The sequence below is a fragment of the bacterium genome (assembly GCA_020444065.1).
GTDB lineage: Bacteria > Sumerlaeota > Sumerlaeia > SLMS01 > JAHLLQ01 > JAHLLQ01.
The window spans coordinates 115,343-576,715 of sequence record JAHLLQ010000002.1 but is presented as its reverse complement, the minus strand read 5'-3'; the positions used below and the strand labels follow the sequence as shown (position 1 = coordinate 576,715).

Annotated in this window: 339 protein-coding genes, 1 tRNA gene and 3 pseudogenes (2 of these 343 only partly in view); 136 read left to right on the top strand and 207 right to left on the bottom strand. The window is 59.7% G+C overall.

Features of this window, described 5'->3' with window-relative positions:
* The 4 genes from KQI84_06775 to KQI84_06760 form a co-directional block, all read right to left on the bottom strand.
* Positions 1 to 578: the beginning of a CoB--CoM heterodisulfide reductase iron-sulfur subunit A family protein gene (locus tag KQI84_06775; GenBank protein ID MCB2154573.1), read on the bottom strand. The gene continues 1,498 nt to the left of window position 1, outside the view; only the first 578 of its 2,076 coding nucleotides appear in the window; it begins with the start codon at positions 576 to 578; its stop codon lies beyond the left edge, outside the window.
* Positions 578 to 1,486 carry a CoB--CoM heterodisulfide reductase iron-sulfur subunit B family protein gene (locus KQI84_06770; GenBank protein ID MCB2154572.1) on the bottom strand — a complete coding sequence of 303 codons (909 nt, stop codon included), beginning with the start codon at positions 1,484 to 1,486 and terminating at the stop codon, positions 578 to 580. The genes KQI84_06775 and KQI84_06770 overlap by 1 nt, the downstream gene beginning before the upstream one ends.
* The gene (locus tag KQI84_06765; protein MCB2154571.1) at positions 1,483 to 2,073 is read right to left on the bottom strand and encodes a 4Fe-4S dicluster domain-containing protein; all 591 of its coding nucleotides are present in this window, start codon (positions 2,071 to 2,073) and stop codon (positions 1,483 to 1,485) included. The genes KQI84_06770 and KQI84_06765 overlap by 4 nt, the downstream gene beginning before the upstream one ends.
* Before the next feature lie 270 nt (positions 2,074 to 2,343).
* The gene (locus tag KQI84_06760) at positions 2,344 to 3,354 is read right to left on the bottom strand and encodes a hypothetical protein (GenBank protein ID MCB2154570.1); all 1,011 of its coding nucleotides are present in this window, start codon (positions 3,352 to 3,354) and stop codon (positions 2,344 to 2,346) included.
* A gap of 283 nt (positions 3,355 to 3,637) precedes the next feature.
* Here KQI84_06760 and KQI84_06755 point away from each other — a divergent pair, with 283 nt between their 5' ends.
* The 5 genes from KQI84_06755 to KQI84_06735 all read left to right on the top strand — a co-directional run bounded on the left by KQI84_06755 (position 3,638) and on the right by KQI84_06735 (position 10,762).
* Positions 3,638 to 4,909: a glutamate-5-semialdehyde dehydrogenase gene (locus tag KQI84_06755; protein MCB2154569.1), complete on the top strand. Its 1,272-nt coding sequence runs from the start codon at positions 3,638 to 3,640 to the stop codon at positions 4,907 to 4,909.
* A 146-nt stretch (positions 4,910 to 5,055) separates the two neighbouring features.
* Positions 5,056 to 5,832, top strand: a complete 777-nt coding sequence (locus KQI84_06750) for a hypothetical protein (GenBank protein MCB2154568.1) — start codon at positions 5,056 to 5,058, stop codon at positions 5,830 to 5,832.
* Positions 5,833 to 6,043: 211 nt separating this feature from the next.
* Positions 6,044 to 7,138: a hypothetical protein gene (locus KQI84_06745; protein MCB2154567.1), complete on the top strand. Its 1,095-nt coding sequence runs from the start codon at positions 6,044 to 6,046 to the stop codon at positions 7,136 to 7,138.
* Positions 7,139 to 7,572: 434 nt separating this feature from the next.
* A complete protein-coding gene (locus KQI84_06740) occupies positions 7,573 to 8,349 on the top strand; it encodes a hypothetical protein (protein ID MCB2154566.1) in 777 nt (258 codons plus the stop codon).
* Positions 8,350 to 8,374: 25 nt separating this feature from the next.
* Positions 8,375 to 10,762 carry a PepSY domain-containing protein gene (locus KQI84_06735; protein MCB2154565.1) on the top strand — a complete coding sequence of 796 codons (2,388 nt, stop codon included), beginning with the start codon at positions 8,375 to 8,377 and terminating at the stop codon, positions 10,760 to 10,762.
* A 59-nt stretch (positions 10,763 to 10,821) separates the two neighbouring features.
* On the opposite strand, the gene KQI84_06730 is transcribed toward KQI84_06735, so the two are convergent.
* Positions 10,822 to 11,370, bottom strand: a complete 549-nt coding sequence (locus KQI84_06730) for a TPM domain-containing protein (protein ID MCB2154564.1) — start codon at positions 11,368 to 11,370, stop codon at positions 10,822 to 10,824.
* 88 nt (positions 11,371 to 11,458) lie between these two features.
* The gene (locus KQI84_06725) at positions 11,459 to 13,618 is read right to left on the bottom strand and encodes a thioredoxin domain-containing protein (protein ID MCB2154563.1); all 2,160 of its coding nucleotides are present in this window, start codon (positions 13,616 to 13,618) and stop codon (positions 11,459 to 11,461) included.
* Positions 13,619 to 13,813: 195 nt separating this feature from the next.
* Here KQI84_06725 and speA point away from each other — a divergent pair, with 195 nt between their 5' ends.
* From speA to KQI84_06705, 4 genes are all read left to right on the top strand, one after another.
* Complete coding sequence (speA, locus tag KQI84_06720; GenBank protein MCB2154562.1) at positions 13,814 to 15,724, top strand: biosynthetic arginine decarboxylase; 1,911 nt, start codon at positions 13,814 to 13,816, stop codon at positions 15,722 to 15,724.
* Between the two features lie 306 nt (positions 15,725 to 16,030).
* On the top strand, positions 16,031 to 16,975 hold the full coding sequence (locus tag KQI84_06715; protein MCB2154561.1) for a sugar ABC transporter permease: 945 nt from the start codon (positions 16,031 to 16,033) through the stop codon (positions 16,973 to 16,975).
* A gap of 3 nt (positions 16,976 to 16,978) precedes the next feature.
* Complete coding sequence (locus tag KQI84_06710) at positions 16,979 to 18,421, top strand: ABC transporter permease subunit (protein ID MCB2154560.1); 1,443 nt, start codon at positions 16,979 to 16,981, stop codon at positions 18,419 to 18,421.
* Between the two features lie 7 nt (positions 18,422 to 18,428).
* A complete protein-coding gene (locus KQI84_06705) occupies positions 18,429 to 19,835 on the top strand; it encodes an extracellular solute-binding protein (protein ID MCB2154559.1) in 1,407 nt (468 codons plus the stop codon).
* Positions 19,836 to 19,841: 6 nt separating this feature from the next.
* Here KQI84_06705 and KQI84_06700 read toward each other — a convergent pair whose 3' ends face one another.
* Together KQI84_06700 and KQI84_06695 are read right to left on the bottom strand one after the other, a co-directional pair.
* Positions 19,842 to 20,933: a glycosyltransferase family 9 protein gene (locus tag KQI84_06700; GenBank protein ID MCB2154558.1), complete on the bottom strand. Its 1,092-nt coding sequence runs from the start codon at positions 20,931 to 20,933 to the stop codon at positions 19,842 to 19,844.
* A gap of 18 nt (positions 20,934 to 20,951) precedes the next feature.
* Positions 20,952 to 21,839: a hypothetical protein gene (locus tag KQI84_06695; protein ID MCB2154557.1), complete on the bottom strand. Its 888-nt coding sequence runs from the start codon at positions 21,837 to 21,839 to the stop codon at positions 20,952 to 20,954.
* A gap of 239 nt (positions 21,840 to 22,078) precedes the next feature.
* On the opposite strand from KQI84_06695, the gene KQI84_06690 reads away from it, so the two are divergent.
* A complete protein-coding gene (locus KQI84_06690) occupies positions 22,079 to 22,753 on the top strand; it encodes an HAD-IA family hydrolase (protein MCB2154556.1) in 675 nt (224 codons plus the stop codon).
* Between the two features lie 159 nt (positions 22,754 to 22,912).
* The gene (locus KQI84_06685; protein ID MCB2154555.1) at positions 22,913 to 24,709 is read left to right on the top strand and encodes a glycoside hydrolase family 3 protein; all 1,797 of its coding nucleotides are present in this window, start codon (positions 22,913 to 22,915) and stop codon (positions 24,707 to 24,709) included.
* Between the two features lie 92 nt (positions 24,710 to 24,801).
* Here KQI84_06685 and KQI84_06680 read toward each other — a convergent pair whose 3' ends face one another.
* From KQI84_06680 to KQI84_06670, 3 genes are all read right to left on the bottom strand, one after another.
* Entirely contained in the window at positions 24,802 to 25,272 is a 471-nt protein-coding gene (locus tag KQI84_06680) for a peptidylprolyl isomerase (GenBank protein MCB2154554.1), read from the bottom strand.
* 90 nt (positions 25,273 to 25,362) lie between these two features.
* Complete coding sequence (gene prmC, locus KQI84_06675; GenBank protein MCB2154553.1) at positions 25,363 to 26,265, bottom strand: peptide chain release factor N(5)-glutamine methyltransferase; 903 nt, start codon at positions 26,263 to 26,265, stop codon at positions 25,363 to 25,365.
* On the bottom strand, positions 26,262 to 26,846 hold the full coding sequence (locus KQI84_06670) for an NUDIX domain-containing protein (GenBank protein MCB2154552.1): 585 nt from the start codon (positions 26,844 to 26,846) through the stop codon (positions 26,262 to 26,264). The genes prmC and KQI84_06670 overlap by 4 nt, the downstream gene beginning before the upstream one ends.
* A 132-nt stretch (positions 26,847 to 26,978) precedes the next feature.
* On the opposite strand from KQI84_06670, the gene KQI84_06665 reads away from it, so the two are divergent.
* Together KQI84_06665 and KQI84_06660 are read left to right on the top strand one after the other, a co-directional pair.
* Complete coding sequence (locus KQI84_06665; GenBank protein MCB2154551.1) at positions 26,979 to 27,776, top strand: hypothetical protein; 798 nt, start codon at positions 26,979 to 26,981, stop codon at positions 27,774 to 27,776.
* A gap of 52 nt (positions 27,777 to 27,828) precedes the next feature.
* Positions 27,829 to 30,075 (top strand): hypothetical protein, encoded by a 2,247-nt coding sequence (locus KQI84_06660; protein MCB2154550.1) that lies wholly within the window; start codon positions 27,829 to 27,831, stop codon positions 30,073 to 30,075.
* Between the two features lie 6 nt (positions 30,076 to 30,081).
* Here the strand turns inward: KQI84_06660 and KQI84_06655 are convergent, their stop codons facing one another.
* The 11 genes from KQI84_06655 to KQI84_06605 form a co-directional block, all read right to left on the bottom strand.
* Positions 30,082 to 31,065: a glycosyltransferase gene (locus KQI84_06655; GenBank protein ID MCB2154549.1), complete on the bottom strand. Its 984-nt coding sequence runs from the start codon at positions 31,063 to 31,065 to the stop codon at positions 30,082 to 30,084.
* Between the two features lie 3 nt (positions 31,066 to 31,068).
* Positions 31,069 to 31,935, bottom strand: coding sequence for a sugar phosphate isomerase/epimerase (locus KQI84_06650; protein MCB2154548.1), 867 nt, complete (start codon positions 31,933 to 31,935; stop codon positions 31,069 to 31,071).
* Positions 31,936 to 32,015: 80 nt separating this feature from the next.
* Positions 32,016 to 32,780 carry a 6-phosphogluconolactonase gene (gene pgl / locus KQI84_06645; protein MCB2154547.1) on the bottom strand — a complete coding sequence of 255 codons (765 nt, stop codon included), beginning with the start codon at positions 32,778 to 32,780 and terminating at the stop codon, positions 32,016 to 32,018.
* Entirely contained in the window at positions 32,777 to 33,916 is a 1,140-nt protein-coding gene (locus KQI84_06640) for a glucose-6-phosphate dehydrogenase assembly protein OpcA (protein ID MCB2154546.1), read from the bottom strand. The genes pgl and KQI84_06640 overlap by 4 nt, the downstream gene beginning before the upstream one ends.
* A gap of 3 nt (positions 33,917 to 33,919) precedes the next feature.
* Complete coding sequence (gene zwf / locus KQI84_06635; protein ID MCB2154545.1) at positions 33,920 to 35,464, bottom strand: glucose-6-phosphate dehydrogenase; 1,545 nt, start codon at positions 35,462 to 35,464, stop codon at positions 33,920 to 33,922.
* A 92-nt stretch (positions 35,465 to 35,556) separates the two neighbouring features.
* A complete protein-coding gene (locus tag KQI84_06630; GenBank protein MCB2154544.1) occupies positions 35,557 to 36,723 on the bottom strand; it encodes a glycosyltransferase family 4 protein in 1,167 nt (388 codons plus the stop codon).
* Positions 36,724 to 36,730: 7 nt separating this feature from the next.
* Entirely contained in the window at positions 36,731 to 37,936 is a 1,206-nt protein-coding gene (locus KQI84_06625) for a hypothetical protein (protein ID MCB2154543.1), read from the bottom strand.
* Positions 37,920 to 38,738: a diadenylate cyclase CdaA gene (gene cdaA / locus KQI84_06620; GenBank protein MCB2154542.1), complete on the bottom strand. Its 819-nt coding sequence runs from the start codon at positions 38,736 to 38,738 to the stop codon at positions 37,920 to 37,922. The genes KQI84_06625 and cdaA overlap by 17 nt, the downstream gene beginning before the upstream one ends.
* 129 nt (positions 38,739 to 38,867) lie before the next feature.
* Positions 38,868 to 40,025 (bottom strand): HlyD family efflux transporter periplasmic adaptor subunit, encoded by a 1,158-nt coding sequence (locus tag KQI84_06615; protein ID MCB2154541.1) that lies wholly within the window; start codon positions 40,023 to 40,025, stop codon positions 38,868 to 38,870.
* A 30-nt stretch (positions 40,026 to 40,055) separates the two neighbouring features.
* The gene (locus KQI84_06610; GenBank protein ID MCB2154540.1) at positions 40,056 to 40,745 is read right to left on the bottom strand and encodes a DUF4956 domain-containing protein; all 690 of its coding nucleotides are present in this window, start codon (positions 40,743 to 40,745) and stop codon (positions 40,056 to 40,058) included.
* Positions 40,742 to 41,524 (bottom strand): polyphosphate polymerase domain-containing protein, encoded by a 783-nt coding sequence (locus KQI84_06605; protein ID MCB2154539.1) that lies wholly within the window; start codon positions 41,522 to 41,524, stop codon positions 40,742 to 40,744. The genes KQI84_06610 and KQI84_06605 overlap by 4 nt, the downstream gene beginning before the upstream one ends.
* A 480-nt stretch (positions 41,525 to 42,004) precedes the next feature.
* On the opposite strand from KQI84_06605, the gene KQI84_06600 reads away from it, so the two are divergent.
* A complete protein-coding gene (locus KQI84_06600; GenBank protein MCB2154538.1) occupies positions 42,005 to 44,893 on the top strand; it encodes a glycoside hydrolase family 31 protein in 2,889 nt (962 codons plus the stop codon).
* An 81-nt stretch (positions 44,894 to 44,974) separates the two neighbouring features.
* Here the strand turns inward: KQI84_06600 and KQI84_06595 are convergent, their stop codons facing one another.
* Complete coding sequence (locus KQI84_06595) at positions 44,975 to 45,649, bottom strand: prepilin-type N-terminal cleavage/methylation domain-containing protein (protein ID MCB2154537.1); 675 nt, start codon at positions 45,647 to 45,649, stop codon at positions 44,975 to 44,977.
* Between the two features lie 256 nt (positions 45,650 to 45,905).
* On the opposite strand from KQI84_06595, the gene hutI reads away from it, so the two are divergent.
* The 4 genes from hutI to KQI84_06575 all read left to right on the top strand — a co-directional run bounded on the left by hutI (position 45,906) and on the right by KQI84_06575 (position 50,281).
* Positions 45,906 to 47,111: an imidazolonepropionase gene (gene hutI, locus KQI84_06590; GenBank protein ID MCB2154536.1), complete on the top strand. Its 1,206-nt coding sequence runs from the start codon at positions 45,906 to 45,908 to the stop codon at positions 47,109 to 47,111.
* Positions 47,108 to 48,085, top strand: coding sequence for a formimidoylglutamase (locus tag KQI84_06585; protein ID MCB2154535.1), 978 nt, complete (start codon positions 47,108 to 47,110; stop codon positions 48,083 to 48,085). The genes hutI and KQI84_06585 overlap by 4 nt, the downstream gene beginning before the upstream one ends.
* 220 nt (positions 48,086 to 48,305) lie before the next feature.
* Positions 48,306 to 49,778 (top strand): serine/threonine protein kinase, encoded by a 1,473-nt coding sequence (locus KQI84_06580; protein MCB2154534.1) that lies wholly within the window; start codon positions 48,306 to 48,308, stop codon positions 49,776 to 49,778.
* On the top strand, positions 49,775 to 50,281 hold the full coding sequence (locus tag KQI84_06575; GenBank protein MCB2154533.1) for a hypothetical protein: 507 nt from the start codon (positions 49,775 to 49,777) through the stop codon (positions 50,279 to 50,281). Before KQI84_06580 ends, KQI84_06575 begins: the two co-directional genes overlap by 4 nt.
* Before the next feature lie 3 nt (positions 50,282 to 50,284).
* On the opposite strand, the gene KQI84_06570 is transcribed toward KQI84_06575, so the two are convergent.
* Positions 50,285 to 51,232 carry an LD-carboxypeptidase gene (locus KQI84_06570; protein ID MCB2154532.1) on the bottom strand — a complete coding sequence of 316 codons (948 nt, stop codon included), beginning with the start codon at positions 51,230 to 51,232 and terminating at the stop codon, positions 50,285 to 50,287.
* On the bottom strand, positions 51,229 to 51,726 hold the full coding sequence (locus tag KQI84_06565; GenBank protein MCB2154531.1) for a hypothetical protein: 498 nt from the start codon (positions 51,724 to 51,726) through the stop codon (positions 51,229 to 51,231). Before KQI84_06565 ends, KQI84_06570 begins: the two co-directional genes overlap by 4 nt.
* 265 nt (positions 51,727 to 51,991) lie before the next feature.
* On the opposite strand from KQI84_06565, the gene KQI84_06560 reads away from it, so the two are divergent.
* From KQI84_06560 to dnaK (KQI84_06540), 5 genes are all read left to right on the top strand, one after another.
* Entirely contained in the window at positions 51,992 to 53,251 is a 1,260-nt protein-coding gene (locus KQI84_06560; GenBank protein MCB2154530.1) for a right-handed parallel beta-helix repeat-containing protein, read from the top strand.
* Between the two features lie 28 nt (positions 53,252 to 53,279).
* Positions 53,280 to 55,268 (top strand): proprotein convertase P-domain-containing protein, encoded by a 1,989-nt coding sequence (locus KQI84_06555; protein MCB2154529.1) that lies wholly within the window; start codon positions 53,280 to 53,282, stop codon positions 55,266 to 55,268.
* A gap of 134 nt (positions 55,269 to 55,402) precedes the next feature.
* Complete coding sequence (locus KQI84_06550) at positions 55,403 to 56,224, top strand: metallophosphoesterase (protein MCB2154528.1); 822 nt, start codon at positions 55,403 to 55,405, stop codon at positions 56,222 to 56,224.
* 142 nt (positions 56,225 to 56,366) lie between these two features.
* Entirely contained in the window at positions 56,367 to 57,239 is an 873-nt protein-coding gene (locus KQI84_06545; GenBank protein ID MCB2154527.1) for a dockerin type I repeat-containing protein, read from the top strand.
* 292 nt (positions 57,240 to 57,531) lie between these two features.
* Positions 57,532 to 61,233, top strand: a complete 3,702-nt coding sequence (gene dnaK, locus KQI84_06540; protein MCB2154526.1) for a molecular chaperone DnaK — start codon at positions 57,532 to 57,534, stop codon at positions 61,231 to 61,233.
* An 84-nt stretch (positions 61,234 to 61,317) separates the two neighbouring features.
* Here the strand turns inward: dnaK (KQI84_06540) and KQI84_06535 are convergent, their stop codons facing one another.
* Together KQI84_06535 and KQI84_06530 are read right to left on the bottom strand one after the other, a co-directional pair.
* Entirely contained in the window at positions 61,318 to 62,865 is a 1,548-nt protein-coding gene (locus KQI84_06535) for a hypothetical protein (GenBank protein MCB2154525.1), read from the bottom strand.
* 110 nt (positions 62,866 to 62,975) lie between these two features.
* Complete coding sequence (locus KQI84_06530; GenBank protein ID MCB2154524.1) at positions 62,976 to 63,776, bottom strand: rhomboid family intramembrane serine protease; 801 nt, start codon at positions 63,774 to 63,776, stop codon at positions 62,976 to 62,978.
* Positions 63,777 to 63,922: 146 nt separating this feature from the next.
* Between KQI84_06530 and KQI84_06525 the strand changes: the two genes are divergently transcribed.
* On the top strand, positions 63,923 to 66,247 hold the full coding sequence (locus KQI84_06525; protein MCB2154523.1) for a hypothetical protein: 2,325 nt from the start codon (positions 63,923 to 63,925) through the stop codon (positions 66,245 to 66,247).
* A 22-nt stretch (positions 66,248 to 66,269) separates the two neighbouring features.
* On the opposite strand, the gene KQI84_06520 is transcribed toward KQI84_06525, so the two are convergent.
* The 11 genes from KQI84_06520 to KQI84_06470 form a co-directional block, all read right to left on the bottom strand.
* Positions 66,270 to 67,727 carry a 3-phosphoshikimate 1-carboxyvinyltransferase gene (locus KQI84_06520; GenBank protein MCB2154522.1) on the bottom strand — a complete coding sequence of 486 codons (1,458 nt, stop codon included), beginning with the start codon at positions 67,725 to 67,727 and terminating at the stop codon, positions 66,270 to 66,272.
* 71 nt (positions 67,728 to 67,798) lie between these two features.
* The gene (rho, locus tag KQI84_06515) at positions 67,799 to 69,277 is read right to left on the bottom strand and encodes a transcription termination factor Rho (protein MCB2154521.1); all 1,479 of its coding nucleotides are present in this window, start codon (positions 69,275 to 69,277) and stop codon (positions 67,799 to 67,801) included.
* Positions 69,278 to 69,464: 187 nt separating this feature from the next.
* Entirely contained in the window at positions 69,465 to 70,055 is a 591-nt protein-coding gene (coaE, locus tag KQI84_06510) for a dephospho-CoA kinase, long form (protein ID MCB2154520.1), read from the bottom strand.
* Between the two features lie 81 nt (positions 70,056 to 70,136).
* Positions 70,137 to 72,809 (bottom strand): DNA polymerase I, encoded by a 2,673-nt coding sequence (polA, locus tag KQI84_06505; protein ID MCB2154519.1) that lies wholly within the window; start codon positions 72,807 to 72,809, stop codon positions 70,137 to 70,139.
* A 97-nt stretch (positions 72,810 to 72,906) separates the two neighbouring features.
* On the bottom strand, positions 72,907 to 77,538 hold the full coding sequence (locus KQI84_06500; protein ID MCB2154518.1) for a tetratricopeptide repeat protein: 4,632 nt from the start codon (positions 77,536 to 77,538) through the stop codon (positions 72,907 to 72,909).
* A gap of 148 nt (positions 77,539 to 77,686) precedes the next feature.
* Entirely contained in the window at positions 77,687 to 78,220 is a 534-nt protein-coding gene (locus tag KQI84_06495) for a hypothetical protein (GenBank protein MCB2154517.1), read from the bottom strand.
* 42 nt (positions 78,221 to 78,262) lie between these two features.
* A complete protein-coding gene (gene pilM / locus KQI84_06490; protein ID MCB2154516.1) occupies positions 78,263 to 80,086 on the bottom strand; it encodes a pilus assembly protein PilM in 1,824 nt (607 codons plus the stop codon).
* A 527-nt stretch (positions 80,087 to 80,613) separates the two neighbouring features.
* A complete protein-coding gene (locus tag KQI84_06485; protein ID MCB2154515.1) occupies positions 80,614 to 81,183 on the bottom strand; it encodes a hypothetical protein in 570 nt (189 codons plus the stop codon).
* Between the two features lie 30 nt (positions 81,184 to 81,213).
* The gene (locus KQI84_06480) at positions 81,214 to 81,828 is read right to left on the bottom strand and encodes a gliding-motility protein MglA (protein MCB2154514.1); all 615 of its coding nucleotides are present in this window, start codon (positions 81,826 to 81,828) and stop codon (positions 81,214 to 81,216) included.
* A gap of 237 nt (positions 81,829 to 82,065) precedes the next feature.
* Positions 82,066 to 83,685 (bottom strand): hypothetical protein, encoded by a 1,620-nt coding sequence (locus tag KQI84_06475; GenBank protein MCB2154513.1) that lies wholly within the window; start codon positions 83,683 to 83,685, stop codon positions 82,066 to 82,068.
* Positions 83,686 to 83,715: 30 nt separating this feature from the next.
* Positions 83,716 to 85,542, bottom strand: coding sequence for a M3 family oligoendopeptidase (locus KQI84_06470; protein MCB2154512.1), 1,827 nt, complete (start codon positions 85,540 to 85,542; stop codon positions 83,716 to 83,718).
* 303 nt (positions 85,543 to 85,845) lie between these two features.
* Here KQI84_06470 and rpsT point away from each other — a divergent pair, with 303 nt between their 5' ends.
* Positions 85,846 to 86,121, top strand: coding sequence for a 30S ribosomal protein S20 (gene rpsT / locus KQI84_06465; protein MCB2154511.1), 276 nt, complete (start codon positions 85,846 to 85,848; stop codon positions 86,119 to 86,121).
* Positions 86,122 to 86,365: 244 nt separating this feature from the next.
* Positions 86,366 to 87,667, top strand: coding sequence for a response regulator (locus KQI84_06460; protein ID MCB2154510.1), 1,302 nt, complete (start codon positions 86,366 to 86,368; stop codon positions 87,665 to 87,667).
* 12 nt (positions 87,668 to 87,679) lie between these two features.
* On the opposite strand, the gene KQI84_06455 is transcribed toward KQI84_06460, so the two are convergent.
* The 3 genes from KQI84_06455 to KQI84_06445 form a co-directional block, all read right to left on the bottom strand.
* The gene (locus KQI84_06455) at positions 87,680 to 88,633 is read right to left on the bottom strand and encodes an ROK family protein (protein MCB2154509.1); all 954 of its coding nucleotides are present in this window, start codon (positions 88,631 to 88,633) and stop codon (positions 87,680 to 87,682) included.
* Entirely contained in the window at positions 88,630 to 89,007 is a 378-nt protein-coding gene (locus KQI84_06450; protein ID MCB2154508.1) for a hypothetical protein, read from the bottom strand. The genes KQI84_06455 and KQI84_06450 overlap by 4 nt, the downstream gene beginning before the upstream one ends.
* Before the next feature lie 152 nt (positions 89,008 to 89,159).
* Positions 89,160 to 91,334 carry a bifunctional (p)ppGpp synthetase/guanosine-3',5'-bis(diphosphate) 3'-pyrophosphohydrolase gene (locus KQI84_06445; protein MCB2154507.1) on the bottom strand — a complete coding sequence of 725 codons (2,175 nt, stop codon included), beginning with the start codon at positions 91,332 to 91,334 and terminating at the stop codon, positions 89,160 to 89,162.
* Between the two features lie 344 nt (positions 91,335 to 91,678).
* On the opposite strand from KQI84_06445, the gene KQI84_06440 reads away from it, so the two are divergent.
* Positions 91,679 to 92,842 carry a hypothetical protein gene (locus KQI84_06440; protein MCB2154506.1) on the top strand — a complete coding sequence of 388 codons (1,164 nt, stop codon included), beginning with the start codon at positions 91,679 to 91,681 and terminating at the stop codon, positions 92,840 to 92,842.
* Positions 92,843 to 92,863: 21 nt separating this feature from the next.
* A complete protein-coding gene (locus KQI84_06435) occupies positions 92,864 to 95,065 on the top strand; it encodes a hypothetical protein (protein MCB2154505.1) in 2,202 nt (733 codons plus the stop codon).
* Positions 95,066 to 95,081: 16 nt separating this feature from the next.
* Here KQI84_06435 and KQI84_06430 read toward each other — a convergent pair whose 3' ends face one another.
* From KQI84_06430 to KQI84_06400, 7 genes are all read right to left on the bottom strand, one after another.
* Positions 95,082 to 96,044: an endonuclease/exonuclease/phosphatase family protein gene (locus KQI84_06430; protein MCB2154504.1), complete on the bottom strand. Its 963-nt coding sequence runs from the start codon at positions 96,042 to 96,044 to the stop codon at positions 95,082 to 95,084.
* Positions 95,987 to 98,320 (bottom strand): glycoside hydrolase family 31 protein, encoded by a 2,334-nt coding sequence (locus tag KQI84_06425; protein ID MCB2154503.1) that lies wholly within the window; start codon positions 98,318 to 98,320, stop codon positions 95,987 to 95,989. Before KQI84_06425 ends, KQI84_06430 begins: the two co-directional genes overlap by 58 nt.
* Positions 98,317 to 99,912: a hypothetical protein gene (locus tag KQI84_06420; protein ID MCB2154502.1), complete on the bottom strand. Its 1,596-nt coding sequence runs from the start codon at positions 99,910 to 99,912 to the stop codon at positions 98,317 to 98,319. Before KQI84_06420 ends, KQI84_06425 begins: the two co-directional genes overlap by 4 nt.
* Positions 99,909 to 100,895, bottom strand: a complete 987-nt coding sequence (locus KQI84_06415; GenBank protein ID MCB2154501.1) for a hypothetical protein — start codon at positions 100,893 to 100,895, stop codon at positions 99,909 to 99,911. Before KQI84_06415 ends, KQI84_06420 begins: the two co-directional genes overlap by 4 nt.
* Positions 100,892 to 101,302 (bottom strand): (deoxy)nucleoside triphosphate pyrophosphohydrolase, encoded by a 411-nt coding sequence (locus KQI84_06410; protein ID MCB2154500.1) that lies wholly within the window; start codon positions 101,300 to 101,302, stop codon positions 100,892 to 100,894. The genes KQI84_06415 and KQI84_06410 overlap by 4 nt, the downstream gene beginning before the upstream one ends.
* Positions 101,303 to 101,306: 4 nt before the next feature.
* Complete coding sequence (locus KQI84_06405) at positions 101,307 to 103,019, bottom strand: ribonuclease J (protein MCB2154499.1); 1,713 nt, start codon at positions 103,017 to 103,019, stop codon at positions 101,307 to 101,309.
* Between the two features lie 126 nt (positions 103,020 to 103,145).
* Complete coding sequence (locus KQI84_06400) at positions 103,146 to 103,853, bottom strand: DUF1579 domain-containing protein (protein ID MCB2154498.1); 708 nt, start codon at positions 103,851 to 103,853, stop codon at positions 103,146 to 103,148.
* Between the two features lie 393 nt (positions 103,854 to 104,246).
* On the opposite strand from KQI84_06400, the gene KQI84_06395 reads away from it, so the two are divergent.
* The 8 genes from KQI84_06395 (at position 104,247) to KQI84_06360 (ending at position 111,129) form a co-directional block, all read left to right on the top strand.
* Positions 104,247 to 104,768, top strand: a complete 522-nt coding sequence (locus KQI84_06395) for a prepilin-type N-terminal cleavage/methylation domain-containing protein (GenBank protein ID MCB2154497.1) — start codon at positions 104,247 to 104,249, stop codon at positions 104,766 to 104,768.
* A gap of 10 nt (positions 104,769 to 104,778) precedes the next feature.
* Positions 104,779 to 105,378, top strand: coding sequence for a hypothetical protein (locus tag KQI84_06390; protein MCB2154496.1), 600 nt, complete (start codon positions 104,779 to 104,781; stop codon positions 105,376 to 105,378).
* A 32-nt stretch (positions 105,379 to 105,410) separates the two neighbouring features.
* Entirely contained in the window at positions 105,411 to 107,126 is a 1,716-nt protein-coding gene (locus KQI84_06385; protein MCB2154495.1) for a hypothetical protein, read from the top strand.
* Between the two features lie 4 nt (positions 107,127 to 107,130).
* The gene (locus KQI84_06380; GenBank protein ID MCB2154494.1) at positions 107,131 to 107,553 is read left to right on the top strand and encodes a hypothetical protein; all 423 of its coding nucleotides are present in this window, start codon (positions 107,131 to 107,133) and stop codon (positions 107,551 to 107,553) included.
* Positions 107,554 to 107,688: 135 nt separating this feature from the next.
* Positions 107,689 to 108,498, top strand: coding sequence for a hypothetical protein (locus KQI84_06375; protein MCB2154493.1), 810 nt, complete (start codon positions 107,689 to 107,691; stop codon positions 108,496 to 108,498).
* Positions 108,499 to 108,612: 114 nt separating this feature from the next.
* Positions 108,613 to 109,629, top strand: coding sequence for a TIGR00341 family protein (locus tag KQI84_06370; GenBank protein MCB2154492.1), 1,017 nt, complete (start codon positions 108,613 to 108,615; stop codon positions 109,627 to 109,629).
* 28 nt (positions 109,630 to 109,657) lie between these two features.
* Entirely contained in the window at positions 109,658 to 110,278 is a 621-nt protein-coding gene (locus KQI84_06365) for a hypothetical protein (protein MCB2154491.1), read from the top strand.
* Between the two features lie 215 nt (positions 110,279 to 110,493).
* Positions 110,494 to 111,129 (top strand): DUF4126 domain-containing protein, encoded by a 636-nt coding sequence (locus KQI84_06360; GenBank protein ID MCB2154490.1) that lies wholly within the window; start codon positions 110,494 to 110,496, stop codon positions 111,127 to 111,129.
* Positions 111,130 to 111,201: 72 nt separating this feature from the next.
* On the opposite strand, the gene KQI84_06355 is transcribed toward KQI84_06360, so the two are convergent.
* Complete coding sequence (locus tag KQI84_06355; protein ID MCB2154489.1) at positions 111,202 to 112,170, bottom strand: SDR family oxidoreductase; 969 nt, start codon at positions 112,168 to 112,170, stop codon at positions 111,202 to 111,204.
* A 189-nt stretch (positions 112,171 to 112,359) separates the two neighbouring features.
* Between KQI84_06355 and KQI84_06350 the strand changes: the two genes are divergently transcribed.
* From KQI84_06350 to KQI84_06340, 3 genes are all read left to right on the top strand, one after another.
* On the top strand, positions 112,360 to 113,631 hold the full coding sequence (locus tag KQI84_06350; protein ID MCB2154488.1) for a serine hydroxymethyltransferase: 1,272 nt from the start codon (positions 112,360 to 112,362) through the stop codon (positions 113,629 to 113,631).
* Between the two features lie 103 nt (positions 113,632 to 113,734).
* On the top strand, positions 113,735 to 114,736 hold the full coding sequence (locus tag KQI84_06345; GenBank protein MCB2154487.1) for an NTP transferase domain-containing protein: 1,002 nt from the start codon (positions 113,735 to 113,737) through the stop codon (positions 114,734 to 114,736).
* A gap of 216 nt (positions 114,737 to 114,952) precedes the next feature.
* Entirely contained in the window at positions 114,953 to 116,878 is a 1,926-nt protein-coding gene (locus tag KQI84_06340; protein ID MCB2154486.1) for a tail fiber domain-containing protein, read from the top strand.
* Positions 116,879 to 116,967: 89 nt separating this feature from the next.
* Here KQI84_06340 and KQI84_06335 read toward each other — a convergent pair whose 3' ends face one another.
* The 3 genes from KQI84_06335 to KQI84_06325 all read right to left on the bottom strand — a co-directional run bounded on the left by KQI84_06335 (position 116,968) and on the right by KQI84_06325 (position 122,147).
* Positions 116,968 to 118,353: a hypothetical protein gene (locus KQI84_06335; protein MCB2154485.1), complete on the bottom strand. Its 1,386-nt coding sequence runs from the start codon at positions 118,351 to 118,353 to the stop codon at positions 116,968 to 116,970.
* A 508-nt stretch (positions 118,354 to 118,861) separates the two neighbouring features.
* Positions 118,862 to 121,480, bottom strand: coding sequence for a glycosyltransferase family 39 protein (locus KQI84_06330; GenBank protein MCB2154484.1), 2,619 nt, complete (start codon positions 121,478 to 121,480; stop codon positions 118,862 to 118,864).
* Between the two features lie 103 nt (positions 121,481 to 121,583).
* A complete protein-coding gene (locus KQI84_06325) occupies positions 121,584 to 122,147 on the bottom strand; it encodes a TIGR00730 family Rossman fold protein (GenBank protein MCB2154483.1) in 564 nt (187 codons plus the stop codon).
* A 349-nt stretch (positions 122,148 to 122,496) separates the two neighbouring features.
* Between KQI84_06325 and KQI84_06320 the strand changes: the two genes are divergently transcribed.
* Positions 122,497 to 125,016, top strand: a complete 2,520-nt coding sequence (locus KQI84_06320; GenBank protein MCB2154482.1) for a plasma-membrane proton-efflux P-type ATPase — start codon at positions 122,497 to 122,499, stop codon at positions 125,014 to 125,016.
* A gap of 39 nt (positions 125,017 to 125,055) precedes the next feature.
* Entirely contained in the window at positions 125,056 to 125,571 is a 516-nt protein-coding gene (locus KQI84_06315) for a HEAT repeat domain-containing protein (protein ID MCB2154481.1), read from the top strand.
* A gap of 52 nt (positions 125,572 to 125,623) precedes the next feature.
* Here the strand turns inward: KQI84_06315 and KQI84_06310 are convergent, their stop codons facing one another.
* Positions 125,624 to 128,281, bottom strand: a complete 2,658-nt coding sequence (locus KQI84_06310) for a family 16 glycosylhydrolase (protein ID MCB2154480.1) — start codon at positions 128,279 to 128,281, stop codon at positions 125,624 to 125,626.
* 316 nt (positions 128,282 to 128,597) lie between these two features.
* Here KQI84_06310 and KQI84_06305 point away from each other — a divergent pair, with 316 nt between their 5' ends.
* Positions 128,598 to 129,323: a Sir2 family NAD-dependent protein deacetylase gene (locus tag KQI84_06305; GenBank protein ID MCB2154479.1), complete on the top strand. Its 726-nt coding sequence runs from the start codon at positions 128,598 to 128,600 to the stop codon at positions 129,321 to 129,323.
* Between the two features lie 10 nt (positions 129,324 to 129,333).
* Here the strand turns inward: KQI84_06305 and KQI84_06300 are convergent, their stop codons facing one another.
* The 6 genes from KQI84_06300 to KQI84_06275 all read right to left on the bottom strand — a co-directional run bounded on the left by KQI84_06300 (position 129,334) and on the right by KQI84_06275 (position 137,759).
* A complete protein-coding gene (locus KQI84_06300; protein MCB2154478.1) occupies positions 129,334 to 130,299 on the bottom strand; it encodes an aminoglycoside 3'-phosphotransferase/choline kinase family protein in 966 nt (321 codons plus the stop codon).
* 602 nt (positions 130,300 to 130,901) lie between these two features.
* Positions 130,902 to 133,655: an SUMF1/EgtB/PvdO family nonheme iron enzyme gene (locus KQI84_06295; GenBank protein ID MCB2154477.1), complete on the bottom strand. Its 2,754-nt coding sequence runs from the start codon at positions 133,653 to 133,655 to the stop codon at positions 130,902 to 130,904.
* A gap of 38 nt (positions 133,656 to 133,693) precedes the next feature.
* Positions 133,694 to 135,169, bottom strand: a complete 1,476-nt coding sequence (locus KQI84_06290) for a hypothetical protein (GenBank protein MCB2154476.1) — start codon at positions 135,167 to 135,169, stop codon at positions 133,694 to 133,696.
* Positions 135,170 to 135,227: 58 nt separating this feature from the next.
* The gene (locus KQI84_06285; protein MCB2154475.1) at positions 135,228 to 135,788 is read right to left on the bottom strand and encodes an ATP-binding protein; all 561 of its coding nucleotides are present in this window, start codon (positions 135,786 to 135,788) and stop codon (positions 135,228 to 135,230) included.
* Positions 135,789 to 135,890: 102 nt separating this feature from the next.
* The gene (locus tag KQI84_06280) at positions 135,891 to 136,265 is read right to left on the bottom strand and encodes an STAS domain-containing protein (GenBank protein MCB2154474.1); all 375 of its coding nucleotides are present in this window, start codon (positions 136,263 to 136,265) and stop codon (positions 135,891 to 135,893) included.
* 51 nt (positions 136,266 to 136,316) lie between these two features.
* Positions 136,317 to 137,759 (bottom strand): SpoIIE family protein phosphatase, encoded by a 1,443-nt coding sequence (locus KQI84_06275; GenBank protein MCB2154473.1) that lies wholly within the window; start codon positions 137,757 to 137,759, stop codon positions 136,317 to 136,319.
* Between the two features lie 193 nt (positions 137,760 to 137,952).
* Between KQI84_06275 and KQI84_06270 the strand changes: the two genes are divergently transcribed.
* Positions 137,953 to 140,016, top strand: coding sequence for a hypothetical protein (locus KQI84_06270; protein MCB2154472.1), 2,064 nt, complete (start codon positions 137,953 to 137,955; stop codon positions 140,014 to 140,016).
* On the opposite strand, the gene KQI84_06265 is transcribed toward KQI84_06270, so the two are convergent.
* From KQI84_06265 to KQI84_06245, 5 genes are all read right to left on the bottom strand, one after another.
* A complete protein-coding gene (locus tag KQI84_06265) occupies positions 140,017 to 141,228 on the bottom strand; it encodes a glycosyltransferase family 4 protein (GenBank protein MCB2154471.1) in 1,212 nt (403 codons plus the stop codon).
* Entirely contained in the window at positions 141,225 to 142,163 is a 939-nt protein-coding gene (locus tag KQI84_06260; GenBank protein MCB2154470.1) for a pseudouridine-5'-phosphate glycosidase, read from the bottom strand. The genes KQI84_06265 and KQI84_06260 overlap by 4 nt, the downstream gene beginning before the upstream one ends.
* Positions 142,164 to 142,313: 150 nt before the next feature.
* Complete coding sequence (locus KQI84_06255; GenBank protein ID MCB2154469.1) at positions 142,314 to 142,901, bottom strand: ORF6N domain-containing protein; 588 nt, start codon at positions 142,899 to 142,901, stop codon at positions 142,314 to 142,316.
* A 156-nt stretch (positions 142,902 to 143,057) separates the two neighbouring features.
* The gene (locus KQI84_06250; GenBank protein ID MCB2154468.1) at positions 143,058 to 143,417 is read right to left on the bottom strand and encodes a hypothetical protein; all 360 of its coding nucleotides are present in this window, start codon (positions 143,415 to 143,417) and stop codon (positions 143,058 to 143,060) included.
* Positions 143,418 to 143,486: 69 nt separating this feature from the next.
* Positions 143,487 to 144,215, bottom strand: a complete 729-nt coding sequence (locus KQI84_06245; protein ID MCB2154467.1) for a DUF4386 domain-containing protein — start codon at positions 144,213 to 144,215, stop codon at positions 143,487 to 143,489.
* Between the two features lie 365 nt (positions 144,216 to 144,580).
* On the opposite strand from KQI84_06245, the gene KQI84_06240 reads away from it, so the two are divergent.
* Positions 144,581 to 146,740 carry a VCBS repeat-containing protein gene (locus KQI84_06240; protein ID MCB2154466.1) on the top strand — a complete coding sequence of 720 codons (2,160 nt, stop codon included), beginning with the start codon at positions 144,581 to 144,583 and terminating at the stop codon, positions 146,738 to 146,740.
* A gap of 263 nt (positions 146,741 to 147,003) precedes the next feature.
* On the opposite strand, the gene KQI84_06235 is transcribed toward KQI84_06240, so the two are convergent.
* The 4 genes from KQI84_06235 to KQI84_06220 form a co-directional block, all read right to left on the bottom strand.
* Complete coding sequence (locus KQI84_06235; protein ID MCB2154465.1) at positions 147,004 to 148,329, bottom strand: ATP-binding protein; 1,326 nt, start codon at positions 148,327 to 148,329, stop codon at positions 147,004 to 147,006.
* A gap of 72 nt (positions 148,330 to 148,401) precedes the next feature.
* Positions 148,402 to 149,331, bottom strand: a complete 930-nt coding sequence (locus KQI84_06230; GenBank protein MCB2154464.1) for an ABC transporter ATP-binding protein — start codon at positions 149,329 to 149,331, stop codon at positions 148,402 to 148,404.
* A 137-nt stretch (positions 149,332 to 149,468) separates the two neighbouring features.
* Entirely contained in the window at positions 149,469 to 150,512 is a 1,044-nt protein-coding gene (locus KQI84_06225; protein MCB2154463.1) for a PilZ domain-containing protein, read from the bottom strand.
* Positions 150,513 to 150,653: 141 nt separating this feature from the next.
* On the bottom strand, positions 150,654 to 151,937 hold the full coding sequence (locus KQI84_06220) for a PilZ domain-containing protein (GenBank protein ID MCB2154462.1): 1,284 nt from the start codon (positions 151,935 to 151,937) through the stop codon (positions 150,654 to 150,656).
* A gap of 201 nt (positions 151,938 to 152,138) precedes the next feature.
* Between KQI84_06220 and KQI84_06215 the strand changes: the two genes are divergently transcribed.
* The 3 genes from KQI84_06215 to KQI84_06205 are packed head-to-tail and all read left to right on the top strand — an operon-like array spanning position 152,139 to position 153,213.
* Positions 152,139 to 152,693, top strand: coding sequence for a hypothetical protein (locus tag KQI84_06215; protein MCB2154461.1), 555 nt, complete (start codon positions 152,139 to 152,141; stop codon positions 152,691 to 152,693).
* Positions 152,690 to 152,866: a hypothetical protein gene (locus tag KQI84_06210; GenBank protein ID MCB2154460.1), complete on the top strand. Its 177-nt coding sequence runs from the start codon at positions 152,690 to 152,692 to the stop codon at positions 152,864 to 152,866. Before KQI84_06215 ends, KQI84_06210 begins: the two co-directional genes overlap by 4 nt.
* A 35-nt stretch (positions 152,867 to 152,901) precedes the next feature.
* A complete protein-coding gene (locus tag KQI84_06205) occupies positions 152,902 to 153,213 on the top strand; it encodes a EutN/CcmL family microcompartment protein (GenBank protein ID MCB2154459.1) in 312 nt (103 codons plus the stop codon).
* 93 nt (positions 153,214 to 153,306) lie between these two features.
* Here KQI84_06205 and KQI84_06200 read toward each other — a convergent pair whose 3' ends face one another.
* Complete coding sequence (locus KQI84_06200) at positions 153,307 to 155,157, bottom strand: hypothetical protein (GenBank protein ID MCB2154458.1); 1,851 nt, start codon at positions 155,155 to 155,157, stop codon at positions 153,307 to 153,309.
* Between the two features lie 462 nt (positions 155,158 to 155,619).
* Here KQI84_06200 and KQI84_06195 point away from each other — a divergent pair, with 462 nt between their 5' ends.
* Positions 155,620 to 156,654 (top strand): hypothetical protein, encoded by a 1,035-nt coding sequence (locus KQI84_06195; protein MCB2154457.1) that lies wholly within the window; start codon positions 155,620 to 155,622, stop codon positions 156,652 to 156,654.
* A 1-nt stretch (position 156,655) separates the two neighbouring features.
* On the opposite strand, the gene KQI84_06190 is transcribed toward KQI84_06195, so the two are convergent.
* Positions 156,656 to 156,973, bottom strand: a complete 318-nt coding sequence (locus tag KQI84_06190; protein MCB2154456.1) for a hypothetical protein — start codon at positions 156,971 to 156,973, stop codon at positions 156,656 to 156,658.
* A gap of 179 nt (positions 156,974 to 157,152) precedes the next feature.
* On the opposite strand from KQI84_06190, the gene KQI84_06185 reads away from it, so the two are divergent.
* Positions 157,153 to 158,388: a hypothetical protein gene (locus KQI84_06185; protein MCB2154455.1), complete on the top strand. Its 1,236-nt coding sequence runs from the start codon at positions 157,153 to 157,155 to the stop codon at positions 158,386 to 158,388.
* Positions 158,389 to 158,476: 88 nt separating this feature from the next.
* Here KQI84_06185 and KQI84_06180 read toward each other — a convergent pair whose 3' ends face one another.
* Complete coding sequence (locus KQI84_06180; GenBank protein MCB2154454.1) at positions 158,477 to 158,698, bottom strand: DNA-directed RNA polymerase subunit omega; 222 nt, start codon at positions 158,696 to 158,698, stop codon at positions 158,477 to 158,479.
* A gap of 115 nt (positions 158,699 to 158,813) precedes the next feature.
* The gene (dnaK, locus tag KQI84_06175; protein MCB2154453.1) at positions 158,814 to 160,733 is read right to left on the bottom strand and encodes a molecular chaperone DnaK; all 1,920 of its coding nucleotides are present in this window, start codon (positions 160,731 to 160,733) and stop codon (positions 158,814 to 158,816) included.
* A gap of 354 nt (positions 160,734 to 161,087) precedes the next feature.
* Here dnaK (KQI84_06175) and KQI84_06170 point away from each other — a divergent pair, with 354 nt between their 5' ends.
* Positions 161,088 to 161,504 (top strand): tetratricopeptide repeat protein, encoded by a 417-nt coding sequence (locus tag KQI84_06170; protein ID MCB2154452.1) that lies wholly within the window; start codon positions 161,088 to 161,090, stop codon positions 161,502 to 161,504.
* A 74-nt stretch (positions 161,505 to 161,578) separates the two neighbouring features.
* On the opposite strand, the gene KQI84_06165 is transcribed toward KQI84_06170, so the two are convergent.
* Positions 161,579 to 163,045, bottom strand: a complete 1,467-nt coding sequence (locus KQI84_06165; protein MCB2154451.1) for a PAS domain-containing protein — start codon at positions 163,043 to 163,045, stop codon at positions 161,579 to 161,581.
* Positions 163,046 to 163,391: 346 nt separating this feature from the next.
* On the opposite strand from KQI84_06165, the gene KQI84_06160 reads away from it, so the two are divergent.
* Positions 163,392 to 168,200, top strand: coding sequence for a protein kinase (locus KQI84_06160; protein ID MCB2154450.1), 4,809 nt, complete (start codon positions 163,392 to 163,394; stop codon positions 168,198 to 168,200).
* Here the strand turns inward: KQI84_06160 and KQI84_06155 are convergent.
* Complete coding sequence (locus KQI84_06155) at positions 168,181 to 169,212, bottom strand: polyprenyl synthetase family protein (protein MCB2154449.1); 1,032 nt, start codon at positions 169,210 to 169,212, stop codon at positions 168,181 to 168,183. The two genes, KQI84_06160 and KQI84_06155, sit on opposite strands and share 20 nt — an antisense overlap.
* 138 nt (positions 169,213 to 169,350) lie before the next feature.
* Between KQI84_06155 and KQI84_06150 the strand changes: the two genes are divergently transcribed.
* The 6 genes from KQI84_06150 (at position 169,351) to KQI84_06125 (ending at position 179,094) form a co-directional block, all read left to right on the top strand.
* Positions 169,351 to 170,913 (top strand): NAD(P)H-hydrate dehydratase, encoded by a 1,563-nt coding sequence (locus KQI84_06150; GenBank protein ID MCB2154448.1) that lies wholly within the window; start codon positions 169,351 to 169,353, stop codon positions 170,911 to 170,913.
* Between the two features lie 60 nt (positions 170,914 to 170,973).
* Entirely contained in the window at positions 170,974 to 171,651 is a 678-nt protein-coding gene (locus tag KQI84_06145; protein ID MCB2154447.1) for an ABC transporter ATP-binding protein, read from the top strand.
* A 119-nt stretch (positions 171,652 to 171,770) separates the two neighbouring features.
* Entirely contained in the window at positions 171,771 to 174,020 is a 2,250-nt protein-coding gene (gene greA / locus KQI84_06140; GenBank protein MCB2154446.1) for a transcription elongation factor GreA, read from the top strand.
* 21 nt (positions 174,021 to 174,041) lie between these two features.
* On the top strand, positions 174,042 to 174,542 hold the full coding sequence (locus tag KQI84_06135; GenBank protein MCB2154445.1) for a hypothetical protein: 501 nt from the start codon (positions 174,042 to 174,044) through the stop codon (positions 174,540 to 174,542).
* Between the two features lie 105 nt (positions 174,543 to 174,647).
* Positions 174,648 to 178,094 (top strand): transcription-repair coupling factor, encoded by a 3,447-nt coding sequence (gene mfd, locus KQI84_06130; protein ID MCB2154444.1) that lies wholly within the window; start codon positions 174,648 to 174,650, stop codon positions 178,092 to 178,094.
* A gap of 34 nt (positions 178,095 to 178,128) precedes the next feature.
* Positions 178,129 to 179,094 carry a hypothetical protein gene (locus KQI84_06125; GenBank protein MCB2154443.1) on the top strand — a complete coding sequence of 322 codons (966 nt, stop codon included), beginning with the start codon at positions 178,129 to 178,131 and terminating at the stop codon, positions 179,092 to 179,094.
* A 4-nt stretch (positions 179,095 to 179,098) separates the two neighbouring features.
* On the opposite strand, the gene KQI84_06120 is transcribed toward KQI84_06125, so the two are convergent.
* From KQI84_06120 to KQI84_06105, 4 genes are all read right to left on the bottom strand, one after another.
* The gene (locus KQI84_06120; protein ID MCB2154442.1) at positions 179,099 to 180,466 is read right to left on the bottom strand and encodes a hypothetical protein; all 1,368 of its coding nucleotides are present in this window, start codon (positions 180,464 to 180,466) and stop codon (positions 179,099 to 179,101) included.
* A 23-nt stretch (positions 180,467 to 180,489) separates the two neighbouring features.
* Entirely contained in the window at positions 180,490 to 181,413 is a 924-nt protein-coding gene (locus tag KQI84_06115) for an SDR family oxidoreductase (GenBank protein ID MCB2154441.1), read from the bottom strand.
* A gap of 44 nt (positions 181,414 to 181,457) precedes the next feature.
* On the bottom strand, positions 181,458 to 182,303 hold the full coding sequence (locus KQI84_06110; protein MCB2154440.1) for an AAA family ATPase: 846 nt from the start codon (positions 182,301 to 182,303) through the stop codon (positions 181,458 to 181,460).
* A gap of 254 nt (positions 182,304 to 182,557) precedes the next feature.
* Positions 182,558 to 185,557, bottom strand: a complete 3,000-nt coding sequence (locus KQI84_06105; GenBank protein MCB2154439.1) for an SPOR domain-containing protein — start codon at positions 185,555 to 185,557, stop codon at positions 182,558 to 182,560.
* 560 nt (positions 185,558 to 186,117) lie between these two features.
* Here KQI84_06105 and ablB point away from each other — a divergent pair.
* From ablB to KQI84_06075, 6 genes are all read left to right on the top strand, one after another.
* Entirely contained in the window at positions 186,118 to 187,020 is a 903-nt protein-coding gene (ablB, locus tag KQI84_06100; GenBank protein MCB2154438.1) for a putative beta-lysine N-acetyltransferase, read from the top strand.
* Positions 187,021 to 187,031: 11 nt separating this feature from the next.
* Positions 187,032 to 187,916, top strand: a complete 885-nt coding sequence (locus tag KQI84_06095; protein MCB2154437.1) for a hypothetical protein — start codon at positions 187,032 to 187,034, stop codon at positions 187,914 to 187,916.
* 124 nt (positions 187,917 to 188,040) lie between these two features.
* Entirely contained in the window at positions 188,041 to 189,828 is a 1,788-nt protein-coding gene (locus KQI84_06090; protein MCB2154436.1) for a radical SAM protein, read from the top strand.
* Between the two features lie 156 nt (positions 189,829 to 189,984).
* Entirely contained in the window at positions 189,985 to 192,954 is a 2,970-nt protein-coding gene (gene glnE / locus KQI84_06085; protein MCB2154435.1) for a bifunctional [glutamate--ammonia ligase]-adenylyl-L-tyrosine phosphorylase/[glutamate--ammonia-ligase] adenylyltransferase, read from the top strand.
* A 121-nt stretch (positions 192,955 to 193,075) separates the two neighbouring features.
* Positions 193,076 to 195,355, top strand: coding sequence for an alpha amylase C-terminal domain-containing protein (locus KQI84_06080; GenBank protein MCB2154434.1), 2,280 nt, complete (start codon positions 193,076 to 193,078; stop codon positions 195,353 to 195,355).
* Between the two features lie 136 nt (positions 195,356 to 195,491).
* Positions 195,492 to 197,012 carry a hypothetical protein gene (locus tag KQI84_06075; protein MCB2154433.1) on the top strand — a complete coding sequence of 507 codons (1,521 nt, stop codon included), beginning with the start codon at positions 195,492 to 195,494 and terminating at the stop codon, positions 197,010 to 197,012.
* Between the two features lie 154 nt (positions 197,013 to 197,166).
* On the opposite strand, the gene KQI84_06070 is transcribed toward KQI84_06075, so the two are convergent.
* The 4 genes from KQI84_06070 to KQI84_06055 form a co-directional block, all read right to left on the bottom strand.
* On the bottom strand, positions 197,167 to 198,405 hold the full coding sequence (locus KQI84_06070; GenBank protein ID MCB2154432.1) for a DUF1015 family protein: 1,239 nt from the start codon (positions 198,403 to 198,405) through the stop codon (positions 197,167 to 197,169).
* A gap of 914 nt (positions 198,406 to 199,319) precedes the next feature.
* The gene (gene ruvA, locus KQI84_06065) at positions 199,320 to 199,919 is read right to left on the bottom strand and encodes a Holliday junction branch migration protein RuvA (GenBank protein ID MCB2154431.1); all 600 of its coding nucleotides are present in this window, start codon (positions 199,917 to 199,919) and stop codon (positions 199,320 to 199,322) included.
* A 111-nt stretch (positions 199,920 to 200,030) separates the two neighbouring features.
* Entirely contained in the window at positions 200,031 to 201,449 is a 1,419-nt protein-coding gene (locus KQI84_06060; protein ID MCB2154430.1) for a nitronate monooxygenase, read from the bottom strand.
* Positions 201,450 to 201,771: 322 nt separating this feature from the next.
* The gene (locus KQI84_06055; GenBank protein ID MCB2154429.1) at positions 201,772 to 203,181 is read right to left on the bottom strand and encodes a thrombospondin type 3 repeat-containing protein; all 1,410 of its coding nucleotides are present in this window, start codon (positions 203,179 to 203,181) and stop codon (positions 201,772 to 201,774) included.
* A 169-nt stretch (positions 203,182 to 203,350) separates the two neighbouring features.
* Between KQI84_06055 and KQI84_06050 the strand changes: the two genes are divergently transcribed.
* Both KQI84_06050 and KQI84_06045 read left to right on the top strand, forming a co-directional pair.
* Entirely contained in the window at positions 203,351 to 204,157 is an 807-nt protein-coding gene (locus KQI84_06050) for a class I SAM-dependent methyltransferase (GenBank protein ID MCB2154428.1), read from the top strand.
* Between the two features lie 132 nt (positions 204,158 to 204,289).
* A complete protein-coding gene (locus KQI84_06045) occupies positions 204,290 to 205,270 on the top strand; it encodes an endonuclease/exonuclease/phosphatase family protein (protein MCB2154427.1) in 981 nt (326 codons plus the stop codon).
* A 63-nt stretch (positions 205,271 to 205,333) separates the two neighbouring features.
* Here the strand turns inward: KQI84_06045 and KQI84_06040 are convergent, their stop codons facing one another.
* From KQI84_06040 to KQI84_06015, 6 genes and pseudogenes are all read right to left on the bottom strand, one after another.
* Positions 205,334 to 207,562, bottom strand: coding sequence for a hypothetical protein (locus tag KQI84_06040; GenBank protein MCB2154426.1), 2,229 nt, complete (start codon positions 207,560 to 207,562; stop codon positions 205,334 to 205,336).
* Between the two features lie 222 nt (positions 207,563 to 207,784).
* A complete protein-coding gene (locus KQI84_06035) occupies positions 207,785 to 210,925 on the bottom strand; it encodes an HYR domain-containing protein (protein MCB2154425.1) in 3,141 nt (1,046 codons plus the stop codon).
* A gap of 112 nt (positions 210,926 to 211,037) precedes the next feature.
* Positions 211,038 to 213,740, bottom strand: coding sequence for a DNA mismatch repair protein MutS (mutS, locus tag KQI84_06030; protein MCB2154424.1), 2,703 nt, complete (start codon positions 213,738 to 213,740; stop codon positions 211,038 to 211,040).
* Positions 213,741 to 213,858: 118 nt separating this feature from the next.
* Positions 213,859 to 216,090, bottom strand: a complete 2,232-nt coding sequence (locus KQI84_06025) for a dihydroxy-acid dehydratase (GenBank protein MCB2154423.1) — start codon at positions 216,088 to 216,090, stop codon at positions 213,859 to 213,861.
* Between the two features lie 693 nt (positions 216,091 to 216,783).
* Positions 216,784 to 216,888 (bottom strand): annotated as a pseudogene (locus KQI84_06020) (prepilin-type N-terminal cleavage/methylation domain-containing protein).
* A gap of 92 nt (positions 216,889 to 216,980) precedes the next feature.
* Positions 216,981 to 217,955 carry a hypothetical protein gene (locus KQI84_06015; GenBank protein ID MCB2154422.1) on the bottom strand — a complete coding sequence of 325 codons (975 nt, stop codon included), beginning with the start codon at positions 217,953 to 217,955 and terminating at the stop codon, positions 216,981 to 216,983.
* 331 nt (positions 217,956 to 218,286) lie between these two features.
* On the opposite strand from KQI84_06015, the gene KQI84_06010 reads away from it, so the two are divergent.
* A complete protein-coding gene (locus tag KQI84_06010; GenBank protein ID MCB2154421.1) occupies positions 218,287 to 219,438 on the top strand; it encodes an exonuclease SbcCD subunit D in 1,152 nt (383 codons plus the stop codon).
* A 1-nt stretch (position 219,439) separates the two neighbouring features.
* Entirely contained in the window at positions 219,440 to 222,496 is a 3,057-nt protein-coding gene (locus KQI84_06005) for an AAA family ATPase (protein ID MCB2154420.1), read from the top strand.
* On the opposite strand, the gene KQI84_06000 is transcribed toward KQI84_06005, so the two are convergent.
* The 7 genes from KQI84_06000 to KQI84_05970 form a co-directional block, all read right to left on the bottom strand.
* A complete protein-coding gene (locus KQI84_06000; protein MCB2154419.1) occupies positions 222,493 to 224,112 on the bottom strand; it encodes a hypothetical protein in 1,620 nt (539 codons plus the stop codon). The genes KQI84_06005 and KQI84_06000 overlap by 4 nt on opposite strands.
* On the bottom strand, positions 224,112 to 225,878 hold the full coding sequence (locus tag KQI84_05995) for a serine/threonine protein kinase (protein MCB2154418.1): 1,767 nt from the start codon (positions 225,876 to 225,878) through the stop codon (positions 224,112 to 224,114). Before KQI84_05995 ends, KQI84_06000 begins: the two co-directional genes overlap by 1 nt.
* Before the next feature lie 16 nt (positions 225,879 to 225,894).
* On the bottom strand, positions 225,895 to 226,989 hold the full coding sequence (locus KQI84_05990) for a deoxyhypusine synthase family protein (protein MCB2154417.1): 1,095 nt from the start codon (positions 226,987 to 226,989) through the stop codon (positions 225,895 to 225,897).
* Positions 226,990 to 227,097: 108 nt separating this feature from the next.
* The gene (locus tag KQI84_05985; protein MCB2154416.1) at positions 227,098 to 228,441 is read right to left on the bottom strand and encodes a hypothetical protein; all 1,344 of its coding nucleotides are present in this window, start codon (positions 228,439 to 228,441) and stop codon (positions 227,098 to 227,100) included.
* Positions 228,423 to 229,574 (bottom strand): glycosyltransferase family 4 protein, encoded by a 1,152-nt coding sequence (locus KQI84_05980; protein ID MCB2154415.1) that lies wholly within the window; start codon positions 229,572 to 229,574, stop codon positions 228,423 to 228,425. Before KQI84_05980 ends, KQI84_05985 begins: the two co-directional genes overlap by 19 nt.
* 46 nt (positions 229,575 to 229,620) lie before the next feature.
* Positions 229,621 to 230,595 (bottom strand): glycosyltransferase family 2 protein, encoded by a 975-nt coding sequence (locus KQI84_05975; protein MCB2154414.1) that lies wholly within the window; start codon positions 230,593 to 230,595, stop codon positions 229,621 to 229,623.
* Positions 230,592 to 230,915 (bottom strand): tetratricopeptide repeat protein, encoded by a 324-nt coding sequence (locus KQI84_05970; protein ID MCB2154413.1) that lies wholly within the window; start codon positions 230,913 to 230,915, stop codon positions 230,592 to 230,594. Before KQI84_05970 ends, KQI84_05975 begins: the two co-directional genes overlap by 4 nt.
* Before the next feature lie 242 nt (positions 230,916 to 231,157).
* Between KQI84_05970 and folE the strand changes: the two genes are divergently transcribed.
* A complete protein-coding gene (gene folE / locus KQI84_05965; GenBank protein ID MCB2154412.1) occupies positions 231,158 to 231,778 on the top strand; it encodes a GTP cyclohydrolase I FolE in 621 nt (206 codons plus the stop codon).
* A gap of 4 nt (positions 231,779 to 231,782) precedes the next feature.
* Here the strand turns inward: folE and KQI84_05960 are convergent, their stop codons facing one another.
* The 5 genes from KQI84_05960 to KQI84_05940 form a co-directional block, all read right to left on the bottom strand.
* Positions 231,783 to 235,652 (bottom strand): carboxypeptidase regulatory-like domain-containing protein, encoded by a 3,870-nt coding sequence (locus KQI84_05960; GenBank protein MCB2154411.1) that lies wholly within the window; start codon positions 235,650 to 235,652, stop codon positions 231,783 to 231,785.
* 164 nt (positions 235,653 to 235,816) lie between these two features.
* Positions 235,817 to 237,001 carry a hypothetical protein gene (locus tag KQI84_05955; GenBank protein MCB2154410.1) on the bottom strand — a complete coding sequence of 395 codons (1,185 nt, stop codon included), beginning with the start codon at positions 236,999 to 237,001 and terminating at the stop codon, positions 235,817 to 235,819.
* Complete coding sequence (gene ileS / locus KQI84_05950) at positions 236,998 to 239,817, bottom strand: isoleucine--tRNA ligase (protein MCB2154409.1); 2,820 nt, start codon at positions 239,815 to 239,817, stop codon at positions 236,998 to 237,000. Before ileS ends, KQI84_05955 begins: the two co-directional genes overlap by 4 nt.
* Positions 239,818 to 239,853: 36 nt before the next feature.
* On the bottom strand, positions 239,854 to 240,672 hold the full coding sequence (locus KQI84_05945) for a purine-nucleoside phosphorylase (GenBank protein ID MCB2154408.1): 819 nt from the start codon (positions 240,670 to 240,672) through the stop codon (positions 239,854 to 239,856).
* 48 nt (positions 240,673 to 240,720) lie between these two features.
* Complete coding sequence (locus KQI84_05940) at positions 240,721 to 241,005, bottom strand: YggU family protein (protein MCB2154407.1); 285 nt, start codon at positions 241,003 to 241,005, stop codon at positions 240,721 to 240,723.
* A 252-nt stretch (positions 241,006 to 241,257) separates the two neighbouring features.
* On the opposite strand from KQI84_05940, the gene KQI84_05935 reads away from it, so the two are divergent.
* Positions 241,258 to 241,989 (top strand): hypothetical protein, encoded by a 732-nt coding sequence (locus KQI84_05935; protein MCB2154406.1) that lies wholly within the window; start codon positions 241,258 to 241,260, stop codon positions 241,987 to 241,989.
* Positions 241,990 to 242,255: 266 nt separating this feature from the next.
* Here the strand turns inward: KQI84_05935 and metG are convergent, their stop codons facing one another.
* From metG to KQI84_05920, 3 genes are all read right to left on the bottom strand, one after another.
* Positions 242,256 to 244,019: a methionine--tRNA ligase gene (gene metG, locus KQI84_05930; GenBank protein MCB2154405.1), complete on the bottom strand. Its 1,764-nt coding sequence runs from the start codon at positions 244,017 to 244,019 to the stop codon at positions 242,256 to 242,258.
* A 68-nt stretch (positions 244,020 to 244,087) separates the two neighbouring features.
* The gene (locus KQI84_05925; GenBank protein MCB2154404.1) at positions 244,088 to 245,689 is read right to left on the bottom strand and encodes a peptide chain release factor 3; all 1,602 of its coding nucleotides are present in this window, start codon (positions 245,687 to 245,689) and stop codon (positions 244,088 to 244,090) included.
* Positions 245,690 to 245,808: 119 nt separating this feature from the next.
* Complete coding sequence (locus tag KQI84_05920; GenBank protein ID MCB2154403.1) at positions 245,809 to 246,537, bottom strand: HAD family hydrolase; 729 nt, start codon at positions 246,535 to 246,537, stop codon at positions 245,809 to 245,811.
* 545 nt (positions 246,538 to 247,082) lie between these two features.
* Between KQI84_05920 and KQI84_05915 the strand changes: the two genes are divergently transcribed.
* A complete protein-coding gene (locus KQI84_05915; GenBank protein MCB2154402.1) occupies positions 247,083 to 247,925 on the top strand; it encodes a hypothetical protein in 843 nt (280 codons plus the stop codon).
* Between the two features lie 68 nt (positions 247,926 to 247,993).
* On the opposite strand, the gene KQI84_05910 is transcribed toward KQI84_05915, so the two are convergent.
* Genes KQI84_05910 through KQI84_05900 form a run of 3 tightly spaced genes read right to left on the bottom strand, consistent with a single transcriptional unit; the run spans position 247,994 to position 251,147 of the window.
* Positions 247,994 to 248,548: an NUDIX hydrolase gene (locus tag KQI84_05910; GenBank protein ID MCB2154401.1), complete on the bottom strand. Its 555-nt coding sequence runs from the start codon at positions 248,546 to 248,548 to the stop codon at positions 247,994 to 247,996.
* A gap of 10 nt (positions 248,549 to 248,558) precedes the next feature.
* Positions 248,559 to 249,362, bottom strand: coding sequence for a LarC family nickel insertion protein (locus tag KQI84_05905; GenBank protein ID MCB2154400.1), 804 nt, complete (start codon positions 249,360 to 249,362; stop codon positions 248,559 to 248,561).
* A 15-nt stretch (positions 249,363 to 249,377) separates the two neighbouring features.
* Positions 249,378 to 251,147, bottom strand: a complete 1,770-nt coding sequence (locus tag KQI84_05900; GenBank protein MCB2154399.1) for a hypothetical protein — start codon at positions 251,145 to 251,147, stop codon at positions 249,378 to 249,380.
* Between the two features lie 102 nt (positions 251,148 to 251,249).
* On the opposite strand from KQI84_05900, the gene KQI84_05895 reads away from it, so the two are divergent.
* Positions 251,250 to 252,149: a glycosyltransferase family 2 protein gene (locus KQI84_05895; GenBank protein MCB2154398.1), complete on the top strand. Its 900-nt coding sequence runs from the start codon at positions 251,250 to 251,252 to the stop codon at positions 252,147 to 252,149.
* On the opposite strand, the gene KQI84_05890 is transcribed toward KQI84_05895, so the two are convergent.
* From KQI84_05890 to KQI84_05875, 4 genes are all read right to left on the bottom strand, one after another.
* A complete protein-coding gene (locus KQI84_05890) occupies positions 252,146 to 253,432 on the bottom strand; it encodes a 3-deoxy-D-manno-octulosonic acid transferase (GenBank protein ID MCB2154397.1) in 1,287 nt (428 codons plus the stop codon). The genes KQI84_05895 and KQI84_05890 overlap by 4 nt on opposite strands.
* A gap of 8 nt (positions 253,433 to 253,440) precedes the next feature.
* Entirely contained in the window at positions 253,441 to 254,043 is a 603-nt protein-coding gene (recR, locus tag KQI84_05885; protein MCB2154396.1) for a recombination mediator RecR, read from the bottom strand.
* Between the two features lie 12 nt (positions 254,044 to 254,055).
* Positions 254,056 to 254,352, bottom strand: a complete 297-nt coding sequence (locus KQI84_05880) for a YbaB/EbfC family nucleoid-associated protein (GenBank protein MCB2154395.1) — start codon at positions 254,350 to 254,352, stop codon at positions 254,056 to 254,058.
* A gap of 138 nt (positions 254,353 to 254,490) precedes the next feature.
* Positions 254,491 to 255,321 (bottom strand): hypothetical protein, encoded by an 831-nt coding sequence (locus KQI84_05875; protein MCB2154394.1) that lies wholly within the window; start codon positions 255,319 to 255,321, stop codon positions 254,491 to 254,493.
* Positions 255,322 to 255,501: 180 nt separating this feature from the next.
* Here KQI84_05875 and KQI84_05870 point away from each other — a divergent pair, with 180 nt between their 5' ends.
* Positions 255,502 to 256,389, top strand: a complete 888-nt coding sequence (locus KQI84_05870) for a glycosyltransferase family 2 protein (protein ID MCB2154393.1) — start codon at positions 255,502 to 255,504, stop codon at positions 256,387 to 256,389.
* Here the strand turns inward: KQI84_05870 and KQI84_05865 are convergent, their stop codons facing one another.
* From KQI84_05865 to KQI84_05835, 7 genes are all read right to left on the bottom strand, one after another.
* Positions 256,390 to 258,144 carry a glycosyltransferase family 39 protein gene (locus tag KQI84_05865; protein ID MCB2154392.1) on the bottom strand — a complete coding sequence of 585 codons (1,755 nt, stop codon included), beginning with the start codon at positions 258,142 to 258,144 and terminating at the stop codon, positions 256,390 to 256,392.
* A 71-nt stretch (positions 258,145 to 258,215) separates the two neighbouring features.
* Positions 258,216 to 258,737, bottom strand: a complete 522-nt coding sequence (locus KQI84_05860) for a DUF1440 domain-containing protein (GenBank protein ID MCB2154391.1) — start codon at positions 258,735 to 258,737, stop codon at positions 258,216 to 258,218.
* Positions 258,738 to 258,770: 33 nt separating this feature from the next.
* Positions 258,771 to 260,303: a ferrochelatase gene (locus KQI84_05855; protein ID MCB2154390.1), complete on the bottom strand. Its 1,533-nt coding sequence runs from the start codon at positions 260,301 to 260,303 to the stop codon at positions 258,771 to 258,773.
* Positions 260,300 to 261,691 carry a protoporphyrinogen oxidase gene (hemG, locus tag KQI84_05850; protein ID MCB2154389.1) on the bottom strand — a complete coding sequence of 464 codons (1,392 nt, stop codon included), beginning with the start codon at positions 261,689 to 261,691 and terminating at the stop codon, positions 260,300 to 260,302. The genes KQI84_05855 and hemG overlap by 4 nt, the downstream gene beginning before the upstream one ends.
* Positions 261,692 to 261,694: 3 nt before the next feature.
* Complete coding sequence (gene hemN, locus KQI84_05845) at positions 261,695 to 263,089, bottom strand: oxygen-independent coproporphyrinogen III oxidase (protein MCB2154388.1); 1,395 nt, start codon at positions 263,087 to 263,089, stop codon at positions 261,695 to 261,697.
* A gap of 11 nt (positions 263,090 to 263,100) precedes the next feature.
* Positions 263,101 to 264,141 carry a uroporphyrinogen decarboxylase gene (hemE, locus tag KQI84_05840; GenBank protein MCB2154387.1) on the bottom strand — a complete coding sequence of 347 codons (1,041 nt, stop codon included), beginning with the start codon at positions 264,139 to 264,141 and terminating at the stop codon, positions 263,101 to 263,103.
* Between the two features lie 126 nt (positions 264,142 to 264,267).
* A complete protein-coding gene (locus KQI84_05835; GenBank protein ID MCB2154386.1) occupies positions 264,268 to 265,395 on the bottom strand; it encodes a glycosyltransferase family 4 protein in 1,128 nt (375 codons plus the stop codon).
* 336 nt (positions 265,396 to 265,731) lie between these two features.
* On the opposite strand from KQI84_05835, the gene KQI84_05830 reads away from it, so the two are divergent.
* From KQI84_05830 to KQI84_05820, 3 genes are all read left to right on the top strand, one after another.
* Positions 265,732 to 266,247 (top strand): hypothetical protein, encoded by a 516-nt coding sequence (locus KQI84_05830; GenBank protein MCB2154385.1) that lies wholly within the window; start codon positions 265,732 to 265,734, stop codon positions 266,245 to 266,247.
* Between the two features lie 134 nt (positions 266,248 to 266,381).
* Entirely contained in the window at positions 266,382 to 267,341 is a 960-nt protein-coding gene (gene rsmH, locus KQI84_05825; protein ID MCB2154384.1) for a 16S rRNA (cytosine(1402)-N(4))-methyltransferase RsmH, read from the top strand.
* Positions 267,338 to 267,811: a hypothetical protein gene (locus tag KQI84_05820; protein ID MCB2154383.1), complete on the top strand. Its 474-nt coding sequence runs from the start codon at positions 267,338 to 267,340 to the stop codon at positions 267,809 to 267,811. Before rsmH ends, KQI84_05820 begins: the two co-directional genes overlap by 4 nt.
* A gap of 432 nt (positions 267,812 to 268,243) precedes the next feature.
* Here the strand turns inward: KQI84_05820 and KQI84_05815 are convergent, their stop codons facing one another.
* The gene (locus KQI84_05815) at positions 268,244 to 268,477 is read right to left on the bottom strand and encodes a hypothetical protein (protein ID MCB2154382.1); all 234 of its coding nucleotides are present in this window, start codon (positions 268,475 to 268,477) and stop codon (positions 268,244 to 268,246) included.
* Between KQI84_05815 and KQI84_05810 the strand changes: the two genes are divergently transcribed.
* From KQI84_05810 to KQI84_05755, 12 genes are all read left to right on the top strand, one after another.
* Positions 268,476 to 270,515: a PASTA domain-containing protein gene (locus KQI84_05810; GenBank protein MCB2154381.1), complete on the top strand. Its 2,040-nt coding sequence runs from the start codon at positions 268,476 to 268,478 to the stop codon at positions 270,513 to 270,515. The two genes, KQI84_05815 and KQI84_05810, sit on opposite strands and share 2 nt — an antisense overlap.
* On the top strand, positions 270,515 to 272,080 hold the full coding sequence (locus tag KQI84_05805; protein ID MCB2154380.1) for a UDP-N-acetylmuramoyl-L-alanyl-D-glutamate--2,6-diaminopimelate ligase: 1,566 nt from the start codon (positions 270,515 to 270,517) through the stop codon (positions 272,078 to 272,080). Before KQI84_05810 ends, KQI84_05805 begins: the two co-directional genes overlap by 1 nt.
* 31 nt (positions 272,081 to 272,111) lie before the next feature.
* Complete coding sequence (locus KQI84_05800; GenBank protein MCB2154379.1) at positions 272,112 to 273,524, top strand: UDP-N-acetylmuramoyl-tripeptide--D-alanyl-D-alanine ligase; 1,413 nt, start codon at positions 272,112 to 272,114, stop codon at positions 273,522 to 273,524.
* A complete protein-coding gene (mraY, locus tag KQI84_05795; GenBank protein ID MCB2154378.1) occupies positions 273,524 to 274,660 on the top strand; it encodes a phospho-N-acetylmuramoyl-pentapeptide-transferase in 1,137 nt (378 codons plus the stop codon). The genes KQI84_05800 and mraY overlap by 1 nt, the downstream gene beginning before the upstream one ends.
* 139 nt (positions 274,661 to 274,799) lie before the next feature.
* Complete coding sequence (gene murD, locus KQI84_05790; protein ID MCB2154377.1) at positions 274,800 to 276,185, top strand: UDP-N-acetylmuramoyl-L-alanine--D-glutamate ligase; 1,386 nt, start codon at positions 274,800 to 274,802, stop codon at positions 276,183 to 276,185.
* A 29-nt stretch (positions 276,186 to 276,214) separates the two neighbouring features.
* The gene (ftsW, locus tag KQI84_05785) at positions 276,215 to 277,387 is read left to right on the top strand and encodes a putative lipid II flippase FtsW (protein MCB2154376.1); all 1,173 of its coding nucleotides are present in this window, start codon (positions 276,215 to 276,217) and stop codon (positions 277,385 to 277,387) included.
* 26 nt (positions 277,388 to 277,413) lie between these two features.
* On the top strand, positions 277,414 to 278,607 hold the full coding sequence (gene murG, locus KQI84_05780) for an undecaprenyldiphospho-muramoylpentapeptide beta-N-acetylglucosaminyltransferase (GenBank protein MCB2154375.1): 1,194 nt from the start codon (positions 277,414 to 277,416) through the stop codon (positions 278,605 to 278,607).
* A 20-nt stretch (positions 278,608 to 278,627) separates the two neighbouring features.
* On the top strand, positions 278,628 to 280,115 hold the full coding sequence (gene murC / locus KQI84_05775; protein MCB2154374.1) for a UDP-N-acetylmuramate--L-alanine ligase: 1,488 nt from the start codon (positions 278,628 to 278,630) through the stop codon (positions 280,113 to 280,115).
* A 1-nt stretch (position 280,116) separates the two neighbouring features.
* Complete coding sequence (murB, locus tag KQI84_05770) at positions 280,117 to 281,070, top strand: UDP-N-acetylmuramate dehydrogenase (protein ID MCB2154373.1); 954 nt, start codon at positions 280,117 to 280,119, stop codon at positions 281,068 to 281,070.
* A gap of 11 nt (positions 281,071 to 281,081) precedes the next feature.
* Positions 281,082 to 282,041, top strand: coding sequence for a cell division protein FtsQ/DivIB (locus KQI84_05765; GenBank protein MCB2154372.1), 960 nt, complete (start codon positions 281,082 to 281,084; stop codon positions 282,039 to 282,041).
* A 162-nt stretch (positions 282,042 to 282,203) separates the two neighbouring features.
* A complete protein-coding gene (locus KQI84_05760) occupies positions 282,204 to 282,881 on the top strand; it encodes a hypothetical protein (GenBank protein MCB2154371.1) in 678 nt (225 codons plus the stop codon).
* 96 nt (positions 282,882 to 282,977) lie between these two features.
* Positions 282,978 to 284,108, top strand: a complete 1,131-nt coding sequence (locus KQI84_05755; GenBank protein MCB2154370.1) for a hypothetical protein — start codon at positions 282,978 to 282,980, stop codon at positions 284,106 to 284,108.
* A gap of 109 nt (positions 284,109 to 284,217) precedes the next feature.
* Here KQI84_05755 and mprF read toward each other — a convergent pair whose 3' ends face one another.
* Positions 284,218 to 286,842, bottom strand: coding sequence for a bifunctional lysylphosphatidylglycerol flippase/synthetase MprF (gene mprF, locus KQI84_05750; protein ID MCB2154369.1), 2,625 nt, complete (start codon positions 286,840 to 286,842; stop codon positions 284,218 to 284,220).
* Between the two features lie 339 nt (positions 286,843 to 287,181).
* Between mprF and KQI84_05745 the strand changes: the two genes are divergently transcribed.
* The 5 genes from KQI84_05745 to KQI84_05725 all read left to right on the top strand — a co-directional run bounded on the left by KQI84_05745 (position 287,182) and on the right by KQI84_05725 (position 298,213).
* Positions 287,182 to 288,633: a hypothetical protein gene (locus KQI84_05745; GenBank protein MCB2154368.1), complete on the top strand. Its 1,452-nt coding sequence runs from the start codon at positions 287,182 to 287,184 to the stop codon at positions 288,631 to 288,633.
* Positions 288,634 to 288,876: 243 nt separating this feature from the next.
* Positions 288,877 to 291,780 carry a zinc-dependent metalloprotease gene (locus tag KQI84_05740; GenBank protein ID MCB2154367.1) on the top strand — a complete coding sequence of 968 codons (2,904 nt, stop codon included), beginning with the start codon at positions 288,877 to 288,879 and terminating at the stop codon, positions 291,778 to 291,780.
* Between the two features lie 171 nt (positions 291,781 to 291,951).
* A complete protein-coding gene (gene acs, locus KQI84_05735; protein ID MCB2154366.1) occupies positions 291,952 to 293,913 on the top strand; it encodes an acetate--CoA ligase in 1,962 nt (653 codons plus the stop codon).
* 83 nt (positions 293,914 to 293,996) lie between these two features.
* On the top strand, positions 293,997 to 294,530 hold the full coding sequence (locus tag KQI84_05730) for a MogA/MoaB family molybdenum cofactor biosynthesis protein (GenBank protein ID MCB2154365.1): 534 nt from the start codon (positions 293,997 to 293,999) through the stop codon (positions 294,528 to 294,530).
* Between the two features lie 110 nt (positions 294,531 to 294,640).
* On the top strand, positions 294,641 to 298,213 hold the full coding sequence (locus KQI84_05725) for a carboxypeptidase regulatory-like domain-containing protein (GenBank protein MCB2154364.1): 3,573 nt from the start codon (positions 294,641 to 294,643) through the stop codon (positions 298,211 to 298,213).
* Between the two features lie 6 nt (positions 298,214 to 298,219).
* Here KQI84_05725 and KQI84_05720 read toward each other — a convergent pair whose 3' ends face one another.
* Both KQI84_05720 and KQI84_05715 read right to left on the bottom strand, forming a co-directional pair.
* On the bottom strand, positions 298,220 to 298,873 hold the full coding sequence (locus KQI84_05720) for a DUF4405 domain-containing protein (GenBank protein MCB2154363.1): 654 nt from the start codon (positions 298,871 to 298,873) through the stop codon (positions 298,220 to 298,222).
* A gap of 26 nt (positions 298,874 to 298,899) precedes the next feature.
* Positions 298,900 to 299,886, bottom strand: a complete 987-nt coding sequence (locus tag KQI84_05715; GenBank protein MCB2154362.1) for an HAD family phosphatase — start codon at positions 299,884 to 299,886, stop codon at positions 298,900 to 298,902.
* Between the two features lie 206 nt (positions 299,887 to 300,092).
* On the opposite strand from KQI84_05715, the gene KQI84_05710 reads away from it, so the two are divergent.
* From KQI84_05710 to KQI84_05695, 4 genes are all read left to right on the top strand, one after another.
* The gene (locus KQI84_05710; protein ID MCB2154361.1) at positions 300,093 to 302,207 is read left to right on the top strand and encodes a hypothetical protein; all 2,115 of its coding nucleotides are present in this window, start codon (positions 300,093 to 300,095) and stop codon (positions 302,205 to 302,207) included.
* A complete protein-coding gene (locus tag KQI84_05705; protein ID MCB2154360.1) occupies positions 302,204 to 304,153 on the top strand; it encodes a hypothetical protein in 1,950 nt (649 codons plus the stop codon). The genes KQI84_05710 and KQI84_05705 overlap by 4 nt, the downstream gene beginning before the upstream one ends.
* Positions 304,150 to 306,048 (top strand): hypothetical protein, encoded by a 1,899-nt coding sequence (locus tag KQI84_05700; protein MCB2154359.1) that lies wholly within the window; start codon positions 304,150 to 304,152, stop codon positions 306,046 to 306,048. The genes KQI84_05705 and KQI84_05700 overlap by 4 nt, the downstream gene beginning before the upstream one ends.
* 86 nt (positions 306,049 to 306,134) lie before the next feature.
* On the top strand, positions 306,135 to 308,228 hold the full coding sequence (locus KQI84_05695) for a hypothetical protein (protein ID MCB2154358.1): 2,094 nt from the start codon (positions 306,135 to 306,137) through the stop codon (positions 308,226 to 308,228).
* A gap of 6 nt (positions 308,229 to 308,234) precedes the next feature.
* Here the strand turns inward: KQI84_05695 and mnmE are convergent, their stop codons facing one another.
* The 7 genes from mnmE to KQI84_05660 form a co-directional block, all read right to left on the bottom strand.
* Positions 308,235 to 309,641, bottom strand: a complete 1,407-nt coding sequence (mnmE, locus tag KQI84_05690) for a tRNA uridine-5-carboxymethylaminomethyl(34) synthesis GTPase MnmE (GenBank protein ID MCB2154357.1) — start codon at positions 309,639 to 309,641, stop codon at positions 308,235 to 308,237.
* Between the two features lie 124 nt (positions 309,642 to 309,765).
* Positions 309,766 to 310,104, bottom strand: a complete 339-nt coding sequence (locus tag KQI84_05685) for a P-II family nitrogen regulator (GenBank protein ID MCB2154356.1) — start codon at positions 310,102 to 310,104, stop codon at positions 309,766 to 309,768.
* 72 nt (positions 310,105 to 310,176) lie between these two features.
* Entirely contained in the window at positions 310,177 to 311,604 is a 1,428-nt protein-coding gene (gene glnA / locus KQI84_05680) for a type I glutamate--ammonia ligase (GenBank protein MCB2154355.1), read from the bottom strand.
* A 313-nt stretch (positions 311,605 to 311,917) separates the two neighbouring features.
* Positions 311,918 to 314,479, bottom strand: a complete 2,562-nt coding sequence (locus KQI84_05675; protein MCB2154354.1) for a VCBS repeat-containing protein — start codon at positions 314,477 to 314,479, stop codon at positions 311,918 to 311,920.
* Positions 314,479 to 315,168, bottom strand: coding sequence for a type II secretion system protein GspG (locus KQI84_05670; protein ID MCB2154353.1), 690 nt, complete (start codon positions 315,166 to 315,168; stop codon positions 314,479 to 314,481). The genes KQI84_05675 and KQI84_05670 overlap by 1 nt, the downstream gene beginning before the upstream one ends.
* Positions 315,120 to 315,929 (bottom strand): FecR family protein, encoded by an 810-nt coding sequence (locus KQI84_05665; GenBank protein ID MCB2154352.1) that lies wholly within the window; start codon positions 315,927 to 315,929, stop codon positions 315,120 to 315,122. The genes KQI84_05670 and KQI84_05665 overlap by 49 nt, the downstream gene beginning before the upstream one ends.
* Positions 315,926 to 316,534 (bottom strand): RNA polymerase sigma factor, encoded by a 609-nt coding sequence (locus KQI84_05660; protein MCB2154351.1) that lies wholly within the window; start codon positions 316,532 to 316,534, stop codon positions 315,926 to 315,928. Before KQI84_05660 ends, KQI84_05665 begins: the two co-directional genes overlap by 4 nt.
* A gap of 441 nt (positions 316,535 to 316,975) precedes the next feature.
* On the opposite strand from KQI84_05660, the gene KQI84_05655 reads away from it, so the two are divergent.
* The 7 genes and pseudogenes from KQI84_05655 (at position 316,976) to KQI84_05625 (ending at position 324,622) form a co-directional block, all read left to right on the top strand.
* Positions 316,976 to 318,958: a hypothetical protein gene (locus KQI84_05655; GenBank protein MCB2154350.1), complete on the top strand. Its 1,983-nt coding sequence runs from the start codon at positions 316,976 to 316,978 to the stop codon at positions 318,956 to 318,958.
* On the top strand, positions 318,955 to 319,425 hold the full coding sequence (locus KQI84_05650; protein MCB2154349.1) for a type II secretion system GspH family protein: 471 nt from the start codon (positions 318,955 to 318,957) through the stop codon (positions 319,423 to 319,425). The genes KQI84_05655 and KQI84_05650 overlap by 4 nt, the downstream gene beginning before the upstream one ends.
* A 15-nt stretch (positions 319,426 to 319,440) precedes the next feature.
* Positions 319,441 to 320,013, top strand: a complete 573-nt coding sequence (locus KQI84_05645) for a hypothetical protein (GenBank protein MCB2154348.1) — start codon at positions 319,441 to 319,443, stop codon at positions 320,011 to 320,013.
* Between the two features lie 642 nt (positions 320,014 to 320,655).
* Positions 320,656 to 322,386 carry a hypothetical protein gene (locus KQI84_05640; protein ID MCB2154347.1) on the top strand — a complete coding sequence of 577 codons (1,731 nt, stop codon included), beginning with the start codon at positions 320,656 to 320,658 and terminating at the stop codon, positions 322,384 to 322,386.
* A gap of 128 nt (positions 322,387 to 322,514) precedes the next feature.
* Positions 322,515 to 323,116 (top strand): annotated as a pseudogene (locus KQI84_05635) (PH domain-containing protein).
* Positions 323,113 to 323,877, top strand: a complete 765-nt coding sequence (locus tag KQI84_05630; GenBank protein ID MCB2154346.1) for a PH domain-containing protein — start codon at positions 323,113 to 323,115, stop codon at positions 323,875 to 323,877. The pseudogene KQI84_05635 and the gene KQI84_05630 overlap by 4 nt, the downstream one beginning before the upstream one ends.
* Before the next feature lie 7 nt (positions 323,878 to 323,884).
* Positions 323,885 to 324,622 carry a hypothetical protein gene (locus KQI84_05625; GenBank protein MCB2154345.1) on the top strand — a complete coding sequence of 246 codons (738 nt, stop codon included), beginning with the start codon at positions 323,885 to 323,887 and terminating at the stop codon, positions 324,620 to 324,622.
* Between the two features lies 1 nt (position 324,623).
* On the opposite strand, the gene KQI84_05620 is transcribed toward KQI84_05625, so the two are convergent.
* The 10 genes from KQI84_05620 to KQI84_05575 all read right to left on the bottom strand — a co-directional run bounded on the left by KQI84_05620 (position 324,624) and on the right by KQI84_05575 (position 338,026).
* Positions 324,624 to 325,958 (bottom strand): DUF445 family protein, encoded by a 1,335-nt coding sequence (locus KQI84_05620; GenBank protein ID MCB2154344.1) that lies wholly within the window; start codon positions 325,956 to 325,958, stop codon positions 324,624 to 324,626.
* 69 nt (positions 325,959 to 326,027) lie between these two features.
* Positions 326,028 to 328,313 carry a CotH kinase family protein gene (locus tag KQI84_05615; GenBank protein MCB2154343.1) on the bottom strand — a complete coding sequence of 762 codons (2,286 nt, stop codon included), beginning with the start codon at positions 328,311 to 328,313 and terminating at the stop codon, positions 326,028 to 326,030.
* A gap of 142 nt (positions 328,314 to 328,455) precedes the next feature.
* On the bottom strand, positions 328,456 to 329,769 hold the full coding sequence (locus KQI84_05610; GenBank protein ID MCB2154342.1) for an oligosaccharide flippase family protein: 1,314 nt from the start codon (positions 329,767 to 329,769) through the stop codon (positions 328,456 to 328,458).
* Between the two features lie 18 nt (positions 329,770 to 329,787).
* A complete protein-coding gene (locus KQI84_05605) occupies positions 329,788 to 330,375 on the bottom strand; it encodes an RpiB/LacA/LacB family sugar-phosphate isomerase (protein ID MCB2154341.1) in 588 nt (195 codons plus the stop codon).
* A 12-nt stretch (positions 330,376 to 330,387) separates the two neighbouring features.
* Positions 330,388 to 331,200 (bottom strand): DUF547 domain-containing protein, encoded by an 813-nt coding sequence (locus KQI84_05600; GenBank protein ID MCB2154340.1) that lies wholly within the window; start codon positions 331,198 to 331,200, stop codon positions 330,388 to 330,390.
* A 79-nt stretch (positions 331,201 to 331,279) separates the two neighbouring features.
* Complete coding sequence (locus KQI84_05595; protein MCB2154339.1) at positions 331,280 to 332,767, bottom strand: hypothetical protein; 1,488 nt, start codon at positions 332,765 to 332,767, stop codon at positions 331,280 to 331,282.
* Between the two features lie 49 nt (positions 332,768 to 332,816).
* A complete protein-coding gene (locus KQI84_05590; GenBank protein MCB2154338.1) occupies positions 332,817 to 333,329 on the bottom strand; it encodes a hypothetical protein in 513 nt (170 codons plus the stop codon).
* Between the two features lie 67 nt (positions 333,330 to 333,396).
* The gene (locus tag KQI84_05585) at positions 333,397 to 334,104 is read right to left on the bottom strand and encodes a hypothetical protein (protein ID MCB2154337.1); all 708 of its coding nucleotides are present in this window, start codon (positions 334,102 to 334,104) and stop codon (positions 333,397 to 333,399) included.
* Positions 334,105 to 334,339: 235 nt separating this feature from the next.
* Positions 334,340 to 336,556, bottom strand: coding sequence for a GspE/PulE family protein (locus KQI84_05580; GenBank protein ID MCB2154336.1), 2,217 nt, complete (start codon positions 336,554 to 336,556; stop codon positions 334,340 to 334,342).
* Positions 336,557 to 336,706: 150 nt separating this feature from the next.
* A complete protein-coding gene (locus KQI84_05575; GenBank protein MCB2154335.1) occupies positions 336,707 to 338,026 on the bottom strand; it encodes a glycosyltransferase in 1,320 nt (439 codons plus the stop codon).
* 208 nt (positions 338,027 to 338,234) lie between these two features.
* On the opposite strand from KQI84_05575, the gene KQI84_05570 reads away from it, so the two are divergent.
* From KQI84_05570 to KQI84_05545, 6 genes are all read left to right on the top strand, one after another.
* On the top strand, positions 338,235 to 338,531 hold the full coding sequence (locus tag KQI84_05570; GenBank protein MCB2154334.1) for a twin-arginine translocase TatA/TatE family subunit: 297 nt from the start codon (positions 338,235 to 338,237) through the stop codon (positions 338,529 to 338,531).
* Positions 338,532 to 338,559: 28 nt separating this feature from the next.
* Positions 338,560 to 339,564, top strand: a complete 1,005-nt coding sequence (tatC, locus tag KQI84_05565) for a twin-arginine translocase subunit TatC (GenBank protein MCB2154333.1) — start codon at positions 338,560 to 338,562, stop codon at positions 339,562 to 339,564.
* 9 nt (positions 339,565 to 339,573) lie between these two features.
* Positions 339,574 to 340,554, top strand: a complete 981-nt coding sequence (locus tag KQI84_05560; GenBank protein ID MCB2154332.1) for an ATP-binding protein — start codon at positions 339,574 to 339,576, stop codon at positions 340,552 to 340,554.
* Positions 340,555 to 340,580: 26 nt separating this feature from the next.
* On the top strand, positions 340,581 to 341,135 hold the full coding sequence (locus tag KQI84_05555) for a suppressor of fused domain protein (GenBank protein ID MCB2154331.1): 555 nt from the start codon (positions 340,581 to 340,583) through the stop codon (positions 341,133 to 341,135).
* A gap of 69 nt (positions 341,136 to 341,204) precedes the next feature.
* A complete protein-coding gene (locus KQI84_05550) occupies positions 341,205 to 343,784 on the top strand; it encodes a hypothetical protein (GenBank protein MCB2154330.1) in 2,580 nt (859 codons plus the stop codon).
* Positions 343,781 to 344,422 carry a cyclase family protein gene (locus tag KQI84_05545; GenBank protein MCB2154329.1) on the top strand — a complete coding sequence of 214 codons (642 nt, stop codon included), beginning with the start codon at positions 343,781 to 343,783 and terminating at the stop codon, positions 344,420 to 344,422. Before KQI84_05550 ends, KQI84_05545 begins: the two co-directional genes overlap by 4 nt.
* 60 nt (positions 344,423 to 344,482) lie before the next feature.
* Here KQI84_05545 and KQI84_05540 read toward each other — a convergent pair whose 3' ends face one another.
* From KQI84_05540 to KQI84_05490, 11 genes are all read right to left on the bottom strand, one after another.
* Positions 344,483 to 345,289 carry a hypothetical protein gene (locus KQI84_05540; protein ID MCB2154328.1) on the bottom strand — a complete coding sequence of 269 codons (807 nt, stop codon included), beginning with the start codon at positions 345,287 to 345,289 and terminating at the stop codon, positions 344,483 to 344,485.
* A 178-nt stretch (positions 345,290 to 345,467) separates the two neighbouring features.
* Positions 345,468 to 346,889 (bottom strand): PqqD family peptide modification chaperone, encoded by a 1,422-nt coding sequence (locus KQI84_05535; GenBank protein ID MCB2154327.1) that lies wholly within the window; start codon positions 346,887 to 346,889, stop codon positions 345,468 to 345,470.
* Positions 346,886 to 348,199 (bottom strand): nucleotidyltransferase family protein, encoded by a 1,314-nt coding sequence (locus KQI84_05530; protein MCB2154326.1) that lies wholly within the window; start codon positions 348,197 to 348,199, stop codon positions 346,886 to 346,888. Before KQI84_05530 ends, KQI84_05535 begins: the two co-directional genes overlap by 4 nt.
* On the bottom strand, positions 348,196 to 349,305 hold the full coding sequence (locus KQI84_05525) for a hypothetical protein (GenBank protein ID MCB2154325.1): 1,110 nt from the start codon (positions 349,303 to 349,305) through the stop codon (positions 348,196 to 348,198). The genes KQI84_05530 and KQI84_05525 overlap by 4 nt, the downstream gene beginning before the upstream one ends.
* The gene (locus KQI84_05520; GenBank protein ID MCB2154324.1) at positions 349,305 to 349,481 is read right to left on the bottom strand and encodes a hypothetical protein; all 177 of its coding nucleotides are present in this window, start codon (positions 349,479 to 349,481) and stop codon (positions 349,305 to 349,307) included. Before KQI84_05520 ends, KQI84_05525 begins: the two co-directional genes overlap by 1 nt.
* A 32-nt stretch (positions 349,482 to 349,513) precedes the next feature.
* Complete coding sequence (locus KQI84_05515) at positions 349,514 to 350,179, bottom strand: HPr-rel-A system PqqD family peptide chaperone (protein ID MCB2154323.1); 666 nt, start codon at positions 350,177 to 350,179, stop codon at positions 349,514 to 349,516.
* A gap of 23 nt (positions 350,180 to 350,202) precedes the next feature.
* Positions 350,203 to 353,061, bottom strand: coding sequence for a hypothetical protein (locus tag KQI84_05510; GenBank protein MCB2154322.1), 2,859 nt, complete (start codon positions 353,059 to 353,061; stop codon positions 350,203 to 350,205).
* A 160-nt stretch (positions 353,062 to 353,221) separates the two neighbouring features.
* Entirely contained in the window at positions 353,222 to 353,635 is a 414-nt protein-coding gene (locus tag KQI84_05505) for a hypothetical protein (GenBank protein MCB2154321.1), read from the bottom strand.
* Positions 353,636 to 353,653: 18 nt separating this feature from the next.
* Entirely contained in the window at positions 353,654 to 354,343 is a 690-nt protein-coding gene (locus tag KQI84_05500) for a glycosyltransferase family 2 protein (protein MCB2154320.1), read from the bottom strand.
* Positions 354,340 to 355,254, bottom strand: coding sequence for a hypothetical protein (locus KQI84_05495; protein MCB2154319.1), 915 nt, complete (start codon positions 355,252 to 355,254; stop codon positions 354,340 to 354,342). The genes KQI84_05500 and KQI84_05495 overlap by 4 nt, the downstream gene beginning before the upstream one ends.
* Before the next feature lie 103 nt (positions 355,255 to 355,357).
* Positions 355,358 to 356,263, bottom strand: coding sequence for a hypothetical protein (locus KQI84_05490; protein ID MCB2154318.1), 906 nt, complete (start codon positions 356,261 to 356,263; stop codon positions 355,358 to 355,360).
* A gap of 277 nt (positions 356,264 to 356,540) precedes the next feature.
* Here KQI84_05490 and KQI84_05485 point away from each other — a divergent pair, with 277 nt between their 5' ends.
* On the top strand, positions 356,541 to 358,535 hold the full coding sequence (locus tag KQI84_05485) for a tetratricopeptide repeat protein (GenBank protein MCB2154317.1): 1,995 nt from the start codon (positions 356,541 to 356,543) through the stop codon (positions 358,533 to 358,535).
* Here KQI84_05485 and KQI84_05480 read toward each other — a convergent pair.
* Positions 358,532 to 358,948, bottom strand: coding sequence for a hypothetical protein (locus KQI84_05480; GenBank protein MCB2154316.1), 417 nt, complete (start codon positions 358,946 to 358,948; stop codon positions 358,532 to 358,534). The genes KQI84_05485 and KQI84_05480 overlap by 4 nt on opposite strands.
* A gap of 219 nt (positions 358,949 to 359,167) precedes the next feature.
* Here KQI84_05480 and alr point away from each other — a divergent pair, with 219 nt between their 5' ends.
* The 3 genes from alr (at position 359,168) to KQI84_05465 (ending at position 362,318) form a co-directional block, all read left to right on the top strand.
* Positions 359,168 to 360,379: an alanine racemase gene (gene alr, locus KQI84_05475; GenBank protein MCB2154315.1), complete on the top strand. Its 1,212-nt coding sequence runs from the start codon at positions 359,168 to 359,170 to the stop codon at positions 360,377 to 360,379.
* Between the two features lie 356 nt (positions 360,380 to 360,735).
* A complete protein-coding gene (locus KQI84_05470) occupies positions 360,736 to 361,635 on the top strand; it encodes a carbon-nitrogen hydrolase family protein (protein MCB2154314.1) in 900 nt (299 codons plus the stop codon).
* A complete protein-coding gene (locus tag KQI84_05465) occupies positions 361,632 to 362,318 on the top strand; it encodes a GNAT family N-acetyltransferase (protein ID MCB2154313.1) in 687 nt (228 codons plus the stop codon). The genes KQI84_05470 and KQI84_05465 overlap by 4 nt, the downstream gene beginning before the upstream one ends.
* On the opposite strand, the gene KQI84_05460 is transcribed toward KQI84_05465, so the two are convergent.
* The 3 genes from KQI84_05460 to KQI84_05450 are packed head-to-tail and all read right to left on the bottom strand — an operon-like array spanning position 362,315 to position 365,531.
* On the bottom strand, positions 362,315 to 363,055 hold the full coding sequence (locus tag KQI84_05460; GenBank protein ID MCB2154312.1) for an NAD-dependent deacylase: 741 nt from the start codon (positions 363,053 to 363,055) through the stop codon (positions 362,315 to 362,317). The two genes, KQI84_05465 and KQI84_05460, sit on opposite strands and share 4 nt — an antisense overlap.
* 5 nt (positions 363,056 to 363,060) lie before the next feature.
* The gene (locus tag KQI84_05455) at positions 363,061 to 364,722 is read right to left on the bottom strand and encodes a PKD domain-containing protein (GenBank protein ID MCB2154311.1); all 1,662 of its coding nucleotides are present in this window, start codon (positions 364,720 to 364,722) and stop codon (positions 363,061 to 363,063) included.
* Positions 364,719 to 365,531, bottom strand: coding sequence for a hypothetical protein (locus KQI84_05450; GenBank protein MCB2154310.1), 813 nt, complete (start codon positions 365,529 to 365,531; stop codon positions 364,719 to 364,721). Before KQI84_05450 ends, KQI84_05455 begins: the two co-directional genes overlap by 4 nt.
* A 93-nt stretch (positions 365,532 to 365,624) precedes the next feature.
* On the opposite strand from KQI84_05450, the gene KQI84_05445 reads away from it, so the two are divergent.
* Positions 365,625 to 366,170, top strand: coding sequence for a preprotein translocase subunit SecE (locus KQI84_05445; protein ID MCB2154309.1), 546 nt, complete (start codon positions 365,625 to 365,627; stop codon positions 366,168 to 366,170).
* Positions 366,171 to 366,178: 8 nt separating this feature from the next.
* Here the strand turns inward: KQI84_05445 and KQI84_05440 are convergent, their stop codons facing one another.
* The 3 genes from KQI84_05440 to KQI84_05430 form a co-directional block, all read right to left on the bottom strand.
* Complete coding sequence (locus KQI84_05440) at positions 366,179 to 367,903, bottom strand: TolC family protein (GenBank protein ID MCB2154308.1); 1,725 nt, start codon at positions 367,901 to 367,903, stop codon at positions 366,179 to 366,181.
* A gap of 50 nt (positions 367,904 to 367,953) precedes the next feature.
* A complete protein-coding gene (locus KQI84_05435; GenBank protein ID MCB2154307.1) occupies positions 367,954 to 369,081 on the bottom strand; it encodes a hypothetical protein in 1,128 nt (375 codons plus the stop codon).
* Between the two features lie 299 nt (positions 369,082 to 369,380).
* Positions 369,381 to 370,682: a hypothetical protein gene (locus tag KQI84_05430; GenBank protein ID MCB2154306.1), complete on the bottom strand. Its 1,302-nt coding sequence runs from the start codon at positions 370,680 to 370,682 to the stop codon at positions 369,381 to 369,383.
* A 203-nt stretch (positions 370,683 to 370,885) separates the two neighbouring features.
* Here KQI84_05430 and queC point away from each other — a divergent pair, with 203 nt between their 5' ends.
* The gene (gene queC, locus KQI84_05425; protein ID MCB2154305.1) at positions 370,886 to 371,602 is read left to right on the top strand and encodes a 7-cyano-7-deazaguanine synthase QueC; all 717 of its coding nucleotides are present in this window, start codon (positions 370,886 to 370,888) and stop codon (positions 371,600 to 371,602) included.
* The gene (gene queE, locus KQI84_05420) at positions 371,599 to 372,252 is read left to right on the top strand and encodes a 7-carboxy-7-deazaguanine synthase (GenBank protein MCB2154304.1); all 654 of its coding nucleotides are present in this window, start codon (positions 371,599 to 371,601) and stop codon (positions 372,250 to 372,252) included. Before queC ends, queE begins: the two co-directional genes overlap by 4 nt.
* Positions 372,253 to 372,341: 89 nt before the next feature.
* Here queE and KQI84_05415 read toward each other — a convergent pair whose 3' ends face one another.
* The 4 genes from KQI84_05415 to KQI84_05400 all read right to left on the bottom strand — a co-directional run bounded on the left by KQI84_05415 (position 372,342) and on the right by KQI84_05400 (position 376,924).
* A complete protein-coding gene (locus KQI84_05415) occupies positions 372,342 to 374,084 on the bottom strand; it encodes a [FeFe] hydrogenase, group A (protein MCB2154303.1) in 1,743 nt (580 codons plus the stop codon).
* A 55-nt stretch (positions 374,085 to 374,139) separates the two neighbouring features.
* The gene (locus KQI84_05410; GenBank protein MCB2154302.1) at positions 374,140 to 375,699 is read right to left on the bottom strand and encodes an NADH-quinone oxidoreductase subunit F; all 1,560 of its coding nucleotides are present in this window, start codon (positions 375,697 to 375,699) and stop codon (positions 374,140 to 374,142) included.
* A 90-nt stretch (positions 375,700 to 375,789) separates the two neighbouring features.
* Positions 375,790 to 376,263 carry an NAD(P)H-dependent oxidoreductase subunit E gene (locus KQI84_05405; protein ID MCB2154301.1) on the bottom strand — a complete coding sequence of 158 codons (474 nt, stop codon included), beginning with the start codon at positions 376,261 to 376,263 and terminating at the stop codon, positions 375,790 to 375,792.
* 115 nt (positions 376,264 to 376,378) lie between these two features.
* Complete coding sequence (locus KQI84_05400; GenBank protein ID MCB2154300.1) at positions 376,379 to 376,924, bottom strand: hypothetical protein; 546 nt, start codon at positions 376,922 to 376,924, stop codon at positions 376,379 to 376,381.
* A gap of 330 nt (positions 376,925 to 377,254) precedes the next feature.
* Between KQI84_05400 and xseB the strand changes: the two genes are divergently transcribed.
* Positions 377,255 to 377,512 (top strand): exodeoxyribonuclease VII small subunit, encoded by a 258-nt coding sequence (gene xseB, locus KQI84_05395; protein MCB2154299.1) that lies wholly within the window; start codon positions 377,255 to 377,257, stop codon positions 377,510 to 377,512.
* 92 nt (positions 377,513 to 377,604) lie between these two features.
* Positions 377,605 to 379,572, top strand: a complete 1,968-nt coding sequence (gene dxs, locus KQI84_05390; protein MCB2154298.1) for a 1-deoxy-D-xylulose-5-phosphate synthase — start codon at positions 377,605 to 377,607, stop codon at positions 379,570 to 379,572.
* Between the two features lie 4 nt (positions 379,573 to 379,576).
* Here dxs and ruvC read toward each other — a convergent pair whose 3' ends face one another.
* Positions 379,577 to 380,155 carry a crossover junction endodeoxyribonuclease RuvC gene (ruvC, locus tag KQI84_05385; protein ID MCB2154297.1) on the bottom strand — a complete coding sequence of 193 codons (579 nt, stop codon included), beginning with the start codon at positions 380,153 to 380,155 and terminating at the stop codon, positions 379,577 to 379,579.
* A 100-nt stretch (positions 380,156 to 380,255) separates the two neighbouring features.
* Between ruvC and KQI84_05380 the strand changes: the two genes are divergently transcribed.
* A complete protein-coding gene (locus tag KQI84_05380; protein MCB2154296.1) occupies positions 380,256 to 381,722 on the top strand; it encodes a hypothetical protein in 1,467 nt (488 codons plus the stop codon).
* A gap of 68 nt (positions 381,723 to 381,790) precedes the next feature.
* Here the strand turns inward: KQI84_05380 and tgt are convergent, their stop codons facing one another.
* The 3 genes from tgt to pssA are packed head-to-tail and all read right to left on the bottom strand — an operon-like array spanning position 381,791 to position 385,121.
* Positions 381,791 to 382,918, bottom strand: coding sequence for a tRNA guanosine(34) transglycosylase Tgt (tgt, locus tag KQI84_05375; protein MCB2154295.1), 1,128 nt, complete (start codon positions 382,916 to 382,918; stop codon positions 381,791 to 381,793).
* The gene (locus tag KQI84_05370) at positions 382,915 to 384,309 is read right to left on the bottom strand and encodes a hypothetical protein (protein MCB2154294.1); all 1,395 of its coding nucleotides are present in this window, start codon (positions 384,307 to 384,309) and stop codon (positions 382,915 to 382,917) included. Before KQI84_05370 ends, tgt begins: the two co-directional genes overlap by 4 nt.
* The gene (pssA, locus tag KQI84_05365; GenBank protein MCB2154293.1) at positions 384,306 to 385,121 is read right to left on the bottom strand and encodes a CDP-diacylglycerol--serine O-phosphatidyltransferase; all 816 of its coding nucleotides are present in this window, start codon (positions 385,119 to 385,121) and stop codon (positions 384,306 to 384,308) included. Before pssA ends, KQI84_05370 begins: the two co-directional genes overlap by 4 nt.
* A 135-nt stretch (positions 385,122 to 385,256) precedes the next feature.
* Here pssA and KQI84_05360 point away from each other — a divergent pair.
* A tRNA-Pro gene (locus KQI84_05360) sits at positions 385,257 to 385,334 on the top strand.
* Between the two features lie 174 nt (positions 385,335 to 385,508).
* Complete coding sequence (locus KQI84_05355; GenBank protein ID MCB2154292.1) at positions 385,509 to 387,728, top strand: hypothetical protein; 2,220 nt, start codon at positions 385,509 to 385,511, stop codon at positions 387,726 to 387,728.
* A gap of 89 nt (positions 387,729 to 387,817) precedes the next feature.
* On the opposite strand, the gene KQI84_05350 is transcribed toward KQI84_05355, so the two are convergent.
* The 15 genes from KQI84_05350 to argC all read right to left on the bottom strand — a co-directional run bounded on the left by KQI84_05350 (position 387,818) and on the right by argC (position 407,136).
* The gene (locus KQI84_05350; GenBank protein MCB2154291.1) at positions 387,818 to 389,254 is read right to left on the bottom strand and encodes a type II and III secretion system protein; all 1,437 of its coding nucleotides are present in this window, start codon (positions 389,252 to 389,254) and stop codon (positions 387,818 to 387,820) included.
* Positions 389,255 to 389,569: 315 nt separating this feature from the next.
* Entirely contained in the window at positions 389,570 to 390,415 is an 846-nt protein-coding gene (locus KQI84_05345; GenBank protein MCB2154290.1) for a Stp1/IreP family PP2C-type Ser/Thr phosphatase, read from the bottom strand.
* A 176-nt stretch (positions 390,416 to 390,591) separates the two neighbouring features.
* Positions 390,592 to 391,746: a homoserine O-acetyltransferase gene (locus KQI84_05340; protein MCB2154289.1), complete on the bottom strand. Its 1,155-nt coding sequence runs from the start codon at positions 391,744 to 391,746 to the stop codon at positions 390,592 to 390,594.
* Complete coding sequence (locus KQI84_05335; protein ID MCB2154288.1) at positions 391,743 to 393,035, bottom strand: aminotransferase class I/II-fold pyridoxal phosphate-dependent enzyme; 1,293 nt, start codon at positions 393,033 to 393,035, stop codon at positions 391,743 to 391,745. The genes KQI84_05340 and KQI84_05335 overlap by 4 nt, the downstream gene beginning before the upstream one ends.
* A gap of 122 nt (positions 393,036 to 393,157) precedes the next feature.
* Positions 393,158 to 394,921 carry a SpoIIE family protein phosphatase gene (locus KQI84_05330; protein MCB2154287.1) on the bottom strand — a complete coding sequence of 588 codons (1,764 nt, stop codon included), beginning with the start codon at positions 394,919 to 394,921 and terminating at the stop codon, positions 393,158 to 393,160.
* 177 nt (positions 394,922 to 395,098) lie between these two features.
* On the bottom strand, positions 395,099 to 398,470 hold the full coding sequence (locus KQI84_05325) for a hypothetical protein (GenBank protein MCB2154286.1): 3,372 nt from the start codon (positions 398,468 to 398,470) through the stop codon (positions 395,099 to 395,101).
* A 128-nt stretch (positions 398,471 to 398,598) separates the two neighbouring features.
* The gene (locus KQI84_05320; protein ID MCB2154285.1) at positions 398,599 to 399,279 is read right to left on the bottom strand and encodes a prepilin-type N-terminal cleavage/methylation domain-containing protein; all 681 of its coding nucleotides are present in this window, start codon (positions 399,277 to 399,279) and stop codon (positions 398,599 to 398,601) included.
* Between the two features lie 509 nt (positions 399,280 to 399,788).
* Positions 399,789 to 400,748 carry a thioredoxin-disulfide reductase gene (trxB, locus tag KQI84_05315; GenBank protein ID MCB2154284.1) on the bottom strand — a complete coding sequence of 320 codons (960 nt, stop codon included), beginning with the start codon at positions 400,746 to 400,748 and terminating at the stop codon, positions 399,789 to 399,791.
* Between the two features lie 135 nt (positions 400,749 to 400,883).
* Positions 400,884 to 401,756: a deoxyribonuclease IV gene (locus tag KQI84_05310; protein MCB2154283.1), complete on the bottom strand. Its 873-nt coding sequence runs from the start codon at positions 401,754 to 401,756 to the stop codon at positions 400,884 to 400,886.
* Positions 401,757 to 401,817: 61 nt separating this feature from the next.
* Positions 401,818 to 402,882, bottom strand: coding sequence for a hypothetical protein (locus KQI84_05305; protein MCB2154282.1), 1,065 nt, complete (start codon positions 402,880 to 402,882; stop codon positions 401,818 to 401,820).
* 183 nt (positions 402,883 to 403,065) lie between these two features.
* A complete protein-coding gene (rpsU, locus tag KQI84_05300) occupies positions 403,066 to 403,278 on the bottom strand; it encodes a 30S ribosomal protein S21 (GenBank protein ID MCB2154281.1) in 213 nt (70 codons plus the stop codon).
* Positions 403,279 to 403,421: 143 nt separating this feature from the next.
* Positions 403,422 to 404,696 (bottom strand): hypothetical protein, encoded by a 1,275-nt coding sequence (locus KQI84_05295; protein ID MCB2154280.1) that lies wholly within the window; start codon positions 404,694 to 404,696, stop codon positions 403,422 to 403,424.
* A gap of 3 nt (positions 404,697 to 404,699) precedes the next feature.
* Positions 404,700 to 405,434, bottom strand: coding sequence for a peptidoglycan editing factor PgeF (gene pgeF / locus KQI84_05290; protein MCB2154279.1), 735 nt, complete (start codon positions 405,432 to 405,434; stop codon positions 404,700 to 404,702).
* 13 nt (positions 405,435 to 405,447) lie between these two features.
* Positions 405,448 to 406,095: an O-methyltransferase gene (locus KQI84_05285; GenBank protein MCB2154278.1), complete on the bottom strand. Its 648-nt coding sequence runs from the start codon at positions 406,093 to 406,095 to the stop codon at positions 405,448 to 405,450.
* Between the two features lie 3 nt (positions 406,096 to 406,098).
* Positions 406,099 to 407,136 (bottom strand): N-acetyl-gamma-glutamyl-phosphate reductase, encoded by a 1,038-nt coding sequence (gene argC / locus KQI84_05280; protein ID MCB2154277.1) that lies wholly within the window; start codon positions 407,134 to 407,136, stop codon positions 406,099 to 406,101.
* Positions 407,137 to 407,304: 168 nt separating this feature from the next.
* Between argC and KQI84_05275 the strand changes: the two genes are divergently transcribed.
* From KQI84_05275 to KQI84_05255, 5 genes are all read left to right on the top strand, one after another.
* Positions 407,305 to 408,126 carry a tetratricopeptide repeat protein gene (locus KQI84_05275; GenBank protein MCB2154276.1) on the top strand — a complete coding sequence of 274 codons (822 nt, stop codon included), beginning with the start codon at positions 407,305 to 407,307 and terminating at the stop codon, positions 408,124 to 408,126.
* Positions 408,123 to 408,830 (top strand): hypothetical protein, encoded by a 708-nt coding sequence (locus KQI84_05270; GenBank protein ID MCB2154275.1) that lies wholly within the window; start codon positions 408,123 to 408,125, stop codon positions 408,828 to 408,830. The genes KQI84_05275 and KQI84_05270 overlap by 4 nt, the downstream gene beginning before the upstream one ends.
* Positions 408,831 to 408,860: 30 nt before the next feature.
* Entirely contained in the window at positions 408,861 to 409,910 is a 1,050-nt protein-coding gene (locus KQI84_05265) for a GGDEF domain-containing protein (GenBank protein MCB2154274.1), read from the top strand.
* A 32-nt stretch (positions 409,911 to 409,942) separates the two neighbouring features.
* Positions 409,943 to 410,980, top strand: coding sequence for an NAD(P)-dependent glycerol-3-phosphate dehydrogenase (locus tag KQI84_05260; protein MCB2154273.1), 1,038 nt, complete (start codon positions 409,943 to 409,945; stop codon positions 410,978 to 410,980).
* A 70-nt stretch (positions 410,981 to 411,050) separates the two neighbouring features.
* A complete protein-coding gene (locus KQI84_05255; protein MCB2154272.1) occupies positions 411,051 to 413,744 on the top strand; it encodes a PQQ-binding-like beta-propeller repeat protein in 2,694 nt (897 codons plus the stop codon).
* A 15-nt stretch (positions 413,745 to 413,759) separates the two neighbouring features.
* Here the strand turns inward: KQI84_05255 and KQI84_05250 are convergent, their stop codons facing one another.
* The gene (locus KQI84_05250; protein MCB2154271.1) at positions 413,760 to 414,368 is read right to left on the bottom strand and encodes a hypothetical protein; all 609 of its coding nucleotides are present in this window, start codon (positions 414,366 to 414,368) and stop codon (positions 413,760 to 413,762) included.
* A gap of 436 nt (positions 414,369 to 414,804) precedes the next feature.
* Between KQI84_05250 and KQI84_05245 the strand changes: the two genes are divergently transcribed.
* Positions 414,805 to 415,599, top strand: a complete 795-nt coding sequence (locus KQI84_05245; GenBank protein MCB2154270.1) for an HAD hydrolase-like protein — start codon at positions 414,805 to 414,807, stop codon at positions 415,597 to 415,599.
* A 19-nt stretch (positions 415,600 to 415,618) separates the two neighbouring features.
* Here the strand turns inward: KQI84_05245 and KQI84_05240 are convergent, their stop codons facing one another.
* The 9 genes from KQI84_05240 to KQI84_05200 all read right to left on the bottom strand — a co-directional run bounded on the left by KQI84_05240 (position 415,619) and on the right by KQI84_05200 (position 424,596).
* On the bottom strand, positions 415,619 to 416,059 hold the full coding sequence (locus tag KQI84_05240) for a BLUF domain-containing protein (GenBank protein MCB2154269.1): 441 nt from the start codon (positions 416,057 to 416,059) through the stop codon (positions 415,619 to 415,621).
* A gap of 174 nt (positions 416,060 to 416,233) precedes the next feature.
* Entirely contained in the window at positions 416,234 to 417,409 is a 1,176-nt protein-coding gene (gene rodA, locus KQI84_05235; GenBank protein ID MCB2154268.1) for a rod shape-determining protein RodA, read from the bottom strand.
* Positions 417,406 to 417,939, bottom strand: coding sequence for a hypothetical protein (locus tag KQI84_05230; protein ID MCB2154267.1), 534 nt, complete (start codon positions 417,937 to 417,939; stop codon positions 417,406 to 417,408). The genes rodA and KQI84_05230 overlap by 4 nt, the downstream gene beginning before the upstream one ends.
* Positions 417,936 to 418,790: a rod shape-determining protein MreC gene (locus KQI84_05225; GenBank protein ID MCB2154266.1), complete on the bottom strand. Its 855-nt coding sequence runs from the start codon at positions 418,788 to 418,790 to the stop codon at positions 417,936 to 417,938. The genes KQI84_05230 and KQI84_05225 overlap by 4 nt, the downstream gene beginning before the upstream one ends.
* A gap of 135 nt (positions 418,791 to 418,925) precedes the next feature.
* Positions 418,926 to 420,476, bottom strand: a complete 1,551-nt coding sequence (rseP, locus tag KQI84_05220) for an RIP metalloprotease RseP (protein MCB2154265.1) — start codon at positions 420,474 to 420,476, stop codon at positions 418,926 to 418,928.
* A gap of 3 nt (positions 420,477 to 420,479) precedes the next feature.
* Entirely contained in the window at positions 420,480 to 421,679 is a 1,200-nt protein-coding gene (locus KQI84_05215) for a 1-deoxy-D-xylulose-5-phosphate reductoisomerase (protein MCB2154264.1), read from the bottom strand.
* Positions 421,680 to 421,923: 244 nt separating this feature from the next.
* A complete protein-coding gene (locus tag KQI84_05210) occupies positions 421,924 to 422,628 on the bottom strand; it encodes a hypothetical protein (GenBank protein ID MCB2154263.1) in 705 nt (234 codons plus the stop codon).
* A gap of 32 nt (positions 422,629 to 422,660) precedes the next feature.
* On the bottom strand, positions 422,661 to 423,431 hold the full coding sequence (locus KQI84_05205; protein ID MCB2154262.1) for an immunity 42 family protein: 771 nt from the start codon (positions 423,429 to 423,431) through the stop codon (positions 422,661 to 422,663).
* Positions 423,432 to 423,663: 232 nt separating this feature from the next.
* Positions 423,664 to 424,596, bottom strand: a complete 933-nt coding sequence (locus tag KQI84_05200; GenBank protein MCB2154261.1) for a hypothetical protein — start codon at positions 424,594 to 424,596, stop codon at positions 423,664 to 423,666.
* Between the two features lie 553 nt (positions 424,597 to 425,149).
* Here KQI84_05200 and KQI84_05195 point away from each other — a divergent pair.
* The 4 genes from KQI84_05195 (at position 425,150) to KQI84_05180 (ending at position 432,731) form a co-directional block, all read left to right on the top strand.
* Positions 425,150 to 429,619, top strand: a complete 4,470-nt coding sequence (locus tag KQI84_05195) for an efflux RND transporter permease subunit (GenBank protein ID MCB2154260.1) — start codon at positions 425,150 to 425,152, stop codon at positions 429,617 to 429,619.
* 118 nt (positions 429,620 to 429,737) lie between these two features.
* A complete protein-coding gene (locus KQI84_05190; protein ID MCB2154259.1) occupies positions 429,738 to 429,998 on the top strand; it encodes a zinc ribbon domain-containing protein in 261 nt (86 codons plus the stop codon).
* A 152-nt stretch (positions 429,999 to 430,150) separates the two neighbouring features.
* A complete protein-coding gene (locus tag KQI84_05185) occupies positions 430,151 to 431,422 on the top strand; it encodes a glycosyltransferase (protein ID MCB2154258.1) in 1,272 nt (423 codons plus the stop codon).
* A 16-nt stretch (positions 431,423 to 431,438) separates the two neighbouring features.
* Positions 431,439 to 432,731 carry an O-antigen ligase family protein gene (locus KQI84_05180; GenBank protein MCB2154257.1) on the top strand — a complete coding sequence of 431 codons (1,293 nt, stop codon included), beginning with the start codon at positions 431,439 to 431,441 and terminating at the stop codon, positions 432,729 to 432,731.
* A gap of 4 nt (positions 432,732 to 432,735) precedes the next feature.
* On the opposite strand, the gene mqnE is transcribed toward KQI84_05180, so the two are convergent.
* Positions 432,736 to 433,869 (bottom strand): aminofutalosine synthase MqnE, encoded by a 1,134-nt coding sequence (mqnE, locus tag KQI84_05175; GenBank protein MCB2154256.1) that lies wholly within the window; start codon positions 433,867 to 433,869, stop codon positions 432,736 to 432,738.
* Positions 433,870 to 433,930: 61 nt separating this feature from the next.
* Positions 433,931 to 437,770, bottom strand: a complete 3,840-nt coding sequence (locus tag KQI84_05170) for a serine/threonine-protein kinase (protein ID MCB2154255.1) — start codon at positions 437,768 to 437,770, stop codon at positions 433,931 to 433,933.
* A 191-nt stretch (positions 437,771 to 437,961) separates the two neighbouring features.
* Here KQI84_05170 and KQI84_05165 point away from each other — a divergent pair, with 191 nt between their 5' ends.
* Positions 437,962 to 439,446, top strand: a complete 1,485-nt coding sequence (locus tag KQI84_05165) for a hypothetical protein (GenBank protein ID MCB2154254.1) — start codon at positions 437,962 to 437,964, stop codon at positions 439,444 to 439,446.
* An 89-nt stretch (positions 439,447 to 439,535) separates the two neighbouring features.
* Here the strand turns inward: KQI84_05165 and KQI84_05160 are convergent, their stop codons facing one another.
* From KQI84_05160 to KQI84_05140, 5 genes are all read right to left on the bottom strand, one after another.
* The gene (locus KQI84_05160; GenBank protein MCB2154253.1) at positions 439,536 to 439,838 is read right to left on the bottom strand and encodes a hypothetical protein; all 303 of its coding nucleotides are present in this window, start codon (positions 439,836 to 439,838) and stop codon (positions 439,536 to 439,538) included.
* Between the two features lie 342 nt (positions 439,839 to 440,180).
* Positions 440,181 to 440,966, bottom strand: coding sequence for a hypothetical protein (locus KQI84_05155; GenBank protein MCB2154252.1), 786 nt, complete (start codon positions 440,964 to 440,966; stop codon positions 440,181 to 440,183).
* 31 nt (positions 440,967 to 440,997) lie between these two features.
* A complete protein-coding gene (locus KQI84_05150; GenBank protein ID MCB2154251.1) occupies positions 440,998 to 441,438 on the bottom strand; it encodes a hypothetical protein in 441 nt (146 codons plus the stop codon).
* A 1,467-nt stretch (positions 441,439 to 442,905) separates the two neighbouring features.
* Complete coding sequence (locus tag KQI84_05145) at positions 442,906 to 443,421, bottom strand: hypothetical protein (GenBank protein MCB2154250.1); 516 nt, start codon at positions 443,419 to 443,421, stop codon at positions 442,906 to 442,908.
* 267 nt (positions 443,422 to 443,688) lie between these two features.
* Positions 443,689 to 445,053 (bottom strand): family 16 glycosylhydrolase, encoded by a 1,365-nt coding sequence (locus tag KQI84_05140; GenBank protein ID MCB2154249.1) that lies wholly within the window; start codon positions 445,051 to 445,053, stop codon positions 443,689 to 443,691.
* A gap of 179 nt (positions 445,054 to 445,232) precedes the next feature.
* Between KQI84_05140 and KQI84_05135 the strand changes: the two genes are divergently transcribed.
* The 3 genes from KQI84_05135 to KQI84_05125 are packed head-to-tail and all read left to right on the top strand — an operon-like array spanning position 445,233 to position 448,329.
* Positions 445,233 to 446,597, top strand: a complete 1,365-nt coding sequence (locus tag KQI84_05135; protein MCB2154248.1) for an ABC transporter substrate-binding protein — start codon at positions 445,233 to 445,235, stop codon at positions 446,595 to 446,597.
* Positions 446,594 to 447,475: a sugar ABC transporter permease gene (locus KQI84_05130; GenBank protein MCB2154247.1), complete on the top strand. Its 882-nt coding sequence runs from the start codon at positions 446,594 to 446,596 to the stop codon at positions 447,473 to 447,475. The genes KQI84_05135 and KQI84_05130 overlap by 4 nt, the downstream gene beginning before the upstream one ends.
* A complete protein-coding gene (locus tag KQI84_05125) occupies positions 447,475 to 448,329 on the top strand; it encodes a carbohydrate ABC transporter permease (protein ID MCB2154246.1) in 855 nt (284 codons plus the stop codon). Before KQI84_05130 ends, KQI84_05125 begins: the two co-directional genes overlap by 1 nt.
* Before the next feature lie 82 nt (positions 448,330 to 448,411).
* Here the strand turns inward: KQI84_05125 and KQI84_05120 are convergent, their stop codons facing one another.
* Together KQI84_05120 and KQI84_05115 are read right to left on the bottom strand one after the other, a co-directional pair.
* Positions 448,412 to 450,019: a family 16 glycosylhydrolase gene (locus KQI84_05120; protein ID MCB2154245.1), complete on the bottom strand. Its 1,608-nt coding sequence runs from the start codon at positions 450,017 to 450,019 to the stop codon at positions 448,412 to 448,414.
* A 690-nt stretch (positions 450,020 to 450,709) separates the two neighbouring features.
* Positions 450,710 to 450,817, bottom strand: a pseudogene (locus tag KQI84_05115) (prepilin-type N-terminal cleavage/methylation domain-containing protein).
* 545 nt (positions 450,818 to 451,362) lie between these two features.
* Between KQI84_05115 and KQI84_05110 the strand changes: the two are divergent.
* Positions 451,363 to 452,982 (top strand): glycoside hydrolase family 3 protein, encoded by a 1,620-nt coding sequence (locus KQI84_05110; GenBank protein MCB2154244.1) that lies wholly within the window; start codon positions 451,363 to 451,365, stop codon positions 452,980 to 452,982.
* A gap of 1 nt (position 452,983) precedes the next feature.
* On the opposite strand, the gene KQI84_05105 is transcribed toward KQI84_05110, so the two are convergent.
* From KQI84_05105 to tadA, 9 genes are all read right to left on the bottom strand, one after another.
* The gene (locus tag KQI84_05105) at positions 452,984 to 453,535 is read right to left on the bottom strand and encodes a hypothetical protein (GenBank protein MCB2154243.1); all 552 of its coding nucleotides are present in this window, start codon (positions 453,533 to 453,535) and stop codon (positions 452,984 to 452,986) included.
* 34 nt (positions 453,536 to 453,569) lie between these two features.
* Positions 453,570 to 454,151 (bottom strand): hypothetical protein, encoded by a 582-nt coding sequence (locus KQI84_05100; GenBank protein MCB2154242.1) that lies wholly within the window; start codon positions 454,149 to 454,151, stop codon positions 453,570 to 453,572.
* A gap of 14 nt (positions 454,152 to 454,165) precedes the next feature.
* On the bottom strand, positions 454,166 to 455,848 hold the full coding sequence (locus KQI84_05095) for a pilus assembly protein PilM (GenBank protein ID MCB2154241.1): 1,683 nt from the start codon (positions 455,846 to 455,848) through the stop codon (positions 454,166 to 454,168).
* A 68-nt stretch (positions 455,849 to 455,916) separates the two neighbouring features.
* A complete protein-coding gene (locus KQI84_05090; GenBank protein ID MCB2154240.1) occupies positions 455,917 to 457,254 on the bottom strand; it encodes a general secretion pathway protein GspK in 1,338 nt (445 codons plus the stop codon).
* On the bottom strand, positions 457,251 to 458,312 hold the full coding sequence (locus KQI84_05085) for a hypothetical protein (protein MCB2154239.1): 1,062 nt from the start codon (positions 458,310 to 458,312) through the stop codon (positions 457,251 to 457,253). Before KQI84_05085 ends, KQI84_05090 begins: the two co-directional genes overlap by 4 nt.
* A gap of 7 nt (positions 458,313 to 458,319) precedes the next feature.
* The gene (locus KQI84_05080; GenBank protein MCB2154238.1) at positions 458,320 to 458,808 is read right to left on the bottom strand and encodes a type II secretion system GspH family protein; all 489 of its coding nucleotides are present in this window, start codon (positions 458,806 to 458,808) and stop codon (positions 458,320 to 458,322) included.
* A 12-nt stretch (positions 458,809 to 458,820) separates the two neighbouring features.
* Complete coding sequence (locus KQI84_05075; protein ID MCB2154237.1) at positions 458,821 to 459,573, bottom strand: type II secretion system GspH family protein; 753 nt, start codon at positions 459,571 to 459,573, stop codon at positions 458,821 to 458,823.
* Positions 459,570 to 460,874 (bottom strand): type II secretion system inner membrane protein GspF, encoded by a 1,305-nt coding sequence (gspF, locus tag KQI84_05070; GenBank protein MCB2154236.1) that lies wholly within the window; start codon positions 460,872 to 460,874, stop codon positions 459,570 to 459,572. The genes KQI84_05075 and gspF overlap by 4 nt, the downstream gene beginning before the upstream one ends.
* A gap of 39 nt (positions 460,875 to 460,913) precedes the next feature.
* Positions 460,914 to 461,373, bottom strand: the final stretch of a protein-coding gene (gene tadA / locus KQI84_05065) for a Flp pilus assembly complex ATPase component TadA (GenBank protein MCB2154235.1). The gene runs 1,334 nt beyond the window's last position; only the last 460 of its 1,794 coding nucleotides appear in the window; its start codon lies beyond the right edge, outside the window; its stop codon occupies positions 460,914 to 460,916.

Genomic DNA, 461,373 nt, shown 5'->3' with positions numbered 1-461,373 from the left:
GTGGGGAAAGTCTTGTCGAACTTCGCCATGTGGCCGCCGATGGTCATCTCGCGTTCCACGAGATAAACCTTCACTCCGGCGTCCGCGAGTTTCAACGCAGAGTGAATGCCGGCGATTCCGCCGCCGACGATCAGGACGCTCGACTTGATATCGACTCGACGCGTTTCCAGCGGTCGATGGTAGACGACGCGATGGATCGCCGCACGGGAGAGCGCGATCGCCTTCTCGGTTGCTTCCATCGAGTCTTCATGCACCCAGGAGACGTGCTCGCGGATGTTGACCATCTGGAAGTAGAAGGGATTGAGCCCCGCGCGGCCGACGGCTGTGCGGAACGTCTTCTCGTGCAGAAGTGGGCTGCATGAGGCAACCACAACGCGATTCAGACGATGGTCTTTGATGTCCTGCTCGACCAGGGCCTGGCCCGGTTCGGAGCACATGTACTTGTAATCGCGGGAAACGACGACACCAGGCATCTTCGACATGGTATCGGCGACTCTGGGTACGTCTACGACGCGCCCGATGTTCGACCCGCAATGGCAAACATAGAAACCAATCCTAATCTCCCCGTTCGACTCCATCAGTTCACCTCCGCGGGCTGGGCTTTGGCAGTGCTCGCGCCGAGCTTCATCAACTTGTCGCAGGTTACCAGGTTCTTCTGGAGTCCCATCTCGGTGACGGACATTCCGAATGCCACGCCCATCAACTGGGTGAAGTACGCCGTGGGCATTCCCCCACCACCGAATTCCTTCGAGACCTGGTCCTGGTACGAACTGAGATTGAAGTGGCACAGCGGGCAAGCTGTCGCGATCACATCTGCACCGCGACGCTTAGCTTCGGTCAGCAGGATCTGGCTGAGTTCCAGGCCGATCTTGCCGACGGTGCCGGTCAGGCTGCCGCCGCAGCAGCGTGCCTTCATCGGGAAGTCAACGACCTCCGCGCCCAGCGCTTCGAGCAGATGGTCGAGCGCCATGGGATAGAAGACGCCGTCCAACTCGTTGTGTGGACGAACAATCTGGCAGCCATAGTAGGGGGCCACCTTGATGCCTTCGAGCGGACGAACGACGCGGTCCTTTACAGCCTGAAGACCCATCGTGTTCACGACGACATCAAGAATGTGCCGCGGACGATTCGAGCCTTTGTAGCTGAGGTCTGCAGCGCTGAGGGCTTTCTTGATGATCTCGCGACGCTTCGCTGAGTGGCCGTTTCCGTGGAAGCAATCATGGGATTTTTTCAGGACGAGGTAACAACCGCCGCAGGGCGTAACGATGTCTTCGTCCCCCATCTTCTCGGCGATCGCCAGGTTGCGTGCTGCGAGGGCCAGCGCTTTCTTCTCATCAATGGCCATGTAGGCCGTTGCGCCGCAGCAGTTCCAGTCTTCGATTTCCTGCATGTCCATTCCAAGAGCTTTGCAGACTGCGAGGAAGGATTCTTCGAAGGGAGAGTTTGCACCGCGTACAGAACAACCGGGATAGTAATGGAATTTCATCGGGTCGCCTCCTGCTCTCCGTCCACTGCATCGAGGATCTTGCGCAGTTCCTCGCGCCCCTTGATATTCTCATGTCCAAGAACGAATCGGCCGCGCTTCATGAGGGCCAACCCCAACTTGGCGTTGGAGATGAGCTTGCGCGGGTCGGTCTTGGCGAACATCTTCGCAGCGAGCAGGCCTTCGTTGATGCGACCGTGATTGCGCACCATCCGATGGAACTCGGTGGCGAGCACAGGAATGGGGAAGCGTTTGGGATGACGCCCTTCCTGGATGGCTTTCTGTTTCAGGGCGTAGATGATGTCGGTGATTTTGATTTCGCGGGGACACTGAACGGTGCAGGCATAACAAGAAGAGCAGAGCCAGATCGAATAGCTGTCGAGGAGGTCATCCTTCAAGCCGGCCCTGGTCATGTTGATCATGCGCCTGGGCGTCAGGTCCATGTAGACACTCATTGGACAGACGCCGGAACATGTCCCACATTGAATACAACGATCGAGGTTTTCGCACCCGAGCTTTTCGGAGATCTCCGCTCCGAATCCGAGCTCGAGGTCGTCCTCGTACTTCACCTGCCTTGTGATTTTTTTCACAAACTCTCCTCCCTCCGAAGATTTTGCGGCTGAAACTGTGATCGGCGATTGGTCCCTCACTCCAAAGGTGCCGATATCGGTATCTTTTCAGTCTTTGCGCACGGGATAGCGTTCAGAATCGCGGGTGTCAAGCCATGAATCCCATTTGCCACACATGTCAATATTGTTGGAGACCCCTCGTATCAGGGCCTTTGTCACACTCCGCGAAGAAAAGGAAAAGGCGACGGGAAACGTCCCGTCGCCTCGATTCCAATCTGAGCCAGGAAAGCGCTAGTTCAAGCTTGGCCCCAATTTCTTCTCTTCCTTGGGTTTGCCTGCCGGGATGGCCTCGGGATCCTCCTGAACAGGTTCCGTCTGTGCGCCCGCTCCAATGCTTGGGACTTGGTATCTTGGATTGATGTGTTGACGGTCCTTGTCTCCTGGATTAGCCGGCCCAACGTTCATGCCACCGCCGGTGCGAGTTCGCAGCTTAGCAGGGAGATCGTCGGTCCGAGGTACGGGATTCTCCGAGGGGAAATAGGTGTTCAGGAAGGACTTCAAGGCGTCCCAATACTGGTCCGCCCCTTCGGATTCCGGCCAGAGGGCCTGCGATCCGTGGGTTCCGCCAATGCCTTCGGGAATGAAGGTCTTGGACGGAGTCTCTTTGGGCAGGGCCTTGGAGAGCTTTGCCATCTCGCCCTTTTCCACCTGGCGGAATGCCATGAAGATGGGCTTGTCCATTTGAGCGGCATGATCGGCTACGTACGTTTCGCTCATTCCAAACCGATCGAAGTAGTCGCCGGGCGAGAAAGCCACGACGCCATCCACGAGACCTTCATCTTTGGTCTCTGTGGCAATAACCATGATCAATCCGGCAGAATAGGAACTCCCCCAGCCGATAAGCTTTCCGGTGGCGTAGTTGTCGCGGACAAACTGAAGAGCCCCGACCATGTCCGGGACGGCATCGATGTATTCAACACTCTTCCCAGTCTGTGAGGCCAGCACAGCAGTCTCGTTCATCAAGCCGTACACGCGCGAGCCGGACCGCTGGTCGACGGCCAGGCAGTTGTAGCCCATTTCGTTGAGCTTGGGGGCGATCGGAATATACTCACCCCGGCTCCAGCCCGCCCGGTGAAACAAGACGATGAATGGTGCATCATTTTGCCAGGGCATATACAGATCCCCGCGCACCTTCATTCCGTCAGTGGCGGTGAAATAGACCTTCTTCGGCTCCACCTCTGCTCCCCGGCCGAGGACAGGGATGATGAGGCAAATCAGGAGAATCGCAGCAAATCGTCTCATGTTTGGTAGAATGCATCCTTATATCTGTGGTTTGAGGGATCTGAAGCGACCCCAGACCGTCGGCTAGGCGACCCCATCCGGACTGCCGAGTCAAGCCGACACCCTATTGACCATGCGCCCTGGAGAATAGTTTGCCTTTGAGCAGATGACAAGCGGAGCCAATTCCCGGGAAGAGCGGATCGGTCCTGTCCTAAATCCATCTCCGCCCTTGCGTGGCGGCTGAGGGCAGGACAATCTTCCGGAAGCCCGAGGGCAAATGCAGAGAATTCAGGAAGGAACGACGATGACCGGACCGCAAGTATCGGTGACTGAGATGATCGAGAATCTGGGACAGCGCGCTCGCAAGGCATCCCGCGCCATGCTGGCCGCTCAGCCGGCAGCGAAGAACCGTGCGCTCGACCTGGCGGCCGAGGCGTTGGACCGCGAGCGCGCCCGCATTCAGTCGGAAAATGCCAAGGATCTCGCATCGGGACGGGAGCGGGGCCTAAGCGCGGCCATGATCGATCGCCTGACACTGACCGATGCGCGGATTGACGGCATGCGACAGGCCTTGGCCGAAATCGCCGCGCTCCCGGACCCGATTGGCGGCATTGAGAACATGAGCGTGCGGCCGAATGGTCTGCGGATCGGTCATGTGCGTGCTCCGGTCGGTGTGATTGGGATCATCTTCGAGTCGCGTCCGAATGTGACGGTCGACGCGGCCGCCCTTTGCCTGAAGTCCGGAAATGCGGTGATCCTGCGCGGCGGTAGCGAGGCCTTTCACAGCAACACGATTCTGGCGGAGCTGCTGAACGCTGCAGCGCGCGAGGCCGGGCTCCCGGACGGTGTTGTGCAACTGGTCCCCACGACGGATCGCGAAGCGGTCGGGGCGCTCCTGAAACTCGACAAGTACGTGGATCTGATCATCCCGCGAGGCGGAAAGAACCTGATCGAGCGGGTCACGGCCGAGTCGCGGATTCCCGTGATCAAGCACCTCGATGGCAATTGCTCAGTCTATATTGATGAGGGCGGCGATCATGAATCCGGCGTGCGGATCATCGTGAATTCCAAGGTTTCGCGCCCGGGTGTCTGTAACGCGGCGGAGACACTGCTGGTGCACCAGAAGGAAGCCGCAGAGTTCCTGCCGATAGCGGCAGAAGCCTTGCGCGAGAGGGGCGTTGAGCTGCGCGGCTGCGAGCGATCCCGCGCGATTGTCCCGGACATGAAGGAGGCCAACGAGGAGGACTGGTACGCAGAGTACCTCGATCTGATCCTGGCCGTACGCGTGGTGGATTCAATGGAGGATGCCATCGAGTTCATCAACCACTATGGCTCGCACCATACGGAATCGATCGTCACGAAGGATTACCAGCGAGCAAATGACTTCATGCGTCGCATCGATTCGGCGTGCGTCCACATCAACTGCTCGACGCGATTCAGCGATGGCGGCGAGTACGGTCTGGGCGCCGAAATCGGCATTTCGACGGACAAGCTCCACGCCCGCGGGCCGATGGGATTGAGAGAGCTGACGACGGCGAAGTGGATCGTGCTGGGCGAGGGGCAGGTGCGGGGATAGGTCGATCTCGCCTCCTTCTGTTAACGAGGCAGGAACTACATAGTGCTTGCAATTTGGCACAGCCCTGCGCACTTTCATTGTCACATTTCACACTGATGCGAAATGTCGCCACCGACAGAAGACATCAGCGGGACAGGAGTTTGATAATGGCAAAGAGAACCTGCTTCGTTATCATGCCGATTGGGGATCAGAAGTACGGCGACATCGCGGTAACGAAAGAAGAGCTTAGGCAGAAGTACGATGACCTGATAAAAGAAGCCATCCTCAAAGCCGATCCAGATCTGGATGTGAAACGAGCCGACGATGTCGCGATGCCAGGATGTATCGGGTCCGATATCGTAATGAGAATCTTGCACTCGGATCTAGTGGTCGCCGATGTCTCATACCCGAATCCCAATGTTTTCTACGAACTTGGGCTGAGGCATGCATGCAGAATCGGCACGATTATTGTCCGCGAGAAGTCTGCCCCTCAAATCCCATTCGATTTGGCCCACACCAGGTATATACAATACGAGAATACGAGCACTGGATTGAAGCAACTGGCAGAAGAGCTCGCTCAATACATGGACCATCTTGAGAGGAACCCTGATCAACCTGATAATCAACTCCTGGATCAAGCGAAATTCACTCAATACAAGTTTCCTGATCTGGGAATTCATGATGAGCAAGAGACCCCACCTGAAGTTGTGATCCTCGAGAAGCTGTTTCAGTCACCTGACTTTCTGGAGCTGTTTCTCAAGCAAGCATCGGGCGAGGATGTCTCTCAGCAGGACCTGATGAAAGCGATGATCGAGGACCCTGATACGTCTTCCATAATCATAAGGACCCTTGCGAAAACCGGGCAACTGTCGCTTGGCTCTTCGGAGGGCGAGAACAAGCCAGTCAGAAAGAAGGCTGTGCCGCGAAGAAGAAAGCGAAACTAGCCTTCGCCAGGAAGACGCCCAATTCTGCAACGTCGATCCAAGACTGCTCTGCCCTGCATGCGTTCCGAGCGAAGCATCGCCGGAAGAATGTAGCTCCCAAGAACTCGCACGATAAGAGCGATGCGCAGAAAGGTGCGTTCGCGCTTGCAATGGCTGGGGGGCCTGTGGGGTAATGACGGAGCGAGACTCTGACCCTTGTGGAGGCCATCGTTTGAAGCTCTCCCCCTGGCGCCTGGGCGCCGTCCTTTTGGCGCTGTTCGCCACCCAATCTGCAACGGCTGAATATATCTTCGTCGAGCAGTTCGACGCCAATGACGGCGGCTGGACGTTCGCCTCGGACGCGCAGTTCATTGCACCGCAACACCAGTACGACAGCGGCCAGTTGAAACTGGGCACGACGGACAATACAAACACGTTTGGATTCTGGTATTCGCCGGAGATTGCAATCAGTCCGGCATCGACGGAAAGCACGCTTCTGCATGCCGCTTTCCAGGTGCGCACGGACTTGACCGACCCATCGTTGGTGCCGGTCGTCCGAATGCGCCTGGCAACGGCTGACTCGCAGCAGAATGCTGTCATGTCCGCCACCTCGACGGGCGATTCGAGCTTCTCCCCCACCCAGAATGGCAAGTGGTACCGCCTGTACACGACGCTTCCCCCCGGAACGGAGGGCATTCGCCTGGCCTTCGACGTGTTGGGCTTCGATCCGATGGATGCGGCGACCAGTTGGGTAGGCCTGGACTCGGCGAATGTCGAGCGCCAGAGCACGGGGACGCTGTCGAACCGCCGGCTCGAGGCGACGTACGATTTCACCGCAAACCCGAGCAGTTGGGATTTCTATGTGTGGGACCAGTTCGACCCGCCGAAGTTCGCGGTGACGGAGCAAGGGCTGACCTTGTCCAGCTATCTGAATCCCGGCGATTCGTACGACGTGGTCTTCGGATTCTGGGGGACGACGACGCCGGTGACGTTGGAGGGCAATCGCCTCTATCGCGCAAACTACACGGTGTCGGCGGACGAGCCTTACGAGGAGCGCTATCTGCTGCCGACGATGCGAATGCGGCTGCATGACCAGACGTTCCGCGCCGCCTGGTATCTGAACGTTTCATCGATCAACAACAACTCGAACGTTCCATTCGGGGATATCAAGTACACGTACAGCACGTTCTTCTACGTGCCACCGGAACTGGCTGGTGGCTTCCTTCTAGCTACCTGGGATTACCTTCTGGCGGACGTGGAGCAAAACGACCCTACGATTCGCCTGACATTACACAACGTCGATATTGTTTCCTTCGAGGCCCAATGATTAGATCATTCGTTGTTACGACGCTTGCACTTCTTGTCCTGTCCGGCCCTGCATGGGCTCAGCATCGACACGTCATCGGCAGCGAGATTGCGCCGGATCCGAGCTTCCTGTCCGGAGAGAAAAAGTCGGAGTTCGCGTCGGATATCCTGCGCACGCAGGCGATGGATTCCCTGTCTTCGCCGACTGCCGAAACTATCTGGGTGCTGACCGTCTGGCTGGACACGATGCGCGAGTTGGAAGTGGCCCAGGAATGGACCGCCATCGACACAAGCAAGGACGTCGAGGGGATTCTCGCCCAACTGACGGCACTTGCAGACGAGAAGGTCGGAGAAGAGCGGATCCAGGCCCTGGCGCCGCCCCGGGCCCCGGACTTCGATACTCTGGCGGTCCAGCGGGGGCGAATTGTCGATCTACTTATGGCGGAGGAAACAAGGATGGAGCTGATCCGCACCAATCAGTTGCGGGGACAACTCGACAAGCTCCAGATGGCTTTGGCCGAGTGGGATCGGGTGAAGGAAGATCCGACCCTGTTGACAAGTGATGAGAAAAGGAGGGCCACTGCTGCCGCGAGACAAGGTCTGGTCGAATTGGATGTGCAGGAGAATCTGGCGCGATCAAACCTGGAGCAGTTGGAGTTCCGTGAAGAGCAGTGGAATAAGCGGTTGAAAAAGTCGGAGGATGAGCTGAGCCAGCTCACCTCGGCCACGATGGGAGGCTTGAATCCAGAAGCGGGCGAAGAATTGGTGAAGCTTCGTGAGAAAGCGGCCGAAATCCGCTCGGAGCGGGACCAGGCAGCGATCCAGATTGAGGAAGTGCGCGGAAAAATCCAGGAATTGGCAGCCCATCGAGCTGAATTGGAGAAAATGGCCTCAAATCCGGTCCGGGACCTCTCGCAGACGACCCCTGAAGCCGTTCAGGAATATGCTGCGGCGCAGCAGGAGAGGATTGGCCAGAGGATCGCGGATCTGGAGAAGATCTGGGAAAGCCTGGAACCTCCGGCGTTGAAGAAGCGCCAGGAAATTCAGGAGAATCTTGCCAGCTATCCGGCTGGAGGGCGTGAGCAGGCAGAGGAACTGGTGCCAACTGTTCAAATGATCCTCCGGCAGTTGAAGGATTGGCGCATGATGTCGCAGGTGCCGAATTCCAGGGGCAGTGACATTAACCTCTTGCGCCTCAACGCCGAACAGCAGAACATTCCTGTAAACCCGTGACATGTTAAAAAGGGGCTATCCGACCATGGGACGTCAGAAGCTGAGAATGATCAGTGGAGCGCTGCTTGCCTTCGCTCTGGCAGGTACGTCCTTCGCGGCCACCGAATGGGTCCGCGAATCTTACGATATTTCCGGTGGACGCCAACTGGTCCGCTCAACGGCCGTCGTCGACGGCTTGCGAGTGGTCAATCGACCATTGATTGAAGTCATCGACCAGAAGACCGGCAAGGCCACCGCCTCGATGGGGCTCGCAAGAGCCGAGGGGCTGACCCTGGAGAACCAGGTGCTGCTCACCGGCGACGAGGCCCTCTCACAGGCCATGGGCTTCCTGGTGATGAACCGGCCCGGCCTGAGCGTCGGTGGACCATTCACCGACATGGCGACAGAACCTGAAGCCGTCGCCTGGGAGACCAAGGACGGCCTTCGCGCCGTCTATGAAGTCACCGTGCCAACCGCCAAGCCAGAACCCGATGTCGTTCGCATGTTTGTGGACGCAGAAACAGGCGATGTGCTGTTCAGTGGTTCGATGCGGCGCTCGGACTGGTGGGCAAACCCCACTCCGACGCCTTCGCCGGTGCCGACTCCGGCGCCCGATTACAAGGCGAATGTCTTCCTGAACACGCACGATGGACTAGCTAATGGCCGGACGACCGAGGTGACCCTGAAGGGCAGCCGCAACAGTCTGCCGTTGTACGAGTCGTCCAGCGAGTGGGTCATTTCAAACGACGGAACCGGCTCGACCGGGGATTCGCCCAGTGGCGATCCGCTGGTGAGAGTCGACCAGGACTTCCGCTATCAGCCGATCGAGGGTCCTTCCTTCGATGTGCCGGAATTCGACGTGGTTCACATGCTTTATCACGTCGGGCAAGTGGCACAGTTCTGGAATACGAACTACGAACCCGCGGGATTCCCATATCCCACGACTGCCTATTCAAACGTCGCCTTCGAATCCCCGAACGCGTATGCGCTGGGGAATACGATGATGACATTCGGCGATTGGGGATATTACGATCTCCTCGTCGCTCCGGGCGTCACACAGACCGTGAAGGTCGGTGACTTCGCCAAGGATCCGGATGTCATCTATCATGAATACGCGCACCTCGTTTACGCGAACACGCTGCCGAACGAGTACCTCTATGAAGCGACCGAAGCCGGCTCGCGCAACGAGGGTAACTCGGACTTCTGGTCGGCTGTGGTTTCCGGCGATCCGACGATCGGCCTGCTTCGCAGCCCGGTCGAGAAGCACCTCTTCTATGATACAGGTTCGGCGCACGAAGCGGTTCGCGTTCTGACCGATCGTCTGGTTTATCCAACCACCCCGTACGACAGCACGTTCACTGAGAACCTCTGCCTTCAGGGCCCAATCATCCTGGGCACTGCGGGCAACGCCTATCTGGCCCGTCGCGGCCCCGAGCCGCATCACGGCGGCCGTGTCTGGGGCGCAATGCTCTGGAGCGCCTACCAGCAGCTCGGTCCACTGGCCGCGGACGACGTATTCGCCGGTCTTCAGGCGACGCTTCCGAATTCGCCGCTGGCCGGTTCAGTCAACGCGATTTACTCGGTTGCGCCTGCAGATCGCCGCGCAGCCTGGCTGGGCATCTTTGCCAAGCATGGCATGAGCGGACTGGGCATGATCGAAGAGAACGAGCAAGTTGCCACGATCCGCACGATCTCGATCTCCGTTGGTGGCGAACCGACGGGCGGCAGCTTCACGCTCGGCTTTGGCGATTCATTCACGAGCATTCCTTACAATGCCGATAACACGACCCTGGCCGGCGCGATTCAGGACATCACCGATGTGGATCGCTGCGATGTGGTCGTCACTGGCGCATCGCCCGCGTGGGTTGTTCAGGTCCTTCTTCCTGGAACCAGCCAGGCGTCAGTTCCGTTCACTGCGAATGGCGATGATCTGGAGCCCGAAGGAAATGCCACGGCAAATGAGTCGGGCGAGCCGATGGTTCCGGTCGTGATCTTCGACGAAGAAGTCAACATCGCTCTCTTCAACATTGACGAGAACACCGGCAACCTGACGACCGGTGGCCCGTTGCACTGGGTCAACGACGGCACGTCGCTGCAGTCTGAAGTCGTCCGTCCCGCCGAGCTGCTCTCGAACGAGCCGGTGACCCACTACTATCACTTCGGCATGAATCCCGGCGCCACGATGAGCCTTTCGGTGTCGCACCCGAGCACGAGCGCCGCGACGGTTCAGCGCGCCGTCGTCTGGACCTACGACCTCCAGGGCGACACGCTCAATGGCTTCGAAGGCGACATTCGCCCGTTCGCTCTGCTGACGCCCGATAGCGCCGGCAACCTGACAGGAACTGCGACATTGCCGTTCAACCCGTTCAGCGCCTACATCGTCGAGATCGACTTCGGCGGCGAAGGCGAGTACTACCTGAACGTCACCCAGTAAGATATCTCGAACAAACTCGAATCAAGCTCCCCCGCCCGACTTCGGGCGGGGGTTTTCTTTCAGGGCCGGGGGTGAATAATCACAAGTTGATTGGGCAGGCGATCGGAATGACCGTCCTTGTGAGGCAATTGTTTTGAGAGCGTCTTGGCAGCATCGAGAATTGCAGAGGCAAGTTGATCGGCCGACTGAGAAGAGTTGATCGCGCTGAGGACGTCATCCCTTGTATTGACGATGAAGTCCCCGCCCACGCTTTCCATCACGCCAACATCGCCGAGGATTCCATTGCTTGGTTCATCCGGGCGATTGAGCGTTCCAATGTTCCAATCGCGAATCCAGCGGTGTGAAACGTACTCGATGGTCTCGTCCTCGAAACCATAATCGGCGATGCTGGGAATCGTCACAACGACGATGGGCGTGTTGTACTTCTCGAGGGCTTGGTGCTGGACTTCCTCCACGCGTGCTTCTGTGTCAGCATCGAGAACATCAGCATAATCATAGACGGTCCCAACCTGAGGGCCCGGATCCGGAATCCGCCCTCCAAGCACTGGCACCGCGAGCAGTGCCAGCAGCAGAATCATGCAATAGTGGGAAAGACGTGCGATGTGCATGGACCCCTCGCGCAGGGAGCTTACTACCCCTACGATCAGAACCCGCGTTTATTCCGAATGCGAGAGCAAGTGTCCAGCCGTATGTCGCTCAGCGGGCTTCCTCGAGAGCGCGCTGCAATTCTTCGAGCGAGGTGATTGGCGCGCGGCAGGTGAAATCCTCGCAGATGTAGGCCGTTGCGGTGCCGCTTTGTGATGTTTGTTCTGCGATGAATGGCGCCAGTTCTCCGATCGGACCGGCTTCTCCTTCGGGGCGGTGCAGTAGGACGGCTCGAGGCAGGAACGCGCGCCGTACGATGTCGGCCATGGCTTGAACATCTTTCGCACCTTCATCGCCGGCGATGACGATCTCGCGCGTCGGACCGGCGGCGAAGTCGACTGCCATCAACATGAATGGGTGCGCGTGCGGAATGCGTTCGATCATCGCGGAGAAGGCCTTCATTGTGCGATCGGCGCGTTCCTCGTACTCGCTGCGCCCTGTCATGCGCGCCAGTCGAAGCAGATTGAATGCGGAAACGGAGTTCCCGGAAGGTGTTGCTCCATCGTAGACCTCCTTCGCGCGAACGAGGAGTCCCTCGGCGTCGTCCGCGGTCTGGAAGTAGCCACCGTTTTGATCGTCCCAGAAGTGGGCATTGAGGATCTCCTGCAGATCGAGCGCTTCGCGCAGGTATCGCACATCGAACGTGGCTTCGTAGAGATCGGTCAGGCCCCAAATCAGGAAAGCATAGTCTTCGAGATGCGCTGGCAGGCCCGCCTTCCCAAGTCGGCTGCGCTTGAGGAGGCGGCCCTCGTCTGCGCGAAGGTGGTCGAGTACGTAATCGGCCGCACGAGTAGCGGCGGCAGCGTACTTCGGCTCGCCGAACGCCATCGCTCCGCGAGCCAACGCGGCGATCATCAGGCCATTCCAGTCCGTCAGAATCTTGTCGTCTTTCAGCGGGTGGATGCGTTGCTCCCGGGCGGCGAAAAGCTTCGTGCGCATCTCATTGAGGCGCGCGTGGAGTTCCTCTTCCGTGATCGACAGTTCCGTGGCGAACTCGTGAATCGTCTTTGTCAAATGCGGAATACTGCTTCCCGTCGACGCGCCGGTGGCTTCGTCGTGGTAGTTGCCCTCAAGCGTGATGTTGAAGATGCGACAGAAGAGTCCACCATCTTCCTCACCCAACACGGCGTTCACTTCGTCCGGCGTCCAAACGTAGAACTTGCCCTCAACGCCTTCGCTATCGGCATCTTCTGCGGAGTAGAATGCGCCTTCGGGCGAGGTCATGTCGCGCAGAACATAGGTGAAGATCTCCTCGGCCGTGCGGCGGTATTCGGGCTTCTGTGTCGCCTGGAAGGCCTCGGTATACGCGATCGCGAGCAGTGCCTGATCGTAGAGCATCTTCTCGAAGTGCGGCACGAGCCACTGCTCGTCGGTCGAGTACCGGTGAAATCCAAAACCGATGTGGTCGAAAATCCCGCCCTGTCGCATGGCGTGGAGCGTCGCCTCCACCATTCCACGAGGGCGCTCCTTGCTGGTGCGGTTTGCGACGCGAAGCAGGAGTGACAGGTTGTGCGGAACGGGGAATTTCGGCGCCTGGCCAAAGCCGCCGTGGATCGGATCGAACTGGCTGCCGAACTGGGCGAGCGCCTGGTCGACGGAGGAAAGGTCGAGTGCTTCTCCGGGCGCGCCGCCCGTTGCCTCGGCAAGTGCCTCCGCGATTTGATCCGCCGAGTTGGTAACCTTCTTCTGCTCCTCGCGCCAGATTCGGCCGAGTTCCGGAGCCAGATCCATCAAACCGGGACGACCGAATCGGCCCCATTTCGGAATGTACGTTCCGGCGAAGAAGGGCTTTCGGTCGGGCGTCAAGATCACGGTCAGCGGCCAGCCACCCTGGCCGCCGAGAACCTGGGTCACGGCCGACATATAGACTCGATCGATGTCGGGGCGTTCCTCGCGATCGACCTTGATGGGGATGAAATTGCGATTCAGGATCTCGGCCACTTCCTCGTCCTCAAAGCACTCGTGCTCCATGACGTGGCACCAGTGGCAGGTGGCGTAGCCGATCGAAAGGAAGATTGGCTTATCTTCCTCGCGGGCGCGATCGAAAGCCTCTTCCCCCCAAGGATACCAATCAACAGGGTTGGCAGCGTGCTGGAGCAGGTAGGGGCTTTGCTCGAACACGAGGCGATTCCACTCGGGACCGCCATCGGGCGGAAGTTGCTCGATCTGGTCAGACGTTGGAATGGTGGGGCGAGTTGGGGTTGTGCTCATGACGGTCTATCTCCGGAGTATGGGCCGAAGAGGGGAGCAAGTCGCGTTCCTTGGCGGCGGTGGAGCGAATCGCCCTTGACCTGCGCGCGGAAAAAGCCCTTCACAGAGACCGCAGCGATTGCTGTATCCTGTCCTTAGTGAAGGCAAGGTGACTCTCAGAGAAGGAGGGCCGGTGGATTGGCGACTGGTCAGGCAATGAAGTCGATCGAGAAGTGGAGTGTTCAGGACTCGGTCGATCTTTACAATATCGAGAAGTGGGGCGGCGGTTACTTCGGCGTGAACAAGGCCGGGCACGTGGTTGTCAGGCCGACGAAGGACAGGGACGTCTCGCTGGATTTGAAAGACCTGATCGATAGCCTGGAGCGCCGGGGGCTCTCTCTCCCGATTCTGCTCCGCTTCACCGACATCCTGAAGCATCGCCTGCAGGACATGTACGATGCGTTCGAGCGCGCCCGCAAAGAGTACGGCTATCAGGGCAGCTACAAGTGCATTTACCCGATCAAAGTGAATCAGCAGCACCACGTCGTGGACGAGTACATCCGCTTCGGCGGTCCGCTGGGATTTGGCATCGAGGCGGGCTCGAAGCCGGAGCTTCTGGCCGTTCTGGCCATGACCAGCCCGAATCAGAACGACATGCCGATCATCTGCAACGGCTTCAAGGATGACGAGTTCATCGAGTTCGTCGTGCTGGCCTCGAAGATGGGCAAGGACATCACTCCGATCGTCGAGAAGTTCAGCGAACTGGAGATGATCGTCAAGTACGCCAAGCACCACGATTGCAAGCCGCAGATCGGCCTGCGCGCGAAGCTGGCGGCCCGCGGCTCGGGGCGCTGGGAACAATCCGCAGGCGTGCGGTCGAAGTTCGGCCTGACGCTGCCGGAAATCCTGCGCGCCGTGAAGTACTTGAAAGAGCACGACATGCTGGACTGCCTGACGACATTGCACTTCCACATGGGCAGCCAGATCACGAATATCCGCTTCATTAAGAGCGCAATGACCGAGGCGGGCCGCATCTTCGTCGAGTTGCATCGCCTGGGCGCGAATATGAAGGTCATCGATGTGGGCGGTGGTTTGGGCGTGGATTACGACGGCTCGCAGACGAACTTCGACTCCAGCATGAACTACACGCTGGAAGAGTACGCCAACGACGTCGTGTTCCGCCTGATGTCGATTTGCGACGAGGCCGGCGTGCCGCACCCGACGATCTTGTCCGAGTCGGGTCGAGCCCTGGTCTCGTATCACAGCCTCCTGGTCTTCAATGTTCTGGGCGTTTCGCAGTTTGATCGCTTCCAGGTGCCCGACGAGATCCCGGAGGATGCCCCGGATCCGCTCCATGATCTTCTGCACATCTATCAGGAGCACAATCCCAAGAACTTCATCGAGGGGTATCACGACGCCGTGCAGGCGCGTGAGGAGTGCGCGAACCTGTTCAATCTCGGATACTTGACGCTGGATTCGCGCGCGAAGGCCGAGGCGCTGTTCTGGACAATCTGCACCAAGACGCTGCGCCAGGTACGCGAGATGGCTTACGCGCCGGACGAGTTGGAAGGTCTCGAGGAGCTACTCTCGGATATCTACTTCTGCAATTTCTCGGTCTTCCAGTCTATGCCGGACAGTTGGGCGATCCGCCAGCTCTTCCCGGTGATGCCGATTCATCGCCTGAAAGAAGAGCCCGCTCGGCGCGGCATCCTGGCGGATATCACGTGCGATTCGGACGGCAAGATCGACCAGTTCATCGATCTGCGCGACGTGAAGAAGACTCTGGAGCTTCATCCCTTCGATGGTTCGAAGCCGTATTACCTGGGCGCGTTCCTGATCGGCGCCTACCAGGAGATCCTGGGCGATCTGCACAATCTGTTGGGCGACAGCAATGCTGTCCATGTGAGCGTCGACGAGGATGGCGAGCCGGTGATCGAGCACGTCGTGAAGGGCGACTCGGTGAACGAGGTACTCAGCTACGTCCAATACAGCCCGCAATCGCTGCTTTCGCGCGTGCGGCGGGCCTCGGAACTGGCTCTGCGCGGCGGGAAGATCACAATCGAGGAATCCGCGCGATTCATGCGCTTCTATGAAGACGGACTGGCGGGCTATACTTACCTGGAGTAGGATTGCCTGCCGGCGCGACTCGGTAAAGCGTTTGATTCTGAATTTAGTCGACTTACCCTCCGGAAAAGTGCCTTGACCGGTCCAATTGGGTATTGACCCCCCCTCGGCCGTCCTGTGGAGTTTGACCGTTAGCGACGGTACTCGAAGATGGGGCGGTATTTTGCCGTTCCCGTCCCGAATCTGCAGCATACGGAGGCCTTGGAACCGGACCGAATCGCAGAATCTGGCGTCTTCTGCCTTCTTTTGTCTTCGCCCGGTGTTCCAAGCTCCCGTTCGATCCCCCGCCGGTTGCGAAGGATGACAAGCATGGCGAAAAACAGTGCCGAACGGATTTCCTTTAAGAAGGACCTGGCGGCCTTGCCCTTCCTGTTGCCATTCATGGCAATCTTCCTGGTCTACATTGCCTGGCCCCTGGTCTACTCCTTCTATCTCAGTCTGCTCCGGACCGATATCTACTCGTCCTGGTACGATCGTTTCGGGACAATGCGGTTCGTTGGACTTCAGAACTACATCGAAATCCTCCAGGATCCGGTGTTCCTGTTCTCGATTCTACTAACATTCATCTATGCCATCTTGACGATCTTCCCGACGATGGCCCTGTCGTTGTTCCTGGCGATCACGCTGAATCGAAAGACAAAGGGCTTCGGCATCTTCCGGTCGGGATTCTTCATCCCGAATGTGTTCGATATCTACGTCGTGGGCGTCATCTGGTTGTTCCTCTATAACCCGAACGCAGGTCTGTTCGTGAAGATCGCGGATATGATCGGCTTGGATTCCCTGGCTCAACAGGGCTTCCTGAACAATCCGAAGCTGACCCTGCCCTGCGTTGCGCTGGCGATGGTGCTGAAGAACGCCGGCTTCGGAATGATCCTGTTCTTGACCGCGCTCAACAACATCTCGACTTCGATCTTCGAGGCGGCAGAGGTGGATGGCGCGACGAAGTGGCAGCAGCTGGTTCATGTCACCGTTCCGCTGCTTCGGCCAATCATTCTGTTCCTGAGTATCACGGGTATGGTGGGTACGCTGAACGCGTTCAGTGAAATCTACGCCATGACCGATAACACCGGCGGCGCGAGTATCCAGATCGCCGGTCATACGCTGCAGAGTGGCCGCATCTCCGGTTATCATCTGTTCCGAGTATTCGACGATTCCTACTACGGCCAGGCGGCAGCGATCAGTTTTGTGCTGCTGGCAATTGCGCTGGTCATTGCGTACTTCAACTTCAAGTTTCTCAGCCCGAAGGAATCATAGATCATGCCTGAAGCCCTGCGCGAACCATGGAAGCCCCTTCCGGGCAGAGGAATTAAAGCTATCAAGCTGACTGTCTTGATCATCGTGCTGTCGTGCATGCTGGTCTTTGTCCAGTTGCCGTTGATCTGGATGATCATCACCGCTCTGAAGCAGCCAGGTACGGCTTTCCGCCTGCAGTTCCTGCCCAGCACGGCTCAGGCAAGCGAGCCGATCGCTGTCGAGACGATGCCGGAAGGAGCAACGACGCTTCACTTCGAATACACTGACCCAAATGCCGTGACGGTGAACGTTGCCGGCGAATTCAACGGCTGGGATAAGGATGCGAATCCACTGTCCCAGGCAGTCGGCGGGGTCTGGGTCGGGGAGATCCAGAACGCTGATCCCGGCGTATATGCCTACAAGTTCGTCATCAGCGGCAGCGAATGGGTGGCCGATCCGGACAATGATTGGGCAACATCCGACGGCAATTCCGTGATCGAGGCCAAAGAGGGCGAGATTGCCTACAATCGCCCGCCAATGAACGCGACTGAGGAGACCAATAAGGGTCTGCAAGTCGTGTTGCGCCTGCCGGAAGGTCAGACGCTGTCGGCAGTTGATCATCGCGGGAATGAAGTACAGCTTGCTTATTCCGACGGCGCCTATCGTGGGACAATCGCGCAGTGGGATCCGGCTCCGATTCCACCCAGGAACGCGGATGAGGAACCGGAGGGACCGTATTTCAAGGTCGTCACGCACCGGTCGTTCGGAGAAGCGGTCGACGCTCTCTACACGACCGACAATTTCATGGCGATTCTGAAGAACAAGGACTTCCCGTTCGGCAAGTACGGATTCAACTCGCTGCTTGTCGCGGGTTTGGCAGCGCTGCTGACGGTGGTCATCTGTACGATGGCCGGGTACGCGTTCGCGGTGAAGCAATTCCACTATCGCGAAGTGATCTTCGGCCTGCTGCTCTCGTCGATGCTGGTACCGGGCATGATCTACATGGTGCCCCAGTTCTCGATAACATTGCAGTTGGGATGGATAGACACGTACCGCGGGTTGATTCTCCCCCACCTGGCGAACGTCTTCGGGTTGTTCCTGCTGCGGCAGTACATCAGCCAGGTGCCACGCGACCTCTTCAATGCGGCCGAAATCGACGGTGCGTCTGAGTTGCGAGTCTTCCAAAACATCGTGATTCCGCTTTGCCTGCCGATCATGGTGACGCTCTTTCTGCTGGTATTCGTGACGCAGTGGTCGAACTTCTTGTGGCAGTTGATCGTCACGCAGCCCAGTTCGGCCGTAACGACGTTGCCGGTGGGTCTGCAGGCTTTCAAGGGCCAGTACGGACAGGACTGGGAACGCATCATGGCGGGAGCCTGCTTCTCGATTATCCCGATTGCTCTTCTGTTCCTGGCAACACAGCGATTCTTCCTCGAGGGCCTGACGGCCGGCGCGGTGAAGGAGTAAACGAACGATGCAGAAACAAGTTCTTTCCTCTCTGCTATTCACAGTGGCCTTTCTGATCGTGGCGGCGGGCATTGTCCTCTTCCCCAAGGGGGGCGTGAAGTTCGCAGCCGAGAATGAGGTCAAGCTGCGTGTGTGGCAGGGATTCAAGTTCGAAGAAGTCACCGTGATGGAGGAAATCGCCGACCGCTTCAAAGAGGAGTGGGAGGCGAAGAATCCTGGCAAGGTCCTCGATATCGAAATCGAGCGAGTCAGCTACGATGACATGGTGACAAAACTGAAGACGGCGGCGTTGGCGAGTCAGACGCCGGATGTCGCATTCGTCGATGCTCTGAAGGTTCCCGATCTCGCGTTCGGCCAGACGTTGCAGCCGATCGATGAGTTGGAGAATTTTCGTTACAAGTCGATCGACGAAGCGCGTCAGCAATTCGTGACCGCCTCCTTCGACATGGGCGTCGTGAATCGTCTCGGCAAAGAGAATCTTTACGGAATCCCGGTTCAGACGACGACGCTGGCGATGTTCTGGAATCGAAAGATCTTCCGCGACAGCGCCGACAAGCTCCGCTCCGCTGGCCTTGATCCGAATCGCGCCCCTCGCGACTGGGACGAACTGATCGAGTACGCCCGTGCGCTGGAAGACAAGGAGAAGGGAATCTACGGCTACGCCATGTCGGGCAGCCTCTGGTTCCAGTTCCCGATCTACAATCAGTACAACGTCAATTGGGTGCGCTACGAGAAGAACGGCCGCGCCGTGCCGGACATCGACAATCCGCGTGGGAAGGCAGCGCTGCAGCGCATCGCCGACCTTTACCTGAAGGACAAAGTCGAAGCGGGCGCCTGGAAGCGTGGCGCGATGGGTCCCGATCAGGGATTCCTGAATGAGAAGTACGCGATGATCCTGATGGGCCCGTGGTTTGTGGAGAAGTTTGAGTCTGCGGGTCTGGACTTCGACGTGTCTCTCGTTCCGGCAGTGCCGGCGGACGAAGCGGCCGAGCTTGGAATCCCTGCTCAAAGCTCTTCCAATATCGGTGGCCAGATCGGAGTGATCTTCGAGAGTTGCGAAGAGCCGGAGTTGGCCTACGACTTCATCGAGTACTTCACGAGCGAGAAGGAACAGCGCTACTGGTCCGAGACCCTGGGGCAGATTCCGGTTCGCCAGGCGGCCTGGGAGAACCTGAATACCGAGAAGTTCCCCTACGTTCCGAAGTTCATGGAGCAGTTGAAGTACGCGAAGCGCCTGCCGCAGATGCCGCTTTACGGAACGCTCGAGAACGAGATCGCAAACCCCGAGTTCGACCTTCTGATGAACGACAAGATCACGGTGCAGGAAGCGCTCGAGCACATGGAGAAGTCGCTGGACGACAAGGTGCTCAAGAAGCTCAATGCACGTTTCGATTCGGATGATTCGGACGAATAACGTCGCCTACGAACTGACAGATTGATGCTGGCGATACACTTCCCGCGCTGCTTCGGCAACGCGGGAAGCTTCTATTCCATGCAAGCACTTCAGTATCTCATCGCCGACGAGCGGACACTTCGTCTTCCAGCAGGGGACGCAGTCGAAGTCTTCGCGCTGGAGGGCCGGACCGGACTTGATCGGCCACGGCCGATTGCGATGCGAATCTGACGCGCCGAAGATTGAGACTACGGGAACATCAAGAAGGCCCGCAGTGTGCGTTGGGCCGGTATCACCGCCGATGAACAAGTCGCAGAGAGAAATCAGGACGGCCAGGTCGCGAATGCGCGTCTGCGGTGCGATGATTGGCTCGACGCCGGACTGCTTCAGACGGTTGGCGATTTCGTCGCGCATGGGCTCTTCGCGCGGCCCCCACAGGATGAGCGGACGCAGCCCGGGATCCTTGGCCAACAACGCACCTGTTTCGGCAAAGCGCACAGGCTCCCATCGTTTGCTCGACCAGCCCGCGCCGGGGTTCAAAGCGGCGATGCGTTCGCCGCGAGTCCAGCCGGCCTCTTCGAGGCGTGCGCGCATCTGTTCGCGTTCCTCTTCCAGAATGCCGAGCTTGCCGGCCGCATCTGCGGGCGGCGTGATTCCGAGTCCCTCCAGAAGGGCGAGATTGCGCGCGACGACGTGCTTGATCTCCGGCGAAGGCTTCACCTTCCGGTTCGTAAACAGCTTGTTGATCTCACGGCCATCTTCGTCGCCGTAACCGATGCGGATTGGAGCGCCGCTGGCCCATGCCACGAGGCCGGACTTGGTGAGGCCGTGCAGATCGAGCGCAACCTCCCAGCCGTCGGCCTTCACCTGGCGAAAGAACGGGCGAATCTCCGGGAAGAACATCTTCCAGAAGTTTCCACGCCAGCGCTTCTTCGGAATCACGTAGAGCTCGTCGAGTTGAGGGTGGTTCTGGAGCAGCGGTGCGGAGAGTTCCTCCACGATCCAACCGATGCGGGCGTCGGGCAGTTCGCGGCGCAACACATCGAGCACGGGCAGCGAGTGAATGACATCGCCGATCGCGGAGAGACGAACGATCAAGACAGAGTTGGGCTTCTTCATTGCAGGCGGCACGTTATCCTAACCGCGCAAAGTCTGAAACCGCCAAAGGATGGAGTACAACTCGAAAGCGGCCCGATCGCTCTGGCGCGAGACCGTATCGCGTCGCACGTTGAATTTAGTCATTCCGCGCGTGGTCGGGTTGTACGCCAGGTGCGTCGACCGGGAGAGAATCTCCCAGGACTGATCCAAGCTGGCGGCGACACGGTGGAACTCGTTGAACGCCGGAGCAGCCGGGATTGCGGCGGTGATGCGACGGTAGATTTCGCGAATCTGGGTGGAACTGGCCATCTGCTCGCCGGGGAAGATCTTGGGATACAGCAGCTTGCTCTGCCGAAAGCGCAGAATGGTCGCCGGCGCGACAATGTGGACGTCGAAGATCACTTCGCTTTTCACGCTCAAGACTTCTTTGGTGTTCTTGATGTCGCCCATCAGGATGTCGTGGTGCGACTGCTCGCGAACCTGCTTTGTCGTGACCTCGCCAAAAGCCGAACAGACGGCGGCATCGAGGGGGACTTCAATCTCCTTGTCGCCCTTGCCGAAGCAGAGCAGCCGGCCGTCGCCGAGTTCATAGTGAAGAACTTCGAAGACCTGCTGGTTGAAGAGATCCTGCTCCGGAATGTAGAAACCGGCCAGATCGAGTGCCGACATCCAACTGACCCAGCGCAGGGCTTCGTTCTTGCGCGTCTCCCGGCGCAGAACGCGCGGTGCGCGCGCGAGCAAGCGCTGGCGCGTGGAGTAAAGGTCCCAGTCCATGCCGTCTGCGAGCGTTTTCAGGTTCTCTTGCGAGGGCAATTCGTCCTTGTGGCCAAGCACAACCAGGAAGCCGGGTTCCCGCTCCTTGTCGGAGACGGCCCGCGCCATTTCGGCGTATTGTTCCGGCGTCATTGCACCTTCGTACCGCTTCAAGAACGACTCCCGATGTTGGCTTTCCGGCGTCTGAATCCCCATTTTACCCGGTCCAAAGTCAAATCCGGTGCGGCCGGGCCTTCCCCAATCAGAGGTCCGGACGCCCCAATCCCATGCAAGAGAGATGAGAACGGAATTTCCCCGTGCTGTCAACGGCTGTGCCCGGCAGCGGTTGCCCCTTTTCGCTGGACGCAGTCAGGGTACATCCGCAAACAGGGGCCCAGCAAAGGAGCTCCGCCATGCCGACGCGACGGATCAAAGGGATTGTCTTCGACTTCGACGGGCTGATCGTCGACACCGAATTGCCGCTGTTTGAAACGTGGCAGGAGCTCTACCAGGAGAATGGCGGAAGCCTGCCTTTGGACTTCTGGGAAGAAGTCATTGGCCGGTCCGATGCCTTTGACCCCTACGAGACCCTGGAATCCCAACTCGGGCACCCGATCGATCGCGAGGCAATCCGTGCCGAGAAGGACCGGCGTTATCGGGAACGACTGGCCAGACAGGAGATTCTGCCCGGCGTGCTGGACAAGCTAAACGAAGCGGCGGCAGCGGGCCTACAAATCGGACTGGCCTCGAGTTCGGACTACCAGTGGGTAGATGGGCACTTGCGCCAGTTCGACCTGCGGGATCGTTTTGAGTGCGTCTTCTGCAAGGACCACGTGGCGCGCACAAAGCCCAATCCCGAGCTGTACTTGAAGGCCGTGGAGGCTTTGGAACTGGCTCCATCTGAAGCAATCGCCATCGAAGATTCCCCGAACGGTGCGCGCGCTGCCGTGGCCGCGGGGCTTTTTACGGTGGTTGTGCCGAACACGCTGACGCGATCGATGAAGTTCAACGCCTGCGATCTGCGGCTGGAATCGCTGGCAGATCGGACGCTGGCGGAATTGATCGAGATCGCACAAGCAGCCAGCTAACGATAACACACGCACTTCTCCCCTGCCTGCTTCCTCAGTTTCCCGAGCGGCACTTCTAGTCGATTTCAATAATCATCCTTGCCTCGACCTCAATTGACATCACTGACGCCGGCGATGTTATCGTTACCCGGAATGTGGGATTGGAAAGGCTGATGACCGATGCGGAAGCTGATCAAGAGTCTGATCGCTGCAGTTGTGGTAGCTCTGTCGATGACCGGGGCGTGGGCCGATGAGGTCGACGATCTTGTCGCGCAGATGACTCTGGCCGAGAAGATCGGCCAGATGACCCAGGCCGAACGCAGCGCGGCCACTCCGAACGACGTGGCAACGTTCTTCCTTGGGTCGATCCTGAGTGGCGGCGGCTCATCGCCCGCCGACGGCTCGGTGGCGGGCTGGGCTGCGATGCACGATGCCTATCAACAGGCGGCGCTCTCGACGCGATTGGGCATTCCGATCCTGTACGGCATCGATGCGGTCCATGGGCACAACAACGTCGTTGGCGCGACGATCTTTCCTCACAACATCGGCCTGGGAGCTACGCGCGATCGGGAACTCATCGAGGAGATCGGGCGGATCACGGCTCTGGAGGTTTCTGCGACGGGCTTGGAATGGACCTTTGCCCCCGCCGTGTCGGTGGCGCGGGACCAGCGCTGGGGCAGAACCTACGAGAGCTTCGGCGAGGATCCGGCGTTGCAGAATCTGCTGACCGCCCGGTACCTGAGCGGCCTTCAGGGCTCAACCATGGGTGGCGAGCATCTCATCGCGTGCGCCAAGCACTACGTCGGCGACGGCGGCACGGCCAATGGCACCGACCAAGGGAATACGATTCTGGATGAGACTGCCCTGCGCCAGATCCACATGCAGGGCTTCATCCAGGCCGTTTCGCAGAATGTGGGCACCGTCATGCCGTCCTACAGCAGTTGGAACGGCGACAAGATGCACGGGAACGGTTACCTGATTACGACGGTGCTGAAGGGCGAACTGGGGTTCGATGGGTTCGTGATCTCGGACTGGAACGCGATCGATCAATTGCCTGGGTCGTACTACGACCAGGTTGTGGCATCCGTGAACGCAGGGATCGATATGTTCATGGAGCCTTATCGTTATGGGCAATTCATCGCGACGCTGACCGAAGCGGTGAACAACGGCGATGTCTCGATGAACCGCATCGACGATGCCGTGATTCGGATTCTGCGCGTCAAGTTCGCCTCGGGCGTAATGGATTCCCCGTACGCCGATCAGGATCTCGTGACGGGAGGACTGGTGGGTAGCGCAGCACATCGCGCGGTGGCGCGCGAGGCGGTTCGGAAGTCGGCGGTTCTGCTGAAGAACGATGGCGTTTTGCCACTGGACAAGAATGCGAACATCTATCTGGCCGGAAAGGGCGCCGACAGCATTGGCTACCAGATGGGCGGATGGTCGATCGGATGGCAGGGAACGACGGATCCAAATGCGACGCCGGGCGCTACGATTCGTGAGGCACTCGAGCATGCGGTCGCAGCCACCAGCGGCACGCTGACGTACAATCGCGATGGCTACGGTGTCAGCGGAGACGTGGCGGTTGTCGTTGTGGCGGAGGAGCCTTACGCGGAGTTCTATGGCGACAATCTGAACGGACTCTCGATCGATCCGACCGAACTTGATGTTCTGAATCGCGTTCTGAATGCGGGGCTTCCGACGGTTGTCGTGATGCTTTCCGGTCGCCCGCTGTTTGTCAGCGATGAGATTGACAAGTGGGATGCATTCGTCGCCGCGTGGCTGCCGGGCACCGAAGGCGACGGGCTGGCAGACGTGCTGTTTGGCGATTACGACTTCACGGGCAAACTCCCAATGACCTGGCCACGCGATGCGAGCCAGGTTCCATTGAACGTCGGCGATGAACCCTATGATCCTCTGTTTCCTTATGGATATGGGCTGCGATTGAGATCGGGCGGAACGAGCTTCGTGGTTTACTGAGGGGACGGTCTGCGCAGGAAGACTGTCACAAACGCAAAGCGTGCCCGGGTGGATTTCCCGGGCACGCGGTTTTGCTCAACGTCTGATCGTGGTCAGCCTTCTTCCACAGTCACCTTGGTCATCTTGATGTCCGGGGTGGGGCGATCGCCGGGGCCTTTGGGGGCGGTTTCGATCGCGGACACGACGTCCATGCCTTCAATCACTTCGCCAAAGACGGCGTGCTTGTTGTCGAGCCACGGCGTGGGAACGGTGGTGATGAAGAACTGGCTGCCGTTCGTGTTCGGACCGGCGTTCGCCATGGAGAGAATTCCCGGGCGGTCATGCTTCAGTTCGGGGTGGAATTCGTCCTCGAATTTGTAGCCCGGGCCGCCGCGGCCAGAGCCTTCGGGGCATCCGCCTTGCAGCATGAACTGCTCGATCACGCGGTGGAACAGCAGGCCGTCGTAGAAGCCTTTGTTGATGAGGTCTTTGAAGTTCTGCGTTGTGCGCGGAACCTTATCGTCGAAGAGCCGAATCTTGATCGTGCCCTTTGTGGTTTCCATAGTAACGATGGAATTGCCCATGAGAATCTCCTTTGTGAAGGGGGTAGCTGTGTCTATGAATGCCCAGTGAAAACGGCGGGGTCAATTGATTGTGAGGGCTGTGGGGAGCGTTCAAGCCTTGCGCCGGGCCATGGCATAGCGCGGCTGGCCGGCCAGATCGCGTTCGACGCGCGCATCCGTGAAGATCCCCGCCTTCTCGAAGACCGCGAGCACGGGTTCTTCCTGGTCCTCGCCGATCTCGAGCACCACCCACGCGCCCGGCGCGAGGCAGCCTTTCGCCTGGTCGAGCATCTCGCGCACGCAATCGAGCCCGTCCGAGCCGGGACCAAGAAGCGCAGCCATCGGGTCGTGATCTTTGACTTCGGGCGGCAATGTCGGGATCTGATCCTCCGGAATGTAGGGAGGGTTGGAAACGAGCAGATGCAGCGCGCCATCGTAACCACAGAGACCGGACCCATGGCGGAAGTCGATGCGGCTCTCGACATGAATGGCCGCTGCATTCTTGCGAGCGGTGGCAAGCGCGTCGGCGCTGATGTCCGTTGCAATGTACCTCGGCTGAGCGTCCTCCGCAGCGAGGCTGACGATGATGGCGCCGGTGCCCGTGCCGACCTCCAGGACGACGGGCTTGTCCACTCGTAGCGCAGGGTCAGAGGAGAGCAGTTCAAGCGCTCGATCCACGACTCCTTCGGTCTCCGGTCGCGGGACGAATGTCGCGGGGCTGACTTCGAAATCCCGCCCGTAGAATTCCTTCTTGCCGAGGAGTCGCGCAACAGGTGTGCGATCCTGGCCACGGGAGCGAATCAGCTCGCGGTAGTTCCCCATCTCCAGTTCGATCAGTGGCTTTTCCCACTGCAGATACAAATCCAGCCGCGAGCAATCGAGCACATACGCCAGCAGAAGTTCTGCATCCAGACGCGGCGAGTCGATCCCCTTGCGGTCGAGCCACTGGGCGGACTTCAGGATGATCTGGCCGACGGTCAAGGGCGGCTCTTTGCCACGGCGGGATGAGGTCATCCGTACGCGGCCCTTCGGGGCAAGCCGGGCGCGCCGAGTTGCCACCAGCGGCGGAAGCTCGCGATGGAAGAAGGCGTGAGGCACCAGTAGGGATCGTCCGCATCCGGGTCGGCACGCTCGACGACCTCCTGGGGATCTTCCCAGCGATAATCCTCGATCTCGTCCGGGTTGGGGGATGGATTGCCATCCACGTATCCGAAGAAGAGGTGGATGAACTCCCAACCATTCTCGGGCGCAGGGTCGATAATGGCGATGCGCTGAGGAAGAATGCTTGTGTAGCCCATCTCCTCGGTGATCTCGCGGCGTGCTGTCTGGCCGTAGGTTTCTTCCGGACCGACGTGGCCGCCGACCGAAATATCCCAACGTCCGGGGTAGGAATCCTTGGCGTTGCTGCGTTTCTGCAAAAGAACTCGGCCCTGCAAATCGAGCAGGATCACATGGATGGCCCGATGATGCAATCCACAGGCGTGAATCTCCTGTCGGGAGGCAAGGCGAAGGAAATTGTCGTGTTCGTCAACTACCGGCAGAAGTTCGTGATCTGTTGAGGGGCAGGGCTGATAGTAAGGTTCGATAGGTGTCATCTGTCACTCCAGGCATGTCGCCGGTGAGGTACCTTGGATGATCGGCAGAATCAACCGAACTCCTTCTTTTTTGACGGCAAGAATCGTGCTTTGTTAAAAAATTTAGCCTGCCTGGGGAGAGCGAAGCCCATCATGCGTTCGATGGAAGACTCGCAGTGTCTGACCAAGCCCCCCGAGGGGACGGTGGCAGAGTTGCGCCATCCGAGCGCCGGCAAGAAGGGTCCCTCCTGTCCGGAGCGCAATCCGCTGCTGTGGCGACTGGGGGCATATCGGCGCGTGGGCAGGTTTGCCTACTCGCGGCTTGTATTGAAGTTCGGGCTGTTCGGATTCGGCCTCGCATCGCTCGCCGTGATCCTGGCGATTGTACTGCCCCAGTTCTTCTCCGCCCATGATTTCAGTTTTCTATCCTCGATGTTGGTCAGCGCACACGTGTTCTGGCTTTCGGCCAGCATGTGGCGACGACTCGCGGCGTGGCGAAGCAGTTCCTTCTTGGACGAACTGCTGCTGACGAATTTGACCGCCAGCGAGATCGCGACGGGGCTGGCACACGCGACGGCCCGACCGATCGGAGCATCGTTCCTCGGGGCCCTGTTGCCGATCTACGTTTACCAGGCAATTTGCGGCTATTGCGGGCTGACAGACGATTCGATTGTGGGCCATCCGATTCTCGTGTGGCCGTTCCTCGGACCATTCGTGCTGCTCGGGTTGTTTTCGATCCCTTGGATATCGATGAGCATGGCGTGGAACCCGTGCGTTGTGCGCCATTGGCCGGCGGCTCTGCTGGTGGGCTGGATTGCGGTCCCGCCGTGGCTCGCGCTTGATCGCGGTGGATTTGTCCCGTTCGCCATCGGAGGATTCGCGCTCTTCTGCATCCAATTGGGCGTACTGAATTCAAAACGTGCAGCGGCGTTTCTGATTCAGCGTGAATAGGTAGGAATGCATCTTGATGCCTCCAGATAGTGCCTGATTTCTGGAGGTTTCCATGCGTTTTTCCCACAAGTCCGCTTTGTGGAACACGATCCTGACTCTGCTCCTCTTCCTGACTGCCGAAGCTGTCGCCCAAGCCCCGCCGCCAGAGCTGTCAGTCCGTGATGCTGTCATGGGCAAGGCGACTGCCAACCTTCAGTTGGATGGAAACTCTGATGGGCTGCTGGACGCCGCGGACGTCCAAGGTGCAGTCGTGCCGGGAGAACGCCTGACACCAGCCCAGCGCGCTGCCTTCCTGGATACTGCGATCGCGGAGTTCCGAAGCATTCGGGATGCAGACCCGGCGTCTCAAAACGCGATGATGGTGAGTTGGCTTCAGTCGCAATCGGACGTTGCGGACGCGGGAGAGACAGACGACGGCAACGTCTGGGCCGTCTTTCGCGACGATGTTCCGTTTGTCGTGGTAAACAACTTCGAACCGACCGACGTGGGTGTTCTCTCAGAGCCCCCGGTCATGGGCGCTGGGCATGCGAAGAGCAATTCTTCCGATCTGCGAACGGCGGGGCCGGCCGTGCCTGACTTCAGTGAATTGAACTACTACGAGTTGCCTGCATCGAATCAGGCTCGAGTGCTTCGTACGCTCGGCCAGGGTTACAACTCTGCCTATGTCAGCGTGAATGTGCAGGAGGATTTGCTGGACGCTGGTTGGAGTTCACAGATGCAAGAGGGAACGGTTCAGAGCTTTCTCGATCTTCCGGCGGAGTTGGGAGTTCTTCTGATGGAGGGCCATTTCTCGCGCGTGGACGGCTCGAAGGACATCGTGGAAAACGACCGCGAGGTCTGGGCGTTTGCGACGGCTTCGCCGGCAAGCGAGGCGAATCTCTCGAAGTACAGCGCCATGATCGAGAGTGGCGAAGTCGTGCCGATGATTGCGGTGATCGCATTCGATGAGAATGACGACGAGATCATCGCCAAACGTCTCGGCATCACGAACGACTTCGTTCGCAAGTATCTGAGCTTTGCGCAACACAGCCTTGTCGTGCCGTTTGCCTGCAATACCGACAAGGCAGCCTGGAAGCAGGCTTTCCTGGATGCAGGAGCGGGCCTGTACGCGGGTTGGACGCAGGAGGTTCAGGATCACGAGGGCACACTGGCCACGCGTCACTTCTTCGGCCGCCTGCTGGGATCGCAGACTTACAGGGCCGAGTGGGATACGGGACGAGTCCGCCCGTTCGAGCAGCCGCTGATCTTCCGTGAAATGCAAGAGAACCAGGTGTGCCCACCGGCGGGCGCGCCGTACAGCACGTGTCTGCCGCTGACGCAGGATCGGAATGGCTCGACGTTGATCCTGACGCGTGGCGATCAATCGCAGTTCTCGATTCTTCGTCCCATCATTCGGACCATGCTGATGGAGACGAAGGGAAGTCTGCTACATATCTATGGAACGTTCGGAACGCGGCCCGCCGACGAGGAGGACTCGGGTGTGTACGTCGGTTTTCGGAAAGCGGAAATCGTGACTTGGGACCAACGCCAGATTGTCGTGAAGATCCCGGAATCCGGTTCGGGCTCGAGTGGTGAGGTGTTTGTCACGGTGCGCGGAATCAGCAGCAATACGCACATGCTGAGCGAGTACTCCACGACGCTGGACTACACGGTGCAAACCGACGAGTACGGGCAGTTTGGTTCCGGCTCTGCCGACATCCGGTTTCGATATGACGTGATGCCGTGGCGGATTAAGCCGGATCTGCCCCCGGACTATATTGCCGACAATGCGATGATGCTGGACTCGAACGATCCCAACGATCAGATCCTCCTGATCAAGTTGGCGGAACTGAGCGAGACCCAATCGTTGCTGACGAGTGGAGAGGCGGACGGTTCAGTCAATTACTCCTTTGGAGGGACGGTTCGCGTCAGTGGCTGTGGAGATCCGGGCAGTGTGTCCGGCGGCGGAAGTCTGTCCGCGGTGCTGAGCGTCGAAGATCTAGAGGGAACGGATTCGGGGTATCTCTTCACTGCCGGCCTGGTGTCGATCGATGGACCGCCCCGATTCGTCTGGGGGCTGGGAACCCAAGGCGCCGAGGGAACAGTGAGCGATTCATGTCCCGAGAACGCGGATACCGTTGCGCTGAGTGGGATAGGCAGCGGTGATATCGAGTGGATTCTGGCGCCTGACTATAGCATCCCCGGCGGTACATCGACGGATACGGATTATGTTTCGAATGTCGCGGACGTGGAATACCAGACGACCACCTGGCAGGATGTGACGATTCAGAACCCGCCCGATCCCGAAGCAGCGCAATAGCCTGAATCAGAAGGATGGTCGGCCGGAACCGTATCGACGCAGCAGGGCCTTATCGGTTTGCCGGGATGGCGATCGACGTGAACGTTCGGCCAGAACGGCAGGAGCGCGCCGGATGGCTCCGAGGAGCGCGCGTGATAGAATCGGCGGCTTTCCGGAAAGCCACTCGCGGGCAACGCTGATCGGCAAACGTGCCGCGTAGCGCAACAGCATTGCCGGGTCTGTCAGGTTGGTCCATTCGAACAGCAGATGATTGCGCGCCTTCATTCGCGCAACGCCTTCATCGCCGAATCGTCTGGTCATCGAGCCGCCACCGACATGCAGCGCAACGGCCTGGGGATCGTAGATGGTTGTCATGCCTTGCTTGGCCGCGTGATAGGCCAAGTCGTAGTCTTCCCAATAGCCCGGCGAAAAGTAGGGACGGAGACCGCCAAGGCGGAGGAAGTGCTTCCGGTTGTAGGCCGCGGCGCCAGCTTGCGCGAAGAGGCAACGTTGCGCCTGCTTGGGATCTTCCCACGACGGCGTGATTCGACCGCCCTGCCAGAGGGCTCCCATACACAACTGATTCGGCTTTCCATCCCACCACGCCATCGTTCGTGCACTGACAGCAAACAGGCTCGCTCGATCGAATAATTCCCCGCCGGGAAGTTGCACACGCGGTTCCTTGAACCATCTGGCGAGATTCGCGATGAACGGTTCCTTGGCCACGAGATCGTTATTGCAGAGTACGAGGACAGAGCCCCGAGCTGCACGCGCGCCGCGCATCGTAGTCGCGCCAAAGCCTTCGTTCTTCTTATTCCGTAGCAACGCCACATCGGGAAAGCGACTCTCGATCAGCGGAACACTTCCATCGCTGCTGGCGTCGTCGACAACGATGATCTCAAATGAGAGATTGCTTGCTCTCGCGGAGAGCTGCAGCGACGAGAGCGTGCGGTCGATCCACTCTTCGCCGTCCCAATTCGCAATGACGATGCTGATGAATGGCCGCTTCACGAGTTACCCGTCCGCAGGAATGAACTGTCGAAGCATCTGAACGGAAGCCCTCAGGCCGGCCACGATCTCTTCTTCGGTGTTCGCGTCGGGATCGCGTTCGCCCTCGATCGAAACATCGCCGCAATAGCCGATCTCGGCGAGTGCCTGAAAGATGCCGGCGAAGTCTGTTTGGCCGCGCCCAGGATACCGATCGCGCGAAGCGCGAACGTCAAAGCGCCCATGCAGTTCCAACTGCTCGGGAAGCACTTCGTGATCCTTGGCGTGCATGTGGAAGATCCGGTCGGGGAAGCGGCGCAGGAACTTCGCGGGATCGAGGAATTGTTTCATCAAGTGACTGGAATCAAACTCGATTCCGAGCGCCGGCGAATCGAGCGCCTCGAACATCAGGTCGTACGAGTGCGGCGTGTGGCTCATGTTGATTCCGCGAATTGGATAGCCGCGGAACATGGTGCAATTCTCGAATGCGAGTTTCACCCCAAGGTCTTCGGCCTCCTGGGCAAGAGGCTTCCAGATATTCACGAAGGCGGGGATGTTGTCCTCGATGCTCTTATCCGGATCGCGCCCTGCGAAAACGCCGATAATGTCGGTGCCGAACAGCGGCGCCATCCGCATCACATTTCGGAGGCGTGCGGTTTCGTCTTCACGCAGGGTGTCGTCGGTCGCCAGCATGTTGCGGTAGAATCCCATCGCAAGGACCTGGATACCCTCGGCCTTGAACGCATCAGCCGTCCGGCGGGCTTCCTCCAGATTCGGATCCGCGGTTTCGATGGGGAAGCCCGGGCCAATACGCAATTGAATGCAACTGAGGCCCAGTGCTTTCAGGAGCTCATGGTTCTTTCTGTCGTGCGGAATCTGAAGCCCAAGGCGCATGGTTTCAACTCCCCTGCCGTCCGTTGTTGATGGAAGTCCCTGCGCTCAAACGAATGGGCGCCGAATGAGGAAGACGGGAATCACTGCAGCGAATAGTATTCCCTCTGCTCGGGCGAGAACTTAGAGATCGCCGCCTCGTCCGCCAGCCAGATCAAGTTCGACCCACTTCCCTTGATCAAGTCGATCGGGTACTCGGGCTCGCGTTTGTGCAGAGCGAAGACATCCTTCAAGACATCGGCTTTCTGCTCTCCCGTGACGATCATCATGATGTAGTTGGCGGTGTTGATGGTCTGGACGGTCATCGTCAGGCGGCGGACGCCCAGTTGCGGAACATCATTGGCGACGAAGGTGCGGAACCGCTGGTCCAAAGCTGCCGTGTTCGGGAAGAGCGAGGCGGTGTGGCCATCGGCTCCCATGCCAAGTAGGATCAGATCGAAAGATGGAAAGCCGTTCGCAGCGAGCGGAACGTGGCGTTTGATCTCGATCTCATAGCGCAACGCTTCCAATTCCAGGTTCTCAGCAGCGCCATTTGGTGCATGGATATTCGTGCGCGGAAACTGGCGCGGGCTGATCAGCGCCTGGCGCGCCATGCAGACGTTGGAGTCCTCATCGTTGTTCGGAACGTCGCGCTCGTCGCCCCAGTACAGGTGGGTCCGTCGCGTCAGGTCGTCGCTGAATGTCTCCAGCCACGCCAGCTTCTCGAACATCATCAGGGGGGTCGTTCCGCCGGAGAGCGCGGCATTGAAGATTCCGGCTCGATCTACGGCATCCAGGGCAGCCTCGACAAACAGGCGTGCAGCCTGGGCGGCCACCTCGTTGGCGTCCTTGTAACAGTAGATGATCACCGGCGTCCCCCGTCGGCCAGAAGATGCGCGAGGAGCGGCCACGCCATGGCCGCAGCATCGCGGAATGGGCTGATTCGTGAACGAGCCCGAAAGGCACTTCCCAAGGCGGTTGCGTCACTCAGCCCGCCGGACTGCACGTACAGCGGCGCACAAGACCATTCCCCCGAAGGTCCACGGACGCAACGCTCCATTTGCCCCGAGCGTTCTCCGACGTCCAGAATCACGCCTTCCCCCCGTGTGCTGTCAATCTGCAGATGGATGATTTGCACCCGTTCGAGGTATTCGGTGCCATCCTCCCGTTCGATGTGAACAACTATCTTGCCCGCAGGGGCCTGATAGCAGAAGTCCTCGTCGGCATTCGCATCCGAGACCTTCCACCCCAGGCGAGATGCCAGCCAGCCGGCCACAAGAGAGGCCGAAACGAGCGCGGAGCGGTCCCCGGGAGGGCCGGCCCAACGGATCCTCACGCCAGCGATGCGGTCGAGAATGGGCAGCGTTTCCTCGTCGTCGAAGAGGGCCGCCAGTTGTTCTCGCATCGGCGAGTCGCGGAACCAGGAGAAGTTGTAGAGTTCCTGGTCGGCCTCGGCGAGGGAGCGCAACCCGGCCGCCGGATCAGATTGAAAAGCGACTTCGCAGATCGTCCGATCCGCCAGTCCAATCAGGTCCGGGAGAATCGCGTCATAGCGCGCGGGCCTCTCGGAGAAGTACCACAAGTGCACAGACACGTCGGGAATCAGCAGCGACAAAACAGCGCTGGGCAGGTGCTCGAGGGCGTTTTTACCGAAGCGAAGGTGGATCTCCTCGCAGCAGATCCGTCCGCTGCCGCCGCGGGGAATGTAACAGTGCGTGTTCACGTGCGCGCACAGCGCGTGATCCGGATCGTCGACGCATTCGAGAAGGAACAGCCTGCAGGGATAATTGCGAACGAGTTCGTCGAGGATTCGCCGGACGCGGGGCAGATGCCGTGTGGAGCCCAACCACAACACGTTGCCGAGAATGACGCGGCTGTAGCCTTCCTGTCCGGTGGCGCCTTCCTCGCCGCGCACATCCCAGAGTAGCGCCAACTGGTGCTCGATTGCCGTCGCACCAAGTTCAACGGGGATCCCGCGGCAAAGCTGATGTTCGGCGGAGGACATCGGCTAGAGCCTCCTCCAACCGGTTGGCAAGTCTTCGACAAGCCGATCGGCTTCGTCCGGCCCCCAGGTTCCTGCGCTGTAGTTCGGGAAATCCGGCGCCGGCTGATCGGCCCATGCTTCGTGGATGGAGGTGATGAGGCGCCACGCGAGTTCGACCTCATCCGATCGCGTGTAGAGCGTCGCATCCCCGACAAGCGCATCCAGCAGAAGGCGCTCGTAAGCCTCGGGAGTGGGCTGGCCAAAGGACGAGCCGTAGTGGAAGTCCATCTTCACGTTCTGCAGGCGAGTCGAAAGGCCGGGCTGCTTGGCTTCGAAGGCCAATGAGATGCCCTCGTCGGGCTGGATTCGGAGGACGAGCGTATTCTGGCGTATCGGTCCGGAGTCGGGCGTCTCGAAGACCTGGTGCGGAGGCGCCTTGAAAGTGACGGCGATTTCCGTGACGCGTTTCGGCAGCGCCTTCCCAGTGCGAAGCAGAAACGGAACGCCGGCCCAGCGCCAGTTGCGAATCGCCAGACGCATCGCGACGTAGGTCTCGGTGGTCGATTGCGGATCGACGCGTTCCTCGTCGCGGTAGGCCTGCTGGGCCTTCCCTCCGATGGAACCGGCATCGTACTGGCCGCGCACTGTGTTCTGTGCGACCTGTTCCTGGGTCATGGGCTGAATCGCTCGGAGCAGACGAACCTTCTCGTCGCGAACGGACTCGGCATCGAGGCTCGCCGGCGGTTCCATCGCGGTCAGGCAGAGCAACTGCAACGAGTGATTCTGCACGACGTCACGCATCGCGCCGGCGCGATCGTAGTACTGTCCTCGGCGGCCCGGCATGCCCTGATCCTCGGCCACCATGATCTGGACGGATTCGACGAATCGCGAGTTCCAGAGGGGCTCGAAGATCGAGTTCGCAAATCGAAAAGTCAGAAGGTTCTGCACCGTCTCTTTGCCGAGGTAATGATCGATGCGAAGGATCTGTGATTCGTGGATCGTCGATTGCAGATGACGGTTGAGAGTCCGCGCCGATTCGAGGTCGTGCCCGAAGGGTTTCTCGACGACGACGCGTGACCACGGCCCGTCCTCGGAGGGCGGGTGAACGAGCCCCGCGTGGCTGAGTCCATCCGCGATCGATTCGAAGTACTGCGGATCGACGGCGAGGTAGAAGAGCCGGTTCCCGGGGAGGCCGAGTTCGCCTTCCAGTTCCTCGATGCGCTTCGCGAGAGCCTCGTAGTCCTCGAGGCGATCGAAGTGCCCAGGATGATAGTGCACGCGCTGGAGGAAGTCGTCTTCCTCCTGGGACGATTCAGGACGCGCGCGCGAATGATCCTGCAGGGCCTTGCGTGTGATCTCTCGGAACTCGTCGCGCACATCGCGGCGGGCATAGCCGAGGATTCCGAAGCGCTGCGGCAGGTGCCCATCCCGCGCGAGATTGAACAACGCGGGGATCAGTTTCCGTTTTGTCAGGTCCCCCGTCGCGCCGAAGACAACCACCAGGAAGGGCTCCGGATTTCGGCGCGAGTGCATTCCCTCCCGCAGAGGATTCGTTCGTTTGGCAGCCATCGAGTCACTCCCGGGAATTCCGCCAGTCGCCCAGCGTATCGCCTTTACACCCGATGGGGCCCGGCAGAGTCAAGTTGGCATCGCAGAGGGGGTTAGGCACGCAAGGACTCGAACCACGCGATAATCTCCTTTGCGTGGTGATCCCAGGTGTATTCGGCAAGGACCGTTTCGCGCAGTGCTTTCGTTGCATCCGTGAGAGCCTCGCGATTGTCCAACCAGCCCGACACGCGTTGGACCAGGGCGTCGAAGTCTTCCTCGGGGAAGAGCAGGTCTTCCGCGGCACCCTTGCAGAGTTTTGAGATGGGCACGGTCGCGGGAAGCACGAGCGATGTACCGATCGCCGCGACTTCGAAAATCTTGGTCGGTGTGGACTGCGGTGCGGCGCCGGGGATGACGACAAGATCCATCGCTTCGATCCAGTCGGCCAGTTCATCCTGCGGCACCGTACCTTCGAAGTGCACTCGCGCGCCCTCAATCTGCGCGGCGCGGCTGCGGTACTTACTGACCTTCGCATCCGAACCCCCAACGAGCGCGAACTGGACGTTGCGTTGCTCCGTGGCGAGGCGCTCCACGAGGTCCATGAACCACGCGGGCTTGTGGTAGTGATTCATCGAGCCGACGAATCCAATCAGCGGCGTGTCGAGGTCGATGTCGAGTTTTTTGCGGACGATGGCGGCTCGGCCACGCGGCTTGAATCGCCCAGGATCGACGGCCATCGTGAAGGTCCGAACGCCTTCTGCGGGGAGATTGAACTCAGAGACCAGTCGGTCCCGCATGACATCGGAGATGGCGCAGATGCCGCTCGCGGCGCGAATGGTTTGCTCCTCGGCACGGGCAGCCGCCTTCGGCCAATGCAACCGATTGCGGAGCTCTTCGGAGAGTAAGGTGTTGACCTCGAGCAGACGTGGAATCCTGAAGGACCCGGCGAGGCGTTCGCCTGCGCGGAAATACAACGCGCTCCGTTCGAAAATGGCGTCGGGACGAAAGCGAACGGCAGCGTTGCGGAGGACGCCGTTTGCGCCTCGATCCGCCAGCCAATAGCGTCCATCGCTGCCGAGGATCTTCGCTGTCGGCCGAGGCAGTTTGTGGGTCGGAAAGTCCTCATCCTCCCGCCGATCGCCAGACAAGTCCGACGCAGCAAGTGCGACCTTGCATCCCGCGCGCCGGAAGGCTGCGATCATCTCGCGCAGGTGCGTAGATGCGCCTTTGCGCCCGAAGGCGGGAATGCCGTGATCGCCTGAGATGTAGAGAATTCGCATGGGAAAATCAGGGGTTGGGAGTTTGCAGCGCCGGGCGAGGCGAAGTCTCCACGTCCTCGGTCAACGGTTCCAGGCTCGACGTCGTGATATTGTCGATCGAGAGCGGGACGATCGTCGGCGACGGCTCGGGCGTCGGACTTGGTGTGGGGGATGGCGATGGCGTCGGCGACGGAGTGGGCGTCGGTTGTTCCTTCGCCACGATTCGGATCTCAACCGTTCGCGGATCGGTCTCGATGGACTTGATGCGTGCGCGAAGGCCCGTGTCGGCCGTCTCCAGGGTCACATCGATCACCGTTTCAACGACGGTCCCCGGCCGATCATCGATCAGGGCCAGCGTCGAAAGATGCAGCATTTCCGGGGTGACGCGATTCACTGCGCTGCGCGGGCCTGTGATAGTCACATCGACGGCAGAAGGTTTGACTTCGGCGACGACGTCGACACGCAATGGCTCGTAGGTCACTGCGACGTCCTCGAAGACCTTGGTCGTTTCCACTTCCGGCAACGGGATCGTGACTTCGATCTTCTGTACTGGGGCGCCGGGGATCGAGAAGATGCCCTGGTTGAGGCCATCGCGCGAGTTCAGCGGCACGCTGTAGAGACCGCTGACGACATCGCGCTCACCGGCCAAATCGATCGGCTCGGTCAGAAGTTGGAGCCGTCCTTCCAGGTGCTCGCGATAGCGTGTGGCATTGAGGGCGACCTTGATCTCCGGCGGCTCCATCGTGATGTCGTCGGATTCCAGTTGGAAGCCTTCTGCGGGCTGGCCCTGGAGATTCGGAACAACCGGTACGGAGGCGAGGCGAAGTCGCGCCATGAACGTCACGATCGGCTCTCCAACGATCAGGACGGGGTGAATCTGCGTACCGGGATCGTTGGCTGCGACAAGGCTTGGCGTCAGGTCGGCGGTGTACTCGTTGAAGCTCTCTGTGCCGGCGAATGTGGCAATATTCGAAAGATCGACGTCGATTCTGAAGTTCTCGCCGCGCGCGTAGCTTTCCTCGGCCTTTGGAACGCTGAACTCGACGCTGATAGACTCGGGCTCATAGCCGCTGAGTTCCACGAACTCCGGCAGATTCGAGTATGTTACCGGCACGGAGAGCGTGCGGATGCTGCTCTCCTGCTGCTTGACAATCACCCAGACGATGAATGCGAGAAAGAGCGAGAAGAGGATCAGGAAAATGTCGCTGACTGGGCGCCTAGGCTGCTTCGCCACCTTGCTCCTCCTCGTCGATTTCGAACAGCTCGCGGAGTCGGTGTCGTAGAGTCTCCGCCGTCATCGGTCGGTGAATCATCCCGTCGTGGGCCAAGGACACGGTGCCGGTCTCTTCAGAAACCACAACGACCACGGCGTCCGTCTCTTCCGTCAATCCAACGGCTGCGCGATGGCGCGTGCCGAGTTCCTTCGGCAATTCCTGATTCGTCAGCGGAAGCAGGCAACCGGCGGCGACGATTCGGTTGTTGCGAATCACGACCGCGCCGTCATGCAGCGGCGTGTACATGGCGAAGATTGTCCGCAGCAGTTCAACGGTGATCACGCCATCGATCGGCGATCCGGTCTCGGAGTAAGGCCGCAGGGGCGTGCGGCGTTCGAGGCAGATCAGCGCGCCGACTTTCTTCTCCGCCAGGCGCGACACGGCGCGGATGATCTCGTCGATGGCCGCGGTTTCCTGTTTGAACAGGGCACGGAAGATCGGTAATCGGCCGTACTCGGTCAGAGCCTTCTTGAACTCGTTCTGGAAACTGATGAGGAACACCAGCGTGATCACGACCCATAATCGCTCGAACAGGCGGCTCATCGTCGTCAGTTCGGCAAAGATCGTGATGAGGTAGAGCACGAACGCGACAAACAGGACGATGATCAGTCCCCGCAAGGCGACCTGACTGCGGGATTCTCGGAGCAGGCTGAAAGCCAGAAAGAAAACGAGCGCGACCATCAGTATATCGATCACGTCGCGAACGCCCATGTTCGTCGTCAGGGACACGATGCTGTTGAAGATGGAGATCAGCTTCTGCATGGGCTGCTGGCTTCAGAGGGTTTGAGGAGTCTTGAAGACGTCTCCCCAGAATACAGAGAACCCTCCCAACCGCGTCAAACGGTCATTGCGGAAAGCGATGGGAAATCGTGTGTTCAGCCGACGCGGGTCCTACTGGTGGAAGGTAATCGTAGCGCGTTCGCCGGGCAGCAGGTTGCTGGCGCTGCCCAGTGTGAGCAGAATGGCCCGGCCAAACTCGGGGCGATTCGGATCCCGGAATAGACGCGCCGGCACCACCTGGACGGCGGGGCTGACGGAAACGACCTTTGCCTCAGCCAGGACTCCCCCGCCGGGCTGCGCGGAGCGAACCTCGGCGATGTCGCCGGGATTCGGCTCCATTCGGGCGTTTTCCGGCAGGTAGGCGACGATTGTCTCGGCACGGCGCTCTGTGACCGTCAGGATTGGCGTTCCGGCGACGATGTTCTCGCCCGGCGTCGCAGCAACCTGGGTAATCACACCGTCAATCGGACTGCGCAGTACCAGCGAGGGCAGATGCGTGCGGGCAAGGTCCACTTCGGCCGCCAGCACATCAAGCTGCTGGCGAAGAGGCGCAACGGCCACATCGACTTCGGACTCCAGGCCGGTGACTTCCTCGAACTTCTGGAGCCGGTCCTTGGACTCCTTCAATTGGCCTTCGGCTTCTTCCAGGGCCTTCTGTCCTTCGGCGATTGCCTGCTCGAGGGCCTCGGCCTGGACGCTGGCGATATCATAGTCCATCTGCTCGCTGACGCCGGCATCGATCAGACGCTCGGAGTACTGGCGCTCGACATGCAGGCGATTCAGGTCCACGCGACTGGTTTCGATCTGAATGCGTCGATTGACGATTTCGAGACGGGCGTTTTCGACGTCCACCTGGAGGCGGCGCAAATCCAGTTGGCGCGATTCGTCCGCCAGCTTCGCTTCTTTGGCGAGACGAGCCTGCTCAGCGGTGACCTGCGCCTGGAGGGTCTGTGCCTGGGCTTCCAAGACGGAGAGCTCGGCGCGGACTTCCGAATCGTCGAAAGTGGCCAACACATCGCCGGATTGCACGTCGTCGAGAATGCCGACGGGAAGCGTAACGAGACGAGCATCCACGAGCGGCGCAAGGTTGGATTGACGTCCTTCAACCAGGCCCGAAACGGTGACGCTACCCGACTGGCGATTGTAGAGGATCACACAGATTCCCGCGGCCACGACCCAGATCGCAAAAGGCAACAGGGTGGTCTGCAGGATGCGCAGACGCCGGGAAACCGGAATTGGGATCTTGCCTTTCGAAACTGGTTTCGTCATTGCTCGATCTCTCCAAATATCTGTCGAAGGTCAGACCTCCGACTGATCCTCCTGCCTCAGAAGCGAGACGCCGGAAACGCCTTCCGTCGCCGTCAGTTCTCGGACCAACTCATCGGTGCGCTGCGGGTCGCGCAGCAGCAGCCGGTACGAATAGTCCATCACGCCGCGGACGCTGTCGGCCCGCTGGCTGACGATGTCGCTGCGACGGCAGTGCCGCGCCAAGACGTCGATAAAGGAATCGGAACCTTCCGTCAGCGCCTCAAAGCGCAGCAGGGCATCGTGCCCATGGCGGGTGCCGAAGCCGGTCGTCTTCAGGTACATCATGACGAGTGCGAAGAAGACGACGCCGACTGTGATTGCGAGGAAATTCGTCGTCCCTGCCCCGAGGCCAACGACGATCTCCATGAAAACGTAGGTCGTGTCGCGTGTGTCCTTCAGCACATTCCTGAAACGAATCACGGTCAAGGCGCCGATCAGGCCGAACGCGACAACGACGTTGCTGCCCACCACCATCATAACGAGGGCCATGATGATAGCGAGAAGGACAAGGCTCTGCACAAACGAGCGGCTGTAGGAGACCCCGGAATGGGTCCACATGTAGATCCATGCGACTGCCTGCCCGGCCAGGAAGGCAAAGGCGAGAGATGCCAGGATCATCCCCAAGGAAGGGGCATTGGTCATGGCCTGGATGCCGGCAAAGAAGTTCGTCAACTCGTTCATCGAATGCCTCCCGGCGTCATGGCGAACTGGCGGACTCCGTGCCCAACGCCGTGAATCGTATCCATGCAAAGCAGGTATTTGGGGACGGACTGGCGATGCAGTCCGAAGTCATGCACAAGCGACTGCAGCCATGGTGGTATCGTACTCTCGAACTTGATCTCGAGGATCGTGCGTTGCTCGCCGATGTTCTTCCAGCCGGGCGACTCTCGCCGGGCGAAATCGTTTCCAGTCACAACATGTCCCTGGACCTGGGTATCGAAGGTGACCCGAAGGTACTCGTGCTCCGGACCGGCCCATGCCTCGCGCATGTAGCGCACGTGGCAGGCGGGCTGCAGATTCAGGCTCTGCATCGTGTCCAGCAAGAGCCGAAGGCGAGCCTGCGCGCGGGAAGAAGTGCTGAGCACGTGCGCGGGAGCCACAATCTGGCTGCCCATCAATTGTGCGAGGGCGGGGCGGTCGAGCTTCGCGCGCAGTTTCGAGATCGCGTCGGTCGTGCGACGCTTCTCCTCGAGGAAAATCGGTGTGTCGGGCTCATCGTCGTACCACCGCAAGCGCACCTTGAAGCGGTTCTTCTGCCCCATGGCGGTACTTTTGTAGCAATGATGGTCGGGAGAGTCGAAGTAGAGGCTGGTGTTCAGGTAAGAAAAGCCGGGGCAAAGCTCGCAGTAGGGGTCCATGGTCATGTGAAAGGACAGGACGCGGCGGATTTCTTCCGCCTGAAAGGCTGAGATCAGATACTTGATCTCAAATCTCGAAGTGAAGAGTTTGTCCCCGACCATAGTTTCGCACCCGCTAGGCCCTAACCAGAATCTAATATTGCTCGATGCAGTTCCGGGGTCAAGGTCCATCGCCATCTGGAATTCAATCGGCGATTGCGCTTCAATCGGCGGCCGAATCAACGGGCCTGGCTGCCAGCCGGCTGGCTGACTGCCCAACCATCCTGATTCCTGAGTGCGTTTGTCGCTCGGCTTTTCTGTGTCCTATCCGGGCAATTGGCCCGAATGCCCCTGTTCCTGGCTCCCCTTTGGAGCGACTTCTTGCGTTGCACCCCCGTCGCATGATGCCCCCGTGCATCAATATGAACGTACGTTTTGGTGCTGCTGCGCACCCCTTTTATTGTACGTTTTAGTGATTTTCCTCCTACTTATCGCTGTTGCAGGTTGTCACTGCGCAAAGCGTGCCGCACTCTTCCCTCACATCGGATCAATCCGACGGGAGATTGGGGTTGGAGCGATTCGATCTGCGTGGAGCAACGAGACTTGTCACCAAGGACTGCCCTTCTTCCCATCAAGTGCCTCAGCCTTTGTCTGCTGATGGCTCTCGCCACTGCCACCCTTCACGCCCAACCGGCTCCGCTGCCGGGACAGGGCAAGGCGAACGCCGATGCCATGATCCGCGTCGGCAATGCGCGCATCACAGTTCTCAGCCGATTCCTGGTCCGATTGGAATGGAACGAGTCCGGTCGCTTTGAGGATCGTCCAACCTTGGTGTTCACCAACCGGGCGGTCGAGGTGCCGGAGTTCACTCAGGAAGTCGAGGGCGAGTGGCACGTCATTTCGACAGAAGATCTGACGGTTCGCTACTCGATCCATGATGGGCGTTTCTCTGCGGAAAACCTGGAAATCGAATACGTCGTAGATGGAGAACCAAGGGTCTGGCACCCCGGCGACCCGGCGACGGAGAATCTCCTGGGGACGGTTCGAAGCCTGGACGGGACGGATGGCGATGTGCCGCTGGATCAGGGACTGCTCTCGCGCGACGGATGGGCCCTGGTGGACGATTCGTTCACGCCGGTATTCGCGCAATTGGATCCGCCCCGCGTGGAGGGGCGTCCGAAAGACGGTAACCTCGACTGGTACTTCTTCGGTCATGGGCATGACTACAAGGCCGCACTGGCGGACTATCGAAAGCTCGCCGGCCCGATTCCGATGCCCCCACGCTATGTCTTTGGCGCGTGGTGGTCGCGTTACTGGCCGTACACCGATGCGGAGTTGCGCGAGTTGGTCGCGGGGTTTGAGGAGCATCGCATTCCACTGGATGTGCTGGTGATCGATACGGACTGGCACCTGCCGGGCTGGACGGGTTACACGTGGGATACGGATCGCTTTCCAGATCCGAAGGAGTTCCTGGGTTGGACGGAGAAGGAAGGCCTGCGGGTGGCGCTGAACATCCATCCGCACGAGGGCGTGAAGAAGCACGAGGCGGGATTTGAGAACGTCGCGAAAGCCTTGGGAGTCGATCCTCAGAAGGCCGACGAGATTCCATTCCAACTGCTCGATCCAAAGTACATCGCCGCTGCTTTCAAGTATCTCTATCGACCACTCGAAGAGGCAGGCGTGGATTTCTTCTGGCTCGACTGGCAGCAGGGAAAAGACTCCTCTGTCCCGCGCCTGGACCCGCAGTGGTGGCTGGATTTTCAGCACTGGCGCGACCAGGTTCAGGCTCGTCCCAAGCAGCGTCCGCTGAACTTCAGCCGCTGGGGCGGCCTGGGGGACCATCGCTATCCGATCGGGTTTTCCGGTGACACGTACAGCACGTGGGAAGCGCTCTCGTTCCAGCCGTACATGACGGCGACGGCGTCCAATGTTGGGTTTGCTTACTGGTCCCACGACATCGGCGGGTACTTCCCCGGTGCGGTGAATGGAGAGCTCTTCACTCGGTGGGTGCAGTGGGGCGCGATGAGTCCGATCCTGCGGACTCACGCGAATCTGGCCGACGATGCAGAACGTCGTCCCTGGGCCTTCAAAGAACCGTATCCGGATGCACTGCGCGAGGCGTATCGTCTGCGCTACGCGCTGCTGCCCTACGTTTACACCTTCGCCCACGAGGCCTACGAGACTGGCGTCGGGCTGCTGCGGCCGATGTACTACGAATTCCCAGAGTACGATTCGGCGTACAACTTCGGCGGCCAGTACTTCTTCGGCGATCAGATGTTTGTCGCGCCGATCGATTCGCCCGTGCGCGACGTGAATGGAATGGCCGAGAAGATCGTTTGGGTTCCTGATGGCATCTGGACCGAGTGGTATACGGGCGAGATCTTCCAGGGCCCGCGCATCTTCCGCGTGCCGGCGGCGCTGGACGAGATTCCGATCTTCGTCCGCGACGGCGGTATTGTCCCGCTGGCATTGGGCAAACCGATGCGTTCGGAGGCGACGAAGACTGCGCCGCTTGCGATCAAGATCTTCCCCGGAGACCGCGGAGAGTTCACGCTGTACGAAGACGACGGCCTGACGAATAGCTACATGAACGGCGAATTCACACAACTGCCAATCGAGCATCATTTCGAAGCGGATGCTCGCCATCAAATCTCCATCGGACCGATGACCGGCAAGTTCTCCGGCGCTGTCGACAAACGCGAGATCGAAATCCGTCTGCCAGGAACTTTTCTTCCGGTGGTCGTGTTGCTAGACGGATCGCGCATCGAGTACGATGGTTCGATCATGGCGCCGGTTCGCACATGGTACTACGACGCGGAAGCCATCGAGACGGTCGTGCGGCTGGGCGAGATCGACTTGCGAAAGAAGACCGTCGTCACGGTGATTCCGCAGAGCCGTCGCGCGGATGGCTTTGTGCGAGGCTATCGCGCGGACATCGCATCGTATCGACGCGCGGAAGACGTGCTGGCTCGCGAGGCGCCCGAATCCAAGTCTCACCAGATGGTTCTGCAAACGCTAAAGGACATTCGCAGCATCCGGGCGCTTCCCGATCGCATGCAGCCGGTCCTGGGGCCGATGGAGAAAATGCGCGTCGAGATGGTGCAGGCGCTGGTGGACGATGACGACGTCAGCACACCGACGCGCAGCCGCGCGCTGGCCCAACTCGTTGCCCTGACGGGTCACCTTTCAATCGAGCGCTCTGAAGAACCGGAGCCGAAGGCGACCGCGCGCGCGGAAGTTATCCTGCGCACGAGCCCACGCCTGATCGGCAAGATCACGCTGCAGCCGCCGGATCATTGGCAAATCGAAGGTGTGGCGAATCGGACGCTCGAAGGAAGCGAGACGGAGAATCGCGCTCTGGCCCAGTGGGAGATCAAAGCCGACGATCCCTCGCGCAACGGTCACCTGAGCGCAGACGTCGAGATTCGCTGGCACGACATTCCGCTGTATTTCACGCTCGAACGGACGGTTCCGCACGCGGTTTTTGAGTAGGCATAATCAAAAAGGAAAACCCGGGCAAATGCGCTCTTGGCGATTCGCCCGGGTTGCCATCCTGATCAATTGTGGCGAAGTTTACCTCAGAATGCTGGTTCCGCTCATATCATACACAACAGGATCGGTGTGCTTCTGGCTGACGAAGATCGAGCCTTCGCTCACGCAGCCGTTGCTGGGATCATACTGGGTCCAGAACAGCTCTGTCGTCTTCACTTCTGTCGCCATCGGTCCGATGGACATCAGGTAGTAGGCGCCGAGGTTTCTGTCGAACTGGCCAAGCGCACTTGAAGAGATGTTAATGACACCTCCTGACGCTCCAGCGGCGTAGACAGCGGTCGAATGGTAGTCCTGGTACGTGTAGAAGTGGTAGTCGACGCGAATCGCGTCTTTGCCCTTCACGAATGGATCGGGGTAGTCGAATCGCGAAACGTACGATACGGGGGTGGTCAACCAATACCCCAGCGTCTGGTAAATCGGCTCACCATTGTACCTGTCGCCCGGGGTATTATTGAGTCCAGCGATGTAAGTTCCCCACGACATGCGAGGCGGCTTGTTCCAGTCGACTGCGTAGCTTTCGATGCCCGTCCGCAATGTGCGGAGATCGGAGAGCACGCGGGAGTGCTTGGAGCGGGTCTGTGCACAAAGGAAGTTCGGCACGGCGATGGCGGCTAGGATGGCGATGATCGCCACCACGATCAGCAGTTCGATCAGGGTGAATCCCCTGCGATCGATAGGTTTCGGAAGTGTCCTCATAGTACCATAATCCTGGCTCGGGGTTCGGCCCCTAGACTGCGGGCATCGGGCTCATTGAGCCTTGGCACGCAGACTAGAGACCTCGAACAACCTTCCATGTGAGGGGGACGGCCATTCTCCCGTCAAGGAATTCCTGACCGAATACGCTCGTGTTTCGTTCCAACGCAAAATCCGGAATCCAATTGCCCACCGTGGGCATATCGTGTCATGGTCCCTTGACATCGATAGAGAATGTGAGACTTCCAGGATAGTGAACATGCAAACCCTTTTTGAAAACACTCGTCTCTTCCGGGCCAATCCGGATCACCCGACCGTCGAGGAGGACATGGCGGTGCTTGTCGAGGATGGCATCATTGCCTGGGTGGGGCAGCAGGAGGCCATTCCGCAGGATCGCCTGAATAAGCCCGAGCGGCGGGATCTTGGCGGCCATTTGCTGACTCCCGGCCTGATCGATTGCCACACGCACATCGTCTGGGGAGGGACGCGCGAGGAGGAGTTCGTTCGCCGCGCGGCCGGGGCGAGCTACGAGGAAATTCTGAGGCAGGGCGGCGGCATACTTTCGACAGTGCGCGAGACGCGTCGAGCCGATGCAGGCGAGCTCTTCGAAAACGCTCTCCCCCGCCTCGAGCAATTCCGCCAGCAGGGCGTCACGACGATCGAAGCCAAGAGCGGGTATGGCCTGACGTTTGAGGACGAAATGAAGATTCTCGAAGTCATCCGCGACCTGGATGAAAAGTCCTCGATCGAACTCGTGCCGACGCTCCTTGGTGCTCATGCAGTGCCACCCGAGTTCAAGTCCAACCGCGGGGCATATGTGGATCTGGTTTGCGAGAAGATGATCCCGGAGGCCGAGGGACGCGGTCTGGCGATGGCTGTGGATGTGTTCTGCGAGCGCGGAGCATTCACATTGGAGGAAACACGCCGGATCTTTGAGGCAGCGCACCATTCCGGGTTCCACTTCAAGGTCCACGCCGAGCAGTTGACGCATACGGGGGCGGCGCAACTGGCCGGCGAAATGGGAGCCCTTTCGGCGGATCACCTGGAACATCTGGATGATGCGGGCGTCGAAGCCATGCGCCAGGGTCGGTCGGTGGCCGTGCTGCTGCCGGGAGCTATGCTGACGCTTGGAACGCAACGGCCTCCTGTCGAGAAGTTGCGTGCGGCCGGCGTTCCTATTGCCATTTCAACGGACTGCAACCCCGGCTCGAGCCACACCACAAATCTGCATCTGATGATGAGCCTGGGGGCGATCATGCTGGGCATGACGGCTGAGGAAATCATGCTCTCCGTCACGCACAATGCAGCCAAGGCGCTCGGACTCGATGAACGGCTCGGGAGAATCGAGGAAGGCCTGGAAGCGGATCTCTGCGTGTGGAATTGCAGGTCATTGGCAGCGATTCCCTACGGGTTAGGTGAGAACCTGGTGATGCACTCCTACAAGAAGGGGAGGATGCTGACATGAAACTCTGGGGAGAGAGGCTGGTTCCGCCGGACGGGGCGTACTTCGTCGGCGGGCATGACGTCCAAGATGTGAAGATGGGCCAAGTGGTTCGCGCCGGGACATCGGAGGGCGATGTCCAGGGGGCGGATGCGGTGATCCTGGGGTTCCCCACGGACCAGGGCGTGGCCCGCAACCATGGCCGAGTCGGGGCAGCTTTCGGTCCCAAGGCCATCCGCGAAGCGTTCTACAGACTGAACGCCTACGATGCAGAGCGCGATCTGGATCTGTCGTCGATGAAGATCGTCGATATCGGCGACATCAAGATCAACGGACGGCTGGAGGAAGAGCAGGAGCACCTGGGGGCGATTGTTGCCCGCCTGTTGAAGATGGACATCGTGCCGGTAGTGCTGGGCGGAGGACATGAAACGACCTATGGGCATTTTCTCGGGTACGTGGAAGATGTTCGTCGGCTGGGAATCGTGAATGTGGATGCTCACCTGGATGTTCGAGAGCCCAAAGACGGTCAACCAACCAGTGGCACGTCTTTCCGAATGGCACTGCAACACCCGAGCGGTGCGCTCGGTGGGCGCTACACGTGCCTTGGAGCGCACCCACACGCGAATTCAAAGAAGTACACGGAGTGGGTGAAGGCGCAGGGCGGGCGCATCCACTGGTTGGACGAGTTGCGCCGGCTCGGTTTATCGGCGCCTTTTGGGAGCGCTCTCGCATCCTATCGAAACCACGATATTCTGGTCACTTTCGACATGGATGCGGTTTCCTCGTCGTTCGCTCCCGGGACAAGCGCGGCTCAGCCAATCGGGCTGACGGGCTTCGACCTCGTGATGGGCGGCCTCCTGGCGGGAGAAAACAAGTCCGTGCGAAGCCTTGATATCGTGGAGGTTGCGCCGCCGTTGGATAGAGATAATCAGACGGCTCGCCTGGCGTCCCTGATCCTGCATTCCTTCCTTGTCGGGCTGGCATTCCGCGTCCGGTGAGAGCGGGAAACCGGGCTTGCGAAAAGGTCAGAAGCGGGTTGCGTTTCGCCAAGAAGTCATGGTCTGCTTGGGGTGGCATGAGTCTGCGCGTCATGCGGCGAACGTGGAGTTAGAATTTTGTTTCCCCACGGGCCGAATGACAGGAGATTCGGGTTGCCCGGGGCCAAATGGGCCCCTATTCAGAATTGACGCATGAAGAAGAAGGGCCAAGGCGGTTTGCATGACCGAGAACAAAAAGCCCTCCGGCGCCAGCAATGATGTTGCCTCGCCTCCCTCTCGCCAATCGAGAACTGAAGCGCTTCTGAACGAAGGAGAAGTGCTGTCGGGTGGATTTGTCGTGGGCGAGATCGCCGGCGAAGGCGGTATGGCCACGGTCTACAAAGCCCTGCAGAAGAGCCTGAACCGAACGGTCGCGATCAAGGTCCTCCATTCACGATTCGTGCGAGACCCGGAGTTCGTCAGCCGTTTTGAGGCGGAGGCGGGTGCCCTCGCGAGTCTGCAGCATCCGAACATCGTGAACATCATCGATCGCGGGCATGATAGCGGCCGGTACTTCTTCGTGATGGAATACGTGGAGGGCGAGACGCTCGACAAAAAGATCGTCGAGGATCGCTTGTCTTTCCCTGAATGGCGCGCAGTCGTCACGGCATGTGAAGAGTCTCTCGATTACGTGCACAAACGCGGCGTTGTTCACCGCGATATCAAGCCGTCGAATATCCTGATCGATAAGCAGGGCCACGTCAAAATCAGCGACTTCGGAATCGCACACATCCTGGGTGGCGACGAGGGTGAGGCGGCCCAAATCACCGCTCCCGCCCGCGCTGTCGGCACAGCGAATTACATGGCGCCGGAGCAGACTGCGGATCCTTCGAACGTCGATCACCGTGCGGATATTTACTCGCTGGGCGTGACGTTCTACAAGATGCTGACGCGCATGCTTCCTGTTGGCGCGTTCCCATCACCATCGGAAGCGAATCACAACGTGCCGGTGGCCGTGGATGAAGTCATCTTCAAGTCCATGTGCCCGGATCGCGACGATCGCTATCAGACAGTGCGTGAATTCTGCGACGATCTCAGCAAAGCGCTGAAGGAACAGACTGTCAGTATTACGTCCGTGCTGGACTATCGGAATGCACGCACCGGTTCGGCACTGTATACCGGCAAGGACTTCCTGACACCTCCTCCGGCCGCGCGAGCACAAGCCGCTCAGAAGGATAAAGAGAAAGAAAAGCCGAAGGAGAAGAAGAAGGAAGAGAAGAAACAGAGGCAGAAGCAGGATTCTTCGGTCGAGATCAAGAAGTCCAAAGCCTCGTCGAAGCAGGTCAAGAAACCAGCCGGAACGCCTGCTCCCGTGAAACGGAAATCAGGCGAGAAGAAGACTCCCGCGCCTGCGGAAGAATCAAGTTCCGGCTGGAAGATGATCGCCCTCGCAGCGGGCGGCTTGGCCATCATTCTTCTGGTGGTCGTGATCTATCTGGTGACCTCTACAAACGAGGCACCGCGGACCGAGCTAAGGCCTGGAGAGATTCCCGAAGCGGTATCCGAGGAACGCGAGCGCAAGATCCGCGAGATCCTCGAAAGCCGGAAAGATCAGGAAGATCAGGTCCAGACTCCGGAAGTCCAGCCGCCGTCTGAGGTTGTGCCGGACGAGATTCCGACACCTGCGGAAGAAGACTCCCCCACTGGTTCGTGATGAAGACGCGCTACCTTCTCAATGCCCTGTTACTTGCAGCAATAACGGTCTGCCTGTTTGGATGCGGCAAGGAGGAACCTTCGGCTGCAGAGATGCTGCTCTCGCAGAAGCCAGAGCAATCCATCCCCGGCCCCGGCCAGGGAATTCTCGGATACAACGAGCCGCTCGAAAGCCAGAAGAGCGTCGGTCTGCGTGCAACGACGCGTGGTCGCCTGCTGGCCATCTCAGTACATAATCAATCGAGCGAAGCGATCATTGTCGGGCCGGAGCAGTTTCGGATTCTACTTCCCGATCATCGCCAGTACTCTTTCACGAAAGAACGCAACGACCTGTCGGGGTTCCCCGTGAAGGAGCTTGAGTCCGGTCAGCGTGATGTCTTTACGGTCGCGGTGGGAGGCCTTCCCAGCGTGGACGGATTGCCCCTTGTATTCAATTACCCGCCGGCTGGAATTCTGATGCGGGTCCAGATCGAACCCGTCCAAAGTGGATCCAGTTGGGAATGAGCGTCAGGGCGAAGTAACCAGCGCTTCTTTCAACAACAAGTCTCCGCGTGTTGCTTCCATAACCACTCGACAACCGAATGGCAGGCTTGCGCATGGGCGTCCGTGACCACAGGGGACTCCACCGAGCACGGGAATGCCCAACGGCGCGAGGCATCGCTCCAGGACGACCTCAGGTTTGTCACGCGTGGCGTGTTCCGATTCGCAATTTGTGAACTGGCCAAGCACGATTCCGCGAACGCGACTCAGGTACCCGCTCTGCACGAGATGGTTGATTGCGCGATCAAGGCGATAGGGTTCTTCGCCGACGTCTTCGAGGAACAGGATCTTGCCTTCGGGCGAGGGGATGTACGGCGTCCCCAGCAGTGTCGTAAAGACGGTCAGATTGCCGCCGATGAGAGTCCCTTCCGCGTGGCCGCCGCGGATCACCCATGGCTCCCGCCATTCCATCGCATCGGCCAACGATCCCACCGGCTCGGGTGAAGTCAAAATGCGCACCATGAGGTCGCGGGAGCGCTCATCGAGCGGTTCATTCACAAGAGCCGTTGCAATCGTCGGTGTGTGCAACGTTGCCATGCGTGCTTTGCGTCCGAGTGCGCCATGCAGCGACGTCAGGTCGCTGAAGCCGGCAAAGATCTTCGGCTGCTTCTGGAGAACGCTGAAATCGAGCTTCGAGAGCAGACGCCCGGAGCCGTAACCGCCTCGCACACAGAAGATTCCGCGGATGTCGGGCGAATCGAATGCCTGCTGAAGATCGCCCCCCCGCTCATCATCGGAGCCTGCGAGATAATCGATGCGGCCACGCACGTGCGCGCCGCACTCGACCTCGAAGCCAAGGTTTTCAATAGCAGCGATGCACTTCTGCAGTTCGTCCTCTGACTGCAGGGGTCCGGCGGGAGAAACCAGGGCGACGCGGTCGCCGGATTGCAGCGCGGGAGGGCGCGTCCAAGTCATGTCGTCCCCTCGGAGGGCGTATCGTAGAGTTGCTTCAGTTCTGCCTTAAGATCATCCCAGTTTTCGAAGACTGCTGTGGCACAGCCAAGGATCCAACTACTGACCTCCGAGCGCGGCGCGTCCAGAAGCAGGTACACGGGGATCTGGTGCCAGTACGCCATCGTGAGTTCGCCGTGTGTTCCTCCGCCTTTGGACGTTCCCGGGCACCAACGACAGATCACGTAGTCGGTGTGCTCGAGCAGGAGTCGAAGATCGTGGTGAATGATCTTGCGAATCGCCTGGCGGAAGCGCGGCAAATTGGTTTCCTTCCAGATTCGGAGATTCTCTTTCTCCTCATCTGTCAACTGCTGGAAGTCGTGTTCGGTTGGGTCGTGTACCTTGTGACCGAGTTCATGATCGAGCCACTCGGCGATCTCGCGCCGCCAGGCAATGCCCCCATCGGCGGCGTACTCGATCGCCCCTGCCAGATAAGTCGTCCGTGGTTCGGATGTCATTTCTCTCCAGCCCCTAAGCGAGAATGCACGGCATTGAACGTTGCCCGGGAACAGGTCGCAAGACGCAAGTTGCGAATGTCCTCGAACGTTTCCCACGTGTTGACAGAGCGACAGGAATGGCCTATGGAGTTCTGTATCAATCAAACGAGGCGTCGCGATGCCGCCCTTCTCGCACGGAGAAGAGGTGTCGCGATATAGAGGAGGGTCGAGACAGGGCTTGTCCCGACCCGGTGGTCATCATTTTGGAGGAGGGCGAGGTCTCTCCATGAAACCTGCATGGTTTTCTAATTTGTGTTGGGCGGCGGCGCTGATTGCGCTCGTTGCGTTGCTCCAGGCTCGTCCGGCGATGGCAGCCGATGGGCAGATCGATCTGCTGCTGGACCCAACCGCGACAACAACGATCAATACGTCGGGCAGTTACATCCTGGTCGATGGAGTGACGATGACGGCAGATGTGCCGGCGATCACGATCGCGGCTTCCGATGTCACGATCGATTTGCACGGATTTACCCTGACTGGATCGGGCTTCAGCGGAAATGCCGATGGCATCAATATCACTGCCGTTTCAAGTACTGTTGTTCGCAATGGCCGGATTGAGAATTTTGGGGATCGAGGATTGGAGCTTGGGGCGAACTGTCGAATCTCCGATTTGGAGGTGAGTGGAAACGGCGGCTGGGGAATCTACGCAGCCAGCCAGGCGATCATCGAAGACTGCATCATCGAAGGAAATAACAAGGACGGCGGCGATGGCGGGATCAAGGTGTCGAGCACGTCACAGATTCGGCGGTGTCTGCTCAGCAGCAATTACAGCAGCGGCAACGTCGTTGGGATTCAGGCCGGACTTGGGGCAATAATCAGCGACTGTGTCGTCGAGAATCACCGGAACAATTCGGGAACCGGGACCGCATACGGAGTGGATGTTGATGGCGGAGTTGTCGAGAACACGCGAGTCTCAACAGTCTCCAGTTCGTTGGACAGCGTCATCGTCGTCGGCATTCACACCGGTGATACGACCGTGGTCCGCAATTGCCAGGTGAACGTGGTCGAAGTGGGAGGTTCGCTTAGCGAAGCGATCGGTATTCGCGCGGGCCAATACACGCAGATCACGGGAAACTCTGTCTACGGAATCACGGCGGCAGATTACGCTTCGACCGCCATCGGGATTCGGGCCGACAGAGCAGCGGTGGTTCGGGGAAATACAGTCTACCAGGTGCTTTCCGACGGAACAGAATCTACTTCGATCGCCGCGTGCATTTATGCATATGGGAACGGATGTCACATCGAGGAGAACTACTGCTACCTCGCATGGGGATATGTTACGGGCGGCCCAACCCTGGGTTCTTTTGGAATCTATGCCCCAAGCAGCGTTGACGATGTTTCCGTGATCCGAAACCGAACGCACTCGAATGCAACCAGCGGTATTCAAGTCAGCACGAATTGCTATCGCGCAGGGAACCTGACGACGGATGGCGCGGCCGGCGGCACGGCGGGCACGGTGCCTGGCGGTGCGGACACAAATTTCTGATCACTCGAATTTCGATAAGGAGCCTGCGATGATTGCATCGCGCGGCGTTTGTTGTGTCGTTGCTGCCGTTGCGCTGGTGTGTGCGCCGGTCTCAGCGACTGTCGTCCTGTTGGTTGCATCCTCGGATGCCGATGGATCGTTCGGCGCTGTTCCGAGAATGGATCATCAGGCCGCAGCGTGGAATGCCTCTGGATTCTGGGGCCCGGCGCTTGATGAATTGTCCGATGATCTCCCATTGGGAGCAGACATCGATGCGATCGCCTTTCTTGCGACGGGAGAAATCGCCTTCTCGCTCGATGCCGATGCGTGGTTGGCCGGAATACCGTACGCGGATGAGGATGTCATCCTGTGGAGCGGCTCGACGTACAGCATGTTCTGGGATGGCTCTGCGAATGGCCTTCCACGCGGAGCCGATCTGGATGCGCTCTATGTCATGAGCGAGTCTCCTCTGAAGTTCTACTTCTCTACCGACAGCACCGTGAGACTCTCTCTCCCTAGCGGAGACGAGGATGTCGCCGACGAAGACGTAGTGAAGTTTGAGGCGGGATCGGGGTTCGTGGAAGTCTCATTCGATGGCACTGCCAAGGGGATTTCGCCCAATGTGAATCTCAATGCAATGAGTGTCAGCGATGACGGAATGTGGGCACTGGGATTCGATTCGCTGACCCAGTTCCTGCCGGCATCCGCTGGGAGCGACGTCATCCTTGAATACGATCCTTCCACGGGAACGATCTCTTCCGAACCAATCTATACGGATTCTCAACTCGGTCTCGCAACGAGCGCGGAGATCGATGCGCTCGAGCTGGATATCTCGCGCCTCAATCACTTCGCGTGCGAAATTCCGCCGGGCACATTGGCAATACCGGACAATGATCCAGCAGGGGCGATGGATAGTCTCAGCATTGTCAGTAGCGATGTGATCGTGGGATTGGCAGTGTCTTTGACCGCCTACCATGGGCGTGTTGGCGACCTGGTGATTTCATTGCGGCACGAAGATACAGGCACATCGATTACGCTCTTGGATCGGCCGGGAGCCCCGTATTACTGCGAGGGCGACGACATCGATGTGATCCTGGATGACAGCGCCCTGCAGCCCGCCCAGTTCATGTGCAACCTCGCGCCACCGGCGATCTCCGGCATTCTCTCTCCTTGGGGTAACCTCGGGAGCTTTGCGGGTGAGACGATCGGTGGAGATTGGACACTTGCCGTCTCAGATCGCGCGACGGGCGAAGCGGGCTATGTAACGGAGTGGTGCCTGATCCCGGAGACCGTGCCACCGACGCCGACTCCTACACCAAGCCCGACTCCTCCGCCGATCTTGCTTTGCGCATGGCCACCCGCACCCATCGACATTCCGGACAATTTGCCGGCCGGCGTTGCGGATTCCTTCCTGGTGCCGGATTCAGGTGCAATCCTGGACTTGGATGTCATGTTGATGGTGGATCATTCATTTGTCGGCGACCTGGTTGTGACGCTGCGCCACGAGGAAACGGGCCGGGAGATCACGCTGCTGGATCGTCCCGGAGTTCCGGGTATCGACAATTGGGGATGTCCGGGCGATGGCCTGGATGTTATTCTGTCGGACGAGGCGCAAACGCTGGCGGAGGACGAATGCCAACCGTCCGGGCTGGCGATGGCCGGCGAGTTCCGGCCCAATGAGGCGCTCGCTGCATTCGATGGGGAGGATGTTTTCGGAGTCTGGACTCTGAACGTCTCCGATCACGTCTCCAAGGATACGGGTGTGCTGTTCGACTGGTGCCTGCAGTATTCCTTCGTGCCCGGTGCTCCGACTCCGACGCCCAGCCCGACGGCTTCGCCGACGCCAACGCCGGTTCCTCCTCCGGTTCCAGGGGACGAGAACGGCGATGGGCAAGTGACGCTGTTTGAATTGAATGCCGCGATTCTCGGATTCCGGGGCATCGGACCCGTGCCGCCTTCGGCGGATACCGATCACGACACGATTCTCTCCATCGCGGAGATGAACGCCGTCGTGATCGCGTATCGAACGAACATCTGATTCTCGTTGACCAATTGCGTTTACGCCCATTCAGGTCGTGGGGGAAGGTTGCACACGGGGGATTGGCGATGGATCAGCAATCCGAAGAAACACCTCAACCGAAGAAGCGACTCCTGACTCGGCGCCGGTTCCTGATGGGACTGGGCGGGTGCGCTCTGACTGCATCCGGGCTGTTGGGCTACACGGCGCTCGTGGAGCCACATTGGCTGCAGACAGTCCAACGATCGCTCCCGATTGAGAACCTGCCTGATCGCCTGGTCGGCAAGACGATGCTGCAGTTGAGCGATCTGCACACGGGCCGCCCGCATGTCGAATCTGACTACCTGATCCGTGCGCTCAAGATGGCTCAGGACCTGAAGCCGGACCTGATGGTCTTGACCGGTGATATCGTCGAAACGAAGTCCCAAGGCGCAATGGAAGCCGCGCGCCGAGTGCTGGCGCACTTGCCTCGGCCGCCGCTGGGGGCGTTTTCGATCATGGGAAACCACGACTACGGTCCGGGCTGGCGGCACAAGGAAATGGCAGATGCCGTGGCCGACCTGCTCGTTGAGAATGACGTGGAGGTGCTGCGGAATCAGGTCGGTGAAGTCGAAGGGCTCCAGATCATGGGGCTGGACGACTTGTGGGCGCGGCAATTGGACGGCCCGTACGCGATGTCGCTGCTGAACCCTTCTCGCCCGACGTTGGCGCTGGTCCACAATCCCGACGTTTGCGACATGGGTTTCTGGGGGGATTTCCGATGCTGGATTCTGGCCGGTCACACGCATGGTGGCCAGTGCAAGCCCCCGTTCCTGCCGCCTCCGATGCTTCCGGTGAAGAACAAGCTGTACACGCGTGGGGAGATCCCATTGGCGCCGGGACGGACAGTGTACATTAACACTGGCCTGGGCTATCTGCGGAAGGTGCGCTTCAATGTGCGGCCGGAGCTGACAATGTTCCGCCTCGAGCGCGCTTGATTGCGATTCCGGCATTCTTGGTGACAGATGTCAATTTTTCCTGTCAAATCCGTGTCGTTTGTATTGACGGACGACGGATCGGGTTGCACAATGCCTTGTAGTATGTGGTCTATAAGGCCTTCCAATTCAGTGGAGAAGGTACATGATGCAACGACATCCCTCACTCAAGTGGAAAGCGATCCTCGCGGCAGCGGCTCTGCCGGCGGCGCTTTTCGCCAATCAGGTAGTTTATGATACCAGTTTCGAAGACTCCGGCAGCAGCGGCGCGGAAGACTACGTCGCGGGCACCTACAATGCTCCGGATACGGTCGGAAGCTGGAATCTCGTTGCTGGAACCGCCACGGTGGAGACGGGCACAACGCCTGACGGCAGTGACCAGTTGGTAACGCTGTCTCAGAGTGCCCAGTTCGATCGGGACTTCTCCAGCCTGATCACAACTCCGCCCGCCGACGGAATCTTCATCGAGGGTTACTTCCGCGGTGAAGGCAGTTCTCTGACGCTCTCCGAAGCGACGTATCCGACGGATCAGTCGGCTTCGGCGATCGTGCATTTCAGCTCGGGCAACGGCATTGAGCTTTTCAATGGCGATGGCAGCGGCGGCCTCTCCTCGGTCGTGAGCGCCAATGTCCCGCTCGGCGCAGGAAATGCCTCCACCTGGTATAAGATCACGGTCTACTTGGACTTCGCCGCGCAGACATGGGATTGCTACGTGGATAACGCCAAGAAGAACGCCAGCGATCTGGGATTCCGGGACAACGTGACGACGCTGAATGGCTTCCGTAACCTGTCTGAGACAGCGACAGGATTCGATGCCTTCCGTGTGGTGATCCCGATTCGGGGCGATGCAAATGGCGATGCCTCCGTAGACGCTGCGGATATCGTTCGTCTGGTGGAGTACGTGGAGCTTGGCAGCAGCCTGGATCCGATCCTGGCCTTCAACGCGGACATCGATGGCGATGGCTCGGTTGGCGCCAGTGACTGGCAGACGCTGGCCATGCAGATCGTCGAGAACTGAGTTCCGACGAACCGGCACTTGAGATCTACAAGCGCCGTCGGCTTCTTGACCCGCCGCAGGCATCCGAATTGGGTGCAGGTTCTTTGGGGCGAGCGGAGAAGCCGGCGGCGCTCTGCTTTTTATCACTGGGCAGCGGGGAATCGGGGGGAGCGGACTTGACGCCAACATGCGGGTGAGTTGGTATTGCACTTAGTCCGCAAGTTGTCTCGGATAGAGTCCGATTCCTCGGAGAACCGAGGGGTGTCGGGACTGGCTATGCGGGGGAAATCATCCACCACGGATCGTACGCTCCATGGATTCAAACAATAAGATTATCGGTATCGATCTCGGCACGACGAACTCGGTTGCGGCCATCGTGCTGGGCAATGAGCCGGAGGTCATCCCCAACTCGGAGGGGAGCAACAAAACGCCATCCGTCGTCGCCTTCCTGGAAAGTGGCGACGTGGTCGTCGGCGAGATCGCCAGACGTCAGGCGGCAACTAATCCGCTGTGCACCATTTCAAGCATCAAGCGTCTGATGGGGCGCTCCTTCGAGGAAGTCGAGGAATCCGGCGAGCTCTTCCCCTTCCAGATTGTCTCGCACGACAGCGAACTGCTGATCGATATTAACGGGATGGGCTACCGCCCCGAGCAGATTTCCGCGCTGGTCCTGAAGAAGATGAAGGAAGGCGCCGAGGAGTACCTAGGCGAGGAGATCGTGCGCGCAGTGATCACGGTCCCCGCGTATTTCGATGACCTACAGCGTCAGGCGACGATTCAGGCCGCCGAGATGGCGGGGCTCGAAGTGCTGCGCCTGATCAACGAGCCGACGGCCGCGGCGATGGCTTATGGCATCGGACGTTCCGAAGACAACGATGAGATTGTTGCCGTGTACGACTTCGGTGGCGGCACGTTTGATATTTCGCTCCTCGAGATTAACGGAAAGACGTTCGAAGTCCTAACGTCTACTGGCGATTCGCGCCTTGGCGGCGACGATCTGGATAACGCGATTGTCTCAGTGATCGTCGAGGAATTCATAGACGAGCACGGCGTCGATCTGACTCGCGATCCGGTGACGTTGCGTCGCTTAAAGGAAGTCGCAGAGCGCGCGAAGTGCGAGCTCTCCGGAACGACGCAAACAACGATGGCTCTTCCGTTCATTGCCTACCGCGACAGTCAGCCGCTTCACCTCGAACGCATGATCACTCGCGATGAATTCGAGGATCTGATCGAAGATTTCGTGCGCAGCACCATCCGGTGCTGCAAACATGCATTGGATGAGGCGAACCTGAAGAAGAATCAGATTTCGAAAGTCATCCTGGTTGGCGGGACGACGCGCATTCCGCTGGTAATGGATGCCGTCGAAGAGTTCTTCGATCAGCAGGCTTTCCGCGGCGTGAATCCGGACGAGGTTGTTGCGCTGGGTGCAGCGACGCAGGCGGGCGTCTTCGAAGGCAAAGTCCAGGAAGTGACACTTCTTGACGTCACCCCGCATTCGCTCGGAATCGAAGTCGAAGGCGAGAAGTTCTCGCGCATCATCGAGAAGAACTCGACGATTCCGATCAAGGCGGCGAAGACCTTCACGACGACCGAGGAGAACCAGGAGTTCGTGATCATTCACGTGCTCCAGGGCGAAAGCGACGATGCGGTGGAGTGCCGCAGCCTTGGCAAGTTCATGCTGACCGGAATCCCGCCCGCCTCCGCAGGCGTTCCCAGAATTCGTGTCACGTTCTTCATCAACGCCGACGGCGTGATGGAGATTTCGGCAGAGGACATGAAGACCGGCCAGGCGGAAGCAATCACGATCGTGCACACGAACCTGACCGAAGAAGAGCGTGGTCGGCGATCGCGCAGACGCCAGCGACGCAGCCGGCGCGGAGGTCGCAAGGCCGGCGGAACGGGGACCAGTGCAAAGCCTCGTCGCGGGCGGATCGACAAGCGGCGTCGCAGCGGAGTCGAAGAAGAATCACGCCCGTCGCCGGAAGGGGCGCCGCTGCCGGCTTCGGCATCGAGCAGCGGCATTCGTCCGCCGCGCGAACCAGATCCGGAAGATACCTTTGCCCCGCCGCAACAATTCGCCGTCCTCGGCGACACGCGTCCCGGTGAACGGCAAGGCATTGGCGTGAGAGCCCATCTGTCGGGAGACATGAACCAATCGATGTCTCCGGTGGACTACTCGAAGGCTCCGCCGATGTACACGCACGCGCAGGAAAGTCCTGAAATGCGGCAGTCCTCGCCGAGCGGAGAGGTTCCGATTCCTACGGCCCCGGACTCGTCGCGCGCTTCGACGCACCATGTTCCCCGCGAGGAATCTAGCACTGGAAATCGTCGACTCGACGACACGCAGCTCGAGGCGCCGCCGGAACAAAGCTTCGAGGACTCCATGCAGATCGATATCCCTGAGCATGTCCGGGAAGCGATTGGGCTTGCGGAGGATGGCGTAGAAGACGAACGCGCAATTCACCTCTACACGCAAGCCATCGAGGCTTTGCAGGGCGAGCCTTTCACACACATTCAGACGTTTGCTATCACGCGGGCACGCGCGCTTCTGAATCTAATGCACGGCCAGATGGAGGGGACACGTGAAGCACTGGCTACCTGTCGTGAGAAACACACCGGGAAGTACCGCCAGGATGTGATCGACTTGCACGATCGTGCGGTGGATCGCTTCGGGCACGTCGCTCTGCTACGCGATCGCGGTGAGTTACACGAACAGCTCGGCAACCTGGCGAAGGCCAGCGCTGATTTCGAGCAAGCCATGCGACAGGCACCAAGCGAAGGCGATGTCGATGTCCTTCGCCGTCTGTATAATTTGCGCGTCGAACAGGAGAACGACCCGCAGGCGAAGTTCAAGCTGGTGAAGCTGCTGCTGAAAAACAACGTTGTGGATGAAGCGATCGAGATTCTCCAGGACCTGCAGCACCACAAGAATTACGAAACCCGCGCGATGAAGATTCTTGGTCTCTGCCACTGGCAGAAGAACATGCACTACATGGCGTGGCAGAACTTCAAGCAACTGCCGGTCGACGAGGATCTCCGCGACATTCTGTATCGTCTGGCAGCGGATCTGGACGCATCCGACCAATTGCAAGTGGCGGTCGCGGTGCTCGAGCACTTGAACGAGCGCACTCCGGGCTATCGCGACGTGGAAGCTCGACTTCGCAAGTTGAAGTACCGCCTGAAGCTGCAGCAGGAGGAAGAAGATGACAGTCGCGGGCTGCCGGTCCTGAGCAAGGACAGTCGCTTCGTGATTCTTGAAGAGATTAATCGCGGTAGTATGGGCATCATCTACAAAGCAAAAGACAAGATGCTCAATGAGATCGTTGCGCTGAAGGTGCTCAATGATTATCTCTGCAGCGATCCGCAAGCCGTCGAGCGCTTCAAGAGCGAGGCGCGTGCCGCGAAGAAGCTCTCGCACCCGTACATTGTCCGCATCCATGATCTGTTCGAAAGCGATAACAAGCGTTTCCTGAGCATGGAGTACATCGAGGGAACGGATCTGAAACGTATCTTGGCCGAGCGCACGTCGCTGACCGAGGAAATGATCCTCTACTACTTCCTACAGATCTGCGACGCGCTCAGCTACGCGCACCGGCTAGGGATCGTCCACCGCGACATCAAGCCGGCGAACATTATGATCACGAATTCCAATGCGGTGAAGATCACCGACTTCGGAATCGCAAAGATTCTGCGCGGCGAAGAATCCACCAAGAGCGGGACGGCCGTGATCGGCACGCCACTCTACATGGCGCCGGAGCAGATCATCGGCGAGCCGGTCGATCAACGTACCGACATTTACTCGCTCGGCATCATGCTGTACGAGACATTGTCGGGGAATCCGCCGTTCTATCTGGGCAACATCGAATACCATCACATTCACACCGCACCGCCGCCACTCTCGGAGCGCATCTCGAAACACCTGCGCGACACGATCATGCGCATGATTTCGAAGCGCCCCGAAGATCGCTTCCAGTCGATCGAAGAGTTGTTGCCCGAGGTGAAGGCGAAGGGCTGATTGTTCGCCTGACAAGGATGAAAGAAAGGACGGGGTACTGCTGATCGGCAGTACCCCGTCTCCTTTTTGAACAGCGCGTCTTTGCTACTTGTCGATGTTCTTCTCGAGAATCGGATCGTCGAACATGATGTGGCCCTTCAGCGGTCCCCACTTGCCATTGGGCTGGCGGTCGGAGCCGACGTAGACTGTGTAGATGTGCCCATCGCCGTCGAGAACAGCGCCAACCTGTGCGGAAACGCTGCGTGTGACGCGGTGCTGCAGGGCCGAGCGCGTCGTATCGGTGAATTCAATCACGTTCTCGGTGCTCCAGTCTTCGCTGACGATCGTGATCCGCTTGATCTTTGCCCCTGGGCGGTCCTTGGCGACGACCTTCTCCGCCATCTTCTTGATGTCCTTGGTCTCGTTGCCCTTGAATTTGTCCGGGATCATGCGTGCATCGGCGACGCGCTTCTGCCGCAGTTCGGAATCAAGTTTGTTTATATCCTCGATCATCTTGCGCAGCCGCTTGACCTCGGCGTTGTTGGGTTCAAGGAGGGCAGCACCACGTTCCAGATTTTTCGTCGGAACCTCGAGCTGGTCCTTTCGCATAATGTTGAAGTCCTCGCCCTTGTCGGCCTTTGCCTTGTTCGTCTGCAGGAACTGCAGCGTGTACTCGAGGTCCCTGGCCGCTTCGCTGAGGTTATACTCGGCATTGCTGACGACGCCTTCCTCAAAGGACTTCAGCGCATACTCGAAGTCGCGTTCGACTTGGGCGAGTTGGTCAGTCTTTTCCTTCGGGGCGACCTTCTTGTATTCCGCATAGGCCTCGGCGGCGGCCGCGTAATGCATCAGGCGCTCCTGCATCTCCTTCATGTCCTGCGTTGCCGAAGGAATGAAGTACTTCTCGGGATCATAGTCTGCGCCGCCTCGACTCGTGATGTAGGGACTCAGCTTCGTCACCCACGCGTCGCATTCTGCCTTGGCCGCTTCGGCAGCCTGGCCGGCAACGGCGGCATCCGCTTCAATCTTGTCGGCCGCGGCCTCGAGCGCTTCGATGCGCTTCATCATCGCAACGATATCGGGGTGATTGGGATCGTACTGACCGGAGAACTTGCTTTCGATTTCCGCCAGTGCACTCCGTCCCTGCTCGGCGCCGTATCGCGCTGTCTTGGACCGCCATTCTGAATCGCGTCCTTCACTGGAAGGATCGGCGGCGCGCTCACCCTGCTTCAGGAAACGATCGACTTCCCGCAACCGATACGAGACGCCGCTTGGCAACTTGTCGCCGGGGCCGGCGGCAGATGAAGCCGGTGCCTCGTCCCCTCCCGAGGATGCCGCAGCGGGCTCTTCCTCTTTCGGGAGACGCTTGCGAATGTTCTCCGCCAGTCGGGTGATTTTCGTGTCCAGCGAGGGAATCTTCGTGTTTGCGGAGTCCGCTTCCTTCGCCTGGTTCAGAAGGGCGGCGGCTTCCTCGACGAGCTTAAGGGCTTCCGGGTGCTTGCCGTTGTGGAAGTTTCTCTCGGCCTGGCGATAGGTGTTGTTGGCTTGCTTGATCAGGTCATCGGCGCTCTGGCCCGGAGCAGATCCGGCCAGCAGCATGAGCAGAATAGCGGCGAGCGGCAGGACCGCGCGCCAATAGCGGTTCGAATGCATGGGTAGATGCCCTCCATCCAAGGATCGTACAGACAGATTTCTGGATCACATTGGATGGTCGGCGAGACCACGGAAAGGGTCAAGCGAGAGCAGCACTCGGCGGAAGGATTCTACTGGTCCAGCCGCCAATGGGGATCGTCGTAGAGTTCGCTGGCATTGGCGCTGCGGCCGGGATGCCCATAGGACAGGCGCGAGGAGACGCGCTTCCCTCCGCCGCGTCCTCCTCCCCCGCCGCCACCGCGCCAGCGGCGATTCGCAAGCCAGTTCAGGATTCCTGGATTCTTGACCAATAGGAATCCCGAGGCGGCGCCGGCCAGGTGGCCAATGTGGCTGATCCCGGAATTCAGGCCGGATGAAAGGGCCCAGAAGGCTTCCAGGACAAGGAAGATGATGACCATGTGTTTCAGCTTCATCGGGATCACGGCGTACACATAGACGGTTGCATTCGGAACGATAAAGTAGCAGGCGACCAGAATGGCGAAGACTGCTCCGGAGAATCCCACTAGCCCGATGTGGGCATAGCTCGCGTTGTCGATGATGCCGGAGATCCCATAGATCGCGGCATGGGCAATTCCGCCCGCGATGATCGCGAGCAGGATGAACCAGGTGTACCGCCTGCCACCCATGGCACGCTCGACCAGGCCGCCAAAGAAGAACAGCGCGATCGAGTTCATCAGAATGTGAAAGAACCCGCCGTGTAGGAATCCGTATGTGGCAAACTGCCACAGCATGAATCGCGGGAAAATGTCGATGGGTTGAAGGACGAGGATTCCATAAAGGAAGTTTGCAACACCCGGCAGAACGGCCTCCAGAAGGGCCTGGCAGAGCCAGATTCCCCAGAGGGCCAGGAAGATTCTCCTCGTGACGGGAGGGAGGTAAAAGGACAGTATCTGGTCAACCTTACGCAACATGACGATGTTTGACGACCCTTCTCTGCGCAATCTGAGGCCCTGCATGGACCTGATTTCTTCATGCTCCTATTCCAGAATCAGGCCAATTCGCGGGATTGCTTGCCATTGACCCGGTCCGGCCTGCGGCAACACGTTAGCACTCCGGAATGATGAGAAACGAACGCGCCATCCCTGATCTCTTCCACGAACGGCCACGCTGGCCGGTCTGGTTCCGCGTGCTCTTTCCCGTGGCACTGGCGCTGGCCTTCTATGGACACACGCTCTTCCTGCCGATGTCATTGATCGATGATGGGCTGTTTTACGAGCGGGCGCAGAAGATGTTTGCCGCGCTGGGCAGTGGCCAGTTCGGCGCGTTCTGGGATCTCTTCTGGACGCCCTCCGACAATCGGTTCGGTCCGGGGCTTTTTTTGCAACTGCTCCTGTATCACGGCTTCGGAGGGCTGGATCCCGCTCTGCTGCATGGAATCAAGATCCTGTTCTTCGCCGTGGCCGTGGGCGGTATCATGGAGCTTGTCCGACTCGGCAGGCGCGGGCCGTGGGCAGGTGCCGCCGCCGCCCTTGTCTTCACGCTGCTGGCAAGACCCTCGCTGTTCCCGGACTTCCAGACGCACTTCGCCAATTGGCAGCGCCTTCACACAACCGATTCATACTTCGCATGGGTAGTCGCCTGGATGGCGGTTGCGCTGCTGCACTTCCTTCGCTCCTGCGGCGTGCGTCGCATCGTGTGGGGAGTCGTGGCCGCCCTCTGCATGGCGATCGCCGCCCTGACAAAGATCAGCGCGGTGGCGCATCTCGGCGGAGCGGTCGTGGCGCTTGCTTTGATCGCGTGGCGGAGCCGATCGGGCAAACGATGGCCGGCCGGAACGCTATGGCTGGCCGCGGTACTGATCGTCGTCTCGATTCCGGGGCTGATGTACTTCAAACCGTGGGCGACACGCGAAATCTACTGGTATGATGGTGAGCTCTCCTTCAGTTGGAACGTGATCAGCGGATCGATCGGTTACGCTTCGATGACGTTCCTGGAGGCCTGGGGCCCGCTGGTCTTTGTCGCGATCCCTGTGGCAGCCTGGCAGTTCTTGCGGGGGTTGCTGGGCCGAACGAACCTTCGCGATTTCGAGTTCTACGCAATCACGCTCGGGATGGGCAGCGCGGCATTCTGTCTGCTGACAATGTGGAGCATCACGCTGCAGCGCTACATGGTGATCTACACGCCATTCGTCGCGGTGCTGGCGGGGGTGTTCTGCGAAGATCTGTGGCGCACCGCCGTCCAGCAGGTGAGAACGCGTTTTGCACGGCCGAACGGGACTCTTGTGCTGGCCGCTGCGATCGGCGCCGTTGTCCTGGCCCTGGCGTGCGTTCCGATTATCTTGTGGCAGCGTCCGACGTTACTGCGTCACGTACCGATGATGGGCGTGGGTGGCGTAGGTTCGGCCGCTCTTCTCGGATGGCTTCTGTGGCGCAAGCAGCCCCGGCGCGCCGCTCCCCTGCTGGCGATCGTCATCGGGCTGTTTTTCGGCCTCGAACTCATCCATGGAATCTGCCTCGTGGCCTACGCGCATCAGAATGCCGAGCAGTACACGGCGTGCGAACAGGCGACATCGCAATTGCTGGAGGCCGGCAGGCATCTGGCGGAGAGCGAAGCGGGCCCGTGTGTGCTCTACACGAATCACTTCGAGGAGCCCTGGGTTCAGACGGCGGCGTTCTTCCGCACTTCGGGCATTGCAGAGAAGGTTCAGTTCGAGCCGTTCCAGTCGCAGCCGGAGATGAAGCCCGAGGACCTATTCCTGGTCTTCTCCCACGAGAACCACTGGGGCTCGCGCGTGGTTCCGCCGGTCGTGGCAGGCTGGGTCAGCGAACCAATAACTGCAGAAGAAGAGATGGATGGCGTCGTTGGCTTGTATCGGGGCGAGGTCTGGGCCCGCGACATGAAGACATCGCCGGGGATGACAATCACGGGCATCGAGTTCCGCGCAGATGTGGCGTCGTGGCCTGCGCGTTCGGAAATGGAACTGTCATTCTTCGATGAGAGCGGGCTGCGCGCCCGGACGTGGTATCGTGGGGATCTTCTGCCGCGGATGAATACGAACAAGACGTTCATTCGCCTGGCAAGCCCGTTCGCAGTGAATGGCGATCATGTACGTGTTGAAGCGCAACTCAGGCCCGATTCCTTTTCGCCGACGTTGCTCTCGCGGTACTTGCTGAATCGCAGTCATGTCGTCGCGCCGGCTGTTCGAGGGGATGACGGCGAGTTGCACATGATGATGACGCTCTACGGAACGGCTGACACCGCGCCTCGGTATCGCCTGGAGTCGGATCGTGTGTTCGAGCGTTCGTCGTATGTTGTGCTGGCGCCGGGATCGCTAATGGAAGCGATGCTCTTCGGTGGGCTCAGCCCACGCTCGCCGCACAACCGGGCGCTGCGTCCGGTGACATTCCGCTATCGCGTGGAAACGTGGCGCGCGATGCAGTGATCGCGGAGCGAATTGAGGCTGTTCAGTCTTCGTCGACCTGCACACCAAGCTGACGCAAAACCTCAAACCATTGCGGAAACGATTTGGAGACGTGTTCGGCGCCGCGGATCGTGAGGCCCTCTTTGCAGCGCAGGGCAACGATCGACAGCAACATGATCACGCGATGATCGCCGCGACCATCGACTTCGATACCTCCGACAAACCCATCGGGATTGCCCTCGATCGAAATCGTGTCCGGATCTTCATCCGGCGACCAGCGCAGGCGATCTGCTGAGTTTTCGATCCCCGATTCCTTGAAGATCCGCCGCAGTTCATGAATGGGTTCGCGGACGCGGTCGCATTCTTTGAACTGCAAGTTGCCGATGCCTGTGAGGCGCGATTCGCCCTCTGCAAGACAAGCCGCGCCGATCATCGCGAGAACGGCATCGGTGCACTTGTCGCCATCGATCTCCGCAGCCTGAAGGGGTGCGTCCTGCGGCGCAGCGATCGTCAGAACATCGTCGGCGCTTTCGATCGTACAGCCCATCGCCTGGTAGAAGCCTGCGCTGGCGCGTTCGCCTTGTTCATCTTCACGCAAGCGGCGCACACCAATCTTTGAACCCGGGACCACGGCCGCGGCAGCGAGAATCGCCGATGAGCCCGGCCAATCGCCCGCAACGTGCCACTCGCGCGCGGTGTATTGCTGGTCCTTGTAGATCACGTGGCGCATCAAGTCGCCACTGGACTCCACGGCGATGCCGGCCTCTTGCAGCACGGACAATGTCGTTCGGATCAGCGGCTTGCTGCGAAGCTCGCCGGTGACTTCGATCGCAATGTTCTGATTAAGCAACGGCACCATGAACAGCAGGGCCGAAAGGAACTGACTGCTGACCGCGCCGGAGACCTTGACCGGAACAGGCTCGTGTTCCGGTAGCTTCTCGTGCATGCGACGCCGGTGCAGTTCGCGCCCGATTCGATCGCCGCCGCGCAGTGAAATCGGCAGGCAGCCTTCATCGGTGCGCGCTTCGACCTGAACGCCGAGTTGCTCGAGGGCATCGAGCAGATCGCGGTTGGGGCGTTTCCCCAGGGATTCTTTGTGTTCGGCGGTGTCGAAGCTGACCGCGCCTTCGGCCAACGCAGCGACGGCGAGAAGAAGCCGCAGCACGGTGCCCGCGTTCATCGGGTCGATCGGGAGACCGGGTGGAGGCGGAAGCGGATGCGCGCCGAATCCATTGATGATCAATCGGTCGATCTTTGCAGCGTTCTCGACCGTAAAGTCAATCTCGCGGCCATCCGATTCCTCAGCGCGAATGTCCGCGCCAAGCTGTCGGCAACAACGCACCATGGCCACGGCGTCGTCCTGCACGGCGGGCTTATGAACGATGCTGCGCCCGTGGCTGAGGCAACTGACGAGGATGCAACGCGTGGTATAATTCTTCGAGGAGGGCGGATCGACGACTCCGCCGAGAGGACTCTGCGGGGGATGGATGCGCGCTTTCATTCAACCTCGTTCCGAAGGGGAGAAAAGAAGGAAGGCCGCCGGACGGCGGCCTTCCCGACCGATTGGTTCGATTACTGGTTCATTGTGTCGAGGAACTCGTCGTTGCTGTCCGTCTGGCGTAGCTTCTGATAGAGGAACTCCGCAGCTTCGACAACGTTGAGCTCGTGCAGGATCTTGCGAAGGAGCCAGATGCGCTGCAGGTGCTTCTCGGGGATGAGCAACTCCTCTTTGCGTGTGCCGGAACGCATGATGTCGATGGCCGGGAAAATGCGGCGATCGGACAGCTTGCGATCCAGGTGAATCTCGGAGTTACCAGTACCTTTGAACTCTTCGAAGATGACGTCGTCCATGCGCGATCCGGTTTCGATCAGCGCCGTGGCGACGATGGTCAACGAGCCGCCTTCTTCGATATTACGGGCGGCGCCGAAGAAGCGCTTCGGCTTGTGCAAAGCGTTCGCATCGATACCGCCGGAGAGAACCTTGCCGGAAGCAGGCGTGACGGTGTTGTAGGCACGAGCCAGGCGCGTAATCGAGTCGAGTAGAATCACAACGTCGCGGCCGTGCTCGACAAGGCGCTTGGCCTTCTCGATCACCATCTCTGCAACCTGAACGTGGCGGTCGGCCGGCTCGTCGAACGTCGAGCTGATCACCTCGCCGTTCACGGTGCGTTCCATGTCGGTGACTTCCTCGGGACGCTCGTCGATGAGCAAGACGATCAGGAAGACCTCGGGATGGTTGGTCGTGATGGCGTTCGCGATGTCCTGCAACAGAACCGTCTTGCCGGTTCGCGGCGGAGCAACAATCAGCCCGCGCTGGCCCTTGCCAAGCGGCGTCAGGAGATCCATGAAACGGGTCGTCAGCTTGCCCTTCGCTGTTTCGAGTTTCAGGCGCTCTTCCGGGTACAGAGGCGTCAGGTTGTCGAACAGGATCTTGTTGCGCGCTTCCTGCGGGTCGCCTTCGTTGATCGTCTCAACCTTGAGGAGTGCGAAGTAACGTTCGCCGCTCTTTGGGGGACGGACGGTACCGGTGACGAGATCGCCCTTGCGCAGGCCGAAACGGCGAATCTGCGACGGGGAGACATAGATGTCGTCCGGAGACCACAGGTAATTGTAGCTGGCGGAACGAAGGAATCCGAAACCGTCGGGCAGGATTTCCAGCACGCCGTTCGCATACATCTGGCCGTTGCGGGCGGATGTGGCGCGCAGAAGCTGGAAAATCAAGTCCTGCTTCCGCATACCAGCGGCGTTTTCGACCTTCAGGTCGCGGGCAAGCTTCGCCAGTTCCGAGGCCGTCATGCGCTTCAACTGGGCCAGGTCGAGAATGATTTTCTCCTGGTCGCCGTCGTCGCCGGCGGCTTCTTCATCGCGCCCGTTTTCGCCGTTTTCGATCTCCTCGTCTTCCTGTGGGATCAGCTCATCGGGATCGTACGGCTTGCCGTCGGCATCGCGCGGCAATGGCTGTTTGGGCTGGGCCGGTTTGCGACGACGGCGCGGACGCGTGGTGTTGCTGCTCTCGGCAGAACTGGAAGCTGTGCTCTTCTTCTTTCTCATTCGGAATATCTCCTCCGAAGTGCTTGATTACGTGTTATGGAATGGTGCGCTTCAAGGAATGCGCTAAAATGCAGGTTGGATTCGGTGGCAGGATGCCACGGCCGACAGGCGATGCCCGGATGCCGATTGGAAGGGGAAGATGGATTTGCGGTTTACTGTCTCTCGTCCTCTTACAAAGGATAGGGCCTTAGAGCGAGCTTGTCAGCTTTTTGTAGAGTTCTTCGACCTGGCGGCGAGTCGCTTCGGGCGATCCGCTGTTGTCGATCACGTGGTCGGCTCGTCGAGCCTTCTCCTCTTGTGGGAGTTGGGCCTGTAACCGTCGCCGTACCTCTTCCTCGCTCATTCCCCGGTCTTCCACCAGCCTCCGCACGCGTTCCCGTTCATTCACGGTCACCACCGCCACGGCATCGCACATCTCTTCCGCGCCGGTTTCGTACAAAAGGGGGATTTCCAGGACCACCATCGGTTGATCGCCATACCGGCGGATCAATTCTTCTTCGCGTTCACGCACCCTTGGGTGGATGATTTCTTCCAACTCTTTTCTGCGGGTGGGATCGCGGAATACAATGTCCGCCATTCTCTGACGGTCCAAGCTGCCGTCCTTCGTGACGACCTCGGGACCGAACCGGCGGGAAATTTCCTGGAGAGCAGGGGTTCCGGGAGCAACGACTTCGCGGGCAATCACATCCGCCCGAATAATGACGGCGCCGCATTGCTGCAATATCGTTGCGACAGAAGTTTTTCCGCTCCCGATTGAGCCCGTCAAGCCCAGAATCATCGCTTCTCCTTGCAAAAACCGGGACAGTTTTGGGGTTGGTTTGCGCTTTTTTGTGCGCCCCCGAAAGAATCGGTACAGGAACTACACATCCGCCCAGTTCGGACCGGATGAAACATCCACCTGGATCGGCACGTCGAGCGGAAGAGCAGCCTGCATTTCCTGGACAACGATCGGCTTCAAGGCCTCGAGTTCATCCTGCGGAACGTCGAAGATCAACTCGTCGTGGACCTGCAGGATCATCCGCGCCTCGAGGCCGCGCTGGCGAATCTCGCGATCGATCCGAATCATCGCCAGCTTGATCATGTCCGCCGAGGTGCCTTGGATCGGCGAATTGACCGCGATGCGTTCGGCCTGCTGGCGTCGATTGCCGTTGGAGGCGTTGATGTCGCCCACATAGCGACGCCGCCCCTTGAGAGTCGTGACAAACCCATTCTTTCGGCAGTCCTCCAAGGTCGTGTCGATGAACTCGCGAACACCTGCGTAGACCTCGAAGTAGTTGTCGATGAATTGCTCTGCCGTGTGGCGGGGAATCTCCAGATCGCGCGCGAGCCGGAAGGCCGACATGCCGTAGATGATTCCAAAGTTGATCGCCTTGGCCTGCGTGCGCATTTCCTTGGTCACGGCGTCGAGGTCAACCTTGAAGACCTTGCTGGCAGTCAGTGCGTGAATGTCCTGGCCCGAGCGGAAAGCCTCGCAGAGCGATGCATCCCTGGACATGTGCGCCAGAATGCGCAGTTCGATCTGCGAATAGTCCGCGGAAAGAAGGACCCAGCCGTCTTCGCGCGGAATGAAGCCGGCACGTATTTCACGACCTGCCTCGGTGCGCACGGGAATATTCTGCAGGTTGGGATCGCTGCTGGAAAGGCGGCCGGTCGCCGCGACAGTCTGGTGAAAGGACGTATGGACGCGACCTGTTTTTGGGTGAACGAGGCGCGGCAGAGGGTCGAGATAGGTCCCTTTCAACTTCTCCAACTGGCGGTATTCGAGCAGCTTCGCGGGCATGGGGTGAAGCTTGGAAAGCGCCTCGAGCACCGTAACGTCGGTGCTGTACCCGGTCGTGGTCTTCTTCTGCGTCGGAAGGCCGAGGTCTTCGAACAGGATCTCCGCCAGTTGCTTCGTCGAATTGATATTGAATGGGCGACCGGCCATTTCATGAATTTCGGTGGTCAGTTCGATGAGCTTCTTTTCCGTTTCGGCAGAGAGGCGTTTGAAGTGAGGGCGATCGAGCCGAATGCCCTCCAGTTCCATGCGCGCGAGCACTGCCGCGAGAGGCACTTCGATCTGATCGTGGACTTCGCGCAGTCCGGCTTCGTCAATCTGCGGCGAGAATGTGCGCCAGAGCTTAAGCGTCACATCCGAATCCTGGCAGGCGTACTCCCCGACCGCGTCGACGTCCGCACTTGCCATCGTCACCATGTCGTCGCCGGAGCCGATCAGCGTCGAGATTGCGGTCATCTGGATGCCGAGGATCTCCATGGAAAGGTTCTTGAGGCCGTTTGAGGCGCGCTCCGGGTGGATCAGGTAGGAGGCCAGCATCGTGTCGCAATCGATCTGGTCGACGTCGTAGCCGGCCTTGCGGAGCACCTTGTAGTCGAAGCGCCAGTTGTGCGCGACCCAGCGGATAGCGGGCTCGCTGAGCACGGGATTCAGAGCTTCCCAAATAGCCTTGTTCGACAAGAGACCGTCGCTTTCCGAGAGGCTGACGGGGATGTAGACACCCTGATTGTCGGCCCAGGACAGGGAGATCCCAACGAGGTCGTCCGTGAAGGGATCGAGGCCTGTCGTTTCGGTATCGACAGAGGCGCGGCCGGCCTTGCGGATGCCTTCGGCAACGTGACGCAGTTGATCGGGCGTGCGAATGACGGCGTAGTCGGTAGTTCGATCCTCAATGGATTGGCCGCCCAACTCATCGAGAAGGCTGCGGAATTCGAGGCGACTGAGCATCTCTCGCAGAGCCGGGGAGCCCTTGTACGTCCACACCATGGCATCCCACGAAGCGTCCAAATCGATATCGGATTTCACCGTCGCCAACTCGCGGGACTTGCGGGCGGCCTCGGCGTTCTCTGCCAGAGAAGCCCAGAATTTCGGCTTCGTTCTGCCCTCCGCGGCGGCCAGGATCGTCTCCATGTCGCCGAACTCTGTCAGCAGATCGGTGGCGCGCTTCTTCCCTACCCCGGGGACGCCCGGGATGTTGTCCGAGGAGTCGCCCAGAAGGCCGAGGTAATCTGGAATCTGCGAAGGGCGGACACCCATCTTCTGCAGCACCCCCTCCTCGTCGAGGAGTTCGATGTTCTTGAGGTGCTCGCGCAAGACGGTGACACCGGGCTGGACGATCTGAAGCAGGTCCTTGTCAACGGACACGACGCAGGCCTCGCCGCCGTTCTGAACGGCCCAGTTGGCCAGGGTGGCGATGACGTCGTCTGCCTCGTAAGGCGAAATCTCGTACATCGGCACATTCATGATCTGCAGAAGTTCGCGGAGTACGGTGAACTGCTGAGTCAACTCCGGCGGTTGGGGCGGACGATTGGCTTTGTACTCAGGAAACACGTCAGCCCGGAAGGTCTTTCCCGGGGGATCGAAGACGACGGCAATGTGCTCCAGCTGGTGGTCTCGATGAAGGCGATGGAAGATCTGCAGGAAGCCGAAGATGGCCCCGGTTGGCTCTCCCTTCGATGTGGTGAGGGCCGTGATGGCGTGGTAGGCCTTGTAGACCAGGGAGTGGCCGTCGAGGAGGAAGAGCTTCCGCTTTGTCACCTGAGATTTCCTTGGAAGGGTGTTGGATGAAACAATGCGCCCCGGCCATGGTTAGAAGGCCGGGGCGCGGATTCAAGGCTAACTGCTGGGCGAGTGGTTAGTCGCGAACAACCGAGCCGGTGAGGAAGACAAGCAGCGTGATGCGGTCGCTGGTCTCCTGGTTGCGGTTGAACAGGATCTTGCCGACCCACGGGATGTCGCGCAGGATGGGCACGCCAGAATCCTGCTTCTGGATGCGCTCGTTGCGCCAGCCACCGAGGACCACCGTGCCTCCGTCGCGGATGCGGGCGATGGTCTCGATTTCCTTCCGGATCGTGCCAATGCCACCGCTCGTGATCGCCGCGGTGTAGATGTCGGAGAAGCCGCCGGTTACATCTTCTTCATTGCCACCGAGTGCATCGGTTAGACTCTGCAATCCAGCAAGGTTCTGATCGAGGTCGACGATTTCGACAGAGATCGGGTCGAGAGTAATATTGCCGGCCTGGGTGACTGTCGGGCTGACCTCGAGCTGCACTGTGTCGATCTGATCGGTATTGTCGTTGTCGTTTGTGGTACCGCCAGTGGTGGTACCTCCGGCTGTCGTTGTGCCGGCGCCTGCGAACTCGCGCGTGATGTCGAAGGTGGCCGTCTCGCCGGTGATCACGGTGATCGACGGCGCGTTGACCACGTTGATCACGCCCTGGGCTTCGAGGGCACTCAGGGTCAGAGAGATGGGCGACTTGCCGTTGTTGATGATCCAACTGGTCACCGTGGCACCCTTCAGCAAGTTGGCGCTACCCGCGGTCTCCAGGAACGGCTCGAACGGGTTCATGAACTCGTCCATGTCCTGGGCAAAGCGACTGCGCACGATGCTGTCGGAGAGCGACACGCCATCGGCCAGGTTGCCAATCGTGAAGTCGGACTTCAACTGCTTGGCCTTGTTCTCGACGACTTCGACGAACTTGATTTCGAGAGAGACCTGCAGTGTCGGAACGTCGAGAGTCTGGATCCAGAACTCGACTTCCTTCAGATCGCTCGCGCTCTGGTACTGCAGCCAAAGGGCATTGAGATTATCGATGGGCTCGATGCTGATGCCCTGATCTTCAGTACGCTCGGGAGCGGGGACCGGCGTCGGAGTCGGTTCATTGCTCGCACTGGACTCACCGCCGGGCACGTACCGAATGGTCAGCTTGGCGCGGCCTTCACCAGGCGTGCCCGAAGGATCAACGTCTTCAGCGACGATTTCAAAGTCCTCGATGAAGTCCGAACGGAACTCGTCGATTGTGACGTCCTGGCTGGTGGTGCCAGTGCGGACGACGAGTTCGACGGAGTCGTCATTATCGTCGGCTTCATCGTTCTCATTGACGCGGGTGACGCGGAAGTAAGCGCCCTGGAACTCAAGCTCGCCTTCCACACGCATTGTCTTGGTGATCGAGTTGCCACCTGTTTCTGAAGCCGTGGTAGCAACGCCGCCGAGGAACGTCTGGATCTGGGTGGAGAGCTCCGAAGCTGTCGCCCAGTTCAAGAAGATGATCTTCGAACGAGACTTCCGTTCGATCTGCGGCAGGCTCTCGATGAACTCCTCGACCATCTGAAGACGGTCCGGATAGTCGGTGATGGTCAACTGCAACGTCGCTTCGTCATACCACAGGCGACGGCCTTCGCGCATGGCCTTGCTGCGACCTTCCTGCGCGTACAGGAGCGTCTCGACGACGATTCTGACGTTCTCGCCGAACTGACGGGCCAGATCGGGGTTCTCCTGGATGTCGAGAATCGGAGTCAGGTTGAATGTCGCCACGCTCAGCTTGTTGCTGTAGATCTGGCGCAGGAACTGGCGATCCTGAAGGATCTCCTCGACCTTGCGAATGTTCTCGGGCGTGTCCTTGATGATCAGCTCGCCGCCCTCGACGATCAGCTTGCGCTCGGGGTTGTAAGGAGCCTGGTCGTCGGCGCGAAGGATCGCTTCCAGCAGCGCCTTCACCTGGGCAGCCTTGTCTTCCTTGATGATGTAGCTCTTGAAGACGAGGCCGACGGTGTCCTGGGACTCCAACTCCGTGATCAACTGACTGAACTTCTCAATATTCTTCGAGGAGTCGGTGATGACGACGACGTTCTGGCGCTGGTCGGTGTAGATTTCCTGGCCTTCAAGGACGGGCTGACCGCCCTCGCCGTAGAGGAGATTCTGCAGCGTACCGCGATCCAGCAGCGAGTCGATGGTCTTCACCTGCTCCGGCGTGACCTTGAAGATCTGCGTGCGCAGGTCCGGGGTGATAACGACAACGTCTTCGCCCGGACGGCGTTCCCACTTCAGACCGATAGGCAGTAGGACGGCATCGAGCACTTCATGAAGTGGCTTGTCGGTGAACGCGGCCTGGATGCGGGCATCCACACCGCCGGCCAGCACGAAATCGATTCCGGAAAGCAGACGAAGGTGATGCAAGAAGTCTGCAAGCGGAGTCGGTTCGAGGGTACTGATCGGAATCTGCGTGTTCATCTTCTCGATGGCTGCGGCTTCGCGCTCCTGGAAGTCGCGCTGAGCCTGACGCTCGGCCATCATCTCGTTGAATGCCTTCTCAGTCTGCTCAAGGTAAACGGCAGGCTGACGATAATCGGGATCGATTTCAAGAGCACCGATCCACTTCTGGCGAGCGTTCTCGAGATTCTCCAGATCCTCCTGGTCGCGCTCGTAGATTCGAACGCCTTCCTCGAACATCTGGCGGGCTTCGGCACGCTGTTCACGCATTTCACGCTCGCGCATGGCGGCCATCGCCCGCTCGCGGTCGTTTTCGACGCTCTTGCGCACGCCCTGAATGGCGGCGGCGCGATCGGGATAGGTCGCTTCGATTTCGGCGAGAGCCGCAAGGGCCTCGTCGTAGTTTTCATTCTCAGCAAGCTTCTGTGCACGGTCCAGAGCCTTATCGAAGGCCTGGGATTGGGCGCGCTTGCGGGACGATTCGAGTTCGCGCTCCATCTTGGCAACTTCGCCTGCATCCACATCCATGGCGCGGGCTTCGTTCAACACTGACTCGGCCTGAGCGAACTCGCCGTCTTTGATCAGATCTTCGGCCTTCTCCAACCGATCGTCGAACATGCGCTGCTTCTCTTCACGAGCCTTCTTGGCGGCAGCCTCTGCAGCCTTGTCGGCAGCGCTTGTCTCGTTCGCGCGAGCGGTCGGGGTCTTCTCCGGGCGAGTCGGCTTGCGCTCGGGCTTCGCGGTCGGCGCCGGGGTGGGTTCGGGAGTCGGCTTCGGTGTCCGGGCGACGGTCGGCTCGGGGGTTGGAGCGGGAGTCGGCTTCGGAGTCTTGACGGCCTGGGCCACTTCGACCGGCTTCGGCGTTGCAACCGGCTTGGCAGCCTTCTTCTCCGCTTCGGCCATGGCCTTGCGTACATCGTTCATGGTCGAAGAGACCTTCTTCGATTCCGGATCCAGCTTCTTGGCTTCTTCCAACTGGCTGAGGGCAGCTTCATAATCGCCGCGCTTCATCAGGCGTTCGGCGCTGGTCACCAGTTCGTCAGCCTTCTCGGACTGGCGTTCGGCGATCGCGTTCTTGGCGCGGGCAATCATCTTGCGCGCGTCGGAATTGCCCTTGTCAATCGCCAGCACGTCTTCGTAGGCAGCGATGGCTTCTTCATACTTGCCGGCATCATAGAGACGCTCAGCCTTGGCAAGTGCACCATCGACCTTCTCGCCGGCGGCATCGGCCTTCATCGCGGCGATGTTCTTCTTCGCCCGATCGATGTACTTCTTGGCTTCGGCGTTGCCGGAGTCGATCTTCAGAACGTCTTCGAACGCGGCGATGGATTCTTCGTACTTGTCGGCTTTGTAGAGGGAGACGGCGCGGTCAAGGGCCTGGTCGATGCGGCGATCGATCGCCTCCATCTTAAACTGCTTCTCGGCTTCGTCGATGTCGCCACGCAGATCGACGACGTCTTTGTTATTCTTGTCGAGGGCGTATGCTTCCTGCACGGCAGTGCGAGCGCGCTCGAAATTGTTCGCTTTCAGTTCCGCCTCGGCCTTTTCCAGGAGAGCGTCGACTTTGTCGGCGACCTTGGCGCTTTCGTACTCGGCCTGTTCCTTCTGAATGTCGGCCCGCAGATCGTTCAAGTCATCCTTGAACGCGGCATTGCCCTGGGAGAGCTCGACCGCCTTTTCGTAGTGCTTAAGGGCGACGTCGAATTTCTTGGCGTCGATGGCCTCTTCGGCCATGTCGATGCGCTCTTCGACGGCATCTTCGAGCCGCTCGGCCTGATACTCGGCACGTTCATCTTTAATATCGGCCAGCAGCTTGGATGCTTTCTTGTTGCCCTGGTCAAGCTCGAGGGCCTGACGGACATAGCGCTCGGCCTGGTCGAAATCGTTGGCCTTCAACGCCTTCTTCGCGTTGGAAAGGGCATCGTCGATCTCGTCCTGGCGCTGCTCGATGCGGAATTCCTTCTCCTCGCGATCGATGCGAGCCTTCAGTTCTTTGATCTTCGAATCTCCCGGCTTCAGCGCCTCGGCCTGTCGAACCAGCTCACGGGCGGCATCGAAGTGCTCTTTCTTGAGCTCTTCCATGGCCGCATCGAGCTTGGCTTCGAGCTGTGCCGCGGGTGGCAACTGGGCCAGCGCCGCTTGGGACGCGGGCCGCTCAGCCTTGCCGCTGGACGTGGACTTCTGGGCGCTGGAACAAGCCAGGCCCGCCGCCAGCAGCGCCACGCAAGCGCCCTGGCCGAGGGTGATCAGAGACCTTTTGGATACGTGCCGACTCATAGGATCTGTCGCTCTCCTGAGATAGGTCGCTCCTGACAACAGTAAGGCTTACAGGAACGCATCCCCCTCCGGTCAGAGGGTGTCAAGCTGACAGTCAGGGGACATTGGGGTCATCAGACCCCGTTTTCAATGCTCCAGCGGGCCGAAATCAGCCCTCGGGAGGTGCTGCTGCGTCGCCGCCTTCCGTGCCCTCGGCTTCGCCTTCGGACGGGGGCGCCAACGCATCTTCAATCCGTTGCTTCAACTCCAACGCCTTCGTGTGATTCGGATTCTGCTGCAGGATGGTGTTCAGACGCTCAAGAGCTCCATCGTAGTCCGAACTCAAGAACATCCGTTCCGCTTCCTGATAGTCCTGGCGAATCTGCCGTTCCTGCTCGGCCTGACTCCGGACCGATTTCAAGTCGAACATATTATTCTGAACGATAATCCGAACATCCGGGTCCTGAGTGATGTCGGTCTGGTCCTGCATCAATTGATCGACGACATTCTCGTATTCGGGGCTCGGGATGGCCTGGTTCCAAGGCTTCAACTGGGTCGGCTCTGGGGGCGGGATCGTCGTGTTCGTCTCACGGAACCAGATGTAGCCGGTCGCGAGCAGGAGCGCAAGAAACAGGACGATCGCGACGCGATCGGCCCGCTTCATCAACTTCTTGCCAAGAAGTATGAGTTTTTCCTTATCCATTCCTTGTGCTCCCACGGCCAGGCCGTGCCACTATACGTGCTCTTACTCTGCTACTTCACCCTGTGGTACGACATCCAGGATGTTAATCTTGTCACTGGTCTGCAGCGAGATCTGGAACCGATACACAGGCTGCTCATAGCGCGCATCACGCGTCGCCTGGACGGCTTCCAGAGTCGGAGCCTGCAGGGGGTTCTGAATCTTTTTACGAAGCGCTTCGGTGAAATCCGCTGCGGAACGCTGCGTCTCGCTCAGGCCGACGATCGTGACCTGCCCCAGACTGCTGAGAGACACGCGATCGAGCAGCACTTCCGGGGGCTTCACCTCGGCCACCTCGGCGAGGAACTTCAGCCAATACTCGCGATCGACGACGCCCTTGTCGAAGGTCTTGTAGAGGCCAGCTATCTCTGTGTGTTGCGCCTGCACCTGGTTGGCCAGCGTATCCTGCTTGCTGCGCTCCTTGATGAGCGTCTCCAGCGATTGGGCTTCCGCCTGGTACTGGCTCGTGTAATTCAAGCCAGCCCGGGAGGCCATCGCAATGATGCCGAGAAGGAGAACCACCATGATGGCGACGCTCTTGTAGGGGAAGTCACGCGTGATCTTGCGATCTTCCGGCAGGAAGTCGACATCGAGACTGCTCATGCCGACGCCCTGGAGCGCCAGACCCATGGCCACCACGTAGGAAGTGATCGGCGTTGAGGGATCTGGCCAAGTCAGGGCTGAATCCTCGGGAGGCTCCTTGAGCGTCTCCGTCGGAAGCGTCAGCTTCTCTTCAATGTACGTATCCATGCCGGGCAGCAATGCCTGGCCGCCGGACAGCACCAGCGAGTCGACAGCCATGCCGTCGGGCTGGGAAATGTAGAAATCGATCGATCGCCGCAGTTCCGAGATCATTCGGTCTGCGCTGTGCGTCGCTGCACTGCAAGCGTCGTGATTGATATTCGGATCTTCTTCGAATTCGAAATCGAAGGTCATCAGGCGCGTCTGATGGCGCTTGATGCGCTCTGCGTCGTGGAAGCTGGAAATCTGGCAAGCCTCCATGACCGAGCGGGTAATCTCGTTGCCAGCCGTCGGAACGGAGCGGGAGAAGCCAAGCAGGGCCTTCTTGCCCTCGCGGGCGATCGCCAGATCCATGGCCGCCGCGCCGATATTGACGTAGCCCTTCACCTCTTCATAGACGAACTCGTCGGCCGACATGTCGTCGTCCATCGGTTCCTCGGCGACGACTTCCTCTTCGGGAGCCTCGGCTTCGCCCTTCTTCTTCTTTGCCTTCTTCGGCTTCTTTTCCTTCTTGGGCTTCGCCTTCTTCTTTGGCGCGAGGATTTCGAGGATCGCCGCGGCAGGCTTCGTAAGGAAAGCCTGTGTGTTGAAGATCGCGAACGAGCTGACCGCGATGAAAATCGGCTTCAGGCCGGTCTTGCCGACAAGCGACATGAAATCCGTCACTTCGTCGTGCCGAACGGCAACAAGCAGAACTTCCACTTCCTTGTCTTCGGGAACGGGGAAGAACTGCCATTGAAGGTCTGTCTTATCGAGCGGGAAGGGGATCTGCTGGCGCGCTTCGTAGGTCACGATGCGCTCAAGGCGCTCCTCGGTCGTCTCCGGCAGGCGGAACCGCCGAATGAAGACTTTCTGTCCGGGAATCGCAAAGACAGCGTTTTTCGTGCTGATCTTGTTCTTGCGGATGAGATCGCGGAGGGTTTTGGCAACAGCGGTCCGGCGCTCCTCGGCAGGAGCGGACGGATCGATATTGGTCTCCATGGACGCGGCCTTAACGACCTTCACGCCCGTGCGGTCAACGGCCAGTTCCACGACCTTGACCGCGCTGGTTCCCAGATCAACACCCAAACACTTTTTCAGCGTCGCCATCTACAGATGAACTTTCGTCGTTCGTGGTGTCCCCTAAACGGGTGGCCCGGGCTGGAGAATCGTCTCGACATGGACATTCGTCCAACAGCGCTTATGGCGCTCTCCCCCAGAGGCTCTCCAGCCTGTCCTGTGAATCGGTTTCCGATGCGGCTTGCGGTCCTTATTGAGGCTGCTCCGTTGACGGGTAAAAAGCCCCCCCAAAGGGGTCAACCACAAACTTGCCAGCGCTCTAAGCAACGGGACTTCGATCCACGACGGAATCCGGTCCGCAATACACGAGCAAAACTCACTCGCGCGGGCCTGCATCCAGTCGGTTGAGCCAAGTTGCCGGAAGGTTTAGGGAGGGTCAATGCGGATTGTGCACTTCAGATGCACTGAATTCGGCTCGCAGCATTCTGGCAAGAAAAGGATTGACCCGCCCGAGAGGGGGTGTTCCGTGCCCCAAAAAAAGCCCCCTGGAAAGGGCCTTTCCAAGGGGCACAAGTGTTGAAAAACCGTGGGAACGGTGGGGATTCAGGATTTCGACGCTAGAACTTATCTTTGAACAGTTCGTCCAGCTTTGTCTCGATGTAGTTGACGGATTCCAGGAGGGTTGCTTCCTGGTCGCGAACTGCGGACTTGTCGGCTTCGATTTCTGGCTCAATTTTGCTCACGAAGGTCCGGGCGGCGGAGCGAATCTGGCCGCTGGTCACGTGCCGGCTGTGGAGCAGGCAGAGGACCAGGCGCTCGCCCAGGAGCACGAAGTGGATCTTGTCGATCTCTGCGCCATAGAATTTGACCGAGACTTCCGGACTGCTGGCGCGGGAGACCATTCGGTTCAGGGCCGCGATCGTCGCGGCGGCCGTCGCCCCCATCGTGGAAGGGTTTATCGGGTGGAAGTCCCCCGCCGAGGCCATAATGCAGCCGGTGCGGTCCAGGACCAGGGCACAGCGCGCCCGGCTGTCCTTCACGAGCTGCTCCAACCCCTCGTGCATGATCTCCAGAACTTCGTTCGACATCGAATAGAACTGGGCGTTTGAGGGCTGCATGCCCATTGCCGCGCCCATTTTGCGAACGCCGGTGCCAGACGACTTATGCGGGGGAGATGGGGGAACCATGGGAGGACAAAAACCTCGTAAGAGTCTTGGTTAGGACTTGAAGGAGCCGTATTGCTGGCTCAGGGTGGCGTTCAGCCGCATGATGACTTCGGCGCAGACCGCACGGAAGGTCTCGACCACGCCCTTGTTCTGGATAGCGATCGCCTCGAAGGATCGGCAGCCGCGGTCGTTGACGACTTCTTCGAATTCCTCGACCGGCGTGATGAAGAACAGATCCCGCTTATTGTACTGAAAAACCAGGGGAATCGTCTCGTAGTCGTAGCCGTACTCGGCGAGCATGGACTTCAGGTCCTCGAGGGAATCGAGGTTGTCCTGAAGGCGCGACTTGTCGCTGTCGGCCACGAAAACAAGGCCATCGACGCCATTGAGCACCATCTTGCGGGTCGAACGGTAGTAGGGCTGACCGGGGACGCCGTAGATCAGGAACTTAGTCTTGAATCCGGCGATTTCTTCAAGATCCATCGAGAAATAGTCAAAGAACAGTGTCCGGTCGCCCTCGGTGTCGATGGACTGCAATTGCGTTCTATTCTCGCCCGGAATCATCCCGTGAATGGCAGCGATATTGGTGGTCTTGCCGCCGAGGCTTGGGCCGACGTAGACGATCTTGCAGTTAATTTCGCGTGTCCGGTAGTTGATAATCGGCATTAGAACCGTGCTTTCTTCTCCAAAGACTTCCATCCCGCTTACAGCTAGCTCCGCCCCTGCAAGCGCCCTGACCAAGTATCCCAGTCCCAGGTTCAGGACTATCAAGCGTCTTGCCGATACCCGGCGGCGGTCAACCGGAATAAGCCCGGGTCGCCCCGGCGCGATAGACCTTCCCGATCACTCCGTCAGTCCATTGATAGGCCATCGGGCAGGGACCGTCAAGCCCCTCGCCGTCGCCTAATACAGCATCCAGCCGCCCCGGACGGCCGGTGGAATCAGGAACAATGCCCGGCCGATAGAGGTCAGCGAGTCGACGTCGGAGGCAAACTCGCCCATCGGCAGCCCCGGGATCGTCTGGTTGGAGAATTGCGGGGAGGACCCGTTCATCAAGGCTGCCGCGAGGCCGATCTGTTCCCCAGCTTCAACGCCGATCGAGGCCGCGGGAATCCGAAGTTCAATTCCTGTCAGCACATTCTCTGCGTCGAGCACCTGGTTCGCGTATCGATTGGTCACGCCGCCGGTGTTCGAGTTATCGATGGCGAAACGGCCGCCTCCGGTGAGGTCGAACGCCGTCTGGCTGCTGAACCCAAGGGTGACGCCCGTGCCGGAGTTCATATCGAAAAGGTGGACTTCGTAAATGCCCCCACTTGTCCGCCGGATGCTCAGAAGATAGTCGGGACGAAGGTCCACATGGAGAAGAATCGGATTAGACGAAAAGTTGAGGTAAGTCGTCCCGTACTGGCCATTGAGGAAGTAGGTTCCGCCGGCCCCTGTGTCCAAGAAGAACGTCACGGCCTCGTCTTCTCCCAGGTTCCCGGCGATTCCGAAGACAATCGAGTCCCCGTCTACATTGACGAAGAGCTGGTCGATTTCGCTGTCATTGTCTCCCCAGTCGGTGGTGTTGGTCTGCAGGTGTCCCTGTCCAAGGAGGTCGGAAAGGTCGCCGTCGATGGTTGGGGTCGACCTTTCTGCGTTGATAACGAACGCTTCGCCGAAACTGGGCTGTCCGGCGTCCTTCCAGGCGGAATACCAGAGATCGGCCAGCATGCGGCCGCCTTCGGAGAGACGATCGACGGTCTGCTCCCCCACTGCTGCGTAGAGAGAATTGTAGTAAACCGTGCCGTAGCTGGAATCCAACGCCGCGGCGACAGTGTCCGCGGCAAGGATCGTCGCGACCATTGGATAGGAGTCCTCCAGCGTATCGAACGCGGCTTCGACGGGATCACTGATATCGCGGAATCCATCGACCAGGGGCGGATTCGAGCGACGTGTTTTCAAGTCGGAGTAGCTAATCTTTCGGGAAACCAAAGACGATTCGTGGCGGCTGTGGATTCCGTAATTCCCGGTCAGCTGGCCGTTGTAGTTCACGGTCGTGTGAAAGGGCTGGTTCAGGTCTGCGACGTAGTGCCCCAGATCGGCAGCCACGCGATAGGCGGCGTTCCAGTTCCTCATGCGGAAGGCGACCACGAGTCCGTCGTAATGGTCCCGGTAGCCATCCCATTGGTTGACCCCGTTATCGCGCCCAAAGACGGCGATGTAATTGTCGAGGTCGCGGGGCATATTGTCGAACGGATACGGATAGGTATCGATCAGCAGATCCGCGTCGCACCAGTGGCGGGGCGATTCGGAGGAGTCGTCGGACTTGATGCTGTCGGGCCGCGTCGAATTGGTGATGAGGAAGTCGCGCCAATCATCAAACGCGTTCCCCGATCCGTCATCGAACATCTCCGCAGGGAGATCGTCGATGGCGGCTTCATTCACATAGCGGTGCCCGTCTCCGCCCCAGGCATTCAAGAAACCAGGAGCAGCCGCCAACAAGAGGGCGGCTGCTCCGATGGTGAGTCGACTTCTCTTCATTGCGCTTCTTTTCTGCGCCCCAATTGTGCGCTACGAGTTCCCAAGCACCTTCGGCACGACCTCTTGGAACTTCGCCAGGTCGGCGCGAATGCCTTCGATGGTTTCCTCCCAGAAGGCGGGGCCCGTCAAGTCTACATCTATCGAACGCTTGGCCACGCCCTCGGAAACATCGCTTCCGGTCAGGCGAAGAAGCTGCTCGTACTTCGGCAGGAAGGACGCGCCTTCCGCCTTGGCCCGGCTGAAGATTCCGCGACTGAAGAAGTAGCCGAATGTGTACGGGAAGTTGTAGAATGTGACGCCTGTGATGTAGAAGTGCAGCTTCGAAGCCCAGAACATCGGATCCATCTCGTCTTCATTCAGGATGTCGCCGAAGGTCTCGCGCTGGGCCTTCAGCATCAGTTCCTTGATGCGCGAGACGCTGAGTTCGCCCTTCTGCCGCTCCTCGTAGAACATCTTCTCAAAGATGTAGCGCATGTGGATGTCGCACATGAAGACGGCGGCGTGGTCGAGCTGCGTGTTGAGCAACTGCGCCTTCATCATGTCGGTGGTGGAGTCGCTGTCGATGATGCCGGAGCACAGAACGCTCTCCGCGAACGTCGAGGCGGTTTCAGCCAGCGTCATCGGATAGGAACGGGCGAACGGGCGAATGTCTCGCATCACCCAGTTGTGGAAGGCGTGACCGAGTTCGTGCGCCAACGTCTGAATGTCGCCCAGCGATCCGCCGTAGGTCATGAACACGCGCGATTCCTTCGTCTTGTAAGACGACGTGCAGAAAGCGCCGGGACGCTTGCCGGGGCGCTTCTCGGACTCCACGCGCTTCTCGTCCAGCATCATCTTCGTGAACTGGGCGAGCTCCGGATAGAAGTCATTGAAGGCGTCGAACACCATCTGCGTGCCCTCTTTCCAGGAGAAGCGACGCGCATCCTTCAGAGGAAGCGGCGCCCCGATGTCCTGGAAGCCGAGCTTGTCGCGTCCGATCAGTTTCGCCTTTGTCCGCAGGTATTCCCACGCCACGTCGCGATTGCGGGAGATGACATCCCACATTTGATCGATGGTCTTCTGCTCGGTTGCGGACTGGAACATGGCGACGTCGAGGAAGTGATCGATGCCGCGCTTCTCGTTCAAGGTGAGACGCCAGCCACCGATGCCGTTCAAACAGGCGGCGGCAACGTGTTCAACGTCCTGCCAGGCCTTGTTGCTGCCCACGAAGGCGGCCTTGCGAACGGCCGGATCGGGATCCTCGAGCAACGAACGGCGCTGGGCCATCGGCACCATCTCCGTGGAGCCGTCGGGCTTCTTCATCTCGAATTCCAGGCGCCCGGCCAGATCGTTATACAGGCGCCCCCAGGCGGACATGCCGTCCACGCTGAGGTCCGCCGCCAGCATTTCGAGCTCCGGATCCATGGTGCGCTTGGCGTCGATACGGCCGCGCTCCATGGAGAATCGGGCTGTCTCCATCGACGGATGCGAGACGAGCTTCTCGAAGGCATCGTCAGTCACGTCGCGCAGGGCGGCCATGATCGGCACGCCGGCCTTGCGGTATTGCGCGCCGATTCGAGACATGCGAGCCTGCTCGCGCTTGTAGTCTTCATTGCGGGAATCAGCGGAGTTCAAGCACCCGATGTAGGAAGCCCAGTGCGAGAAGTTACAGGTGATTTCCTCGTCGCGACAGATCAGTTCCGCCCACTGGTCTGTGTTCTCGGTGGTGATTTCCTTCAGCGCCTGGGCGTCCTTGCCCATCTGGTCGATGTCTTCTTCGAGCTTCTCCACATGGGCCTTGTATTCGGGGCCATCGAACTCGGGGAAATAGGATGTCAGATCCCACTGCACGGTGTCTTGGATTGCTTCTTCTGCCATGTTGGCAATGCCTCCAGTTTATGACTCATTTGTTCTTCCAGCGTACCAAGAGCCAGAAGAGCGCCGAGGTCAACGAGAGAGAGGGAGAATGGGAACTGAGGTCCAGCCAGGCACTGGTTTGACATTCGTCCGGCCTATAGACACGATCATCCCCAGGAATCGCCGAGGAGCAGGGTTTTTCCCTTGACGGGACGCCCCCGGATGGATGCAGATACCCGCCCTGCTGGGTGCAGAAGTGCGTCCCGGCGGCCTGGAACGAAGACCAAATACCTTTTCTGGATGAACTATAAGGAGTCTGTTGACGTGCCGAACAAGAAATCTGCCATGAAGCGAGTCCGCCAGAACGAACGCCGTCGCGAGCACAACCGCGCTCGCCGCTCGGCCATGCGCTCCTCGATCAAGAAGGTCCGCCTGATTCTGGACAGCGAAAACCAGGAGCTGTTGGCTCCGAGCCTGGTCGACGCACAGTCGAAGCTGGGCAAGGCTGCGAAGACCAGCCTCGTCAAGAAGCGCAACGCGTCCCGCCGCGTTTCCCGCCTGATGAAGGCTGCTCACAAGGCTCAGAGCGCAAGTTCCTGACGCTTCCGGCTTGAACCCTGATTGAAGGTTCCAAGCCCCCTTCGCCCACTGCGGCGAAGGGGGCTTTTCGTTGTTTGAAAGCAGCCACCCACAAAGACACTCGTTTATTCCAAACAACTGATGTATAGACCTTCCTGGTTTGCTTGACCCGCCCCCGCGCCATGGAGTGAGCTAAGGTTGACAGCAGTACGCGACCCTCCATTATGGGGAGTGACTACAGCGCACATTGCCAGGGAGTAACGATATGAGTCCCGATAAGTTTCGCGTGATGGTTGTGGACGATGAACCGGACATTCGTTCAATCCTCAACGCCTCCCTGACGCCGGAATTCGAGGTCGTCGAGGCGACCAACGGTCTGGATGCGATGCTGAAGGTCCCGAAGTACGAGCCAGATCTGGCGATCATCGATATCATGATGCCGCTGATGGACGGGCTGGAGCTCTCGCGCAAGATCCGCGAGAAGCCCGGCTACCAGGACATGCCAATCATCGCACTGTCGGCGTTGGATTCCAAAGAAGACATCAAGAAGGGCTATGGTTCCGGTGCGAATCTGTATCTCACGAAGCCCTTCGATCCGGAACGCGTTGCGAAGAATGTCCGGATGTCGCTGGAGTCGCGCCCCGTCCGGCACAAGACGTTGACCATTGCCGAGATCCGCGAGAAAGAAGAGAAGAGCGCCCGCGATCTGGAGCGCGCCCGTGCGCGCAAGGCGCTGGAGGATTCGCGGCGAGAGGAGGAAGAGGAGCGCGAAGTCAAGCTGCTGCAGGAAGTTTCGGCACCGCTCCCCGTTCCCGAAGCCGAGGAGAAGAAGACTCCGCCGTCCAGCCATGTTGAGCACATTTCAGAGGCGAAGGTTCCCAAGGTAAAGGATCCCTCCGGCAGGCTGCTGAAGTCCTATTCCGAGCGCCGCAACACGCCGGCTCCGGAGGATGAGGATGATAGTCCATTGCCGTTTGCAATTCCCAGGGAAGGCAACGGTCTGATCAAGGCTCCAACAGCGGCACCCGTGGTACCGCGAGTCTTGCTGGTTGATGACGACGCCGACTTCCTTCTCATGATTCGCACGGCACTCGAGGACATTTATGAAGTCGTGACGGCGCACAATGGTTTCGATGCGTTGAACAAGATTCCGGACACGGAACCCGACATCTACATCATCGATGGCATGATGCCGAAAATGAGTGGCTATCAGTTGATCGATCTGCTGCACCAGTCGATGGACACGCACACCAAGCCCATCATCTTTGCCTCGGCAAAGAGCAGCCCCCGCGATCGCCGGATGGTCTTCGAAAAAGGTGTGACGCATTACCTGGTCAAGCCGTTCGAGACGGAGAAACTGCTGGACGCGCTAAACGAGGTCTCGACCGCTCCGGGCTTCCAGGTCGCCGAAAAGAAGAAGACAATCAAAGAGATTCTATACGAAGAAGGCCTGCGACGCGAACGCGAGGAACACAGCGAACGACGCAAGAATCGCTGGAAGACCTACGGCGACATCCAGAAGTGGCTGACCGACCACAAGAATGAGAATCCGTTCGAGAAGGAATAGGCGGCGAGCGCTCTATCCGATCGAATTCAATGCATGCTGCGTGGCGCCCAGAACGGCGTCCGCTTCTGGCGAGAAGACAATTTCCAACCGCAAGCCAGTCGAATTCAGGCATTCCTCGAACCGACGGCGGTAATTCGCCGCGTGGACGAGGTTTCCTCCCCACAGCCCAATCTGAACGGGCTTCGATTCGTCATGGAACAGGCGATCGTAGACCGGCTTGACGAGCCCGGCCAGCGCAGCCGCCTGCTTGTCGAGAATGCTCGCGGCGGCTTCATCACCATCCTCATCCGCAGCCATCACAAAACGCGAGAGCGCAGCGACCGAAGCCTTGCCGGCAGTTTCGCGATAGAGCCATGTGAGGATATCGCGCGGCTCGGAAAGCTCGAGATGGTCCAGGATTGTCTTGCTCAGGCTGGTCTTGGGACCGCGGCCATCCAACTCTTTCAGAATGGCACGGAGTGCTGACAGGCCGATCTGATACCCCGCACCTTCGTCGGCCAGCAAATGCCCCCAGCCGCCGCAGCGGGTCGAGTCGCCCGTGTGCTCGTTGTAGCCGATGCAGATGGATCCTGTTCCGGCAATGACGAGCATTCCATGAAGTCGTCCGAGCAATGCGACCATCGCGATGACCGCATCGTTTACGACGATCAGTCGACAATCATCCGGAACGGCCGGGCGAATGAGCTCTTCGATGTGCTCGCGCTCAGCGTCGGAATCGCAACCGGCCATTCCCAGGCAGATAGCAGCGATCTCCGCGGGCGAAATTCCCGCCCGCTGGCAAAGGGACTCCACGAGCGTCGTCAGAACATCGCGAACCACGTCCGCGGACGCTGCGTGGGGATTGCTCGATGGGAAAAGCTCCCGCGCGAGGAGATTCCCCTCCGAATCCATGATCGCGCCAAGAGTCTTGGTTCCGCCGCCATCGACGCCAATCACCAGGCGACGAGAAGTTTGAGGATTGCTCATCGGCGGACGTTGATGTTCGCCATCGGACGGACTTTGCCGTCTGGCTCCAAATTGAACGCGACCTTGCCCAGGTAACGGGGCTCGAGTTGCAGATCCACGGTTTCGGTCCAGTTGTTCCCGTCCGCATCGAGGTAATCGATGTAGAACTTCTCGGCGGATTCGATCTGGATTTGCTGGGTCTGAGACTCGCCCGGCGGGATCAGGCCGAAGGTCGTCGATTGGGTCCCGTACTCAACAATAATGTCGGAGACGTACTGGCCGCTGTTGTTGGCGACGGTGATGTCGAACTTCCCGGCACCTCCGCCGCAGCCGGTGATGGCCACGGAGGACAGAATGAGCAGCGCCAAGGCAAACAGAGAAGAGAATCGTTTCATCGTACCCCTGCAATTCGGTAACTTGAGAGTGAAGGCCGGCTGTTCCCGCCGACAGGTTCACTAGCTAATGGAGTGCCCGGCCGAGCGCAAGCGGGGATCGGAGCCTTGCAGACGAATGACTTGGGGAACTGGGCAAGTTGAAGAGCGGCCGTTTAGACGGGCCGATTGGTGCGTTCGGCCTTGATGACGTTTCGGACCTGGCGAATCGAGGCCAGGACTTCTTCCAACTGCGTGATGTCGCTGACATCGACTTCGAAGCGCAATGTGGCCGTCCCTTTCCCTTTCTGGGATCGGGTATGGCACGCGACGATGAAGATGTTGTGTTTGGAGATTTCTCGCGTGAGGTCCATCAGCAGCCCTGCGCGGTCGAAGGTTTCGACGCGGAGGAAGACGGTGTGGCTGATCGGTCCTTCGGTATTCCAGACCGCCGGTAGAATGCGCTGCGATTCGCCTTCCTGGTTTCGGAAGCGCGAGACGTTCGAGCAATTCCGGTGGTGAACGGTCACGCCCCGCCCGCGGGTGATGAAACCGACAATCGGATCGCCTGGGATCGGGTTACAGCAATTCGCGATCTTGATCGGCATGTCGTCGATGCCATCGACGGTGATTGCACCTTGCTTGCGTTTCGGGCGCTTGCGCGGGCTGCGCGACTGGCGCGGCTTGGACCACTCCGGGTTCATGCGCGTCAGGGCGGCCTGCGGGCTGATGCTGCCGAAACCAATCTCTGCCAGCAAATCGTCGATCGTCTGGAGACGGAACGGCTCCAGGAGCGTCTCCAGGTGCTTGTCCAACTCGCTCTTGGTGACGTCGATGTTGCGTTCTTTGAGGAGACGGTTCAGCGACTCGCGACCGTCGGTGACCCAGCGCACCATCTCTTTCGACTTCAGCCAGTGCTTGATCTTGCTGCGAGCGCGCCCGGTCACAACGACGTCCAGCCAATCGCGGCTGGGGTGGCCGGTCTGGCTGGTCTGAATCTCAACGACATCTCCGTGGGTCAATGTTGTCCGGAGACTGACCATGCGGCGATTGACGCGCGCGCCCACGCAACGCTCGCCCACTTGCGTGTGGATGGCGTAGGCGAAATCGATCGGCGTAGCGCCGGCGGGAAGTTCGATCACGTCGCCGCGCGGCGTGAAACAGAGCACGACATCCGCGAAGACGTCTTTCTTCAAGCCATCCAGGAAGTTCGACGGGTCAGTGGCTTCCGTGGCCCAATCTGCCAATTGCCGCAGCCACTGAAGGCGCTTATCGATGCTCTGATCGATACGGCCTTCCTTGTACTTCCAGTGGGCCGCGATGCCGTACTCGGCAACGCGGTGCATGTCCTGTGTGCGAATCTGAATCTCGGTAACCATACCCTCGAGACCGATCACTGTCGTGTGCAGCGACTGGTACATGTTGGGCTTCGGCATTCCGATGTAATCTTTGATTCGGCCTGGAACGGGATGCCAGATGGAGTGAATCTGTCCGAGGATTTCGTAACACTGTGCTTCGGTCTTGCACAAAATACGCAGTGCGTTGAGATCGTAGATTTCTTCGAAGGTCAGGCCCTGGTTGCGCATCTTGCGGAAGATCGAGTAGAAGTGCTTGCTGCGACCTTTGATGTCGACGTCGTCGTGGCCAAGTTCTGAGAGGTAGTTGCGCAGGAAACCCATGCTCTTCTGCAGGTGCGTCTCGCGCTCGATCTTCTTCTTGGCGATCATCTTCGAGAGTTGGCGGTATTCGTTCGAGTAAATCCAGTACATCGCCAGGTCTTCGAGCTCCGTCTTGATACGCACCATACCCATTCGATTGGCAAGCGGCGCATAGATGTCGAGGGACTCGCGCGCGATGGCGATTCGGCGGTCCGGCGGCAAGGACCGCAATGTTCGCATGTTGTGCAGGCGGTCGCAGAGCTTGATGATGATCACGCGGATATCGCGAGCCATCGCCAGGATGATCTTGCGGAGGTTTTCGATCTGGTGATCGCGGGTTGTGTCGAAGTGCATCCGGCTGATCTTTGTCACGCCCTCGACGAGGGTCGGGACGGGCTCGGGGAACAGCTCATGCATGTTCTCGAGGGTCAGCTCGGTGTCTTCGAGGACGTCGTGCAGGAGGCCGGCGGCGATGGCTGCGGCGTCCATGTTGATGTCGCACAGCATATGCGCGACGGCCAGGGGGTGCTCGATGTAGGGCTCGCCGGATTTGCGACGTTGATCGGCATGCAGTTTCTCGGCGACTTCGAAGGCGTGGCGCACGAGATCGCGGGCCCCGGGTTTGTCCGGGGTCTTCTCGATGAGGGCAGCGATGCTCTCCTCGATGGAGTTGTTCTTCGCGTCCGGCGACATGACGTCTCTCGCAAAATACTGGTCGAAATGGGATTCGACCTTGCCCTGGAGCCCTCCCTTGGCGCCCCTTGGGTATAGTCGCTGGCCTTGCAGCGGCTACGATTGCAACGTAGCTTTTGACAGGGCTTGGTCCCTGTAAAGCCCAATTCCGGGGGCATTCGATCTGAACACGAAGCCCTCTACTCGGGATCGGAATGCAAAATCCAGCCCAGACTCTTGCGACCCTGGCTCCTCTGCCGGCACGACGGCTGTCCCCCGCGCGGGCGGAAGCGATGTTCAGCCAACTTGCTGAACGAGGGTACAACACGGTCGCTTTGCCGGTCATGTCGGAAGGGCACTTTCGAATGACTCCGGCGAAAGGTCGGAAGAAGGAAGCACGGGGGCCGCTGATTTCGGCACTCAAGCAGGCCCGGGAGCATTTTGACGGCTCCGTCTGGCTCTATGCTGATCCACTGACAGCCACCAATAGCTCGACGGGAGAACTGTCGCGTTTTGCCCGGCGACACCGCAACTGGCTGATGTGGAACACCCACAACAGCCTGGTCCCGCTGGGCGAGGATGGGATGCGTCCGCTGTTCTCCTGGGTGAATCTGGATTTCCGGAGAATGCTGGGCGACTGCCTGGTGAGCATGGCTCAGCAGCATCCGATTGGCGGAATCGTCCTGGACCTTCGCCACGTCCCGATTGCAACCGACGATCCGCAGTCTTGGTTCTGCTGTGCGTTCTCCAGCCAGCGACGCGTCGAGGAGACGCTCGGATACAACCTGGAGAGACTGCTAGCGGTTGGCTCGCGGGAAGAGATCGCTGAATGGCAGGATTGGGTCTGGAATGAGTTGCGGTGCTTCATCGAAAGCCTGAAGGCGCGCGTCGAGGCCGTACGCTCGGACTTGTGTTGGCTCATGCTGGTTCCGTCGCCGGCGGATCGTCCGATCGAGCATTCCCCATGGATGGAGTGGTTTGCCGAGGGGCTGGTGGCGGAATTGGCCGTTGCCTCGGATGATTGGGGAGCCGGGTTCCTGAGCGCTTTCGATCGCATCGATCGGACCGCCGGTTCGCGCCTGCCCATCATGCCGGTGCTGGCCAACGAAGGCGCGGCGGTCTCCTATGCGGATCGGCTACGGATGCTGCCTGCCACGGGGTATTGGGTGTGGGAACCGGATCTGGATGGGACCACCGACTTGCCAAAGGTCCCTGTCGAGTGGGACGGCACGGGAGCGCTGGAGGACGATCCAGAGGAGGCCGCACTGGCGTTGACCGAGTACATTGCGAAGGAGCTCGGCGATGAATCGCGCGTGGGGAAATTCTATCGCCGCATTCATCACTACCTGGGCGAGTTCGATCCCGATCCCGTATCACTCAGCCGTCTGATCGCCAGCGTGAACCGTACGGAAGAACGCATGGCGCTCGGCGAAGTCGATGTGCCCGTCGATAAGAAACACCTCCAGCGCGAGATCGCACTCGTCAGCCGAATGCTGCACCTGATTCATCCCGCCGTCGCCGTCACGTGATACCCCGCCAAGAGACTTGCCGTGCCGTCACCTTTTGAGAATCCAAGACAAATCGTGCTCGCACGGATTGCGATCGTCGTCGGCTTCTTCGTGCTGGCGTGGGTTCAGTTGTCGGCGTTCGTTCATGATCGCCCCGACGGCGAGTGGTTTCTCTTCGGAACGGATACGGTTGCCCACGATGCCGTGGTGCAGATGTGGGTTTGGGATCAGGTTCGCAGCGGCGGTGGAGAAATTCCTCTGTGGATGCCGCCGCTGAAGGGCGGGCTCCCAACAGTCGGCGCGTTCTTGTGGACGCCGTTTGCGCCATCGTTGTGGTTGCATGCGATTCTCGATTTTCCGCTGGCTCAACGACTTCAGTTTGTCATCGCACTGTGGTGGGCGGCGCTCGGCGGGTACTGGTTGGCGCGTGTGTTGGGCATGCGGCGCAGCGTTGCCCTCGCTGTCGGGATCGGCTTCGGTTTATGCGGGCACGTGGTCACACTGATCCACGCGGGTCATCTGCAGAAGGTCCTCGCGTTGGCGTGGATGGGATGGTTCGCCGGAGGAATGGTCAAGGCGCTGGCCGCGGAAAGCGACTGGCGCGATGGACTCGTGGGCACGGCAGCGGCGGCGTTGGCGCTTGGCGCTGCGTTCCTGTCGGGCCATCCGCAGATTGCTTACATCATGGCAATGATGGCCGGTGGGCGCTTCATCTACGTCCTGGCATTCGGTGGTTGGAGAGCAGGTCGCTGGCGCGCAATGGCAGTGCGCCTGGTGCTGATCTGGGGGCTCGGTGGCTGCGTCGGGGCTGCGCAATTGCTTCCCGGAATGGAGATGAGCGCACTCTCAAACCGGGGAACTGGCGTCGAGTTTGCCGAAGCGGTAGAGACGAGCTACCCCTCGCTCGAAACGTTGGAACTGATTCTGCCGCGATTCCTTGGCGATAATTCACGGGCCGGGCATGGGCAGTACTTCGGCGGCTGGGGAGAGCGCATTGTCTCCGACTACGCCGGCGTGGCGCTGGTGTTGTTGGCGCTGGTGGGGATTCTTTCAGGACGGAGGAGGGAATGGGGATTCTGGGCGGCAATGGCCATTGTCTCCCTTCTTGTAGGACTTGGTGACTCCGTCCCTCTTTATCGCGTGCTGTACGAGTTCTGGCCAGGAATGAAGAGCTTCCGCTCGCCAGGAACATTCATGGCGGCGATGGCGCTGGCACTTCCAGTCATGAGCGGTTTCGGACTCCAGTTCGTCATCGGGTTTCTTCGGCGAGAGCATCCGCGGCGTCAAACTGCCATGATCGCCTTCGCGTTGCTCGCCTTGTGCTCGCTGATCGGATTCCTGGCCCTTCATGACGGCGACTCCCAAACGGCAGCGGCGTTCACAATCGCCGCGATCCGCAGGTCGCTCCTTGTCCTGGCCATCGCGGGCGCACTGCTCCTCGCGGCACTTCTGGCCGCCGTGAAGATGCACGCCGGGTGGTTGCGTGCCGCGGCGGGATGCACGTTTGCGCTGCTCTTCGCGGTGGACTTGATGTCCGCGAATTCCGCGTTTCTCTTGGCGGTAGATTGGGATGATTACTCCGCGTATCTGGCGCCAAACGCCGTCGATGAATTCGCCGTAGGAATGACAGAGCCATGCCGCGTGCTGGAACTCGGACGCGAGCAGTCATTGCGGCCGATTCTGAACGGTCGAGATTCGATGCTCGGCTATCATCCGATCAGCTATGCCCAGTTCGAAGATCAACTCAACGAACTCGGGGCAGGCTCTTGGGATTGGCGACAGTTCTGGGGTGTGCCAGCGATCTGGTCACCACAACCATTGGAAGATGTTCCTGGGGTACTCGAGCAACGTCGTTTGAACTCAGCCCCGGGCGGGGTCTTGCTCATCAACGACCAAGTGCGTCCCATTCGATTCTCTGGAACTGTCGACGGGATATTCGAATGGCTTGAGCGTGGACCCAATCGCGAGGTGCTTCGGCTCGAAGTCGCGCAACCGGCAACGTGCTCACTGGCGGAAACAATTGCGCCAGGATGGCGCTGGCGCGTCGATGAGGGCGAGTGGAACATGGCACGAGACGTCGCGCTCAAACGCGACGTCTCGGTCGGTGCGGGAATCCATCGGATTGAATGGGAGTACCGCCCCTTCAGTTTCCAGTTCGGTGTGTTCTTGACCGGTCTGGCGTTCGGTGTGCTTTTTCTGCTTACAAGCTATTGCGCGCGGCGAGAATCTGGTTCACTGGAGTAGGATCTCCGCACCACCGTCAGAGTTCGAATTCAATGATCTGGCGACAGTGATCGGAGGCGTGTGCGTCGCCGAATCTTGAAAAGCAGGGACGCAGTTCCGGAGAGAAGAAGGCATGATCGAGTTGATAGATTGGAAATTCCGACGGCCATGAGGCCAGCCAGCCAAACGGCGCAGCAGCGCGATATGCGTCAGTGAGTTCCGAAGTCGTCCGCCGAAGATGCCAGGAACCTCGCGGTGTGTTGAAGTCGCCCACCAGAATCAGCGGCTTGCGTTCGAGTTTTAGAATCGCCCAGAGCTCGTTGTACATCTCGCGCGTGTCGAATCGCGGTGGCACGGGCATGTCGATCAGATAAACAGTGCAAGGCGTTCCTTCGATTTCGATCGTTGCACGGAAGACGCGCAAACGAGTGCGCGTCTCCAGTTCTTCCGATTCGAGGATCGGGAACCTTGTTCCGATAGCCATCTGACGGGTGGATGCCCACTGGGTCTCGTCGCCGAGGGCCTTCTGAAGAAATTCGGGCGGCTGTCCGCGGTAGGTGCCTTCCAGAATGCAGACAATGTCGGCATCGTCGCCAACGAGCGTCTCCGTGACTTTCTTCTCGCCGCGGTTGTAGGACATCAGATTCCAGGCAACGAGGCGAACCGGGCGGATGACTTCGCGCTCGCGATGAGGGAAGAGCGCTGGTTGCTCGCGCCAGAGCAGCATGACGATAAGGATCGGAAGCGCGATTGCAATGCCCAGCGCCTGCCGCTTGCCCGGCCGGGCGAAGAAAGCCGCCCCCAGCGCAACAAGCATCGGGAGCGGCAAAGGAATGTGGAAGTTCCACTCGGTGATGATCCAGCGATCTGCGAACATCCAGCGGGCGGCAAGACTGACCAGCGCGAGCCCCAACACGGCCCGCGCCGCCCATGCCAGGCGGCCTATGCGCCGTACTTGACGACGATCTCCAGGGCTGTCCGTTTCTCGCTGACGGTCCATTGAACGATTCCGCCTTCTCGCTCGAAGGCGACGTCCTTTCCATTGCAGGTCACCGACTGAACCGGGCGATCCGATCGGTGCAAGCGAATGGCCCACGAACGGCGCGGGCTTTGGAAATCACCTTCCGGCGCGGAGATCAACAGCTTCAACTCCTGATCGTTCTCCCAGCCGCCAAATCCGAGCCGGGCTTCCTCGCCATTACGCCAAGCCTGGGTCAGGCCGTCATCCTCGACCAGCCCACCGTGCAATTGATTGGCCGGGAAGACATCCAGGAACATCAGGTCCAGGCCGGCTTCGGCGGTGTTCTGGCGAACCGGGTGCATCGGGATCACGGCGCCGGCGCGCACGTAGACGGGCGGCGCGCCCAGCGGCGCGTCCTCGACGATCCAGCGACCGCCCTCGTGGCGCTTGTTCGACCAGTAGTGAATCCACTCCCCTGCCGGCAGATACACGGCGCGGCGTTCCTTGCCGTGCTCCAGAATCGGAGCGACCAGGAGATCGGCGCCAACAAGGAACTGATCGGCGATACGATGCGTGGTCGCGTCGTTCTGGTGTTCAAAAACAAGCGGACGATTAATCGGGGCGCCCGTCTCGCTGGCTTCTACGAAGGCCGTGTAGAGGTATGGCAGCAGTTGCATGCGCAGCTCAATCATGCGGCGAGCAATGCGCTCGACGTCCGGCCCGAAGGACCAAGGCTCCTGGTCAGCCGTGCCGGTCGCCGTGTGCGTGCGGCAGAAGGGCTGGAAGACACCCCATTCGATCCAGCGCGCGTACAACTCGCCGTAGCAGTCGTGGACAAAGCCTCCGATATCGCATCCGACGAACGGCACGCCGGTCAAACTCATACCGAGGTTGCTGCGTAGGTCGAACGGCATGCTGGCCCAGGTCGAGTGATTGTCGCCGGTCCAGACCATCGAGTAACGCTGCACGCCCGCCCAGCCGGAGCGAGTAATCACGAAGGGACGATCATTCGGACGCGCCGTCTGAAAGCCCTCGGCCGAAGTGCGCGCCATCGTCATGCCGTAGATCTGGTGGATGTGCTCGTGAGTACGATGCAGACCGAAGTCGTGCTGAATGACGTCGTTCGCCAACGTCTTCGCGCCGTCCTTCCAGTTCGACGGCTCGTTCATATCGTTCCAGATTCCGGAGATGCCGGGCTCGAGAAGGTGCTTCTCCTGGAACTCGCCCCAGCGCTTGCGGACTTCCGGATTCGTGAAATCGGGGAAGTGAACGTCGCCGGGCCAGACTTCGCCGATGAAGGGTTTGCCGGTCTCGGGATCTTCGACGAAGAACTCGTCGCGTTCGATGAAGTCTTTGTAGATGTGGTACTCTTTGTCGATCTTCACACCGGGGTCGACGATTGCGACGACGCGGAATCCATCTTCGCGGAGATCGTCCAGCATCTTCTTCGGATCGGGGAAACGCTCCGGGTCCCATGTGAAAACGCGGAAGCCGTCCATGTAGTCGATGTCGAGATAGAGCACATCGCACGGAATCCGACGGCTGCGGAACTCCGAAGCGATTTCGCGAACGCGCGCTTCGGGAAAATACGACCAGCGACATTGCTGGTTGCCAAGCGCCCAGATCGGCGGGCGCTCCATGCGACCCGTCAGATCGGACCACGCGGAGAGCAACTCGCGGATGGTGTCCTCGAACAAGAGCCAAACGACCATGTCGCCCTTGCCGGCTCGATAGGCGGCGACACTCGGATCGGACCAGCCGAGGTCGTAGTGCCCGCGGCTGGGGTTGTCCATGAACACGGCATGCGGAGGCGTCCCGTCCGGCCGCAGGTGAATCGAGAAGGGAATTTCCGTGTAGTAGTTCTGGCGCGGGTTGTGGCTGGGATCATCGGTGTTGGAGAAGGAGTAACGCACGCCTGCCTTGTCGAAGTTCTCGCCCGTTTCGCCGAGGCCGTAGACGCGCTCCGCTTGTCCGAGACGATAGCGCAGGACCAGACCTTCGTCGGTGTGTTCGATCGCGTCTTCCGCGGTGGAGAACCGCAAGTTCCCCTGGTGATCTTCGATGCGAAGCGAGAATGGATCGCGCTGCAGGCGAATGACCAGGCTGGCGGTCTTGAAAACGGCGACATCGCCTTCGTCGTCACGCTCCGCGTCGACGTCCATCCAAGTGTCGCAGGCGACGGCGTAGCTGACGTCCGGTTGAAGGGACTTCTCTGCGGCGATGCGCAACCGGACAAGTCGATCAGTGCCGATATCCAAAGCTGCCGCATGGCCGGCGATCTCGAACTCGATGGCGGTTGTCGGTTTGTCGTTCATCTCTCCTGCTCCCGATGTTCTTTGCGTTCGTAGAGTATCATGAATCCCGGCGTGGAGCCGAGCTTGGCGGCGGCGAATTCACGCGGCCAGCGAAAGAGCTCCGAATACTGCTCGTGGAAGGCGTCGGAATGCAAGAGCGCGTCGTCCGGTGCCCAGATTCCCCGCAATCCTTCCGCGTCATCGACAGCCGCGAGAAGGATGAAGTCGGGGGAACGCTTGAGGAGAGCGGATGTGTTAAAACTTTTACTCGGCGATTGATCTGCGCGCGGCAGGCCAGGCTGCGTCAGTCCCCCAAAACCCATCAAAGGACTAAGGCGCGTTGCCATCACGACAATCCCGGAATGGGATCGATATGGGATCGCTCCTGGTTCACTCAGCGCAATCGTCTGAGTTTCGTCGGCAATCGCGTTCAGGCTCTCGCCGACTTCGAGCAACTCGCGCTGGGGGTGCTCCCGATACCACTCGAGGGCCGCGTAGCCAGCAGTTCGTTCGCTGCGAACCTCAATAGGCGCAGACAGAATCAGGAAGCCTAGCAGAATCCAGGCGATGAAGACGGGAATTCGCTCCAGGCTGCGCCCGGCCATCAATGCCAGCAATGGCAGAATCGGAACGAGGTATCGCATACCTGGCAAATGGTCTCCGCCGGCGATTACGACGAACGCAAGATGCGAGAAACCTGCCAGTGCGGCCATGACAACAACCAGGTCGCGCCGAGAAGCAGACTTTCCAAGGCGGCGACCGGATGTCACGAACGCGAGAATCGACAGCGCAAGAATGAGGAGCGGTGCGCCGAGGAAGTAGCCGATGAGGTAGCGCGCTGCTCCCAGCAGGCTCATTGTGGAGTTCACAGGTTCATCGTCGAAGAGCAGATTCGCCGAAGAGCTTGATCGCAGCCCCCAGAGAATCGCGATGACCAGCGATGGAAGGAACGCGAGGATGATTCCCAACAAGAGGGGCCTCACGGTTGCCTTCGATTCGCTACTCCCGCGGTACAGAGTGGCGAACCCAAGCACTGGGAATATGATGCCCAGTCCTTCGGGTCTGGTCAGTGCAAGCGGCACGAGAGGAATCATCAGCCATGCGGGTGAACGTTTGCCTTCGGTCAATTGCGCGGCCATCAGCACGGTTGCGAGGAGAAGCGCGGTATAGAGAATCATCTCCATCCCGCCCATTGTCCAAACGGCGAATGGGTAGGAGATGGCCAGGATGATCGCAGCAAGCGGGCATTCGCCCAGATGCTTGCCATCCACTTTCCTTCCGATACCGAAGGAGAATAGTGCCAGGATCGCACCGCTGAGAATCACATTGAAGAGCCGGGCGGCCTCCAAGGGTACAAGACCCAGTTTAGTGACGGCGGCAATCAGAACTATCCAGAGCGGTCGGTTCGATTCATAAAAACCGCCGCCTTTGTAGATTGCAAAGCCGTTACCATCGAGCAGATTGCGGGCATATCGGAAGGCGAAGAATGTATCGTCCGTGACAAAAAACCGATACCGCCAGGCCATGGTTCCAAAGAGGAAGAGCGCGAAGGCGAAGTACGCCAGTTGGCGCTTGGGGACATCGAGGGGCTCGGTGTTGAGCGCTTGCTTCACGTGGCTGAGACGTCCAGTATTTGCTCCAGAAGATCGGCCCGCACCGTCGGCGTCGAGTTCTCCCCCGCCGCCCCCATGACGACGAAGGGCGGCATCTCCGAATGCCCGGCGGACTCTTTACCTTCAAGCCCGCGGTACAGGTGCACGACGTAGCCTTTGCGCTCGAAGATGCGCCAGCGCGGACCAGTCTGGATCTCTTCGAAATCTGATTCCAACAACGCCTTAGCGACGGCTTTATACCGGCGGGAGGAAAGGCGCGTAGCGATGCGCTCTTCAGGCTTCAGGGCCAGATGGAAGTACAGCGTCATGTAAAGGCCGTCGCTCAACTTCCGCACAGGGCAACAACCCATGTGATCGGCCACGATGCGGGCTTCGAAATCCAGATTCACGGAGTTCCCATGGGCAGAGACGCCCTGGGAACCGCAGTATTCGTCGACGAGCGGAAGGGGCTCGTCCTCGGCGATCGATTCAATCGAAATGCCGTCGGCGCTGGGAACGAGAAGTTGGAAGGCTGCTTCTGCGCCCTGCGCAGGGAAGGGGACTTCAAGCCCCTCCAGATCGTTGAGCGTCAGATTGCCGTAAACGAGATGCCCCGTCGCGGGGCCATCGAAGTCGAAGGCATCCTCGTAGTCTTCCTCGAAGAAGGACTCGACGGGCGTATCGGACAAACGAACCCACCAGATGGCCGGCTCGCCCGTCGCCGGCGTCGGGGCCTGGGCGGGAGTCGGTCCGAAGGGGGTCGCGAGGGCTTTCAACATCTTGTCGGCGTGATTGTACAGCTCTGCCTGCTTCTCGTCTTTGGCCACTTCGTTCAGGTACGAGGCGACTTCGAGCTGCAATTGGTTGTACGCATCCGTCTGCATGCGCGCGTAGAGGCGATGCACGTCCACGACAATCTTGCGCCAGTTGTAGACGTCCCAGATGCGGAGCCGATCTCCCTCGGGGACGAAGGTGACGTTGTCGGTGCCGAATCCGAGGCTCATTTTGCGCGGCGCTCCTCGACCCATTGCTCGACCAGCGGCCTGTCCGCCGGCAGCCAATCGTAGTCCAGGATCGTATCCGGTCCGGCCCAGTCGATCTGGCCGCCTTCGAGTTGACGCGGCTCGCCCTTGAGGACTTCCGTTTCGAAGAAGAGCAGGATCACCGTGCCGTAGTCGTACTTGTGGGAAAGGATGTCGTAGGCTTTCCCGATACGAACCTCGACGCCGAGTTCCTCGCGACACTCGCGCACGAGTGCATCGCGCGGGTCTTCGTCGCGATCGACTTTGCCGCCCGGGAATTCCCACTTGCCGGCTCCCCAGCCGCCGGGCGGACGCTGGTTCAGGAGCAACTTGCCATCGCGCTCGATCATGGCAGCAACCACGACCATATGTTGGTGGTTTGCTGTCATGGCATTACATCTCGAGGACGACAGGCAGAATGACCGGGAAACGATGGCTTTCCTTCTTGATCGAACGGCGCAGAACACGCTTCACGGCGGCCTGCAACTCGGGCTGATCGGTCCGGGTCTGGGGATCCAGATCGGCATAGGCCTCGAGCACGAGAGCCTTCATTCGTTCGAGCCCGATCTCCTGTTCTTCCTCACCCAGGAAACCGCGGGTGATGATCTCCGGACCGTTCAGGATTTCGCCGCTTTCGCGATCGACGCCAAGAATGACGACGATCATGCCATCCTGCGAGAGGTACCGGCGGTCGCGGAGCACCACTTCGCCAATGTCGCCGATTCCCTTGCCGTCCACCATCACGCGTCCGTGAGGAACCTTGCCAAGGATCTCCGCCGTCTCGGCGGTCAGCTCGAGGCAATCGCCGTCTTCCATCAAGAGCACTTCCTCGGGATCGAGTCCCTGCTCGAGCGCCAGATTGCAGTGCTCCTTCAAGTGACGGTACTCGCCGTGAACGGGCACGAAAAAGCGCGGATCGGTCAGGTTGATCAGATGCTTCATGTCGTCACGGTAGGCGTGGCCGGACACGTGGATGAGGGACATCTTCTCGTGGATGACGCGAGCTCCTCGGCGCGACAAATGGTTGATCATGCGATAGATCGGATTTTCGTTTCCAGGGATCATGCGGGCGGAGAGAACGACGGTATCGCCTTCCTCCACGTCGATTTCGCGATGGTTGCCCATCGACATGCGAGACAACGACGACATCGCCTCGCCCTGGCTGCCGGTGCAGAGGATCAGGCGACGTTCGCGCGGGATGTTCTTCGCCTGGCGCGGATCGTCGTAGTACTCGCACGGGATATCGATCGCGCCGATCTGGGAGGCGATGCGGATATTGCGCTCCATGTTGAGGCCGACTGCGATCACGGCTCTCCCATAGTCTGCCGCCAGGTTCAGGACATTTTGGATGCGGTGCAGCGATGAGGCGAAGGTCGAGATAATCAATGTCTCCGGCGCGGCACGGAAAATCGCTTCCAGGCCGGGGATGACTTCGCGCTCGGACGGACAGGAGCCTCGGCGGCTGACGTTCGTCGAGTCGCTGAGGAGGAGGAGAATGCCGTCTTCCTCTTCTTCGGCATAGCGCGCGAAGGCATAGTGATCGAACGCGATACCGTCCGGCGGATCGGGATCGATCTTGTAATCGCCGGTATGCATGATCACGCCAACGGGCGTGCGAATCGCAAGCGCCAGCGCATCGATGATCGAGTGCGTCACGGAGATCGGCTCGACCTCGAAGTTTTCGGAAATGCGTACGACTTCACGGGGGGTAAGCTCACGGAAGTCGGGAGCAAGCTTGTGCTCGCGGAGCTTCTCCTTGAGCATCGCAATGGTCAGTCGGCTTGCGTAAACGGGCACGTTCGGCAATTCCGGCAGGACGTAGGGCAGGGCGCCGACGTGGTCTTCGTGAGCGTGGGTCAGGACAATGCCGCGGAGCTGATCGGCGTGGGCCTCGACGTAGCTCATATCGGGTATCACGTAATCGACCCCGAGCATTTCTTCGTCGGGCATACGCTGGCCGCAATCGACCATCAGCAGTTCGCCATTTACCTCGAAAAGCGTGCAGTTCATGCCGATCTCGCCCAGGCCGCCCAGGGCCATCACGCGAACGGCATCGGATCTGGGGGGAAGGTCGAGAATCGGAGGAGTTGGTTTCGTCTTCTTCATAGGAAGGGAATTGGGCCCCCATGGGGCCCGAGAGTCAAGCCTCGCGCTGACCTGCCGAAAATGGAGAAGGCGGCGGATGTGACCGCCGCCCGGTATTGCAGGACTTTGTGATCCGGCCGTTTGGCCTTACTTCCTTCGCGTGTATTCGATCTGCATCGTGATGAATTCTTCGCCGTCCTGGCCCTTCACGTACATCCGTGTGACGCGGTGATCGTTATCGGGATGCTCCTCGACCATGCGCATGTGAACGTATTGGCCAGCCATGGGATCGTACATTTCGCCCTCGAACGTCATCGTTCCGGTCGCCTTATCCACGCTGCCGTCCATGACAGTCGGAACGGAGCTCGTCGAGTCAGCCCAGACAACGAAAAGCTCGTTCTTCTGAGTGTCGAACCCGATGATTCCGGCTCCCTGCATCGTCTGACCCATGAAGTCCATTTCCATCTCGGACTTCAGCCAGAAGGGCCCCATCATCTCATTGGTTTCTTTCCCGGTGGTCTTGAGGGGTGGTGCGCCCGGAGCCATCCACATCGTGATGGCGGCGTCCCACGTTCCCTCTGATTGTGCCAGGACCTTGTGTTCCGGGGCAGGCTGGGGGACTTCATAGTCCGCCATCATTTCTTCCATCTCAGCCATTTGCTGGTCCATGGCCTGCTTTGTCTTTTCGATGTCCTGATCCTTCAAGGCCTTGGCTGACTTGCGATGATGCTCGCCCGATTTCTCCATCATCTTCGTCGGCTGTGTTGTGGGGCGGGATTCCTGGGCATGCACGAACGTCCCGGCGCCGAGCACCAGAGCGAGAGTGAGCGTGGCAGTACCAATGAGCTTCTTCATCTTCCGAACTCCTTCGAACGGATTGGCCGTAATTCAGTTGGCGGGAATGGCGGTTTGAGAAGCAATTCCATTGCCAGCATATTAGCCGTATGACTCCCGATTGCCAAGGCTTGGTTCGTGGCCTGCGCTGCCTTTTTTTTGGCCAGACAATCGCACAGTTATTGTGCAGGTTGTATTTCTGCACCACCCGACAGAATCCCCTGCAAAGGCCTCTTCGAGGGCACAAATTCAACATTCATGGCCAGATTCTAAGCGCAAGTATTTCAACATTCTCCAAATACGTAATGTGACTCTTGCAAGGCCCCCTCACAGGCCTCTCAGTCAGAGGCATAGAACATGCGCATTTTTGGACCGTCACGAAATCGATCCTCAGCGATCAGGAGTTTGCAGACCATGCACGTTCGCCGTGCGCTTCCGTTCTCTCGAAGCCGCAAATCCGGCTTCTCTCTGATTGAAGTCATGTTCGCGACGGCAATTGTCGCCCTGCTGTTCATGGCCGCGCTGTCCGCGCTGTATATGCACCGCATCCAGGCCAAGAAATACCAGGAGCGAGCCGTCGTTCTCGACTTCGCCACGCATTACATCGAGCACCTGAAGGGCCTCCCGTTCTCAGACCTGCAACCGGGCTCGCCGATCAATCCGCTGTACGACGGACAGGATGGGGCCCCGGACATCCGCGTCCCGACGACAGACGATTGGGTTTCCTTGTCGAGCGACGACTTCGAGACCTTCCACCCGGAGCTTGTTCTCCTGGAAGCCCGAAACCCGGAAATCAGCGTCAGCATGACGACTACCCTGGATGGATCACGCGAGAAGACGAAACACGTCCGAGTGCGGATTCGTTGGGATTCACCGATGGGCAAAGGCCGCCGCATGACGGCTCAACTCGACATGACCCGATTCGTCGACGTGTAGGAACAGAGAGATGATGAAGAAGAGAAATCGACTGGCAATGACCCTGGTGGAGGTCGTGATCGCATCCACAATCGGCGCGGTGGTGTCGTTCGCCACGGCGTACCTGGTTCTCGAGGTCGCCCGGGAGCAGAAACGCGGCCTCGTCGATGCGCAGGCGAACTCGATCGCAGTGAAGGTGCAGGACCGGATCGAGCGCACGATGCGCTCCATGAGCCGCAGCGACAGCATTGCGTATGGGCAGCCGGTGACACTGGACGATGGCTCGAAGGTCTACCGCACGGTCGTGATGTCGAGCGGCATCGGCAATCCATTGGAGAGCCTGACGTTCGATCCCGACGCGCAGACGCTGACCCACGATCCGAACCGCGCCGTGGCTAACGACGAGATCGTGCTGGCCAAGAGCGGTCGCCTGACCAAATTGCGCGACGTGCATTTCGCACCGTCCATGAAGGCGGGCGGCGTCCCCGATAATTCGACAGTCAACGTTTGGGTGGAATTCGACGACAACGGCGCATCCGGACGAAAATCCTTCGACGAGACAGAGGACCGCTACGTCGTGAAACCGACGCGGGTTGTCCGATCTTTCACCGTAACATTCCGCAACCACTGAAATCGATATCGATACTCGTAAGGACGAGGTGAATGATGAGCAGGATGGTTGGAAACTTGAAGCGAAGGGCCGGGTCGGCGATGCTGATCGCGCTGGTCTTTACCGTGATCCTGAGTGCCACGATCGTCGGCCTGGTGCAGTTGAGCTCGCACCGGCTGAAGATGCAGTACGATCGCTGGGATTGGCACGAGGCCTACTACCACGCAGAAAACGGATTGAACTGGGTGTCGCAGGTCATCGCCGATGCCGACGAAGGCGGCAATACCGCGGCGTTCCTGGGGCACTACTACGGCCCGGGCGAGCCCACCGAAGATAGCGACTTCCAGGCGGCGATTCCGTATGCCGGCAACCTGGAGAATGCACACCTGGAGGATATGTGGATCACCGTGGAGAACCATCCGAACGGTATCCACAATATGTACCTGGTGACCTGCTCTGCAAAGGTCGGCGACAAGATCCGGACATTGCAGTCCGAAGTGCAGAAGGACCCTCCGAGCCGAGTGTTCGATTACGAGTACTTCCTCAATAATTGGGGCTGGTGGTGGGGTTCATCGATCACCGGCTATGGCGACAACCGCGCCAACTGGGACTTCGACTTCCGCTACGATCCGCGCGTGAATGGTCACGTTCTGGCCGGTGGGAATATCGAGGAAGACTCCACGCCTGTCGACCCGTTCAGCGGCGAAGCGCCGTTCCGCGGTCTGGCCGGCGACGATCCGCTGACGTACGTGCACTCCGGCGTGCCGCGCTTGACGATGCCGAATCTACTCGATCTGTCTTACTACGAAGACAAGGCCGTCGATGAAGGTGGCACGATCGTCCAGGATGGCAACGTGCTCGTGAACGCGATCCAGGACGATGCGACGCAGCCGGGCCTTTACCTGAAGGGAACGGACTCGAAACCGATCGAGATCAACGGTCCTGTCGTCGTTCCGGGCGACGTCGTGATCAGCGGCAAGATCACCGGCCAGGGAACGTTGTATGTCGGCGGCAGCCTCTACGTTGCGGGCGACATGACGTACTCCAATCCGCCGGACTTCAGCACGGCCCCCGCCATGATGAATAACGAGGATCGGGACGACTGGGTCCAGGAAGCCAATGAAGGCGATAAGGACCTGATCTCCTTCGCGGTGCGCGAGTCGGTCTTCGCCGGCGAAGTGAACTCCAGCGAATGGAAGAGTCGCTGCTTCAATCCGAGCGGCTATGGACTGAAGTACGTCGGCGATGAGCGGAACCTGGGTGCCGATGGGATCGCACACACGCCCGACGACGGCCAGGATTACCTGGATACAAACGGGGACGGAGTCGCCGACAGCGCCTGGTACGATGCCGACGAAGACGGCACCGTGGACTTGGCGTACAACTACGACAACGACATCAAGATGACGACGTCGCGCGCCCGCGATATCCTGAACTATCCACTTCAAGCCGATGGCGTGACGCCGAAGAACTTCAACGATCTCTCCACGAACAGCATGAACAAGGTGGATGGGGTCATCTACACCAACCACGCGGCGGCCATGCGCCTCGGCTCGAGCAATGCGGTGATGCACGGCGCGCTGATCCTGCGCGACGAGGCGATCATCTTCACCAGCACGCTGAAGTTCTACTACGATCCGCGCATCCACAGCCGCTACAGCAACGATCCGAATCGCTATATCGACCTTGGCCTTCCGATCGCAGAGCGCGTTCGGCTGGAGACGTTTGCAGAGATCACTCCCGTCGAGGGGTATTATGATGCGGGCTGATAGAATGCTGAAACGAATGGAGCGAATCTGCTCGCTTTGCCTGCTCGTGAGCATGCTGGCACTGCTCGCGGCGCCGATCATGGCTGTCGATCCGCTGCCGGAAGAAATCGAGAACGCCCCGCTGGATGTCCGGGAAGCGTACATCAATCAGCAGGCGGAGGAATCGCTGCAGCGGAAGATCGAGGTTGGCAAGAAGCGCTACGAGGAACGCCAGGAGAAAAAGAAGGAATGGGCGCAACACCTGCGCGCCACGGCGGATGTCCGCCGGGAGGAACTCCGCCAGGAGATGGCCGCCCGCGAACGCGAAATCGATCGGTCTGAGAATGCGGTGCGCATCTCGCTCGCCGTAACGGTTCTGCTGATCGCGGTCGGCAGCGCCGGCTACGGTATCCACCGTGTAATGGCCCCGGGATCTCGCACGCCGTAGTCGCCTGCCCCAAGCAAGCTCCTCAACCCCGCTCCCCCCTGAGGCTGTTCCCGACCGCCTGGCCCAGGGGGGAGCGGTTCGTTTGCGAATGTGCGAGTTTCCTTGCGCCGCCGCGCGCGATCGGCGGTTCTGGTAATGGACTATCTACGGGATACGATGCAGATGGTGAAGATCGCTCTTCTAATCATGTGCCTGGCCGCCTCAGCCGCTCTCTTGACTGTGGTCGCGCGACTATCGAGAAGGAGAAGCGGATCGTCTCGGGCAGAGAGCAGGAATCTGCATCCACTCGTCGAGCGACTTGAAGAGAGTGGCTACTTCCGCTACGTGGCCGTCGGAGAACTGGAACAAGTTAGGCGGAGAATCCAGTTGGAGAGAAATGTCTACATTGAGGGCGTGGAGCGCTACTTTGCAGCAGATGCAGAGTCGCTCTGCGAGGATGGTGTCCTAGACTTCCTTGGTGAGGCCGCCCCGTTTCTGAGCTGGCAAGGTGTCCATGTTCCAGTGAGGCATGAGCCCGTGAATCTTATTGAGAGGAATCCTCGGAGTGGCGCTGTCGCTCCTTCCCGCCAGAAACGTCCAGTCATCGATGATGAGATTCCAAATGGGGCTGGCGGAAACTTCATCCGTCCGATTGTCGGGGATTGCGCCGAGGATGGCGATCATTACACGGTCACCATAGGAAATGTCAGTCAAGTTATCTGGAACAGCTCGATGACGGATGTGCAGTGTTGGGAGGCAGGGCACTGTCACACGATCTTGATTTTGAACAAGCTGCTGGAGAACGTTGGCTCTGAGGAGCGTGCCTATGGCCTTCTGGGTGGCAATGACGGGGGGATAGTGTTCCTCACGCCAGAGCAGTACCGAATCCTTCGCGAGGCTCCGGAGTTGGATGAGTGTGATCGTCCTTGGGAGGCCTACAAGGTGGAGGGGACTCGAGGAATCTAGTCGGCATAGAAACGAATCGACGATGAACTGTGAGCATCGAGCGCGTATCGAAACCTGCCGGCTCGGAACTACAGTATTTCGCCACAAGAACCTACAAAACGTCGAGGAACTCCAATGAGTCTGCGCATGGTGGAATTGGTGACCCCGGCCACGGATGGTCGGGAGGAGGTGACGCGGCTCGAGGAGGAGCTGCCGATCATCGGCATCTGGCGCGAACCGCTGGACAACGATCTGAGTCTCCTCCGCGTGCTCGTGCGCAGCGAAAGCTCCGAGTCTGTGCTCAATGAGCTGGAGACGCGGTACGGCCATACACCGAATTTCCGGCTCGTGATCTTCGAAGTCGAGGCGACGCTCCCCCCGCCCGTGGTCGAGAAACCGGAGCCGCATGAAGACGCGGAGGAGTCGAAAGAGGAACCGCCCCGGGACCCCCATCGCATTGCGGTTGCGGAACTGGTTCAGAAGCTCTCCGAGAGCGCAGTCGCGAATCGAATCTTCTTTGTCACGGTCCTGCTCTCGACGATTCTGGCGACGATCGGGCTGGTGCGCGACAATGTGGCTGTCATCATCGGCGCGATGGTGATCGCTCCCCTGCTGGGGCCGAATATGACGTTGGCGCTGGGAACGACGCTGGGGGACACAAAGCTGGTGAGAAACTCGCTGCGCGTGAACGCGATCGGCTTTGCGATAGCGTTGGCGATGGCCGCGATTGTGGGCGCTGTGCTGCCCTTCGATGCCTCCCTGCGCGAAATCGACAGCCGCACCTACGTCGGGTTGAGCGACGTGGTTCTCGCGCTCGCCGCAGGCAGCGTTGGAGCACTCGCCTTCACGACTGGGCTGTCCTCGGCGCTTGTCGGCGTCATGGTGGCCGTCGCGCTGCTGCCGCCGCTGGCCACGACGGGGCTGCTGGCCGGCGCGGGCAACTGGCAGGGCGCGATGGGCGCGCTGCTTCTGACGACGATCAACGTGGTCTGCATCAACCTGGCTGGCGTGGCGACATTCCTGTGGCAAGGCGTTCGTCCGCGGCACTGGTGGGAATCGGAGCGGGCGAAACGCATGACCCGCTGGGCCGCCACGCTCTGGGCCGTCATGCTGGCGGTACTGGTACTGCTGATCTACGTGGCGCGGGAGTGAGGCCTGAAGTGGCAAGGAGGAGTGCAAAGTGACGATCGAAGAGCTATGCGAATGGTACTACGAGGATCTTGACGGGTATATTGATGCCATAATCCGTGAGAGAGCCGGCTCGTTGACTCTGCTTTTCTCGGCCAAGGAGAGCCCTGAGACCCAAGTTCGCCGGTACTTGGAGTTGGGGTGTGACGAAGTACTCGCATGCAGCATGTGCGTCTCCTCCGAATATGTTGAGTCCCTGGCGATCTACGAGGATCATCCGCTCCTGGAGGCCTATTGCAGTCGTCGAGCTCAGCTGAACTATGTGTCGCCTCCCGAGGATCCATTCGCGGTTTGGGGTCGTTTGCACAAGGCCCAGCAGGACTTCCTCGATCCTCGGTTCCTGCTGAACATGCCATCCTTCATCAATGAGAAATGCAACTTGAGAAAGCCAGCTGGTGTCGTTGCAACTGGCCCCCTCGAACTACTGGAGACATTCGCAGAGGCTGTTGAGCCCGTGCTGAGCACAACGATCTCGAATTGTGGGGATGAACGCGAAGGCCCCAAGCATCTCGTCCTGATCGTCGACGATCAGTTCGTAGTCGCGCGGAGCTTCTCGGTCGCTCAAGTCCAGGACGATCAGTATGCTCTCTGGCGCCGATTGATTCGAAGATGATCTGGATCAGCAATCGTTCCTCCTGCCGCGCATTGGTTCGGCACGAATAATCTCCACCTCCCAATGATCGAGCGGCAATCGACACTTGTATCCACGATCTCCCATCGGAACCGCCGCAATCGCCGGATCAAACTTTTTCCTGTGAAATCGAGTTGAATAGAACGAGAAGCAAGCCGTATAAAGGAATAGAAAGCTGGGAAAGGAGCCCCCCGACGATGGAAGTCTTTGGAACTTTGGCCCTGGCCCTGGGAGCCAGTTGGTGTGCGGGTATCAATCTGTACGCCACTGTCTGTGTCCTCGGGTTGATGAGCCGATACACGGGTTTCGACCTGCCGCCGGACCTGATGGTGCTGGAGCACACGTGGGTCATCGGCGTCGCAGGCGTCATGTATTGCATTGAATTTGTTGCAGATAAAGTCCCGGCTGTCGACTCCGCCTGGGATACCGTCCACACGTTCCTGAGGGTACCGGCGGGCGTTGTGATCGCCGCCATGGCGCTCGGGGATGTGCCCATGGAGCTCCAGGTAATCGCCGGTATGGTCGGCGGTACGCTGGCGGCAACGGCCCACACGACGAAGGCCACAACGCGCGTGGCGGCCCATTCGACGGGGACTTCGCCGATTCTCAGCCCGATCATCAGCGTCGGCGAGGATGCCCTGGTGGTCGGAACTGTGGCGCTGATCGCAGCCAATCCGGTCCTGTCGCTGTTCATTGTGGCGCTGATGATGATCGCGGCGTACTTCATCCTGAAGACCTGCTGGAGAATCACGCGAAGCGTTTTCCGCACTCTCTTCCCCTTCCTGAAGCGCCTCCTCGGCGCGCCGCATCCGGACTCGGCGGCCCCCGCCTGATGCTGGTTGTTATGAATGCAGAAGCCCCCCGCCGATCGGCGGGGGGCTTCTTCTTTGAGTCTGTTGTCTGGATTACAACTCGCCTTCGCGGGTGGCCAACTCGGGGTGCTCTTCCAGGCGCTTGCGGAAGAATTCGACCGTCTTGGCCATGCCTTCCTCGAAGGGCACCTTTGGCTCCCAATCGAGGATGCGTTGGGCCTTGGCGATGTCCGGCTGGCGAATCTTCGGATCGTCCTCGGGCAGCGGCTCGTTGATGATTTCGGACTTCGAGCCGGAGATCCGGATGATACTCTTTGCAAACTCGTTGATCGTCATCTCGTGCGGATTGCCGATGTTGACGGGTTCCTTCTCGTCGGAGAGCAGCAGCCGCAGAATGCCATCCACCAGGTCGGAGACGAAGCAGAAGCTGCGCGTCTGCTTGCCGTCGCCAAAGACGGTGATGGGCTCATTCAGCAGCGCCTGGCGGATGAACGTCGGCACGACACGGCCGTCGTGCAAACGCATGCGCGGGCCGTAGGTGTTGAAGATGCGGACGATGCGCGTCTCCATGCCGTGGAATCGCTGGTACGCCATCGTCAGTGCCTCGGCGAAGCGCTTGGCCTCGTCGTACACGCCGCGCGGGCCGATCGGGTTCACATTGCCCCAGTAGTCTTCCTTCTGCGGGTGGACGAGCGGATCGCCGTAGACCTCGCTGGTCGAGGCCAGCAGGAAGACGGAGTTCTTGGACTTCGCCAGGCCGAGGGCCTTGTGGGTGCCCAAAGAACCGACTTTCAACGTCGGGATCGGGGCTTCCAGGTAGTCGATCGGACTGGCCGGTGAGGCAAAATGCAGGATGTAGTCGACCTCTCCCTCCAGGTACAGGTAGTTCGTCACGTCCTGCTTGATGAAGGTAAACTTCTCGTCGCGGATGTGATTGATATTGGCGATCTTACCGGTCAGCAGGTTGTCGATGCAGATGACTTCGTGGCCGCGGGCCAACAGCGCATCGCAGAGGTGGCTTCCCAGGAATCCGGCGCCGCCGGTGACGAGTGTACGAGGCATGATGCTGTCCTGAACGTTTCGGGTGGTCTGATTGCGCGGTCTGCGCTGGATCAGACCCAACCAGCAGGGCCCCTCGGACGCCAGCAAAAGTTTACGTGTGGGTCATTGGCGGGCTTTCCCTTTGCGTCCGCCGCAGGGCGTAATGTCATAGTCCCCGGGAAGGTCAATTCACCCAGAGGATGAGCGAAAGTGACAGTTACCGGAGAACCATCTTCCAGCCTCGATGCCCAGGATCCCCAGGTCTTCAAGGCTCTTTCCGCCGAGTTGAATCGCCAACGCACGACCCTGGAAATGATCGCCAGTGAGAATATCGCCTCCGATGCCGTGTTGGAAGTGACCGGCTCGGTTTTCACGAATAAGTACGCCGAAGGTTATCCCGGCCGCCGGTACTACCACGGCTGCGAACTGTACGACGACATGGAGAACCTGGCTCGCGAGCGCCTGAAGGAACTGTTCGACGCCGAGTACGCCAACGTCCAACCGCACAGCGGGACAACGGCGAACCAAGCGGTCTTCCTGGCCGTTTGCCAGCCCGGAGACACGGTTCTATCGCTGTCGCTCGCGCACGGCGGGCACCTGTCTCACGGCCACAAGGTCAACATGGCCGGCAAGCTCTACAACATCGTCCAGTACGGCGTTCGCAAGGACACGGAACTGATCGATTACGACGAAGTGGCGGCGCTGGCTCGCGAGCACAAGCCGAAGATGATCATCACCGGCGGGTCGGCCTATCCGCGCCTGATCGACTTCGGGAAGTTCCGCGAGATCGCCGACGAGGTCGGTGCGGTCTTCCTGGTCGACATGGCGCACTTCGCCGGCCTGGTCGCGGGCAAGGCGATTCCGTCGCCGGTGCCTATCGCCGACATCGTGAGTTCCACGACGCACAAGACTCTTCGCGGTCCGCGCGGCGGCCTGTTGATCTCACGCGACAAGGAACGTTTCGCCAAGGACATCAACCGGTGCGTGTTCCCCGGGCTGCAGGGCGGTCCGCTGATGCACATCGTGGCAGCGAAGGCCGTTGCGTTCGGCGAATGCCTGAAGCCGAGCTTCCAGACGTACGCGAAGCAGGTGATCGCGAACTGCAAGGTGCTGGGCGAGACGCTGGTGGAGGGCGGCATGCGCCTGGTCGCCGGCGGAACGGACACACACCTGGTGCTGGTCGATTTGACGCCTCTCGGTGGCGTGACGGGCAAGGCCGCGAGCGACGCGCTCGAGAAGGCTGGCGTCACGATCAACATGAACATGATTCCGTTCGACACGCGGAAGCCGACCGAGTGCAGCGGCGTGCGCATCGGAACGCCGGCGCTGACGAGCCGCGGTATGGGCGAAGCGGAAATGCGCACAATCGGCGCATGGATCACCGAGGTGATCAAGAATGTCGAGGACGAGGGAACGATCAAGAAGGTGCGGCAGCAGGTCGAGGAGTTGGCCTCCGGCTTTCCGCTGCGCGCAAAGGAATAGCGATTGCGTCGAATGATGAGCGGCCACCGGAGCGAATTCGGTGGCGCCCATCTTGCTCGACCATTCCGCAGAGCAAATAACGAAACAGGAAGGACCCTGATACATGCGAGCAATCATTCCCGTCGCCGGCCTCGGCAGCCGGATGCGCCCACATACGCACACACATCCCAAAGTCCTGCTGACCGTTGCCGGCAAGCCGATGCTGGAGCATATCCTGGATTCTCTGATCGATGCCGGTATCACGGGCGTCACGCTGGTCGTTGGCTACATGGGCGATCGCATCGAGGCCCACGTGCGCAAGCGCTACCCGGACCTGGAATGGAACTTCGTTCCGCAGGAAGAAATGCTGGGACTTGGCCACGCGATCAGCATCACGAAAGAAATTCACAAGGATGACAAGGACTTACTCATCATCCTTGGCGATACAATCCTGCGAGCGGACTTCAAGAAGCTCTTCGCCAGCAATAAAACCGCCATCGGCGTGAAGGACGTGGAAGATCCACGTCGGTTTGGCGTTGTTGAATTGAACGAGGACGGCACGATTCGCAAAATGCACGAGAAGCCGGAGGTTCCGCCTTCGAACCTGGCAATCGTGGGCGCGTACAAGATGAACAACCCAGCGCTGATGTACGCGGGGCTCGATCACATCATCCAGAACGACATCCGCACGAAGAAAGAATTCCAACTGACGGATGCGCTCGAATGGATGCTGGGACAGGGCGAACAGATGGTCCCGTTCCGCATCGACGGTTGGCTCGACTGCGGAAAACCGGAGACGTTGTTCGAGACGAATCGTGAACTCCTCGGTGAATTGTCCGAGTCGAACCAACGGGAATACCAAGAGCGCTATCCCGACAGCGTGATCATCTCACCCGTTTCGATCGGTGAAGGCACCGAGATTGTCGATTCCGTGATCGGCCCGAACGTCGTGCTGGGACGAAACAGCAAAGTGAAGCGCTCGATCCTGGAAGACATTATCGCCGGCGACAATGCACAGATCACGCACATCATGCTGCGCGAATCGCTGATCGGCGCGAACGCCGAAGTCGAAGGCCGCGGCCTGAGCCTGAACATCGGCGATCACAGCACCATCAGTATCGGATAAAGCGGAAGAGCGGTCCCCTGACAAAAGGAACTCCCTCGGACTGGTCTGACACCGTCAGGCCAGTCTTTCTTTGCCTTTCGGCAGTCGTGAAAAACTGGCTGCGACATCCCAAACGCCCTCCCTGTCATTCGGGAATTCCTTGAGCATGAGCCAAGCGTTCTGGTAAACCCCATGTCTTGTCAGATGATTCACTTCATTTCGGAGGGGAGGCCTTCGATGCAACGTTATTGCTATTTGGCGATATTGGCATTTCTGCTGCCGGCAGTCGCAGGAATCGCTGAGCCGGGAACGGCATTCAGTTACCAGGGACACCTGGAGGACGATGGAACGCCCATCAACGGGACAGTCAGCCTGCGCTTCTCGCTGTACGACGAGGCAACGACTGGCAGTCTCGTTGCAGGACCGATCACGCACGAGGATACGCTCGCGGCAGAGGGAATGGTCGACGAGTCGTTGGACTTCGGCGCGGTCTTCGATGGATCGCCACGATGGATGCAAGTTGACGTAGATCCGGATGGTGGAACGGATGCGTTTGAGACGGTTCTTCCGCGCATTCAGATTCTGCCGGTGCCCTACGCGGTACACGCGGCAACAGCAGGCACCGCTGCGGATGACAACGATCGCGATCCGACGAACGAGTTGCAGTCGTTGAGCGCCGTTCTTGCGGCCGGATCGGATGCGAGTGGGTTGGAAGCTCTCAACCTCGGCCGGGTTCAGATTCCCGGTTCAACGGGTTCGGGCAATCACTCTGATGGGCAGACGAACAGCGCACTTCGTATCGGCGTGGATGGCGGACTGAATGACAGCGGCACAACAGACGTCAGTTATGGAAATCTGGCCATCGGCAACTACCAGATCTTCACGGATGGCTTCGAAACCGCCAAGGGTGCCCCTGCATCGCAGGGTCTTGTCGTTCAAGCGCAGGATAATCCCGACGCGCTGGGCGAGTATCAGCTCTTCAGCGTTCAGAGTTCCGGGGATGCCAACCGATTCTCCGTAATTCATGGGATGACAGGTTTTGCCAGTCAATTCAAGGACAGCCTGGCAGTGGGTAGCGGCGGTGAAGTCGATCTGGTATACATCGATTCTTCGGCCGATGTCGACTTTGGGACAGATGGCGCGGCAGATCTGTGGGTCGCCGACGATATCGAAGCGGGTGGGACTGTCTATGCAGCGCAATTCGAGGGAGACGGCTCTAAACTGACTGGGATCGATATCGCCGATGACGACTCGGATCCAACGAATGAACTGGAGTACGTGAATCCGGGAGTCTGCCAACGTGTGATCAACATTCCCGATTGGACGAATTATCACTATATGGAGCCAGGAGAGGCAGCCTATCAAATCTGGACAGCACCACGCACAAGCAATATCGTCAAATTACGGGCGCTATGGAGGACCCAGACGAATCCCGCCACGGTTGAATACTGGATCAGCAGTTCTGGGACCGTGATTGGGCATGGCCAAGTCAGTGGCGACTTCACTTACGGCTGGTACAGTATGCCGCTGGATCATGCCGTGCCTGTTCGAGAGGGGAGGACATACAATCTGACCATGTCCGCGGATGCAGATTGGATCTGGTATTATGACCGTAACAATCCCTATGCTGATGGAAGATCGAGCATTGATCCCCGTTTTGACTTCAACATGTCCACGTATGAGACATTGGAGGCCCCTGTGTTCTACTTGGAGGCGGACGACAGCAAGATGGGGCTCTTCAGAGACACGACCGTCCAGGCGTTCCAGGTCGGCACAACATCCAGCAATGGAAATGGAGCTTACCTGACTCCCGGTGGAACGTGGACTAACGCTTCGAGTCGCGCACTGAAAGAGGGCTTTCTCACGCTGGACAAGATGGATGTCCTGCAGCGCATCGTCGATCTTCCGGTCACTCGGTGGAGTTATATCGGCAGTTCGGAAGGCGAGCACGTCGGGCCAGTGGCGGAGGATTTCTATGCTGCGTTCGGCCTCGGCGATTCGGACAAGGCCATCTCCACAACCGATGCGAACGGGATAACGATCGCGGCCCTTCAGGGGCTGAATGCGAAGCTGGAGGAGGAGAATGCAGATCTCCGGAATCGCGTGGATGAGTTGGAGAACAGGCTCAAGTCAGTTGAGGAAGCATTGGCAAAAGGCAACTAACGAGTTCCCTCACCCTCGAAAGCGGCATTAAAGAAACTGCCCGCACCGGCGATCCGGTGCGGGCAGTTGTTACTTCCTGCAGTAGCTTGTTACTTGGTGGCGACGCGCTTGCCAACCCAAGAGGGAAGCTCGGGAACATCGAGGCGGCTGAAGTCGACGTCGTCAGCAGTGCGCTGGCGATACAGCTTGCCGTCTTCCAGCTTGTAGTTGTCCTTCAACTGCTTGTGGAACTCGCCGGTTCCGACCAGTTGCGGCTCAACAACGGTGCGCTGGACGGGAACAACCTCGTTGGTTTCCCAGTTGACCTTGTAGTCGGTGACTGTCTTCTCGACCTCGACCCACTCGGTGACTTCCGCTCTTTCCCAAGCGTTGTCGGGGATGCGATTGCCAACCATCTCGACTTCGGTCCAGGGATTCGCATCCAGGTCGGCCATAACGGCGTCGGCCATCGCGTTGACCTGGAAGTCCGCGGCGCTGCGGTGCGAGGCGTTCGGCAGATCGTAATCATAGAAGACCTTGCCGGCTTCGCGACCCATCTCGCGCTGCATCTGGCGCTCGACCCAGCTAAGGGCCTTGGTCAGGTCGACGACGGTGCCCTTGCCGAGGTAGGCATTGGACTGGTTGATCGAGATGGGGACCTTCACGCTCAAGTCGGAGAAGGAGGAACGGGCCTTCGGATCGACCTGCGCCGGATCGAAATCATAGGAAGAGCGCGTGACAGACCCCGTCGGGGTCGCCAGATAGGGCATTCCATCGACGGCGTAGAAGACGACGCCGCTGGTCGGCAGATCGGTCGGGTGCGTGGTGTTCCACAGCTTCATGCGACCGTTCAGGTCGAAGCGTTCACTTGGGGAAGCCGCGCCAACGTTGAGGTGATCGCCCCAGATGGCCATCGTGCCCGGCACGTCGGTGTTGTTGTAGTGGTTACCGAGGAGGATCTGGTAGTCCTCCGTCGTGTCCATCTGGAAGCCGATCGCAATCGAGGACAAGTAGTTCGCTGAGGAGTAGGCACCCAACGCGATCGAGTGGTTCACGGTCTCGGCACCTTCGCCGAGTGAGACAGAACCGAAGCCGATGGCGCGGGCACTTGCGCCGACGGCGAGAGCACCAGTGTTCTCCGTCCGGGTGTTGCGACCGAGGGCCGTGGAGAGGCCGTAGGCGCGGGCCGAGGAGCCCAGGGCAACGCCGTAGCTGTCGTAGGAGCGAGCCAGCCAGCCGATGGCGATCGACTGGAAGCCATACGCGTTGGCGCCTGTGCCGATCTCGATGGCGTCGGTGCCGGCGCGAGTCGCGGCGGGCTTGACGGGGCTACTGCCGACGGAGACCGCATCGACATTGGATTCCTTGGTAGTCGTCAGCAGCGGGGCTGCGTCCGAATACTGGGGGGCGAGAAAAATGCCAGCGGCAGCGGCGAAGAGAGCCGTTGCTGTGAATCTGGAAATGCCTTTCGTAGTTTCGATACGGCCTGATGTCATCGTATCTCTCCTTGCAGAGGAAGATTTGGGGGATAGACGTTTGCTGGGCAGGCATGCACAATGACGTGTAAGCCGGTTTCGTCTCATCCCAGAGGTGAGATTCTGTACAACCACCACTTCTGAAGCGATCCCAAGTACGCAAATACCCTGCCACGCCTACTCCGTCCCTGCTTTGCCGTCTCCACCATCCCCCTTCCGGAGAAAGAATCCGTCAGGCTCGTGGTAGCACAAGACAGCCTTTATGGAGCATCAACCCCATTCGGGCAGTACTTGAATTCGCTCTCGTATCTAGGAGCTTAGTCTAAAGGGGGTACAGAGATGCAAGCAATCTTTAACGCCTGCCCAACAAAATGGATGTTTGGCGCTACTGCACTTCTGGTTCAATGCAGATGGCAATACGGACTCGATTCAGGGGAAATCGCTCTCTCCGTCCCCAGATAACCACTTGTGGAGCGCGGTCTGGACGGTGTGACAGATTGTGACCGACATTGGGCTCTCGGAGAGCCGTTTATTGACGAAGTGGCGCAATGCTGAGGCGCACGTTTCGGATAAGAAGCTCGTTGTGGGCCTCCGGATAGTGCTTCCCGGGGATCTTCCAAAACGGCAAAGCGACGCAAACCGAAGCTGCTCTGGGCGGTGTGGCACGAAGGGCACGGAACCGCAACCAGCGGTCCTTTGTCAGGTTCGCCGTCGCCGGTTCCCACTCGATCCGGACGTCATAGCTCCGCCTCGACATGTAGGCCTGGCCGGCAACCTGTCCGTTCGCATCAAGGAAGAGAAGCGTCGCATTTCCCCCGACCGCAAACGCCTGGTCGGACTTCAGTTCCACGTTTGCATAGACGAGCGATTGACCAGAAAGGGGAGTCGGAGGACTGACCACCATCGGCGTGCCCTCGATATCTTTCAGGATGTGAATGCGTGCGGTGTTGGGCGGATCATCAGGGTTGAGCGCGAAGTCGACAAAGCCACTCGGCAGCGCCTGCCATCCGGGAAGTGGAGTGCCGCCGTTCGTGAGGGCCATGTTCTCGATTGGAGGCATCGCTACGATGTTGGAGGTGTCGGGCTCTGTCGTTGGATTGGGCGTTAGAGCGATCCGTCGAATGAGAAGGCCTGCGTTCAGCTTCTCCCCCGCCTCGACGATATCCGAAAGGTAGGAGAGTTCCGCATACTTCCCATCGATCGTCGGCGTGAAGCGAGCGTGCAGCGTCTGCGTCCCCTTCTTGTCGGGCGGCACCATCAGGAAGATTGGTTCGGTTCCATCCGGATAGAATCCGAGGAAGTGTGGAATCTGACGGTCGGTATTCGTCACATTGACGTCGATTTCAACATCATAGGTGGTATCGGCTTGCGTCCGGAATGCATAGCGGACGGTCGACGCATTGTCGAAGAGGAGACTACGAGCGTTGTCTTCTCCGGGTCCCTTTCGAGACTTCGGACGGAACTCCATGCTCCAGCGGACGATCTCGTTGCCGTCTCGTTCCAGATCGGATTCATCGGCGGCTGGAATTTGGAAGAGCCGTCCATCGAACTCTTTTCCCAGAACGCTCGGCAGACGGAGAACCTGCTTGGTGTCTTCATCCAGGAAACGGCGCAACTCCTTGGGAATATCATGCGGCCAGCTTGTTGCAAGGAACGTGGGAGATCCGGTGGCCGCGCGCGCCTCCATGACTTCGATTTCCAACAATCCGTCAGTCTTCCCCGAGTATGGCATCCAGACCAACGTGTGGCGCTCGTCGAGCACGTCGTCGTAGATGCTACCCAGGTACGCCATGTGACCAAAGATATAGACGTAGGCCGATTGGTCGACGTTTTCATTCACCCATCGAAGCTGAGCGCGAAGAGGCTGCTTGTACTGACGGTAGTACGAAGAAAGTCCCGGAAGGGCGCCGGCAAAGACCAGGAAGAGCGCGACCGCGGGAATCCAGATCCGGCGTGCTTCGGCCATTCTGGCGCGAATCGCACTGATTGGAAACGCCAGACCGGCTGCAACGAGCAATACAAATGCGGGTTCCATCGCGCAGCTATATTTCAAGTCGTAGGGCTTTGCGGTGTAGGCGAAGATGGCAACGAAAGTGGCAACGATTCCACCCAGGAGAAGAGCTGCCGCCCACGGGCGATAGCGCGTCATCCAACCGACGCCAGCGAACAGCAAGACAAGCGATACGATTCCGGATAGGGAGGTCCCAGCCCAGCGATCAATATCCCAACCGAAAGCGTTAAGATGCCGGGCGAAGAAACTCCATCTGAAGTCCACGAGGGGAGTCTCTCCCCAGGCGGACTTGAAGAGCGCGTTGATGGCGCGCGTCCGCCAGGGACCGGCAGCAGCAAACGCAATCCCTACGACAACCACACCTAAAACGAGAAGCAGGATACGCGGAAATGGAAGGCGCCGAAGAGGAGGAACCGTACGACTGAGGAGACTGAATCCCCAACCCGACAGACAAATCGCCAACGCAAACCAAATCACCATCCAGAAGGTGAATGGGAGGGTCGTGGGTTGGTGCTGATAATTCGCCCACATTGCGAGGGGAATGATAGGCAAGAACAGGAATCGTCGCCAATCGCGACGCGCAGCGAACTCGACTATGGCAAGGAAGGCGATCAGTTGAAAGAAGATCATCGGCGCGTAGAAGCGCGACTCTTGTGAGTAGAAGAGCTGGAAGGGTTGGACCAACATCACCGTGGCAGCAAGCACACCGCCGAGACGTCCGATGATTCGCCTTCCAACCAGATAGACAAGTGGAATCGACAACGCGCCGACCAGAGCCGGATAGAGTCGAGCCGCAACCGTCAGATCGGAAGAGAAGTGGAGAAAGGGCGCCAGGATGTCGTAGAAGAGCAAATGGAACTGCGTATCCATGCGCTTCCATTGGGCATCGATGACTGAGCGTACTTCGTCGAACCAGAGGTCCTTGCGACCCAGGAAAGCAAACCGGGTAATGAAGCCGAGCACCGTGAAAGTCAGTAGCGCCCACCACCCTTGCTTCGACGAAAGGTCCTGATCGTCGGAAAGGATGGGCTGCAGAACAACAAGCTCCGGCCGAGGCGGACTGGCCGCCTCCGGCGCCTTTGCGGACGCCGATTCGCTGTTTTGGGTGTTTGCGGTCCGTCTCTTTCGCTTCGCCATCGATCCGGGTACTTCTATTGGGGTTAACGGGAATAATCAGGGGCGGCGCACGACCATGGGCAAGCCCAACATCGCCTTGCAGCGTTTCACGGGGCAGTGCGACCTACTGCCACTTCTCGATATTGGGGGCCTTGTACGAAGCCATCCGGGCCAGCAATGCCCGCGGTTCCGGCTCGACAAGGAGTACGTCTCGATGTGGTTGCTTCATGAAGCCCTGCCGCACGGAGTGGTCCAAGAACTCCATAAACGCATCGTAGTATCCCGCAACATTGAGCAGCCCGCAAGGCTTCGGATTAATCCCAAGTTGCGCCCAGCAGACAACCTCAGTGATTTCCTCCAGTGTTCCCATCCCACCCGGCAAGGCGATGAACCCGTCCGCCATCTCGAACATGGCCATCTTACGCTCGTGCATGGATGGGACGACGAGTTGTTCCGTCAGTCCATCGTGTGACACTTTGCGCGCCAGGGCTTCGGTGATAATCCCGCGCACGTTTCCCCCACCGCCGAGAATCGTGTCGGCCAAAATGCCCATCAGTCCGACGCGCGCGCCTCCATAGACCAGTTCGCGATCCTGTTCGAGGAGTGCCACCGCGAGATCACGGGCAGCCTGTGCGTAAGCGGGGTCACCCCCGAAACTCGATCCGCAAAAGACACAAACTCGCTTCATATGCTTGCCTCTCGTGATGTTGCGTCGCTCCAAGATGATCCTAATGCGCCGCGGAGCAATCCTTTCCATGGCCACTCCCGCTGTGCACCAATGATTGATGGGATATCCGGTATGGACAGGATGATTGCATGGACGAGTGGGATGATCGCGGTCTGAGAACTGGTATGGAAACAGCTACATCACTAGTTGGCATCCGCGAGAAGTACTCTCGCCAAGAGCCCGTGTTCCGCAGCACCGCGTACAACAAACCCCTGACATCAGCGCTCTCTTGGTAGCGTGATCGGTGCCCCCGCATCGATCGGCGGCGGGTCTTCACGGTCAAAATCATGGAACGGGGAGAATTTACATCATGAAGCCAAGCCCCAAGATGAATGAATCGACAACACAGAACGATATGAAGTCGCTTCCCATGCAGGAGTTGATGAAGAAGCTCGACACGTCGCCTGCAGGATTGACACAGGAAGAAGCGAAGAAGCGCCTGGAGCAATACGGGCCGAATGAACTGGTGGAGAAGAAAGAGAATCCGCTCCTGAAGTTCCTGAGTTACTTCTGGGGTCCGATCCCGTGGATGATTGAAGTCGCGGTCATCCTGTCTGCGGTCGTTCGGCATTGGCCGGACTTCTTCATCATTCTCACCCTGCTGCTGGCGAACGCACTTGTTGCCTATTGGGAAGAACGCCAGGCGGGCAACGCGATCGATGCCCTGAAAGCCAAACTGGCCATCAAGGCGCGTGCGATCCGAGATGGCGAATGGACGATGCCGCCGTCCCGAGAGCTTGTTCCGGGCGACGTCATCCGCCTGCGGCTGGGCGATATCGTGCCTGCGGACGCTCGTCTATTGGACGGCGACCCCGTCGAAGTCGACCAGTCCGCACTCACTGGAGAATCGCTGCCGGCTTCGCGAAAAACGGGCGAATCTGTGTACTCTGGATCGATTATAAGGCAGGGCGAGATTGACGCGCTCGTTTATGCCACGGGGGAGAAGACCTACTTCGGAAAGACCGCGCAGTTGGTTCAAGAGGGGCATACGGTCAGTCACTTCCAGAAGGCCATTCTAAAAATCGGGAACTACCTGATCGCGCTGGCGGTTGTGCTGGTTGCCTTGATCATTGCGGTTGCTTTGTATCGCGGCGATCCGCTTTTGGAAACCGTGCAGTTTGCACTCGTCCTGACGGTCGCGGCCATTCCCGTGGCGATGCCGACGGTTCTGTCCGTGACGATGGCAGTCGGCGCGCGGCTGCTTGCGCGCAAGAAAGCAATCGTCAGCAAACTCGTTGCGATCGAGGAACTCGCAGGCGTGGATATCCTCTGCGCAGACAAGACGGGAACGCTGACTCAGAACAAGCTGACACTCGGCGATCCGTTCACCGTGAAGAATCTTCCCAAGGATCAGGTGATTCTTGAAGGCGCATTGGCATCGCGTGCGGAAGACAACGACACGATCGATCTGGCAGTCATCGGCGGATTGGAGGATAAGAGTTCGCTGAAGGAATACAAGGTGCTGCATTTCTCACCTTTCGACCCTGTGCATAAGCGCACCGAGGCCGTTCTCCAATCGCTGGATGGCAAGACCTTCAAGGTCACGAAGGGCGCTCCGCAGGTGATTCTAGGTCTTTCAGACAATGCCGAAGAAGTGAAGCCGAGCGTGGAGTCCGCCGTGAATGAATTCGCCTCGCGTGGCTATCGCTCGTTGGGCGTGGCCCGGTCAGAGGCCAATGGCGGCTGGGAATTCCAGGGGGTGTTGCCACTGTTCGATCCGCCGCGTGAGGACGCCGCAGAGACAATTGCAACGGCGCGCAAGATGGGCGTGAAACTGAAAATGGTAACGGGCGATGCGCTCGCCATCGCGCAGGAGACCGCGCGGAAACTGAATATGGGGACGAGGATATTCGATGCCAGCGGACTGGGCGATGCGAAGCAGAAGGAAACCGCCGAGACAGCCAGGTCCATCGAGGACTCCGATGGCTTTGCTCAGGTCTTTCCCGAGCACAAATTCCACATCGTTGATGTCCTGCAGCAGCGCGATCACATCGTCGGCATGACCGGCGATGGCGTGAACGACGCACCGGCGCTGAAGAAGGCCGACTGTGGCATTGCCGTGGCGGATGCAACGGATGCCGCGCGCGCCGCCGCGTCGATCGTACTCACGACGCCAGGGCTGTCCGTGATCGTCGATGCCGTAAAAGAAAGCCGTCGTATCTTCCAGCGCATGACAAGCTATGCCACCTATCGCATCGCGGAGACGCTACGCGTTCTGCTCTTCATGACTGCCGCGATTCTGATTTTCGGATTCTATCCACTAACGGCGGTCATGATTGTGATGCTGGCGCTGCTGAACGATGGGGCGATTCTCTCTATCGCGTACGACAACGTGCATTACAAGAACCGGCCTGAAGCGTGGGATATGCGCATGGTGCTCAGCATCGCAACGGTGCTTGGCATCATTGGTCCAATCGCCGCGTTCGGATTGTTCTTCATCGGTGAACGATACGCCCACATGGATCGCGCGCAGATCCAAACTCTAATGTACCTGATGCTGTCTGTGGCGGGGCACTTGACGATCTTCCTGACACGAACGCGCGGGCCGTTCTGGTCGATCCGTCCGGCGAAGATCCTTCTGACAGCCGTCCTCGGCACGCAGATCTTGGCCACACTGATCGCTGTGTACGGCTTGTTCATGACGCCGCTGGGCTGGGGCTGGGCGCTGTTCGTCTGGGGATATGCGATCGCATGGTTCCTGGTTTCGGATCGAATCAAGCTCCTCGCCTATCGTCTTCTTGAACACTCACCAAAACAGGCCAGCACCGAGCCGAGGAAAACGACTCGGAGAGCGGCGCACGCCGAAGGACAATGGCACGCGGCCAAGTAACTTCTACACGCACACAAAAAATCCCCCAGGAGGTGCGCCATGAAAACGCACATCAACACGCAAACGAACTTGGAAGGACTGATGGAACAACTCGGGCAAAAGGATGGCCTGAAGCGCGAACATGCGCGGTATGCACTGATCGCGCTTGGCAGTGCGGCCGTTCCGTGCCTGGTCAATGGCCTGGAGAACTCGCACTCCGATCGCCTGCGTTGGGAAGCGGCGAAGGCCCTCGGTTCAATCGGCGATGCCGATGCGATCCCCGCGCTCGTTGAGGCGCTGGAAGACGACGATGCCGACGTGCAATGGGTCGCGGCGGATGCGCTGGTGCGCTTTGGCAAGGATGCCTGGCCCGCGCTTCTTCGCAAGCTCTCCCGTGAGGGCGCAGAGTCGCTCGCGTTCGAGAGGGGAGTCCATCACATCTTCCGCAATCAGCACGAAAAGCCCTATGCCGATTTGCTCGAGGCTTTGACGCACGCGCTTGATCCCGGGCTGGTTTCGGATGATCCATCGATCGTTGCCGAGAAACTTCTCGCCCGACTGGAAGAGCAGGGCTGAGGATAGGAGGGAGGCCCATGCTTCGTTGTGGGCTCGCCAAGAGAAACACGCTTCAGCGAAGCATCCAGCCGATTTCGCGAGGTGAAACGGCATCCTGCGAGAGGATTAGTGCGGTGTAGGGTTGAAGAACGGGGATCTTTACACTCTGGGGGTAACCATCTCGTCCATCGGCCGTCGTATCGAGAGAAACAAGCTCTCCCGGACTTGTTCCAAAGGCCGGGTCGTAAGATGTCAGGTCGCTATTGAATCGAACGTGCCATGTTCCCCCCTCCGGCATTCCAAGTTTATATCCGAGGTTGAACGTCGTGGAGGAAAGGTTCATCACAACAACCACATCGTCTGCCGCGCCGCCGACATCTTGTCGCAGGTAGGCAATGACTTTAGCGCTGCCATTCTGATGGTAGACGTCGAGTGCCGGTCCCTGCAGTCCGCGCGTTGCTCCACCGTGATTCAGGCGCAGATCGATCAGATCCTGGTGCAGTTGGAAGATCCCGGGATGATCGCCCAACATCTGGTCCCAATCCAGCGCCGGCGGTGAGGGAAAATCGAACGTTCCCGTCGCATAGGCTTCCTGGCCCATAAACATCATCGGAACGCCGGGCAGCGTGAAGGTGAAAACGCTGCCGAGCATGGAGAGTTTCCGCGTGGTAATGTTTGTCTCCGGATCGATCTGATTCAGGCGCTTGGGCAAGTAGCCGCCTCGATAGGGAAACGTCTCGCCATCTGGATCCTCAGTCGCGGCGGAATCGTGCGACTCGACGTAGACGACGCGCTTCATTGGATCGCCGTTGATGGTTCGCTCCATGCCTCTGCGCAGATCATCGAGATCGCGCGCGGAATCGGAGGCCACGAGCGCACGCGCCGCGTAGAACTTGAAGGAGCCCCACTCCGCATCGAAACCCGCGCCATTACTGCCGAGGTCGAGGCTTGCCAATTGGTCCACGCCAAAATCCTCTGCCGTTGAAATGGCGTCGGGGTACTCGCGATCGATCATGGCACTGATTTCCTGCAACAACGCCAGGGCCTCTTCGATTTCCTCCACCGTGTCCCAGTTCTCGTCCACGACCTCCCTCATGATGCGGGTTGCGTCGAAGCGGAATCCGTCGACACGGAATTCATCGAGATACGTCCGGATGTTCTGCTTGATGAACTCGCGAACCTCCGGCCGACGGAAATCCATCCGTGGCCCCCACGGCGTGGTCTGCCAGTACGCATCGTTATAGAACCAGATACCGCCGCCATCCTGTTCGTACCACAGATCGAATTGCCAAAGGGGGCTTCTTGTTGTCGTGGTGTGATTGTAGACCACATCCACGAGAACGGCCAGGTTGCGTTCGTGACAGGCCTTGACAAATGCCTTGAAGGCGTCTGCCTCGCCGAGACCGAGCTCCACGGAATTGTAGAATACAGGATCGTAGCCCCATCCGTTGTTCGACGGAACTTCCTGGACAGGCATCACTTCGATGGTGTTGATGCCAAGATCGACGAGTTGATCGAGGCGGCCAATCGCTTCATAGAAGGTCGCCGGTGCGCCCGATGGGGCGTTGAACGTGCCCACGTGCATTTCATAGATGATCAGCTTCTCTCGCGGCTCCGGAACGAACGTCTTTGGGCCTTCCCAATCGAACGCGTTGGGATCGTAAACGACCGAGTTGTCCCCGGGGCTTTGGAAACTGGCGATGCGGCGACTGTACGGATCGCGTTGCCAGACGGTCGTATCCAGGCCCGCGGAAGGACTATTATTTGTGACGTAGAACTTGTACTCGTCGCCGGCACTCGCCCCCGAAACAAACGTCGACCAGTATCCGGTCGCCGCCTCGCGGGAAAGCGGATTGCTCAGCCCCCAACCATTGAACGTGCCGCGCACATGCACGGAATCCGCATTCGGTGCCCAGACGCGGAATGTGGTGCCGCCGGAATGAGGGTACGCCCCCATCACCGTCGCAGAGGAAACGAAAGTCTGCCATTCGAAGTAGAATGCTGCATCGAACGTCGCCTGCAACGGAAGCGAGGCGGGGTCGAATGCTCCTGCTAAAGCAGACGATTCGGGAATCCAGGCTCGCAGGCGGACCTCCATGTCGGCCTGGAATTCATCCAGGACCGATGGCTTCACGAATGCGTGAGAGTAGAACCCATCGACGAAGAATGTGATGTGCGACGAGGTCCACTCCATCATGTAGTGATGCTGTGCGGCGGCAGCATCGAAACCGAGATCAACCGACGCATCCTGGGTGTGAACAGTGCCGATGGAGTCTTTCCACTCGAGATGATACTGCACCTGGTCGGTCCGACCAAGGAATCGAATGGCAATCTGAGCCGAGTCAGTGGACGCAGCCGGAAGCTGAAGAACAATCTCAGAAACGACACCCGAGGGCGCGGCCGGCTGCATAGTCACCAGGAAGCGACCATGCGCGTAGGGCGCGACGGTGGAGTACTCGCCGCCCCAGTATGGCCGATCCGTGAACTCGCCCATGCTGCCGGCGGACTTCTCAGTGAGTGCGACAGTCAGGAGGCCACTGCTGAAGGAAACGTTGTCCGGCGTGAGCTCCACCTGGCTGCCGTCGAGCGCGCCAGTGCCTTCCTCCCAACGGCTCGTCGCGACAGAGAATGCGTCGGTCCACTGATGCTCGTAGGCTGCCGTTGCCGTGCCAACGAAACCGAAGAGCAGGAAGGTGAGGAAGAAAAGCGATTTGTGGGCTTTGAGTAGCAAGGCGAGGACCCCCTGGCCGCCGATAAGTTTCAAGGCCGGAGTTGCTGAATGCAACGGGAACACACCGGATACCTGCGGCAGATCGCGTTCGATGACACAGGAACAGAATCGCCTCGACGGGACTGGCGCAGAACGTCCCGACGCCCGGCGCGCCAAAGACGTACCTCGTTTTCTTCCCACCAGACATGGCGGCCGGGCAATATCTGCTCTGCTCGATGGATGTGCTTGCCGATCCGGCGCATCAGCTTCTACAAATCGGCGGGGCGTTGAATCTGCAGCGCGTCGAGATATTCTCGGCGCCGTATGGACCCGAGCAATGAACACCGATGCGGTGATCGAACTGATCCGCAACAGCGACAACATCGCGATTCTGACCGGAGCCGGCGTCAGTACGGACTCCGGCATTTCCGATTTCCGCAGCCCCTCCGGCACGTACGCGCGGTGGGATGCCAACCGCGTGTTCGACATCGACTACTTTCACCGCGACCCGGCGTACTTCTTCGATTTCGCGCGCGAGGAATTGTACGCGTTCACCGAGACACAACCGAACGTCACGCACCACGCAATCACGCGTCTGGAACAAGCGGGGAAGCTCAAGGCCTGCATCACGCAGAACATAGACATGCTGCACCAGCGCGCGGGCACGAAAAACGTCTTCGAGGTTCACGGTTCGATCGCCGTCAGCCATTGCCTGGGTTGCGGGCGCGAATTCGACATCGAAGCGATGCGTGCTAAGCTGAATGAGATGCGTATTCCGTCGTGCCGGTGCGGCGGCACGATCAAGCCCGATATTGTGTTCTTTGGCGAAGCCCTGCCCGAGGTCGCGATCGCCGGTGCCTTCGAGGCCGCGTCGACGTGCGATCTCTTCATCGCGATCGGCACGTCGCTCGTCGTCTATCCCGCCGCCGCGATCCCCGCCCGCGCCAGGTACACGGGCGCGAAACTCGTCATCATCAATCGAGAACCGACGCCGCTCGACACCCTTGCGGATCATGTGTTGAATGGGGAGTTGAAGGACATTGTGCAGTCGCTTTCAGGCTAGCGAGCGCGTCTCACGCAAGCCCGTACCAATCTTGCGCCCAGGACTTGAAGTCCCCCGCCGCTCCCGTTGGTGGGATCGCCGAAAGAAACCACTCCAGGTTCGTGTAACGATGCGTCAGCACGTACCGCAGCGCCGTTTCCTGGAACTCCGCGCCGAGTTGTGAGTCGGCGATTCCGTACGCGCGCAGGAATCGCCGGATCAGCGCGTGCTCTCCGTTGAACAGCAGAAACCCGAGGCCCGCGAAGTCATACATGGGATCGCCCGGCATGGCGGGCTCGAAATCGATCACGCCACGCAATTCCCAATGTTCCGCAGCGCGCTCGACGAGAATGTGCATGTCCGCCAGTTCGGTGTGGAGCAACGCGCGGCAATTCTCCTCCAGTGGCAGCGTCCGGCCGGCCAGAAACTCCGGCAACGCATCGATCCATTCCCGCGGCGCGCTGGATGCGCGGTGCCTTGCCAGGGCCGCGTCCTGGAAACGGGCCTGCATTTCTTCCCACGAGCCTCCGCCCGGCCGAGGCAGATCGTCCGCCGGCGAATCGTGCATCGCTCGGATACAACGCCCGAGGTCCTCGGCCAGGCGTTCGCGATCGGCCGCTGCAATCTCCGGCCACGCGTCGGAGAGAAGCCGGCCGGCGATGCGCTCCATCACGACGTACGGCCAACCTTCCAACTCCCCGGTCGCAATCAACCGCGGCGTCGGCACCTCGGCGCGGCCGGACAACAACTCCAACGCCTTCGACTCGACCGTGAATTCCTTTTCACAGCAGGGTGGAAACAACTTCACAACCGCGCGATCGCCGGCCCGAAACACAATCAGGCTCGACGGCGTGAGCGGAACCAACTCCTTCGCCTCGATCCCATGCCGATCACAAATCGCCCGCATCGCCGGCCGAAAATCCGTGCCCGCCGACTTCAGGGCCTCGAATTGAGGTTCGTCCCGAACCAAGGGAAGAAGGGGTGGTGAGGTTGGCATGAGAGGAGTCCTTGGATGCGCTGATTCGGTAATTCGCGATAGAAGTCGTGACCTGCCCTGCTGGGGGCAGGAGGTCAAGCCTTCGTCGCGACCCTTCAGGCCGCGGGCTTGGGTCCGTCCGGAAACCCAGGCCTGCAGCCTGGGCTAAGGAATCGCCGGCCCGTTGGGCCTGGGGATGGGTGAAAATGGCATTCACGTTGTGAGGCTTACCCCAGCGGAAATCCGGGCGGAAGGTATGGGGCGGTTGGTGAAGTTGGATTGGGGCCGAAAAACGGAACATCCCTGAGCTCCGACGCAATCACAGGCCCGTTGGGCCTGTATTTGGGTGGAATTGGCTGCCGGGTTGAGAGGCGAACCTGTCAGCGCCAACGGCGCGTTATCCCTTAGCCCAGCCCATCGGGCTGGGTTCGAGGCGCGTCCGTTATTTCGAGCCCTGAAGGGGCGACACATGATCCTGCATCGCGTCCCTTCAGGCCGCGGACCTGGGCCGATCCAGGAACCCAGGCCTGACGGCCTGGGCTAAGGAATCGCCGGCCCGTTGGGCCTGGGTGTCAGTGAAAGAAAGGATGGTTTTGTGCCCAATCAGCCCTCAGACCGCGGACTCATTTCGCTCCTTCTCCGATATCCCAGTATCCAGCGAGCCGAACTCCGATGTCCTCCCGCCTCGCTGTCGAAATGCAGCAATAGGGATATCGAAATGCGGAGCGACACAGGTGGCTCATAGACAAGAATCCATATCCGCGCAGGCATCTTGGCAGATCAAGGTCCATTGATCCCTCCTCCCAGGCTGAACCATCCGGGGGAGCACCAGTGTACGAGAAGTGAGAATGATCCTGGCACCATTCTCCGACATTCCCACTCATGTCGAATAGTCCCCATGGATTCGGCTGCTTCTGTCCGATCACATGAGCGTAGTATTCTCCTATATTGGCCCTATACCAGGCATACAAGTCTATTTGTTCGTACCTTGGGTCATCCCCCCAGTAGAATCTCGTCGTGGTTCCTGCACGGCAGGCATATTCCCATTCGGATTCCGAGGGAAGACGCACGCGGAATGTCCCCTGATTCGTTGCATCGATGTAGTCGTTGAGCCTTGCGATGAATTCCTGCGCGTCGTCCCAAGAGATGTAGGTCGCAGGTTGATTTGCATAGTGGGGGACCGCGGTTTCTTGATCGGTCCAAGGCTCGGTTCCCATCACCGTTTTCCACTGCCCCTTCGTCAGTTCGAATCTCCCCATGTAGTAGGAGTAATCTAGTGTTACTTCATGCTGTGGGGCCTCGAAGTCGGAGGTGTCCTGCTCTCCCGGATAGCGCCCCATCAGGAAGCTGCCGGAGGGGATGGGAGCAAACGTGAGAGGCACATCGCCGGGGAGCATGATTGTGGCTTCTGTTGGTGCTGAGCGAATTTCAACGCTCTCGAGGAAGAAGTATCCATCCGGATCAAGTAGCTGATGCTCCGGATCGGCCAGCATGTCAAAGGACTCGACCAGACTCTCGCCCACGCCCAAGTTCGGCGGGAAGTATACTGTGTACTGCCGGGATTCGCCCAGGGTCGGCGTGTTCAAGGCCTGCCCTGTGGGGGAAACAACCGTGTAGCGTCCCGCGCGAAAGAGCGATTCGTTCATGCGAAGTCGGAAAGATGGCGCCATCTGGGGATCTTCGTAATCACTAGCGACAGTGAAGATCCCGTAGTACATCCTGCCGGGTTCGATCAGGACGTTGTTCTCCGGGTCGAGGGAGGAGCCCCAGAAGCCGAATTGGTACTCATTCGAATCGGATGGTGAAACAGCGAGTCGCTGTCCGTCTGAATCATAAGAGAATTCCGGAGAATCAAACAGACCTGGAATGTCGAAATGCTGCCAGCCATCCGTTCCGTTCGCGAAGTCATAAACCCGTTCGACGCGGGATTGAGAAAGGCTGGAGTCCGATAGTGGGGCGATGGAAACGCGATCCAGTTTGAGTGTCGCGGTGTTCGAGTCCTCCGGATAGAAATTCAGCATATCGAAGTACAACTCGAAGATGGAACTTGTGGCGGGCGGAGAGAAATAGAGGTCGTAGTAGGAACCAATTTGCCGTGGGGAGTAGGCGCCTCCTGCATTTGATTCGACTACCAGGACGTCGGATTGCTGAGCGTTCTGCGTTGTCATGCGAATGCGGAAGGTGGGAATGACAGAGGCATCGTTCTGATCGCTCAAAACTCTACAGGATGCCTTGAAGATCGTGCTGCCATCGGCTCGGTCGACGGTGAGTCGAATGCTGCTGGAATCACGAAGGGTCGCATTTGATTCGGCAATCTCGAAGGCTGGCGATTCCCAGATGCCCACGAGGCTGGAACTCGGGACGGCTGTCATATTCAGCGTTCCCGGGTCACCGATGGTGCTTGAGAAGACAGGTGCATCGAATGGTGGCCACCCGAATGGCTTCCACCCCTCGCGGCTCCCTGTGAAATCAAACACGACGGAGGGCGGCTCCGGATCACGACTTGGAGAAGGCGTACCAGGAAAGACCACAACACGAAGGCCGATGAAGTCGGAGCGCCTGGTCTGCCAGACGACATCGTGGACGGGATTAAAGCAATCCGGGACGATATCATTCAGGTAGAGCGATTCCCAGGATGTCCCCGTACAGGAATCCGCTTCCGTGTCGCAACTGCCTCCATAGGCGTGGCAGACGCTCTCCCAATGCCCATCTGGTTCCCAGGGTGGATTCGGAGCAGTACAGACCTGATAGCGATACGTGGTCCACTCGGCCACATTGCCACTCATATCGAAGAGCCCCCAGTCGTTTGGGAGCTTGCCACCAACTGGTTGTTTCACGCCGTTCGCATTGTCCTCGAACCAGGCGTAGTTCCCTATCGCCGTGTGGCGTGGGTCATCGCCCCAGTAGTAGTCCGTAGTTGTGCCCGCTGCGTAGGCGTACTCCCACTGGTCCGGGGTTGCCAGGGCTGCACCGGCGAAGTCTTCTGGGTACTCAGCGCGCAGATAGTCACCGAGTGCCTTCGCGAAGTTCACGGCCTCGTCTTGCGTCATGTTCGTGGCCGGTTTCAGAAAGTCCGGTGACTCTGGAGCGCCAGATTCGCCGGTGGGCGTGGAGCCCATGAGAGCTTGCCATTGGCCGTTCGTGATCTCGAACTGGCTCATGTAGAAATCGCGCGTAATGCCCGTGCCTTCATCCGATCCCCGCGGCGCGCGGACAAGGATCAAGGGCAACTCGACGCCTCCGGGCAACAGGGGCGTCTTGTCCGCAGGCACAGCAGCCGTTACCGTTTGCGAGTTCGTCGCGAGGAAACCTGCAATCAGCAGCGTGCAGACGATTCGCAAAACACATTCGCTTGTTCTGAATTGTTCGATTCTCATCGCCTTCCTCCCAGTGAAAAGCGACGGCTCTCCTCCCCCTACGCCACGGGATAAATCACCGTGAAGGCGGAGCCTTGGCCGACCTGGCTGTTTACGTCGATCTCGCCGCGGGTGGATTGGATCAGCATCCGCGTGACGCTGAGGCCGAGGCCGAGGCCTTCGTGGCTGCGCGTCAGGGTGCCTTCGATCTGGTAGAATTGATCGAAGATGCGGCGGAGTTTGTCTTGCGGGATGCCTTTGCCTTTGTCGCGGATCGTGATGGCAAGGCGGTCGTCGTCGGTGGACTTGAATTCGACGCGGACGCTTTCGTCCGGCGGCGAGAATTTGACGGCGTTGTCGAGCAGGTGGAAGAAGATGCGTTCGAGCACGCGTTCATCGCACAGGATGCGCGGGACGGCACCTTCGAAGATCGGCTGGATGTCGACCATGCGATCGCGACGGCGGTATTCGAGTTTCGGGATCGTGTTGAAGAACGTCGCGAGCGGATCGATCGGCACCAGGCGCACGTCCGTCATGCCTTCGGCTTCGATCTCGGCGATCTCGATCAGGTCGTTGACCATGTTGTTCAGGTGGCCGGTGTTCTTCGCGACGCGCGTCAGCAGGCTGCGTTGGCTTTCGTTGATGTCGCCGACGCGTTGCGCCAGCACGAGTTCGACAAATCCCGTGATCGCCGTCAGCGGCGTGCGTAGTTCGTGCGACACGATGGAGAGGAAGTTGGACTTCAACTGATCGACGGTCTTCAGTTCCTGGTACGCGTTTTCAAGGTCCGTGATGAGCTCGGCGTTCTGCAGCGCGAGGGCGGCCTGGGTGGTGAACCACTCGAGGGCTTCGATGTCGGAGCGCCCGATGGTAGGGTCGCCGAGGCGGCGGTCGAGCAGCACGAGCGCGCGCAGGCCCTTGTTCGTGTGCAGCGGAACGAGGGCGAATTGCTCCGGCAGGAGTTCGGCCATTTCCTCCGGAACGCTGGCGCGATCGCTGTCGCGCCGCATGGCGAGCGGAGTGCGGCGGTTCGCGGCCAATTCAAAAAGCGTCGGCTTCTCGCCGTCCTGACTCGCCCCGCGCAGGGGATACCGGAACGTCTCCATCAGGCGCGTCTCGGGGTTATCCGGGCCGAGGCGCTGGAAGACGGTGACCCAATGGCTGCCCATTTCGAGCGTCCGCAGTTCTTCTTCGTTGGAGACGTCGCGGTCAGGCTCCTCGACCAACTGGCGGCGGCGCTGTTCGAGGAATTGGCTTTCTTCCTCGAGTTCACGGCGCAGCGTGGCGGCTTCTTTGTTGCTCTTAAAGCCAATGGCGAACTTGCCGATGATGTGTTCGCCGAGATCGTCGACTTCGAACACGAGCGCGTGGGAGTAGCCGAGCCCGAGCGGCGAAATCAGCCCGGACAGCAGGACGGAGTAGACGTCTTCGATGTGAATGGCGGAACTGAGGGCGACGCTGATGCGCGTGACCCACCGGATCTGGTTCAGAAGGTGTGCGGTATGCTGGGGCGAAGTGGTCGGTTCGGAAGCCATCGTGTCACCTTCACTGGGCGAAGCGCGGTTTGGGTTCGACGGCCAACCCGTTGTTGCTTCAAGCCTCCGCTTCGGCGGCGCGAACGTACTTGGTCATCGTCAGGACGGTTCCCTTGCCTGCGGGGAAATCGTACTTCACCTCGTCCATGAAGTTTCGAATGATCAAGCTGCCGAGTCCGCCCCTGCCCTCCTTCGCAACATACTCCTCGACGTCGTGGACGCCGTGCGGTCCGGGGTCCATGCCTTGGCCGTGGTCGATGATGCGGAAGCGAATCATCTGGTCGCCAAGGGTGATTCTCATTTTCAGAACGCAGCAGTTCTTCTGGTCGCCGTTTTCGCCATTGTCGCCGTTTGGCAATCGCGGCGCGTGAAAGTTCTCAGGCGCTTCTTCGAAATCGGGCGACAGGCCAAGGTGCTTGTAGGCATGGCGGACGACGTTTGTGCAGGCCTCGTCGACGGCCATTTCGATTTCGCCGATTTCTTCGTCTGAAAATCCAGCCTGCTCCGACATCGATGTGACGATGCACCGGAGCAGGGAAAGAACTCGAGTTTCAATTGGGCAACGAATTTCCAGGTCGACGGTGTCCGGCGCTCCACCCTGGTTGGACTTCAATTCCATCTCGGCACTCCCGGTCTGTGTTCGGGCCTCGCAACGAATCTTGATGTTCGGTCGCCAAGTCGGGGGAGGATTTCGGCGGCCGGCGCGACGAACGCGTTCGTGCTACTGCGGCGCGGCGTTCGGATTGGGGAAAGCGCCTTCGACGTCGGCTTCCTCTTCAACGATCTTGAAGATGTTTGTGAAGCCCAGGGTCCGGAAGACCCGATGCACCTTCTCGGTCGGCTTGAGCAGAACGAGATCCCCTCCATTCTTGCGCAGGCGGTGCGTCAATCCCATCAACGCGCTGATGCCTGCCGACGAGATGTAGCTGAGGTCGGACAGGTTGATCATCACCCGGGACACTCCCTCGTCCAGCAGGTTGTGGAGAGACTTCTCGAACCCCACGACCGTGTGGCTATCGAGACATCCGATAACGTCGACCTTGCGATAGTTGGTCGATCCGTCGTCGGGGTGAATCTGAAGATCGTAGTTTTTCACGATCAGCTCCTTGGGGTGATGTCTGAAGGCTGACAGCTAAGCGGACAGTCATCAAGCCGCATCATTACCGCGCCATTGCATCACGACAAGCGTAATGTCGTCATGCTGTGGAATCCCGCCGGTGAAGCGGCCGATATCCTCCATCACATTGCCAATCAACTGCTGCGGGCTTGTCCCCGCACTGCGCTGCAAGACGCTCTGGAAGCGCTTTTCGCCGTACTCTTCTCTCTGCTCATTCATTGCCTCAGGAACCCCGTCCGTGTAAAGGACGACAATTCCGGCATCCTTGGCGCTGATTTCCTCTTCTTCGGTGATCTCGAAGGCATCGCCAGTGACGAGGCCGAGAACAATCCCGTTCGGAGAGTAGAGCTTCACCGTCGAATCCTCCGGCGAAACGGTGATTGTGGGCTCATGTCCGGCGCGGGCAAAGCGGAAACTTCCGGTTGTCCTGTTCAATATGCCGTAAGTGACCGTGATGAACACGTTCTCTTTGGTGTCGCGCATAATATGCTCATTCACGCGCGATAGCACTGCCCGCGGGGACAGATCGCCAGGGGCCTCGGCGCGCAGGGTGCTGCGCAACGTAGCCATGACCAGCGCCCCGGGAATGCCTTTGCCGCTGACGTCGCCGATCACGACGCCCAGATGCTCCTCGTCGACCTCGACGAAGTCGAAGTAGTCGCCGCCGACCTCCAGAGCCGGCTGGCTGAAGCCATGGATAACGGCCTCCGGCAGTTTCGGCATCTCGCGCGGCAGCAGAAGGGCCTGGAAATCGTGTGCGATCTTCAATTCCTGCTCAAGGCGCTGCTTCTCGGCCAGTTCCTCGTACAGGCGGACGATATCGAGGGTCACGGCGGCCTGGTCGGCCAGCGCTGTGACCAGATCGCGGTCGACTTCGTTGAAAGTCTGCCCGTCTTCGCGCTTGTTGATCAGGACCAGAACGCCCAGGACGACGCCGCGGACCACGAGCGGCGCCAGGATCAGGCCCTCCAGTCGCACGATCTCGCCGGCGGACTTCGGCACGCGCTTGTCGGTCGACGCGTCCGGAATCAGGATGGCCTCGCCCGTCTGGGCAACCAGACCGATCACACCTTCGCCGACCCGGAGCTTCTCTTTCTTGACGTAGTCGGCCAGGTACTTGCGCTTGGAGATCAGCTTATCGGTGGTCGTTTCGTGCAGCGGCGGGAAAAGGCCCTGGACCACGCGCGCCTGGATGATCTTGTCATCGTCGTCATCTTTGACGAAAATCGCCCCGGCATCGGCCTTGGTGGCGTTCATGCAGAAGTCCACGACGAGCTCGAACGTCTCCTCCAGATCAACGCGCTTGGTGATGCGCTCGCCGATCTCGTTGAGGAAACTGAACACCGTATGGCGTTCGCGATCCCGGTTCTGTATCTGGTAATTGGCGAACCACAGCCGTCGCTTCAGCTTCACGATGTACGTGATGCCGGCGGCAAAGCAGAGCAAGACGACGGGAATCAGTAATGAGTCCACCGGGCTGGGTCCTATCCTCGAAAGCGCGGTATTGCGCTAGTATACCGGGCAGTTGTCAACCCGGGGCGGCAATGGAGGCAACTCGAATCGGTCCGAACGGGCCATAAGATGGTCATTAGTCATTGTCTCCGTTGCACATTCAGGCGCTTGATTGGCGCACTGGCGTTGCGATTATCGGGCCGGGAGAGCCTGCTTGTCCATAAACACACGTACAAACTCCTCGTCGGGCGCATCGGCTGCCGCAATCATCCTCGCCCTCTGGGCGTTGGGGGGATTGGTCGTCTGGTTAGTGCTGGGATGGGTGTGGACCACCGATGACCTAGGGCCGATCGTTCCCCCCGGAATCGATCCGACCTGGCCGGTCGAGCAGTTGCGTGCGGTCGGCGCCTTTCTGGCGCTGAATCTGGCGGCTTTCGGCTGGGGAGCGCTTGTGTTGAGCCTCCTGAGGGTCCCGCGCCCGGCCCCACCCATTATCCGCCTGGCGGTTGCACTAAGTATCGGACACATCGTCGTTGCCGCCCTGACTTTCTGCGCTGGAATCGTGCATCTGCTACCATGGGGACTGCTGATCCTGGCGGTAGGGTTTGTCGGCGTCGGGCTGGAATGGAAGACTCGCCGGCCCTGCAACTGCGCCCGTCCGAGCGCCTGGACCATTGCCTGGCTGGTGCTGGCGGCGATTCCATTGCTCATCTCCTTTCTGGCCGCGCTAGCCCCCGTGGTGGAAAGCGATGGACTGCGCTATCACCTGTTCGGCCCGCAGGAGTACCTGAAGGCCGGCGCGATTGTGGCGCTCCCCTATCACGCATTCACAAATCTCCCGTTTCAGACGAATATGCTGTTCATGGCCGCGATGTCGTTCGGCGGCGAGCGCGCCGCCCAGTTGATGCACTGGACGTATCTGCCGCTAATCATGATCTTCGGCGGAGCGTTGGCGGACAGGCTCTCCCGCGCGCTGGGGCGGAAATACTCGCCCGTGCCCGCGGGGGTTCTGGCGGGCCTTGCACCTGTGATGACGGTGATCGCCGGCTGGCCGTTCGTGGACCTGAGCACGGCGGCGTTCCTGCTGGCCGCAACGTGGGCGCTGTGCCCGGGCAGCCTGCGTCGACAGGATCATCGCCTCGTCGTTTCCGGGCTGTTTGCCGGTGCCGCGATTGGAACGAAACTGACGGCCATCGTTCCGGCAACGTTTCTGGGGCTGGTTGTACTGGGGATCCTTGTCACACGGCCCCGTAAGCCCTGGCGGCTGGCGCTGTTTGTTCTGCCCATCGCATTGGTCCCGTCGCCCTGGTTCGTCAAGAGCGCCGTCATCCACCATAACCCCGTCTACCCGGCCGGTTATGGTGTTTTCGGCGGCCCTGAATGGGATGCCGACACGGATGCGTTCTACAAAGCAAAGGCGGCGGAGAAGGGATTTGGAAAGGGGCCAATGGATCTGGTCCGGTCGCCGTGGGACATCACGACGGCCTGGAAGGCAACGCCAGAGCGCCCGGGCTTCGAGGATCAGAATCCTGGGCCAATGGGGCTCGCGCTGCTGCCCGCGGCACTCGTGGCACTGGGAATCGGAATCTGGCGACGGCGCACTTCCATCGCCGTGTGGTTGATTGGAACTCAACTCATCGGCGGATGGCTGTTCTGGTTCGCGACATATCAGAGTGTGCGGTTTCTGCTCGTGCCGCTGGCGCTGATTGCTGTCGCTGGCTCCGTAGCGCTGATGATTCTGGGAGATCGCTTCAGGCCTTTGATGCAGAGCCTGCTGCTGGCTCTCGGAATTTCTGCGGCCGCATGGCAGGGCACATACATTTTGGCGGTCGCACCGACGCGGCCCGCAGTGGCTGGCATTGGACTTGTCGATGAGGAAAGCTTCCTCTCCGCAGTGCTGAATTTCTACGATGCGGTCGCATGGCTGAATGTCGAAGCCGAGCCCGGTGAAAAGGTGTACTACATCGGGGAACATCGCGGGTTGTACGCGGAATACCCAGCGATCCTTTCCGATTGGTTCGACAAGCCGCGCGTGCTGGTCGACATTCGCACGACGCCGAATAACGACGCGATGCTGGCGCAGTGGCGCGAGGAAGGCGTGCGGTATGTGCTGTTCAACTTCGCCGAGCTGCGGATGTACGAGCAGGCGTACTTCCGCCCGCGGTTCACAGACGCCGAATGGACGCGCTACGAAGACCTGATCCATCGCCTGATGCAGGGCGTGGTATTCTCGCCGCGCGACAATGTCTTTGTGATCGATCTGAAAGCAGTTCAGTAGTCAGCGCATCGCCTGCACAAGTCGATCCACGATGCGCGACCAGGCGAAATGACGTTCTGCCACGCGGCGCGCGTTCTTGCCGAGAGCTTCCCGGCGCGGCGGATTCTCGATGAGTTCAATGACGCCGTCAGCGAACGCCGCGGCGGATGTTCCCGTTCCAATCCCGATTTCAAACTTGTCCATCAACGGTCCGACATCGCCGACGCGACTGGCAACTTGCGGGCGGCCGGCTGCGAGATGATCGCCAATCTTGTTCGGCCAACGGCTGCGATTGAACGCCGAGTTCCTTAGCGGCAACAGCAAGACGTCCGACGCTCCCAGGAAGACGGGAATGCGCGCAAAGGGCAAACGCCCAAGATGCCGGGTGTTGCGATCAATGCCGCGGCGGCGTAGCTCATCCTGCGGTGCACGAAACGGAGGGCCTGCGACGAGTAACTCGACCTCCGGGTGCGCGGCGAAGATGTGTTCGAGCGCATCGAGCAGGAGGCCTTCGTCCGGGAACCAGTTTGCGATGTAGCCAATGATCGTCGCATCGGAATCGAGTTCGAGTTGCTTTCGGCATTCATCGCGCGGCAGAGGCTTGATGTTCTCCAAGTCCGCTCCACTGACCATCAGGTGAATGTGCGCGCGTGGAACGCCGAGCTTCTGTGCGCGCCGGGCAAGATCGGTACTGATCACCGTCAGCAAATCGCAACCGCGCACGGCGGCTCGTTCAAGCGCCGCGTCGAGAATTTCCACACGATCGGAGATCCGATCGCGACGCGTCTCCGCCGGACCGCGCAGGTCGCGATTCAGAGCAAACAGTCCCGGCCCACCCCACAAGTCGCACCAGTCGGCAATCCAGTACGCCCCCCACAGCAGACGTGCCAGCCGAGCAGGGAACTGATCGATGGGCTTGTGCGAGAAGCAATACACCAGGTCGACGCGATGCGTCAGAACCCAAAGCAGTCGCCAGATCAATCCCAATGGCGACCACCCGCCGTCCGGGCCGTGGACGAAACTCCAACTCGGCGTTTCGAAAGTGCGAATGCCCTGGCGACGCCCAACACGAGGACGGTACCAGCCGTCCCCGGTCGTGATGAATGAAACGCGATGGCCCCGGTCGGCCAAACACCGCGCAATCTTCCACGCACGGAAGTACGTCCCCCGTTCGCGCAGGTTGTGATTCAGAATCAGAGTGCGTGTGCCGCGACCGAAGGTCCTGCGTTTCACGCCTCGGCGGCCTTCCGTTGATTCGAGAGTTCGACCGCGATTCCCGCGGCGATTCGGCAGTTGTTCCGGATCAGCGCCAGGTTAGCCCGCAGGCTGTCTCCTTCGGTCAGTTCCTTGACGCGCTGGAGAACGAATGGCGTGACGCCGCGGCCGTGGATCTCTTCTTTTTTCGCATCATCGACGGCGCGAGCGACGATCTTGTTCATCAAGTCTGCCGGGATGGCGTCTTCCTCCGGCGGATTCGCGACGACCATCATTGACGAGCCAATCCCGAGCATCCGATGTGTCAGGTAGGCCTGGACAATGTCGCCGAACTCGTCGAAGCGCCCGTCGACGGGGATGTCCTGTCCGGGCGAGTAGAATAGCGGGAACCAGTCCGTTTTGTATCCAACGACCGGAACGCCGCGCGTTTCAAGCTGTTCGCGGGTGGCAGCCACATCCAGAATGCTCTTCGCGCCGGCGGAAACCAGAACGATGTCAGTGCGCGTCAGAGCCGTCAGGTCGGAGGAAATGTCCATCGTTTGCTCGAAGCCGCGATGCACTCCGCCGATCCCGCCGGTGGCCGCCACAGACAGCCCAGCCAGGGCCGCGGCGTGGATGGTGGTGCTGACGCTGGTGGCGCCGTAGCCACCGCGAGACAGCGCCGTACCCAGATTGCTCAAGTTCGTTTTGACGACTTCATCCGCGTTGGCGAGGCGCCCGATCTCAGCGTCCTCGAGGCCCACGATCAGCTTGCCGCGGATGATGCCGATCGTTGCCGGCGTCGCACCAGCTTCGCGGACGATCTCCTCGCATCCGCGGGCCGTTTCCAGGTTTGCCGGCCGCGGCAACCCGTGCGTAATGATGGTGGACTCTAACGCCACGACGGGGTCGCCTGCATCCAGGGCCTCCTGCACGTGGGGTCTGACTTCCAGAATGTCTTTCAGATCGATCATGATTACGTTCCGAACCACGAGGAATCGACGGCCGCCCGCCGTCCGCACCGCCCGGGGCATCCACCCACAGCTTCTGCGAAGTGTCATTGTGCGAAGCCCCGCACCGCGGCGCAAACCAAATGGCAGGGAGACGACTGTTTGGCGGTGGGGTTAGTCCGATTCTCCCTCGTCGTGATGGAAGCCGATTCTCCGTCGGCTCTTCCCGGGCGCAGGTGACTGCGAACTGGCGGAACCACCGCGCAGTTCGTCACGTAGCATCCTCACGGCCGCCGCGAGCATGCGGAATTTCTCGTCGTGACTGTCTAAACGACCGCCGAATTCGCGCTCGATAGCCTCCAGCTTCTTGGTCAATTCGCCGTGGGCGACAATCAACTGACGATAGCGCACAAATGCTCGCATGATCTCCACATTCACTTCGACCGCACGCTTGCTCCGAAGGACACTCGAGAGCATGGCCACGCCCTCCTGAGTGAAGACCCTGGGGAGGTACCGCCGCCCGCCGTAACTTGAGGTCACAGATTGTGATCTCAAGTTGCTCCACTCCTCTTCTGTGAACTGGAACATGAAGTCTTCCGGGAATCGCTCGCTGTTGCGTTTCACCGCTTGATTCAGAACCCTCGTTTCCACCTCGTAGAGTGCCGCAAGATCCTCATCGAGCATGACCTGCTGGCCTCGGACGGTATGGATGACCTTATCGATCTGGCGAAGTGGGGTCGTTGGGGAAGACTTCTTGGGCATGGGAGCTAACTTCCTTGGCTTCAAGGGGCAATTCTGCTCTGGATCGGCGGCGGGGCAAACCAAATGGGCTGGCGGAGCAATGGCCGGCCCGGGGTTTATATGCCATCACTCCCATGCCCCCCCACAGAGGCACGCTCTACTCTTGGTCAACTTGCGCTATTCCGGGCTGCCCTCCTCCGGGGCGCTGGCCGGGTCTTCGAGAGCAAAGAGGATCACTCCAACTCCAAGGAATGTGAGCAGGTCGAGACTGCCTGCGGTCAGAGTTCCTGCACCGATTGCTCGGAACCAGAAGTGGCCTCCAACACACAGCAAAGCAAGTAGTGCGATGCCAACTGCCCCAAAGCGATACTCCCGCCTTCCAAAAATGATCGCCAGGATCATCAGCGGAAACAAGAGCATCGATGTGATCCAGAATGGAACGAGAAGGACTGTGAAACTCAGAAGAACAAGGGCGATCGCCAGGATCTTCCAGAAGATCGCAATGAAGAAGCGAAGGCGATGGCGAGAGATGGCCATGGTGGAATCCCTACGGTCGGACTGAGTGGATATTCAGTAATCGCTGGGGGTCCCCAGGCCGATCCACATTCACGCAGCCGCCTTGTCTAGGCCGGCGATCCCCGGGGGGCGCAGACCTTTCAGCAGCAGCCAGAAGCCCAGCACGATTTCGAAGAGCGTCAGCGGCACGTCGAAGAAGCCGATGTGGACAATCTTCCCGTAGTCGGGGAAGATGATGTAGGTGAGTGCGCAGAACGCGCACCACGCCGCTGAGGCAATCCCGAAGGCAGCGAGTGCCCTGGGGATGTACTTCGACTTGAACAGCAGCATGCTGCAAACGGTGGAGGCCAATCCCCAGAACGGCAAGGCAACGTAATACGCGTCCCAACTGCTGCGAAGGTGAAGCTGCGACAATGCGTGCAACTGGCCTGTCTCGAACGCTCGCAGGAAATCGGCGTCATCCAGAAGTCGCATCGCGCCCAGCGTATTGAGCGCAATGATCCCCCACATCCCGGCATACAGAAGCCTGAAGAACATCGCCGTCAGGGCGAGGTTCTTGTTCACCGGCTTCAGTACCACATACAGCGACGTGGACATCAGCACGAGGGTCACGATGTAGAGCAGGTTGAAGAAGATGTTGAGACGAAACAGCGTCGCATGTTCCACCATGTTCCGGGCGGTCTCCGCGATATCGGGAACGATGTACCGGAAGTTGACGCTGTAGTTGGAGACAACAACGATCACAATGGCGAGGATCAGAGTGACTCCCGCCGGTCTGGCGGCCCTGCACTGCGACTCGTCGATTGCACTGGTTGGCATGTCAGTTCTCCCAGAGAAGTCGATGCCCCACAATCCGCCGGGGGCCATCTGCTTCTTCGATTCCCGTCCTCGCACGCCGGGACGCGTGTGCGCCCCGAGGAAACCATCTCTTGTCTGGATCTCAAAGGCACTGGAAGCACCGCGAGGGGACGTGGGCAAGGAGAAGGTCTTCAGTCTTTGGCCTACTATGGCGACGGCTGACTGCGGAGGATATTCGATGAAAGAGCAATTCTTCTCGACACTTGTCTATTGACACCTGTACCTCTGCTCGCTATCACCAACGCATACTCCTTGGCCGGAGGTGCAAAATGGAGAGGAAGAGCAGGACCAGGTGCGCCTTGGGGCGCGCGAGCACTCGCTTGGCAATGCTGGCAATTACTCTGCTGATTTCGCGAACTGTCTGGGCGGTGGTTCTGGATACCCCCACCCAGGTCGGGCCGGAATACAACGGCGAGTTCATTCAGGTAGCCGACGTCGATGGCGATGGCGATGAGGACATGATCGCATCAAGCCGAGTTCTTGGGTACGAGATGTTTGGATCGGCCGTCGCGATCTACAAGAACAATGGTGCGGGGGTCTTTGGAGATCGCGAGCTCTACGAGACAGAGACCCTGATCATTTGCCTCCTGGCGGCGGATATCGACAAGGATGGCGCGATCGACATTGTTGGGGGCAGTATTACGGCTCCGCTACTGTGGCTGATGAAAGGGAACGGCGATGGCACGTTCAATGCGCCCGTCCCGATCGATCTTCTCCCGTTCGGGGGGAACCCGCGGGCGATCGCAGCCGACGACATCGATCACGATGGAGATGTCGATCTGGCAATCTGTAGCGCTGATAACGGAGTATACGTGCTGCTTAATGAAGGGGTCGATACATTCGCAATCGGTTTCGTCGTACCCCTGGAAATCGACGGAGTGTATTCCGGTGTTGTTACAAGTCGATTAAATGACGATGATTATCCCGACTTGATTGTCTCCAACGGTGCCGATCACTCGATGCGTGTCTTTCTTTCGGATAGCTCCGGTAGTCCAACGCTGTCCGCAACATTGCCGATCGTCTTGGGAATATCAGCATACAGTCCCCCCGTTCTTGATGCGAACGACGATGGCCGGCCCGATATCGTCGCGGGGTATAATCCGCCGATGCTGTTCCTGGGCAACGGCGACGGTACGTTTCAAGATGGGATCGTGCTGTCTGGGAATATGCGGTTTCTCGATCTCGCCGTCGCCGATATGAACGAGGATGGTCGGGAAGATATTGTGGCCTCTGCCGGAATCTACGGAACGGCCGTGTTCCTTGCGAACAATGAGGGGTTCTTCAATCCGCCGGCCTATTACGCACGATATGGCATCGATGGGCCGATTTTTGTTCCCAAGCGAGTGAATGTCGCCGACATGGATGGGGACGGCCATTTGGATGTCACTGAGGATGGAATCGTGGTTCTCTATGGCCGCGGCGACGGGTCGCTGAGTTCCTACCCGCTCAGCGTAGAGATCGGCGACCATGAGGAAGGAGTTCAACTGGCGGACATGGATCGCGATGGACATCTGGACCTAATTGCGACGGACGAAGACGCCAATACGCTCTCAATTTCAGAAGGTCTCGGAAACGGATTCTTCGGCGCCCCGAAGGTCCAGGCCTGGGAAGGCGATCTGCACGCTATGGCCGATCTGAACAACGATGGCTGGCAGGATCTTTTTGCCACGCAAGCCTCCACGAACAATTTGTTCATTCAGTTGGGGACAGGTCCCGGGACCTTCGGGCCAGCCACTGTGGTCAGAGAGCACACTGCGCCGGAAGACCACTTTGTGACAGACATGGACGGCGATGGGAATTTGGACCTCGTGCCACTTGATTTCCATAATATCATCATTCTTCCTGGGAACGGAGACGGAACCTTCGGCGCCCCGATCAAGTCTCCTGATATTTTCCTGGATCCGCTGTTTGCTTTCAAAGCAGCAGATCTGAACAATGATGGCTACAAGGATATTGTAGTAACAGCCCTGCAGGCGATGCGCACGATCTTGAATTCCAGTGATGGGGCGATGACGCTCACAACGCCCGTGTACACTCCAGACACCTTCCAGGATTTCGTGTTGGGCGACTTCAATGAAGACACATTCCCCGATATGGCCGGAATAGCACGGCTTGGCGACGTCATGTCTGTCTTCATTGGGAATGGAGATGGGACATTCAGTGAACGGGTCGACTATACGACCTATGGGGGCCCGACCTCGATTGTCTCGGAGGACTTCGATGGCGACGGTCACATCGATCTGGCCGCTATGGCAGGACGCAACAGGCTCGATCTGTTTCTTGGGAATGGAGATGGGACCTTCCAGATTCCAGTAAGCTGCGTGACACTTCGCGGCGAAGGCAAACTGCTCGCTGGCGACTTCGACGAGGATGGAGACATCGATCTGCTCTCCGAAAGCAACATTCGGGAAGACGTGGTCGTAATCTTCAACCGCACCATCCGCCCGGAGTATAACCAGCCACTGGTGGGGTTGATGGCGCGTTAGGGGGGATTACAGTCAGGTGCCAAAGCGGGAAGAATTAATCGGGGAATGGTAGTGAGGTATCGAGGAGTGATTCGTGGTTTGCTGAGGCTGCAGCCCCGAATCCATCAGATGCCGGATCCTCGACGATCCTGCAAACAACAATCTGGAATGGGGTCGTTTGTCTCAGATCGGGAGATGCCGCTTTGAGTGCTCTCTATCTGTTTCGCGTACAAGCTCTCCGGCGAACATCGTGATGGCCGAACAGTCTACGAAGAGGCGAAGCACTACCAGTTGATTCCCTTGAAAGCTTCCGGGGTAACCCTGCCATCTTCGACATAGGGGATCTTTCGTGTATCCAAACCGAAGAAATCGTAGATGCGGTCAAGTATCCTGAAGGAAACGGAAGGAGCCTCCTGTGGGACCCATGCAATATCGGTTCCGATGAGTTCGGCGCCTTCGGGCTTCGCCGCAGGAAAGCGCCCCGATCCATGGCGACTCAATGGTCCGGGCGGCAGCAGTATAGGATCATCATCGATGAGATTCCTCATTCCAAATGCAGCCCAGTATTCCTTTCCTCCCGTCTCGGCGAGTTGATGGATGTCCTCGAAAACCTGAAAGAAGCACAGTGTCATCTCAACAAGCGTTAGCGGATTAATGGCACGCTCTTCATTCCCCCAGGTCATTCCATCCGGGTCTATTCTCACCATTCCGACCAGGATGCCTCTCTTTGACAATGCGAATGCGTGCGAACCTCCTTTGTAGAGTAGTCCCCCGCATGCCAATCGCCGGGGATCTGAGTATGGCCTCCAACCGAAGCCATGCTCTCTGATCTGCCTTGGTTCTCTAAGGTACCGAGTCAAAGGATCTGCCCCAAATCTGTTTCTGAGTTCCAAGGACGCCCTCTGAAATGGCCAAGCTTCTAAGTAGAAGTACGGAGCGTCATGCGCAGCCAAGGTACTTACAAGCTCCCGCAGCAAGTCCTCCCGCTCCTTGGCCCAGTCTTCAGGTTCGGACATTCGCGGTTGTTCAACACCTTGTTGCCGTAATACTCGTCCGATTTGAATCTCACTGTGCAACTCAGCCGCATCCATGCGATCCGTCGATTCACCGAGTCGTATTGGAACGCAGAGGAATACGTCTTTTCGGGAGAATGCGACCTCTGTTCTCGTTACCAGGATAGGAAAGCTCGAAGAAATTGCCTGCGGCGTGACAATGTATAAGAGGCCAGCCTCTCTATCATCGAAACACCATGCGATTTCCACATCTCGAATCGGAGGATAGGTGAGGCGAGCGATCGCCTCTCGATATCGCTCTTTGTCAACTAACGCAAAAGGAACGCGGGATACCGACTCCGCTTCCTCCCTCCTGGCACCTGGGGTCTTTTTGGTCTTCACCCCGATTATGATGGCTCCGCCCCTCTGGTTGGCGAAAGCAGCCACGTCCTTTGCGAGTTCAGTCTGTCCCTTGAGAATCTCTTCCTTTGACGCGTCGGGTATCCAATATGGCTGACCCTTGAAATCCACCCAATCGGCCTCTTCAGTACCAAGCAGACTGCCTTCGTCGGCTGCCTTCAATACACGAAGCAAATCCTGTAAGTTCGAAACAGGCATGTGAATCCTCTGAGGTGCTGTTTCCCCCCGACGCGATGTAGCCTTGCTTCAGTGGAAAGAGTCTTTGCTCCCCTACTGCACCAATCCCTTGGTGACCTTCATGAAGACGTCTTCGAGGTCGATATCGAGTTCGCGGACGCTGGAGAACTTGATGCCGTTCTCGACGAGTTTGTCGGTCACGTAGTCTTCTTCGGCGAAGTCCAGCGGCAGGTGAATCTGCAGCATCTGGCCGTCGCGTTCGACTTCCTGCACATTCTTGTCGTTGATGAAGAGATCTTCGGCCTGCTGCTCGAAGCCGGCGCGGAGTTTGACCTCGACGATGCGGGCGCCGCGCAGTTGTTGGGTGATCGTCTGGATGTCGCCGGCGTAGAGCAAGTTGCCTTGCTCGATGATACCGACAGTGTTGCAGAAGTCCGCCAGCTCGGTCAGGATGTGCGAGCTGATCAGGATGGTCTTGCCCATGTTGCGGAGTTCTTTGAGGAGCTCGCGCAGTTCGATGCGGGCGCGCGGGTCGAGACCGGACGCGGGCTCGTCCAGCAGCAGCACTTGCGGATCGTGCACGAGGGTCTTCGCGAGGCAAAGGCGCTGCTTCATGCCGCGAGAGAGGGCCTCGACGTAGTCGTTCTTCTTGTGGCCCAGGTCAGTGAGTTCGAGCACGTCGTTGATGATCTGCTTCCGGCGGCTCTTCTCGATCTTGTAGGCGGCGGCAAAGAAGTCCAGGTACTCCCACACCTTCATGTCGTCGTACACGCCGAAGCTGTCCGGCATGTAGCCCATGACGCGCTTCACATCCTCGGCCTGGGTCAACACATTGTAGCCGCAGACGAGCGCAAAGCCCTGGGTCGGCTTCAGCAGCGTGGCGAGGATCTTAATCGTGGTGGTTTTGCCGGCGCCGTTGGGGCCGATGAAACCGAAGATGTCGCCCTTCTCGATGTGAAAGCTGAGGTCGTTGACGGCGACCAGGTCCTTGTAGACTTTCGTGACTCCGCGAACGTCGATCATGGGTGTTTGCGCTCCTGGTTATGGCGGGCCCCGTCGCATCGATGCGAGGCGGCATGCGTAGGATGGGGAATCGGTTTGGCGGGGGCAAGGACAGAAGTTTTGCGCCCGTCCATTGACTGTACGGGCGCCCGCTCGGATTATTCCGGATTCCAAGGGAATTTCGCGCCTTTGCGCAGGCACTCGGCGGCTTCTTCCGCGTCGCCGCGCAGTTCGTACTGGAAGATGCACTTCTCCGCGTGACCCATGATGTCTGCCAGTTGGCGAAGCGCCTGGAGCATCTCGGCCGGGGCGCCGGTGAATTTCAGCTTCAGCGATCGGCCGTTGTTGGTCACCAGGATCTCGTCGAACAGACCGCCCTGGCGGAATGTCTGCGTGTCGTGGTGCCCGGGCTTGTGCATGATCCAGGCGGGCGTGGAATCGGAGGCGACCTTGCCGGCCATGGCAATGAAGTTCAGGTTGTTCGCTCGGCTGGGAACCAGCGGGACGTCGATGCTGAAGCGACCGTCGGTAACCTTGGTTTCGTAGGTCTCGGTTTCGCCTTCGACAATTACGCGATCTGCATCGAATGCGCGACCGGTGAAACGGAAGGGCGAACGGCCCGTCGTCGCCGGAAAGCCATCGAGGTGCGGCGGCGTCAGGAATTTCGAATCGTAAGCGTGCGAGGCGTCCCACTTCGGCAGCAGGTCAACGGCCAGATCCTCGCGCCGCGGATGAATGGCGATTCCCATCGTGGCGAGATCGGGTGCGAAATTGGTCCAGACCAACTTGCCGGAGACCACGATCTTGTCGCGCGAAGGGACAAGGACTTCGAGACGAACGAACCGCGGCTCCAGATCGATTTGCAGGAACTGATCCTGAGTCATCTGCAGCGTTTCAATCCGCGCGCCACTCGGACTGAGGTCGACGATGCGGACGGCAAAAACTTTCGGGATGAAACTCTGCTCCGGCATCAGGATGCGCAGCAGTCCGGGGAAACTGCACGGCCGGCGCGCCGCAACGCGATGTTCGCCGCTGCTCTTGTGGGTGGGTTCATGCGATTCCTGCGGTGGCGGCGGCGTGGCCGGTGGCGGAGGAACGTGCGGCGCCTGCTGCGGCGGAAGCTGTTGATCCTGCTTGGGGCGCAGGGGAATCCCACGCAATGGAATCGGTTCCAAAGGATTCCGTGACTTATCGTCGGTCATGAAACGATCTGTTGGAGGCGATGTGTTTCGATGTAATCCGCAGCCCTATCTGCATCCACTCTGCGCAATGGTTAGCGCACGGCGGTGTCGTGGCGCAAGTCCGGCGTGAGTCACAAATGAAGAGATCGGGGATGAGGGATTTTACGTGAAGCCTTCGCCGTCGTCTTCGACCTTTTCGCCACGAAGGATGCGCGCGGCGAGTCGCGCGTCGCCCTTCAACGTGTACGTCAGCGAGCACTCTTCCGCATGTTTGAGTACTTCGCTAAGCGTCTTGATTGCGGGAACGAAACGGCCGGGAGAACCGGAGAGGCGCACTACGACTTCCTGCCCTTCCGGGTCGACTTGAACCTGGTCGAAAAGCCCTGACGGCAAGCGCGTTTGTCCGGCTTCCTCCTCGGGCCTGTGCAAGACACACACAGGCGTCGGAATGGAGGATCGATCCTCACGCACCGCAGTGAAGGAGAAGAAGTTTGAACGCCCGACACGCAGCGGTACTTCCGCACGGAATCGATGATTCGTGACGGGTATCTCCGTCGCTTCCGGACCAACACGGAGCACAACGATGTCGGCCTCGGCGACCTTTCCGGTCAGCAGCAGATTCTCTCGAGACGTCACGCTCGGGAATGGATCGAGAACCGGCGGCGACAGGCAATAGGTGTCCGGATCAGTTTCGAAGTGATTCTCCGGCAGGAAGATGTGCGTCAGGTCCTCCGGTCCTTCGTCGAACTGAATACCGAGGACGGAAATCTCCGGATCGTAGCGGCACCAGATGAGTTTTCCGGTCAGCGTCGTCTTCTCGCGACGTGGGAAGAGAGCTTCCAGGCGCAGGTGCCGCGGATCGCGATCGAGAACGCGTGCGTAGGGCTCATCCAGTTGCCGCGTTTCGAGGCGCGCGCCGCTGAGGCTGATATCAACGATGCGAACCGCCAGGGTGCGAGGCGTGAATGTCTCTTCCGGGACCATGATGCGCAAGACGCCCGGAAAGCTGCACGTGCGCCTGCGGCTGCCCCGGCTTGTGCCCCCCGGGATGTGCGGCTTTGGCGGTTTGGGAGCGGCCTGTGCGGGGGGCTGGGGAGCCTGCTCCGGTTCCTGTTCGGCGGTCGCGAGCGCAGAGGCCGCATCTTCGGGCTCGCCCCACAGAATCGCCGCCCATGCGTCGCGATGCTTGGCTCGCGTGCGGCGAGAGGCGTCCGGAGCTTTCGGAGGCGGAGCGACCGGCGGCATCGGGGGTACCGAACCGTCCAGAAGGCGATTTCCGGCGGACGACCGCGGGCCACCGAGCGGAACGCCGTCCGAGGAACGAGGAGAAGCGGGCGGACGCTGCTGGTCCTGGCGCGCCTTCTCTTCCTCATTCTGCTGGATCTTGCGCAGACTCTTCCCCTGAAGAGAGACTGGGCGCAGCGGATCTTGTGGATTCTTACCCATGGTTCCCCGATTGTCCCTTCGCCAGTGTACTCTGGCACGGGCATCTTGAGAGAAGGTGGCTGAAAACCTCAAGCCCGATGACCGACCTTTGAGGATCCTTTTTACGTCATGCACGGATCGCGCCGGTTCGGCGCGGGGTTTCGCCTTGCCGCGATGGGCCCATTGGGCGATTTCTTGGAGTCGATCGGGAGGATCGGGCCCATGGCTGAAGAAGGATCCGGGAACATCTTCGAGAGCACGACGTTCTGGCGCGTTCTGGTCGTCGTGCTGCTTCTGGCTCTCGCCGGTGTGATCGTGGTGATGAAGTCTCCCAAACTGGCTCCACAGTCTCAAGGCCTGCCAAACGCGGACGAAGTGGTCCAGACGCTGCAGGATACACTGGAGCGCCGGAACGCCGGCGAGCAGGTATCGAATCCGCGTTACGATCAACTGAACGCCGAACTGGATGAAATGGAGAAGGAGATCGCCGCAAAGGATGAGGAAATCCGCGCGCTCCAGCAGCAACTCGGCGCAATGGACATGTGGCTGAAGAACTACTCGGAGAATGAATTGCCTCGGGCGCGTCAGGCGCCTGATCCAGAGTTCCACAAGAAGGCGATCGCTTACTACAATGGACGCGTCGGGCAGCGGAATGAGTTGAAAGAGAAAATCGATGGGGTGATCGCCGATCGCAACGATCTCTCGGATCGTTTCAACGCCAAAGTCGATGAACTGAACGAGATTGCGCGAGGCACCCAGGCGGGAAACAAGCAATGACTGAGAAGGATGAACGAAAAGAGCCGGAAGCCTGGAAGTCGAAGAACCAGGTATTCATCGCAAACCTCGGCCCATCTTGCACATCCTGCGATTCTTGTCCGATCGAATCGACTGGATGCAATTCGACGCCGCATCTTCCGCTTGCCGAACCGGATCGGGATTCACCAGAGTGACCCCTTGATTTGACGATGCCGGGAGAAGAAACCCCATGTTGCTCTGCAAAGTCGTAGGAACCGTAGTCGCTACAGCAAAAGACGAGGGCCTGGAAGGCCTGAAGCTCCTGGTTGCCCAATCCGTCGACATGGATATGAAACTGAAGAACCAATTCGTCATTGCGGCGGACGGCGTGGGAGCCGGCATGGGCGAGATCGTCATCATCGTGCAAGGCTCGTCGGCCCGCATGGCGACGCGGGTGAAGAACAAACCTCTGGATGCGACGGTCGTCGGGATTGTGGATGCCGTCGAAGTCGGCGGAAAGATCGTCTACCGCAAGGAAGAAGAAGAGGCCGTCAGCAAGTAATCGAAGGACGACTTCAACCACGGACTTAAAGCAATCGAGGAGATGACGCCATGGCGGTCATCTCCTCGTTTTTCTTTCGGAATTGTCTCGAGATCAGGCGTTTCGTCTGCGCTTGGCCTCGTCAAGCATCTGGGTGACTTCCTTATCATCCGGACGAAGACTGGCTGCAACTGAGAGACATTCTACGGCGCGGGAGAAGTTCCCCTTTTCGAGCGCCTGCTTGCCGGCGTTCTTCTGCGTTACGAACATCTTTGCCGGGTCGGAGTCTCCCCCGGTGCCGGGCAGCTGCATGGTCACTTCCTCGCCGGAAATGGATCCACCGTCCTGGGCCAGCGTTTCATCCAGCGAGACATCGTCGAGTTTGATGTCGCCGTCGATCTTGATCGTGTCGAAGAGGGCCTCGTCGACGCCGCCTCCGCCCTTCTCGAGATTCTTGGTCTCTTCGCTTCCCTCGCCGAACATCACATTCTGATATTCTTTGTCGAAGCTCGACTTCGAGAGGTCGTCCGCTTCTTTTGCCTGAGACTGCTCTGCGCCTGGCATCTGCGTCTCGTCGCCCGGGAACATCAGCGAGTTGTACGACATCGCGTTCGGATCTTCGCCGCCGGCGTCGTGATGCTGGGTCGGCTGATCCGCCGTCGGCATCTTGGTTTCATCTTCGGCGAACATCAGCGAGTTGTAGGAGAGGGAGCTTGTGTCTTCGGGACCCGCTTCGGCTTCGGATTTCTCAGGGGGCGGAGCCTGCGGCAGCTTCGTCTCGTCGTCCGCAAACATCAGCGAGTTGTAAGACAGCGAGCTCGTGTCTTCCGCGTCCGGCTCGGGTTGCTCCTGCTTCGCAGCGGGGGTCGCACCCGGCATCACGGTTTCATCTTCCGTGAACATCAGCGAGTTGTAGGACATCGCGTTCGGATCTTCCGCTTCCTCTTCGGCAGGCGCTTCCGACTCTCCGCCGAGAGAAATGGAGTCGTCCTCATCGCTGGCAGAAACCGAGGCGAATGTATCGCCTTTGACCTCTTCGACATCGCCCACCTGGCTGTCGCCGCTGGCGAGGTCCACGGTCGGCTCCTCGACGGGCTGTTCCTCGACGGGCTGCTCTTCTTCAGGATCAAATTCATCGTGAAGCGTCGGAACGTCGGGGAAGCCGACTCCGCCGCCGGCCTCGAAGACCGATTCCTCATCCGGACCAACCGAAAGCGACGACATGATGTCTGTCTGTTCACTGACCGTCGGCTCATCGGGCTGTCCAACGCCATGCTGAGTAATCGAGGTCTCCACGTCTCCGCCGGCAGTAACGTGCGTCGGCTGATCGGCCAGGCCGGTCGGGGCATCGTGGACGGTTGCGTCGCCATCCAGATTTCGAGTGCGGCGGACTTGTTCAAGCGCCGTCTGCAACCGGCGGCGGGAGTTACGGAACATGACCCAGGCAATGATCGCGATCGCCAGCAGGACAATCACACCGACGATCAGGCCAATAATGACGCCCATCGGAAGCGTGCTCTTGCTGCGGTAGGTGCTGCGTGGACGCGACTCCGCCTGCTGGGCCGGAGTCTGAAGAGTATTCCCACCTGCCATTCTGGCTTCGTTAAGAAGCTGCTGGGCGGTCTTCATGGGAGCCTGTGTGGGCTCCGGGACGACTTCAGACGGGCCGTCGCCAAAGATGCTCGAAGGCTGATCGGAGCTCAGCAGCTTCCGCTCTGCCAAGTCCTTCCAGAAGACGGCCTGTGGATTATCAGGATCCAAGGTCAACAACTGGTCGGAGAACTTGATCACGTCCTCATATCGACCTTCGGCGAAGAGACGTCGAATCTGCTCCTTGGTTGCATCGATTTCCCGCGCCCGGGCAAATCGGTCCTGCTCACCCAAGGCTTGCTGTGCATGGACAAGACTCGGCAGGAGACTCGAGAAGAGTAGTGCCGCCAGAAGTAGCCAGCAAGCCTGTCCCATTCGCGCCCAGAGTGCCCCTCGGGTTGAGTGTATTGGCCGTCTATTCCGCATGGATTGCTGTTTCCGTTTGTTCTTTTCTGAGAATCAACGCGTCATGAAAAGACCCAAAGGCAAAGGAAGCCCCGTGCCCGACGCTGCCGCAACGACTTTTCTACCGCTACGGGAAAATCTTGTGTTGAACCTACCAGCACCTCTTGAGTTCGCCGCCCTGTCGACCCTATCTTCTTCGCGATCATATCCTCCGAGGCAAGGTTCTTTCCTATGTTATCCCTCCCGACGATCCGAAGGAAACCCCAAAGAACTCAATCATCGCGACAGTATGGGGCCCTTCTGCTACTCCTGTCACTGTTCACCATGCCCGCGTACTGCCAGAGCGACCTGTCGCTCTCGAATAACGATCTCGCGGCTCCCGTGCCCACGGCACAGGCACAAGTCCCTGTCAAGAGGGTCGCAGTCCGGATTGTGCCGGAAGGGAACACAGGTGTCGATGGCAACTTCGTGTATTTGGCCGAGGCCGGCGAGGACGTAGAGCTGGCCGTCGAGGTGACCTCGGAGGGCCAGTCGGGCGGGGGGCAACTTCCCTCGATTGGAGCCCAGCCCGGGCATCCCGGCCGCATCACACAGGATGATCAGACTCGCCTGGTGTGGGAGTGGACAAGTGGCCGCGCCTATTCCGTGGATGGTGACCGGATACGCTGGCGCGCGGGGACCGATGGTAGTCTGGCTGAAGTTCGAGTCCGCTATGCCGCGCGTTCCGGCGTGACGACGTCAAGCGCCACAGAAGTCCTGGATAGCGAACTGGCAGAGGCTTCACAGGGTTTCGGCGAACTGAAGATTCTGCCGGGATTGTCCTTCGACCGAAACGGTGACGGAGTGATCGAAAGCACGGTCATCGGCATCTATCCCAACGAGTACGATGAGCAAGCGCCTTCCGTCGTCCAACGCAACAGCATGCTCTACCACCCGCCGGACACATTCTACCGCCTCGACCAGGCGACACGGGGACTGCAACTGAGCGCCCATGCGACTCTTGGAACACTGAATCCACCGGTCTTCGACGATGAGAAGGTGCGCTTCGTGGCGCTCGATCCGAATCTTGTGGTCTTGTGGGAAGAACTCCGGAATCAGGTCGAAGAGGCCGGTAAGAGCGCCACGGGATTACGAATCCTCCGCGGCTTCATCTCGCCCCATGAGCGGCAGCGCCTGGAGCGCATGGGCGTCAAGCTGGCTGACTTCACGCGCTATCAGTACGGCGATGCCTTCGCGATCATCTACGACCTGAACAACGATTTCCGCATGGATGATCTGAACAAGGACGGCGAAATCACCATCGAGGACTCTGAAGTCCTGGGCGACTGGGTCGAGGCCGCCATGAAGGCGATGGATCACAAGGGGGGCATCGGCACGAGCGCGTCTTTCGAAGGCCCGAACCACATCGGCACCCCTTACGTGCATGCGGACTTGCGGGGATGGCGGGAACGGTGGCAGGAGCGCTAGATCAGTCCTTTATCGGGGCGTCGCCGCGAAATGTAGCGCCGACGTTGTAGAGCTTCCGGGCGACGCGAACGCAGGCTTCTCGATCTTGGGGAACGCGCCATTCGTCCTTCATCAGATCGTGCAGATGGCGGGCGATTTCCATATAGTCGGCGCCCTTCTTGACGAGGACCAGGATGGGGCCGATCTGCGGTTCGTACTCGCGATCGGCGCCATGCAGGCCCTGGACATGCAAGGGATCCCAGCGCAGCAGAATGCGGTTGATATCCATCCGCATCATCTTGGTGGCGAGCCGATTGTTGGCGGCCTGTGCGTCTTCCACTTCGGGCCTCTCCGCGAGTCGAATTCTGCCGTCCGGCGACAGAGGAAAATCGCTAGCGCGCCCGCGGGGCGTCGTGCAAGCTTGTTTGCCCGGTGGAGACGGGGAGAGACACCAGTTCGGCGAAATCCCGCCGAATCTGCAGGAATTACGGAATCTCGAGCAAAGATGTCCTTGGAACAATGGCCCAACTGGTAAGCCTCAAATTCGCCCCTAACGAAATGCCACTGCGCTATACCGCACCCGGCATCGGAGATCTGAGCCCCTCGGAGTTCGTCGTCGCCGAGCGCGAAGGGTCCCAGGATATTGGCATTATCGCCGCCGTCGAGTTCGTCTCGACCGATCAACTGAAGCTGCGCCAGGAACGGTTCCGACGGATTCTGCGTCGAGCCACGGCAGAGGAAAAGGAGGCCTTCTTCGTCCGCAAATCCGAAGAGAGCCGCGCGCTGAATCTCTGCAAGGAGAAGGCGCGCGAACTGAAGCTGCCGATGAAAATCTCGACCGTTCGGATCGACCCTGGCGATGGGCGAGTGATCTACAATTTCACCAGCGATCAACGCGTCGACTTCCGCCAGTTGGTCCGCGAATTGTCGTTGATTCTGCGCGCACGTATTGAACTCTGGCAGATCGGCGTGCGCGACGAGGCGAAGGTCATCGACGGATTTGGCGTCTGCGGCTTGAGAACCTGCTGTTCGCAGTGGCTGCCGGAATTCCGCCCCATCAGCATCCGCATGGCGAAGGACCAGGACATCAATCTTCCGCCAAGCAAGCTCTCCGGTCAATGCGGGCGCCTGCTGTGCTGCCTTTCCTACGAAGTCGATCAGTACCGCGACATGAACAAGCGCCTGATGCCAAAGGGGGCGACGATCAAGGCCGAGGGCAAAGAAGGCATCATCATCGATCGGAACATCCTGACTGGCGAATACACGGTCAAGATGCAGGATGGGCCGACCCTCAAGGTCTCGATCGAGGACATGGAAGACGTCCGCGTGCCCGATCAGATGAAGAGCATGGCCAAGGTCCTGGAGAAGAAGTTGAGCGAACGGGCCGAGGCCCGTGGACTCGTCTCGCCCGAGCCCCCGCCCGCAAAGGAGCCGGAACCCAAGCAACCTGCCAAGCCAAAGGCAAAGGCTAAGTCGGACTCGGAGGAAGACTCCGGGGAGGATTCGGATAAGAAGGGCCGCCGTCGCCGCCGCAGGCGCTCGCGTGACAAGTCGAAGGGCGGAGACGGCGCAAAAGAACAGGCGGCAGCATCGACTGAGAAGAAGGACGACAAGTCTGCCAAGCCGGCAAGAACCAGGTCGCGCCGCGGCGGAGCCAAGAAGAAGGACGGAAAGCCCCAGGCTCCTAAGGCCGAAGGTGCCGAGGGCGAAGCGAAGTCCGGCGGCCGTCGTCGCCGCCGCAGACGGAAGAAGTAGTAACAGCGTCTGACAGTGAATCGACTATAAATCAAAGCCCCCGCACGGATGCGGGGGCTTGTTTCAATTCCGGGTGAAGAGGGATCCTTCAGGTGAGCTTCTCGAGCTCGCCGGATTCCTCGTTGCGGTTGCGGACGATGACCTTGCTGGCGGCGATTTCTTCGCGAGCCACATCGACGGGGTCGAAGTTGCCTTCCGCGTAAGGGATTGTGGGTCGGCCGGTCTTGATAAGCTGCTTGGCGCGACGCGCCACCGCATTAATCATCAAGTACTTGCCGTCGGCCTCGCACATCTTTTCCTTTTTCGCCATAACTGACTACCTGCCGCGTGGATTGGACTGGCTGGGAAACAAACGATTTCCTGCCGTCGGGAAGCGTGGTCCTAAGCCGATAGCCCCCCGAAGGCAAAGGAAAAAGTGATCCGGCTTACTTCTTCTCGTCGTCGACCTTCTCGAATTCCGCGTCGACGACGTCGTCATCGGCACCCTCGGGAGGGGGTGTTCCCGGTGTTTCCGGGCCCGCACCAGGGGCTCCGCCGGCGGCCTGCTGGGCCGAAGCATACATCGCCTCGCCGGCCTTCTGGAGCACCTGCTCCAGGGCCTCGCCGGTCGACTTGATGAGCTCGAGATCGGTGCCTTCCAAGGCCTTCTTGGCCTCTTCGATGGCGGATTCGATAGCGCCCTTCTGGTCGGCGGCGATCTTATCGCCGTACTCGCGCATCATCTTCTCTGCGCCGTAGACACGGGCGTCGGCTTCGTTGCGAGCCGCAATGGCATCACGCTTGGCCTTGTCTTCGGCGGCGTGCTCTTCGGCTTCGCGCACCATCTTGTCGATCTCGCCTTCATCGAGCCCTGAACCGGCCTCGATGCGGATCTTCTGGCTCTTGCCGGTGCCCAGATCCTTGGCGGAGACATGCAGAATGCCGTTCGCGTCGATATCGAAGGTCACCTCGATCTGCGGAACGCCGCGCGGAGCGGCCGGGATGCCGTCGAGGTTGAACTTGCCGAGCGACTTGTTATCCATGGACATTTCGCGCTCACCCTGGAGCACGTGGATAGTCACGCTGGGCTGGCTGTCGCTGGCGGTACTGAAGATTTCGCTCTTCTTCGTCGGAATCGTCGTGTTGCGCGGGATCAGCTTGGTGCAGACGCCGCCCAAGGTCTCGATGCCGAGGGAAAGCGGCGTGACATCCAGAAGCAGCACGTCGCTGACGTCGCCCGCCAGCACGCCGCCCTGGATCGCGGCGCCGATGGCAACGACTTCGTCTGGGTTGACGCTGCGGTTGGGCTCCTTACCGAAGACCTTCCGCACGCTCTCCTGAACCATCGGGATGCGGGTCGAGCCGCCAACGAGGATGACTTCATCGACTTCGCTGGCGTCGAGACCGGCGTCGGCCAGCGCCTTCTTGCAGGGGCCAACCGTGCGCTCGACGAGCGGCTCGACGAGGCGCTCGAACTGGCTGCGGCTCAAATCGACATTCAGGTGCTTCGGGCCACTGGCGTCGGCGGTGATGAAGGGCAAATTGATGTTCGTGGACATCGAGCTGGAGAGCTCGACCTTGGCCTTCTCGGCCGCTTCCTTCAGGCGCTGTAGGGCCATACGGTCCTGGCGCAGATCGATGCCGTTTTCCTGCTTGAACTGGTCGGCCAGCCAATCGATCACGGCCTGGTCGAAATCGTCGCCGCCCAGGTGCGTGTCGCCGTTGGTGGACTTCACCTCGAAGACGCCTTCGCCCAACTCGAGGATGGAAATATCGAACGTGCCACCGCCGAGATCGTAGACGGCGATCTTCTCATCCTTCTTCTTATCGAGACCGTAGGCCAGCGACGCGGCCGTCGGCTCGTTGATGATGCGCAGAACTTCAAGACCGGCGATGCGGCCGGCATCTTTGGTCGCCTGGCGCTGCGAGTCGTTGAAATAGGCCGGGACCGTGATGACAGCCTTCTCGACCTTGTGTCCGAGGTAGTCCTCGGCGGTCTGCTTCATCTTCTGCAGGATCATGGCGCTGATTTCGGGCGGAGAGTACAGACGATCTTTGATGTCGACCGCTGCGTCGCCGTTGTCGGCTGCCTTGATGTGATAGGGAACGCGCCCGGCTTCCTTCTGCATCTCCGAGTACTTCATTCCCATGAATCTCTTGATCGAGAAGATCGTGTTTTCGGGATTGGTAATGGCCTGCCGCTTGGCGACCTGACCGGTCAGGCGCTCGCCGTCCTTGGTGAACGCGACCACCGACGGGGTGGTGCGAGAGCCTTCCGAACTGGTGATCACGACGGCCTCGCCGCCTTCCATAACGGCGACGCACGAGTTCGTGGTGCCCAGATCGATTCCGATTACTTTGCTCATATGTCCTAACGCCTCCGGGAAACTACATCTCTGTCTGGCGGACAGGGGCGCAAAATGAAGGCCAGCGGAGTGTTCCCGACGTAACGGCAGCGAACCGTTTGATTTTCTTGTGGTTAGGCGATGATTGAGCCGGCGCGAGAGGGTGGGCGTGGCTCAAAAAGACACGTCCCGGACCGCGGTGGGTCGTGAGGGGCAGGAGATGGATTCCGCGGCCCAGCTTCGTGGCGCACGGCCGCCGCTCAGCGAGGCAAGTCTTTTCCCTCGACACCGCCCCGGGCTGTCAGATACCGATGCGCGTCATTGTCCGGCCGCACGCCGTGCCGGGCCCAACATTTTTGCGACAGGCTTGTTTTCATGGCAAAGAAAGACCCCGATCTGTACGAACGCGAACTCGATCGCTATCGCGAGACACTGAAGCTGGATTACGATGTGGCTCTGGGCCGTTATGGGCTGACTCTGCTGAACTCCGTCAATCCGGCGGAATCCGCGACGATCCTGCGGGACCTTGGGTTTGAGCTGACCGAGGCGGTGGACTTCTACAACCTCGGCGTTCAGGCCGCCCAGGAAGAGAACTGGAGCGAGGCGATCGTTCACTTCAAGCGCGCCGTCGAAATCGACGAAGAGATGGTTCAGGCCATCCACAACCTGGCTCTCTGCTACGAGAAGACCGGTCACGTGCCCCAGGCGAAGTCGACCTGGGAAGTTTACCTGAAGCACGTCGATGGCGATGACCAGGAGCGCATCCAGGAACACATGGCTGAGTTGAACTAAGCCGCCATTTACAAGCGATTAATACGAAGAGCCCCCCGATCGCTGGGGGGCTCTTCGTATTCGTGGGCAGCCTGTCAGGTAAACTGTGCCGGCAGGCGGAGCGGGAGTCTGATCGTAAACCGCGCGCCGTCGAAGGGCGATGTGGACACGTTGATGGTTCCGCGGTGTTCGCTGACCAACTGGTAGACGATCGACAGGCCAAGGCCGGTGCCTTCGGCCTTCGTTGTGTAGAATGGATCGAAGATGCGATGCCGGTCTTCCTCCGGCACTCCGGGCCCGTCATCATCGATGTGGATGAGCACGAAATCGCCTTCTGTGCGTGTCCGCACGGCAATCCGGCCCGGACCACGAATGGATTCGGCGGCATTGAGCAGCAAATTCGTCAGGACCTGGTGAATCAGGTCGGGATCAGCCTGCACGATGACTTCGGGACACTCCAGGTCCAGTTCAACGTCGATCGCCCCTTCGGCCAGCGCAAACGCCCCCACGCTGCGGCGGATTACGCCGTTGAGCACAACGGGCTCGGAGTGAATCGGCTGCGGGCGCGCGAAGGACAGGAAGGATCGGATTCTGCTGTCGAGACGCTGGACCTCTTCCTTGATGAACTGGGCGGCTTCTTTGCGCATGTTCTCGGGGCGCTTCTCATCCAGGATGACTTCAACGGATGAGAGAATGATCCCGAGCGGGTTCTTGATTTCGTGGGCGATGCCGGCGGTCAGTTGGCCGAGCGAGGCCAGCTTCTCGGTCTGATGGAGGCGCTCCTCCAAGATCTTCCGCTCGTGGACGTCGCGGATAATGCCGATCACGTACTCGATTTCACCCTCACGCCCTCGGACAGGGCTGTAGGTCGTCTCGATCCAACGTTCCTCGCCGCGAGCGTTTCCGCAGAGCATTTCCTCCGTCTGGTGATTCACCAGGCCGCGGAACAGCGCCCGGGCCGGGCACAGCATCGTCGCATACGAGACGCCGTGCTCCGTGTGGCAGCCAATGACGTCGGAGCATTCGCAATTGCTGCGGACCACATCGCGGGGATCGCGCCCGAGCAACTCGCCACAGGCACGATTGAAAACGCGAACGCGGCGATTCGCATCGATCACCATCACGCCGTCGGGCGCAGAATCGAGAATCCTAGCAAAGCGCCCGCGCACGCCGCGGCTCTCTGAATCGTCGAGAAAGACAATCGCAACCATTGCCTCGCCGGCCGTCGCCCCGAGGGGGATGAAAGCAAGCCGCTGCGGACGGTCGAGTGGCTCCGCGAAGACGGCCTGCATGTCCTCGCCGAGAGAGATGACTTGGCCCTGGAAGGCCGATTCGACGGCATCGAAGATAACCTTCGCGGCATTCGGAGCCTCGACCCAGGGGGCGAGGGCATTCTCCGCGGTCAAGCCGACGGTCTTGCCTGTGCTGAGGCCAAGATCCTGCAGCGGCCCATTGATCCTTCGAATCTTGCGGTCCGGGCCGATGACGAGACATCCCACGTCGAGCTTCTCGAACATCTCGTAGGGGAATGAGAGGAGTTGGCCGGTGTCCATTGCAGTCATGCGCGCTCTCCGTGGGTGAGGCTCAGGACGGCCAAGAGGCCGCTCATCCAGGCTGTGTGCAGGATCCTCGCCAGAAAAACCGGTCCTGACAATGAGGATCGTGGCTACATCTGCGCCAAGCATGCCATCTTTGGCATGGATTGACTATTGCTCAAGGAAGATGGGCGTTGGGATTGGCCGGTTCATCGACCGCCCCCGAACGCTCCTCTTTATCGCCGAACCGGTATAATCCCTTGATGCACAAAGGGATATGTGGCCATATTCCGTCCGGTTGTCAGATTGGGGAATCTGGAGAAGAGAAAGTCCGTCGACGGCTGAGAAGCCCCTCCGCGGATGTTCTATTGGGATGAGCGACAACGATCACAAACCTGGAGAAGACTCGACGCTGCCGGGGAAGCGATCCCATCCTCGCGGGATGCCGGACGATCCGAACGAGTCACTAGACCCCAGAGACGAGAGTTTCAGGGATCTCCCTTATGTGGAGAGCTCGGATGAGAATCCACTCCCACGCGAGGAAGGAAGCTCCATTCCGACGCTGGGTGGACGCCTGAAGCGGCGGGAGGATCTTCCCGGTTCACTCCTGAGTCCCGCAGACAAGGAACGCACGCAGTCGTCGGGCTTCGAGTTCATGCGCCGTGTCGGTCGCGGGACAATGGGCGAAGTCTGGGAGTCCATCCAGCGCGGGCTGTGGCGAATCGTCGCGGTCAAGAAACTCCGCCAGATCGAGTACGAAGAGGAAGGCGTCTCCAGCAGTTTGATGAGCCGCGCCTTCCAGGGCGAGGCAATGATCGCCGCGCTGCTCGATCATCCGAACATCCTTCCCGTCTACGATTTTGGATTTGATGAAGCCGGTATCCCGCTGCTTTCCATGAAGATGGTCAGCGGCAAGTCCTGGAATGAAGTCCTGGCGGCGGAGTTCCGCGAGTTGTCGGTAGACGATCTGCTGTCCAGGCATCTGCCGATTCTCGCGCAGGTCAGCCAGGCGGTTGCCTTCGCCCATTCACGCGGCGTGATGCATCGGGATCTGAAGCCCGCGCAGGTGATGCTGGGCGATTACGGCGAAGTTCTGCTGACCGACTGGGGGCTGGCCGTTCTCTTTGAAGTCAACGTGCCCATCGAATCGAAGGACCTTCCGTATCACCTGTACCCGACGCGCGATTACGCACCCTGTCCCGCGGGTACGCCGAGTTTCATGGCACCCGAGCAGACCAAGGATGTTCCCGACGATCTCGGGCCTTGGACGGATTGTTACCTGCTCGGTGGGATTCTCTACTACCTGCTGACGAAACACTCGCCGCATCCGGGGAGCTCCACGGATCAGGCTCTCGCCCATGCGGCGGATGGGGATATTATCCCGTTCGAGGAGGTCGCGCCGGATCGTGAAGTTCCCAAAGCGCTGGGTGAACTGGCAATGTGGGCGCTCAGTCCGGATCCGCAAAGTCGACCGACTGCGCTGGAATTCCACGCTGCTCTTCGCGATTTCATAACCGGCGCCAGGAACCGCCAGGAATCGCGCTCCCTGACGTCGGAAGTCTCCACGGCGAGCATCGGAAACAATTACCGGGACTTTGCCGATGCATTGGCAAAATTGGGGCAAGCGCGTGTGCTGTGGCCGGGGAATCCGGATTACGACGCCCAACGCGAGGACCTGGTAGAACGTTATGCGCGCCTGGCTTTGAAACGCGGCGACCTGAAGCTCGCCCGAGGCGAAGCCGAACGTCTCGGCAACCTCGTGCGGCGAGAGGAAGTCCTCGGGTTGGTCGATGCAGCCGAATCGAAGAGGAGCGCGAACAAGCGCAATCTTCGAATCTTCGCCGCAGTGATTGTGATTCTCACTATCATCGCGGCGACTGGCGCGGTCTCTCTCACGACGCGCCTTTCCGATGCGAACTCGCGCGTCCTGGAGCAGCTCGAACAGGCGAATGAGGCTCGCCTTGCGACACAGCAGGCGAAGGGACTGGCGGAGCGCGAGACGATGCGCGCGCGATTGCTGCTGGCGGAATCGCTGGCCAGCCAGGGACGTCGAACCGAAGCCGTCGAGGAATTGCTGCACATTCCGGAGCGCGATCGCTACTGGGAGTGGGGCTACCTGATGACGCTGGCGATCAACGATCTGTGGGAGATTCCATTCGAGTATCTGGACTGGTCGCCGTCCAAGAATTACGCCATCGGAGTCAATGAAGAGTCAGGCCTGTGCGTGGTGAAAGCGGAAACGGGGCAGGTCCTTTTTGAAGTCGCAAATCGGGCTCCGGAGGGTATGCTCGTTGCCTACTCGCAGGACGAAAGCCGCATCGCTCTGGTCGGTGATGGTGTGCCCCTGTTGGTTATCGATACTGCCCAGTGGGACGTCGTCACACAGTTCGAGAGTCCGATGGAAGCCGCGATCACGGCGATGGAATTCTCTCCGGACGGAAAGCAGATCGCATTGGGCGATCAATCGGGCGCGATCTCCATTGTCGATCTCGAAAGCGGCGACGTGCGACCAATGGTTCCGCATCGTCGATACATTCGCGCCCTCTATTGGGGTGCGAATCGCCTGATCACGATCTCCTCCAACGAAACGCGTCGCTGCGATCCAGAGACGGGTGAGGCAGAGTTGCTTTACGAGACAGGCGCGATCGAATCGCGCTGGCACGCATTCTATCACACAAGCGATCGGCAACGCCGCTACTTCGCGACAGGCCAGGGCAATTCGCCGGCGCTCTATGGAAGAATCGATTCGGGACCGCTGCGGAAGGCGGAGGTCTCTGTGGCTGGCCTGACGATGTCGAACGATCCGGCACGCCTTCTGATTTCTTGCGGCTACAGCTTCCCCCAATATCAGATCATCGATATGAAGTCCGGCGACGTCTTGCCTGCTTCTCCTCCCTATCCGCTGATGCAGGAGAATCCCCGTCCGGAAGGCTTTGCTGGTCGCGAAGTCGGCTCTGCCGATCTCGCTGAGGACGAACAACATCTCCTCGTCTACGGCGATGGGAAGATGCGTCTGATGACGTTCCCGGGAATGTTGGATGTCTCGCTGATGCAGGAATTCCCCGTCGCCGGAACACGTCGGATCGTGCTCATGCCCAGCGGCGACGCTGTCTGGATCGTTGATGAGAAGGGCAAGACGCACATCCGCTCGATCGAGACACCATACGTCGGCACACGAATTCCGGGCGGAGTCGCGGCGTTTGATGAGAGCGACCAGTTCGTCTCCGCAATCAGCCTTCGGTGGTTCGAGCAACGCGACGTAGAGACCGGCGACATCCTCTTTGTCGGTGGTCGTGAATACAATCTCTACATCGGTTCGATGATGACCGACGACGATTCGGTCATTTACATTCCCGGAGTCAGAGGCGACATCTTCACAATCGAGAAGTCGCGGAGAAGCGACAGTGCAATTCTGGGCGTTTACACTTTCGAGGGTTCGGTTGGCACCTTTGCGCTCGAGCCAAACTCAGGGCACCTGGCTGTGACGAACGAAGAAGGCACGCACATTTCGCTGTATTCGCTGGAAGACAAAGAAGCGCGTCACTTGGGTGATTGGGACGCCAGAGACAAAGAGTCGCTATTAGACATCCGATACACTTCGGACGGCACGAAACTGGTCGTTGCAATGGATGACGGGCGACTTCTTGTGCTGCAGGCGAGCAGTGGTGAGTTACTGAGTGAGCGCCTGGCCCACAAGTCCGGAATCCGTGAACTTACGTATGACCGTCGGTTGAAAGTCTTCATTACGATCGGCGCCGACAAGACTGTGCGATTGTGGGATGATGGAACACTGAAGCCGCGCGAACGAATGTCGTTTCCATTCGACATCAGCGGTGTTCGGGTTTCGCAGAATGGAAAGCTGCTCCTTGCGTGGCCGGAGAAGGGACGACCTGTCCTGCGAGATCTCAATAGCGGTCACCTGATTGCGAAATTGGATCGCACGGACTTCCCGATGCACAACGTGAAGTTCATTGGAAACGACACGCGCGTCGTCTCTTCGTGGCAGGGGGCAGCACGACTCTGGTCGACTGAGACGGGGCGCGAGATGTTCTCATTCGAGCGTGGATTCGGCGCGATCTGTCCGACGAGTTGCCACTTCATTTACATGTCATCCGAGTACGAAGGAACATTGATGAAGATCGCTCCCACGCACTCCTGGGAATTGGCGGATGATGGAAGCGGCACCTTCAGGCAGCGATTGAATCGGTGGATGATTGAGCGGTACAAAGAATGGCGCCTGAATCGGGTTCGCCAGCGGATGCCTGATGAGATCAATCTTCTTTCCGAATTGGACGCGCGAGTCGATGGGCCACAGCCGCAGGATGTCTTGCGGATCCTGTATCCGCTCTGCATGAAGCAGCCGGCATTGAGTCCTGAACTGCATCGGGTATGCGGGGATGTGGTCGCGCGCTTCTGGATGTCCCAGCCGGAGTCGTTTCTCGATTTTGGTGATGGCCATAGCGAGGAGCTGTTCCGCCGCCTGATCCTGGACGAGCCGGATCTTGCACTCGGCTCCGTGGGTTCGGCTGCGATCGCATCCGGCGCGAAGGAGGCGATGCGTTTCCTGAAACTCGATGCTATCGACGATCCATCCGAAGTGGATGCGGCTGTGCGAGCACTCGATAATATGGCCCGTGTCTTTGAGCTTCGCGACGACCGAGAGCGCGCCGTTGTGGCGGCAGGTTACAGTTGGTCGTTGCGTGCGCTGTGCGGGCTGCCGCCGGACAGCGGATCGGGTGTGCTGCAGAGATTGGGAGCCACTCCCCCGCCGCTTCCGCCGTCGGAACTCTGCCTCGATGTGTCGACGGGTTTTGCTCCGATGATGCTCGACTCCATCCCGGAACTCAAACCCGGCACAACGCGCGAAGACTTGGATGCACTTCGGCAGAAAGCCTGGGACGAATACTTGAGCGCGCGTGCGGAATACTTGCGATCGGTTCCGCAGCTCGACTGGCGAGCGGTGATTATCGAGCAACAGACCTCGCCGAATTGGCGTCCCTATCCACCGGGTACAACAGCAAAGGACTTGGCTGAGGAACTGCGACAGCACTTCGAATCGGTCATCTATGGTGATGGCGGTCTGGATGGTGCACTGGCAACTGAACGAGATCGACTCGAGGGGTTGTTTGCTTGGATGGGTGAGCAGGATGCGCCGGATCCAGTCAGCGCTGACGCGTACTGACCTGGCGCGCAACGGCTGTAAGCTGATCGCGCAACGGCTGGGGGACACTCTCCAAAGCTGCGATGCCTTCTTCCAGCAATTCTTTGCAACGGGCGCGCGCCACATCCAGTGTTCCGCAACGCTCGAACAATTCAATTACCCACGCGACATCATCGGACGTCGTGTCCTCGCGAGACTTGTCGAGGATTTCAAAAAGACGCGTGCGGTCGGCTGCATCTGCACGTGAGGCGACGTCGGCGACAAGGAACGAGCGTTTGCCTTCCTTGATGTCACTGCCCAGAAGGCCGCCGCGACCTTTGCCCTTGGTCAGGTCGAGCAAGTCATCGGTGATCTGGAACATCGGCCCGAGCGCGTGACCGAAGCGCGACAACGCGTCGCGGATCTCCGCATCCGCACCGGCAACAATGGCACCACCGACCATAGGAGCCGCGAGGTAGTATGCGGTCTTCTCACGAACCAGGCGATAGTACTCTTCCATGCGGAAGTTTTCGCCGCGATCACGGGCGGAGATGTCGAGGCTCTGGCCGATGTGCGTATGATCGAGCGTCGAGGACATCAGACGCATCAACTCAAGGCGCGTGGCATCGCTCCAGCGCGGCTCATCGAGAAGCACAGACCAGACTTTGCAGAACAAGTAATCGCCGATGTTCACGCCATGCGCGAGGCCGTACTTCAGGTGCGTCGAAGGCCTATCACGCCGGACTTCATCGCCGTCCTCGATATCGTCGTGGACAAGGGCGAAGTTGTGCATGAGTTCGATTCCGCAGGCGAAGGCCAACGCCTCCTCGGCGGCTGCGCCGAGGCTCTCGGCGGTCAGCAAGCAGAGCACGGGGCGAAGGCGCTTCCCGCGCGCCGCGCGATCCGGAATATCCAGGCCCATCGAGTACAGCATGCCGTCGTGCAACGAGGCGACCTGCTCCTCTGCGCCGATGATCGCGGCCAGTTGGTCATCGACCATCTCGGAGTATCGCTCGAATGCGGCGGAGAGTTCGGCGGGTAGTTTGTCTGACATGGCTTCCTGATCGGTCCGTGGTTTGCTCCCCATTGGGGAATTCGGGGCTTGCCAGCACCGGACCGGGAGCGCAAGGGAAGAGAACTGAATGGGAATCCGGAAGGACCAGGCAATCGAGCATTCCGAGGGAGTCGTCGCATGAAAATCGTTACACCCGCTGAGATGAGGGAAATCGATCGCATCACGATTCAAGAGCGCGGGATTCCGGGCATCGAGTTGATGGATCGCGCGGGAGCGGCGATTGCTCGCGGCATGGCGGAACTGATCGAACCCGGTCCTGTCGCCATCGTTTGCGGCAAAGGAAACAATGGAGGCGATGGGTTCGTTGCGGCGCGTTGCCTGGCGTACGCGGGCTATCATCCGGTCGTGATTCCGCTGTTGGGGACTGAGTTGAAGGGCGATGCAAAGACGGCTTTCGAGGCGATGCCCAACGAGCGGGTTCTTCTTCGATCGATCGAAACGGAGGAGGAATTCCGGGCGCTGCTCGAAGAAGTCGATGGCGTAATCGACGCCATCCTCGGAACGGGCGCCTCGCCTCCGCTACGGGATCCGATTTCATGGGCAGTGCGCGCCATGAACGAGAGCGGTCTGCCCATCGTTGCCGCCGATGTTCCGACCGGTCTGGATTCCGAAACCGGTGAAGCCGATGAAGCTGTCCGCGCGGCCCGAACGGTAACGATTGGACTGCCCAAGCTGGGGATGCTCTCGGCCGCGGGCGTACAGGCATGCGGCAACGTCTGGGTCGAGGCAATCCAGTTCCCGAAGGACCTCCTGGACAATCCGGAGAACAAGCGCAATACGCTGCTGCCGGTTGAGGCGGCTGCACTGCTGCCCGATCGCCCGCTGGACAGCCACAAGGGGACCTACGGAACGGTCGTGGTCTGTGCCGGGTCGGCGGCATATCCCGGCGCTGCGACCATGTGCGGACTGGGAGCGCTGAGAAGCGGCGCGGGCCTCGTGCGTATGCACGTTCCGGATGCCATCCGCCCGACGGTTGCGGGTCTGCTGCCCGAGGCGATCTGGAGCAATGCCGGTCACTCGGCGAACCATCACGGCGCACTCTCCGACGCGACGCTGGCAGATCTGATGGCGAAGTCGAAAGCGCTTCTTGTGGGACCGGGACTGGGAACGGCGGACGAGACTGCAGATTTCGTTGAGCAACTCCTCCTCGCCTGCGATCAGCCAATGCTTCTGGACGCTGATGCGCTCAATGCCATTTCAATGCGCCGGCGACTGCTGGATCGCCTGACAAGCCGGCACATCATCACGCCACATCCCGGCGAAATGGCGCGGCTGCTGGGAACCGATATCGCTTCGGTGCAGAAGAATCGCTGGCGGACGGCCGCAGAGGCAGCGGATCGGCTGGGATGCGTGGTCTTGCTGAAGGGCTACGGGACACTCGTAGCCGAGCCCGCCGGCCAGATTGTGCACATTCCCTCCGGCAACACGGCGCTGGCTCGCGGCGGCAGCGGCGATGTGCTGGCCGGGCTGATCGCCGGTTTGCTGGCCCAGGGCATGACGCCATTTGACGCCGCGTGCCTAGGTGCGTTTGTCTGCGGGTGGGCGGCGGACTACCTGGTCCGCCAGCGTTCCGCCCGCGGCGTGATCGTGCGTGAAATCGCCGACGCTATCCCCTACGCCTTCCGCGAGTTGGAGGCCGTGAAGGGCAAGACGCCCTTCGGACGGCCCGGCGCGCGCTGAGGACGACTGGTTACTCGCTTCATGACGAAGAACGATCGAAAGAGCCGCTCGAATGCCGATATGCCGGTGCTGCTGCAGGCCGAGGGCGTCAAGAAGGTCTATCACGACGGCGAACGAATCCTGGAAGTCCTGTCGGGCGCGGACATTCTCGTCCGCCGGGGCGAGTTCGTCTCGATCGTCGGGCAAAGCGGATCGGGCAAGTCCACGCTGCTGCACATCCTGGGGGCGTTGGATCGAGCCAGCTCGGGCGAGATCACCTTCGAGGGCCAGTCCTTCATGAAGATGTCATCAAGCCAACTGGCTCGGCTGCGCGCCGCTCGGATCGGGTTCATCTACCAGTTCCACCACCTGCTTCCCGAGTTTACAGCACTGGAAAACGTGTACTTACCTGGGATGATCAACAGACGACCGACGAACGTGATCGTGGACAAGGCGGCCGCATCGCTGACAAGCGTGGGCCTTGGGAATCGCCTCGAGCACCGCCCTCCGAAGCTGTCCGGCGGCGAGCAGCAGCGCGTGGCGCTGGCCCGGGCGATCATGAACGATCCGCTTCTGGTTCTGGCCGATGAGCCGACCGGCGACCTGGACCAGAAGACCGGCCGCGAGGTGCTGGAATATGTGCTGGGGCAGACCGTGGAGATGGGCCGTTCGCTGGTTGTGGTGACCCACGATCCCCAGATTGCCGCCCGGGCGGATCGCCAGTATCGCCTGGAAGCCGGCCGCCTGGTGCCGGGCTGAAGCAGCAACTCTTGGCATACAACCCAGGAACGGCTGAAACGGGCCTTGTGCATCCGGCCCCCAATGTGCTGCATTCCCGAACCCGATGGATCTGAAGGAAGAATCAGGAGGCTGAAACTTTGCAAGAGTCGGATATTCAACTGTACGAACGGCTGCGAGACCTGGTCCGCGCAAAGAAGTTTGATGAGCTGGACGAGGCCTGGCTTCAGGTCGTCGAGGGTGAGCCGCGGGCGGCGGCCTTCCATGAGCGATTCGCCCGATATCTGGTGAACAAGAAGCAATTGGATCGCCTCGGTGATTTGTATTCCGTCCTGCTGGACCAGCGGAATTCCTCCGGCGCCCATGATCGCGTTTTCGACATCGCGGAGATCCTCCTGGGTATGAACGAGGAGCTGGAGTTCCTGCGCCCCCACCTGGTGACGGCGGCAAAGGGTGTCCACAAGGATCGCGAGCCTGAACGGGTCGAGGAGTTCCTGCGAATCTCCGGCCTGGGCGGCGAAACTCCGAACATCGGCGGAGCGCTATCCCGGTTTCAGGACCTGGCCGGCGCTTCGAAGGGCCAGGTTTTCCGCCACAGCCAGTGGGGCCTGGGCGTTGTGACCGATCTGGACGCGCGCCAGGGCTCTGCCATCCTGGATTTCCCCCGCAAGAAGGGGCACCGGATGACCATCGAGGGGATCAAGAACTACCTGATCCGTATTCCGAACGAGCACGTGCTTGCCCGCATTGCCCGCACCCAGGAAGAGTTCAAGGCTGAGGCCTTTGAAGATCCGGCATCGGCCGTGCGCGTGACGCTGAAGAGCTACGGCGGCAAGATCAAGGCGGCGGACATGAAGAAGGCCTTCCTCGAAGGCCTAATGACGGATGCCGAATACAAGAAGTGGTGGGGCAAAGCCCGCGAGGAGATGCGTCTCGATCCCTGGATCGACACAAAGGGCTCTGGCCTCAACATGGAGATCATCCTGCGCAAGGAACCGCGCTCCTTCATCGACGAAGTGAAGGATCAGTTGGTCGCAGCGAACGATCCGGCCTCGCGCCGTACCGTTCTGCGCGACATCGCCCGCCATGGCGCCGATGCAGAGCTGACTGAAGAGGACGTGGATCGGCTGTTCGCGCTCTTCCGCCAGCCCGTCGATGACGATAAGTTGGAAGATGATGCGGAGCTGTTCGCGCACGGTCTGCTTTTTGAGGAATACAGCGATTTGTTCCCCGAAGGCGCCGAGAATCCAGTGAATGTCGACGAGATGCTCGCCCGCGAGGATGTCGGCGAGTTGATCTCCGGTGCAGCCGTCTTCGAGCTTCAGCGAAGGGCGCTCGAGCGCCTGTTCGTGATGAAGAATGACGACGCGGCAGTGGCCCAGATTTGCTCGGAAGTCGTCATTGATGGCGAGCCTCGGTTGACGTCCTGGATCGAGAAGGCGCTGGAGCAGCGAGGTCTCGAAGAGATGCGTTCCTACTGTCTGGAGCGCGTATTGGCTCGTCCGGAGCGCAATCCGGAAGCCTTCATCTGGATCGCGAAGAACATCATCGAGGGCACGTTCTCTCACCTGCACGAGGCCTTCCCGCCGATCATGATCCTGGAGGAAATCCTCTCGGTCATGGCAGAGTTGGAGGAAGAGCTGGATCGCGCAGAGACCGCCGAGGAAGAGAAGGACATCGAGAAGGCGCTCGGACGTTTCCGCGGAATGCTGCAGGAGAATCACTCGAAGTTCATTCGCCTGGCCGTCAAGCAGGCGACGGGAGAGGAAGCTCGGAAGTTCCTGACCCAGGTGAACATGCACCGAACACTGCCGAATCAGTTGCGCGACGCCGCGGAGCATCTTGTCCACGACGCGCATCCGGATCTGAAGAAGCCGTCGCGCCAGGAAGAGGAAGAGGAGCGTCGTCGTCCCGCGTATCACTATGCACTCAACGATTCCGTGGAAAATAAGCGCAGGGAACTGAGCCACATCCTGAACGTGGAAATCCCCCAGAACAGCGAGGCCATCGGCATCGCGCGCGAACTGGGCGATTTGCGCGAGAACGCCGAGTACCATGCGGCGAAGGACCGTCAGAAGCTGCTGATGCAGCAGGCGGCGGAACTCGAGGAGTTGATCGCCCGGGCTCGCGTCGTAGAAGGCGACCAGGTGCGCACCGACCAGGTTCGCTTCGGAACGCGCGTGCGGCTGTTCAATCACGGCGAGAAGAAAGAAGAGGCCATCACGCTTCTGGGCATTTGGGAAGCGGATCCCTCTCAGCAGATCATCTCCTACCTGACCCCGATGGGCTCGCAGGTGATGAATCGAAAAGTCGGCGACAAGTTCGATGTCCAGTTGCCCGGTGACCGCAAAGAGAAGTATGAAATCCTCGGCATCGAGAAAGCAATCTAGGCACGAAACGGGAGCAATCCCATGGCGGACCCGAAAGAAAACGAAGAGCAGAACAGCGAAGGCTCGATCTTCGATACGGATTCGATGGAGGATCTGACGCCGACGCCTGTCCCATCGAAATCGCGCGCCAAGGCGGCTGCCGGTCGTTCAGGCCGGCGGTCGCGCAAGGCGCGTTCGGGCAACATTCTGCTACTGACCGTTGTCTTCATTATCATCATCGCGTTCATCGTATTTGGGCCGGACAAGTTGGTGTTCAGCCTCTACAATGAAACTGCAGCGCTGATTCTTGGGATCATGATCGTGGAGTACCTCGTTCTGAAGAGCCAGGATCGGACGCGCGTATACAAGATTGAGAATCAGCGCCTGCGGGATCGCCGGCGCGTCGAGTCAAGCCTGCTGAGGCGCGCGAAGGCGCTCCTTGATGAGCGCATGGAGAGCCCTGATTTCGAGGATGAAGAGGCTTCAGTGCGTTGGAATGTGCGCGCGGAAGATCTCTCGCGCGAGATCGAAAAGCGGTCGTAGTAGGGCTTTGAAACAGCCCGCGGGGAAAAACCCGATCGGGCGCAATCGAGCAACGGCACCGGATATATGGGGGTCGTTGCGTGCAGGTATTTAAGGGAGACCAGGATGGTGTCGCTGGCGAATCAGAAAACCGCGGAAGTGCTCAGCAAGCTTCTGAGCGAACGGTGCGAGACGTTCGCCGAAATGATTCGCCTCGTCGAAGACGAGTCGAAGTCGGTGGTGCTGCAGAATCTCGAAGGATCGGCACTGGCGTATGTGGCGGCTGGTCTGCAGGCGAAGCTGAATCGCCCTGTTCTAATTCTGACCGCAGGGATGGAACGCGCCGAACAACTGGTCGACGATCTCGATTTCTTCGGCGTTGAGCAGGCGCTGCATTACCCCAAGTGGGAAGTTCTCCCGTACGACGAGGACGACCTTTCGATCGAAGTCACCTCGAAGCATCTCGATGTTTTCGAGGCGCTGTATCAATCGCAGTCCGGGCGACGCAAGAAAGCCCCGATCGTCTGTGCGCCAATCGATGCGACCATGCAGAAGGTGCTGCCGCACGATCGGCTCGACGAGTTGATGGTCCGGTTCGAATGGGGCGACCGCGTGGATATGGGCGCGCTGACTGAGAAGTTGGATCGCGCAGGCTACGAGCGGGAAGCCCTGGTCGAATCGCGCGGCGAATTCTCCATCCGTGGCAGTATCGTCGACATTTACCCGCCGAATTCCGACGATCCGATTCGACTCGATCTGTTCGGCGACGAGATCGAATCGATCCGCAAATTCGATATCGTCACGCAGCGCTCGACTGAGCAGTTGGGGACAGAGGCACTGGTAGCCCTGCCGCCTACGCGCTTGAAGCACCAGATTGAGTCCTATCTCAACGATGGCAAAGCGCTCGTTCCGTTCTTCGATCATCTGCCTCCGGACACGATCATCCTGTTGGATGCGCCGGAACGATACGAAGAAGTCTGCACGTACTTCGCCTCAGCAGTTGAGCGACAGTTCTTTGAGATTCTGCACGAGGAGTCGGAACTGGGCTCGCCCGACAAGCTGATCATCGAACCAGGTCCGATCCATCGCGAGATCGAGAAGTTCCGCCGCATCGAGCATTCCCGGCTCCCAATCGAGACACCGGGCGTTCATCCGCTAAGATTCGAGACGGCGGGCTATACGGCCCTGAGTGGCGATCTGCAGGCCTGGATCGGGGTGATCCGCAAGCGCCAGGCGGAGGACTTCCTGGTCGTCGTTGTGTGCGATAATGAAGGCCAGGTGCAGCGATTCGACGAGGTTCTGCGCGAGCACGAGGTCAGCGCGCGATCGCTCGTTACGGAAGCGGAAGCCGCCGCGTATAAGCCGCGCGATGTCCTGGAGGGCTATCGCGACGTACTGCTGATTGTTGGGGGAATGCACGAAGGATTCGCGTTCAACGACGCGCGCGTCGCGATCGTCACGGACCGGGAGATCTTCGGGCGCTACAAACGCCGTCATGTCTACAAGAAGATCTACAAAGGCAAGCCGATCGCCACGTCGAACGAGATCAAGCGCGGCGACTATGTCGTACATGTCGAACACGGCGTCGGGCAGTTCTCCGGAATGCGACAGCAGAACATCGACAACCGAATCGTGGATCTTCTGGAGCTTGTGTACCAGGACAACAACAAGCTACTGGTGCCGGTCGAGAAGATTCGCTTCGTTCAGCGATTTGCATCGGCAGACAGCGACAACGTCGCGCTCGACCGCCTGGGCTCGACGCGATGGGCGAAGCGCAAGAAGAAGTCGAACGAAGAAATTGAGAAGATGGCGGAGGCGCTGCTGGAACTCTACGCGAAGCGCGAGGTTTCCAAACGCGATCCCTTTGGCCCCGATACGATCTGGCAGTCCGAGTTCGAGTCCTCGTTCCCCTACCAGGAAACGCCAGATCAGATCAAAGCGATCCTCGAGGCAAAACGTGACATGGAGCGCTATCGCCCGATGGATCGTCTGCTATGCGGCGATGTCGGCTACGGCAAGACGGAAGTCGCAATCCGCGGGGTCTTCAAGGCTGTTCAGGAGAAGAAGCAGGCAGCCGTCCTGGTGCCGACAACGATCCTGGCACTGCAGCACTTCCGCACGTTCCGGGAGCGCTTTGCCGATTACCCGTGCCGGGTGGAGTTGTTGAGTCGCTTTCAGAAGCCGAAGGAAGTGAAGGAGATCAAGAACGGCCTGAAGAGCGGCGAAGTGCAAGTTGTCATCGGCACGCACAAGCTTCTGAGCAAGGAAGTGCAGTTCCTGGATCTGGGCCTGCTTGTGATCGACGAGGAGCAGCGATTCGGCGTGAAAGCCAAGGAGCGCTTGAAGGAAATGCGCACCGAGGTCGATATCCTGACGATGACGGCAACGCCGATTCCGCGCACGCTGCACATGGCGCTGTCGGGCCTGCGCGACTTGTCGGTCATCACGACTCCCCCGCCGGATCGGCACCCGATCAAGACAAAGATCATTCACTTCAGCGAAGAGCAGATTGCCGAGGCGATCCTGCGCGAGTTGAACCGCGGCGGGCAGGTCTTCTTCATCCACAATCGCGTTCACAACATTCACGAGGTCGCGAATCGGCTGCAGAAGATCGTGCCGCACGCGCGAATCGGCGTGGCGCATGGTCAGATGAAGGAAGATGAACTCGAGAACCACATGCTCGAGTTCATGGAGGGCAACTACGACATCCTGGTCTCCACAACGATCGTCGAGTCCGGGATCGATATCCAAAATGCGAACACGATTATCGTAAACCGCGCCGATGCGTTCGGCCTGGCTCAGTTGTATCAGTTGCGCGGTCGCGTCGGTCGCGAGAAACGCCGTGCCTATGCATACCTGATAGTACCGCAGGGCCAGGCCATTACGGAGACGGCCGTGAAGCGATTGGCGGCGATCGAAGAGTTCACGGAGCTGGGATCCGGCTTCAACATCGCGATGCGAGATATGGAGATCCGCGGCGCTGGCAACTTGCTTGGAAAAGAGCAACACGGCATCGTCAACCAGATCGGCTTCGACCTCTACTGCGAGATGCTCCAGGACGCAGTCGCGCGCCTGCGCGGCGAGGATATGCACGATCAACACGATGTCGAAATCAAGTGGCCGATGAGCTGTTACATTCCGGCGCCGTATGTTCCGGTCGAGACTCAACGTGTGAATTTCTACAAGCGCCTCGCCATGATGCGGGAACAGGACGAAGTCGGCGATTTGTCGGACGAACTTCGGGATCGCTACGGCGAATTGCCGTCCCCCGTGGAGTCCATTCTGGCAATCACGCGGCTGCGCCTGGCGGCGGCCCGCCTCAGGGTTGGTCTCATTGACGCAACTGGTGCGCGAATTCGAATAACTCTTGTTGCCCCCGAAGCGCAGTCATGGAAAACGGAAGTCGAATCCGCCGCCAAGAAGACTGATGGTGTCGCGTCAGCCTTCGCGGAGGGGACAAACACGATCGTCGCTTCCCTAGACTCCAAGTTTGACCTGGAGAAGGTGCGAGCGCTGACGAGCTTGCTGAATGAAATTCACCAATTGCTCAAAGCAGAAGCCGAAACGGGCTAGGGCTCTGTTGGGATGTGTCCTCGGGGCACTGCTGATGACTGCGGCAGTTTCGGGAGAGCCACCGGCATATGTCCTGAATATCGATCGTCAAGTCATCGAACACAGGGATGCAACGACTGGCGAACTCGAAGCATCTCTCTCGGTCGAATCCTGGATCGTCTTGCAGGACAACACGGCGATCATGTTCGACGGCCTCGATTTGATGGTTGGCTATCCCGCCGGCCCAATGTTCATGACTAGGGACCCGTCCACGGCGCGATGGACTGGCAGCCAGCCGCTGCCTTCAACCAGTCGTGCTGTGATTGCGGTCGAGGCATCGAAAAGCCAGTTTCTTCGTCTGTTCCGGAGAACGCCGACGGAGTTGCCAGCGATTCAGATCATCGAACGTGCCGACAACTCGACAGCGCAAGTCGATCTCCCCATCGAATCGTCGGACATCGTAACCGATATCTCCTTCGCAGAATCAGAGAGCGAAGTCTTCCTGGGAACATGGAATGGGGATATTCATCTCGTGTCGCTTCTCGATGGAACAACAACCAAGAGTCTTTCGACCGGATTCAGAATACAGCACCTCGTGTTTCAGCCATCGGCTTCGGAATTCCACATTCTGGATGCCGACACGTCGAGTTGGAATGCCGTTTCGTGGCCTGCGGGAACGATTCGGCCGTCGCAGTTCCATGGGGCGGACATTTCTGTGGGCACAGGCGAGACGCCGCTCGATCATGCGCCGCCGCGTCCCTGGGAGGATGCGGATGGAAATGGACTCGCTGACTGGTACGAGACGAAGTACGCGAGCCTCTCACCGGCCTGCATTGCAGGCGATGTCGATGACAACGGTCGTCGGGGGACAAAGGATGCCTTGATTATGTACAGAGCGGATCCAATGAATTCGGATCCGCTCAGGTTTGACGTGAATCTGGATGGTCACTTGGATCAACGCGATGCAGAACTCCTCTATCAGTTCTGCATCGGGCAGACGGATCTGCCGAATCCCGATTAGCTTTCTACTTCGCCTCCAGGTATCCGGACGGATAGAGTTGCATGTCCAATTCCAGGGTCTTCCGCAGATCATCGACGATCAGCGCCGCGGACTCTTCATAGCCGCGAATCAAGTCGGCATTCACTTCCCACTCTGCCGGTGGTTTGCCGTACAGGTCTTTCAGCACAGTGCCCATCTTTGTTGAGAAGACATCGAGCGGATAAGTCGTCAGGTTCGTCTCGATTCCGCGGATCGTGTGATCGGGATTGATGAGTACAAGCATATCCACCGGGATCCACGCACGCTGTTCTTCGCGGGCGAAGCGGTGATACACGCGGTAGAAGTGGAACTCGTTTCCATCCACATTCAGATGGTAGACGTAGATGTTCTCGCGCGTCGTCAGATCGGGGAACTTAGAATCGCGGTGGACATCAATCTGCACATTCTCCGCTTTGACATCGAATCGAGTCGTGACGCGTTCGGGAGGCTGGACGCTCATGCCAATGATCGGCAGGGAAATCGTCCGAAGAGCGGCGTAGTTCTCTTCCGAGATCCACTCGCGACCCTTCATCTCCACGCCGGAGAATTCTCCGTCATCACCGTACTTCAGGACCATTCGCTCAATCATTCCCGGGCGATCGGTCGCCTGGATGATCGTTGAACCCATCTTGCGTTGCGAACCATCGGTGGATCTGCCCTCCAGAATCAAATCGAGATCGCCGAACTGACGTGCGATTTCGTCGTTTGCAGTTGGTGAGAGATCGGAAAGCAGGATCGATGTTCCGTCGAAGTTGGGCAGTGCGCTGGCAAGGATATCGGCCGGGTCCTCAGCCGCAGTGTAGGATGCAAGATCCGTGAATCCGGACAGGTCGGCGAAGTCGCTGGCGCTCATGAACTTGATCTTGTGACCTCTGGCCTCGACGGTCTTCGTCGCGGGCATAGGGACTTCAATCTGCTTGGGGTTCAGGCTGCTCAGGTAGCGGTTGAAATCATCTTCTGCCCGCATCGTTAATCCCATTCCGGAGGCTGCAAAGTTGCGGTAGTCCGCCGCGGTCACATTGACGGCGTCGTAATCGCGAGAGGAGTAGAAGCCGGCGACATCGGAGTTGTAGGCCGTCTCGCCGGATAGGGCTCCGGTGGTGAATCCGCCCAACGAGATTTTCAAATCTTCCGGGAAGTCGCCCGCGATTTCATCCAGGGCTTCCTCGAATAGTTTGGCGCCGTCCAGATCCTCAGGCGCTCCCAGCGGTCGCCATGCGCGCCCGGCGTCGTGGGTCACGATGATGCCGACTTCTTTCGCCGGTGCCGTGTCTCCGTCGGCTGCAATCAGCAGACTGCTCAGCAGCAGCGCCATGATCAACGTCAGTCCTGCTTTCATTTCCTTCCGCATCATGTCTGGTACCCTCTGAGATTCGATTAAGTACTGGATTCGTGTTCTTCGAGCACTGCAATTCGCCGGAGTCCGGATTCGAAGGACCTGGGCGAACGATCCAGCGTCTCCCACAATTGGCTGGAATCGAGAGAGACGTTGCGTGGCCTCGGGGCCGCATAGTCCGAATCGGCGAGACGCTGAGGCCGGAGAAGGCTCCGATCGTATTCGAAGACGCGACAGACAAGCTCTCCCATCTGCATCCGATTCAAAGGTCCGGGCCCTCCTGCGTGCCAGATGCCGGTCTCACCATGCTCCAGAATGGCCACCATCGCGTCCGCCAAATCATCCACGTAAACGGGTGTTCGCACTTCGTCTTCGAACAGTCCCAGCGGCTTTCCGGCGGCCAAGTTCTCCCTCATCCACCCGAGGAAACTGCGGCTGTGAGTTCCGGGCGGCCCGTAGATCAGCGCGGGACGGATGACAACGCCTCGCGGCAACTCGGCGACAAGCGCCTCTGCCTGCAACTTCAGACTGCCGTACACACTGACAGGTTTGGCCTCGGCGCCTGCGCCGTAGGGAGCATGCTCTCCGTCGAAGACGAGGTCTGTGGACACGGCCAAGAACGGGGTTTCCGGCTGTTTTTCCTGGATCGCTTCGACCAGAAAGCGAGTCGCATCCAGGATGGCGGCCTTTGCCGATTCCGGTTCCTGTTGGCAAAAGGCGGGACTGGTCGTCGCCGCGCAGTGGATCACGGCTGCGGGCTGCATATCGCGAATCAGACGGTGGACGGCCTTCTCATCCCGCAGGTCGACCGGAGCCAGATCCGCATACGGGATCTCGATCGCGTGCGAAAAGAACGTCCCTGCGACCCGTCCACCGTTGACGGCCAGATGTCGCGCGACGTGCTCACCCAGGAACCCGCTGGCACCAGTGACCAACACGTGCCGCTGTGTCTGCATCAGATTCATGGTGCGGAATGCCTCGGGGGAATACGACGTAACAGGCCCATGGCTTAGAGGGGAACTTCGACCTCGTCAAGGATGCGACGGATCGCTTCTTCGTCCTCGTGATGAACCATGCCGGAGCGCTCGAATGTGCGAGCGACCTGAACGCGGTGGGCCAGCACGGGAACCGCGACGTGCTTGATGTCATCAGGGGTCACAAAGTCGCGTTTCTGCAAGTAGGCGTAGGCCTGGGCTGCGCGGCGCAGAGCAAGGATGCCGCGTGTCGAACAGCCGAGCTCAAAAAGCGCCGACAGGCGAGTGGACTCGCCGATCCGCACCATGTAGTCGAGCAGATCGTCGTCGACCTTCACCTCGGCGGCTTTCTCCTGCATCTCGATCACTTCTTCGCCCGTCACGACGGAATCGATTTTCGGATCGACCATGGCCATGCGCTGTTCGCGCAGAATCTGGACCTCATTGTCGCGATCCGGATAGCCGAGGTGAATGCGCATCAGGAAGCGATCCATCTGGCTTTTTGGCAGAGGGAATGTGCCGTGGAATTCGAGCGGGTTCTGCGTTGCGAGGACGATGAACGGCTCGGGCATCGCGTGGGAATGGCCGTCCATCGAGACGCGCGCATTGTTCATCGCCTCGAGCAGGGCAGATTGTGTTTTGGGGGTCGTGCGATTGATCTCATCGGCAAGGACGACATTCGCAAAGAGCGGCCCGGGTTTGAACTCGAACTCGTGCTGATTTTGGTTGTAGATTGTGATGCCCAGGATGTCCGAGGGGAGGAGGTCGCTGGTGAACTGGATCCGCTGGAAGGTGCAATTGATCGATCCTGCCAGCAGGGAGGCGAGCGTGGTCTTGCCGACGCCGGGGACGTCTTCCAGCAGGAGGTGCCCGCGGGCCATCAGGGCAACGAGACAGAGCTCGATGACCTCGTCCTTGCCGCGTATCACCGACGCGATGTTGTTTCTCAATCTGTCCAGTGCATCGGGCGTAGCCAAATCAGCGTCCTCCGGGAGCAATCGTGGTGCATCTTCCAAAGGCCGACCGGCAGGGTCAAGCCTTGGGAGGCGGGTGAGGCTCTCGGATCGCCCCCCGTTAATCAAGCAGAGGCGCGGCCGACGCCGCGCCTCGATGCCTGTTCTCAGTCTTGTGGCGGTCAGAGTTTGTAGATCTTGATATTGTCGATCAAGAGTACGCCGGTCGTCGCGAGGTTATCGCGGATGGACAGCGTGTTGATGACCTTCGGGCAAGAGTTGAGCCGCACGCCGGTCGCGATCGCCTCGTCGTTGACGAATCCGTCGATGATATGGCGGGGCAGATCGATCTCGAATCGGACGTGGCACCACTTGCCAAATTCGTACGGGGTCGGCTCGCCCTGGATGCGCAAGGTCGGGCTGGCGCTGGAGCTGGTACGATGGACGATCGTATGAACCGACTGGCGGAAGTCCTCATCCTTCTCGATGTAAAAGCCGAGCAGGTACTTGTTCTTGTCGTCGCAACGCAGATCGAATTCTACGCCGATTCGGCCCTGGGCGTCCGGGAAGCGGCAGGAGTAGTAAGCGCTGCCAATGCCCGACTTCTTCTCGAAGCGCAGGCACTTGCTGGAACCATTGCCGTGGCCGCCATTGTGGATCACGAGGTTCGCATAGTCGTAGTGACCACGCCAGTTCTTCGGGGTCTTGCCGGCCTCTTCATCTTCGAAGTTCTGTGCGTAAAGGACTGAGGCATCGACCTGGGCCGTTGCAGCCGGCTTCTCCTCGGCTGGGGCTTTGTCCGCACCCTTCGGCGCTTCACCGGGGGGTTGCTCGGGGGGCGGCGGGACGACGAATTCGGTGGAGGACTGGTTTCCCGAGTCCTTCGGTGCGACGGCTGCCTGTTCGCCGGCCTTCTCGTCGCCAAACAGGAAGTCGAGCTTCAAACCTTCCTCCTCGCCAGGGCGAGGCGTCGGCGTCGGTCCCGCTGGTTTCGCAGGCTTCTCTGCAGCAGGTGCCGCCTTGGCGCCAGCAGGTGCCGGCGAGATCGTTCCCGGGCGAATCCGATCGCTGTCGGAAACGCTCGATGTGGAAGCAGCGGGAGCGCCGTCCTTCTTGGCTGCTTCCTTGTGCTTCTTGTCCGCGCCGGCGGCCTTCGCTCCAGGTTTCCCGGATGAGCCCTTCTTGCCCTTGTCCCGCGTGTGCGTAAGTTCCTCAACCTGGCGAAGAAGTTCTTCGTCACGCTTGCGGTTCTTGCTCATGACCATCGCCAGAACGATGACGAACATGATCGCCAAGGTCGCTACGGCACCGATGATAATGTAGAGTTTGAGGTTTGATTCATTGCCCTCATCGGCAACCGGGCGTTCAGGGCCGCCACGTTCAGCGATTGCTTCCTGCAGGCGAACGATGTTGCGACGGGCTTCTTCGTAGAATGGCCCCTCGCGCGCTTCGGTCTTCACCTTGTCCCAAATGGAGAGCGCCTGATCGAGGTTACCACGCTGCTCTTCTTGTTGAGCTTGTTGCTGCAAAGTCGCGAAGCGCGTTTCTGGAGACTGCTGAGCCAATTGGTCGCGATCTCGCGCCTCCCGAATGGACTGATCCTTGATGGGGATAAGCGGGTGATCGGGGCGAAGTCGCTTTAGATCCTCTAGCTTCGCCAATGCTTGATCCCATTTTTTCTGCCCGATCAGCAGTTCCATTTCGGTAAGGACTTGCGTGACTTGCCGATCGCGCTTCTGATCTTCCTCGCGGCTCTGCTGCACTTCCTTGAGCATTCCGATGACTTCATCCGAGAGCAGTTCGTTGTCTCTCCGCTCTTGGGCAAGTTGCTCGTACGTCTTGGTGCCCGCCTCGACATCCTGAATCGTCTGGAGGAACTGCTTGGCTTTCTCGCGCTCTTCGGATGTGGCGCTGGCGCCCATCGTCGTGGCATCCAGATTCTGGGCAGCCGATTTCTGCACCTGACGAACCTCTGCCATGAGGAAGCCTGTTCCTCTCAGTTCCTCGGCCATTTGCTGGGCATCGTTGGAATCGGGGAAGGCTGGCCCGGCGAACACCTGATACCCGTTTGGTCCTTCTTCGACATCCACGGGAACAAAGCCGAGATTCAGCAACTCGACACGGAGATCTTCTGCCGGTTGCTTTTCCACACCATCGGCGACGAGCACACGGCTACGTCCGCCACCTGCTCCGGTGCTGCTTGACTCGGGAATGAACTGTACGTCCTGCGGGACTAGTCCCGCCTCGGCCTGATAGCGCGACATTTCCTGCCGTGCTTCTTCCTGAGTCGCGTATTTTCCGAGATAGACCGAATAACGGCCATCGGAATCCTGAACGGCTTCCACATCTGGGAAATCGGACAGACTGGAAACGAGGTCGTCTGCTTCCTGCTTCGACAACTGAAAGGCCATTTCCAGACGATATACGCCGGGAGTCACAGGACCGCTGCCGTTCGACGCTGATGGTCCTGAGGGCACAGAACTGGAAGTCACCGCCCCAATGCCAGTATCGCCGATGGCAGTCACGACGACGTTGTCGAAATAGACCTGGTTGTACCACTGACCGACGCCTGCGCCGCCGCTGCTGAAGGTGCTATCCACGGCCGACAGGACCTGCTGCCCATCGAGGTAGACAGAGAGTTGATTCCCAACCGCTCGGAACTCGAAGCGGTGGGATTCGGCCGGACCTGTGGCCTGATTGAATTTCGGGAGTTGCAGTTGGCTGGGGCTCTCGGCTTCCGCCATCGCATCGGCGGGAGTCTGGCCGCCAACGTACTTACTGATCTCGACCTTCTGATTAAATCTCGATGCGAGAAGGTTTGCGTAATAGAAATTGCCGGGGTCTTTCCAGCGGAGAGCAAGGCTGACGCGGCCGACCTGCTGGGGCATCCAGAAGTCTACGGAGATGCTGTAGTCGGTCCAGTCCTCCGAACCGGGCTGGTCGATGATCGCCCAGGTATATCCAGGGTCGAAGTTGTCGCCGTTTCCAGAATTGAACTGGCCGTCCTGAATGAACCAGAAGCTGGGTCCGGTGGCACCGTAGATCTCCCAATTCTGGGGTCGAGTGCCGGCGGGGCCGTTGAATGAGTCGGTGTAGAGAGACTCTTGAGCGGAGGCCAAACCGGCCATCCCCATCAGGCAGACAGCCAGCAGGATCGCTGGGCGCCGAATTTGTGCGATCATGAACATATCCCCCGGAGGTCTTAGCACGTCCGGATTCCTTATCTCGCGGCGAGAATCGCCCACCAACAATGGCCATCGGGGCCCCGAATTCGAGGCCCTGCCAAGGTGGTGAGTCTTACGCGCCGTCAAGAGGCTTCTCCGCCCCTGACCAAACCCACTTCAGATTAACCGATTTGGCACTTCTCCGGTCAAGCTGAATCCTCGCCGTTGACCTACGCAAAACCCAGTCTAAGGTCAACGTTTCCAGCGCTGTGCTGCCTACGCACGGAACGGCCACCTTGCCGGGTCGGTTTCCCTTGTGGAGCCCCGGTTTGTGTCTCGGCCGAAGAGCGCCAATGCACCCCTCGAAGTCGCCGTTCACCACCCGATTTCAGCGCATCTTCGCTGGGCGGACGCAGTTACTCAGTCTGCGGCGGCCATCCAAAACCCATTCGACAGTGGCGCGCAAGCAGGTTCTTGCCTGCAACGCCCCGCTCCTCCGGGTCCGCCGAGGACAAAGCCGTTGCGGTGCACCGGCAAGGCGGGGATGCTTGGGCCACGCTGATTCTGAGGAGACGCTCATGGCTGAATGGATTGCTGTCCTGCCGGATGGCTCGAAACGAGAACTGGATCAACCTTACGGGGTGGATACGGCCGTCCAGGAGCCTGGCCTGTATGAAGCGAAAGTGACGCTCAGTCCCCTGAATGAGCGGATTCAGGTGAAAGAATACGACGCCGAGAACTACGGGAAGATGGTGACCGGACTGAAGGTCCTGGCCGCTGCCAACGATTATGGGAAGATTTGGATTAAGGCGCGGGCCTCCGAGGAAGAAGAGCTGACGCTGGCGGGATTCGAGCGCGAAGCAGTGATCCCCGGCTTCTTCGATGGAGAAGACGCCGTGTCGATGGCGATTTTCCCGAAAGGCGATCGACGCGAACGCCCGCAGCGAATGAAGGAAGATGATATCCTCGAGAACGCCTGCTCCGGATTCCCGCGAGCAGACTTCCGTCCCCTCCCCGAGGGATACGTGACTTCGCTCTTCACGCCGGATGATGCAGAGGATCTCGCGAAGCTCTACGAGGAAGTTTTCCCCACGTATCCGTATCCGATCACAGAGCCTGACTACCTGCGTGAGACAGCCGCGAGCCACATCATCTATCGGATCATCCGCAATGAGGCGGGGGAACTCGTCGCAGCCGCTTCGGCAGAGACTATGCCGGCGATGCATAATTCGGAGATGACCGATTTCGCCTCGCGCCCGAGCGAACGGGGAAAAGGTCTGGCCCAGTTCCTCCTCCGTGCCCTCGAGGAAGATGCAAAGGAACGATTCGACATCCGCTATATGTACACGATCGCCCGGGCGCAGTCGTTCGGAATGCTGCGGACGTTCCACAATTGTGGTTATGCGGTTTCAGGAACGCTCGTGAACAATTGCAATATCTCCGGCCAGTTTGAGACGATGCATGTCTTCTATCGCAAGTAGGAGGCGAATTCATGTTCGGCCGTAAGAAGTCGGATCTCGAAGGCGAAGATCTGAAGCTCCAGCCTCCTCCGCAACACGCCCCGGATGGTACATCCTACCCGGAAGGGCTGCGTCACAACCGCTTCCTTGTCGCACCGCGGCGGGAGAAGGGAAAATGGCTGTGCGACGTGGCCGAGATGGATGGCTCCGAAGTGCTGGAAGCCAGCCAGGAGCGACCGGCCAAGTGGCGTATTCTGCCACCCGTCGGCACATGGGTAATGGGACTGCTGACGGTCGCCGTGGCAGGATTGGGGCTTTATCTCCTCTGGACGAGGAATCCATGGACCGCGCTGCTGGTTGGAATTCTGCTGTTGGTCTGCGGTGCCTATGTGACGGCGATCGTTCGCCGGCTCCTGGTCGTTGACCTGGAGGTCACTGTCGATTCGCCGGAGTCGCACCAGAAATTGCTTAAGTTGATCCCTGAGAAACGGTTCAGTCTGCGCAGCCAGATTTTCCATGTCGATTGGCAGCGGCCCCCGGTGAAGCGGATCGCCTCGATCCGCCGCGAGGGTCTTGCAGGCGGCATGCGGTCGCGCTGGGTTGTCGAAGGACCGCCGGAGCAGAAGCATGTTGCCGTTCTGGCCGCCATCGAGGCGCCGTTCTGGCGCGCTTGGCTCCGCCGGATTCTGCTCGGACGCCTGAAGCGCAGGCTCGTGACGAATTTCAAATTGTCCTCGCCCGGCGGCGGAATCGAGTGGGGAAAGCTGCATCGCCGCGAGTTGGTTCATGATTGTCATGTGCTGGATGTCTCGCGCGATTGGGAGGGGAGCCTGGACCGGCGCGCCGTTTTGGCGCTGGCGATTCTGATGGAGATCGGTGCCAGTCACCCCAGCGAAGAACGGAAGTCGAAGAAGTAGCTCGGGCTTCCGAGTGAATTCCGTGCTTGTCGACACCGGAACGATTGGGCGAAATACGCCCAGTCTTGCAGGCGCATGATGCGGCGAGAGGCAATGCCGATTCCCCAAGAGTGAGGCGCGATTCGTGTCCGAGCAGGTCTTGATCGCATTCGTCGAGGAAGGGGTCTCGCCGCGTCTTGCGCACTGGCAGGATGTGGCGGAGGGAATCGGCCGACTGCGTGCCGGCAAAATCGATGTGCGGGTCGAGTTGATCAAGACAGTCCGACAGCGCGAAGAATTTGTTGATCGCCTGAAGGCCGATCCGCCCGAAATCCTCTTCGTCCCAGTCTATCGCGAGCAGCTCCACGCGGCGAATGCCCTGCTGCTGAAGATTCGGAACATGACGCTGCCGACGGTCATTGCAGTCGGCGGCCCGATGGGGACACTCGGCTCCGACATCTTCACATTCAACCCCGTCCCGACTGCGATTGTTCTTGGCGAATGGCAGGATCGACTTCGCAAGTTCGCGTCGAAGCTCCTGCGCGAAGGCTCCGGTTCCGACATTCCCGGCGTGTGGTGGCGAGGCCAGCGCGGCTGGCAGATCAACGTGCCTGAGCGCCCGCTTACCAATCTCGATGAACTGGACGACGCGGACTACACGAAGCTGCCGGTCGAAGATCTGATGAAGATTAACGATCGCACGCTGCCGCTGCTTGCAAGTCGTGGTTGCCCATTCTCCTGCCAGTTTTGTCACGTGCCGCTCCTGCGACGACTCGAGAGGCCGGAAACGCAGTATCGCACGCATTCACCGGAACGCATCGTCACGCACGCGCTTGAATTGGTCGAGTTACATAACCCGCGGCGATTTGTGTTCGTCGATGAGTTGTTCCCGTGGCAAGAGCGTTGGGTGGAGAAGTTCGCCCGGCTCTGGAAGGAGAAAGTGGCCCTGCCGTTCCGTTGGACGACCGCCGCCGAGCAAATGTCCAAGGACAACCTGCGACTCCTTTCCGGCGCGGGCGGCGAGGTCCTCGAAATCGGCATCGAAACGGGAGACGAGAATCGGCGCTCGGAATTCTGTGATCGCAATCTGCACAACCGCGCGATTGTGAAGGCCGTGCAAATGGCGCAGGACTACGGTGTGAAAGTCGCCGCCAATGTGATGCTCGGCCTGCCAAGGTCGGATACGGCGGAGTTACAGAGCACAATCGACTTCATCCGCGAGTTGGAGCCGGACGAAGTTCGCTATCAGTTCCTGACGCCCTGGCCGCGCAAGACGAATTGGTCGGAGACTGAGCACGAAGGCCTTGAGCTGACCGGCATTTCGATCCACGGCGGTCGCGCGACTTCCACGCAGTCGACGCTGCCGAAACGCCACACGAAGGACTTGATGCGAACGATGGAGGAGTTGCGCCTGCTGGATGCCGCCGGTCGATTGCGCGCACAACGGCCGGCACCGGACGTGGCCCTCGACGGCATGGCGCAATGGGAGGAAGCGAAGTGGCGATCGCAACTAAACGGGCCGCTCCGCGTGGAACGATACTCTGCGCCGAACGGTACGCACGATGTTCTGGCACTGCGTGTCCCGACGGAGATCTCCTGGGAACTCCAGATGCCGGAAGATCCAATCCTGGAATTCGGGATCTTGATTGAGCCGACGCTGCCGGGGCAACGTTCGAAGTCACCGGTGAGTTTCTCCGTCAAGTTCGAGCAGAATGAACGCGTCTATCGTGTGTTCCAGAAGATCCTGATCCAGTCGCTGGATCCGGACTCGCGCAAGTGGCACTGGTTCTCGATTCCTTTGCGTCCATCCCACCCCGGGCCAGCGCGTTTGATTCTCGGAAGCAGCGTCTACGGCGAGGACGCGTCCTACCTGCCCGAGGAAGGCGATATCTGGGCCGGCTGGACCGGCATCGTCGTTCGAAGAAGCGGCTGAGGCCATCTCGCAGCATCAAAACTCCCATCGGCAAACAAGATGTCCCGCGCAGGCGATTCCAAACACGTAGCATTGTTGACGGCTTTTCAGGCCGAGCTGAGGGAGCTGCTGTCTTCTTGGCCGAACGACGATCGTGATGCAGCCGAGGAGCTGTTGTTGTCCTGGGCACGCGAGCAGTTCGTCTTTGAAGAGATCGTTGAAGTAGCGCCAAAGCTGATTCCTGCATTGGCGGCGACGGCCGATCCGAGGATGGCGTTGCGCAATTGGGATCGATATGTGCGCGCTGCGTGGGATCGGCTCGGCGTGTTGCACTTGATGGAACACAATCCGGATCATCTGCAGTTTCTTGCTCAGTTATTCGCCGCATCTCAGTTCTTCTCAGACATCGTTGTGCGGAACCCGGAGTACCTCGAGTGGTGCCTGGTCGAGGCGCGCATGGAAAGCGAGAAGCCCCTGGAGGAATATCGCCGTCAATTGCATGGCTTCGTGCGCGCATTCGGAAGCTCCGAGAGCCGGCGGCGTGCGCTCTGTCGATTTAAGCGCCGCGAACTTCTGCGCATCGGCGTTCGCGATCTGCAGCAGCGCGCCGATATTATGGAACTCTGCCGCGAGTTGACAAATCTGGCGGAAGCGGCCTGCGAGTTGGCTCTCGAAGATTCGCTGAGCGATTTGATGAAGCGCTATGGGCAGCCCGCTCCCCCACCAGACGTGAAGCCGGACGACACAATCGGATTCGCCGTCCTTGCGATGGGGAAATTCGGCGGCCGGGAATTGAACTTCTCCTCCGACATCGATCTGATTTTCGTCTACGATACGGAGGGAACGACCGCGGGACGCAAGGATGGGACGGGACACGTCAGCAATCGCATCACGAAACACGAATTCTACTGCAAGCTGGGCACGGCGATTATTCAGTACCTCGATTACTCGACAATCGAGGGCGTGCTCTATCGCGTCGATGCGCGACTGAGACCGGATGGTGCATCGGGCGCGATTGCGCGGTCCTTGCCGGCCTACGTGGCCTACCTGGCGGATCAGGCGCGCTCGTGGGAGAAGATCGCGTACCTGAAAGCTCGATGCGTGGCGGGCGATCGCAAACTTGCTGCGCGTTTCGAGGAAGTGCGCCAGAATTTCGTCTTCTTCGGCAACTCACCGCAGGTGCTGCTACCGGAAGTTGCTCGCCTGAAGCGCCGGATCGACCACGAGGCCCTCGATCCCCGCACACGGAAGCTGGACATCAAGCGCGGCCCTGGAGGCATTCGCGAGGTGGAGTTCATTTCCGCGGCGCTGCAATTGCTCCATGGCGGAAACGACAAGTCCCTTCGCGTGCGAGCAACGCTGGAAGCGATGGAATTGCTCGCAGAGAAGGGCAAACTCCAGCCGGACAAGGTCCGTCGACTGCGCGAGGCCTACTTGTTATTCCGACAGGTTGAACATTGTCTGCAGATGATGAACGAACAGCAAACGCATGCGCTGCCGGAAGACGACGAAGAACGCCAGCGGCTTGCCGTACGATGCCATTTCGAGAGCGAAGCCGATCTGCAATCACAGCTCTCCGAATTCCGCGGATTTGTTCGCGAGCAATTCGAAGCGCTCTTTCACGAAGAAGGTCCGGCAGAGAAACTGGATCTGGTCGACTACCTGGTGTCGCGCGACACGCCGGAGGAGAGCGTGCTCGAAGAGCTGGCGCCGTTTGGAATCGGGACGGTTGAGGGATTTCGAGCCTTACGAGAATTGGTTTCCGGCTCGCGGGAATTCGCGATCAGCCGCCACAGTCAGCAATGGTTGGAGCGGGTGTTCCCACAATTGCTGGAGCAGTTGCAGAATGTGGCCTATCGAGAAAATGCGATTCGGCACTTCACGCAACTGCTGCGCAGTCATCACAGCGTTACTTCCACATACGAACTGATTCAATCGCATCCATGGGTGCTGCGAATGCTGGTGCGCGTGTTGGGATTCGGATCGTTGCCGGCACGACTGATGGTAGCGCATCCGGAGTACCTCGACCAGTTGCTGCTCGGCGAGCCGCTGCGCGGAACTCGATCGCCGGCTTACGCCTTCGACGAAGAATACGCCGCACGCGTCGGGCGCCTGGAAGTCGAAAAAGCGCTCGGACGCATTCGCCAGTTCAAGGATCGCGAGGCGCTCTTCCTTGCTGTGCGCGAAATCATGGATGTGGATTCCGCGCGTGAAAGCGCCGCCACTACGACGGAACTCGCGAAGACCTGCCTGAGCGCCGTGATCGATGTACTTTCCCGCGACTCCGAGCGGCGCGACGGGCGGTGGTGCATCATTGCACTGGGCAGTTTCGGCGGCGAATGGGTGCATGTTTGCGGCGATCTGGATGTAGCGGTCTTCCACGAAGCTCCGGAAAACGACCGCGGCGCGGCGGAACACTACAGCAATCTTGCCGGCCGAATCCTGTCGACGATGTCTGCTGTATCGCCCGACGGACAACTCTGGAAGGTCGATGCGCGGCTGCGTCCCGATGGTGTGAATGCGCCGCTCTCGATCGCGCGTGAACGCGCCGAGCGTTACTATCGTGAGGAAGCAGGCATTTGGGAATTCCAATCAATGACGCGCGCGCAGTTCCTTGCCGGCGATGAAGAGTTTGGCCGCGAGATTCTAGGATCGATGCACGACGCGCTGCGCGATCGTTCGCCGCTGCCGGACCTGGCAAAAGAAATTCACGAGATGCGCGTACGGCTCGATCAGACGGTACGTCTTCCGCGTCATGCGAAGCTCGACCTGAAGCGCGGCCCCGGCGGAATCGTCGACGTGGAATTCCTCGTCCAGTACTTCCAGTTGGCGAAGGGAATTGAGTTGCCCGCACTGCGAACTCCTCGCACGGACGAAGCGCTCGAAGTCATCCGCGACGCGGGCTTGATGGAGGTCGAGACTGTCGACTTCATCCTCGAACACCACCACGTCCTGCGAACCGTGCAGCGCGCCATTCGCCTGCTCTGGGAAACGCCCAAGGACCTGGTGCCCGGAACGCCCGATCGCCTCGGGCCATTGGCGCGAGCGCTCGACCCGCAACTACAGAACGCGGCGGAGAGACTCGAATCGCTCGGCGCGCAGATGATCACGATGCGCGAGATCTTTGACAGCACTCTCTCCAATTGAGCTGGCCGCAGGTCATAGCGCTTTTACGATTGACTTCACCGGCGCGCAATTGGAGCGTTCCCAGTATCAAATAGCTATCCATCGCTTGGGTAAAAGCGGTTTAGCACACAGGGAGAGTGCCATGACTCGTGAAGTCTCTCGAAAGTACCTCCAACTCCTCGGAGCGGCTTGGCTATGCTTGGCCCTTGTGCCCGGAGTTGCGCACGCGCAAGGCACGGCCACACTGTCGCCTCAGTTCCCGGCGCGCGGGTCTTCGCCAACGATCGTATTCGACGCAACGGGAGGCCCATTGGCCTCCGAATCACCGGTCGTGGCAACGGTGGGCTTCAATGGGTTCCAGAATGCCGCAGATGTGACGCTGTCTGGCTCGCCGCCAAACTGGACGGGCTCGTTCAGTGTCCCGAACGACGCGACGAGCATCGACATCGTTTTCAAGAACTCCGGCGGTTCGATCTTCGACAACAACGGCGGGAACGGAGTCGACTGGCAGTTCCAGGTCGATTCCGTGCAAAGCGTTGAGCCGGGCGCCATGAAGGTCTCCTCGGCGGAAGGCGACGGGTACCTGTTCCGCGTCTGGGCACCAGACGTTGCATCCATGGCGGTCGTTGGCGAATTCAACAGTTGGGTAAGCAATGCCGACCTGATGACGTCCGACAGCGCATCGGGCATTTGGACCGCCCATGTTCCCGGAGCGACCACTGGGCAGGAGTACAAGTACCTGATGGATGGAACCGAGTACCGGCGCGATCCACGAGGACGCTTCGTTCAGGGCGCCAGCGACAACTCCGTGACCGTTGATCCATCGACCTACACATTCACCGAACCGCGCCCGGGTACGACAGCGGCGTTCCACGATTGGGTGGTCTATGAACTGCATATCGGCACGCTTGATCCATTCGCTGGTGTCGCTCCCGGTACGTTTGCCGACCTGATTCCGAACCGTCTGAATTACATCCAGGAAATGAACTTCAATGCGATTCACGTGATGCCAATCAACGACTTCGCCGGGACAACATCGGGCGGCTACAATCCGACGGAGTTGTTCGCGATCGAGCGTGACTATGGAACTCCGGACGACTTCCGTAATTTCGTGGAGGCATGTCACGCCCGCGGAATCGCGGTGATCGTCGATGTGGTCCACAATCACTACGGACCGGGTGGGCTGGACATCTACGACTTCCAGGACCTGAACGGCAACGCGTCCCGAGACGAACCTGGTATCTACTTCTACGATAGCCCGCTGGAGTTGGCGGAAACCGCCTACGGTCCCCGGCCGGATTATTCGGAGACTGAAGTTCGCAATTTCATCGAGGACTCTATTGCGATGTTCCTCGACGAGTACAATGTCGACGGCTTCCGGTGGGATTTCACGAAGGCCATGCGAGCCACACTGGATGGTTCGTTCAACATCCAAAGTACGATTCCCGAGGGCGTTTCTCTGCTGCAGGACATCAACGCAAACATGCTGGCAACGAACCCCGATCTGATTTCGATCGCCGAGGATCACGCCGGCGACCCGCTGCTCACGACGTCGGTCTCGACAGTCAGCGGCGATCCGGCCGATGGCTTCGGATTCGACACGCAGTGGACGACGAACTTCCATTACCAAGTCGTCGGCGAACTGATAAAAACTGCCGATGTGGACTTTGACATGAACACGATCGCCACGGCGGTGAATGGCGACTTCGGACGGTTGCACTATCTGGAGAGCCACGACGAGGTGTGGGAAACCAACAGCAAAGACCGAGTGCCAACACGGATCGATCCGGCCACACCCGAAAGCCTGCGCTCGCGGAAAATGTCCGCCCTCGGCGCGGGGCTGTTGCTGACGACCGAAGGCATGCCGATGATCTTCCAGGGGAGCGAGATTCTCGACATCGGCGGTACCGACGGGGACAACTCCTGGGAGGACGATGATCCGATCGACTGGTCGCGGCTGATCGATCCGAATATCGCGGGATTCCGTTTGCTGTACCGAGACCTCATCGCGCTTCGGCGCAATCTCGGGAATGAAACTGCCGGCCTGCTGGGCGACGTTACGAACATCTACCTGACCGAGAACACCAACAAGGTCATCGCCTTCACTCGTTCCAACGGCGGATCGAACCCAGGCGATACGGTCGTCGTCATGGCGAACTTCTCGAGCGTCAACTACACCGGCGGGTACAATGTCGGCCTGCCCGACTCCGGCGATTGGTATGAAGTCTTCAACAGCGATGACTCCACCTACGGAACGGACTTCGGCGATGTGGGTGTCGGCCAGACAGTGACCACGTCGGCGGTCGCGCTGGATGGGTTCCCCCAGAGCGGCTCCGTCACGATCGGTGCACGCAGCCTGGTCATTCTCTCGCAGGTCCCGCCCTGGGCCGGCGTGGAAGAATGGCGCGAGCAGACGCACTGATCACAATCCACTGAAAGACAAAACACGCCGGGGCAGAGTTCATTCTCTGCTCCGGCTGCGGTTTAAACCTCCTTGACATCGACAGCCGGTTGCCGCAGTTTGTCAACGATCGCTTACCCACGCGGAGGCAATGACTGTGGCACTGTCGATGGAAGCAGAACCGGAAACTCCTCCGCATTCAGAGGTCGATCCCTCCGAGGAAACATCGCCTCGCCCGGCACGCGATGGCTGGACGTTGCGGCGTGTTGCGCTGCTGGCGGGGGGGGCGGTTCCGTATGCGTTTGCCGTGCAAGGCCGCGGGCTCGCGCCGCTGGGAATACTCGCGATCGCTTTCTGGTGGGCGGCGATTCGGGGGGCGAAGCCACCCGTTCGGCGCATGGGAGTGGCTGCGGCCGCATACGCGGCGATCTCGCTCGGATTGCTGAACTGGCTCTACGCGACGTTCGGGCTGATGACGTTGGTGCTTTATGCGATCATCGCGCTGTATCCGGCGATCTGGGCATGGCTGGCAACGGAGTGGGGGCGCTTTCCCCTGGCGCGCGCCGCGTGGGCGGCGGCGTGTTGGGTCGGCATCGATTATCTGCGCGGCGAGCTCGCGCCGCTCGATTTCTCCTGGCTGTCGCTGGGCTACGAAACCGCCGGAACGATCGGTGGCATGACGGCGCGCTGGATCGGAGTCTACGGCGTGTCCGGCATCACGATCTTCGTCGCGGTGCTCGCCGCGGAAGCAATCTGCCTGCGCAGCGATCGGAAGAAGATGATCGTCGGCATCGCGGCAGCAGCCGCATGGACGATCCTGGTGCTCGTTCCTGTGCCTCGATTCCAGGCGGAGGGCAAAGAGACTTACAGCCTTCGACTGCTGAACCAGGGAAAGGGATTCGGCTCGGTGCCCGCGCCGAAACTGCAGCCGGGCGAGCGCGTCGATCTCGTGGTCTGGCCGGAATATTCGCTCGGCGACAGCCCCGAGGTGCCGGGCTCTTCGTGGCTGGTGGATGAGATCAAGACGCAGGCGGCGTCCTCCACGTTCGGCGTGATTTTCGGTGCGGTCAAACCGATGCCCGGCGGCGAACGCGACAAGAACGAGTTCTTCAACACGGCGTTCGTCTGCAGCCCCGAAGGTGAGTTCGTTGGCGAAGGCAGCAAGAGCCACCCTGTGCCGTTCATGATCGATGGCCAGCCCGCGCCCGAGGTCGGCGTGGTCGATTTGAAAAGCAGGGACGGAGATGTGTGGCGGATCGGGCTGGGGATTTGCTTCGACGGCGCGTATCAACGCTATGCTCCGCAAATGGCCCGGCGCGGCGCGCAGGCGCTCGTCTTTCCCACGTACAACATGCACACCTGGGGGGCGAAACAGCACCGCCAGCACCGCGACATGTTCCGCATGCGCGCGATCGAAACGGGCCTGCCAGTGATCACGTCCGCCTACGGCGGCCCCACCTTCGCCGCCACCTCCACCGGCGCCATCATCAACGTCGCCGACTTCGGCGAAACAGCGTACCTGTCCACCCAGGTTCCCATAACCCCCAACAAGCGCAGCCTCTTCACACTCTTCGGCTGGCTAATCGGCCCGACGATGTTGATCCTGGTTGCGGGGAAGGTGCTATGGATGTTCTTCGATTGGGCGAGAGTTCGGCGCGCGAATCTGACCTCACCGTGAAGAAACCCTCCTACGCCTGAACGCCGAATACCCCGGTCATCGCGGGAAGTAGTCGACTGCTACGAGGGCCAGCAACCAAGTCCCGTCAAACAAAAGTGGCGAGTGACATCTTGCTCGTCACTCGCCACTCGTCACTTCGCCACTCTCAGTCTTCCTACAACATATGGCTCATCATCGCGTCCCGCAGTTTGGGCTCGAACCACGTCGACTTGGGAGGCATCAGGCCGTCTTCGTCGGCGATGGCCATCAGGTCTTCGACGCTGACGGGATAGAGCGCGAAGGCGACGGTGTGTTTGCCGCTATCGACGAGGCGTTCGAGTTCCGCCGTGCCGCGAATGCCGCCGACGAAATGAATGCGCTTGTCTGTGCGCGGATTGCGCACGCCGAGAAGCGGATCGAGAACGTTGGCCTGCAGCAGCGCCGTGTCGAGCGTCGAGACGGTGTCTTCGCCGTTCGCCACGCCAGCCTTCCAGGTCAGGAGGCGCCACGTGCCGCCCAGGTACATCGTTATTTCGCCCTTCTTCGTCGGGTTCGGCGAATCGATCGGGTCGCTGATGTCCATGACCTCGCCGAGCTTCGCCAGAAACTCTTCTTCGTTCATGTCCACGAGGTCGCGCACGACGCGGTTGTAGCCGAGGATCTGCATCTGGTCGTGCGGGAACGTGACGGAGAGGAAGAAGTTGTAGGGTTCTTCGCCGTTGTGATTCTCGTTCTTCGCAGCGTGTTCTTTGGCGATGCGCGCGGCGGCAGCGCTGCGGTGGTGACCATCGGCGACGTAAAGGGCCGGCACGCGTTGGAAGGCCTCTTCAATCTTGCGGATCACTTCGTCATCCTTCACGACCCAGGCGGTGTGCGCGATTCCATCGTCGGCCACGTAATCGTAGTCAGGCTTGTTGGCAATCTGGCTGTCGATCAGGGCATCGATCTCCGGCACGGCGCGATAGGTCAGGAAAACCGGGCCGGTCTGCGCACCGAGAATCTCGATGTGGCGCATGCGATCGTCTTCCTTGTCGGGGCGTGTTAGCTCGTGTTTCTTCACGACGTTGGCGTCGTACTCGGCGCAACTGGCGGCCGCCACGAGCCCGATCTGCGCATGCGATCCCATGACGAGCTTGTAGATGTAGTAGCAGGGCTTGTCGTCCTGGAACAGATGGCCTTCGCGAATCATGCGGCGCAGATTGGCGGCGCCATGCTCGTAGACCTCCGGCGAGTACGGATCCACGTTTGGATCCATTTCGATTTCCGGCTTGGACACGCGCAGGAAACTGAGCGGATTGCCTTCGGCCATCTCGCGAGCTTCCTCGGAGTTCAGCACGTCATAGGGCGGGGCGCAGATTTCTTTGGCCTCCGTCGGGTCGGGTCGCAAAGCGGGAAATGGTTTCAACGTCGCCACGGTAATCACCTCGGTTGGTGGAATAAGTCGCTTGGGGGAGTTTCTCCTCTCAAAACGAAGGAGCCAACCAAAACCGAAGGGGGCTGGGCAAGCAATTTCGTTGGGGAGAAGCAGGATGCTCGTGCAACGCGCCTCTGTCAGACTGATCTTGGCCCCCTTCGGGGACCTGATGAAGTGCGATCGTATCCCCGGGCTCCCCTTAGTCGCCCGGGGCCATTCAACTGATCCTCCTTCGGAGGATGCTCATGGCGGAGGTCGATGGCACAACATCTGTCAGTCTGGATTTCTCGCGCTTGTCGTCAATACTGCAGAGGATGCAGACGAGCCGGCCGTCCCGGGTCGTTCAACTGCTCCCCCACCGGAGGATGCTGACGGCAAGCGATGATGGGACGATGTCTGTCAGTCTGGATTTCTCGCGCTTGTCGTCAATACTGCAGAGGATGCAGACAAGCCGGCCGCCCCGGGTCGTTCAACTGCCCCCCACCGGAGGATACTGATGGCAAGCGATGATGGGACGATGCGTGTCAGTCGGAGTTCTTCGCGTTTATCGTCAATACAGCAAAGGATGCAGACGAGGTGACCGCCCGAGGCCGTGCAACTGCTCCCCCACCGGGGGGATACTGACGGCAAGCGATGATGGGACGATGTCTGTCAGTCGAAGTTCTTCGCGCTTATCGCAAATACTGCAGAGGATGCAGGCGAGCTCGCCGCCCAGGGTCGTTCAACTGTCCCCCCGGAGGCTCATGATGTACGCTGATGGAACAATGTCCAGCCGTCCGGGTTCTGGACGCTTGTCCCCGAAGGGGGCAAAGCTCAATGGCCCCGGGTGACCGAAGGGAACCCGGGGTTAACTTGAGAGAGAAACACGTCCCCGGAGGGGGCGAAGACACCGACTACGATGAGAACGCAAGAACCTACCGATGTCGCAGGCCTTCGCGGACGAGGTCTTCTGTCGGGGCGCTTTCGTCGAGGATCTCGATCGCGGCGCCGATGGCTTTCTCGGCAGTGATCTGCTTACAACCCAACGCCATCAGCGCCTCGATGGCGTCCTGGACGTTTTCGGGTCGGCTGCTGACGATCGGAGCCGCGGACGCGGAGCCCATGAACGGCACCATCTTCTCGCGCAGCTCGACGATGAGGCGCTCGGCAGTCTTCTTGCCGACGCCCTTGATTTTGCCAACGTAGGCGATGTCCTTGTTCACGATCGCGTTGGCGAAGGCCGCGACCTCGATCTGGGAAAGAATCGCCAGCGCCTTGCGCGGGCCGATGCCGCTCATCGAAGTCAGGACATCAAAGCAATCGCGCTCCATCGGAGTGGCGAAGCCATACAGGCTGAAGGTCCCGTCGTTGGCGTTGAAGGAGAGGCGGGTGAGGACTTCCGCCGGGTCGCCGGATGCTCCGAGTTGCCCCGCGGTGCTGGCGGGAATCTCGACCTGGAATCGCACTCCTCCAACATCGATGACGGCGAAGTCCTCTTCGAAGTCGACGAGCGTTCCCTTGAGCGAGTGCAACATGGCGGGCGTTCTCCTGGCGAAAGTCCGGCGAAACACGTCTCTTCTCTCCGCCGGAGCGAAGGACGTCAAGGGCGGAGAGAAGGCTGCCTGCTACGTGTGCAGGAGTGGAGGCTAGCCTGCCAGAACTGTTTCGATGACGTGCGCCGCGGAGTAGGCAAGCCCATCCTGCGGCAGGAAGTTCCCAATGTTGGCAAGATCGTCGCCAGCCGTCAGAAGGGGCGGCTCCTTCTTTCCATTTCGGATTTGCCCGAGGCCGATGTTGGCGCAGAGCGCATTGCACAGGCAGGCTCGGTGGGGCGTTTCCGCCCCCTTGCCGCCGGCGCGCTCAAAGGTGGCTTCGCTCTGTGCCGGACAGCGATAAGCAAGCGAACCGTCGGCTTTGCGATAGACTCTGCGCAGGTAGCCGAGGTCGCAGACGCGCTCGCGTGCGAGGTAAACTTCTTCCTCTGTCAGAGTGCCTTTCTGGCGAATGACCTTGAAGGGAAAGCCCGTTGGGGAAACGAGCGCATCCGTAAAAACATCGATGGTGCCGCTTTGGACATCCCGCAGAACGGCGTCCCGCAGGTCGGGCAGCAGGCCGGATTCCTGGCAGAAGGCGAAGACGGTTCCGATCTGGACGCCTTGGGCGCCTTGTTCCTGTGCGCGTCGGAGAGCGGCGGCACTGCCCGCGCCGCCGGCCAGCCAGAACGGCAGGCCGAACTGCCTGAATCTCTCGAGATCCACGCCGTCACGGACACCATAGACAGGTTCTCCGCGCGCGTTGAACTGCCCCTTCGCACGAGGAGGAGCGTTGTGCCCGCCGGCGCTGGCGGCTTCGATTACGAAGCCATTGATCTTGCCAGTTGCACGTTTGAGCAGCGCCTGCGCGAGTGTTGGTGAGGAGACGATCGCGAGAAAGTTGGGGCGCTTCAGGGGGGACTCACGGCGAGGACCGAGCTTCGCCGGATCGAAAACCGATTCGGCCTCCATACCAGGCTGCTCGTCTTCAACGGCGATGCGCATCGATGCGATTTCATTTCGAGCCAATGTGTCCAGAATTCCGGGAATCTGCCACGGAATTCCCGCGCCGACCAGGACGTAGTCGACGCCTGCCAGCATCGCGCCGTACAGTGTGCTCAGAATCGGCAACTGGATTTTCTCAAGAAGATTGATGCCGACGGGACCTTCGGCGTCCTGCTTGGCGAGCCAAACTTCGCAGAAGGCTGCCAGGACGGCGGTCGCTTCGACTTCCGGGGCCGAATCGACACGAAAGAGCGGCAGTATTTTGAACGGTTCGTCGGAACTCTTCCCGCCCGGTATGAAGTTCTTGTGCAGCACGGCTTCTGCAATGTGCCGGTATGGAAAGGCGTCCATGGCGGAGCGCATCCTGCCATCCGGGTCGCCCAATTGAAGTCGCCGCGCCAGTATCTGGTCGAGGGCAGTGCCGGAAACGACGCCGAGTTGCCCGAGTTTGGCGACTGCGTGGGCAAGCCTCCAATCGGACACGCCAGCGCCCATGCCGCCCTGGATAATCGTGGGGAATCCTGCCATTAATGCTCTTACTTTCTTCTTCCCGGGTCAAAAGGCGAGGAGGCTCGGGAGGAGATGGTGCGAAACCAGGCCTCCGCCGAGCAAGTAGTGACAACGTCTCGTGGATGGTGAGGTCCCATTCCTCAATGCAGTCTCTTTGCGGCGCATTGCCGGAAGGAGCCTGTCGCTGCACGTGAACCTGCTCTTCCTGGACGCGCCTGTCGAGGGGTTTGTCCAGACGCCGGGCGCCTCCGGAGTGAATCGGTTTCGATTCTTGTCTGGACAATAGAAAAACCCCCAGGGGTAACCCTGGGGGATGTCTGGTGCGCACATGAGCCAAGTTTCAAGGCGCGCCGGGAATCGTCCTTGGGGATCCGCCGATCAGATGCCGGTACCATGTAATTGCATCGGTGGTATTGATTCGGCCGTCCTGGTTCAAGTCCAGGACTTTGGGGCGGGAATTCGGGTCGTTGGGATCGGAATCATTCAAGACTTCATAGCTGTCGGCGATTCCATCGCCATCGGAATCCGTCGCAGGGTCAACTCGCTGAAACCTGCGATTGAAGACGAAGTAATCGTAGACGAAGCGCGTCTTCCAGGCAATCACCGCATAAACACCGTTCCGACTGACGTCGACAGCCGCGCTGGTCATCGTCAGATCGCGAACGCAGTTCGGGCGCAGCAGGACTTCGCGAGTGCTGTCATCGGCGTTGTACTCCGAGCCATACACGGTTGCGAAGTAATCGAAGCCGACCAGATAATCGCCGAGTTTATCGATGCCGACGCGAATACCCTCGTGAAATGTCCCGAACCCGGGACCGGCTGTCAGGTCGGAGGGATTCTGCGCCACGCCGTTCTTATCGAAGCGGCGGCGGAAGATTTCACCGCCCTCGAGCCACACCGTGACGTACCCATTGGCATCATCCATCGCCACATCTCCGGGGAACATCATGCTCGTCGGATCCGTCGCAGAGAAGGCGACGGCACTCCCAACGGTGTTCCCCGTGTTGGTCAATCGCTGAGCAACATACTCCTGGATTGCATTATTGGGATTCGGTCGCGAGTATCCAACAACGACCGAGGGCTCCTGAGAATCTATGGGGAGCGTACCCGGATCTAGTGCGATGCGGGGATAGTCCTCGAGATCAGGAGAACTGAGAAGAGAAGTGGGCGCAAGATACTGAGCAAATGGATTCGTGGAACTATTGAACCAGATGGCATGGTAGATATCCGTGTCCGAGGCGGAGAACTCCTCGACCCAGACAACGTAGAAGTCCCCGTTCGGAAACATCGCGACATCGGGCCGGTACTGATTCCTGACAACTGAAGTGGAGTTCACGGTGAAGGCGGAGGACTCCGGCGTGCCGTCTGCCGCATAGGGACGGCCGATGATGTCGGTATCTCCAGCCGTATCGTCTTCGACCTCCGCAACGACGATAAACCTGCCATCGGTCGCCATGTCGACTGCTGGGTTGTGATACAAGACGTCGGGCGTTCCTGAGCCAAATACGATCTCTTCTTTAATCAGCGTGCCGTCGGCATCGACGAGACTGAATCGAACGAGGTTCTGATTAAAGCCTGAAGGTGGCTCTGTTTCCCAGACGGAGACCACGTATCCACTGTCCGAGATGGCAACGTCAGGAGCGCCCGTCGTAGAGACCAGGGCTGCTTGGCTTCGTGATACAGGAATCTCCGACTCCATGGGAATAAACAAGCCGGACACGCCTAGGAGAAGAGCTAAGGCGTAGCTCATGGGGGGGAACCCTCCTTATTTTTTATCTATGGAAAAACCTTCTGCGCATATAAGAATGCGGGTCAACAAGGAAAGCTGACGAACAAAGCGGCGCGCCCTTCCACGATTGACGCTCCAAGCCGGATGGGCCTGAGTCAGGGGCGAGCAAGAATGAGAGGAATAGGATCCAATGACCGAAGATCAGATTTGGGCAGGCGCCTACAAGATTCCGTGGAACGATCCGGACTTCAGCCGCCGAATGCTTAAGGAGCACCTGACGCAGGACCACGATATGGCAAGTCGTCGCCTCGATTGGATCGAGCGTCAAGTTGCGTGGATTCACCGTGAGCTTCTGGCCGAAAAGGCATCACGCGTTCTCGATCTCGGCTGCGGGCCGGGATTGTATTCGCGCCGGTTGTCGGAGCTGGGACACACGGTGCAGGGCATCGACTTCGGGCCAGCCTCGATCGAGTACGCTCAACAGAACAACTCTCATCCCTCGCGGTGTGAGTTCATACTCGGAGATATTCGCGAATCAGCATTTGGCGGTCCGCACGACCTGGTGATGCTGCTGTTCGGCGAGATGAATGTCTTCTCCCCTGCCGAGATTCGGGCGATTCTAGTGAAGGCCCGGAAGAGTCTCGATCCGGCCGGCGGCCAGTTGATTGCCGAGGCGCAGACGTTTGCGTCCACCTATGATTCCGGTCATGCCGATGCGAGCGAGTACGAAGCGGAATCGGGCCTGTTCTCCGATCGCCCGCATCGATGCCGCACAGTCAGTCACTGGTTCGCCGACGCCGGAGTCGCGATGCAGGAGTTCACGATCACCGATCGCGAGTCGGGAGAGGAAGAGCACTTCCGCAGCACCACGAAGGCCTGGAAGACCGAGGAATTCGAGGCGCTGTTCGCAGAAGCCGGCTTCGCACGGGCCGCGCCACGAGAGGATTGGCCAACCAACACGGATTGCTTGCAGCTCTGGCACGCTGAACTCACTTGAGGTCGCCCCATCCACTGCTGGAACGCAATAGTGCTTGCCATGGGAAGACGGTTCGGCAAGGCTGAAAGGTTGACCCGTCGGAGACAAGTTCGCTCGACCGGGTCCGAAATTCAGCCTTCGGGGGATTCTGCTGTGAAGAGAAAGCTGTTTGGACAAGTTCTGGTCGTGGCACTTGCCGCGTTTTTCATCGGCTGCGCCGGCCAGTTGCCGCGCAATCCGGCGATCGTGGATTCGACGCAACGCGACTTCAAAGTGGGCGATACGATCAAGATCGTTACCTGGAACGTTCAGCACTTCGTCGATCCGTACGACAGCCCGTACATCGACAATGAGTTCGACAATGATATGCGTGGCATGTCGCCGGAACGAATCGATCTGTTTGTTGAGGCCATCAAGCGCATGGATGCGGATGTTATCGTCTTCGAGGAGTTCGAGAAGGTCGCCTATCTGCACGAACTGGCAGAAGAGCGATTCCCCGAAATGGAGTACTGGTGGTTCGGCGGATCGGAGAGTTGGTCCTGGCATCAGAATGTCGTCTTCATGAGCCGCGTCCCGCTGGGCGTCTTCTATGACTATAGCCAGGCAACAACGCCCATCGAAGACTGGCGCGACGACGACGGACGCATGCACACACAAAACTTTGTGAACAATCGCCTGTTCACGCTCGAAGTGCTTCCGACCCATGACTACAATTTCCTTCTCACTGGCGTGCACCTGAAGGCCAGTTCCGGCCCACGCAATGAAGGTTGGCGCAAGGGCCAGATTCGCTTCCTGCGTGGCGAGTACGATCGTGTGCTATCGAATTACCCTGATACGAACATCGTCCTGATGGGCGACTTGAATGCCGAACCGGACACGAAGGAGTTCGATTTCCTTCTGCACGGCGATGGGGATGGCGTGCAGTTTGTCGATCCGCTGGGACCGGAAGGCGCACCGACGGCACCGACGGCGAATCCCCGTCGGCGTATCGACTGCATCCTGATGAACACAAACATGGCGCCGGAACTCCTAGAGGGTTCGCTCGGCGTGGCAATGCCGCTGAGCCAGGAAGAGATGGCAATCGTCAGCGATCACCTGCCCGTCTCAGCCGAGTTCCGCCTGAACGATCAATGAGAGATTCAAGATCGCCGCGACCATTCGGCTCTTGATACACTCTAAGGAGAACGCCCCGGCCAATCACCCCGGGGCGTTTTCTTTACGAATCGCTGGGACTAAAGTTATCCGGCGAATGGACATTTCGGCCGGGAACGCGGTGACTGGATCGAAGCGCATGGTGTGGATGCCGTGGCTGATTCGCCACTGGAAGCTATCGTACAGATCGATTCGCAGCCGATGCCACTCCGAATCTGCTGGGACAGTGTAGGTCAGCTTGCGGCGCTCTCCAAGTCGATCGGATGACCGATCCGCCCAATAGAGTTCCGCTTCTGCCAGTTCCACGCCGGTCATTTCGAGACGCGCTTCCACTTCGAGCCATCGATAGTCATCTCCGTCGATGGGCGTCTGCTGTGGTAGCACGAAGCTCGGGTCATGCGTTCGCACCTTGAAGGTGAAGCCACTCGAATCATCAAGATGACGGTCCACGATGAGAGGACTGACATAGGTCACCGGCAAATCGGTTCCAGCAAAATCGTAAACCAATGGCGACCGGGGCGCGGGAGATGGGGCAGGAATGGTCTCGGCCAGTCCGCGATGGCTTAGTTGAAAACAAGCGTTGCCGTTGTTTGTGAAGGCCAACTCGAAGTAGGCAGACTCGGAGAGCGCATGCGAAGTCGCATCATCGTGAACGACAACGTTCCGTAATCCTCGTTCGTTCATGAGCCAGACTGCGGTTCGATCGGGGAGGTCATTGAATTGCAGATAGTCCTGGAAATAGCTCGCCGGATCGTAACCGGAGGCCGCATTGTAAAGCGGTTTGAGATGCTGCAATGAGTAGATCATCCCATGATTGACTGTTGCTGGAAGCTCGAGCACGACATCGACTGAGTCATCGTCGGCTACTTGCTTGTAGAAGGGACGGACACCTTGCCAGTCATAGTGATAGGCTCCAGTCTCCGATGCGATGGGAAAGAATTCGACGAGCGCGAGAAGAAGCAAGGTAACGCCTGCGATGTTGCGTGATCGGTCCTTCTTCATAGAAGATAGAGCGAGACCCAACAGCATTCCGAGCGCCAGGGCTGCCAGCAGGTTGTAACGGAACGGCGCGCGAAAGAAACTGATCTGCGGCATGCCGGCGAGAGCCAATGAATACGGCAGGAAGACAATGCGACTGCGCACGCCGAGGAATGGCCCAAGAGATGCGGCAATGCCTCCCAAAAGGAGAAGGAGAGCGAGCAGGATCAAATTCAATCGCTGAGTCTCAAACTTCTCGACCCAAGGGGGATCGCCAGCCCCTCTTGCCCTTCTCCACAGCAACCACATCACGCCGACCAGCAGGATCGCGGCGACCAGCGAGAGCGAATAGCCGAGGTGCTGCGGATATGGAATGCGCTTCACAATCGGAAGAACACGTGCAACGAGCGCACCGGGAGCGGTTATTTCCTGTCCGGATGCAGGTGGAAGGGCATACGAGTAGAACTGCCCTGATCCAGCCCGCAAAGTCGACCAGGCATTCTGTGGACGGCCTTCAGCGATTTGCAGATAGGGTATCGCGAGAGGAAACGAAACGATGAGAGCAAGGGCAACGGCGCCGGCAGCAGCACACAGCCGCAGGATGGCTCTGCGGTTTCGCCGGAAGATCTCGTAGGCAAGGATTGGCAATCCAATAATGGCCATTGTGAAGACGAGTAAGAGCGCCATGTACCAGCCGGTCAGAACCCCGCCAAGGCAGCTTCCGAAAAGCACAAGCCACCGAGCAACAGTTCTGGCATCAAGAAATCTCGCGAGAGCAAATAAGCTAAGGGGCAGCCACCAGGCACAAAGAAGATGAATCTGGCCGTTTGTATGGTGAATCATCACCGGGCTGAATGTAAAGATGAAGCCGGCTAGAAATGAAGGAAGCCATTGGCGAGTAAACTTGTAGAGACAAAGAAAAGCGCAGAAACCATTCAGAACGAATGCCATAAAGAACAGAGCGTTGAATGGCAGGACCGGATTGTCCGTGAATATCGTGAAAGGCAAGGTGAGGAGGGCGGGCATCAGGAAGTGATCGGTATAGGCGAGGGCATGAGGCTGTGGGTAAAACACATTCGCCTCGAAGTAGTTCACTGGATCTGTAAGAACCGCGTGGCGTCCCCATCCCATAGCCCAAGCTGCGATTGTTCCATCAGGAGACTGCAGCGAGTAGGAGAAATCGCCAAAGTCTATGTATGGTTGAAGGAAAATGACGGAGAGCACGATGTAGGCCGCGACGGCGCAGAAGAACGGCCAGGGACCGGAGCGAACATCATTTTGGATAGCTTCAACCATCTGCCCGCACTTCGTTTCGCATGACTTCCCGTTCAGCGAGTAGAAGCTCCGATTTCTCAGGGGGTGGGCTCAACGACAATCTCGGAAGGCAGTTGCAGGAACGCGCCCCCCTCGGTCTTGTGGCAAGAGGGGGAGACGGCGGGCACTTGTCAGTCCTCGAAATAGTACAGCGGGGGTGGTCGATAGGCCACTCCCGCTGTACTGTCGCTTTCGGCCCACAGGTTACTTGTACTGATCCCACTCCCAGACCTTCGTATCTGTGGAAGTCAGTGTCTCGCTGTAGAACGGTCCGTGGAAGGTTGAGACGCCATTAATGTCGATGTCTTCCAGGAAGTACACGCGAATCTCCGTATCGAACTCAACCGGGGTCGGGTCTATGTATTGATAGATGGCGCCCTCTGTCGGCGAACCAAGCGAGGGAACGATCTGATTCGTCAAACGGGTGCCAGGCAGATAACCGCTATCGCCCGTATCAACCCCGCGATAGATGTGGAAGCCGATGGTGTCGATTTCTGCCGCCGTGGCCCACTCAAGGTCCATGGGCTCGCCGATTGCCGTCGGGATGGCCGTAAAATAGAGTAGATCCACGGCAAGGACTTCGACAGAGAACGTCTTGATCGTCTCGTTGTCCCACTGATCCGTCGCCGTCAAAGTAATCGTGTGCATTCCGAACGCGAGAATGGACCCCGAAGCCGGATCGCCGGCGATCGTGGGGGCATCGTCGCAGTTATCCGTAACAGCCGGGAGCGTGTAGTTCACGCGCCGGCATCCGGGTGGGTCGTCCGGAGCGCATGGGCCGATCTCCATGTTGCCGGGAGCCGTGAAGTCGGGCCCCTTCTTATCGCATTCCGAAGGATCGTAGAATGGACTATACCCGCGATGACCGCGCGGCGCCGATGCCACTTCGACAGTCCCTCTGGTCGTTGGTGTAATCAACGCAGTCGGATTGGACCACTGGGAGCCATTCCATGTGGATGAGTAGACCTTCCAGTCGTCAATGCTGTCGGCATCGCCGTCGGAATCTTGCGCCCACACGACCATCGGTCCGTCATCGGCGTAGATGACGGCGGGAGGATCGAACAAGGTGGACGTAGTCAGTGTGTCAACACTGCTCCAGGACGAGCCGCTCCATCGCGCTGCGCAGAGAGACTGCATGCCGGAACCATTGTCATTCACCCAGGCAGCCAGGGCGCTGCCGCTGGGACCTGCAGCAAGCGCAGGAATAGTATCAGGGCCGGAGATCGATGCAATCGATTGCGGCGTATCCCAGGTGCCTCCCGTCTTACGCGAATAGACGATATCGCTATTCTCGGACGCTGTAATCAAGTCGTCGATGGGATCGCTAATGGTAACGGATGTCCCGTCCGCCTGAGCCCATACTGCCATCGGCACATCGCTCGAATCGAAGACAATCGCGACATCCCGGTTGAAGTTGTCCGAGTCGGCGATTTCTTCGACCGTTCCCCACGATCCGGAAGATGACAGTGTTCGCGCAATGATGCTCGAGCCGAGCGTCGAGTTGTAGTCACCGTCTTCTTTGGCCCAAGTGACGACGACATCGCCGCTGGAGTTCCTGGCAATCGAGACCGGACCATCGCTATAGTAGTCGGAGGAAATGTCATCCAGCACGGGTGTGCCTTCGTAGACGTTTCCTGTTCCCATATAGGATGTATTCTTCGTCGTGACCAGGTCTTCCGTAATGGAGTAGTCCCCATCGCTGCGTCGCGACATGAGAACGATCAGGTCATCGGCTGACTCGCGGTAGTAGTAGTTTCCTCCGCGGCTGTAGTTCTTCGTCCATGTCTTGGTGAAGTCTTTGCACCACCATCCCCAGAATCCGCAAAGCTCTCCCGAGACGGTAATAGAAACGCTGACCATCTTGAGTGTCGATGGTGGGGCATAACTTCCTGTCGCAGAACCTGAGACCTCGGCGGATCCTTCGATGAAGCCCTTCAGGAGATCGAGTTCGGCCCCAACTGCAGGGTTGAGAGTCACCGTATAAACGCCACCCTCCGGCCATCCGGGGAAGCCGCTGCTCCAGGTGACGGTGCCCTTCAGCTCGCCCGCGAGTGAGCCATAGAAGACAACCGAGCCGATGGGCGCTCCGCCTACAACGATGGGAACGGGAGGACTGGGGACCTTTCCCTTCGCTCCGATCGCCCCGGTGCAGCTGGCCGAGTCAAACACGTAGTCGCAGTCCGGCTCACTCGCTTTCCAATCGGCTTCTGCTGAAAAACTCCCATGGGCACTCGCATTGTCGGACAGCGAGATATCGATTGTAAGTCCGCCATCCACATGGGCCTTTTCGCAATCGGTGGAGCCATTCGCTTCGCCATTCAGGTCGAACTCATACTTGCCGCCTAGCACGGGGACCCATTTCGGAACGGTTTCCCCTGACGCGAACTCTACGGAGACCGAGATGGAGGCCCGCTCATTACTCTTCGGTGGCTTCTTCGGTGGCTCCTGATAGATCGATCGGGGAGTAAACGTATAGCCGGCCAGATCGATGGACTTGTAGTAGGCGTCGGCATCATCTGTGATATCGATCCGACGTTGCGACCACACGACAAGAGGTGAGGAACCTCCCCGCACCAGAGCCTTGGGAGCGGAGTCCGCAGCCAGATCATTGGTGAGAGTGGAGGAGGTGGACCACTCGATGCCGCTGGCGGTAAATCGACCCAGCGAGAAATTGAGCGTCTGTGTGTCTGTTGTGTCGCTTGTTCCCCAGGTGCATATCAGCCCTTCCGTCGTAAGGCTGTCGTTGAGTGCACTCCCGTATGCGACCGTTGGATATCTTGCTGTGCCCGTCGTCACGATATCGCAGTCTGCCCATGAGCCTTCGCTGCGGACAGAGTGCAGCAGCGATCCCTCGCGTTCGAATACGATATGAACATCGCCATCGGCATCTTCCACGAGCGTCGGGTTCCGTTCCGCCAAGACCGTCTCGGGACTCGTGTAGGGGGATGGTGGTGGCAAAGCCTTCAGGACAATCGTCGTAATATCATTCTGTCCCGACACGGTGAGTTGAACGGGTGGGGTAACGAGATATGATTCGACGTAGAAGTCGTAGGTCCCGTCCGCAATGTCGCTCAGATAGAAGTAACCCACACCATCTGTCGTCGCCTTTCGAAAGACAGTTCTTGGGACGTCTTTCACAATGACGCTTACGCCGGCTAGCGTTGCCGTGCTTGCGGACTCTTCAACGTAGCCTGAGAGAGTCGCAGCGTCGGCAGTTCCGTGGAAAACACTCGCGAGAAGAATGAGAGCGGCGATTCTCCCCAGTCCAATTTGTCTCTGAAACCCAAACCCAATCCCGTTTCGCCAGGACGCACTCCTCCCTCGATCGAACGGAAGTCGTTCCATCGTGGGCCTCCTGGAATGATGCGTTGACTGGTTGCAGACTGCCAGGAGTCCGGAGGGAAATCAACGTCATTATTCAATGAGGCGAAGGATTATGCCAAAGATCGGCGATTCTTCAGGAGGAATCGTCCGTCAACCTCTTCAGTTCGGCCAGGACGGCCAGGGCTTCCATCGGCGTGAGGCGGTTGGGATCGAGTTTCTTGAGGCGCTCGACAGCTTCGTGAGGCGGAGCGGAATCGAACAGCGAGAGCTGTTGGTCTTCCCACGGATCGGCTTGAGGCAGAATGGCGGCGGCCTTCTTGCCGCGCACTTTCTTTCCTTCAACGATCTTCTCGCCACTCGCAACACGCGGCGCGACGGCTTCACCGCGTTCGAGTCCGCCGAGAATCTCCCGCGCACGCGTTACGACATCCGCGGGCACGCCGGCGTATTCCGCCGCATGCACGCCGTAGCTTCGATCCGTCGCGCCGGGGATGACCTTAAAGAGGAAGACAACGCGAGTTTTCTCCTCGAGAATCGCGACATGATGATTGCGAAGCCGCGGCAACGGACCTTCGAGACTTGTCAGCTCGTGGTAGTGCGTCGCAAAGAGAGTCTTCGGCGTGCGGCCGGGCGTGTTGTGCAAGTACTCCACGACCGACCATGCGATCGAAAGACCATCGTAGGTACTGGTGCCGCGTCCGATTTCGTCGAGAATCACCAGCGAACTTGTCGTCGCATGGCGAAGGATGTTCGCTGTCTCGGTCATCTCCACCAGGAACGTCGACTGCCCGCGCGCCAGATGATCCATGGCGCCCACGCGCGTGAAAATGCGATCGACGAGCGAGATGTCGGCCTCCCCCGCCGGGACGAAACATCCCATGTGCGCCATCAGAACGATCAGCGCGACCTGGCGAATATACGTCGACTTGCCGGCCATGTTCGGCCCGGTAATCAATGCGATCTGGCAATCGTCCGGAGACATCAACGCATCGTTCGGCACGAACGGCGGATCGGTCTGGATGGCTTCCAGAACGGGATGGCGGCCATCGACGATTTCGAGTCGATCGTCTTCGTTGATGCGTGGCCGAACGTATCGGCCGGACATTGCGGCCACCGCGAACGACCGCAGGCAATCGACATTCGCAATGACTTCCGCGTCGTGCAAAATCTCCACCGCGTGATCCGCCACACGACGGCGGAGCGCATCGAAGAGTTGCTGCTCCAGCGCAACGAGCCGCTCCTCGGCGTGAAGGATGATGTCTTCCTTTTCCTTCAACTCCGGCGTGATGAAGCGCTCTGAATTCGTCAGTGTCTGCTTGCGGATGTAATCCTCCGGCGGTTCGCCGCCGGGAATCTGGCGCATCTGCGCGTGCGTAATTTCGATGTAGTAGCCGAAGACGCGATTGTAGCCAATCTTGAGCTTGTCGACGCCGGTGCGTTCGGCTTCGCGCGCACGGAACTGGGCGATCCATGTCTTTGAATCGCGCGCAACGGCCTTCAGTTCATCGAGCTCATCCGAATACCCGTCGCGAATCGCGCCGCCGTTCTGCAGATTTGCCGGCGGTTCCTCGACAAGGGCCGTGGCGACTTCGCGCCGCAGATCTTCCAGAAGATTCAGTTCCTCACCGAGTCGCTTTAGCAGTGGAGCGTTGGCACCGGTCAACGTTCGACGCAATTCCGGTAAACGATCGAGGCCAAGCCGCAACGCCGCCATTTCGCGCGGATTGGCAACGCCCATACTCATGCGGCTGACGATGCGTTCAAGGTCCTTCACGCCGCGCAAGAGCTCGCCGGCGTTCTCTCGCAAGTCGAGGCTAGCAACCAGGTTGTCGACCGCGTCGAGTCGGGCCTCGATAGCCGCACGTTCGCAGAGCGGCTCGAGCATCCAGCGCTTCAGCATGCGCGCACCCATCGGCGTGACAGTGCGATCAAGAATGGAAAGCAGCGTCCCCTCGCGCCCATCGCCATGCAGGTTGCGCACAAGTTCAAGCGAACGCTGCGTCACGGCATCCAGCACCATCGCGCGCTTGCCGTAATGAACGCGCAAATTGGCAATGTGGCCGATGGCGGTTTTCTGGGTTTCGCGAATGTAGCGCAACAGCGCGCCGGCAGCGCAAACGCCGGTCTCGAGTTCTTCCGCGCCGAAGCCTTCGAGGCTCTGCACGTTGAAGTGATCGAGCAACAAGCGCCGCGCGTTTGCGTGACGGAAATCTTCTTGGCGGCGACGCGTGATCGGAATGTCGCGTTCAGCGAGCAGCGGGCGCAGTGCAGATGCCTCAAGGTCTTCCGGCAGGAGAATCTCGCGCGCGTCCAAACGGGCAAGTTCCGTGACGAGCTTAGCCTGAGAGTCCGCCGCGTCGACTTCGGTCAGTGCAAAGAACCCGGTTGAAACGTCGGTCACAGCGACGCCCCAATCGCCGTTCTTTCCTTCGCACAGGGCCACGAGATAGTTATTTGAGCGATCCTCAAGCAGCGCGTCGTCGACGGCCGTACCTGGCGTGACCACGCGCACGATGGCGCGCTGCACAAGGCCCTTGGCCTGCTTCGGATCTTCAGTTTGTTCGGCGATGGCGACGCGTTTGCCGAGGCGAACGAGCTTTGCGAGGTAATTGTCCAGCGCATGATGTGGAACGCCGGCCATGGCAACGTCGCCGTCGCCGCCGGCGGCTTTGCGCGTCACGATGATGTTCAGGAGTCGGCCGGCTTCTTCGGCGTCGTCCGCGTAAGTCTCATAAAAATCGCCACACCGAAACAGCAGAATCGCATCCGGCTGCTCGCGTTTCAGCGCCATGTACTGGCGCATCATCGGTGTGGAGTATTCAGACTGTGTCGTCACGCGTCCCGGCCCACTGGAAGTCGCGCGAGGCCATACCGATTGCCCCGCGGCGACGTAGTGAACCGAGGCGCTGGCCTGCCTTCAAGGGAAACGATGGGTCAGAGCCCCTCGCCGTGCTTCAGCACTCCAGGACAGCGCCCTTGGCCGCGTTGGTGACGAACTTCGCGTAACGCCGCAGCCAGCCGGTTGTGATACCGGGTTCGCGCGGGGTCCATTCGGCCTTGCGCTTCGCCAGTTCCGCCTCGTCGACCAGGAGCTCGATCTCGCGAGCCGGGATATCGATGCGGATTTTGTCGCCGTCCTTGATCAGGCCAATTGCGCCGCCCTCGGCGGCTTCCGGGGACACGTGGCCGATACAGGCGCCGCGCGTTCCGCCGCTGAAGCGGCCGTCCGTGATCAGCGCCACTCGCGATCCCAGGCCGCGGCCCATGATGTAGCTGGTCGGCGCCAGCATCTCTTGCATGCCCGGTCCGCCGCGAGGACCCTCGTAGCGAATCACGACAACGTGACCTTCGTGAACCTTGCCGTCCAGGATGCCCTCGCAGGCGTCGTCCTGAGATTCGAAGACGATCGCCTCGCCGGTGAACTGCAGCATTTCGGGGGCAACGCCGGCGGTTTTTACGACGCTGCCTTCGGGAGCGAGGTTGCCATACAGAACAGCGAGTCCGCCCTGCTTGGAGTACGCCTTCTCGGCGGGGCGGATGCAGTCGAACAGGTCGAAACTCGGCGGCGCGAATGGATATGTGCCGCCCGCCTCGCCGACGGTGCAGGGGCGTGCGCTGGCCGCCAACGCTTCTTCCCAGTGGATCGTTGCATGTGTCACGGACTGACCGTCCTCGCTGAAACCATCGAGCAACACGACGCCGCGGGCTTCGGGCTTGGCGCCCATGGACCACAAGATCGCCGCGGGCTCGCCGTCGAGTTCCACGATGCTGGCGACCGTTGCATCCGGGCCATCCGCCAGGAACGGCTGGAAGAAGCTGCGGAGGTCGGCTTTGCTGGTCAGGCGCGCTTCGTGGGGCTCGGAGGAGGCAATCTCGGCATTCGAATCGAACAAGCCCAGCAGCGCCTTCGAATTGCGGGCATTCCACGCCGCCGCGAAGCAGGCCACGAGCATCTCGCGTTCACGCGTCTGCAGAGCAACGGCCGTGGCGCTGTCGCCATCTTCCTGGCGCTGCGCACGGATGGCGATTCCCAGTTCCTTCACCGACTTGCCGGACGGCACGCCGCCGGTCTGGTTCACGACCAGCGCTTCGCGCAGGGCCTCCGCTGAGCGCACATCCCACCGATCGATGTTCTGGCCGATCGTCTGGCCGGTCACCGTCAGCGCATCTTCCTTCAGCACGCCCGGCAGCCCGCGCCGGATCTCTCCGAGAATCGTGTGAATCCCGCCGGCCACGTGGACATCCTGGACGTGGTACTGGGACGATGGGGAGACCTTGCAGATGTTCGGCGTGGCCTTGGAAATCTCGTTGATGTCGGCCATCGTGAAATCGACCTTCGCCTCAGCCGCCACGGCCATGGTGTGGAGCACGGTGTTGGTTGAGCCGCCCATCGCAACGTCCAGGATCATCGCGTTGCGGAAGCTGTCGCGCGTGACGATATCGCGCGGCTTGATGTCCTTCTCGATCAGTGCGAGCAACGCTTCGGCCACTCGGCTGTAGAGCTGAGCGCGGGATTCGCTCGTTGCCAGGATGGTCCCGTTGCCGGGCAGCGCCAGGCCAAGCGCTTCCGCCAGACAGTTCATCGAATTGGCCGTGAACATGCCGCTGCAGGAGCCGCAGGTTGGACAGGCGAGCTTCTCGATCTCGGTCAGTTCCTCGTCGCTCATCTTGCCGTCTTTGCGCGCGCCGACGCCCTCGAACACCGAGATCAAATCGACGGACTTGCCGGAAGAGGTCTTGCCCGCTTCCATCGGGCCGCCGCTGACGAAAACCGTCGGGATGTTCAGGCGCATCGAGGCCATCATCATGCCGGGGACGATCTTATCGCAGTTCGGGATACAGATCATACCGTCGAACCGATGCGCCTCGACCATCGTCTCGACGGTGTCGGCGATCAACTCACGGCTAGGCAGGCTGTACTTCATGCCAATATGTCCCATCGCGATGCCGTCATCGACCCCGATCGTGTTGAAGACAAACGGCACGCCGCCTGCCTCGCGAACGGCCTGCTTCACGAACTCGCCGACGACGTCCAAGTGGGCGTGGCCGGGAATGATGTCGACGTAGCTGTTGGCGATGGCGATGAACGGCTTGTTCTCGTCACCCTCCTGGAAATTGCCCGTCGCGCGAAGCAATGAACGGTGCGGAGCTCTCTCGAAGCCCTTCTTGATCGTATCCGAACGCATGGCCATATCGGACCTTCCCTGGCAGATTTCACGCCCTTTCGCGGGCGCATCGGGAAGTGTGGCGGGAACCATGCCAGCCGGGCAAGGCCGGTGGCCGGGTTATGACGGTGTGGCGGCGAGATCTAAGTCTGTGGATCAAGAGGACTTCTCCGTCTCATCCGTCTCATCTGATCTCCTCCCTCAGTAAACCTCCGGATTCACATCCGCCACGTAGTTCGGATGACTGTCCTTCGGGCCCAGGCGATAGATATCGCCGTTGCTGACGGTGCCGTTCGTGGGATCGTAGGGCACCGCCCGGGAAGTGTAGGGATAGCTTCCGATCGTATCCGTGTCGTCGTCGAGGTCGGGCCCATAAGCAGCCATCGCCCAAACGTTCGCCGGGAAATTGATCCCGGGGCCGAACGTGCTACCGGTGCCTAGCTCGTAGTATTTTGCGAGAGTCGCTTCGACGATGGGGCCGGAGCCAACGGCCGCGTACCCGTCGATGTAGCCTTTGTTGAAGGGGTCCTGCGGCAGCTTGGTGATGAAGGCAACGGGGGTGGTGAGGCTGACGAGGCCCTTGTAGTCATTGCCGACGGCGTCCGTGGGATAGGTATTCCAGTCCACGGCGTAGGATTCGAGGGCAACGGAGATGGAGCGCTGGTCCGCCTGAACGCGCGCGACCTTAGCTCGCGTCTGGGCCGTCAGGAGATTCGGAACGGCGATGGCCGCAAGGATCGCGATGATCGCCACGACGATCAGTAGTTCGATCAGTGTGAATCCACGCGAAGGTATTCCGGGATGCGCACGATTTGCCATGATTGTTGTCCTCTGAACCCAATACGAACTATAACGACTGTTTCTTCACTGGGAAAAGAAGAATTCGCCAATCATGACAGAGGGAAGGCTGCTCAGGGCTCGATGATCGCGCGAGTCTCGGTCTCATGGATGTACATCGGCACGATCACGTCGGTGCCTTCGGCGTGGCTCCATTCGATGAAGGAACCATCGTAGAGCCGAACATCGTAGCCTAGGTACTTCGCGGTGAAGTAGGTCTGCGAGGCCTGGCCGCCGGTCCGGCAGTAGGCAACAACGAGCGAGTCCCGATTGGCTCCGGCGGCTTCGTACATCCGACGCAACTCGTGGATGGACTTCATGACCGGGACGTCGGAATCCGTTAGGGTCGTGCGCCAGAATATGTTGTGTGCCTCGGGGATGTGCCCCGGGCGATCGATCCCCTTGCCGGGCTTGTCTCCGTGATATTGGAACTCGGGCCGGGCGTCGATCAGCACGGGGTTCGCGCCGGAGAAGTGCTGTTTCAGCCAGACGATGTCCCTCATGTCATCCAGCGAAACGATGACCTCGGGATGGAGGTGAGGGATGTAGTCCGCGCTGCCCGGCGCGGCCTCGTCAGTGAAGATCGGACGCTCCTCGGCCTGCCACTTCGCCAGTTGCCCATCAAGGACTGCCGTGGAATCGCCAAGCCCCAGGTAATCAAAAACCACGTATGCCCGCGCCGCCGCCAACCCGGCTCCGTCGTCGTAGACAACGATCGCGGAATCTTTCTGAATCCCCAGGCGAGCAATCAGTTTGACGAGTTCTTCGACCGACGGAATCTCGTTCGGGATACCGTCGCGCTCCACGGCGACGTCCGTCCACGTCACCCGATGCGCGCCCGGGATGTGACCCTCGGCGAAGCTACCCTCGCGATCCTTCTCCACATGTACGATGATCAGCCCGCCATGGCTCATCCGATCGGCCAAGTCCTGTGTGCTGATCAGCAGATTCGTGCGCGGCTCCGGGCTGAGGCTGAATCCGGTGCCGACGAGCAGCAGGAAAACCGCGAGGAACAGGTGTAGGGGGAATTTTAGGGGCCTGCGGTGCATGGTCTTTGTCCTTCGTCGGCATGAGGAGTTGTAAAGAGTCTGTTCGCAGGAATCGTACGAGGACGAGGCGGCGGCAGCGCTCTGAATCAGGGACGCATCGATACCCGCAAGTCATTTGCATACAGTGATCTATGCGACAAGCTCGAGGCATCTATGCCCCTTCTGGCGATAGCGGTCAGCTTGTCGATTCGGCCATTCTGGCGCGAGGCTGCGTCGTCCGATGGGACAGTTCGAACCGGGCAAAGCGATTCTATGGACTTGCCCTTTCCCCATTGAACGCCGGCGCCGGGTCCGTATGATGCCCGCACCTGTCCGCTCGCGCGAGGAGCCGATGCGTTTTCTTCATACAGCCGACTGGCACTTGGGGCGACTGTTCCACGGGTTTCATCTGACCGAGGATCAGGCGCATGTGCTCGACCAGTTGATCGACGTGGCCGCCGATGCCCGGCCCGATGCGATCCTGGTGGCCGGCGACATCTATGATCGAGCCATTCCGCCTGCGGAGGCGGTCTCATTGCTCGACGATGTCTTGGAGAGAATCGCGATCGGGCTCAAGATCCCCTTGGTGATGATCGCGGGAAATCACGACAGCCCTGAGCGATTGGGCTTTGGCGCTCGAATCCTGCGCAGCGCAGGCGTGCACGTGACGGGGACATTGCCGGCGACGATTGATCCCGTGCTTTTCGCCGATGATGACGGTCCGGTGCATGTGTACCCGGTGCCCTACACGGAGCCCGCCGGTGTGCGCGATGTCCTGGGCCGCGATGATCTCTCCGATCACCAGACTGCAATGTCGGCCATCGTCGACGGCATCGCTGCGAGGTATCCGAAGGGCGAACGCTCGATCCTGGTTGGGCACGCGTTTGTGGCCGGAGGAATGGAGAGCGAATCGGAACGCCCACTGTCGATCGGCGGGGCGGGCACCGTGGATGCCGGCACGTTCGCCCCATTCGATTACACGGCGCTTGGGCACTTGCATGCGCCGCAGCAGATGGCCGGCGGCCGCGTGCGATACTCGGGCTCGCTGCTGAAGTACAGCTTCAGCGAAATCCCGCATCGCAAAGGCATCTCTCTCATCGAGATGAATGCCCGCGGCGAGTGCGCCATCGAGGACATCCCCCTGACGCCACGGCACGATCTAAGGCGCGTGGAGGGGACGCTGGACGAGATCCTACGCGGACCACAAACGGGCGAAAGCGCGGACGATTACCTGGTCGTGCGCCTGACGGATAAGAAGTTGCACCTGAACGCAATGGGCCGGTTGCGCGAGGTCTATCCAAACGTCCTGCACATCGAGAAGCCCTGGCTGGAGGAGACGGCCGAGACGGTGCGCTTCCGTGCTAAGCCCGGCGGTTTGAGCGACGTTGAATTGCTAAAATCGTTCTACGAAGAAACAACCGGCGCACCTCCCTCCGACGCGCAGGTTCGTTTGTTCGTCGAAACTGTCGAGCGCATTCGCCTTCAAGAGAGGGAGGCGGATTGAGATGCGACCAGTTCGATTAGACTTGGCGGCGTTTGGTCCGTATCCGGGGGCGCAGACAATCGACTTCGGCGAGCTGGGCGATCGGCTGTTCTTCCTGATCACCGGTCCGACGGGAGCCGGCAAGACGTCCATTCTCGATGCGATCTGTTTCGCGTTGTATGGCGAATCCTCCGGCGGGGAGCGTGATGCCGCGCGCATGCGCAGCGATTACGCTTCGCCCGACACGCCGACCCGAGTGCGGTTCGATTTTCAGTTGGGAAGCGAACGCTATCGCATTGAACGCGAACCGCGCCAGGAGATTGCGAAGCAACGCGGCGAGGGGACAAAGACTTCCCATCCGACGGCGGATTTGTGGAAGGTGGTGGGTACAGACACGAAGCATTTGGCAAGCGGCGTTCGGGAAGTCGGAGAGAAGGTCGAGTCCTTACTGGGATTTCGCCAGAATCAATTCCGCCATGTTGTGATGCTGCCGCAGGGACGATTCCGCGAAGTGCTGAGCGCTTCGTCCAAAGAACGCGAGGAGATTCTCGAGGCGCTCTTCGGTGTTGTGCTCTACGATCGCATCGCGGCTGCGCTGAAGGAAGCCAGCAAGAAGCTCGAACAGGCAGTGAGCGAGAAGCAGTCGCTGTGTTCCGCGCTTCTCGCGCAGCATGGTGTCGAGAATAGTGCGCAGTTGTCCGAACGCTGCGTGCAATTGGAAGAGCGAATTAGCGAGCTCGGGGAAGACCTGAAGCGCCTGGCAGAAGAAGAGAAAACAGCCCAGTCCGCACTGCAGGCTGCTCGCGAAGCGGACCGAAGACTGGCCGAGAGGAAGATAGCCGACGAGCACTTGGCAAAGCTTCAAGCACGCGAGACGCAGATCGCGTCGCTGAATGATCGGCTGCAGGCTGCCCGTAATGCCGAGAAGTTACTCCCCCTGCGGAACGACGCGAAACAGCGCGCAACCGAAGCAAAAGACGCCGGGAAAAACTGTGCAAAGGCCATTGAGTCTCTGAAGGTCGCCGAGGAATCGGCGAGGACGGCAGAGGATCGCCTTCAGAACGAGGAAGGGCGCGAATCCGAACGCCACCAGATCGAAGAGCGCCTGCACAAATTGTCTGACCTGCGTGAAGCGGTGGGACAATTGGATGAGGCACGACGGACTTTCGCGCATGCCAAGACCGCCGAGATCGATGCGCGGAAGCAGAAGGAAGCGACTGAGAAGACTGGCGAGAACTTGGAAGAAGAGTCTCGAAATGCAGAACGTCACCTGCGGGATTCTGAGACTGCAACTGCTGCACTGGACGGGAAGCGCACTGCGGCAGAACGTGCGCAACGTGCTCTGACCGATCGATCGAAACTCGATGCCCTTGAAACGGAGCTATCCGAGCTCAATTCCGCCCTGAACATCGAAAAGAAGAACGCCGAGGATGCCGACGTCCGACTGAAAGGGTTACGCGTTCAGCTCAGTGAGATGCAGCGTGCGCGCGAGTTGCAGCAGGCCGCGATCCTCGCGGATGAGTTGGTCGATGGCGAGCCCTGTCCCGTTTGCGGCTCGACGCATCACCCCGAGCCTGCAACCGCGGCCGAAGAGCCACCTTCGGAGAAGGCAATCGCCAAGATCGAACAATCAATCGCTTCGGCAGAACAGGAGCTCGAGCAGCTCAAGTCGCAGTTCACCAAGCACGATCGTCAGCAGACCGAGAAGCGCACGGTGGCTGCTTCGATTCGCGACAGCTTGCAGGATGCCGCGACGAAACCACTGCAGGAATTGCAAATCACAGTCGAAGAACTGGCCTCCGACCTTAGATCGGCCGAGTCCCAATCCGCCAAGGCTGATTCATTGCGCAAGCGACTGGAGGACTTGCGGAAGGCTATCGCAGAGAGCACGGATCGGCGACGAGCAGCCGCGAGCGCACTGGAACAGGCTTCCGCCGCTCTCGAATCTGCGCGTGGGGTTCTGGCTGAACGGGAGAAGCGGATCCCCGCGGAGTTGCGCGAACCGGAAACGCTGCAGAATGAGGTCAGCAAAGCTGAGGCGAAGCTGGCAGAGTTGAGGACCGCTCTCGACAGCGCACGTCAGGCCGCCGGGGATGCCCGCGAGACACTGGCCCGAGCACGCTCGAAGCGAGAAGAAGCAGAAAAACTCGCCCGGGCATCTGAAACCGTTGCAGAAACCAAGAGGGCTGCTTTCGCAGAGGCCTGCGCGGCAGCGGGATTTGACGAGTCCTCCTACGAGCAGGCATCCTCAGACATCCCCGCGATCGGAGAACTCGAATCCGAGATCGCGACGTTTCGTGAGGATCTCGCATCGGCGCGCGATCGTGCGAAGAAGGCAACAGAGGATGCGGCCGGCTTGAAGCCTCAGGACATTCGAGCTCTGGAAGAAGACGTGGCTCGCATTTCCACAGCCATCGACGAAGCCAATCAACAACGAGGGACGGAGACCAGCCGGGTACAGTCTACGCAGAAAGCCATTGAGCGACTCGAAGCATTGGATGGCGAAATCAAAGCCCAGCGCGAGGAATTCGAGTCCGTCGTGTCGCCCCTTGCGGAAGCGATCGCAGGCAATCCGCCGAACAAGAAGCGGGTCAGCCTGCAGCGCTTCGTCCTGCAATCATTGCTTGATGATGTGCTGATCGCAGCGAACCTTCGCTTAGCCGAAATGACACGCCAGCGCTACAACCTGCGCATCGTGGAAGAAGGAGTCGATCGTCGCCGAGCAGGGGGTCTGGACTTGGAGGTCTTCGACGAATACACGGGCCATGCACGCCCCGTATCGACGCTTTCGGGTGGCGAGGGATTCCAGGCGTCGCTCGCTTTGGCGTTGGGTCTGTCAGATGTTGTGACGGCGCATTCGGGAGGCATTCGACTCGACACGATCTTCATCGACGAAGGCTTCGGCAGCCTTGATCCTGAGGCACTCGATCACGCCATCCGCACGCTGCTTGACTTGCAGGTCGGTGGGCGTCTGGTCGGTGTGATTTCGCACGTCGAAGACATGAAGACGCAGATTCCCACGCGCCTCGAAATCACAAAGGCCCGCGAAGGCAGCCACGCTCGATTTGTGATTTCTTAGCGCCGAAGACTCTCGCGACGCTGTAGCGGAACAGCGAGGCACAGCAGGAAGATCGTCAGGTTAGGAAGGCCGAGAAGAATCAAAACCAACCACGATCCCGTACGGTTGAAGAAGATCGACGCCACGATGCCGCCGCCGATCGAGGCCGTACCGATCAGCAGCCGCCGCAAGAACGCCGTCATGAAGCTGCGGAACTGGCGCATGTCTGCCTGATGCAGTCGCAACCGCTGTTGCTCGCGCTCCATTCGCACAACGATCGTGTGCAGATACTTGATTGTATCGAATGCATTCTGGCCAACCTGCTTCGCCAGTTCGGTCGCGCTCGGACGGACTTCCAGTGCCACGCCGCGGATCATGTCCTTGATGATCGGCGTCGCCTCGCGCAGGCCGCTGAAGTACGCGTCGTACTTCATGCCGATGCCCTCGACCAGTGCAGAGGCTCGGAACAAGTAGACCAACTGCTGTGGCATACGCAGAGGGAACTTGTGGAAGGTGGAGAGGATGTCGTCCGCGATGTCCTGAATCATTCGCGGTGTAAAATCATCGCGCAACTGAACGGCGATCAACGTTTCGGCGGCTTCGCGAACGAGCGTACGATTGATGTCCGGCGAAACAAGCTCCAGCCGGTAGAAGCAATCGACGAGCGGATCGAGCTTGCCCTTCACAACGTAATAGCAGGCCCGAAGTAACTCCAGCCGCGTCGTATCGTCGAACTCCAGCGCCATTCCATAGTCGAGAATGATGAGGCGACGGTCCTTGTCGACCAGTAGGTTGCCTGGGTGCGGATCGGCGTGGATGAAACCGTGAACAATCGCCATGCGCACGTAGATCTCGATCATCTTGCGAACGAGATCCTTTGGCTCAATACCGATCGCCTTCAGGCCTTCGGCGTCATCGATGCGCACACCCTCCACGAAATCGAAGACGACAGTCCGGCGGGTCGTCAGTTCGCGGTGGCACTCCGGGATGGAGACTTCCGAGTCACGCGCGAAATTGATCCGGAACTTCTCGGCGTTGCGCTCCTCGAAACGAAAATCCATCTCCTGGCGAATCATCCGCGCGTACTCCAGATAAATCGTCCAAAAGCTCTGTACGAGGTAGCTGTCGACGAAGAAATTGAAGAGCTGGATGATGAAGCTGATGACGCTCAGATCGATGTCGACGATGCGCTCGACGTTGGGGCGCAGCACTTTGACGGCCACGGGCTTGCCCTTGTAGACCGCCTTGTGCACCTGGCCGAGGCTGGCCGCGGCGATTGGCTGCGAGTCGAAGGAATCGAAAATCTCCGAAGCCGGTCTACCGAGCATCTCTCGAATCGTGGCGAGCGCCTGGCGCGTCGGGAACGGCGGCACGCGGTCCTGCAGCTTCTTTAGTTCGCGCGTGTACGTGCGCGGCACCAGGTCTTCGCGCATGCCGAGAACCTGCCCGCCCTTGATGAACGTGGGCCCCAGGTCGGCCAGTGTTTTCGCCAATCGCCGGGCGCGATCCTTGTGCTCGGCCTTCGTCAGCTTCCGGGGTGCACCGAAGATAATGAAGCGCTGCCAGTCACGCAGGAAACTCAGAATAAACGGAAGGAGTGTCAGGAATACGCGAATCGGCCGCAGGAATCGCTGCATTATTGCCCGCCCCTGGAGGACTTGCCGGTGATCGATTCCAGGCGATGTTTCTCGGCTTCGAGCAACTCATCGTATGGTTCCTGATCGATGATCGAAATCTCGCCGTCGGCATTCACTTCGATATCGTCGTCCGAACTAATGATTCCGTCGAGGCCGGCGGAGTAGATCTTCTGTTGAAGACGCGAGTAGTCGAACGGCCGTCCCCAGCCATCCAGCGGTTTGCCGGTCGCGCTCAGATCGAAATCGCCGACGGCCACTCCCGATTCCACGAGTTCCTGCAATCCCGGTGCTTTCTCACCCTGCTCGGCATGGTAGGTGAACAACCCAATGCCCAGAACTTCCAGAATTTCCTGCGTGGCTCGATAGCGCAGATAGTTCGGGTCTGGCTGGGGAACATTCGGCTCGCCGCCGCCTGCCTGCTCTTCGACCAGGCGCTCGATCAGCGTTGCCAGTCCGCTCTTCTCTCCTGCCGGCTTCTGTTCGGGTTCGGGCGAAGGCCAGGAGATAACAACGATGATTGCGAGGACGACAATTGCTCCGGCGCCGATCAACAATGCCTTGCGCCAGGGTGGAACAGGAGCGCCCTCCGGCTCCATGTCCATCGTGAGAGAGCCGCGCGGAGGTGCGGAGAAAGAGGCAGCTCCCGGCGCCGATGCGTTCTCGGGGGAAGCGCCCGGCGGGAGCGGTTGGCCTTCCGGACCAACGCGAATCGTCGGCAAATCGGAACTGCTGGTCACCAAAGAACCACGCTCTCGCGCCGTGCATTGCAGCTTGATGCGCGACAGATCGCTGATCAGATCTGCGTAGTCCTGATAGCGATCATTCGGATCCTTCATCATGCACCGACGAATGACTTCGTCGAACTCCATCGGCACGTCGGGATTGATGCTCCGCAAAGGAACCAACGGCGATGTCAGGTGTTTCATCATGATCTGCGTGGGCGAATCGCCATCGAACGGAGGCCGCCCGGTCAGTACATGATAAAATGTCGCACCGAGCGAATAAACGTCCGCTCGGTAGTCGACCTCGCGGGCCTGCGTCTGCTCTGGCGCCATGTAGCGCGGCGTACCTAGGACCGTGCCCTGCATCGTCATAAAGCTGTCTTCGTTGAAGAACTTCGCAAGTCCGAAGTCCACGACCTTCACCAGCCCATCGTCTGTCATCATGATGTTGCCGGGCTTGATGTCGCGATGGATGATGCCTTCGCGATAGGCCGCGCGCAGCCCTTCCGCCGCCTGCAACATCACGTCGGCGATGGCTGCGAAACTGATGCGCTGCCGATTGCGGATGATGTCGGAAAGCGTGCCCCCGCCGATGAATTCCATCGCCAGGAACGGTGCGCCCGTCTCCGTCTCGCCGACCATATAGATCATTGCCACGTTCGGGTGATTGATGCTGGCAGCAGCGCGACCTTCGCGCTCAAAGCGCACCTCCGCGTCATCCTCGGCCAGCAGTTCCTTCGCCATGATCTTGATGGCGACTTTGCGGCGCAGTGCCGGATCTTCGCCCAGGAAGACCGCGCCCATTCCTCCGCGGGCGAGTTCACGATGGAGAATGTACGGCCCGACGCGCTGCTCATCGCCTGTGGGGGTTGGCTGCGGAGTCTGTCCCGCCTTGGGAATCCGCTCATGAGAAGCGGGACGGATTTTCGGAATCGAACTCGATCGAGTCGTCGGCGGTGGTGGATGATGCACCGTCGGGTCTTGTCCGGATGCCTGAGAACCGGGCGAGAATGGATAATCGTTGTTATCGGGCGGCTGCGTCACAAGCGACCCCTTCAGATCAAGTCGACTTCACTCGTCCCATGCGTTCCAGAACACCGCGCAGGAGGATCGGCCAGGCAATCGTTGCGTCGGAAAGCACCTCGGCAAATCGGCCGCCCTCTGCCGGCGGGATGAACTTGCCCCAGGAGATGCCTTCCGAGTAAGTGCAGCCGGACAGCCCGCCCCAGTGCACCGGCTCCGGACAAATACGGACGCCATACCGGAATCGGCACGGCTTGTAAGCCTGTCCCGTTTCATGTCGCTGCAGATAATCGATGAATGGACCGACTTGCTGTGCCCAGTTGCGCGGAACGCCACCGCCGATTGTGAAGATGCCGATACGCTCAGCATTCGATGCCAGATCCGTGTAATGGAACATGTCGACGAAGGGATCGAATCGCAGCGCCTTCGTCCCCTTCTCACGCGCGACGACATTGTACATGGCGACGTCGAGGCCCATTTCACTGTCCGTGAACGCCGGGATATAGATCGGGATGTTGTTCGTGTAGGCGGCCGGTAGAATCCCACGGCCAGGATAGTTCTCCAACAGGTATTTCCCGAACTGGCGGCAGATTGTGCTGCTGCCGACGGGTTGATCCGCCTCAAAGGAGGCCAGGACTTCCTTCGTGATCAACCCAAGATCGTCCAGATTCTTCTCGAGCTCCAGCGTATCGTAGACACGGCAGTAGCCCGCCTGAAAGAGCTCGGTGTCATTCATGCCGTGCTCGTACTTGAAGTGCGACATGCCGGCGCTTTCGACCAGCCCATGGCTCATCAATGCGCCAGTGGAAATGATCGCATCCACCAGACCCTGCTCGATCATCTCGACGACCAACAGGCTCATCTTCGCCATGGTCATCGCGCCGGAGAGCGTCATGATCACCTTGCATTTCGGGTCGGTGAACATCTCGTACATCACGTCCGCGGCTTCGCCCATGTTTCGACCGCCAAAGGCCGTCCGGCTCATCTCGCGCAGAAGATCGTCAACCGTCGATGTCTGCTGAACGTCCAGCGACTTCAATGGTTTCAGACCGTGGGAAAATCCATCGGAAAGCTGATCGGTGGAGCGAATCCCAGAGCAATCGTGGGGAGAGTGAGGGTGGTCTGGCTTCATCGATTCGGACACTTTGGGCAATTCCTCCGCAGAATTAGTCGGTCGAGCCGACGGAATCCCCTTCTACGGAAACCGGACCCGCGCCGCAATGGGTTTGCAGGGGTTGTTTCAGGGCGCGGCCAGTTCGGACAGCGTCCCGCACCGGGCCCCTTGGGACTTCGCCCATTCCGCCAGCCGGAAGGGTAGACTCTCCCACCCCGGCCAGAGACGGGGCTCAAGATTGTGGGGGTGCCAAAGGAGCACTGCCAGCCCGCCGACGGCCTGCGTGCGTTCGAGCAACATCACCGCCCGGCGGTAGGCTTCTTCCACATCAAGTTTGCGATGGTAACGCAACGTCACGTCCATTGCCTGGAAAGGCACTATCGTCAGCGGGAGCGGCTCGTTCGTCCACGCCTGAACCGGGAATGCAGTTCCGAGGCGAAACCCCTCGCGCCGTGGAAAGCCAGCGGTGGTGTCGAACCTGAAGCCCGCCGTCGCGAGATCCTCCAACTTCGGCTGGCGCAGGTAGTGCGCACGATAAGAACTGACCGCCCCCCCAACGAGCGACTTCAGAATGCTCCGCTGCTTCTCCAGAAACTTCGCGTCGCGGCCCGGGGCGGCGTAGCTCCCATGCAGTCCAACTTCGTGCCCGCGCGTCCGAAGTCGACGGAGCGCGCGGACCAGTTCCGGGCAATCCGAGAGCTTGTAGCTGTCAATCGGGGCTGCTCGGAACACCTGAGAGAAAAAGGTCGCCGGAATGCCGATCTCACCCAATCGATCGGCAATGGCGTCCAGGTTCTCGTGCGGATCGGATCGTAGGTGCGAGACGACAGCGAGGCCTTCGACAAGTCCCGAAAGACCTGCGAATGCGCCGCGCTCGCGAACGAGACGCCGTACCGAGCCGGCCAATCCGCCGTGGCGATACATGCCCGCCGAATCGATATCAAAGGTCAGCGCAAACGCCCAATCGGCACTCCCCCACCGTGGAAGCGAGGGGCACGCGCCTGCATCGATCAGCTTCCGACCGAGTGCCTGAGCAATTTCATCGACAATCGGCCGATCGATCAAATTCGCTTCATGAAGGAGACTGGCTTCCGCGGGAAAGCGTTCGTGATCATCGCGGCGCGGTTCGAGATCCTCCTCCCAGCGCTGCAGCAGGCCAAACGCGACCGCTGGCAGATCGTAACGAGCAATGGTGTGTCCCTCATTCTGCTCGAACAGGACTTCATCCAAGGCACCGACGCCAATCGCTCTAAGGAGCTTGCGCGTCTCCTCGCGCCAGGCGATTCGATCCTCGAACAACTGCCGATCGGGCAGGAAGGTGGGTGCGTCTTTCGACTCGCCACCGTAATGGAGCAACGGCGCCGCATCCGAGATGGCCCAATCCTGCAGGCGCGTCCGTTGCAGCAGGGCCATCACCGCGGCCGTTCGAATGTCGCGATTGTCGTGCGAGATTACGATGGGGGTACACATAGTTCTTCGAGTGCCACTTCACCCATTTCGGCGAGTTGTTCCGCTCTTTGTGTCCAACTCCAGAATTGTTCGATCTGATCGCGACTGGCTGCACCCATGCGAAGGCGGAGGTCTTCGTCGTCGATCAGGCGCCCAATGCGATCGGCAAGCGCATCGATATCGTCTTTCTCAACAAGGAAGCCATTGAGCTCCTCCTTGACGAGTTCTTCTGTGCCGGCCACGTGCGTTCCAACAACGGGAAGACCGGCAGACATCGCCTCGAGAACGACGTTGGGCATGCCTTCGTAGCGCGATGGAAAGACCAGGATATCGGCGTTCTGATAGTGCGCTGCCATGCGGCGACGCTCGACCCATCCGGGGAATTCGAACTTCCCTGTCAGGCCACATTCAGAGACCAGTGCTTCGATCTCTTCGCGCACGGGGCCTTCACCGATCAGGACGGCGCGCCACTTCAGGCCGGGGCGCTTCTCGGTGGCGGCTTTCACGGCGCGAACAAGCACATTGAGGCCCTTCTGATTCGTCATACGTCCCGCAAAGATGAATGTCAGGCAGTCGCGGCCCTTGCGATCTTCCGGTGGCGTGAATACGCGCGAGTCGACTCCATTGGCCAAGACGCCGATTTCCTTGCTGGGGAATGCTTGGGAGGCCATTCTGCGCAAGCCGGCGCTGTTCGCCGCCGCGACCTTGGCCTGGTTCACGATCGCACGATTCAACCACAGCGTGCGGGCGTGCATTTTGGCAAGGTCCTGGGGAAGGAAGCCCGGCACGTCACCGCCGCGAAACAGGACGATGTGCGGTACGCGCCACAAGATGGAGAGCGGAAGTGCCGGCATCCCGGAGGGAATCGAGTGGAAGCTGACGATCACGTCGGGCTTCGGCCCTCGCCTCAGCAGAAGATAGAAGAATGCCACAACCACGTAGGAGATCATCTCAAAGGGGCGGCACTGCCCAGCCATCTTGCGAATTGTGCGCAGACGACGAATGCGGAGTGACCGCTGCCGGTAGTCCTTCGGCAGACCTCGGAACCAGGAGGTTACGACCTCTACTTCATGCCCCAGCATCACCAGTTCGCGCGCCAGGTAGCGGGAGCCGGTGCCGCTGCCGCCGCCGATGGGAGGGAACTCGTAGTTCAAAAAAAGAAACTTCAGGGGCCTGTCTGGTTTCATCCTGGGCAAGGTCTCAGTTGATCCTCCGACGCTTGTGGGCGGAAGCCAGTTCGTCTTCCTCGAAGCCCACCTCTTCCCGCGTGAAGTACAACGGTCGCTGTTTGACTTCATCGAAAATGCGTCCGACATATTCTCCCAGAACGCCGAGCGTGATCAATTGCACGCCGCCGAAGAACAGAACCAGGATTGCCAGAGATGCCCAGCCGGCGACAGTGGAGTCTTGCACCCAGTCGACAAATACCTTGATGGCATAGAAGAACCCGAGCACAGCCGCTCCGAATCCGAGCCAGATGCCGGCCTGCAGCGGAATCGTGCTGAACGACGTGATGCCATCCATCGCAAACTTCAGCATTTTGCGCAGCGGGTACTTCGTCTCGCCCTTGTAGCGCGCGGGGCGATTGTAGGCGACGCCGATCTGCTTGAAACCCACCCACGAGAAGAGCCCGCGCAAGAAGCGGTTGCGCTCGCGCAGCGAAAGCACGCTGTCCAGCGCACGGCGGGAAATCAGTCGGAAGTCGCCGGTATCTACGGGGATCTCGATGTTTGTGGCAAACCGCAGCAAACGGTAGAAGACCGAAGCTGTGACCTTCTTGAAAATCGTCTCGCCATCACGGTGCTTCCTGACGGCATAGACGACATCGTAGCCTTCTTCGTAACGCTTCAGCATCCTGGGAAGCAACTCGGGTGGGTCCTGCAGGTCTGAATCCATCATGACGATCACTTCACCGCTGGCGTGATCGAGCCCGCACGTCAGGCAAATCTGGTGGCCGAAGTTCCGCGACAGGCTCACGCCCTTCACATGCGGATCGGCGGCAGACAGTTCTCGGATGATCTCCATCGAGCGATCGGAACTACCATCGTCTACCAAGACTATCTCGTACGGCTTCCCGACCTTGCCAAGCACCTTGGTCAGGCGCTTGTGGACGGCGGGAAGGTTCTCCTCTTCGTTGTAAACGGGAAGAACAGCGGAGATGTAGCATCCACTCATGATTTCTCGAGCCTTTTCAGTAGAACTTCCATCTCTTTGCCGGCCTGCAAGTCGCCGGTCTCCTGCGCGACGTCGATGCCAGACTGGTAGGCCTGTCGCGCCCCCGCATCGTCTCCCATGCGCCGATGGGAATCCCCGAGAAAGCGGTAGGCCGCCGTGTAGGTGGGTTTCAGGTCCACGCAGCGCTGCAACATCTGGGCGGCTTCCTCCCAACGTTCCGCGTCCATGTACTCCCGGCCAAGCAGGAAATGCGTCAGCGGATCATCGCTCTCGATCTCCAGCAGCGCCTCCAGGCGACGGATTTTCTCGTCCCGATCCATCCAGGACCTTTCAGGGGGGATTCTTGCCGCGATTCCTGATGTTCCCGAACGTTTGGCGCCCCCTCCCCATGGCGTCAAGGCAAGCCATTGGTCGCGATGGACTTATCCAACCCGACTGGAAGCGAATTCATTGCTTTACGTTCGCGGTCCAATCTGGCACAGTTCTCGTATCTCAACGCCCGAGCGGACGGCAGAATCACATATCCGCCCGATGGACATATTTGCAGAGAGCACAACCCATGATGACACCCAATCCTGCTGGAAAAGCATCCTACGTCGAGGAGTTCGATCAGGCCGGACCCGGCATCGGAATCAGTGAACTCGTGCGCGAGCAACTGATCCGTATCGGCGAGGATCCGGATCGCGAGGGCCTCGTCAAGACCCCGGATCGGGTGGACCGCTCGGTCGCCTTCCTGACAGCCGGCTATCGGATGGATGTCCAGGATATCGTCAACGGTGCGCTCTTCACCGAGGATTGCGACGACATGGTCGTCGTGCGCGACATCGAGTTCTACTCCATGTGCGAGCACCACATGTTGCCGTTCTTCGGCACCGCACATGTCGCCTATATTCCACGCGGGAAGGTCATCGGCCTCAGCAAAGTGCCGCGCCTTGTCGAGGTTTTCTCGCGCCGACTCCAGTTGCAGGAGCGCCTAACGCGCCAGGTCGCGGAATGTCTGACCGAGGTCCTGAACCCGCGAGGCGTCGCCGTCATCACCGAAGCGCAGCACCTGTGCATGATGATGCGCGGTGTCGAGAAGCAGCACAGCAGCACGATGTCTTCGACGATGCTGGGGTGCTTCCGCACGCACCAGGAGACGCGGCAGGAGTTGCTTTCCTTCCTGCGCAATACTCGGCAATAAGCTCCTATTCTTCCAGAGTCAGATCGTGCGCCGCATCGTTCTCTCCCGTGCGGAGAGAAATGATCTCCATTTGCTCGTGTCCCGTTTCAGAGCAAGCCGCCACGACCTCATACGTTCCGCCGCGCAACCCTTCGAAGCGATAGTAGCCGAGGTCGTCGGTGGTGGTGCTCCACTCCCACCAATTCTGCAAGGCGCTGCTGCCCGTCTGGGGAAAGCTGAGGCCGCGTACGCGCACACGGGCCCCGGGAATCGGCAGTCCGTCCGTGGCAGACAAGACGCGACCCGAGAGGCGCGCCGTTCCCGGCGACAGGATCACTGTCGCGGACGCCGCGCGCAATTCGAGGGCGCGGAACCAGTAGGCACGTTCGCCCGACGATGTAGTAGCTGCGGAGGTCACGAGGTAGGTCCCCTCCACAAGGTTCTCAATTAGGAAGGAATTGCCTCTCACTTCGCCCGCCCGTCGCGAACCGGTTACGGGCTGGCCGTCGGCCTCCAGCGGATACGCCGCCACTTCCGGCTGCAGGAGCATTCCGCCTCCCGAGGGATGCAGCGTGCCCCGAATCTCCGCGTCGGCAATGAGAGCGATCTCGAACTGCGTTTCCTTGTCCGAGGAAATCGTCTCGTGGAAACTCTTTGTGATCTGCAGGTCATGACTCTTGGCCGTGATCGTAATGATGATTCCGCCTGGTTCGAGCCCCTGCATCTGAATGCGTCCCGCCGCATTGGTGTTGGCAGAACGTTCGCCCTCCCCTTCTGAACTGCGAACCCGTACGTTGGCCCCAACGATCGGCTCGTCCTGATCGTTAATTACACGCCCAACCAGGCGCCCGCCAGGATCCATCTCGATGGTTCCCGCATCGGTTTCCTCGCCGCTCTTCACATGAATCAGCTTCTTCTCTGTGGCCAGATATTCCGCGTGAGAGATCTCAAGATTGTAGATGCCCGGTTCGAGCGGGGCGATTCGCGCCTTTCCCTCTGCGTTGGTCGATGCCGATCCGCCGTCGGGCACCACGCGAACGGTTGCGCGGGCGATGGGCTCACCACCATCTGAAGAAACAACGCGTGCCGCGATCGCACCGCCGGAGTCCATCAGCGTCCGCCCGATATCGCGTGTGCCAGGCGAGTACACCATCACCTCCTCAACCTCGACAGGCAGATAGTTCGATGCCGTGAAGTAGACTTGGTATTCGCCGGGAGGGATGCTGGGAAACTCGAAACGCCCTTCGCCGTCGGAGAAGCTCTTTGAGGCTTTGAATGTTGCCTGGCGCCCGTCGCGGAATTCGTAGCGTCCCTGGATACGAACGTTGACGCCCTTGATCGAATTCAATGTCCCGCCATCGAGGACGGTTCCTGTGATACAGCCATTGAAGGGTACCTGGATCGGCGGTGCTTCAGAATCTGAAGGAACACCCGAGACAACGCGACGCACGGTGTGTTTGCCGGCACTCGTGTCACGTGTCGCACGCACGTCCAGTGTAAACGTCCCCGCACCGATACCGGTGATCTCGAAGTAGCCTTCCTGGTTGATCTTGCTGGAGCCACTGCCTCGCGCCCCCGATTCGCCACGCACCATGACCTTACCTTCGGTGATCAACTCGCCGCCGTCATCCTCAACATATCCCCAAATGCGATGACCTTGCTCCAATTGGATGACAGCATCGGCAGAGAGTCCCGCCTCCACATTGACGGAAGTCCCGCCGCCGACGTAACCGGATTTGCCTGCGCTGATTGAGACTCGCCCCGGGGGGATCTGATCGAAGAGCACAGTGCCCTGCGGTCCAGTCTTTGAAGTCCATTCGTCGGGGCGTTTGTCTCCAGGGAATTCCCCGTGGTTCAGGTTCACATTCGCTTCGGCCACGCCGTTCCCGAATTCATCCTCCACGCGGACTGCGATGGGACTTCCTGCCCGGAGGAAAATCACGGTCTCAGCAGTCGGCAGCATGTCGGACAGGATGATGCGATCGCTCTTGCCCTTTGCCCATCCGGACAGCCATGCGCTCGCCTGCACTTCGACCTGATTGTCGACGGGAATCCCAGTGATCTTGAAGGAACCGTCCGCCGCAGAGAGCGCCGTGAGTTTGTCGGTCTTGATTGTCTTCTTTGCACCCGGTGCGTTGAAGAGTTGCACGACAGCTCCGCCGAGCGAACCGCCCAAGGTATCCGTCACTTGACCCGTGATCGTCCCCCCACGACTGAGCAACAACGTCACCGGCTCGACGACTGCGCCTGGGACAAGCCGCACGTCCGCCGTGGCCTCAGGGTTGGGGCTCGCGAGATAGCCGTCCGCGGTAGCCTCTAGTGAATAGTAGCCGAATGGCAGATTCTCTACATTGAACGAGCCAAACTCGTCTGTCGTCACTTCGGATTTCGAACGTGTCAGAAATCCCGCTCCGGCCTGGCTTTGCAGCGTGACACGAGCCCCGGCGATTCGCTCTCCAGTGAAGTCCTCCACAACAGTGCCGGAGATCGTCTTGCCTTCATAGACCACGAAGTCAATCTTCCCGGTATCGTTCGGAATCTTGACGTTCACTCCGAGGCGAGGCTCGGAGGTCAGCTTCTCATCCTGAATGCGAACGTCGTACTTCCCTGACGGGAGATGGCCGATCCTGTAAGTTCCATCGGCCCCGGAACGCGCAAGTCGTGCGATCGAGAAAGCTCCGTCGGCTGACCGAAGACTGACTGCGATTCCCTCCATCGGGCTAGCCGAGGTGAAGTCCGTGATGGTGCCGGTGATCGCTCCCCCAGCGCCGAGAACGATCACGACCTCTAATCGACCGGCGGGGACTTCGATCGGCCCCGTCGGGGCGAGATTCGCCGCCTTAGCCGTAAGTTCGTAGGTCCTGCCACCCCGCAGACCGGACAGGAGGAAGGCTCCGTCGGGCTGCGTCGTGGCTTCGTGTTTTGTCTTCTTGTCGCTTGGATCGACCGCGGTGACCACGGCGCCCTCCACTGGGGTCCCTTCTTGAGTCCGCACGGTGCCACCTATGCTGGAAGATGGCGCCAGAACCAGTTCGATACTCAAGTCGCCGTCGGCTTCAAGGTTCAACTCCTCCCGCTCTGTGACAAATCCCTCGAACGAGGCAGACACAATGTTCACCCCGGGCGCCGTGCGCTCGATCGTGAATGCGCCGTTCTTGTCCGTGGTTGCAGAACGATAGGGCATGTCGAAGCTGACGACTTTGCCACTGTCCTCGCGAATCGAAAGCAGTCGCTTTGCCAACTGCACATCGACGTCCTTGAGGGCCTGGCCACCCGGCGTCTTCACCGTACCCTTCAGAGTGAGGGCGGCTTCCATCACGACTTCGATGGAGCCGGTGTATGCATTCGACTTCACGTGCACGCCGGTCTTTGTGCCGAGCGAGAAGCCGGGATGCTCCGCCACGACGGTCCATGGGCCGGGAGGGACGGAGTCGAATCGAAAGACGCCGTTCTCTCCGGATAGCATTTCCAGTTTCGGCGCTTCGACGCCGTCTTCGATGAGCTTCTCGAAACGCAACTTCACTTCGGCGCCGGTCAGAGGAGAGCCTTCATCGTCCAGCACCCAACCACCCAGCCCCCCCGGGGGACTTGCCATGGCGATCTCGATGGGCTCGGAAGTCCGTTCGTCCTCCTCCTCAGGCTCGGGAGTCGGGGCAGGAGTCGGAATTGGAGTCGGCGACGGAACCTCCACAACTTCGAGGGACGGAGTCGTGCTGGAACTCGTCGCATGCACGCTGGAGTCCAATTCGATGAGGTCTGGATCGAGAGACCGTGCCCCGTGGATCTCGGCAACCTCTTCCTCGGTGCGAGCCTGCCAAATGACCAGCGCCGCCAGTGACAAAACCGCCACGGCGACGACGAGCCGAATCCAGGGAGTTTCTGACTTGGAATGCATGGGAACGCGCTCGGACAGAGGACCAACCGGCACGCATCTAATCACACGCTGCGAAGAGGCTCAAGGACACTTGCTGGTCCAAATGGGACGAACTTAAAGGCAATCGGGCCAATGGGGAATGCCCCATCGGCCCGATGATCTGATCGGAGTCTGGCCGGCCGCCCTTAGCGCTTCTTCTTCTCCAGCTTGGTCCGGCAGGGCACGCATAGGTTGGCGAACGGCTTGGCGCGAAGGCGTTCGACCGGGATGTACGGGCACGATCCGCACAGCTTCTGCGGGTCGTCCTCGCACATAGTGCAAAGGCCGTATGTGCCTTCTTCCAGCCGCTCGAGAGCGCGGACAACGTCCTGCAGTCGCTCTTCTTCGTAGCGCCGGGCCACAAAGGTCGACTCCAGCGACCAGCTATCCGTCGCGGCATCCGCCTGGTGATTCGAGAACGAATGGCTCATGTTCTCTTCGTTCGACATGGCCAGGTCGTTGATCATGTCGAGATCGCGCAGCAGGCGCTGACGTTCACTCTCCAGGATCTGCCGCAGTTCCTTCAGCTCTGTCTTGCTGTAAGGCGGCTTGCGGCGCTTTTTCTTCTTCGCGACTGGCTTTGGCTTCTCCTCCGGCTCGGCCTTTTTCTTGTCTTTTGCCGCCTTGGACTTGCGGACGATGCTGCTCAGCTTGCGAGTCGCGGCAAATTCGGCGGCTTTCGCCACGGATGTCGGAATCGGGCGATCGGTCCCGCGGCGAGCTTCCTCGGCGGCAGCCTTCGCGCTTTCCTTCGTGCCTTCGGCGCGCATCGCGAGAAGCTTCTTCAACATCTCGCTCTTGCTCAGCTTCTTGCCATTCTTCGGCGGAGCAGCAGCTTTCTTTGCGGAGGTTTTGGCCTTCGATGCGGCCTTCTTCGTTGTAGCTTTCTTGGCGGCGGTCTTCTTCGGTGCTGCCTTCCTGGCAGGAGCGGCCTTCTTTGTCGTCTTCTTAGCGGCCGGCTTCTTCACTGATGCTTTCTTAGCGGCGGTCTTCTTCACGGCCTTCTTTGCAGCCGTCTTCGTTGCCTTCTTGGCGGTGGTCTTCTTCTTTGCGGTCATCGACGCGTCAGTCGTTCCCTTTGGTTTCGCTTTGCGGGATTTCGCCGCCGGCTTGGCGGCTTTCTTGGCAGTGGCTTTCTTTGCGCTCTTCTTCACCGTCGTCTTCTTAGCGGCGGGCTTCACGGAGGCAGTCTTCCTGCTCGCGGCACGTTTCTTCGGTGCAGCCTTCTTCTCTTCAGGCTCAGCGGCCTTGGTGGCCTTCGTCGACTTCCGGGCCGTCTTCTTCGCCGCCTTCTTGGCAGCACTCTTGGTGGCTCTTTTCCGAGGTGTCACGTGGTCATACTCCTGACTGCGTCTGCACAGCGTGCACAAAGGGATGGATGCTCGGAGTCCTGTCCAACCTCCGGCGCATAGACCCAGCAACGGTTGCACTTCTCACCGTCAACGCGGGTCACAGTTACTCCCACCTTCAACCCCATCGCGGCCAACGCCTCAGGCACCGCGGACGGCGCCTCCTCCTCGATCGCAATCCTCGATACAATAAACAGGCGCGCGAGATTCTCCTGGCTCTTCAGGAATTCCAGCGTCGCGGCATCATCGCTCTTCAGGCTGACTGCAGCCTCCAGCGAGTTGCGAACGAGCTTCTCTTCGCCGGACCGAAGCGCCTCGATCGCGCGCTGGACTTCTGTACGAACGGCCAGGAGCTTCTCGTACTTGCCGAGCAACTCCGCGTTCTTCCAGGCATCGTTGCCTGCGGGGAAGTCGGCCATGTGGACGCTCTCGACGCGACCGGCCGTGGGCAAATGGCTCCAGCCTTCGTCCGATGTGAATGGCATGATCGGCGCCAGCATCCGCAGCAGGTGCGTCGCCAGTTCGTAGATCACGGTTTGCGCAGCGCGGCGGATCTTGCCGTCGGCCGCCGAGCAATACAGGCGATCCTTCGAGCAATCGAGATAGATACCGCCAAGTTCCGTCACACAGAATCCGTTTACCAAGTGGTAGACGCGGTGGAATTCATAGTCGTCGTAGGCGCGGCGAATGCGACGCGTCAGATCGTCGAGCTTCGCCAGCATCCACTGATCGTCCTCTTCCATTTCGGCGTACGGAACGGAGTGTTTCGACGGATCGAAGTCGCTCAGGTTGCCGAGCAGGAAGCGGATCGTGTTGCGAACGCGACGGTATACGCCGCTGACCTGCTGAAGCAGGCCCTTCGACGCGGCCAGGTCGCTGCGATATTCTTCCGATGCAATCCAGAGACGGAGCACGTCGGCGCCCATCTGGTCGATGACCTCGAGCGGCGAAACGACGTTGCCGAGGCTCTTGCTCATTGGGCGTCCCTGCTCGTCGAGCACGAAGCCGTGGGTCAGCACGGCACGATAGGGAGCGCATCCGCGCACGCCAACGGAGATCCAAAGACTCGACTGGAACCAGCCGCGATGCTGGTCGGCCCCTTCGAGGTAAAGATCCGCGGGCCAACTCAGATTCTCGCGCGGCTCCAGCACGCCGAAGTGACTGGCGCCGGAATCGAACCACACATCGAGAATGTTGGATTCCTTCTCGTAGCGGCCGTCTTCCGCCTTCATCTCTTCGGGCAGGAAGTCTTCCACGGGCCGGCGGAACCAGCAGTCGGTTCCTTCCTCGCGTACGTAGGAGACGAACTTGTCCACGATCTCCTTCGTCAGCACGGAATGGCCGGTCTGCTTGTCGTGGATCGACGGGATGGGAACACCCCAGGACCGCTGGCGCGACAGGCACCAGTCAGGGCGTCCCTGGACCATGTTGAAGATGCGGTCGCGACCCCACGCGGGGATCCACTGCACGTTCTCGATCTCATCGAGAGCCTTCTCGCGCAGTCCGTCCGCATTCAGATTCATGAACCACTGCTCCGTGGCGCGCATGATGACCGGTTTGCGGCTGCGCCAGGAGTAGGGGTAACTATGCGTGATCTTGCCGGCGTGAACCAGCGTGCCTTCGCTCTTGAACTTCTCGATCAGCTTCGGATTCGCATCGAAGACGTTCGTCCCCTGCATCTCCGGATAGAGGTCCGTGTAGCAACCCTTCTCATCGACCGGGTTGAAGACCTCGAGGCCATACTCCTTGCCGATCATGAAGTCTTCGACACCGTGAGCCGGGGCCGTGTGCACGATACCGGTGGCTTCCATGGTGACGTGCTCGCCCATCATCACGAGGGACGGACGCTCCGGGAAAACCGGATGATGGCAGTGCTTGCCTTCGAGGATCGCGCCCTTGAATTCCGCGACGACCTTGCCTCCGGAGAGACCGGTCTCTTCCAGGAACGGCTCAAGAAGGTCCTTCGCAATGATCAGCGACTCGTCGCCCAACTGATAGGCCACGTAGTCGAAGTTCGCGTGCATCGCCACGCCCATGTTGGCGGGGATCGTCCAAGGCGTTGTCGTCCAGATCACGATCGTGGGCTTGGGAACGCCGGCCAACTCTTGGGGCAGTTCGTTCTCGTACAGCGGGAAGCGCAGGTAGATCGTGTGGGAGACGTGCTCCTCGTTGTACTCGATTTCGGCTTCGGCCAGGGCCGTCTCGAACACCGGGTCCCAATGCACAGGCTTGAAGCCCTTATGCACGAGGCCTTTGCCGACGAGCGCACCAAATGCGTTCAGAATCTCGACCTCGTACTCGGGATCGAGCGTCATGTAGGGGCGATCCCATTCGCCGCCGACGCCGAGGCGCTGGAACTGCTCGCTCTGCACGGCCGCCCACTTCTTGGCGTACTCCGCGCATTGCGTGCGGATGTCGAGAGCATCGCTGCTGGTGTCGCCCTTCGAACGGATCAGTTCGAGGACCTTCTGCTCGATCGGCAGACCGTGGCAGTCCCATCCCGGGATGTAGTTGCAGCGGAAGCCCGCCATCGTCTTGTAGCGAACAACAAAATCTTTCAGGCCCTTGTTCAGGGCGTGACCGATATGGATGTCGCCGTTGGCGTAGGGCGGTCCGTCATGCAGAACGAACTCCGGAGCGCTCGCGCGGCTCTCGGAGATCTTCTTAGCCAAGCCAATCTCTTTCCAATGTTCCAGCATCTCAGGTTCGCGAGTCGGGAGCGAACCACGCTGGGGGAAATCAGTCTTTGGGGTCAGGACTGTCTTGCGATAGTCCTTCGCTTGATCGGAATCAGTCATCTTTCTATGCCGTTGGATTCAGTCGAGGGGTTTCGATCAGAGGGACTCGATGACGCCCAACACGAGCGCCTGGCGGTCCGCTTCGCGGCTCTTGGCGACCGCGATGATCTCGGCCAGTTCCACGGGCTCCAGCGCTTCTGGATAGCACTCATCCGTCACGGTCGACAGAGCCATCACCTTCAGGCCGGCGTGCACGGCGACGATGTCTTCCGGAATCGTCGACATGGTCACCAGGTCGGCGCCAATGCGCTGGAAGACGCGATATTCTGCGCGCGTCTCCAGGTTGGGTCCGGTCACGGCAACCATGATACCGCGCTGCACGGGAATCTTCTTCTCCAGCGCAACGGCCTGGGCGGCGGCAGACAGCTCGCGGCTGTAAGGCTCGCTCATGTCCGGGAAACGCGGTCCGAGACGATCGTCGTTCGGCCCGATCAGCGGATTGTCGCCCATCAGGTTGATGTGGTCTTCGGCCAGAACGAGCGCGCCCTTGCGAATCAGTGGATTCACACTGCCCACGGCGTTCATAATAATCAGCGCCTCAGCACCCAGCGCGCGGATCACGCGCACGGGGAAAGTCACCTGCTGGAGCGTGTAGCCCTCGTAGCGGTGAAAGCGCCCCTGCATGATCACGACCGGCTTGCCGGCCAGTTCGCCGAAGCAAAGGAACCCGTGGTGAGACTCCACCGTGGAGACCGGGAAGTGCGGAATATCGTCGTAGGGAATCTTGACGAGATTAGCGGGCTGGTCGGCCAGCTCGCCCATTCCCGTGCCGCAAATAATGCCGGCCTTCGGGGTCACATCGGTCTTGGTCCGGATGTACTGAACGGCTTCCTGAATTTGATCGTAGAGGGACATGGTGCAGAGCGCTTCTTTCTTCAGGTTTGGAATTCCGCCACGCCATGCTCAGCCAGAATGCGGCGCAATTGACTGGCGGTCACTCCCTCGAGAAAATAGGGTCTTTTCGCGAGACTTCTCCCCCGACAGGATTGAGACACGCGACTTCGGGATCCGCGAAAGCTTGGCGAAGAACTGGACCAAGGCCTTGTTCGCCTTTCCCTCCAATGCCGGGGCAGCGAGTGCAACCTTCAGCCGATCGCCGTGGAACCCGACAATGGCCGTCCGACTTGCCTTCGGTTGAACCCGAACAGCCAATCGGCAGCCTTCGTCTCGTTCCTCTAAGCCCAACATTTTCAACCCTGCGGCCTCCCACATGTGAGAGTGCCCATCGCGGGAGGGGCCAAGAGTATTCAGAGGGGGCCGAGTGTCAAGGAGAGATAGGAGTCAAGCGGCATGTTGCGATGGTCGATTCGCAGGACTTCGGTCCATCTTCCCAGCCGAATTCGGCTTGACCCTATTTCAACCGGGACAGACCCTCGGCTGTAGGGTTATAGATTTGCAGTTAGAAGGAATTCCCACGCTCAATTCGGGGAGCTTTTTCACATGATTCGGATGCGTCTGATCAAGTCTGTCCTGTTTACCGTCATTCTCGGCATCATGGCCATGAGCACCACAGGTTGCTCGGCTTACATGAAGAGCCGGTACTACGATTTCCGCGACACCATGATGATGGGCGTCGGTGCTACGGCAGAAGTGGGTGAAGCGCCCACTTGGCCGCTCCCGCCATCGATCGGCGCTTACGTCGAAGCGTCTGAGTTCATGCACCTCGGCGCGATCACCCACAACGGCGTGTTCGCCGAAATCGAAGGCCGCGGCGCTGGCGCCGGCACCGAGTCCCGCACCCGCGTCGGCATCGGTCCCTTCCACGGTTCGGCAATTTGGCAGGAATACTCTACCAACAACCACTTTAAACGCTCCGACACACCGTGGCAGCAGCGGATGGACCAGAACAACCTGGACTACATCCTCTTCTTCAAATTCAACAAGACCGTGCCCGCCAAGGAACTGGGGCACTTCGACCAGCCATTCGACATGGACTGGCAGTTCTTCGACTTCGAGCGCGGCTGGCAGCACTGGCTGACCATCGGCGGCGAAGCGGCCATCAGCGATCCGATCACCCACTTGGGCTTCACGATTCGCCTGTACGCCGACCCATCGGAATTCACCGACTTCCTGCTCGGCTGGTTCACGATTGACTTCAAGCGCGACGACATCCTGAAGAGCGACCTCCTGCCGAACGGCGAGTATCGCGAGATCGTGCGCGAAGAGTACTGAAATCACTGAACATCGAACGTAATTCGGGCCGGCTGAGCGATCAGCCGGCCCGATTGTTTTCTACGAAGATGTTGCACGCCTTCAGCGTGCTCTCGGATTCCGGCTCATCCCCCCCCCAGGGCGGCGCGCGAGTCTCTTGCCCTGGGCTTTCGGGTCTGGAATCCCTATGGGATTCTCTGGCCGCAGCGATTCACCGGATTGCAGGAAAAGCCCGAAGGGCTTGAACATCCGATCGAATCCTGAAGGGATTCAACACTCCACTGCCCCTACGCGTCCTCCCCCGCTTCCTTTGCAGCCACGTCGTCTTCCAGCTTCACGAACAGCGGCTCCGGCTTGCGAAGGGCCTGGCCGGGCTTCAACTCGCCGGCTTCCCACTTCGCCGTCGCGCCGGTGTGGTCGTACCGGAGAACCAGGTGTGAGCCCCGTTCGTCGGCGACCGTCTCCGTATACTGGCGGCCGAAGAGACGCCCTTCGTAGCCGAGCATCTCGTGGAGCTTCTGCCCGCTGGCCGGCAGGATCGGCGACCAGAGTATCTTCAGCCAGTCAACGGCCTGCAGAGCAACGAACACGATCGTTCCAGCGGCCTCTGGGTCTTCCTTCACCACCTTGAAGGGCGCCTTCTCGGTGAAGTACTGATTCACCAGGCTCGTCAGACGGCGGCACTCCGCAGCCGCGGCTTTGAGCTTCACGGCGCCGTATAGCTCACCCACGGAGTCGAAGCCGGCACGAATCTCGGCCAGGAGATTCCGATCGGCGTCGTCCAGTTCGCCCGGCGTGGGAACCGCCCCATCGAAACGCTTGAATGTGAATCCCAGCGCGCGGTTCACCAGGTTACCCCAGGTCGCCACGAGTTCATTGTTCACGCGTTCGACGAAATCGTCCCAGGTGAAGTTCACATCGCCGGCTTCCGGAGCCAGCGCGGTCAGCGCGTAGCGCCAGGCATCCGCCTGGTAGCGCTGCAGCACATCATTGATTCCGATCACATTGCCGCGGCTCTTGCTAAACTTGCGCCCGGCCATGTTCAGGTACTCATTCGCCGGCACATCGTAGGGCAGATTCATGCCGCCGAATCCGTGCAGCATCCCGGGCCAGATGATCGTGTGGAACGGGATGTTGTCCTTGCCGATGAAGTAATACCCGCGTGCGTCCGGATTCACTGAAGAATCCAGCCAGTGGCGCCACGCATCGTCGTCGCCGCTCAGCGTCGACCACTCCTTCGAAGCGCTGAAGTAGCCGATCACGGCGTCGTACCAGACGTAGATGCGCTTGGTTTCGTAGCCATCGAGCGGAATCGTCACGCCCCAACTCATGTCGCGCGTAATCGGGCGGCCGCGCAGTTTGCGCTCCTCCAGCGTGGCCTTCGTGAAGTTCAACACACTGGTCCGCCAGTGGTCTTTGCCTTCCTGGATCCATTCGATCAGGGGTTCGTTCAGCTTGCCGAGATCGAGGAAGAAGTGCTCCGTCTCGCGGGCTTCGAGATCCGTGTTTCCAGTGACCTTCGAGCGCGGATTCTTCAACTCGATCGCATCGTAGGTCGCCCCGCAGAAGTCGCACTGATCGCCGCGCGCGCCATCCGCCCCGCATCGCGGGCAGTTGCCTTCGACGTAACGGTCGGGCAGGAAACGCTCCGCCTTTGGATCGTAGATCTGCTGCTGCTTGTCCTTGTAGATATAGCCATTCTCGAGATGGCGAGTGAACATCTCGTGCGTCGTCGCCCAGTGATTCGCCGTGTCTGTGTGTGTGAACAGGTCGAACGTCAACCCGAGGCCGAGATAGCTTTCGATGAAGAGAGGGTGGAAACGTTCGACCACCTGCTCCGGCGTGATGCCTTCCTCGTCCGCCCGCACGGTGATCGGCGTGCCGTGGGTGTCCGAGCCGCTGACCATCAGCACGTTGTTGCCGATCATCCGATTGTAACGCGCGAAAATATCCGGAGGCAGATACGCCCCGGCGATGTGGCCGATGTGCTGCGGCCCATTGGCGTAAGGCCACGCGACGGCGACAAGAATGTGGCGATGCTGGTCAGTCATGGCTGAACCCCCCGCAAGAGTGGGTGCACGCTAAGAGCACCGCCGCCGCGGGGTCTAGCGGGAAGTGGTTACGCGTCCGGCGCGACGTTGCGGAAAACGACTTCCGAATGATTGCGGACCGCGTACTGGAGCGTCCATTCATCCCGGAAGGCCACGAGCAGCCGGCCCTTCGGGTCGCGGAAGCAGTCGCTGATACCCTGGCGGCGGAAGACGCGCCAGTCGAAGTCCTCGTCGACGTCCAGCCAGCGCGCCGACGTGAACGGCAGCATCTCGGTGCGAATCTCCACATCGTACTCGGAATTCATGCGTTCCTGAACAACTTCGAGCTGCAGTCGACCCACAGCGGCCAAAACAGGCTCCGGCGCACCCATCTGATCCGGCGGATAGAAGACCTGGATCGTGCCCTCGTCGGAAAGCTGCTGCAGGCCCTTGTCGAGCCGCTTGCGCTTCATCGGATTCGGAGCCACCACGCGGGCGAAGAGCTCGGGACAGAACAGCGGAATACCCTGGAAGTGAAACTCCTCGCCATCGGTCAGCGTGTCGGCGAGCTGATAGATTCCCGGATCGTAGAGGCCAATGATGTCGCCGGCAAAGCCCTCGTCGACCTGAACGCGTTCCTGCGCGAAGAAGGTGATCGCGTTTCCGAGGCGCACGTCTTTTTTGTCGCGCACGAGGTGAGCCGTCATGCCGCGCTCGAACTTGCCGGAGCACACGCGCATGAACGCCACTCGATCACGGTGATTCTTGTCCATGTTCGCCTGGATCTTGAAGATGAAGCCGGAGAATCGCTCGTTGTCGGGCGGGCGCTCGCCTTCCAGGGTCTGGCGGCCGCGTGGCGTAGGAGCCAGCGTTCCGAAAGTCGCCAGGAAAGGCTCGACGCCGAAGTTCGTCAGCGCGCTGCCGAAGAAGACCGGCGTGATCTCGCCCGCGAGGAAACGCTCGCGATCCCACTGTTCTCCGGCCAGTTCGAGTAATTCCAGATCGTCATGGAAGGCTTTCAGGCCGGATTCGCCGAGCAGATTCCGCAGCGAGCCGTCGTCCTTCGCGGCCGCGTGATCCACGACTTTGCGGCTGCCGTGGTCGCTGCCGCGCTCGAACAAGTGAATATCGTCCGACCAGCGATCGTAAACGCCGCGGAACGACGGCCCCATTCCGATCGGCCAGTTCACGGCCACGCAGTGGATGCCGAGCAAATCCTCGATTTCACTCATGAGATCGAGTGCCTCGCGCCCCTCGCGATCCATCTTATTAATGAATGTCACGATCGGAATCGCGCGCAGGCGACAGACCTCGAACAGCTTGCGGGTCTGCGCTTCGACGCCTTTGGCCGCATCGATCAGCATAATCGCACAATCGGCCGCGGCCAACGTGCGGTACGTGTCTTCGCTGAAGTCCTCGTGGCCAGGCGTATCGAGCAAGTTGTAGAGATAGTCGTCGTAGGGAAACTGCATCACCGACGTGGAGACCGAGATTCCGCGCTCCTTTTCGATGTTCATCCAGTCCGATGTGGCGTGGCGGGATGAGCGGCGAGCACGGACGGCTCCGGCCAGGTGAATCGCCCCGCCGTAGAGGAGCATCTTCTCCGTGAGTGTCGTCTTGCCGGCGTCCGGGTGCGAGATGATCGCAAACGTGCGGCGACGCGCGATTTCTTTCTTCAGATTGCTCATGATTGTTCCTGAAATCTATGGCGAGTATTATGGAAGTGTCGATGAGGCTGGGCGAGGGAATTCGCTCATGGATAACCCACGCCTGCCAGCCGAGCCCGAAAGAGTTTTTGCGAAGTGGGTAGCTACCACATCATCTCTGCACCGGAATTTGCAGCCCGGAACTCGTCCGAGAAGATGAATTTTGCCAATTGACGGGTGTTGGCGACCGTGTAGTGCGGCAGGAACTCCGGCGAGAGGACGGGCTGGTGGCGGTGCGGACCGCTCTTCAGCCGAACCGTGGTCATTCCCAGCGAACGCGCCGGATAGATGTCGTTGTCGAGCCGATCGCCGATCATCGCCGCCTCATTCGGCTGGCAGCGCGCCATTGCCATGGCACCCAGATAGAAGCGCAGATCCGGTTTCCGCATACCCATTTCGGAACTGATCGCCTGAACCTGGAGTATATCGATCAGGCCTTCTTCCTCGAGGCGCCGGCGCACAACGGCCGGCTGGTTGCCGATGGCGCCCAGCGAGAAATGCTGGCTCAAGTCCATCAGCAGATCCTTCATGCCGGGCAACAGGTTGACCAGCTTCTGGTACTTCTTGTAGGGGAGCTTGTTGAGCTTTTTCTCGAATTCGATGCTGATCTTCTCATATTTCGATGGTTCTTCGGTGAAAATCCAGATCAGATGGTTGACGTACCGGGGTAAATAGTATCGGCGAGCCGAGCGGACGGCGCTGGCAAACTCCTTCTCCCCCACCTCGCAGCCGTTCTTGTTCAACAGCTCGAAGATGACATCTTCCTGGAACTTGTAGACGGGCTCGTCGTCAAAGATCGTGCCGCCGACATCGAAGAACAGCCATTTGATCATGAGGCGTGAAGAGCTCCCTGGGCTGGTGCGAACCTCGCAGTTCAAACGCGTCATCATTCAAGGTGTTGGAGCGCTGGTGTCAAGACGTTGCAGCGCAGATGGGAATTCAGGATGCATTTCTGACATATTGTGTGGGGCGATCAAAGTTTTTCAACTGTCCATGCAATTGACCTCTTGACCCGGGCCGGTGTGCCCCTCATACATGCATTGTGGTGCAATTAGTGCCCACGCTCATGTGGAGTAAAAGAGATAGGAAAACGGCCCTTGTCCGGCGTGATTTCCTGTTGACTGATCCGCGGTGGGGTGGTGCTAATCGCTAACCATGTATTTGCTGAAGGTTCGGTTTGCCTTTTTGCAGGGGGCTACCCGAAGGAGCTTCGGCTCCTCAGCACGCAGGAAACCGCAGGATTTGGGTGGAGAGCAGTCTGTTCCACCAGAGACTAGACTACTCAGGAGGTCGACGCTCAGAAAAATCCTCCCAAATGTGCGGAGGTTGTTTGAAGTACCAAGTTTTTGTGTGATTCTAGAAAAGGAGAAAAATCTCAATGATGAGAAAGCAATTTAGTCTCTTGCTTGCTTTTGCTCTGGTCGCTTTGACGGCCAGCGTCTCTGCAGCCCCGACTGCCCTGGAAGACTTCAGTGGTTACGAAGGCGGAACGGCGGGCGCGGGCGTGCTCGGTTCGTTCTCTGGCACAGGCGCCGTTTATTTCGCAGTGACCGAAAGCTACGATGCCTCTACCACCGCCTGCCTTGAGTACTCTGTACCGGGTGGCTACATCTTTGAACAGGGCGGAGCGCTTCTGGCTTCCGACGACTACGTCTACGCATTCGCCGTGAAGGTCAACTCGTGGGCCACAACCCCGACCGCCAGCATGAATATCACGCTTCCCACGCCTCTTCAGGATGATGGATCGTTCATTCGTGGCAGCTTCGCTCTGAACTTCTACGGCGCCAACGGCGACCTGTGGTTGGATCAGGTCGACGCAAGTGGTTACACCGGTGGCGTGGTTCTCGCCAATGCCGGTACCGACTGGGCCGCTGATGGCCTGTGGCACCACATCCTTGTTCGCAAGGACAGCAGCACGGTTGGCAACAATGCCATCTACGTGTGGGTCGATCCGGCGAGCGAAGGAAGCTTCCCGGACTTCGAGGAGTCTGGCTTCTCGAACCACCTTTCCTACACCGCTCCTTACGGCTTCGGCTTGGGCTGGTGGGAATATAACAACGCTGATTCTACGGGCGCAGTTTTGACCTACGAGAATCTCGGCGTCTTCAACACCGGCAGCTACGCCACCGTGCGTGACGCGCTTGCCGATGTGTTCGCGACCTACGCGGGTCTGACGGCTGACTACTCCGGCGTTGATAGCTGGCAGCAGTTCACCCACTGATCGCCGCGGAATACCGCCATTCCGAACCGGCTCCTTCGGGAGCCGGTTCTTCTTTTTAGCTCAGTGAATTAGGGGAGAGTGAAGAAGCCCCGCTCACGTGCAAGCAGAAGCGACGTCAGCGTAAAGCCGTCGTAGAGCTTCCCGTCTGCAAGAAGGCCCTGGATTTCTTCCCAGGTGAATGCGCGCAACTCGTGAATCTCGTCCTCATCGATTGCCGCGCCGGTCGGTTCCAGGTCGCGCGCGACGAAGGCAAAGAAGTGCTCGTTCCCGAGGCCCGGAGCGGGGTGAAAATCGAGCAGAAAATCCATGCGCCCGGCGCGGTGCCCTGTTTCTTCCTCCAGTTCGCGGTGAGCGGTGATTGCGTGGTCCTCGTCTGCCTCAACACCGCCGGCAGCGATCTCCCATCCCCAGCGCTCCACGCAATAACGCCAATGCAACCCCAGCAGCACACGCCCATCGTCCAGCACGGGCACCACGCCGACGCCGTCCAACTGGTAGTCGACCTTCCAGTGGAGGCGCTCCGTGCCGGTCGGTAGCCGTACGCGATCTTCGAAGACATGAATGCGCGGATTCTCGACGATACGCTTGCGCTCCAAGCGCTGCGTAACGGGCTGGTCGCTCATGTCGAACTCCTCAATGCGTGTGTTCGTGATCGTGATGATGGTGGTGGTGATCGTGCGAGTGGTCGACCTGGAACGGATCGTCCATCAGGCGTTCTGAGATCTCTCCACGAACGAGACGTAGAAGGTTCGCCACGTGCTCCGTATCGCGGTTGCCGGCTCCGTAGCCGATGGCATTGGCCGTCATGATAAGCGACCGCCCCGCCGGATGAGCCAGCGTCGCCACGAGAGCCGCGCCTGTCGGGGTCGTCATCTCGTACGGGATCTGCGTCCGACGGACCGGGAAGTCGTTCAGAATCGCCAGCGTTCCCGGCACAGGGACCGGCATCGTGCCGTGAGCGCACTTCTGGAATCCGGAGCCCAGGCTGACCGGCCCGGAGTAAATCCGCTCAACTCCCAGGAGATGAATGCCGAGGCAAGTGCCAACGACGTCCACCAGGCAATCGAGCCCTCCCACTTCGTGCAAGTGCACCTTCTCAATCGGCGTTCGATGAGCCTTCGATTCCGCTTCGGCCAACCGCGTCAGCGTCGCGATGGAACGCTCTTTGACCGTCGCGGGCAAATCGGCCTTCTCAATAATCCGGGTCAAATCCCCCAGATGGCGATGGGGATGGGGAACATCCTCAACGACTACGTTGACCTTTGTGGCAGCGATGTAATGCCGCTTGGTTTCTTCGCACTTCAATTCGATGCCGTCGATATTCAGGGCCTTCAGCCCGGACTGCAGCGCTTCGAAGTCCACTCCCAGATCCACCAGTGCTCCCAGAAACATATCTCCGGAAACGCCCGCGACGGGATCGATAAACAGGATTTCCAATTCGTGTTCTTCCTCTCAGGGTTCAGATTCCAACGGTTGATAGGTCAATCCGCCGAAGAAAACAGAAAGCGGCCGATCGTCGTGCCCGATCCCGAGGCTCGTGGGCGATTCGCTCCAATCGACATCGAGAGCCACCGAGTTCGCACCGGTGAACAATTCGCCATCGTCGCAAACCACCGACAGGACACCGAATGGGCTGTCCGTGGGAAACCAGGTGGCCGTCGGCAGTCCATTCACAGACACGCGAACCCGATTGGCAGGGCCGTTCGGATTCTCCAGAACCCCGAGATGCAAGTTCAGGACCGCCGGTGCGCTGCGGGCCAGTGGAACGCTCAAAGTCGGCCTCAGCGCCGCCCCCCAAGTGCTGTCCTCGCCGGGGGGATACCAGCCCGTCGACAGCACATCCCTGAAGTGAAGATCGGGCGAAGTATCGATCGGCTCATCGGCGATTCGACTCAGCGTCCATGCAGGAAGGAGCGCAGCGGCCACGGCAAGGACAGCCGGCAAGGCAATTTCAGGGGCTTTCGGCGGAGAGGGTTCGCTCTTCAGGGAGGCGCCGGCCCACCCTGGCATCAGCCCGGCCAGCAGCAGCAGGTGCGCGTAGTAGTGGTAGTAGAAGGCGATTGGCGACGCGCAGATGACCAGGAATCCTGCCAGCGCAAAGAGCTCGAGCCGACGGCGCCTTGGCATCTCTGCATCCATCAAAGCCATAGCGATTCGCATCAGCGCCACAAGCACGAGAACGAAGAGCAGCGATCGCATCGCCACAAAATCCCAGAGACCGGTCAGGAAGGGCATCCGGTAGGTCAGCCCCTGCTCCGCCTGGAAGTTTCCGCCTGCGAGCGTCTCGCCCAGCGCCCCGCGGATCAGATCGTGAAACGAGTTCAACTGGAGCCCATACAGCAGCAGGGGCAGGAGCAGTGCCATGAACGTACAAGTTGGAGCCAACCGCCGGTCCTCGTTCCATACCAACCCAATGTAGAGCGGCAACAGCATGAGCCAGCCGATACTCATTGCCGCGAGGACGGACATGCAGATGGAGGCCAGCAGGTGCGCTCGGGCAGACAGCGCAAGTGCGAAAAGCAGAATGAACGGCCAGATTGGGGGAGCGCTGCCGTCCAGGAGGTAATCTTTCCCGAGAGGCAACACCATCCAACCAATGGCAATCGCCGGAAAGCCGAGGAGCATCACGCTTCGCTTCCAGGCGTTCCAGTCGGCGGTCGCTCGAAAGAGCATCGTCAACCCGGCCGCCAACATCGGAAGCAAAAGGACAAGCGCGCCTACCGTCGCGAACCTCCAATCGAACCCCAGGCTGCGCGCCAGGGCGAACGGCAGCGGCATCCCCGGGGCGTAGGAGTTGAGCGTGGAGTACGATGTCATCTCGTACCGTTGCTCGTAGAGTGGCAGGCCCTGGAGCAATCGATTGCAGACCTGCGCCATCAAGGGCAGCGATCCACCGGCTCCCGGATCGACCGGGCGTTCGAAGATTCCACCGACAAGCGCATTCTCATTGATCAGGACTATGGCGGAGAGTGCGATCAGACCCGCTGCAAGAATGCCAATGTGAAGCCTCTTCACCGGCGTCCGAAGGAGCGTCGGCGTCTCCGGCGGATCGATGAACCGCCGCAATGGCTTCCACCAAATGGCAAGGGGAAGGTGGGCGAACCCCACACCGACGACGAAGATCCAGGCCAGGGGCGAGCCGGCTTTGCCATCCTGGAAGTTCGTCACCAGGATCGGAATGAGCAGAAGAAGTGTGGCCAACCCGGCGATGAGCAGCGGCATGGGCGCAGAAACGAAGAGACCTCAAGGATTGACGACAAGGCCCGGCGAGCCGAAACGTCGGGGCGATTCTCCACAAGGCTGGAGCCCAAGAGCAACCCAACGATGACATCCTGTCGCCTCTCGATCATTATTCCTGTCTACGATCGCATCGATCGATTGCGAACCTGCCTGGAAACGCTCGGGCGCCAGGAATTCGACGCGCCGGCAGAAGTGATCGTCGCCTGTGACGGCGGTCCGCCGGAAATGCGCTCGACAGCCGAGGAGTGGAAGGGGCCCTGGTCGCTCGAGTGGCTTCAAACCGACAAGGGCGGACCGGCTCGAGCACGCAATGCCGCTGTCGAGATTGCAAAGGGCGAGGTCATCCTGTTCCTGAACGACGATGTGCGGCTGGAGCCCGGCTTCCTTCAGGTCCACGATCGCCGTCATCGCGAAGATCCCGGTCACGCCGTCTTTGGCAACTCCCGGTGGGCACCGGAGGTCATCATCAACGACTTCATGCACTGGGTGGCGCACCACGATTCATTCTACTACCTGATCCCCCCAAACGGCGAAGCGGACTGGGTGTATTTCCATACGCTGAACGCATCGATCCACCGGAAGTGGTTCGACGAGGGACACCTCTTCGACGTCAACTTCCCCTACCCCGCCTACGAGGACAACGAGTACGCCTATCGGCTGCAGAAGATCGGACTGCGGATTTTGTACGCCGCGGATGCGTTCCTGTATCACCACCACTTGTTCGAGCCGAAACAGTACTCTGCGAAATCCTGGGAGCGCGGCGCGAGCGCACGGTGTTTCGTCGAGAAGTACCCGGAATTGCGCGACATGATCCTCGGGGAGTACCTGGGCGTGGCTGAGAGGATGCGCTATCGGCTGCGAATCAGCGATGCGCTGCGCCGCCCGGACGGTCCTGACGAATGGCATGCGCGATTCGCCATGGCCTACCTGGCGGGCTATCGCGATGAGCCAATTCCGAAGCTGGCAATGCGATTCAGGGATTAGCGGCGGGACTTCGCCAGATCTTCCAGCATAGCATCTACGACCTTGCCGGCGGCGCCTCGATTCGAGTTCGAGGCCTTGGCCGCAAGCTGCCCCAGGCGTTCGCGTTCATCCGCGTCGCGGCACAGGCGAATCAGCCAATCGCCGAGATCCTCGGCGGAGACCTCAGGCGCGCCCTGTTCCGGCCCCAGAACGCGCACGATGTCGGGCTGACTGTGCATATCGGGACCGCGCAGGACAGGGATCCCATGGACGCCGGCCTCGAGCAAGTTGTGCCCGCCAACGGGGCACCAACTGCCGGCAACCAGCGCAATCTCCGCGGCGCCGAAGCTGCGGGCAAGCACTCCCATTTCGTCCAGCAGCACCACGTCTGCATCACCCGGATTCGGCCCGGTGCTGGTTCGATGAACGCGCATGTCCGCCCGGGTGAGCAACTCGGCCACGGGGCTGAAGCGTTCCGGATGTCTTGGCGCCAGAACGAGCAGCGCGTTCGGGTTCGTCAGCCGCGCACGCCGGTAAGCTTCGAGAACGATCTCCTCCTCACCGGGGTGTGTGCTGCCGGCCAGAATGACGATCGTGTCCTCGCCTGCACCCCAACGGCCGCGGATGTCGGCGCGTTCGTCGACGGTCAGCGGAGTCGGCAGCGCATCGAACTTCACGTTGCCGAAGACGCGAACCAGTTCGTCCGATCCCAGGATGCGCGCCATGCGTTCGGCGTCCTTCTCGGTTTGCATGAAAAAGCGATGGATGCTCGAGAGCGGCCCGCGGAAGAGCGCTCTGGCGCGAGCGTAGCGCTCGGCGCTGCGATCGCTGACCTTGCCGTTGATCAGGTACACGGGAATGCCGCGCTGCCCGCACTGGCTCAGAAGATTCGGCCAAATCTCCGTCTCGAACAGGCAATAGAGCGACGGATTGTAGGCGTCGAGAAATGCGCGAACCGTCCAGGAAAAATCCGCCGGAGCATACGCAAAGGCTTCTGCTCCTTCGAGCGTGCGCTTCGCTTGTGCCTGGCCTGTTTCAGTCGTTGTTGTCGCCAGGAAATCCCAGCCAAGCTCACGATGCCGCAGAGATTTGTAGATGCTGCCGGCGGCAATCGTTTCGCCAACGGAGACGCTGTGCAGCCAGCAGCGCTCCACGCCGGCCGGCGAGAACGGCGGCGACGGAAGGCGCTTGCCAAGCATCCCCGGCAGGCTCTCGCGATACTTGCCGTAGCGCATCCGCTTGTAGGTCACGACCGGCGCAAGAACCGGAAGTGCCGCAAGATAGGCAAGGTCGAAGTGATTCATGCCGGATCCTAGTCTATGGTTCGTCGTCCTTCGAGTGCGAGGCGCAGTGTGCCTGCGTCGCTCAGGTCCAACGAACCGCCCATGGGCACGCCGCGACCGATCCGAGTGACCGAAAGAGCGCGATCCGCGAGTAGGTTGGACAGGTAGAGGGCCGTCGCGTCGCCTTCGACGCTCGGGCTGGTCGCCAGGATCACCTCGCGGAACTCCCCTCCATCCAGACGGCGAAACAGCATATCGATATTCAAGTCTTCAGGCGTAACACCCTTCAACGGCGACAGCACGCCGCCCAAGACGTGGTACATACCGCGAAAACCGCCAGCCCGCTCGATCGCCACGACGTCGAGATCGCGCTCGACGACGCAGAGCGCCGTTCGATCACGCCCGCGATCGGAGCAGATCGGGCACTCCCCCGCGTCCGTGAAGTAGCCGCAAGTCGGGCACGTACCGATCTCCTCGCGCAAGCGAACGAGAGCATCGGACAACTCGGCAACCTGGGCCTTTTCGGCCTGGAGCAGCGCAAAGGCCATCCGCTCGGCGCTGCGACGACCGATGCCGGGCAGTTTGCCGAGCTCCGCGATGGCGACTTCAAGGGCTTTCGGTAAAGGCGACATGACGTGGCGCGATCAGATCAGGCCCGGGAAACGCATGCCGCCAGTGATCGCCGAGACACGCTCCTCGTGGAGCTTCTTGGCGGCGTCCAACCCCTGGTTAACTGCAGCCATCACAAGGTCCTGCAGCATCTCGGGGTCGTCCGGGTCGATCGCCTCGGGACCGATCTGGACGGCGCGGACTTCGCGCGTCCCGCTGACGGTTACCTTCACGACACCACCGCCCGCGCTTCCTTCAACGGTCTCGTTCTCGAGATCTTCATGCATCTTCTCGACGCGAGTATTCAGGTCGCTCTGCAGCTTCCGGATCATTCCTGGATCGATCATATTCTTCACCTGATTCGAATTCTAAGAGTCGGCGCGCGGCAATTTGCCGCAAACGGAAGACAATTATGGAGGAGTCCGACGCGGCGCGACAACCGGGAAGTGGAGGGGATTCGGCGCACTCCCCTACTGCGGGTTTGCGACAATCACGATACCCTGGAAGTAGTAGTTCCGCCGAGTCATCTCGCGATCCCAATCGAATCGCCCGGCCAGCGGATCGCCGAAGGTCAGAATGTCACCCTTCTGATCGAGAACCGTCAGTGCGTGAGCGAGCCCGGGCTTCCCCTCCTTCGTCATCAGGCGCACCATCGCCATGCATGGCGTGGGGATCGTCCCGGGGTCTTTGCCGATCCAACGCAGATTCGCATCCAGGCCGTAGGACCTGACGGCGCGCAGCATGTCCCATTCGAGGGAGCCCATGGTGCTGACCATCATGCGGCGACAGACTTCTTCCTCCGTTGTCTCGATGCCCATTTCTCGCAGCAGCGTCGCCACTGAGGCGGGCGCACAGAGGTATCCCTCGCTCTGCATGCAGACACCGTCCTTCCATTCGCCGGCAAAGCGGGGATGAGTCGCAGGGCGAGCCAGGGGCGACATGTACTGGATCAGCGCGGCGAAGATGGCCAATACGATGCCGTTGTGCGCGACGAAGCGATCTTTTGGAGGGTGGCGTTCGTTCGTCCATTGCTGAACGACCGCCGCACAAACGCCGACGAGGATAGCGGTGAATTCGAATCCCGGAAGCGCGCGGATTTCCCCGGTCAGGACGGCAACCGGCCACGCGAAGAGCTCGTCCAGACCCATCCAAAGCCAGAAGAACATGACGGGAGTGCTGACAACCCACGCGGCCCGACGCCAATGCGGTTTGTCCTTGGGAAGGTATTTCCAGGTCAGGACATATCCCAGCACCGCAAGAACCACGACCACCAGAACCCAACCCAACGCCAATTTCCACATGGTTTACCCCCTTCATCGCCTGAATGGAGCATGGCGCCATAAACAGGTGTTGCCAACCAGAATTCGGCGGCTCACTTCCTCGCAAAAGGAGATGGCGGAACGAGCCTTGACCCCTCACTCTTCGTTGGCGCGCAATGAATAGGTCTTTGCAAATCTCCGCAGGATCTTCGAGGTCTCCCCATGCGCGACTACGCCCCTTCAGAACCCGATTTCATCTCCGTGGTGATTCCCGCCTACAACGAGGAGAAGGCCATTGTTCCGGTAATCGAAGCGGTGCGCGCCGTGATGGATCAGACGGGGCGCGAGTACGAGATCCTGGTCGTCGATGATAAATCGCGCGACAGAACGCCGGACCTGGCGGAGAAGGCCGGTGTGCGCGTGATTCGCCACATGGTGAATCAGGGCAGCGGCGCCAGCCGGCGAACAGGCATCATCAATGCTCGCGGCGAGATCATCGTGATGTTGGATGCGGATGGAACGTACGAACCAAAAACGATCCCAAAGATGTTATCCTATATGCCGCGCTACGATCAGGTGAATGGCGCGCGTACGAGCGAACGCGGCACGTACCGGGCGTTGCGTTTCATGGCGAAGTGGTTCATCCGCCAGCTCGCGATCTATATCTCGGGCCATCATATTCCGGACTTGAATACGGGCCTGAAAGCATTCAAGCGAGATGTGATGCTCCGCTATCTCTGGGTCATGCCGGACGGTTTCTCGTGCGTGACAAGCATGACGCTCGCCTTCCTGACGAACGGCCATCCCGTGAAGTACGTGTCGACACCATATTACAAGCGAATCGGGAAGTCGAAGTTCCACCCCGTAGCCGACAGCAGCAAGTACATCACGACGATCCTCCGCATCATGACGTTCTTCCGTCCGCTGCGGGTTTACATGCCGCTGGCCGCGGGGATGATTCTCCTCGGAATCGTGAAGGGGATCTTCGATCTGCTGGTGCTCTCGGGTCACACGCTGCAGGAGTCGGACATTATTCTGATTTGCGTGGGCGTCCTTCTTGGCGGCGTTGGTTTGCTAGCGGAATTAATCGTCACGCAGCGCAAGGCCTGATCAATACTCAAAATACTCTGGCCAGATCGTACGAGTGGCTTTCTCATCGCCAGGATCTGGGAGATCCTCTGTCGCCGAAATGATTGCTCCCTTGCGATTCCATTCATCCGGCTTGGCGACACATAAGAGTAAAGGCCCATCTCCATCCCAATCCAACATGACGCGGTCCGCCTTCAAGAACACTGGCCCCGGAGCCGTTACTGGATCACCATTGACCAAGAGCCACTCAACTGCGTCCCCATTTTCGGCAGAGCCGAAGTAGTATTCCGCTTCCCGGGGGATCACGACCTCGACTTCTTCTGCATCACCTCGCTCAACAACCTTGCCAGCCGCCAGAAGACCGGGGGTCTTCAGCGGGACCATGGAGGCTCTCAGCGCCAGTACGACATCCGCACCCAACTTGCGAACGCGCTTGTCGTAGACCACGTACAGGACATTCTCACGCTCAAGGCCCCGTGGAACATCGATGGGCAGGTCGCCCGCTTCATATCGATCGCGCAGAGTCGTCACGAACGCCTTGTATTCGAAAGGGTGAGGGCGAAACAACGGATGACCGTATCCGTCGAATACGGTCGTGTTTTTGGGAATAACTTCCTGCCACGAATTACCTAAGGCGATCTCGTTCGGAAGTATCAGTTCCGCCTTCCGTTCAGTATCCATCATTGCAATCACGGCCAATACCAGGCCTGTCACGATGATGGGCTCACGCCGAGTGATGGGGAGGTTGCTCCGAGCAATGGAATCCGCGACATCGCACAACGCCCATGCGGACAACAACGCAATCGGCGCGGCAACCACAAGGAGGCTCTGGTAGTGAAAAGTCGGCATGAGAAACATGTACTGGAATACGAGGAATGCAGCGGCCGGCCATAGAATCGCAATCTCGGCCGGTGCTTTGCGACGCGCAATGCGATAGGCCGTCCATCCGAGAACAAGCAGCGTTGCGTACGCCCAAATCGTCGAGAGGTCGGTGAACTCGTCGAAGCCTTCGAAGATCGGGGGGCGGGCGCGATCCATGTTCTTGCCGACGAACTGCTCGATGAATGCAGCGCCGTTTCCGGATATCTTGAACCCGATCGACATGATGGCCGGGGTAATCATCGAACCGGCGCCATACAGCGCCAGCGGAACCACCATGAGTTTCCGCCGGAAGATCATTGCCGCAATGAACATCAACCCGGCTGAGAATCCGAGAAACAGGGTCTTCAAACTGAAGAAGAAACAGGCACCGACCAAGGCGCCCGAAAGCAGCCAGAGGATGTATTTCTCTTTCCGCCAAGCAGCGAACCAACACATCAGGCTGGCGATCCAGAGTATGTTCATCGGGTTGTCGCCGCGGATTTCCCAACTCTTCTCAAACAGGGCAGGTGAAGCCGCGAAGAGAATCAGTGCGATGATCGGCAGTCGCGATTCTTCGGCAAATACATGCCGACTTGTCCGCCAGAAGAAGACAAACCCGGCGGACATAAGCGCCAACATGACTCCGCGGAGCACGTATAGGAACTCGTAGGAATCAGGATCGAAAAGGCGAATAAGGACCGCAATTCCCTCCGCGACAAGCGGACCGTGATTGTCCCAGACCTGTGTGTAAAGCTGCTGTCCGTGCGCCACCGCGTACGCCGCAGCGGTCATCTGGACCTCGTCGGGATCCAGACCGCGCAACATCGCATACGGCGCGTAGGCAAATAGGAGAATCCCCGCCAGAACAAGCAGCCAGCGGGGAACCGGGGGTAATGTCATTGGTTCGGTTGTCATGTCCGGTTCCGGTCAGTGTTGCTGGTGGCAACTGAACGGAACGGAGCGAAGAAACTCAAGCAGGACGTTTTCTAATCGTCCTCTTCGTGATTCAGAATGTCGTGCTCGACAGCCTTCAGAGTGTCGATCGCCGCCTTGGATTCCTTGCGCAATTCGGGACGACGAATCTCTCCGCCCTGGTTGGAAGCCAGCCCCGTGAAGCCGAAGGCGATGAGTTGACCGAGCAGCAGCGCTGCTAATATATGTCGCGTATACTGCTCCTTCTTCTCAGCAGCGATGAAACCGATAACTCCAAATCCCCCCACAACCATGATCAAAATGAAAGCGAGTTCAGCCGTTTCCTCGTGTTTGTGCATCATCTGGAGCGAAACGCCGAGGCCCTTCAGTTCCTCAACCTCGTGCTCGGCCGGCTCGCCGGTCAGGAAGGCGGGAATCGTACCGATTGCGACGAGGATCAAAACCCCGAAAACGATCCGGCGGACTTCCTTGACGCGGGGCCAGATTATCGCCGCAACGGAGAGGAGCATCGCGAAGAATAGACCGAAGATCGGGAAATGATTAACTATCAGGTGCCAGTGGTGTCCGTTGGGCATGGGAAGACCTTTCCGTTGCCGAGAGATGTCGCGTTACTTTGCAGGAGCGGAGGTCAACCTGGGCCCCGGGAGTGGAACGGCGAGCTTGATGTTCCGAAAGTAGTAGAAGGCGCCCACGAACAGCGCCAGCCCAACAGCAATCAGAATGAATGATCGCAAAGCGTCCGGCAGGAAGTGCGTGAATCGAATCACCATTCCGAGCGAACCGAAAAACAGAACCACGATCCACGTTGGAATGGAGAACACTTTGTAGAGGGGACTGGGTTGGGGAATGCGCTTCAGCCGCTTCAAGTTGTTCATCGCCATCTTGCGAATGACTGTTCCACCCTTCAGTGCGCCAACCAGAACAGCCGCCGCAGAAGCTGCTGCAAACCATCCGGGTTCCAGAGAACCAAGCCCAAGGAGAATCCCCCGCGCCACCAGGAAAGCAGCCAACAACGTCCAGAAGATTGCGGCGAAAATGGCTAACGTGGGTCCCCCAAAGTTCAATGGTCCGTTTGTGCCCGGCATGGCGGGGCGTTCTTTCTGAATCAGTTCCGGTGTTCCCTGGCCGATCGTCTTCCAATCGCCGGCGGGCCCATCGAGGCGTTCCAGCACCATCGTGGAAAGAAGTTCCATGAATTCCGGGTCGTCGTTCGGGCAGGGCAGATAGAGCAAATCATCCCACTCGCAGTCACCCAACTGCTGGCGGCCTTCAAGCTGCGATTCCGCGTTGTCCGCCATGAAACCAAATGGGAAATACACAACATTGCGAATGCCGCGGTCGTGGCTTTCCTGCCCTGCCTCGGCGACTTCGGGGTATGTCCATTGGCCGCCGAGAGCGTGATTCAGCCAGCCAATGCGAACATCGCGGAAGTGCTCTTTCAGATGCGAGCGAATCTGACCGTAAAAGTAACGCGTCTCGCGCGCGCTCGAGTTAATGCCTTCGGGCGGAAACTGCAACGTACCGTGGGATCCGAGAATCAGGACGGATTCGCTCAGCTTCTCTTTGCTCCAGTTCGCTTCCTGGATCTTCTTCCACACGAAATCCGCCCAGACTTTGGCGGCGCGTTTGTCAAAGCCAAAGCCCAATACATACCGGGGTGCCGGCAAGTTGTTCGCCTTTCCGCTGTCCCTGTAATTCTCAAGATCGGTGCGACTGACACCGGAGGTGAAGTCGCTCTCCGCAACGTACATCGGCACGAGAATGATCTCGTCCGGCGGGTTCTTCTTCAACTCATCGAGAACCGTCCAAATGAACGGAGGACGGAATTCGCAAACGACACGGAGGTCGAATTCAACGCCCGGACGCTTTGCGGAGAGCTGTTCCTTGAGCGCCTTCGCCTGCGCATCGCTGATCGGTTCCAACGGCGAGTGGTAGCCTTCTTCGGTGAACGTCTTCTTGCGAATTAGCCCACGCCGGGCAGCAAGAAGAGGCGTGATGAACTTCGGAATGGGCGCAACGCGTCGCGTCAGTCGATTCAGAATCGAAAGCGAGTACTCGTACTGAGAGCGCCAGTCGAGTTGCGCCGGCTCGCCATAAGTCAGGCAAAGGACAGCAACCCGTTTGGTGTCTTTGGAGGTCATGCGAATTCCTTGTCGCGTTTCCCGGCACGTTCCAGAATCTCTCGAGCCAGCGTGTTCGCTTTGTCCACGCGGTCGGGAATGGAAACGCCGCCGAGATAATTCCCGAGCAGTTCGATGCCTTGCGGCAAGGCCTCGCGAGCCTTCGCCATGCGATCCATGTGGCCGACGCGGAAGATGGGCAGCGCGCGCTCCCATCGGTGGAACTTCAGGAAGGGCAAATCGCCTCCGCGGAACTTCATCGTCGTCTTGAGATCCTCGACGAGTTGCTTCCGCAGCCGATCTTCGTCCCACCCGAGGACTTCCGAATCCTTATCGCCGCCATAGAAACAGGTCAGCAGGCGATGACCGTCCGGTGCACGATTCGGGAAAATCCGATCGCTCCAGATCATTCCCAGGACTCGCACGCCCTGCTCGGCGACTGACAAAAAGCCAAAACCGTTCCGATTCTCCGCAAACATCTCCTCCGGTGCGCCCACGTGGAAGACAATCAATCCGGCGTATGGAATCGCCCGCAGCTCCATCGCGGCGGGTGCGGCGATATTCTCCAGATAGTCCGCAGCCTGCGAGGTCGGCGTGGCGATCACCACCTGATCGGATTCCGCTGTTTTGCCGTTGTATTCCACGGCCCAGCGGCAGTTTGTCCCGGGGCGAAGAGTCGCCGTCGTTTCAAACTCGAGCGTCGCTCCCGCCTTTTCCAGGCCGCTGACGAGCGCTTCCGGTAATTCTTTCAATCCATTGGGAAAGGAGACGAGGGCGCGCTTCGGCCGCTTCTTGCGCTTCTGTCCAGGTTTCCGCAGGGACTTGAGGGCGGCCATGATGCTTTCGTGCTGACGCATCGGCTCGTACAGTTTCGGCAGAGTCGCGGCAAAGCTGATCCGGTCCGCATCGGCGGCGTAGACACCGGCCATGAACGGTTTCAGCATGCGCTCCACGACGGCGGGACCGACACGCTGACGAAAGAACTCGCCCAGTTCCATGTCCTGCTCGACACGGCCCTTCTTTGCGAAGATGCCGCTGACCGCTTTGAACTTCTGTCCCAGCGAGAGGATATCCGTGGTGATCAATCCGCCCGGTCCCATCGGGACCTTGCGCAGCTTGCCCTTGTACCAGACGAATCGATCGTGTTCGCTCAGCGGCTGCGCGAACGCCCTGTCGCGAATGCCGAGCTCATCCAGTAGTTCCACAATTGCGAGCGGAAACGACGTGAAGCTGTTCGGCCCGATCTCGATCAGGTAATCGTCTTCCTGCTTCGTCGTGATGACACCGCCGCAACGCGGTTGCTTCTCAACGACAAGCACGCGCTGGCCGTTCTTCATCAGACGCCAGGCTGTCGCCAATCCGCTGACGCCCGCGCCGAGCACAATACAATCGAATGTCTGTTCGCTCATTGACTAAACCGCACGAGAGAAAAGTGGTTTGCCGGATCGTGCGCGCTTCAGATACGAGTCGAACACGACGGCGATGTTGCGCAGGAACACGCGCCCCTTGTCTGTGACATGGAGCGCATCGCTTTCGATTGTCAGCAAGCCGTCTTCTGCCAAAGGCGCCAGGGCGTCCTTCTCTTCGCGAACGACTTCGCCGACATTGAATCCTTCGACGCCAGTGTCCGCATCGAAACGCAACACGCCGTTGCACATGATCTCTTCGATCATGTAGCGACGCGCGCGATCGTCATCGGACAACGCAAGGCCGCGTTCGAGTGGCAGTTTGCCTTCGTCGATCATGCGCTTGTAGACGGTCAGCTTCTTGACGTTCTGCGCGAAGGCATTCTGGAAGTCGCTGATTGAGGAAACACCAAACGCGGCGAGATCAGTACCGCGCAGCGTTGTGTAGCCCATGAAGTTTCGCCGCAGCGAACCTTCGCGCTGTGCGCGCGTCAGCGAATCATCCTTCAGCGCATAGTGGTCCATCCCGATGAATTCCCAGCCCGCCGCGACAAGTCGATCGTGCGCGGCGATGAACATGTCGAGCTTCTCTGCGGGCGTCGGCATGTCCGCATCGTCGAGCGTGCGCTGGTGCGCGAGCTTCGTCGGAAGGAACGCGAAATTATAGAGCGCGATGCGGTCCGGGCGCAGGCTGATGATCGCATCGACAGTGTTCGTCCAGGTTTGAACGGTTTGCTTCGGCAAGCCGTAGATCAAGTCGATGTTCACGCTCTTGAAACCAGTTTCGCGTGCACGCGCAACGTTTTCGAACGTGATGTCGCGCGTCTGGCCGCGACCGATGGCCGCCTGCGTTTCGGGATTGAAGTCCTGCACGCCGAAACTGATGCGCCGGAAACCATGCTGATGATAGAAGGCGTCGATGTCTTCCGGTGTGGCGATGCGCGGATCGACTTCGATGCTGCGCTCGTTCTCGTCGGTGAACGTGAAGCGACTACTCAGCATTTTCAGCAAGCGCGCCATCTGCTCGTGATCGAGGAAATTCGGCGTCCCACCGCCGAGGTGCAACTGGATCGCACGGCCGGCACCGTGATAGCGTTTCGCGAACAACTCAATCTCGCGCTCAAGATAATCCAGATACTCGTCCGCGACGCCTTCCTTGCGCGTGACGATCACATTGCACGCGCAGAACAGACAGCGCTTTCGACAGAACGGAATGTGCACGTAGAGCGATAGGTCATCTGCCTTCGCCGACGTCTCCTCGATGTACTTCTCCCACTCGTCGGGGTCGAAGTCCGGTGTGAAGAACGGTGCGGTCGGGTAACTGGTATAGCGCGGAATGCGTTGATCGTAGGCGCGGATTTTCTCCGGTGTGATTCCGAGCGCTTCAAGATTGGAACTCATTGGTCACTTCCTCACTTGGCCGCAAGGGCCTGGATCGCCTGAACGTATCGTTTGGCGCCCTCGACCTTCGCCTGCGGAAGAATACCGTGGCCAAGGTTCGCAATCCACCCCTTCTTCCAATCGAATTCATCGAGCATATGTTCGACAGCCGCGTCGATCGCATCGGGTGTGTGCAAGACGATCGGATCGAGATTGCCCTGCAGCGTTTTCGAAACGCGCCGACGAGCATCCGCCAGTGGCGTCGTCCAATCGATACTCAGCACTTGCGCGCCAGTCTCTGCCATCGATTCCAGAACGCCGTTGCTGCCCTTCACAAACAAGTGAATCGGCGTATCGGGACATGCCTTCTTCACGATTGCGATCAGCTTGCGCTGATAACTTGCGGCAAACTCTTCGTAGTCGTGCGGCAGCGCAAGAATGCCGCCCCAGGATTCGAAGATCTGAACGCCGTCGGCGTGGCCTTCGTCGATCTGACTGATCAGGTAATTCGCCGCTGTCTGCGTGATGCGTTCGAGCATTTCATGCAAGACTTCCGGTGCACCGAAACGCAGTTCCTTGATGTGGTGCTGGCTCTTGGACATCTTGCCCTCGACCGCATAGGTCGCGAGCGTAAAGGGCGCTCCACAGAAACCAAGCACCGGCGTGTCACCGGTCTTCGACTTCAGCAGCCGGATCGAATGCGCAACGGGCGGATCGCTGAACGTCGCAACATTGAAGCGATCCAGATCTTCAGCGCCTCGAATCGGCGGAGAAATCTGCGGGCCGCCCCCGGGGAACTCGACCTTCAGGCCCATCTCTTCGAGCGGAATCAGAATGTCGTTGAAGATGATCTGGATATCGATGTCCAGAATCTGCAGCGGCAGCAGCGTGGCTGCGGCGGCGACTTCCGGATTTAAGCAAAATTCGCGGAAGGTGTACTTCTCCTTCAACGCCATATATTCGGGCATGTAGCGCCCGGCCTGGCGCATCAACCAGATCGGCGGCCGATCGGTTTCCTTCTGCGCGACGGTCAGCAGGTAACGTTCTTTCTTCGAGAGAGCAGTAATGGACACGTGGTATTTCCCGGGGTGATGTGTGCAAAATCGGAGACGCTGCCCCGATAGGCAAGTTGAGCAAGTACAATGCCGCGTTGGTCATACGGGGGGCTTTCCAAGCCGGTCAACGAGAAGTCGCCAGAATCACCGGGCGGCGGCCTCGCGCGCCTCTTCCCAGACGGCAATCATTCCGCGTACGTGAGCCTCGATGCTGAAGTTCGCAACGGCGTGTTCGCGCGCGGCCCAACCGATGTCGGCAAGGCGACTTCGCGCCTCCCAGGCCGTCTGGAAAGCGCCGGCCAGCGACTCCACATCGCCTTCATCAACCAGCCAACCAGTTTCGCCTTCGCGGATGAGCTCCGGAATGCCGCCGGTGCGGGCGCCAATAGAGGGAATTCCGAGGGCCGCGGACTCACAAATTGTGCGACCGAATCCCTCTTCTGCAGACACAAGTAAATTGACGTCGAGCGCCTCGTAAACCGGGCGAACCTCCTTTTGGAATGGCAACCATTTCGCGGCCTGGGCGAGGTCCGGCTGCTCAAGGCGCCGGCGAAGTTCCTCGCCATATGATTCGGTGCTCTTGAATGCGTCGCCGGCCAGAAGCAGCCTGGCGGGAATGCCCCGTTTATTGGCCAAGGCAACGGCCTCCGCAGCGACGAGCTGGTTTTTGCGGGGTGAAATCAGGCCGAGAAGTCCCACAACAAGCTCGTCCGCCCCCCACCCGCATTCGTTCCGGACAGTCAGATCGCGCTCGGCAGGCTCGAACGCCGACAGATCGACGCCGTTGTATACGACCCGGGTCCGATCCTCGACCACAGAGCCGGCCAGGAGTCCTCGGCAGGCTTCGCTGACAGCGACGATTCGGTGGCATCGCGGAAGGCTGTACTTGGAAATCTGATCCGGACGGATCCCGAGGCGGATATGGGTGGAAATGCCCACTTCCCCCCCTGTGCCCCGCGCCGTGGCGACGCCCTGGGGGGTCGAGTGGAACTCGTTGCAGTGGATCACGTGGGGCAAAAAGCGGCGCGAAATTCGACGCAAAGCGGGCAATTGACGCAGAATTGCATGGGCACGTCCCCCCAGTTTCCTCCAGGCACCATGCGAAACCACCTCAACCGGGATGTTAGATGCTTGCAGCTCTTGAGTTAAGCCTCCACTTCCCGAGCATACGACGAGGGGCTCGACATCGGGGGGAAGATGCGTCGTCAGCGCATGGAGAGACTGCCTTGCACCGAGCATTCGGACACTGGGAGTGAGGAAGAGCACGCGCATGGGGGCTTTTCTCGGGCAGAAAAGGAAGTCAATCCGCCAGCTAAGTCAAATACCAACAGTGGTTTAGAAGATGGCGAATCCGAAGGGTTCGGAGTTATCCACAGCTTTCCGAACATCCCTTTTAATGATCTGATCAAAACAATTTGTAGCAGGAAAGCGCTTCATCGGATACAAGATATGACCGTTTCCTAAAGAAATTCTAAGAAGCGGCTCAAAGAACGATTCTCGTCTTGACGGTCTGGACGTTGATCGGCACGTTCAGCCCAGACTCGGGGGAAATGTGGGGAACCCGGAAGTATCTGCCCAAATCCCCCCTGAAACGATGGCGGAAGCAGCATGGCGAAGTTCCAGGGATTTGCCGATGTCAGCATGGATGATCGCGGAAGAATCGCGATCCCCGCCAAGTTTGTTAAGACGATCCGCTCCATCGATGCCTCGTACGGTCGGGAGTCCAAAGACGACGAAAACCTGGACGTCGTCATCGGAATGACGATGGGTGAACACTTAGGCATCTTTCCGAAGACTGTCCATGACAATCTTTGCGAAGTTCTGGAGAACGGACCGTCTGGCGATCAGGACTGGGAAGACATGACAGCCTGGGTGACGGGGCAGTGCGAGACGGTGCCGCTGGACAAGCAGAATCGTGTGAAGATCCCGTCCTTGCTGGCAAAGAAACTCCACCTGTCCGGTCAGGTGTTCATCCGCGCCGCTGGCGAGCATCTCGAAGTGATCGATATGAACGAGTGGGAAAGCCAGTTCGATTCGCAGCGTGGCAAGATAAAGGGCACTCGCGCGAGCGTGAAGGATCGCTTCCAGGAACTGGAAGCCGAAATGAAGGCGAGGCGGCAATAAGCGGGATCGAGCGCCGAACAGGCGGCTCTCTCGCGGGGTAGCAGGTCAGAGATTTCACTAAGTCCCGGGGGCACCGATTATCGGGGGACCCGGAAAACGAAACAAACTGAGTAAGGAGACGACCCGAAAACGGCGTGGAGTATCACGAACCTGTACTCTTAACCGAGGTGCTTGAACGCCTCGGGGCCGTTCCCGGAAAGATCGTCTGCGATGGCACGCTGGGGAGTGCCGGCCATGGTATCCACCTGGTTCGGGCTCTCGCCGGAAACGGGGTTTTTGTCGGCTTGGACCGCGACCCGTCGATGTTGGCGAAGGCTCGAGAGCGGTTGGCCGGCGAGGAAGGGACAGATGGGGTTCGCCTAATCCTGGAGCCCCGACGTTACGACGAGTTGCCGAGCGTGCTGGCGGAAAACGATCTGAAGGGAGCCGATGCCATCATCTTAGACCTGGGATTTAATTCACTCCAGGTTCAGGAAGGCAGAGGCTTTGGGTTCTCGAAAGATGTGCCCCTGGATGGGCGTTACAATCCGAAGGAAGTAGGGACGCAGTCGATGGCGGAGTTGGTCAACACAGCGAGCGAGCAGCAGTTGCGGGACTGGCTCTGGTCCTATGCGGATGAACGCTACGCTCGCCGCATCGCGCGCCGTATCGTCGAGCAGCGCGAGCGTAAGCCGTTCGAGACGACGTTCGAACTGGCTGCCGCCGCAGAGGCCTGCTACCCCGCCGCGCAACGTCACAAGGGCATTCACCCTGCAACGCGTACCTTCCAGGCACTTCGCATCGCAACGAATCGCGAGCTCACATACGCAGAGCAAGGCATTCGCGCCTGCATGGATTCACTGAACGTTGGGGGAACGCTGTGTGTGATCAGCTTCCACAGCGGTGAGGATAAGATCGCGAAGCGCTTGTTCGATGAAGCCGGTTCGCCGCGTCCCGATCCGGAGAATCCCTACTCGGCCACAACGACTGAAGGACTGGAGTTCCGTGTCGAGAGCCGTGGCGCAGTGAAGCCGTCGAAGGAAGAAATTGCGCGCAACCCGCGTTCGCGCAGCGCTCGCTTGCGCACGATCCGCCGAGTGGGAGGGAAGGCATGACCCGGCGTCCCTCCAGCAAGACGAAGACGCGCGTGCGTCGCTCGACGGCCAAGTCGGCGAAGATCCGCAAGCGCAAAGAGCCGGCACCTGTAACGCTTCGCATTCGAGATCTCCTGGCGATTCTTCTGGCGGGTGCAATGGCAACGGGAATGGGGCTGACGATCGTGAAGATGCGCTTTCAGGCGCGTGATTATGAGATCGAAGCCGCTCGTCTGCAGGAACTGACCACAGCGCGTCGCGATGAGGCGAAGCGACTCGAAGCGCGCCTTGGCCTGATGCAGCGGGATGAAGTGTTGCGCGAAACGGCGATCGAGGAACTCGGCATGATCGATCCGGATCCGAGCGCCGTGGAAGAATTGACGATGAACGAAGAGCGCGTGGCTGCCTACCGCGAAGCGCAGCAGGAAGCCCGCGAAGAACTTGAAGCGAAGCGGCGTCAGTTGGCCGCGTGGCAGAAGGAGGTGTTCTGAGTAGTTGGACAGGGTGGTGAAGAAGCCGCCATCCTTCCACAAGGCAAGGTCAGGCAGGGTGACGCCCGCAAAGTCCGAGTCGTTGATAGGTTTCGACGCTCGGCATTTCCGGTTCCGCTCCCAGCGCTGGTTCCCGTTGTCGGTTCCCGTTCCAGACAGAGTCCCCGCAGATCAGTTCCCGTTCCCGTTCTCTGTTCCAGTACACGTTCCGGCGAGATGTTCCAGGCGCACCGCTCCGAGTTCCGGTTCTTGAAGACGCACCTACAGCCTAATACCTCTTGCTCCAGGTCCCGTTGGTACGACGGGGAAATAAATTGGAAAGCTTCCCGGCCTTCAATTTCTATCCCCCCATCATCCGAGCCTGATCTTGCCTTGTCGAAGGATGCCGGTTGCGACCCTCGAGCCGCTGTTGGCCCCCACGTTCGGATCGAGTCAATCGACGAGAGCGCGCAGACCGTCAACAACGAATTTCGAGTTCTCTTTCACCCCCGCCTGGCGGATCGCTCGTCCGCCGAAGTCATGGAGGAGCTTTTTCGGCTGCTCCGGGGGAACCCAGGCAAGTTTCCCATCGCAGTAGATGAGAGCGCACGACAAGCCGGGCGATGAGCCGGCGTTGCCCTCGCTCCCGACGAACGTCCCCGATCCCGTTGATGGTTGCTGAACCATGCTGGTACTTCCGCACAAATTCCGCGTTCTGCTTCTCGGGGCAATGTTCTGTCTCCTTGCCGGGCTTGTCGGCGCTCGACTCTACATGTTGCAGGTGGCTTCTCACGAGCGATTCCTGGAACGCGCTTCCAATCAGCAAACGAAGCGCGTCGTTGTCCAGGCGGAGCGTGGCGATATTCTGGATCGCAACGGCCGCCCCCTGGCTACCAGCACCGGAACACTCTCCATCTACGTTGATACGAAGTACTTCAAGGCGCCGCACGCGGATGTCGATCTCGATGCCGTCGCGGAGCAGGTTGCGTATTACTGCAACCTGGATCCGGAGACGATTTCAGCGCGATTCGAGCGCAACGGCGTCGTACCTCTCGGCCGCCAGTTGGATCCGCAGGCCGCACAGCGCGTCGGCCAGTTGCTCGACGAGTACGAAATCACACGGCGCGGCTTCTGGTTCCATCGCGAAAGCAAGCGCCTGTACCCGCGCCACCTGGCGCCGCACGTGATCGGCTTCACTGGCACCGATGGCGATGGCGACAACGTCGGCCTCGGTGGTTTGGAACTGAAGTACAACGACACGATGATGGGCCGCCGAGTCGAGACAACGGCATCGCGCTCGGCCATCAGCCAGGTGCTGCAGCCCGTGCACCAGGAAGACATCCTGGCCGCTCGCGGGCATTCGCTGATTCTGACGCTGGATGCGGCAATTCAAGAGACAGCCGAGAATGCTGTGGCCGATGCGGCCGCGGAATTCGAAGCAGACGCCGCGGGCGCAGTCGTAATCGATGTCATGACGGGCGAAGTCCTCGCACTCGCTTCCTGGCCAACATTCGACAACAGCGAGCAAGGTAATTACCCCGCCGACTATCGACGGAATCGCATCCTGACCGATCCGCTCGAGACCGGATCCGTGGCGAAGCTCTTCACCGCGGCGATCCTGCTGGATACGGGCAAGATCAGTATCGACACACTGGTCGATTGCGAAGGCGGACGCGCCGTTGTCGATGGCCGCCGCTTGACCGATTCGCCGGGCCACTACCTGGACGTCGTCCCCTTCTATGAGGTGATCCGCCACTCCAGCAACGTCGGCACGGTGAAGGCGGCACAAGTACTGGAGAATAACGAATGGTACGCGTACCTGCGTGCGTTCGGCTTTGGTGAGTCGACCGGCATCGACCTCGGTGGCGAAGGTGTCGGGCTGCTGTACCCGGTGTCGCGCTGGACGAAGTTCAGCCGCACGTCGTTGCCGATGGGCTACGAGATGGCCCTGACGCCCGTGCAGATCTGCTCTGCCATCGGGTCGCTCGTGAATGGCGGCGACCTGATGCAGCCCTACATCGTGAAGGAAATCCGCGACTCGCGCGGCAATGTTGTCGAGCGTTTCGAGCCGACGGTCCGTCGCCATGTTATTCGTCCCTCAACCAGCGAGCTGATGCGCCGTCTGATGGAAGACGTCGTGCTGAACGGAACCGGCAAGAAGGCTCAAGTTCCTGGGTTCCGCGTGGGCGGCAAGACCGGAACAACTGTCAAATCACATATTCATACACACAAAGAGTATATCGCGTCCTTCGGCGGCGCGTTGCCGATTCAGGATCCAAAGATTGCAGTCTATGTCTTCGTCGATAACCCGCACGGCAAGCACTACGCATCGGAAGTGGCCGCGCCAGTCTTCCAGAAAATCGCCCGCAGCGCGACACTACAGTTAGGCCTGGTGCCGACCGAGTTCCGCGCTGAGGACGATATTGCTTCGTCGCCGGATCTCGCGCCATTCCAGCCGTTGCTCTTCCCGCAGGCCACGGCGTTGGAGGCCGGCACGATGCCGAACCTCGCCGGTCTTTCGATGGCGGAAGTCCGCAGCCAGTTGCCCGCGCAACTCGAGCGCGTGCGCTTCATCGGCAGCGGTCGCGCAGCCGACCAAACGCCACCCGCAGGCCAGTCGATCGACTCCAACTCGGATGTAATCGTTGTCTTTTCTCCGGACGCCCCACGCGCCCTCACTCCCGCAGACGCTCTCGTCGCTCAGTCCCCTCGGAGGAATTTCTGATGGTCCCCGCTGAACCTGTCTCCCTGCTTCACCTCGTCTCTCTGTCCGGTCTTCTTGCCGCCGACATCTACGGCAATCCGGATGTGATGATCACTGGAATCGCGACATGCGCCCAGAAGGTCGAGCGCAACCAGATGTTCGCCGCAATCGTCGGCACAAAGACCGACAGCCACATGCTGATTTCCGAAGCCGTTTCGCGCGGCGCGGCGGCCATTCTGGTCGAAAAGGACATTCCTCCCTACCCCGGCGTGACGATGGTTCGTGTGCCGGATACACGGATGGCGCTGGGGCCGCTGGCGCACGCGTTCTATGGCAATCCCTCGCGTGCGATGACTGTGGTCGGAGTCACGGGAACGAACGGCAAGACGACAACGACATCGATGATCGCGGGCATCCTGGAAGCAGCCGGCCGCAAGACCGGTCTGATCGGAACCCTCGGAGCGTTCTGGGATGGCAAGTACGTCGACGCGCACATCACGACGCCGGACTCGATGACCTTGGCGCGCTTCTTCTCCTCGATGGAGAAGGACAACGTGCAGGCGGTTGTGATGGAAGCCTCCAGCCACGGCATTCACCAGGCGCGCATGTCCGGTCTGCCCTTCCACGCGGGCGTTCTGACCAATGTGACACAGGATCACCTGGACTACCACGGCGACTATCCGACGTACATCGCGACGAAGCGCCAGTTCTTCTTTGATTTTGTCGATCCGACACCCGGCGCTACCGCGTGCTTCAATCTCGACGATCCGATCGGCGAGGAGCTCTCCCACAGTTACCTGGGTGATCACTTCACCTACGCACGCCGCGAAGGCCTGGGGGCGGACTTCCACGCGGAAGACGTTTGCTTCCGCCCGGACGGAACCAGCTTCAAGCTCGTTGCCGGCAAGGAATCCGTCACGGTGAATGCACGGATGCTCGGCGCGTTCAACCTGTCGAACATGCTCGCGGCCGCTTCGGCCTGCCGCAGCCTTGGCATCGATCTGCAGACGATCGCGAACGGCCTCGAGGAAGTCGGCCCGATCAGCGGTCGCTTCGAGCGCATCGATGAAGGCCAGCCATTCCAGGTCATTGTCGATTTTGCACACACGCCGGATGCGCTGGAGAAGGTACTACAGACAGCACGCAGCCTGACAAGCGGCGACCTGATCACAGTATTCGGATGTGGCGGCGATCGCGACCGTACAAAGCGCCCACCGATGGGCAAAGCCGTCGGCCGCCGTACGGACTATGCCATCGTGACATCGGACAACCCGCGCTTTGAGGACCCGGAGCGCATTGCACGCGGCGCGCTGGAAGGCCTGCTGCAGAGTGGTCTTAAGCCCGCCAACTATCAGGTGGTGTTGGATCGCGCACTGGCGATCGAGCGCGCGCTGCTGCTGGCCAAGTCGGGCGACTGCGTCGTCATCGCGGGCAAGGGCCACGAAACGTACCAGGAAGTCTGCGGACGGAAACTCCAGTTCGACGATCGGGTGATCGCACGCGAAGTGCTGCGCTCGATGGCCGAGGCATGGGAACAGAAGCCGGCCGAAACGGAAGTGAAGTCCAATCGCCCCACGTGGGCATGATGAATCGAAAACGTCACGTGGAGAACGCTCGATGAACTTGACGGTTGCGGACATTCTGGAGTGCACGGGGGGCTTTCTCGCCCGAGGGAACGGCGACACGCCCGTCGACCGCCTCTGCACGGATACGCGCATCCTCCGCGCCGACGACGTGTACGTCGCGCTGCGTGGGAAGCACTACGATGGCGAGGAATTCGTTCTCGAGGCACTCGAGAAAGGCGCCGCGGGTGTTGTTTGCTCTCGCGAGTTCAGCCTTTGCAACGCGCCGAACGATGCGTTTGTCGTGACGGTGTTGGATACAACGACGGCCCTCGGCGACATCGCGCGGCACTGGCGCCAGAAGGTCGATCCGACGGTACTCGCGATTTCCGGCTCCAGCGGCAAGACAACGACGAAGGAAATGCTGGCGCACGTCTGCCGGGGCGAGATGAATGTCCTGGCGACCGAAGGCAACAAGAACAACCACATTGGCCTGCCGCTCACTCTGGCTCGCCTGCGCGAAGACCACGAAGTCGCCATCGTCGAGATGGGAATGAACCACAGCGGCGAGTTGACTCAACTGGCGCAGATCGCCCAGCCGGACATCGCGCTGCTGACCAATGTCGGCGACGCGCACCTCGGCAATTTCGAGAGCATGGATCATCTGCTGGCAGCAAAGGCGGAGTTGATCGAATCGCTGCCGGAAGGTGCGACCGCGATTCTCAATGCGGACTGCCCGCAGTGCGCGCGTGTGCGGAGCGAATTCTCCGTGCCCAGCACAGTGTTGACCTACGGCGTCCACATGAAGGCCGACGTGCAGGCCCGCAATATCCAGCAGGGTCACCCGTTCGGCTACCAGTTCACGCTACGTGTATCGGACGAGTCGGTGCCCGTCTTCCTGCCAGTTTTTGGACGTTACCAGGTTCAGAATGCACTGGCAGCAGCGGCTGCGGCCGCCGCGCTGGGCGTTTCGCCTCAGACGATTGCGGAACGTCTGACGACGTTCCAGGCGCCCGAGATGCGCTCGCAGATCCGCCGCTTCGGCGGGCTGCGCGTCGTGGTGGATTGCTACAACGCATCACCAAGCGCAACGATCGAAGCGGTGCGTTCCTTTGCGGAAATGATGGATGACTGCCGTCGCATTCTGGTGCTGGGCGACATGCTGGAGCTTGGTCAGTTCAGCGAGCGCATGCACCGACGCGTCGGCGATGCCGTGGCGGATACGAAGCCGGCGCTGACGATCTGTGTGGGCGAACAAGCCCGCTGGATCGCGGACGAGGCGCATCACGCAGAGGCGAACGTCTGCATCGCCGCCAGCGTGGACGAGGCCGTTGAGATTCTGAGCGTCTACATGGAAAGCGGCGATGCAATCCTGGTAAAGGGATCGCGCGCAACGCGCCTCGAGCGACTTGTCGATCTGCTGCAGACCCGCATGACGGAAGAAATCAACGAGGAGACGACGATCTAATGGTGCCGTGGCTCGCCCAGTTGTTGTCTGAGAAGGAAGCCTTTTCGTTCCTGCGAGTGGGTGAGTACATCACCGTGCGCGCCGCGTGCGCGCTGGTCGTTGCATTCCTGATCTCGATCGCGTTCGGCGATCGCACCATCTCCTGGCTGCGTCGCCTGAAGGTCGGCCAGCAGGTGCGCGATTCGAAGGGCGACAATGCCATCAGCCTTCTCGACATGCACGCCAACAAGGTCGGCGTTCCGACGATGGGCGGCGTTCTGATGATCGCGTCTGTTCTTGGCGCAGTGATTCTGCTGGGCGACTGGACGCAGCCGGTTCTCGGCCTTGCAATCGCGATGGCGCTGGGATTCGCCGCGATCGGCTTTGTCGACGATTATCGCAAGATGGTTCACAAGAACTCCGACGGTCTGTCCGCTCGAAAGAAACTCCTCGCACAGTCGTCCCTCGCCGCAATCTTCGCGATCATGTATATTTCGATCTACAAGGGCCTCGTGTCCTATCAGCACGCGGGGATGACGGGCGGCGATGTGATCGTCTTCCCATTCGTGAAGGACTGGGCGTTCTCGCTCGGCTTGTGGTACATCCCGTTTGCAATCGTCGTCCTGGCCGGCACGAGCAACGCCGTCAACCTGACGGACGGCCTCGACGGCCTGGCAACGGGGGTCACGATTTCGGCGACGTTGTGCTTCGGTCTTGTGGCTTACCTCGCAGGTCGCGTGGACGCATCCAGCTACCTGATCATCCCCCACGTGCGTGGCGCGGGCGAACTCGCCGTCCTGATGGCCGCCGTCATCGGCGCCTGCTTTGGATTTTTGTGGTTCAACAGCCCGCCGGCACGCGTATTCATGGGCGACACGGGCTCGATGATGCTGGGCGGCGTATTGGGCGCCGTAGCGCTGCTGCTGAAGCAGGAGTTTCTGCTTCTCATCGTCGGCGGCGTGTTCGTGATGGAAGCCCTGAGCGTCATCATCCAGGTTTCGTTTTTCCGTTGGAAGAAGCGGCGCGTGTTCCTGATGACGCCGATTCATCATCACTTCGAACGTGCCGGAATTCCCGAATCCCAAATCATCGTGCGCTTCTGGATCGTGTCCGCGCTGTTGGCGCTGGCTGGTCTGAGCACGTTGAAGCTGCGATAGCGAAAGGAGGCAGAAACCGCTTCGGCTCGAACACGAATCAGAGATCGAGGCACCAAACCCAGTGATTTGTTCCCGCAGTGCCGCTCCCGTCGTTCCAGTGCCACTGCTCCCGTTCATCTGTTCCCGGAGGTAAGACGAAATGACTAGTACCAAGAACCACGATTTTCCGCATCAAAGAGTCTGCGTACTCGGTGCCGCCCGTTCCGGTGTCGGCGCCATGTCGCTGCTCCGCCATCACGGGATCGAAGTCGTCCTCGTCGACGAACGTCCCGCAATGGAGTTCCGCTCCCTGATCCGCCGGTTGCACCGCGCCCTGGTGACTTACCACTTTGGCAATGTCACCGAGGATGTGCTCAACGGCTGCGACGCCCTGGTCATCAGCCCAGGCGTTCCGCTCGAGCACTGGTTGAATCAGGCCGCTATGGATCGCGGTCTGGAGACGATTTCCGAGGTCGAGTTGGCGTCCTACTTCGCCGGCTCACCCATCTGCGCGATCACCGGCACCAACGGAAAGACGACCACGACGACTCTCGTCGGCCAGATGATGACCGACGCGGGCAAGAACGCGGTCGTTTCCGGTAATATCGGGCGCGCTTTTTCGGACGGCGTTCTGGCCAGCCAGGACACGACTCGCGATACGGTTCTCGTCACCGAGGTTTCGAGCTTCCAGCTCGAGTCGATCGAGCGCTTTCACCCGCACGTCGCCGCGATCCTGAATATCTCGCGCGACCACGAAGATCGTTATCCCGATATGCGGGATTACATCGAAGCCAAGTATCGCATCACCGAAAACCAGGAAGAGGGCGATCACCTGATCCTGAATTACGACGATCCCCTTTGCCGCAAGGCCGCCGAAGAGACCTACGCCAACGTGTGGTGGTTCTCGATGAAGGAGCGCGTCGAGCAAGGCGCGTATCTCGATGGCGACACGATCTTCCTGGTCGAAGACGGCCTGAAGGTCCCTGTCTGCGTGCTCGAGGATGTTCCCATCCCCGGCATGCATAACGTGGAGAACACGTTGGCCGCCCTGATCCTCGGCCGCCGCATGGGCGCGTCGCTCGACAGCCTGCTGGCGACTCTCCGTAAGTTCAAAGGCGTCGAGCATCGTATCGAGTTTGTAGGCGCATCGCCTCGCGGAGTGCTGTTCTACAACGACTCCAAGGCCACAAACGTCGATTCACTTGAGAAGGCTCTACTGAGCTTTGACAAGCCAGTTGTCCTGGTCGCGGGCGGACAGCATCGCAACGCGAACTACGACCGCTTGACGCAACTTGTCCGCGATCGTGTGAAGGCTCTGGTACTATTGGGCGAAGCGGCCCCGCTGATGCAGAAGCAGTGGAGCGGACTGGTTGAGACCAAGGTCGTCAAGGACATGGAAGAGGCCGTGAAGCAGGCCGATTCCTTCGCCAACGAAGGCGACGTCGTTCTTCTCAGCCCCGCCTGTGCAAGTTGGGACATGTACAAGGACTACGAAGAGCGCGGCCGGATCTACAAGCGCCACGTTCGCCAGGTCATCGAACCCTGAACCGATAACACCTCGACGGGAACACGAACATGAAGCCGATCCTGATCAACAGCCCCGCCGCGCTCATGGCGATTATCATCACGGCCCTTCTGTCGTTGGGCATCGTGATGGTGTACAGCGCCAGTGGTGCGCGTGCGGGGCTGGAGACCAGGCGGTCGATCGCCGCGCAGCAGGACTTGCCGGAGGAGAGCTTCGAGTTCCATCACAATGCCGCTTACCTGCAGCGCCAGATTGTCTGGGCGGCTGCAGGCCTGGTGGGAATGATCATCCTGATGTCGATGCCGATCGACAAAATCGAACGCTACGCGCCCATCGTGCTGCTCGCCGCACTGGTGATCCTGTTGCTGGTATTGGCAACGCCCCTGGGAGTTTCCGCAAAGGGGGCGCGGCGTTGGCTTCGCCTTGGGCCCATTACGATTCAACCATCTGAGTTCGCCAAAATCGCTCTTGTTCTTTTCATGGCGAAGTTCCTGAGCGAGAAGCGCGACGAAATCCGCGAATGGAAGCGCGGCTTTCTGCCGACGATTGCCATTTGGGGCGTGTTCGCCGTGCTTGTGGTTCTGGAACGCGACCTCGGAACCATCATCGTAATGGGCACCGTGATGCTCGGCATGTGGTGCCTGGCGCGGATGCGGCTATCTCACCTCGCAACATTGTTGGTGGCCTCAATGCCGGTGCTGGCGTTTCTGTTGTTCCAGCACTCCTATCGCATCAATCGCATCCTGGCGGTGCTGAATCCAGAGCGCTATGCGCTGACCCACGGTTACCAGTTGAACCAGTCGCTGATCGCCGTGGGTTCCGGCGGCTTGTGGGGCCGTGGGCTGGGGATGGGGCTGCAGAAGTACCACTTCCTCAGCGAAGCGCACACTGACTTCATCTTCGCGATCGTTTGCGAGGAACTCGGCCTGATCGGCGCCTGCTGCATCGTGCTGCTGTTCCTTGCATTCACGTTCCTTGGCTTCCGCACGTCGTATCGCGCACCGGATTACTTCGGCGGCCTTGTTGCGGCGGGCCTGACGCTGACGATCGCCTGTGCAGCCTTCATCAATTTCTTTGTCGTACTCGGCATGGCCCCTACCAAAGGACTCGCCTTGCCCTTCTTCACGTATGGCGGTTCGTCGCTCGTGGCGACACTGCTGGCCGTGGGGATTTTGCTGAACATCGCGAACTACACGGCCCTCAGCCGAGGCGGTCAAGAATAACGAGACCCGATATCGGGAGCAGTAGGATGTTTTGGACGTTTGAGGAAGAGCCCCAATTCCCGCGCCGGATACTGATCGTTGCCGGCGGCACGGGCGGTCATGTGGCACCGGCACTCAGCGTGGGCTCGTTCCTTCGTACACATTTTGGCGATGACACCGTCGTGCGCTACCTGTCCGGCAGTCGCGGGATCGAACGCACCGCATTCGACAGCGCCGACGAGTTTCCCGTGAAACTCGCATGCGACCGACCGCCGCGCCTTTCGGTATTTGCCGTACCGCAGTTGGCTTCGTATGCGCGGTCGATCCTCCAGTCGCGCGCGATCCTGCGCGACTTCCGTCCGCACGCCATCCTGGCGATGGGTGGATACGTTTGTGCGCCGGTTCTCCTGGCAGCACGCATGCAGCGCATTCCGTTCTTCATGCACGAGTCAAACTCGGTTCCGGGTCAAGTCACTCGCCTGTTCGCGAAACGTGCCCGCTGCGTCTTCCTTGCACACGACGCGGCAGCCCGTCGCCTGAAACGAGGCTCGGTGACGCAGGTCATCGGAACGCCGGTGCGGCCGAGTCTGCTGGAGTGCAATCGCCCGGCGGCGCGAGCGCAGTACGGTTTCGATTCGGGAATGCCGGTCGCGCTCGTTCTGGGCGGCAGCCAGGGCGCGCGTGCGCTGAATGAATCCATGGTGGAAGCGATCGGCCACCTCGCCGAGTCCTGCACGCCGGATCGGCCGCTGGGGCTGCTGTGGTCCGCGGGGCCGGTGAACCTGAAGACGGTTCGTGATCAGATCGAAGGCATCGCCCCGGACAGAATCCAGGTTCGATTGTTCGATTACATTCGCGATATGGAGAACGCTTACGCCGCGTCGGACCTGGTAATCAGTCGCGCGGGCGCGAGCACGCTCGCCGAGATCGCCGCTCTGGGCCTTCCCTCGATTCTCGTTCCGTATCCGTATGCGAAGGACAACCACCAGCTCTCGAATGCGCGGGCGCTGTCCGGCCTCGGCGCGGCGGAGTTGCTCGAAGAGTCGACGCTGACCGGTGCGCGCATGGCGGAGACGATTCTATCGATCCTGCATTGCGCCGATCGTCGCGAGGCAATGGCTGCGGCCGCGAAGGGGCACTCTCGGCCGCGCGCCGCGGAGATCATCGCCCGCGAGTTGATGGATATGCCGCCGGAAATGGAACCGCACACCGAGAACCGTCCCGAAAGATTGACCGCATGAAGCTCCCGGAGAACGCACCTATGACGCCGCAAGAACTGAACAACCGGACCGTTCCGCAAAACGACATTCGCCCTGCGTCGCAGGCGCCCGCCATCGCACAGCCGAAGGATCCCCTCGGTTTCGCGAGCGCGCACCTGATCGGCATCGGCGGTTGCGGGATGAGCGCTATCGCGCACGCGCTGATGGCGAGCGGCATTCGCGTGACCGGTAGTGACATGAATTGCGGCGCGTCCTGCCACAAGCTGATCACAAGTGGTGCGAAGGTCTTCTCCGGCCATGCGGCGGACAATCTGCCGATTACCGTGGATCGTGTGATCCTTTCCTCCGCAATTCCGAAGAACAATCCGGAATACATCGCCGCGGTCGAACGCAATCTGCCGATCGTTCATCGCAGCGAGGCGCTCGCGATGTTCCTGCAAACGCGCCAGTCGGTGCTGATCTCCGGCACGCACGGCAAGACCACGACCAGTGCGATGATGGGCCTGCTGATGGAAGCTGCCGGTTTCGATCCGTGGGTGTTTGTCGGCGGCCGCGTGCCGGCCTTCGACGGCAATGTCCGCATTGGCGGACTGGAATGGGCAGTCGCCGAAGCGGACGAAAGCGATGGTACGTTCGAACGCCTGCCCGCACAGCACTTGATCGTGACGAACGTCGAGTCGGATCACATGGATTACTGGGGCACGGAAGTACGCATGGTGGAAGGCTATCGCCGCGTCGTGCAGGCCGTTCCCGAGCTGGGACACGTTCTGATGTGCATCGACGATGTAGGTGCGTGCCGCCTGCGCCACATGGTCAATCGTCCGGTGAAAACCTACAGCGTGCGTGCACAGACAGGCGATTTCAGCGCCGCACGGATCGATTTGGGGCCGCTCGAGTCGAGCTTCGACATCTACGCCGGCAAGAAGTTCGTCCGGCGCTATACGCTCGGTGTGCCAGGGCTGCAGAATGTCGAGAATGCCGTGGGCACGATTGCGCTGGCACTGCTGCTGGGAGCCGATCCGGAGAGCCTCGACGGCGCGCTGGAGAACTTCCACGGCGTGGGGCGGCGCTTCGAGATCAAGGGGCGCGTCAATGGCATTACCGTGGTCGATGACTACGCGCACCATCCGACTGAAATCAGTGCCACCATCGCGGCGGCTCGTCGTGCGGCCACGGACAGTGGTGGTCGACTGATAGTGATCTTCCAGCCGCATCGCTTCACGCGAACGCGCGATTTGCTTGGCGGATTCGCCGTGGCATTCGCCGGATGCGATCAGGTTATTCTGACGGACATCTACTCCGCCGGCGAGGAGCCCATCGCGGGCGTTACAATCGAGACGTTGGCAAAGCGACTCGAAAACGCGGGACAGAAGAACTTGAGCGTGATCCCGCAGCGGCGTGAGATTGCGCCGCAACTCGCGGGCAGGCTGCGCGCCGGCGATCTGGTCATGACAATGGGAGCCGGCGACAATTACCGCACGGCCGGCGATCTGCTGCAACTTCTGGAATCTGTGAACGAGGGAATGTGAGATGCGCCCCAATCCGTTTCTGCGCGACAGCGCACTGCGAAACATCGTCAATCTGGAGCTCGCGCCGGACGCCGACGTGACAACCTTGACGTCCATGAGCACGCGCACAACGGCGTCGCTGCTGGCGATTCCATACGATCCATTCGCCCTGCGCAGCCTTGTCCGTGTGGCGTACCAGCGCGAGTGGCCGATGTTGATTTTGGGCGGTGGAACAAACACGATCTTTGCCCAGAATCACTTCGATGGAATCGTCGTGCAATTGCCACGCAAGGCGTTCGGCCAGGCGACGGCAATGCCGGGGCGGATTGTTCGCGTCGGCGCGGGAATGGAGCTGAGCTCCCTGCTGCAGTACGTGCGGCGCGCGGGCCTGATGGGTCTTGAGTTCTGCACCATGATCCCCGGGTCGGTCGGTGGGGCGCTCGCGGGAAACGCCGGCGCCGGAAACTGGGGCCTGTGCGACTTTGTGGAAAGCGCACTCGTCATGACGCGCAAGGGCCAGGTCTTCGAGGTGCCGCGCGGTGCGTTTGAATTCAAGTACCGCTATAGCGAACTGTCCGATGTGATCGTGCTCGAAGCGGATCTCCGCCTGGAGCCCTTGAAGGATGAAGTGGCCGCCGCGCGCCGCCGCGAGTTCGTCTCGAAGAAAAAGAATCAGCCCTACAAGTGCCACAGCAGCGGCTGCATCTTCAAGAATCCTCGCGATCCCCGCACGGGGCAGATGGTCAGTGCCGGCAAGTTGATCGACGAGGCCGGGCTGAAGGGCTACGTGCTGAACGACATCATGGTCAGCGAAGGCCACGCAAACTTCATCGTGAATCGCGGCAACGGCGTCGGCGAAGATTTTCTCGCGATGATCTCACTGATCCAGGATATGGTGCACGAACGCACGGGAATCATGCTCGAATTGGAAGCCCGCATCGTTGGCGGGCCGCTGGAAAGCTGCGTACTGCGCTGATCGAGGAGTAGATGGCGAAGAAGCCGGCCAAAAAGGTGTGGGATGCGCACCGTGCGATCGAGATCTTCCGCACGCGATACGGAAATGCGGGACGGAGTCGCACGCCTACGGCCAGCGGCGCGGTTCGTCGTCTGTCGCCGCGCCAACCCGTACCTCGGAAGTTCCTCCCCCGCCTGGCACACTATGTTCGGGCGATCCCCAACATGATCGTACCGGCGGCAATCGTTCTGGCGCTTGGGTTGCTACTTGTCGTGTTCTGGCAGTTCCTCTACTCGTCGCAGTTCTTCCTCGTCACCAAGTGGCAGGTCTATGGCGCCGATCGCCTGAGCGATGAAGAAGTCGTCGCGATCGCCAAGGGCCAATACGAGGATCCCATTCATCTGCTCGGCTACGACCTGGACGAGGCACAGGCGAAGCTGACCGCACATCCTGCGCTGCATCACGCAAAGCTGCGTCGCACGTGGCCGAATCAGATCGACATTCTGGTGCATGAGCGAAAGCCCGAGGCGGTTCTGATTGGAAAACGCGCCACGTACCTGGTCGATTGCGAAGGCGTCGTCTTCGCACGCGCGCTGCCGAACGAATTGCTCGATTCTCGCCTTCCCATCCTGACGGGGCCGTCGGAGCGTACTTACGAACTCGGCGAAGCGCTCGATCCGGCGTTCCGCGACAATACGTTGCTGTATGCGGGTGCAATGGCCGCCGCGGGTGGCCCGCTTGAGGATCGCCTCTCTGAGATCCACTGGGAACCCGGCACCGGCATCACGCTTTATCTCCGCGGCGGCACGCGGCTCGTGTGCGGCGCGCGCGCGCCTTCCGAAACACTCCCCAAGGCAGAAGCGCTGGCGGAGAAACTCGATGGCCTCGCCACCGTCGATTACGCCGACCTTCGCCTCGACACACACGTTCCGTGGAAGGCCTTTCCCATTGTCCCGGTCATTGCCGAAGACGTGGCGATGTCTCGGCGCTAGCATCCCGCCGTCCTCGCGCATTCTCATTGCGAAATCCGATCTCCATTGTAGCATTCATTGTCTTGCTGCCGCGAGGGGGGAGCGGGCGTGTGCAACGATAGTCATGAAGCCTCTGGGCGTCCGCCAAGACTATCTCCCGTAACTCTCGCCGCCGTCACGAGGATGGCATTTGCCGTAATTGCTGAAGGGATTGCGCGCATCCTACTCAAAGAGTCGTACGATCTCGAGTTCGTGGGGATGCTCAACACGGCCTTCCTTGCATGCCTTGGAACCGCCTGTCTTGTCTGCGCTCTCTTCGAGATCAGGACTCGCCCCTACTTCCTTCGATTGCTCGGGATCTTGCCTGTCCTGGCCGCTTGTTGCTTCCTTGCAGCACGACCAGGTCCGTTCGAGATCGCCTATTTCGCGCGCACAAAGCGAACCGTGATCATTGGGCTATTTTCGGCATCGGTCATCGCGGGGGCGCTTGCCCGCTGGTGCCGCGAAGATCATCGTTGGCTGCGCCCGCTGAGTCTGCTGGCGATCTGGATCATTCCCGCGATTCTTCTGACCTCTCTTCCATCCTCGCTCTTTCGGGCCGAAAGCGTTTTGAAGTTCCCGCATGCACTCTACGAGACAGTTTGCACGCCGCTCTTCCTCCTCAAGACTCAATTGAAGACGCCAGCCGGATTGGAGGAATCCATCATCACGCTCGTAATGCTGGGGGCTCTCGCCGCCAGCGCAAACGGCGCGCTGTTCGTGAAGAGAAAAGACATCGGCGGCGCGTGCCTGATTCTCTGGAATGCCCTGATGGGCCCGTGGTATCTGATCGTCTATTTCTCGTTGTTCTCCGGTTGTTGAGTGGATGAATGCCAGTCTCCTGAATGACGGATTGCAGTCACCACTTTGTCTCACTGACTGAAAGCAGCCTCTGGCCACTTCGGAAGGAGAATTGACATGATCTATGAGCCGTGGACGCCTCGCCGATTCAAATTGCGAGCGAAGAGCGTGCTCTCAGGGGAAATTGAGGCTACGAGAGAGTTCCTGAAGCTGTTTTCTCAATCGTACGAGCCCAAGTTGAGAGAGTTGCAATCCAAGATGCCAGTTGAGACGAATGATTTCATGGGACATGTAGAGTCAAGGCGCCTGGACAATAGGCTGCTGGGAATTTCTGACATCGCACTTGCCTCGGTACTAATCAAACTGTGCCAAGTCTTAGAGTATACTCGCGATAACGCCCTTCAGTATCTTTGGTACTGCTTCGAGTACGATTTCTGCGAGACGGTTGAACGAATACATCGTCAAGACTTTGGCCGAATCCTAGAGGGAGTCGTCAATCAACATACCACAAACCTGACACCCATACTATCCGAACTCACCGCGCAGAGGAAGAAGACGAACACCCCATTCTTCGAGGACCTTGTGGGGGAGCTTAGAAACCACGTCACTGCACCTGAGGACATGGTGGATAAGCGTGACAAGTATCTGAGGAGGTTCGTGGTTGGAATCACCAAACTGCACTTTGACATCTGCTGCTCTGCGTTGGCTCAGATTCGTGATTCCCTTCGCAATAACCCCAAGCGCTCTGTGGTGGATCTACAAGTGCAAGTCGCCCATAGGCTCTGCCTCCTTCAGGATGATAGAAAATCGAATTGGGATCCCAGACTTCACAAAAAAGTGGGAAACGATCTTGCGAGGCTTCTGATTCCTCAAACGCATCGATGGATCGACGGAGGGCGCGAATTTGTCTTTCCGCCATTTCTGAATGCAAAGGAGGAGAGTATAAGGAAATGGAGGATCCCTCCAGATCTACTGGAAATGCGCACTTTGGCGAATTTCTTTAAACACAACTCGGGAGTTGTGGGGGAAAGAGACAAGAATGCGGAAATCGTCGCTCACGCTTTTGATCCTCCACTCGCATTCCGCAAGAATGAAAGCGTTCCGATTCCCTATCGCAATATGAAGCTCGATGCATACATCGACTCCGTCAGAGTTTTCTGCCAAGATCTGAACGACTCTCTCTGCGACTTCACGCAGGAGGGGGCCGTGTCCGTCAACTTCTCTGCTGTGCGCGAAATCCGGCATTGAGTTGGGTGTCATCTGATAGGGGTTACGTAGGCATTACAGCGTAGCCCTGCACGATTCGGGCACACGCTCTTCTCTGGCTCCTGCCCGATTGCGAATCGGACTGCCAAACTCACCCCTTGAAGATGTTCGTGATGCTTCCGCCGGCTATCAAAGTGGCTGTGTCGAGCAGGCTGCGCGGCAGGCTCCAGCCGCCCGGCGCGGCGATGTAGCGGCCTTCCCACTCGGGGCGGAACTTCTCTTTGTATTCGCGCAAGCCTTCGAAGTTGTAGAATCGTTCGCCGTGATTGAAAATCATCGATCCGATGCGGTTCCAAAGCGGTGCGGTCGGCCGTTGCGCCAATCCCGCCAGGGGCGTCATGCCGAGAACAAACCACTGGTAACCGTTCTCTTTCGCCCACAACATCAGTTCCGTGAACAGGTAATCCATGATGACGTCGGGCGCGCGCTGAACGTCATAGCGCATCAGATCGCCGGAGACTTCCGTGTTGTCCGCGGAGACCCATAAGTTCGCAAACGCCACGGGCTCCTCTTCGCGGAAGACAACGGCAATCGGCGACTCCAAAAGGTACTCTTCGCGGAAGCACCCGAGGGTGAACCCCTTCTCCCCCACCGACTTTTCGCGCAGCCACTCGTCGGAAACCTGTCGCAGCGCGGGCAAGACCTCTGCAATGCGATCGCGGTCCTGGAGGACTTCGAATCGGCAGTTTGCTTTCTCCGAGCGGTTGCGAGCCTGCCGCAGTCGCGCGCGCTTCTTGCCTTCGAGTGTAAACTCCGGCAGCGGCACGCGACCGGACTCGCCGAACTTCAACAGTGTCAGACCAAGCTCGACGTAGTAGTGCAAGTGCTGCTCGGCCACCTCGTAGAAGACGGGGTACGTTCCTTCCTTGTCGCACCGTTCCTTGAATTGCCAGAGCAGCTCCTGCCATTCGCTTTCGTCGCCCACGGGATCGCCCATCACGATGCAACTGTTTCCCTGGCGGCCGAACATCAGGAAAGCTGTGCGCTTCGGACTGACGAAGAACTCCTTGTCGCCGAGAAGTGCTAACCAGGCCTGGCTCTTTGTGTCGTCGTGAACAATCTCGCGGACCTCTTCCATTGTGAGCGCTTGTGGTGCGACGAGTTTGGCTCTTGCAACGGCCGGCCGCAGCAACGACATCGCGCCGATGCAGATGAGCGTTACGATGACGACCAGTTGCATGCGCAGAAAACGCGGAGCGTCGCCATCGAACGCAAACTGCCACCAGAGATCGTGCGTGTAGTCGATGTGCTTGTAGCAGAACAAGCCGATCCAAAGCACGCTGATCACCACGCACGAGATCGAGGCCCACCATCCAAACGAGAACGATCGCGCCAGGATGGCCGCTCGGCGCGTAAACGCCGGACGCGCGGCGCGCAGGACACCGGCCATGATCAGCATCAAGAGCGCAACCTCCCACTCCGCGCCCTTCAACAGTTCCAGAATCGCCGCCAGCGGCAGTACAAACAGCGTGAGTCGATAGGACGTAAAGACTCGACGGTACAGCGCCGATGCGAGGACGATCAGCAGCACGCCGAGGATGCTGGCCAGTAAATGACTGAGTTCAATCGCTCCCAATGGAATGAACTGCGACAACCAGGTGACGCGATGCTCCAGGATTGGCGTCGCCGTGGAGAAGAGAAGAAGAGCGCCGCTGAAGAAGATGAGAACCGAGATCAACGTCGGGGCCACGGCACGATTCAGACTATTCATCGTGTCGAGCCAGGTCTGCACCTGCGCATGATAGGCGCGATACTCCTCCCAGGCCATGAGCGCCGCAGCGATCGCAAACGGAAGGAAGTAGTACATCACTCGGAAGACGACAAGCGCGCCGGCTGCCTCGGCGCGTGGTAAGTCCGCGGGCAGAAGAAACAGGAACGCCCCTTCGAAAACCCCCAACCCGCCGGGCACCTGGCTGAGCAGCCCCAATACCTGCGACAGCAGGTAGATCCGGATGATCAGCCCCCATGTGAATCCTGCGTCCGCCGGCATCAGCAGATAGATGGCTGTGCCTGCCAGTCCCCAGTCCAGAATGGAAACCAGCGTCATTGGCGCGATGATCGAGAGCCGAGGGAGCGTGAACTCCATGGAACCCATACGGAGCGGTCGCCGACGCAGCCCCGAAACAAGTAAGACAGTCACGGGTACCGTCAGCAGAGCCCATCCCAACCAGTCGGCGCTGAGAATGCCACTGACTTGCTCCCCCATCGGGACGAGTGCCAACGTCACTCCGATCAACGTGCAGAAACCCGTCCAAGGCCCGAACAGAGTGATACCGAGTACGCGGAATACTTCCGAGGGCGAGAGCCCGAGCACAGAGTAGCGCCTCAAGCGAACGGACGTCCCCGTCACGGCAGAATTCCCAAGGTTGTGGCTGAACGCGAATCCGATGAAGGAGTACTTCACGGCCTTCATCGCCTGGCCCTTCAGCCGCCCGGCGTAATGAAGCCCCAGAACATCGTAGCCGGTGCATGCGGCATACCCGCCTGCCACGGCCAACAGGAACAGAAGAATTCGCTCGATGGAGAGCGAATGGGCATAGGCTCGAACGCTCGGCCAATCCGTGTGGCGAAGCTCGTGGTAAATCACGCCCAGCGCGATCGGCAGCAGGATAACTCCAAGATACGGGGCGTACCTCAAGAAGATCTTCAACTTCTTCATGCCGGCGGGAAGATGCAGGGATCGGTGCGGTTTTGTTTTTTCGAAAGAATCCGGCATGTCCGCCTCATGAGGTCATCAACTGCTTCGAGGCAAGACTTGTGGATCGCAAAGACAGGGATCAATCGGATATGCGACTGCATAAGTCGCTGTCGGAACACTTCGGCATCAGGGCATTCGACTTGACTTCCCATGCGATCGTGGCGTTTGCTGTAGTTGTTGAAGCGGACATTTGAATCTGAAGACCCGCCGAGGACTTTTCGGCTGGGCAGATGCATGCTATTGAGGCTGGAGACGGAGGAGGCAGCCATACAGGCTGTCGGCTACCGGCTTCTTTTTTTGAGCGTCTGCTCGCAAGCAAGGTTCCTCGCCAAACAATCACAGCAAGGAGAACCGAGTATGCGAACACCTTCGAAAATCCCTTTGGCAGGAGCCCTCTTGCTGGCGCTTCTGCTCAGCCTCTCGCCAGGCGCCTATGCGGCCATTGGCGACCATACAACACTGAAGAGCAACAATCTGGATGTCCCCGTGACGCCGGTCGATACGGAAGTCATGGTCACCCTGACAAGCTCCGAACCGCTTCTTCTATGGTCCGTTCTGATGATCGGCAGAAACATGGATGCGGGTGAATCGGTGACATTGAAGGCCGTGATTATGGATCAGGTGTACGAAATCTACGGCCCGTCGCCGGTCCCGCTGCTTCCCAAGACGAATTTCGGCACGACAACGGTTGTTCGCGGCGATCCGACTGGGCCTGACGTTCACTCCGAAATCATCGGAACCATCGAACTGATGAATCCCCCGCGCGATAGTACCGCCGGCACAGAGATGTTCGCCGCGCTGGCCGAGGAATCCGCCTACTGGGCGGCACAAGCTTCCTCGTACGCCTATTCCCAGGTCTTCGCCGCTGCCGACGCCGATGCGCAGGCTCAGGCTGCCGCAGTCGCTGCGGCTGATGCTCACGCCCAGGCGAAGGCTGCGGCGCAAGCCTCCGCCGAGTCGGCCGCTGCGGCGCAGGCCATTGCTGCTGCCTATGCGGAAGCGGCAGCAGCAGCTCAGGCTGCCGCTCACTCCGCTGCTGCCGCTCAAGCCGAAGCACAGGCCGTGGCAATCGCCGTGGCGCAAGTTCAGGCTGCCGCTGCCGCCGTCGCGGCTTCAGCCGCAGGAGCTTACGCAGGGGCCAGTTCGGCCGCAGTCGCGACCGGTGAGGCCTCCGGCTATGGCGGAGTCAGCGCCTCAGTCAGCCAATCGAAGAGCAGCATGACAGTCTCGGCATCCGCAGTCGCGGGTGCACAGGCCTCATCTGCTGCTATGACCGAAACAGGAACCGCCGCGGGTGCCGTCGCAGCGGCATACGCCCAGGCAGATGTTGCCCTTCTCGCCCTGGCTGCAGCGCTGTCCGGTGCCGGGGCCACTGCCGAAGCACAAGCAGTTGCCGATGCTCAGGCGGAAGCGGCCGCCGCAGCAGCTAGCCAGGCGGCTGCGCTGGCTGCCGCCAGTGCTGCCGCCTCGGCAGGCGCGATCGCGACTGCTATCGCAAATGCTCAGGCTGCCGTCGTTGCGGCCGCCGTCGCCATTGCCAGTGCGGAAGCCACAGCCGCGGTTGCCGCATTTGCTCAAGCTCAGGCGACCGCCGCGATTGCCCGTTCCGGCATCTTCCACCGCCCTGTGGACGCAGAGTACGCGGTCACACTCCTGTTCGGCGTGTCCGCAACGGATGGCTTTGACTTCAACGTGAAGAACGTCTTTGAGACGGCTGACGGCGCAACGGTGTCCGTGACGCTCGGCCCGGCGCCTCCAGGCCCGCCGCCCTCGACGATCCACCGTGGAGGCGGCATGTCGGTCCGCTGACCGCAAATAACGACACCTGGTAATCAAATCCGCCGCGGCCCCGTCCGCGGCGGATTTCTTGTGCGCACAGGCCTTTCAAAGGCTGCCGATCGATATATGCGAGTCTCGGAACAGAACAAAAAACGGCGCCGCGATCTCAAGGAAATGGCGCTAGCGGCGTAGAATTCGCTGGCTAGCTGCGTCTTTGCGTGGGCCCGGCTGAGGACTCGCGCTTGGCATTCATCACAACATGGGAGGCCTTCCATGGGATTTGCACGACTTCGTGGAGCCTGGATCGGGCTACTCGCGATCGCACTTCTGGCCAGCTTTGGCACCGGAATCCGCGCCGAAGAGGGTGAGAAGGAGAAGAAGGACGATTTCCCGAAAATCGCCGAGAAGACCGAGGGAATGGAGAAGCTCCCGGGCTTCCTGACCCTCTACTACGACAAGGACGAGGACCGGTTGTATGGCGAATTCGCCGGCCCGGCCCTCAAGGACGAGTTCCAGCTTTCGACCAGCGCCTCCGCCGGTCTTTACGCCGGCAGCCAGTGGGGCGAGGACCTGCTGAAGCTCGAGGTCATGGACAAGGAAGTCCTCTTTGTCGTCCCAAACACCTTCTACACGGCCAAGGGCGAACTGAAGGACGTCGTTGAGCGGACGTACCCGGACCAGGTCATCGCAAAGGCGCCGATCCTGGCAAAGACCAATGGGAACATCCTGATCGACATGAAGGCCCTGCTGGCGGGTCAGGCTGATGCCTTCGTCGGACGGATTACCGGCTTCAAGGTCTCCCAGGTCGCGAAGGCGAAGTCCTTCCCGGACAACACGATCGTCGAGATTCGCTTCCGCGGCCCCGATGGCGCGCTCGGAATCGCGTACAGCTTCGGTCGCCTGCCGAAGACAGACTACAAGCCGCGTGTCGCAGATCAGCGCGTCGGCTATTTCCTGACGGCTCGCACAAATTTCTCCAAAGACCCCGAAGCGGACACGATGTTCGATCGCTACATCAACCGCTGGGACCTGGAGAAGGCCGATAAGTCGCTGAAGCTCTCTCCGCCGAAAGAGCCGCTTGTTTTCTACATCGAGAAGTCGGTTCCCATCCGTTATCGCCGCTACGTGCGCGAAGGCATCGAGGAATGGAACAAGGCGTTCGAGAAGATCGGCATCGCCGATGCCATCGTCGTTCGCCAGCAGACCGAGAGCAACGAGTTCGCCGATCTGGATCCGGAAGATGCCCGCTACAACTTCTTCCGCTGGGTGACCAATCAGGGCGGCTACGCGCAGGGTCCCTCCCGCGTCGATCCGCGCACGGGCCAGATTTTCGACGCAGACATCATCATGGATGACTCCATGGTGCGTTATTACCTGTATGCCTACGACGTGTTCGTCCGGGCCGCGGCTCAGAACGCTGAGTACACTCCGAAGCTCCGCCAGTGGCTGGCTCAGAATCCCGAAGAGCATCCGCTCTGGAATGAACTGCAGTCCGCCTACGCCATGCGAATCCAGGAGGACCCGCGCCTGGCCGGCCAGACGCCGCGGTCGCTGTTCGCACAGGACATCATGGCAGATACCTTCTCGGCCGCCCACGGCGGGCACTTCTGCTCCATCGGGCAGGTGCTCGGCAGCGAGCTGGCCTTCGCTGGTCTCGGCCTCGATCTCGGCCTGATGTCTCAGGCAGAGAACAAGAAGGCCAAGGATGGCGACGATAAGGGCGATGACGATAAGGACGACGAGGAGAAGAAAGACGAGAAGGATCCGTTCGCGGAATGGCCCGAGGAATTCATCGGCGGCCTGGTCCGCGAAATCGTCGCTCACGAAGTCGGGCACACGCTCGGCTTGCGCCACAACTTCAAGGCCAGTTCCTGGAAGACCTACAATGAAATCATCGAGACCTCGGATCGTGAAGTCCCGACGGTCGCCTCGATCATGGACTACAATCCATATTCGCTAAAGGCCGACGGCACGCCGCCGGACGTTTGGATCACGCAGTCGATCGGTCCCTACGACGAGTGGGCGATCGAGTACGGCTATGCGATTGCTGGGACCGGCGATTATCCGTCGGGTGAAGACAAGATGCTGTCGCAGATTCTCGACAAAGCCACCGAGCACGGCCACGAGTACGGTACCGATGAAGACGTGGCTTCGCCCGATCCAACGATCAACCGATTCGATCTTGGCAAGGATCCGCTCGTGTTCGCGCAGGAGCGCATGAAGCTCGCCAACAACATCATGGAGCGCCTGCTGGATGTGGCAGTGAAGGACGACGAGAGCTACGACAAGGCCCGCCGCGCGTACGAAACGCTCTTCTGGCAGCGCTACTCCGTCGGCAACCTGGCCGCCAAGCACATCGGCGGCACGTACCTGTATCGCGATCACAAGGGCGACCCGAATGCCCGTCCCCCGATCGTGCCGGTCGACGCAGAGAAGCAGCGCGAAGCCATACGCCTGATCTCCGAACACATCTTCGCGAGGGATGCGTTCAAGATCGATCCGGAAATCCAGACGCACCTGGCTGCCGGGCGTTGGTCGCACCGCGGAAGCTCGAGTTGGCGCGAGCCGCTCGTCTATCCGATCCAGGATGAGGTGCTCTCGATGCAGCGTTCGATCATGTTCAGCCTGACGAATCCGCAGCGCATCGAGTGGGTGTACGACGCCGAGATGTACGTCCCGGCCGACAAGGACGTGTTCACACTGCCGGAACTGCTCGACACGCTGACCGCCTCCATCTGGACGGAAGTCAAGGAGCCGAAGGGCGCCGACTTCGGCGATTCTTTCACGGCCCGCAAACCGATGATCACGAACCTGCGCCGCAACCTGCAGCGCGAGTACCTGGGTCGCCTGATCACAATCGCCAACGGCGGCGAGCGCAGCGCCTATCCGGCAATTGCCCGGACGCTGGCCTGGAAGCAGTTGAAGGACCTCGGCGCGAATATCGACGAGATGCTCGCCGACAAGCGCGCCTCCAAGCTGGATCCCTACACGACGGCACACTTGGAAGAGTCCAGCATGCGGATCCAGAAGGTCCTGGCTGCCGACTACGTGGTTGGCGAGAACGGCGGATCGTCCGGATTCCGCATCATCTTCGGCCAGCCGACGCCCTCCGAAGGCGCGGCGCAGAGCCTGAGAAGCGGGATGCCGCCGATGGGCGGAAGCCCCTACATGCGGTGATTTTCCCCTGCAGAGGCAGTATCCAGTGCCCCCGGCTTCGGCCGGGGGCACTTCTTTGGACCGGTTCGTCCAATTCTTGCTCATATGGTCATTTCCAAGAACCGATCATGAGATCGGCAAGGCGCGGCCACCGGCGTCGGCGCCCGGTAATTCCAAGGAAAGGCCCATTCCATGAGCGAAACGACGGTCTTCGACGATCTTCTGCACGAGGAGCGAGAATTCCCCCCGAGTGCCGAATTCGCGGCGAATGCGGTGGTTCGAGACGAATCGCTGCACCGTCAGGGAGAGGAGGACTACGTTAAGTTCTGGGAGGAGCAGGCCCGCGAGCTCGAATGGTTCGAGCCGTGGAAGGAAGTCCTGCAGTGGAATCCGCCCCACGCTAAGTGGTTTGTCGGCGGAAAGATCAACATCACCCACAATTGTCTCGATCGCCACCTGAAGAGCGGCCGCCGTCACAAGGCAGCGCTGATCTGGGAAGGCGAGCCGGGCGAAATTCGCACACTGACGTACCAGCAGCTCCACACGGAAGTCTGCAAGTTCGCCAACGCGATGAAGGGCCTCGGCGTCCAGAAGGGCGACCGCGTGGCGATCTACATGCCGATGATCGTTGAGGCGGCCGTGGCGATGTTGGCCTGCGCGCGAATCGGCGCCATTCACAGTGTCGTGTTCGGCGGATTCTCGCCAGAATCACTCTCCGATCGAATCAACGATGCGGAAGCCAAGCTGCTGATCACGGCGGACGGCGGCTGGCGTCGCGGCAATGTTCTCGCGCTGAAGAACGAGGCGGACAAAGCCCTGAAGAACTGTCCGTCGATTGAAAACGTCGTCATCGTGAAGCGCCCCCACGGCGATCCGTTCCCTTGCCAGGTGCAGGAAGGGCGCGATCACTGGTATCATCGCCTGATGCAACAGGCCAGCCCAGTCTGTCCGGCCGAAAAGATGGACGCGGAAGATGTGCTTTACATTCTCTACACGTCTGGCACGACAGGCAAACCGAAGGGCATCGTTCATACGACAGGTGGGTATTCCGTCGGAACGCACTTCACAACGAAGACGGTGTTCGATCTGAAGGAAGACGACTTGTTCTGGTGCACAGCCGATGTGGGCTGGGTCACGGGACATAGCTACATCGTGTACGGTCCGTTGCAGGCCGGCGCGACGGTGATGATGTATGAAGGCGCGCCGAATCATCCGGAGCAGGATCGCTTCTGGGAAATGGTCGCGCGCCACAAGGTCACAGTCTTCTACACGGCACCCACGGCCATTCGCGCCTTCATGAAGTGGGGCCGTCAGTTGCCCGCGCAGCATGACCTTTCAAGCCTGCGGTTGCTGGGCTCGGTCGGCGAACCCATCAATCCGGAAGCCTGGATGTGGTATCATGAACACATCGGTCCGCTCTCTTGCCCGATCGTCGATACGTGGTGGCAGACAGAGACGGGCAACATCATGATCACGACCCTGCCCGGGGCCCAGGCCGCGAAACCCGGCAGCGCTGGGTTCGCGATGCCCGGCATCGAAGCCAAGGTCCTGGACGAGCAAGGCAACGAGGTCGAAAAGGGCAGCGGGTTGCTGGCAATCACGAAGCCCTGGCCGGCAATGCTGCGCACCATCTGGGGAGATGACGATCGGTACGTGAATACGTACTTCTCCAAGTGGGACAAGTCGATTTACTTCCCCGGCGACGGCGCGAAGCGCGACGAAAAGGGTTACCTGACGATCCTGGGTCGCGTAGACGACGTTCTGAATGTCAGCGGTCATCGCATCGGCACGATGGAAGTCGAATCCGCTCTGGTCGATCATCCGATGATCGCAGAGGCTGCCGTGGTGGGTCGCAAACACGACCTGAAGGGGCAGGCAATCGTCGCCTTTGTAACGCTTAAGGGCCGTGCCCAGATGACGCCGACGATGCGCGACGAGTTGTCGAAGCACGTCGTCGAGAAGATCGGCGCCATCGCCCGTCCGGAGGAGATCCTCTTCTCCGCGGACCTGCCGAAGACACGCTCCGGCAAGATCATGCGCCGGCTCCTGCGCGATATCGCTGACGGCCAGGCCCTCGGCGACACGACGACTCTCGCCGATCCGGATGTCGTCGAGCACCTGCGCGAATCCTACGAAGAGAAATACGGCGGATAAGTCCTTCACTTGCGGACCGGCGGCGAAGAGAGCGAAAGTTCCTTCGCCGCCGGAATCCGTTTTGTCTCTCTGAAAGGCTCCGCATGTCTTCCCAATCTACGCAACAACATCGCGCCGAGGCGCAGGAACTCCCTCCTGTACGCGTCGCCGTTTTCACAATCAGCGATACCCGCACCCCCGAGACGGACAAGAGTGGCCAACTCATCCGCGAGTCGCTCGAGGCCGACGGCCATCAGGTCGTGCACTACGATGTGCTGAAGGACGATCCTGCCGCCATCAAGGACCGGATCCACATGCTTGTGTCTTCCCGCGGTGCGGACGTGATCCTGACCAACGGTGGAACGGGAATCGCCCCGCGCGATGGAACGTTCGAGGCCATCGACAGCCTGATCGAGCGGCCGCTGCCCGGCTTTGGCGAGCTCTTTCGAATGCTGTCGTGGGACGAAGTCGGTGCGGCGTCCATGCTCTCGCGCGCAACTGCGGGCTTGCGCGGGCGCACGTTAATCTTCAGTATGCCTGGGAGTTCCAACGCCGTGAATCTCGCCATGACCAGGCTGATTCTCCCCGAGATCAAGCACCTGGTTTACGAGATGAAGGGCATACGAGAGAAGAAGTAACCTTCCCCCGACTCTTCCTCACCTGCTGCCTTTGCTTGCGGCCATGATGGCTTGCGGGCAGCTTCATTCGTAATCCAAGCGGGCCGGCGGCCCGAAAGAGAGGACCAGTCGTGAATTCGAAGGTTTCCGCGATCTTGAAGCTGGGGCTCCCGGCAATCATCCTGATCATCCTGGCGGCGGTCCTGCTCTGGCCCGAGGGCAAGAAAGAAACTCCCGTGGCGCAGGCCCCCGAGCCCACGCCCGCCCCCGTAGCCACGCATGCCTTGGCCACGCCGACTCCGGCCCCCCAGGCGACTCCTCGCCGGACTCCTCGGCCGCCAATGGCGACTCCCCGACCAGAGCAACCTAAAGAGGAGCACAAGGGCAAGATCCTTGATCGAGCAAACACGTCACCCATTGAAGGTGCACGGGTTACGGCCTATCTCCTCCAGAAGAATCTATACACCCTGCAGCACGGCGATTACCCCCCCGCCCTGGGTGAAGAAACGACCGATGCGGCCGGTGAGTTCAATCTTCCGGCGCCTGAGCTCGGTCCCGAGCAAGTAGTCGGTTGGCGGGTGGAGGCGGATGGCTACGACTCGCGCCTGGTGCTCTACCAGACGAACGACGCGCTCAACGATCCTCTGGCGACCACGGTGCTTCTCGATGGCGCGGGGACGATTGATGGCTTCGTCGTGAACGAGAACGATGAGCCAATCGCAAATGCCCGCGTTGGCGAACTGATCCTGAGCGGCTATTCCTCTCCGCAACCCGGCCCGGGCCCGTTCGCATCCGAATGGAAGACCACGGCTGAGGATGGGCGCTTTGCACTCCAGGGTATTCCGCTTGAGAAGTCGTTTCAGATTCCCGTCAGTGCACCTGGATATCTGGAAACGCGCACGCGACCAATTGAGGCTGGGACAACAGGACTAAAAATCGTTCTTCGGAAATCTGAGGTCGCCCTGACCGGCGTCGTCCTGACCGATGAGGGCATGACGGTCCCAAACGCCCGGGTGACCGCGCAGAATGTCGGCCGAGTCAGCGCCGGACAGCAGGCCGTCGCCATGCAGGCAACCAAGAGCAATGAAAGCGGCGAGTTCGCTTTCCCGGATCTCATGGCCGGGTCGTACTTGGTGACTGCCGCGGCCGCATCGGAGCGTACGCTCGCACTTGAATGCGAAGCCTGGCAGGAAGTCGTTCTTCTTCCCGACGAGTCTAAGGATGTTGAACTGCGTCTGCCGCCGACCGCCAAAATCGTCGGCCGGTTCGTTGATGAAGCAACGGGCAATGGCGTGGGCGGTGTTCGCCTGCGCGCCGACATCGAGCGTGCGGAAGGTCCCGAGAGCTTGCCCTCAATCGTCAGCGCCTCGAGTGGCGAATTCCGCTTTGAGCTCTGTACGAATGTCGAGAAGGGCAAGGAAGGCAACGTGCGGCTCCGCGTCGAATTGCCGGAACCGTGGACACTTCCGAACCGTTCGAACACGATCTTTGGCGACTACAATCTGACCGACCAGTACCTCTCGATCTTCGGACTCAAGTCCGGCGAAACGAAACGTATTGAGGTACCGCTTGGCCAGGGCCGGAAGATCACAGGTGTCGTCTATCAGCCCGACGGAGAAACGCCGGGAGCCGATCTAAGCGTCTTCTACGAAGGCAGAGGTCTCCACGGCGCAGTGACGACCGACGGAAACGGCGAGTTCGAGTTCCTTGCCCCCCTCGGCGCACAGGTCGAAGTCGAGGCGTCTTCAGATCTCGGCATCGCCACAGCGATCGTCCCGCCCGGCCAGACGGATCCGGTGAAGCTGATTCTGCAAGGCTACGCGTCGATTTCCGGAACGGTCACGACCTCAGGTGGTGAGCCGGTCGAATCCGTCGTCGTCGAGGTCGAGCACATCGATGAGGTCGCGCCTCCGGACTCTGCGATCACGTTCGAAGAGAAAGGGCACGTTACTGCCGATGGGACCTACAAGATCGAGAAGGTCGCCGCCGGACGCGTCCGCCTGACCGTGAACCTGATGGATGAGCGCCAACTCGTCGAACCCGAACCGCAAGTGCTTGATGTCGCCGTCGGCGAGGAACGCACGGACGTGAACTTCATTCTGAAGAAGGGCGACTTCCTGGACGGCCTCGTCCTGGACATGAACGACAGCCCGATTGCCGAGGCTTCCATCACGGCCTTCGGCGGTCCGCGTGGCTCCTACGGTGCGACGACGAATGAGGACGGCGAGTTCACGCTCGAGGGCATTCCGATCGATCAGCCGCTCACGCGTGTCACCGCAACGCACCGGGACTATGAGGAAGAAACCAAGGTCAACGTCAGCATCTACGATGGGAAGTTGATCTTCCATCTGAAGGCGCTCGGCAAGTTGACGATCATGGCCGTCGATCCGAATCGCCAGCCGATCGGCAACTATCGCCTTCTGCTGCAGACGGAAGCGGATTCGCCCGTCGGAACAACGATGGCGACCGTAGTGCAAACGGTGGTCACGGATTCGAGCGGCCAGTACGACATCGAGGACATGCCGAGCGGCAACTTCCGCGCAGAGGTCACGGAACTCGGCGATCGGCCCGGCGCGGGACGCACGGGAACCGAGGACTTCACGTTTGACCCGGCCGATGGAGACAAGACGGTCACGGTGAAGCTGGATGCCGGAATGACGCTGTCCGGCCGCGTTGTGCGTGCGGGGACGGAGTCGCCGATGTCCGGCGCGACGGTGGTGCTGAAGAACCCGCCGCTGAGTCTGCAAGGTAGCGCCAGCGGGCCAAGTTCGCAGGGCTATGAAGTCGCTGCCTCCGGCGGCACATTCGAGATCGGGCCGCTGCCCGCCGGCACGTACACGTTGTGGGCGTACACGGACGACATGGTTGCTCCCGAGGTTCAGGCCACCGTGTCCTCTGGCGGCGAGAATTACGTGACGCTTGGCTTGGCGCCCGCGCCGACCGTCTACGGCACCGTGACGGATCTGGATGGTAACCCGGCACGCAATGGGTTGCTGTTCTTCGCGCACGAGGGCCAGCCCCCCACCGGCGATCCCGTGCAGGTGACCGACGGCACGTATGAGAAGACGCTGACCGGCGCTGGGAGTTGGGAAGTCCACGCCAGCCTGGAGGACTCGCCCGAAAGCGTCAGTCGTCAGTTCAGCGTCGGCGAGGGCCAATCCGTTGAGGTCAACATCGACTTCACGGGAAAGGTGACATTGACCGGTAACGTCTTTTTGAACGGCGAGGAATGGACCGGCCGGCCGTCGCTGATGCTGAGGAGCGATCAGGGCGATGTGGCCTACCTGGAAGCACCCGGCGCTCCGGGAGAGTACAGGGCCAAGATCCTCTCTGGGAAGCTGACGCTCTCCATGACAGACGACATGGTGAGTGCCCCCTTCGACGAGCAGATGACGCTATCCGATTCGCCCGCGCGGCAGGAGCACGACTTCCTGCTGTGGGTTGCGCCGTTGGACATTCTGGTCGTCTTGGGCGAGAGCCCGTTCCAGGGCGGCCACCTGACCGTCGCAAAACGGGGCCCGAATGGTGAGGTGGCCGCGGTGAAGAGCTGGGCAATCAGCGATGTCTCCGTGCGCCTGTTCCAGGTACCGGAAGGCGACTACCAGGCGATCCTGACACGCGACGGCGCCACGATCGCGCAATCCGGCTGGGTGACCGTGAGTGCACAACAACAGAATCAGTTGGTAATCGAACCGATCGAATAGCGCCGGCTACTCGGCTTTGTACTCGGCAACGATTGTTCTGACGGCTTCCATTTCGAAGCCGTGCTGTCGGCGCAATTGTCCAAGGCGCTGTCCCGGGTCTGTGTCTGTCGGCAGGCCGAGGGCTGCAATCACTGCCGTCGCCGGAACGCCAGTTGTCTGCTCAACTTCTGCAAGCGACATCGATCCCCGGATTGTCTCTGATTCACCATGAGTGACCGCTTCGGCGACGTTGGTAACTGTGGAGGCCGCTTCGCGACCGCTTCCACGCCCGCCGCGACGGCTCTCGCTCTCGGTGGTTCCGCTCTTTGGCGCAAGAAGCGGTGCGGCTGCCAGAACGATCAGTGCAAGAGTGGCGAACACGCCGATCAGTGCGCGACCGCCCTGTGCCTCGCGCGGCTTGCCCCGGACGACAGCCAGAATCCATCGCCAATGCAGCAACAGGTGCACGGCAAGCACGACGAGCATTCCAACCGCGATCCAGAAATGGACGCCGCCCCAGTCGTGCCGCGTCAGTCCCCACACACTGGTGCCTTCGCCGCCATGGCGTCCGCCGCTGCCCGGTGGCAACGTGTAGCGCATCAGCAACCCGGTTGTGGTCAGAAACAGGAACGCGGCAAGCGCCACCGCATCCACAAAGAAGTTCGTCTTGGTGCGATTCATCCGAATCTCCCTCCTGCAATCGGCGATCAATCGATAAGCGCCAGAATCTCCTCGAAGTCCTCACAGAAATCGCGACACAGCTCGCGCGTGCCGCTTTCGTTGATGTTGCCGTCCGCGATTCCAATCGGCGCAAAACCGGCCAGCAGGATGGAGCAGACGCCCGCACCGCTGTCCTCGATGCCGATCACGCGCGCGCGGTCCTCAAACGGAATCCCGAGCCCGACGCGACAGACCTCGGCGTACAGCCAAGGATGCGGCTTAGGCGACAGTTCGCCCAAGGTGCCCGGTGAGCCTGCTCGCAGCGGGAAACCCGCCGTGATGATCGCGTCGTAGAAGTCCTCCGGGGCTCCCATGTCCAAGGTCCGAAACGCGGACAGGATCTCCGGCCAAGCCTTCTCGTAGAGCCCCGACGTTACAAGGCCCAACTTCACGCCGCGGTCCTTCAGCGCGTGCAAGAACTCGCCGATCCCCGGCGACGGCGTGAACGCCCCTGGCCGGCCCCGCCCCTTCATGATCTCGTCCATTTCGCGATGAGTATGCTCGAAGTAGAAGGCCCGCGCCTCTTCCACCGACTTCTCGGGGCAGTACTTCCGGATGCAGTGCTGCAGGTGCTCGGAGACGCTGTGGCCGGATACGTGCGGCAGGTCGGCTTCCTCCAGCTCAAACTTCGGGTTTCCAAGGAGGCTGGCCGTCGTCTGCTGAATGATCCAGATCCAGAAGCTCTCGCTGCGGACCGTCGTGCCATCCAGGTCCATCAGGACGGCCTTCAGCGGCTTCTCCACCGACGTTGCATGTACTGGGTAATATGCCGGATAGCCCATGGCGGATGAAACGTAGGCGATGGTGCGATCCTCGAAGGCGATGAACTCCACCTTCCCGTCGCCGGTCGCCGTCACGGAAACAACGCCCTCGCGGCCGACGCGGAATTGCCCGTCGCTGCATGCCTCCAGCGCCCGCATGCCGGACGCATCGCTGATCGGCCCAATGCCGGGAATCTCCACCAAAGTCGCCATGGCTCGCCTCTCTTCAGCAGGATCAATCATCACGTCTGTCGCAAGCGTCGGAAGAGATGCAACGAGGAAGTCCGCCCAGGTCATCTCGACATTCCCTGAATATCCCGTGCCGCCCACGGTAGGGACAGGAGTGAAGAGGTGACAATCCGCCGCGAGAGGCCTATGCTATGATGTTCCCATCACCGCGCGTTCAGGGGGAGTACGCGATGAGGTCTTCCAAGCTTTGGATCGGCGTCCTGCTGCTGGCTGGGCTGGCGTGCCTTGGGGGGTGTTCTGGAGGCAACGGCGATCCGAAGACCTACTTCGTCCGTCTGGGCGAGATCATTCGGATTTCTGAGGTGCCGGATAGTCCGAAAGTCGAACTCTTGAGTCCCCTGAAACCGGATGTCCAGTATCGGCGGCAGTTCGATCTTGAGGTGTACGACGGGGAGTGGGTTCTCGTCTCGAAAACGATCTCGAAGACGGGCTACGCACCGGATGGCGAACTCCGGATGACGACGCGCTACCTGCTCCAGGAGTCGCCTTCTGGCCTGGGATACGATGCCACCGGGAGCATTTCGTATGTGCCAGCGTACGATCCATGGCCCCCTGACGACATGCTCGAGGCGATCAAGAAGAACTCCGACGGCCGCGGCGAGCTCTTCATGATGGAAGTTCACGATCCGAAGTTTCTCGACTTGTTCACGGCCTGGCGTGAGAAACGTTTTGACGATGCGAATCAACTGGCAATGGAACTCGTGCAGCGCCATCCGAAGGATCGGTTGTTTCGCATGGCGGAAATCGACACGGCCATGCTCGTGGGCAACGAGGTCCGTTACGATCGATTGATCACGGCGTACGTGAATGATTTCGGCACGACGGATCATCCAGCCGACAAACTCGCCATCGAATCGATGAGGCGAACGCAGGAAGCGCGACGCCTGAACCGAGAAGGCAAGAATTTGCATTCAGCCTTCGAATCCAATGCCCCGAATGATCCAAACACACCGAGCGAGCCGATTGATGCGGTGCTCTTGCGATACCGCACAACATCGCGGAATTATTCGGTGCACAACCCCGACGAATGCCTGGTCCTCACCGATGGGACTGATATTCCCAGTTTTTTTGCACTGCTGATTCAAACCAAGCTCGCCTGCGTCCTGTCGGACTTTGCGATGATGCAGGGCCAGGTCGAGCAACCCATCTCCATTCTGAAAGGCGCCTGGCAGATGGGGCTTCTGTTCTCGAGAGACGGTGGATATCTGATCCATGATCTGATTGGGATTAACATCCGCAGACTTGCGATGCGCGACCTTCAAAGGGCCTTTCTGAATGCAACGACGACATCCGATCAGATCGCCTACTTCTTTCCAGTCATTGATGATGCGTACAGGCAAGAGCGCGCGCTACAGGCGCAGTCTCGCGCTCCGAACTGGCAGTCGACGGAGATGAATATCGAGACTCTCAATGAGTGCGACACGCGCGGGAACGTGGCCTTCACACTCACGGCGCTCACGCACTCGGCTACAGCGGCGAGGCAGCATTTCCTCGCGAGCGGCCAGATGCCGGAGCGGCCGGAAGACTTCGCCCCCCTGCTGCCCGATGGGCCCGATCCGGATCCTTTCGATCCCGACGGGCGTCGACTGCGTACTCGACACGTGCCGGAGCGAGGAAATGTCTTCGCGATCTACAGTCTCGGTCCAGACGAGGCAGACCAGCAGGCCACGATCTCGTACGATCCCTCGAATGGGACAGTCAGCACCGGCGACATCTTCACGGACATTCCACGGGAACGCGAGTATCCGTTTCCACCCCCTGGGGAGTTGGAAACGACCGCACCGGAGTTATTGAAGCAATTCCCGAATGGCCTTCCGCCGGATCCATTGAGAGACAAGTCAGGGAACAGCTACACGATCCTGATGAGCGATCCAGCTTGGATCCTCTCTGGCGGACCCGACATGAAGATGACGGTCGGCGGCGAGTTCCTGTATCCGCGCGAATCACAAGAATGGAAGGCGAAGTATGACGAATGGGTCAGTTCGGGCCGTCCCGGTCCGGAACCATTCTATCGATACGAGTGGTATCCGTCTGGCGACATGCATAATCCCGATGATGACCAGAAGGTCGATGGAGTCTTCACTCTGGGCCGAATCGGAGAGTTCCAGTTTAGCGACATTCAGCCGGGCCGCGGAGTATCGGTCTATGACGGCCAGTATGTGGTCCTCAGCGATCTGATGTCCCAGCCTTACTACGATCCCACAAACGGCCTGCTCAGCGACGGCAACCTGTTCTTCAACACGGCCGACCCGGGCGTTCACTCATTCGGGGGGAATATGCCATGAAGTCTTCCAAGCTTTGGATCGGCGTCCTGCTGCTGGCTGGGCTGGCTTGCCTTGGGGGGTGTGGTGAAGAGCAGGAGGCGCCGATGTACTACTTGCGGCTGGGCGAACCGATTCGTCTGACGGAGACGGCGGATGGATACGATGTAGAGAAACTCGGTCCACCAGATTCCGATCTGGAGTATCGCTGGGAATTCGAAGCGGAACGGGAAGGCGATCGGATCATTCTGGCTGCGCGGGCCTTTGTCCCGGAGAAGGAAGAACCGAAAACCCGAAGCTGGTACCTGCTGGAGGAATCACCAACCGGCCTTGGTTACGATGCTATCGGGCGCGCGGTCTACTACTGGGGGGGATATCTCCCCTCCAAAGAAGAAATACTGGAGAGTTTTGAACATTCCGAAGGTCGCGTCGAACTCTTCATGATGGAGATCCACGATCCGAAGTTTCTCGATCTGTTTGCAGCGTGGCGGGAAGGTCGGTTCGAAGAGGCGGAAGCTCTCGCCACAGACCTTGCCCAACGTCATCCCGAGGATCGTCTGTTCCGACTGGCGGAGATCGATGCCGCCATGGGCGTCGAAAACGAAGTGCGTTACGATCGCCTGATCGATTCCTATGCCCGCGAGTTCGAGGCCACGGGACTCCAGGTCGATCAGTTGGCTATAGAAGCCATGCGCAAAACGCAAGACGCCCGACGGTTGGATCGAGAAGGCAAGAATCTCTGCAGCATTCTTGAGTCGGAGGATGACAGCGATTCGGGATCATCGGAATCGATTGAAGAAATGATGGAACATTTTCGATCGCTGACACCCGAATACACGACCTGCAACTCGAAGAACCACCTGATTCTCACGGACAATGACGATCTGCCCAAATACCTGAATCTCGCGATGCGCGCGAAACTTGCACGGGTCATTGCCGATTCCAGAATGTTGCAAGGAAAAGTCGATGGGCCAATCCATACCCTGAAGGGAAGTTGGCAGGCCGGACTTCTCTTTTCTCGAGATCGAGATGATATCATCGATGATCTGATCGGTATCGCCGTACGCTCGATCTCAATTCGGGGAATTGAAACCGTATACCTGAATGCAATGACGACCTCGGATCAGATCGCTTACTTCTTTCCGGTCATCAACGATGCATACAAGCAGGAACTGAAGATCCAGGGAAGGAAGCCTGGTCAAACATGGGATTTCTGGCAGATCGAGCGATGGAACAGACTCGAGTACGACACGCGCAAGAAGGTCTCCCTGACGCATACCGCTCTCGTACACTCTGCGGCCCCGGTGAAACACCGCCTCTTCAGGTCCGGCGAGTTCCCTTCGAGTCCGCGAGACTTCGCTCCCCTGCTGCCGGCTGGGCCCGACCCGGATCCTTTCGATCCTGAAGGGCGCCGCCTGCGTACTCGCCTCGTTCCGGAACGGGAAAATGTCTTCACAATCTACAGCCTCGGTCCGGATGAGGCAGATCAACAGGCCACGTTCTCGTACGATCCAACGAATGGAACAATCAGCGCCGGCGACATCTTCACGGACATTCCGCGCGAACGCGAGTATCCGTTTCCACCCCCTGGGGAGTTGGCAACGACCGCACCGGAGTTATTGAAGCAATTCCCGAATGGCCTTCCGCCGGATCCATTCGCAAGAAATCGCATCGCAAGCTACACCATCACGCACACCGATCCTGCTTTGATTCTTTCTGTTGGTCCGAATATGGACGCGGAAGAGGAGAGCAGCCAGGTGATTGACTCGCTCGTTGACCAGGCCCACCGGATCAAAAAGGGGGACGGAATAGCCACGCTCGGAAGACAATACATCCTGCGAGACACGATGCTCCTCGACGCACCGTATGACCCTACGAACGGTATCAGAAGCGATGGCGACTTGTTCTTCAACATGGCCGATCCGAGTGATCGCACGCCGCCATTCCGCAATCAGGAGTTTGAACAATGAAGAAGTTCGCCATCGGTTGGCTTGTCCTATTCGCGGTGATGCTTCCAAACGCAGCGGCCTGGGCGGAGGGGTCGACGTTGTACTACGTGCGCGGCGGTGTGCTCCTTCGTGTCGAGAAGACAGTCGACGGATGGGTTGTGGCCGAGGCGAGTGAACCCTATGGCGATACGAACATGACGATGGAGCACTCGCTGCGGAGCATACGCGGCCGGTTTCTTCTTCAGGTTCACACGGAGGTCGAGCAGGAGCATTGGGATTGCAGCTATGATACTTGGTATCTACTCGATCCCTCGCCGTTAGGGCTGGGGTACGATCTCATCGCGACGGGAATGCCCGAGGTACCCACGGATGATGTCCTCGCGTCTCTGATTGCTGTGGATCGCATCGAATCCACGCTGATGCGTGTCTCTGACGAGCGATTCGCCGATCTGATCGAGTTGTGGAATAGCAGGGATCTTGAGGAAGCCTCCGTGCTGGCGCGGCAACTGGTGGCCGATCACCCGGGCGATCGGCTGTCTCGGATCGCTCAGTTCGACACCGCATTGGCGCTCGGCGATGATGAGCGTCTCGTCCTTCTGGCCGGCGCCTACACACGGGATTTTAGCGAGAGCGGTCGTGCTTTCGATCGACAGGCAATCGCTGCGATGCACGACCGATGTGAAGCCCGTCGCATGGCAAGAGAGGGCACGAGTATCCGCGCATTGCTTCCCGGGTTGATTGGGAGAAGCACGGAGCTGCGGTTGCCGTTGGATCAGATGCTCGCCTACCTGGCTAGCGTCACTCTGCGGAACACTGCGCGCTCCCTCGATCGCCCGCTAATCATGCCGAGAGAGGGAATTCTCAACTTCCTGGGATTCCAGGTCGCGACTAAGGTCGCACGCATCGAGGCCGATTTCGCGATGATGCAGGGACGATCCGGCGATGCATTGGATTTGCTGCTTGGCACGTATACGATGGCGCAAATTCTCTCTCGCGATTCCGAGACACTGATCGCGGAACTGATTGGTGTCGCCTGTCGAGCCACGCTGCTGCCAAGTCTCGGATACGCTTATCTGGATGCACTGACGGCTCCGGATCAGATCAGAAACGAGTTCCCACGGCTCGATGCGGCATGGCAGGAGGAGGTAGAACTTCAGCAACCGCGAGAAGTCGATTGGTGGTCTGAATGCCCGCCACAGTACTTGGGCGGGGAAGTCTGGTTCCGCCGTACAGCGGCGTTTACGCATCTGTCGCTGCTGCACACGGCTGCTGCGGCTAAGTACCATTTTCTGGAAACGGGTGAATTCCCGTTGGGAAGGGGGGATTTCTCCCCGCTGCTGCCGGATGGACCGGACGTGGATCCGTTCGATGTCAAAGGCTCTCCGCTGCGGTTCATTGAAGATCTCGATCAGTGGACCCTCTACAGCATTGGCCCGGACAAGAAGGATCAGCAGGCCAGTCTTGCGTATGATCCGACCAACGGTTCGCTCAGCCCCGGCGATATCTTTCTGCGCATCCCACGCGAACGTGAATATCCATTTCCGTCGGAACACCGACTCAGTAGGACTCTACGAGGCATCATGAATCAGTTTCCGAACGGTCTGCCGCCCGATCCGTTCGCGGACACGCGCGGCGAGAGCTACACCGTCACCAACACGGATCCGGCCTGGATTGTGTCGTCCGGCCCCGATACAGACTCAGCCTACAAGCATGGAGGCACATGGGGAAACAAACTCAGTAGTCTGGATGGGATCGCACCCGGAAATGGGATCACGACATCGGACGGCTTCTACACCTTGTATTCGGAGATGACGATCGAACCGATGTACGATCCCACGAATGGCGTCGTCAGCAGCGGTGACTTGTTCTTCGACACAGCCGATCCGAGCGATCGCACGCCGCCGATTCTGAAGTGACACGTTGCGCAGAATGATCCCTCTTGCTCGGTGAGGCGGATTCCTGCAACGTGTGTTCATCTAAGGAACCGAGAGAGAGCAGGCGCATGCGCCGTTCATTGTATATCCAGGTACTGCTGCTGAGTACGGTGATCGCGCTGCTGGCCGGATGCGGTGATGGCGAGGAATACTACTATTTTCGGATGAGTCACGAGTGCATCAGTCTGAGACCATCGCTCGGGAAGGCGGAAGTCGAAGTCTTGAACGCGCCGTCCTATCGAACGGGCTACGAATTCATACGAATCGGAAAGCGATGGCTTGTTTCTGCCGGGCATCGGATTGGAAATGACGATGGAGCAGGAATGGCCCGCTGGATATTGCTCGACGAATCCGCAACCGGTGATGGCTACGATCTGATTTGGACATCGCGAAAGGAAATGGAGCCCGACTTGCGGATGTTGGCAAAGCTGGAGGCTGAGGAGCGCATTCCTCTGTTCATGATGCGTGTTCCGGATCCGCAGTTCGTGGACTTCCTGAAACTCTGGAAAGAGAGAGACTTGGACAAGTCGCGGTCTGTGATGATGGAGTTGCGCCGCCCATACAACAAGAATCGGTTGATACGACTGGCAGAAATCGATCTCGCACTGACAACGCAGGACAATGAACGGTGCGATGAGTTGATCAAGTCTTACGAGGACAGCTTCGGGAACACCGGATTCCTCGCCGATGAATTCGCAATCGAATCTCTGCAACGAACCAGAGGGACTCGCCGCCTGGATCAGGAAGGCAAGAACATCTCAGCACTCCTCGGATCGGACTTCGAAGATGGTTCACCCGTTGGCCCTTCGACAGAGGATCTACTCGATCGATTCGCAGCCGTTACGCACGATTACACAACGCGTTCACCGAATCAGCCAATGGTGATGAGGGATGCAAAGAGCCCCTTTCCACTTCGCGATGCGGCGCGTGCTGCGTGCGTTGAGGCCGACTTCGCGCTGATCCGTGGCGAACGCGAGCGGGCCCTCGATATCCTGTTCGGTGTCCATCAGTTCGGCGCGAAGATGTCTGAAGAAGGAAACGAAATCGGGAAGTGCGCGGTGGGAGCCGTGATTCGCGGAAATGCTTGGGGAGGTCTTGAGTTGGCATTTCTCGATGGAATGGAAACAGCGGATGAGATCGCTGCGGAATTCCCAAGGATCAGGCAAGCGCATCTCGATGAGGCATCGCTTGTGCGCGCAGGCGCCAGCGGCTGGGAGAAGTTCTACCTGGGCGATAGTGATTTCAATGGTGTGGAGAAGGAGCGGCTACAGCGACTGGCAATCGCGGCAACCACGGTAGCAGCCATCGCGGCAAGGCATCACTATCTGATCACGAACGATTGGCCTCGAACGCCGGAGGACTTCGAGTTGATGCTTCCCGATGGCTTGCCGGATGACCCGTACGCTCCGAATGGCGAAATGATCCGGTTCGGCATTGTTCCAGAGCGGGACGAAGTCTTTGCAGTCTACAGCCTGGGGCCCGACGGCAAAGACGATCACGCTGCCATCAAGTTCGACAGAAACCTCACCAGCGATCGAGGTGATATCTTTGTCGATGTTCCAGCCGAGCGCAAGTACCCGTTCCCCCCAAAGGGGCAACTCGCCACAACGCTGACGGGACTGGTTGAGCAATTCCCGAACGGTCTCCCGTACGATGTCTGCGCACCCGGCGTATACTGTAGCTATACGATCACGAATACCGATCCTGCATGGATTATCTCTGTCGGTCCCGATTGGAAGATTGATGAGCGGACGACCGGAGTGAAGGAAGTGGAGACGGCCGAGTCGCGCGCGCGTTTTGCGGAATGGGCGAAGAAAGGGAAGCGAGGCCCAGCACCCCCTCGTGTCATGAAACCCGTGATCACTGTAGAGACGCCGGAATCGAAGGAGCGCTATCGGCAGTGGATTCAGGACGGTTGCAGAGGCTCTGCTCCCCCGCCGGAGGGACAAGCTGTGCTCGGTGAACTCGATGAGACAACGGGTGAGGCATTCGACATCGAAGGCTTGGACTCTGGAGACGGCTTGGCGCGCTCGGGAGAGTACTACCTCTACCGTCGACAACTCAGCATCGGTCAAGTCTACGATCCCACGAACGGCATCAAGAGCGCCGGCGATATCTTCATGAATACCGCCGATCCGACGGATCGCAACCCGTGGGATTGAGATGGATTACTTCCCGAGACAGAAGGTGGCAAAGATGGCGTCCAGGACATCTTCGTCCAATCCCTGGCGGCCCGTTATCGTGTCGAGCGAACCGATGGCCTCGGTGAGACTGACGACGAGCAGTTCGGGGCTCTGATCGGCAGCCAGTCCCTCAGCCGCGGACACAAGCTCCTGCGCCGCAGTGCGAATGGCGTCGACGTGACGGCGATTGGTGACCAACGCCCCTTCCGCGCGTTCCTCAGCCCGGCCCAGGAAATCGACAAGTCGCCGTTCGAGCTCTGCGACTCCGTCCCTCGTTTTTGCTGAGAGAGCCAGGAATCCCCGTCGCCCGGGACCGTGGAATCGATCGGGCAGCGCGGCCGCTTCGGCCGCATTGGCCGCGTCGAGTTTGTTGGCCACAACGAAGTGCGGACGATCGCTGACGTGCGAGTACTCCTCGATCGCGCGAGGATCGGGTCCGGAGGCATCGATCAGGAACAGCACCAGATCGGCGGCTCGAAACTCGCCGAGGGCACGCTCGATGCCCATTGCTTCGATCTCCCCAGCATCCGCGCGCAATCCCGCCGTGTCCACGATCGTCACCGGGATGCCAGCCAGATCGAATTCAGCCTCCACGGTGTCGCGCGTTGTGCCGGGATGAGGCGTCACCAGCGCGCGCTCTCGCCGCACGAGCAGATTGAACAGGCTCGACTTCCCGGCATTTGGTCGACCGCCGAGCACCAGGCGAACGCCGTCACGCAGGTGTGTCCCACGCTGCGCCGACTCGAGCAGGCGGCCGAGTTCTCTGCGCGATTCCTCGATTGCCGCGAGCAATCGATCGCGCGTCGCGAACTCCAGTCCTTCCTCCGGGTAATCGACCGAGGCTTCGAGTTCGGCTGCGACCGGCACCAGGCGATCGCGGATGGCTTCGAGCCGATCCGACAGACCGCCACCGAGTTGCGCCAGTGCCGCCCGCGCAGCGGCCTCCGTATGCGCTGAGATCAGGTCACAGACAGCCTCCGCCTGCGCGAGATCCATCTTCCCATTCAAATAGGCACGCCGTGTGAATTCTCCAGGCCGCGCCAGGCGTGCGCCAGCGACCTGGCAGGCCTCCAGGACCTGCGAGACTCCGACCGGGCTGCCGTGGGTTTGGAACTCGACCATATCCTCGCCAGTGTATGAACGGGGTCCGCGCCAGAAGATGGCAAACCCCTCCTCGATGCGCTCCCCCTCTGGCTGGCAAACATGACCGAGGATCATGCGCCCTGGATCTGGGTCGGCGAGATCGCCTGCGTATGGACGAAAAACTGAACGCGCCAGGTCGTGACAGCCGTTTCCGCTCAGGCGAACGATCGCGATTGCCCCCGCCCCCGGTGCGGTCGCCCGAGCGCAGATGATATCGCGAATGCCTTCCGATGAAACGTAGCGCGCCATGCGAAGAATCTAGGCCAGCGACCGATCGGGGGGAAGCGGAGAATGCGCGCGACAGAAAACGACCCCGGCGATTGCCGGGGTCGTTGATTGGTTTAGGGTTGAGTGCGGCTTTCTGCCGTGGAGATCAGAGCGCTTCCTCGCCGGTCTCGCCGGTCCGGATGCGAACAGAGTGCTCGACGCTGCCAACGAAGACCTTGCCGTCGCCGATGGTACCGGACTTGGCGGCGCCGGTGATGGCTTCGACCGCTTCGTCCACCTTGCCGTCGGGAACGACGACTTCGAGTTTGATCTTCGGCACGAAGCTCACTTGATACTCGCTGCCGCGATAGAGTTCCTGGTGGCCCTTCTGGCGGCCGAAGCCGCGCACATCCCAGGCGGTAATTCCGATGATGCCAATGTTGGACAGGGCTGTCCGGACATCCTCGATCTTGTGCGGTTTGATGATCGCTTCGATTTTTTTCATGGGGTCGCCCTCTCTTCGTCGGGTCCGTGGATTGAGGTCTCGTCCTGCGAGGAAACCTTCTTCTTACTCCCCTCAGCAGTCGTAGTACAACAGGAACTCGTAGGGATGCGGGCGAAGGCGCAGCGCGTCCACTTCGGCCTCGACCTTGTAGTCGATCCAAGTCTCGATCACATCCTCGGTGAACACGTCGCCCTTCAGCAGGAACTCGTGATCTTCCTCGAGAGCCTGAAGCGCCTCGTCCAGCGAGCCGCAGGCCTTCGGGATGCTCTTCGCCACGTCGGCGGGCAGATCGTAGATGTTCTTGTCGAGCGGATCGCCCGGGGAAATGCGATTCTGGATGCCGTCCAGGCCGGCCATCAGCAGCGCGGCGAATGCCCAGTACGGGTTGCAGCTCGGGTCCGGGCAACGGAACTCGATGCGCTTGGCCTTGTCGCTCTGGCTGTACATCGGGATGCGGATGGCGGCACTGCGGTTGCGCTGGCTGTAGGCCAGGTTGACCGGTGCTTCGTAGCCCGGCACCAGGCGCTTGTAGCTGTTCGTGGTCGGGTTCGTGAAGGCCAACACCGAGCGGGCGTGCTTCAGGATACCGCCGATGAAGTGCAGGGCCTGCTCGCTGAGTCCGGCGTAGCCATTGCCTGCGAACAGGTTCTTGCTGTCCTTCCAGATCGACATGTGGGTGTGCATGCCGGAGCCATTGTCGCCAAACAGCGGCTTGGGCATGAAGCACGCCGACAGGCCGTGGCGGGCGCAGACGTTCTTCACGATGTACTTGTAGAGAGCGCACATGTCGGCCATGTGGGTCATCTTGTCGAAGCGCATGTCGATCTCGCACTGGCCACCGGTGGCGACTTCGTGGTGGTGCGCTTCGATGTTCATGCCGGCGGAGATCATGATGTCGACGATCTCGCTACGCAGGTTGTGCAGCGTATCCGTGGGGGGAGCGGGGAAGTAGCCGCCCTTGTGGTCGATCTTGTGCCCGAGGTTTGGACGCCCGAAGTCGGCGCGCTCGTCCTTTGCAGAATTCCAGATGCCTTCCGGAGAGTCGACGTAGAACAGGCCGGTGTTGGAGGTGTACTCCATGCGGGCTTCGCTGAAGACGAAGAACTCGAGCTCGGGACCGACAAAGACGCTGTCGCCGATGCCCGTGGACTTCAGGTAAGCCTCGGCCTTCAGGGCCGTGTTACGCGGGTCGCGGCTGTACTTCTCCTTGGTGATCGGGTCGACGATGTTGCCGACGATCGTCAGGGTCGGGACCTCGGAGAAGGGGTCGACCATGGCAGTCGCGGGGTCCGGCATAACAAGCATGTCCGACTGATCGATGGTGGACCAGCCGCGGATCGACGAGCCGTCGAAGCCCAGGCCTTCTTCAAAGGTGTCCGCGTCGACCGCGGTGGAAGGCACGGTGAAGTGCTGCTGGGTCCCTGGGAAATCCATGAACTTAAAGTCCACGAACCGGATTCCCTTCTCTTCGATCAGTTTGATGACTTCGGATGCATTCATGGGAAAGAAACCTTACAGTGTTGGAATGGGGACCGGCGGCCTGGTGGCTGTCTCCTTCGGACCAGTAGTTCCGCTCGGGTGCCGCGAGCCAAAACGCGCAGAACGTGCCATTCCGTTTTGCTATGACGAGGAGTATAGATTGCTGATTTTGAAGCATTTGCTATTGAAGGCACGGGCAACTTCCGATGCACGACTGACACAGTTGCATGACGCAACGGGGCCAGAATGAACAAAAAGGGCCAAGAGGCCCTTTTTGCGTCGTCTTCAGTGGTTCTTTTTGATCGGCACCCGTTTGGGCTGGCGGACTGGTGTCTTAGTAAAGGGACCAGTCAGAAACGCCTGTCGGGTCCGGCGGAGCGACAATCAGGGCGGTCATGTGTTCGGCGTTGACCGTTCCAAGGTGAAGAATGGTGTTGTCGTCGATGAAAGCCAGCCCGCCGCCCAGGAAGATCTCGGGCAAATTCACGCCGTAGGGCTCGTCGACACCGTTGGTCGGGATCACGAGAGCCTCGCTTGGATTCGGAAGACCGACAGCTACCGAACCCATCCGATAAGCGAGGTCGGTAATGGGCGAGCGAGGAACGGGGTACGAATCCGCCGTCGTTGTCGCCTCGACTCCGAGAACGTCACGCAGGAACATGTCACCCGTCTGAACATCCAGATCGAAACCGCCGGAAACGGCAACGTCGATTGTCGAACTGTAATCTTCGAATCCAAGGAAGTTCCCGTTGGAAGCGAAGCGCGCATACCGAGGCGCTGTCCGGTCGCTGACGAGGAAATTCTCAGAGATCGAGTCGTAGGCGATTCCAGCGGGGACAAACGTCGGGTCTGCAACCACCGCGGGCCACAGCGAGTAGAGGCGCCCATCGTCCGATGTCGTGACGCTCATCTCTGTGACGTGGGCATCGTTACCGAGCGCGAACAATAGCCCGTTCGTCGTATCATAAGTCATGGCGATGACTTCCGAGGCTGGCGAGATGGACACAACATCCTGGATCGTTCCGTCAAGACTCGCGTGCGCAAGAATCCCATTCGTAGTCAGTAGATAGAGCTCATCTTTGTTCGAGACCTTGCCGACACCGGCAAGGCCTTCATTCTGCAGGATGCTTCCCGACGCGCCGAGATCGAAGCTGGCGGCTGCATCCAAGGTGCCGGCCGCATCGTATGCTCGAACCTGTGTTCGTCCTGGCTGAACGACGTAAAGCCGACTGTTTGCCGGCATCCATGCCATGGCGCCTGCCGGCACGCCGCCAAGAGAGAACGAGCCGAGCAGAGTTCCGGTGGAATCGAATCGAAGGATACTGCCTGAGGAAGGATCGGAGACATAGAAGTCGCCGGTCGCCGGATCGCGAGCCAACCCCGCGAAGCCAAGATCGCCGGGCGTTTCTGCCAAGGTCACGGTGCTCTGGATTCCTGCGGCAACAGTGAAATCGTGAATTCGACCGGCCCAGCGCTCGACCACGAAACCTTCACGGTGGTCGAGCATCGCCAAGCCGGCAATATCGAAATCGAATTCGAGACGATCGCCAAGACGGGCAGCGAGATTCGCGTTCAGGTTCGGGCTGGGGTTGAACTCCTGGATCGCGCGGCGTGAGTTCTCAACCGCCCAGACCCGCGTCGGCGATCCCACGCCGAGAGCGTGCGGCCGGTAAAGGCGCAGCCCGAGGCGACCTGCAACGGGCAACTGGCCACGACGAATCGCGCTGCCGGGCTCATGAAGCGAGCCCGCGTTGAGAATGATATTCACGTCCGGGTTGGACGAGACGGACTCGTCGCCTTCGTTTGCAGTAATAAGGTCAAGGCGGCCGTTCCCGTCCATGTCGGCCGATTCGATGCGGCGCGGCTCAAGGGCGGTCGGAATAACGTCCACGAGCCCTTCGGAGCCAAAGACCGTCACGGTATCGCCGTCGAGATTCGCCACGGCGATATCGGGCTTCCAGTCTCCATCCCAATTGATGCTCAGGATATCGGAGCAGCCATTCAAGGAGGCATCGTTCAACACATCGTTGCCAAGCGTCCCGCCGACGGCATCAATCCCGAACAACCGCACCACGCGGCTGTTCCGATCGGCGATAGCGGCATCCCATTGGCCGTCTTGATCGTAGTCGTCGAGGTACACGGCATGGAACTGCGCCGCTCCGGCAGGAACTGAATAGGCCACAGGGGAGTTGAAAACACCAGCGGGGGACTGGCGCACGACGTAGCAATCGCCTTCGGTCACAGCCACCAGGTCGTCCAGGCCATCGTGATCGAGATCTGCCACGGCCAGATCGTATGGGCCATCGGAGGTGCTGGCCAGGTCGATCTCTGGCCCGATTGCGAATCGCCCGGCTCCGTCGCCGGCCAGGATGCGAATCGTTCCGCTGTTCAGATTCGCCAACGCAACATCGTCCAGGCTGTCGTTCGTGAACTGGCCAACAACCATCTGAACGGGCATCAGGGGTGAATCGAAGATAGGGGTTACGGCACTCGGCTGGACCGGAAGGAAGAGTCCGTTCCCATCATTCATCAACGTCTGAATGCTGGGCTCGTAAGAGAAAGCGTAGTTGCCGGAGCAGATCACCGTCAGATCGGCGGCCCCGTCGTTGTTGAAGTCCCCGATCGTCAGAAAACGCGGGAAGTTCGAGGGCGGGAAGGAATTTGCGCCGACCATGATCGTCTGGGTGGTTACGTAATTCCCCGAGCCCGTCCGATGGATGATCGTGACCGAATCGTCGAACGTTGAGGCGACAGCCAAATCCATGCGGCCGTCGCGGTTGAAGTCCGCGGCCACTGCGTGCTGGGGAGTCAATCCCGCGTACAACTCAAGCGTGTCCGCCAGCGCAGGCGATGACAAGAGGAGCGCGGAGAAAAGCAAAGCGCGTATTTCAGACATCACTCGCGAAACCGGCGGGCTTCCCCAGTGTAACCGCCGATATCTCCAATACTGACCGTCCCATTCGTCGGATCATACATGGTATCCACCGGATGGCGAATCCCCTCGTCCTGCAACTCATTCACGAAGAATGCGGCGCTGAACGGGCGATAGGCACCAAGTGAATCCTGGATGTCCGGCCCAATGCTGATCACCGAGGCCCCAAAGATGTTAATCTCCTCGACGTTCAGACGTTGGGACAAAGACGGGTAATGGTAGTACAGCAAGCTCCGTTGCTCATTGGGTTGCGTCAGCGTCGGAAAGTCGCCGCCGCGGTTCACGTCCCGCTTGTTCGGGAACGCCGCCCGCGCCCGCACGGTCCCGAAAGGATCGTGGAAGGCACCAGGCGAGATGTACGAAATGGGTGTGGTGAGGGCCGACAGTTGGAAGTCCGATAACAGAGCCAGCGGATCCCCCGGCACGACCGGTTGGGTGGCGGGATACCGATTGTTGTCCACGGCAAAAGCCTCGAGCGCGCCTGTTATCGTCCGAATGTTAGACTGGGCAGCTGCGACCTTTCCCCGGGTTTGCGCTTCGAGGAAGTTCGGCACCGCGATGGCTGCCAGGATTGCAATGATGGCAACGACAACGAGCAGTTCGATCAGCGTGAAGGCCGACCCCGCACGCCGGGAGCGGCGGAGGGGAAGAATTCGGCGGCACGAGCCGCTTCGGCGTTCGCGTATAGATCGAGTGCCCACGTCGGTACCAAATCTCCGTTAGCCCGCATCAACTCCGGCTCGGAATCTTTTGCGATTTTCGCAATCGATCCCGCCGACATTCGCGTGAAATGCTTCCCTTGGGCGAGCCAGACTTCTCCGCTTGCTAGAGCAACCTCTGTACCGTTCTCGCCGATCTCAACCCCGAAGGTCGTTCCTTTCACTTCTACGACACAATCCGGCGTCTCGACGGCAAAAAATCCGGAATTTGGTTCGACGCTAATCCAGACCCTACCACGGGTCAAGTTGACCTTTTCTTCCGAATTTAGGCGTATACTGGAATTCTGATCAATAAACAGAGCCACCCGTTCATCATCCAGAGTGGCCATTGCGCGACCATCTTCTCCGGTGATCAACGAGGAGTTCCCGACGAGGCGAGCCTGGGACTTGGAGCCGCTTGCGGCGAAGTCGCCCTGGCCGTATGCGACGGCTCCGATCCGGCCGTCGCCGATCGGGGTCAACACGAAGATCAAGGCAATGCACGCAGCGATGGTGGTGGCCGCCGCGGCGGACCAACGAACGAGTCCGGGGACAGACAGAATCCGAGCGCTCGGGCGGGTCCGCTCCATGGTCAGGCGAGCCTCGAAACGCGCAACGAACTCGTCGCTGGCGTCGGCTCGCCCGGCCCAGGCTTCACCCAGTCGTTCCAGGTAGTGACCCAGTTGCCTGTCCTTGTTATCGTCGTGCGCGCTCATGAAACGAAGTCCTCGAATCTTAGTCCTTGTTCCTCCAAATGCTTCCGAACCTTTGCCAACGCCCTGCTGATGTTTACGCCCACCGACCCCATCGGAATGTCCATAACTGCAGCAATTTCCTTGATCTGCAGGTCACCGAAGAAGCGAAGCATCAGGACTTCTCGTTCCTTTGGCCGAAGGTTGTCCAGCGCTTGCCGCAAATGCAATCCGAGTTCTTGCACTTGCAGGTCGCCAAGCTGCTGGGGCGGCACTTCGAGGGCAAGTTGACAGAGCACGTCGCCTTCGACGGCGATCTCCGCCTTGTACTTCCCCTTGCCCATCTCACGCGCGATCTTCCGCCGTGCGATGGTGAACAACCAGGGCCTGATCTTCGCCGGACCGTGGATCTTCCGACGGTCCTGGAAGGTGGTCAGAAACACCTCCTGAGCGATCTCTTCGGCGATCTCCCGGCTCCAGGTAAAGAGCCGGATAAAGCCGATCAGCCGCTTGCGATATGCCTGGACAACAGCCTTCATTGCCTCGGCATCGCCGGCCTGAAAGCGCACAAAGAGTTCGGGGCTGATGGCCGGGCTATCCGACTCTCGCATCCGTTCGTGCCCTTTCATTCGGTTAATGCCATGAGCGAAGAATTTTTTTTCACGCGATTTTCCCGCAACAGAAAGCAAGAAATCCCAATGCCTTGCCCTCCAAAAAACCTCGCGAACGGCCTGCCTCTTGCAGATTCAGGGACCATCGCGGCCAACGCCGGAAAAGGCCTGACGCAAGTGGGAAGAATTCTTCACACACCTGCACAGAAAAGCGTCACCGGCCCCACAATGAGAAAGCAGAGGATGCGGGTCAATCCCCACTCGAAGCGCGCGGCAATTTGTTCCTGAGAAACGAAACGCCGCCCCATCCGATTCCTCGCTCTTCCTCTCCCTCCCAAGTCGGAAAAAGTTTTTCCGAAAATGTAAAAGATCTCAAGCCTAATGGCATTTGACATTCCGAAGGGGTTTTGTACCCTTCTGGATTGGGAAACGATACTCCGCTCTAATGGAGAGTGTGCCATGAAGCTTCTGACTCGCAGACCACGCCCGAACACTATGAGGCGGAAGGGATCTGTCCTTCTTTACTCGATTATCCTCATCTCGCTGGCGGGCGCGTCGACGGTCTCCTGGCTGGGCTACGTAACCACTGCGCAGCGCGCCTCCGTGCGCGACCGCGCGCGTCTCTATGCTTTTTACTCGGCCGAATCGGGGGTCGAGCAGATCGTCGACTGGTTCAACAACCCCGATAATTTCGTCGCCGCTGTGGACGACTTCCCCGTGCCGAACGATTACGATGATGAGGCAACAAGCCCGTACGGCCTCGAGCATCCGGGACTCCACCCGGGCGACTACTCGCTGTTCGAGCCCTACATCCTCGGATACGACACGAACTCGTACGGCGATCCGGTCGACAAGGATGGCCTGCCCGTTCTTGATGGGAACGGGAACCTGGTTTCCGGGGCCGAACCTGTCATCACACAATGGACCTACTTCCAGGACGAACTGGCCGGAAGTAATGTCCAAGTCAGCCTGACGAGCAAGATCCCGACGACCACGTGGGAATTCAGCGATGCGGTTGACGTCCAGGATCTGGATCTGCCGCCGTCGGTCCTTCAGATCCTTGATGGCCAGGCTCGCCTGGCATACGTCACGAAGCTCCAGTTGGTCCATCCGAGCGACTTCCAGGACGAGCTGCCCACCGACACGCGCGTGATTACAAAGGTCGTGGCGACGGGTACAACGGGCGAGAGGCGCGGCAACATCAACGTGACGGTCGAGATGCTGCTGACCATGAATCCGACGCTGAATCTGGCGTCGCCCGGCGCGATTGTCTCCCGCACCGGCGTCGAGTTCGCCGGGCAGTACAACGTCCATTGGGGCGATTTGATCGCTCATCAGGATATCGAGTTGCCGCCGAATTTCTGGACGAACGGTAATGGCAATTCAATCACGAACCAGACCGAAGACCCGTGGTTCCGTGTCCGGACCGAGGGCTGGCTGCGCGACGAGCATGACAACTACGCAGACGGTCGCGAATGCACCGGCTACGCGACGACCGCCCCGGCTTCGGATGAAGTGCAATACGAGATGCCCTACTATATGGCAGATCTTTGCGCCAACTGTGCGGAGAAGTCTGTCGACAAGAAGAAGCCGACGCCTGGCGGCGGCGGAGCGCCCGGTGGTGGAAGCAACTGCAGCTCGCCCCCGGATTATGAGAATCTCCTGCAGAACCAGAACATCAACTGGCCGGAGTACGACTACGGCGAATGGAAGAAGTTTTTCCTAATGGCCGGCCTCCCCTACTACTTCACCGATTCCGATGGAACGATTTACGGAATCGAGAAGGATCCAAGCAGTTCGGATTACGGCCAGATGGTCGGCAAAGATTGGGCGGGCTGGTTCGGAATCGAGCCCGACGATCCCAACTACAACAACTTCGATGAGAAGTTCGCCTTCATCGATACGATCCCGACGGATGCGAATGGGAATCCGGGGCCGAAGGATGAGCATGGCGTTCCCGTCATCGATTCCACCTACTTCAGCCGCCCCCCGATGGGCGATGGCAGCAACATGTCGACGATCCAGGAAGGCGGCGGCGGCGTTCACAGTCGCGGCGCCATGCTGGTGGCGGCGAACCTGACCTTTGTCGGCCAAGGCAATCCGCCTGGCTACGACGAGATTCTCGACGAGGACGGCGTGGAATACGTGACCCGGCCCGATGGAAGCTCGCCGACCAACGATGAGGCAAAGCAGTTTAAGATCTCCCACAACGGTCTTCTCTATACATGGGGGCAGATCGATTGTAAGGGTAACCGCACAGTCTACGGCAGCGTGTTTGCCGATCGCGGGTACGGTTCCAATGGCGGTCCGGATGTCTGGTACGACTACCGGATGAAGGACGGCCGCTGGATGGACATCAATCAATCCATCGTGCGCCGCACGCTTTGGGAAATCCGACAGTCTACGGGCGAAGAAGCCGTGGACGAGGAGGCTGCAGGATGAACTTTCTAAGGGCCAGAGGCTTCACACTGATCGAGGTCATGGTCACGGTTGGAATCGTCGCCATCGTCGGCCTGGCGATTGTGGCCGGAATCACGTATGGCGTCGTCATTCAGCAGAACATCAAGGAGCGCAACTCCGCGATGCGTGCTGCGGCGGAGGTCATCGAGGAAACGAAGCGTACGCCGTTCTTCTCGCTGGCTCCGATCACGTACACGAAGAATGACGTCCCGCTCGATCCGGTTGTAACCCTTGATGACCGGGGCACGGTATCGACGGATGACGACGTTCTCGCCGAGTCGATAACGCTTCGGTTCTACAACACGGATGGTACTGCCGCGACGACCCCGATCAACGAACGCAAACTGGTCGTCGCAAAGGCACGCGTTCAGTGGCGCGGGGCCGGCCGAAAGGCCGACAGTCCTGAGGACTATCAGCAAGTTATGATCACGACGCTCCTGGCACCGTGAGATAGGAGAAGCAAAATGATTGGAACAATGAATAGAGTGATGACCTGGCCGTTCCGGCGCTTCGCGAGAAGCCGTCGGCGGGGCTTCTCTTTCATCGAGATGCTGGTTGCTTCGACGGCTTTCACAGCCGTGGGAATCTTCGTCGCCTATGTCAGCATCGCAATCGCGAAACAGGCACGGCAGAGCCTGACCGTTATTCCGGCTCAGGGTCGTGCCTATCGCGCAGCGGACCGCGTGCGGAATCACCTGCTCGCAGCGAGTTTCGGCAGTGTCACGGTGACGGATCTCACCGCCGATGGTTGGGGAAGAACCATCACGTTCATGGATCCCTCGAAGGCCACGGGTACCAATAGCTCGATCTACTTCGATGCGAACAATGGACGACTGTACTACGCCGACCCTGGGAAGCTGGTCGATGGGAGCGTTGTGGGCAATCAAACCCGCACTTGGGACGACGTCGTTGACGCGGAATTCCGCGTGATCGGCAGCGGGAAGTTCATCCAGGTCAAGATCACCGACACTGGTCGAGACCTTCGGAACAACCCGGTAGAGTTGACCTACATGGATACGCTGACCGTACGGAACTAGGTCCTGTGTAAACCATTTGGGGGGGTCAACCCAGCGAGGCGGGCGGTCTTCACACGAAGACCGCCCGTTAGTATTTTGAGGTGCCTGGCATCGGAGGTTGTTTTTTTGTAAGAAAATCGCCCCTGGGTGCCATAGGCTATAATTGAGCAAGCAATACAGAGATTTCAAGTCTTCCCCAACCCCAATCCCAGGGTCGATCCCGGTGCCTTCGAGCACCGGGATTGACTCTTTCAAGGGTCGAACAAAAACCAACAATGCCAACGTTTTACACCCCGAAAGGTACCATAAAAAGGGGGAGTCGAAGTGTAACAAAAATGGGGGAAATCGACATAGACTTAGTGAGAGCGCAAAAGGATGTGACGGCACCACTGGGTAGACCGACAAAGTCCATGGGAGCGCTCCTCGAAAGGCCCTTCGCACCGATACCACCGAATGGCTTTCCAGACGGGTTGGAAGACTCCAAATACAATACTTAGCAGCAGTGGGGATTGAGGTTTCCCTCCGGTACTCCCACACCGGGGGATGCAGGCCAGAAGAAGGGCAGGCGTCCTGAAAGAGGAACGACAAAATCACAAGGGATCGAGTGCCATGGGCACAATGACAGCAATCAGACAGCGGATGAGACGGAATCGCCGGGGATCAGTGCTCCTCTTTTCTGTCATCATGATTACAATCGCAGGAGTCGCCGTAGTCTCCTGGCTTGGGTACATCACCGAAGCGCAGCGCCAGGCGCGGCGCGATCGGACGAGGCTCTACGCGTTCTACGCAGCGGAGGCCGGCGTTGAAGAGGTCGTCGACTACTTCAACAACCCGGCGAATTTCACCGGGACAGTGCCCCAGGAGTACACGACCGCGATGGCGACATCGCCTCACACACTCCCTCACAACGTGCATCCGGATGCCTACACCTTGTTCGAGCCGTATGTGCTCGATTATGAGGTGGATGATGAAGGACGCCCGATCGATAGCGACGGACTTCCAATCTTTGACACAGATGGAAACCTGACTGGCACGCCCGTCGTTACGACGTTCACGTACTTCCAGGATTACGGCAACGGTCTGCAGAGCAAGATCCCAACGTGCACGGTGTATGAAGCGGACGAACCGGACGAGGATGAGACGAACTCCCACCTGGTTTCTCGCGACGACTGGGGGAATGCGCTCGGTTGGGTGACAGAGCTTCGCCTGGAAAACCCGGACGACTTTGATACGAATGGCATGCAGCGTGTGATCTGCAAGGTCATCGCCACAGGCCAGGCATCCAACGGCGTGAGCACCACGGTGGAGATGTTGCTGCGCGAGAATCCGACGCTTGTGATTCGTTCGCCAGGCGCCATTGTCACTGAGGCCGCGGCCGAGTTCGACGGCAACTTCCACGTGCACTGGGGCGAACTCTGGGCCAAGAGCGACGTGGAACTGCAGTCCAACGAAACAATCAAAATTCCGAAGGAAACCGAGGACCCGTGGTTCAAACTGCGGACCGAGGGCATGCTGCTGGACAGTTCGGGAACGAAGTACGCGGATGGCACGGTTTCCGGCGGATACAGCGACACACCGGTCGCATCGACTGCAGCAAACTACGAAATTCCCTTCCTGGAAAGCGTCATGCACGCTGACAACTTCAAGGGTGGGGCGAATAGCTGGAAAGACTACGAGAACCTGCGGCAGCACCAGAACCTCGACTTCCCATCGTATGATTACGATGAATGGAAGCGGTTCTTCCTGATCAACAGCCTGCCCTACTACTTCATGCACCCCGATGGTCGCGTTTGCGGAACGGATCCCGACACGGGCGAAGTGGTCTGCAAGGACTACTTCGACTGGTTTGACATTGATCCGTCTGATCCCGACTACTTCGACATGATGGACCAGTTGGTCTTCATCGATACGGTGCCGACGGATGCCGACGGAAACTACACGCTGGTGAACGATGTGCCAGTACGGGACAGCGTCTATCACAGCCGCGAGCCTAACCGAGACATCGGCAATATGGTCACACTGCGTGCGACCGGTAACAGCATGCACACGCGCGGTGCGATGTTCGTGGCCGCGGATGTGTACTTCGGTGGTGAAGGTAACCCGCCCAGCAGCGATTCGATTCTGGACGAGGACGGAAATGAGTACGTCGTCGATCCGGCAGGGAATGGCCCACAGCAGAAGTTCAAGGTCGCCCATAACGGCTTCTTCTTCGCCTGGGGCCAAATCGACACCGGTGGCAACCGCACCATCTACGGCAGCGTGTTCGCAGGCGACGGCTACGGCGCCGGCGGTACGCCGGAAGTCTACTACGACTATCGTCTCCGCGACGGCAGTTGGATGAACTTGAACCAGTCGGTCGTGGAACGGACGCTTTGGAATATCGCGGGTCTGTAAGGCCTGTCTGAATCTTCCCCAACCCCAATCCCAGGGTCGGTCCCGGTGCCATGCGGCGCCGGGATCGACTCTTTTAGCAGAAGAGCGTTGCCCCTGTTTCCCGACGGACCATTGAATGAGTTCCCGAAATGGCCGTAGAAGGAAGTGACGCGCCAATCCTGGCAGGAGGCAACGCATGGCCGACGAACAAAGTATTTTCGCAATCGAACGTCCGCACCCAAGCCTGATGAAGCTGTATCTCATCCGCTCGATTCTATCAGGCCCGTTCGTGGTTCTCTCGCTCCCGATGCTCTACTTCCGCTACCACACGATGCGGTATCGGTTCGACGATGAGGGAATCAGCATGCGGTGGGGAATCCTCTTCCGGCGCGAGGTCAACCTGACCTACGCGCGCATCCAGGACATCCACCTGACTTCCGGCGTGCTGCAGCGCTGGCTGGGCCTGGCCGACATCCACATCCAGACAGCTTCCGGCAGCGCACGCGCCGAGATGACGATCGAGGGGCTCAAGGAGTTCGAGGATATTCGGAACTTCCTCTACTCGAAGATGCGCGGGATGAAGAGCGGCAATCGCGGCGCGACGGCGCCTCAGCCCGTTCAGCCAGTTCCGGCCACGCCGGGCATTCCGGCAGACAGCGAAGTGATCGCCCTGATTCGCGAGATCACGGAGGAAGTCCGTGCCGCTCGCGAAGCATTGGATCGCGCCGCCGGGAAGGGAGAAGCATCATGAAGCAACTGATCCTTCGATTGCTGAAGGTCCCGCCCGAACCCATCGATCCGATGGGCGACCACGATCAGCTTCTTGTGTTCCGCGCGGCGGAGAATTACTTCAAGTACAAGCTGGTTCTCTGGGCGATCGGGCAGGTCTTTACCGTAATCGGCATGCTGGTGGGCTTGGGGTTTGCCGCGGCGTTCACAACCCAGGCTCCCGGGTGGTTGATTCCGATTCTGGTTCTGCTGGAAATCGCGTGGCTCGTGTTCATCATCGTCCAGGGCGTTTTCAGCTTCTTCGTCCTGCGGCTGGACTACGAGATGCGCTGGTACAAGGTCACGGATCGCGCGCTGCGCATCCGGGAAGGCATCTGGCAGGTCCGTGAGATGACCATGACCTTTGCGAATATCCAGAATATCTCGACGACACAGGGACCGCTTCAGCGCGCGCTGGGGATCGCCGATCTGCAGGTTCAAACGGCCGGTGGCGGCGGCGCGGCACAGGCCCAGGAGGGGCAGAACCAGCCGGGATTCTTCAACATGCACACGGGCTACTTCCGCGGCGTTGACAACGCGGAGCAAATCCGCGACGTGATGCGTCAGCGTCTGCGCGAGTACCGCGACTCGGGACTCGGCGATACGGATGAATCGCCGGAGCCCGTTGCCGCGATTCCGGCGGCTGCGCCTGCTTCATCGCCGGACATGCTTGCGGCGCTGCGCGCACTGCGGGAAGAAATGGGCGCGTTCCGCGCGAGCGCTCAAGCCCTGGCCAAGGAGTAACACCGAGTTGTTCGACGACCTGGTACAGTACTACGAGATCCTGACGCGTCTGCAGGGCTGGACCGGCCTGATTGCTAAGGTATGTCTGGCATCGATCCTGGCCGCCATCGCCGGCGGCAATCGCCGCCCAGGTCAGCAACTGCTCTCCGTCGTGTTTGGCGTGCTCTTCTTCCGAATCTTCCTCTCCCTATTTATCCGTAATGAGCAGGGAGCCTTCAACGTCAGCCCCGCGATGCTGCCGATGGCAGTTCCTGCGTTCGTGCTGGCGCTGGTGTTCGCCATCACGGTGTTCAAGCCGGAGGGCGAGTGGGTCGTCCTGCATCCGGTGCCGTGGAGGCGCTGGCTGGGATTCCTGCTGCTGGCCTGGGCGTTCTACTTCCCGGTGCATTCGGACAGCGAACTCGGTGCGATCCTGTTCTCGCCAATGGGGGTGATCCCGGGTCCCGCGCTTCTGGCGGCGGGCACCGTGGCATGGCTCAGCATTCCCAACACGCCGCGGCTGGCCGGATGGGCATTGGCCCTGGCGCTGATCTACTATGGCATCATGGAAATGGTCGCAGGGATTGGCTCATCCGCCGTGATGCTGCTTCTCGGACTCGGACTGGGCGGCGAGTTGATCTTCAACACAATGAAGGCTGGTGGGATTCTGGAAGACGATGTTCCGCCCGTCGATCGCAAGACACGACGCCCGACTCGGGAACAGAAAGAGAAGGGCAAAGAGCAGCGGACGTGGAAATTGAAGTAGCCTAAACCAACAGCGTCAGAAACAGTCCCGCAAACCCGCCGAGCAGAAGTCCCAATACCTGAATCCAAGCCAATTCGCGCCGTCCGATTTCGTCGACCAGGTCCTCGATCGCGGCGGCTTCCATCGCCAGCACCTGGCGCTCGACGATCTCAGCGACGGGAAAAACGGTGACGAGTCGAACCTGAAGTTCGGCGAGATGCTCGCGAACAGCCGGACGAAGTGCGCCGTTGTCGGGCTCGAAGATGGCCTCGGGAATGCGCGTCGCCAATTCGTCCAGGGCTGCCTCGACCATATCCCAGGTTTCCGGATTGCTGGACATCTCGGCGATCTTGTCCGCCAGCACGGTGATGCCTTCTTCCTCGAACCAATCGAGCACGCGATCGACCAATCGAGTGCGCACCCGCGCAAAAGCGTCGGCGGTTCGCTCGTCCTGAAGCCGCTCGATAATGCCGCCGGCCATCTCGACCAGCATATCCGCCAGGTCCTCGGTGGCCTCTTCGCTGCGAAGCGTCTCGACGATCGATTCGCGCATTTTGTCCCAGTCGATGACGAATTGCTCGGCCAGGAAACCGCGCACTGGATGGCGTTCGCGATAGCGCAGGAACTGCTCCTGCAGCACTTCAATGATGCGCACGACCACGCCCTCGCGAGACGATTCGTGGAAGATCCATCTCGCAAGCCCACGACGCATCTCGCGGCTGGCGGCGAACTGGCGCACGCCGCTTTCAATCCAAGCCATCAGGCGTTCGGCCGTCACGGTCTCGTTGATCACACGCTCGATCGCGGTGCGAAGTTCCGGGCGAAGGCGCTGAACGAAGTTTGGCCCGTACTGACGCAGGCCTTCCGTGACGTACTCCGTCAACAGGCGGCGCGTGGCAGGCGCGGCGAGAATCTCGTCCATCTCACGTCGCAAGGCCCGCCCGAGCGGACCGCGAAGCGATTCGTCGCTGAGGCCCGCGCCGACGGCTTCAGGACTGAGAAGGCGTTCGGCCGCGACGGCGCCGAGCGCGCGCGCAAAGCGCTCCTGCTCGCGCGGCAGCAAGCCCTGCTGCCACAGCACAAGCCAGCGATGCCGCCGGTGCGGACGGAACAGCATCTTGATCGCGAGCCAGTTCGTCGTAAAGCCGATCGCACCGCTGACCAGGACGATCAGGATGTGGCGGACAAGGCCCTCGGGAGCCGTTACGGAGGAGGGAAAAAGGCGCGCAGCGACAAGCCACAACAAGCCGCAGAATGCGACGATCGACAGCAGCGCGCTGACACGCAGAAGCCACCGCAAAGCCGCGAATCGCGGGCTCGTCTTCAGATGCCGCCGAATGGAACCGCCTTCTGCCATTTGCCCTAACCTCGCCTTACCGTGACTTAATCCGGCGAGGAAGGGCAAGAGGCGAAGGCGGATCATCAATCAATGCAGGATCCAGCCCTCGGGCAGAATAGGGCCCACGACGTTGGACGCGCCGGGTGTCGGCGTGTCGAGAACGACCGGATCGCCCTGTCCATCGGGCAGTAGGCCCATGCTGACGTCGGTCGTCTGGGCGCCGAACGTGACGCTATCGATTTCCTGCAGGTTGTTCACTTCGCTATCGAAGATGCCAATCGATTCGCCGCCGGCACTCAGCTTGAAGCCCGTGTGGAGCGGCCCCTGCGCCAGATCGTTGTCGCACCAGAAGACGAGGAAGCCCTTCGACGGAATCGTGGTGCCATCGGGGATCTTGAACTTCGTCGGGTTGGCCAGATCGTCGGTGACGTGCAGACCAGAGAGATCTTCTGCGTGGTCCTCGTCGTTGTAGACCTCGAACCAGTCGGCGTACTCACCGGCTTCGTCCTGCACGGACGCGGCGTTGGTCGCCATGAACTCGTTGATGAAGAGACGCGGCGGCGTGCGCGGTTCTCCCCCACCGCTGGATGGAGAATCGTCATTCTGCGCGGAGGGAGTGACGGTTTCGAAGATCATGGTGTCGTCACTGCCGTCGGGGAAGCGCCCGAAACTGCGGTCTGTTATCAGGTCGGGGTACGTCAGATAGTCGATCAGCACACGACCGTTTTCCGTGGTATCGAACAGACCAACTGTGCCGCCCTGAAGGTTCAATTTATAGTTGGCGTGGTTGACGCCTTGCTCGGGCTGATTGTCGGCCCAGACGAGGTAGTACCCGCGCGCCGGAATGACTGCTCCAGCGGGGAGCGTCCACTTCGTCGGTGAAGTCACATCGTCGCTCAGGTGCATCCCGCCGACGGCGACAGGAGAATCGCTGTTGTTGTAGAGCTCAATCCAGTCGTCATAATCACCATTAATGTCCGGATTGATCGTGCCATTCGACGCAAGCACTTCGTTAATCTTGATGGGGGGAACGGGCGGTGTCGTATAGAAGCCATCGAGTTGGCTGCGAAGGCTCGCTGCACGTGCAACCATGAAGGGCTTCACACCCATAGTCGCGCCGCTGCCGCCGACATAAGTCGCAGGCTGAGTCAGCGCGTCATCAGAATAGGGAATTCTGCCAACCGTTCCGCCATCTTCGATCGTTCCATCGTAATAGGGGGCAATCAGAGCTGCGAACTCGTCGGCCTTCGCCAGAGTGGCCGGATCGTCGAGAATGTCGGCGATCTCGTACAAGTAACGCCGGTACTGGCGCCGCCACTCCGAGTGTTCGAAGACGGTGTCAACGAGCGGCGCCGGCTGGGTGCCGTACCCACCGGCTCCGAAGTTGTTGAAGTCGCGAGTCGACCAATTGACATTCGGACTCATGAAATCGATCCCGAATGTATTGTCGTAATCGTAGGGGATCCATTCAAAGCGATCTGTGCCCAGATTGTGGTTCAGGTAGTAGTTGTTGCTGCCGTACCAGTAGTCATCCCACATGCCCGTACCCACATCAAATGCGAGGTAGCGCATGAAATTGTCGACGTTCACGTAGTAAACCAGGTCTGTGTAGACCGTGCTATTGGGCTGGAGATTGAAGAAGCGAATGAAGTCGGCAAGATCGCTGTAGTCCGAGTCCGGATCGTTGTTCTTCTCCGAGTAGACACTCCCGCCTCCGAGAGTGTCGTAGTCTTCGGCGGGACGGTAGGAGAGGTCAGCCTTATCAGCTTGATAGAGGCACTTGTAGAAATTGCCGTCTTTATTATTGAACCAGTTGTCGGTGAACTCTTCGTCAAAGTGTTCGACGTGATCCTGGATGCTCCAGAACGTGCCATTCACGTACAACGCCACATAGTGCGTGCGAGATCCAGGGAGTCCCATCTGACGGCAGAGCCACCACGATAGGGGTGCCCGCACAAAGGACGGATCATTCGCATCGCCGTTCAGATTCACTTCCTCAAGGCCGTGGAAATCACGGTCGGGAACGAATTCCTTGAAGTCCAGTTTCCAGGACTTGCGCGCCTTGTCTCGAGACGTGTTGCCACGCGGGCGCATGGCGACATTCGGATAGGTTTCGTCGATCTTAGAGTTCTTCCATCGGACGGTGGCGGAGCGGTAGGTGTTGTCTTCTGGATTCTGGAGGAAGAGTTGGAAATCCCCCGGGTCGATGGTGATTTCGACAATGGTGACTTCGTCGGTGAGGAAGACGTTCTGTTGCTGATCGATATAATCGGCATTTGTTGGCTCCGGCGTGTAGGCCTGGCCCAGGAGAGGCAGCAGACAGGCAGCCAGAAGCAGCCCCGCAATACGTCCTACGTGACTCGTAAGCGTCATTATTTCAGTCCCCTATGATATGAAACGCCCGCAGATCCCCCGATCGCGGGCAGGAGGGCGTTCCCTCCTCGTCCAACCGAGAATTATTCACCGGGTGGAATGAATGTCAAACGGGGTGTGGCTCTAAGACAGGCGTCGCGCGTCAGCCCTTGGACTGCCTTCCGGGGATCAACCGCAGCCAGCGGGCGAAGTCCTCGCCGCGGAGGAGGAACAACTCCGAAGCCGAAGGGGCCTCCGGTCGGCGGAGGAATAGCGCAATGAACAGCGCCGTCGTCGTGAAGTACCCGGCAAGGGTCCCGACGGTGACTCCCTTCACCGGCCCCCAGACGTCGGCCAGATAGAAACACAATCCGACCTGAACGGGCAGCGCAATCCAGTTAATGATCATGGGGATCTGCGGGCGGACGAGGTGACCGCTGAAGTAGATAGCGATCATGCGCGCACAACCGATGGCGGCGATCCCGACGACGAGCAGACGGAACGGCCACACGGAGCCGGCAAAGTCACTGCCATAGATCAACGGGATCAGCGGCGACACAATGAACCCGCCGATCACCATGACGATTCCGATCAGCAACATCTGGCGAAACGCTGCGGCCGTGAGGCGAGCGGCTTCGGCGTGCTCCGAGCCCGTGATGGGCTGATAGGACGCGGCCTCCAGGGCGCTGCCGAGAATCATCCCGCGATTGGCGAGCGATGCCGCCTGATTGTAGACGGCGAAGATCGCGGCGCCGCCGAACGCGTTCACAAGCAACTGGTCGATCTGCTGGCGAAGCGATCCGGCCATGTTGCCGACATAGACCCACTTGCCGTAACCGATCAGCTCGCGCGCGAGTTTCCAGTCGGGCCGGGCGAAGAGCCGACCCTGGCGCGACAGAACGGTCATCATCGTCACCGTACCAATCATCGCAATGCCATAGTAGGCAATGATCAGAGGAAGAATCGGCATTCCACCGACTCCCAGCAGAATGACGATGATGGCGGAACTCTGCAGAAATCCGTAGGCGACCTCAAACAGCGCGCGCTGCTTGATCGCGCCGAGCCCGATAATCAGTCCGCGCCATGCAACGTGGTATAGGACGAACGGGAATGTCGCGGCAACGATCAGCAGATGGTCGGAGGGGATTCCCTTCAGCAAGGAAGCCTGCACCCAGGGGGCAGCTCCGATCAGGAGCGCCGCAACAAATCCACCTATGAGCAAACAGGCCGCGACGACAATCGTGTGAAGCTGCCCGAGGCGTTCGCGGGTCTTCGCCACAAGGACCTGGCTGGAGAGGCCGATGCCGAGATTCGAGAGATTGATCAGCGTGGCGTTCGCCAGGCTTGTCGCGAGCATGTAGGGGCCGCGGCCTTCGCTGCCGAGGATGCGACTGACGAAGATGCCCGCCACAAGGCTGAGGAAAATGACGGCAACCTGGGATGTCGCGTCGACAGTGCTCTTGCGGGCAATGCTCAAAGCGAGCGCCTCCCGCCGTTACGGGCGCATGGCGCGCACGGCGTCCAGCACACTGGGAGTAATGACGGTGCGCTGGTCGAGAACCAGCGGCTGTTTTTCCTCGATGGCTTCGCGGAGGTCCTGAACGGTGAGAACTTCGCGCGTGCGATAAAGCGGACCAACGCGCTTCTTCTCGCCGATGGCTTTTACCTTCTCAACGCGGACGGCGTACTTGCCTCCCAACGGTTCGGTCGAGAGAAACGTCGTGACGATTTCCTTCGCCATCAGTTCGCCGACGACCATCGCGCCGAGGCAAACTACGTTCGCAGCGGAGTGCTCGCGCGAGAGGCGTGCGCTGACCAGATCGTTCGCGACGGCAGCGAAGACTCCGTGATGCATGTTGGCGATCATGCCGCTCGGATAACCGGCGCCATCGACGAAGACACCGCGGGCGCACTGGCCGCATCCGATGGCTTCCGCCGCAGGAGCAACAAAATCCGACAGGTCCACAGAATCGGCTGAACGGCAGCCAAAGTCGACAGGCTCGTGACCCATCTGGCGGACGGTCTCCATCAGTTTCTGCTTCAGGGCAAAGCCCGCATGGTCGCTGGCAAAGGCAATCTTCACGGTGTCATCCTCTCAATCGTTCGCCGCCGGGGGCAGGTCGGTGGCCCGGATCGTTCCGTCGGAAGCGCGGAATTCGATCGCGTAATCCTTGAAGGGAAGCAGATCGGGGCGGTATCGGGCAAGACCTTCCAGCAGCGATTGGCCCTTTGCGGCAAATGCTTCGCGATGCTGCTGGAAGTAGCTGGAAAGCACGGCCGTGCCGCCGTTGCGATTGTGCTCAAGCCGAATGGCGTCGGGCCGGTGCAGGAATTCATCAGCCGCCAGGTTCAATCGGATGTCGATCGTCTCGACGTGATAGGCCTCGTTTCGCAGGACGGGGCTATCCATCGTTCCGCAACTCATGGCGAAGAACGCGCGCGGGTCGCCGAATCGCCGCAGGACGAGCGCCTCGATATCGCGGGGGGAACGCCACTGGCCGGCCAGCCAGAGTCTGCTGTCGAGCAGATCGCCATGGAACATCGTCCCGGTCGCGGCCAGGTCCCGCATGGGCCATTCGTTCATGATCAGTCGAAGCACGGCCGCGTTGTGAACATTGATCCAGAAGGTTTTCTGGTCGCCAACGCTCCAGCGATCGGCCGGGGCATCGCCTGCGGCCGCAAGGTACGCGTCGATGTCCGCCAGGTAGACGTCTTCGAGCAGCTCGTAGTCGACTCGTCCATCGATCGGATCCACGACGCCGGCCAGGACTTCATCGAGAAGCAAATGGTCGAAGGGTCGCTTGGGATCGAGCGCGGGATAATCCGGGGGCGCACCGAAGTGCATTTTCGGCGCCGAGCACCCGGCAAGCAAAAGGACTAGAATCAGGACCGGCAGAGTGAATCGCATCCGAGAATCTCCTGCGCGCGACAATGGCGGGGCACGGAGATGGGAAGCAAGCCCGTTTGGTCCGACAAAGCGGCGACTCTCAGCGAGCGCCAGGGATCATGCTTTGGAATTCCATGCCGCTGGCCTGCGAGGGATCGACGGGCTCTTCCGGGGCAACTTCGCCTTCGCCGGCGGATGCAACCTCCGCGTCCATCGGCTCCGCAGAAATGGCGACCGTGATGTCCGGCACGCTGAGTTCCGGGTCCGGCGTGAACAGGTCAAAACCGAAGTTCTGGATCGCCGTCAATGCGCCGGCCCCCTGACGCGTGCGAATCAGGCTGATGGTCGTATCCTCGATTGGCTGGCGTGCGCGGAAACGAATCCGCGCGAAAGTCCCTGTCGGCAGCGCGAGACTGTCGCCAAGGGCCATCGAGTAGTTGATCAGGCCGCGCACGTTGTCCGCTTCGTTGCGCTTGTGGAAATCGAACGGGTAGTCGCTGCGGAAGGGACCGTCGAGAACGTTGATGCCACGCTTGATCCAATTGCCTTTGTCTGAATCGACGACTTCCAGGAGGTCGGGATTGAAATGGATGAAGAAGCGTAGTGTGTCGATGATCGCCCCATCGGGATTATTCAAGACGACGTCGACATCAAAAGTCTCGCCGACGACAATCGGTTTGCTCGGCCCCTCAAGTGCAATGCCGGCCTGCTGGTTCGCGCCGACGCTGCCAAGGTAGAGCTCGCGCAGCTCTTCCTTCTTGCCCTGCAGAATCTCCGTCTTCGAGCTCAGCGCATTGTCCGACGGCTTGCGCATCACAAGCACAGAGCCGCCAAGGACCCCATCGAGGGGATCGGATTCGTCGCCGAGGATATTGCGGTCGGATTGATAAACGCCGGTGTGAATAGCCTGCTCGGTTTCCCCGGAAGCGAACTCGAAATCCAAACCCGTGTGTTCGGTTGGACGAATCGCTTCCCAGACGATCTTGAGCACCGGTACCTGCTTGGTAAAACGCGGCGCCTTGAACCTCGCATCGTAAATCAGAATGCTATCGCGCTGATTAACCTTGAAGATCGGATCGCCCTGGAGAAATGGCCGCAGTTCGTCGTCGAAGACGCGCAGCGGCTTGATGAAGCGCTTGTCGTATTTGAGCGCCAGGCGAACACGGTCGAATGGAACAGAGTTGTCGTTCTGAAGACGAACTTCCGAAAGGAAGCGATCGCCTTCGGTCACTACCGTATCCAGTTCCATGGTATCCGTGTCTGCCTCGTAGAAGAGGACATAGAGCAGAACGGTGCCGAAACGCGGTTCTTCCTGTGCGGGCTCTTCAGCCTGTTGTTCCTCGGGCTTCGGCTGGTCCGGCTGCGGCTGGCCGCGATTCTCGACTTCTTCCAACTGACGCTGACGCTCCTGCTCCAGTCGCTGCTGGCGGCGTTCCTCGATGATCTTGCGGACGCGTTCTTCGTGCTCCTTGATGCGTTCCTCCCGCGTCTTCTGGTCCATCACCTGAGCATGCACGACGATGGGTGTCGAAGCGACCAGGGCCAGAGCCAGTATTGCCATCAGGAAGCGGGTGAATCGAGTCGTCATAGTCATCATCATCTCTCCGGCTGATCTGACCGGATGGATCGGGAGAAGGTTAGGAGTCCTTGCCGCGCTGCTTCTTTCGCTGCACGTCCTGCAATTTCCCATACTCCCTGTGATCCGCCGGCTCCAGCGGAAGCAGCGCCGTTGCGGACGTCACCGATGTCCACTTCGCGCGCTCGCCACTCGGGGTAACACGTTCCAGGTAGTAGTAGTAGGTCTGGCCCATCTCAACCCCGACATCCTTCAAGACGATGAACGTCTCACCGGCTTTGTGGCTGCCGGTCTTGATGGGATTGGAGGTCAGGCATTCGAACGGCCCGATGGCATCATCGGCGCGGTACACGTGGAACGCCACGGGCGGGGTCTTCTCATCCGCAGCAGTCCATTGATAGCGCACCAGAATCTTTGCCGCATTCGGGGGAATCGCATCGCTGTTTCGGGAAAGGATACCACATCCCGAGAGGGACAATCCCACGATGACAATGCAAATCAGCCTGGCCACGCTCGAAAGCGAAGTGGCGGTGAGGGAATTTGAGCGGTGGTGCTGTACAGCCGGGGCGCGCACGATATTCCTCCGATGCAGGGAGCGTCCAATCCTGCCCCGCCAGTGTTTCCGCCCGGGCCGAGAGCGATCAAGCCTCTTGTTCAGAGCTGGTACCGAAAATGATGTCGTTGATCCAATAGGCGACGATCGCCCAGGCGCTCCAGGCGAGCAGGAAGAACAGCACGCGCTCGAAGGAATCGAAGTCCATTTCCTTCCAGATGTCACTGATGCCTTCCACGTAGTAGATCGCGTAGACGAAGATGCCCACTGGCAACCCCCAGATGATTGGAAGAGTGACAGCCTTTGCGATCTTATAGAAAAGCCCGTGGGCGGGGGCGGTCTCGCCGATCTCCTTATCCTCAGGGAGCCCACTGATGACATCTTGAATCTCTGCGGACTTTGCCAGCAGCGGGGCGATCGGCATACCCGAAACGGTCTCCAGGGCGCGTAGAGCGCGCATATCCGTGGGATCCTCCATCGCAACGAGGAGGCGTCCTTTATCGGTCTTCAGAGGCACGAGGTGGTGCTTTTCACACAGAGGGCGTGGGACAAGTTGGACGGCGTCAATTCGGGGCGATAGATCGCGCAGGCTAACGAGCTCGCAATCGCAGCGCTTCTGCAGGACGCCGATCTTGACGCCCTCTGTAATGGCGCCCATTTCGACGAAGATACGCGACAGGGGCCGCTCGCTCAGTTCATACTCACGCATGCCCTGATTGAACTGCTCTTCGTTAATCAGCCCTTCGCGCAGCAGGATCTCGCCGAGATTCCTGTTCGCTGTGGAAGCCTGTCCCATTCCCGATGTTCCCCGCTTGGTGGTGGATTCTCCGGAACAGAGCCCTCCGGTCGCCGGCTTCTCCCGGGCCGACGTCAGGTCTGGTTCCGACTAGACCGTTCGCGCAGGTGCACGACCGGGTCAACTCAAATGCCATTCCTGGCGATTGTCTGCCCGGATTTCGATCACCCCGACCAATGAACACCTGAAAAATCCGTGAGGGCCGGCACCTGGCCAGCCCTCACAGAAACGTGGTTCAAACTCTCGTGGCGTCCTCGCCACCGGGCTCCTCTTTCGGCTCGGTTGGCTCGAGACCGAGCATCGGCGGGGGCATCAATTCGTCGTCGGAGTCGGGCTCCTGAGCGATCGGCTCCTCGACCAAGGGCTCTTCCGCAAGCTGCTGTGGCACTTCTTCCTCGACGACCTCCGGGATTCCAAACTCCTGGTAATCCTCTCCCTCTTCGTCGATGCGGTCTTCCGCTTCGCGCTTGCGGCGGGCTTCCTCGATGCGTGCCAGCGACCGCTTGGCGGACATGGCTTCGAGACGTGCCGACTCTTCGCTTTCGCGCGGAGTCTGGCGACCGACTTCCTCAAAGGTCGTAGCGCCGAGGCAAACCTTCAGCCAACCATCGCTGCGCATCGTCTGCATTCCCTGGTGAACGGCCAGAGCGTGGATTTCGTCGGTTGTTGCGCGCTGCAGGATCAGTTCGCGGAGTTCTTCGGTGATCGTCATGACTTCGAAGAGACCAAGACGACCCTTGTAGCCGCTGAAGTTGCAATCGTCGCAGCCGCGGCCGGCAAAGAAGGTGATGTCCTGAACCTCTTCGCGGGTGACGGCGAACTCTTCAAGTTCCTCGTCCGTCGGGATGTAGGGCTCCTTGCACATGGGACAAATTGTACGGATCAGGCGCTGGCCAACGACGCAACGCAGCGTCGAGGTCAGCAGGAAGGGTTCGATGCCCATGTCGATCAGGCGGGTCAGCGTGGCGGCTGAGGAGTTCGTGTGAAGCGTCGAGAACACCATGTGGCCCGTCAGAGCCGCCTGGATGGAGATTTCAGCCGTCTCAACGTCACGAATCTCGCCGACGAGAATCACGTCGGGGTCCTGTCGCAGGATACTGCGGAGGCACGCCGCGAAAGTCAGGTTCACCTTCGCGTTGATGTTAACCTGCACAACGCCGGGCAGCTCATACTCGACCGGATCCTCGGTCGTGATGAACTTCAAGCCGGAGTCAAAAACTTCGTTCAGGACGGAATAGAGGGTCGTCGTCTTGCCGCAGCCGGTCGGACCGGTGACGAGCAGAATGCCATTCGGCTTGTGGGCGGAATCGAGAACCATCTCGAGCGGTTCCTTCTGGAACCCGAGCTGGCGAATGCCGATCATCATCGTGCTCTTGTCGAGAATACGCATCACGAGCGATTCGCCGTACACCGTCGGAACGGAGGAACAACGCAAGTCGACTTCCTTGCCTGAGATTGAAATTCGGATACGACCGTCCTGGGGCGCGCGTGTTTCCGAGATGTTCATGCCACCCATGACCTTCAGGCGGCTGATCAGTCCAAGCTGGAGGCTCTTTGGAGGCGAAGGGATTTCGCGCAACACACCGTCAACACGATAGCGAATGCGCAGTGAGCCGGCGAAGGGCTCGATGTGCAAGTCGGATGCGCGGTCCTGAATCGCCTGGATCAAGAGCAAGTTCACCAGCTTGATGACGGGCGGATCGTTAGCCAACTTCTCAAGATCGATTTCTAACTCATTGCCCGAGGACAAGAGTCCGGAATCTTCGTCATCCTCTTCTTCGCCAAGCGAGTCAATGACGTTGTCGAGCGTCTCATCGCCGACGCCGTAGAACCGGTCGATCGCTTCCACGATGTCGTCCTCGTTGATGACGACGGCTTCGATGTCGTGTTCGGGGAGAAGGAGACGCAAATCGTCGACGATGGTGATATTCAGCGGGTCGCTGATAGCGACTGTCAGGACGGGGCGACGTCCGGGTTTCGTTTCTTCCTTCAGCGGATAGATGCGCCGCTCGCGTGCCGTTTGCGATGGGATGTAACTGCGAACGCGTTCGCCTTCTTCGCCATCGAGTTCGAAGTCGCCAATGTCCGCGTAGGGAAGGCCGACCTTCTCTGTCAGCGCGCGCACCATATCGCCTTCGCTCAGTTCCGTGGCGATATCGAATTCGCCGGACGTGAACTGTGCGGGCGAAGGGGCCGGGCCTTGACCAATGCGAGCGGCTTCTTCGTCCGGATCCGTCGGCACACCCGCCTGTTGCTGCCAGGTGCCGGTGCTGGTCCGTCGTTGCGCGTCGCCTCGGATCGCTCCGGGCTTGCCGATTCGGGTCGCAGATTCACCACGAGGTCCAACGCCGCCTCGTCCCCGTCCGGCGCCTTCAGGAGTCGTCGCCTCTTCGAGCTTGATCAACAGCTCCATCTTTTTCCTGGCGTCTGAATACGGATCCTGACTGCTCATATCTCTCGCCCTTCTGATCTAGTCGACTGCGCGATCACGCATGCCCGGAGAAGTCGGAACTCCCCGCGCAACCGTTCTGATTAGATGATATGCCTGGTCTGAATGCAAATCGTATTTCGACAGCCGAGGAAGGCGAGAATCCGGGGCGATTCATCGAGCCTGATCAACCATTTTGTCTAGAATCTGAGCAATCTCGTGCGCCTGGCTGCGGCGATTGAAGCGTTCGAGCACCCATTCGGCCGGCCGCTCGTGTCTGCCTTCCTCAACGCGCGTCAGGAACTGCGCCAGGGCGTCTGCCACGTCGCCAGCGGGAGCAGGATGGGCGATAGTTGCTCCGCCGGTGTCCCGAAGCAGTTCCGCCGCAGCGCCCTCCGGCACGAGGGCGAAGATCGGGCGGCGGAACGCCAGATACTCGAAAACCTTCTGGCTGACCATAATCTCGGCTCCTGGGCCGGATTCGAGAATCAGCAGAAAGGTGTCGGCTCGGCTCTGCTCGCGCAGGCACTCTCGGAAGGGAACGGGGGGAAGGAGTTCCACGACCTCCTTGAGCGGTCCGCGGGCGGCCATTTCACGTTCGCGCGGGGTCAAGTCACACCGCATCCGAACCCGCAGGCGATCCGCCCGGGAGGGATCCCGCTTCAGCACACGGGCGAGGGCGGCGAGGAATAGATCAGGGCGCCGCCGTCCAAAAAACGTACCAGTATAGACAAGTGTCGTTTTTCCCGGGTTCAACGGCCTGGCAGCCTCGCCCAATCCGCCGGTCTCGGCCGTGTCCATACCATTCCAGATCGTGGTGGCCGGCTCGCGATCCGAGGGGCGAAGACCCTGCAAATGGCGCGTAATCGGGGGCGAGACTGTGACAATTCGTTGCGCTCGGCGGGCGACAAAACGCTCCCCCCAACCCTGCAGCGCCGCCATGAGACGATTCCCGGGCCTGTGGAAGGCAGGATTCTGGGTCCACCCGTCCCGGAAATCCGCGAGCCAGGGAACGCCGGTGAGAGCGCTCACCAAGCCCGCCACTAGATGGGCGCTCTGAGGATAATTGCTGGAATATATTGCCTGCAGTTTGTTCCGACGGACCAGCCGCACGCCCCGCCAGACGGCGAATGGCACCCAGCCGGCGCGGTCATCCGGGAAGAAAACAAAGCGCCGCAGGAAGTCCATGACGGCCTGGCGACGGCCGCTGCTCTTGCCGCCGAGAGCGGAGGTTGGCGCTCGGCGGCTCTGCCACAGGTGCATCAGGCGAAAAGGGTCGAGCGAGCCGGTCCTTTCGACAGGGACGATCGCGATTCTCGGATCGGCCAGCGGGGCGGCATCGCGGCCCTCCCCCGCCACGGGCTTGACCGACAACACGATCGGCCGCCAGTCGGACTCCGGCAGATAGCGGCACAGAGACAGCACGCGCCGAACGCCCGTCGCCGCCGGCGGGAAGAAGTAACTGACCATCAGAATGTTCGGGCGATCGGACATGAGGCCTCGAATCGCGGGATCGCCTTGCGGCCACAAGTAGGAGTACGAGCCCTAAGGAACCGGGAGCAAGTACTCATTGACCGTCCGACCCGCCGGGTTGCACCATTTCTTGCATACAGGATGCTGGAAGGCCTGCGGTTGCGGCCGGCGTCCAACCCGAAAACGAAGGCAGCACGCAATGATTTCACCCGCATTGGAATTGGGTTTTATGAATCTCGGACCGATGGAAATGGCAGTCATCCTGGTCATCGTCCTGATTATCTTCGGGCCGAAGAGCCTGCCTTCGCTTGGCCGCGCCATGGGGCGCGGACTGCGCGAATTCAAGAGCGCGTCGAGCAAGTTCTCCGATGCTCTGGATGACATCGATGAAGAAGACGAGAAGCCCCAAAAGAAGACGGCAAATCAGTTGCCCCGCGAGGAGCCCAGTGAGCGCGTCGAGGCAGCCAAGCCCGCTGAATCGGTAAGCACGAGTTCTGGAGGAGCCGGCGGCGAATCCAAGTCCTGAGTAACGGGTTCCCGCCAACGGATCGCCCGTGCCTCTGATCAATCTTCACGAAGAGAAAAACCTGTCTTTCCTGGAGCACCTCGAGGAGCTCCGGGCGCGGCTGCTGCGTTCCGTCGTGGCGATCGTCATCGGATGCATCGTCGGGTATTTCCTGGCGCCGGTGGGAATCGACCTGTTGCTCGATCCCATTCGCCAGTCCGGCCTGCTGCCGAAGCAGGATCTGACGGTCCAGTTCGAGATCCAGGATGATGGCCAGATGAAACTGCTGAATCCGGAGATCATCCCGGATTGGGCTGTTCAGCCGGTCGATGACGGCACCACGGCAACAGCGCAGGTCAAACGCCCGGAAAAGGCCGAAACACGCCGGATCACGCGCATCGAGTTGCACGCGCCGGGGTCCGAGATGCCGTTCGCGGCAGTCGACACGGTCGAACGCAGCGGTGTGATCTACTTGCGGCCGATGGATCCGTTCATCGTGCGTCTGAAGGCCGCGCTGGTGCTCGGCATCCTGCTGGCCCTGCCGTATGTCCTGCTGCAGGTCTATGCGTTCATCGCACCGGGCCTGCTGCCGCACGAGCGCGCCTGGGCAGGACCGTGCTACTTCAGCGCCCTGGTGCTGTTCCCGATCGGGGCCGCGTTTGCCTACTACTGCCTGAAATTCGCCCTGATCTTCTTCGCCGGTTTTGCCAGCGACCAGGCCTATGTGTTTAGCGACATCCGCGCATATCTGAGCTTTGCGTTGACCTCCATGCTCGTCTTCGGTGTGCTTTTTGAACTGCCTCTCGTCGTTCTGCTGGCGACGCGGATGGGGTTGGTCTCCGTAGACACCCTGGCCGGAAAGCGAAAGCACATCTTTGTGGCGCTGCTGGTGGTAGCGGCCGTCGTGACGCCCACCGCCGATCCGTTCACTTTCATGGTGCTGACCCTTCCGCTCTACGGGTTGTTTGAGATTTCGCTCCTGCTTGGCCGAATCGCCGACGCCAAGGCGGAAGAACGAATCGCCGAAGAAGAGGAAGAGACTCCCGAGGGCTAGAGTGCGCTCATGGCACAAGCGGTCGAGAAGGGCGCCGATAACCGAATCATCCTTTACCTGGATCGCGACCAGGAGGGTTCAACGGCCCTTCGCGAAGCGCTGGCGGAAGCCGGCGAGATCGTCGTTTTCCATGATCTGTCCCAGTTGCTCGGGTTCAGCCGCGACGTCCCCGGGGCAACGATTCTGCTCGATGCCGCAACGCTGGCGGATTCGCCGACCGCACCGGTTTCCCAATTGGCCTATCAGCGCAATCGCAGCCCCATTGGACTGACGACCGATCTCCCGCTTGAAGACTACATCTTCCGCCTGCGCGAGTGGGGAATTGTCCGCGTCCTGATCAAGACGCCGCCGGTCGATCCGGAGGAAGTCGCGCATTTCCTGACGACCCTGCGCAGCCCCGCCGCGGGGTTTGGACTTCTCCGCTATCTGAGTTCTACGATCGAAATGTACAGCGTCTCGATCCGAGACATGCAGTCCAAGATGGCGGCGATCGAGCGCGTCATTAATCACTTCGCCACGTGCGGTTTCGACGTGCATGAGCTTTATGATGTGCGCCTCATCCTTGAGGAGATCATCAACAACGCGTTCTTCCATGCGTTCCTGACGGCAAGCGGCGAAGAGAAGTACGCCGTCCGCGCGTTTCGATCGTTGGCGCAGGACGAAAGCGTCCGGATCGAATACGGATCGGACTCGCATCGGGTCGGATTCTCGATCACCGACACAGCCGGGACATTGCCGGTCGGAATGGTCATCTCGAAGCTGGAACGGCAGTTCAACCGCGAGGGGGTCTTCGACCAATCAGGCCGCGGGTTGTATCTGTCGCGCATGTTGGCATCGCGCCTGATCATCAACATCGAACCGCGCAAGCGCACCCAGATCGTCGCGCTCTTCGACGAAACCCGAAAGAGCGATCGCCCGAAGCCGCTGATGATCAACTGCATCGGGGACGATTCCTTCGAAGAATGGCGAATGGACCCGGATCTGGATTGAGGAAAGTCGGATAGGAGTGGACTGGGATGGAAATCGCCGAGTATTCCAACCTGATCACTTGCCACTACGAGCAAACCTGGAAAGGGCAGGGAACCGCACTGCAATGGGCCAGTGGTCCGAGAGACGATCTTCCCTCTGCGTTTCGAGTCCTCCGTTTCTCTCCAACTGCTTCTCGAGGCCTGTGGACATACGCGACCAACTGCATGTCCATGCCGGATGATTCGATCCCGATCGAACTTCACCTTCTGAGCCCTGTGGAATCCAATGCGCACGTCGAACTCCTTAACGCGATCGCCCATTATCATCGTACGGGCGCGAGACTGGACCACGGACACACGGTTGACTTCGGACGCCCCTGGCTTCCTGGCTCTGAATGCGACTGTGGATTGGTTTCACTCCCGTATCTGGATGGCCCGCTGATGGAGCGCTCCTACAAGATTCCGACGCGATTCCTCTGGCTCATCCCCATCACAAGCAAGGGACGGGACTTCAAGAAGGAAGGGGGACTTGAAGCGCTCGAGACGATCTTTGACGGGTTCCCGGATTTCTACCATGATCCGAACCGCCGGAGCATCGTGTAGCGCCGTCTCCCCCACCTCAGACAGCAAACTGCCATTGCTCCTGTCGGCCCTTGAATTCAGATTCGCCGCATGATGAGCCGCGATCGGGTTCGGACATACGGGCTGTTTGCAGTGCTGACCATTCTGGCCAATGGGCTGTTCTTTATCGTCACGCGCCAGGTCGTCGGCCGGTGGTTCCTGCCCCTGGACGATGCATTCATCACGTTCCAGTATGCACGCCAGCTCGCGCACTTCCAGCCATTCATCTATCAGCCCGGCGCGGCATTCTCCACTGGATCGACCAGCCCGCTCTATCCTCTGATCCTGGCGCCGTTCGCCGCGGTCTTGTCGCCACTGGCGATGATGAGCGTGACGCTGGTGCTTTCGCTGATTTGGAAGTTCCTCGCGGCGGTCGGCGTTTTCGAGGCCGCCCGCCAGTTGGCTCGGCATCGCGAGCCCGGCGTTCTGGCCGGTGTGCTGACGTGCCTGAGCGGGCCATTCACGCACGGTGCAACGAACGGACTGGAAACAGGAATGCTGGCGGCGTTGGCAGCGCTGGCTCTCGCAATGGTCTTGCGGACAATAAAGCGCGATCGCTTGTCGCCGATGAATATCACTGGACTGGCAATTCTCCTGGCCGCGCTGTCGCTGTCGCGGCCGGAAGCCGCAATCGTCCCGATCGGTCTGCTGATCTTGTCGTTCTTTCTGCGCGTGCCGCGAGGTTTCCGCATCGCGATCCTTCTATCACTGCTGCCGGGAATCGGGTACGTGCTGCTGGTGTATGCCCAGACGGGCAGCCTCTCGACAAACACATCGACTGCGAAGTTGCTGACGACGCATCCGTATCAGACGCTGCCGGAGATCGTCGCGCGCGTCGGGCTGGCGATGGATCGGACTGGATTCGGACGGCTCGGAGCGGAGTTGGCTCTGCCACCGCTCGCGAGTCTGGCGGCGTTGCTGGCGCTCGTCGGATTCTGGAAACGACGCGCGATTCTGCTCGGCTTGTGGCTCCTTCCGCTTCTGACGCCGTTCCTGGCCGTCGACCCGACTCTGCATGACAGCCGCTATTTCCTGGGATGGTTGCCGATTTTGCTGCTTGCCTGGTCGATGGGCGCGTGGACGTTGGTGCGGTGGTCGAATCGGCGCGGAAGGCACTTGCTGTGGATCGCACTGGTGGCCGCAGCGATCGGGCGCGTTGTTGTTTCGCTGCCTGCCAAAGCAGAGGAATTCAGCCACCTGGCCAACGAGATGGCCACAATGCACCTGCCCGCCGCGCAATGGATGGACGAGAATCTGCCGGCCGATGCGATCGTGACGGTGCATGATGCCGGCATTCTGGCAGCGGTCGGAAATCGAACGATCATCGATTTGAATGGCCTTGTGACAACGCGCTTTGCGGGCGTCGCGGGCAGCGGATTCGGCAGCGTCTGGGAAGAGCTCGAACGAACGCCCTATGCGGATTATCCCGACTACGTCGCAAGTTTCCCCGAGTTTACAGACTCGCGAATGATCGGTGAGGAACTGGCCGCTTTCCCATTGCCGCGCAGTGTGTGGAGTAACGGCACGCCGCTGACGATCTGGAAGTCGGGCATGCCATGGCTGACGCTCCCGATGGAACCGGCAATAGATCTGCCGGAGGGCTGGCGCGTTGTTGATGAAATCGATCAGGCAGACTTGTTGAGCGAAGACGTGCACGAATACTGGATCGAATCGGCCGGTGCATGGGATTTTAACACAAACACGATCGTGAGACATCTGCGTCCCCGCAAAGACAGCGCGCTGCAGATGACGGATGGCGGGCGGATCATCAGCGGTCACGAACAGTTCGTTCTGCAAGGCATCGCGGGACAACCCGCGCTTCTGATTCTGCGTGTCTATTCGGAGAGCGGTGAATCGATTGTGGTGCAGATCGGCGAGACGGAATATGAACTCGAAGCGGAAGCTGAGTTCAACTGCTTCCAGGAGTTGGAGCTCGAGTTGGAGGCCTCTGCACTTGATAAGACAGGCGCGCTGCCCGTTCGCATTGCGCCACACCGGGGCAACGTTCCGGTGCGCGATGCCGCAGAAACGTATCACGCGTGGCTCGCACAACCGGTCGAAGAATCAAGCGATGCAGCCAAGGCGTATACTGAATCCGTGGCGGAAGCTCGCGCGAACTTCGATCTGGGAATGGCTGATGAGTACGACAAGCGGTGGCATGGTTGGATTCCGATAGAAGAAGGGGCGCGTCTGTTCTGGCACGATGGATGGGCCGGCGTGGAGCACGTCGAAGGCGATAGCTGGCGTTGGGCGTTGAAGAATCCCGTCGGCCTCGCGCTTCCTGTCCGCCGCGTGAACGGCCCTGTGACGATTGAGGTGGCAGGCTTCTCGATGAGCAGGGACGAGCGCTCCTTACCGAACGCCGCGTGGATCACGATTGGCGATTGGGAATCCGAGCACAGGACATTTGATGATACGGTGCACCAGTTCCTCCAATTCAATGTACCGGCCGATGTGGCTGAACGCGTTCTGCACCCCGGGCTCAACCCCGTGAAGTTGTGGTTCGCGAAGGCCTACACGCCTTCGAAGATTCGCCCCGGCGAAAGCGATGATGATAGGCCGCTCTCGATGGCAGTGCGAGCCATTCGCATTGTCGGGGCCGGCTGGACGAACACACAGGAGATGCCATGAAGTGGTACGATTGCTCTCCGCCGATTACTGAATCGTTGCCGGTTTGGCCGGGCGATGTTCCCTACAGTGCAGCGTGGGATTGCCTTCTGGAAAAGGGGGACGCAGCCAACCTGAGCAGCATCGCAACCACGTTGCATCTCGGAAGCCACGTCGATGCGCCGTATCACGTCAGCGCGGATGCTGCGAAAATCGATGAGCTACCATTTGAGTTATTCGTCGGTCGCGCCCGTATAGTCGAAGTCCCACCATCGGCGCGAACTGACGAGCGGCGAATCTCACCGGCAGTCATCACGGAAGAGGTCGCCGACGATTGCCCGCCGCGTGTTCTTCTGAAGACTTGCACCTATCGCCCAACGCCACCTTTTCAGAAGGACTTCGTGGCGCTGTCCCCGGAACTGATCGATCGACTCGCGGGACTTGAGGTCAAGCTCGTCGGGCTCGATGCGCCGTCGGTGGATCCCTTTGGCGATGGCGAACTGCGCAGTCATCACCGCCTTGTCCATCACGGCATGATTGGGCTGGAGGGCTTGGTGCTGAAGCACGTTCCGCCGGGCGATTACGAACTGATCGCTGTGCCGCTGCGACTGGCAGGTCGCGACGGGAGTCCTGTTCGAGCGATTCTCCGAACTCTTAAATAGAAAACTCGCCGGCAACGCAGTGTTGCCGGCGAGATGACAATCAGTGTCTGTGCTCCGGGATTACTTAGACGGAGGCGGCGTGTAGGGAGGTGCGATCGGGCTGGACGGGTTGCGGCCGTTATCGCCACCGCCGTCCGGGCCTTCCTTGATCAGATCTTCGTAGATCCAGTAGCCAGCGCCACCAGCAGCCGCGGCACCCAGCGTTCCACCGAGGATCCAGAAGCCGGCCTTGCGGCGATCGTCTTCATCCTGGGCAACTTCGTCCTGGGCCGCTTCGGAGCCACCCTCGATCTGGCCATCGGTGCCCGGCTGACCAACAGTGCGAGCGTTGACCATCCATGTGTCCCCGACGTGCTTGAAGATCAGGTCGTCGCCGGCGCCGATGACAGCGATCTGCTCGCCGGTCGTGGCGGAGCGAACCGCGAAGGTCTCGCTCAGGCTCTGAGCCATGACTTCATTCGAGTTCTCGACCTGGATCAGCAGCATGTGACGATCAGCGCCTTCGCCGGAGATCGACTCGAAGAGGAGGTCGCTATAGGAAGCGGCCAGCGTCGAGTCGCCGGGAGTCGCCAGTGCGACGGTGCCTTCGGTCAGAACGACATGGCCGGCGTCCTTGAAGCTGGCCTGGGAGTTCTGGCCAACCAGGATTGTTTCGCCCTTGGCTGTTTCAACACGAACGGGCTTCTCACCGGCAAGAAGCAGGTCGCCGGTGCGCACTTCGGTCAGCGTATTCTCCCGAGCGGAAAGGACGGTGCCGTCCCGGTCGATGGAGTAAGATCCTGTGGACTCGGCCATTGCGGCGCGATCGGACGCAAAACCGGTGGAGCACAGGGCAAAGATCGTAGCGGCAAGAAGCAATTTTCTCATTTGGATGCGTACCTTTAGTGATAGTGAGCTGGATTCTGTTTCCAAAACATGCGAAATCGTTCCGGCCCGACTCAGTGAAAGCATTCCACTTTGTGCCTAACTTAGTCCAAGGGTCCTCGAAGCCAGTTCCCCATGCAAGGGTTTTTGTCCGGCTTCCAGTTCCTTTTTCGTGTCACAATCAGCAGATGCTTTCTCTGTCCATATTGGCTATTCTGCCAAGGGCCTGGAGTTTTACATGGGCACGGTACAAATCGCGCCGGAAATCGCAAAATTCATCATTCACATACAACGAGTTAGTCCGTAGGAACGTGAATGCTTCGCATCCACCTTGGCAAAAGTTACGCCAGGGGCAATCGCAGCATTCTTCTATGACAAAACGCCGGTTCAACATCTGCTCGCGCAGGGCCTTGTTCCGATCGCCGGCCTCGATCTCTTCCAACGTATTTTGACGGATGTTTCCTGTGCGGAAGTCCTCTCCCCTCAGCGTTGGGCAGTTATAGGTGTCTCCCTGGGAGTCCACGATCATGGTCTTGCCAAGGGGGCACCAGGGTCCGCCACGGGGGTCTGCATCAGGCACAAAGCCCGGGAAACTGCCGCTGATCTCGGTCTTTCCATCCCTGTCCATCTGCGGCAGTTCCAACAGCAGATAGCGGTAGGTCTTGAGCATTTCGTCCCCATCGGGGGCGATCCTGTCCCAATTCGTCACGGCAGCCTTGAGCTTATTGAGCGTCAGGAAGCGCAGATTGCGCAAATTCAATGCGTCCGCCCGTTCGATGAGCTCTATCACCTGGGGCAGAACGGATCGCGTCAACGTGGTGGCAATCAGGACCTTCTGGGCACCGCCGAATTCGCAGAGCCACTCGACCGTCTGCCAGGCACGGTCGAAGGTGCCCTTCCCGCGAATGAAATCGTGAACCTCGGGATCGGCACCGTCCAGACTGACCTGCACCCAGACGTCCAGGGCGGCCAGCTTTTGGGCCATCTCGCGGTCGATCAGAAGGCCGTTTGTGTTCACATTGACGAATTTGGACTGCTTCGAGGCAAATTCGAGCACCTCCATGCAGTCTCGGCGCAGGAATGTTTCGCCACCGGTGAACGAGACCGTTGGGTTTTCGTAGCGCTCGCAATGCTGCGCGATCAGGTCCTTGATGTCCTCGGTTGTCAGCTTGTCCGAAGGCATCTTTCCCTCAACGACGGCGCAGTGCTTGCAGCGCAGATTGCACTGCTCTGTCAGGTAGATTGTGATGTCGGGAGGACGCTGCTTCTTCGGCAACGGTGGTGGCGCAACAGGCGCGTTCTGCAGGAGATTCGACTCGTGCAGCCGATCGACGAACGTGCGCACATCGCCGAGGATCGCCTCGATCTCCGTCCCCACATACTGCTCAGCCAGATTCTCCGCGGCCGCTCCAATCGAAACCGATCCGTCGAACTGGCCGGCTAGAAAAAGGCCGGTCTCATTGGTCAACGCCCACCGAGCTTCCTTCGGATGCAGCAGGATGTAGTCGGGCGCTCCCTCTCGATCGACAATCAGATCGGGATGGACCTTTGGACACCAAGTATCAGCGGGGGCAAAGGGCTCCATGACCGGGGTTTCGTTCATATCGGGGGCTTCGTATCCTCAGACGTTGCGAGTTTCAGTGGCTCGAAGGGTCGCGCTTTCAGGGCAACGCGTGGACGCATTCGGAGAATCTTCCAGTATCTCCGCCCCTCTCCGCTCCTCGCCAGGTAAGCCAACAGCCGGAGTTTGAGAACCTGGCGTTTGAGCGAACCGGCCGCGGGCAAATCGCCCATCACTGGATCCCGCTCAGACGGCTCCTGGGAAGAACGACTGACGCCGTTCAGGGACAGAACATCCGACAACTTCCGCAGTACCACTCCGCCTGCGCCGGCGACCAGCAGCGGGAACGGCAGAGCGAACGTTGTCGCCATTTCCAAGGCCGCGTTGGAGACCCTATCCGCCGCCAGTTCGCGATATAGGCGACAATGCAACTTGCAGGCCACCTCCTGGGCGGATGTCCAGTCCTCAGAGCGCTCCGGAAGGCGCGTAAGAGGGGCAGTCCAGCGATTCATGATGCGGAAGATCGCCGCGACGGCTGGGGCAGCACCGTGAGCGGCCGCATGCTCGAGCGCCTCGGCCGCCAGATCAGCCCGTCTGCCGTTTTCGAGCAACAACTGAAGATCACAGATGTCCCGCCAGAGGCGCGTTCCGCTGTGCTGGGCGGCATGGACAGCCGTCAGAACGATGTGATCGGAAGCTCGCGGAGTACAAATCCCGAAACGTTCGCCATAGATGGGGTGCGATTCGCGTCGACGCCAGGTTTCCCGCCCGATTCCGGGGCGAGGAATTTGAATGTCGGCCGTCAGGCCGGTGTCGTGGCTCCAAGTGGCCGGACCACCCTTCCAGCCGGCGGATTCGAACGCACGCGTCACCCGAGGCTCGTCGCTCGGATCGACGACCAGGTCGATGTCACTCATCTCGCGCAAGGCAGGCGAGGAATAGAGCGGCGCAAGGGCTGCTCCCTTGATGAGCATAGGGCGCGAAACGCCCTGCGAATGGAGGGCCTTCAGGACTTGGAGCAGAACTTCACGTCGTCGATAGTGACGCGTCGCGATCGCCCGAAATCCCATCGCCTCCGGAAGGTAGCGTGTATCGCTCAAGTCTACGAGACGATCCGGCGCGACCCCGAGTGCGGCTGCGTGGTGACGGAACAACGGCTCTATCGCGTGCAGCATGATCAAACGGGGGATAGGTTGCCAATCCGGCGCACCGATCAACCGCTCTGCTGCGCGAATATGGCGCTCTTCCAAAGCTGGGCGAGTCAGCAATCCCGCCAGTTTCAAGACACGCTGGCGCTCGGCGCCACGAAGGGCACCTACTGGGGGGAAGTCCGGTGTTGTGGTGGTCGTCACGCGAAGAGTGCCTGCTCCAAAGTCTGGCGTGTGTTTTCCGGCGTCCCACCCGGGACGAGCAAGTGAAAGCGACACTCGCCGACTGCCTGCGCCAGGCGGATGAAGACAAGGCCGGGCGCTTGCGCCGTCTGACGAAGGGTCTGTCGGCGAAGATGCTTGAGCATCCGGTGGATCCCTTCGGAAGGGGTGAGGCTCTGCAGTTCCGGGCTTGCTGGGCGTTCTCCCGACCAGGCCTTTGCCTCCTGAATCGATTCAATCTGAAGGATCACCGCGCCACTGGCTTCGAGGATTTCCTCGAGGCGAAGCCGCGCATCCACAAGGAGGGGTTCTGCAAAGCACATGCACACCACGCCGTCGGCGATGCGCATTCTTTCCAGAGGAAGTCCGGCCTCGCGGATGGAGGTTTCGGCGGCATCGTCCGCGTAAGTCGCCCAGACGAGCTCGGGATGTTCGCCGGATTTCGATTCCGTTCGTTCCGCTTGGTCGGCTTGTTCGCGTTCAAGCAAGATGAACTCTCCGCCCTCAAGCGATTGGGCCTCGGCAACGAGTCGATTAGTCGCGGGCGATTCAAGCAGCTTGGCCGGCCCCGGTGCACCGATCGGCCCCCAGGAAATCGTGGCTCCGGCGCTGGCATTTCGCAGAGCAGCAGCGCGCGGGAATGGCAGAGCGCATCCGTTGGGGGCATCGATCATGATCGTGTCTTCGGCCAGGAACCGCCACTCGGGATTCGCATCGAGCAGACTGCGCGTCAGGGTCGTCTTCCCAACCCCGCTGTCTCCCAATAGGAAGAGGGGTCTTCCGTCATTGGTCAGAAGGGAATTGCCATGCAGTAAAAAGAGATCGGGCCTGCTCTCTGCGAGCAGGCGCGCGATCAAGATCGTTGTTATTTGTGGCCGAAAGGCGGGATCGATTACTCGAACAATCCCGCTGCGGCGGTCACCGGTGTTCCATTTGGCTGTGAGGTCTTTCCACGAGATGTGGATGAAGACATCATCTTGAGCCGATGAAGGGAACAGCCGGTAGATCGCTTCCAGGGTTTCGAGGACCGCCGGGGCGGCTTCGATGCACACCCCCAGGCCCGAAGCCTGGAAGCGAAGTGACGGCATTAGTACGTGGTCGTCGACTTGTCGTCGCCGTCGTCGTCACGCGAACGCGAGAAGCCCGTGCAGGCGTTCATCGCCAAGGAGACCTTCTGCAGGCCTTCGGCGGAGTGGCTGACAATGCGGGGCGCTTCGTAGATACGAACTTCAGCGGCCGTGTTCTTGTCGGTCTTGTCGGTCATTTGTGTTTACTCCCATTTTGCGCGTTAATCGACTATTGAGGTAATAGTTCGAGAGTTTTCAGTTCATCAAGTGTACGATCCAAGTCTGTTTTCAGACTCTCGCCATCCACTTGCGGGAATTGTGCCTGCAGAAGAACTAAGACTTCTTCCGGGCTTTTTCCTTCTCTGGTTGCTTCCCAGATGATTCCGGCTACCCGATTCAGGACGTGAACGGAACCCGTCTTCGAGTCATACACGGCCAATTCTTCGCCGAGTTGTTGCTTCTCCCAACGCCCGGAATCATCAGCGCGGAGAGGATGAGCAATTCCCGTGACGCGATTTGAACCCAACACGGGGGTGGCTTGCCAACAGAATTTTCCGAAAAACTGCTGAATCGGTGAGAAAAACCTTCTTGGGCGGGCCCCACTCAGCCAGGCCATCAGAACACCGGTAGACCGCCGGGGGCGCCGCCAATCCTGGCCAAAACGGGCCAGGAGAAGGACTCCTTCGAGCTGATCCCAGCGCCACGGCTGGTCCTGAACGCCGGAGTGATCGCCGCGGGTAAGGAAGCGATCGTCGGGCAACGAGCGCAAAAACCGGTGTAAAACGAATTCGCCGCTTTCGGTCTTCATGGCCACGATGTCACCGCGGCGCACGTGCTGGTGCGACGCAGGAGGACGCACCAGCACCCACTGCCCGGGCCGCAGCACGGGCGTCATGCTGACTCCAACAACCGGGCGCACTACCATAGGCGCCATTCCTCGACTCCCGATACGATCGGCGGATCCATGGCCGTGTTGGTCTGCGGATCGCCGAACAGGATGTATTCGTGGTTCGTCAGCTTGAAGAAGGGATACCAGGTTGCGTAGTTGATCTGCGCGGCGGTCACGGTCTCACCGATCGTCCGAGGCCGCGTCGAGTCGGGCTGGCCCCAGATGTCGATGACGGTCAGGGCAAACAGGCGCTGCTCGAAGTAGTAATCCACGCCACATGGGGCAACATTGGCCACCGCGCCGTAGTCGGAATCGAACAGCCAGGCCTCCGCCATCGAGAGCGTCGACGATCCCGGGTAGGCGTAGTAACCGTTCAGGCAGGTATAGACGCCGACGATCGGCCACTGGCTGCTGGTGTCGACCGAGGAGATTGAGTTGAGCCCGCTGACGGACATCAACTGGTCGCTCCACAGGTCCAGGTTGCCATGTCCGATGTACTGGGCATAGGTCACGCCGCCGGGCTGCGTGAAACCGGCCACAACCTGAGCGCGGGAATCGGTCAGCGTCATCGTCGAGTAGTTGTCCATGCGGATCGTCGGGAAGCCGGATTGCTCCCAGCGCTCCTGCCACAGGTCCTGGTCGTTCCGGAATTGATCCTCGTTGTCACACATGAAGAATCCGGGGCGATTCTGTGCACGGAGCGTTTCCAGCAGGCTGTCGTGGCTGATATTGCGTGTCACAGCGCGATTGACGTCGGCGACGGATTTCGCCGGCCAACGGCCCAAAATCACGTCGGGAATATCGTCATCGCCGATCAGCAAACTGTAAGTGAAATCGACTGAGTTTTCCAGAACGCCAAAAGACGTCGTCACACCATACTCGATGAAGCAGGGAACCTGGGGTTCGACCTGCGTCCCCAGATAGTCGCGCGGATCGAGACTGGCGTGACCGACAAGGAAGACGTTCACGAGCGGCAGGCGATACTCGTGACGTAGCACGATGTCGCGAAGTGCCTCCCGGATAGCCTCGGGAGATTCCTGCCCACCATTGTAAGCGTTGTAAGCCGCCTGCGGATTGAGTTCCACGATATTGCCGGCACCGCGATGATCGATCAGTGTCTGCAGTGCCGCATCGAACATCTCCGGCCGCACGTAGATTGCCCGCAGAACCGTCCCTGATCCCGGCAAATCGTCCGGCATCACTTCCGCAGGAGTCACAACCAGTGGGGATGTGATTGCATCGACGTGCTCGAAGTAGAACGCGGTTGAGAAAGCAGGGGCTTCGAACTCAACGGCTACTCCCCCGCTGCCATCGGGGAATGTGGGAGCATTGAGAACCCGCACTGGGCTTTGCTCGCTAGTAATATCCAGAATGATGATATCATCGGTGGTGCTTCCTGCGGGAAAACCGCCCATGGTAATCCTGCGCGGTTGTCCGTCACCACTATCAGGCAAATCGATCCGCCCACGCTCTCCGTTGTCGACGCGAGGGTAACCCGTCCACGTCAGTTCGATGGCCTCCAGATTCTGGTAGTCGATGCCGCTGGCAAAGGGCGAGCCGGCAGGAATGCCATGATCAAGAGTCCAGAGACCTGGGGCTGGGATGCTCGGCAGCTGCAGGTCGAAATCGGAAATCTGAAGTGTCCGGCCTTCCCATGAGATCTGCGGAGTCTGAGTTCCTTCAAGATCGAAGTCCGCATAGTGATCAGGCGTCACGCTGCTGGCGTTGTACCCGTAAATCTCTGAATGGAAAGCGATCGCATCTGAGGTGACCTGGTCGGGAACAAGAAGCTGCAAGGTGTGAGTTGTTCCCGTCTGGGCACGATAGTAGACGAACCGCTCTTCCTCCGTGCTGAGAAGGCGCTCGTAATAGAGGTTCTCGTCGTAGCGGCGATTTCGTTCCATCTCCACTTCCGTGCCTTGAGGGGTAAGCGTTTGGAACGCGTCTCTGCTGCGTGCCGGGGCAAGGTCGCGATCTGGAGTACTCACACTTGCGAAGGCTGAGTCTGTCTTGTCGTACCTCGTAACTCGGCGTGGTGCGTAGAACCAAAGATCATCGCCGAGTACACCCATGACCTTCAGGCCGTTTCCATGGTGGTGGAGGGCGACTTCCGCGACCGCCGATGTACTGGTACCGATGTCTCCGGCGTTCACGCGGAGCAGACGATCGCCGTCGGAGTATGTGATCCGATAGTCCCCCGGCGGGTCTGGGATAATCGGTCCGTAGCGGTAGGCCTGCTCCGGTGACCGGGCAGGGAATTTGTGCAAACTTGAACCGTTCAGGAAAGTCGACTTCGCGATGCGCGCGGACGACTCGGCCTCTTTCGCCGTTAACGTCGGGACGTTCAAGTAGCCCGCTTCCGGCCCCTTGACAGAAACTCTGAGGGACTGTGCACGCCGAAGATTGCCTGAGGCATCGCGGACCGCGTCGGGATCGATCAGGACTTGAATTCCGGCGAGAGATCCCATGTGGACCGGCTTGATCGTCACCGCGGCAGAAGCATCCGCGCCACGCGAGGGCGTTCCGTCGATAAAGGACTCGACTTGCGCGGAAACTCGCCACTGGCTGGCGTCGAACTCCCCGTAGCCGGGTGTCGCCAGCAATGCGCTCTCGGCCATGGCGTTGGGCCGAGGACCGGGACGCTCGTACCGTTCGCCTTCGAAGTAGAGGAAATCGGCATCCTTGTTTCGCTCGATCATCGCGAGGCGATCGGTCGCGTCATACCGAAGCTCGGCAGTGAATGCCTTGCCGGGGATGGCCCGCTCGGCGCCTTCGATCAATTCGATCGAAGCGCGCGCGGTAGATGTCGTGAAAAGCATACTCGCCGCGATCAGTGCAAACAGCCCACAAACGGCTCGTAGAGTATTGGATTCAAAAGACTTCTGCATATGCAGCATCCTGGGCTCACAGTCAAGCTCTGGCAATTGTATCTAACCCTCCAAGTGGAGCAGGAGAACGCGTTTCGCGCAAGGGGAAGCGAGGAGTGTTCCGGGGGATCCGCTTCGAAACGCTCACTCAGTGTGGGTCACGGAGAAGAGCGCGACTCCCTCATTCTTCAGGGAAATCGTGCCCGGGGATGCTACAGGATGGAAACTCGGTCAGGTTGCCAACGGTATATGTGCCTCCAGCCGGGCAAGTCGGCATCTCGTCCAGATAACTACCCACCAGTGCATTGATTGGAGGTTCTACGGAGTAATCATCGACCATATTGTCTTCCGCCCAGCTCTGCTTGGCGAACTCGATCTCAAGGAGATTCCTCTGACAGGCATTTCGCTGGCCCTGCTGATATCCCTCCTTGAAATTCGGAATCGCGATCGCCGCCATGATTCCGCCACCCACGACGCAGGAGAAGACGGTGCAAATTGCGATGATCAGAATGATAATCCCCCAGGGAGGGCTCTTGGGCTTCTGAGGGGGGACGTTTGCTGGCGGCACGGGGGCGCCTCCGTATTGATCGGACATGAGTTCCCTCCTCGGTTACTACATCAGGTGAAGTCGGCAGCGAATCAGGGTCGTGACAGCTTCGATGAAATCCCGCCATCCGATCTTCTTCCCTTCTTCGAAGGTGCGGGCAAAAAAAGTGACAGGCACTTCGTGAATTCGTTGGCCGCGCATCAGGATCTTGGCCGTGATCTCGGGGCAGAACTCGAAGCGTTCACACTTTAGCGGGATGCCCTGGATGATCTCCGTGCGGAAGGCTTTGTAGGCCGTCGCTTCGTCAGTGATGACCTGGCCGAAGAGAATTGCGACGCCCAGTGCGAGCAATCGGTTTGCAACATAGTTCGGCAGACGCATGCCCGTCGGCATTCGGCCCAGGAAGCGCGAGCCGTAGGAGACGTCGCAGCGTCCGTCGATAATGGGCTGGATGATTGAGGGGATCTCCGCGGGATCGTATTCGAGGTCGGCGTCCTGGATGATAACGATGTCGCCGGTGACGTGCTTCAGTCCGGAGCGAATGGCGCGTCCCTTTCCATGATTTCGTTTGTGAAAGACGACGCGCGTGTCGGGCTTTGTGCGCTCTTCCTTTGCGAGGTACTCGCGCGTTCCATCGCGGCTGCAATCGTCAACGAGAATCAGTTCTTTGTCGAGATCGAGATCGCGAACCTTTTCGAGGACGCGAGGAAGCAGTTCTCGCTCGTTGTAGATGGGGATGATGATCGACAACTTCACCGGCGCACCTCCATGGGCTCATCACTCAACAGCTCGATCAACATCACTTCTAACTGCTCGACGGCGTCATGCACAACCAACTCCTCGCCGGTCGGGAAGAAGGATCGCTGAATCTGATCCAGTCTTCCCAATGCCGCTCGAATGCGCGCCAGCGGAATCTGCCCGGCGAGGCCTTTGAGCTTCCGAACTTTGAAGTCCGGCGTCTTGTTGATCGATGGGCGCATATCGTCGGGGAAGAATGATTCGGCGCGCACGCCTTCGCGTTGCGCTTCCATTGTCAAACGCGCCTGAAGCAGCAATTGCAGGAAGGTGTTCAATGTCACTACAACGCGAAACGAAACACTGCCAGGGCGATCCATCCATTCGCGCAGAAGAGAAATCGTCTGCGGAATATCTCGCGCAAACAACGCATCGTCGATCTGCCAATCGATGCGTTTCTCGCTGAATTCACGAACCGTTCCGTGCTGCCGGACGATCTGGTAGAGGCGACTTGTTTTCTCGACCTTCTTCCGCCAATCGTCTTCCTCAACATACACGAACACGAGCCAGTTCGGCATGTCGGGCAGGACACGTTTTACGTAATCCTCAAGGCGATCGCACGCTTCCTCCAGCGGATCCGCCGTCTTGCGCGTCTGACGAACGCTTCCTTTCTTGCCTTTGCGAAAGTCGTTCAGTTGATGCACGACCACGACTCGCTTCATGTCTGGAACGAGGCTGATCGTTCCGAGTTCCTCGATGATCTCGTTGACGATTTTCGGAAGAGACGTATTGGGCGTCGGACGAATGTCGACGACTTCGCCGTCCGCCTCGCCGGCTGGCAACAGAACCCGTTCGAGCTCATAACGAGACTCGTTCACCTGCGTCTCAACGTTGCCGTGAATCAGGACGATTTTCGGAATCTGCGGAGGCATGAGCATTCTTCGGTGGAGGGTGGATGATGAAGACCTCGTGGAATGCTATCGCAGTCCCACGAGGCCGATCACGCAATTCGATGTGCCTCAGCGCAGGCTCGCTTCACTCTTCCGCGGCCGGTGCGTCTACCGCGGGAGGAGCGCTGCCTTCGTATTCAACTTCCTGTCCCGCGCGATCGAGTTCTTCCAATGCCTCGGCATCCATCGGTTCGTCAGCATCAAGCGCTTCGACCGCCTCGTCATCCATTGGTTCTGCAGACTCGATGATTTCGGCGGGCTCTGCGGACTCATCCAACTGGCCGGATGCTTCCATCTCGGCCTTCTCCCAATTGGCGCGATAGCCGTCGACGCGGGCTTTTTCTTCGCGTGTCGCCGCATCAAGATCCGGCTCGGGCGGAGTGGTCGGCTCGGTGTAGATGAAATCCGGATTCCGATCGAGCATCAATTGATCGTCGTTGAACGGATCGATGCAGACGAAGCCGGTGACGAAGTCCAGCGCCTCCGAGGGATACACACCAACGTCGATTCCGAGAATCGGCGTGGCAACTTCGGCGCCGACCGACAGGAAGTGACCGCGGCCGTCATCCCAATACTCGTAGTTTCGCATGATGCGGCGATTTTCGATCTCGGACCACAGCGTGTTCGCGGACAGGAACTGGTTTCCCCAGTTCGGGATCATCTCGTTGGCTGAGGAATAGAATACCGAGATTCCACCTTCCGTCCGGCGCTCTTCGCTCAGACCGAGTGCGCGACGCTCCATGCCGAAGTAGTGGCCGTTGTAATGCACAAACCCAATCTGAGCCAGCGATGTCGCGCGGGCTTTGACGCCGTATCCTTCGCCGTGGCGCGGAACGCCAACGCGCAGGCGGAACATGTCGGCGAAGTCGCACACGCGATCCTCGACGTACTGACCGGCGTCGATCAACAGATCGGCGCTCGAGACGGCCGGCAGGCCAAGCAAGGTGCCGCCCAGAATCAAGGTGGCAAGAGAGCGAAAACGGATGGCCATGAACGAACTCCAACGGTCGAAGTCGCCTCCGGGGGGAGGCATTGTTCCCGGAATATGACGAGGTCGGGCATCGGGCTCAAGCGAAGTTCCGTCTCGGAAAGGCCACGAATGTTCACTGGCCCGAATCTGGCCATGAAGCACGGCCAGGTATTGGACGAATAATCTGCAGAGAGCCTCGCCGCCGGCCCTTGTTCGGCTTGCCGAATGACGGGTCCCTGGCTCATAGTCCCCACAGATCGGGACAGCGAAAAGCGGGCTGTTGGGGAATGGTCCTTCGATGAACACAGAACAACCGTGCATCGCGATTCTGCCGTTTGCGCTTCCGGAGGGAGGCAAGCAGCCGTCGTTGGGCGAGTTGTCCCGCGGCCTGGCGGCGTTGATCGAGGGCCGGTTGCGCCTGATCCCGAATGCGCAGGTCTACGCCCATCACCTGATTTTCGCGCCAGACAACGATCCCGGGAAACGCGGCCTGGTCGTGCGGCACTCGATGTGGTCGGTCGAGGAGGCGCTGGAGCTCCCGACGCCGCCCGGCGTAAAGCCAACGCACATCCTCCAGGGCTCCCTCCAGTACCGCGAGACGATCGATCTCCACGTTGAATTGATTGATGTTAGCGGCGGGTTCACGTGCTTCCGAACGAAGATTGAAGCGGCCGCGCCGGACTTTCTGGGCGAGTTCTTCCCCGTCCTCGGGCAGGTCGTCGATCTGATCGCCCCGGCCATCCGCCCGCCCATTCGCGAGGCCATCTCCCGCCAGTCGACGAACTCGTTTCGGGCATTTCGCGCGTATCTGAGAGGCGTAGCGCGCCTCGTGACGCGTCAGTTGCCCGTCCAATCCCGGAACCCGGAAGCCCCGTTTGAGCCGTTCCTGGAGGCGCTGCAGGCGGATCCGCACTTCGACGAACCGTGCCGAGCCCTGGCAATGCTGGCGCAGACGACTCTCGCCGAGGGTGGCGAAGAGAGCCGCGATGCGGCCTTGAACGCGCTGCGCGAGGCCTGCAATCTGGCGCCGCATTTCCCCCCGTTCCGCGGGCTGCTGGGGAACTACCTGTTCCAAGATGGCCGGTTCGATGAAGCCCTGCCGTTGCTGGAGGACTTTTTGAAACACGCGGCGCCGAATGACCCATTGGTACCGTCCTCCTATGTCCGAATGGCCACGGTTCTGCATCACCAGGGTCAAACGATGCGGGCTTATGACCTTCTGAACGAAGCGGCCCGGCGCTTCCCGCGGGACGCCGATGTGCTAGAAGGACTGGGCGTCTGTCACGCCGAAGCGGGAAACGCGCGCGAGGCGGAGAATTGCTGGCGCCGGGTGCTCGAGGAAAACCCGCGGCGTTCGACGGCGCTGACAAATCTGGGGATGATGTGCTGGGAGCGGGGCGAGGTCCGCAAAGCGGAGATTTTGCTCGAACGCGCGATCGAAGGGCCGGAAATCAACCCGATGTCGCATCGGAGGCTGTTCGACTTCCTGGTCGAGCAGAAGAAGCTCGAACGCGCCGACGAGGTCGCGACGGAGTGGGTCGAGACGCAGGCGGAGGATTGGCAGGCCTGGCTGCGTTTGGGACAGGTCCGTCGCCTGAGAGGTCAAACCCGGGCCGCTCTCTATTGCCTGAACAAGGCAGAAGGACTGGCTGGAAGCGAAGACACCGAAAGCGAGATCCTCCTGGCGCGGTTCGCCCTGGACTTCCCTGGCGACTTCCAGATATTCGAGCGCGCCATGACCGCGCGGCCGAAGCCGGCGAAGTCGCTGGAAGAACAAGAACGTCTGCAACAAGAGCATCGCGCCGGCATGGTGAAGACGCTCCGGAATCTCTCCGACCGTCATCCTCGTTACCCGTTCTTGTGGGAAGCGCTGGCGCGGCTGCTGATGGAATCGGGACAGTATGAATCGGCCATCTCGGCGCAGCAGCGCCTGGTGGCGCTGTCTGGGCGCTCCCCGGCTCGCACCAATGAGCTCGGGATGATGCTGCTGAAAGCGGACCAGCGCGACGAGGCCATCGACGCCTTTCGTCGGGCCGTTAACCTGGAGCCCGCAAACGGAACATACCGGGCGAACCTGGCGACGGTGCTGATTCAGGAGAATCGAAATCTGGAAGCCTTCGAGCATCTCGAGGCGGCTGCGACACTGGCGCCGGACAACCAGGTGGTTCAATCGCTGCTGGACGATCTGCGCGCCCACGGGTTCGATCCGGAGATCGAGCCCGAGGATGAGTCGCCCGGCGGTTTCCTTCAGAGATTCTGTCGCCTGCTGCAGATCCTCCGCATCATTCGCTAATTCCCACGCGCCAATAGCGACCCGTCAGGTCCGTAAAGCCGCCAGTGCGAGCGTCCGGAGACGATTCGGATGCCGGGCGCAATTTCGTCCGGGCTGATTTCCAGATCGCTGATTCGATGGGGCAGCGAGCCCTTCCTGATGGCATAATCCTCGACTGCAGCGGCGATCTGGAGCACATCCTCCCGCCACCCGTCGGCGGCGGCATCCGGCACAATGTCCAAGGCAAGAAGTTCCTCGCGGCGCTGGCGAAGCTCCTCAACCAGTTGGCTGCGCGTCGCGGGAGTGGCGGGGTCGAGGTAGAACTCCATCATCTCCGGCCCGTTACCGGTCAGCAGGACGGCCGCTGTAATACCGATCCCCACAACGATCGCCACGGCCCCGATGGACAGCCAGCGGGCCTTTTTACTCGGCATACGTGGAGTTTCGACAGGATCTGTAGCCATGGAGAGTTTTCTCGTACCTCCGTTCGAGCTCGAACGTCTCGAATGCACAGTTTGTACCATGGCGAGCCCGGCGTTGTGCGGAGGTGGAGATCGCGTTTTCCGCTTCTCTCGATGGTGGTTTCTTCTTGATGCTGTTGGTCGCCTGCGGGCAGGGCTGGGGAAGAGTGTCTTTCGAGGGCTTCCTGTTCCATGTCGCTTCTGTCCCCCGCCGTTGCCCCCGTCGTGGCGCCTGCCCCGACGATTCGCCCGACCCGAGCCGTGGTCGATCTGGCAGCCATTCGCCATAACCTTGAGTTCATCCGCCGCCGCATCGGATCGCGCTGCGGCATCATGGCTGTTGTCAAGGCGGACGGGTACGGGCACGGAATGGTCGACGTCGCCCGCGAGGCCGCCCGATGGGGTGTGCAAGGGATTGCAGTCGCAACGGTGGACGAAGCGCTAACGCTGCGCGAGTCCAAGGGTCTGGAGGAAATGCCGATCCTCGTGGCGGGACCGTCCTTCCCGGACGATGCGGATTTGCTGCAACGGGCCGGCATTTCTGTCACAATCGGAACGATCGAACTTCTGCGCCAGCACTTGGCCATCGCGCGCCGCCGTGGCGTTGCCCCACGTCTGCATCTGAAGGTCGACACCGGCATGGGGCGGTATGGTTTCCGCCCGGATCGGCTGACGTTCCTCGATCTGTTCGGACCGATGCCCCAGGCGCTCGAAGGGCTCATGACCCACTTCTCGGTTTCCGACAGTCTAAACCAGGACGATGTCGATTATACGATCAGCCAGCGCCAGCGTTTCGAGTTCGTCGCTCGGCGCGTCCACAAGTTTGGCTTCCGCCCGGTTGTGCATGCCGCCAACAGCGGCGCGGTGCTCCACCACGAGGAATCGCACTACGAACTGGTTCGTCCGGGCGTTCTGCTTTATGGCGCGCACCCGGACCCATCCGCCGGTGGCTTACCGCTGAAGCAGGCCATGACGCTCGCCACTCGAATTGTGGCGATTCACGATCGGCCGGCCGGCGCGTCGATCAGTTACGGGCGACGCTACGTCATGCCGGAACACGGCCGCCTGGGAATCCTGCCGATTGGCTACGGCGATGGGCTGCCGCGCTGTTATGGTGACGGAGGCCAGGTATTGATTCGTGGCCGCCGCGTTCCGATCGTCGGGCGCGTGTGCATGGACCAGACGATTGTGGACCTCTCCAAGCTGCCCGAGGGGCGCGTGGGCGACGAAGTTGTACTTTACGGATCGCAGGGTGGTGAGCGAATCTCATTGGAGGAAGTGGCGCGCATTGCGCGTACAATTCCTTACGAGATCACATGTCAGCTCGGCGGCCGTGTCCCAAGAATCGTCATCGACAGTCACGAAACTTCGAGCCCCGCACCCGCCGGGGGCCTGGAAGTTTGAATTTCTTGCTGCCATACTCCTGACATGCGAGCGCCTGGCGATTGCCGTCGGGCTGATCCTGTTGCTGCTTGCCTCTTACGCTTGGTGGGGCACTCCTGGCAGCCCATTGGGCTCGCTCTGGAAGGGCGCCCTCGCAGCGGCGGTCCTGGTAGGCATCTTGCGCTGGGGACATTGGGCGGCGCTTAAGAAGCTGCTCCGAATGGGCCGCGCCCAAATCCGGGAACAACGCCAGGAGATCCGCGCCTCAAGCAGTGACGTGATTCGCAAGTAGAATGTGCCGATCGGCGGCGGTTCGATCTTGATCGCTGCCTGCGCTCTGGCGTGTATTGAAACAAATAGCCCCAAGGATAAACACTATGCCGAAACGACTTCGCGTTTGTTCACTGCAGTATTTCATCCGTCCGATCGAAACATTGCAGCAGTTCCAGGCTCAGGTAGAGGCACTGGTTGAGACGGCTTCCGACTACGGATGCCGCTTGCAGGTATTCCCGGAGTACTTCTCGACCCAGTTGCTGACGCTGAACGATGTGAAGCGCCCGATCGAGAAGCAAGTCCGCGACCTTGCCGCGCGCCTGCCGGAATTCATCGAGTTCATGAGCGGGCTTGCGAAGAAGTACGATCTCTACATCGTGGCAGGCACCTTTCCGACCATGGATGAGAAGACGGGGAAGATGCACAACGACAGCTACCTGTTCGCCCCATCCGGAGAGTACGGCGTGCAAGGGAAGATGCACATGACGAAGTGGGAGGTCATCGACTGGAAGGTGGAGCCTCGGGAGAAGTTGAAGATCTTCGAGACGGAGTTCGGGCGTCTGGCGATTGCGATTTGTTACGATGTGGAGTTCCCGGAAATCGTCCGCGCGGCCGCACGAAACGATGCCCACATTATCGTCGTCCCGAGTTGCACAGACGATCGGCAGGGCTTCCTTCGCGTGCGGTATTGCGCCCATGCCAGGGCTATCGAAAACCAGGTTTATGTCATCCATTCCTCAACGGTCGGATCGCTGCCGATGGTGCCCGCCATCTCGCTGAATTATGGACAGGCATCTGTTTTGACTCCGTGCGATTTTTCATTTGCGCGCGACGGCATTTTGGCAGAGGGGATGCCGAATCTCGAGACGATGGTGATCGCCGATCTCGATATGGAGACGATTGCCGAGTCCCGGGAGTTTGGGTCTGTACTGCCACTGAACGACAGCAAGAGGACCGCGGCTCTTGTCGCGAATCCGGAAGTCGTCGAATTCGAGAAACTGTGACTGAAGTCATTATTCGCAATACCCGGCCCGAGGATTTCGAGGCCATTGCTGCGCTCTGCCGGATTGTCTACCCGGACGATCCGCCCTGGGGAAATGCAACCCTGGGGAAACACCTGGAGGTCTTTCCGGAAGGTCAGTTTGTCGCGGAAGATCGGAGCGATGGACGTATCCTCGGGATGGCCGCCAGCCTGATCGTCTTGTGGGACGATTACGAGCGCCACGGAAACTGGCGCGAGTTCACCGACGCCGGCATGTTCACGAACCACGATCCGGAAGGTCACACGCTCTACGGGGCGGAAGTCATGGTTCATCCCGATTCGCAGGGCAAGGGAATCGGCCGGAAGATCTATGCCGCCAGGCGAGAACTCGTCCGCCAACTTGGGTTGCTGCGTATTCGTGCGGGCGCTCGCCTGCGCGGCTACCATCGCTGCGCGGGAACGTTGTCTGCCGAGGAGTACGTCCTGAAGGTTGTGAAGGGCGAACTGCACGATCCAACGTTGACGTTCCAACTGAAGCAGGAGTTCCGGGTCCTGTACGTGGTCGACAATTACCTTCGCTACGACGAACCCAGCCAGGGCTACGCAGCCGTCATCGAGTGGATTAATCCGGAGGTCGCAAAGAAGGGGGACTACGCGGCGCGCGATCCCAAGTTCTCGGGACCGTTTGACGAGAAGCTCGACTAGGTAAGGGCCTCGACAAGTTGAGGGAGCGCAGTCCCTGCCTGCTGCTGAATGAACGCGTCGGCCATGCCCGACAGGGTGGAACGCTCGGCGTTGATTTCAACAAGTCGTGCGCCGGCGTACTTGGCGCGCAGACTCCAGCTTTGAATATAGGCAAAGAGCGCAGACGTTCCGATGAGCAGGCAGACATCGGGATGGTGGGTTGCAAGAAAGTCCTCAACGGCCTCCGCCGCATCCATACGAATCGTCTCGCCAAACCAGACAACGTCCGGACGCAGCAGGTCGCCGTCGGGAGTCTTCAGCGGGAACGGAGGCTCGATCGGCACATCGGTCGGATGGTAGATTTTGCCCGTTCGCGTGCAACGCATGCGTTGGATCGAACCGTGGATTTCATGCACGTTCTTGCTGCCGGCGCGACGGTGCAAGCCATCGACATTCTGGGTCAGTAACAGGAACGCAGGAGTCCGTTCCTCCAAATGCGCGATCGCGTGGTGCCCAGGATTTGGCTGAGCTTTCTCGACGAGATGGTAACGGTAGGCGTACCATTCCCACACGAGCGCTGGGTTCCGCGCAAATCCTTCCGGCGATGCAAGTTCCATCGGGTCGTGGTTCTTCCACCACCCGTCTTTCCCACGGAAGGTGGGAATGCCACTCTCGGCAGAGATGCCCGCGCCGGTCAGGACGAGCACCGACCGGGCGTCCTGCAACCATTGAGCGACTTCTGCGAGCGCTTCGGTCATGATATTCAGCGCGGTTGTGCGGTTTCGATCAGGAGCGTCTGCCGGGCGGGATCGCTGGACAGCGCGCCGTCAAACACCGACAGTTCGACGGTATATTCACCACTGACAAAGAACTGTAGCGTTGTCTGCGCGGATTCCGAACTGCCATTCGGGCGAATCAGGTAGTCCGATTTGGGCAGATCGACGACTCGCCAGGTATACGTCAACGAGTCGCCATCCGTATCGCTTGAATGGGTGGCATCCAGTTCGATCTTCTGCAGAACGGTCAGAGTGCCGGGAGTGTGCTGGAACTGCGCAACCGGCGCATGGTTCGGCTTCTTCAGGAGAATGTACTTCACGCCGAAGACGGCGCCGACGATGATCACACCAAAGACCATGAGGGCCCCAAAGATCTTGATCCACAATCCCCACTCGATTGGCTCTTTAATGCGAGCGGGCTTCGTTGCGCGCCTGGTGGTTTCAGCCGATGCGAGGCTGGAAGTGGATAGCATTGGACGGGATGTCGAATCGCCGGATGGCCGCGTCGGGTAGAGGTAGCTGCGATCCTCGTCGTCATCCTCATCGTCGGTCGCCTCCTGGGGAAGGCCTCTGCTGCCCGTATCGGAATCGCTGGGGCCGCCGAGCTTCGGCAATGCATCTTCGGTATTATGGATGCGCGCGGCCTCGGCGCTTGCGCGCTGATATTCGCGTTCCTGCTCGTCGGGCGAGGGAATTTCCGGCATCGGGATTTCGCCGGAGGAATCCCACTCCGATCCCGGCGCCGGCTTGCCCATGGTCTTTGAGATCGAATCCGGCTGACTGGATCGTGAGACACTTCGACTAGCCCGGCTTTGGCTCGCACGACTTTGACTGGCTCGCGAACTGCCAGTCAGCAGCGTCAACGCGTTCTCCAGTTCCTCGAGCGACTTGATGCCGCGCTCCCCCGCTGGGTCGTGCAGCCGCATCAGGATATCTTCGATTTCGTATTCGAGACCCAGCGGTGTCTTGCTGACGGAACGACCGGTGGCCTTTTCAGCCGTGTGTCGCTCGATCGTCTGGGACATGTTCTGTTCCCACTGGCCGGAGGCCATGAAGTAGAGCAAGTTCTTCAGACGATTGAGGGCCTCGGCATGCGGGTGTCGCTTCTCGACGGCATAGACTCCACCATACGGAGATTGCGCCATACGTTCCAGGAATGGACTGCCGCCGGTTTCGCTTTCGTCGAGATCGCCAATCGGCCAGCGATTACGAACTCTGATTAGACCATCGAGAAGAACAAGGTCCTCCAGCAGCAGCCGATCGTAGCCAAGCCCGAACTGACGCAGTGTCAGGAGAAGATGCACGATCGCCAGGGAATATCCGCCCCAGGCCTTGGGTTTGCTGAAGTCGCGGTCGCGCGTCATCTTCTCGAATGCGCGTCCGTGGATGTACTCGTAGTAGATCGCAATCTGCTTGCCGGTGTCCTCCACGTGTAGAACTGCAGGAATTCCGGGGTGCTGAACGACGGCGGCCTTCTCGACCTGGCGACGCACCGTGCCGACGGCGATATCGTCGGCGCAGAAATTCTCTGAGAACAAACGACGTACGGCACGCAGTCCGGTGGTCTCATGCTCGACAAGCTGATCCTCGAAGAACCCGCGGTCCACGACGCGTTCGACGAAATTCCATCCGAGTTCCTGGCCGATCATGGGCGCACCACCTTCGGGAACTCTTTCTCGAAAGCCTTTCGGGCATCGATCGCATTGCCGAACTCTGGCTCCTCTTTGCCGCGGCAAGCCAGTGCACGCTCCATGAAATTCGCCAGATCGGGTTCCTTGAATGTACGACGCAACTGCGTGACAGCACCTTCGTAGATGTGCGGCGGGAGCAACGGCGTTTCCAAATCATCGAGGTTCGCCAGCGACTGGCCGCTGAGGCACTCTGTGATCGTCAGGGCCCAATCGCCGACATCGTGTCGCATCAGATTTGAGGAGAGCATGAAGCCGATGTCCGACTGAGAACCACCCTTCGCGAGTTGGCTGTTCAAGCAATGCAGCAGTCCATTGTCGCGAAGATAGACTGTTCCGTCCCGCAGAATTTCAAAGGAATCACGACGCAGGTGCTCGTGGCTAACGCTCGCATCGTGAAGTGCACGGATGGCATTCAACGACTGCCAGACGACTTCCATCTCCAGGCCCCGCCGCGAATTCATCAGTGGCCCGTGGCCCGCGGGATCATTCAATGAAGTGCCAGAATACTCAATCTGCGCGTACTCGATCCGTCCATCCGCCTGCCAGGCGTCGATCATCATCGGCAGGCGCGGATTACGGACTGTGCCCCAGCGCTTCAGGTCGTTAAGTATCTTCACCTCGTGCTTGCTGGAGCCTTCCTCAGGCAGGCGATAGATCAGGACTGGCGCGCCGGATGTCCGAATACGGGCCTTGACGCGGCTGATGACCCCGACAGTGTCGAGGGCATCGAGGACTTCGTAGAAGTTGGAATGATCGGCCAGACTCATGCTTTTTTCGCTTTTTGGGTCGACTCTAAGTCTCTAGTCGCACGATGCCACGGGTGTGTGTCAACATTCGAGACCGTTTCGGGGGCCCTCGCGGTGGACTTTTCTGAACAGACGTGGACAAAAGCGGAACTTCGCCGCACCGGCATTGCGGTTTCCTTGGCTGTTCTGGTCATCGCCGCTTTGTTGTTCTTCGGGGTCGATTGGAATATCGAACGGCGCAAGGCGCAACAGAAGCTCGAACGTCTTTACCGAGATCTCATGATTGTGCAGGTGACCCTGAATCAGATGCAGCGTGCGGACGGAGCCTTCCCAGCGCCCGCGGAAGGTGCGCTGCCGAAATCCATCTCAGAATTCTATGCTCGAAACCAAGGCGATGCGCCTTACTACCAGGATCTCGCGCGCTATCTCCGGCTGGATCTCTTCGCCGCCGAGGGACCGCAACGCGCTCCGCTTGGTTACTGGGTCAAAGAAGATGGAGACCGCTGGATCGTAATCTCCCGAGGGCCGGATCAGGATTTCGATCTGACTGAGGACACGGTGCGAACGTGGGAGCCCTCAAAATGGCTACTGGCCACGTACGATCCGACGAACGGCGTGGCCAGCAGTGGAGATATCTGGATTTATAACGGCGCTGAGTAGAGGCGCCTCTACTGCAGCGGAGCGAGCAGATGCTGCGCGCTCGGCACTGCCTCGTCGACCTCTTCAGGAGTGATCGAGTCGGTCGAGACTGGCTGGAAGCCAAGGTCGAAGCCACCCGGCGGAACCTGGTCGTCGACAAGAATATTCTGTGCATCCAGCAGCGTTCCGGTCGAACGCGCGAGCTCAATCATTGCAATCTGATAGTCCACCATCGCGCGTGCTTCCGAGGCCTGGGATTGGGCCAGGTCGTCCTGGAAGTCCAAGACATCGAATGTCGTGCGCTCGCCGACTTCGCGACGCTTGATTTCAGCGTCCAGCTTCTCCTGGTCGGCGGTAACCTGCTTGCGCGTGGCATCGATGCGGCGCAGTGCCGTGCGAACGGAGCGCGTGCTGGCGCGCACCTGGCCGGTGATCGCAACTTCGAGCTGCTGGATGAACAACTCCTGCTGCTCGGCATAATCGAGTGATTGGTGGTACTGCGCCCGGGCCTGACGATTGAACAGCGGGAAGCGGAACTCTGCACCAAACGAGTAGTCCGTGTAGTCCATGTCGTCGACGTAGTCGAACGCGCCCCAGCGCGAATTGTCGAGGCCCGAGTACGTATAGCTGCCGAAGACGTTCAGTTCGGGAAGACGCTGGCGCTTCGAGACGTCGCGATTGATGTGTGCGACATCGAGTTCCGTTACAGCAGCCAGGAAGTCCGGCCGGCGCGCGAAGGCGACATTGATCAGTTCGCTGTCGCTGAAACGGACATCGGGGGTGAACTCCGGCGAATCCACCGGGATGATCGGGCGATTCCATTCCTTGTCAAGATCGGTCCGGTCCCAGTTCATCAGTTGAAGGAGGTTGTCCTGGGCCTGTGCCACCGCGGATTCGGCATTCACCACAAGGGATTCGCGATACGCGACCTCCGCCTGGGCTTGAACAAGGGAGAGCCGCGGCAGCGAACCGACGTCGACGCGGGCCTTGTTCACGCGTTCGAGTTCGCGAGCCGACGCAAGGGCCTGCTCCTGCACATCCAGATTCCGAATCGTGAATACAAGCTCCCAGTATGCGCCCATCACAGAGGCAAGTTGGTCCATGATCTGCCCACGGAAGGCTTCGTTCGACTGATCGAGACGGCGCTTTGCGATGCGGATATTGGCGTTGTTAACGAGCGGGCCGAAATTCTTCAGCAGTGGCTGCGTGACCGTCACGCCGGCCGTCTGTCGGTAGGATGGAGACAGCGTGTTGCCGACGCGCGGATCGCGGTCGAGGATGTGCTGGCGATGGTCGGTGAATTCCAAAGTGACCATCGTACCCCACGGCGTGCGCTGGGACAGTGCCGCGTAGGACTGGGTGTCCTTCTCGTCCACGGTCCAGCGGTTCTGCGGAAGGGTGCGACTTTGCTCGTCGATCTGCGTACGTGTGACGCCTGCTTCGAATACCGGATCGTAAATGCCGAGTTCGGCGAAGACCTGCTCCGCCGCGATATCGCGATCCTTCTTGCTGATCTTGATGTCGAGATTCTGCATCAAGGTCTGCAGCACCACATCCCGGAGTGTCAGTTCCACGGGATCGCCCTTGAGGGCGTTCAGGCGGAATTCACCGGTGGGCTCTGTCAGTACTTCGACAGCCGGCCGGGGTTGCTCAACTTCGCTGGGTGTATCTTGAGAATCTTCCTGTGCGCGAGCCGGACCACAGAGCAGCAGCGCTCCACAGCCCAGGGCGAGGATCCAACTCTTGGCTTTCAATTAATGACTCCCCTGTTAGGAACAAGTTCGGTGCGCGCGATCGCGTTCGATCAACCGGACACCTGAACCTCGAAGTCCCGCTCCGCATCCGGATTCAGGATGTACAGAGTCGGGAAGGGACAGGATTCCAGATTGTCCAGCAAGTCCGCCTTGGGTCCATCGAACTCGATGGCCAGGACGGCCGAGCGGTCGAAACGCTTGCGCAAGTGCACGTTTGTGGTGTGGCCGAGTCGTTCGACATTCTGCTTCACGATTTCAAGCGTCTCGTCCGTAATGCCCGTCAGAAGGACTTCGTAATCGGCGCCCCTCTGCACCACGACGGGCCAGAATTCTTCATACTGGGCCAGCAATTTCTCGGCCACGCGATCCGACGCGCGCTGAATGGCGGTGCGGACTGCGTTTACCTGGCTCGTGTCGCTGGCTGACCCCTGCGCGGTCGCCTCAAAAAGGACCTCGCCCGTGTCGACGCGTACCATACGGGCCGTCATTTCAGTGTCGTAGAACCAGTAATCGTCGTAGTAGAGGCGGCGCTGTTCGCGGAGCGTTGTGTCGACTTCGCCGGAGACGATGATTTCGACGCCGGCGCGCTGGGCACTGATGATCGCCGCATCGAGCAGCAGTTCATCGATGATGACATCGGTCTCGGCCGGCGGAGAGGGGAGTTCGCTGCCGTAGCGGCGCATGCCGAGCGCGTTCAGCGACTGCGCAAGAGTCTCGCGCGCAACGCCTTCCTTGGAAATTTCACCGTCAAGACGTTCTGTCATGAACGTCACGAAACGAGGTTTGTATGCGGGAGTGTAGAGGAACTTCTTCTCTGTAAGGTCATCGATCATGCGTGCATAATCGATAAATACGCGCGCCGTGATTTGACTCTGGCCCGCCTGATAGCTCTCGTTGAGAACTTCGACCGCAGAGACGAATCCGTTGCCGTAGTTCTCCAAGTACTTGCCCAGGAGATCATCCGCGAGCGTCAGGTTATTGGAGAGATAAACGCGACCGACGGTACCCTTGACCGCTTCCAACTTCGCCGCCGCGACTGCATCTTCGAGAGTCTGGCCGGTGGTGTCCACTTCGACGGCGAGATTACCGTCGTCCAACGGCGTCACGAGGAATGCTGCGACAGGTGTGGCGACTGCCAAAAGAATGAAGAGAGGCAGAATGAGAAGCGCTTTACGCATGGCCCTCGTTCTCCGAGCTGAAGGTTTGTCGGTCGGTCCACAGACCGTTCAAGCACAACAAGCCGTGCGCGCGGCACCGAAGTACCGAGCACCCAGCGATCAAGCCTTCCCGAGGGTCCTCTTCTGGGGCGAAAGGTGTCAACGTCAAAGCCCCGCGGCAGAATGGGCCGTACAACCATGGGCAGAGATGGCGAGAGCCCCCGCCAGATGCGGGGGCTCATTGAGGTGATCGATCTCTGACGGGCGGGGCTGAATCTCTGTCGCGGAAGGAACGCAGAGCAGACCTAACCTCCGTTTTTTCAGGCTTCCGGTGGCTTGTTGGGGACAATGAACTTGTCCAGGCGTCCGGCCAGAACCTCCATCGCTTTCTCCATGTCCGGCGGAATGAAGAGGACCTGAGCGGCCATGGGGCACTTGGCGCGAGCGGCCTCCTCCGTCTCAGCGTGCAGGACAAGGCCAAGCGGGGTCAGTCGCATGGATTGGGCGGTCTCGGCGAAGGCCTGTGCGCGGACTCCAGGCTCGATTTCCACAACCGTCAAGAGCGGCGATGCGGCGCTCACAACTTGCGGGCACACGGCCATACGCGTGCGAGCCTCCGGCATCTCGGATTGGAAGAATACAGGCGAGGTTGTCTCGATGCGCGCCTCCAAGGAGACGAGCAGGCCACGCAGGCGATCGGTGCGCTCGGCGGCAATACGTTCGCACGCGCGGAATACGGCCGCCTTGGCCAGGCGCTGCGATGGCCCGGCGAAGACGAGGATCGGTGCCTTCTCGCGAGAGGCGAACTCGACGGCCAGCGCTTCGAGGGCCAACAGGCGGCCACGAACTCCCGCAAGGGACACCGCGCGAATCGCGCGATGGCGATGGGTTCCCTTTCCTGGTCGAAGACCGGAGAACCCACCGGGCAAGTGCAAGTTCGAGGAGAAGAATTCGGACAGGCGCTGGGCGTAGGCTTCTACATCCACGACGGACAGATTGGTCGCATACTCGGGCAAGGGGGGGCTCAGACTGACGACGACAGTGCTGCTCTCATCATAGCCCGGGCGAATGATCAGCCTCTCGAGCTCACCGGTTGCCAGCGCGGAGATCCACTTCTCCATCTGGTTGCCGATGCGCGTGCGATCATCCGGCGCGGCTGCGCTTTCACGTTCTTCGCTGGCTGCAAGGTCGAGCATCTCGAAGATGTCTTCGGAGGCCGCCAGTTGCAGAATCGCCGGATTGCCCTGGAACAGCTCCTTAATCTCATCGGTGCGCTGGGCGATAGTCGGGTCTGCGATGACGGCGCGGATGGCACCCTCGGTATGAGCGATCGGAAGGAGGCCCAGGTCGCGCAAGCGATCCAGGTCGAAGTGCCGGACCAGTTCCCAGTCGATCATGCCGGGGGACAAATCGACGTAGGACAGGTCGAATTGCAGCCCGAGGGCCCATGACAACTGGTCGCCATCGAGTGTCCCGAGCTCCATCAGCGCCTCGCCGAGCCGCTTGCCGGCGCGTTGAGCCAGATCCAGAGCCTCATTGAGTTGCTCCTTCGACACCATGCCGCATTCGAGTAAAATCTCGCCAATCCGCCCGCGTGCCTTCAGTTCCTGGTCCGACGACATTGGTATTCCTCTCTCTAGTGGAGTCTTTGACAGGCCCCAAAAACCCACAATGATCTCAATGTTCAAAAATCATTCAAGAAATACCGGCTGGTGGGATGAGACACAACAGGAATCCACGGGGAGTACGTTCTCGCTTGCCAGCCGCGCTCCGCGTCACCTAACACTCCGCGCCGGGCGGGAGAGATTGATTTCGAAAGTGAACCATGAGTAATCGGAAGAAAGCCATAGTGCTGCTGAGTGGCGGCCTGGATTCAACAACCTGCCTGGCGATCGCACAGGCTGAGGGATTCGAGTTGTACGCCCTGGCGGTGTACTATGGCCAGCGCCACGACGTGGAGATGCAGGCGGCCCGGCGCGTGGCGGAGGCCTACGACGTGGCGCGCTACGAGGAGGCGCAGATCGACCTGCGGATCTTCGGCGGCTCGGCGCTGACCAGTGAGGCGGCCGTGCCGAAAGGGCGGTCGCTGGAGGAGATGGACGCCGGGATTCCGATCACCTACGTCCCGGCGCGGAACACGATCTTCCTGTCCTATGCACTGGCCATGGCCGAGGTCGTCGGTGCCCGCGACATCTACATCGGCGTCAATGCGCTTGATTACAGCGGCTATCCGGATTGCCGGCCGGAGTTCATCGCGGCATACGAGAAAATGGCCAACCAGGCGACGCGGATCGGCACCGAGGGCGGCGATCCGATCCGGATTCACGCTCCCCTGCTGCACCTGACGAAGGGCGACATCGTGCGCAAGGGGATCGAACTGGGAGTCGATTACGGGCTGACGCACACCTGCTACGATCCTTCGCCGGAAGGCATCGCGTGCGGCGAGTGCGACTCGTGCCTGCTGCGATTGAAGGGATTTGCGGAGGCCGGCATCGAAGATCCGGTGCCGTATCAGAATCGTCCCGCGGGCGGCGCCGAATGAGCTACGCCGTCAAGACGCTCTACTTTTCTACTCAAGGCGAAGGCCACCAGATGGGCACGCCAGTCGTGTTTCTTCGCCTGGCTGGCTGCAACCTGTGGTCAGGACGTGAAGAGCATCGTCCGCGGGCCATCTGCCAGTTCTGCGACACGGATATCGTGGGCGTGGATGGCCGGGGCGGCGGGCACTTCCGGTGCGCGGAGGAGCTTGCCCGCAACGTGCGTCTGGAATGGGCGCGCGGCGCGAACGGCCCGGGTGCGCGGCCAACGGTTGTGTGCACGGGCGGCGAGCCGTTGCTGCAGGTCAATCGCCGGCTGATCGACGCTCTGCGCGCAGAGGGCTTCCGCGTTGCGATCGAAACCAACGGCACGCGGTTCCTTCCGTCGCCGATCGACTGGGTTTGCGTCAGTCCGAAGGCAGGCTCGGATTGGATTCTGCGTCGGGGCGATGAACTGAAGCTTGTTTTCCCACAGGAAGGCCTGCTCCCCGAGAACGTGGAAGCCATGCCGGATCTTCATTTCACGCATTGGTTCCTGCAGCCGATGGATGGCCCCGATGTGGAACGCAACACGGCAGAGGCGGAGGAGTACTGCCGCAAGAATCCGCGCTGGCAACTTAGCCGCCAGATGCACAAGGCCTGGGGCATCGATTGACCTGACAAATGAAAGACCCGCCGAGGGATCAAGTCGGCGGGTCTCACTCCTCCCCTTCTAACAAGGGTCCTTCACGGAGGCAGGGAGTCCTATCGGGTGTAAGTCAACCTTGCCTGGTACTGCGTGTGCAGCAGCTTGTGCGACTTGTGGCTGAGCGGCTTGGTCAAGAACTCATCGTACAGTTGCTTGACGTGCGGATTGTCGTGAGACTTGCGGATCGTCTTGCGTTCGTCCTCTGAGTACAGTCCCTTCGCGCGCGCGATCCGCACATCATCGTCCACGCCGTAGGGCTGTCCGCCACCGCCGACGCAACCGCCGGGGCAGGCCATGACTTCGACGAAGTGATACGGCGGCTCATCGCCGTTTTCCTTCGCCTGACGGATCTCGTTCAGAACGCTCTGCACGTGCGACAGGCCGTGAGCCACCGCAACGCGAACTGGGCGGCCAGCGATTTGCAGTTCAGCGCGCTTGATTCCCTCGAGCCCGCGCATCTGCTCGAAGTCGATCTTCTCGAGCGTCTCGCCGGTGAGAATGTCCTGAGCAGTTCGTAGCGCTGCTTCCATCACGCCGCCGGTTGCTCCGAAGATCGTTCCAGCGCCGGAGTAATCGCCGAGAATCTGGTCGGCTTCCTCGTCCTGCAAATCCCGGAAGAAGATACCCGCCTGTTTGATCATGCGCGACAGTTCGCGCGTCGTGATTGAAACGTCGACGTCCTGGTACCCGGAGGCGTGCATTTCTTCACTGCGGCGGATTTCCCACTTCTTCGCGGTACACGGCATGATCGAGACGACACGGATCTTAGAGGGATCGATGTTTTGCTTTTCTGCGTAGTACGTCTTCGTTAAGACACCAACGATTTCGTGCGGGCTCTTGCAGGTCGAGAAGTGATTAATCATGTCGCTGTGGAACTTCTCCATGAAGTCCACCCACGACGGGCAGCAACTGGTGATGAGCGGCATGTCCTGCTGGCCGTTCAGGAAGCGGGAGATGAATTCGTGGCCCTCTTCCAGAATCGTCACGTCAGCGCCGAAGTTCGTATCGAAGATCGTGTCGAAGCCCATGCGACGCAGCGCGGCGTAGAGCTTGCCAGTCAAATTAGTGCCAGGCTCAAAGCCAAACGGTTCGCCGATCGCCACGCGCACGGCAGGAGCAATCTGCACGACAGTGTGAATGTCCGGATCTTCGAGATAATCCCAGACCTTGTTGGTTTCATCGTACTCGACGATCGCACCCGTCGGGCAGTGCGCAGAGCACTGGCCGCACTTCACACACGGCGATTCGACCAGGTTCACGCCCGCGGCTGCGATGTGCGTATCGATGCCGCGATCCAGGAAGCAGAGCGCATGAACGTCCTGCACTTCCTGACAAACCTGCACGCAACGCCCGCAGTTGACGCACTTGCGCGGGTCCATTGTCAGAACCTTGGTAGTGTTATAGATCGGCAAATCGGGAACGACGCTGTCGAACACGTCCTCGCGCACGCCGAAGTCCGTCGCCAGGGTCTGGAACTCGCAGTTTTGATTGCGGCCGCAGGTCAGGCATTCGTTCGGATGGCGGGAGAGAATCAGCTCGATCACTGTGCGGCGTACCGCGACGATTTCGGGATCGTGCGTGATCACTTCCATCCCATCCTCGATCGGCGTGCAGCATGCGCGGGTCATCTTTCCGCTGCCGTTAAGCTTCACGACGCAGATACCGCACGCAGCCGTCGGATCGAGGTCGGGATGTTTACACAATGTCGGGATTGTCACCTGGACCGTTTCAGCGGCCTCCAGGATGGTCGATCCTTTCGGAACCTTGACCGGAATCCCGTTAATCTTCGCCTTGATCATTTTCCCCTCTTCTCTTGGTCACTCTTGCGTGTTGTTTTGCTGGAAGATGTTCAGATCAAACCGGCTGCAGCAGTTTCTCTTCGTATTCGTTCATGAAGTAACGAAGAGTCGACAGCACGGGATTCGGCGCCGTCTGGCCGAGACCGCACAGCGATGCCTTCCGCATGGAACGCGCGAGGCGCTTCAGCAGAATGATATCGTCCGGCGTGCCATTGCCGTCGGCGATCTTGTCGAGGATGTTCATCATCTGCTTCCCGCCGATTCGGCAGGGAGCGCACTTGCCGCACGATTCTTCTACGCAGAAGCCCATATAGAAGCGCGCGATGTCGAGCATCCCGTCTGTATCGTCCATGACGATCATACCGCCGGAACCCATGATCGAACCGAGTTCCTGAAGGCTCTCGTAGGTGACGGGAGTATCGAGTTTGTCCTCGGGAATCACGCCGCCGCTGGGTCCACCGGTCTGGACGGCTTTCACACGGCGTCCGGGGGGAACGCCGCCGCAAACGTCCATCACGATTTCGCGAAGGGAAGTGCCCATCGGAATCTCGACGAGGCCCGAGTGGCGCGCTTTGCCTGTGACGGCGAAGACCTTTGTTCCGGATGATTTCTTTGTGCCGATCTTTGCAAACCAGGCGCCGCCGTTCCGAATGATCGGTGCGACGTTGGCCAAGGTCTCGACGTTGTTGATGTTGGAGGGCTTGCCCCACAGGCCCTTCTCCGCCGGATAGGGGGGACGCGGCCAGGGAGTGCCGCGCTTGCCTTCGATCGAAGCCATCAGAGCCGTCTCTTCGCCGCACACAAAGGCGCCTGCACCGAGACGAACTTCGAGGTCGTAGTTGAAGTCACTGCCCAGGATGTTCTTGCCAACCAGGCCCAAGCGGCGAGCCTGGCGGATCGCGTTTTCGATGCGATCGATGGCGAGCGGATACTCGGCGCGAACATACATGAAGCCTGTTGTTGCGCCGATGGCGTAACCGGCGAGCAACATGCCTTCGATAACGGCGTGCGGATCGCCTTCGAGGACGCTGCGATCCATGTATGCGCCGGGATCGCCCTCGTCCGCGTTGCAGATCATGAACTTCTCGTCGCCCTCGGCCTTGCGCGCAAAGGACCACTTCATCCAGGCGGGATAGCCGGCACCGCCGCGTCCGCGCAGGCCGCTCTTTTTGATCTCGTCGATCACGCCTTCGGGGCCGAGTTCAGCAAGCGCGCGCTTGATGCCCTGGTAGCCGCCGCGGGCGATGTAGTCTTCAATGTGAGTCGGATCGATGATGCCGCAGTTGCGCAAGACGATGCGATGCTGCTTTGCCTTCGGGTCGTGGCCGGGCTCTTCGTAGAACCCGAGCTGATCGACGCCGGGGACCTGGAAGCCGGGAACGACATGCTTGCGCCCGACGTGTTCATCCAGAAGTCGCAGCGCCGCGTCGACACCGACCTCGCCGTACATGGTGCGCGGCGCGCCATCGACGTTGATCTCGACCAGCGGTTCCATCGAGCACATACCGACGCAGCCGGTCTTTCGCACTTCGATGTTCAGTTCGCGGTCGCGCACCGCATCGGCCAGGGCCCTGTATACGGGCTCTGCGCCTGCGGCGATACCGCATGTGCTCATACCGACCTTGATCCAGTTTCCGCCACCACGAGAGGCCGCGTACTGGTCGCGGAGTTCGTCCAGACCTTTCGGATCCAGTTTTGCCATGACTTAGTGCTCCTCCCGGCATTTGCGGATGATCGACTTCACATCCTCGGGGCCGATCTTGCCCATGGTCTCGCCGTTGACGACGACCACCGGTGATAGTCCGCAGCAACCGACACAGCGCACCGACTGCAGGTGAACTTGACCGTCCTCGGTCGTTTCACCCTCTTCGACGCCGAGTTGCTCGCAGAATTCGTTTTCGCGTTCCTTTGCGCCCTTCAAGTAGCAGGCCGTCCCCATGCAGACGGAGACGACGTTCTTTCCTGGCGGCTCGAGGCGGAAGTAGTTGTAGAAGGTGATCACCTCATAGATGCGCGCCAGGGGCACATCCATGAGTTGAGCAAGCTGCAACGAAACGTTGCGCGGCACGTAGCCGTAAGCGTTCTGAATCTCGTGGAGCGCCATGATCAGGCTGCCCCGCTTCTTACGCCACTTCTGAACGGTCCGCGAAATGTCGGGAACCATGGTGGCTTCACTCATTGAAGTTCTCCTCGTATTGGAAGAAGGCCATCAGGCCGCGGCCTGAGGGGTCCCCCGCAGGCTGCCGGTCCGGTGGCAGCCCGCGGGGCGCGCTTGGTGCCGGAGAAGATTCTCTCTAGCGATCCGTCGAAAATGTCTTGGTGATCAGGTGAGCCAACGGCCAGGCGAGCAGTCCACCGGCCAGGACCGTCGCAAACTGCAGCGGAGCCATCACGCCGGCAAGGGCGGCCGGAAGAAGACCTGCAGCGACCAGGGCAACCGCTCCCCCGCCGATCAGCAGCGTCTTGGCCGCTGCAGCCGCGAGAAGCGCCGCCGGGTAGCGACGGTCTTCCAGTCGTCGAAGAACGACGACCAGGGCCCCGTTTCCTGCCCAGATGACCGGCGCCAGCAGCGCCAGGCCCAGGGTGACGTCGGGACCGAATAACATGCCTCCGGCGATCGCGCCCACGGAGGGCAGAACGATCAGCGGGAGGAGTTTCCCCCAGGAGCGCAGGTGAAGCGCACCGAGGATCAGGGCAGTATTTACCGCCGTGCCGACGAGCGCCTGTGGGTGGCGAAGCATCAGCGGGAGAATGAAGGCGAAGATTGCCAGGGCGACGAATTCGAGGTTTTCGGCGCGAGCCCGGCGGCTGGATACAGGTGTAGACGGTGCGAAGTTCAAGGAACTCCCTCCCCTCATATTGTGAAAATATTCACAAATTCCGATGTAAAGAAAACGCGCGAGCGATTACTCCCCAGTGGTCATTCGCGCGTTCGGCAGTAGGGGTATTCCCAATGCCCCTCAGGGTCAAGGGCGAAATTGTGCTTTTTTTCACAAAGTAGTGACATATAGCGATTCGCCCAGAATGGCAGCGCCGGAATGAAGTCCAGTCGCGCCAGTGCGCCCCCTTGTACTTGACGCAGCGCCCCCGGAGCGCGAGAGGATGAAGACTCGCGCTTGGGCGGCGAAAGTCCCTCTGCCCAGCGGATTCTGAGGACTGTCTGGACTGCCATGGCGGACACGAAGAAAGCAAAGAAACCCCAGTCATTCGAGAAGTCGCTTGAACGCCTGGAGGCGGTCGTCGAGAAGCTGGAAAGCGGCGAGGTGGACCTCGAGAAGGCCATTGAACTGTACGAGGAAGGGCGCCGAGTCGGCCAGGAGTGCCTGAAGCGGCTGGAGGAACTGGAAAAGCGGGTGCAAATCGTCCGCGAGAACGCCCAGGGAGAGTTGGAAACAGAGGATTTCGAGGATCAGGAGGACGGATTCTGATCGCCACACTCTCCGGCCCGTCTCTTGCACGCGAGACGTCCGATTGTTCGATTGGTGACCACACCTCCGCCCTGTGAGAGGCTAACGCTGTAATGTCGCATTCCCACGCAGAACCCCTCGGTCAGGCCGGCGCGAAAGCCGACCATGCCGTCGAGGCGGTCGCAGAGCAGGCTATTCTGCCTCGCATCAAGGGCCCGGAAGACGTCCGTCAGCTTACCGTCCCCCAACTGACGCAGCTTGCAAAGGAAGTCCGCCACCGGATCATCGATGTGATCGCGCGCAAGGGTGGGCACTTCGGAGCGCCGCTCGGAGCGGTGGATATCGCCGTTGCGCTCCTGCATCAGTACGATCTGCCGCGCGACAAGGTCGTGTGGGACGTGGGGCACCAGGCCTACGCCTGGAAGATCCTGACCGGCCGGAATGACGATTTTGAGACCATTCGCCAGTACAACGGGCTGTCAGGCTTCCTGAAGCGCGCTGAGAACGATTCCGATTCATTCGGAGCAGGGCACGCTTCGACATCGATCTCTGCGGCGCTGGGAATGGCGCTGGCCCGGGATCACCAGGGCGAGACGAACCGAGTGGCGGCCGTGATCGGCGATGGCGCGATGACGGGCGGCATGGCCTACGAGGCGATGAACAACGCCGGTCTGCGAAAGACGCGAATGCTGGTCGTTCTGAACGACAATGAGATGTCGATCAGCAAGAACGTCTGGGTCGTGCACGAGATGTTCCGCAAGGCCGTGACGCACAACTGGTACAAGCAATTCCGCAAAGACGTCATCGGCCTGATCAAGAAGGTCGCGCCGGACACGTTCCTGGGTTGGGCACACCGCGTTGAGGAGTCCATCAAGGGCATGATCGTGCCCGGGATGTTCTTCGAGGAAATGGGCTTCCGCTACATTGGCCCGGTCGATGGGCATGATGTCGAGGCGCTGGTCGAGACGTTGAATTCGATCAAGGATCTGGACGGGCCGATTCTGCTGCATGCCATCACGCAGAAGGGCAAAGGCTACAAGTACGCAGAGGACGATCCAATCAAGTACCACGCAGCCTCCAATATGAAAGTCGAGACCGGCGTGATGGCGAAGAAGAAGGGCCCGCCTGCTTACACGAAGGTCTTCGGCAAGTCGCTCGTGAAGCTCGGCGAAACCAACGATCGCATTGTCGGCATCACTGCAGCGATGGACAGCGGCACGGGACTCGACCTCTTTGGCGAGAAATTCCCGGATCGTTTCTATGATGTTGGCATCGCCGAGGAGTGCGCCGTCACGATGGCCGCCGGCATGGCGTGCGAAGGTTTGAAGCCTGTGTGCGCGATCTACTCGACGTTCCTGCAGCGCGCCTTCGATCAGATTATTCACGACGTGGCTTTGCAGAAACTGCCGGTGTTTTTCGTTCTCGATCGCGGTGGATTGGTTGGCGCAGACGGACCGACGCATCACGGTGTCTTCGATCTGTCCTACCTGCGCATTATTCCGAACATGGTGATCATGGCCCCGAAGGATGAGGCGGAATTGCGCGACATGACGCGCACCGGTGTCGAGCACGCCGACGGCCCGATTGCAGTGCGCTATCCGCGGGGCGCGGGCAGCGGTGTAGATTTCTCCGGGCCTTCCCAAACGATTCCGATCGGCCAAGGGGAGATCCTCTCTCGTGGGCGCCGCGTGGCTTTGATCGGCATTGGCAACATGGTCGATGCCTTCGAGAAGACGGCGGAGATTCTGGCCGATCGTCTCGGGCATCCGGTCACGGTTGTGAATGCACGCTTTGTGAAGCCGCTGGATCGTGCGCTGCTTCTCGAATTGGCGGAGACACACGACTTCCTCTTCACGGCCGAGGACAATGCGCTGGCCGGTGGATTCGGCTCAGCCGTCAATGAGTTGCTGACCGAAGAAGAGGCGCCCGTGCGCGCAACGTGCTTTGGCATTCCGGATCGTTTCGTCGATCACGGCAGCCCGACGCAGTTGTTCGAGGAGTTGGGTTTGATGCCGAACCAGATGGCGAATGCGATTCTGGACCGCGTGCAGGAAGCCGTGCCGAGCGAAGTCTCGAAGTGACCGGCTAGCGCCGTCGCCGATGGCGAGAACGTTTCGCCAGGGCCAACAACGCCTTCGCATCCTCCGTCCCGCTTGCATCGGTTGAATCATCGCCCTGGGCCAGGCGTGCCTTCGATTCGGATCGATAGGCATGCGCCAGCGCACAGGCCAGCGCGTCGGCCTGGTGATCCGAGGCCGGCAGTTTCTCCAGCCCCAGTAGAACCTTGACCATCTGCATGACCTGGGTCTTCGAGGCGCGTCCGTTGCCGAGGACGGACTGCTTGATTTCGAGCGGAGAATATTCGAACACCGGCAGTCTCTGGGTCGAAGCCGCTAGGATCGCCACGCCGCGGCCGTGAGCCATCAGGACGGCACTTCGGACGTTCTTGGCAAAGAAGATCGATTCGATCGCAACAGACTGTGGTTGATACGCGTCAATCTCGCCCGCGACGAGATTGTGAATCTTCTGCAGGCGCCCGGGCAGGGCAGCCGAGGAGGATGTCCGCACCTCGCGAGAGTCCACGAGGCGCCAGACTTCGCCTTGGCGCTCGATGACTCCGACACCTGTGCTTGCCAAGCCGGGATCGATCCCTAGAATCCTCATGGCTGTCTTTCTTCGCCGAGTTCGGCAAGGTTTTCGCAGCGGCCGCGTACAATTCCCGGGGCAAACGGCCGCCCCAACGATTTCCCGCGAGGAGGAACGAATGCACGCCAAAACTTCCGGCCTTGGTCGCTTTCTGGCAACCGTCATCATGATGGGGGCTTTGATTGTCCCATTGAATGCCCAGGATTCAGGCGAAACCGCCGATCCGTGCCAGGAGCAGCTCCAGAAGATGGAACTCCGCCTGAGCATCGCCCAGCAGGAGGCCGATCTGGCGAAGCAGCGCCTCGCGGATCTGAAGGCCGAGCTCAAGGCCATGGGACCGCGCTACGAAGAGGCCAAGTACAAGGCCATGGTGGATCGGATCGCGGAGCAGACAGCGGAGATTCGTGATCTGGAGCTGAAGACCAAGATCGAATCCAATATCCTGGATTCGGATGCGCTGTCGGCACTGCTGGACAAGTTGCTGAGCGAGGAACTAACGCCGGAAGCCGTGCGGGGCTACGAGATGACGTGGGGACATCTGGAGCTGATTCCGCGCGATGCGGACCTTCGGATCGTGTACCAGGATCTCCTCGAAGAACAGGTCGGCGGCTTGTACAACGACAAGGACAAGACGCTGTATGTGGTCGATACGTTCGACCCCAAATCGTTCCTTGGGCGCGTGCTGCTTTCTCACGAAATCTGTCACGCGCTGCAGGATCAGAATTACAATTTCGACGATCTGCCCTTCCGTGTTGAGAATGAGGATCAGATGTACGCCACGCAAGCCATCATCGAAGGCGATGCGACGTTGCTGATGACGGAATGGGGAAAAGAGAATTTCAGTCCGAAGGACATGCTTGGCCTGAATGCGATCATGGATCAGCAGACGGAGCAATTGGAGGCAGTGCCGCCGGCGCTGACGCAGATGCTGCTCTATCCGTACCTGGCCGGCCTGAAGTTCCTCATGCAGCTTCAGATCGATGGAATGCCGAACTTCCGCGAACGAGTTTTTGAGGATGTTCCGCAGTCCACAGAACAAATTCTGCACCCGGAGAAGTACTGGCCGGAGAAGGAACCTCCGATCGAGGTAAGCCTCCCCGAATGGGAAGAGCACAATGGGTTGAAAGAGATTTATCGCAGCCCGCAGGGCGAGTGGATGACGCGCCTGATCCTGGCGCTGCCGGATGAGTTTCCGACGATCAATCTTCTCTCAACCAACCCGTTGGTTCACGCCGAAGTTCCGTACGAAGGCGCGGCCGGCTGGGGAGGCGATGAGCTTGTGACCGTTGCCGGTGCCGATGATGTGCGTTGGTTCATTGCATGGCGATCCGTGTGGGACACGGACGAGGACGCGACGGAGTTCAGTGCGGCGCTGGCTCGGCGCATGGGGCATTGGAAGCGTTTCCGCGGTATGCCCGAGGAGTTCGCGAAAGCTCCGCCGACGCGAGGCGGCGCCGTGCTGTGGCCGGCGATGGATAACTCCGGCGCGCGCGTGGAACGCGACGGCAAGACGGTGACGCTGATCCTCGGGTCGAACCGCACAATGATCATCGAAGCAGGCGATTGGCTTGGTGTGAATCAGTAAGCAGAAACATCGCAGAGCAAATGCAAAGACCCGTCCTCGCTCATGAGGACGGGTCTTTTTGATTTGCATCAGTTGGGGGTGCTCTGTTTGTCGCGGAAGTAACGTGACTTGAAGTCGGCCCATTCCCCGGCTTCGATGGCGAGACGCATTTCTTCGCACATGCGCAGCAATGAACGCACGTTGTGTTGCGTGGCCAGGATGCTGGCAAGGATCTCTTTCTGCTTGTGCAGATGATGCTGATAGCCGCGAGAGAATCCGCCGGCACATGCGGGACAATCGCAATCTTCCTGAATCGGACGCGGATCGCGCGCGTACATCGCGTTGCGGAGATTCATCGGTCCATCCGGATGAGAGACGCGCGCATTGCGCGCATTGCGGGACGGCAGGACGCAGTCAAACAGATCCACGCCGCGTTCGACCGCCCAAATCAGATCTTCCGGCGTGCCAACGCCCATCATGTAACGCGGACGATCCTTCGGCAATTCCGCGACGGAGACTTCCAGCATTCGGTAGGTCACGTCGCGCGTTTCGCCGACCGACAAGCCGCCAATTGCAAACCCGCGCGCGTCCGAAGCAAGTCCCACTGTGCGCGATGCGGACTCAGAGCGCAGGTCGGCTTCCATGCCACCCTGCACGATCGGGAAGATCGTTTGGTGTGGTTTCAGCTCTACCGAAAGGCAACGTTCCAGCCAGCGCAACGTGCGCTCGGTAGAATGGCGTAACTCCTCCCCCGCCATGACGGCCGTCGGGCACTCGTCGAATGCCATGCAGATGTTCGAGCCAAGTTTGCGCTGAATGCCCATGGCTTTCTCGGGCGTGAGCTCGATCAGTTTGCCGTCGATTGGAGAACGAAATGCGACGCCCTGCTCGTCGACCTTGCGAAGATCGGCCAGACTAAAGACCTGAAAGCCGCCGGAGTCCGTCAGGATCGGCCCGTCGTAACGCATGAAGCCATGCAACTCGCCGAGTTCTTCCACGACATCTTCGCCAGGGCGGAGATGCAGATGAAAGGTGTTGGCGAGGATGATCTGCGATCCCATCTCGCGCAAATCGCGAGGCGTCAGCGCCTTCACCGTTGCCTTTGTTCCCACGGGCATGAAGCACGGCGTCTGTACGTCTCCGTGCGGTGTTTTGAACAAGCCACGGCGGGCCGTTCCGTCGGTGGCTTGAACGGTGAACTGGAAGGGCGATGTCACGAGTTTCTCCGAAAGCGAGCAATGGTGAAGGAGTCGCAGCCGTGGCGGTGCGTCCAAGTCCGGAAGAGTCCCGACTCGGTGCGGAACGGCGCGACATCGAAAGGCAGATTGGAGGGTGCGTCGGCGAGTTGAAAACTGCGGTTCGCACCGAGGAAGGCCTCAACTGTTTCCTCGGCTTCCTGGGCCGTGACACTGCACAATGTGTAGACGAGAAGGCCGCCGGCCGAAACGAGACGGGAGGCGCGGGTCAGCAACTCGCGTTGGATCTTCACAATCTGTTCGAGGCTTTCTGAACTGCGGCGATAGCGAATCTCCGGATGACGGCGCAGCGTTCCAAGTCCCAAACAAGGCGCATCGACAAGCACAAGATCAAAAGAGCCGGTGCGGGCTTTCGCGAGGATCTGATCCGACTTCGCCAGTTCGACGCGTTCATCGAGCGAAAGTCGCGTCAACGTCTCGCGCAAGCGGGAGAGTTTTGCGTCGCTGACGTCGCAGGCGGTCACGGAGGATTCCGCACCAAGATGATCGCACAGGTGGGCAGTCTTTCCGCCGGGCGCAGCGCAGAGATCGAGCACGCGAGGCCCGGCATCCGAACAGCCCAGCAGACATGCCAACTGCGCGCCTTCGTCTTCGACCGTCACACGGCCGGTGCGGAACGAGAGAAGGCGCTCCGGATGCAACGCACGCCCCGCAACGATCATGCAGTCGTCCAGCCACTGGGATTTGCGAATGGTCGCGTCGCCGTCCGAGGCCTCGTCGATTTCACCGCGAACCTGACGCTTCAGTTCATCGTTCACGCCACGCAGCCGCAAACAAAGCGGCGCGGTCTCGTTACTTGCGGCAAAGAAGGGTTCCAGTTCCTGCGACGGCAGGACTGTCGCCACAAGGTCGATGGACTCTTGGGGCACCGAACAACGAAGAGGCCAACGCGTCTTGGGATCGGGGCGGCGCTGTGCGGGAGAAAGCTCGGAGATTCGCCGCATGACAGCATTCGTAAGGCCGCGGAAGTTGCGCCCGCGGGGCTGAGCCGCGGCCAAACGAACCGTCTCATCGACGGCCGCGTGGATTGGAATGCGATCAAGGAAGGCCACCTGGTAAGCACCGACCAGCAGCGCCATCTTCACGGCGGCAGCCTCCGGCTTGAGTGGCTCGCGCAGGAAGCGATTCACGAGTTCTTCCAGCCAGAGACGATTGCGCGCCACGCCGAATGCGATCTCGCGCGCGAGGCCGAAATCCACGGCACTGAGTTTCACACGACGGTTCTCTTCCTCTAGCAGGGCATCCAGGCCCGGTGCCTTTGGCGCGTCGATCTGCATCAGGACGGCGTGAGCCGCCTTGCGGGCTGGCGATGGTGGCGCGGAGCGATGCGTGGTGCGAGGCCGAGAACTCACTTCTGGTCCTCGTCCTTCCCGTCGAGCGGCACGGGCGTCAGAATCTCGCCGGGTGAGAACGAGGCGAGCCTGCGCTTGGTCCGAATAGCGGTGGTCAGGGAGTAGATCAGATAACCCAGGAAGCCCAGGAAGGCAAAGGCGGGGATGTGCTGGTGGAACATGATCATCAGCCAGATCGCGAACACGACGGTAACGAGCATGCGAAAGGAACGCCGCGTACGGCGATGGATGCCTTTCAGGCTCGGGAACGGGATGGTGCTGACCATCAGATAGGAAAGTACAACCATCAGTACCATGATCGCACGATGCAGGCTGGCGCGATCGGGGAGTTGGTAGACCTCGATCACCAGAAAGGTGGAAATTACCGTACCGGCCGCAGCCGGAATCGGAAGGCCGGTGAAATGGGTCTTTTCCTCGTCCTCGACCTGCACATTGAAACGCGCCAGGCGGATCGCCCCGGTGATGGCGTAGAGCGTACTCACGCCGATGGCCATGCGCGGTGCCCAGTTGGGCAGGCTGATCGCCTCGTCGATGGCGTGGAGCTTGGTGTACATCAGGAAAGCCGGAGCCACGCCGAATGAGACCACATCCGCGAGCGAGTCGAATTGGAGGCCGAAGGAACTGGAGGTTCGAGTCCATCGTGCGACCGGTCCATCCAGGCCATCCAGCACGGCTGCCAGCAGGATCAAGTAGCAGGCCCTGATATACTCGCCGTGGGACGCCATGATCAGCGAGCAGAGCCCGCTGAACAGCGCGGCGCTGGTCAGCAGGTTGGGGATTACATAGACGGGTCTGGATGGACTTCGCTTCATGGGCTTAGTGTTACCGAGAACCGGGCCGCGGTGGAAAGGGGAATGCGCACGGGTGCAGCGATCGGGTTTTTCCGGGATTGGCGGAATTTCCCGTTGACCGCCGGGGCGGGTTGAGGCACCCAAGGACCCTCGCGTCGGGGTGTGGCGCAGTCTGGCTAGCGCGCACGCTTCGGGAGCGTGAGGTCGCGGGTTCGAGTCCCGCCACCCCGACCATTCAATAAGAGCTCCCATCTTTCGCTCCGATCATTGCTGATCGGAGCGTCTTTGTTTTGTTCTACATTCTCAAAAGAACAGGTGTGGTTAAAGGATTGCGCCTCGGTTCCCGTTTCTGGTATCCGGAAACAACATTGATTCGCCTTCGGGCGTGGAAAGAGGGGAGACTTTCCGATGAAGAACAAGAAATGTCGCTTCGGCGTGCTTGTGAACGTGTCGCTTCTGACAGCTGCGCTTCTGCTCTGCGGGATTGCCTGCGCGGCAGAAGGAAGCGAGGAAACGGAATCCGAAGTTAAGGCTGCCATTCCGATTCTGGCGGTATTCCCATTGGAGAAGGATGGTATCTTCGAGAAGGAGATGCAGAACGCCGCGGAGTTCACGGAGCTGTATTTCTCCATCTGGACGCCGGACGGCATCGGTGTGGCACCGACGAACAAGATTCTCGATGAGCTGACAGCGATGGCTCCTTGGGATCCCGATAAGCGCATCGCCCGAAATCCCAAGCACCTGGAGAAGGTGATCAAGTTCTACGGTGGCACGCACATTGTCACTGGCACTTGGGCCGAGAACGATGGAATGTGGGCTGCCCACTGTATCCTGACAACGCCGGACGCGAAACGAGAGAGGGATTTCGAGGTTCCTGAAGGAAACGATATCGAGTTGGCGTGGAAGATGGCGGCGTGGATTCTCGAGGAGATGGGCTGGCCCCTGGAGGCGAGCCAGGCGAAGTATTTCGAGGCACCGATTTTCGGGCCGGAGATTGTCAGCACACGAGGTGATCTCTACAAGAATTTCATCGATCCGCTGGACTCCGAAGTGAGCACCCAGGTGATTCTCGCCGACGTGGAAAACTACGCAGCCTGGTACTGGTTTCTACTGTCGCGATGGGAAACACACCAGCCGACTTCTTTGATCGGCCAGATGACGGACAAACTCAAGGAGGAGGGAAAGCCCGCCGCGGCCTATCTGGTCAGCGGAATGGCGAGCCGAATTCTCCGCGGTCCGGTTGCGGGCGCACCGGGCTACCTTCGTTACCTCCACGCCTTCCCGAATACTGCGCGTCACGCTACATTCTACATCTACACATTCCAAGAAGAGCTGATGTTTGAGAGGTTCGTGCAACCGGTCAATTGGGAGCGCTACTCTACAGATATTGAGAAGTGGAGTGAGTCGGCAGCCGATACACTCGCAAACAAGGCCTACCTCTCGCTTGGTTACGGAATGGCGGGATCCGGCTGGCGTGGAACAAAGGGATGGAGCGCGCTCTCGATGAAGCAGGCGGCAAAATACAAGAGGTACCGCACACAAGCCGTCAAGATTTGCGAGGAGTTGCACGAGGAGATGGGAGGGTACCCGTGGGTAACCTGCAACCTCCTGGCGAAATACTACGAGTCGGGATTGAGAGAAGAGGCCAGCCATCTTCTCGATGTTTGCAAGCAGGAGTTCCCCGACTACGTTCGCCCTTGGGATTATGCGATTCATTATGCGAGGCCAAGGTGGGGAGGATCGCACCGCGAAGCCTTTGCATTGGTAGACGAAGCAATGGACTATCGTCTGAACAATGGCGCCTTTGGCAAGCTCGCCTATGGGTACTGCGTAGAGGAGGCACTGAAGGAAACGGGGAATGGCGACGACATGCTGCTCGAGTTTGCCAGGTTGTACCCCAAAGCGAATGCGCAATTGCGTCAAGGCGCGCAAAGGACGTGGGACAAGTACAACAATCGAGAAGGTGCAGCTTTCTCCTACACGATTGCTGCATTGTTGGGAGAGCGCGAGATCGCGCGCCAGATTGCAGCCGAGTATCCTGACTTCCCGGAAGAGAAGAAGGAGTCATTCGCAAACCTGTGGTTCGGACGTGCATGGTTCTGCATGCTCGAGGATTACTTCGTCAACGGTCAGTGGGATGCCCTGGTCAGGGCCCAGAAGAGATTCAACAGGTACGAGTTCCTGGCGAGACACATTGAGACGATCTTCTCGGTTTTCATGTCCGAGGACCCCGCCTATCTTGAGGCATATACTGCTTTGGCAAAAGCAATGTCTGGTAATTACGCTGAGGCCGAGTACACGCTCGATACAGCTCGCACCAAGTTCGCGAAGAATCCATGGATGATGATGCTCGTCGAAGCCGTCGCGAATCCGGATGCCCAGGCCGCTTACGAGGGACTGGTGGCGGGGAACATCAGTATGGAACTTGGTCCGCAGGCAAACGCGACCATGGCCATCGCAGCACAACGGGCCGAGAAGCCTCAAGACGCGAAGGAGTACATCGCGAAGCTCCCGGAAGATTGGAAGTGCGACGTTCCCGCCATCGTTCAGGAAGCGAAGAAGGTCGGGCTGGAAATCCACGCCGCTCCCCCGATCGAGATCAACTTCCTGGATCAACTGGACGATTAGTCCAAACGGAGGATCACTTAGATACGAATGGGGCGCTCCTCTGCGGAGCGCCCCGATTTCATTCAGCCATTCCAATCCGGAACGGTGAATCAGTACATCGTCAGATTGACTTCATCAGTCTCGTTGTACTGCTTGAGTGTCGGGGTCAGCGTGATGATCAGCTTCGACTTGCGGGTTGCCTTGGATTCCTTCTTGAACAGGTAACCGGCGACGGGGATGTCCTTCAGCAAGGGGAAGCCAGTCTCTTCGGTGATGGTAACTGTGCGCTCGAGGCCACCGATGACCATCGTCTCGCCGAAGCCGAGGTTGTTGAACGATGTTGCTTCCTGGGCGCTGATGATCGGGTAGTGCGTCTCGGGGACGTAGCCGATCAGGCTGTTGACCGTCACGTCGACGTCAAGACTGACGCTCTGCGAGGCGATGTACGGGGTGATCAGCAGTTCGACGCCTTCCTGGACATCCTTGCGCTCGGGAGAGACGGGAACGTCGGCGGTAGCGCTGTCGTTCAGATAGAACGGCAGGATGTTGCCGCTGAAGATTCGCGCGACGCGGCCCGGCTGGCCGGTGGCATCGCTCGGATCGAAGTCGTTCGTGGCAGTAATGGAGGTCTGCGTAACGATGTTGGCTTTGCCCTCGTCCACGAGGTACTCGAGGAACTCGGTGAGGACGGCAGCGTTCAGATCAAGCAGCGCGGAGTAGGACTTCACGACCGTCGAATCGAAGCTGTTGCCGTAGGTGAAGTTGAAGTTGCCGGAGACCCAGCGCTTCCACGCGCTCCAGTCAAGGCCGAGCGTCGAGCCGTCGCCGTCGCTGAGTTCGTAGACGGTGGCTTTGATCTCCACCTGCAGAGGCGGCTTGTCGAAAGCAGCCAGTGCGGCCAGGTCGTCGGCGATGTCCGTGGGGTTTTCTACGACGTAGACGGTGTTCAGCGTGTTGTCCGCGAATGGCGGGAACAGGAATGCGCCGACGTTGCCGAGTTCCGTGCCGCCGAGAATGCTGATCAACTGGCTGGCCGTGCGGTGCTTGCCAACGTAGGTCAAAGCACCCGGAACGCCATTCTCATTGGTGGCGCCGGTGCCGTCGAAGAACACGAAGCCTTCGACGTCGGTCAGTTCGACGGTTTCGGTGATGCCAGGCATCATGAAGTCCGGTGCCGTGACGATCAGGAATTGAACGTCCTTGCCGGTCTTCGGGTCGACAACGCCTTCCTTGCCCATCACTTCGACGACGGCGTTTTCGAAAGCCGTGGAGCGAAGCAGGTAGGACTGAATCTCGATGGCGTCGGTATTGTAGATGGGGAAGGTCTTGACGATGTAGTTGTTCTTCTGACGGGTCGTGCGCAGCAGCACGTCCTGGGTCGTGTCGTAGTACTTGGAGTACCACGGGAATTCTGAGTTGCTTGCAGCAGAGGCTGGAACCTCTGACTGGATTTCAAACTCTGCGCGAGTCTGAGCGGGTGCCAATGCGGGTAGCGCGGCCGTGCCAAACAGCAAAGCGGTGATTGGAAGAATCGAACGCTTCATCATGAAAACCGTTCCTTCTTTGAGATTGTGGAGTTGGATGCTGTTGCGACCGTCCCTTTGGCAAACACCATACGCTCTCCCTCGCCATCCAGTCCTCCGTCTTGCAGATCACTGATTTAATTGAGCTAGCACTTTGACATAGCCCCCTAAACCAAGGATCAAGACGGCAGTTGGTACAGCAATTGGCATGGGCGTCAAGCACACATGGTGATCATTTTGGGCCAAGGCCCTGGCAGATATGGATAATTGGGACCGTGAAAAGAACGAATCCGCCGCGGGAAAGCGGCGGATCGGAGTTTCTCGCTGAGCAGACGGCTATCAGGCGTCGGTATCCTCGGGGTCGGGCGCCGAACTGGCCTCGGACGGGGCGTCGCCATCCTCCGCATCCAGGAAGCGGACCAGGATCACCGAAATATTGTCGAGGCCGCCGGAGTTATTCGCCGCACGAATCAGGCCGTGGATGCATTCTTCCAGGTCGGGCTTCTCGAGGACAACGCTCTCAATGGCTTCATCCTCAATCATGCTGGAAAGCCCATCGGAGCAAAGAAGGAAGAGATCGCCGGAGTGAATGTCCTCTGTCTGAACGTCGACTTCCACGTCCAGCTTGTTGCCCAGGGCGCGGGTAATGACGTTCTTCCAGCGGTGATTCTTCGCCTCTTCGGCGGTAATGATATTCTTCTGCAACTGCTCCGAGACCCAGGAGTGATCGAGGGTCAGTTGCTCGAATTTCCCGTCACGCAAGCGATAGCAGCGAGAATCGCCAACGTGGGCGATCGAAACGCGCGAGCAGTTCTCGTCGATCAGCATGGCGACCAGTGTCGTCCCCATGCCGCTGTATTCCTGGTGCTCCAGCGAAAGGTTACAGACGTCGCGATTGGCGAGCTTGACCGCCGCTACAATTGTATTCTCAACGCGGTCCAGATCCGGCTGCTGGGGAAACGGCCAGGTGAGATCGGTGTCGTTGGTCGCCTTACGCAGGAAATCGACGATCGACTCAATAGCTTGGCGGCTGGCGACTTCGCCGGCGTTGTGGCCGCCCATACCGTCTGCGACGATAAAGAGGCCGATATCTGGAACGACGGACAGGCTGTCCTCGTTATGACCACGTTTCAGGCCCCGGTCGCTGAGTCCGGCCGCCTGAATTCGGAGTTTTCCTCGGGTCATTCGCATGGGTCCACCTGGAGCTGGCATGTGAGAAGAATGCAAAACCGAGCCCCCCGTCCGCAAGGGCGATCAGGCCGATTTGCACTCCCTCGGGCAATCTGTCGCAACCCCTAGTATGCGAACCGATTCCGGGGAGTGCGCGCAAGTCAAAGTTGGCTTTCGACAACCTTTTGGACCTACGAATTCTTCGCCAACATGAAGTGGATATGCGGCGTAAAGAGGTCCGGTTCGAGCAGGAAGGAGTCGTGGCCTTTCTCGCTGTGTACGGTGATGTACTGGAACGGGATTCCGTTTGCCCGCAGCGCCTGGGCGATTTCCGCCTGCTCGTCATAGTAGAACGACACATCCGAATCGATCGTGAAGACGAGCCAATTCTGCCCCTGGCACGTCGAGAGGGCCTGAGTCGAATCGCCATCGGCTTGCTGCTTGGGCAAGTCGAAGGCCTGCCAGGCGTTGACAATCCGCAGATACGAATTCGGATCGAAGCGCTGGACGAATTTCCGACCTTGGTGCAGCATGTACGACTCGATCCGATGCTGCAGATTGTAGCCCGAAAGGAGGTCCGTCGGCTGAACGACCTCGCCACGGGCACGTTCCTCCATGACGCTGAGCGAAACGTACGTCTTGTGCGCGATCATCCGGGCCAGGATCAGGCCGCGCTCCGGCCGAGGACCGTCGTAGTAGTCGCCATTCTGGAAGTCTGGGTCCTCCTGGATGGCGTAGATCTGCTCGAAATTGTGGACCTTGCTGAGCACCGTCGCTCGAAGGCCGCTGGCGATGGGAATAACGACTTTGACTCGGTCCGGGTAACGCACGGCCAGATCCATCGTGCAGAAACCACCCATCGAACCGCCAATCGCACCGAGGAGGGTCTGGATCCCGAGTTTGTCAAGCAAACGAACCTGGGAATCGACGATGTCGGAGACGCTCGGCCAAGGGAAACGGCTGCCGTACGGATCGCCGGTCACAGGATCGACAGTGGCCGGACCCGTTGTTCCGTAACACCCGCCCAGGTAATTTGCGCAGATCACGTAGTAGCGGTTCGTATCGACGGCCAGGCCGGGACCGATGAAGCCTTCCCACCAGCCCTGCTGAACCTCATCCTTCCAGAATTCATTGCCCGGTCCGATAGGATCAAAGCCCGCGGCATGGTGGCTGCCGGTCAGCGCATGAAAGATCAGGATCGCGTTGCTTCGATCCTCGTTCAATTCGCCGTAGGTTTCGTACGCCACCACGCAAGGCCCCAACGTGCTGCCGTCTTGCAGCACGAAGGGGTCCTCGCTTGTGGCGATCTCGCAGAACTGCGTCTTTGTTTCCTGCAAACGGGTCATGCTTTCGATGAGGCCAGGGCCTGCTCCAGATCTTCCAGAATGTCGGCGATGTTTTCGATGCCGATGGAAAGGCGCACGAGCTCCGGCGAGATGCCGCCGGCGGCCTGCTGGTCCTCGTCGAGCTGACTGTGCGTCGTCGTCGCGGGGTGAATGGCGAGGCTCTTTGCATCGCCAACGTTTGCCAGGTGGCTGAAGAGCTGCAGGCTCTCGATGAACTTCTTGCCGGCTGCTGCGCCGCCCTTGATTCCAAAGACGATCATTCCACCGAAGCCGTTCGGCATGTACTTGCTGGCAGTGACGTGCGTCGGATCATTGTCCAGGCCAGGGTAGCGCACCCAATCGACGAGGGCATGCTCTTCCAGCATCTTCGCGGCGGCCATGGCGTTCGAACTGTGGCGCTCCATCCGCAGCGGCAGCGTCTCGATGCCCTGCAGGAACATCCAGGCATTATCCGGCGAGAGGCAGGCGCCCAGGTTGCGCAACGGAACGAGGCGCATACGAAGTGCGAACGCCACGGGATTTAAATCCCCGAGGTCGTGTGCATAGCGCAGCCCGTGGTAGGAGGAATCGGGCTCGTTGTAGAGAGCGAACTTCTCGTTCGTCCAATCGAAGTTGCCAGCATCGACAGCGACGCCGCCGATCCCCGTGCCGTGGCCACCGAGCCATTTGGTCAGGGAGTGGCAAACGATATTTGCGCCATGTGCGATCGGATTGCAGAGCGCCGGGGTGGCGAATGTGTTGTCCACAACGAGAGGCAGATCGTGAGCCTTTGCGATGTCCGCAATGGCCGCGAAATCCGGCACGTTGAGGACCGGGTTGCCCATCGTTTCCAGGTAGATCAAGCGGGTCTTGTTGGTGATGGCCTTTGCAAAGTTCTCCGCTTTGCGAGGATCGACGAACGTCGTCTTGATCCCCAATTGCGGGTGAATCGCGTCGAACATCGTGTAAGTGCCGCCGTACAGGTCATTGGCCGCGACAATCTCGTCGCCGGCCTTGCAGATGTTGATGACCGAGTAGTGGATCGCGCTCGTTCCCGACGCGAGCGTCAAGGCAGCAGCCCCTCCCTCCAGGGCAGCCATTCGCTCCTCCAGCACGGCATTTGTCGGGTTCATCAGGCGGGAATAAATGTTCCCGAGTTCCTTCAGAGCAAACAGGTTTGCTGCGTGCTCCGTGTCCCGGAAGACGTACGACGAAGTGCGATAGACAGGCACTCCCCGGGAGTTTGTCTCGGTATCCGGCGTGTGGCCGGCATGGAGACATTTCGTTTCCAAGCGGTGCTTTTTCGACATAGGCTTTTCGTCCAACTCTTGAGGGATGGGCGGCGGCACGGCCGCGATCGTTCCGATACGCTTCCGGTGAGGGCGCGATCTTGTCAATTCAGGGGCCGGTCATTGCGGGCAATATGACACCCTTACCGGCTGCGGCGAAGAATGACGACGCTGATGTCGTCCTCGGGGGGGCGTTCGCCCCGATGAGTGTCCAACGCGTCCTTCAGATTCACCATGACGTCCGCGGCGGTCAGGGCAGGCTGGGCCAGCGTGCGCTCGAAGCGCTCGCGCCCAAAGAGCTCGTCTTCCGGCCCATGGCATTCGCGGACGCCGTCGGTAGAAAGAACAAGCAAGTCCCCGACCTGGAATTGAAGGACTTTGGACTCGGGGTATTCAAATGACTTGGTGACACCAAGTGGCGGACCGTTGCGGAGGATCAACTGCTGGCGGCCGGTCTCCGCATGGCGCCAGATCAAGGGCTCGTGACCCGAGGAACAGACCGTGAACTCGAAAGTCTTCAGATTCAGGTGAACCACGGCGAGCGTGAAGAAGTTGCCGTTCGTCAGATCGTTGGTCAGGAGCGTGTTGAGGCGGGTCATGATCTCGCCGGGACTGCGGAAGTCCTCTGCCAGAGCACGCACCATGGCGCGGGCCGATGCCATGATGAGGCCCGAATCCACACCATGCCCAACCGCATCGCCGATTGAGATCCAGAGACAATCTTCGTGGCGAATGAAGTCGAAGTAGTCGCCACCGACCAATGCGGAAGTCGCGTACCAACTGGCCAGGTCGACCCCGGCAATGGAAGTCGGAGCAGCGGGAATCAGATCGCGCTGGATACGAGCCGCAACATCGACTTCGACGGCGATCTCCTGGTTGCGCATGAAGTCGGTCATCATGCGATTGAACTGCCAGGCCAGGCGACCGAATTCGTCGTGGCTGCGCACGCCCTTGATGCGCTTGCGCAGGTCGCCCTGGCCGACGGCGACCATCGACTCGTGCAATGCCTTGATCGGACGATTCATGCGCCACGTGATGAACAGTGCGACAAGCAACGCCACGAGGCTGGCGATCAGGAAGAGCGCTCCGAAGACGATCATGACCATCAGCGTGACTTCGCTGACGCGAGTCGGAGGTGCCTCGATCGCCAGAACGGCCTTTCGAAGCTGAGATGGGGCGGCCGTTAGTGTTTCTGAAGAAAGCCTGGATTTCGCGATCACGGCCTCGAGGGGCCGCACGCTGCTGATGGGGTCTTCATCAATCAAGACGCCACGGAGCGGCGGCGGCTCGTCTGATGTCATGGCGGCGCGGAGCGCACGTTCGCGATCCAGCACCTCATCCGAGCGCGAGAAGAGGGGCTTGTACTCGATCTTGATTGGATCGCCCTCGGTCGCGAAGTTGTCCCAGCCCCCCTCGGGATCGAAGTAATTGTCGAGGTATGCGCTGAAGGGGTAGGGCTTACCGATATTCTCTTCATCCGTGGACAGCCAGTAGATCCAGCCATCGGCTGTGGGAATCAGAACCGAGACCCATAGGCGTTCGAAGTCGACATCTTGCCCGTCAGAATAGTGTGCGCCGGCAAGTTCATCGGAGATTTCCCAACAGAGACGATTGGCCGCCCGACCTTCCATCGAGTAGTCGCCGTTGAACATATCATCGAGATTGACGCTGTGGACCGACAAATCCGCAAAGGCACGAACGCGCCTCGCCGTGGTATCGGCCTCTACGACTGCCCACAGGCGTGTCCAGACGTTGATCAGCATGAACCCGATGATCGCGCTGAACAGCAGGTAGGACAGCATGAGCTGAATCCAGAAGGGGAAGATCAGCCGCGGGGGGCGGCGTTCGATCTCCGCCTCGCGGTGCAGCCTCCAGCGGCGGTAGCGGTTCTTGATCGAGTCGAACATCGGTCCTTCACCAGAGAAGGAGAATCCTCGTCGTAGCTTTCGCGACGGCCCTTAAGCCGAGCAGGGAACGGTTGGCCGGGCAACCGAAGATATGGACCCGGGCGCTCCAATTAACCCCAAAAGAACATCCCCCCGGTTACCCGGGGGGATGTGGAGTACAGGGTTGGAAGCGAGAGCTTACTGGTACATATCCCAGCTATTCTCAACTTCGGTGACGCCCGTCGAGGTCAGGCTGAGGTCGACCAGGAACACGTCGCGGTGACCATTGCCATCATCGGCAACGAGGTTCGAGGCCTGGCTGTCGAAGGCGACCTTGGTGCCGTCGCTGTTCAAGAACGGAACACTGAACTGAACGCGGCCGGTGTCGGCGAACGGAACGACGTCGTCGTCAGAGGCCACGCCAGCGGCGTTGCGGCTGAGGATCGTCATCGAGTTCGTGAAACGATCGAACGCGTAGATGTCGTAGTGTTCGTTCGTGTCAGCAGACGCGTACTTGCCAAGGCTCTGGAAGACGACGACGCGACCGGCGTTGTCGGACTTGGCCCAAGAGCGGAGCGTCGTCCAGCGGAAGGCGTCCGGCGTCGACATGTCGAGACCCGGGTCAACAACGCGGCAAGTCTGGGTCGCGGTGTTGTAGATGTAGATGTCCCAGAAGGGTCCATCGTATTCGTCGTTGTCGGAGCCGGCAACGTCGCCCTGGGGCTGCGGATCGAGAGGATCGAAGCTGGCCAGAGTCACGAAGGTGATGAAGCTGCCGTCATTCGACATAACGGGACGAATGCTGTCGTAGGAGGTCGAGTTGCCACCATCGTTGACCGTGTAGCGGACGCCACCATCGGTGCCGGAAACCAGGCTGATGCCCGAGCCTTCGGTCCAGAGGTAGATGTCGTACTCGGTGATACCGTTGGTGTCGTCGTCGGCCAACATGTTGTCGAGAGACATCCAGCAGACGAGCGTGCCGTCGGCGGAGATCTGCGGCCAGACGTTCTCAGTCGCGGACATTTCGCCAGCGCCGAGGTCGGAAACGAGGACGTAGGCATTCGGATCGTCCGGAGCGACAGTCATATCGCGACGAACGATGTTGAAGCCGCCGCCACCAGAGGCGCCAACCAGGTTGGTTGCATAGGTCTGGAAGGCCACGTACTGGCCATTGTCGCTGACGACCGGGTTGAAGGAGACATCATCGGCAACTTCGTAGCTAGCGCCAACGGGGCCGAACTCGGTCACGATCTTGATCGTGCCGGCGGTGGTGTCGTACAGGTAGATCTGATCGGTACCACCAGCGCCAAGGGCGGTGCTGACGTCGCTGACCGAAGCGGCGAATCCGGAGGCGCCAAGGTTCGAGGCGCCGGAGGGGAACACCACATAACGGCCGTCAGAAGACATATCGACGGACGAGACGCTGTGCCAGATGGCCACGCTGCTGCCGCCGGTGCCGGTCAGTTCGAGTTCGAAATCGGCGGAACCGAGGTTGACAGCACCACCGGAGGAGTTGTCGGCCTGCGTGCCCGGGTTGGCCGGGTCGCGGGACAACAGGATGTTGGTCGAGGTCGCACGGTCGAACAGGACGACTTCGGGAACACCATTGCTGTCATCGCCAACGACGTTCTCTGCGAACGTCACGTAGGCGACGTAGTTGCCGTCATCAGACATGGCGGGACGACCGGAGAGGTCGTTGGTGTCCGGAGCGGTGAGCGGAAGCGCACCGGCGCGGGACATCTTGGAGCCGACAGCCTGCGTATTGTCGTAGATGGCAAGGTCTTCGGCCAGGCCAGAGTCGCCCGGGAAGGTCACGCCATCGCCCACGACGAACGCCGCGAGGTCGCTTGTGGGACCAAGACTGAGCGCATAGGGCGCCCGGTTGCCGTCATTGATGGGGCTGGGCTCCGGTGATTCGTCAACGAAGCGCTGCTCAACCGTAGACCAGGTGGCGGTGTCGATGATCCAGACGCCAAGGCCGATGTTCGGGAAGGCGCCACCAACGGGAGGAGCGGTCTGATTCGAGCGCACATCCCAGTCGGCACCGAAGCTGACCCAGTTCTGATCGCCGGACCAAGTGATTCGGGTGCCGTAGTCCATGGAACCGGAGTAGCCGGTCGAGAATATCAGATCGTAGTTCTCATTCCGAACCGGGCAGACCAAGTCGCCTGCGTTGGCGCCGAATACGGTCTTCACGTAGAGATGGCCGAGCAGGTAGCTCGTGGACTCGGGAGGAACATCGTTGCCAGTGACAACGCCGTTCTCCGCGTCGCCGTAGTAGGCCACCATGTTGCCGTCCGGAGACATCATGCCGTAGGCGTTGAAGTCGCCCATGTCATTGCTCTGGGTGGGGTTGTTCGCGAAGGACGGAACAACGCCATCGGGAATAGCAATACGCACGACATCGCCCGGGCTGGCCAGAGTGGTCACGTCAGCAGCGAACATATCCGAATAAGGACTGTCGGTGCGGCCCGTGATCGTCTCGTTGCCCCAACCCATGAACGAGACCTTGGTGCCGTCGTCGGAGAGGGAGATCGCGCCACCGTTGGGGGCGAGGATCGCGAGGGGGTTGCCAATGGAGTTGTCGGAGATCAGGTAGGCCTGGCCAGCGCCACTGTTGGCGTTGGAATCCCAGACGTAGATCTGCTGAGCCAGGACGCCGCCGAATTGGCTGGCAAAGATCGGGGCGCCGGGGAGGTTCTGGTTGTCAGACACGAAGGCGACAAGGTCACCGGAGCTGTCCATATCGCAACCGGCGAACAGGGTGCTCGCCATGTTGAAATCGGGAAGGCTCGCGCCAGGGTTTGTCACCAACTTCATGTCGGTGGTAGCTCCGCTGCCATCCAACTGGATCCAGTAGAGCATCGTGGCCTCGGATGCCGGAGCCGAATCGATGGAACCGACAGCGGGGAACACGTAGCTGTTATGAACGTCGTTCAACACGAGGTTGGACCAGAAGGCGACCTTCGTGCCGTCGTTATTGATCGTCGGCGCATAGGCGCCTGCACGAGAGTTGGGGTCGCCGGTGAAGGCTTCGGAACCATCAGCTTCGCCAGTCAGGCCATAGGTGGTCGAGAGACGCACGACTTCATCCGTCGTGACATCCAGGCGGAAGACGTCCATACGATCATTGGTATCGCCGCTGATCAGGTTAGAAGCTGCGGAGGGGAAGACGATATATTGTCCGTTTCCGGACCACTTGGCGTTGTTTTGTTCGACGACCTCAACAGAGGAGCCGTTCGGGTTAACGAAGTAGCCCGAGACTGCCTGGCCAACGCTGAGGCGAGCAATACCGTCAAACTGGACGGCACGTGCGCCACGCATGGACTGGGCGTCGGTCTGGGCCAGTGTATCGCCCTTGGGAGCGACAACCCGCAGGCCTTGGTTTGTGCGAGAGAGAACAACTTGTCCATCTTGGTTCAGGTACGAGCCGTCGACAGTGCGAATGAGCCGAGCCGAGTCGAGCCGACTGTTGGCATCATTGCCAAACTGAGCCGCCACGACAGGCACGGCACTCAAGGCTAACGCCGCGACAAGAGCCGTACAAGCTTTGCGAGAAAAGGGCTTCATTAAAACCGCTCTCCTTTTTTGGGATTGGTTCAATATCGGTTGGTTTGCAGGGGGGGCGAGGGTTGATGGTGTTCAGTTTCGGATATGCTGTTGATGTTTAGAAAGCTGATACTTCCTGCGGCTGTGGTCTATCGCAGAATCGAGCCGGAACCAACGGATTCGTAGAGAACCGGATCGGTGTGCTTCTGGCTGACGAAGATCGTGCCGTTGCTGACGCAGCCGTTACTCGGATCATACTGATTGTAGAAATCTGCTTTGACCAGGTAGTCGTTGCTGGTCGGCCCAATGGACAGCATGAAGTAGGAGCCGAAGTTGTAAGCGAATTCGTTCAGGTCAGCAGAGCCGGGAACGTAGATGTCACGGCCGCTGGGAGGACACAACGACAGGGAGTTCGTGAAATAGTCCTGATAGGTGTAAAGAATGGCGTCCCATTCCACCGTGCCTTCTTTGGCCTTCTGGAAGGGATCGAAGAAATCGAAGCGGGTGATGTACGACACGGGTGTCGTGATCCAGGGACCAAGGGTGCCATAGATCGGATCGCCCTGGTACCGGTCGCCTGGGGCCGTGTTCAGGCCGGCGACCTGGCAGCCCCAGGACATACGGGGGGGCTTGTTCCAGTCCACTGCGTAGGACTCAACGGCGGTACGCATCGTACGGAACTCAGAGAGCACGCGGGAGTACTTCGATCGGGTCTGCGCGCAAAGGAAGTTCGGAACTGCGATGGCGGCCAGAATGGCAATAATGGCAACCACGATGAGGAGCTCAATAAGTGTGAAGCCCCTCTTGCTTCTGGAGAATGTTAGTTTCATGCAGGCTCTGCCTCCTTGAGAAAATTGTTCGAAATGATCGCCCGGGGATCACCCGCAGCGAATTCCATCCATTGTTGACGAAACGTCCAATCCGAGCGCCTCTTGGTTCAGTGTTTTTGCCGGAATAACTGGCATTCCCTCTGAATCTCGAGTGTCGCGCGGCCCCTTTATTTGTCCGTTCGCCGGTTTTGGCTACTCTGGAAGATTCACATTCTACCAAGCGACCACGAACGCCCCAAGGCAGTGTTTTTTCTCCCACGACTAGGCCGATGGGTCCCATTCCCACCGATAGGACTCGGATAGTCAACCCGATTCTGACTTGAACCGAGCCAATCCGGGATGAGCCCCTGCCGCCACAAAACGGCAGTCGGCACCAGTCTTAATGTGATGCTGAGGAAAGAGCCCTTGCTCGGCAATCGAAAAGTTGCACGAATGCGACATTTTCGGGCCTGGCGAGGGGCTTTCCACCCCTGAGAAATGGAGCTTTCTGGCGAAATTGCCAACTCCGCTCAATTTATGACACCTTTCTGAGAAAGGTACCGTTCCGCTTCCAAAGCCGCTTTACACCCGTAGCCAGCCGCGGTGATCGCCTGGCGGTAATGGTGATCGTGAATATCGCCTGCGGCGAACACTCCGTCAAGATTCGTCCTTTGACGGGCGTCGACGACAACATATCCGCTGTCGCCCGTCTCCACCTGCCCGTTTAGCCACCCGGAATTCGGCGTGTGGCCGATCGCCAGGAACATGGCCGATGTGGGAAGTTCCTTCCGCGAATCATCCTTCAGATTACGCAGCCGAACAGCAGTCACGCGCTTTTTGCGCTCGCCTTCGACCTCGCCCAGGACCTCTTCGACGGTGGAATTCCACTCAAATTCGATCTTCGGGTGCTCGAGGGCCCGCTCCGCCATGATCTTGCTGGCGCGGAGTTCGTCCCGCCGATGGATGACGGTGACTTTGGTGCAGAGCTTGGCGAGATAGGTGGCCTCTTCCATGGCGGAATCGCCGCCACCGACGATGACGACTTCTTTTCCACGATAGAATCCGCCGTCACAAACCGCGCAGGTGTGGACTCCGTAGTTCCAGAATGTTTTTTCCGTCTCAATTCCGAGCGTGCGGGCGGAGGAGCCGGTGCAGATCAAGATCGTGTGCGCGCGGACGCTTGTATTCCCATACTTCACTATAAAGGTGTCCCCGTCCTTCTCGAATCCGCTGCAGGACTCGTATTCCACCTCGGCTCCGTACTTCTTTGCCTGCTCTTCCATATCGATCATGAGCTGGTTGCCATCGCGACCCTCGGGGAATCCGGGGAAATTCTCGATGGTCGTGGTGGTGGTCAATTGGCCGCCAACCTGGGGACCGGCGATAACGAGCGGCTTGAGTTCGGCGCGCGCCAGGTAGATTGCGGCGGTCCAACCAGCCGGGCCGCTGCCGCAAATCACTGCGTTCCGCGTGATTTCCTTGTCGGACATTGCATGTACTCCCTTATTATACTTGAGTGCCCCGAGGCCGATGAGGGCCTCAGGATAACGTTTATTTCCGAGTTTCGAGGGCTTCCTTCGCCCCTCCGTGTACAGTTGGCCTCGCCGAAGCGCGGCGCAAGTCTGTTACTTCGATGCCGGTTTGGCAATTTTCCGCTGCTCCGGAGCCCCGATGAGCTTCCGTAAGCGATTCAGATTCTTCCGATCGTCCTCCAGATCCGGTTGCTTATCGGTCTCGAGGGCCATCGGAATGCCTCGCAACCGGGGATCGTTCAGCAGAAAACCAAACGCATCCAGGCCGATTTCGCCTTGGCCGATGTGGGCATGGCGATCCCGGCGCGAGCCGAAGGGCTTCAGCGAGTCATTCAAATGGAGCGCCTTCAGGTTCTTGATCCCGACGATCCGATCGAATTCGGCCATCGTCTTCTTGTAGGACGCCTCATCGCGGATCTCGTATCCGGCTGCGAAAACGTGGCAGGTATCGAGGCAAATGCCCATATTGTCGGGCAAATCGATCGCGGCGAGCAAGTCGCCTAGATCTTCGAACGTCCCACCGAGGTTCGTTCCACTCCCCACGGTTGTTTCGAGCAACAGGCGCGTCTTGACATGCGGAATCCGAGAGAAGATGTCGCGCAAGTGGCCGGCGATCTGCTCGATGCCTGCCTCGCGCCCTGCGCCCAGATGCGCGCCGGGGTGCATCACAAGGCCTGGCAGTTCGAGTTGCTGGCAACGGCGGAGTTCGTCCTCCAGAGCGCGGATCGACTTCTCGACGACTTCCTCACGCGTGGATGCCAGGTTGATCAGGTAGCACGTGTGCGCAAAGACGGCGTCGATTCCAATGCCGGCCTTCTCGAGTTCACGTTGGAAACTGCCTGCTTGCTCGTCGCTGATCGGCGGACCTTCCCAGCGGTTGTTGTTCTTCACGAAGATCTGCATGGCACTGCAACGCACGGTTGCTCCGCGCGCGGGGGCCTTGTCGACGCCTCCTGCGATCGACATGTGCGACCCGATTTTGAGGCCGCCATTCCACTCGGTTGCCTGCCTGGCACTCACGATTTTGTCACTCCCCCACTGCCTTTTGAATCACAACGCGATGTTCGCTCGAAGTGAGCAACTCGACTCCCTCATCGCGGAATGCCCACTTCACCGTGGCGAACCCGATGGTGTGTTTGCGCGCAGGTGAAACGGCGGCACTCGTGAGAGTGCCCGCGAATTCTCCCGCAGATGTTCGCAGTTCCGCCGGCAGATCGGGAAGTGACTCGCCGTGGACTTGTACGGATACGAGTTGTTTTGCAGGATGTCCAAGGTTCGAGATCTTTGCGATGGTTTCCTGACCCGGGTAGCAACCTTTGTTGAAGCTGATCGCACTGGAAAGTGCGGCTTCCAAGGGAATTGTGTCGTGATCGAGATCGATTCCAAACCAGGGCGTGTCGGCTTCGATGCGGCGCGTATTGAACGCGTCCCAACCCGCGGCCCGCCCGCCAATGCGCTGGGCGGCGCGGACAAGTTCATCCCAGACGTTTCCAGCCGTTGCGGCCGGGGCAATCAACAGAAGCCCCTCAGGCACCAGGTCGCTGCGCACCAGATGCAATCCGAACTGACCGGCGACGGTTCGTTCGGCGCACTGGGCTCCTGCGTCGAGCGGCCGAACGTCGAGCGCGCCGATCAGATCGGCGAACTGCGGGCCGACAAGTGCGAACTTGGCGTGGCCGCGCGTCTCGTCGTGAAAACGGCAATCCTCGGAAAACACGTACTGGTCGAGTCGCGGCGCGAGCTGATCGCCCTCGAACGGTGCCGCCAGCAGGAGAAACTCTTCGCCGTCGGCGAAGACCTCGAGGTCCGCCTGCATCTTGCCGACCGCATCCAGTAATGCCGCACGCTGCCCGTCTCCATCCTGCATTCCCAGAATGAGCTGGCTGAGCCGACGATTGAGATAATCGGCCCGGTCGGAGCCCTCGACGCGCACGATGGTCAGAAAGCTCAGGTCCACGACGGCCGCGGTGTTGCGCGCTGCCTCATATTCGGCACCGGGATCGCCGAAGTGTGCCGGTATCTCCCAACCGAACATCGAACGGAATTCCGCACCGCGAGAGCGGTGATCGTCTGCAACAGGGGAGGAATGCATGGTCGTTTCCAACAGGATTGTTCTCCGCACAAGGACTTGCGCGAGAGAACAAAGCAGGTTTCGCACCGGGCGGGGATTAGGCGGCGCAACCACGGATGCCACAGAGCACACGGATGGGCACAAGAAAACCGGCCCGTCGAAACGGGCCGGTGAAAACCGAGACGAATGTCTCTGGTGGTGATATTACATGCGTTCCAGACGCCGGCGCATTTTGAGGAGACGGCGGCGCATCTTGCGGATGGCGGCCTCCTGCTTGCGCTTCTTCTTTACGGAAGGCTTCTCGTAGAACTCGCGGCGACGCACTTCGGACAGGATGCCCGCCTTCTGGCATTCCTTCTTGAAACGCTTGAGTGCGCGATCGATCGGCTCGCCTTCTTCAATGACAACTTTCGGCATAGGAGCGATTTTCACCACCTTTCAGTCGGAAAATTAGGCTGGCGCGGGGCGAAATCCCCTCCGTCAGCGGCGCGGCATTCAACCCAGGCGGAGTGCCCCCGTCAAGGACGAACCTCGAATTCTCGGTGGCGCATGAGGAGGAATCAGCGGGTCTTGTCGCTGTCCGGAGCCTCGATCAGGTACAGATCGTTTGGCTTCAACTGCCCGTCTGCGGCCAGTTGATCGGTCAGGCGGGAGGGCCGCCGACTGCGCAGGACGAGCCCGTATCGGTCTTCTTTCCGCCGGTGATAGGCCATGGCCGCACCGATGGGGAGGAGGTGGTCGGCAACCTGGGGCCAGCCGATGCCTTCGGCCAGGTGCATGGATTCGATGGGGCGGCGATCCAGGCGGCGGAAGCGCGCGCCAGTCTTGACGTCCAGGTACTGGCGGAAGCCGGGGAGGCGGCTGGGGCGGCCGGTGACGTAGTGAACGACCTCGCGCGGCTCGCAGGTCTCGCCCCAAATGTCGTGCAGCACGCGGTAGGCGTAGCGGGCGACCTGCATGCTGAAGCGCGTGCAATCGACTTGGGGCGTTGAAATCACGGGGTCGAAGATCGGCGAGGGCGTGGAGTCCGGCGGGAAGAGGAGGGTCCCGAATTGCTCGGCCACGGTGTGCAGGTACGACATCACGGGCTTGATGGCGGTAAAGTAGAAGATGTCGTCGCGAGCCAGGCCGACAGGAATGGCGTGGTTGAAGACCAACTCACCGTCGCAACCGCCGAGATAGAGCGTGCGCAGCTTGCCGACGTCCACCAAGGACATCGGCGAGTCGGGTTCCTCCGCCGAAAGGAGACGCAGGATTTCGGCCCCCGCGCGGTGGCCCTGCACCAGTGCCTGGAATGGCAATGCAATCGAGTTGTAGAGGTCCGCGGAGGCCATCAGATCGTCCAACCGTGTGGACCAGAACCGCGTGGCCTCGCCCCCGCACTTGGTCTTCGTTTCGTCGAAGGCCAGGAGCATCGGGTACGAATAGGGGTTGGAGTTGCGAATGCCCTTCAGGCCACGGCGAATGCGATCGGCGCGGGCCTCCTCGCCGGCCGGGCCGCGCTCCTGCCAGCACCGGGTGATTTCTGGCGGAAAAACCACTACGAGCGGATTCTGGAAGATGTCGCCTTCGAGCAAGTTGTTGAGCTGAGACACCAGAATCTCGGGGCTGGGGAATTCCAGGAAGTCGACATCCATGAAAATGGGGTGATTGACGCGGGCGATGCGCTCGACGAGGGAGTCCAACTCCATTGTGCGCGTGGCGTGAACCACGGGTTCGCCTGTGGAGGTCATGGAGACAACGGCAGCCAGCAACGAATTGCCGTCGACGACGACACCGGTCACGGGGTGATCGGGGGGAACGCTGATGGCCGGAGGTCTTGTCTCTGGACTCATGGCTCAATCTCCCGAGGGGCGCAGAATCAATCCGGTGAAAATCTGGCCGCGGCACTCGCCGTCGCGGCGATAGGATGGATACAGATCTTTGCGTTCCAGCGTGCAATGCCCGCAATCGGCAATCTGGTTGGGGGGGACGCCCATGGCAAGCGCCTGCAGCCGATTCACGGCCGTCAGATCTAACTGCCGCTCCCGCCCAATCTCTCCCAAATGGCCGAAGCGCTCTCGAAAACCCGCAATAATCTCCGGCGAAACCTCGTAGCGATCTCGTCGGATGTGCGGACCCAACCACACCCATAAGTCGCGCGATTGACTGCCGGTGTCCAGGGCAAGCTGGAGCGCGCGTTCGAGAATTCTGTCGAATGTACCCCGCCAACCCGCGTGAACGGCTGCGATGAAGGGCCTGCGAGAGTCGCTGACAAGCACCGGGACGCAGTCCGCCGTGCGGACGAAAACAGCTCGGCCGGGCTGGTTCGTTGCGAGTCCATCGCAGCCGGGGATCTGATCGGTATCAATGTCGCCATCCAGCCAGGCGACCTCGTTGCCGTGGGTCTGCTCGGCGAAGATGACTTCGCTCACATCGCCTTCGAGGAGTTCTCGCAGTTCGTCTGCGATCGCGGTGAAGTCCTTCGAGTGGGCTGGCGGAAAATCGGACGTTGTGGAGATGGCCGTGACGCCGCCGGGCAGGGACGGACGCAGGATGCGTTGATTGCGAACGGTGACGAACGGCTCGGTCATCTGAAAGGAGCGGCTACTTACGCATGGTGAGCAAGATGCCGTCTCGGATGGGAATCAGGCTGGCGTCCATGTCGGGATCGCTGAAGGCTCGCTTGTCCAAACCAACAATGGCTTTGACGGTCTCGTCTTCCTGCTTATCCGGGTTCGCGACGTCACCGTGTCGAAGCATGTTATCGAACATCAGCAAGTCGCCCGAACGCATGTGTTCCTTCGCGAAATCATAAGCGCGGGGATACTGGATCTTGTCGATGTCGGCGAAGATGATATCCCAAGGGCCTTCGAGCTTGGCGGCGTTTTCGAGCGCATCGCCGACGTGGTAGGTGATGCAGTCTGCAACGCCTGCGCGGCGGGCGTATTCCATTCCGGCGTCAGCGTTTTCCTGCTTGTACTCGGTGCATTGAATTTCGACGTCCGGTCCTGCGCCGAGTGCCCACCAGATCGCCGAATAGCCGTACCCGGAACCGAGCTCGAGGATTCGCTTCGGCCGACGAAGGCGCGCCAACTGAAGGAAGAATCGGCCGACTTCCGGCCCGACGATCGGGAAACCTCCGCGGCGGACCGCTTCATCCTGCATTTCCGACAGAAGTTCCGGAACGTTCGTCTTGCCCAACTGCGCCAGGAACACCTCGACGGGTTGGTGGAAGATCTTCCAATCACTCATCACTCAGAAAAGCCCTTCGGTTTCGGGAATATCGAAGCTGACGTTCATGCATTGTACGGCCTGGCCGCTGGCGCCCTTCACCAGATTGTCGATCGCGCTGATGACGATCAGGCCCTGGTTGCGTGGATCGATCCGCAGATTGACGTCACAGAAGTTCGAGTGCGCCACGGCCTTCGTGTTCGGCAATACATCGCGTGGCAGAACGCGAACGAATGGTTCGTCTTTGTAGAATTGCTCGAACAGTGCGCGAAGCGAATCCTCGGGGATGGACTCTTTCAAGCGGCAATAGCAGGTTGCCAGAATGCCGCGATCCATGGGGACCAGGTGCGGCACGAAGGTGACAAGAACCGACTCGCCGGCGAGACGCGAAAGCTCCTGCTCGATCTCGGGCTGGTGCCGGTGCGCAGCGACCTTGTAGGCCATGAAGCCTTCGTTCGCGTTGCAGTAATGCGTGACGTCGCTTGGCGTCCGCCCGGCGCCGGAAACGCCGGACTTGCAGTCGGCGATGACGCTGCGCGGGTGAATCATGTCCTTCTTCATCAGCGGACCGAGAGCAAGAAGTACGGAGGTCGGATAGCATCCCGGGACGGCGATGAGGCGCTTGCCGACGAGTGCCGCGCGATTCAGTTCCGGCTGGCCGTAAACGGCTTTGCGATTCAGTTCCGGAGAAGGATGCGACACGCCGTAGACGGATTCGTAGACCTCGTGATCGCGGAAGCGGAAGTCCGCGCTCAAGTCGAAGACACGCGCCGGATGGGCGTCCAATTCCGTCGCAAACTTCGCCCCGACCGTGTGAGGCAGACACAGGAAGACGGCATCCATGTCGCTTGGGAGAGAATCGACGCCGATGGGCTCGATTGGGGGCAGATCGTAGCCCCGCAACTCGGGGAAGGTGTCCGCCAGTGGCTCCGGTGCATCGACGCGCGCCTGCAGTGCGACAACCTTTGCACGCCGGTGGCGCAGCAGAATCCGCAGAAGTTCCCGTGCCGTGAAGGCGCGGGCCCCAATAATACCAACTTTGATGACTTCAGGTGTTTCCAATTCCAGGGTCGCTCCTTTTGATCGGTCCTGAACTTGGCGGCGAGGACCGCCGGGGCGCAAGGAGAAGAGCAAGGATCGGGCTCAGGGGGGGAGTCATCGCGATGGGATTCGGCTCGACCCGAGGGCCCTGCCGCGTGATTGTGGCCTGAGTTCGCAAGGAGCGAAGAGATGATGTTTTTGCGGCGATGGTTTCCGATTCTGGCCCTGATCCTGATGGCGGGGCTGCTGGCTGCCCAGGAGCAGCCGGCGGCTCAAGAGCCGGAAAGCACCGAGGAAACCGTCAACATCAAGACGCGGAACGGCCAGCAGATGGATGTCTGGCTGAACGGGAAGCGCGCCGGTCTGACACCGTTGACTTTGCAACTGGAGCCGGGGACCTACTTCCTGACGGCAGGCGGTGATGGGCTGGAGCCGATCATGAGGCCGATGCTGATTCAGCCTGGCGGCGAGCAATTGACCTCGCTGAACGACCGCGCCCTTGAACCGGAACGCATGTCCGCCGTGGCGGATGAGATCATGAAGGCATTTCGGGCGCGTCCGGGGAACCCACACATCCGAATTCTAGCCGCATTGATCACGACAGACCGGAAGGATCACACGCAGCTCCTGGAGAGCCTGCCGCCGGATCTGCAATCGGACCCGACGGTCCTGCTGTCCCGGGCGCGCTGGGCGCTGACCGATGGCGACCCGAATCGGGCGCTCTCCCTTGTTGATGAGGGACTGCATCGCGAGGCGAGGCTGGCCGGCCTGTGGCGCATGAAAGCCTGGATCCTGGTCGATCTGGGTCGCGCGGATGAGGCAAAAGAAGCCGCCGAGTCGGCCGTTCGTCTGGACCCGATGCATGCGGACAGCTTCGTGGCCCGGGGGGACGCACTCAGCGCCGCCGGAGAAGAGAAGTTCGCCAGGTTGAACTACGAGCGGGCGCTGGACCTGCAGCCCGGAAACAGGCTGGCATTGCGAAGCCTGGGACGGGTAGAGGCCGCCCCATGATCGCGATCGTGTGTCCTCGCCCGGAGATGGCGAAGAAGCTGGCGGAGTTGGCAGGACTGGAGAAGCGTGGTGTCGACGGCCCGTGCCTGACGTGGGACGGGCCGGGGCCGGACGGGACGCCCTGGCGTGTCTACTCAGCGGCCGGGAACGCCGATTTCCTTTATGCGACGGGGCGAATGGCCGTCCGGCGCGGGGCGGAACTGCTAGTGCTGCTGACGACCGTCGAGGCCGCCGAGGAGTTTCTGGACCGGGCCGGCTCCGAGCCCGACGACCTGCTTCTGCCGACGCATCTCCAGGATGTCTCCGCGCTGGAGGAGATCCAGAGGTTGTGCCCGGATTCGGCGGAGAAACTACCTGTAGACCTTCCCGAGAAGTGCCAAGGAGCCAGGATCGCCACAGAGGTGGTGGGATCCGGCGAAGAACTTGTTTTGGGTTCCTTAGCGTTCCCCTTGACGGTTCACAGCATTGCGGGAAAGAGTTTCACTCAGTGGGGAGTCGGGCTGTTCGATGTCGGAGGCATCGGACTCGCGCGAGCGGCGAAGGAAGAGCGCTGTCCCTTTCTCGCGGCGTGTTTCCTCGACAAAGCGGTTGCTCCCGCCGGTGCGCCGGAGGAGAGCAACTTGGTTCGATATCGTCGGCTGGACAATACAATTCGTCACTTCATCAGTCAGTTAGCGGAAGAGGAAACCGCGGCCACAGACTGATCGAGGCGGGCCGGTTAGAGAGACGAGAACGTGGCGCAGGATAACAATTCGAACGGTCACCATGAGCGCGTTCGGCATAAGCCCGATGAGGACAACACGGGGAATGAGACGCTGTTCCCCGGGGGGGTGCCCCAGAAGCCGAGGCGCGCGAGTCGCGACACGCAGGTCACGCCGATGGAGCCATCGCGCCGGCGGCCCGTTCTGATTACGCTCGATGGTCGACGCGTCAGCGAACGGTTCGTCCTGATGAAGGAGGAAAGCGTCATCGGGCGTGATGTCCGAGCCGATGTTCTGATCTCGGACGGGGAAGCATCGCGTCGCCACGCAAAGTTGGTGTGGAAGAACTCCGGCGACACAGAAGCGCTGATCCCGAACTGCACCATCGAGGACATGGACAGCACAAATGGGACGTACCTGAACGGGAAACTGCTGGAGCAGCCACTACCCGTGAAGGACGGCGATCAGATTCGCATCGGGCGCACGGTCCTGGGGTTCTTCCTGAAAGACGAGCGCGTTCTCGAGCTCGACCAGATGCTGATGACGATGGCGCTGCACGATGCGCTGACCGGCGTCTTCAAGCGCGAGTATTTCTTCAGCGAATTTCACCGCGAATTCGATCGTTCCAAGCGCCACGAACGGCCGCTGTCTTTGCTGATGATCGATGTCGATCACTTCAAGCTGGTGAATGACGAGTGCGGGCATCTCTGTGGCGACTCGGCGTTGCGCATGGTGGCGAATCTGATTCGCGCCTCGCTGCGAGAGGGTGATATCTGTGGCCGTTACGGCGGTGAAGAGTTCGCCATTCTGCTGCCGGAAACGACCGAGGAAGGTGCCGTCAACGCGGCGGAACGCATCCGCGAGATTATCGAGAAACACGATTTCGATCTCGGCAAGGATATCCATCGACACATCACTGTCAGCATCGGTGTGACGACATTGCACGAAGATCACAACGATAAGCTGGAAATGCTCGAGGAAGCCGATAAGGCGCTGTATCAGGCCAAGGCCATGGGAAGAAATCGATCCGTCCTGAGTGGGCTCGATGGCGACTCACAGGAACGGACGCAACTGCATCCCTGATCATCCAACGTAAATGCTGGAGGAACGCGCAGATGCCGGACTCAGGAAGTATCGGACAGGTAGCGGTGTTAGGCGCCGGAGCCTGGGGCAGCACGATCGCTGATATGCTGGCTCGCAAGGGTGTGTCTGTGCGGCTGTGGGATCACGCCGCGCGATCGATTGAGCGCCTGCGGATCGATCGGCATCCTTTCGGCGTTCCGGAGCTGAAACTCCATGAAACCGTGACCCTCGATCTTGATTTGGAGGATGCCGTTCGCGGCGCCCGGATCATCATCCTCGTCGTTCCTGCACAAGCGGTCGGACGGCTTGTCCCGAGGCTGGCGAAAGCCATCGGCAAGGATTCTGACTGTGTTATCGGATTGGCCTCGAAGGGTATCGACATGGCCACGTTGCGCCCGCTGTCCGATGTTGTCGAAGCCGCTCTACCAAACTGCTCCGTCGGCGTCGTATCCGGTCCCTGCATTGCGCGCGAAGTTGCCCAGGGCATTCCGACATCGGTCGTCGCGGCCTCAAAGAAGCCAGAACACGCCGCGTTGTTGCGCGATGTTTTCGTAACGGGCAACCTGCGCGTCTACACGCACGATGATGTGCTTGGTGTGGAACTGGGTGGTGCGCTGAAGAACGTGATCGCGATCGCCGCCGGAATGGGGGACGGACTCGGATTCGGCGCGAACAGCAAGTCGGCACTGATGACGCGGGGCCTTGCAGAGATCGCGCGCTTTGCCGCTGCACTCGGTGCCAACCCTAAGACAATCTATGGTCTTTCTGGTCTGGGCGATCTGACGGTCACTTGTTTCAGTCCGCATAGCCGCAATCGAACGTTCGGGCAACTGATCGGTTCGGGCAAGACAGCGGCGGAAGCACGTCACGAAATCGGCATGGTCGTCGAGGGCGAATCAACGGCACTGGCAACGTTGAAGCTGTCGCGCGAGAAGGATATCGACATGCCCATTGCAGAAGTCGTTGTCGGAATCTGTGAAGGGCGCTACGCCGCCAAGGCCGCCGTGCGCAAATTGATGGAGCGCGAATTGAAGGATGAATTCGAAGGTTCACCATTTGGGAGTGGATGAGAGGAACAAAACGATGAAGACACTTTAAGAATCCGTTTTCCCAGACTCCCGGGATAACGGGAGGGAGCCTATGATGATTGGCAAAGGGATTCGAGTCACGCTGATAGCGCTCGTGATGCTCTCCGCAGGGCTTTGGCCCGTGCATGCAGGATTGAGCAGCACACCCGACCCCGACATGTGGGTTCCCAATGCGAACGTGCAGGCAATCGCCCAGGCAGGCGACACGACGTATGTCGGAGGGACGTTCACCTACATCGGCGCCATTGCCAGAATGGCGGTCCCCGTCAACACAACAACCGGATTGCCGAATTCGGATTTCCCCGAGGCAAACAGCACGGTCTACGCCTGCGCCCCAGCCGGTGAAGGTGGCTGGTACATCGGCGGAAGCTTCACGGATGTGGGCGGAGTGCCAAGGAATCGCATCGCACGCATCCTTGCGGATGGGACGGTGGATCCGGACTGGAATCCGAACGCAAGCAACAACGTTCTGACGATCGCCGTTTCCGGCGGCCTGGTCTATGTTGGCGGATACTTCCGGACGATCGGTGGGCAAACCCGTAACTACATCGCGGCTCTCGATCCGACAACGGGTAACGCCACGAGTTGGAACCCGAATGCGGATAACCATGTGGAGGATCTGTCGATCTGGGGGACCACGGTGTATGCAGGAGGACGCTTCACAAGCATTGGTGGAGCATCGCGGCGTTACCTGGCCGCCATCGATACGACCACGGGCAATGCAACGACCTGGAACCCCAACCCCAACTTCTCGGTGAATGCAGTCGCCGAAGCCGACGGTATCGTTTATGTTGGTGGTGAGTTCACGACCATCAGCGGACAATCTCGCGCGCAGTTGGCCGCCCTTGATGGAATTACGGCCACGCCAACAATCTGGGATCCTAGTCCGAATGGCGTGGTCGATACGATCTATGTCTCTCCAGATACAACCCTGGTCTACATCGGAGGGAGCTTCACGTTCGTCGGTGCCCAATCGCGTACTTATCTGGCTGCCATCGAAGCCGCGACGGGAAATGCGACAGACTGGAATCCGACGCCGGACAACGATCGAATCAATGCGATTACGCTATACGGGTCGACTGTCTATGTCGGCGGATACTTCGATGCAATGAACGGAGAAGCGCGCCGATGCGTGGCCGCATTGGATGCGGCCACGGGAAACCTGGCAAGCTGGTCCGCCAACACGGCTTACGATAGCGATGATCAGATCTACTGCCTGTATCCAAATGCGGATGGGACGGAGATTCTGATTGGCGGGACATTTCGAGGCATCAGCGGACATCAACGAAATCGCATCGCTGCCTTCGACGCCTCGGGAAACCTGACATCATTTCAAGCGGACATCGATTCGGCCGTACAGGAAATCGCGGTCTCCGAGGACGAATCGACAGTCTATATCGCGGGGCCTTTCACCACGGTGAATGGGGAAGGGCGCTACCGCATTGCCGCCCTGGATGCGGCGACCGGAAACGTGACGCCATGGAATCCCAATCCGGACAGCGTGGTCCTTGCGTTGGCGACGTCGGGATCGACCGTCTACGCAGGGGGATACTTCACATCGATCGGTGGGGCGTCGCGCAGCCGTCTTGCGGCTCTCGATGCAGGGACAGGAAATGCTACGGGCTGGAATCCAAATCCAAACAGCGTCGTCTCGGGTCTTGCCGTTTCCGGTTCAACCGTTTACGTGGGAGGATCTTTTACCACGATCGCCGGACAGGCTCGAAATCGCGTTGCTGCGCTTGATGCAACGACTGGCCAGGCGACTGGCTGGAATCCCAATGCAAACAACACGGTCGACATGTTTGCAATCCAGGGATCGACGGTCTATGCGGGCGGGAACTTCACGTCCATCGGAGGACAGTCGCGGAAGTACATCGCGGCGCTGGATGCGACGACGGGCAATGCAACCTCCTGGAACCCGAGTGCAAGCATCTATCTCTTGTCGCTCCATTCATCAGGGTCCGAGATTTACGCAGGAGGCCCGTTCACTACCATTGGTGGAGAAGTGCGGTGGTTCGTGGCGGAACTCGATCCAGCCACGGGCAGCGCGACCACATGGGACCCGGGCCTCAACAATCGTGTGATGGCATTGGGCGGAGATGGGCGCGCCCTCTATGTCGGTGGGTCATTCACGGAGGTCGGCGGTACGAACCGCCGCTACCTCGCGCGATTTGAGAACTCGGACTTCGATTCGGATGGAGTCCCGAACGCAATCGAGGATGCCGCGCCGAATGCAGGCGATGCGAACGACGATGGAACGTCCGACAGCCTTCAGGCATTTGTAGCTTCTCTTCCGGTGGAGGGCGGCGGGATGTACGCGACGCTAATCGCGTCACCGAATGCTCCGGGACCCGTTCTCACTGGTGTCGGGACCGATCCGGTCTCAGTCGCTTATCCAGATGGAGTGACAAGCTTCCCAATCGGGTTGGTGCACTTCGCGGTGGATTACAACGGAGCCATCGCCGCCGGAGAAATCGTCGAAGTCCAGATCCAACTTCATGACGATCCGGGAACGATCGATTCGTACTGGCAATGGGATGTGACGCCGGGTTGGATGAACTTCAACTGGGAAGCCGGCACCGGAACGGGCGCCCAGTATGATTCGAGCTCACGGCTCTTCACTCTCTTCATCCGGGATGGAGGACGCGGCGATCTTGACGAAACGGCGAATGGCATCGTCGAGGACCCGGGCGGTCCTGCGACGGGAGGTGGGCCACCGGAGATGGAGTTCTTCAGTGTGTGGTGAGAGATGGGCCCTTCGCTACATGATACCCATTAACCAGGATGCATCAATCAGCCAATGACCATCGGGCATTTTGACTGCGCGAACCAGAATGTTGTAACCTGCCATTTCGGCTTGTGAGTTGAGAATCCAGACGAATGCCATGGAATCTGAGGCGCAGATATGAATGCCTATCCAGGACTCCTCGAAAACCATATGATCCACGCACGATCCTGAGCCGCAAAGGACCTTGGGATGAAAACGCGGCCCCGATTCGCCAGTGGGGCCAACGAAGAGGATTGTCTCTGAACAGAACATCGGGAATCGCTGGAGCGTGTCGTGGTAGATGGCGCTCAGCAACTCCCTTGGGACTCCGTATTCCTGCGCGTGGATTGAAATCAGTTCTTCGAAAGCACCTACCTCTTCATCGCTCAGGACAACGCAATCTTCCCGGAAGAGATCATAGACAGCATCCCAGTCATCATACGTGTGATGCGCCTCGTCCGGCAGGGCATTGAGATACTTCTCCGCGTACTGACGAAAGCCGTGGAAAGGCCAGTTCTCGTGAGCAAGGATGTCGTGATCGCCGAGCTCAGGCGGTGGAACTTCCGTGAAGAGATCGAAGACTCTTCGGTCTTCGGAACTCATGAATGGCCTGAAGTCTTCCCCCGCCATCCCCGCGCAAAGCAGATTATGGAGGCAAACATATACATCTGGTTCGGAGCAGATCTCCTCCCAGCGTTCGGCGGTGGCAGGATGACGGACTACTCCATATGCATTAACCGTCGCGACAGTCTTCTTGGATTGGGCGCAGCCTGTGACCAGAAGCGCTGACAGGACGATCTGCATCCAGTATCTCATACTGCCACTGCCCTCCCCAGGGTTGATTGCGATAGAATTGTCGGACAAGGCCAGGGGCTGCGAAGTTCCCTGCGGCCGCCGGAAATCCCTGTCCCCGCGCAAATTCGTTGACGAGTTGACAGCGTTTGAATAGGCATACGCTTTGGGACTGCGGAGCGGCGCTCCGGCTTCCCACTTCGATCTCATTGAAACGAAGAACCCTTTGGAATGAGGAAGACTGAAGATGAAACGCATGCTCTTATTTGCATTCTTGCTGTCGGTGCTAACCGCGTGCTCCGGGCCGCAGTTGACGGTTCAGGTCGATTCGACGGAGCCGGCTGCCGCCCCTGCTGCCGAAGTCAAGACCGAGGTCAAAACCGAGGTCGCAGAGGCCCCGAAACTTCCGAACGATATTCACTGGTTCCGCAACTCGGCGGAACAGCGCGGCTGCTATCTGCAGGCCTACGCCGTCGCGACGCGTCTGGTGGAAGAGAAGGCGAAGAATCTGGAACCGGGATCGTGGGCGGTGGTCCTGGATGCGGACGAAACGGTTCTGGACAACTCGCAGTTCCAGAAGGAGATCGCGCTGGCCGGCGAACGGTTCAGCTATCCCGCATGGACGGCGTGGTGCCGTCGCGAAGAGGCCAAGCCGCTGCCGGGAGCAGTGGAGTTCCTGGAGGCGGTGCACAAGCTCGGCGGCAAGATCGCAATCGTGACGAACCGCAGCCAGGAGGTTCAGGACGCGTCGGAATCGAACTTCCGCAAGGAGGGCATTCCGTTCGACCAGATGCTGTGCCGCACGCCGGAGTCCGGAAACAAGAACCCGCGCTACGAGTCAATTCTGGATGGCACAACGCCGGCCGGCTGGGCACCGATGAATGTTGTTCTCTACGTCGGCGACAACATCCAGGACTTCCCGCAACTCCGGCAGAAGGACATGCTGCACGCAGACGATTCGGCCTACGCGAAGTTCGGCACGGATTACATCCTGCTGCCGAATCCGATGTATGGTTCGTGGCCTTGGAATCCGATGGAGTAGGAACTCGCAAGCCCGGATCCTATGTGGACTCTGCCCTGCCGCCAAGGATGCTCTCCTGTGCCTTGGCGGCAGCACGTAGGAAGTCGGCGGCGTTTTCTTGCGTAAGCCTGTAGGGATCGACCTCGTCGGTGGAGACAAAACGTCTCCAGATCTTTCGGTCGACACCCTGTGAGGATACGAACGCCATTGCCCAGGATCCGAACTCACGCTTCTGTACGTCAGCGTAGTCGAGGATCGTGACATCGGAGTGACGTTTGTCCTCAGCAACCATGTTGTAGAGCTTGTTGACTTCTTTGCGGGGCCCTTCCAGCCACTGAAGGTAGTACTTCGTGGTGTAAAAGAGGACTCCCGTAATCCGCAGCTTCGGGTTGTTCTTGCGCGACGCATCCAAAATCGCATTCAGATCCCCGACGGTGGTATTGCTGTCAAGCTTGCTGGTGTAGATAAGTCGGACAAGCATTGCATCGCTCCTCGGCAGAAGATGAGGCTAAACGGCCCTTTGCTGACACGCCAAAGCAAATCCGGCGCCAATGGATCACATCCTACCGTTTGGAGCAATCTGCTTTCGTGAGCGAAACACCATTGCTGGCTGGAATCGTCTATTCCGATCGTGATTGTCGAGACAAGGCGCTGGCTAGCCTCCCCGTCGCGCAAACACAAAGCGCCGCATCGAGACGTTCAGAACAAGGCCCACCAGGACGTGCATGGCGAACAGGAACGAGCCGCCGTAACTGAGGAACGGGAGCGGGAGGCCGGTGACAGGAAACAGCCCAATCGTCATGCCAACGTTCATGAAGACGTGGCCCATGACGATGGCGCCGAGGCCAACGACCAGAAGGGCGCCGAAGCGATCGCGCGCGACTTGCACGGTGGCGAGCATTCTCCAGAAGACGACACCGTAGAGACCAAAGATCACGATGGCTCCGATGAGGCCGGTCTGTTCGATGGCGCTGGCGAAGATGAAATCTGTGTGGGCCTCGGGCAGGTAGTGAAACACGGCCTGGGTCCCTTCGCCCCAGCCTCGGCCGGAGAGTCCGCCGGAGCCGACAGCGATCATCGACTGGATGACGTTGTAGCCGGCTCCCTGGGGGTCGCGAAAGGGATCGATGAAGGTCAGCAGGCGCTCTTTCTGATATGTCTTCAGGAAGGGGTACAGGCTGATGCAGACGAGCGCTCCCCCGCCGATGAGACCTCCGAAGATCCAACGCCGGCAACCGGCCCAGAAGAGCATGGCAAGAAAGAGGATACCGAAGAGCGAGGCGGTTCCGAGGTCGGGCTGGCGCAGCACGAGCAGCGCAGGGGCTCCGCAAAGTAGCGCCGGGCCGGCAAGGTCGCGAAGACGTTGCACGCCGCCAGGCCGATGCGCGTACCACTGCGCCAGCATCATGACGGTGGCGATCTTCATGGTTTCGCTGGGCTGGAAGCTCAACGGCCCGAAGCGCAACCACGAGGTCGCGCCGTTGACCGTTCGGCCGGCGAACAGGACGACGATGAGCAGCAAAAGGTTCGCGATGTAGGCGTAAGGTGCGAGTCGCTTGAGCCACTGATAATCGACGAGTAAAGCCGCCGCCATGGCCGCGAGCGAAATGAAGAACCAGGTGACCTGGCGATCGGCCGCGGCAAGGAGATGTGGCGTGCCCTGCACGGCGCCGAAGAGAATCCAAAGCCCGAACCCGGTCAGAGCCGCGACGGCCAAAACCAGCCAAGGATCGAGGTAGCGCAGTGTTTCAAACAGGACGCGCGTGCGGAGGTGGCGGCGCGAGGGGCCTTCGATGACGTCGGAGTTGAGACCGAGACCCTCCGGGCTCATGGATCGGTCCTCGGCGCGGGGAAACGGCGTCGCACCGAGCGGGGTCGGCGCGAGCGCCAGGCTTGCCAGCCGGCCAGGATGGCGGCGACCAGGATCAACAGGAAGATCGAGTTCAGAACACGACCAAGTCCTGGAATATCGCCGAGCAGGGCTTCGGTAACCAGAGTTCCAATGACCGCCGCGCCTGCAAAGCCTGCATGCGCGCGGTCCCAACGTTTACCGGATCGCCCCATCCATGCGTTGGCGAGAAGCATGGCCGCTCCCATCGGAATCAGCGAACTGCCGACGACAGCCCCGGACAGCAAGTCGGAACCAACGCACAATGTGACTGCAGCAGCGGCCTGATAGATCGGGGGGCGCCGGAAGGCCAACGCCGCCCACAGCAAGACCGTCCAGGCGGGCGCCCCAACCATCGGCCCGACCAGCCCCAGTGCGAAGAGCGCAACAAGAGCCGAAGCGGCGGCTTCCGCTCCGCCGCAGAGGATCGGATGTCGTAAGCGCTGGTACCGAAGCCACGCGTTGGTCTTCATCGCGACGGCTCCCAGGGAATCTGCTCGGCATCGAGGATGAAGACGGTGCGAAGTTCTTCCGCCGGATCTGTGGGTTCGAGCACGGCGTGGCGCTCGCCGGACTTGTCGAGGGTCACTTCGCGCACGCGACCGAGGGGCAGACCAGCGGGAACAGCCGAACCGCGCTTGCCGGATGTGATGACCACGTCGCCGGGTTCAATCTCGGTTGTGGTGAGCTCGAGTTGGAACTCCAGCGCGTCGGAGCGCCCGGTGCCATGTACGACACCGGCCTCGCCACGATTGGTGACTTCGCCGCCCCAACGGCTTTGTTCGTCGGTCAGCAGTTGAACGATCGCGTGGTGCGGGTGGGCTTCCTGAATCGTACCGAGAACGCCATGAGGACCGAGGACGACCTGGCCCTCGCCGATGCCTTCGTTCCAGCCGCGATCGATCCAAAGGCTGCGACGCCGACCGTCGGGAACGCTGGCCAGGACCTGGGCGGATTGGGAGGAGGGCGCGAACTTCGGCAGCTCGCCGCCGAGAACAACCGCCTGGCTGAGCGCGGCTGCTTCGGTGCGCGCGGCGGCCTGCTCGACCTGCAGGCGCGCAAGTTCCTCGCGCAGGCGTGCGTTCTCTTCGATGATGGAAGTTGTTCCGAAGAATCCGAGCCAGATTTGCTCGGCCTCGTGATTGACCTTCGCGCCGGCCTCCACGATTGGAACGAGAAGCGTCGCGACAAGGCCCCGGGTGCCATCGAGCTCCGCATCGAAACGGCCCTGTGCCGTGATCAGCACGACGGCAAACAAGATCAGTGCGACGCCGGTCAGCGCCGCCTGACGAGGTTGGCGGATGGATCGAGACAGGGAGGGCATTTCGGGCTCAGCAGCCTCAGCGGGATCGGGGACGGTCGGAGCAATTTCTGGCAATCCCCCGTCTGTCACGCATCACGAGACGGGGGCCTGCACAAGGTCAAGGGGCGATTGGGGAATCCAGAGATTAGAAGGCTCTCAACTGAACATCTTGAAGAGATCGCTGAATGTGACGAGGACCACGAACGCCAGGATCAGGAAGACGGCGCCTTGCAGCACTGGCACGAGGACCTTGGCCGGGACCGGTTTGCGGAAGATGGCTTCGTAGGTGGCCAGGCAGATGTGCCCGCCGTCCAGAACGGGAATCGGAAGGAGGTTCATCACGGCCAGGGCGATGTTCAGCATGATCATGAATTGCAGGAAGCGATCAAGCCCAAGCTGTGCGTGACGCCCGGCCATCTGGGCGATTGCCACCGGACCGCCGAGTTCCTGGCGAACCTTATTGACCTGGCCCCGCACAATCCAACTGCCGATCTTCTTCAGGTTCTGCGCGTACATCAGGGTATTGTTGGCGACGACGATGGGGCTGCTGACGATCGCTTCAACGACGCCCAATTTCACGATGACTTTCTCCGGCGTGCCCGGGAAGATGCCAATCTCGCCGGTGCCTTCACGACGGGCGGATTCCTGTGGAGCGATCGTCACGCCGAATTCCTTGCCATCGCGCAGGATAGTGAAGGCCATTTCTTTGTCCGGGTTTCCCCGAATGATATCGACCATCTCGTTCCAGTCGTCGATCGGTTCGCCATCAATGCCGGCGATGATGTCGCCGTGTTTCAGGCCGGCCTTGTCGGCGGGGGCATTGATGATGACGTACTCGACGTAAGCCGGCCGGGAGGTCAGTTGCACGAGTTCCGAGATTGGCTCCTGTGGCGCAGCTTCACCGATCGGCAGAGTCAAATCGCGTTCGATGGTCTCGCCGCTGCGATTCAGGGAGAGAACGATCTCGGCTTCTTTGGCATCCTCGTCCTCAGGAAGAGCCTCACGAAGAGCCTTGAGGTAATCTTCGTCAGTCTCAACCGGGGTTCCGTTGACAGAGAGAATCTTGTCGCCCTGCTGAATGTCCTGGCTTACGATCCAGGAGGCGGGAGCCTGCCAGCCAACGACGGCGGGCAGGGGCTTGTCGACTTCTTCGCCCTTGATGCCGATGATCGCGACGACGACGCAGGCGAGGATCAGGTTCATGATCACGCCGGCGCTGTAGATGATGAGCTTCTGCCAATAGGGCTTGCGGTAAAGCGCCGCCTGATCGGCGAGGGCCTGGTTGACGAGGTTGTCGTTCTTGGCCTCGGACGAGTGCGTGGCGATTTCCAGCCCGGCAGCATCCGTTTCGACGAGGTCGTCGCTCTTGGGCGCGTCTTCGCCATCGATGTATTTCTGGATCTCGGGATGAACAACGCCTTTCATCTGGACGTAACCGCCGAGAGGCATCAGCGACAGACCGTAGGTGGTCTCGCCGATTTTCTTCTCCCAAATGCACTTCGGCATGAGCGGCATCACGGCGTTATCGAATCCGATGACGAAACGCTCGACGGGAACCTTGAAGAGCTTGGCCGTGATGAAGTGACCGAACTCATGCACAAGAATCGCCAGGCCAAAGGCCACGACGATTCCCAGGAAGCCGATCACTTTCGGACCGAGCCAGCCGCCGATATCGGCGAGCATCATGAAACCCATCAGTTCAATCATCGATTACGTCGTCTCCGTTTTGCCGGTCGAACCGGGGAGGTTTTCTATTACTTCGGCGGCCACTCGGCGCCCCCATCGATCGATGGCGCGCAAGGCATCGAGGTCCGGCCGGTGCTGCGCGTCGTGGCGGCCGAGCACATCGCCGATCACGCGGGCAATGGCCCCGACGGGAATCCGGCCATCCAGGTGGGCCTGGACCGCCACCTCATTGGCGGCGTTCAGTACGCAGGGAACGGACCCGCCGCGCGCGGCGGCGTCGTAGGCCATCCGCAAGCACGGGAATCGGTCCATATCGGGTTCGGAAAAGTCAAGCCGTGCGACCTGTGCAAGATCCAGCGGCTCGATCATCGTGGGCCGCCGGTGGGGCTGGGTCAGGATGTTCTGGATCGGCAGCCGCATATCCGTCTGACCCATCTGGGCGATCATCGAGCCATCGGTATATTCCACGATGGAATGAATGATCGATTGGGGATGAATGATCACCTGGAGCCGCTCCAGCGGCACATCGAACAAGTGATGGGCCTCGATGATCTCGAAGCCCTTGTTCATCAAGGTCGCGCTATCGACGGTGATCTTGCGGCCCATGTCCCAGGTGGGATGATCGAGGGTCCGATCGACGGTTGCGGACTGGATTTCCTCCGCAGAGGCGTTTCGGTAGGGGCCGCCGCTGCAGGTCAGGATGATCCGGCGCAGGGGTGCCCGCGGTCCGACGGGGCCGGCCGCCAGGCATTGCATAATGGCGTTATGTTCGCTGTCGAGCGGCCAGATCGTCACACCACAGCGCCGGGCCGCCTCCATGACGATGTCGCCGGCGCAAACCAGGACTTCCTTGTTCGCGAGGGCGATTTCGCGCCCCGCCTCGATCGCTTCGAGCGTCGGCTCGACGCCGGTCCACCCGACGGTCGCGACGACGACCATGTCAACTTCGGGCTCGGCGGCGATCCGATGCAGGCCGGACGGGCCGCTCAGAACGCGGACCTCGGTGCCTGACAATTCGGCGCGCAGCCGCTCGGCGCCTCGTTCATCGGTCAGATGAACCCACTTGGGATGAAACTCGGCAACCTGGCGCAGCAACAGGTCCACGTTCGCGCCGGCGCTGAGAGCCTCGACGCGAAGGTGAGCCGGATGGGCTCGAACGACATCGAGGGCCTGGGTACCGATGCTGCCTGTGGAGCCGAGAATTGTGAGGGCGCGTTTCGACATAAGGTTCTTTCGGAGGTCTGCAAGAACAAAGCCAGTCACCACAACGCTTCGCGGGAGGTCAAGCCGGGCTTTGAATCCGAAGCACGCGCGGGTCTTCAGCAGGCACTTCGCCTTGCTCTGTGCACGCGTATGCGCAAGCGTTCATCCACTGGGGTGGACGCGAGGGGGCGAGATCAAGCGATGCGGTTCTTTCTGACGAAGGGCCTCGGACGAAAGGGTCTCCTGCCCATGATTCGCCGAGCGGCTATTGCACTGCACGCCTTTGGCGGTAATTCGGGATAGAACTGGGATCGAAGGCTGGAAAGGAATCTTGATGTACGGCAATCGTTTTGTCGTGCTTCTGAGAGATAATTAAGTAGTGCGCATCTCCACCCAGTGACGACACATACTGGTGGAAGTAGTGTCTCGCGGTATCTAGTTCCAGATCGATTACCGGTTCTGGGTGTTTCTGAATGCTTATCTGGCAATCTGAGGTCAGCCCGACTGTCTTTCGGACTCGCTTGTTCAATGGCCAGTCTAGATCTTCTGACAGTCCTGCCTCAGAAATCAGGAGAATGTCGACATCTGCGAGATACTCTACCTCAAAACCATCTAGTTGTTCATTCAACTGTTCGGAAAGCTCCTCGATACCCTCAGCACTGACTTGGATTCTATCGAACCGTACTTGAGGTAGCGGCTCTGCATCGCCCATCGCGACGAGTGGAACATATCCAAAGCGCCCAAACATCCGAATCTCCAGTACAACATCCGTGGCCATCTCGCGCCTCCTGATTTGCCAGACGACACCAGAAACAACTTCACTTGGGTCCACGTTCTCCCAAGTGAATTCGAGCGCATTCGACCGCTGAGGTTGATCGATCTGCGCAGACACCTGAAGAGCAAGATACAGAGACAGAAGCAGGCACAACAGCATCACGCAGAAGCTTCGGATCTTGTTTTCACCAAACACGAATAGACCCTCCTTGTTGGGATATTCGGGGACTAACAAGAGGGAGATGCTTCCTGATCATTGCCGCCGAGTATCTCTCGAAACTCTTCTCTCACGCTCTCAGGAATGTGATTCGGCTGCACAACCTCCACGAATCGGACTCGACCGTTCGGCTGCAGCTCGTACTTGTAGACCTGACCATGCCCATTCACGCCCCACCACGAACACATGTCTTCAGCCCGGATAGCCGTCGTCTCATAGACTCGCTGAGCATCTACGGGCTCAGGAACGTCCTCCGGTTTCAGGATTTGCTCATATTCCGCTTTCCAGGCACTCAGCTGCTCAAAAGCGCGCTCAAGGACCGATTCTATCTGATCTGCACTCGCGGCACAAGTTCTGCACCAAGTGAAATCGATATCCACCACAAGTAGCCTCGCCCGCCCTTCGCAGGTCACCATGAAGGTAAAACAGCGATCTGAAGCTAAACTGGGGAGAGACAGACTGAATCTGTACCAGTTCTCGTCTTTCAGCTGGCTGGGAAGACCTGAGAAATCAGGAGCTGATTCACCATAGAGTCCCTCAGCGAGGATATTGGCCAATGAATCCTCGGATAAGAGAAACAGGTCATGAGATTCCCTCTTCTGTGAGTATACAAGGATATCCTCCAGGTTGCCCAGGGTCTCCAGAAGATAGCAGGAATCGTCACTTCCTGCCAGTCGATGACCCGCAACCCAGTAACTGGCAGTTCCTGGGAGGCCAAAGCCTCCCATTGGCCTCTCCGGGGTCAGCTCGATTGCGAAGACTTGCACATCACCAATTATCATTTCACGATTCCCAGTTGGCACTTCAGGTCCCTGGGCAGCTCCATAGCATCCATTGAAATCTGGAGATAGGACATTCGGGTACAAGTAACTTTATTCATCGAACGTCGGTTCCATCAGCCGGGAGACTCTCATCCACTGGGTTGGGCGCGCGCGCGGGGAATCGCGCGATGCGCTTCTTTCTGAAGAGACGTCGTGGGTGGGAGAGGAGCCTGTCGCTGAGTCGCCACGAAAATCACCACATCTCGTCGAATCTATGATACTCTTGGTAGAGGAAATCATACAGTTCCCCGTACTTCAGTTCCATCTCCTGCCCGGAAGCCAAGATGACCTCCTCCCACTTCGGATTGGAGGCCAAAGCAATCGCGACCATTCGTACCATGTCATCGAAGCCGCTTTGGCTACCTAGGCATGCCCTGGCAGAGTCAAGGAGTGCGAGGACTAAGGCGAATTGCTCCTTCCCGGGAGAATCGATCAGGAGAGGACAGACCCCGCTGAAATTCCCTAGTGTCAGGGAGCGCCCGGAGTTGGCGTATTCGGAGGCAGTCCTTGACAAATAGATGTAAGTGGTCGGGAAGACTGGGGATCGGAAGCCCATCTTGCTACCAAGGTCCTCTTGCCAAATTCTGAAGAAGAGACCTCTCCTGAAGCCATCTCCCTGTTGGTAGGGTCGCAGCAACGTGTACTCGACAGGCAACCGCCAAACTTCCTCTATAGGAACCTTAAACGCCATATCCGCGATCCCGGATTGCGAAGGTGATTCGACGGCTTGGATGAACTGAATGATTTCAGTATAGTACTCCGGCCGATGGATTTTGTCTTCTGCTATGACGACGAGTTTGGCTGCGATATCTATATTCTCAAGTGATGTCGCCTCTGCGAGTTGAGCTGGCTGAATGGAGTACCCCAACGTATCTAGAGCCGAATCGAAGATCACCAGGCTTGATTGACACTCTTCCTCCGTCCATCCAATTTCCGTAGATGGACAAGCTGCAGTGCTGAGTATCTCATGGATCTTCTCAACTTGCTCTTCCGTGAGAGACATAGTGGAGATACTGTCCTGAGCCACTGCCGGCATAATCTCGCAGTCCGCCACGTTCTCCCCGCAAGCTCCACTCGATATCAGGCTACCCAGGAGCATCAGGACTATGGCTCCAATCTTGTGCATTGCTGTGAAACCTCCACCACGCTCTGACCCTAGATACTCGGGAGAATCGAACATTCGGGGATAGGACACTCTATTCATCGAACGTCAGTCCCATCCGGCCGGGAGACTTCTGCTTTCTCGGTTTCCGCCCGAATTTGTGGGGCGACGGCGATTGCCGCGGAGCGTTACGTGACACGCAACGTCGGGCAAGGTGATGCATCCAACCAGTGGCTTGATGGGACCTCCCCCGAATATCACCAAGGGTAGAAAACACTGCGCCCAGCACCAGGGCAAGAGAGATAGATCCTGGGCCAGTATTCAACGTCGGGTTCTTCTGAAGGTTTGGAAGCACAAAGGCAGTCACCACAACGCTTTGCGGGAGGTCACGGGAGGGGGTTGGGCCGGTCGAGGCAATGGCGGCAGCGATCGATCGGCGCGCGAGGGCGGCGACGTGCAATTGAGGTGGCGGGATTGGTGAAGCATTCCGGCTCCATGATACTATAACATCCAGGGCGCGTGGCCTGGCTGGGCCGCGGCGTCGTGGTGTATCGTCCTCCCGGAGCTGACTACCCCCATGCGGATCTCTCGTCTCGCCGTTCGACGGCCTGTGACGACGCTGATGGTCTTCATCGCGATCGTGGTGCTGGGTATCGTGTCGTACGAGCAGCTCCCGATGCAGTTGATCCCGGATATCACGGTGCCGAAGCTGGGCATCTATATGCAGAAGCCGGGGGCCAGCCCCGAGGATACGCTGGAGTCGCTGACGAAGCCGGTCGAGGGCATCATTGCCGAACTGCCGCGGGTGAAGAAGATCGAATCCTGGACCGGGACTTGGGGAACGTGGATCCGGGCGGACTTCGAGGACGGCACGGATATTCGCTTCACGACGATCGACCTGCAGGAGCGATTGAACTCGTTCCAGCAGGGCCTGGATGATCGGCGGACGGAGATCCAGGTCTTTCCGTTCACGACGGATAACTTCAAGAATTTCCTGATGGCGCTGTCCGTGGAGGGTCCTCTCGAAGAGGATCAGCTCTACGATGTCGTCCGCGACAAGGTGGAGCCGCAGTTGAAAGGCATCGCCGGCGTCGCGAAGGTTGAAGTCGGCGGGCTTGCTGCCGATGCGGCCGATGTGGAGATCGATGCCGATCGGCTGGCCGGGTTCGGACTGAATTTCGAGAACGTTTTCGGCAAGATCCAGCGCGCAGCAAACGAGGATACGTTCCTTGGGACTCTCGATGTTCCGGGAGAGAACCACTACGTTCGCCTGAACGATCCGGTGAAGAACGTCGACGAGTTGCGCCGCATTCCGGTCGACAGCGAAGGCATCGTGTCTCTGGAGGACGTGGCGAACGTCACCGAGGGCAAGGCGCTGGACGGGTGGGTTTATCGCGCGAACGGCAACTACGCGATCGGCATCAATGTCGAACGCGAAGAGGGCGAGAACATGATTCGTCTCGCCCAGACGGTTCGTGCGAGAATCAAGGAGATCAACCAGGAGCTTCCGCCGGGCACGGAAGTCAAGATCGACACGGACATTGCCGAGATCGTGGAAGAGGTCATCCGCCAGGTCCGAAACCTGGCGCTGATCGGTGCCGTGCTGGCGCTGATTGTGCCGATGGTTTTCTTCCGTTCGTGGCGAGTGTCGTCGATTATCTTCGCGTCAGTTCCAATCTGTATCATCGCGGTGTTCAATCTGTTCTATGCATTCGGGATGAGCATCAATATCTTCTCCATCATCGGCCTCGCCCTGGGTGTAGGCATGTTAGTGGACAACTCGATTGTGGTGGTGGAGAACTGTTTCCGTTTGTATTTCTCCAGGCACCTGCCGGCGCTGGAATCGGCGGGACAGGGCGGCGATGAAGTCGGCCGCGCGCTGTTCGCCTCGACGCTGACGTCGGTCGTGCCGTTCGTGCCGTTCCTGTTCATCGATGGCGAGTTCAAGCTGTTCGTGAAGGAACCGGCCCTTGCGCTGGTTTTCCCGTTGCTGATCTCGCTGCTGGTGGCGCTGACGCTCTCAGCGATGCTGGCATCGAAGGTTCTGCAGACGGTGGTGCGGCATCGCGGGGCTCGCGGCGCGGAGGAATTCGATCGCGCGGCGAAGCACTTCAACCCGACGAACAGCCGCATGCGCGAAATCTACCGCTACATCCTGAAGGGCTGCCTGCGGCACCGCGGCCGCGTGCTGGCGATCGTGGGACTGCTGCTGGCGTTCGTAATGCTCGAGGCTTGCGATACCATTCGCGAAGCCAACGCGAGCCAGGAGGGCAATCAGCAGGTCTTCCGCGTGTACATGAAGATGCCGCCGGGCACGCTGACATCGGAAGCCAGCCGGACGGTGTCCTTTGTGGAAGATCGTCTGCTGGAGCACGAAGATATTGATCGCTTCGGCGTCTGGTTCCGCCAGGACCAGGCGACCTTCGACATTCAGTTGCTGGAGGAGGATGAACGCCCGAGCGGCCGTACGCTATCCGCGATTCGACAATCGATGCCGGACTTCATCGGCAATGTTCCGGGGGGCGAGATCAGTCTGACGCGAGATGACCAACCGGGACAGGATGCCGCCGTGCTGCAATCGGGCACGACAGGGCAGTTGGTTCTGAAGGGGCTCGATCAGGATATCATCGAGCAGTACGCGAACCGTTTGATCGATGCGGTGCGTGCGCTGCCAAACATCATCGATGCGGAGATTCGGACGGAGAATCCTCAGCCCGAGTACCAGGCGCTGGTCGATCGCGACAAGGCGCGGTTATTCGGCGTGAACGCGCAGACGCTGGGCCAGTATATCGGCGCGACGCGAGCCGGCGGAACGATTTCGAGCCTCGTTCTGAAGGATGGCGAAGACCGGACCGATGTGACGATCAGCTTTGCCGGCGCGGACATCGATACGGTCGGGCAGATTCAGGACATGACGATTTACTCTCCGCTCGGCAGCAGCGTGCCGCTCGGCGAGCTGACGAATTTCCGCGCGGCGCAGACTCCCGCACGCATCACGCGCCAGGATCGTCAGAGCAGCCTGTATGTCGACTATACGTGGGTCCCGGGTGCGGATGCGGGCGAGTTGCTGACGTCGATCAAAAACATCATCAAGGCCCTGCCGAATCCAGCGGGTATCGTCGTGGAATTCGAGGGCCAGCAGCGGCAGTTGCAGGAACGGCAGCAGGACTTCATCTTCGTTCTGCTGGCGGCGGTGGTGCTCATCTACGTCGTGATGGCGGCGGTCTTCGAATCTTACTGGGTCCCGTTCACGATCATCCTGACGAATCCGTTGATGATCATCGGCATCGTGGCTGCCCTTGCGATCACAAAGCTGCCCTTCGACGAGTTGGCGGCCTTCGGCGTGATTCTGCTGAACGGACTGGCGGTAAACAACGGCATTGTGCTGATGGACACGGCGCTGCGCTATCGCGTGGAGAAGGGCTATCGCCGAAGTCGCGCCGTGTTCCAGGCGGCCGACCAGCGCCTCCGCCCGATCGTCATGACGTTCCTGACAACGACCCTGGGATTGATGCCGCTGGCGATCAGCGGCGGCGAGACCTCGCAGTGGCGCCCGGTCGCAGTAACGGTGCTGGGCGGTCTGACCAGCGCGACGTTCCTGATGTTGCTGGTGCTGCCGTGCATGTACCTGATCGGCGATGACTTCGTGATGTGGGCCAGACCGTATTGGATTGGAACCTGGCGGTTGGCCTTCCTGACGTTCGAGCGCGTCACAAATGGGATCATGCGCGGGATCATTGCCGTTGTGGCATTCTGGCGGTGGCGTCCGTGGAGGTGGCCGGGGAAGGCGTGGCGCCTGTTCCGCAAGATCGCTCCGTGGATCTTCAAGCGCCTGCCCGTCACAGCTTGGCGCGTCGCGCGCGGGACTGTTCGCGGGATGTGGCGCTTCGGCAAGCAGGCGATTGGCGATGTGCGTACGCTGGTTGTGCTGGCGCTGCGGCGGGAACGTTTCCACCCAACCCCGGATGAGGTGGATGCGATCGCTGAAATCCCGACGGAGCCGATCGATCCGAACGAGGTGGCGCTCGAGCTGCGCAACCTGCACGTTCTGTATCCGACCGATGGCTGGCGCCGGATTCCGCGACTGCTGCCGGGCGAGGGCTATCCCTTCGGGCACCGGCCGCGGCGCGGCGTGGATGCGCTGGACGGCGTGACGCTCCAGATCGGGCGCGGCCTGTACGGCTTGCTGGGCCCGAACGGCGCAGGCAAGACGACGCTGATGCGGTGCATCGCAGGACTGATGGAGCCAACGCGCGGCACGGTCAGCATCTTCGGCGTACCGCAACGCGAAGCCGGCGAGCAATTAGCCCCGTTGATCGGCTATCTGCCGCAGAACCACGGGCACTACGATTGGATGACGCTGTACGAGTACCTCGATTACTTCGCGATGCTAACGGCGCGGACGCTGCGGAAGGTTCAGATCTCTCCGGAAACGAATCCCCACCTGGCCCCGCACCTGGCGCGACTGGACAGATTGGCTTCGCCCGCGCAGCGCCACGCGGCCATCCATCGCGCGGCGAAGGAAGTTCACCTGGAAGATGAACTGAACGAGAAGATCGGAACCTTCTCCGGCGGTATGCGACAGCGGGCGGGGATCGCGCGCGTGCTGCTGCAGGCGCCACCGATCTTGATCGTCGACGAACCGACAGCGGGACTCGACCCTGTGGAACGCGTGAAGGTCCGCGTGCTGCTGGCACAGTTGGCCCGCACCCGAACGGTCCTGTTCTCGACGCACATCGTGGAGGACCTGGAGGAGACCTGCCAGGCGGTGGCGGTGCTGGATCAGGGCCGACTGCTGTTCCAGGGTCCGCCGCTGGATCTCCGCGGCGAGTGGCGCAACCAGATCTGGGAGATTCCGTTGAACGGCGACGACCCGGAGCGTCTGCGCGAAGGCATCGTTTCGGCGGGCGGCCGCGTGCTGTTCCGGTACGCGCGGGGCGACAGCGCCGGCTGGCGGGTGATCTCGCCGGAGGCTCCGCACCCGCGGGCAGCCAACGTGGACGCCAGCCTGGAGGATGCGCTGCTCGGGGTTCTGGGGAGAGAATAGCACCCAATACTGTCTCAGCCTGGCACGCAAATGGGCCCATTTCCTGCTTTTGGGGTTGTCAGAGGCGCCCGGCAGCCCGAAGCATTCGCCGGACTTTCTGAGGCAGAGGTAATGGAAAATGCCGACCTACGTTTATGAGTGCCAGTCATGTCATCGCCAGTTTGAGGTGGAGCAGCGGATGTCGGATGCGCCGCTGACGGATTGCGAGTGTGGCGAAAAGGGACAACTGAAGCGCCTGATCAGTGCCGGCGCGGGCCTCATTTTCAAGGGCAGCGGCTTCTACATCACGGACTACAAGGGCGGGAATGCCTCGGCTGGAACGCCTGCGCCGAAGTCCGGCGATTGCGGCAGCGGATGCTGTCCTTGCGCTGACAACTGATTACTCCACGAAACTCAAGATTCTGCGAATCTCCGCCCGGGTTTTTTCCGGGCGGGTTTTTTTCAGGTTGAGGGCTCCCCTTTGGTTCCCGTTCACTTTGCCGGTTGTGCTTTCGATAATGAGCTCTCGGCTGGCGAACGGGTTTTTTTCTTTTGGGTCGTCCTCTTCGCATCGCATTAGTCGTCGGAAACCTCGAGACCGGCGGTACTCAGGCCATCATCATGGAGTTGATGAGGGGTCTGGATCGCTCCCGGTTTGAGCCGATTCTGATCAATTTCAAGAATCCGAACCACTTCCGTGACGAAGCGGCCGCCCACGGGTGGCGCACGATGCGTGTGCCCGTTTCGCGCTCGTATCGGCCGAGGGACATCGATCACCTGGCGCGTGTTCTGCGCGATGAACGCATCGATGTCCTGCACGCGCATTCGGACTTCGCGAATTTCGCCGGCCGGGCTGCGGCGGTTCTGGCGGGCGTTCCTTACAAGATTGCGCACTACCACAACACCTACGAACACCGACTGAACAAGTACTTCCACGGCATGGAAGCGCTGCTGGCTCCGCACACGGACATGGTGCTGACCTGCTCGAAGGGCATCGAGGATTTCTGCCAGAGGAACTTCGAGATCGGCGAAACGCCGGTGCGTGTGGTTCTGAACGGGATCGATCTGCGGCCATACGAGAAGGCTCTGGCCGATCGGCCAGGATGCCGAAAGCGCATCGGCGTTCCGGATGAGGTCTTCCATATTGTCCATACGGCCCGACTGGAGCCCCACAAGGCGCCGCAACGGCTGCTGAAGGCGCTCAGTCTCTCGACAGTCAAAGGCAACAGCCCGCTCGGCAATTGGCGGGCAACATTCGTTGGCGGCGGGTCGTTGCTGAATCGTCTGAAGGAAGTAATCTTCGATCTGGATGCCCAGGCGGAGAAGGAAGGCGGCTCTGCAATCGCCCCGAACGTGCAACTCGTCGGATGGTCGAAGGACATCCCGAGCTACCTGGCGGCGGCGGACGCGTTCGTGTTGTGCTCGAAGAACGAGGGATTGTCGTTGTCTCTCATCGAGGCCATGGCGACCGGAACGCCCGTGATTGCGCCGGACATCATCGGCCCACAGGAGGTTGTGACGCCGGAAGAGAATGGGCTCCTGATCGATGCGAGCCGCCCGGTGGAGCTGCTCGATGCGCTTGTTCGCCTGAAGACAGATGACGATTTGCGCGCTCGACTGGTTGACGGCGGGCTGCAGCGCGCTCAGGATTTCAACCGAGAACGGTTCCTGGGCGAGATGGAGAAGACGTACGAAGAATTGGTGGCCGGAGCCCCGGCCGATCCGCCCCGCCGTATGGATCCGATCAGTCGCGCCATTTTCAGAACACGATTCAGTCGCCTTGCGCGGAAGAGTCGAACCCGGCGCAAGGAATGGACTCCCTGATCCGCCCGGCATCCGAATGTCCGTCAGCCAAGAATCCCAGGAGAAGCGCTCCCCCGCCGGCCGACTGGCGGTGCTGACCTCGCCGAAGGCCGAGCAGTGGACTCTGCGCGGCATCGGTTGGGCGCTGGCCGGTCTCATCGTCATCTCGACATTTGAAAACAACGTTCGCGCCGGGCGCGTGCTGCTGATGGCCGCGACGATCGGGCTCGGCGTCTGGGCAATCCGGTGCGGCTGGGTTTCGCTGAAGCGACTGCGTGCCGTGCAGTGGCCCGTGATCGCCCTGACCGTGTGTATTCTGGCGGCGTCGGGGCTTTCGATCGATGTAGGATACAGTTTCTCGACGTTCTTCGAGCAACACTTCTGGTTCCTGATCCTGTTTGCGATCGTCGCTTCCTGGGCAACCGACTCCGAACGGCAGATGACCATCTTGCGCGGGTTCCTTGTGGCGGCGGGCATCAGCGCGATCGGCGGAATCGTGCTCTTCTATGCGGGCGCAGAGGACTTCGTGAAGGTCAGTTTCACGCCCGATGGCGCGGAGATGTTGCGCGCGGAGGGAATGCTGGAGAGCTACACGCGATCGGCAATGGTGTTTATTCTGGCACTGCCGGCGACTGTCGCCGTCGGCTTGAATGCTTTCCGAAATCGAAAGCGCGCCTGGCTTGTTGCGGCGATTGTCGTGTGCGTGGTTTCGCTGTGGTTTCTTGTGCTGACGCGATCACGCGGGCCGTGGGTTGCGACCGCAATCTCGACGGTGCTGGCAATCGTCTTCTTGCGAGGGCGCTGGTGGATGTTGGTGGCCATTGCGGGTCTGGCGGCGGTGTTTGTCCTGGCTTCACCGCTGGGACGGGCTCGCGCTGCGACGCTGGTTGAAGATATCGGACAGCCAGATCGATTGCTGTCGGGGCGAATCGGCCTGTGGCAACAGGGCCTCGATCGCATCGGCGTGCATCCGGTTTTGGGACTTGGCTATGGCGGCGACATCTTCACGACCCATGCGGGCATCGAGAAGTATGAGTTGGTGACCGACAACCGCGAACCGGACCTGCACCAGATCTATCTGCAGACAATGGCCGAGATTGGACTGGCGGGCTTTGCGGCGTACGCATGGCTTGTCGGAACGCTGCTGTGGCTCGGCATCGGCGCGCTGAAGCACGATGCCATGCCGGGGACGCGCGTCGCGTTGGCCGTCCTGATCGCATTTCTGATTTACGGACTTGTCGCGTGTTTCAACGAAGGCCAGGTGGCCCTGCTGCTGTGGACAATGGCGGGGATGCTCGTTGTCGAGACGAAAGAAGCAACTGCAGCCTAGCCGCTCAATCGACGTACTGCGCCTCGATTTCATTGTACAACGAATCGCGCTGAACGGGTACACGGCCGCAATCGCGAACGATTCGCTGGATTTCGGAAACTGTCATGCCTTGCGGCGTTCGGGCACCGGCGTCGTGGTAGATTTCCTCGTGCATGACCGTGCCATCAATGTCGTCGGCGCCGAACCATTGGGCGACCTGTGCCTGCTTGATGCCGAGCATAATCCAGTACGCCTTGATGTGCGGGATGTTGTCGAGCATCAGTCGGCTGGCCGCCATGTTGCGGAGTTCGTCGAAACCGGTTGGGCCGGGTAGGTGAGAAAGCCTTGTGTTCGCCGGATGGAACGATAGCGGAATGAAACACTGGAAGCCAGTCTTCTGGTTTCCATCCTCATCGTAGGAAACCCATTCGTCCTGGTGCGTGCGCAGACGAATCAGATGATCGACGCGATGGCGAGCTTCCTCCAAGTGACCGATCAGCATCGTGCAGTTGGTGCGCATGCCGCGCTTGTGCATCTCGCGGTGCGTTTCGAACCACTGCGCGGCGTCGCACTTGTGTTCGCAAATCTGTTCGCGAATTTCCGAGTCGAAGATTTCCGCTCCCCCGCCGGGCATGGAATCCATCCCAGCCTCCCGGAGGCGTTCGATGGCTTCCGCGATGGAGATCTTGCCGCGGCGCGCCATGAACTCCACTTCGACCGGCGTCAGTGTCTTGATGTGGACGTGCGGGAAAGCTGACTTCAGTGCGCGGATGTAGTCGCAGTAATAATCCACCTTCAGGCGCGGGTCGATTCCGCCGACGAGGTGGATCTCATTGCAGCCTTCGGGCATCTGCGCGCGGGCCCGCTCAACGATTTCTTCCGGTTTCAGAATATAGGCATTCTCGTCGAATGGTTTCCGACCGAATGCGCAGAAAATACACGATGCAAAGCAGGAGTTCGTCGGATTGATGTGCAGGTTGATGTTGTAGAATGTCTTGTCGCCGTGACGCGACTCGCGCGACCAGTTGGCCAGGGCCCCGAGGCCGGGCAGATCGTGCGTGCCATAAAGAACCAACCCGTCGTCGTACGACAGGCGCTCGCCCGCCATAACCTTGTCGGCGATTTTGTTCAGATTCTTGTCGCGAATGGGAATATTCATCAGCCTGCCTTCCGTGTGTTACTGCGCATCTTCCGGGTGAAGAAGCAAAGAGAGGGCCGACTCACCGTTCAAGGATGGAATCCACAGCCTTATCGAACGCCTCGCCCTGCAGTTCCGGCTCATCCGGTGTCCAATCGAGTACCGCGGGAAGCTCCGTCTCCCAGTCAATTGGCGCGGCGATGCTGTCGAGATAGTCCTGCAGTGCCTCGCGGTCGTACAGGCCGTCAGTTGGCTCCGGCGCGCCGACGGCTTCACCATACTTGAGTTCTACGCCGAGGCGCTCAGCCACCGGGCGGGCGAACTCGGTGGTCAGGCTGCCGTCGTCAACTTTGGCGAGCATTCGTGCCAAAGCAAGGGCACGCAGGTACTCGCGGCGGGCCAGATCGTTCATCGACGGATCGAGCGCGAGTAGACCACCAACAAGTCCGCGCATTCCTGCGAGGAGATCCTCGTCCATTTCCTTCTTGCTGAGCGTCTCAGTGGCCCACCCGGATTCGACGAGGCCACGCGATAATGCGATTAGGCGCATTGCATCGACCGGGGCGCCGGTTTCAGCCCGGCGCGTCATAAGCCATACCCACCGATGATTGAGTATCTCGGAGTAAGGGTTTCCAACGCCCATCGTGGAATCAAAGATCTCGCCGGCTTTGCGATGCAACAATTCGGCGTCATCGAACTGCTGCTTATAAACCATGAGCCGTCCAAGATTGGCGAAACACACGCCCGTAGTTGGGTGAGTATCGCCCCAATTCTGCCTCTGAATCTGCAGCGCCCGATGCGCGATTTGAAGAGCTTCGTCGATACGTTCTTCTTTCTCCAACACGCGGGCGAGATTGTTGAAATAGATGGCGAGTTGCGGATCATCCTCGCCGTGAGTTTCTTCGATAATCCCGATTGCCTCCTTGAGCGCAGCGTCCGCTTCGTCAAGGCGTGACTGCGATTCAAGGAGCGCTCCCAGGTTGCTGAGGACGAGCGCGACTTCCGGACTGCGGTCGCCGAAGATTCGCCGACGGATCTCAAGCGCTTTGCGAGACAGACGCTCCGCTCCTTCAACATCGCCCAACCGCCCGAGGTTCGAAGCAACATTCTGGTAGGACGTTGCCGTGGAGGGGTGATTCTCGCCGAGTTTCTCGACGCGCACGCGCATTGCGAGTTCCAGGTATTCCTGCGCCTCCTGGAAACGACGCTGGTACTGAAGCATGACGGCGAGCGAATCGGCATCGCGCGCTGTGCGGGGATGCTCAGGGCCGAGGATTTCACGATCGATATCGAGGGCTTTCCGAGCGTATTCCTCGCCGTCGCCAAATCGCCCTTCCTGCGCCATCAACATCGCCATCGTGTGATAGGCGATCGCAGTGTCGGGATGACGTTCGCCATGCAGTTCGCGGCGAATATTGAGCGCTTCGTCCATCAGCTTGAGGGCTTCTTCGATTTCGCCTCGATCGGCCAGCGTGATCGCAAGGTCTTCGCAGGATTCCGCGGTGTCGCTGTTCTCGCGGCCCAGGACTTCGCGGCGCAGTTCAAGCGCCTTTCGCAAATAGGGCTCAGCATCGGATACTTCGCCGCTCATGAAGAGATTTGTGCCGAGCGTCTCGTACGCATCGGCCGTGCGGCGATCGTGTTCGCCGAAGAGACGCAGATTCATTTCAAGCGTGGGAGAAGAATAGGCCGTCGCCTCCTTGTAGAGCCCCAACTCCTGCGCACGATCGGCAAGTGTGAGCGAAAGCTCGGACCACTGAGGCTGCAGAATCTCCATACTGCGCCGGTAGTATTCGATGTAATCCTGGTCTTCGCTATTGAGCTCTTTGTGCGCTTCGCCTTCGAGCGCCAGTGCGCGCGCATAATCCGGATGGCTTTCGCCGCGCAGCGCCAGCGTACGCGAACTGGCTTCGGCGAGGCAGACCGTCGCCGACGTCGGATAGCCTCCGCGGAAAGCAGCCACACCCATACCGGTCCATGGCTCAGGGAGTTCATCGCGTTCCTGCTGGGCGCGGTGATAAAGCTCGAAGGACCGGAGATAATCGTCGGCGCCGACTGATCGCGCAGTCGCCAGATTGGCTTCTGCAAGCAGCAGCGGAAATGGTGCATCTTCGAGCGTGCCGGCAGGAACAAGTTCAGCCAGTTCGCGGCGATTGCGCTGCGCCTGGTCGACGCGTGTCAGCAGATCGCGGACTCGCGCTTCATCGCGTAGTGCATCGGATCCTTCGCCTTCGGAAGCATGCAATTCCGCCGGAAGTGGAATATCATGGGAGAGCTCTTCGGCCAACTGGTTCTCGGTCATGCGCAGTTGATTGATGCGCTCGAAGAGACGTTTCAGCTCCGCCTCCTGCAGCGTGCGTTCCTGCGCCCGGGCGGCCTGCTCCTGGTCGAGGCGCCGGCGTGCGGCTTCGGTGTCGGCGCGAAGCTGCGAATCGTGCAGAACGAAGCCGACGAATCCGATGACGAACAGTAGAATCACGGTGGCACCGATCGCGAGCCGGCGCTGGCGATCGCGCCGAAGGACGGATTCCTGCGCAGAGGAAATGCGCGCCAGCAGCGGCTTTCGCGCCTCGGGACGCACAATGCGTTCGGCCTGCAAATGGGCAAGTTTCAGGTCGCCATTCGCGAGTGCGGACTCGGCATAGCTGGTCAGAACCCGTTCACGGAGAGGGCCTGCCTCCGGATTGTTGGGCCATAACTCGCGCGCGCGGATTAGCAAGTTGTCGCACTCGGCAAGCGAACCGTAGCTGGCAGCGTCGGACTCGAGATGCTCGGCAACCTGGGAGGTCAATGCACAGGATTCGCGACGCCGCGTTGCGCCGGTCAGGTAATCTTGAATCGCGTTCAGAAAGTCCTTTGCCGATGCGTAACGATCGTCCGGGTCGCGAGCCATGGCCTTCTCGACAATGACGGAAAGCTCCGGCGGGATGTCGCGTGTGGGCGCGCGCAAATCCGGCTTCGGGAATTCTGCCGACATGGCCCGGAAGTAGACGCTCTTCGGATCATCACCGCTGTACGGCGGCGAGAGCGTGAGCAAGTAGTAGAGCGTCGATCCGAGCAGGAACACGTCCGTCCAAGGACCGATGCGCGAGGCGTCCTCTTCGGTTTGCTCCGGTGCCATGAAGGCGGCCGTGCCAGCGGGGTTTGGCGCCGTCTCTGTCGTCGCGATCCAGCCCGCCTCGCTCATCGGAGGAATTTCTTCGCCGGCGCGCTGCGGATCGAACACAACCGCCAGCCCCCAATCCATCAGTAGCGCTTCGCCGAATTCACCGACCATGACCTGCGAGGGCTTGATGTCGCGGTGAACGATGCCCTTGGAATGCGCGTAGGCAAGCGCCTGAGCAACGGCGACCAGAATGGGCAGGTGCTTGCCCAGAAAATCCGTGGGAGACAAGAACGCATCGGCGTCGATGATGTCATCCCAGGGCTTTCCGCGAACGCGCTTCATTGCCAACAGGGGGCGCCCCTGGGCGTCGCGCCCGAGGTCGTAAACGGGGACGATGTTCGGATGTTCGAGACTGCCGGTTGTGAGGGCTTCCTGGTGGAACGTGAACTCGAGGTGCTCGAGGTAGCGGCTGGAGTGAGGCTCGTCGTCGAACTGGTGCTTCATGCGTTTGACGGCGATCGTCCGGCCGAGAGAAACCTGGAGCGCTTCCCAGACCTCGCCGAATCCGCCTTTGCCGATCAACTCGCGAAGAACGAAATTCCGTCCCAATGTAACGTGCGGAAGAGCGGGGTGCTCCGGCAGATCGCCGGAGGCTTCCGTCTCCCACAGCGGCAACGTCTTGCGCATTTCGCCGATGGGGACGTCGGGATTGGAGTACACGGCCGTCGTTTTGGCAGGGTTGTATGTCTGGGAGGAATCTCGCGGGAGATCCTCCGGGGCGCCCTTCGACGGGGTTTTGTCCTGAGAGTCGGCCATCTGGCGATTTTCCGATGCGACGGTGCGTTGGTCGGCTCCATTCTCTCCCGGAAGTTCGGGAACGCAAGGAAACCCTGAGGGGGGAACGTTTCGACTTGCCGATTGACGGGCCGGGGCGGTCTGCTCGGGCTAAGTCTTTTCCGCACAGGAGGTTGGAAACCGTGCGCTTTCTGCTGATTGGAGTCCTTCTGATGACGACTGCCCTGTGGGCGGACGGCCCGGAGCTGGTTCGCGTGGAGTTCGAGACGGAGTACTCGACGAATTTCGGCCAGAGCATCTTCGTGGTCGGCAGTCTGCCCGAGCTGGGCAAGAACGATCCAGCCAACGCGGTGAAGATGTCGCCTTACGATTTCCCGAAGTGGAAGCTGGCCATTGATCTGCCGGCCGGGACCCGGTTCACGTATCGCTACATCATGTGCCGCGACACGCCCGAGTACATGGCGCGTCCGAATGCCTTGATCCGCGAATTGTCGGGGCCGTTGAAGATGAAGGTCCCCGGCAACCGAGCGCCGAAACGGACGGCCCATGTGCGATTCTACAGCGATGCGGAGGCCCCGCAGTTGGAGTACTACTTTCCGATCAGCGGCTGGATCCCCATCTGGACCGAAAAGACTGAGGACGGCTTGTGGGAATCGGTGCTGGAGGATTTGCCCGGCCGCGGGGAGTGGAAGTTTCGCCTGCGCGAATCGGAGGGGCAGTACATGTCGCCGAAATTCACCGATGACGAGTTCTTCATCACGGGCCTGATGGATTTGTGGGTGCGAGACGGACAGATCTTCGCGTACGAACCACCAGCCGATGTCTCTCCGTCGCGCGTGGTGAAGATCGATCGCTTTCCGGGAACCGAGACGATCCCGGATCGTCCGGTTTATGTGTACACACCGAGAGGCTACGACAATTTCCCCGATCGCAAGTACCCCGTGATCTACATGCACGATGGGCAGAATTTGTTCGAGGCGTATGCGAAGGACAGCTTCATTGGATCGTGGCACGCGGACGACGTGGCCGATCGGCTGATCGGCGAGGGCCGCATGCGCGAGTGCCTGATCGTCGGCGTGGGAAACAACGGCGGACAGCGCGTCTGGGAGTACCTGCCGCCCTACGGTTCGTGGGGTGGGCGGGAAGATGCTCCGCCGGAAGATCAGAAGCCCGGCCGGGCGGACAAAATGGCGGCCTTCTATCGCGACCGCGTGGCTCCGTATATTGAGGAGAACTACCGCGCGTTGTCCGATCCCGAAGACCGGGCGACCTGCGGATCGTCAATGGGCGGGATCTTCTCCGCCTATATCGCGTGGGAGTTCCCCGAGTTCGCTCGAAACAATGCGGCGATGTCTTCGGCGTTCGATATCTCCGGCAAGAACGCGGAGGACGAGTGCTCGCGCATCGTTGAACGCTTCCGTACAGGCAAGCGACAGGACATGCGCCTGTGGATCGACAGCGGCACGAAGTCCGGCCGAAGCGACGACGGCATGGGCGCGGCCTTCGAGGCGCGCGATGCACTGCTGGAGAACGGCTACGCCATCGGGCCCAACCTGCAACAATGCGTCGACGTCGACGCGATCCACAGCGAGCAGTTTTGGGCGGAGCGACTGGATAAGGTGTTCTTGTTCCTCTTCCCGGTTGATCCGGCAACGCGCATCTGGGCAAGCAACGGGCGACTCGTTGCGGAGGAGTGAGCGGGTGCGGGAGGAGAGCATCGCGACACGCGATCGATGGCCAGCTTTGCAGCAACAGCGCGGGAAGAGAGGAGATTCACTCAAGGATGTCACGTGCTCTCGACATTCCAAGTGGTTGTGCACTTCGCGTCCGAGAAGTAATTCACTTTGGAACCGGGGATTTCGCCCTTTATGATCCGGGCAATCGCTAATCCCTCTTCGTCAAGACGATCTCTCTCGCCTGCATCCGCGTAGTTTCGCATGTGCAGTTCTCTGTATTCTCCCAGCCAATGCTCAAGTCTCCCCCGAACTGCGTCGGACAAGTGAAGTGCCTCGGGCTCAAGATACTCGGACGTAACCGAGTCCCGAATGCCGGTGCCAGAAGACATGCCGTCTATTGTGAGATAGATCATTTTGTCCCTTGTTCTTGTTCTTCAATCCGAGAATGCTCAGCAATCCCAACTCGCCTGCACAGTTCTCGGAGTCCAATTCGGACTGATAGCGGGAACAGGATTAGGAGAGAGCCGGCTGAGTATCCCAAGATCAGACCTGCCAGAATCCGAATAGCCTTCATTGCAACGTCGGTATCCCCCATGGAGCGGTAGACGCCATAGGCAATCCCAGCAAGAGTGCCAACGCCAACGCTGATTCCCCCGCAATCAGAGCCTTCTTCCATTTCTCTCCGTCAATTATGGGCTCTTCTCTCGTTGCGGGGAAACGGGGGATCGTCAGCTTTTCTCCCCTATCTCCTGCGACTATCTGAAGATCTCTTCCAGAAGATCTCTCCTCGTGGCATCGTTTCCCAAGAAGAATGGGATGTATGGATCCAGCAACTGAAGCCTCTCGGAGGACACATCGCCGCAATCATCCAAACCCAAGCCCAGGGATGAGATGTCCTTCCGATCGAATCTGCAAAGAGCGATGTTTAGCATCTCGGCATCCAGATAAATCATGCGGAAGCTTCGAATGTCGCTTCGGAAGTCATCCTGGGAGATTTCATAGAGGATGTACCCCTTGCCCTTCTTCGCAAACTCAAGGCGATTTATCTGGAATTGGTACGGCTGGTTGTGGGCAACAAAGAAGAGCTGATTGTCACCGGAGGAATCATCAAAGAGGAGGCCAGATGGATGGGGAGTCCAACCGTCAGCAAGAAGCGACTGGCTAATCTTCCCGAGTTCGCCCTTCAATTCGAACTTTTCATCGAACGCCGCCGCCCACCCGTATGCTTTTCGTCCAATCTCTGTGCGGCCCAGAAGATGCATGCGCTCCAGGCTCGGAGGAATGATTAGTGGAGAAGGATTGGACTCAATCCCTTCAAGAGGATCAGATGTCGGCGGGCCAGTTTGGAAAGTAGAGAGTATTTCCTCATGGGAGGCAGATTCCCCAATACCACTCTTACTTGCGCTCTCGGGTCCGGAAGTTGACTCGGGATTCTTCTCAGCCAGGAGAATTATGATGATCACAGCCTGGACCAGAATAATGGTCAAGAGTAGGCCAAGTCCTGCGATGATGCGGCCTGAAAGTGTACGTTTGTCCTGCATAGACTATGCTCCGGCCGTTTCTGGAGGCAATTCAACTTCCTCCCGGTGATTTCAATTGCTGCAGTAGCTTTTTGTCGCCCGTCGTGAGTGGTCCCGCCCTTTCGAAGCGATGGAGAGAGTCCCCTCCTGGCATCTCCAACGTATATGGTATGTAGATAACTCCCCCTTTGAAGACGACGTTGTAGGACTCCCAACGGTATGCAAGATCGTGAACATCAGGAGCGGCGAAGCCACGCAGTACGATCCGATCTCCGTCAATCTTGTATTCCCTGCCGAGTCGATTCACGAGCTTTCCGTTTCTCGTAAAGGAATGTATGAAGTCACCTGACGAGTACAACAGAAGGGTCTGGCCCGGATCCTCAACACAGACATAACGACCGGCAACATCCATCCGGCCCGCACAGGAAGTGATCGCCACGAGGATGGCAAGAGCAAGGAGTGTGGTCGCTCTCTGGAAAACGGGGACCGCCACTATTCCTCTCCGGTATCTTGGCGTGGTTTATCCGGTGGCTGTGTACGAGAAGACGCTCCGGCCGCGGGTGGGGATCCTGGCAGCCGATCTTGAGCACCTTGACAACTGAGATGAAAGTCATCGAATTCTTGCTGGGAAGTAGAGTATACTGGAAAAAGCCCTTCCTCAGTCAGAATCAGAAAGTCGTCTCTCAGTTGTACTGCAAATTCAAGGTGGTCTGTTGCCGCGGCTCCGAGATCCTTCCAGGATATCTCGCTACAGCCGCAAGAGTCCGTCTTGGCGGTCAGACGCAGGTCAGGCTCGAACATGAAGTCTCGGACCTTCACGCCTGCAAGGGTCGTGTTGGTCTGGAGAACTGTTTCTTGCCCTGACGGGATCAAGACTTGAGGAACAACGTCGTACGCGTCGGCGTGGAGTGAAATGCAGGCCCAACAGTTCGTTTGATTCTGAACGCGGATGTTTATGGTTCCCGACTCAACTGGGATGAAGCCACAGGAGGAAACGCCCAGCGCCATCGAGAGAAGGAGCATGAGGGACGAAAACCGAATTTCACGAATACTGTTGCTGCGAGTCATCTTCTTTCTCCCTCCCGCTTCGGCCTTTTGGGCCGACGCGGCGTGCGCGTGCCACTCGAGCCATATTGGCTCACAATTTCCCTTCAGTGCACCACAGGGGCAAGGGCAGTTGCCGGGAGTCCTGCGTGTCGCGCTTCCTATTTGGAGTGCGGCAGCCATGCTGCCGCTTTGTCGGTGCGAAGCCGTGCTTCGCGCCACCCGCATTGCAGGCGTTGCGTGGGTCAACCGAGGGGGGCAAGCAGGGCTTCAGCACTCAAAGATCACGCAGGATTAAATGTGTGGTCTCCCTTCTCTGCAAACAGGCGTACCATCCCAAAAGAATCACTGCGCCGGCCAAGTACGAAGAACTCTCCGGATCTGAGGATCAACTCGCGCCAGTATTCGGTTTCCAGTGAAGGGGGCGATGAGTAGTCCTGGGGATCGGGACTTAACAGGACTGTGTCGTGGGGGCCGAGCCAACGCAGGGGAAGTAAGGAGTTGAGCACCGAACCCCTCATATGCCGACAGCAGAGCCGTACAACCTCCTGCCTGCGGGAGATCACGAGATCGCCGGAGAAGTTATCAGTCCGATCTGCAACAAGGGAGTTGATGAATGCCCTGACATTGGGCTCGTCCAATGCGCCGATGTGCGGGGCAACCACAGAGTATTCCCGATTGTCTGCAAGCATCTTCCACTCCTTCAGGGTGCGCTTGCAGACCTCTTGATGATACTCGACTCCGACTGGAAGCCAGTGGCCGCTTGCCTCCGTCGGGCCTGCGAATCGGTGTTTCAAATTGATTATTTCGGGCATTGTCAGCCTCGCGCTGCAGTCGATCTGTGGATGCGGGGATTCCCAGAAAGAGGGAAAAACGGTGGGCAGGCCCGGAGGCGTCGACAGACGACGCCGACGCCTTATCTCTTCTCCGCCGCGAACAGGCGCACCATTTCAAATGAATCGTCGTATCGTCCAAGCACGAAGAATTCGTGCGCCCGGATGATGAGTTCTCGCCAGTACTCATTTTCCAGTGCCGGCGGCGATGCGTGGTCCTCGATATCGGGAATCAGCACGACGAGATCCAAGGGACCAAGAGAACGCAGGGGGAGCAAGTATCTGAGCACTGAACCGCTCAGATGACGGCAGCAGAGAGTTGCAGATTGTTCATCGCGGGAGAGCATCAGTTCGCGGGACAGGAGTGGTTGGCCGGAGAATCTGTCCTCGGGATCTGTGACAATCGAGCAGACGAATTCCCGGATCGAGGGCTGATCCATAGGCTCGATGTACGGGCAAACAAGAGAGTAGGCTTGATCGGCCGCAAGCACGTCCTTCGTGCACTCCTCTTGGCAGTACTCTACACCGACCGGAAGCCACTGCCCACTTGGTTCTCTGCTGTCGGCGAACCAGTAATTCAAGTCGATTATATCAGGCATTTTGGACCTCATTGAGAGACAGGTCGGGGGGAATTGGAAAAAGGGATGGTTGCCCTTTTCTTTCTCCGGCTTCGGCCTTTGCAGGCGAACGCGGCGTGCGAGTCACTCATGGCACAGTGGCTCACAATCTCCCTCGAGTGCACCACAAGGGCAAGGGTAGTTGCCTTTACTTCTCCTTGGCTGACTTCAGTTTGGAGGTGGGGCAAGCATGGCTTGCCCCGAATGACGGCTGAAGCATGGCTTCAGCACTCCAGGAGCGGCTCTTCGTTATTCCCCGAGGATGATCCACATGTCGCCGGTGGCGGCGTGGAGAAGGTCGATTTCCAGGTAGTTGAAGTTGAAGTCCGCCGAGGTGGAATTGACGCGGATGATGTAGTCACCCGCGGTCAGGTTGACCGAGCCGACGTCGGTTGTCGTCCAGTTGTACCAGCCTCCGGTTGAGGAAAGAGCGGTCTCTGCAGAGGTGACGGTTGCGCCGGCCTGTCGGAAGTCGACCCGCACGGCTGCGTCGGTGTTCTGCGTCGAGTTGCGAATGGCAATTCCGTACTCGCCGGTCCGCGGAACATTGACGGTGTATTCGACCCACTCCCCCGGCGAGAACCAGCCGATCGAGTAGGTGCCGTCCTCGTCCTGCGAGTTTTCGATGTCCACGCCTTCGTCGAGTCGGAACGCCCCGCCGTTGTTCGAGGCGTCGTTGTCGCTGTAGGCGACCATGCTGCCGCCGGTGTCGTAGTGTTCGGCCTCAATCCGCGCCGGCAAGGCGACAGGGGTGCCGGACCAGGGTTGCTGATCGTCGTTGTTGCGCTGATAGACGCGCACATAGTCGACCTGCATTTCGCGCGGGAAGTAATCCGCATCGGCCGGTGGATCGGGCAGGAAACTGCCGCCGACGGCGACGTTGAGCATCATGTGAAAGCGCTGGTCGAACGGCGCCGGGTAGTCGCCGTTGTCACTGTACCAGGAATCGGTGCGCCAGACTTCGGTGCCGTCGAAGAACCAGATCATCTCGTTCTCGTACCACTCGAAGGCGTAGACGTGGAAGTCCTCGGAGAGGTCGGGAACGGTGGTTTCGGCCCCGTGGTGCACGTTGTTGGGCCAGCCCCCTCCGTAATGAATCGTGGTGTAGAGAATGGTCGGGCGATCGCCGCGGTGTTCCATGATGTCGATCTCGCCGCTGGCGGCCCACCCGCCGTAGACCCAATCCGTCGGCAGCATCCAGATGGCGGGCCAGAGTCCCTGGCGCCCTGGCAGCTTGGCGCGGACCTCGTAGCGGCCATAAAGCCAATCGCCCTTGTTGTTGGTGTTCAGCCGGGCAGAGGTGTAGCTACGCGTCTTGGTCTGTCCATCAGAGGGATCGACAGCGGTGTACTGCTCTTTGATGGCGCGGATGACGAGCTTCCCGTCCTGGACGAACGAGTTTTCGGAACGAGAGGTGTAGAACTGCAGTTCATTGTTCCCACCTCCCTGGGCATTGACTTCATGGCTCCACTTTGAAGAATCGATGGAGGGTCCGTCGAATTCGTCGGACCAGACGAGTTCCCAGTTCTGGGCGGCGATGCTTCCCGACATCGCTGCGAAGATGGCCACACTGGCGGCGAGACAAAGCGTACGAGGCAGGTTCCGGAGGCTCACAGGCAATCCTGACGATGAATCGATTCAACCCCAAGTTATCGATACCACACTTGAAGGTAAGGCTTCCGAGGTCAAGCGTTAACCCAGGGAAACTTTTCGGTCCAAAAGCCTTGACTGCGACGTTATCGTTACCTATAACCACGGAAAATTCGTGAGTCGACACCCCGGCGGTTCCAATCATGAAAGACTACACTCCCTACATCATCGTTGCGATCCTCATCCTGGGGATTTCGGCCCTCTTTATCCCGCGGGACCTCGACGATATGACCGACGATGGGCGCGTCAAAATCCGGTACTGGGAGAAATGGACAGGGTTTGAGAAAGACGCGATGGAGGCGATTGTCGACAAGTACAACGCCTCGCAGGACAAGGTCTACGTTGAGTTCATTTCGACCAGCCAGATCGATCGCAAGCTGCTGCTGGCGACGGCCGGAGGCAACCCGCCGGATATCGCCGGCTTCTGGTCGCACGCGATGGTCAGCTATGCCGAGAAAGGCGTCCTCTACCCGCTGGATTCGCTGATGGAGCGCGATGGGCTGTCGCGCGATGATTACGTTCCATCGATCATCAATACCTGTGTCTATCGCGATTTCGTCTGGGGATTGCCTGCGACCCCGGCGACGGTTGCCCTGCACTACAACAAGGACAGCTTCCGCGAGGCGGGCCTCGATCCGGAGAAGCCGCCGACAACCATCGAGGAATTCGATCGCTATGCTCGCCTGATGACGAAGGTCGGCGAGGATGGCAATTACACACATATGGGCTTCGTGCCGAACGATCCTGGGTGGTGGGACCAGTTCTGGGGAGTATGGTTCGGCGCAAAGCTCCTGAGCGATGATGGGAAGGAACTGCTCTGCAACTCTCCGGAGAACGTGCGGGCATTCGAGTGGTATCGCTCGTATGTGACGAATTACGACTCCGAAAAGGTTCGGTTCTTCAGTTCGGCCCATCGCGGGCAGTTTGCCTCTTCTTCAAACTCCTTCATGTCTGGCCGCGTCGCGATGAAGCAGCAGGGCGTGTGGATGGCGAACTTCATCGAGAAGTTCGGAGACGGGATGGATTGGGCGGCGGCGCCATTCCCTTCAGCATCGTACGTCACGGGCGGACCGGCGACGATTGTGGAGACGGACATGCTGGTGATTCCGCGCGGCTCGCGACATGTCGAAGAAGCCTGGGATTTTATCAAGTTCGTCCAGAAGCAGGAGAACATCGAGGAGCTCTGCCTGCTCCAGAAGAAGTTCTCGCCGCGCAAGGAGGTGTCCGAGGGGTTCTACGAGAAGCACCCGAATCCCTACATCCGCATGTTCCGCGCGCTGGCCGAATCGCCGAATGCGCAGGCGGTCCCGAAGACTCCGGTCTGGATCGAGTACCGCGACGAGTTGGGAGTGGCGCAGGAACGTCTCTGGGTGACACCTCCGGATAAGCTGAGTGTCAAGGACGCCCTGGATCGCGTGAAGGAACGCATGCAGCCCAAGTTGGATCTGATGAACGAGCGCTGGGAGGCCATTGGCCAGCAGCGACTCGAAGAGTGGAGCAACCTATGACCGGCGAAGAGAAACGGGCACTGAAGTACGGCATGGCGTTCATTTCGCCATGGATTGTCGGGTTCGCATCGTTCCTCCTGCTGCCGATGGTCCTGTCGCTGTACTACAGCTTCTGCGACTACTCAGTATTGAACCCACCGGCTTTCCTGGGGGGACAGAATTACCAGGAGTTGGTGCATGACGAGGTCTTCTGGGTCTCGCTGTACAACACGTTCTACTTTGCGCTATTTGCATTGCCGTTGGGAACGCTGACGGCTCTCTTCCTGGCGCTGCTCCTGAATTCAAACATCAGGTTCCTCGGCTTCTTCCGCACGGTCTTCTTCCTGCCGTCGCTGGTGCCGTTGGTGGCGCTGGCCATTCTGTGGCAGGATATTCTGCACACCGAGTACGGCATTGTGAATGAGTTGCTCGGCGTCATCGGGCTCGGGCCGTTCGATTGGTTGGGGGATCCGGCGTTGGCCAAACCCGGCCTGGTGCTGACGACGATGTGGATTGTCGGCAACCCGGTTGTCATTTACCTGGCCGGCCTGCAGGATGTGCCGCGCGCGCTATACGAAGCGGCACGCATCGACGGCGCCACGAAGATGCAGGAAACAGCTTATATCACGCTCCCCATGATCTCTCCGGTGATCTACTTCAACCTGATCATGGGCTGCATCGGTGTGCTGCAGATTTTCGCCCTGCCGTACGTCATGACGGGCGGCGGGCCGGCGCGCTCGACGCTCTTCTATTCAATGTACTTATTCGACCAGGCGTTCGCATACCTGAACATGGGGTATGCGTGTGCGATGGCTTGGATTCTGTTCGGTATGATCGCGGTGCTAACGTACTCGGCGCACCTGCTCACAAATCGCTTCGTCGTTTACGGAGGAAGTTGATGATTCCGCCTCTTGGTGAAAGCCCAGCCGTTACGTTGTCGAAGCGTTTCCTTCTGTATCTGACGCTGGGCCTGCTCTCTATTCTGTTCATGCTGCCGTTTGTTTGGATGATCAAGACGTCGCTGATGACGGCGCAGCAGGCCACGACTGCTCCCCCGGAGTGGATCCCGCACCCCTTCCGATTCGATAATTATGTCGTTGCGACGAAGGCGATTCCGTTCTGGCTGTACACGCGCAACACGCTCTACGTGGCGATCATGAACGTGATCGGGATGACACTGGCCAGCGCATTCATTGCGTGGGGCTTCGCGCACTACCGCTTTCCCGGACGCGACAAGTTCTTTGCGATCACGCTGGCGACGATGATGGTTCCGTTTCCGGTGCTGATGGTGTCGCAGTACGCAATCTTCCGCGATCTCGGGTGGATTGGAACGTACAAGCCTCTCTGGGTTCCCGCGTTCTTCGGACATGCCTATAACATTTTCCTTCTGCGCCAGTTCCTTCTTGGCGTTCCGCGGGATCTAACGGATGTGGCTCGCATCGATGGGTGCGGAGAGCTGCGCATCTTCCTGCAGATCATCATTCCGCTGATCCGGCCGGCGCTGCTTGTCGTGGCACTGTTCAGCTTCATGTATCACTGGAACGACTTTATGGCGCCGTTGATCTACCTGACGGACGAGAAGCAGTTCACGCTGGCGCTTGGGCTGCAGTCCTTCCAGAGCCGCCTGGGCGAGACGGCGATCACGCACTTGATGGCAGCGACAACGCTGATGGTCGCGCCGGTGATCGCGCTCTTCTTCCTGACGCAGAAGACGTTCATCGAGGGCATTTCGCTCACGGGTCTGAAGGGCTGATTCAAGCGAGAGAAGATGGCAGACAAAGAACGGGCGCCTTCCATCGCGAAGGCGCCCGTTCTTTATTTGGTTGTGAGTTTACTTACTCGGTTGCTTTGGTAAGAGATATCTTGTCGACGTTCACTCCACCTTCGGGGAAGAAGAGACGAAGCACTGTCGGCCCGGCAGAGAGTTTGAGCGTTCCTTCGCTCGTCACGGGAACGAACGTATCCCAGTCGCCCGTGGAGAGGACGGTGATCGTGGCTTCGTTTTCTGGATGAAGCGTATCGGAGAGAACGATCGGTCCGCCGTCTGCCCCTGAGGCAACGCGAGCGTTCAGCGTGTAGGCACCGGATTCAGCAACGTCGACGTGATACTCGATCCACTCGTCTGGCTCCGTCCAGCCAATGTAGAGCGCATCGCCCGACCGGCCAATGTCGACTCCGGTTTCGTGACGCGCCTGACCGCCGTTGTTCGTCCAATCGGTGTCGTGCCAGGCCTCGCCGCTCCATCCTTCGTCGAAGTCTTCGGCTTCGAATTCACCTGGGATGGCGATTGGCGTGCCACCGTAAGGGCCCTGGGGGCAGCCCTCGCCGACAAACAGCACTCGGTTGGCGCGGGCAGGCACGCCGGCATCGTCGAAGGCGAGCACTGTCAGGTCGTCGTAGCAGCCGTCGGCCAGTCCCGCCATGGTGAGTTCGAATGGCGGTTCGCTGTCGGTGGCAAGGACGTTACGCCCTTGCACGAGTTCCACCCGCGTAATGGTTCCATCCGGGTCGGATGCGTTGACCTTGAATGTAATTGGCGTGTTCGCGGAAACGTTCTCGCGGTCCCCGGGTGAGACGATTTCCACCTTCGGGAACTCGTTGTCCATCTGGTAGACGCGAACCCAGTCGACTTCCATGGTTTGTGGGAAGACGCTCGTTTCATCCGGCGGTCCGGGCCAGTAGCCGCCGACGGCGACATTCAGGATCAGGTAGAAGTCCTGGTCGAAGGGCGCCGGATAGGCCGCTGCCTGGGTCATCCACTTGTTCTTTGTGGAGAAGAGCTCGCCGTCCACGTACCACCGGATCTCCTGAGGCTCCCATTCGACGGAGTAGACGTGGAAGTCATCGGAATGCAGCGCTCCGTCGGACAACGTATGCGCGCCGCCGGAGTGCACGTGTTGGGGATTGCCGAAGTGGATCGTCCCGTACGTCTCGTCGGCGATATTGACGGACTCAAGAATATCGATCTCGCCACTGTGCGGCCAGCCGCCATAGACGGAATCGCGGGGCATCATCCAGAATGCCGGCCAGATGCCCTGCGTGGATGGAATCTTGATGCGAGCCTCGGCGCGTCCGTATCGGAAAGCGAAGCCGTTTCGGGTCGTCATGCGGGCCGAGGTGTAGTCGTGACCTTTGTAGTCCTCGCGCTTCGCTTTGATTACGAGCATTCCATTCTCGATGTAGGAATTGGCGGGGCGATCCGTGTAGTGCTGGAGCTCGCGGTTTCCGCTGGCCTCGCCGGGAAACGTCTCGTGCGTCCAGACAGTCTTATCGATTTCCGGGCCGTCGAATTCGTCCGACCAGATGAGCTTCCAGAGAGAATCTCGCGGCGAGTCCGCGTCGGCCTTGATTGTCGTTGAGTTCTGAGTCGCACAGCCGGCCGCGATCCCGAGCGCTGTGATCGAGACGGCCATCTGCGATATGAGTCGAAAACTTCGTCTCATTTTGCTGTCCTTTGAAGAGTAATCTAAAATGCAGAAAGGGTGCGGCGCTGAATCGGCGGACTCGATCGCCATTCAGTCGTCGCACCCTTTCGGTCAAGCCCAACGTGCCAGCGAGGGGGGCGCGGCACGCACTACTGAGGGCGGCACTTACGCTCCGCCGGAGATTCCACCACCAGGGCCGACGCGAGTGATGTCGCCTGCGCTGATGGTGCCATTGGTCGGATCGTAAGGAAGTCCAGTCGCCATGCCACTGGTTGTTCCGAGGGAAGAATCGCTGACGGTCAGGCCGGGTTCGAGGTCCGGGCCCTGAGAAGCCATGATCCACAGGATCGACGTGGGATATCCGAAGACAAGAACGAGGTCCTGCTTGAAATTCATCGTCTCGTAGGTGCCTTCCTTGTCAAAGGCGCTATAATCGAAGGTGCGGTACTTCGAGCTCGTGTTCCAGTTACTGACGGTAACATCCGTATCGCCAAACGGATCGTCGAGAATCGAGGTGATGTAGGAAATCGGTGTGGTCAGGTAGGCCCAGCGGGCTTCCAACTCGAACGTCTGTGCGCCGGTGACGCGATCGTAGTTCGGCGTCGGAACGTACTGGTTATTGTCGACGCGGTAGGACTCGAGAGCTGTGGCCAAGGTCCGCATGTCGGCGTGGGCGCGGCTGACTTTCGAGCGGGTCTGTGCTTCGAGGAAGTTGGGGACTGCGATCGCGGCCAGAATGGCAATGATGGCCACAACGATGAGGAGTTCGATGAGGGTGAACCCCCGGCGGCGTGTCGGGGCGGTTGTGTGCTGCATGGTGGGGAACCTCCTGAGATTTTGCGGCGGGCTTCGCCTTTTGGTGGTGCCAGGCGGGTAAGGGGGCTGTGTTCCCGCCGTGCCGTTGCTATCGATAACTCTCCTCAGCAGCCCCGCCTCGCGCAAGAGAAAAAGGACCGGTCCAAGGAAGTTTTTTTCTCCACGGCCCATCCGTGGACTCGTAATCCATGAAGCAAGCACCGATGTGCCGACGCGTCCAAGTGCTGAATTCGCTTGGTTTTCCATTGTATTTTCAAGACTTATAGGAACGGAGGGCGTTGGACTCCAAGGGGCTGAAGGGCGCCTGCTTGGCATTTGGCCCAAGTCTGTTCCGCGTCTTCCAAAGGGGGCAAAATGAGACCAACGCCCCTTTGCAGTTATCGTTATCTGATCCGACATTCCCGCCAAACCATGTCCGATTTGGCATGAATGAGATGTACTGCAAGTGCGGTGAAAATCGGTTAGGGAGGAGTTTCGCGTTGACGCTCGCGTGGGGCAAAAAGGTATCGATAACTACACAGGCACTGAATTTCTGGGAGGGATTCATGACGACTTTTGTGACCGCCGATATCGAGACACTTCTGGCCACGATGACAATCGCGCAAAAGGTCGGCCAGATACTGCACCCGTTTATTCGCCCGGGACAAACGCTGGACGAAGTGGACGATTACCTCGGCGATATAGAACCGGGCGGGATCTTTATCATGCCTGGAACAAAGGAGTCGTTCCGCACGCACTCGGAGCACTTCCAGTCGAACGCAAAGGTGCCGATCGTTGTGTCGTCGGATCTGGAGTGCGGTCCCGGACGCATGATCCAGGACGCGACGGTCTTTCCGGACATGATGGCCGTGGCGGCGACAGGAAACGAGGAGCTGGCCTGGACGATGGGACGCGCGGCAGCTCTCGAAGGCCTGGAAGCGGGCGTGCACTGGAATTTCGCGCCGGTCATCGACATCAACAAAAACCCGCAGAACCCGATCACCAATACGCGCAGCCTGGGCGACGAACCGGAGTTGATCGGCCGCCTGGCGACAGCGTTCATTCGCGGCATGCAGGAACATGGGATGGCGGGATGCGCGAAGCATTTCCCCGGCGATGGCTATGATGCGCGGGACCAGCACATCTGCACGACAATCAATCCGTTGTCGCGAGAGGACTGGGAGCGCTTGAGTGGCGGCCTGTATCGGCGTGTGATCGCAGACGGCGTGTGGAGCCTGATGATTGGGCATATCGCGCTGCCTTGCATCGATCCGGGCGATGGGACTTCGCTTTCCGCCGCTCCCCCAGCAACGCTCAGCAAGCGACTGACGACGGATCTCCTGCGGGGGGAATTGGGATTCGATGGGATGATCGTCAGCGACGCATCCGCGATGGGCGGAATCAGCAGTTGGGGCCCACGCGAGCACATCGTGCCGGCGCTACTGGAAGCCGGCTGCGACCAGGTGCTGTTCTGCGAACTCGATATCGATTTCCCGATCCTGATGCGTGCCGTGGAAGATGGGCGGCTCTCGATGGACCGGCTCGACGATGCAGTGCGAAGAGTCCTGGCGTTCAAGCAGAAGCTCGGCCTGTTCGAGCGCACGCACGGCGATCAGGTCTCCCCCGCCGACATCGAGCGGCACCGGTCGGCAAGCATCGAGATTGCTCACAATGCCCTGACGGTGGCGGTGGATCGACACGATGCGCTGCCGATGAACCTGAAGCCTGGCAGCAAGGTACTGTCTGTGCACGTGCGCGGCGATGCGCTCTACCAGGTGGATGCAATTGATGACATGCTGCGAGAAGCGGGCATGGAGGTGACGCGACACGATGAATCGGATGGAAAAGCGCTGCCATGGCAGAGCGAATTCGATCTGTTCGATGCAATCCTGATTCACATGATCTTCGGACCAAGCTGGAACTCGAATCGCATCCGACCCGTTGGGAATTACCTGCGGGACATCATTCTGCACATCCCGTTCCACGATCGGCGCGTCGTGTTCATCTCTTATGGAACGCCGTACTTACTACACGACTTCCCGCGGCTGCCGGCGTTGCTGAACGCTTACTCGCCGGATGTCGTGACGCAGCGGGCCGTGGCGGATTATCTGCAGGGGAAGATCTCCGCCGCCGGGAAGAGCCCTGTGGAATTGGATTTGCGCGAAGACTGGTTTGCTCGACCCTAGATCAGTTTTCGTCGAAGACGCTCTTCTTGACTTCCTGCTTTCCCTCGCGGCCTTCGTAGGTGAAGAACACTTCCATCATGATGTCGTCGATTCTATCCAGGCGAACGTCCATGTCCTGACCCTGGAACTTGATGGTCTTTGTCCGCGATTCGGGATTGTCAATATCCATCAGCCAATCCTCGCGACCGCGCTTATCGGCCATGAAGACGACGCCATCGGCCATGCCGTTCAGCTTCCAATACTGGATTGCATCTTCCAACTTCGGGTCGGGAGGAGGGGTCGGCTTGGGAGTCGGAGTCGGGCGCGGGGTGGGCATCAGAACGGAGAAAACGGCCTCGTTACCAATCTTCGGATAGGCGTCCTGCGTGTCCTCCACTTCGGGACGCCGATCCTGGGCCATGGCCATCTGCGACTCCATGAAGGCCTCCGGGTTCTCCGGCGCAGGAACGGTGCGTTGCTCCGTCAGCAGAAGGTACCCCAGTGCGCCGATAAAGACGAACAGGACCATGTTTAGGATGAGCATGCGCTGCTCGAAAGCGAGATTCTGAAACATTCCGTGGTCTCTCCTGGAGATTCCTGTCAACGGGTCAGGCGGGCGGTTCCCAGCCGGCCAATCGCCGGCGGCGCGTCTGGTAGAAGGCTTCAACAAGTCGAGCAACGGTGATTCGCCCGCCGAGCGTTCCCGCCCGTCGGGAAGAGCGCAGTTCGACTTCCTCGAAGATCAGGCCGCGCTGGTCGAATTCCTTCATCAAGTCTGCAACCTGGCGGAAGCTCGCCTCGCGGAAATCCAACGTGACGAGCACGAGCTGGTATTCCTCCACATCGCGGATATCTTCGATGTCCTTGCTGATGTTCGGCGAGGGAAAGCCGTGCTTGCGGGCCCAGCTTGCGACTTCCTGCTGGAAGCGCAGGTCAGGGCGAAGGCGTTCGCCGTTGGGGCCAACATCCTCGCGCTCTTCGCCGATCATGTCGCGATACTCGATCGTGACGCGCGGCGCATCGATCAGTTCGCTCTTCCGCTGATTCCATTCGTTCTCGAGATCTTCCACTTCGGCGGATGTCGGCGCGGTTTGGTCAAACAAGTCGGAGACGCCGCCGAATTGCCAACCCACGTAGACGAGGATGGCGACGATAGTTGCGATCATCAGGACTTTTTCGCGTTGATTCATGGGGGCGCCTCTCCTCAGTCCATTCGGCCGACGATCTGGAATTGATATACGGCCTGATTGCGACCGGGCAGGGTCGTTGTGTTCTGGTTTCGCGTGTCGGCGCTGGTGAACAGCGGACCGCTTTCGTTTTCTTGCTTCTGCAGATAAACGAGGAACTTATTGATGTCCTCGATGCTCATCGCTGTGCCATCGATCTGCACTTCATCGCCGAGCTTGAACTGGAATTCGTCGAGCGTCAGGCGTCCCCGAGGCTGAGGACCGATCTGCGGATACGCGCTGATGGCTTCGAGAATATCCATCGCGCGCGAGCGATCCGAGTAGTTGCCCTTCAGGAAGTCGAGCCGTTGGCGCATGTCGTCGACATCGCTCAGCACGACGTTGATCTTGTCGATATCTTCTTCGAATCGCTCGGCCTTCAGAGTACGGTGCTCGGCGCCGGCGGAATACAGCAGGAAGCCCATCACACACGCGATTACAACCATGGTGCCGGAGATGATCAGTTGGAAGCGGCGTTCGGATTGCTCCTGCGCTTCCATGACGCTCTGCGGCAGAAGGTTGATTCCGCTGTCTTCTTCCTCGAGGGCCAGGCGCCGCGCTGCGCCGTAAACCGCCGCGAACGCGGGTAAGAGTTCCGGATCGATCTCGGCCTTGGCATCACGCTCGATCTTCTCAAGCGGATTGTAGAAGGACACCGACACGCCGAGATGCAGGACAAGCGCGTGCTCGATGCCGTCCAGGATCGTTCCCTCGCCGGAAATGCAGACGCGCTCAACAGAGGGGACGGAAAACTCCCGAAGCGCAAACTCATAGGTCCGCTGCAAGTTGATGATCAGCTTCTGGACCCAGCCGCGGACGCGGTCGCCGACGTTTGTCGTGCCGTTCTCGCGCTCGCCAGGGCCAATGACCTGAAGCTCTTCGTCGGTCGGCTGATCCTCGGTCCCGACAGACGGCGCGGCAGGCGTCGGCAGACGGAACCCATCGGGCTCCAGGACGTTGAGGTTCTTCAGTTCCTCGATGTGAAGAGGTCGATCCAGATGGAAAGCTTCGCCGAGTTCGCGAAGAAGATTCTGCAGGCCGTGCATCATGCTGCGCGTCGTGACGATTTCGCCATCGCGCAGCAGCGTGATGTCCGTATGAACGATGCCAATGTTGACCAGCGCGACCGTGCCTTTCAGGTCGTCTTCCGTCGATCCGGCCAGGAAGCCGTAGGTCTGGGCCAGGGTAGAAACATCGCCGAAGCTGGGGTCGAGACCCGCCGCATGGGTGACGTTGTACCACTGCTGCATGACCTCTTCATCGACGGCGGCCAGCATCACCTCGGAGCCCTCAAGGCCTTTCGTCTCCATGACCTGGTGGCCAATGATGTGGCGCTCGACGTTGAAAGGGATGAACTTCTCGGCCTCAAAGTGCGCCATCGAAGCAATCTCGCTCGGCTCCGTTGAAGGCAGGTGGACCTTGCGCACGGTGGTGGACTGCTTCGGGATAACGAGCGAGATCGGCGCCGATGACAGGCGCAGCGATTTCAGCGCGTCCCGCAGCCGGGCGCCTCGCTGCTCGGTGGCTTCCTCGCCACGTTCAATGCCCTCGAAGGACACACGGAGAATGCGCTCCAATCGCATTCCCTTCTTTTTCTGGTGGCGAAGTTGCAGGACTTTGGCGTCCGCTTCGCTCAGTTCGATGGCAATCGCTCTAGGCATGGATTGTCAGTTTCACTCGCACGGATTTGCGCGGTGGGACTTGCGATCCCTCCCCCGCGGGAATCGGTTCATTGGCGATTCCACTGGATGATTCGGATGTTGGGCATTCGCACCAGTAATTCGTCGTCCTTGTCTTGCCGGCGCTGTCGCCGATCTTCGTAACGTTCCTCGCGTTCACGGGCTCGATCGATGGCCTCGAAGGTCTCGTCACGCTGCAAAGTCACCATGTCGCGATCCACGGTCACTTCGAGGGTCTGCTTGACCTGCCCGATCTGACCGGTGGAGGTCAAAGTGAATACCGTCGATTGGACGTCCAGAGGGCAAAGTTGCTGGATTGCCCCCAATAATCCGACCAGATCGCCGTTGCTCTGCATGTCGGCCTTTGTCTGGAAGGCATCGTCGTTGTCGATGTGACGGTTCTTGCCGCCTCGGCGATCCTTGATGATGTTCTCGGCCATCCGTTCGCCATCGGAAGCTCCGGCGGCGGAAAGGAGGACCTGCAGGACGTGCTGCGGAGCCGTATTGATATTCAGATCTCCGTCGCCGTGGACCGTGAAGTAGTCGCGCAGGCCATGGACCTCTTCATTCCGGCGACTGCGTCTCTCCTTGATCTGGAACCTATCGCCTGCCGGCGGGCCAATCTTCTCGCGGAAGTACTCGGCCTCCGGCGTTCCGGGGCCGAAGTAGAGTTCGGGCGTCACGCCGTAGACTTCCAGCAGTTCATCGACGGTCAAGTAGCCCTCGTTCGGAAAAACCATGCGCTCGATGTCTTCTTCGCGCTCGGACAGGCCCTGGTCTTCAGCCCGAAGAGTTCCGTATGCGAGCCCCTCGGTCGCCGGTGCGGAATCCAGAACGGGCACATCGTCCGAATCGCCGTAATCGATGATCGCACACGCAACGATCTTTGCGTCTTCCTCTTCGTAGCCGATTTCCTCAATGATCTCCTGTAGGAGGTCGCGATTGATACGGCGGAACTTGTTGATGTTGAAGAAGCGTTCCTCGTCACGGATGACGACGTTGAAGGTTCCCTCGCCCATCTCGACGTCTTCCTTGCCTTCTTCCGGATCCGCCCAGATGTCGCCCTCGGCATCGAAAGGTCCATCGTACTCGTCGGAGCGATCGAAAATCATGTCATTGCGCAGATCGACAAATCCGCGCGCCAGGCCCGCACGCGCGAGAGCACGCGCCTGGACGGTCTTCTTGCGCGTCGACGTGAGGCGCGTCTCCATTGTCATCTGATAGATGACCGAATAGGCCAGAAGCGACAAAACCGTCGTGATCCAGAGCACCAGAATCAAGATCACGGCCCGACGACGCGAAGTACGGCGACGACCGCGACGTTCACGCTCCGGCAAAGCATCCACCCAAGCGGAGGGACGGCGAATCTCAGTCCGACGACTCATCATCGACTCTCCTTTCGCAAGGCGCCGGGATAGACCGGAGTGAATTCCTGGTCGCGCTCCTGGCGCTCCATCTCTTGTTCTTCTTCTTCGAGGTTCGTGTTGATGAACCACGTTTCCTGGGAGTTGGGGACGCGGAAGATTCGCTCGAAAGTGTGCGTGCGCGCCGGGCTTTCCGGATCGGCCACTTGCAGCCGCACGCGGATGTATGCCGGCACCCGATCGAGTGGCTGATTTTCCAGATCGTTCAGGTAATCGTTCCAACCCGGTGCGCCCGGGCCAAAGACAATCCGCCCGTCGTCATCCTCCTCAAACTCATATTCGCCGAGCAGGTATTGTGGATTTCGAAGTTGCCGGTTTGCGGAATTCCACGCGTCCGTTTCGTACCACTGATTGTCGACCCAGAAGGCATACTTGAAATCGAGCGTCACGACGCCCTCGGCAACGATCATGTGCTGCGGAGGATTCTCCTTCTCGATCACTTCACCGGTCCAGGTGCGAGGATTGGATTCGACGGATTCGACGGAGCGAATCAACACGCCGTTGTCGACGGTATAATGGACGCGCTCCAACCCAGCCAGGTAGTAATTCCCACCAACCTGCAGTTTGTTGTAGATGGCGAACGACATCCCGTCGGCCTCTTCGCGATCTTCGCCCGCGAACTGCAAGTCGATCATGCGGACCTGCTCGAATGGATTACCGACGTAGTTCGGGTCGTTATCGGCCTCGCGGTCATCCTCACGCGGACCGTACTTCTGCTCGAAGGCGTCCCAGTCGTTGTCTTCCTCGGCCTCCAGACGCTCCTTCTCATACTCCTTGATCATCTTCTCTGCCTGGATGTTGTAGGACGTTTCGTCCATGTAGTACAGGTTTGCGATGTCACTCTCGAGCGTGTCGAAGATGAATCGCGTGCGCTGCAGGACGGCGGCTTCGCGCTGGGCATCCCGATAGGCACGCGTCCCGGTGCGAAAGACACCGAAGACAGCAACCGAGATCAACGCGAACAGGGTGGTCGCGAGGATGATCTCGAGGATCGTAAAGCCGTATGTGGTGCGCGTCTTCATAGAGTCCTTAGAACAACTGGTTCTTCTCCAGCGCCTTGTCGCTGAAGAGTTGTGTTTCCAGCAGGTACGTATCGATGGCGATCGGAACGAAGCGACGGTTCTCGCCATCGTCGTAGATGATTTGCAGCTTCATCTCGTAAATCGGCTCGGGGTCCTGCAATTCCACGCGGGGTGCATCGCTGTAGTCGACGTCCGACTCTTCGACTTCGCGCTCCCAGGCGTAGTTCTTAAAGTCTTCGCCAAAGCGTTCATCGTCTGTGAAGAACCCTTCGTCCTGTCCCTCGACCGGCGGTTCCAGTTCGTAGTCTTCCATCAGCGTTTCCGCCAGCAAGGTCGCAGTCGCCACGATGTTGTTCTCGCGGATGGTGTGGATCGAGAGAATGAAACCCCGCAGCAGTGCCGTCATCGCAACCGACAGAATCACAAGCGCGAGCATGACCTCCAGAAGGACGAAGGCCGGCCGTTGCTTGCTCTGGACTGGCGTGCTGCTCAACATCAAACCTCTTGGCTATCGCCTGGGAATTGGTACGCCGCGCTGGTCTTCGTTCTCTTGTTGGCGATCGTAGTCGTTTCGCACGCGCCCCATGATGCGCGCGGCGGCATCGGCGTAGGAGCTTACGCGCTCTTCTTCTGTTTGACCGATGCGATAGAAGCCCTCACCCGGCGTGCTTTCGACCGGGCCGCCTCCTGTCTCGGTGACGCCGGCATACGCAGAAGGATCGACGCCACGCTCTTCCAACTTCTCGGCGAACGTCTTCGGCTCGCCCATGTAAGCCTCGGCACGCCCCGTTGCGGCTTCGATCTCGACCGTCATCGTTGCATTCTTGTCGGTGGCGAGGAGTATTACCAGGCCAGTGCTCGACCCGTTCGGGCGAAAGGACACTTCGACCGGATCATCGTGGATTTCTTCGCCGGAACGCGAGAATTCATGGAACAGAATTCGTGGATTCAGCGTGTGAACGCTTTCCTCGTCGGATTTCGCCTCGCGTCTGCGCCAGTTGTCTTCGTCTTCCGGCAGTTCCAGCCACCACTGGTTCTGTTCCTTATCGAAGACAAGTTTCGTGTCGGCCTGCATGCTGATGGCGGACTGGCGCGCATAGGCGGAGAGCTTCGCGATATCGCGTGCTGTAGTCTGCAGCGCCGCACGACGATTCGTGCCCGACATTTTAGGCAGCGTCACTGCCATCAAGATGCCGAGAATGGTGACGACGAGCATGAGCTCGATCATCGTCATGGCTCTATCGCGCGTGCGAATCATCATCCGGTCGCCCCCGACGGATCCAAGGTGAAGATCGGAAGCAACATCGAGATCACGATGAAGCCCACGATCAGGCCCATCACAACAATGATGAGCGGCTCGATCAATGACGTGAGCGTCTTGACACGCCGGTCGACTTCGAGCTCGTACGAGTCGCTGATGCGCAGCAGGACGCTTTCGAGCTGGCCCGTTTCCTCACCGACGGCCATCATGTTGACGGTGACTGGTGGAAAGATGGCGCTGTCCTTCAGCGGCCGCGCGATGCCGGCGCCTTGTGTGATCTCTTCGATAACCTTGTCGACTTCCTGCTGCACGAGTGTGTTATTCACGACTTCGCGCGTAATGCCGAGAGCCGTGAGAATCGAAACACCGTTCTTCAGCAACGAACCCAACGTTCGGGTGAAACGAGCCACTTCGCGCTTCTGGACAAGGTCGCCAAGGACAGGGATCTTCAATTGGAGGCGATGCCAGAGAACGCGGCCCTCGTCGCTGTGTGTGAAGCGCCAGAAGCCACCCGCCAGAAGAATCAGCGCGGAGATCACGGCCCACCAGTAGTGCGAGGCGAAGTCGCTGATCTTGATGAGGATTTGCGTCATCATCGGAAGCGTCTGGTTCAGTTCGCGGAACGTGGCCACGATTTTTGGTACCACGTAGGCGAACATGACGAACACGGCGCCGCCACCGGCGACGATCATCACGACGGGATAGGCCAGAGCTGACTTGATTCGGCCTTTCAGTTGCTCTTCCTGTTCGCTGAAGTCGGCGAGACGAAGGAGCACTTCGTCCAGCATGCCGCCAGCCTCGCCGGAACGCACCATCGCGACGTAGAGCTTCGAGAAGATCTTGGGGTGACGCGCCAGTGCGTCTGCGAACGTCGCGCCGCCCTGAACATCGCTGTTAATCTCAAGAATGATCTCGCGCAGTTCTTCGTTTTCGGTTTGCTTGCCGAGAATCGTCAGCGCCTTTACCAAGGCAATGCCGGCGCCGAGCAGATCGGCCATCTGGCGGTTGAAGGAGGCGACGTCGGCCGTCTTGACCTTCTTCCTCCGAAATGACATTCCGCCGCCGGAAGCCGCTTTCTCTTTCGGCTTCGGAGCGATTTTCGAAACAGATGTGCGGCTGCGCGACGGCTTTGATTCCGTTGAGACAATCTTGCCGCCCTTTCGCTGGCCGCTCTCGATACTGACGGGGAAGTACCCCATCTGCTGCAGACGAGTGATGACGGCCGAACGCGCTTCCGCCTCGATTACGCCCTCGACCGAGGCGCCCTTCTTGTCTTTCGCTTTGTAGATGAACTGGGGCATTCCTGTGTCTGTCCCGATTGGGTTTTATTGTGGGAGTCGTTACTCTTCTTCCGCCACCAACTGCTGGCGCAGTTCGACGGAGTTTTCCATCAACTGGGCGACCTGATCTTCGTCGCTGAATTCGTCTTCCATCGTCACGCGCAGGACTTCCTCGATGGTCGAGACGCCCTGCTTGACCTTGTCCCAGCCATCCCAGCGAATCGGCCGCATGCCGTTCTTCGTGGCTTCGCGCTTAATCTCGTTGGCGGATGCGCCGTCGACAATCGCGCGCCGCAACGGCTCGTTGAACTTCACCATCTCAACGAGTGCGGTACGGCCTCGGAAGCCGGTGTAGCGGCACATTTCGCAACCGACCGGACGGAAGAACTTGATGCCGGAAGTGTCTTCGCGCAGCACGTTGACCTGCTTGATCAATCCCGGCTCGGGATCGTACTGCTTCTTGCACGCCGAACAGAGGACGCGAACAAGTCGCTGAGCCAGCACGCCTTCGACCGACGAG

Coding starts and splice junctions, on each gene's coding strand:
- KQI84_06495 (MCB2154517.1), bottom strand. CDS start 78,220: ATGGATAAGGAAAAACTCATACTTCTTGGCAAGAAGTTGATGAAGCGG.
- KQI84_06010 (MCB2154421.1), top strand. CDS start 218,287: ATGCGTTTTCTTCATACAGCCGACTGGCACTTGGGGCGACTGTTCCAC.
- metG (MCB2154405.1), bottom strand. CDS start 244,019: ATGACTGACCAGCATCGCCACATTCTTGTCGCCGTCGCGTGGCCTTAC.
- KQI84_05155 (MCB2154252.1), bottom strand. CDS start 440,966: ATGCAGGACAAACGTACACTTTCAGGCCGCATCATCGCAGGACTTGGC.
- KQI84_05660 (MCB2154351.1), bottom strand. CDS start 316,534: ATGAAAGGGCACGAACGGATGCGAGAGTCGGATAGCCCGGCCATCAGC.
- KQI84_05525 (MCB2154325.1), bottom strand. CDS start 349,305: ATGCCGTCACTTCGCTTCCAGGCTTCGGGCCTGGGGGTGTGCATCGAA.
- ileS (MCB2154409.1), bottom strand. CDS start 239,817: ATGACTGATTCCGATCAAGCGAAGGACTATCGCAAGACAGTCCTGACC.
- KQI84_05165 (MCB2154254.1), top strand. CDS start 437,962: ATGACGACTGCCCTGTGGGCGGACGGCCCGGAGCTGGTTCGCGTGGAG.
- KQI84_05855 (MCB2154390.1), bottom strand. CDS start 260,303: ATGACCTCCAAAGACACCAAACGGGTTGCTGTCCTTTGCCTGACTTAT.
- KQI84_05940 (MCB2154407.1), bottom strand. CDS start 241,005: ATGTTGGGCTTAGAGGAACGAGACGAAGGCTGCCGATTGGCTGTTCGG.
- hemN (MCB2154388.1), bottom strand. CDS start 263,089: ATGAGTTCCAATCTTGAAGCGCTCGGAATCACACCGGAGAAAATCCGC.
- KQI84_06025 (MCB2154423.1), bottom strand. CDS start 216,090: ATGCGTTCGGATACGATCAAGAAGGGCTTCGAGAGAGCTCCGCACCGT.
- KQI84_06475 (MCB2154513.1), bottom strand. CDS start 83,685: ATGAAGAGAAGTCGACTCACCATCGGAGCAGCCGCCCTCTTGTTGGCG.
- KQI84_06370 (MCB2154492.1), top strand. CDS start 108,613: ATGAGTCTGCGCATGGTGGAATTGGTGACCCCGGCCACGGATGGTCGG.
- KQI84_05355 (MCB2154292.1), top strand. CDS start 385,509: ATGAAGAACAAGAAATGTCGCTTCGGCGTGCTTGTGAACGTGTCGCTT.
- speA (MCB2154562.1), top strand. CDS start 13,814: ATGAAGTCGATCGAGAAGTGGAGTGTTCAGGACTCGGTCGATCTTTAC.
- KQI84_06630 (MCB2154544.1), bottom strand. CDS start 36,723: ATGCGAATTCTCTACATCTCAGGCGATCACGGCATTCCCGCCTTCGGG.
- KQI84_06200 (MCB2154458.1), bottom strand. CDS start 155,157: ATGGGACAGGCTTGCTGGCTACTTCTGGCGGCACTACTCTTCTCGAGT.
- KQI84_06700 (MCB2154558.1), bottom strand. CDS start 20,933: ATGAAGAAGCCCAACTCTGTCTTGATCGTTCGTCTCTCCGCGATCGGC.
- KQI84_06000 (MCB2154419.1), bottom strand. CDS start 224,112: ATGCAGCGATTCCTGCGGCCGATTCGCGTATTCCTGACACTCCTTCCG.
- KQI84_05460 (MCB2154312.1), bottom strand. CDS start 363,055: ATGACCGAAGCGCTCGCAGAAGTCGCTCAATGGTTGCAGGACGCCCGG.
- KQI84_06680 (MCB2154554.1), bottom strand. CDS start 25,272: ATGGGCAATTCCATCGTTACTATGGAAACCACAAAGGGCACGATCAAG.
- KQI84_05555 (MCB2154331.1), top strand. CDS start 340,581: ATGGAAATCGCCGAGTATTCCAACCTGATCACTTGCCACTACGAGCAA.
- KQI84_06095 (MCB2154437.1), top strand. CDS start 187,032: ATGTTCGGCCGTAAGAAGTCGGATCTCGAAGGCGAAGATCTGAAGCTC.
- KQI84_06340 (MCB2154486.1), top strand. CDS start 114,953: ATGCAACGTTATTGCTATTTGGCGATATTGGCATTTCTGCTGCCGGCA.
- KQI84_06670 (MCB2154552.1), bottom strand. CDS start 26,846: ATGACACCTATCGAACCTTACTATCAGCCCTGCCCCTCAACAGATCAC.
- KQI84_05575 (MCB2154335.1), bottom strand. CDS start 338,026: ATGTCCGATCGCCCGAACATTCTGATGGTCAGTTACTTCTTCCCGCCG.
- KQI84_05505 (MCB2154321.1), bottom strand. CDS start 353,635: ATGTCCGATCAATACGGAGGCGCCCCCGTGCCGCCAGCAAACGTCCCC.
- KQI84_06755 (MCB2154569.1), top strand. CDS start 3,638: ATGACCGGACCGCAAGTATCGGTGACTGAGATGATCGAGAATCTGGGA.
- KQI84_06135 (MCB2154445.1), top strand. CDS start 174,042: ATGGCGGACCCGAAAGAAAACGAAGAGCAGAACAGCGAAGGCTCGATC.
- KQI84_06460 (MCB2154510.1), top strand. CDS start 86,366: ATGAGTCCCGATAAGTTTCGCGTGATGGTTGTGGACGATGAACCGGAC.
- KQI84_06360 (MCB2154490.1), top strand. CDS start 110,494: ATGGAAGTCTTTGGAACTTTGGCCCTGGCCCTGGGAGCCAGTTGGTGT.
- KQI84_06245 (MCB2154467.1), bottom strand. CDS start 144,215: ATGCCAACCAGTGCAATCGACGAGTCGCAGTGCAGGGCCGCCAGACCG.
- KQI84_05205 (MCB2154262.1), bottom strand. CDS start 423,431: ATGATAATTGGTGATGTGCAAGTCTTCGCAATCGAGCTGACCCCGGAG.
- KQI84_05695 (MCB2154358.1), top strand. CDS start 306,135: ATGCGCCGTTCATTGTATATCCAGGTACTGCTGCTGAGTACGGTGATC.
- KQI84_06715 (MCB2154561.1), top strand. CDS start 16,031: ATGGCGAAAAACAGTGCCGAACGGATTTCCTTTAAGAAGGACCTGGCG.
- KQI84_06145 (MCB2154447.1), top strand. CDS start 170,974: ATGCCGGTGCTGCTGCAGGCCGAGGGCGTCAAGAAGGTCTATCACGAC.
- KQI84_06640 (MCB2154546.1), bottom strand. CDS start 33,916: ATGTCCTCCGCCGAACATCAGCTTTGCCGCGGGATCCCCGTTGAACTT.
- KQI84_05875 (MCB2154394.1), bottom strand. CDS start 255,321: ATGTGGAAATTGGCGTTGGGTTGGGTTCTGGTGGTCGTGGTTCTTGCG.
- KQI84_06520 (MCB2154522.1), bottom strand. CDS start 67,727: ATGAAAGCGCGCATCCATCCCCCGCAGAGTCCTCTCGGCGGAGTCGTC.
- KQI84_06410 (MCB2154500.1), bottom strand. CDS start 101,302: ATGACAGCAAACCACCAACATATGGTCGTGGTTGCTGCCATGATCGAG.
- KQI84_05745 (MCB2154368.1), top strand. CDS start 287,182: ATGCGAACACCTTCGAAAATCCCTTTGGCAGGAGCCCTCTTGCTGGCG.
- KQI84_06055 (MCB2154429.1), bottom strand. CDS start 203,181: ATGAGCTACGCCTTAGCTCTTCTCCTAGGCGTGTCCGGCTTGTTTATT.
- KQI84_05945 (MCB2154408.1), bottom strand. CDS start 240,672: ATGTCCCTCTACGATCAAATTCAGGAAGCCGTTCAGTACATCCGGACC.
- mnmE (MCB2154357.1), bottom strand. CDS start 309,641: ATGGCGCGCTACGTTTCATCGGAAGGCATTCGCGATATCATCTGCGCT.
- KQI84_05520 (MCB2154324.1), bottom strand. CDS start 349,481: ATGACCGACAAGACCGACAAGAACACGGCCGCTGAAGTTCGTATCTAC.
- KQI84_05865 (MCB2154392.1), bottom strand. CDS start 258,144: ATGACAACCGAACCAATGACATTACCCCCGGTTCCCCGCTGGCTGCTT.
- KQI84_05920 (MCB2154403.1), bottom strand. CDS start 246,537: ATGATCAAATGGCTGTTCTTCGATGTCGGCGGCACGATCTTTGACGAC.
- rodA (MCB2154268.1), bottom strand. CDS start 417,409: ATGAGCCCGGAGGGTCTCGGTCTCAACTCCGACGTCATCGAAGGCCCC.
- trxB (MCB2154284.1), bottom strand. CDS start 400,748: ATGTCCGACAAGGAAATCACGCGGAACGCAGTGATTTGCGGCAGCGGC.
- KQI84_05705 (MCB2154360.1), top strand. CDS start 302,204: ATGAAGTCTTCCAAGCTTTGGATCGGCGTCCTGCTGCTGGCTGGGCTG.
- KQI84_06165 (MCB2154451.1), bottom strand. CDS start 163,045: ATGACTGCAATGGACACCGGCCAACTCCTCTCATTCCCCTACGAGATG.
- murD (MCB2154377.1), top strand. CDS start 274,800: ATGACTAGTACCAAGAACCACGATTTTCCGCATCAAAGAGTCTGCGTA.
- KQI84_06660 (MCB2154550.1), top strand. CDS start 27,829: ATGCGTTTTTCCCACAAGTCCGCTTTGTGGAACACGATCCTGACTCTG.
- KQI84_06415 (MCB2154501.1), bottom strand. CDS start 100,895: ATGAGCCTCGGATTCGGCACCGACAACGTCACCTTCGTCCCCGAGGGA.
- KQI84_06210 (MCB2154460.1), top strand. CDS start 152,690: ATGACTGAGAAGGATGAACGAAAAGAGCCGGAAGCCTGGAAGTCGAAG.
- rseP (MCB2154265.1), bottom strand. CDS start 420,476: ATGATTGAACTGATGGGTTTCATGATGCTCGCCGATATCGGCGGCTGG.
- KQI84_06215 (MCB2154461.1), top strand. CDS start 152,139: ATGGCTGAAGAAGGATCCGGGAACATCTTCGAGAGCACGACGTTCTGG.
- glnA (MCB2154355.1), bottom strand. CDS start 311,604: ATGAATGCATCCGAAGTCATCAAACTGATCGAAGAGAAGGGAATCCGG.
- KQI84_05915 (MCB2154402.1), top strand. CDS start 247,083: ATGATGAGAAAGCAATTTAGTCTCTTGCTTGCTTTTGCTCTGGTCGCT.
- KQI84_06585 (MCB2154535.1), top strand. CDS start 47,108: ATGAAACTCTGGGGAGAGAGGCTGGTTCCGCCGGACGGGGCGTACTTC.
- KQI84_05740 (MCB2154367.1), top strand. CDS start 288,877: ATGGGATTTGCACGACTTCGTGGAGCCTGGATCGGGCTACTCGCGATC.
- KQI84_05350 (MCB2154291.1), bottom strand. CDS start 389,254: ATGATGAAGCGTTCGATTCTTCCAATCACCGCTTTGCTGTTTGGCACG.
- ablB (MCB2154438.1), top strand. CDS start 186,118: ATGGCTGAATGGATTGCTGTCCTGCCGGATGGCTCGAAACGAGAACTG.
- KQI84_06615 (MCB2154541.1), bottom strand. CDS start 40,025: ATGACGAAACCAGTTTCGAAAGGCAAGATCCCAATTCCGGTTTCCCGG.
- KQI84_06550 (MCB2154528.1), top strand. CDS start 55,403: ATGGGACTGGGCGGGTGCGCTCTGACTGCATCCGGGCTGTTGGGCTAC.
- KQI84_06125 (MCB2154443.1), top strand. CDS start 178,129: ATGACTGCGGCAGTTTCGGGAGAGCCACCGGCATATGTCCTGAATATC.
- KQI84_06260 (MCB2154470.1), bottom strand. CDS start 142,163: ATGATCGATCTGAAAGACATTCTGGAAGTCAGACCCCACGTGCAGGAG.
- KQI84_05580 (MCB2154336.1), bottom strand. CDS start 336,556: ATGAGCAGTCAGGATCCGTATTCAGACGCCAGGAAAAAGATGGAGCTG.
- KQI84_06445 (MCB2154507.1), bottom strand. CDS start 91,334: ATGTCGCCGGACGCGAAGAACAACTCCATCGAGGAGAGCATCGCTGCC.
- KQI84_05880 (MCB2154395.1), bottom strand. CDS start 254,352: ATGATCCGGAAGCTGCAGAGCGACCTGAATACTCGCGTCGAGAAGATG.
- KQI84_06290 (MCB2154476.1), bottom strand. CDS start 135,169: ATGGCTTCCGAACCGACCACTTCGCCCCAGCATACCGCACACCTTCTG.
- KQI84_06295 (MCB2154477.1), bottom strand. CDS start 133,655: ATGAGAATCGAACAATTCAGAACAAGCGAATGTGTTTTGCGAATCGTC.
- KQI84_06705 (MCB2154559.1), top strand. CDS start 18,429: ATGCAGAAACAAGTTCTTTCCTCTCTGCTATTCACAGTGGCCTTTCTG.
- KQI84_05275 (MCB2154276.1), top strand. CDS start 407,305: ATGATGTTTTTGCGGCGATGGTTTCCGATTCTGGCCCTGATCCTGATG.
- rho (MCB2154521.1), bottom strand. CDS start 69,277: ATGAGAAAGAAGAAGAGCACAGCTTCCAGTTCTGCCGAGAGCAGCAAC.
- KQI84_05085 (MCB2154239.1), bottom strand. CDS start 458,312: ATGAAGACGCGCACCACATACGGCTTTACGATCCTCGAGATCATCCTC.
- KQI84_05900 (MCB2154399.1), bottom strand. CDS start 251,147: ATGCCGCTGCTCATCGCCGGGTTGGCCACACTTCTTCTGCTCATTCCG.
- KQI84_05720 (MCB2154363.1), bottom strand. CDS start 298,873: ATGAATCGCACCAAGACGAACTTCTTTGTGGATGCGGTGGCGCTTGCC.
- KQI84_06525 (MCB2154523.1), top strand. CDS start 63,923: ATGATGAGAAACGAACGCGCCATCCCTGATCTCTTCCACGAACGGCCA.
- KQI84_06325 (MCB2154483.1), bottom strand. CDS start 122,147: ATGAAGCGAGTTTGTGTCTTTTGCGGATCGAGTTTCGGGGGTGACCCC.
- KQI84_06570 (MCB2154532.1), bottom strand. CDS start 51,232: ATGACTTGGACGCGCCCTCCCGCGCTGCAATCCGGCGACCGCGTCGCC.
- coaE (MCB2154520.1), bottom strand. CDS start 70,055: ATGATTCTGGGCTTGACGGGCTCAATCGGGAGCGGAAAAACTTCTGTC.
- KQI84_06710 (MCB2154560.1), top strand. CDS start 16,979: ATGCCTGAAGCCCTGCGCGAACCATGGAAGCCCCTTCCGGGCAGAGGA.
- gspF (MCB2154236.1), bottom strand. CDS start 460,874: ATGCCCCAGTTCATCTACAAAGCGAAAGACAAGAAGGGCGCCTCGGTC.
- KQI84_05480 (MCB2154316.1), bottom strand. CDS start 358,948: ATGCCGAGTAAAAAGGCCCGCTGGCTGTCCATCGGGGCCGTGGCGATC.
- KQI84_06400 (MCB2154498.1), bottom strand. CDS start 103,853: ATGAAGAAGCTCATTGGTACTGCCACGCTCACTCTCGCTCTGGTGCTC.
- KQI84_06390 (MCB2154496.1), top strand. CDS start 104,779: ATGATGAAGAAGAGAAATCGACTGGCAATGACCCTGGTGGAGGTCGTG.
- KQI84_05545 (MCB2154329.1), top strand. CDS start 343,781: ATGAAGTGGTACGATTGCTCTCCGCCGATTACTGAATCGTTGCCGGTT.
- KQI84_05760 (MCB2154371.1), top strand. CDS start 282,204: ATGGCATTTGCCGTAATTGCTGAAGGGATTGCGCGCATCCTACTCAAA.
- mqnE (MCB2154256.1), bottom strand. CDS start 433,869: ATGAATATTCCCATTCGCGACAAGAATCTGAACAAAATCGCCGACAAG.
- KQI84_06220 (MCB2154462.1), bottom strand. CDS start 151,937: ATGGGTAAGAATCCACAAGATCCGCTGCGCCCAGTCTCTCTTCAGGGG.
- KQI84_05510 (MCB2154322.1), bottom strand. CDS start 353,061: ATGCAGAAGTCTTTTGAATCCAATACTCTACGAGCCGTTTGTGGGCTG.
- KQI84_06535 (MCB2154525.1), bottom strand. CDS start 62,865: ATGCATTCGAACCGCTATTGGCGCGCGGTCCTGCCGCTCGCCGCTATT.
- KQI84_05215 (MCB2154264.1), bottom strand. CDS start 421,679: ATGTCGAAACGCGCCCTCACAATTCTCGGCTCCACAGGCAGCATCGGT.
- KQI84_06170 (MCB2154452.1), top strand. CDS start 161,088: ATGGCAAAGAAAGACCCCGATCTGTACGAACGCGAACTCGATCGCTAT.
- KQI84_05335 (MCB2154288.1), bottom strand. CDS start 393,035: ATGTCGAAAAAGCACCGCTTGGAAACGAAATGTCTCCATGCCGGCCAC.
- KQI84_05800 (MCB2154379.1), top strand. CDS start 272,112: ATGAACTTGACGGTTGCGGACATTCTGGAGTGCACGGGGGGCTTTCTC.
- KQI84_06595 (MCB2154537.1), bottom strand. CDS start 45,649: ATGAGGACACTTCCGAAACCTATCGATCGCAGGGGATTCACCCTGATC.
- murC (MCB2154374.1), top strand. CDS start 278,628: ATGACGCCGCAAGAACTGAACAACCGGACCGTTCCGCAAAACGACATT.
- KQI84_06500 (MCB2154518.1), bottom strand. CDS start 77,538: ATGAGTCGGCACGTATCCAAAAGGTCTCTGATCACCCTCGGCCAGGGC.
- hemG (MCB2154389.1), bottom strand. CDS start 261,691: ATGAGCGAACAGACATTCGATTGTATTGTGCTCGGCGCGGGCGTCAGC.
- KQI84_06580 (MCB2154534.1), top strand. CDS start 48,306: ATGACCGAGAACAAAAAGCCCTCCGGCGCCAGCAATGATGTTGCCTCG.
- KQI84_06160 (MCB2154450.1), top strand. CDS start 163,392: ATGAGCGACAACGATCACAAACCTGGAGAAGACTCGACGCTGCCGGGG.
- dxs (MCB2154298.1), top strand. CDS start 377,605: ATGTCGCATTCCCACGCAGAACCCCTCGGTCAGGCCGGCGCGAAAGCC.
- KQI84_05540 (MCB2154328.1), bottom strand. CDS start 345,289: ATGAGAAAATTGCTTCTTGCCGCTACGATCTTTGCCCTGTGCTCCACC.
- KQI84_06120 (MCB2154442.1), bottom strand. CDS start 180,466: ATGATGCGGAAGGAAATGAAAGCAGGACTGACGTTGATCATGGCGCTG.
- KQI84_06725 (MCB2154563.1), bottom strand. CDS start 13,618: ATGAGCACAACCCCAACTCGCCCCACCATTCCAACGTCTGACCAGATC.
- KQI84_05970 (MCB2154413.1), bottom strand. CDS start 230,915: ATGGATCGGGACGAGAAAATCCGTCGCCTGGAGGCGCTGCTGGAGATC.
- KQI84_05630 (MCB2154346.1), top strand. CDS start 323,113: ATGAAGCAACTGATCCTTCGATTGCTGAAGGTCCCGCCCGAACCCATC.
- KQI84_06530 (MCB2154524.1), bottom strand. CDS start 63,776: ATGTTGCGTAAGGTTGACCAGATACTGTCCTTTTACCTCCCTCCCGTC.
- KQI84_06735 (MCB2154565.1), top strand. CDS start 8,375: ATGGGACGTCAGAAGCTGAGAATGATCAGTGGAGCGCTGCTTGCCTTC.
- ftsW (MCB2154376.1), top strand. CDS start 276,215: ATGAAGCCGATCCTGATCAACAGCCCCGCCGCGCTCATGGCGATTATC.
- KQI84_05095 (MCB2154241.1), bottom strand. CDS start 455,848: ATGCCTAGAGCGATTGCCATCGAACTGAGCGAAGCGGACGCCAAAGTC.
- KQI84_05495 (MCB2154319.1), bottom strand. CDS start 355,254: ATGCCTCCGCAGATTCCGAAAATCGTCCTGATTCACGGCAACGTTGAG.
- KQI84_05110 (MCB2154244.1), top strand. CDS start 451,363: ATGACGACTTTTGTGACCGCCGATATCGAGACACTTCTGGCCACGATG.
- KQI84_05160 (MCB2154253.1), bottom strand. CDS start 439,838: ATGATCTATCTCACAATAGACGGCATGTCTTCTGGCACCGGCATTCGG.
- KQI84_05200 (MCB2154261.1), bottom strand. CDS start 424,596: ATGCACAAGATTGGAGCCATAGTCCTGATGCTCCTGGGTAGCCTGATA.
- KQI84_05080 (MCB2154238.1), bottom strand. CDS start 458,808: ATGTTGAGCAGCACGCCAGTCCAGAGCAAGCAACGGCCGGCCTTCGTC.
- KQI84_06650 (MCB2154548.1), bottom strand. CDS start 31,935: ATGCGCCTTGGGCTTCAGATTCCGCACGACAGAAAGAACCATGAGCTC.
- KQI84_06470 (MCB2154512.1), bottom strand. CDS start 85,542: ATGGCAGAAGAAGCAATCCAAGACACCGTGCAGTGGGATCTGACATCC.
- KQI84_05435 (MCB2154307.1), bottom strand. CDS start 369,081: ATGCGTAAAGCGCTTCTCATTCTGCCTCTCTTCATTCTTTTGGCAGTC.
- KQI84_05250 (MCB2154271.1), bottom strand. CDS start 414,368: ATGAGTTCCGAAGACCGAAGAGTCTTCGATCTCTTCACGGAAGTTCCA.
- xseB (MCB2154299.1), top strand. CDS start 377,255: ATGGCGGACACGAAGAAAGCAAAGAAACCCCAGTCATTCGAGAAGTCG.
- murG (MCB2154375.1), top strand. CDS start 277,414: ATGTTTTGGACGTTTGAGGAAGAGCCCCAATTCCCGCGCCGGATACTG.
- KQI84_05615 (MCB2154343.1), bottom strand. CDS start 328,313: ATGACGCTTACGAGTCACGTAGGACGTATTGCGGGGCTGCTTCTGGCT.
- KQI84_06425 (MCB2154503.1), bottom strand. CDS start 98,320: ATGAACGACAAACCGACAACCGCCATCGAGTTCGAGATCGCCGGCCAT.
- KQI84_05860 (MCB2154391.1), bottom strand. CDS start 258,737: ATGCCCAACGGACACCACTGGCACCTGATAGTTAATCATTTCCCGATC.
- KQI84_05910 (MCB2154401.1), bottom strand. CDS start 248,548: ATGAGCGACCAGCCCGTTACGCAGCGCTTGGAGCGCAAGCGTATCGTC.
- KQI84_06060 (MCB2154430.1), bottom strand. CDS start 201,449: ATGGCAGGATTCCCCACGATTATCCAGGGCGGCATGGGCGCTGGCGTG.
- KQI84_05455 (MCB2154311.1), bottom strand. CDS start 364,722: ATGATCGGCCAGGAACTCGGATGGAATTTCGTCGAACGCGTCGTGGAC.
- KQI84_05655 (MCB2154350.1), top strand. CDS start 316,976: ATGAAGCTTCTGACTCGCAGACCACGCCCGAACACTATGAGGCGGAAG.
- KQI84_06330 (MCB2154484.1), bottom strand. CDS start 121,480: ATGGCGAAGCGAAAGAGACGGACCGCAAACACCCAAAACAGCGAATCG.
- KQI84_06205 (MCB2154459.1), top strand. CDS start 152,902: ATGTTGCTCTGCAAAGTCGTAGGAACCGTAGTCGCTACAGCAAAAGAC.
- KQI84_06770 (MCB2154572.1), bottom strand. CDS start 1,486: ATGAAATTCCATTACTATCCCGGTTGTTCTGTACGCGGTGCAAACTCT.
- KQI84_05405 (MCB2154301.1), bottom strand. CDS start 376,263: ATGAGTGAAGCCACCATGGTTCCCGACATTTCGCGGACCGTTCAGAAG.
- acs (MCB2154366.1), top strand. CDS start 291,952: ATGAGCGAAACGACGGTCTTCGACGATCTTCTGCACGAGGAGCGAGAA.
- queC (MCB2154305.1), top strand. CDS start 370,886: ATGAGTAATCGGAAGAAAGCCATAGTGCTGCTGAGTGGCGGCCTGGAT.
- ruvA (MCB2154431.1), bottom strand. CDS start 199,919: ATGTTGCACTCGCTCAAGGGAACGCTCGTCGACTTCGAAGAGGACTTC.
- mprF (MCB2154369.1), bottom strand. CDS start 286,842: ATGCCGGATTCTTTCGAAAAAACAAAACCGCACCGATCCCTGCATCTT.
- KQI84_05450 (MCB2154310.1), bottom strand. CDS start 365,531: ATGAGTCTGGCCGATCATTCCAACTTCTACGAAGTCCTCGATGCCCTC.
- KQI84_05650 (MCB2154349.1), top strand. CDS start 318,955: ATGAACTTTCTAAGGGCCAGAGGCTTCACACTGATCGAGGTCATGGTC.
- KQI84_06250 (MCB2154468.1), bottom strand. CDS start 143,417: ATGGCCATCTCTCGCCATCGCCTTCGCTTCTTCATTGCGATCTTCTGG.
- KQI84_06240 (MCB2154466.1), top strand. CDS start 144,581: ATGCTGGCAATTACTCTGCTGATTTCGCGAACTGTCTGGGCGGTGGTT.
- KQI84_06335 (MCB2154485.1), bottom strand. CDS start 118,353: ATGACATCAGGCCGTATCGAAACTACGAAAGGCATTTCCAGATTCACA.
- KQI84_05330 (MCB2154287.1), bottom strand. CDS start 394,921: ATGTTCGACTCGATCAAGAACCGCTACCGCCGCTGGAGGCTGCACCGC.
- KQI84_06485 (MCB2154515.1), bottom strand. CDS start 81,183: ATGGTTCCCCCATCTCCCCCGCATAAGTCGTCTGGCACCGGCGTTCGC.
- KQI84_05170 (MCB2154255.1), bottom strand. CDS start 437,770: ATGGCCGACTCTCAGGACAAAACCCCGTCGAAGGGCGCCCCGGAGGAT.
- KQI84_05260 (MCB2154273.1), top strand. CDS start 409,943: ATGCCGGACTCAGGAAGTATCGGACAGGTAGCGGTGTTAGGCGCCGGA.
- KQI84_06230 (MCB2154464.1), bottom strand. CDS start 149,331: ATGATCGACGTTCGCGGAGTCACGAAAGTCTACAAGGACCTGGTCGCC.
- KQI84_06005 (MCB2154420.1), top strand. CDS start 219,440: ATGCGACCAGTTCGATTAGACTTGGCGGCGTTTGGTCCGTATCCGGGG.
- KQI84_05585 (MCB2154337.1), bottom strand. CDS start 334,104: ATGGGACAGGCTTCCACAGCGAACAGGAATCTCGGCGAGATCCTGCTG.
- KQI84_05130 (MCB2154247.1), top strand. CDS start 446,594: ATGACCGGCGAAGAGAAACGGGCACTGAAGTACGGCATGGCGTTCATT.
- KQI84_05560 (MCB2154332.1), top strand. CDS start 339,574: ATGGCACAAGCGGTCGAGAAGGGCGCCGATAACCGAATCATCCTTTAC.
- KQI84_05075 (MCB2154237.1), bottom strand. CDS start 459,573: ATGATGATTCGCACGCGCGATAGAGCCATGACGATGATCGAGCTCATG.
- KQI84_06560 (MCB2154530.1), top strand. CDS start 51,992: ATGAAACCTGCATGGTTTTCTAATTTGTGTTGGGCGGCGGCGCTGATT.
- KQI84_05180 (MCB2154257.1), top strand. CDS start 431,439: ATGTCCGTCAGCCAAGAATCCCAGGAGAAGCGCTCCCCCGCCGGCCGA.
- KQI84_06385 (MCB2154495.1), top strand. CDS start 105,411: ATGATGAGCAGGATGGTTGGAAACTTGAAGCGAAGGGCCGGGTCGGCG.
- KQI84_06690 (MCB2154556.1), top strand. CDS start 22,079: ATGCCGACGCGACGGATCAAAGGGATTGTCTTCGACTTCGACGGGCTG.
- KQI84_06185 (MCB2154455.1), top strand. CDS start 157,153: ATGGCCCAACTGGTAAGCCTCAAATTCGCCCCTAACGAAATGCCACTG.
- KQI84_06320 (MCB2154482.1), top strand. CDS start 122,497: ATGAAGCCAAGCCCCAAGATGAATGAATCGACAACACAGAACGATATG.
- KQI84_06605 (MCB2154539.1), bottom strand. CDS start 41,524: ATGGTCGGGGACAAACTCTTCACTTCGAGATTTGAGATCAAGTATCTG.
- KQI84_06395 (MCB2154497.1), top strand. CDS start 104,247: ATGCACGTTCGCCGTGCGCTTCCGTTCTCTCGAAGCCGCAAATCCGGC.
- KQI84_05310 (MCB2154283.1), bottom strand. CDS start 401,756: ATGTCGATCGCAGGAGGCGTCGACAAGGCCCCCGCGCGCGGAGCAACC.
- KQI84_05340 (MCB2154289.1), bottom strand. CDS start 391,746: ATGACCCGTTTGCAGGAAACAAAGACGCAGTTCTGCGAGATCGCCACA.
- KQI84_05190 (MCB2154259.1), top strand. CDS start 429,738: ATGCCGACCTACGTTTATGAGTGCCAGTCATGTCATCGCCAGTTTGAG.
- KQI84_06150 (MCB2154448.1), top strand. CDS start 169,351: ATGAAAATCGTTACACCCGCTGAGATGAGGGAAATCGATCGCATCACG.
- dnaK (MCB2154526.1), top strand. CDS start 57,532: ATGGATTCAAACAATAAGATTATCGGTATCGATCTCGGCACGACGAAC.
- KQI84_05105 (MCB2154243.1), bottom strand. CDS start 453,535: ATGTTTCAGAATCTCGCTTTCGAGCAGCGCATGCTCATCCTAAACATG.
- KQI84_06105 (MCB2154439.1), bottom strand. CDS start 185,557: ATGATCGCACAAATTCGGCGCCCAGCGATCCTGCTGGCTGTCTGCCTG.
- queE (MCB2154304.1), top strand. CDS start 371,599: ATGAGCTACGCCGTCAAGACGCTCTACTTTTCTACTCAAGGCGAAGGC.
- KQI84_05700 (MCB2154359.1), top strand. CDS start 304,150: ATGAAGAAGTTCGCCATCGGTTGGCTTGTCCTATTCGCGGTGATGCTT.
- KQI84_05345 (MCB2154290.1), bottom strand. CDS start 390,415: ATGACCCGAGGAAAACTCCGAATTCAGGCGGCCGGACTCAGCGACCGG.
- prmC (MCB2154553.1), bottom strand. CDS start 26,265: ATGACCTCATCCCGCCGTGGCAAAGAGCCGCCCTTGACCGTCGGCCAG.
- KQI84_06015 (MCB2154422.1), bottom strand. CDS start 217,955: ATGCACCGCAGGCCCCTAAAATTCCCCCTACACCTGTTCCTCGCGGTT.
- recR (MCB2154396.1), bottom strand. CDS start 254,043: ATGTCGCCTTTACCGAAAGCCCTTGAAGTCGCCATCGCGGAGCTCGGC.
- KQI84_06315 (MCB2154481.1), top strand. CDS start 125,056: ATGAAAACGCACATCAACACGCAAACGAACTTGGAAGGACTGATGGAA.
- KQI84_06035 (MCB2154425.1), bottom strand. CDS start 210,925: ATGGAACGACTTCCGTTCGATCGAGGGAGGAGTGCGTCCTGGCGAAAC.
- KQI84_06380 (MCB2154494.1), top strand. CDS start 107,131: ATGCTGAAACGAATGGAGCGAATCTGCTCGCTTTGCCTGCTCGTGAGC.
- KQI84_06455 (MCB2154509.1), bottom strand. CDS start 88,633: ATGAGCAATCCTCAAACTTCTCGTCGCCTGGTGATTGGCGTCGATGGC.
- KQI84_06405 (MCB2154499.1), bottom strand. CDS start 103,019: ATGAAGAAGACGAAACCAACTCCTCCGATTCTCGACCTTCCCCCCAGA.
- KQI84_06345 (MCB2154487.1), top strand. CDS start 113,735: ATGCGAGCAATCATTCCCGTCGCCGGCCTCGGCAGCCGGATGCGCCCA.
- KQI84_05835 (MCB2154386.1), bottom strand. CDS start 265,395: ATGCGCGTGCTCTTCCTCACTCCCAGTGTCCGAATGCTCGGTGCAAGG.
- KQI84_06155 (MCB2154449.1), bottom strand. CDS start 169,212: ATGTCAGACAAACTACCCGCCGAACTCTCCGCCGCATTCGAGCGATAC.
- KQI84_05470 (MCB2154314.1), top strand. CDS start 360,736: ATGCCGAAACGACTTCGCGTTTGTTCACTGCAGTATTTCATCCGTCCG.
- KQI84_05100 (MCB2154242.1), bottom strand. CDS start 454,151: ATGAATCAACGCGAAAAAGTCCTGATGATCGCAACTATCGTCGCCATC.
- mfd (MCB2154444.1), top strand. CDS start 174,648: ATGGTGTCGCTGGCGAATCAGAAAACCGCGGAAGTGCTCAGCAAGCTT.
- hutI (MCB2154536.1), top strand. CDS start 45,906: ATGCAAACCCTTTTTGAAAACACTCGTCTCTTCCGGGCCAATCCGGAT.
- KQI84_05870 (MCB2154393.1), top strand. CDS start 255,502: ATGCGCGACTACGCCCCTTCAGAACCCGATTTCATCTCCGTGGTGATT.
- dnaK (MCB2154453.1), bottom strand. CDS start 160,733: ATGAGCAAAGTAATCGGAATCGATCTGGGCACCACGAACTCGTGCGTC.
- KQI84_06180 (MCB2154454.1), bottom strand. CDS start 158,698: ATGGCGAAAAAGGAAAAGATGTGCGAGGCCGACGGCAAGTACTTGATG.
- KQI84_05600 (MCB2154340.1), bottom strand. CDS start 331,200: ATGCGATTCACTCTGCCGGTCCTGATTCTAGTCCTTTTGCTTGCCGGG.
- KQI84_06610 (MCB2154540.1), bottom strand. CDS start 40,745: ATGAACGAGTTGACGAACTTCTTTGCCGGCATCCAGGCCATGACCAAT.
- pssA (MCB2154293.1), bottom strand. CDS start 385,121: ATGAAGCGAAGTCCATCCAGACCCGTCTATGTAATCCCCAACCTGCTG.
- KQI84_05810 (MCB2154381.1), top strand. CDS start 268,476: ATGCTGGTACTTCCGCACAAATTCCGCGTTCTGCTTCTCGGGGCAATG.
- KQI84_05325 (MCB2154286.1), bottom strand. CDS start 398,470: ATGAAGCCCTTTTCTCGCAAAGCTTGTACGGCTCTTGTCGCGGCGTTA.
- KQI84_06760 (MCB2154570.1), bottom strand. CDS start 3,354: ATGAGACGATTTGCTGCGATTCTCCTGATTTGCCTCATCATCCCTGTC.
- KQI84_05270 (MCB2154275.1), top strand. CDS start 408,123: ATGATCGCGATCGTGTGTCCTCGCCCGGAGATGGCGAAGAAGCTGGCG.
- KQI84_05430 (MCB2154306.1), bottom strand. CDS start 370,682: ATGTCGTCGGACCAGGAACTGAAGGCACGCGGGCGGATTGGCGAGATT.
- KQI84_06740 (MCB2154566.1), top strand. CDS start 7,573: ATGGAGCTGATCCGCACCAATCAGTTGCGGGGACAACTCGACAAGCTC.
- KQI84_05675 (MCB2154354.1), bottom strand. CDS start 314,479: ATGTCTGAAATACGCGCTTTGCTTTTCTCCGCGCTCCTCTTGTCATCG.
- KQI84_06565 (MCB2154531.1), bottom strand. CDS start 51,726: ATGACATCCGAACCACGGACGACTTATCTGGCAGGGGCGATCGAGTAC.
- KQI84_05410 (MCB2154302.1), bottom strand. CDS start 375,699: ATGAGCACATGCGGTATCGCCGCAGGCGCAGAGCCCGTATACAGGGCC.
- KQI84_05730 (MCB2154365.1), top strand. CDS start 293,997: ATGTCTTCCCAATCTACGCAACAACATCGCGCCGAGGCGCAGGAACTC.
- KQI84_05710 (MCB2154361.1), top strand. CDS start 300,093: ATGAGGTCTTCCAAGCTTTGGATCGGCGTCCTGCTGCTGGCTGGGCTG.
- alr (MCB2154315.1), top strand. CDS start 359,168: ATGTCGCTTCTGTCCCCCGCCGTTGCCCCCGTCGTGGCGCCTGCCCCG.
- KQI84_05320 (MCB2154285.1), bottom strand. CDS start 399,279: ATGAAACTAACATTCTCCAGAAGCAAGAGGGGCTTCACACTTATTGAG.
- KQI84_06305 (MCB2154479.1), top strand. CDS start 128,598: ATGAACACCGATGCGGTGATCGAACTGATCCGCAACAGCGACAACATC.
- KQI84_05415 (MCB2154303.1), bottom strand. CDS start 374,084: ATGATCAAGGCGAAGATTAACGGGATTCCGGTCAAGGTTCCGAAAGGA.
- KQI84_06040 (MCB2154426.1), bottom strand. CDS start 207,562: ATGGTTGAAGCTATCCAAAATGATGTTCGCTCCGGTCCCTGGCCGTTC.
- KQI84_05645 (MCB2154348.1), top strand. CDS start 319,441: ATGATTGGAACAATGAATAGAGTGATGACCTGGCCGTTCCGGCGCTTC.
- KQI84_05620 (MCB2154344.1), bottom strand. CDS start 325,958: ATGGCAGAAGGCGGTTCCATTCGGCGGCATCTGAAGACGAGCCCGCGA.
- pgeF (MCB2154279.1), bottom strand. CDS start 405,434: ATGACCGAGCCGTTCGTCACCGTTCGCAATCAACGCATCCTGCGTCCG.
- KQI84_05380 (MCB2154296.1), top strand. CDS start 380,256: ATGCACGCCAAAACTTCCGGCCTTGGTCGCTTTCTGGCAACCGTCATC.
- KQI84_06665 (MCB2154551.1), top strand. CDS start 26,979: ATGCGTTCGATGGAAGACTCGCAGTGTCTGACCAAGCCCCCCGAGGGG.
- KQI84_05895 (MCB2154398.1), top strand. CDS start 251,250: ATGACATCCTGTCGCCTCTCGATCATTATTCCTGTCTACGATCGCATC.
- KQI84_05230 (MCB2154267.1), bottom strand. CDS start 417,939: ATGAAGACCAACGCGTGGCTTCGGTACCAGCGCTTACGACATCCGATC.
- KQI84_05135 (MCB2154248.1), top strand. CDS start 445,233: ATGAAAGACTACACTCCCTACATCATCGTTGCGATCCTCATCCTGGGG.
- KQI84_05990 (MCB2154417.1), bottom strand. CDS start 226,989: ATGAAGCCAGACCACCCTCACTCTCCCCACGATTGCTCTGGGATTCGC.
- KQI84_05985 (MCB2154416.1), bottom strand. CDS start 228,441: ATGTGTACCCCCATCGTAATCTCGCACGACAATCGCGACATTCGAACG.
- KQI84_05245 (MCB2154270.1), top strand. CDS start 414,805: ATGAAACGCATGCTCTTATTTGCATTCTTGCTGTCGGTGCTAACCGCG.
- KQI84_05935 (MCB2154406.1), top strand. CDS start 241,258: ATGATTCGGATGCGTCTGATCAAGTCTGTCCTGTTTACCGTCATTCTC.
- pilM (MCB2154516.1), bottom strand. CDS start 80,086: ATGGCGACGCTGAAAAAGTGTTTGGGTGTTGATCTGGGAACCAGCGCG.
- KQI84_05765 (MCB2154372.1), top strand. CDS start 281,082: ATGGCGAAGAAGCCGGCCAAAAAGGTGTGGGATGCGCACCGTGCGATC.
- KQI84_06080 (MCB2154434.1), top strand. CDS start 193,076: ATGACTCGTGAAGTCTCTCGAAAGTACCTCCAACTCCTCGGAGCGGCT.
- KQI84_05485 (MCB2154317.1), top strand. CDS start 356,541: ATGAACACAGAACAACCGTGCATCGCGATTCTGCCGTTTGCGCTTCCG.
- KQI84_06555 (MCB2154529.1), top strand. CDS start 53,280: ATGATTGCATCGCGCGGCGTTTGTTGTGTCGTTGCTGCCGTTGCGCTG.
- KQI84_06545 (MCB2154527.1), top strand. CDS start 56,367: ATGATGCAACGACATCCCTCACTCAAGTGGAAAGCGATCCTCGCGGCA.
- KQI84_05145 (MCB2154250.1), bottom strand. CDS start 443,421: ATGCCTGATATAATCGACTTGAATTACTGGTTCGCCGACAGCAGAGAA.
- KQI84_05295 (MCB2154280.1), bottom strand. CDS start 404,696: ATGAGTCCAGAGACAAGACCTCCGGCCATCAGCGTTCCCCCCGATCAC.
- KQI84_06225 (MCB2154463.1), bottom strand. CDS start 150,512: ATGACCGACGATAAGTCACGGAATCCTTTGGAACCGATTCCATTGCGT.
- murB (MCB2154373.1), top strand. CDS start 280,117: ATGCGCCCCAATCCGTTTCTGCGCGACAGCGCACTGCGAAACATCGTC.
- KQI84_06300 (MCB2154478.1), bottom strand. CDS start 130,299: ATGCCAACCTCACCACCCCTTCTTCCCTTGGTTCGGGACGAACCTCAA.
- KQI84_06375 (MCB2154493.1), top strand. CDS start 107,689: ATGGACTATCTACGGGATACGATGCAGATGGTGAAGATCGCTCTTCTA.
- KQI84_05120 (MCB2154245.1), bottom strand. CDS start 450,019: ATGAGACGAAGTTTTCGACTCATATCGCAGATGGCCGTCTCGATCACA.
- KQI84_05715 (MCB2154362.1), bottom strand. CDS start 299,886: ATGGCGACTTTGGTGGAGATTCCCGGCATTGGGCCGATCAGCGATGCG.
- KQI84_06480 (MCB2154514.1), bottom strand. CDS start 81,828: ATGCCGATTATCAACTACCGGACACGCGAAATTAACTGCAAGATCGTC.
- KQI84_05960 (MCB2154411.1), bottom strand. CDS start 235,652: ATGCATTCCAAGTCAGAAACTCCCTGGATTCGGCTCGTCGTCGCCGTG.
- KQI84_06285 (MCB2154475.1), bottom strand. CDS start 135,788: ATGGAATTGAAGTCCAACCAGGGTGGAGCGCCGGACACCGTCGACCTG.
- KQI84_06440 (MCB2154506.1), top strand. CDS start 91,679: ATGACTCCGGCGAAAGGTCGGAAGAAGGAAGCACGGGGGCCGCTGATT.
- KQI84_05815 (MCB2154382.1), bottom strand. CDS start 268,477: ATGGTTCAGCAACCATCAACGGGATCGGGGACGTTCGTCGGGAGCGAG.
- KQI84_06430 (MCB2154504.1), bottom strand. CDS start 96,044: ATGGACCGTCAGCGAGAAACGGACAGCCCTGGAGATCGTCGTCAAGTA.
- KQI84_05570 (MCB2154334.1), top strand. CDS start 338,235: ATGAATCTCGGACCGATGGAAATGGCAGTCATCCTGGTCATCGTCCTG.
- KQI84_06255 (MCB2154469.1), bottom strand. CDS start 142,901: ATGCCCAAGAAGTCTTCCCCAACGACCCCACTTCGCCAGATCGATAAG.
- KQI84_06050 (MCB2154428.1), top strand. CDS start 203,351: ATGACCGAAGATCAGATTTGGGCAGGCGCCTACAAGATTCCGTGGAAC.
- ruvC (MCB2154297.1), bottom strand. CDS start 380,155: ATGAGGATTCTAGGGATCGATCCCGGCTTGGCAAGCACAGGTGTCGGA.
- KQI84_05550 (MCB2154330.1), top strand. CDS start 341,205: ATGATGAGCCGCGATCGGGTTCGGACATACGGGCTGTTTGCAGTGCTG.
- KQI84_05805 (MCB2154380.1), top strand. CDS start 270,515: ATGGTCCCCGCTGAACCTGTCTCCCTGCTTCACCTCGTCTCTCTGTCC.
- KQI84_05975 (MCB2154414.1), bottom strand. CDS start 230,595: ATGAGTGGATGCTACATCTCCGCTGTTCTTCCCGTTTACAACGAAGAG.
- KQI84_05195 (MCB2154260.1), top strand. CDS start 425,150: ATGCGGATCTCTCGTCTCGCCGTTCGACGGCCTGTGACGACGCTGATG.
- KQI84_05090 (MCB2154240.1), bottom strand. CDS start 457,254: ATGATGAGTCGTCGGACTGAGATTCGCCGTCCCTCCGCTTGGGTGGAT.
- KQI84_06110 (MCB2154440.1), bottom strand. CDS start 182,303: ATGGCCCGCGGGCACCTCCTGCTGGAAGACGTCCCCGGCGTCGGCAAG.
- KQI84_06450 (MCB2154508.1), bottom strand. CDS start 89,007: ATGAAACGATTCTCTTCTCTGTTTGCCTTGGCGCTGCTCATTCTGTCC.
- KQI84_05285 (MCB2154278.1), bottom strand. CDS start 406,095: ATGAGTGATTGGAAGATCTTCCACCAACCCGTCGAGGTGTTCCTGGCG.
- KQI84_05305 (MCB2154282.1), bottom strand. CDS start 402,882: ATGCATTCCTCCCCTGTTGCAGACGATCACCGCTCTCGCGGTGCGGAA.
- KQI84_05490 (MCB2154318.1), bottom strand. CDS start 356,263: ATGGCCATCCGTTTTCGCTCTCTTGCCACCTTGATTCTGGGCGGCACC.
- cdaA (MCB2154542.1), bottom strand. CDS start 38,738: ATGCAGAAGCTGATCTCCATCTTCAACAGCATCGTGTCCCTGACGACG.
- KQI84_06355 (MCB2154489.1), bottom strand. CDS start 112,170: ATGCCTCGTACACTCGTCACCGGCGGCGCCGGATTCCTGGGAAGCCAC.
- KQI84_05830 (MCB2154385.1), top strand. CDS start 265,732: ATGGCGAAGTTCCAGGGATTTGCCGATGTCAGCATGGATGATCGCGGA.
- KQI84_06235 (MCB2154465.1), bottom strand. CDS start 148,329: ATGCCTGTTTCGAACTTACAGGATTTGCTTCGTGTATTGAAGGCAGCC.
- zwf (MCB2154545.1), bottom strand. CDS start 35,464: ATGGCTGCCAAACGAACGAATCCTCTGCGGGAGGGAATGCACTCGCGC.
- KQI84_05255 (MCB2154272.1), top strand. CDS start 411,051: ATGATGATTGGCAAAGGGATTCGAGTCACGCTGATAGCGCTCGTGATG.
- KQI84_05535 (MCB2154327.1), bottom strand. CDS start 346,889: ATGAACGAAACCCCGGTCATGGAGCCCTTTGCCCCCGCTGATACTTGG.
- mraY (MCB2154378.1), top strand. CDS start 273,524: ATGGTGCCGTGGCTCGCCCAGTTGTTGTCTGAGAAGGAAGCCTTTTCG.
- KQI84_05240 (MCB2154269.1), bottom strand. CDS start 416,059: ATGCTTGTCCGACTTATCTACACCAGCAAGCTTGACAGCAATACCACC.
- folE (MCB2154412.1), top strand. CDS start 231,158: ATGACACCCAATCCTGCTGGAAAAGCATCCTACGTCGAGGAGTTCGAT.
- KQI84_05890 (MCB2154397.1), bottom strand. CDS start 253,432: ATGAATCACTTCGACCTTGCCTATCTTGCGGCACTTCCGGTTCTTGCG.
- KQI84_06115 (MCB2154441.1), bottom strand. CDS start 181,413: ATGAATCTGATGCAGACACAGCGGCACGTGTTGGTCACTGGTGCCAGC.
- KQI84_05755 (MCB2154370.1), top strand. CDS start 282,978: ATGATCTATGAGCCGTGGACGCCTCGCCGATTCAAATTGCGAGCGAAG.
- KQI84_05125 (MCB2154246.1), top strand. CDS start 447,475: ATGATTCCGCCTCTTGGTGAAAGCCCAGCCGTTACGTTGTCGAAGCGT.
- KQI84_05595 (MCB2154339.1), bottom strand. CDS start 332,767: ATGACGACTCGATTCACCCGCTTCCTGATGGCAATACTGGCTCTGGCC.
- KQI84_06750 (MCB2154568.1), top strand. CDS start 5,056: ATGGCAAAGAGAACCTGCTTCGTTATCATGCCGATTGGGGATCAGAAG.
- KQI84_06685 (MCB2154555.1), top strand. CDS start 22,913: ATGCGGAAGCTGATCAAGAGTCTGATCGCTGCAGTTGTGGTAGCTCTG.
- KQI84_06730 (MCB2154564.1), bottom strand. CDS start 11,370: ATGCACATCGCACGTCTTTCCCACTATTGCATGATTCTGCTGCTGGCA.
- KQI84_05225 (MCB2154266.1), bottom strand. CDS start 418,790: ATGCCCTCCCTGTCTCGATCCATCCGCCAACCTCGTCAGGCGGCGCTG.
- KQI84_05665 (MCB2154352.1), bottom strand. CDS start 315,929: ATGAGCGCGCACGACGATAACAAGGACAGGCAACTGGGTCACTACCTG.
- rpsU (MCB2154281.1), bottom strand. CDS start 403,278: ATGCCGAAAGTTGTCATTGAAGAAGGCGAGCCGATCGATCGCGCACTC.
- KQI84_05820 (MCB2154383.1), top strand. CDS start 267,338: ATGACCCGGCGTCCCTCCAGCAAGACGAAGACGCGCGTGCGTCGCTCG.
- KQI84_05685 (MCB2154356.1), bottom strand. CDS start 310,104: ATGAAAAAAATCGAAGCGATCATCAAACCGCACAAGATCGAGGATGTC.
- KQI84_05515 (MCB2154323.1), bottom strand. CDS start 350,179: ATGACGCCCGTGCTGCGGCCCGGGCAGTGGGTGCTGGTGCGTCCTCCT.